Source organism: Pseudomonas sp. NPDC086581 (assembly GCF_044746165.1).
Classification (GTDB): domain Bacteria; phylum Pseudomonadota; class Gammaproteobacteria; order Pseudomonadales; family Pseudomonadaceae; genus Pseudomonas.
In genome coordinates, this window is the sequence record NZ_JBIVBR010000009.1 from 1 (window position 1) to 331,045 (window position 331,045).

At 65.2% G+C, this 331,045-nt stretch carries 325 protein-coding genes, 4 tRNA genes, 2 pseudogenes and 5 riboswitches; of the genes and pseudogenes, 174 read left to right on the plus strand and 157 right to left on the minus strand.

All coding sequences use genetic code 11. The features are described from left to right. The first annotated feature begins 179 nt into the window (after nt 1-179). The 50 genes from birA (at nt 180) to bfr (ending at nt 36,900) form a co-directional block, all read left to right on the plus strand. Nucleotides 180-1,124: a bifunctional biotin--[acetyl-CoA-carboxylase] ligase/biotin operon repressor BirA gene (gene birA, locus ACIPK7_RS18280; RefSeq protein ID WP_401089391.1), complete on the plus strand. Its 945-nt coding sequence runs from the start codon at nt 180-182 to the stop codon at nt 1,122-1,124. Continuing rightward, the gene (locus tag ACIPK7_RS18285; protein WP_401089393.1) at nt 1,114-1,863 is read left to right on the plus strand and encodes a pantothenate kinase; all 750 of its coding nucleotides are present in this window, start codon (nt 1,114-1,116) and stop codon (nt 1,861-1,863) included. The genes birA and ACIPK7_RS18285 overlap by 11 nt, the downstream gene beginning before the upstream one ends. Nucleotides 1,864-1,872: 9 nt before the next feature. Continuing rightward, nucleotides 1,873-2,553 (plus strand): SPOR domain-containing protein, encoded by a 681-nt coding sequence (locus ACIPK7_RS18290; RefSeq protein WP_401089395.1) that lies wholly within the window; start codon nt 1,873-1,875, stop codon nt 2,551-2,553. A 141-nt stretch (nt 2,554-2,694) separates the two neighbouring features. Then, nucleotides 2,695-2,779: transfer RNA gene (locus ACIPK7_RS18295), tRNA-Tyr, on the plus strand. 26 nt (nt 2,780-2,805) lie between these two features. Next, a tRNA-Gly gene (locus ACIPK7_RS18300) sits at nt 2,806-2,879 on the plus strand. Between the two features lie 19 nt (nt 2,880-2,898). Continuing rightward, nucleotides 2,899-2,974, plus strand: a tRNA-Thr gene (locus ACIPK7_RS18305). Nucleotides 2,975-3,057: 83 nt separating this feature from the next. Continuing rightward, nucleotides 3,058-4,251, plus strand: coding sequence for an elongation factor Tu (gene tuf, locus ACIPK7_RS18310; RefSeq protein ID WP_054910987.1), 1,194 nt, complete (start codon nt 3,058-3,060; stop codon nt 4,249-4,251). A 53-nt stretch (nt 4,252-4,304) separates the two neighbouring features. Next, nucleotides 4,305-4,380: transfer RNA gene (locus tag ACIPK7_RS18315), tRNA-Trp, on the plus strand. Between the two features lie 43 nt (nt 4,381-4,423). Continuing rightward, nucleotides 4,424-4,792: a preprotein translocase subunit SecE gene (gene secE, locus ACIPK7_RS18320; RefSeq protein ID WP_401089397.1), complete on the plus strand. Its 369-nt coding sequence runs from the start codon at nt 4,424-4,426 to the stop codon at nt 4,790-4,792. 9 nt (nt 4,793-4,801) lie between these two features. After that, nucleotides 4,802-5,335: a transcription termination/antitermination protein NusG gene (gene nusG, locus ACIPK7_RS18325; protein ID WP_081520875.1), complete on the plus strand. Its 534-nt coding sequence runs from the start codon at nt 4,802-4,804 to the stop codon at nt 5,333-5,335. Nucleotides 5,336-5,455: 120 nt separating this feature from the next. After that, on the plus strand, nt 5,456-5,887 hold the full coding sequence (gene rplK / locus ACIPK7_RS18330; RefSeq protein ID WP_253454221.1) for a 50S ribosomal protein L11: 432 nt from the start codon (nt 5,456-5,458) through the stop codon (nt 5,885-5,887). Further along, on the plus strand, nt 5,887-6,582 hold the full coding sequence (gene rplA / locus ACIPK7_RS18335; RefSeq protein ID WP_015475312.1) for a 50S ribosomal protein L1: 696 nt from the start codon (nt 5,887-5,889) through the stop codon (nt 6,580-6,582). Before rplK ends, rplA begins: the two co-directional genes overlap by 1 nt. 202 nt (nt 6,583-6,784) lie before the next feature. Beyond that, complete coding sequence (gene rplJ / locus ACIPK7_RS18340) at nt 6,785-7,285, plus strand: 50S ribosomal protein L10 (RefSeq protein ID WP_017516429.1); 501 nt, start codon at nt 6,785-6,787, stop codon at nt 7,283-7,285. 76 nt (nt 7,286-7,361) lie between these two features. Then, complete coding sequence (gene rplL / locus ACIPK7_RS18345; protein ID WP_017516430.1) at nt 7,362-7,730, plus strand: 50S ribosomal protein L7/L12; 369 nt, start codon at nt 7,362-7,364, stop codon at nt 7,728-7,730. Nucleotides 7,731-7,953: 223 nt separating this feature from the next. Continuing rightward, nucleotides 7,954-12,027, plus strand: coding sequence for a DNA-directed RNA polymerase subunit beta (gene rpoB, locus ACIPK7_RS18350; RefSeq protein WP_401089400.1), 4,074 nt, complete (start codon nt 7,954-7,956; stop codon nt 12,025-12,027). A 65-nt stretch (nt 12,028-12,092) separates the two neighbouring features. Continuing rightward, a complete protein-coding gene (gene rpoC, locus ACIPK7_RS18355) occupies nt 12,093-16,292 on the plus strand; it encodes a DNA-directed RNA polymerase subunit beta' (protein ID WP_192435061.1) in 4,200 nt (1,399 codons plus the stop codon). Between the two features lie 154 nt (nt 16,293-16,446). After that, complete coding sequence (rpsL, locus tag ACIPK7_RS18360; RefSeq protein ID WP_015475317.1) at nt 16,447-16,818, plus strand: 30S ribosomal protein S12; 372 nt, start codon at nt 16,447-16,449, stop codon at nt 16,816-16,818. Between the two features lie 85 nt (nt 16,819-16,903). After that, nucleotides 16,904-17,374: a 30S ribosomal protein S7 gene (gene rpsG / locus ACIPK7_RS18365; protein WP_015475318.1), complete on the plus strand. Its 471-nt coding sequence runs from the start codon at nt 16,904-16,906 to the stop codon at nt 17,372-17,374. A 30-nt stretch (nt 17,375-17,404) separates the two neighbouring features. Then, nucleotides 17,405-19,540 (plus strand): elongation factor G, encoded by a 2,136-nt coding sequence (fusA, locus tag ACIPK7_RS18370; RefSeq protein ID WP_192435059.1) that lies wholly within the window; start codon nt 17,405-17,407, stop codon nt 19,538-19,540. A 29-nt stretch (nt 19,541-19,569) separates the two neighbouring features. Next, nucleotides 19,570-20,763 (plus strand): elongation factor Tu, encoded by a 1,194-nt coding sequence (tuf, locus tag ACIPK7_RS18375; RefSeq protein WP_054910987.1) that lies wholly within the window; start codon nt 19,570-19,572, stop codon nt 20,761-20,763. A 155-nt stretch (nt 20,764-20,918) separates the two neighbouring features. Then, entirely contained in the window at nt 20,919-21,230 is a 312-nt protein-coding gene (rpsJ, locus tag ACIPK7_RS18380; RefSeq protein ID WP_003243886.1) for a 30S ribosomal protein S10, read from the plus strand. An 82-nt stretch (nt 21,231-21,312) separates the two neighbouring features. Continuing rightward, complete coding sequence (rplC, locus tag ACIPK7_RS18385; protein WP_024767389.1) at nt 21,313-21,948, plus strand: 50S ribosomal protein L3; 636 nt, start codon at nt 21,313-21,315, stop codon at nt 21,946-21,948. A gap of 14 nt (nt 21,949-21,962) precedes the next feature. Further along, a complete protein-coding gene (gene rplD, locus ACIPK7_RS18390; protein ID WP_017521904.1) occupies nt 21,963-22,565 on the plus strand; it encodes a 50S ribosomal protein L4 in 603 nt (200 codons plus the stop codon). Then, nucleotides 22,562-22,861: a 50S ribosomal protein L23 gene (rplW, locus tag ACIPK7_RS18395; protein WP_015475322.1), complete on the plus strand. Its 300-nt coding sequence runs from the start codon at nt 22,562-22,564 to the stop codon at nt 22,859-22,861. Before rplD ends, rplW begins: the two co-directional genes overlap by 4 nt. Before the next feature lie 11 nt (nt 22,862-22,872). Next, a complete protein-coding gene (rplB, locus tag ACIPK7_RS18400) occupies nt 22,873-23,694 on the plus strand; it encodes a 50S ribosomal protein L2 (protein WP_024767388.1) in 822 nt (273 codons plus the stop codon). 16 nt (nt 23,695-23,710) lie between these two features. Beyond that, nucleotides 23,711-23,986: a 30S ribosomal protein S19 gene (rpsS, locus tag ACIPK7_RS18405; RefSeq protein WP_017521902.1), complete on the plus strand. Its 276-nt coding sequence runs from the start codon at nt 23,711-23,713 to the stop codon at nt 23,984-23,986. 12 nt (nt 23,987-23,998) lie between these two features. Beyond that, on the plus strand, nt 23,999-24,331 hold the full coding sequence (gene rplV / locus ACIPK7_RS18410) for a 50S ribosomal protein L22 (protein WP_015475325.1): 333 nt from the start codon (nt 23,999-24,001) through the stop codon (nt 24,329-24,331). 13 nt (nt 24,332-24,344) lie between these two features. Then, nucleotides 24,345-25,031, plus strand: a complete 687-nt coding sequence (rpsC, locus tag ACIPK7_RS18415) for a 30S ribosomal protein S3 (RefSeq protein ID WP_015475326.1) — start codon at nt 24,345-24,347, stop codon at nt 25,029-25,031. An 11-nt stretch (nt 25,032-25,042) separates the two neighbouring features. Beyond that, the gene (gene rplP / locus ACIPK7_RS18420) at nt 25,043-25,456 is read left to right on the plus strand and encodes a 50S ribosomal protein L16 (protein WP_009617163.1); all 414 of its coding nucleotides are present in this window, start codon (nt 25,043-25,045) and stop codon (nt 25,454-25,456) included. Next, nucleotides 25,456-25,647 carry a 50S ribosomal protein L29 gene (gene rpmC, locus ACIPK7_RS18425; protein WP_003093720.1) on the plus strand — a complete coding sequence of 64 codons (192 nt, stop codon included), beginning with the start codon at nt 25,456-25,458 and terminating at the stop codon, nt 25,645-25,647. The genes rplP and rpmC overlap by 1 nt, the downstream gene beginning before the upstream one ends. A gap of 2 nt (nt 25,648-25,649) precedes the next feature. Next, nucleotides 25,650-25,916: a 30S ribosomal protein S17 gene (rpsQ, locus tag ACIPK7_RS18430; RefSeq protein WP_009617165.1), complete on the plus strand. Its 267-nt coding sequence runs from the start codon at nt 25,650-25,652 to the stop codon at nt 25,914-25,916. A gap of 16 nt (nt 25,917-25,932) precedes the next feature. Beyond that, complete coding sequence (gene rplN, locus ACIPK7_RS18435; RefSeq protein WP_017521901.1) at nt 25,933-26,301, plus strand: 50S ribosomal protein L14; 369 nt, start codon at nt 25,933-25,935, stop codon at nt 26,299-26,301. A 12-nt stretch (nt 26,302-26,313) separates the two neighbouring features. Continuing rightward, complete coding sequence (gene rplX / locus ACIPK7_RS18440) at nt 26,314-26,628, plus strand: 50S ribosomal protein L24 (RefSeq protein ID WP_045215317.1); 315 nt, start codon at nt 26,314-26,316, stop codon at nt 26,626-26,628. 19 nt (nt 26,629-26,647) lie between these two features. Continuing rightward, nucleotides 26,648-27,187, plus strand: coding sequence for a 50S ribosomal protein L5 (gene rplE, locus ACIPK7_RS18445; protein ID WP_017521899.1), 540 nt, complete (start codon nt 26,648-26,650; stop codon nt 27,185-27,187). Between the two features lie 13 nt (nt 27,188-27,200). Continuing rightward, the gene (gene rpsN / locus ACIPK7_RS18450; protein WP_045215313.1) at nt 27,201-27,506 is read left to right on the plus strand and encodes a 30S ribosomal protein S14; all 306 of its coding nucleotides are present in this window, start codon (nt 27,201-27,203) and stop codon (nt 27,504-27,506) included. A 189-nt stretch (nt 27,507-27,695) separates the two neighbouring features. Beyond that, nucleotides 27,696-28,088 (plus strand): 30S ribosomal protein S8, encoded by a 393-nt coding sequence (gene rpsH, locus ACIPK7_RS18455; RefSeq protein WP_015475331.1) that lies wholly within the window; start codon nt 27,696-27,698, stop codon nt 28,086-28,088. Nucleotides 28,089-28,099: 11 nt separating this feature from the next. Further along, nucleotides 28,100-28,633, plus strand: coding sequence for a 50S ribosomal protein L6 (gene rplF / locus ACIPK7_RS18460; RefSeq protein ID WP_015475332.1), 534 nt, complete (start codon nt 28,100-28,102; stop codon nt 28,631-28,633). A 10-nt stretch (nt 28,634-28,643) separates the two neighbouring features. Then, nucleotides 28,644-28,994 (plus strand): 50S ribosomal protein L18, encoded by a 351-nt coding sequence (rplR, locus tag ACIPK7_RS18465; protein WP_017521897.1) that lies wholly within the window; start codon nt 28,644-28,646, stop codon nt 28,992-28,994. Between the two features lie 3 nt (nt 28,995-28,997). Beyond that, on the plus strand, nt 28,998-29,498 hold the full coding sequence (gene rpsE, locus ACIPK7_RS18470; RefSeq protein WP_009617173.1) for a 30S ribosomal protein S5: 501 nt from the start codon (nt 28,998-29,000) through the stop codon (nt 29,496-29,498). Nucleotides 29,499-29,500: 2 nt separating this feature from the next. Continuing rightward, nucleotides 29,501-29,677 carry a 50S ribosomal protein L30 gene (gene rpmD, locus ACIPK7_RS18475; RefSeq protein ID WP_009617174.1) on the plus strand — a complete coding sequence of 59 codons (177 nt, stop codon included), beginning with the start codon at nt 29,501-29,503 and terminating at the stop codon, nt 29,675-29,677. Between the two features lie 3 nt (nt 29,678-29,680). Continuing rightward, nucleotides 29,681-30,115 carry a 50S ribosomal protein L15 gene (gene rplO, locus ACIPK7_RS18480; RefSeq protein ID WP_045215310.1) on the plus strand — a complete coding sequence of 145 codons (435 nt, stop codon included), beginning with the start codon at nt 29,681-29,683 and terminating at the stop codon, nt 30,113-30,115. Further along, complete coding sequence (gene secY / locus ACIPK7_RS18485) at nt 30,116-31,447, plus strand: preprotein translocase subunit SecY (protein ID WP_024767080.1); 1,332 nt, start codon at nt 30,116-30,118, stop codon at nt 31,445-31,447. Nucleotides 31,448-31,471: 24 nt separating this feature from the next. Then, on the plus strand, nt 31,472-31,588 hold the full coding sequence (gene rpmJ / locus ACIPK7_RS18490) for a 50S ribosomal protein L36 (RefSeq protein WP_045215308.1): 117 nt from the start codon (nt 31,472-31,474) through the stop codon (nt 31,586-31,588). A gap of 130 nt (nt 31,589-31,718) precedes the next feature. After that, nucleotides 31,719-32,075, plus strand: a complete 357-nt coding sequence (gene rpsM / locus ACIPK7_RS18495) for a 30S ribosomal protein S13 (RefSeq protein WP_024767079.1) — start codon at nt 31,719-31,721, stop codon at nt 32,073-32,075. 18 nt (nt 32,076-32,093) lie between these two features. Continuing rightward, nucleotides 32,094-32,483, plus strand: a complete 390-nt coding sequence (rpsK, locus tag ACIPK7_RS18500) for a 30S ribosomal protein S11 (protein ID WP_003093689.1) — start codon at nt 32,094-32,096, stop codon at nt 32,481-32,483. A gap of 16 nt (nt 32,484-32,499) precedes the next feature. Next, nucleotides 32,500-33,120: a 30S ribosomal protein S4 gene (rpsD, locus tag ACIPK7_RS18505; RefSeq protein WP_017521893.1), complete on the plus strand. Its 621-nt coding sequence runs from the start codon at nt 32,500-32,502 to the stop codon at nt 33,118-33,120. Between the two features lie 22 nt (nt 33,121-33,142). Then, nucleotides 33,143-34,144, plus strand: coding sequence for a DNA-directed RNA polymerase subunit alpha (locus ACIPK7_RS18510; RefSeq protein WP_009617182.1), 1,002 nt, complete (start codon nt 33,143-33,145; stop codon nt 34,142-34,144). A gap of 43 nt (nt 34,145-34,187) precedes the next feature. After that, complete coding sequence (gene rplQ, locus ACIPK7_RS18515) at nt 34,188-34,577, plus strand: 50S ribosomal protein L17 (protein ID WP_015475338.1); 390 nt, start codon at nt 34,188-34,190, stop codon at nt 34,575-34,577. 275 nt (nt 34,578-34,852) lie between these two features. Then, the gene (gene katA, locus ACIPK7_RS18520; RefSeq protein ID WP_401089406.1) at nt 34,853-36,301 is read left to right on the plus strand and encodes a catalase KatA; all 1,449 of its coding nucleotides are present in this window, start codon (nt 34,853-34,855) and stop codon (nt 36,299-36,301) included. Between the two features lie 134 nt (nt 36,302-36,435). Continuing rightward, nucleotides 36,436-36,900, plus strand: coding sequence for a bacterioferritin (gene bfr / locus ACIPK7_RS18525; RefSeq protein WP_015475340.1), 465 nt, complete (start codon nt 36,436-36,438; stop codon nt 36,898-36,900). Nucleotides 36,901-37,019: 119 nt separating this feature from the next. On the opposite strand, the gene uvrA is transcribed toward bfr, so the two are convergent. Further along, entirely contained in the window at nt 37,020-39,854 is a 2,835-nt protein-coding gene (uvrA, locus tag ACIPK7_RS18530; protein WP_081517084.1) for an excinuclease ABC subunit UvrA, read from the minus strand. Between the two features lie 212 nt (nt 39,855-40,066). Between uvrA and ACIPK7_RS18535 the strand changes: the two genes are divergently transcribed. The 3 genes from ACIPK7_RS18535 to ACIPK7_RS18545 all read left to right on the plus strand — a co-directional run bounded on the left by ACIPK7_RS18535 (nt 40,067) and on the right by ACIPK7_RS18545 (nt 42,334). Next, nucleotides 40,067-41,455 (plus strand): MFS transporter, encoded by a 1,389-nt coding sequence (locus tag ACIPK7_RS18535; protein WP_401089408.1) that lies wholly within the window; start codon nt 40,067-40,069, stop codon nt 41,453-41,455. An 18-nt stretch (nt 41,456-41,473) separates the two neighbouring features. After that, on the plus strand, nt 41,474-41,971 hold the full coding sequence (gene ssb / locus ACIPK7_RS18540; RefSeq protein WP_017521888.1) for a single-stranded DNA-binding protein: 498 nt from the start codon (nt 41,474-41,476) through the stop codon (nt 41,969-41,971). Nucleotides 41,972-42,145: 174 nt separating this feature from the next. Beyond that, on the plus strand, nt 42,146-42,334 hold the full coding sequence (locus ACIPK7_RS18545) for a hypothetical protein (protein WP_401089410.1): 189 nt from the start codon (nt 42,146-42,148) through the stop codon (nt 42,332-42,334). 53 nt (nt 42,335-42,387) lie between these two features. Here ACIPK7_RS18545 and ACIPK7_RS18550 read toward each other — a convergent pair whose 3' ends face one another. The 8 genes from ACIPK7_RS18550 to cobG all read right to left on the minus strand — a co-directional run bounded on the left by ACIPK7_RS18550 (nt 42,388) and on the right by cobG (nt 52,618). Continuing rightward, entirely contained in the window at nt 42,388-43,716 is a 1,329-nt protein-coding gene (locus ACIPK7_RS18550) for an MFS transporter (protein ID WP_401089412.1), read from the minus strand. A gap of 175 nt (nt 43,717-43,891) precedes the next feature. Further along, complete coding sequence (locus ACIPK7_RS18555; RefSeq protein ID WP_401089414.1) at nt 43,892-46,336, minus strand: TonB-dependent siderophore receptor; 2,445 nt, start codon at nt 46,334-46,336, stop codon at nt 43,892-43,894. Between the two features lie 177 nt (nt 46,337-46,513). Beyond that, the gene (locus ACIPK7_RS18560; protein ID WP_401089416.1) at nt 46,514-47,488 is read right to left on the minus strand and encodes a FecR domain-containing protein; all 975 of its coding nucleotides are present in this window, start codon (nt 47,486-47,488) and stop codon (nt 46,514-46,516) included. Continuing rightward, the gene (locus tag ACIPK7_RS18565) at nt 47,485-47,982 is read right to left on the minus strand and encodes a sigma-70 family RNA polymerase sigma factor (protein ID WP_192435047.1); all 498 of its coding nucleotides are present in this window, start codon (nt 47,980-47,982) and stop codon (nt 47,485-47,487) included. The genes ACIPK7_RS18560 and ACIPK7_RS18565 overlap by 4 nt, the downstream gene beginning before the upstream one ends. Before the next feature lie 272 nt (nt 47,983-48,254). After that, nucleotides 48,255-49,904 (minus strand): precorrin-3B C(17)-methyltransferase, encoded by a 1,650-nt coding sequence (gene cobJ, locus ACIPK7_RS18570; RefSeq protein WP_401089418.1) that lies wholly within the window; start codon nt 49,902-49,904, stop codon nt 48,255-48,257. Continuing rightward, the gene (locus ACIPK7_RS18575) at nt 49,904-50,644 is read right to left on the minus strand and encodes a precorrin-2 C(20)-methyltransferase (protein WP_081517091.1); all 741 of its coding nucleotides are present in this window, start codon (nt 50,642-50,644) and stop codon (nt 49,904-49,906) included. The genes cobJ and ACIPK7_RS18575 overlap by 1 nt, the downstream gene beginning before the upstream one ends. Continuing rightward, a complete protein-coding gene (locus ACIPK7_RS18580) occupies nt 50,644-51,270 on the minus strand; it encodes a precorrin-8X methylmutase (protein ID WP_192435043.1) in 627 nt (208 codons plus the stop codon). The genes ACIPK7_RS18575 and ACIPK7_RS18580 overlap by 1 nt, the downstream gene beginning before the upstream one ends. After that, nucleotides 51,263-52,618 carry a precorrin-3B synthase gene (gene cobG, locus ACIPK7_RS18585; RefSeq protein ID WP_192435041.1) on the minus strand — a complete coding sequence of 452 codons (1,356 nt, stop codon included), beginning with the start codon at nt 52,616-52,618 and terminating at the stop codon, nt 51,263-51,265. Before cobG ends, ACIPK7_RS18580 begins: the two co-directional genes overlap by 8 nt. Nucleotides 52,619-52,695: 77 nt before the next feature. After that, nucleotides 52,696-52,937, minus strand: a riboswitch (cobalamin riboswitch). A gap of 67 nt (nt 52,938-53,004) precedes the next feature. Here cobG and cbiE point away from each other — a divergent pair. From cbiE to ACIPK7_RS18605, 4 genes are all read left to right on the plus strand, one after another. Further along, nucleotides 53,005-54,216, plus strand: a complete 1,212-nt coding sequence (gene cbiE, locus ACIPK7_RS18590) for a precorrin-6y C5,15-methyltransferase (decarboxylating) subunit CbiE (protein ID WP_401089421.1) — start codon at nt 53,005-53,007, stop codon at nt 54,214-54,216. A 2-nt stretch (nt 54,217-54,218) separates the two neighbouring features. Continuing rightward, nucleotides 54,219-55,316, plus strand: a complete 1,098-nt coding sequence (locus ACIPK7_RS18595; RefSeq protein WP_401089423.1) for a cobalt-precorrin-5B (C(1))-methyltransferase — start codon at nt 54,219-54,221, stop codon at nt 55,314-55,316. After that, nucleotides 55,313-56,041, plus strand: coding sequence for a cobalt-precorrin-6A reductase (locus tag ACIPK7_RS18600; RefSeq protein ID WP_401089425.1), 729 nt, complete (start codon nt 55,313-55,315; stop codon nt 56,039-56,041). The genes ACIPK7_RS18595 and ACIPK7_RS18600 overlap by 4 nt, the downstream gene beginning before the upstream one ends. Nucleotides 56,042-56,176: 135 nt before the next feature. Continuing rightward, entirely contained in the window at nt 56,177-56,800 is a 624-nt protein-coding gene (locus ACIPK7_RS18605) for a glutathione S-transferase family protein (protein WP_401089427.1), read from the plus strand. Nucleotides 56,801-56,972: 172 nt separating this feature from the next. Here the strand turns inward: ACIPK7_RS18605 and ACIPK7_RS18610 are convergent, their stop codons facing one another. Together ACIPK7_RS18610 and ACIPK7_RS18615 are read right to left on the minus strand one after the other, a co-directional pair. Continuing rightward, nucleotides 56,973-57,719, minus strand: coding sequence for a VWA domain-containing protein (locus ACIPK7_RS18610; RefSeq protein WP_401089429.1), 747 nt, complete (start codon nt 57,717-57,719; stop codon nt 56,973-56,975). Further along, nucleotides 57,644-58,651 (minus strand): ATP-binding protein, encoded by a 1,008-nt coding sequence (locus ACIPK7_RS18615; RefSeq protein ID WP_401089431.1) that lies wholly within the window; start codon nt 58,649-58,651, stop codon nt 57,644-57,646. The genes ACIPK7_RS18610 and ACIPK7_RS18615 overlap by 76 nt, the downstream gene beginning before the upstream one ends. Nucleotides 58,652-58,794: 143 nt before the next feature. On the opposite strand from ACIPK7_RS18615, the gene ACIPK7_RS18620 reads away from it, so the two are divergent. Next, complete coding sequence (locus ACIPK7_RS18620; protein WP_275610006.1) at nt 58,795-58,929, plus strand: hypothetical protein; 135 nt, start codon at nt 58,795-58,797, stop codon at nt 58,927-58,929. 301 nt (nt 58,930-59,230) lie between these two features. Further along, complete coding sequence (locus ACIPK7_RS18625; protein WP_401089433.1) at nt 59,231-60,328, plus strand: 3-deoxy-7-phosphoheptulonate synthase; 1,098 nt, start codon at nt 59,231-59,233, stop codon at nt 60,326-60,328. Nucleotides 60,329-60,496: 168 nt separating this feature from the next. On the opposite strand, the gene cobN is transcribed toward ACIPK7_RS18625, so the two are convergent. Beyond that, the gene (gene cobN, locus ACIPK7_RS18630; RefSeq protein WP_401089435.1) at nt 60,497-64,228 is read right to left on the minus strand and encodes a cobaltochelatase subunit CobN; all 3,732 of its coding nucleotides are present in this window, start codon (nt 64,226-64,228) and stop codon (nt 60,497-60,499) included. A 114-nt stretch (nt 64,229-64,342) separates the two neighbouring features. Next, the gene (gene cobW / locus ACIPK7_RS18635) at nt 64,343-65,395 is read right to left on the minus strand and encodes a cobalamin biosynthesis protein CobW (protein WP_253453645.1); all 1,053 of its coding nucleotides are present in this window, start codon (nt 65,393-65,395) and stop codon (nt 64,343-64,345) included. A 93-nt stretch (nt 65,396-65,488) separates the two neighbouring features. Beyond that, nucleotides 65,489-65,684: riboswitch (cobalamin riboswitch) on the minus strand. A gap of 60 nt (nt 65,685-65,744) precedes the next feature. Then, nucleotides 65,745-65,961: riboswitch (cobalamin riboswitch) on the plus strand. Nucleotides 65,962-66,066: 105 nt separating this feature from the next. On the opposite strand from cobW, the gene ACIPK7_RS18640 reads away from it, so the two are divergent. From ACIPK7_RS18640 to cobM, 4 genes are all read left to right on the plus strand, one after another. Next, nucleotides 66,067-66,252 (plus strand): CbtB-domain containing protein, encoded by a 186-nt coding sequence (locus tag ACIPK7_RS18640; RefSeq protein ID WP_192435021.1) that lies wholly within the window; start codon nt 66,067-66,069, stop codon nt 66,250-66,252. 93 nt (nt 66,253-66,345) lie between these two features. Beyond that, entirely contained in the window at nt 66,346-67,056 is a 711-nt protein-coding gene (locus tag ACIPK7_RS18645; RefSeq protein WP_401089438.1) for a CbtA family protein, read from the plus strand. A gap of 77 nt (nt 67,057-67,133) precedes the next feature. Next, complete coding sequence (locus tag ACIPK7_RS18650) at nt 67,134-67,550, plus strand: cobalamin biosynthesis protein (RefSeq protein ID WP_401089440.1); 417 nt, start codon at nt 67,134-67,136, stop codon at nt 67,548-67,550. Continuing rightward, nucleotides 67,547-68,293 (plus strand): precorrin-4 C(11)-methyltransferase, encoded by a 747-nt coding sequence (cobM, locus tag ACIPK7_RS18655; protein WP_192435014.1) that lies wholly within the window; start codon nt 67,547-67,549, stop codon nt 68,291-68,293. Before ACIPK7_RS18650 ends, cobM begins: the two co-directional genes overlap by 4 nt. A gap of 5 nt (nt 68,294-68,298) precedes the next feature. Here cobM and ACIPK7_RS18660 read toward each other — a convergent pair whose 3' ends face one another. The 3 genes from ACIPK7_RS18660 to ccoG all read right to left on the minus strand — a co-directional run bounded on the left by ACIPK7_RS18660 (nt 68,299) and on the right by ccoG (nt 71,876). Beyond that, entirely contained in the window at nt 68,299-68,730 is a 432-nt protein-coding gene (locus tag ACIPK7_RS18660) for a VOC family protein (RefSeq protein ID WP_192435012.1), read from the minus strand. A gap of 240 nt (nt 68,731-68,970) precedes the next feature. Then, a complete protein-coding gene (mapR, locus tag ACIPK7_RS18665; RefSeq protein ID WP_401089740.1) occupies nt 68,971-70,380 on the minus strand; it encodes a GntR family transcriptional regulator MpaR in 1,410 nt (469 codons plus the stop codon). Nucleotides 70,381-70,466: 86 nt separating this feature from the next. After that, a complete protein-coding gene (ccoG, locus tag ACIPK7_RS18670) occupies nt 70,467-71,876 on the minus strand; it encodes a cytochrome c oxidase accessory protein CcoG (protein ID WP_401089442.1) in 1,410 nt (469 codons plus the stop codon). Between the two features lie 345 nt (nt 71,877-72,221). On the opposite strand from ccoG, the gene ACIPK7_RS18675 reads away from it, so the two are divergent. The 4 genes from ACIPK7_RS18675 to ACIPK7_RS18690 all read left to right on the plus strand — a co-directional run bounded on the left by ACIPK7_RS18675 (nt 72,222) and on the right by ACIPK7_RS18690 (nt 76,336). After that, entirely contained in the window at nt 72,222-73,886 is a 1,665-nt protein-coding gene (locus ACIPK7_RS18675; protein ID WP_192435008.1) for a nitrite/sulfite reductase, read from the plus strand. Beyond that, nucleotides 73,883-74,371: a DUF934 domain-containing protein gene (locus tag ACIPK7_RS18680; RefSeq protein WP_192435006.1), complete on the plus strand. Its 489-nt coding sequence runs from the start codon at nt 73,883-73,885 to the stop codon at nt 74,369-74,371. Before ACIPK7_RS18675 ends, ACIPK7_RS18680 begins: the two co-directional genes overlap by 4 nt. A 140-nt stretch (nt 74,372-74,511) precedes the next feature. Then, a complete protein-coding gene (locus ACIPK7_RS18685; RefSeq protein ID WP_192435004.1) occupies nt 74,512-75,396 on the plus strand; it encodes a sugar nucleotide-binding protein in 885 nt (294 codons plus the stop codon). Continuing rightward, complete coding sequence (locus ACIPK7_RS18690) at nt 75,389-76,336, plus strand: NAD-dependent epimerase/dehydratase family protein (protein WP_192435002.1); 948 nt, start codon at nt 75,389-75,391, stop codon at nt 76,334-76,336. Before ACIPK7_RS18685 ends, ACIPK7_RS18690 begins: the two co-directional genes overlap by 8 nt. Here the strand turns inward: ACIPK7_RS18690 and ACIPK7_RS18695 are convergent. The 6 genes from ACIPK7_RS18695 to ACIPK7_RS18720 all read right to left on the minus strand — a co-directional run bounded on the left by ACIPK7_RS18695 (nt 76,317) and on the right by ACIPK7_RS18720 (nt 80,704). Beyond that, a complete protein-coding gene (locus tag ACIPK7_RS18695; RefSeq protein ID WP_192435000.1) occupies nt 76,317-76,673 on the minus strand; it encodes a SirB2 family protein in 357 nt (118 codons plus the stop codon). The genes ACIPK7_RS18690 and ACIPK7_RS18695 overlap by 20 nt on opposite strands. Nucleotides 76,674-76,730: 57 nt before the next feature. Next, nucleotides 76,731-77,435, minus strand: a complete 705-nt coding sequence (locus ACIPK7_RS18700; protein WP_192434998.1) for an OmpW family outer membrane protein — start codon at nt 77,433-77,435, stop codon at nt 76,731-76,733. A gap of 137 nt (nt 77,436-77,572) precedes the next feature. Continuing rightward, nucleotides 77,573-78,091, minus strand: coding sequence for a DUF3299 domain-containing protein (locus ACIPK7_RS18705; RefSeq protein WP_081517114.1), 519 nt, complete (start codon nt 78,089-78,091; stop codon nt 77,573-77,575). Nucleotides 78,092-78,130: 39 nt separating this feature from the next. Next, nucleotides 78,131-79,396: an ABC transporter permease gene (locus tag ACIPK7_RS18710; protein WP_401089446.1), complete on the minus strand. Its 1,266-nt coding sequence runs from the start codon at nt 79,394-79,396 to the stop codon at nt 78,131-78,133. Nucleotides 79,397-79,398: 2 nt separating this feature from the next. Further along, nucleotides 79,399-80,106 (minus strand): ABC transporter ATP-binding protein, encoded by a 708-nt coding sequence (locus ACIPK7_RS18715; protein ID WP_401089448.1) that lies wholly within the window; start codon nt 80,104-80,106, stop codon nt 79,399-79,401. 16 nt (nt 80,107-80,122) lie between these two features. After that, nucleotides 80,123-80,704: a DUF2796 domain-containing protein gene (locus ACIPK7_RS18720; RefSeq protein WP_401089450.1), complete on the minus strand. Its 582-nt coding sequence runs from the start codon at nt 80,702-80,704 to the stop codon at nt 80,123-80,125. 129 nt (nt 80,705-80,833) lie between these two features. Here ACIPK7_RS18720 and ACIPK7_RS18725 point away from each other — a divergent pair, with 129 nt between their 5' ends. Continuing rightward, entirely contained in the window at nt 80,834-81,187 is a 354-nt protein-coding gene (locus ACIPK7_RS18725; RefSeq protein ID WP_401089452.1) for a hypothetical protein, read from the plus strand. 192 nt (nt 81,188-81,379) lie between these two features. Here ACIPK7_RS18725 and trxA read toward each other — a convergent pair whose 3' ends face one another. From trxA to ACIPK7_RS18740, 3 genes are all read right to left on the minus strand, one after another. Further along, a complete protein-coding gene (trxA, locus tag ACIPK7_RS18730; protein ID WP_192434988.1) occupies nt 81,380-82,249 on the minus strand; it encodes a thioredoxin in 870 nt (289 codons plus the stop codon). A gap of 208 nt (nt 82,250-82,457) precedes the next feature. Next, entirely contained in the window at nt 82,458-83,114 is a 657-nt protein-coding gene (locus ACIPK7_RS18735) for a class I SAM-dependent methyltransferase (RefSeq protein WP_401089454.1), read from the minus strand. Beyond that, nucleotides 83,111-83,578, minus strand: coding sequence for a YbaY family lipoprotein (locus ACIPK7_RS18740; protein ID WP_192434984.1), 468 nt, complete (start codon nt 83,576-83,578; stop codon nt 83,111-83,113). The genes ACIPK7_RS18735 and ACIPK7_RS18740 overlap by 4 nt, the downstream gene beginning before the upstream one ends. A gap of 128 nt (nt 83,579-83,706) precedes the next feature. Between ACIPK7_RS18740 and nrdR the strand changes: the two genes are divergently transcribed. From nrdR to ACIPK7_RS18805, 13 genes are all read left to right on the plus strand, one after another. Beyond that, entirely contained in the window at nt 83,707-84,171 is a 465-nt protein-coding gene (gene nrdR, locus ACIPK7_RS18745) for a transcriptional regulator NrdR (RefSeq protein ID WP_192434982.1), read from the plus strand. Beyond that, nucleotides 84,168-85,268 (plus strand): bifunctional diaminohydroxyphosphoribosylaminopyrimidine deaminase/5-amino-6-(5-phosphoribosylamino)uracil reductase RibD, encoded by a 1,101-nt coding sequence (gene ribD, locus ACIPK7_RS18750; RefSeq protein WP_401089456.1) that lies wholly within the window; start codon nt 84,168-84,170, stop codon nt 85,266-85,268. Before nrdR ends, ribD begins: the two co-directional genes overlap by 4 nt. A 122-nt stretch (nt 85,269-85,390) precedes the next feature. After that, nucleotides 85,391-85,553, plus strand: a riboswitch (FMN riboswitch). A 154-nt stretch (nt 85,554-85,707) separates the two neighbouring features. After that, complete coding sequence (locus ACIPK7_RS18755; protein ID WP_192434978.1) at nt 85,708-86,376, plus strand: riboflavin synthase; 669 nt, start codon at nt 85,708-85,710, stop codon at nt 86,374-86,376. Nucleotides 86,377-86,392: 16 nt separating this feature from the next. Next, complete coding sequence (gene ribBA, locus ACIPK7_RS18760; RefSeq protein ID WP_192434976.1) at nt 86,393-87,490, plus strand: bifunctional 3,4-dihydroxy-2-butanone-4-phosphate synthase/GTP cyclohydrolase II; 1,098 nt, start codon at nt 86,393-86,395, stop codon at nt 87,488-87,490. A 97-nt stretch (nt 87,491-87,587) separates the two neighbouring features. Next, nucleotides 87,588-88,064, plus strand: a complete 477-nt coding sequence (gene ribE, locus ACIPK7_RS18765) for a 6,7-dimethyl-8-ribityllumazine synthase (RefSeq protein ID WP_192434974.1) — start codon at nt 87,588-87,590, stop codon at nt 88,062-88,064. Then, nucleotides 88,061-88,543: a transcription antitermination factor NusB gene (gene nusB, locus ACIPK7_RS18770; protein ID WP_401089459.1), complete on the plus strand. Its 483-nt coding sequence runs from the start codon at nt 88,061-88,063 to the stop codon at nt 88,541-88,543. The genes ribE and nusB overlap by 4 nt, the downstream gene beginning before the upstream one ends. 3 nt (nt 88,544-88,546) lie before the next feature. Then, on the plus strand, nt 88,547-89,506 hold the full coding sequence (gene thiL / locus ACIPK7_RS18775; protein ID WP_401089461.1) for a thiamine-phosphate kinase: 960 nt from the start codon (nt 88,547-88,549) through the stop codon (nt 89,504-89,506). A gap of 2 nt (nt 89,507-89,508) precedes the next feature. After that, complete coding sequence (locus ACIPK7_RS18780) at nt 89,509-90,024, plus strand: phosphatidylglycerophosphatase A (RefSeq protein WP_081517128.1); 516 nt, start codon at nt 89,509-89,511, stop codon at nt 90,022-90,024. Nucleotides 90,025-90,033: 9 nt separating this feature from the next. Continuing rightward, entirely contained in the window at nt 90,034-90,819 is a 786-nt protein-coding gene (locus ACIPK7_RS18785) for a substrate-binding periplasmic protein (RefSeq protein WP_401089463.1), read from the plus strand. 5 nt (nt 90,820-90,824) lie between these two features. After that, complete coding sequence (locus tag ACIPK7_RS18790) at nt 90,825-91,472, plus strand: TIGR02281 family clan AA aspartic protease (protein ID WP_192434964.1); 648 nt, start codon at nt 90,825-90,827, stop codon at nt 91,470-91,472. Nucleotides 91,473-91,590: 118 nt separating this feature from the next. Continuing rightward, nucleotides 91,591-92,220 (plus strand): GTP cyclohydrolase II, encoded by a 630-nt coding sequence (gene ribA / locus ACIPK7_RS18795; protein WP_081517131.1) that lies wholly within the window; start codon nt 91,591-91,593, stop codon nt 92,218-92,220. Continuing rightward, nucleotides 92,217-92,633 carry an MFS transporter gene (locus tag ACIPK7_RS18800; RefSeq protein WP_401089465.1) on the plus strand — a complete coding sequence of 139 codons (417 nt, stop codon included), beginning with the start codon at nt 92,217-92,219 and terminating at the stop codon, nt 92,631-92,633. The genes ribA and ACIPK7_RS18800 overlap by 4 nt, the downstream gene beginning before the upstream one ends. After that, nucleotides 92,633-93,439 carry a cobalamin-binding protein gene (locus ACIPK7_RS18805; protein WP_401089467.1) on the plus strand — a complete coding sequence of 269 codons (807 nt, stop codon included), beginning with the start codon at nt 92,633-92,635 and terminating at the stop codon, nt 93,437-93,439. Before ACIPK7_RS18800 ends, ACIPK7_RS18805 begins: the two co-directional genes overlap by 1 nt. 211 nt (nt 93,440-93,650) lie before the next feature. Here the strand turns inward: ACIPK7_RS18805 and ACIPK7_RS18810 are convergent, their stop codons facing one another. Together ACIPK7_RS18810 and ACIPK7_RS18815 are read right to left on the minus strand one after the other, a co-directional pair. Then, the gene (locus ACIPK7_RS18810) at nt 93,651-94,664 is read right to left on the minus strand and encodes a zinc-binding alcohol dehydrogenase family protein (RefSeq protein WP_401089469.1); all 1,014 of its coding nucleotides are present in this window, start codon (nt 94,662-94,664) and stop codon (nt 93,651-93,653) included. A 24-nt stretch (nt 94,665-94,688) separates the two neighbouring features. Next, entirely contained in the window at nt 94,689-94,976 is a 288-nt protein-coding gene (locus tag ACIPK7_RS18815) for a putative quinol monooxygenase (protein ID WP_192434956.1), read from the minus strand. A gap of 103 nt (nt 94,977-95,079) precedes the next feature. Between ACIPK7_RS18815 and ACIPK7_RS18820 the strand changes: the two genes are divergently transcribed. Next, nucleotides 95,080-95,994 (plus strand): LysR family transcriptional regulator, encoded by a 915-nt coding sequence (locus ACIPK7_RS18820; protein WP_401089471.1) that lies wholly within the window; start codon nt 95,080-95,082, stop codon nt 95,992-95,994. A gap of 7 nt (nt 95,995-96,001) precedes the next feature. On the opposite strand, the gene ACIPK7_RS18825 is transcribed toward ACIPK7_RS18820, so the two are convergent. Together ACIPK7_RS18825 and ACIPK7_RS18830 are read right to left on the minus strand one after the other, a co-directional pair. Further along, nucleotides 96,002-97,318 (minus strand): bifunctional DedA family/phosphatase PAP2 family protein, encoded by a 1,317-nt coding sequence (locus ACIPK7_RS18825; protein ID WP_192434952.1) that lies wholly within the window; start codon nt 97,316-97,318, stop codon nt 96,002-96,004. Continuing rightward, entirely contained in the window at nt 97,315-98,034 is a 720-nt protein-coding gene (locus ACIPK7_RS18830) for a DNA-3-methyladenine glycosylase (RefSeq protein ID WP_401089473.1), read from the minus strand. The genes ACIPK7_RS18825 and ACIPK7_RS18830 overlap by 4 nt, the downstream gene beginning before the upstream one ends. 63 nt (nt 98,035-98,097) lie before the next feature. On the opposite strand from ACIPK7_RS18830, the gene ACIPK7_RS18835 reads away from it, so the two are divergent. Further along, nucleotides 98,098-98,952, plus strand: coding sequence for a class I SAM-dependent methyltransferase (locus ACIPK7_RS18835; protein ID WP_401089475.1), 855 nt, complete (start codon nt 98,098-98,100; stop codon nt 98,950-98,952). Between the two features lie 309 nt (nt 98,953-99,261). Here the strand turns inward: ACIPK7_RS18835 and ACIPK7_RS18840 are convergent, their stop codons facing one another. Continuing rightward, a complete protein-coding gene (locus ACIPK7_RS18840; RefSeq protein ID WP_192434946.1) occupies nt 99,262-100,488 on the minus strand; it encodes an alpha/beta fold hydrolase in 1,227 nt (408 codons plus the stop codon). 308 nt (nt 100,489-100,796) lie between these two features. Here ACIPK7_RS18840 and ACIPK7_RS18845 point away from each other — a divergent pair, with 308 nt between their 5' ends. From ACIPK7_RS18845 to lipA, 12 genes are all read left to right on the plus strand, one after another. After that, nucleotides 100,797-102,062, plus strand: coding sequence for a glutamate-5-semialdehyde dehydrogenase (locus ACIPK7_RS18845; protein ID WP_401089477.1), 1,266 nt, complete (start codon nt 100,797-100,799; stop codon nt 102,060-102,062). Beyond that, a complete protein-coding gene (gene nadD, locus ACIPK7_RS18850; RefSeq protein WP_401089479.1) occupies nt 102,062-102,718 on the plus strand; it encodes a nicotinate-nucleotide adenylyltransferase in 657 nt (218 codons plus the stop codon). The genes ACIPK7_RS18845 and nadD overlap by 1 nt, the downstream gene beginning before the upstream one ends. A gap of 19 nt (nt 102,719-102,737) precedes the next feature. After that, nucleotides 102,738-103,091 carry a ribosome silencing factor gene (rsfS, locus tag ACIPK7_RS18855; RefSeq protein ID WP_192434940.1) on the plus strand — a complete coding sequence of 118 codons (354 nt, stop codon included), beginning with the start codon at nt 102,738-102,740 and terminating at the stop codon, nt 103,089-103,091. A 7-nt stretch (nt 103,092-103,098) separates the two neighbouring features. Further along, nucleotides 103,099-103,566 (plus strand): 23S rRNA (pseudouridine(1915)-N(3))-methyltransferase RlmH, encoded by a 468-nt coding sequence (rlmH, locus tag ACIPK7_RS18860; protein WP_015475414.1) that lies wholly within the window; start codon nt 103,099-103,101, stop codon nt 103,564-103,566. A gap of 15 nt (nt 103,567-103,581) precedes the next feature. Beyond that, on the plus strand, nt 103,582-105,471 hold the full coding sequence (gene mrdA / locus ACIPK7_RS18865) for a penicillin-binding protein 2 (RefSeq protein ID WP_192434932.1): 1,890 nt from the start codon (nt 103,582-103,584) through the stop codon (nt 105,469-105,471). 44 nt (nt 105,472-105,515) lie between these two features. Continuing rightward, the gene (gene rodA / locus ACIPK7_RS18870; RefSeq protein WP_138216950.1) at nt 105,516-106,619 is read left to right on the plus strand and encodes a rod shape-determining protein RodA; all 1,104 of its coding nucleotides are present in this window, start codon (nt 105,516-105,518) and stop codon (nt 106,617-106,619) included. Nucleotides 106,620-106,627: 8 nt separating this feature from the next. Further along, nucleotides 106,628-107,650: a lytic murein transglycosylase B gene (mltB, locus tag ACIPK7_RS18875; RefSeq protein ID WP_138216917.1), complete on the plus strand. Its 1,023-nt coding sequence runs from the start codon at nt 106,628-106,630 to the stop codon at nt 107,648-107,650. Continuing rightward, nucleotides 107,647-108,669, plus strand: coding sequence for a septal ring lytic transglycosylase RlpA family protein (locus ACIPK7_RS18880; protein ID WP_401089482.1), 1,023 nt, complete (start codon nt 107,647-107,649; stop codon nt 108,667-108,669). The genes mltB and ACIPK7_RS18880 overlap by 4 nt, the downstream gene beginning before the upstream one ends. A gap of 98 nt (nt 108,670-108,767) precedes the next feature. Continuing rightward, the gene (locus tag ACIPK7_RS18885) at nt 108,768-109,925 is read left to right on the plus strand and encodes a D-alanyl-D-alanine carboxypeptidase family protein (protein WP_192434928.1); all 1,158 of its coding nucleotides are present in this window, start codon (nt 108,768-108,770) and stop codon (nt 109,923-109,925) included. Nucleotides 109,926-110,114: 189 nt separating this feature from the next. Continuing rightward, nucleotides 110,115-110,414 carry a DUF493 domain-containing protein gene (locus tag ACIPK7_RS18890; protein WP_045215124.1) on the plus strand — a complete coding sequence of 100 codons (300 nt, stop codon included), beginning with the start codon at nt 110,115-110,117 and terminating at the stop codon, nt 110,412-110,414. Then, nucleotides 110,414-111,064: a lipoyl(octanoyl) transferase LipB gene (gene lipB / locus ACIPK7_RS18895; protein WP_401089484.1), complete on the plus strand. Its 651-nt coding sequence runs from the start codon at nt 110,414-110,416 to the stop codon at nt 111,062-111,064. The genes ACIPK7_RS18890 and lipB overlap by 1 nt, the downstream gene beginning before the upstream one ends. After that, on the plus strand, nt 111,064-112,059 hold the full coding sequence (gene lipA / locus ACIPK7_RS18900; protein ID WP_401089486.1) for a lipoyl synthase: 996 nt from the start codon (nt 111,064-111,066) through the stop codon (nt 112,057-112,059). The genes lipB and lipA overlap by 1 nt, the downstream gene beginning before the upstream one ends. Nucleotides 112,060-112,102: 43 nt before the next feature. On the opposite strand, the gene ACIPK7_RS18905 is transcribed toward lipA, so the two are convergent. From ACIPK7_RS18905 to arfA, 3 genes are all read right to left on the minus strand, one after another. Continuing rightward, nucleotides 112,103-113,362, minus strand: a complete 1,260-nt coding sequence (locus tag ACIPK7_RS18905; protein WP_401089487.1) for a lytic murein transglycosylase — start codon at nt 113,360-113,362, stop codon at nt 112,103-112,105. Between the two features lie 151 nt (nt 113,363-113,513). Continuing rightward, complete coding sequence (locus tag ACIPK7_RS18910; protein ID WP_192434924.1) at nt 113,514-113,813, minus strand: hypothetical protein; 300 nt, start codon at nt 113,811-113,813, stop codon at nt 113,514-113,516. A 72-nt stretch (nt 113,814-113,885) separates the two neighbouring features. Then, the gene (gene arfA / locus ACIPK7_RS18915) at nt 113,886-114,038 is read right to left on the minus strand and encodes an alternative ribosome rescue factor ArfA (RefSeq protein ID WP_045215115.1); all 153 of its coding nucleotides are present in this window, start codon (nt 114,036-114,038) and stop codon (nt 113,886-113,888) included. Nucleotides 114,039-114,229: 191 nt separating this feature from the next. Here arfA and ACIPK7_RS18920 point away from each other — a divergent pair, with 191 nt between their 5' ends. Beyond that, the gene (locus ACIPK7_RS18920; protein ID WP_192434922.1) at nt 114,230-114,580 is read left to right on the plus strand and encodes a YciI family protein; all 351 of its coding nucleotides are present in this window, start codon (nt 114,230-114,232) and stop codon (nt 114,578-114,580) included. A 16-nt stretch (nt 114,581-114,596) separates the two neighbouring features. On the opposite strand, the gene ACIPK7_RS18925 is transcribed toward ACIPK7_RS18920, so the two are convergent. The 3 genes from ACIPK7_RS18925 to ACIPK7_RS18935 all read right to left on the minus strand — a co-directional run bounded on the left by ACIPK7_RS18925 (nt 114,597) and on the right by ACIPK7_RS18935 (nt 119,468). Continuing rightward, nucleotides 114,597-115,541: a helix-turn-helix domain-containing protein gene (locus ACIPK7_RS18925; RefSeq protein WP_401089490.1), complete on the minus strand. Its 945-nt coding sequence runs from the start codon at nt 115,539-115,541 to the stop codon at nt 114,597-114,599. Nucleotides 115,542-115,638: 97 nt separating this feature from the next. After that, nucleotides 115,639-117,720: a hydantoinase/oxoprolinase family protein gene (locus ACIPK7_RS18930; RefSeq protein ID WP_401089492.1), complete on the minus strand. Its 2,082-nt coding sequence runs from the start codon at nt 117,718-117,720 to the stop codon at nt 115,639-115,641. Between the two features lie 11 nt (nt 117,721-117,731). Next, a complete protein-coding gene (locus tag ACIPK7_RS18935; RefSeq protein WP_192434916.1) occupies nt 117,732-119,468 on the minus strand; it encodes a hydantoinase B/oxoprolinase family protein in 1,737 nt (578 codons plus the stop codon). Nucleotides 119,469-119,728: 260 nt separating this feature from the next. Between ACIPK7_RS18935 and ACIPK7_RS18940 the strand changes: the two genes are divergently transcribed. Next, nucleotides 119,729-120,961, plus strand: a complete 1,233-nt coding sequence (locus ACIPK7_RS18940; protein ID WP_401089494.1) for an MFS transporter — start codon at nt 119,729-119,731, stop codon at nt 120,959-120,961. Nucleotides 120,962-121,005: 44 nt separating this feature from the next. On the opposite strand, the gene holA is transcribed toward ACIPK7_RS18940, so the two are convergent. The 3 genes from holA to leuS form a co-directional block, all read right to left on the minus strand. Next, on the minus strand, nt 121,006-122,043 hold the full coding sequence (holA, locus tag ACIPK7_RS18945; RefSeq protein ID WP_401089496.1) for a DNA polymerase III subunit delta: 1,038 nt from the start codon (nt 122,041-122,043) through the stop codon (nt 121,006-121,008). Nucleotides 122,044-122,079: 36 nt separating this feature from the next. Next, nucleotides 122,080-122,694 (minus strand): LPS assembly lipoprotein LptE, encoded by a 615-nt coding sequence (gene lptE / locus ACIPK7_RS18950; RefSeq protein ID WP_401089498.1) that lies wholly within the window; start codon nt 122,692-122,694, stop codon nt 122,080-122,082. Between the two features lie 80 nt (nt 122,695-122,774). Then, the gene (gene leuS / locus ACIPK7_RS18955; RefSeq protein ID WP_401089500.1) at nt 122,775-125,396 is read right to left on the minus strand and encodes a leucine--tRNA ligase; all 2,622 of its coding nucleotides are present in this window, start codon (nt 125,394-125,396) and stop codon (nt 122,775-122,777) included. Nucleotides 125,397-125,632: 236 nt separating this feature from the next. On the opposite strand from leuS, the gene ACIPK7_RS18960 reads away from it, so the two are divergent. Then, nucleotides 125,633-126,064 (plus strand): hypothetical protein, encoded by a 432-nt coding sequence (locus ACIPK7_RS18960; protein WP_192434906.1) that lies wholly within the window; start codon nt 125,633-125,635, stop codon nt 126,062-126,064. Between the two features lie 46 nt (nt 126,065-126,110). Further along, nucleotides 126,111-126,872, plus strand: a complete 762-nt coding sequence (locus ACIPK7_RS18965) for a YdcF family protein (protein ID WP_401089502.1) — start codon at nt 126,111-126,113, stop codon at nt 126,870-126,872. A 48-nt stretch (nt 126,873-126,920) separates the two neighbouring features. Here ACIPK7_RS18965 and lnt read toward each other — a convergent pair whose 3' ends face one another. The 5 genes from lnt to miaB form a co-directional block, all read right to left on the minus strand. Next, nucleotides 126,921-128,453 carry an apolipoprotein N-acyltransferase gene (gene lnt, locus ACIPK7_RS18970; protein WP_401089504.1) on the minus strand — a complete coding sequence of 511 codons (1,533 nt, stop codon included), beginning with the start codon at nt 128,451-128,453 and terminating at the stop codon, nt 126,921-126,923. A gap of 207 nt (nt 128,454-128,660) precedes the next feature. Continuing rightward, nucleotides 128,661-129,500 carry an HlyC/CorC family transporter gene (locus tag ACIPK7_RS18975; RefSeq protein ID WP_401089506.1) on the minus strand — a complete coding sequence of 280 codons (840 nt, stop codon included), beginning with the start codon at nt 129,498-129,500 and terminating at the stop codon, nt 128,661-128,663. A gap of 21 nt (nt 129,501-129,521) precedes the next feature. After that, nucleotides 129,522-129,983: an rRNA maturation RNase YbeY gene (gene ybeY, locus ACIPK7_RS18980; protein WP_192434898.1), complete on the minus strand. Its 462-nt coding sequence runs from the start codon at nt 129,981-129,983 to the stop codon at nt 129,522-129,524. Next, nucleotides 129,976-130,977: a PhoH family protein gene (locus ACIPK7_RS18985; protein ID WP_192434896.1), complete on the minus strand. Its 1,002-nt coding sequence runs from the start codon at nt 130,975-130,977 to the stop codon at nt 129,976-129,978. The genes ybeY and ACIPK7_RS18985 overlap by 8 nt, the downstream gene beginning before the upstream one ends. 125 nt (nt 130,978-131,102) lie before the next feature. Further along, on the minus strand, nt 131,103-132,440 hold the full coding sequence (gene miaB / locus ACIPK7_RS18990; RefSeq protein WP_401089508.1) for a tRNA (N6-isopentenyl adenosine(37)-C2)-methylthiotransferase MiaB: 1,338 nt from the start codon (nt 132,438-132,440) through the stop codon (nt 131,103-131,105). Nucleotides 132,441-132,576: 136 nt separating this feature from the next. Between miaB and ACIPK7_RS18995 the strand changes: the two genes are divergently transcribed. Beyond that, on the plus strand, nt 132,577-132,909 hold the full coding sequence (locus tag ACIPK7_RS18995) for a DUF1820 family protein (protein WP_192434892.1): 333 nt from the start codon (nt 132,577-132,579) through the stop codon (nt 132,907-132,909). Nucleotides 132,910-133,046: 137 nt separating this feature from the next. Here ACIPK7_RS18995 and ACIPK7_RS19000 read toward each other — a convergent pair whose 3' ends face one another. From ACIPK7_RS19000 to ACIPK7_RS19015, 4 genes are all read right to left on the minus strand, one after another. After that, nucleotides 133,047-133,589, minus strand: a complete 543-nt coding sequence (locus tag ACIPK7_RS19000; protein ID WP_017521798.1) for a tetratricopeptide repeat protein — start codon at nt 133,587-133,589, stop codon at nt 133,047-133,049. A gap of 229 nt (nt 133,590-133,818) precedes the next feature. Continuing rightward, nucleotides 133,819-135,105 carry a glutamate-1-semialdehyde 2,1-aminomutase gene (gene hemL / locus ACIPK7_RS19005; protein WP_401089510.1) on the minus strand — a complete coding sequence of 429 codons (1,287 nt, stop codon included), beginning with the start codon at nt 135,103-135,105 and terminating at the stop codon, nt 133,819-133,821. A gap of 41 nt (nt 135,106-135,146) precedes the next feature. After that, nucleotides 135,147-135,776: a thiamine phosphate synthase gene (gene thiE / locus ACIPK7_RS19010; protein ID WP_401089512.1), complete on the minus strand. Its 630-nt coding sequence runs from the start codon at nt 135,774-135,776 to the stop codon at nt 135,147-135,149. Nucleotides 135,777-135,804: 28 nt separating this feature from the next. Beyond that, the gene (locus ACIPK7_RS19015; RefSeq protein WP_401089514.1) at nt 135,805-136,602 is read right to left on the minus strand and encodes a hydroxymethylpyrimidine/phosphomethylpyrimidine kinase; all 798 of its coding nucleotides are present in this window, start codon (nt 136,600-136,602) and stop codon (nt 135,805-135,807) included. A 208-nt stretch (nt 136,603-136,810) separates the two neighbouring features. Between ACIPK7_RS19015 and ACIPK7_RS19020 the strand changes: the two genes are divergently transcribed. Then, the gene (locus tag ACIPK7_RS19020; RefSeq protein WP_401089516.1) at nt 136,811-139,201 is read left to right on the plus strand and encodes a 7TM diverse intracellular signaling domain-containing protein; all 2,391 of its coding nucleotides are present in this window, start codon (nt 136,811-136,813) and stop codon (nt 139,199-139,201) included. 151 nt (nt 139,202-139,352) lie between these two features. Here the strand turns inward: ACIPK7_RS19020 and ACIPK7_RS19025 are convergent, their stop codons facing one another. Both ACIPK7_RS19025 and ACIPK7_RS19030 read right to left on the minus strand, forming a co-directional pair. Then, nucleotides 139,353-140,375, minus strand: a complete 1,023-nt coding sequence (locus tag ACIPK7_RS19025) for a branched-chain amino acid aminotransferase (protein ID WP_401089518.1) — start codon at nt 140,373-140,375, stop codon at nt 139,353-139,355. Nucleotides 140,376-140,747: 372 nt separating this feature from the next. After that, entirely contained in the window at nt 140,748-141,563 is an 816-nt protein-coding gene (locus ACIPK7_RS19030) for an IclR family transcriptional regulator (protein WP_348589706.1), read from the minus strand. A 141-nt stretch (nt 141,564-141,704) separates the two neighbouring features. Between ACIPK7_RS19030 and ACIPK7_RS19035 the strand changes: the two genes are divergently transcribed. The 17 genes from ACIPK7_RS19035 to ACIPK7_RS19115 all read left to right on the plus strand — a co-directional run bounded on the left by ACIPK7_RS19035 (nt 141,705) and on the right by ACIPK7_RS19115 (nt 160,093). Next, entirely contained in the window at nt 141,705-142,091 is a 387-nt protein-coding gene (locus tag ACIPK7_RS19035) for a Zn-ribbon domain-containing OB-fold protein (RefSeq protein WP_401089520.1), read from the plus strand. Further along, a complete protein-coding gene (locus ACIPK7_RS19040) occupies nt 142,088-143,239 on the plus strand; it encodes a thiolase (protein WP_401089522.1) in 1,152 nt (383 codons plus the stop codon). The genes ACIPK7_RS19035 and ACIPK7_RS19040 overlap by 4 nt, the downstream gene beginning before the upstream one ends. A 142-nt stretch (nt 143,240-143,381) precedes the next feature. Then, entirely contained in the window at nt 143,382-145,517 is a 2,136-nt protein-coding gene (locus ACIPK7_RS19045) for an acetate--CoA ligase family protein (RefSeq protein WP_401089524.1), read from the plus strand. Then, nucleotides 145,501-146,382, plus strand: a complete 882-nt coding sequence (locus tag ACIPK7_RS19050) for a MaoC/PaaZ C-terminal domain-containing protein (protein ID WP_401089526.1) — start codon at nt 145,501-145,503, stop codon at nt 146,380-146,382. The genes ACIPK7_RS19045 and ACIPK7_RS19050 overlap by 17 nt, the downstream gene beginning before the upstream one ends. A gap of 39 nt (nt 146,383-146,421) precedes the next feature. Next, a complete protein-coding gene (locus ACIPK7_RS19055; protein WP_401089528.1) occupies nt 146,422-147,789 on the plus strand; it encodes an MFS transporter in 1,368 nt (455 codons plus the stop codon). A gap of 50 nt (nt 147,790-147,839) precedes the next feature. Further along, nucleotides 147,840-148,244, plus strand: coding sequence for a PaaI family thioesterase (locus tag ACIPK7_RS19060; RefSeq protein WP_401089742.1), 405 nt, complete (start codon nt 147,840-147,842; stop codon nt 148,242-148,244). Between the two features lie 4 nt (nt 148,245-148,248). Continuing rightward, on the plus strand, nt 148,249-149,307 hold the full coding sequence (locus ACIPK7_RS19065; protein WP_401089530.1) for an acyl-CoA dehydrogenase family protein: 1,059 nt from the start codon (nt 148,249-148,251) through the stop codon (nt 149,305-149,307). Between the two features lie 8 nt (nt 149,308-149,315). Continuing rightward, nucleotides 149,316-150,071, plus strand: coding sequence for an enoyl-CoA hydratase/isomerase family protein (locus ACIPK7_RS19070; protein ID WP_401089744.1), 756 nt, complete (start codon nt 149,316-149,318; stop codon nt 150,069-150,071). Nucleotides 150,072-150,087: 16 nt separating this feature from the next. Continuing rightward, a complete protein-coding gene (locus ACIPK7_RS19075) occupies nt 150,088-151,233 on the plus strand; it encodes an acyl-CoA dehydrogenase family protein (protein ID WP_401089532.1) in 1,146 nt (381 codons plus the stop codon). Nucleotides 151,234-151,281: 48 nt separating this feature from the next. Then, nucleotides 151,282-152,199 carry an SDR family NAD(P)-dependent oxidoreductase gene (locus ACIPK7_RS19080; protein ID WP_015475457.1) on the plus strand — a complete coding sequence of 306 codons (918 nt, stop codon included), beginning with the start codon at nt 151,282-151,284 and terminating at the stop codon, nt 152,197-152,199. 19 nt (nt 152,200-152,218) lie between these two features. Next, a complete protein-coding gene (locus ACIPK7_RS19085; RefSeq protein WP_081517182.1) occupies nt 152,219-153,196 on the plus strand; it encodes an NADH:ubiquinone reductase in 978 nt (325 codons plus the stop codon). 64 nt (nt 153,197-153,260) lie between these two features. Beyond that, complete coding sequence (locus ACIPK7_RS19090) at nt 153,261-154,511, plus strand: OprD family porin (RefSeq protein ID WP_401089534.1); 1,251 nt, start codon at nt 153,261-153,263, stop codon at nt 154,509-154,511. A gap of 120 nt (nt 154,512-154,631) precedes the next feature. Continuing rightward, nucleotides 154,632-155,300 (plus strand): TetR/AcrR family transcriptional regulator, encoded by a 669-nt coding sequence (locus tag ACIPK7_RS19095; protein WP_401089536.1) that lies wholly within the window; start codon nt 154,632-154,634, stop codon nt 155,298-155,300. Further along, nucleotides 155,297-156,946 carry an acyl-CoA dehydrogenase family protein gene (locus ACIPK7_RS19100; protein ID WP_401089538.1) on the plus strand — a complete coding sequence of 550 codons (1,650 nt, stop codon included), beginning with the start codon at nt 155,297-155,299 and terminating at the stop codon, nt 156,944-156,946. Before ACIPK7_RS19095 ends, ACIPK7_RS19100 begins: the two co-directional genes overlap by 4 nt. Before the next feature lie 132 nt (nt 156,947-157,078). Beyond that, entirely contained in the window at nt 157,079-158,554 is a 1,476-nt protein-coding gene (gene amn, locus ACIPK7_RS19105) for an AMP nucleosidase (protein WP_192434853.1), read from the plus strand. 82 nt (nt 158,555-158,636) lie between these two features. After that, nucleotides 158,637-159,413, plus strand: a complete 777-nt coding sequence (gene deoC / locus ACIPK7_RS19110) for a deoxyribose-phosphate aldolase (RefSeq protein ID WP_401089540.1) — start codon at nt 158,637-158,639, stop codon at nt 159,411-159,413. Nucleotides 159,414-159,529: 116 nt separating this feature from the next. Next, a complete protein-coding gene (locus ACIPK7_RS19115; RefSeq protein WP_401089542.1) occupies nt 159,530-160,093 on the plus strand; it encodes a hypothetical protein in 564 nt (187 codons plus the stop codon). Nucleotides 160,094-160,261: 168 nt separating this feature from the next. Here the strand turns inward: ACIPK7_RS19115 and ACIPK7_RS19120 are convergent, their stop codons facing one another. Continuing rightward, nucleotides 160,262-161,314 (minus strand): MBL fold metallo-hydrolase, encoded by a 1,053-nt coding sequence (locus tag ACIPK7_RS19120; RefSeq protein WP_192435075.1) that lies wholly within the window; start codon nt 161,312-161,314, stop codon nt 160,262-160,264. Between the two features lie 151 nt (nt 161,315-161,465). Here ACIPK7_RS19120 and ACIPK7_RS19125 point away from each other — a divergent pair, with 151 nt between their 5' ends. Next, a complete protein-coding gene (locus tag ACIPK7_RS19125) occupies nt 161,466-162,032 on the plus strand; it encodes a pseudouridine synthase (protein ID WP_192435073.1) in 567 nt (188 codons plus the stop codon). A gap of 23 nt (nt 162,033-162,055) precedes the next feature. Here the strand turns inward: ACIPK7_RS19125 and ACIPK7_RS19130 are convergent, their stop codons facing one another. Next, nucleotides 162,056-162,259 (minus strand): DUF2788 domain-containing protein, encoded by a 204-nt coding sequence (locus tag ACIPK7_RS19130; RefSeq protein WP_015475469.1) that lies wholly within the window; start codon nt 162,257-162,259, stop codon nt 162,056-162,058. A 332-nt stretch (nt 162,260-162,591) separates the two neighbouring features. After that, nucleotides 162,592-163,071, minus strand: a complete 480-nt coding sequence (locus tag ACIPK7_RS19135; protein ID WP_017521771.1) for an Lrp/AsnC family transcriptional regulator — start codon at nt 163,069-163,071, stop codon at nt 162,592-162,594. Nucleotides 163,072-163,512: 441 nt separating this feature from the next. On the opposite strand from ACIPK7_RS19135, the gene ACIPK7_RS19140 reads away from it, so the two are divergent. Next, entirely contained in the window at nt 163,513-164,556 is a 1,044-nt protein-coding gene (locus ACIPK7_RS19140) for a DUF6515 family protein (protein ID WP_401089544.1), read from the plus strand. A 6-nt stretch (nt 164,557-164,562) separates the two neighbouring features. Here ACIPK7_RS19140 and ACIPK7_RS19145 read toward each other — a convergent pair whose 3' ends face one another. The 3 genes from ACIPK7_RS19145 to ACIPK7_RS19155 are packed head-to-tail and all read right to left on the minus strand — an operon-like array spanning nt 164,563 to nt 166,389. After that, a complete protein-coding gene (locus tag ACIPK7_RS19145; RefSeq protein WP_401089546.1) occupies nt 164,563-165,459 on the minus strand; it encodes a cation diffusion facilitator family transporter in 897 nt (298 codons plus the stop codon). Beyond that, nucleotides 165,459-165,971 (minus strand): DinB family protein, encoded by a 513-nt coding sequence (locus ACIPK7_RS19150; RefSeq protein ID WP_401089548.1) that lies wholly within the window; start codon nt 165,969-165,971, stop codon nt 165,459-165,461. The genes ACIPK7_RS19145 and ACIPK7_RS19150 overlap by 1 nt, the downstream gene beginning before the upstream one ends. 1 nt (nt 165,972) lies before the next feature. Beyond that, the gene (locus ACIPK7_RS19155; protein ID WP_192434843.1) at nt 165,973-166,389 is read right to left on the minus strand and encodes a polyribonucleotide nucleotidyltransferase; all 417 of its coding nucleotides are present in this window, start codon (nt 166,387-166,389) and stop codon (nt 165,973-165,975) included. A gap of 193 nt (nt 166,390-166,582) precedes the next feature. Between ACIPK7_RS19155 and hrpB the strand changes: the two genes are divergently transcribed. Then, nucleotides 166,583-169,114 (plus strand): ATP-dependent helicase HrpB, encoded by a 2,532-nt coding sequence (gene hrpB, locus ACIPK7_RS19160; protein ID WP_401089550.1) that lies wholly within the window; start codon nt 166,583-166,585, stop codon nt 169,112-169,114. A gap of 135 nt (nt 169,115-169,249) precedes the next feature. On the opposite strand, the gene ACIPK7_RS19165 is transcribed toward hrpB, so the two are convergent. Both ACIPK7_RS19165 and ACIPK7_RS19170 read right to left on the minus strand, forming a co-directional pair. Continuing rightward, nucleotides 169,250-170,014, minus strand: a complete 765-nt coding sequence (locus ACIPK7_RS19165) for a substrate-binding periplasmic protein (RefSeq protein ID WP_401089552.1) — start codon at nt 170,012-170,014, stop codon at nt 169,250-169,252. A 104-nt stretch (nt 170,015-170,118) separates the two neighbouring features. Continuing rightward, on the minus strand, nt 170,119-171,201 hold the full coding sequence (locus ACIPK7_RS19170) for an endonuclease/exonuclease/phosphatase family protein (RefSeq protein ID WP_401089554.1): 1,083 nt from the start codon (nt 171,199-171,201) through the stop codon (nt 170,119-170,121). A gap of 142 nt (nt 171,202-171,343) precedes the next feature. On the opposite strand from ACIPK7_RS19170, the gene ACIPK7_RS19175 reads away from it, so the two are divergent. Further along, the gene (locus ACIPK7_RS19175) at nt 171,344-172,180 is read left to right on the plus strand and encodes an SDR family oxidoreductase (RefSeq protein ID WP_401089556.1); all 837 of its coding nucleotides are present in this window, start codon (nt 171,344-171,346) and stop codon (nt 172,178-172,180) included. 55 nt (nt 172,181-172,235) lie between these two features. Here the strand turns inward: ACIPK7_RS19175 and ACIPK7_RS19180 are convergent, their stop codons facing one another. Continuing rightward, the gene (locus tag ACIPK7_RS19180) at nt 172,236-172,667 is read right to left on the minus strand and encodes a VOC family protein (protein WP_401089558.1); all 432 of its coding nucleotides are present in this window, start codon (nt 172,665-172,667) and stop codon (nt 172,236-172,238) included. Nucleotides 172,668-172,768: 101 nt separating this feature from the next. Next, on the minus strand, nt 172,769-173,419 hold the full coding sequence (locus tag ACIPK7_RS19185) for a YciC family protein (protein WP_401089560.1): 651 nt from the start codon (nt 173,417-173,419) through the stop codon (nt 172,769-172,771). Between the two features lie 157 nt (nt 173,420-173,576). Here ACIPK7_RS19185 and ACIPK7_RS19190 point away from each other — a divergent pair, with 157 nt between their 5' ends. The 9 genes from ACIPK7_RS19190 to ACIPK7_RS19230 all read left to right on the plus strand — a co-directional run bounded on the left by ACIPK7_RS19190 (nt 173,577) and on the right by ACIPK7_RS19230 (nt 183,133). Then, a complete protein-coding gene (locus tag ACIPK7_RS19190; RefSeq protein ID WP_401089562.1) occupies nt 173,577-174,317 on the plus strand; it encodes a DUF2076 domain-containing protein in 741 nt (246 codons plus the stop codon). Nucleotides 174,318-174,410: 93 nt separating this feature from the next. Further along, on the plus strand, nt 174,411-174,887 hold the full coding sequence (locus ACIPK7_RS19195; protein ID WP_192434826.1) for an NYN domain-containing protein: 477 nt from the start codon (nt 174,411-174,413) through the stop codon (nt 174,885-174,887). Between the two features lie 50 nt (nt 174,888-174,937). Further along, entirely contained in the window at nt 174,938-176,320 is a 1,383-nt protein-coding gene (locus ACIPK7_RS19200; protein WP_401089564.1) for a DEAD/DEAH box helicase, read from the plus strand. 169 nt (nt 176,321-176,489) lie between these two features. Then, nucleotides 176,490-177,308, plus strand: coding sequence for a LuxR C-terminal-related transcriptional regulator (locus ACIPK7_RS19205; RefSeq protein WP_192434822.1), 819 nt, complete (start codon nt 176,490-176,492; stop codon nt 177,306-177,308). A 191-nt stretch (nt 177,309-177,499) separates the two neighbouring features. Then, on the plus strand, nt 177,500-178,615 hold the full coding sequence (locus ACIPK7_RS19210) for an ABC transporter ATP-binding protein (protein ID WP_401089566.1): 1,116 nt from the start codon (nt 177,500-177,502) through the stop codon (nt 178,613-178,615). 50 nt (nt 178,616-178,665) lie between these two features. Next, nucleotides 178,666-179,808 (plus strand): PotD/PotF family extracellular solute-binding protein, encoded by a 1,143-nt coding sequence (locus tag ACIPK7_RS19215; RefSeq protein ID WP_401089568.1) that lies wholly within the window; start codon nt 178,666-178,668, stop codon nt 179,806-179,808. A 95-nt stretch (nt 179,809-179,903) separates the two neighbouring features. Continuing rightward, complete coding sequence (locus ACIPK7_RS19220; RefSeq protein ID WP_081517209.1) at nt 179,904-180,815, plus strand: ABC transporter permease; 912 nt, start codon at nt 179,904-179,906, stop codon at nt 180,813-180,815. Between the two features lies 1 nt (nt 180,816). Further along, a complete protein-coding gene (locus tag ACIPK7_RS19225; protein WP_081517210.1) occupies nt 180,817-181,635 on the plus strand; it encodes an ABC transporter permease in 819 nt (272 codons plus the stop codon). Nucleotides 181,636-181,660: 25 nt separating this feature from the next. Then, entirely contained in the window at nt 181,661-183,133 is a 1,473-nt protein-coding gene (locus ACIPK7_RS19230) for an aldehyde dehydrogenase family protein (RefSeq protein ID WP_401089570.1), read from the plus strand. A 103-nt stretch (nt 183,134-183,236) separates the two neighbouring features. On the opposite strand, the gene ACIPK7_RS19235 is transcribed toward ACIPK7_RS19230, so the two are convergent. From ACIPK7_RS19235 to ACIPK7_RS19245, 3 genes are all read right to left on the minus strand, one after another. Then, entirely contained in the window at nt 183,237-183,605 is a 369-nt protein-coding gene (locus ACIPK7_RS19235) for a VOC family protein (protein WP_192431787.1), read from the minus strand. 89 nt (nt 183,606-183,694) lie between these two features. Then, nucleotides 183,695-184,300 (minus strand): GNAT family N-acetyltransferase, encoded by a 606-nt coding sequence (locus ACIPK7_RS19240; protein WP_192431786.1) that lies wholly within the window; start codon nt 184,298-184,300, stop codon nt 183,695-183,697. A gap of 60 nt (nt 184,301-184,360) precedes the next feature. After that, complete coding sequence (locus ACIPK7_RS19245; protein ID WP_192431785.1) at nt 184,361-185,602, minus strand: TIGR03862 family flavoprotein; 1,242 nt, start codon at nt 185,600-185,602, stop codon at nt 184,361-184,363. A gap of 311 nt (nt 185,603-185,913) precedes the next feature. Here ACIPK7_RS19245 and ACIPK7_RS19250 point away from each other — a divergent pair, with 311 nt between their 5' ends. Next, complete coding sequence (locus ACIPK7_RS19250) at nt 185,914-186,414, plus strand: hypothetical protein (protein ID WP_401089573.1); 501 nt, start codon at nt 185,914-185,916, stop codon at nt 186,412-186,414. Here ACIPK7_RS19250 and ACIPK7_RS19255 read toward each other — a convergent pair. Together ACIPK7_RS19255 and ACIPK7_RS19260 are read right to left on the minus strand one after the other, a co-directional pair. Continuing rightward, the gene (locus ACIPK7_RS19255; protein ID WP_401089575.1) at nt 186,399-187,322 is read right to left on the minus strand and encodes a histone deacetylase; all 924 of its coding nucleotides are present in this window, start codon (nt 187,320-187,322) and stop codon (nt 186,399-186,401) included. The genes ACIPK7_RS19250 and ACIPK7_RS19255 overlap by 16 nt on opposite strands. 87 nt (nt 187,323-187,409) lie before the next feature. Then, entirely contained in the window at nt 187,410-188,615 is a 1,206-nt protein-coding gene (locus ACIPK7_RS19260; protein WP_401089577.1) for an MFS transporter, read from the minus strand. A gap of 210 nt (nt 188,616-188,825) precedes the next feature. Here ACIPK7_RS19260 and ACIPK7_RS19265 point away from each other — a divergent pair, with 210 nt between their 5' ends. Genes ACIPK7_RS19265 through ACIPK7_RS19280 form a run of 4 tightly spaced genes read left to right on the plus strand, consistent with a single transcriptional unit; the run spans nt 188,826 to nt 192,460 of the window. Beyond that, nucleotides 188,826-189,368: a GNAT family N-acetyltransferase gene (locus ACIPK7_RS19265; protein ID WP_192431781.1), complete on the plus strand. Its 543-nt coding sequence runs from the start codon at nt 188,826-188,828 to the stop codon at nt 189,366-189,368. After that, the gene (locus ACIPK7_RS19270) at nt 189,365-190,981 is read left to right on the plus strand and encodes a nitroreductase family protein (protein ID WP_401089579.1); all 1,617 of its coding nucleotides are present in this window, start codon (nt 189,365-189,367) and stop codon (nt 190,979-190,981) included. Before ACIPK7_RS19265 ends, ACIPK7_RS19270 begins: the two co-directional genes overlap by 4 nt. A gap of 13 nt (nt 190,982-190,994) precedes the next feature. After that, nucleotides 190,995-191,864 carry an acyl-CoA thioesterase II gene (gene tesB, locus ACIPK7_RS19275; protein WP_045214955.1) on the plus strand — a complete coding sequence of 290 codons (870 nt, stop codon included), beginning with the start codon at nt 190,995-190,997 and terminating at the stop codon, nt 191,862-191,864. Continuing rightward, on the plus strand, nt 191,861-192,460 hold the full coding sequence (locus ACIPK7_RS19280; protein WP_192431779.1) for an HAD family hydrolase: 600 nt from the start codon (nt 191,861-191,863) through the stop codon (nt 192,458-192,460). Before tesB ends, ACIPK7_RS19280 begins: the two co-directional genes overlap by 4 nt. Before the next feature lie 300 nt (nt 192,461-192,760). Here ACIPK7_RS19280 and ACIPK7_RS19285 read toward each other — a convergent pair whose 3' ends face one another. Then, entirely contained in the window at nt 192,761-194,617 is a 1,857-nt protein-coding gene (locus tag ACIPK7_RS19285; RefSeq protein ID WP_401089581.1) for a TonB-dependent receptor domain-containing protein, read from the minus strand. Nucleotides 194,618-194,705: 88 nt separating this feature from the next. Next, a riboswitch (cobalamin riboswitch) is annotated at nt 194,706-194,902 on the minus strand. Nucleotides 194,903-194,939: 37 nt separating this feature from the next. After that, nucleotides 194,940-196,850 carry a 1-deoxy-D-xylulose-5-phosphate synthase gene (gene dxs, locus ACIPK7_RS19290; protein ID WP_401089583.1) on the minus strand — a complete coding sequence of 637 codons (1,911 nt, stop codon included), beginning with the start codon at nt 196,848-196,850 and terminating at the stop codon, nt 194,940-194,942. Between the two features lie 246 nt (nt 196,851-197,096). Between dxs and ACIPK7_RS19295 the strand changes: the two genes are divergently transcribed. Beyond that, entirely contained in the window at nt 197,097-198,101 is a 1,005-nt protein-coding gene (locus ACIPK7_RS19295) for an Ldh family oxidoreductase (protein ID WP_401089585.1), read from the plus strand. Nucleotides 198,102-198,227: 126 nt separating this feature from the next. Here ACIPK7_RS19295 and ACIPK7_RS19300 read toward each other — a convergent pair whose 3' ends face one another. The 31 genes from ACIPK7_RS19300 to eat form a co-directional block, all read right to left on the minus strand. Beyond that, nucleotides 198,228-199,805: an aldehyde dehydrogenase (NADP(+)) gene (locus ACIPK7_RS19300; protein ID WP_401089587.1), complete on the minus strand. Its 1,578-nt coding sequence runs from the start codon at nt 199,803-199,805 to the stop codon at nt 198,228-198,230. Nucleotides 199,806-200,084: 279 nt separating this feature from the next. Then, nucleotides 200,085-201,002, minus strand: a complete 918-nt coding sequence (locus ACIPK7_RS19305; RefSeq protein ID WP_401089589.1) for a dihydrodipicolinate synthase family protein — start codon at nt 201,000-201,002, stop codon at nt 200,085-200,087. Nucleotides 201,003-201,107: 105 nt separating this feature from the next. Next, nucleotides 201,108-202,139 (minus strand): proline racemase family protein, encoded by a 1,032-nt coding sequence (locus tag ACIPK7_RS19310; RefSeq protein WP_401089591.1) that lies wholly within the window; start codon nt 202,137-202,139, stop codon nt 201,108-201,110. A 188-nt stretch (nt 202,140-202,327) separates the two neighbouring features. Further along, a complete protein-coding gene (locus ACIPK7_RS19315; RefSeq protein WP_024764659.1) occupies nt 202,328-203,050 on the minus strand; it encodes an amino acid ABC transporter ATP-binding protein in 723 nt (240 codons plus the stop codon). After that, nucleotides 203,043-203,693, minus strand: a complete 651-nt coding sequence (locus tag ACIPK7_RS19320) for an amino acid ABC transporter permease (RefSeq protein ID WP_401089593.1) — start codon at nt 203,691-203,693, stop codon at nt 203,043-203,045. The genes ACIPK7_RS19315 and ACIPK7_RS19320 overlap by 8 nt, the downstream gene beginning before the upstream one ends. 11 nt (nt 203,694-203,704) lie before the next feature. Then, complete coding sequence (locus ACIPK7_RS19325; RefSeq protein ID WP_045216994.1) at nt 203,705-204,370, minus strand: amino acid ABC transporter permease; 666 nt, start codon at nt 204,368-204,370, stop codon at nt 203,705-203,707. Then, nucleotides 204,370-206,088, minus strand: a complete 1,719-nt coding sequence (locus tag ACIPK7_RS19330) for an aconitase X (RefSeq protein ID WP_401089595.1) — start codon at nt 206,086-206,088, stop codon at nt 204,370-204,372. Before ACIPK7_RS19330 ends, ACIPK7_RS19325 begins: the two co-directional genes overlap by 1 nt. Nucleotides 206,089-206,158: 70 nt before the next feature. Beyond that, the gene (locus tag ACIPK7_RS19335) at nt 206,159-206,965 is read right to left on the minus strand and encodes a transporter substrate-binding domain-containing protein (protein WP_192431769.1); all 807 of its coding nucleotides are present in this window, start codon (nt 206,963-206,965) and stop codon (nt 206,159-206,161) included. A gap of 433 nt (nt 206,966-207,398) precedes the next feature. Continuing rightward, complete coding sequence (locus tag ACIPK7_RS19340) at nt 207,399-208,178, minus strand: AraC family transcriptional regulator (RefSeq protein ID WP_192431768.1); 780 nt, start codon at nt 208,176-208,178, stop codon at nt 207,399-207,401. 66 nt (nt 208,179-208,244) lie between these two features. After that, nucleotides 208,245-209,492: an FAD-dependent oxidoreductase gene (locus ACIPK7_RS19345; RefSeq protein ID WP_401089597.1), complete on the minus strand. Its 1,248-nt coding sequence runs from the start codon at nt 209,490-209,492 to the stop codon at nt 208,245-208,247. Beyond that, the gene (locus ACIPK7_RS19350) at nt 209,489-209,725 is read right to left on the minus strand and encodes a 2Fe-2S iron-sulfur cluster-binding protein (RefSeq protein WP_192431766.1); all 237 of its coding nucleotides are present in this window, start codon (nt 209,723-209,725) and stop codon (nt 209,489-209,491) included. The genes ACIPK7_RS19345 and ACIPK7_RS19350 overlap by 4 nt, the downstream gene beginning before the upstream one ends. Further along, nucleotides 209,718-210,830, minus strand: coding sequence for an NAD(P)/FAD-dependent oxidoreductase (locus tag ACIPK7_RS19355; RefSeq protein WP_401089599.1), 1,113 nt, complete (start codon nt 210,828-210,830; stop codon nt 209,718-209,720). Before ACIPK7_RS19355 ends, ACIPK7_RS19350 begins: the two co-directional genes overlap by 8 nt. After that, entirely contained in the window at nt 210,827-211,771 is a 945-nt protein-coding gene (locus ACIPK7_RS19360) for a 4-hydroxyproline epimerase (protein WP_401089601.1), read from the minus strand. The genes ACIPK7_RS19355 and ACIPK7_RS19360 overlap by 4 nt, the downstream gene beginning before the upstream one ends. A 112-nt stretch (nt 211,772-211,883) precedes the next feature. After that, nucleotides 211,884-212,558 carry a GntR family transcriptional regulator gene (locus ACIPK7_RS19365; protein ID WP_401089603.1) on the minus strand — a complete coding sequence of 225 codons (675 nt, stop codon included), beginning with the start codon at nt 212,556-212,558 and terminating at the stop codon, nt 211,884-211,886. A 132-nt stretch (nt 212,559-212,690) separates the two neighbouring features. Next, on the minus strand, nt 212,691-213,578 hold the full coding sequence (ispA, locus tag ACIPK7_RS19370) for a (2E,6E)-farnesyl diphosphate synthase (RefSeq protein WP_401089604.1): 888 nt from the start codon (nt 213,576-213,578) through the stop codon (nt 212,691-212,693). Continuing rightward, complete coding sequence (locus ACIPK7_RS19375) at nt 213,575-213,820, minus strand: exodeoxyribonuclease VII small subunit (RefSeq protein WP_192431762.1); 246 nt, start codon at nt 213,818-213,820, stop codon at nt 213,575-213,577. Before ACIPK7_RS19375 ends, ispA begins: the two co-directional genes overlap by 4 nt. Before the next feature lie 127 nt (nt 213,821-213,947). After that, nucleotides 213,948-214,583, minus strand: a complete 636-nt coding sequence (locus tag ACIPK7_RS19380; RefSeq protein ID WP_401089606.1) for an START domain-containing protein — start codon at nt 214,581-214,583, stop codon at nt 213,948-213,950. 320 nt (nt 214,584-214,903) lie between these two features. Next, nucleotides 214,904-215,434 (minus strand): inorganic diphosphatase, encoded by a 531-nt coding sequence (gene ppa / locus ACIPK7_RS19385; protein ID WP_017521720.1) that lies wholly within the window; start codon nt 215,432-215,434, stop codon nt 214,904-214,906. An 80-nt stretch (nt 215,435-215,514) separates the two neighbouring features. Next, nucleotides 215,515-216,333 carry a zinc-dependent peptidase gene (locus tag ACIPK7_RS19390; RefSeq protein WP_401089608.1) on the minus strand — a complete coding sequence of 273 codons (819 nt, stop codon included), beginning with the start codon at nt 216,331-216,333 and terminating at the stop codon, nt 215,515-215,517. 6 nt (nt 216,334-216,339) lie between these two features. After that, nucleotides 216,340-216,999, minus strand: coding sequence for a DedA family protein (locus ACIPK7_RS19395; protein ID WP_045217026.1), 660 nt, complete (start codon nt 216,997-216,999; stop codon nt 216,340-216,342). A gap of 194 nt (nt 217,000-217,193) precedes the next feature. Beyond that, the gene (locus ACIPK7_RS19400; protein ID WP_192431759.1) at nt 217,194-218,078 is read right to left on the minus strand and encodes an ABC transporter substrate-binding protein; all 885 of its coding nucleotides are present in this window, start codon (nt 218,076-218,078) and stop codon (nt 217,194-217,196) included. Nucleotides 218,079-218,179: 101 nt separating this feature from the next. Further along, entirely contained in the window at nt 218,180-218,644 is a 465-nt protein-coding gene (locus ACIPK7_RS19405; protein ID WP_081517245.1) for an N-acetyltransferase, read from the minus strand. Between the two features lie 122 nt (nt 218,645-218,766). Beyond that, nucleotides 218,767-219,228: a type IV pilin protein gene (locus tag ACIPK7_RS19410; RefSeq protein WP_401089611.1), complete on the minus strand. Its 462-nt coding sequence runs from the start codon at nt 219,226-219,228 to the stop codon at nt 218,767-218,769. Then, nucleotides 219,225-222,662 carry a pilus assembly protein gene (locus ACIPK7_RS19415; protein ID WP_401089612.1) on the minus strand — a complete coding sequence of 1,146 codons (3,438 nt, stop codon included), beginning with the start codon at nt 222,660-222,662 and terminating at the stop codon, nt 219,225-219,227. Before ACIPK7_RS19415 ends, ACIPK7_RS19410 begins: the two co-directional genes overlap by 4 nt. Beyond that, a complete protein-coding gene (locus tag ACIPK7_RS19420; protein ID WP_192431756.1) occupies nt 222,649-223,194 on the minus strand; it encodes a hypothetical protein in 546 nt (181 codons plus the stop codon). Before ACIPK7_RS19420 ends, ACIPK7_RS19415 begins: the two co-directional genes overlap by 14 nt. Then, a complete protein-coding gene (locus tag ACIPK7_RS19425; RefSeq protein ID WP_401089614.1) occupies nt 223,191-223,937 on the minus strand; it encodes a PilW family protein in 747 nt (248 codons plus the stop codon). Before ACIPK7_RS19425 ends, ACIPK7_RS19420 begins: the two co-directional genes overlap by 4 nt. Further along, nucleotides 223,934-224,539, minus strand: a complete 606-nt coding sequence (pilV, locus tag ACIPK7_RS19430; protein ID WP_401089616.1) for a type IV pilus modification protein PilV — start codon at nt 224,537-224,539, stop codon at nt 223,934-223,936. The genes ACIPK7_RS19425 and pilV overlap by 4 nt, the downstream gene beginning before the upstream one ends. Continuing rightward, complete coding sequence (locus tag ACIPK7_RS19435) at nt 224,530-225,075, minus strand: GspH/FimT family pseudopilin (protein WP_401089618.1); 546 nt, start codon at nt 225,073-225,075, stop codon at nt 224,530-224,532. The genes pilV and ACIPK7_RS19435 overlap by 10 nt, the downstream gene beginning before the upstream one ends. Before the next feature lie 174 nt (nt 225,076-225,249). Continuing rightward, on the minus strand, nt 225,250-226,056 hold the full coding sequence (eutC, locus tag ACIPK7_RS19440; protein ID WP_401089620.1) for an ethanolamine ammonia-lyase subunit EutC: 807 nt from the start codon (nt 226,054-226,056) through the stop codon (nt 225,250-225,252). 15 nt (nt 226,057-226,071) lie between these two features. Further along, nucleotides 226,072-227,466 carry an ethanolamine ammonia-lyase subunit EutB gene (locus ACIPK7_RS19445; RefSeq protein WP_401089622.1) on the minus strand — a complete coding sequence of 465 codons (1,395 nt, stop codon included), beginning with the start codon at nt 227,464-227,466 and terminating at the stop codon, nt 226,072-226,074. An 11-nt stretch (nt 227,467-227,477) separates the two neighbouring features. Next, the gene (gene eat, locus ACIPK7_RS19450; protein WP_401089624.1) at nt 227,478-228,842 is read right to left on the minus strand and encodes an ethanolamine permease; all 1,365 of its coding nucleotides are present in this window, start codon (nt 228,840-228,842) and stop codon (nt 227,478-227,480) included. Between the two features lie 361 nt (nt 228,843-229,203). Between eat and ACIPK7_RS19455 the strand changes: the two genes are divergently transcribed. Beyond that, a complete protein-coding gene (locus tag ACIPK7_RS19455) occupies nt 229,204-230,256 on the plus strand; it encodes an AraC family transcriptional regulator (protein WP_401089626.1) in 1,053 nt (350 codons plus the stop codon). Nucleotides 230,257-230,492: 236 nt separating this feature from the next. Here ACIPK7_RS19455 and ACIPK7_RS19460 read toward each other — a convergent pair whose 3' ends face one another. Next, nucleotides 230,493-232,013, minus strand: a complete 1,521-nt coding sequence (locus ACIPK7_RS19460; RefSeq protein ID WP_192431749.1) for an aldehyde dehydrogenase family protein — start codon at nt 232,011-232,013, stop codon at nt 230,493-230,495. A 323-nt stretch (nt 232,014-232,336) separates the two neighbouring features. Here ACIPK7_RS19460 and ACIPK7_RS19465 point away from each other — a divergent pair, with 323 nt between their 5' ends. The 4 genes from ACIPK7_RS19465 (at nt 232,337) to ACIPK7_RS19480 (ending at nt 236,664) form a co-directional block, all read left to right on the plus strand. Further along, nucleotides 232,337-234,253, plus strand: coding sequence for a sigma-54-dependent Fis family transcriptional regulator (locus ACIPK7_RS19465; protein ID WP_401089628.1), 1,917 nt, complete (start codon nt 232,337-232,339; stop codon nt 234,251-234,253). A 149-nt stretch (nt 234,254-234,402) separates the two neighbouring features. Next, on the plus strand, nt 234,403-235,755 hold the full coding sequence (gene mpl, locus ACIPK7_RS19470) for a UDP-N-acetylmuramate:L-alanyl-gamma-D-glutamyl-meso-diaminopimelate ligase (RefSeq protein ID WP_401089630.1): 1,353 nt from the start codon (nt 234,403-234,405) through the stop codon (nt 235,753-235,755). 2 nt (nt 235,756-235,757) lie between these two features. Further along, entirely contained in the window at nt 235,758-236,387 is a 630-nt protein-coding gene (ubiX, locus tag ACIPK7_RS19475) for a flavin prenyltransferase UbiX (RefSeq protein WP_081517259.1), read from the plus strand. After that, nucleotides 236,377-236,664, plus strand: a complete 288-nt coding sequence (locus tag ACIPK7_RS19480; protein WP_024764688.1) for a YceK/YidQ family lipoprotein — start codon at nt 236,377-236,379, stop codon at nt 236,662-236,664. Before ubiX ends, ACIPK7_RS19480 begins: the two co-directional genes overlap by 11 nt. Before the next feature lie 174 nt (nt 236,665-236,838). On the opposite strand, the gene ACIPK7_RS19485 is transcribed toward ACIPK7_RS19480, so the two are convergent. From ACIPK7_RS19485 to ACIPK7_RS19495, 3 genes are all read right to left on the minus strand, one after another. Beyond that, on the minus strand, nt 236,839-237,480 hold the full coding sequence (locus ACIPK7_RS19485; RefSeq protein WP_401089632.1) for an oxidoreductase: 642 nt from the start codon (nt 237,478-237,480) through the stop codon (nt 236,839-236,841). A gap of 30 nt (nt 237,481-237,510) precedes the next feature. Next, nucleotides 237,511-239,241 (minus strand): C13 family peptidase, encoded by a 1,731-nt coding sequence (locus ACIPK7_RS19490; protein WP_401089634.1) that lies wholly within the window; start codon nt 239,239-239,241, stop codon nt 237,511-237,513. A gap of 93 nt (nt 239,242-239,334) precedes the next feature. Next, the gene (locus ACIPK7_RS19495) at nt 239,335-239,790 is read right to left on the minus strand and encodes a MaoC family dehydratase (protein WP_045217066.1); all 456 of its coding nucleotides are present in this window, start codon (nt 239,788-239,790) and stop codon (nt 239,335-239,337) included. Between the two features lie 179 nt (nt 239,791-239,969). Here ACIPK7_RS19495 and ACIPK7_RS19500 point away from each other — a divergent pair, with 179 nt between their 5' ends. Genes ACIPK7_RS19500 through ACIPK7_RS19510 form a run of 3 tightly spaced genes read left to right on the plus strand, consistent with a single transcriptional unit; the run spans nt 239,970 to nt 241,654 of the window. Next, nucleotides 239,970-240,332, plus strand: coding sequence for a CidA/LrgA family protein (locus ACIPK7_RS19500; protein ID WP_045217069.1), 363 nt, complete (start codon nt 239,970-239,972; stop codon nt 240,330-240,332). Beyond that, nucleotides 240,332-241,045 (plus strand): LrgB family protein, encoded by a 714-nt coding sequence (locus tag ACIPK7_RS19505; RefSeq protein WP_081517263.1) that lies wholly within the window; start codon nt 240,332-240,334, stop codon nt 241,043-241,045. Before ACIPK7_RS19500 ends, ACIPK7_RS19505 begins: the two co-directional genes overlap by 1 nt. Nucleotides 241,046-241,063: 18 nt before the next feature. After that, a complete protein-coding gene (locus ACIPK7_RS19510) occupies nt 241,064-241,654 on the plus strand; it encodes an LON peptidase substrate-binding domain-containing protein (protein ID WP_081517264.1) in 591 nt (196 codons plus the stop codon). 116 nt (nt 241,655-241,770) lie between these two features. On the opposite strand, the gene prpF is transcribed toward ACIPK7_RS19510, so the two are convergent. The 5 genes from prpF to ACIPK7_RS19535 all read right to left on the minus strand — a co-directional run bounded on the left by prpF (nt 241,771) and on the right by ACIPK7_RS19535 (nt 248,606). Beyond that, complete coding sequence (prpF, locus tag ACIPK7_RS19515) at nt 241,771-242,958, minus strand: 2-methylaconitate cis-trans isomerase PrpF (RefSeq protein ID WP_192431743.1); 1,188 nt, start codon at nt 242,956-242,958, stop codon at nt 241,771-241,773. Nucleotides 242,959-243,092: 134 nt separating this feature from the next. Beyond that, the gene (gene acnD / locus ACIPK7_RS19520) at nt 243,093-245,702 is read right to left on the minus strand and encodes a Fe/S-dependent 2-methylisocitrate dehydratase AcnD (protein ID WP_401089746.1); all 2,610 of its coding nucleotides are present in this window, start codon (nt 245,700-245,702) and stop codon (nt 243,093-243,095) included. Between the two features lie 14 nt (nt 245,703-245,716). Continuing rightward, nucleotides 245,717-246,877 carry a 2-methylcitrate synthase gene (prpC, locus tag ACIPK7_RS19525; protein WP_401089637.1) on the minus strand — a complete coding sequence of 387 codons (1,161 nt, stop codon included), beginning with the start codon at nt 246,875-246,877 and terminating at the stop codon, nt 245,717-245,719. Between the two features lie 122 nt (nt 246,878-246,999). After that, complete coding sequence (gene prpB / locus ACIPK7_RS19530) at nt 247,000-247,887, minus strand: methylisocitrate lyase (RefSeq protein ID WP_401089639.1); 888 nt, start codon at nt 247,885-247,887, stop codon at nt 247,000-247,002. Next, nucleotides 247,884-248,606 carry a GntR family transcriptional regulator gene (locus ACIPK7_RS19535; protein ID WP_081517269.1) on the minus strand — a complete coding sequence of 241 codons (723 nt, stop codon included), beginning with the start codon at nt 248,604-248,606 and terminating at the stop codon, nt 247,884-247,886. Before ACIPK7_RS19535 ends, prpB begins: the two co-directional genes overlap by 4 nt. Nucleotides 248,607-248,810: 204 nt before the next feature. Here ACIPK7_RS19535 and ACIPK7_RS19540 point away from each other — a divergent pair, with 204 nt between their 5' ends. Both ACIPK7_RS19540 and ACIPK7_RS19545 read left to right on the plus strand, forming a co-directional pair. Further along, nucleotides 248,811-249,233 (plus strand): hypothetical protein, encoded by a 423-nt coding sequence (locus tag ACIPK7_RS19540; protein ID WP_401089641.1) that lies wholly within the window; start codon nt 248,811-248,813, stop codon nt 249,231-249,233. Next, complete coding sequence (locus tag ACIPK7_RS19545) at nt 249,214-249,831, plus strand: class I SAM-dependent methyltransferase (protein ID WP_401089643.1); 618 nt, start codon at nt 249,214-249,216, stop codon at nt 249,829-249,831. The genes ACIPK7_RS19540 and ACIPK7_RS19545 overlap by 20 nt, the downstream gene beginning before the upstream one ends. Here the strand turns inward: ACIPK7_RS19545 and ACIPK7_RS19550 are convergent. The 3 genes from ACIPK7_RS19550 to ACIPK7_RS19560 form a co-directional block, all read right to left on the minus strand. Then, nucleotides 249,810-250,067 (minus strand): hypothetical protein, encoded by a 258-nt coding sequence (locus tag ACIPK7_RS19550; RefSeq protein WP_401089645.1) that lies wholly within the window; start codon nt 250,065-250,067, stop codon nt 249,810-249,812. The genes ACIPK7_RS19545 and ACIPK7_RS19550 overlap by 22 nt on opposite strands. 108 nt (nt 250,068-250,175) lie before the next feature. Beyond that, the gene (locus tag ACIPK7_RS19555) at nt 250,176-250,418 is read right to left on the minus strand and encodes a hypothetical protein (RefSeq protein WP_401089646.1); all 243 of its coding nucleotides are present in this window, start codon (nt 250,416-250,418) and stop codon (nt 250,176-250,178) included. A gap of 120 nt (nt 250,419-250,538) precedes the next feature. Next, the gene (locus ACIPK7_RS19560) at nt 250,539-251,432 is read right to left on the minus strand and encodes an NAD(P)H-binding protein (RefSeq protein ID WP_401089648.1); all 894 of its coding nucleotides are present in this window, start codon (nt 251,430-251,432) and stop codon (nt 250,539-250,541) included. 168 nt (nt 251,433-251,600) lie between these two features. Here ACIPK7_RS19560 and ACIPK7_RS19565 point away from each other — a divergent pair, with 168 nt between their 5' ends. Then, the gene (locus ACIPK7_RS19565; RefSeq protein WP_401089650.1) at nt 251,601-252,566 is read left to right on the plus strand and encodes an AraC family transcriptional regulator; all 966 of its coding nucleotides are present in this window, start codon (nt 251,601-251,603) and stop codon (nt 252,564-252,566) included. 106 nt (nt 252,567-252,672) lie between these two features. Here ACIPK7_RS19565 and ACIPK7_RS19570 read toward each other — a convergent pair whose 3' ends face one another. From ACIPK7_RS19570 to ada, 11 genes are all read right to left on the minus strand, one after another. Then, on the minus strand, nt 252,673-253,122 hold the full coding sequence (locus ACIPK7_RS19570) for a hypothetical protein (protein WP_401089652.1): 450 nt from the start codon (nt 253,120-253,122) through the stop codon (nt 252,673-252,675). 114 nt (nt 253,123-253,236) lie between these two features. Continuing rightward, a complete protein-coding gene (locus tag ACIPK7_RS19575; RefSeq protein ID WP_401089653.1) occupies nt 253,237-253,776 on the minus strand; it encodes a hypothetical protein in 540 nt (179 codons plus the stop codon). A 47-nt stretch (nt 253,777-253,823) separates the two neighbouring features. Beyond that, on the minus strand, nt 253,824-255,149 hold the full coding sequence (locus tag ACIPK7_RS19580; RefSeq protein WP_401089655.1) for a sigma-54-dependent transcriptional regulator: 1,326 nt from the start codon (nt 255,147-255,149) through the stop codon (nt 253,824-253,826). Then, nucleotides 255,146-257,038 (minus strand): ATP-binding protein, encoded by a 1,893-nt coding sequence (locus tag ACIPK7_RS19585; protein ID WP_401089748.1) that lies wholly within the window; start codon nt 257,036-257,038, stop codon nt 255,146-255,148. Before ACIPK7_RS19585 ends, ACIPK7_RS19580 begins: the two co-directional genes overlap by 4 nt. Before the next feature lie 80 nt (nt 257,039-257,118). Beyond that, complete coding sequence (gene ggt / locus ACIPK7_RS19590; protein WP_401089657.1) at nt 257,119-258,792, minus strand: gamma-glutamyltransferase; 1,674 nt, start codon at nt 258,790-258,792, stop codon at nt 257,119-257,121. Between the two features lie 83 nt (nt 258,793-258,875). Further along, nucleotides 258,876-259,610 carry an amino acid ABC transporter ATP-binding protein gene (locus tag ACIPK7_RS19595; RefSeq protein ID WP_192431733.1) on the minus strand — a complete coding sequence of 245 codons (735 nt, stop codon included), beginning with the start codon at nt 259,608-259,610 and terminating at the stop codon, nt 258,876-258,878. After that, nucleotides 259,607-260,275, minus strand: coding sequence for an amino acid ABC transporter permease (locus ACIPK7_RS19600; RefSeq protein ID WP_401089659.1), 669 nt, complete (start codon nt 260,273-260,275; stop codon nt 259,607-259,609). The genes ACIPK7_RS19595 and ACIPK7_RS19600 overlap by 4 nt, the downstream gene beginning before the upstream one ends. Beyond that, the gene (locus ACIPK7_RS19605; RefSeq protein ID WP_138520249.1) at nt 260,272-261,018 is read right to left on the minus strand and encodes an amino acid ABC transporter permease; all 747 of its coding nucleotides are present in this window, start codon (nt 261,016-261,018) and stop codon (nt 260,272-260,274) included. The genes ACIPK7_RS19600 and ACIPK7_RS19605 overlap by 4 nt, the downstream gene beginning before the upstream one ends. Before the next feature lie 182 nt (nt 261,019-261,200). Then, complete coding sequence (locus ACIPK7_RS19610) at nt 261,201-262,109, minus strand: glutamate/aspartate ABC transporter substrate-binding protein (protein WP_045217115.1); 909 nt, start codon at nt 262,107-262,109, stop codon at nt 261,201-261,203. 238 nt (nt 262,110-262,347) lie between these two features. Beyond that, nucleotides 262,348-262,962 carry a phosphatase PAP2 family protein gene (locus ACIPK7_RS19615; protein ID WP_401089662.1) on the minus strand — a complete coding sequence of 205 codons (615 nt, stop codon included), beginning with the start codon at nt 262,960-262,962 and terminating at the stop codon, nt 262,348-262,350. 76 nt (nt 262,963-263,038) lie between these two features. Further along, on the minus strand, nt 263,039-264,100 hold the full coding sequence (gene ada, locus ACIPK7_RS19620; RefSeq protein WP_401089664.1) for a bifunctional DNA-binding transcriptional regulator/O6-methylguanine-DNA methyltransferase Ada: 1,062 nt from the start codon (nt 264,098-264,100) through the stop codon (nt 263,039-263,041). Between the two features lie 135 nt (nt 264,101-264,235). On the opposite strand from ada, the gene ACIPK7_RS19625 reads away from it, so the two are divergent. From ACIPK7_RS19625 to ACIPK7_RS19645, 5 genes and pseudogenes are all read left to right on the plus strand, one after another. Beyond that, nucleotides 264,236-266,587 (plus strand): ATP-binding protein, encoded by a 2,352-nt coding sequence (locus ACIPK7_RS19625; protein ID WP_401089666.1) that lies wholly within the window; start codon nt 264,236-264,238, stop codon nt 266,585-266,587. 98 nt (nt 266,588-266,685) lie between these two features. After that, nucleotides 266,686-267,867 (plus strand): two-component system response regulator, encoded by a 1,182-nt coding sequence (locus tag ACIPK7_RS19630; RefSeq protein ID WP_401089668.1) that lies wholly within the window; start codon nt 266,686-266,688, stop codon nt 267,865-267,867. A 72-nt stretch (nt 267,868-267,939) separates the two neighbouring features. Further along, entirely contained in the window at nt 267,940-268,836 is an 897-nt protein-coding gene (locus ACIPK7_RS19635; protein ID WP_401089670.1) for a PA4780 family RIO1-like protein kinase, read from the plus strand. Beyond that, nucleotides 268,821-269,393, plus strand: a complete 573-nt coding sequence (locus ACIPK7_RS19640) for a nucleotidyltransferase family protein (protein WP_401089672.1) — start codon at nt 268,821-268,823, stop codon at nt 269,391-269,393. Before ACIPK7_RS19635 ends, ACIPK7_RS19640 begins: the two co-directional genes overlap by 16 nt. A 246-nt stretch (nt 269,394-269,639) precedes the next feature. Continuing rightward, a pseudogene (locus tag ACIPK7_RS19645) lies at nt 269,640-270,525 on the plus strand (EamA family transporter); the annotation flags it as partial. Between the two features lie 88 nt (nt 270,526-270,613). Here the strand turns inward: ACIPK7_RS19645 and cueR are convergent. From cueR to ACIPK7_RS19660, 3 genes are all read right to left on the minus strand, one after another. After that, on the minus strand, nt 270,614-271,015 hold the full coding sequence (gene cueR, locus ACIPK7_RS19650) for a Cu(I)-responsive transcriptional regulator (RefSeq protein WP_081517293.1): 402 nt from the start codon (nt 271,013-271,015) through the stop codon (nt 270,614-270,616). Nucleotides 271,016-271,065: 50 nt separating this feature from the next. Then, on the minus strand, nt 271,066-273,471 hold the full coding sequence (locus ACIPK7_RS19655; RefSeq protein WP_401089674.1) for a heavy metal translocating P-type ATPase: 2,406 nt from the start codon (nt 273,469-273,471) through the stop codon (nt 271,066-271,068). Nucleotides 273,472-273,574: 103 nt separating this feature from the next. Next, nucleotides 273,575-274,057, minus strand: a complete 483-nt coding sequence (locus tag ACIPK7_RS19660; RefSeq protein ID WP_192431725.1) for a hypothetical protein — start codon at nt 274,055-274,057, stop codon at nt 273,575-273,577. Between the two features lie 153 nt (nt 274,058-274,210). Between ACIPK7_RS19660 and ACIPK7_RS19665 the strand changes: the two genes are divergently transcribed. Beyond that, a complete protein-coding gene (locus tag ACIPK7_RS19665; RefSeq protein ID WP_081517296.1) occupies nt 274,211-274,408 on the plus strand; it encodes a heavy-metal-associated domain-containing protein in 198 nt (65 codons plus the stop codon). 37 nt (nt 274,409-274,445) lie between these two features. On the opposite strand, the gene ACIPK7_RS19670 is transcribed toward ACIPK7_RS19665, so the two are convergent. Further along, nucleotides 274,446-275,078 (minus strand): TetR family transcriptional regulator, encoded by a 633-nt coding sequence (locus ACIPK7_RS19670; RefSeq protein ID WP_401089676.1) that lies wholly within the window; start codon nt 275,076-275,078, stop codon nt 274,446-274,448. Nucleotides 275,079-275,233: 155 nt separating this feature from the next. On the opposite strand from ACIPK7_RS19670, the gene ACIPK7_RS19675 reads away from it, so the two are divergent. From ACIPK7_RS19675 to ACIPK7_RS19685, 3 genes are all read left to right on the plus strand, one after another. Further along, nucleotides 275,234-276,418, plus strand: a complete 1,185-nt coding sequence (locus tag ACIPK7_RS19675; protein ID WP_192431723.1) for an efflux RND transporter periplasmic adaptor subunit — start codon at nt 275,234-275,236, stop codon at nt 276,416-276,418. A 12-nt stretch (nt 276,419-276,430) separates the two neighbouring features. Further along, nucleotides 276,431-279,583, plus strand: coding sequence for an efflux RND transporter permease subunit (locus ACIPK7_RS19680; protein ID WP_192431722.1), 3,153 nt, complete (start codon nt 276,431-276,433; stop codon nt 279,581-279,583). Nucleotides 279,584-279,782: 199 nt separating this feature from the next. Next, nucleotides 279,783-280,958, plus strand: a complete 1,176-nt coding sequence (locus ACIPK7_RS19685; RefSeq protein ID WP_401089679.1) for a multidrug effflux MFS transporter — start codon at nt 279,783-279,785, stop codon at nt 280,956-280,958. Here the strand turns inward: ACIPK7_RS19685 and ACIPK7_RS19690 are convergent, their stop codons facing one another. After that, nucleotides 280,959-281,138, minus strand: a complete 180-nt coding sequence (locus ACIPK7_RS19690; protein ID WP_401089681.1) for a hypothetical protein — start codon at nt 281,136-281,138, stop codon at nt 280,959-280,961. It abuts the gene before it with no gap. A 302-nt stretch (nt 281,139-281,440) separates the two neighbouring features. Here ACIPK7_RS19690 and ACIPK7_RS19695 point away from each other — a divergent pair, with 302 nt between their 5' ends. Together ACIPK7_RS19695 and ACIPK7_RS19700 are read left to right on the plus strand one after the other, a co-directional pair. Further along, nucleotides 281,441-283,336 carry a propionyl-CoA synthetase gene (locus tag ACIPK7_RS19695; RefSeq protein WP_401089683.1) on the plus strand — a complete coding sequence of 632 codons (1,896 nt, stop codon included), beginning with the start codon at nt 281,441-281,443 and terminating at the stop codon, nt 283,334-283,336. 148 nt (nt 283,337-283,484) lie between these two features. Then, nucleotides 283,485-283,919: a response regulator gene (locus ACIPK7_RS19700; RefSeq protein ID WP_192431718.1), complete on the plus strand. Its 435-nt coding sequence runs from the start codon at nt 283,485-283,487 to the stop codon at nt 283,917-283,919. A 118-nt stretch (nt 283,920-284,037) separates the two neighbouring features. On the opposite strand, the gene ACIPK7_RS19705 is transcribed toward ACIPK7_RS19700, so the two are convergent. Beyond that, nucleotides 284,038-284,943, minus strand: coding sequence for a neutral zinc metallopeptidase (locus ACIPK7_RS19705; RefSeq protein ID WP_401089685.1), 906 nt, complete (start codon nt 284,941-284,943; stop codon nt 284,038-284,040). Nucleotides 284,944-285,010: 67 nt separating this feature from the next. Continuing rightward, the gene (locus ACIPK7_RS19710; protein WP_192431716.1) at nt 285,011-285,871 is read right to left on the minus strand and encodes a PhzF family phenazine biosynthesis protein; all 861 of its coding nucleotides are present in this window, start codon (nt 285,869-285,871) and stop codon (nt 285,011-285,013) included. A gap of 172 nt (nt 285,872-286,043) precedes the next feature. On the opposite strand from ACIPK7_RS19710, the gene alaC reads away from it, so the two are divergent. Further along, on the plus strand, nt 286,044-287,261 hold the full coding sequence (gene alaC / locus ACIPK7_RS19715) for an alanine transaminase (RefSeq protein ID WP_401089687.1): 1,218 nt from the start codon (nt 286,044-286,046) through the stop codon (nt 287,259-287,261). A 178-nt stretch (nt 287,262-287,439) separates the two neighbouring features. On the opposite strand, the gene ACIPK7_RS19720 is transcribed toward alaC, so the two are convergent. After that, entirely contained in the window at nt 287,440-287,874 is a 435-nt protein-coding gene (locus ACIPK7_RS19720) for a DUF411 domain-containing protein (RefSeq protein WP_088421696.1), read from the minus strand. A gap of 204 nt (nt 287,875-288,078) precedes the next feature. On the opposite strand from ACIPK7_RS19720, the gene ACIPK7_RS19725 reads away from it, so the two are divergent. Together ACIPK7_RS19725 and ACIPK7_RS19730 are read left to right on the plus strand one after the other, a co-directional pair. Next, nucleotides 288,079-288,537 carry a DUF4345 family protein gene (locus ACIPK7_RS19725; protein ID WP_401089689.1) on the plus strand — a complete coding sequence of 153 codons (459 nt, stop codon included), beginning with the start codon at nt 288,079-288,081 and terminating at the stop codon, nt 288,535-288,537. Nucleotides 288,538-288,638: 101 nt separating this feature from the next. Next, nucleotides 288,639-288,941 carry a DUF1883 domain-containing protein gene (locus ACIPK7_RS19730; RefSeq protein ID WP_017521653.1) on the plus strand — a complete coding sequence of 101 codons (303 nt, stop codon included), beginning with the start codon at nt 288,639-288,641 and terminating at the stop codon, nt 288,939-288,941. Nucleotides 288,942-288,944: 3 nt separating this feature from the next. Here ACIPK7_RS19730 and ACIPK7_RS19735 read toward each other — a convergent pair whose 3' ends face one another. The 3 genes from ACIPK7_RS19735 to ACIPK7_RS19745 all read right to left on the minus strand — a co-directional run bounded on the left by ACIPK7_RS19735 (nt 288,945) and on the right by ACIPK7_RS19745 (nt 292,035). After that, the gene (locus ACIPK7_RS19735) at nt 288,945-289,442 is read right to left on the minus strand and encodes a DUF4136 domain-containing protein (RefSeq protein WP_401089691.1); all 498 of its coding nucleotides are present in this window, start codon (nt 289,440-289,442) and stop codon (nt 288,945-288,947) included. A gap of 90 nt (nt 289,443-289,532) precedes the next feature. Continuing rightward, complete coding sequence (trmA, locus tag ACIPK7_RS19740; protein WP_401089693.1) at nt 289,533-290,618, minus strand: tRNA (uridine(54)-C5)-methyltransferase TrmA; 1,086 nt, start codon at nt 290,616-290,618, stop codon at nt 289,533-289,535. 121 nt (nt 290,619-290,739) lie between these two features. Continuing rightward, on the minus strand, nt 290,740-292,035 hold the full coding sequence (locus ACIPK7_RS19745; RefSeq protein WP_081517309.1) for an NCS2 family permease: 1,296 nt from the start codon (nt 292,033-292,035) through the stop codon (nt 290,740-290,742). Nucleotides 292,036-292,436: 401 nt separating this feature from the next. On the opposite strand from ACIPK7_RS19745, the gene ACIPK7_RS19750 reads away from it, so the two are divergent. The 3 genes from ACIPK7_RS19750 to ACIPK7_RS19760 all read left to right on the plus strand — a co-directional run bounded on the left by ACIPK7_RS19750 (nt 292,437) and on the right by ACIPK7_RS19760 (nt 296,388). Next, nucleotides 292,437-292,832: a SecDF P1 head subdomain-containing protein gene (locus tag ACIPK7_RS19750; protein ID WP_401089695.1), complete on the plus strand. Its 396-nt coding sequence runs from the start codon at nt 292,437-292,439 to the stop codon at nt 292,830-292,832. Between the two features lie 118 nt (nt 292,833-292,950). Continuing rightward, nucleotides 292,951-294,654: a molecular chaperone HscC gene (locus ACIPK7_RS19755; RefSeq protein ID WP_401089697.1), complete on the plus strand. Its 1,704-nt coding sequence runs from the start codon at nt 292,951-292,953 to the stop codon at nt 294,652-294,654. A 12-nt stretch (nt 294,655-294,666) separates the two neighbouring features. Then, nucleotides 294,667-296,388 carry a hypothetical protein gene (locus ACIPK7_RS19760; protein WP_401089699.1) on the plus strand — a complete coding sequence of 574 codons (1,722 nt, stop codon included), beginning with the start codon at nt 294,667-294,669 and terminating at the stop codon, nt 296,386-296,388. Nucleotides 296,389-296,447: 59 nt separating this feature from the next. Here the strand turns inward: ACIPK7_RS19760 and glyA are convergent, their stop codons facing one another. The 3 genes from glyA to ACIPK7_RS19775 all read right to left on the minus strand — a co-directional run bounded on the left by glyA (nt 296,448) and on the right by ACIPK7_RS19775 (nt 303,142). Beyond that, nucleotides 296,448-297,701: a serine hydroxymethyltransferase gene (gene glyA, locus ACIPK7_RS19765; protein ID WP_024763060.1), complete on the minus strand. Its 1,254-nt coding sequence runs from the start codon at nt 297,699-297,701 to the stop codon at nt 296,448-296,450. Nucleotides 297,702-297,878: 177 nt separating this feature from the next. Continuing rightward, nucleotides 297,879-302,081 (minus strand): EAL domain-containing protein, encoded by a 4,203-nt coding sequence (locus tag ACIPK7_RS19770; protein ID WP_401089701.1) that lies wholly within the window; start codon nt 302,079-302,081, stop codon nt 297,879-297,881. A gap of 758 nt (nt 302,082-302,839) precedes the next feature. Then, on the minus strand, nt 302,840-303,142 hold the full coding sequence (locus tag ACIPK7_RS19775; protein WP_401089703.1) for a helix-turn-helix domain-containing protein: 303 nt from the start codon (nt 303,140-303,142) through the stop codon (nt 302,840-302,842). Nucleotides 303,143-303,281: 139 nt separating this feature from the next. Between ACIPK7_RS19775 and ACIPK7_RS19780 the strand changes: the two genes are divergently transcribed. From ACIPK7_RS19780 to ACIPK7_RS19795, 4 genes are read left to right on the plus strand one after another with little or no spacing between them, the layout of a single operon-like run. Beyond that, entirely contained in the window at nt 303,282-303,731 is a 450-nt protein-coding gene (locus tag ACIPK7_RS19780) for a hypothetical protein (protein WP_401089705.1), read from the plus strand. A 35-nt stretch (nt 303,732-303,766) separates the two neighbouring features. Then, nucleotides 303,767-304,006, plus strand: coding sequence for a BPSL0761 family protein (locus ACIPK7_RS19785; protein ID WP_401089750.1), 240 nt, complete (start codon nt 303,767-303,769; stop codon nt 304,004-304,006). Beyond that, entirely contained in the window at nt 304,003-304,338 is a 336-nt protein-coding gene (locus tag ACIPK7_RS19790) for a DUF6088 family protein (RefSeq protein ID WP_401089707.1), read from the plus strand. The genes ACIPK7_RS19785 and ACIPK7_RS19790 overlap by 4 nt, the downstream gene beginning before the upstream one ends. Nucleotides 304,339-304,353: 15 nt before the next feature. Next, entirely contained in the window at nt 304,354-304,632 is a 279-nt protein-coding gene (locus ACIPK7_RS19795) for a hypothetical protein (RefSeq protein WP_401089709.1), read from the plus strand. 202 nt (nt 304,633-304,834) lie between these two features. On the opposite strand, the gene ACIPK7_RS19800 is transcribed toward ACIPK7_RS19795, so the two are convergent. Beyond that, nucleotides 304,835-305,311 (minus strand): EamA family transporter, encoded by a 477-nt coding sequence (locus ACIPK7_RS19800; protein ID WP_401089711.1) that lies wholly within the window; start codon nt 305,309-305,311, stop codon nt 304,835-304,837. 445 nt (nt 305,312-305,756) lie between these two features. Continuing rightward, nucleotides 305,757-306,641, minus strand: a complete 885-nt coding sequence (locus ACIPK7_RS19805) for a LysR family transcriptional regulator (RefSeq protein ID WP_401089752.1) — start codon at nt 306,639-306,641, stop codon at nt 305,757-305,759. A 107-nt stretch (nt 306,642-306,748) separates the two neighbouring features. Here ACIPK7_RS19805 and ACIPK7_RS19810 point away from each other — a divergent pair, with 107 nt between their 5' ends. Further along, nucleotides 306,749-307,180 (plus strand): GFA family protein, encoded by a 432-nt coding sequence (locus ACIPK7_RS19810; RefSeq protein ID WP_401089713.1) that lies wholly within the window; start codon nt 306,749-306,751, stop codon nt 307,178-307,180. A gap of 95 nt (nt 307,181-307,275) precedes the next feature. On the opposite strand, the gene ACIPK7_RS19815 is transcribed toward ACIPK7_RS19810, so the two are convergent. From ACIPK7_RS19815 to ACIPK7_RS19825, 3 genes are all read right to left on the minus strand, one after another. Further along, nucleotides 307,276-310,359, minus strand: coding sequence for an efflux RND transporter permease subunit (locus tag ACIPK7_RS19815; protein WP_401089715.1), 3,084 nt, complete (start codon nt 310,357-310,359; stop codon nt 307,276-307,278). Next, nucleotides 310,356-311,477, minus strand: a complete 1,122-nt coding sequence (locus tag ACIPK7_RS19820; RefSeq protein WP_401089717.1) for an efflux RND transporter periplasmic adaptor subunit — start codon at nt 311,475-311,477, stop codon at nt 310,356-310,358. Before ACIPK7_RS19820 ends, ACIPK7_RS19815 begins: the two co-directional genes overlap by 4 nt. Nucleotides 311,478-311,550: 73 nt before the next feature. Continuing rightward, nucleotides 311,551-312,168, minus strand: coding sequence for a TetR/AcrR family transcriptional regulator (locus ACIPK7_RS19825; protein WP_401089718.1), 618 nt, complete (start codon nt 312,166-312,168; stop codon nt 311,551-311,553). Nucleotides 312,169-312,385: 217 nt separating this feature from the next. Between ACIPK7_RS19825 and ACIPK7_RS19830 the strand changes: the two genes are divergently transcribed. Then, on the plus strand, nt 312,386-313,279 hold the full coding sequence (locus ACIPK7_RS19830; RefSeq protein WP_401089719.1) for an NAD(P)/FAD-dependent oxidoreductase: 894 nt from the start codon (nt 312,386-312,388) through the stop codon (nt 313,277-313,279). Between the two features lie 369 nt (nt 313,280-313,648). Here ACIPK7_RS19830 and ACIPK7_RS19835 read toward each other — a convergent pair whose 3' ends face one another. Both ACIPK7_RS19835 and ACIPK7_RS19840 read right to left on the minus strand, forming a co-directional pair. Then, nucleotides 313,649-314,158, minus strand: a complete 510-nt coding sequence (locus tag ACIPK7_RS19835; protein ID WP_192225304.1) for a hypothetical protein — start codon at nt 314,156-314,158, stop codon at nt 313,649-313,651. Between the two features lie 71 nt (nt 314,159-314,229). Beyond that, a complete protein-coding gene (locus tag ACIPK7_RS19840; RefSeq protein WP_192225303.1) occupies nt 314,230-314,658 on the minus strand; it encodes an anti-virulence regulator CigR family protein in 429 nt (142 codons plus the stop codon). A gap of 175 nt (nt 314,659-314,833) precedes the next feature. Here ACIPK7_RS19840 and ACIPK7_RS19845 point away from each other — a divergent pair, with 175 nt between their 5' ends. Then, nucleotides 314,834-315,337 (plus strand): hypothetical protein, encoded by a 504-nt coding sequence (locus ACIPK7_RS19845; protein WP_401089720.1) that lies wholly within the window; start codon nt 314,834-314,836, stop codon nt 315,335-315,337. Nucleotides 315,338-315,419: 82 nt separating this feature from the next. Here ACIPK7_RS19845 and ACIPK7_RS19850 read toward each other — a convergent pair whose 3' ends face one another. From ACIPK7_RS19850 to ACIPK7_RS19905, 12 genes are all read right to left on the minus strand, one after another. Continuing rightward, entirely contained in the window at nt 315,420-315,968 is a 549-nt protein-coding gene (locus tag ACIPK7_RS19850) for an arsinothricin resistance N-acetyltransferase ArsN1 family B (RefSeq protein ID WP_401089722.1), read from the minus strand. Nucleotides 315,969-315,975: 7 nt separating this feature from the next. Further along, nucleotides 315,976-316,677 carry an arsenical resistance protein ArsH gene (gene arsH, locus ACIPK7_RS19855; protein ID WP_401089724.1) on the minus strand — a complete coding sequence of 234 codons (702 nt, stop codon included), beginning with the start codon at nt 316,675-316,677 and terminating at the stop codon, nt 315,976-315,978. A gap of 12 nt (nt 316,678-316,689) precedes the next feature. After that, nucleotides 316,690-317,160, minus strand: a complete 471-nt coding sequence (locus ACIPK7_RS19860; RefSeq protein ID WP_138217043.1) for an arsenate reductase ArsC — start codon at nt 317,158-317,160, stop codon at nt 316,690-316,692. Nucleotides 317,161-317,187: 27 nt separating this feature from the next. After that, on the minus strand, nt 317,188-318,471 hold the full coding sequence (locus ACIPK7_RS19865) for an arsenic transporter (protein ID WP_401089726.1): 1,284 nt from the start codon (nt 318,469-318,471) through the stop codon (nt 317,188-317,190). Between the two features lie 20 nt (nt 318,472-318,491). Then, nucleotides 318,492-318,839, minus strand: coding sequence for a metalloregulator ArsR/SmtB family transcription factor (locus ACIPK7_RS19870; protein WP_192225297.1), 348 nt, complete (start codon nt 318,837-318,839; stop codon nt 318,492-318,494). A 130-nt stretch (nt 318,840-318,969) separates the two neighbouring features. Further along, nucleotides 318,970-320,337: an ATP-binding protein gene (locus ACIPK7_RS19875; protein ID WP_192225296.1), complete on the minus strand. Its 1,368-nt coding sequence runs from the start codon at nt 320,335-320,337 to the stop codon at nt 318,970-318,972. Beyond that, nucleotides 320,334-320,996 carry a response regulator transcription factor gene (locus ACIPK7_RS19880; RefSeq protein ID WP_192225295.1) on the minus strand — a complete coding sequence of 221 codons (663 nt, stop codon included), beginning with the start codon at nt 320,994-320,996 and terminating at the stop codon, nt 320,334-320,336. Before ACIPK7_RS19880 ends, ACIPK7_RS19875 begins: the two co-directional genes overlap by 4 nt. A 2-nt stretch (nt 320,997-320,998) precedes the next feature. Continuing rightward, complete coding sequence (locus ACIPK7_RS19885; protein ID WP_192225294.1) at nt 320,999-321,640, minus strand: tetratricopeptide repeat protein; 642 nt, start codon at nt 321,638-321,640, stop codon at nt 320,999-321,001. After that, complete coding sequence (locus tag ACIPK7_RS19890; RefSeq protein ID WP_192225293.1) at nt 321,637-322,443, minus strand: SDR family oxidoreductase; 807 nt, start codon at nt 322,441-322,443, stop codon at nt 321,637-321,639. The genes ACIPK7_RS19885 and ACIPK7_RS19890 overlap by 4 nt, the downstream gene beginning before the upstream one ends. Continuing rightward, on the minus strand, nt 322,430-323,110 hold the full coding sequence (locus tag ACIPK7_RS19895; protein WP_401089729.1) for a TenA family transcriptional regulator: 681 nt from the start codon (nt 323,108-323,110) through the stop codon (nt 322,430-322,432). The genes ACIPK7_RS19890 and ACIPK7_RS19895 overlap by 14 nt, the downstream gene beginning before the upstream one ends. An 8-nt stretch (nt 323,111-323,118) precedes the next feature. Continuing rightward, the gene (locus tag ACIPK7_RS19900; protein ID WP_401089730.1) at nt 323,119-324,585 is read right to left on the minus strand and encodes an AMP-binding protein; all 1,467 of its coding nucleotides are present in this window, start codon (nt 324,583-324,585) and stop codon (nt 323,119-323,121) included. Beyond that, on the minus strand, nt 324,575-325,252 hold the full coding sequence (locus ACIPK7_RS19905; protein WP_401089732.1) for a thermostable hemolysin: 678 nt from the start codon (nt 325,250-325,252) through the stop codon (nt 324,575-324,577). The genes ACIPK7_RS19900 and ACIPK7_RS19905 overlap by 11 nt, the downstream gene beginning before the upstream one ends. Nucleotides 325,253-325,769: 517 nt before the next feature. On the opposite strand from ACIPK7_RS19905, the gene ACIPK7_RS19910 reads away from it, so the two are divergent. Next, nucleotides 325,770-326,636: an ATP-grasp domain-containing protein gene (locus ACIPK7_RS19910; protein ID WP_401089734.1), complete on the plus strand. Its 867-nt coding sequence runs from the start codon at nt 325,770-325,772 to the stop codon at nt 326,634-326,636. A 56-nt stretch (nt 326,637-326,692) separates the two neighbouring features. On the opposite strand, the gene ACIPK7_RS19915 is transcribed toward ACIPK7_RS19910, so the two are convergent. From ACIPK7_RS19915 to ACIPK7_RS19925, 3 genes are read right to left on the minus strand one after another with little or no spacing between them, the layout of a single operon-like run. Beyond that, entirely contained in the window at nt 326,693-327,616 is a 924-nt protein-coding gene (locus ACIPK7_RS19915; protein ID WP_401089754.1) for an FAD:protein FMN transferase, read from the minus strand. A 40-nt stretch (nt 327,617-327,656) separates the two neighbouring features. Continuing rightward, on the minus strand, nt 327,657-329,819 hold the full coding sequence (locus ACIPK7_RS19920) for a PepSY domain-containing protein (protein WP_401089736.1): 2,163 nt from the start codon (nt 329,817-329,819) through the stop codon (nt 327,657-327,659). 14 nt (nt 329,820-329,833) lie between these two features. Further along, nucleotides 329,834-330,304, minus strand: a complete 471-nt coding sequence (locus ACIPK7_RS19925; protein ID WP_401089738.1) for a DUF2271 domain-containing protein — start codon at nt 330,302-330,304, stop codon at nt 329,834-329,836. Nucleotides 330,305-330,559: 255 nt separating this feature from the next. On the opposite strand from ACIPK7_RS19925, the pseudogene ACIPK7_RS19930 reads away from it, so the two are divergent. Beyond that, nucleotides 330,560-330,949: pseudogene (locus tag ACIPK7_RS19930) on the plus strand (integrase); the annotation flags it as partial. Nucleotides 330,950-331,045: the final 96 nt, after the last annotated feature.

Consider the following 331,045-nt stretch of genomic DNA (forward strand, 5'->3'; position numbering starts at 1 on the left):
TGTGGAGTTTCTCCATGTGAGAGTAGGTCATCGTCAAGCTCCTATCCCAAGACCCCTGGTCAGCTTCGCTGGCCGGGGGTTTTGCTTTTGCGCGCCGCGCGGGAAAGACGGGACATCGCTGCGTAGGCAATTCAGGCATGCCTCTATATGATGCGTGCCTGACTGTTGCGGGGGGTGATATGCAGACCTTGCTGAAATTGCTGAGCGATGGCCGCTTTCATTCCGGAGAAGAGCTGGGTGCTCTCCTCGGGGTAAGTCGGAGTGCCGTTTGGAAGCGGCTTGAGGGCTTTGAGCGTGACTACGGTATGGTCGTGCAGCGCGTTCGCGGCCGTGGTTACCGCCTGGAAGAGCCTCTTAGCATCATCTCGCCCAGGTCCGATTCCGGCCCGTGGCCTCTCGATGTTCTGTTTTCGATCGATTCCACCAACGCTGAGGTCCTGCGACGCCTCTCTGCCGGCGCTGTGGCGCCGTTCGCCGTCTTGGGCGAGCGGCAGACCGCAGGGCGAGGGAGGCGAGGGCGGCAGTGGGAAAGCCCCTTCGGCTCCAACCTTTACTATACCCTCGGCATCACCGTGCGCGGTGGTGCGCAGGAATTGGAGGGGATGAGTCTGGTGGTTGGTCTCGCGGTAGCGAAGGCCATCCAGGCGCTGGGCGTAAAGGATGTCGGCTTGAAGTGGCCCAATGACGTCCTGGCCGGTGGCAAGAAGATCGCCGGTATACTGTTGGAGTTGACTGGCGATCCCGCTGACATCTGTAGCGTCGCCATCGGTATCGGTATCAATGTGAACATGCGCACGGCGTACGCCATTGATCAGCCCTGGACTTCGGTTCGAGAGGTGCAGGGCGGCCAGGTTGATCGCAATGAATTGCTGCAGGCGTTGGAGTCACAGCTTGCGCATGCGCTCTCCCGTCATCGCGAGCGCGGCTTCGCCGCCAGTCGCGAAGAGTGGGAGTCTCTTCATCTATGGCAGGGGCGGCAAGTCACGCTGTCCACTGTCGCCAATAATATCGTTGGGCGTGCCCTCGGCATCGATGAAAGAGGCGCGCTGCGTCTCCTGGTGGATGGCAAGGAGCAGAGCTACAGCGGAGGCGAGCTGAGTCTGAGGTTGTCGGATGATTCTTGAGTTGGATTGCGGAAATAGCCTGATCAAGTGGCGGGTGGTCAGGAAGCACGACTTGGTGACCGTCGCTGGTGGCGTCGCTGATTCTGATCAGGGGCTGCTTGCTCAACTGCAGGCCAGCGAAGTGGTGGACATTCGCTATTGTCGTATGGTCAGCGTGCGCAGTGAACAGGAAACGGACGCGCTTCGTGTCTGTCTGGAAAGTGCATTCCCCATTGCGGTGCAGATTGCGGCGCCGGCGACAGAGTTGGGCGGAGTGCTAAATGGCTACCGTGAGTACCAGCGCCTCGGGATGGATCGCTGGCTCGCGTTGGTGGCCGGCCATTGCCTGGCGGGGCGTGGTTGCCTGGTGCTCGATCTCGGTACGGCGGTCACTTCCGATCTGGTCGATGCCTCCGGCAAGCACTTGGGCGGCTATATAGCTCCCGGCATGCCCCTGATGCGCAGCCAGCTGCGCACGCATACGCGCCGTATTCGCTATGACGATGAGGCTGCTAATGAAGCGCTGCAGAATCTGCTGCCAGGCCAGGAAACCTCCGAAGCGGTGGAGCGCGGCTGTGTGCTGATGCTGCGTGGGTTCGTGCGGGAACAGATCGATCTTGCGAACAAGCTGCTGGGTGATGACTGCGCTGTCTATCTGACAGGGGGCGATGCCGAGCTGGTCAAGGATGAGTCTGCGCGTGCTGTGGTGCTTCCTGATCTGGTATTTCTCGGCCTGGCGCTTGCCTGTCCGATCGAGTGAGTCTGATCGATGCGTTGGTTCTTCCTCTTCCTGCTTGTCCTCAACGTGTTCTATTTCGTCTGGCATCAACAGCAGGCACCGCTTCGTCCAAAGGAGATCGCGCCGCTCAGCCTGTTTAACACTGAGCAGAAGAATATTCGTCTGCTCAGTGAGTCTGCCGAGGTGCCTCAGCGCCGTGCGGTGGAAGAAAAGCCGGCGACTGCTCTCGCGTCCGCGTGCGTGTACCTGGGCAGCTTCCCTGTGGAGGATCGCGCCCGGCAACTGGTCCAGCGGTTGCTGAGCCTGGATGTCCAGGCCTCCGTGCAGACGGTCGATGCCACTGCTGGCGTCGATTACTGGGTTTATCTTCCGCCTCTGGCTTCGCGACAGGCTTCGTTGTGGCAGTTGCGCGAGTTGCAGGCGCGCAAGATCGATAGCTACATCATCACAGAGGGCGATCTGACTGACGGGATTTCTCTCGGAATCTTCCAGCGCAAGGATTCCGCGGACAGCGTCGTAGAGCGTCTGAAAATAGCCGGCTACGATGCGCTGGTGCGCGAACTTGCTCGCTCTCAGCACGATTACTGGACGCAGATTGCCGCGGAAAGCGGGCGCCTGGTGGACGATTCCCTGGTGCGCCAGCTCGCCCCTGATTTCCCGGAACTGCAAAAACAAACAATGCCGTGCAAAAACGTTGCAAGCCCTCAATAGTTTGAATAGAATGGCGCCCGCTTCAAGGGGGTGACCTGAAAAGGTCAAGCTCTAGAAGCCGTTGTCGAAGAGCTAAGCTCAAGTTTTTTAAAGAAAAACAGTTGACAATGTGGTGGCAGGCTGTAGAATGCCGCCTCACTCGGAGGGGTTCCCGAGCGGCCAAAGGGATCAGACTGTAAATCTGACGTCTCAGACTTCGAAGGTTCGAATCCTTCCCCCTCCACCAGTTTTCAAGCGTGAGCTGCAAGCTCCGCGGGTATAGTTCAGTGGTAGAACCTCAGCCTTCCAAGCTGATGATGCGGGTTCGATTCCCGCTACCCGCTCCAAGTTTGTTGCTGATGTCTTGCTCATGTAGCTCAGCTGGTAGAGCACACCCTTGGTAAGGGTGAGGTCAGCGGTTCAAATCCGCTCATGAGCTCCATCTCGCAAAGGCAGATATGAAAATATCTGCCTTTGTTTTAATGGTGACGTGACTTTCTCAATTCCTTACGGGAGGCGGTCAAGATGGCTAAAGAAAAATTTGAGCGTAACAAGCCGCACGTAAACGTCGGCACCATCGGTCACGTTGACCACGGCAAAACCACTCTGACCGCTGCTCTGACCAAGGTCTGCTCCGAGACCTGGGGCGGCTCCGCTCGCGCTTTCGACCAGATCGACAACGCACCGGAAGAGAAGGCTCGTGGTATCACCATCAACACCTCTCACGTTGAATACGACTCGCCGGTACGCCACTACGCTCACGTAGACTGCCCGGGTCACGCCGACTACGTGAAGAACATGATCACCGGTGCTGCCCAGATGGACGGCGCGATCCTGGTTTGCTCCGCTGCTGACGGCCCCATGCCGCAGACCCGCGAGCACATCCTGCTGTCCCGCCAGGTAGGCGTTCCTTACATCGTCGTGTTCCTGAACAAGGCCGACATGGTTGACGACGCCGAGCTGCTGGAACTGGTCGAAATGGAAGTTCGCGATCTGCTGAACACCTACGACTTCCCGGGCGATGACACTCCGATCGTGATCGGTTCCGCTCTGATGGCCCTGAACGGCCAGGACGACAACGAGATGGGCGTTTCCGCCGTGCGCAAGCTGGTAGAAACCCTGGACTCGTACATCCCCGAGCCCGAGCGCGCCATCGACAAGCCGTTCCTGATGCCGATCGAAGACGTATTCTCGATCTCCGGCCGTGGCACCGTGGTAACTGGCCGTGTTGAGCGTGGCATCGTCAAGATCCAGGAAGAAGTGGAAATCGTCGGCATCAAGGCGACCACCAAGACTACCTGCACCGGCGTTGAAATGTTCCGCAAGCTGCTCGACGAAGGTCGTGCTGGTGAGAACGTTGGCGTTCTGCTGCGTGGCACCAAGCGTGAAGACGTAGAGCGTGGCCAGGTTCTGGCTAAGCCGGGCACCATCAAGCCGCACACCAAGTTCGAGTGCGAAGTGTACGTGCTGTCCAAAGAAGAAGGTGGTCGTCACACCCCGTTCTTCAAAGGCTACCGCCCGCAGTTCTACTTCCGTACCACCGACGTAACCGGTAACTGCGAACTGCCGGAAGGCGTTGAGATGGTAATGCCGGGCGACAACGTGAAAATGGTTGTCACCCTGATCGCTCCGATCGCCATGGAAGATGGTCTGCGCTTCGCGATTCGCGAAGGCGGCCGTACCGTTGGCGCCGGCGTGGTTGCCAAGATCATCGAGTAATCGATTGATCTTTCCTTCTCAGGCCGGCATAATGGTCGGCCTGACTTTGTTCTAGGCCAGTAGCTCAATTGGCAGAGCGGCGGTCTCCAAAACCGCAGGTTGGGGGTTCGATTCCCTCCTGGCCTGCCAGATTTTCAAGATCTGGCACTTCTTTAAACGGGATTCCTAGCAGATGAATGCGAAGGTAGAAGCCAAAGAGTCGCGCCTCGATCTCTTGAAGTGGCTTGTGGTTGCAGTGCTGGTGGTGGTGGCTGTGGTTGCCAACCAGTATTACTCCGCGCAACCGATCTTCTATCGCGTTCTCGGTATCCTCGTGATGGCGGCTGTTGCGGGCTTCGTTTCGCTGCAGACCGTCAAGGGGCGTGCATTCTTTACTTTGGCTAAAGAAGCTCGCGCCGAGATTCGCAAGGTTGTATGGCCGTCTCGTCAAGAGACAACTCAGACCACGCTGATCGTAGTGGCAGTAGTGCTGGTAATGGCGCTGATGCTTTGGGGGCTTGACTCCCTGCTGGGTTGGCTGGTTTCCATGATTGTAGGTTAAGGGTGTTCCGTGGCTAAGCGTTGGTACGTTGTGCATGCCTACTCGGGTTACGAGAAGCATGTCATGCGCTCGCTGATCGAGCGGGTCAAACTGGCCGGCATGGAAGATGGGTTTGGTGAGATTCTCGTCCCCACTGAAGAAGTTGTGGAGATGCGGAACGGCCAGAAGCGCAAGAGTGAGCGCAAATTCTTCCCGGGCTATGTCCTGGTGCAGATGGATATGAACGAGGGTACTTGGCACCTGGTCAAGGATACTCCTCGCGTCATGGGCTTCATTGGTGGTACCGCTGACAAGCCGGCGCCGATCACCGATAAAGAGGCTGATGCCATCCTGCGTCGTGTCGCTGATAGCGGCGACAAGCCGAAGCCGAAGACCCTGTTCGAGCCGGGTGAGACTGTTCGAGTCATCGACGGTCCGTTCGCAGACTTCAATGGTGTCGTCGAAGAAGTTAACTACGAGAAGAGCCGCATCCAGGTCGCTGTGCTCATTTTCGGTCGCTCTACCCCGGTAGAGCTGGAGTTCAGCCAGGTAGAGAAAGTTTAACTGGCACATTGAATCCCACACCCCGCAGCCCTAGGCTGCGGGGTTTTGTCGTCCTTGGGATAAAACGCGAAAGCAACCGGGGAGCCCGACAGGGCGCTTGACCCGCATTTGGAGTAGCAAATGGCTAAGAAAATCACGGCTTACATCAAGCTGCAAGTTAAGGCCGGCCAGGCCAATCCGTCGCCGCCCGTCGGCCCGGCTCTGGGTCAGCACGGCGTGAACATCATGGAATTCTGCAAGGCGTTCAACGCCAAGACCCAAGGCCAAGAGCCGGGTCTGCCGACTCCTGTGATCATCACCGTTTACAGCGACCGTAGCTTCACCTTCGAAACCAAGAGCACCCCCGCTGCCGTCCTGCTGAAAAAAGCAGCTGGCATCACCAGCGGCTCCGCTCGTCCGAACTCTCAGAAAGTCGGCACTGTTACCCGTGCTCAGCTGGAAGAGATCGCCAAGGCGAAGCAGGCTGACCTGACCGCTGCTGACATGGACGCTGCCGTACGCACCATCGCTGGCTCCGCGCGCAGCATGGGCCTGAACGTGGAGGGTGTGTAATGGCTAAGCTGACCAAGCGTCAAAAGGCTATCGCCGAGAAGATCGAAGCAGGCAAGCAATACGGCTTCGAAGATGCCGCCAAGCTGCTGGCTGAGCTGTCGACCATCAAGTTCAAGGAATCCGTGGACATCGCCATCAATCTGGGCGTTGATCCGCGTAAATCCGACCAAGTCGTACGTGGCGCCACCGTTCTGCCGAACGGTACCGGCAAATCCGTACGCGTTGCTGTCTTCACCCAGGGTCCTGGTGTTGAAGCTGCCCTGGCTGCTGGTGCAGACAAGGTTGGCATGGACGAGCTGGCTGCCGAAATGAAAGCCGGCGACCTGAACTACGACGTCGTCATCGCTTCCCCGGACGCCATGCGTGTTGTTGGCCAGCTGGGCCAGGTACTGGGCCCGCGCGGTCTGATGCCGAACCCGAAAGTCGGCACCGTGACTCCGGACGTCGCTACCGCCGTCAAGAATGCCAAAGCCGGTCAGGTACGTTTCCGTACCGACAAGAACGGCATCATCCACGCCTCCGTTGGCAAGATCGACTTTGAGCCGGTCAAGCTGAAGCAGAACGTGGAAGCGCTGCTGAGCGATCTGAAGCGCCTGAAGCCGTCCTCCTCGAAGGGCGTGTACGTTCAGCGCGTAACCCTGAGCACCACCATGGGCCCGGGTCTGCAGATCGATCAGGCTTCGCTGGAAGGCTGATGAACTAAGTCGAGTAGTGGGTTCGCCCACTGCTCGCAGGTATTGGGGTCCCTGCCTGGCGGGGGCTATCCAAGACCGTAGGCGGCGCAAGCCTTAAACCTCAAGCCTACGCAGATGGTGCTCCCGATTCGTGTACCGAATCAGACACCAAAACGCCGTCCGGCTCCGGCTGGACGAATCGGTAACATCCAGGAGTAAACCCGTGGCAATTAAACTCGAAGACAAGAAGGCCATCGTCGCTGAAGTCAACGAGGCTGCCAAAGCCGGTCTGTCCGCTGTCGTGGTTGATGCACGCGGCGTGACTGTCGGCGCTATGACCGGACTCCGTAAAGAGGCCCGCGCAGCTGGTGTGTACGTGAAAGTCGTACGTAACACCCTGCTCAAGCGCGCCGTTGAAGGCACTCAGTTTGAAGTGCTCAACGACACGTTCAAGGGCCCGACCCTGATTGCTTTCTCCAACGAACATCCGGGCGCTGCCGCTCGTATCTTCAAGGAGTTTGCCAAGGGTCAGGACAAGTTCGAGATCAAGGCGGCCGCGTTCGAGGGTCAGTTCCTCGCAGCCAATCAGATCGACGTGCTGGCGACCCTGCCGACCTACAACGAAGCTGTTGCACAGCTGATGAGCGTGATCCAAGGCGCTACCAGCAAGCTGGCTCGTACTCTGGCGGCAATTCGCGATCAGAAAGAAGCTACCGCAGCCTAAGGCTCGGCATCTGCTTTCAACCTTTTTTGTTTAATTAGATGGCCTTAGGCCGTCACCCAATACAGGAATTAGAGTCATGGCTCTGACCAACGAAGACATCATCTCCGCCGTATCCGAAATGTCCGTCATGCAGATCGTTGAACTGATCAAGGCGATGGAAGAGAAGTTCGGCGTTACCGCTGCTGCCGCTACCGTTGCTGCTGCCGGCCCGGCTGCTGCCGCTGCTGAAGAGCAGACCGAGTTCACCATCGTCCTGGCCGAAGCTGGCGACAAGAAAGTGAACGTGATCAAGGTCGTTCGTGAACTGACCGGCCTGGGCCTGAAAGAAGCCAAGGCTGTCGTTGACGGCGCCCCGGGCGTGGTCAAGGAAGGCGCTTCGAAAGAAGAAGCCGAAGCTGCCAAGAAAGCCCTGGAAGAAGCAGGCGCCAAGGTCGAGCTCAAGTAAGTTCGTACCTTGCGTCGACAGCCCGAGCGTTAAGCGACAGGCTGATGGCTGGTGGCAATTGCCACCGGCCTTTTTCCGTTATGGGTGGGGTGCCGTAGGTGCCTCCCATAACGTGAAAATCCCGCCACGAATGGCGGCGCAAACCTAGGGTTTGCACGATTTTTGGGCTGCTCCCCTGTGCGGGAGAGGCCAAACAAGCAGGTGACCAAGCTGGGGAACGCTGATGGCTTACTCATACACTGAGAAAAAACGTATCCGCAAGGACTTTAGCAAGTTGCCGGACGTCATGGATGTGCCGTATTTGCTGGCCATCCAGCTGGATTCCTATCGCGAATTCCTGCAGGCGGGTGCAAGCAAGGACCAGGTCCGAGACATCGGCCTGCATGCGGCCTTCAAGTCCGTCTTCCCGATTATCAGCTATTCCGGCAATGCTGCCCTGGAATACGTCGGCTACCGTCTGGGTGAGCCGGCCTTCGATGTCAAGGAATGCGTGCTGCGCGGTGTGACCTTCGCGGTCCCGCTGCGTGTGAAAGTGCGCCTGATCATTTTCGACAAGGAATCGTCGAACAAAGCGATCAAGGACATCAAGGAACAAGAAGTCTATATGGGGGAAATCCCCCTGATGACCGAGAACGGTACCTTCATCATCAACGGTACCGAGCGCGTCATCGTTTCCCAGCTGCACCGCTCCCCGGGTGTGTTCTTCGACCATGACCGTGGCAAGACCCACAGCTCCGGCAAGCTGCTGTACTCCGCTCGCATCATTCCTTACCGCGGTTCCTGGCTCGACTTCGAGTTCGATCCGAAGGACTGCGTGTTCGTTCGTATCGACCGTCGCCGCAAACTGCCGGCTTCCGTCCTGCTGCGCGCGCTGAACTACAGCACCGAGGAAATCCTCAACGCGTTCTATGACACCAACGTCTACGAGATCAAGGGCGAGACCCTGAATCTGGAGCTGGTGCCGTCGCGTCTGCGTGGCGAGATCGCCAGCTTCGACATCAAGGATGCGGCTGGCAAGGTCATCGTTGAAGCGGGCCGCCGTATCACCGCGCGCCACATCAATCAGCTCGAGAAGGCTGGCATCAGCCAGCTGGAAGTGCCGTTCGACTACCTGATTGGCCGTACCGTGGCCAAGGCTGTCGTGCACCCGGCTACCGGCGAGATCATCGCCGAGTGCAACACCGAGCTGACCGTCGATGCCCTGGCCAAGATCGCCAAGGCCCAGGTTGCACGCCTGGAAACCCTGTACACCAACGACATCGACTGCGGTCCGTTCATCTCCGACACGCTGAAGATCGACTCCACCAGCAACCAACTCGAAGCGCTGGTCGAGATCTATCGCATGATGCGCCCCGGCGAGCCGCCGACCAAGGAAGCCGCCGAGACCCTGTTCGGCAACCTGTTCTTCAGCGCCGAGCGTTACGACCTGTCCGCCGTTGGCCGCATGAAGTTCAACCGTCGTATCGGTCGTACCGAGATCGAAGGCGCTGGCGTCCTGAGCAAGGAAGACATCGTTGAGGTCCTCAAGACCCTGGTTGCCATCCGTAACGGCAAAGGCATCGTCGACGACATCGACCACCTGGGTAACCGTCGCGTCCGTTGCGTCGGCGAGATGGCCGAGAACCAGTTCCGTGTTGGCCTCGTGCGTGTAGAGCGCGCGGTCAAGGAACGTCTGTCGATGGCCGAGAGCGAAGGCCTGATGCCGCAGGACCTGATCAACGCCAAGCCGGTGGCTGCCGCGATCAAAGAGTTCTTCGGTTCCAGCCAGCTTTCGCAGTTCATGGACCAGAACAACCCGCTCTCGGAGATCACCCACAAGCGCCGTGTCTCCGCACTCGGCCCAGGTGGTCTGACCCGTGAGCGCGCGGGCTTCGAGGTTCGTGACGTACACCCGACCCACTATGGCCGCGTGTGCCCGATCGAAACCCCTGAAGGTCCGAACATCGGTCTGATCAACTCCCTGGCCACCTACGCCCGCACCAACAAGTACGGCTTCCTGGAAAGCCCGTACCGCGTGGTGAAGGAAGGTCTGGTCAGCGACGACATCGTCTTCCTGTCCGCGATCGAAGAAGCTGATCACGTGATCGCCCAGGCTTCGGCAACGCTGAACGAAAAGGGCGAGCTGATCGACGAGCTGGTAGCCGTACGTCACCTGAACGAATTCACCGTGAAGGCGCCGGAAGACGTCACCCTCATGGACGTTTCGCCGAAGCAGGTCGTTTCCGTCGCTGCCTCGCTGATTCCGTTCCTCGAGCACGACGACGCCAACCGTGCACTCATGGGTTCGAACATGCAGCGTCAGGCTGTACCGACCCTGCGCGCCGACAAGCCGCTGGTAGGTACCGGCATGGAGCGCAACGTCGCCCGTGACTCCGGTGTCTGCGTGGTTGCCCGTCGTGGCGGCGTGATCGACTCCGTCGATGCCAGCCGTATCGTGGTCCGTGTGAACGACGACGAAGTCGAGACTGGTGAAGCCGGTGTCGACATCTACAACCTGACCAAGTACACCCGTTCGAACCAGAACACCTGCATCAACCAGCGTCCGCTGGTGCAGAAGGGTGACCAGGTTTCGCGCAGCGACATCCTGGCCGACGGCCCGTCCACCGACATGGGTGAACTGGCTCTGGGTCAGAACATGCGCGTAGCGTTCATGCCCTGGAACGGCTTCAACTTCGAAGACTCCATCTGCCTGTCCGAGCGCGTGGTCCAGGAAGATCGTTTCACCACGATCCACATCCAGGAACTGACCTGCGTTGCCCGTGACACCAAGCTCGGCCCAGAAGAAATCACCGCAGACATCCCGAACGTGGGTGAGGCTGCGCTGAACAAGCTGGACGAAGCTGGCATCGTTTACGTCGGCGCCGAAGTACAGGCCGGCGACATCCTGGTCGGCAAGGTCACCCCGAAAGGCGAGACCCAGCTGACTCCGGAAGAGAAGCTGCTGCGTGCGATTTTCGGTGAGAAGGCGTCCGATGTTAAGGACACCTCCCTGCGCGTGCCGACCGGCACCAAGGGTACCGTCATCGACGTACAGGTCTTCACCCGTGATGGCGTGGAGCGCGACAGCCGTGCCCTGTCCATCGAGAAGATGCAGCTGGACGAGATCCGCAAGGACCTGAACGAAGAGTTCCGCATCGTCGAAGGCGCAACCTTCGAGCGTCTGCGTTCCGCTCTGGTCGGTGCCAAGGCCGACGGCGGTCCTGCCCTGAAGAAAGGCGCAGAGATCACCGACGAGTACCTGGACGGCCTCGAGCGTGGCCAGTGGTTCAAGCTGCGCATGGCGGAAGATGCTCTGAACGAGCAGCTGGAGAAGGCCCAGGCCTACATCAGCGACCGTCGTCAGCTGCTGGACGACAAGTTCGAAGACAAGAAGCGCAAGCTGCAGCAGGGCGACGACCTGGCTCCGGGCGTACTGAAGATCGTCAAGGTCTACCTCGCCATCAAGCGCCGCATCCAGCCGGGCGACAAGATGGCAGGCCGCCACGGTAACAAGGGTGTGGTCTCGGTGATCATGCCGGTCGAAGACATGCCGCACGACGTGCATGGCACTCCGGTCGACATCGTTCTGAACCCGCTGGGCGTACCTTCGCGCATGAACGTCGGTCAGATCCTCGAAACCCACCTGGGCCTCGCGGCCAAGGGCCTGGGCGAGAAGATCAACCGCATGCTCGAAGAGCAGCGCAAGATCGCCGAGCTGCGTGTGTTCCTGAACGAGATCTACAACGAGATCGGCGGCCGCCAGGAAAGCCTGGACGAGCTGAACGATAACGAGATCCTCGCTCTGGCCAACAACCTCAAGGGCGGCGTGCCCATGGCTACCCCGGTGTTCGACGGTGCCAAGGAGCGCGAGATCAAGGCCATGCTGAAGCTGGCTGATCTGCCGGAAAGCGGTCAGATGCGTCTGTATGACGGCCGCACCGGCAACCAGTTCGAGCGTACGACCACTGTTGGTTACATGTACATGCTCAAGCTGAACCACCTGGTCGATGACAAGATGCACGCACGTTCCACCGGCTCTTACAGCCTGGTTACCCAGCAGCCGCTGGGTGGTAAGGCGCAGTTCGGTGGCCAGCGTTTCGGGGAGATGGAGGTCTGGGCGCTGGAAGCCTACGGTGCCGCCTACACCCTGCAGGAAATGCTGACCGTGAAGTCGGACGACGTGAACGGCCGTACCAAGATGTACAAGAACATCGTGGACGGGGATCACCGCATGGAGGCCGGCATGCCCGAGTCCTTCAATGTGTTGATCAAAGAGATCCGCTCGCTCGGCATCGATATCGAACTGGAAACCGAATAACACGTGACGTCAGACGGTGCGGCTGGTCAAGGCCGGTCGCACCGGGTCCGTGAGGAGGAAAGGCCTTGAAAGACTTGCTTAATCTGTTGAAAAACCAGGGTCAGATCGAAGAGTTCGATGCCATCCGTATTGGCCTGGCCTCGCCCGAGATGATTCGTTCCTGGTCCTTCGGCGAAGTCAAGAAGCCGGAGACCATCAACTACCGCACCTTCAAGCCGGAGCGCGATGGCCTGTTCTGCGCCAAGATCTTTGGCCCGGTGAAGGACTACGAGTGCCTGTGCGGTAAGTACAAGCGCCTGAAGCACCGCGGTGTGATCTGCGAGAAGTGCGGCGTGGAAGTCGCACTGGCCAAGGTGCGCCGTGAGCGCATGGGCCACATCGAACTGGCCTCGCCGGTCGCCCACATCTGGTTCCTGAAGTCCCTGCCGTCCCGTATCGGCCTGCTGCTGGACATGACCCTGCGTGACATCGAGCGCGTGCTCTATTTCGAGAGCTACGTGGTGATCGATCCGGGCATGACCACCCTCGAGAAGGGTCAGCTGCTGAACGACGAGCAGTACTTCGAAGCCCTCGAAGAGTTCGGTGACGACTTCGACGCCCGTATGGGTGCGGAAGCCGTTCGCGAGCTGCTCAACGCTATCGATCTGGAGCACGAGATCGGCCGCCTGCGCGAAGAGATTCCGCAGACCAACTCGGAAACCAAGATCAAGAAGCTGTCCAAGCGTCTGAAGCTGATGGAAGCCTTCCAGGGATCCGGCAACCATCCCGAGTGGATGGTGCTGACCGTCCTGCCGGTGCTGCCGCCGGACCTGCGTCCGCTGGTTCCGCTGGATGGCGGCCGCTTCGCGACTTCGGATCTGAACGATCTGTATCGCCGCGTGATCAACCGTAACAACCGTCTGAAGCGCCTGCTCGACCTGGCAGCTCCCGACATCATCGTGCGCAACGAAAAGCGCATGCTGCAGGAAGCCGTCGACGCCCTGCTGGACAACGGCCGTCGTGGCCGTGCCATCACCGGGTCGAACAAGCGCCCGCTGAAGTCCCTGGCCGACATGATCAAGGGCAAGCAAGGTCGTTTCCGTCAGAACCTGCTCGGCAAGCGCGTGGACTACTCCGGCCGTTCGGTAATTACCGTAGGTCCGACCCTGCGTCTGCACCAGTGCGGTCTGCCGAAGAAAATGGCCCTGGAGCTGTTCAAGCCGTTCATCTTCGGCAAGCTGGAAGGTCGTGGCATGGCCACCACCATCAAGGCTGCCAAGAAGATGGTCGAGCGCGAGCTGCCGGAAGTGTGGGACGTTCTCGCTGAAGTCATCCGCGAACACCCCGTACTGCTGAACCGTGCGCCGACCCTGCACCGTCTGGGCATCCAGGCGTTCGAACCGGTACTGATCGAAGGTAAAGCCATCCAGCTGCACCCGCTGGTATGCGCCGCGTACAACGCCGACTTCGACGGTGACCAGATGGCCGTGCACGTTCCGCTGACCCTCGAGGCTCAGCTGGAAGCGCGCGCGCTGATGATGTCGACCAACAACATCCTGTCGCCCGCCAACGGCGAGCCGATCATCGTTCCGTCGCAGGACGTGGTAATGGGTCTGTACTACATGACCCGTGAAGCGATCAACGCGAAGGGCGAGGGCATGGCTTTCGCAGACCTGCAGGAAGTTGACCGCGCCTACCGCAGCGGCCAGGTGTCCCTGCACGCCCGCGTAAAAGTGCGCATCAACGAGAAGATCAAGAACGAAGACGGCTCCCTGACCGCTAACACCCGTATCGTCGACTCCACTGTCGGCCGTGCGCTGCTGTTCCAGGTTGTCCCGGCCGGCCTGCCCTTCGACGTAGTCAACCAGTCGATGAAGAAGAAGGCGATCTCCAAGCTGATCAACCACTGCTACCGCGTGGTAGGTCTGAAGGACACCGTCATCTTCGCTGACCAGCTGATGTACACCGGCTTCGCCTACTCGACCATCTCCGGCGTGTCGATCGGCGTGAACGACTTCGTCATCCCGGACGAAAAGGCCCGCATCATCGATGCCGCCACCGAGGAAGTGAAGGAGATCGAGAGCCAGTACGCCTCCGGCCTGGTAACCCAGGGCGAGAAGTACAACAAGGTGATCGACCTCTGGTCCAAGGCCAACGACGAAGTCTCCAAGGCGATGATGGCCAACCTCTCGAAAGAGAAGGTGACCGATCGCGAAGGCAAGCAGGTCGACCAGGAGTCCTTCAACTCCATGTACATGATGGCGGACTCCGGTGCGCGGGGTTCCGCGGCCCAGATCCGTCAGCTGGCTGGTATGCGTGGTCTGATGGCCAAGCCGGACGGCTCCATCATCGAGACCCCGATCACCGCGAACTTCCGTGAAGGCCTGAACGTACTCCAGTACTTCATCTCCACTCACGGTGCTCGTAAAGGTCTGGCGGATACCGCACTGAAGACCGCGAACTCCGGTTACCTGACCCGTCGTCTCGTCGACGTGGCCCAGGACCTGGTAGTGACCGAGATCGATTGCGGCACCGACCGTGGCCTGTTCATGTCCCCGCACATCGAAGGCGGCGACGTGGTTGAGCCGCTGGGTGAGCGTGTACTCGGCCGTGTGATGGCTCGCGACGTGCTCAAACCGGGCAGCGACGACGTGATCGTCGAGGCCGGCACCCTGATCGACGAGAAGTGGGTCGATTTCCTCGAGCAGATGAGCGTCGACGAAGTCGTTGTGCGTTCGCCGATCACCTGCGAAACCCGTCACGGCATCTGCGCCATGTGCTACGGCCGCGATCTGGCCCGTGGTCACCGCGTGAACATCGGTGAGGCTGTCGGCGTTATCGCTGCCCAGTCGATCGGTGAGCCGGGTACCCAGCTGACCATGCGTACCTTCCACATCGGTGGTGCGGCCAGCCGTACTTCCGCCGTGGACAACGTACAGGTCAAGAACGGCGGCACCATTCGCCTGCACAACCTGAAGCACGTAGAGCGTGCCGACGGCGCCCTGGTTGCGGTTTCCCGTTCCGGTGAGCTGGCGGTGGCCGACGACTTCGGTCGTGAGCGCGAGCGCTACAAGCTGCCGTACGGTGCGGTGATTTCCGTGAAGGAAGGTGACAAGGTCGATCCGGGCGCCATCGTCGCCAAGTGGGACCCGCACACCCACCCGATCGTCACCGAGATGGACGGCACCGTGGCCTTCGTGGGCATGGAAGAGGGCATCACCATCAAGCGCCAGACCGACGAACTGACCGGTCTGACCAACATTGAAGTGATGGATCCGAAGGATCGTCCGGCTGCCGGCAAGGACATTCGTCCGGCCGTGAAGCTGATCGACGCTGCAGGCAAGGATCTGCTGCTGCCGGGTACTGATGTACCGGCCCAGTACTTCCTGCCGGCGAACGCCCTGGTCAACCTCAACGATGGCGCGAAAGTGCGCATCGGTGACGTTATCGCGCGTATCCCGCAGGAAACCTCGAAGACCCGCGACATCACCGGTGGTCTGCCGCGCGTTGCCGACCTGTTCGAAGCTCGTCGTCCGAAAGAGCCTTCGATCCTGGCGGAAATCAGCGGCACTATCTCCTTCGGCAAGGAAACCAAGGGCAAGCGCCGCCTGGTCATCACTCCCACCGACGGTAGCGATCCCTACGAGGAGCTGATTCCGAAGTGGCGTCACCTCAACGTGTTCGAAGGTGAACAGGTAAGCCGTGGTGAAGTGATCTCCGACGGCCCGAGCAACCCGCACGACATCCTCCGTCTGCTGGGTGTGAGCTCGCTGGCCAAGTACATCGTCAACGAGATCCAGGACGTTTACCGTCTGCAGGGCGTGAAGATCAACGACAAGCACATCGAAACCATCCTGCGCCAGATGCTGCGCAAGGTCGAAGTGGCCGAGTCGGGCGATTCGTCCTTCATCAAGGGCGACCAGGTCGAACTGGTCCACGTGCTGGAAGAGAACGAAGTACTGGGCACCCAGGACAAGTTCCCGGCCAAGTACGAGCGCGTTCTGCTGGGTATCACCAAGGCCTCGCTGTCCACCGAGTCGTTCATCTCGGCGGCATCCTTCCAGGAGACCACTCGCGTCCTCACCGAGGCGGCGGTCACCGGCAAGCGCGACTTCCTGCGCGGCCTGAAGGAAAACGTGGTCGTGGGTCGTCTGATCCCGGCGGGTACCGGTCTGGCTTACCACAGTGAGCGCAAGCGTCAGCGCGAGCTCGGCAAACCGCAGCGTGTGAGCGCGAGCGAGGCCGAAGCAGCACTGGCCGAAGCGCTCAATCTGAGCGGTAACTAAGCCTCAAACTAAGCCCCGGTTGTCTTGACAACCGGGGCTTTGTCTTGACTGGAATCCGTAAGCTCTTTAGTATCTTGTACCCCGAAAATTGGCAGGGCGCATGCTCTGCCCATTTTCGTTTTTAAGTGTCGTAAGACAATCAGTGGAGCTATAGATGGCAACTATCAACCAGCTGGTGCGCAAGCCGCGCAAGCGCCTGGTAGACAAGAGCGGCGTTCCTGCCCTGCAGAACTGCCCTCAGCGTCGCGGCGTATGCACCCGCGTATACACCACCACCCCGAAGAAGCCGAACTCCGCACTGCGTAAAGTGTGCCGTGTTCGTCTGACCAACGGTTTCGAGGTTTCCTCGTACATCGGCGGTGAAGGCCACAACCTGCAAGAGCACAGCGTAGTGCTGATCCGCGGCGGTCGTGTAAAGGACCTTCCGGGTGTTCGCTACCACACCGTGCGCGGTTCGCTGGATACCTCCGGCGTTAAAGACCGTAAGCAGGGTCGTTCGAAGTACGGCGCGAAGCGTCCGAAGTAATTTTGTTTTCCTATTTGCTGAGTCGATAAGAGTAAGGTCGGGCATCGAGTCCCGGATTACCTGAAGACCGTTTGAGGGCTTATCAATGCCAAGACGTCGTGTAGCGGCCAAACGTGAGATCCTGGCCGATCCGAAATACGGAAGCCAGATTCTGGCGAAGTTTATGAACCACGTGATGGAAAGCGGCAAGAAAGCCGTTGCCGAGCGTATCGTTTACGGTGCTCTGGACAAGGTCAAAGAGCGCGGTAAAGGCGATCCCCTGGAACTCTTCGAAAAAGCACTCGACGCCATCGCTCCGCTGGTCGAAGTGAAGTCCCGCCGTGTCGGCGGTGCTACCTACCAGGTTCCGGTCGAAGTACGTCCGTCCCGTCGTAATGCACTGGCCATGCGCTGGCTGGTGGACTTCGCCCGCAAGCGTGGCGAGAAGTCCATGGCTCTGCGTCTCGCTGGCGAACTGATGGATGCCGCTGAAGGTAAAGGCGCCGCTGTCAAGAAGCGTGAAGACGTACACCGTATGGCCGAGGCCAACAAAGCGTTCTCGCACTACCGCTTCTAATTACGGCAACACTACTTCTGCGAGGGCTTTATGGCTCGTAACACAGCAATCAACCGCTACCGGAACATTGGTATCTGTGCCCACGTTGACGCGGGCAAGACCACCACCACCGAGCGGATCCTGTTCTACACAGGTCTCAGCCACAAGATGGGTGAGGTGCATGACGGTGCTGCCACTACCGACTGGATGGTGCAGGAGCAGGAGCGTGGTATTACCATCACCTCCGCTGCGATCACCACCTTCTGGGAAGGTTCGCGCGGCCAGTACGACAAGTACCGCGTAAACGTCATCGACACCCCCGGCCACGTAGACTTCACCATTGAAGTTGAGCGCTCCCTGCGCGTGCTGGACGGCGCTGTCGTTGTGTTCTGCGGCACCTCCGGCGTTGAGCCGCAGTCCGAAACCGTATGGCGTCAAGCCAACAAGTACGGCGTTCCGCGTATCGTTTACGTGAACAAGATGGACCGCGCCGGCGCGAACTTCCTGCGCGTCGTCGGTCAGATCAAGAACCGCCTGGGTCACACCCCGGTTCCGGTTCAGCTGGCCATCGGTGCAGAAGATGACTTCCAGGGTCAGGTTGACCTGCTGAAGATGAAGGCCATCTACTGGAACGAAGACGACAAAGGCACTTCCTATCGCGAGGAAGAAATTCCTGCCGATATGGTCGAGCTGGCCACCGAGTGGCGCAACAACATGGTCGAGGCTGCTGCCGAAGCCAACGAAGAGCTGATGAACAAGTACCTGGAAGAGGGTGAGCTGTCGATCGAAGAGATCAAGGCTGGCCTGCGTCTGCGTACCATTGCCTGCGAAATCGTACCGGCTGTCTGCGGCTCGTCGTTCAAGAACAAGGGCGTGCCCCTGGTTCTCGACGCCGTCATCGACTTCCTGCCTGCTCCGACCGAGATTCCGGCGATCCAGGGTATCCACCCGGATCACATTGACGACGGCGACGATGCTCCGAAAGACGAGCGTCCGGCTGACGACAATGCTCCGTTCTCGGCTCTGGCATTCAAGATCGCTACCGACCCGTTTGTAGGTACTCTGACCTTCGTTCGCGTCTACTCGGGCGTTCTGGAGTCCGGTAACTCGGTTATCAACTCCGTGAAAGGCAAGAAAGAGCGCGTTGGTCGTATGGTGCAGATGCACGCCAACCAGCGTGACGAGATCAAAGAAGTGCGCGCTGGCGACATCGCTGCTCTGATCGGCATGAAGGACGTCACCACCGGTGACACTCTGTGCGACATCGAGAAGCCGATCATCCTAGAGCGTATGGACTTCCCGGAGCCGGTAATCTCGGTAGCTGTTGAGCCGAAGACCAAGGCTGACCAGGAGAAGATGGGCATCGCCCTCGGCAAGCTGGCTCAGGAAGACCCGTCGTTCCGCGTCAAGACCGACGAAGAAACCGGCCAGACCATCATCTCCGGTATGGGTGAGCTGCACCTGGACATCCTCGTCGACCGCATGAAGCGTGAATTCGGCGTTGAGGCGAACATCGGCAAGCCGCAGGTTTCGTACCGCGAAACCATCTCGAAGGACAACATCGAGATCGAAGGCAAGTTCGTTCGTCAGTCCGGTGGTCGTGGTCAGTTCGGTCACTGCTGGATTCGTTTCTCGACTCCGGACGTGGACGACAAGGGCAACATCACCGAAGGCCTGGTCTTCACCAACGAAGTCGTGGGCGGTGTGGTTCCGAAGGAATACATCCCGGCCATCCAGAAAGGCATCGAAGAGCAGATGAAGAACGGCGTTGTCGCCGGCTATCCGCTGATCGGCCTGAAGGCGACCGTCTTCGATGGTTCCTACCACGACGTCGACTCCAACGAGATGGCGTTCAAGATCGCTGCTTCCATGGCGACCAAGCAGCTGGCCCAGAAGGGCGGCGGCAAGGTTCTGGAGCCGATCATGAAGGTGGAAGTGGTGACTCCTGAGGACTACATGGGTGACGTGATGGGTGACCTGAACCGTCGTCGTGGTCTGATTCAGGGGATGGAAGACTCGGTTTCCGGTAAGGTTATCCGTGCCGAGGTTCCGCTGGGCGAGATGTTCGGTTATGCAACCGACGTGCGTTCCATGTCCCAGGGTCGCGCTAGCTACTCCATGGAATTCTCCAAGTATGCTGAAGCTCCGGCGAACGTCGTCGAAGCTCTGGCCAAAAAACAAGCTTGATTCAGCTCTTTTAGTAAGAGGTTACTCTCGTGGCTAAAGAAAAATTTGAACGTAACAAACCGCACGTCAACGTCGGCACCATCGGTCACGTTGACCACGGCAAAACCACTCTGACCGCTGCTCTGACCAAGGTCTGCTCCGAGACCTGGGGCGGCTCCGCTCGTGCTTTCGACCAGATCGACAACGCGCCGGAAGAGAAGGCTCGTGGTATCACCATCAACACCTCTCACGTTGAATACGACTCGCCGGTACGCCACTACGCTCACGTAGACTGCCCGGGTCACGCCGACTACGTGAAGAACATGATCACCGGTGCTGCCCAGATGGACGGCGCGATCCTGGTTTGCTCGGCTGCTGACGGCCCCATGCCGCAGACCCGCGAGCACATCCTGCTGTCCCGCCAGGTAGGCGTTCCTTACATCGTCGTGTTCCTGAACAAGGCCGACATGGTTGACGACGCCGAGCTGCTGGAACTGGTCGAAATGGAAGTTCGCGATCTGCTGAACACCTACGACTTCCCGGGCGACGACACCCCGATCGTGATCGGTTCCGCTCTGATGGCCCTGAACGGCCAGGACGACAACGAGATGGGCGTTTCCGCCGTGCGCAAGCTGGTAGAAACCCTGGACTCGTACATCCCTGAGCCCGAGCGCGCCATCGACAAGCCGTTCCTGATGCCGATCGAAGACGTGTTCTCGATCTCCGGTCGCGGCACCGTGGTAACCGGCCGTGTTGAGCGTGGCATCGTCAAGATCCAGGAAGAAGTGGAAATCGTCGGTATCAAGGCGACTACCAAAACTACCTGCACCGGCGTTGAAATGTTCCGCAAGCTGCTCGACGAAGGTCGTGCTGGTGAGAACGTCGGCGTACTGCTGCGTGGCACCAAGCGTGAAGACGTAGAGCGTGGCCAGGTTCTGGCCAAGCCGGGCACCATCAAGCCGCACACCAAGTTCGAGTGCGAAGTGTACGTGCTGTCCAAAGAAGAAGGTGGTCGTCACACCCCGTTCTTCAAAGGCTACCGTCCGCAGTTCTACTTCCGTACCACCGACGTAACCGGTAACTGCGAACTGCCGGAAGGCGTTGAGATGGTAATGCCGGGCGACAACGTGAAAATGGTTGTCACCCTGATCGCTCCGATCGCCATGGAAGATGGCCTGCGCTTCGCGATTCGCGAAGGCGGCCGTACCGTTGGCGCCGGCGTGGTTGCCAAGATCATCGAGTAATCGCTGATCCGCTCCAGAAAAAGGGACCCTTCGGGGTCCCTTTTTCGTTGAGTTGGTTAAATATTGACACCCCCCAGGTGCATCCGTACAATTGCGCCTCCTTTTAACGGGCGGAGTCCGTCCGTTGGGAATGGCAACTTGGAGTCTGAGGTCAAATGCAAAATCAACAAATCCGTATTCGGTTGAAGGCTTTTGATCACCGCCTGATCGACCAATCTACCCAGGAAATCGTGGAAACCGCGAAACGTACTGGCGCTCAGGTGCGTGGTCCGATTCCTCTGCCGACCCGCAAGGAACGTTACACCGTGCTGATTTCCCCGCACGTCAACAAGGACGCTCGTGACCAGTACGAAATTCGTACCCACAAGCGTGTTCTCGACATCGTTCAGCCGACCGACAAAACCGTCGACGCGCTGATGAAGCTCGACCTTGCTGCTGGCGTCGAAGTACAGATCAGCCTCGGCTAATGCCTTCGGCATTGGTCGTGTAACGCTCTGAAATGGGCGGCCATAGCGGGTGAAAGCCCCGTACACTAAAGAGGTTCTAAAGATGACAATTGGTGTTGTCGGTCGTAAGTGCGGCATGACCCGCATCTTCACCGAAGATGGTGTCTCCATTCCGGTCACGGTCATTGAGGTCGAGCCGAATCGCGTCACCCAGTTCAAAAACGAAGAAAGTGATGGCTATCGCGCTGTGCAGGTAACTGCTGGCGAGCGTCGTGCTTCTCGTGTGACCAAGGCGCAGGCCGGTCACTTTGCCAAGGCGAATGTCGCCGCCGGTCGCGGCGTGTGGGAATTCCGTCTGGGCGAAGAGGAGTTCAAGGCAGGCGATTCCATCTCTGTCGACCTGTTCCAGGCCGGTCAGCTGGTAGACGTTACTGGCGAGTCCAAAGGTAAAGGCTTTGCCGGTACCATCAAGCGCTGGAACTTCCGTGGTCAAGATAATACCCACGGTAACTCCGTTTCCCACCGCGTCCCGGGTTCCATCGGCCAGTGCCAGACTCCTGGTCGAGTGTTCAAGGGCAAAAAAATGTCGGGCCACATGGGTGCTGAGCGTGTAACCGTTCAATCCCTTGAGGTCGTGCGTGTCGATGCAGAGCGCAATCTGCTGCTGGTCAAAGGTGCCGTTCCCGGCGCTACCGGTGGTGATGTGCTGGTGCGTCCGGCAGCCAAGGCTCGCGGTTAAGAGAGGAAGCTGAGATGCAACTGAATGTAAATGGCGCTCAGGCGATCGAGGTTTCCGAGCGTACTTTTGGTAGCGAATTCAACGAGACCCTGGTTCACCAGGCAGTCGTCGCCTACATGGCTGGCGGTCGTCAGGGCACCAAGGCTCAGAAAACTCGTTCCGAAGTCTCCGGTGGTGGCAAGAAGCCGTGGCGTCAGAAGGGCACTGGTCGTGCTCGTGCTGGCACCATCCGTAGCCCCATCTGGCGTGGCGGCGGCGCGACCTTCGCAGCCAAGCCCCAGGATCACTCCCAGAAGCTCAACAAGAAGATGTACCGCGCTGCTCTGCGCTCCATCCTCTCTGAGCTGGTTCGTCTGGACCGTCTGGTTGTCGTTGCCGACTTCGCTGTCGATGCACCGAAGACCAAAGGTCTGGTCAGCAAGCTGGAAGGCCTGGGCCTGAAAGATGTACTGATCGTCACCGAAGGCGTCGATGAGAACCTGTACCTGGCAGCTCGCAACCTGGCCCACGTCGATGTACGTGACGTCCAGGCTTCCGATCCGGTCAGCCTCATCGCCTACGACAAGGTGCTGGTCACCGTGTCCGCCGTGAAGAAGTTCGAGGAGCTGCTGGCATGAACCAGGAACGCGTATTCAAAGTGCTGCTGGGCCCGCATATCTCCGAGAAGGCCACTGGCCTGGCGGACGGCAACAGCCAATTCGTTTTCAAGGTTGCCACTGATGCAACCAAGCTGGAAATCAAGAAGGCCGTGGAAAGCCTGTTCGGCGTGAAAGTACGTCGCGTCACCACCCTGAACGTTCAGGGCAAGACCAAGCGTACCGTTCGCGGCCTGGGCAAGCGTAACGACTGGAAAAAAGCGTACATCGCTCTCCAGCCGGGCCAGGATCTCGATTTCGCAGCTGGCGCTGAGTAAAGGGGTGCATCATGGCAATCGTTAAATGCAAACCGACTTCCGCTGGTCGTCGTTTCGTCGTCAAGGTAGTGAACCAGGACCTGCACAAAGGTGCTCCGTTCGCTCCCCTGCTCGAGAAGAAGTCCAAGTCGGGCGGCCGTAACAATAACGGTCGCATCACCACCCGTCATATCGGTGGTGGCCACAAGCAGCACTATCGTCTGGTCGACTTCCGTCGCAACAAGGATGGCATTCCTGCCATCGTTGAACGCGTCGAATACGATCCGAACCGTACTGCTCACATCGCTCTGCTGAAATACGCGGACGGCGAGCGTCGTTACATCATCGCCCCCAAAGGCGTGGTGGCTGGCGATCAACTGATCTCCGGTATCGGCGCTCCGATCAAGGCCGGCAACAACATGCCGCTGCGCAACATCCCGGTTGGTAGCACCATCCACGGTATCGAGCTGAAGCCTGGCAAAGGCGCTCAGATCGCTCGCTCCGCTGGCGCTTCGGCTCAGCTGGTTGCCCGTGAAGGTGCATACGTAACCGTACGTCTGCGTTCCGGTGAGATGCGTAAAGTCCTGGCTGACTGCCGTGCGACCCTGGGTGAAGTCTCGAACTCCGAGCACAGCCTGCGTTCGCTGGGTAAAGCCGGTGCCAAACGCTGGCGTGGCGTTCGCCCGACCGTTCGTGGTGTTGCCATGAACCCGGTCGACCACCCGCATGGTGGTGGTGAAGGTCGTACCTCTGCTGGTCGTCATCCGGTATCGCCGTGGGGTCTTCAGACCAAGGGTAAGAAGACTCGCGCGAACAAGCGTACCGACAACATGATCGTCCGTCGCCGCAAGTAAATAGAGGGATACGACAGTGCCACGTTCTCTGAAAAAAGGTCCTTTTATCGATCTTCACCTGCTGAAGAAGATCGAAGTGGCGGTAGAAAAGAACGACCGCAAGCCGATCAAGACCTGGTCGCGCCGTTCTATGATCATGCCGCACATGGTTGGTCTGACCATCGCTGTCCACAACGGCCGTCAACACGTGCCGGTTCTGGTCAACGAAGACATGGTCGGTCACAAACTCGGCGAGTTCGCTGCTACCCGCACTTATCGTGGGCACGCTGCGGACAAGAAAGCCAAGCGTTAAGGGGTAAGGAAGATGGAAGTAGCCGCTAAGCTCTCGGGCGCTCGTATCTCCGCCCAGAAAGCCCGCTTGGTCGCCGACCAGATCCGCGGGAAGAAGGTGGGCGACGCGCTCAACCTCCTGGCTTTCAGCAACAAGAAAGCCGCCGAGATCATGAAGAAAGTGCTGGAGTCGGCCGTAGCCAACGCCGAGCACAACGAAGGTGCCGATGTAGACGATCTCAAAGTCTCCACCGTCTTCGTCAACGAAGGTCGTTCGCTCAAGCGCATCATGCCGCGTGCCAAAGGCCGTGCTGATCGCATCGTCAAGCGGTCTTGCCATATCACTGTCAAGGTTGCGGACAAGTAACGGAGTCGATCAGATGGGTCAGAAAGTACATCCCAATGGCATCCGCCTGGGTATCGTCAAGGAGCACACCTCCGTTTGGTACGCAGATAAGCGCACTTACGCCGATTATCTGTTCGCCGACCTGAAGGTGCGTGAGTATCTCCAAGACAAACTAAAAAGCGCGTCCGTCAGCCGTATCGACATCCATCGTCCGGCTCAGACTGCACGCATCACCATCCACACCGCTCGTCCCGGCATCGTGATCGGCAAGAAAGGTGAAGATGTTGAGAAGCTGCGTCAGGACCTGACCAAGCAAATGGGTGTGCCGGTGCACATCAACATCGAAGAGATCCGCAAGCCGGAGCTCGACGGTATGCTGGTTGCGCAGAGCGTAGCTCAGCAGCTGGAGCGTCGCGTTATGTTCCGTCGCGCCATGAAGCGCGCTGTACAGAACGCCATGCGCATTGGTGCCAAAGGCATCAAGATCCAGGTAAGCGGTCGTCTGGGCGGCGCTGAAATCGCCCGTACCGAGTGGTATCGCGAAGGTCGTGTGCCCCTGCACACCCTGCGTGCCGACATCGACTATGCAACCTACGAAGCGCACACCACCTACGGTGTGATCGGTGTGAAGGTTTGGATCTTCAAAGGCGAGGTCATTGGTGGCCGCCAGGAAGAGCTGAAGCCGGTAGCGCCCGCTCCTCGTAAAAAAGCTGCTAAGTAAGGAGTACGCAAATGCTGCAACCTAAGCGTACGAAGTTCCGCAAGCAAATGACCGGTCACAACCGTGGCCTGGCTCATCGCGGTTCCAAAGTCAGCTTCGGCGAGTTTGCCCTCAAGGCAACCAGCCGCGGCCGTCTCACCGCGCGTCAGATCGAGTCCGCACGCCGTGCGCTGACCCGTCACGTTAAACGTGGCGGCAAGATCTGGATCCGCGTATTCCCCGACAAGCCTGTTACCAAGAAGCCCCTGGAAGTACGTATGGGTAAAGGTAAGGGCGGCGTCGAGTACTGGGTAGCCCAGATTCAACCGGGCAAGGTCCTGTACGAGATCGAGGGTGTATCCGAAGAGCTGGCGCGTGAGGCATTCGCCCTGGCTGCTGCAAAGCTGCCGCTCGCCACCTCCTTTGTTAAGCGGACGGTGATGTGATGAAAGCGAATGAACTTCGTGAAAAATCCGTTGAGCAGCTGAACGAGCAACTGCTCGGCCTGCTGCGCGACCAGTTCAATCTGCGCATGCAGAAAGCAACTGGCCAGTTGGGGCAGTCTCACCTGCTCTCGCAGGTTAAGCGCGACATCGCTCGCGTGAAAACTGTGCTCAACCAGCAAGCAGGTAAGTAATCATGGCTGAAGCTCAGAAAACCGTCCGTACGCTGACTGGCCGCGTCGTCAGCGACAAGATGGACAAGACCGTCACCGTTCTGATCGAGCGCCGCGTAAAGCACCCGATCTACGGCAAATACGTGAAGCGTTCGACCAAGCTGCACGCCCACGACGAAACCAATCAGTGCCGCATTGGTGACCTGGTCACCATTCGCGAGACCCGTCCTCTGGCTAAGACCAAGGCCTGGACTCTGGTTGACATCGTCGAGCGCGCGGTTGAAGTCTAAGGATCGGAGATAGAAGATGATTCAGACTCAATCCATGCTCGAAGTCGCTGACAACAGCGGCGCGCGTCGCGTAATGTGCATCAAGGTGCTCGGCGGTTCCCACCGCCGTTACGCCGGCATTGGCGACATCATCAAGGTCACCGTCAAGGAAGCAATTCCGCGTGGCAAGGTGAAGAAGGGCCAGGTAATGACTGCCGTGGTCGTTCGTACCAAGCACGGCGTACGTCGTACCGACGGTTCCATCATTCGCTTCGACGGCAACGCCGCCGTCCTGCTGAACAACAAGCAGGAGCCGATCGGCACCCGTATCTTCGGGCCGGTGACTCGTGAACTTCGTACTGAGAAGTTCATGAAGATCGTCTCCCTTGCCCCTGAAGTGCTGTAAGGAGTAGCCGTCATGCAAAAAATTCGTCGTGACGACGAAGTCATCGTCATTGCCGGCAAGGACAAGGGCAAGCGTGGCAAAGTGATCAAGGTTCTGGCCGATGACCGTCTGGTCGTTGGCGGTGTGAACCTGGTCAAGCGCCACACAAAGCCCAACCCCATGCTCAACCAGCAAGGCGGGATCGTCGAGAAGGAGGCGCCTCTGCACGTCTCCAACGTCGCCATCTTCAACGCTGAAACCAACAAGGCTGACCGCGTTGGTTTCAAAGTCGAAGACGGTAAGAAGATTCGTGTCTTCAAGTCGACCCAGAAACCGGTTCAGGCTTGAGGGAGCTAGGTAGATCACCATGGCACGATTGAAAGAAATTTATCGGAAGGAAATCGCTCCCAAGCTGAAGCAAGAGCTTCAGCTGGCGAACGTGATGGAAGTTCCGCGCGTTACCAAAATCACCCTGAACATGGGTCTTGGCGAAGCTGTCGGCGACAAGAAAGTCATCGAGAGCGCCGTAGCTGATCTGGAAAAGATCGCGGGTCAGAAGCCGGTCGTGACTTACGCTCGTAAGTCCATCGCTGGTTTCAAGATTCGTGAAGGCTGGCCGATCGGCGTGAAAGTCACCCTGCGTGGCGATCGCATGTACGAGTTCCTGGACCGTCTGCTGTCGATCTCTCTGCCGCGCGTTCGTGACTTCCGCGGTCTGAACGCCAAGTCCTTCGACGGCCGTGGCAACTACAGCATGGGCGTCAAAGAGCAGATCATCTTCCCGGAAATCGATTACGACAAGATCGATGCCCTCCGCGGTATGGATATCACTCTGACCACCACCGCGCGTTCGGATGATGAGGGTCGTGCACTGCTGCGCGCCTTCAAATTCCCGTTCCGCAACTGATTGGAGTAGGACCATGGCTAAAGAGAGCATGAAGAACCGTGAGCTGAAGCGTCAGCAAACGGTAGCCAAGTACGCCAAAAAGCGTGCCGAGCTGAAAGCAATCATCGCTAATCCGAGCACTTCGGCTGAAGATCGCTGGAATGCCCAGGTCGCCCTGCAGAAGCAACCGCGTGACGCGAGCGCCAGCCGCCTGCGTAACCGTTGCCGCCTGACCGGTCGTCCGCACGGTTACTACCGCAAGTTCGGCCTGAGCCGTAACAAGCTGCGTGAAGCGGCAATGCGCGGTGACGTACCGGGCCTGGTGAAAGCCAGCTGGTAAGTGCTAGACGGAGTCGGCAACGGCTCCGTTGATCGCTTTGCGAAGCAAGCCCCCTCGTGGGGCTTGATTCGTTTTTAAGCGATCTCTAGAATACCCGGCTCCCCCGAGTCCGGGTTTAAGTTCGTCCGGCGTTTTGAGGGCGAGTTGTGAAGTTGAAGGCTTATCTTTTGTATCAGGAGCATTAAGCCCATGAGTATGCAGGACCCGTTAGCAGACATGCTAACTCGCATCCGTAATGCCCAGATGGCTGAGAAGACCGTCGTGAGCATGCCGTCTTCCAAGCTGAAAGCGGCAGTCGCCAAAGTCCTCAAGGATGAAGGTTACATTGCGGATTTCCAAGTCACTGCCGAGGCCAAGCCTCTGCTGTCGATTGAGCTGAAGTACTTCGAAGGCAAGCCTGTCATCGAGGAAGTGAAGCGAATCAGCCGTCCTGGCCTGCGCCAGTACAAATCCGTAGACCAGCTGCCGAAAGTTCGCGGCGGCCTGGGCGTTTCGATCGTCTCCACCAACAAAGGTGTGATGACTGACCGTGCTGCCCGTGCCGCTGGTGTCGGTGGCGAAGTGCTCTGCACTGTGTTCTAAGGGGAATCAGCATGTCTCGCGTTGCTAAGAACCCCGTCATTCTGCCCGCTGGCGTCGAAATCAAGCTGGCCGGTCAGGAACTTTCGATCAAGGGTGCCAAAGGCGCTCTCGAGCTGAAAGTACATCCGTCCGTCGAAGTCATTCAGGACAACGGTGAGCTGCGTTTCGCTGCGCGTAACGGCGATCAGCAGACCCGTGCCATGGCCGGTACCACCCGCGCTCTGGTCAACAACATGGTAATCGGCGTCAGCCAGGGCTTCGAGCGCAAGCTCCAGCTGGTTGGTGTTGGTTACAAGGCGCAGGCCAAAGGCCAAGTGCTGTCCCTGGCTCTCGGCTTCTCCCACCCGGTTGATTACGAACTGCCTGCCGGCATCGTCGCGGAAACCCCCAGCCAGACCGACATCCTGATCAAGGGTATCGACAAGCAGCTGGTTGGCCAGGTTGCCGCGGAAATCCGCGACTTCCGTCCGCCGGAGCCGTACAAAGGCAAGGGCGTGCGTTACGCCGACGAAGTCGTCCTTCGTAAAGAAGCCAAGAAGAAGTAGGGCATAGCAAATGAGCGTCAAGAAAGAAACCCGTCTGCGCCGCGCTCGCAAGGCTCGCCTGAAGATGCGCGAACTGGAAGCCGTACGCCTCTGCGTGTACCGCTCCTCCCAGCATATCTACGCCCAGGTCATTGCAGCCGACGGCGGCAAGGTCCTGGCCAGCGCCTCGACCCTGGACAAAGAACTGCGCGAAGCTGCCACCGGCAACGTCGACGCAGCCAAGAAAGTTGGTCAACTGGTCGCGGAACGCGCCAAGGCTGCCGGCGTCACTCAGGTGGCGTTCGACCGTTCTGGCTTCAAGTACCACGGTCGTATCAAGGCCCTGGCTGATGCCGCTCGTGAAGGCGGTCTGGAGTTCTAAGTTATGGCAAACAACGATCAAAAGCGCGACGAAGGCTACATCGAGAAGCTGGTTCAAGTGAACCGCGTCGCCAAAACCGTAAAAGGTGGCCGTATCTTCGCCTTCACCGCGCTGACCGTGGTTGGCGATGGCAAGGGCCGTGTTGGCTTCGGTCGTGGCAAGGCGCGTGAAGTGCCTGCCGCTATCCAGAAGGCAATGGAAGCTGCTCGCCGCAACATGATCCAGGTTGATCTGAACGGCACCACCCTGCAGTACCCGACCAAGTCCGCCCATGGCGCCTCCAAGGTGTACATGCAGCCGGCTTCCGAAGGTACCGGCATCATCGCCGGCGGCGCCATGCGTGCTGTCCTGGAAGTTGCTGGTGTGCAGAACGTTCTGGCGAAGTGCTACGGCTCCACCAACCCGGTGAACGTGGTCTACGCAACCTTCAAGGGCCTGAAGAACATGCAGTCCCCTGAGTCGGTAGCGGCCAAGCGTGGCAAGAGCGTCGAGGAGATTCTCTAACCATGGCAACTGTCAAAGTTACCCTGATCAAGAGCCTGAACGGCCGTCTGGCCAATCACAAGGCTTGCGTCAAAGGCCTCGGCCTGCGTCGCATTAATCACACCGTCGAAGTTCAGGACACTCCTGAAAACCGCGGCATGATTAACAAGGCTTACTACCTGCTGCGTGTGGAGGGTTAATCCATGCAACTGAACGATCTGCGTTCCGCGCCGGGTGCCCGTCGCGAAAAGCACCGTCCGGGCCGTGGCATCGGTAGCGGTCTGGGCAAGACCGGTGGCCGTGGTCACAAAGGTCAAACCTCCCGCTCCGGTGGCTCCATTGCTCCGGGCTTCGAGGGTGGTCAGCAGCCGCTGCACCGTCGTCTGCCGAAGTTCGGCTTCAACTCGCTGAAAGCCATGGATCGCGCAGAAGTGCGCACTTCCGAGCTGGCCAAGGTCGAGGGTGATGTCGTAACCGTGCAGTCCCTGAAGGATGCCAACGTGATTAACCAGAACGTACAGCGTGTGAAAGTCATGCTGTCGGGCGACGTTACTCGCGCAGTCACCCTGAAAGGCATCGGCGCCACCAAGGGCGCTCGTGCGGCTATCGAAGCAGCTGGCGGCAAAATCGAGGACTAAATGGCTAAGCAAGGTGCTCTCTCTGCGCTGAGCAACGGTGGTGGTTTGTCCGAGCTCTGGGCACGTCTGCGTTTCCTGTTCCTGGCGATCATCGTCTATCGGATCGGCGCGCATATCCCAGTCCCGGGCATCAACCCCGATCGCTTGGCGGCACTGTTCCGGCAGAACGAGGGGACCATTCTTAGCCTCTTCAACATGTTTTCCGGCGGCGCGCTGGAGCGCATGAGTATTTTTGCACTGGGAATCATGCCGTACATCTCGGCATCGATCATCATGCAGCTCATGACCGCTATCAGCCCGCAGCTGGAGCAGTTGAAGAAAGAGGGTGAGTCTGGGCGTCGCAAGATCAGCCAGTACACCCGCTACGCGACTCTCGTCCTGGCACTCGTCCAGGCCATTGGCATGTCCATTGGTCTGGGTAGCCAGGGCGTGGCCTTCTCCAACGACTTCGGCTTCTACTTCGTGTCGGTCACCACCTTCGTGGCGGGTGCACTGTTCATGATGTGGCTGGGTGAGCAGATCACCGAGCGGGGTGTCGGCAACGGCATCTCCATGCTGATCTTCTCCGGTATCGTCGCAGGTCTGCCCCGAGCAATCGGCCAGTCCTTCGAGTCCGCGCGTCAAGGTGACATCAACATCTTCGCCCTGATCGCCATCGGTCTGCTGGCCGTGGCTATCATCGCGTTCGTTGTGTTCATCGAGCGGGGGCAGCGTCGTATCGCCGTGCACTACGCCAAGCGCCAACAAGGTCGCAAGGTGTTTGCCGCCCAAACGAGCCATCTGCCGCTGAAAGTGAACATGGCGGGTGTGATTCCCGCGATTTTCGCCAGCAGCATTCTGCTGTTCCCGGCATCCCTGGGTGCCTGGTTCGGTCAGTCGGAAGGCCTGGGTTGGCTGCAGGACGTCGCGCAAGCGATTGCTCCTGGTCAGCCGCTGAACATTCTGCTGTTTAGTGCAGGGATCGTTTTCTTCTGCTTCTTCTATACAGCGCTGATGTTCAACCCGAAGGACGTGGCGGAAAACCTCAAGAAGTCCGGTGCATTTATTCCGGGTATTCGTCCGGGTGAACAGTCGGCTCGCTACATCGATGGCGTGCTGACCCGTTTGACCATGTTCGGTGCCCTGTACATGACGGCTGTGTGCCTGCTGCCCCAGTTCCTGGTCGTAGCTGCCCACGTACCGTTCTACCTTGGCGGGACCTCGTTGCTGATCGTGGTCGTGGTTGTGATGGACTTTATGGCTCAAGTACAATCGCACCTCGTTTCTCACCAGTACGAATCCCTCATGAAGAAAGCCAACCTGAAGGGCTATGGCAGCGGTCTGCTGCGCTAACCCGTAAGGTTCGAGGAGTCACTGATGAAAGTTCGTGCATCGGTTAAGAAGCTGTGCCGTAACTGCAAGATCGTCCGTCGCGAAGGCGTCGTTCGTGTGATCTGCAGCTCGGAGCCGCGTCACAAGCAGCGCCAAGGCTGAGTGTGAAACACGCGTTATAACCCGGCAGCTAGTGTGCTGCCGGGTTGATTATTTGTTTTTACAGCGCTAATATCCGCGCCCTTTCTTGGCTCCCTGGGCGCCGGGTAGCTGTCAATTGGAGTTTTTCTGAATGGCCCGTATTGCAGGCGTAAACATTCCGGATAACAAGCACACTGTTATCTCGCTGACCTACATCTATGGTGTTGGTCGCACTACCGCACAGAGCATCTGTGCAGCCACTGGCATCAGCCCGGCTGTAAAGATCAAAGAGCTGAGCGAAGAGCAGATTGATTCGCTGCGTACCGAGGTGGCCAAGCTGACCACCGAAGGTGACCTGCGTCGCGAAATCAACATGAACATCAAGCGTCTGATGGACCTCGGTTGCTACCGCGGTCTGCGTCATCGTCGTGGTCTGCCGGTTCGCGGTCAGCGCACCAAGACCAACGCGCGCACCCGTAAGGGCCCGCGTAAGCCGATCCGCAAGTAATCGCTTAGGAATCTAGTCATGGCAAAACCTGCTGCTCGTCCTCGCAAGAAAGTCAAAAAGACGGTGGTCGACGGGATCGCGCATATCCACGCGTCCTTCAACAACACCATCGTTACCATCACTGATCGTCAGGGCAACGCTCTGTCCTGGGCTACCTCCGGTGGTTCGGGCTTCCGTGGCTCGCGTAAGAGCACCCCGTTCGCTGCCCAGGTAGCGGCCGAGCGTGCCGGCCAGGCTGCTCTGGAATACGGTCTGAAGAACCTTGACGTAAACGTCAAAGGCCCGGGCCCGGGTCGCGAGTCGGCTGTTCGTGCGCTGAATGCCTGCGGTTACAAGATCGCCAGCATCACCGACGTAACCCCGATCCCGCATAACGGCTGCCGTCCGCCGAAAAAGCGTCGCGTGTAATAGGAGACAGTGAGAAATGGCTCGTTACATTGGTCCCAAGTGCAAACTGTCCCGCCGCGAAGGCACTGACCTCTTCCTGAAGAGCGGCGTTCGTGCCCTCGACTCGAAGTGCAAGGCAGAACAAGTTCCCGGCCAGCATGGCCAGCGTCGTGGTCGCCTGTCCGACTACGGTCTGCAGCTGCGCGAGAAACAAAAAGTTCGCCGCATCTACGGCGTTCTGGAACGTCAATTCCGTGGCTACTATCAGGAAGCGTCCCGCCGCAAGGGCTCCACGGGTGAAAACCTGCTGCAGCTGCTTGAGTGCCGTCTGGACAACGTCGTCTACCGTATGGGCTTCGGTTCCACTCGTTCCGAATCCCGTCAGCTGGTGTCCCACAAGACCATCAGCGTCAACGGTCAGACCGTAAACGTACCGTCCTACCAGGTCAAAGCTGGTGACGTGGTTGCTGTTCGCGAGAAATCGAAGAACCAGCTGCGTATCGCCCAAGCTCTGGACCTGTGCGCCCAGCGCGGTCGCGTTGAGTGGGTCGAAGTGGATACCGACAAGAAAGCTGGCACCTTCAAAAGTGTCCCGGCTCGTGCCGATCTGTCCGCCGACATCAACGAAAACCTGATTGTCGAGCTCTACTCCAAGTAAGGGCTAGAAAATAGGTGCATCCATGCAGAGTTCGGTAAATGAGTTCCTGACCCCCCGCCACATCGATGTGCAGGTGGTCAGCCAAACCCGCGCCAAGATCACTCTCGAGCCTCTCGAGCGTGGTTTCGGCCATACCCTGGGCAACGCGCTGCGTCGCATCCTGTTGTCCTCCATGCCTGGCTGTGCGGTAGTCGAGGCCGAGATCGACGGTGTACTCCACGAGTACTCCGCCATCGAAGGTGTGCAGGAAGATGTCATCGAGATCCTGCTCAACCTGAAAGGCCTGGCCATCAAGCTGCACGGCCGTGACGAAGTGACGCTGACCCTGGCGAAAAAGGGCTCGGGTGTGGTGACCGCTGCCGATATTCAGCTGGATCATGATGTCGAGATCGTCAACGGTGACCATGTTATCGCCCACTTGGCCGATAACGGCGCGCTGAACATGAAGCTGAAAGTCGCTCGTGGCCGTGGCTACGAGCCGGCTGATGCCCGTTCGAGCGATGAAGACGAAAGCCGCAGCATTGGCCGTCTTCAGCTCGACGCCTCGTTCAGCCCCGTGCGTCGTGTTGCCTACGTGGTCGAAAACGCCCGTGTCGAACAGCGTACCAACCTGGACAAGCTGGTCCTCGATCTGGAAACCAACGGCACCCTGGACCCTGAAGAGGCTATCCGTCGCGCCGCTACCATCCTGCAACAGCAGCTGGCAGCGTTCGTGGACCTCAAGGGCGACAGCGAGCCTGTTGTTGAAGAGCAGGAAGACGAGATCGATCCGATCCTGCTGCGTCCGGTCGATGACCTTGAGCTGACCGTCCGTTCGGCCAACTGCCTGAAGGCAGAGAACATCTACTACATCGGTGACCTGATTCAGCGCACCGAAGTAGAGCTGCTCAAAACGCCGAACCTTGGCAAGAAGTCCCTGACCGAAATCAAGGACGTTCTGGCCTCTCGCGGTCTGTCCCTCGGTATGCGCCTCGACAACTGGCCGCCGGCAAGTCTCAAGAAAGACGACAAGGCTACTGCCTGATCGTCGTAGCTACCGAACGTAAAGTTTGGAAAGGAATTGAACCATGCGCCATCGTAAAAGTGGTCGTCACCTGAGCCGCACCAGCGCGCACCGCAAGGCTATGTTCCAGAACATGGCTGTGTCGCTCTTCGAACACGAACTGATCAAAACCACCCTGCCCAAGGCCAAGGAGCTGCGTCGCGTTGCCGAGCCGCTGATCACCTTGGCTAAAGTGGATAGCGTTGCCAACCGTCGTCTCGCTTTCGACCGTACCCGTTCGAAAGAGGCCGTAGGCAAGCTGTTCAACGAACTGGGCAAGCGCTACGCCAACCGTCCGGGCGGCTACCTGCGCATCCTGAAGTGCGGCTTCCGCGCTGGCGACAATGCCCCCATGGCATACGTCGAACTGATTGACCGCGCTGTTGGCGGCCAAGCGGTAGAAGCTGCGGAGTAAGGTTTACGCCTTGCTTATAAAAAACCGGGCCTTGTGCCCGGTTTTTTATCGCCTAATGAAAAGTTTTTCTCTATCGATCGGCTCGAATCAATAAATTGGCTGATCAATACCCTTGTCACGGATCCTTAACGGCGCCGACTTCTACTGCTTGCTGAGCTGGATCAACAGCCGCAACGCCCGTGGAGGCGCTTAATTGTCCGATTGGGATGTCGGGCCGCGCTCACAGCTTTCGTGATTCGCCGGCCTGTAGCACCCCGCCGTTGAGGAGAGTAACGATGAGTGACAACACCCGCCTGACGACTGCTGCCGGAGCGCCGGTCGCCGATAACCAGAATGTTCAGACCGCCGGCCCGCGGGGCCCGATGCTGCTGCAGGACGTCTGGTTCCTGGAGAAACTGGCGCACTTCGACCGCGAAGTGATTCCTGAGCGCCGCATGCATGCCAAGGGCTCCGCGGCCTACGGCACTTTCACCGTCACCCACGACATCACCCGCTATAGCCGCGCCAAGCTGTTCTCCGAGGTCGGCAAGCAGACTCCGCTGTTCCTGCGCTTCTCCACTGTGGCCGGCGAGCGTGGTGCTGCGGATGCCGAGCGAGATATCCGCGGCTTCGCCATGAAGTTCTACACCGAGGAAGGTAACTGGGACCTGGTAGGCAACAACACTCCGGTCTTCTATTTCCGCGACCCGCTGAAATTCCCCGACCTTAACCACGTGGTGAAGCGCGATCCTCGCACCAACCTGCGCAACGCCACGCTGAAGTGGGACTTCTTCTCGCACCTGCCCGAAGCGCTGCACCAACTGACCATCGATTTCAGCGACCGCGGCTTGCCGCGCAGCTACCGTCACGTGCATGGATTCGGCAGCCACACCTTCAGCTTCATCAACGCTGGCAACGAGCGCTTTTGGGTCAAGTTCCACTTCAAGACCCAGCAGGGCATCGAGAACCTGAGCAACGAGGAAGCCGCCAAGCTGGTGGGCGCCGACCGCGAAAGCTCGCAGCGTGACCTCTATGACGCTATCGAGCGCGGCGATTTCCCGCGCTGGAAGATGTACGTGCAGGTCATGCCGGAGAAGGAGGCTGCGACCTACCGCTACAACCCGTTCGACCTGACTAAGGTCTGGCCGCACGGCGATTACCCGTTGATCGAAGTTGGCTACTTCGAGCTCAATCGCAACCCGGCGAATTACTTCGCCGAGGTCGAACAGTCCGCCTTCAGCCCGGCGAACATCGTCCCCGGTATCGGCTTCTCGCCGGACAGGATGCTCCAGGGCCGCCTGTTCTCCTACGGCGATGCGCACCGCTACCGCCTGGGCGTGAACCATCACCAGATCCCGGTGAACGCTGCGCGCAATAACCCGCGGATCTATCACCGCGACGGCGCCATGCGCGTGGACGGCAACAACGGTGACATGACTGTCACCTACGAGCCGAACAGCTTCAACCAGTGGCAGGAGCAGCCGGACTACTCCGAACCGCCGTTGACCCTGGAAGGCACTGCGGATCACTGGAACCACCGCGTCGACGACGACTACTACAGCCAGCCGGCCGCGCTGTTCGGCCTGTTCGACGAAGCCCAGCGGCAGCGCCTGTACGAGAACATCGCCGATGACATGGCGGGCGTTCCGGAGGTTATCCAGCGTCGTCAGCTCGCTCTGTTCTTCAACATCGATCCGGCCTACGGTGAAGGCGTCGCCAAGGCGCTGGGTCTGAAGCTGGACTAAGCTGAAACCGCTCCACCAGCCGCCCTCTTCGGAGGGCGGTTGCGTTTGTGGGGCATTGCGGACTTGACCCCGGTCATGGCCAGTCGCGACCATAGCGCCGTTTAATTCGCTGTCACGTCCCAGGGAGAAGGCTGATGCAAGGCCATGCCGAGGTTATCGATTATCTCAACACGCTGCTGACCGGTGAGCTGGCCGCTCGCGACCAGTACTTCATCCATTCGCGCATGTACGAGGACTGGGGCTTCACCAAGCTCTACGAGCGCCTCAACCACGAAATGGAAGAGGAAACCCAGCACGCCGACGCCCTGCTGCGTCGCATCCTGCTGCTCGAAGGCACTCCGCGCATGCGCCCGGACGACATCCACCCGGGCAAGACCGTGCCGGAGATGCTGGAAGCCGACCTCAAGCTGGAGCGTCACGTACGCGCCGCCCTGGCCAAGGGCATCGCCCTGTGCGAGAAGCACAAGGACTTCGTCACCCGCGACATCCTGCGCGTGCAGCTGACCGATACCGAGGAAGACCACGCCTACTGGCTGGAGCAGCAGCTCGGTCTGATCCAGAAGATGGGCCTGGAGAACTATCTGCAGTCGCAGATCTGATGTGCATCTTGCAGGAGCGCGCGAGGCGCGCTGATCGCGGGCATGGCCCGCTCCTGCAATAGCCCAAAGAAAAGCCCCTGCGCCGTTCGGCAGCAGGGGCTTTTTCATGCCGGTGCGGATCAGGCCCGATCGCGCTCCAGCAGTGGCTTGAGGAAGTGCCCGGTGTGCGACACCGCCAGCTCCGCGACCTGCTCCGGTGTGCCGGTGGCGATGATCTGGCCGCCCTTGGAGCCGCCCTCGGGACCGAGGTCGACCAGCCAGTCGGCGGTCTTGATCACATCCAGGTTGTGCTCGATCACCACCACGGTGTTGCCGTGGTCGCGCAAGCGGTGCAGCACGTCGAGCAGTTGCTGGATATCCGCGAAGTGCAGGCCGGTGGTCGGCTCATCAAGGATATACAGGGTCTTGCCGGTGTCGCGCTTGGACAGCTCGCGGGACAGCTTCACCCGCTGCGCCTCACCACCGGACAGCGTGGTCGCGCTCTGGCCCAGCTTGATGTACGACAGGCCTACGTCCATCAGTGTCTGCAGCTTGCGGGCGATGGCTGGCACGGCATCGAAGAACGCGCGGGCATCTTCGATGGTCATGTCCAGCACTTCGGTGATGCTCTTGCCCTTGTAGCGGACTTCCAGGGTCTCGCGGTTGTAGCGCTTGCCCTTGCAGACGTCGCAGGGGACGTAGATGTCCGGCAGGAAGTGCATTTCCACCTTGATTACGCCGTCGCCCTGGCAGGCCTCGCAGCGGCCGCCCTTGACGTTGAACGAGAAGCGCCCCGGACCGTAGCCGCGCGAGCGGGCTTCCGGCACGCCGGCGAACAGCTCGCGGATCGGCGTGAACAGCCCGGTGTAGGTCGCCGGGTTGGAGCGCGGAGTGCGGCCGATCGGGCTCTGATCGATGTCCACCACCTTGTCCAGGTGCTGCAGGCCGTCGAACGAGTCGTAGGGCGCGACTTCCAGCGTGGTGGCACCGTTGAGCGCGGTGGCGGTGATCGGGAACAGGGTGTTGTTGATCAGCGTCGACTTGCCCGAGCCGGAGACGCCGGTGATGCAGGTGAACAGGCCGACCGGGATTTCCAGGTTGACGTTCTGCAGGTTGTTGCCGCGCGCGCCCTTGAGCTTGAGCAACTGCTTCTTGTTGCGCGGGGTGCGCTCGGCGGGCACGACGATCTTGGTGCGACCGGACAGATAGGCACCGGTGACCGAGTCCGGATGGTCCATGACCTGTTGCGGCGTGCCCTCGGCGACGATCTGCCCGCCGTGCACGCCGGCGCCGGGGCCGATGTCGACGACGTAGTCGGCGAGACGGATGGCGTCCTCGTCGTGCTCGACCACGATCACCGTGTTGCCCAGGTTGCGCAGGTGGGTGAGGGTGCCCAGCAGGCGCTCGTTGTCGCGCTGGTGCAGGCCGATCGAGGGCTCGTCGAGGATGTACATGACGCCCACCAGGCCGGCGCCGATCTGGCTGGCCAGACGGATACGCTGGGCCTCGCCGCCAGACAGGGTGTCGGCGCTGCGGTCCAGGGTCAGGTAGTCGAGGCCGACGTTGACCAGGAACTGCAGGCGCTCGCGAATCTCCTTGAGAATCTTCGAGGCGATCTCGCCGCGGCGGCCGGTCAGGGTCAGGCTCTCGGCATATTCACAGGCAGTGCCCACCGGCATCGAGGTGATCGCCGGCAGGGTCTTGTCGCCCACCCACACGTGGCGCGCTTCGCGGCGCAGGCGGGTGCCGTGGCAGTCCGGGCAGGGCTGGGTGCTGAGGAACTTGGCCAGCTCCTCGCGCACGGTGGCCGACTCGGTCTCGCGGTAGCGGCGCTCCAGGTTCGGCAGGATGCCCTCGAACGGGTGCGCGCGCTTGACGATATCGCCGCGGTCGTTGAGGTAGCGGAACTCGACGTTCTCGCGGCCCGATCCGTTGAGGATGAACTTCTGGTGATCTGGGTCGAGGTCCTGGAAGGGTTCTTCCAGGCTGAAGCCGAAGTGCCCTGCCAGCGAGCCGAGCATCTGGAAGTAGTAGACGTTGCGCCGGTCCCAGCCGCGAATCGCGCCTTCGGCCAGGGTCAGCTCGCCGTTTACCACCCGGCGCGCATCGAAGAACTGCTTCACGCCCAGGCCATCGCAGGTCGGGCAGGCGCCGGCCGGGTTGTTGAAGGAGAACAGCTTGGGTTCCAGCTCGCTGATGGAGTGGCCGCAGATCGGGCAGGCGAAGCGGGCGGAGAAGATCATCTCTTCACCTTCTTCATCATCCATCGGGGCGACGAGAGCGATGCCGTCGGCCAGGTTGATCGCCGTCTCGAAGGATTCCGCCAGGCGCTGCTGCAGGTCGCCACGCACTTTGAAGCGGTCGACCACGATATCGATGGAGTGCTTGAGCTTCTTGTCCAGCTTGGGCACTTCATCCAGTTCGTAGAGCTTGCCGTCGACGCGGGCGCGGACGAAGCCCTGGGCGCGCATCTCCTCGAATACTGCGAGGTGCTCACCCTTGCGCTCGCGGATCACCGGGGCCAGCAGCATGAGCTTGCGGCCTTCGGGCAGCGCCAGCACCTGGTCGACCATCTGGCTGACGGTCTGCGCTTCCAGCGGGATGTCGTGGTCCGGGCAGCGCGGAATACCCACGCGCGCATAGAGCAGGCGCAGGTAGTCGTAGATCTCGGTGATGGTGCCCACGGTGGAGCGCGGGTTGTGGGAGGTGGATTTCTGCTCGATGGAGATCGCTGGCGACAGACCTTCGATGGTGTCGACGTCGGGCTTTTCCATCATCGAGAGGAACTGCCGGGCGTAGGCCGACAGGGATTCCACGTAGCGACGCTGGCCCTCGGCATAGAGTGTGTCGAAGGCCAGGGAAGACTTGCCGGAGCCGGACAGGCCGGTGATCACGATCAGCTTGTCGCGCGGCAGGGTCAGGTCGATGTTCTTCAGGTTGTGGGTACGTGCCCCACGGATGAGGATCTTGTCCACTACGGCCTCGCTTGGCGGGCGAAAACTATCGATTATACGGGGCGTTTCCGGCACGCGGCAAAGTAGCGCGTGTGTGCCCTTGGACCGTTGGGCTGATAGAATGCGCGGCTATTTTTCGGCGTTGGCGACAACCGGCCCTGCAAGGCCCGGATGGCGCGATGCCACGGGGGCAATCCAGCGCATTCCCGTTATTCGTCTTTCATGAGGGGCTTATGCACGATTCCCACACTGAGCGCATGAGTGGCACCGAAACCCGCGCGGCCGCCGGCCTGTCCCTGGTCTTCGCGTTCCGCATGCTCGGCATGTTCATGGTCCTGCCGGTGCTCGCCACCTACGGCCAGGACCTGGCCGGCGCCACCCCGGCACTAATCGGCCTGGCCATCGGCGCCTATGGCCTGACCCAGGCGATCCTGCAGATTCCGCTGGGCACCCTGTCTGACCGCATCGGCCGCCGACCGATCATCGTCGTCGGCCTGCTGGTGTTCGCCGCCGGTGCCGCGCTGGCGGCCAACGCCGATTCCATCTGGGGCATCATCGCCGGCCGCGTCCTGCAGGGCGCCGGGGCGATCTCCGCGGCGGTGATGGCGATGCTGTCCGACCTCACCCGCGAGCAGCACCGCACCAAGGCCATGGCCATGATCGGCATGAGCATCGGCGTGTCCTTCGCCGTGGCGATGGTCGCAGGCCCCGTGTTGACCCACTGGTTCGGTCTGCACGGCCTGTTCTGGTTCACCGCCGGCATGGCCCTGGTGGGCATGCTGATCATCCTGTTCTTCGTGCCGACGCCTGACCACCGCATGCAGCACCGCGAGTCCAGCGTGGCCAAGCAGTCGCTGCTGCCGACCCTGAAGAACGGCGAGCTGCTGCGCCTGGACGCCGGCATCCTGGTCCTCCACGCGATCCTGATGGCCAGTTTCGTCGCGTTGCCGCTGGCGCTGGTGGAGCGCGCCGGGCTGCCCAAGGAAGAGCACTGGTGGGTTTACCTGACCGCGCTGCTGGTGGGCTTCTTCGGCATGGTCCCGTTCATCATCTACGCCGAGAAGAAGCGTCAGATGAAACGCGTGCTGACCGGTGCCGTGGCGACCCTGATGCTCTGCGAACTGTTCTTCTGGGAGTTCGGCAACAGCCTCAAGGAACTGGTGTTCGGCATCATCGTCTACTTCACCGCGTTCAACCTGCTGGAGGCCTCGCTGCCTTCGCTGGTGAGCAAGGTTTCGCCTGCCGGCGGCAAGGGCACGGCGATGGGCGTTTACTCCACCAGCCAGTTCCTCGGTGCCGCCGTGGGCGGCATCCTGGGCGGCTGGATGTTCCAGCACGGCGGGCTCGACGGGGTGTTCATCGGCTGCGCGGTGCTGGCTGCCCTCTGGCTGGCGATTGCTGTTACCATGCGCGAACCGCCTTATGTAACAAGTATTCGCCTGCCTCTGTCCGATGAGGCGCTGCGCGATGCTTCGTTGGTTGAGCGTTTCAAGGCATTGCCCGGTGTGAGCGATGTGATGGTGGTCGTGGAAGAAGCGGCCGCTTATGTCAAAGTGGATTCCCAACAAGTTGATCGCACGTCCCTCGAGCGCCTCGCTGGTGCCGAGCAGGCGACGTGCTGAAGCCTTTAGGAGAGCGTCATGGCCCGTGGGGTTAACAAAGTCATTCTGGTCGGTAACGTCGGTGGCGATCCGGAAACCCGCTACATGCCCAACGGCAACGCGGTGACCAACGTCACCCTGGCCACCAGCGAGAGCTGGAAGGACAAGCAGACCGGCCAACAGCAGGAGCGTACCGAGTGGCACCGCGTGGTGTTCTTCGGTCGCCTGGCGGAAATCGTCGCCGAGTACGTGCGCAAGGGTTCGCAGATCTACGTCGAAGGCAGCCTGCGTACCCGCAAGTGGCAGGGTCAGGACGGTCAGGACAAGTACACCACCGAAATCGTGGTCGACATCAACGGCAACATGCAACTGCTGGGCGGTCGTCCAGGCGCCGGTGGTGACGACGCTCCGCGCGCTCCCCGCGAGCCGCAACAGCGTCCGCAGCAGGCTCAGCGTCCTGCGCCGCAGCAGCAGTCCCAGCCCGCGCCGCAACCGGCTCCGGACTACGACAGCTTCGACGACGACATTCCGTTCTAACTCGAACGGATCGTCACCAAGAGCGCAGCCTTCGAGCTGCGCTTTTGCGTTTCTGGGACGCTCGTTTTGGCGAATCCTTGCAAGGGTCTTTCTCGAAAGCAGCTATTTAATTAGCTAGCTAATTAAATGATTCTGGCATTGCCTTGATGTACGGCAAAACCGGAGAAGAAAGACATGAGCATTACAGTGACCGAGCGTGACGACGACCATAAATCCCGCGAGTTCCGCGCCCACGGCGGGCGTTGCTGGGATGTGTATCAGGAAGGCCAGCTGGTCGGCATCTTCCACTCCGAGGGTGAGGCGCAGGCCTACCGCATGTCCCTGGAACTGGAGGCGCGCTATCGCCACGCGGCGGAGTTCTAACCCCGGTTGAAGCAAAAGGCCCCGTCGAACCGGGGCCTTTTGCTGTCTGCCGCTCAGTGCGGCCGTTTGCGCAGGCGATGCGCCGGAATGCCCATCAGCAAGATCAGCGCGCCGATGGCCAGGGCCGCTGCGATCACGTCGAAGGCCAGGTACAGGTTGCCGGTGGCGGTCTTGATCGCGCCGACCATGATCTGGCTGATCACTCCCGCCAGGCCGCCGATGGCGCTGATCACTGCAATGCCGCCGGCTGCCCGGGCAGGGCTGAGCAGGGCCGGTGGAATGGTCCAGAACAGCGAGAGGGCGGACATCGCCGTTGCTGCGCCGAGGGTCATCAGGGCCACCGAGAGTAGCAGGTGACCCTGGGCGAAACCGAGCAGGAAGAAACTGATGGCGCTGACCAGCATGGTCGCGCCGACGTGCCAGCGTCGTTCCTGGCGCTTGTCCGAGCTGCGACCCAGCAGGTACATGCCGACGATACCCACTGCGTACGGCAGGCTGGCGAGCAGTCCGATTGACTTGAGGTCCTCGATACCGAAGCCGCGGATCAGTGTCGGCATCCAGTACGACACGGTGTTCGAACCGCTGTAGACGCAGAAGAACACCAGGCCGGCGATATACACCCGCGGGTCGCGCAGCACATCGAGGAAGCGGCCGTGTTCGCCGGATTTCGCCGGCTCGCTGGCCAGTGCCGCCTCCAGGCGATCCTTCTCCTCGTCGCTCAGCCAGTTCGCCCCGCGCGGTCGGTCGGCCAGCCAGTACCAGCCGAACACCCCCAGCAGTATCGCGGGGATGCCTTCGAGGACGAACAGCACCTGCCAGTCGCGCAGGCCCATCCAGCCGTGGAAGTGGGTCATGATCCAGCCGGCCAGCGGGCCGCTGGTGATGCCGGCGACCATGGCCGACATGATGAATACGGCGGTGATCCGGCCCCGCAGTTCGCTGGGGAACCAGTACGTGAGGTAGAGAATGACGCCAGGGAAGAACCCGGCTTCAGCGACGCCCAGGAAGAACCGCGCGACGATCAGTTGATTGGCAGTGGTGACGAAGGCGGTGGCCACCGTGACGATGCCCCACAGCACCATGATCCGTGTCAGCGTGGCGCGGGCTCCGGCACGCTGCATATACAGATTGCTGGGTACCTCGAAGAGGATGTAGCCCAGGTAGAAGATGCCGGCGCCGATCCCGTAGGCTGCCTCGCTCAGGGCGATGTCTTCGGCCATGCGCAGCTTGGCGAAGGAAATGTTGAGGCGGTCGATGGCATTGATCGCGTAGGCAAGCACCAGGAAGGGCAGCAGGCGCCAGATGACCTTGCGATAGAGCGCGCGGCTGGATGTCATCTGCTCGGCCAGAGGGGACGAGATCGTCTCGAGACTTTGACTCATGAGGGCTCCTGCTGGCTTGGCCAGGTTGTTCTTGTTGTGCGAGAGCGCGGACAGGAGGGCGAGCATAGAGCGGTGCTGTTCCAGCAGTGCCCACCCGAAGGGGGGATATGGCTGGCTGCAAATGTAAGAGGAAGTTGCAGAGGGCATGCGCCCTCTGCAACTGGGTGGCTTGCAATCAGAACTGGTAGTTCACCGTCGCAGTGACGTTGCGCTTCTCGCCGAAGTAGCAGAAGTCCAGGCTGTAGCAGGACGCCACGTAGTCCTTGTCCAGCAGGTTATTGGCGTTGAGGCTGACGTCCAGGCCCTTCAGGCCGACGCGGGACAGGTCGTAGCCGATGCGTGCATCCACCAGGGTGTAGTCCGGTACGCGCAGGGTGTTTTCCTTGTCCGCCCAGGTCTCGCCGACGTAGCGGGCGCCGCCGCCGAGGGTCAGGCCGTCCATCGGGCCGGCGTTGAAGCCGTAGTCGGCCCACAGCGAGGCCATGTGCTTGGGCGCCTGGTTCGGGGTGTGGCCCTGGTTGCCGTCCAGCGATTTCGTGTAGGTGATGTCGGTGTAGGTGTAGCTGCCGAGTACCTTGAGGTTGTCGGTGACCTGGGTGTGGGCCTCCAGCTCCAGGCCCTGGGAGCGCACTTCGCCCACGGAGGTGTAGAAGTTGTCCTGCGGCTCCTTCGACGCGACGTTTTCCTGGGTGATGTGGAAGATCGACGCGGTGTACAGGCTACGGCTGCCCTCGGGCTGGAATTTCAGGCCGGCTTCCCACTGCTTGCCCTCGGTCGGTTCCAGCGGCGTGCCGGACTGGTCGGAGTAAGCGTTGGGGTTGAACGACTCGGAGTAGCTGATGTACGGCGCGATGCCGTTGTCGAACAGGTACAGCGCGCCGATGCGTCCGGTGAATTTCTTCCAGTCGTCGTCGGCCTTGCTGCCGCTGCTGCGGTTCTTGTCCTCGACCGTCACCCAGTCCTCGCGCACGCCGAGGGAGAAGCGCCAGTTGTCGATGTCGATCAGGTCCTGCAGGTAGACGCCGGTCTGTTCCAGGCGACGGGTGTGGTTGTCGTCCGGGTAGTAGCTGATGGCGTCGTTGCCATAGTGCGGATCGAACGCGTCCAGCGGCTGCGCCGAGCCGGAGCGCCAATCCACGGTGGTGCGGCGGCGCTGGTAGTCCAGGCCCATCAGCAGGGTGTGTCTGGCCGCGCCGGTGTTGAACTCGGCCTGCGCCATGTTATCCACGATGTACGCCTGCAGGTGCTCGCGGGCGCCAGAGAAGTAGCGGTTCAGGGTGTTTTCGTCCGGCGCGGTCCAGCCGTAGGCATAGACCTGCGAGAGATCGACGTCGGAATCCAGGTAGCGGAAGTTCTGCCGCGCGGTCCACACGTCGTCGAAGCGGTGCTCCAGCTGGTAGCCGAACATGCGCTGGGTGCGGTCGAAGTCGTCCTTGCTCGGCTCGCCGTCGAAGAACTCGCGGGAGATCTTCTGGCCGTTGTGGTGGAACAGCGCGCCATCTGCCGGCACGCCGCCGTGGTAGCCGCCGTTCGGGTCGTGTTGCAGGTAGCCCTGCAGGGTCAATGTGGTGTCGTCGGTGAAGTCGATGGCCAGGGTCGGGGCGATGGCGTAGCGCTCTTCCTTGACGTGGTCGAACTGGGTGTCCGAACCCTTGCCCAGGCCGACCAGGCGGTAGGCGATGCGTTTCTCCTCGTCCAGCGGGCCGCTGAAGTCGAAGCCCATTTCCTTCTGGCCCATGTTGCCGACGGTGCCGGTGATCTGGTGGTAGTCCTCGTACAGCGGCTTCTTGCTGGTCAGCGCCACCAGGCCGCCGGGCAGGCTGCGGCCGTAGAGCACCGAGGACGGGCCCTTGAGCACGTCGATGCGTTCGAGGAAGTACGGGTCGATCTGCATCGAACTGAAGGTGCCGCTGTCGCCCATGGCCTTCAGGCCGTCGAGGTAGATGTTGTCCACGCTGTTGTCGGCGAAGCCGCGCATGACGATGTAGTCGTAGCGGTTCGAGGCGCCGACCTGGCCGGTGAAGATGCCGGGCGTGTAGCGGATCGCCTGTTGCACGGTTTTGGACGCGGTGTCGTCGATCTGCTCGCGGGTGATCACCGAGACGCTCTGGCTGGTTTCCAGCAGGGACTTGGAGGTCTTGGTGGCGATCTGGCTGTGGGTCGCCAGGTAGCCGTCTTCCTCGCCCAGCGCGTTGCCGAGGGCGAACACCTCGCTGGACGGCATGGCCAGCACGTCGCTTGGCGCGGCCGCCCGCAGTACGTAGTTGCCGTCGCCCTGGTCCAGGGCTTCCAGCGGAGTGTCCACCAGCAGGCGCGAGAGGCCCTGGTCCACCGAGTAGGTACCGTTCAGCCCGGCCGAGTTCAGGCCGCGGGTCTGCTCCGGGGTGGCCGACAGGGTGATGCCGGCCTCGCGGGCGAAGCTGTTCAGCACCTCGCCCAGCGGTCCGGCCGGGATCGCGTAGGCGCGGCTGCTGGTGATGGCGGCAACGTCTGCGGCGAAGGCGCTCAGCGGCAGGCTGGCTCCCAGGCTGGCGCACAGCAGCGCGCCGCGTACGGCATGGGCCAGCCGGTTGGCGCGGGGCAGGGCGGAGGAGGGCATCGGGAGGTGGATGGCTGGCATGCTGGGGCTTCCGTGGACAAGGGGAATGATCGGGTTATTCCTCCTTGCCGATCCGGGCGGCGAAACCCGACAAAAATAATTCTCGTTTGAGAAATAAAACTGTTTGGCGCTGAATTGCAGTAACGAGCCACGTCCGCGATCGCGCCCATAGGGTGCCCCTGCAGATGCAATTGACCGTCAGCCCCGCGCGCTCACCGTCACCCACCAGTCCGTGCGCTTCTCCACCCGCACCGGCAGGGTCTGCGGCAACAGGGCCAGCAGCTTGTCGGTGTCGTCCAGGCGGAATACGCCGGACAATCGCAGGTCAGCCACGCTGGCATCGCAATGCAGATGACCGTGACGGTAACGGCCGATCTCGGCGAGGAAGTCCGCCAGGCGCATGTCGCGGGTGACGATCAGGCCCTCGGCCCAGGCGGCGCTGTCCATGTTGCTGCGCTCGGCCAGCAGCGCGCTGTCGCCGTTGATCTCGTAGGACTGCCCGGCTTCGGCGATGGTGGTGGTCTGGCCGCGTACGCGCGGGGCGATGGCGACCGAACCTTCCTCGACACTCAGACGCGTGGAGCGCTCGTCCTGGCGCAGCACGAAGCGGGTGCCCAGAGCCTCGAACAGACCATCGCGATTGCGCACCCGCAATGGGCGCGCGGCGTCCTTCGCGGTGCTGACGAGAATCTCGCCGCGCTCCAGCACCAGCAGGCGCTGGCTCGGATCGAAGCGCACGTTCACCGCGCTGTCGGTGTTCAGTTGCAGCAGGCTGCCATCGGCCAGGGTGAAGCGCCGACGCTCGCCGGTGGCGGTGCTGTAGTCGGCCATCCAGCGTTGCCAGGGCACGACGTCGCGCGCCAGCCACAGCGCGGAGGCGCCGATGGCGAAGGTCGAGAGCAGCTTGAGCGCCTGGCGCCGCTGCAGGCGCTGGCTGGTGCTTTCCAGCGTCTCCAGCGCCACGCGGGCGCCGGGCACGGCCTGGTAGCCGGCGGCCAGTTCGCTGTTCAGCGCCTGCACCCGCAGCCAGGCGGTTTCGTGTTCGGGGTTGGCCTGGCGCCAGTGCTCGCAGGCGCTGAGCAACTCAGCATCGGCATTGCCGCTCAGGCGCAGGGTCCACTGGATGGCCTGCTTCACCACCCGCGGATCGGGCGTGGCGCTGGCGCCGCTCACTCGGCGTACCGCAGCTGGTAGCAGTGGAACAGCGCTTCGGCGATGTAGCGCTCCACCGAGCGTATCGAGACGCCCAGCTCTTCTGCGATTCGCGCATGGGGCATGCCTTCGCACTGGGCCAGCAGGAAAGCGCTGCGTACTTTCGGTTTGAGGCCGTCGAGCAGACGGGCGATGTTCTCCAGCAACTGGAGGATATTGTGCCGCTCTTCCGCTGATGGCATCTGCGCTTCCGGCAGGTGGGCGATGGAGTCGAGGTAGGCGCGCTCCAGCTCCTGGCGACGCCAGTGGTCGATCACCAGGCCGCGGGCGACGGTGCGCAGGAAGGCGCGCGGGGTATGCAGTTCGACGCGCTCGGGCCTGAGCAATACGCGCAGGAAGGTGTCCTGGGCCAGGTCGGCGGCATCGGCGGCGTTGCCCAGCCGGCCGCGAAGCCAGTTGTGCAGCCAGCCGTGATGGTCGCTGTAGAGCGACTGGACGTCGAAGGTCGAGGACATGGGGGCGCAAGGTTGCAAATGATAATTTATCGCATTTTCAACAAGGCGATGGCCATTTGCAAGATGTGTCTGAAAGACCCAGTGCCCCCGACTCTTTATCGGTGGACGGTCCGCCTGGTTGCGCCGTGCCTGGGTTTTCCCCTCACCCCAGCCCTCTCCCTGTGGGAGAGGGCAATTCCTGGCGCTAAATTCCAGGATGGAGCTTCGTAGGGTGGGTATCGCTTCACGCCATCCTACGTGGACGCCAACGGTCGCTATCGGCGTTAGAGCTGTCAGCGATACCAGCGTGGCGTATACACCCAGTCGCCACCGCCAGCGCGGGGGAAGCGCCGGGTCAGGGACGAGCCGATGATTACCAGGGTGCGCATATCCACCATCTCCGGCACCAGTTCGCCGAGGGTAACGACGCGCAGGGCTTCCGCCGGGCGGCCGATATCGCGGCCGAGCACCACCAGGGTTTCCGGCGTGCGGTGGCGGCGGACGATTTCCAGCGCGCGTCCCAGTTGCCAGGGGCGTGCCCTGGAGATCGGGTTGTAGAAGGCCATGGCCAGGTCGGCGGCGCCGGCATGGTGCAGGCGCTTTTCGATGGTGTCCCAGGGCTTGAGGTTGTCCGACAGGGAAATCAGACAGAAGTCATGCCCCAGCGGCGCACCGGCCTTGGCGGCAGCCGCCAGCGCAGCAGACACGCCCGGCAGTACCTCCAGCTCCACGCCATGCCAATGCGGGTCGCTGCTCTCGTGCAGGGCTTCCATCACCGCGGCGGCCATGGCGAACACGCCGGGGTCGCCGGAGGAAATCACCACCACGCGCCGGCCGCTGGCGGCCAGTTCGAAGGCATGACGGGCGCGCTGCATTTCCTCGCGGTTGTCGGTGCAGTGGCGCACCTGGTCGTCGCGCAACGGCTCGGCCATCTTCACGTAGGTCTCGTAGCCGAGCAGGTCCTGGGCTTCGTCCAGCGCGCGGCGCACGGCGGGGATCATGAAGTCGCTGGCGCCGGGGCCCAGACCGATCACGCTGAGTCGTCCGCGCGGCTGACCGATGCCTTGGGCTTCAGCTGGCGTGGCGGTGCGGTGCAGATGGAAGGAGTCGCCATGCAACACAGCCGGCGGCAACTCATCGTCGCTGTGGATGAACCGCAGTGGCACGCCCAGCTCACGGGCGGCCTCCGCCAGCGCCGGATCGGCCATGCGGCAGCGCGGCGCCACCAGCGCGGCCAGCGACGCCTCGGCCAGCCCGGCCTGCGCCAGGCCCTGGCGAATGCGCTCGGGCAGTTGCGAGTCCACCAGCGTGACGTGGGCGAGGACGAGGCGCGGATGGATGCGCAGCTCGTTCTGCGCGATGCCCACGACGCGCGCATCGATACGCAGGGTGTGCGCGGCGTCGTCGGCCAGCGGCAGGTCCAGTTCCTCCAGCCAGGGCGCGTAGCCCTCGATGCGCAGGGTGTCGCCCCCCAGCAGGTCGGAGACGAAGCGCTTGCCCTGTTCGATATCCGCCAGCGCATAGCCCGGTGGCGGGTCGAGCAGGCAGGCACCGAAACGCAGTTCGCCGCTGGTGGTGATGGCGGGCGTCACCTCCAGCGCAGCGGCCAGCTCGCGGGCCATGCGGTTCACCCCGCCGAGCCCGCCGAGCAGCGGCACCACCGCGCTGCCGTCTTCGGCGACTGCCAGAACCGGCGGCTCCGCGCCTTTCTCGACCAGCACTGCCGCGAGGGTGCGGATGACGATGCCTGCCGCGCACAGGGCGATGATCGGGGTATCGTCGCGGTAGAGCTGGCGCAGGGTTTCGCCGAAGTTTGCGTAGGATTCATCGGCGCCTTCGACACGGTCTTTCAGACCCAGCACACGCGCCTGTGGATAAACGCCCTGCAGGCGTCGCGCCGTAGCCAGCGCACCCTGGCCGAGAATGACGATGGCAGCGCGCATCAGCCGTTCCACCGCTGGCCGGGGATGACGATCATCGAGAAATACGGCGAGGCCATCGGGTCCACGTCGTCCAGCGCGACGATGCGCTGCTCGCGCATGGTTGCGCGCTCGACGTAGTGGGCGCCGCCGTCACGGCCCAGCTCGCGCAGCACGCGGCGAACCTTGTCGAAGTTGCGGCCGAGCTTCATCACCACCGCCGCATCGGCGTCGGCCAGGCGGCGCTTGAGTTCGTCTTCGGGCAGCACGCCGGAGAGCACCGACAGGCTCTGGTTGCGGTACACCAGCGGCACGCCGAGCACCGCCGCACTGCCGAGCATCGAGCAGACGCCGGGTACGACTTCGGTGTCGTACCGCTCTGAAAGTCGGTCATGCAGGTACATGTAGGAGCCGTAGAAGAACGGGTCGCCCTCGCAGATCACCGCCACGTCGCGGCCGGCATCCAGGTGCATCGCCACCTGCTCGGCAGCGGTGTCATAGAAGTCGCTGATCACGCCTTCGTAGGTCAGCGGTGGCTCCAGCTTCTCGGTAGTCACCGGGTAGACCAGCGGCAGGCGTTGCTGCTCATCGAGCAGGTGCTGCTCGATGATGGCGAAGGCGTTTCCGCCCTGGCCGGCGTGGTGCTTGGCCTTGGCCACGAAATAGCCGATCACCGGGGAGGCGCGCAGCAGGCGCAGGGCCTTGAGGGTCAGCAATTCCGGGTCGCCCGGGCCGACGCCCAGGCCGATGAGGCGGCCGGTCATCACTCCACCTCCGTGGCCAGGGCGTTCACTGCGGCGGCGGCCATCGCGCTGCCGCCACGGCGACCGCGGACGATCACGTAGGGCACGCCACGGCTGTCGGCGGCGAGGGCGTCCTTGGACTCCATGGCGCCGACGAAGCCCACCGGGAAACCGAGGATCAGCGCCGGTTTCGGCGCGCCGGCATCGAGCATTTCCAGCAGGTAGAAGAGCGCGGTCGGCGCGTTGCCGATCACCACCACGCTGCCTTCCAGGTGCTCGCGCCAGTGCTCCAGCGCCACCGCCGAGCGGGTGTTGCCCAGTTCGCGGGCGAGGTCGGGTACGTCTGCATTGTTGAGGGTGCAGATCACCTCGTTGTGGGCCGGCAGGCGCGCGCGGGTGATGCCCTCGGCGACCATCCGCGCATCGCAGAGGATCGGTGCGCCAGCGGCCAGCGCCGCACGGCCGATGGCCCCGGCGCCGGCGGAGAAGTGCAGGTCCTGCACGACGTCGACCATGCCGCAGGCGTGGATCACCCGCACGGCGAGTTTCTCGAGGTCGGCGGGAATGCCGGACAGGTCGGCTTCGGCGCGAATAGTGGCGAAGGACTGGCGGTAGATCGCCTGGCCGTCGCGAATGTAATCAAGCATCGGTGAGGGCTCCGGGTGCGGCCAGCAGGTCGCCGGCGGCATCGAGGGAAAGGTTGCGCGCCACTGGCTGGCCGAAGCCGGCCACGCCATCGGCGCGACGGAACAGGTCATAGCGGCCGTCGGCGACGGCCAGCAGGGTGTAAGGGGCGACGTGGGCGGCGGCGCAGGAGCGCGGGCAGCCGCACAGGTGTACACCGGCCGGCGGTGCGTGGCGCAGGCGCTCGGCCAGGCGCAGCGCATCGGCCTTAGTGTCGGCCAGCCCACGGGCGCAACCGCTGGAACCGCTGCATGCGACGAGGCGCGACAGCGGCTGCGCGGCGTCGATCACCAGGCCGAGGTTGGCCAGCGCGCCGAGCACGACGGCGGCATCGGTTTGTGCCACGCCAGGGAGGATCAGACTTTGCCAGGGCGTCAGACGCAGCTGTCCGACGCTGAAGCGCTCGGCAAGATCCGCGAGGCCGAACAGGGTGGTGCTGTCGAGGCGTCCGAGGACGAATCCCGCGCCGACCATGACCCGTTCCGGCTGACGCTGGGGCTGAATTCCGAGATGGCCGAAAGCCTGCGGCGCAGGACGTCGCCAGTTATCCACAGCCGCTCCGAGTTGCAGCGGGAAGGGCAGGCGTTGCTGCAGGCGCTCCAGCAGCACTTCATCGCGAAGCATCTCGCGCAGGTGGCGCATGCGCGTCTGGCCGTCGCCGGCAAGATCGAGGAACAGGTGCAGCAGAGTTTCCACCAGCAGCGGTACCTGTTCGGCGCTGACGGCGGCGAGAGCAGGGCGATCGGTCTCGCGCTGCGGTGGGCAGCCGGCCAGGCCGAAGGCGAACAGCGGCGCGGCACCGTCGGACATGGCCGAAAGCCAGAGATCGTTGGGGTGTTCCAGCATCGCCAGCGTTTCGCCGGCGTCCAGCTGGATGCCGAACTTGGGCGACAGGCCGTGGAAGCGCGGGGTGTGCTCCAGCAGGTCGAGCAGCTGGCGGGCCAGCGGGCTCGCGTCGAACGCGCTGCCAGTGTCCAGGCCGAGCGCCGGGCTGACCAGCAGGTTGCGCACGTCGTCCGAAGCCAGCTCACGCGGGCCGAGGCCGGCGGCCAGCAGTTCACGGCTCAGCGCATTTTCGGCGCCGGCATGTACGCCGCGAATTTGCAGGTTGGCGCGGTTGGTCGCTTCGAGCACGCCGTCTGCATGCCGTTCGGCCGCCAGGGCGATGGCGCGCGCGGCGTTGGCGTCGAGTTGCCCGCAAGGCAGCTTGAGGCGGCAGATGCCCCCATCGCGGGAGGCCACGATGCGCAGCAGGCCGGGGCAGGCATGCGGACGGACGGGCAGGGCTGAAGGGTCTTGCACGGTGGTCACCAGGGCTGGATCGCGGTGACCTGCGAATCCCCCAAAGGGGACTTCACGACACCGATACACCCCGCTCGATGTCTGCACGCGCGACTGGTTTCGTCGGCAGGTCTCCTGGCTGGCAGGTCCTCATCCAGCGCGGCCTTCCCGGTTGCCCAGTGGCCTGGCCGGCGGCACGGAACGTCGTTCTCGTGTCGCCGCATTGCGCGGACTCGCTGCTTACAGTTGCGGGGGCAGCCACGGCTTAACCGTGTTCCCTCTTCGGCTCTGAGAAACTTCACCGCAAAAGGCGAAGCGTCCTACGAGCACCGACGAAGCGGGTATTATGCCTGCTTTGTTCGGAGGCAGGAAAAGCCTGCCCGTCGGATCGATCGTCGCACCCCTGAGGACATTTCATGACGCCCTGGCTGACCATTGTCGGCATCGGCGAGGACGGCTATGCCGGCCTCGGCAAGGCCGCGCGCCGCGCCCTGCTCGCCGCCAGCGAAGTGATTGGCGCGCCACGCCAGCTGGAGTTACTGCCGCATTGCCTGGGCGCCCGTCGCCAGGCCTGGCCGAGCCCGTTCAGCCTGGAGCCGGTCTTGCGTCGACGCGGTGAGCCGACCTGCGTGCTGGCCAGCGGCGACCCGATGCTGTTCGGCGTCGGCGCAAGCCTTGCCCGTCAGATTCCGTCCGAGGAAATGCTCGTACTTTCCGCGCCGTCTTCCGCTTCGCTCGCTGCCGCGCGGATGGGCTGGGCGTTGCAGGACTGCACGCTGCTGTCGCTGGTGGCGCGCCCATTGGCGGCACTCAATGCGCAGATCCACGACGGCGCGAAGCTGCTGATCCTCAGCAACGATGGCAGCAGCCCGGCGGCCATCGCTGCGCTGCTGCGCGAACGGGGTTTCGGCGCGAGTCGCCTCAGCGTGCTGGAGCACCTGGGCGGCGAGGTGGAGCGACGCATCGACGGACTCGCCAGCGACTGGTCGCCGAGCGAGACCGCCGCGCTGAATCTCGTTGCGGTGCAATGCGTGGCGGGTGCTGACGCTGTTCGCCTGCCGCTGACCACCGGCCTGCCGGACGAGGTCTACCGCCATGACGGCCAACTGACCAAGCGCGATGTTCGCGCCGTAACCCTGGCGCGGCTGGCGCCGAAGCCCGGTGAGCTGCTGTGGGATGTCGGCGCCGGTTGCGGTTCCATCGGCATCGAATGGATGCGCGCACATCCGAGCTGCCGCACGCTGGCCATCGAAGCCAACGACGGGCGCCAGGAGCACATTCGCTTCAACCGTGACGCCCTTGGCGTGCCGGCGCTGCAACTGGTCTGCGGTGCCGCGCCGGAAGCCTTGCAGGGTCTGGAGCGCCCCGATGCGATCTTCATCGGCGGCGGTGTGACCCTGCCTGGTGTGTTCGAGCAATGCTGGGAGCAACTCAAGCCCGGCGGCCGGCTGGTCGCCAACGCGGTCACCCTGCAGAGCGAATCCATGCTGCTCAGCTGGCGCGCCCGCATCGGCGGCGAACTGACCCGCCTGTCGGTGTCCCAGGCCCAGCCGCTGGGCGGCTTCGATACCTGGCGCGCGGCGTTGCCGATCACCCTGCTGGAAGTGCGCAAGCCCCTGGCCGATTGACGATGCGCGAAGAGACTCCGGAAGAACCCCGCCCGCTGCGCAGCGGTTACACCACCGGCAGCTGCGCCACCGCCACCAGCCTGGCCGCCGCGCGTCTGCTGCTCACCGGTGAAACGCTGGACGCTGCGCAGATCGTCCTGCCCAAGGAGCGCAGTGCGACCTTGCGCCTGGAGTTCTGCCGGCTCACCGCCGAGGGTGCCGAAGCCGGCACGCTGAAGGATGCCGGCGACGACCCGGACGTGACCCACGGTGCGCTGGTCTTCGCCCGCGTCGCCCTGAGCGCTGAACCCGGTGTGCGCTTCCACGCGGGAGAGGGCGTTGGCATCGTCACCAAACCGGGGCTGGTGCTGGCGGTGGGCGAGCCGGCGATCAACCCGGTGCCGCGGCAGATGATGCAGGGCAACCTCGCTGCACTGGCGGCCGGGTGCGGCTACGCCGGCGGCTTTGAGGTCACGATCCACGTCGAGGGGGGCGCCGAGCTGGCGCTCAAGACCATGAACCCGCGCCTGGGCATCCTCGGCGGCCTGTCGATCCTCGGCACCACCGGCATTGTCCGACCGTTCTCCTGTTCGGCCTACATCGCATCGATCCAGCAGGGCATCGACGTCGCCCGCGCCAACGGCTTCCGTCATCTCGCCGCCTGCACCGGCAACGCCAGCGAGGACGCCATGCGCCGTCGCTACGGCTTCGACGACACCGCGCTGATCGAGATGGGCGACTTCGCCGGCGCGGCGCTCAAGCACCTGCGCAAGGTGCCAGTGGAGCGTTTCAGCATCTGCGGCGGCTTCGGCAAGATCAGCAAGCTGGCCGCCGGCCATATGGACCTGCACAGCCGCCACTCCAGCATCGACCTGCCGCAGCTGGCGGAGTGGGCGGCCGAAATTGGCGCGTCGGAGGAGCTGCAACAGCGCATGCGCGAAGCCAACACCAGCCAGCAAGCGCTGGCATTGTGTCGCGCCGAAGGCGTTGCCCTCGGTGATGCCGTCTGCGCCCGCGCGCTGACCTTTGCCCGGCGCATCGTACCCGCTGAAGTGACGCTGGAAGTCTTCGCCATCGACCGCCAGGGCAATCTGGTGGGCGAAGCGCTGGAGGTGCGATGAAACGGGTGCTCCTGCTGGGCGGCATCGGCGAGGCGCTGACCATTGCGCGTCGACTCGGGCCGCCACACCTGTACAGCCTGGCCGGTCTGGGCAAGGTGCCGGACGACCTCGCCTGCGAGGTGCGCGTCGGTGGATACGGCGGCGCCGAAGGCCTTGCGGACTACATCCGCGACCGCGGTTTCGACCTGCTGCTCGATGCCACCCATCCCTATGCCGCGCAGATCAGCGCCAACGCCGCCCGCGCCGCACAACTCGCCGGCGTGCCCTGTTGGGCGCTGCGTCGTCCCGGTTGGCAGGCCGGTATCGATGACGACTGGCGCGAGGTGGCAGGGTGGCCGGCACTGATCTCGGCACTGAATGATTTTCGCCGCCCGCTGTTCACGATGGGCCGCGAGCCGTTGGAGCACCTCGAGGACATTCCCCAGCATCAACACTGGACGGTGCGCTGCCTGCAGAGCCTGCCCGGCAACGAGCGCGCCGAAGTGCTCGGCGCGCGCGGGCCGTTCACTCTCGATGGTGAGCGTAAGCTGTTCGCCCGCCTGGGCACCGACGTGCTGGTGAGCAAGAACAGCGGCAGCCAGGCCACCGAGCCGAAGCTGCAGGTTGCACGCGAGTGTGGCGTGCCGGTGCTGATCCTGGCGCGGCCGGCGTTGCCAGCGGTGGACCGCGAGTTCGACAGTGTCGAGTCTCTCTGGCAGGCGCTTGGGCCCCTCGCCGCGGATTGACGGAACGTCCCGCTTAGCAAGTGTTCACAGCTTCGTAGCGTTTCGCGGGCAAGCTCGGCATCGCGTCAAGATCGCGCTTCTCCGCCGCCCCACCAGCCTCTATGCTGGGCCCCGGTTTTCACAGGGAGTGACACCATGCTGCGAATCCTCGGCCGCGCTTCATCGATCAACGTGCGCAAGGTGCTCTGGACTTGCGCCGAGCTGAACCTGCCCTACGAACGGGAAGACTGGGGCACGGGCTTCCGCTCCACCGCCTCGGCGGAATTCATTGCACTCAACCCCAACGCCATGGTGCCGGTCCTGGTCGACGGCGACTTCGTGCTCTGGGAATCCAACGCCATCTGTGGCTACCTCGCCACCCAGTATCCCCAGGGCGAATTGCTGCCGACGTCACCGCGCGAACGGGCGCTGGTGGAGCAGTGGATGGGCTGGCAGGCCACCGAGTTGAACAACGCCTGGCGCTACGCGTTCATGGCCAGGGTGCGTAACAGCCCGAGCCACACCGACGAGTCCGCGATTGCCCTGAGCGAGGCACAGTGGAACCACTGCATGGCCCTGCTGGATCGGCAACTGGAACGCACCGGCGCGTTCGCTACTGGTGCCTGCTTCAGCCTTGCGGATGTTGTGCTCGGCCTGTCGGTGAACCGCTGGTACCTGACGCCCATGCAGCGCCCGGAACTACCGGCGGTTGCGGCGTACTACGAGCGCCTGAGCGAGCGGCCCGGGTTCCTGTTGCATGGGCGTAATGGGGAACCGTGATTCGGAATGTCTCCACGCGATGAATGCGCCTCACCCCAGTCCTTTCCCGAGGAGAGAGGGGGCCGTTCGGGGTGAGATGCTGTATCGGTGCTAGCCGGCTAACTCCGGCCCCTTGGACTGCACGGAACAGTCCCTTCTCCCGCTTGCGGGAGAAGGTTAGTGTGCGGGGCTTTTAACGACCGTTCGCCGAAAGGTCGCCGATCGGCCGATAGTCGGCGCCAAGCTCTTCCGCCAGCTTCCTGGCCCTGCCCAGCCGCACGGCTCCGCCTTCGATATCCACCAGCACCGTCGGGCAGTTCAGTGGCTGCAGCGCCGGCCAGTGGCCCAGGCGGCCGTCGGTCAGTACCAGCAGACGCTGACTCTCGCCCGGCTTCTGTCGCTGGCGCTGGTCCAGCCACTCGCGCGCCTGCTGCAGCGCCTCGATCAACGGGGTGCCACCGCCGGCACCGAGTTGCTCCAGCCATTCCTGCAACTGACTCGAAACCTTCTGGCCCTGCCACAACCAGCGCGGTTGTGCGCCCGTGGCATGCAACACGGCGAGGCGTGCGCGTTGCCGGTAGGCCCGTTCGAAGGTGTCGGCGAGCAGGCCCTTGGCCTGGGCGAGGGCGCCGTGACGGCGGGTGCTGGCGGAGGCGTCGACTATCACCAGCCAGAGTTCGCCGGGCTGGCGGCTGCGGGCGCGCAGCACCAGGTCGGCGCGGCGTTGCGGGCGGCCGTTGCGCAGGGTGGCGGGCCAGTCGATACGGCCGTGCGCGCCCGTTTGGCGGGCGCCGCTGCGGCCGCCGGCGAGCTGGCCGGGTCGGGGGGTGGCATCCGCGCCTGGGGCCTGGCGCGGGCGGATGCTCAGGGCTTTTTTGGCCAGCCCGTCAGTTGCCGGCGTTCGCCCATGGCGACGCTCTGCGCGGGCAGTTCGCCCCATTGGCCTTCGCCGTGGGAGGCGTTGGAGGGTGCCTGGGGTTGGCTCGATGGTGACTGCGGTGGAGTGCTTGATTGCGGCGGCGCGTGGCGGCGGCGATGGGCGAGGGCGAAGTGCTCGACCGCATCGATGTCCTGCGCCTCGATGGCGCTTGCCCCCCGCCAGGCGGCATGTGCGCGGGCGGCGCGCAGCCAGACGAGGTCGGCGCGCAGGCCGTCGACGCCGGCGGCATGGCAGCGCTCGGCGATGGTCTCCAGCGCGGCATCGTCCAGGGGGATCGCAGTCAGTTGCTGGCGCGCCTCGCTGCAGCGTTGTTGCAGGGCCCGCTGTGCCTCCAGCCATTGTGCGAGGAATGCCTGCGGATCGGCATCGAAAGCCAGGCGGCGGCGGACGATCTCGGCGCGCTCGGTCGGTGCGGGCGCCCCTTCCAGTTGCACCTTGAGGCCGAAACGGTCCAGCAGCTGCGGCCGTAGCTCGCCTTCCTCGGGGTTCATCGTGCCGATCAGTACGAAGCGCGCGGGGTGGCTGTGGGACAGGCCGTCGCGCTCGATCAGGTTGACCCCACTGGCGGCCACGTCGAGCAGCAGGTCGACGAGGTGGTCGGGCAGCAGGTTCACTTCATCCACGTAGAGCACGCCGCCGTGAGCGTGGGCCAGCACGCCGGGGGAGAACTGCGCGCGGCCTTGGCCCAGCGCCGCGTCCAGGTCGAGGGTGCCGACGATGCGTTCCTCGCTGGCGCCCAGCGGCAGGGTGACGAAGCGCCCGCCGTCCAGCAGGTCGGCGACGCCGCGCGCCAGGGTGGACTTGGCCATGCCGCGTGGCCCTTCGATCAGCACGCCGCCGATGGCCGGATCGATGGCCGTCAGGCACAGGGCCAGCTTCAGCTCATCGGCGCCGACGACGGCTGCCAGTGGGAAATGGGGAAGGGCGCTCATGGGGATTTCCTGCGGATTTCGTCCGTGCATGGTAGCGAACCGGGTGTAGGAGGTGCGACCAATGTCCATCAGATCGATAGATTCAAGTCATTGATCGGCGCTGCGCGATGCAGTACCTTGGCTCCACTTCCACGGAGAACATCATGCCGTCCAGCCTGTCCATCCAGTCCCTCGCCCGCCTCGGTGCCATTGGCTCCGCGGTCGTTCGCGCGCAGGTCTTGGCTGCTGCTGCCGGCTATTTCTTCTATGGGTATTGGTTTAGCCAAAGGCGCGCCTGATACCCCACAGGCGCCCTAGCAAGCAGGGTCGCCAACCAGACAGATTCACGAAACCCCGGTCGGCAACCCGACCGGGGTTTTTTGTTTTCAAGGCCCACAAGGCCAACGCATAGCACCGAGCCAAAACGCTCAGACAGAGGATCCAGACATGACCGCCTACACCACCGATTACCGCTATTACCGCAACTCCGACTGGCGATTTAGCAGCGCGCTGCGCGCCACCCAACGAGCCTTGCCACGAACACTTAGATAGAGCGCCGAGCGCGGAGAAACCACCGCGCCGGCCAAGGATGCCAGTCAGATGAACGCTTCCACCTCCGCCCTGATCCGCCCCGAACACGCAGCCTCCGCCGAAGTCCTCGACCTCCCGCTGCCCTCCGCCCGCCGCCGCGAACAGCCGCTGCCGAGCCCTGCCGAACTGCGCCAGCGCCTGCCGCTGTCCGCCGCCATGGCCCATCGCGTCCGCGAAGGTCGCGAGGCGATCCGCGCCGTCCTCGATGGCCGCGATCCGCGCCTGCTGGTCGTGATCGGCCCCTGCTCGCTGCACGACCCCGTTTCCGCCCTCGAATACGCCGACCGCCTCGCCGAACTGGCGCCGCAGGTGAGCGACCAGCTGTTGCTGGTGATGCGTGCCTACGTTGAAAAACCGCGCACCACCATCGGCTGGAAAGGCCTGGTCTACGACCCGCAGCTCGACGGCAGCGGCGACATGGCCGGCGGCCTGGAGCTGTCGCGCCGGCTGATGCTGGGCATGCTCGAGCGCGGCCTGCCGATCGCCACCGAACTGCTGCAACCGCTGGTGGCCGGCTACTTCGACGACCTGCTGGGCTGGGCCGCCATCGGCGCGCGCACCAGCGAATCCCAGGTACATCGCGAGATGGTCAGTGGCCTCGATCTGCCGGTGGGCTTCAAGAACGGCACAGACGGCAGCATCGGTATCGCCACCGACGCCATGCGCTCGGCGGCGCACCCGCACCAGCACTTCGGCATCGATGCGCTGGGGCGCCCGTCGCTGGTGCAGACCCAGGGCAACCCGGACACCCAGCTGGTGCTGCGCGGCGGTCATGCCGGCCCGAACTTCGACGCGGCCAGCGTGCAGCAGATTCGCCAGGGGCTGGAGAAGCTCGGTCTCGATCCGAGCATCATGGTGGACTGCAGCCACGCCAACAGCGGCAAGAACCCGCTGCGCCAGCCGGCGGTGCTGGATAGCGTGCTCGACCAGCGCGTGGCCGGCGATGCCTCGCTGCGTGGCGTGATGCTGGAGAGTCATCTGTTCGACGGCTGCCAGCCGTTGTCCGGAGAGCTGCGCTACGGTGTCTCGATAACCGATGGCTGCCTGGGCTGGAGCGGCACCGAGGCGCTGTTGCTGAATGCGGCGGAGCGGCTGCGCCGGGGTTGATGTCGAGCGTCTGCAGCTTTACGTAGGAGCGAGCTTGCTCGCGAACATTGCCCCATGGCGGAGGCGGGTTCGCGAGCAAGCTTGCTCCTACAGTTTGTGCTGTGCGCGGAGCCTGGGATAGATGGGTATCGCTTCGCTCCACGCCATCCTACGAGAGCGTGTAATCCCTCAATGCTCCTCGCTGTCCACCAGCAGATTCTCCAGCGTCTCGCGATACTCCCCCGGCTCTTCCCACAACCCGCGCTGCTGCGCTTCCACCAGGCGTTCGGCGATGTCGCGCAGGGCTTCGGGATTGTGCTGGCGGATGAACTCGCGGGTGTCGTCGTTCAGCAGGTAGGCGTCGGCCAGCAGGCGGTACTGATGGTCGTCCACCAGTTCACTGGTGGCGTCGAAGGCGAACAGGTAGTCCACCGTCGCGGCCAGTTCGAAGGCGCCCTTGTAGCCGTGGCGCTTCATGCCGGCGATCCATTTCGGGTTCACCGCGCGGGCGCGCACCACACGGCCGAGTTCTTCCTTCAGGGTGCGGATGCGCGGGTTGTCCGGCTGGCTGTGGTCGCCGTGGTAGCTGGCCAGCGACTGGCCCTGGATGACCTCGGCGGCGGCGAGCATGCCACCCTGGAACTGGTAGTAGTCGTTGGAATCGAGGATGTCGTGCTCGCGGTTGTCCTGGTTGTGCAGCACCGCCTGCAGGCCGGACAGGCGCTGGGCGAAACGCTCGCGCGCTGGCGTGCCGTCGTCGCTGGCGCCGTAGGCGTAGCCGCCCCAGTTCAGGTAGGCCTCGGCGAGGTCGGCGCGGCTGTCCCACTGGCGTGATTCGATCACGCCCTGCACGCCGGCGCCGTAAGCGCCGGGCTGCGCGCCGAAGATGCGCCAGCCGGCCTGGCGGCGGGCTTCGTCCAGCGCCAATCCCTCGGACTGCAAACGTGATTGGTCGGCGCGCACGCGGGCGGCCAGCGGGTTCAGGTCGTCCGGCTCATCCAGCGCGGCGACGGCCTGCACGGCGGCGTCGAACAGGCGGATCAGGTTGGCGAAGGCGTCGCGAAAGAAGCCCGAGACCCGCAGCGTCACGTCGACCCGTGGGCGGTCGAGCAGGCTGATCGGCAGGATCTCGAAGTCTTCCACTCGCTGGCTGCCGGCCTGCCACACCGGGCGCACGCCGAGCAGTGCCAGCGCTTGGGCGATGTCGTCGCCGCCGGTGCGCATGGTCGCCGTGCCCCACACCGACAGGCCGAGCTGGCGCAGGTGGTCGCCGTGGTCCTGCATGTGGCGTTCGAGCAGCCGACTGGCCGACTGGAAGCCGAGGCGGAAGGCGGTGGGCGTGGGCAGGTTGCGCACGTCCACGGTGAAGAAGTTGCGCCCGGTGGGCAGTACGTCGACCCGCCCGCGGCTGGGCGCGCCGCTGGGGCCGGGCGGGACGAAGCGGCCGTCGAGGCCGGCGAGCAGATGGCCGATTTCGCTGGCGCCGCAGGCGTCCAGGGGCGGTGCGATCTGCTGGTGAAGTTGCGTGAGGACTGCCGCGCTGGCGCTGCCGGGCGCACTGACGAGGCCGTCGATCAGGCGCAGGGCGAACAGCTCCAGGCGCTCGCGGGTGTCGCCGTTGCTGCGCCATGGCTCGTCGCTTACCGCGAGCAGCACGTCGGGGCGCGGGCCTTCCCACGCCTCGGCGAAAGCCTCATTCAACGGGTCGCGTCCCAGCCGCAGATCCTCGCTCAGTGCGCGCAGCAGGCTGGCGTTGCCGCCGCGCCCATCGCCACGCGGGATGCGCACCAGCGACAGCAACGTATCGCGGCGCAAGTCGCCGGCTGGCGATTCGCCGAACACATGCAGGCCATCGCGAATCTGCGATTCCTTGAGATCGCACAGGTAGGCGTCCAGCTGGGGCAGCCAGCTGTCCGCATCGTCCCTCAGCTGCAGGCCCAACTCGCAGTCCAGAGAGGTTTCGCGCACCAGTGTGAGGATGTCGCCGCGCAGTTCGGTGGCGCGGCGCGGGTCCAGCAGGGAGGCGTCGTAGTACTCGTCCGCCAGGCGTTCGAGGTCGCGCAGCGGGCCATAGTTTTCCGCGCGGGTCAGCGGCGGCATCAGGTGGTCGATGATCACCGCCTGGGCGCGGCGCTTGGCCTGCGCGCCTTCGCCAGGGTCGTTGACGATGAACGGGTAGAGGTTGGGCAGTGGGCCGAGGATCGCATCCGGCCAGCATTCCTCGGAAAGCCCGACACCCTTGCCCGGTAGCCATTCGAGGTTGCCGTGCTTGCCGACGTGGACCACCGCGTCGGCACCGAACACCTCGCGCAGCCAGAAGTAGAAGGCGAGGTAGCCGTGGGGTGGCACCAGCGACGGATCGTGGTAGATCGCCGCCGCGTCGAGCTGGTAGCCGCGCGCCGGCTGGATGCCGACGAAGCCGAGTCCGAAGCGCAGGCCGGCGACCATCATCCGCCCGCTGCGGAACATCGGGTCCTGCTGAGGTTCGCCCCAGCGTTCGCGTACCGCCAGCTGGTTGGCTTCGGGCAGGCGCGCGAAGCAGGCGAGGTAGTCGTCCAGCGCCAGGCTCTGTGCGCAGGGTCGCAGGTCGAGGCTGTCGAGGTCGTTGCTCACCCCGCCGAGCAATTGTTGGATCAGCGCCGTGCCGGAATCGGGCAGGCCGGCGACCGGGTAACCCTGAGCTTCCAGCGCGCGCAGGATGTTCAGCGCGGCGGCCGGCGTGTCGAGGCCGACACCGTTGCCGATGCGTCCGTCACGGGTTGGATAATTCGCCAGGATCAGCGCCACGCGCTTGTCGGCGTTGGCCTTGCGCGAAAGCAGCATCCAACGCCGCGCCAACTCGGCAACAAAGTCCATGCCTGGCAGGTGCGGCAGGTAGCAGACCACGTCGCTCTGGCTGCGCTCGCTGCGCCACGCCAGACCCTTGAAGCTGATCGGCCGGGTGATGATGCGGCCGTCCAGTTCCGGCAGCGCGATGTGCATGGCCAGGTCGCGTGGGCCGAGGCCCTGCGGGTTGGCGCGCCAGAGGTCGTGATTGTCCAGCGAGCAGATGGCTTGCAGCACCGGCACGTCGCGCCTGAACGGTCGGTCCTGCGGCGCGTCCGGGTTCGTCTGGGCGAAGCCGGTGGTGTTGATGATCAGCTCGGCGTCCGCGCTGTCGAGCAGGGTTTCCACCGCGTCCAGGCAGGCCGTTTCCTTAAGGCTGGCGACGGCGATGGGCAGCGGGTTGATGCCCTGGGCCTGCAGGCGTTCGCAGAAGGTGTCGATGAAACCGGTGTTCGCCGCCTGCAGGTGGGTGCGATAGAACAGCAGCGCGGCGACCGGGCACTCGGGGTTCCAGTCGGCCTGCCAGCGGGCGAGGTCGCTGCTGCCAGTCTGCGGGTGATAAACCGCCACACGCGGCAAGATCTGCGGCTCGCTCCAGGCGTAGTCGCGTTGCAGGTGACGGCTGGCCAGGCAGGCGAAGAACTGCCGGGCGTTGTCCATGCCGCCCTGGCGCAGGTACTGCCAGAGGCGCTCGGCGTCCGCCGGCGCGACGCTGCACAGGGCGCTGAGTTCGGGGTCGGGCTTGTCGTCGCCCGGCACCGCGATCAACGTGGCGCCGCGCTCGGCCAGCGCCGCCAGTTGCTCCATGCCATAGCGCCAGTAGCCGACGCCGCCGTGCACCGAGATCAGGACGACCTTGGCGTGCTGCAGCACCTCGTCGACGTAGAGGTCCACCGAGGCATGGTTCTGCAGCTGCATGGGGTTGGCCAGGCGCAGGCTCGGGTAGTCCTCCGGCAGCTCGCGCGCCGCCTCGGCGAGCAGCGCCAGGTGCGAATCGCCGCTGCAGAGGATCACCAGCTCGGCGGGCGTCTGGGCCAGGTGGGCGATGCCGTCGTCGGGGACGAAGCCGCCGGGTTGGGTGCGCAGCAGGTGCATGGGCTTGCTCGGTGTGAGTGCTCTTTTAGGAGCGGGGGCGCCTAGCTCTTGCTCGCGAACCAAACCCCGCTGCGAGGCCGTTCGCGAGCAAGCTCGCTCCTACGAAAAGCAGTGTTACGCCAGGGCGGTACGCAGCTCGTTGGCGATGGTGGCCTGGTCCAGTTCCTGGCCGATCACCACCAGGCGGGTGCCGCGGGTTTCGTCGCTGCGCCAGGCGCGGTCGAAGTGCTTGTCGAAGCGCTTGCCGACGCCCTGTACCAGCAGGCGCATGGGCTTGCCGGGGATGGCGACGAAGCCCTTGATGCGCAGCACGGCGTGGCGCTCGACCAGCGCGTTCAGTGCGTCCAGCAGGGCGCGTTCTTCCACTTCCGGCAGGTCGACATGGAAGGAGTCGAACTCGTCGTGGTCGTGGTCTTCATGACCTTCGTGGTCGTGATGGGTCGGGCGGCTGTCGATGTGCAGCTCGGCTTCGGCGTTCAGCCCCAGCAGCACCGAGAGCGGCAGCTGGCCGGAGTTGGCTTCGACGATCTTCACCGCCGGCGGCAGCTCTTCGGCGACCTCGGCACGCACGCGGGCCAGCGCTTCGGCGTCCAGCAGGTCGGCCTTGTTCAGCACCACCAGGTCGGCGCTGGCCAACTGGTCTTCGAACAGTTCGTGCAGCGGCGATTCGTGGTCCAGGTTCGGGTCCTGCTTGCGCTGCTCGTCCACCTGCTCGGGGTGGGCGGCGAAGGTGCCGGCGGCCACGGCCGGGCTGTCAACCACGGTGATCACCGCGTCCACGGTGCAGGCGTTGCGGATTTCCGGCCACTGGAAGGCCTGTACCAGCGGCTTGGGCAGGGCCAGGCCGGAGGTCTCGATGAGGATCTGGTCGAGGTCGCCACGGCGCGCTACCAGTTCGCGCATTACTGGGAAGAATTCTTCCTGCACGGTGCAGCACAGGCAGCCGTTGGCCAGCTCGAAGACGCGGCCGACCGCTTCTTCTTCGCTGCAACCAATGGAGCACTGCTTGAGGATTTCGCCGTCGATGCCCAGCTCGCCGAATTCGTTGACGATCACCGCGATGCGGCGGCCTTCGGCGTTGTCCAGCATATGGCGGAGCAGGGTGGTCTTACCGGCGCCGAGGAAGCCGGTAACGATGGTGACGGGGAGTTTGGCCAGGGTTTTCATGCGCGCCTCGCAAGCGAAATTGGAGGGCGGATGAAGGGCGCGCGCGCGGGTTCGCCGCGCAACGAAGGTCGCCACCGGATCACCCCGCCCGGTTGTCTTGATGCTGCTCGAGGCAGGTCTCCTGGCTCACAGCCCTTTCGTGTTCTTTCGCCTTCCCGCCTTGGTCGGCAGTGGCGTGTGAAAGAACAGGCTGTTCACAGTTGCGGGGGCAGCCGTGGCGCATCCGAAGATTTCCACGTTCCCTCTTAGCTCCGGCCAGTGCCGGAGAACCTCGAAGGGAGGAAGGCTACGCAGCGCGGCCGGGGCGGTCAATCGCCGGGGATCGGTTGACGCCTGCCGGCGGCCGTGGTCTGCTTGCGCGGTTTCAGGTGTCTCGCGCCACGCGCGAGGTGAAACGGGAAGCCGGTGCGTCCGCAAGGACCAGTCCGGCGCTGCCCCCGCAACGGTAAGCGCATCGAGGGTCGTCAGTAGCCACTGTGCCAAGGCATGGGAAGGCTGACCCATCCAGCGAAGAGTTTTCGCTGGCGTCGCAAGCCCGGAGACCGGCCTGGAATTCTTCGTTTTTGGCAAACCCGCGGTGGGCGGGCGCAGGCCGTGGCGCGACCGTTCGGGCGCGTTCGAATGCGTTCAACCTCTGCGTTCTCTTTCTTTGATCTTCAGAGGGAACGTTCATGTCCAGCAGCATCCTGACGCACGCGTCGAGCACTTCCATCCCCCTTTCCAAGCGTATCAGCCTGGCCGTCGGCGCCAGCCTGCTCGGTGCGCTGCTGGTGTATTTCGCCGGTTTCTCGCACATCGACGCGGTGCACAACGCCGCCCATGACACCCGCCATAGCGCCGGTTTCCCCTGCCATTGATGTGCGCCGCCTGCGCGTAAGCGCAGCGGATTCGAGGTACTCGCGATCGCTGGTTCGCCGCGTTCGTAGCCTCGTCTTGTCCGGAGAACTGCAATGATCAAACGTATCGCCCAGACCGCCGGTTTCGCCGGTCTGATCGCGGCGCTGGTGCTGACCCTGGTCCAGCTGCTGTGGGTATCCCCGCTGATCCTCAAGGCGGAAACCTATGAGAAATCCGAACCGGCCGCCGTGCTGGTCGAGGAGCACGCCCACGAGCACGCCGACGGCGCTGCTGCGGGTCATCACCATGATGCGGAAGCCTGGGAGCCGGAAGACGGCTGGCAGCGCATTATTTCCACCACCGGCGGCAACCTGGTGGTCGCGGTGGGCTTCGCCCTGATGCTGGCCGGCCTGTTCACCCTGCGCGAACCGGGCAGGGTCTCCGAGGGCCTGTTCTGGGGGCTGGCCGGTTTCGCCGTGTTCACCCTGGCGCCGTCCCTCGGCCTGCCGCCGGAGGTCCCTGGCACGGCCGCCGCCGACCTGAGCCTGCGGCAGACCTGGTGGATCGGCACCGCTGCCGCCACCGCCGCTGGTCTTGCTTTGCTGGTGTTCGGCCGCCACTGGGCGCTGCGCATCGTCGGCCTCGCGTTGCTGGTGGTGCCGCACGTAATCGGCGCGCCGCAGCCGGAGGTCCATTCCAGCCTCGCGCCGGAAAGCCTGGCCCACGAGTTCATCATCGCCTCGCTGGTCACCAACGCGGTGTTCTGGGTGGCGCTCGGCCTGGTCGCGGCCTGGCTGTTCCGCCGCTTCGCGCCATCGGCCTGATCCACGCGCTATGCTCGACCCCGCAGCCGGTTCGGCCGTCTGCGGGGTTTTTATTTTGATCTTCAAGGAGAGCGACCATGACACTGGTTGCCGGCCTCGGTTGCCGCCGGGGCTGCCCGCTCGACGAACTGCGTGCGCTGCTGCGAGAAACATTGGCCGAAGCGGGGCTCGACGAGTCGAACCTCACCGCGCTGGCCAGCGCCACGCTGAAGGCTGACGAAGACGGGCTGACGGCCCTGGCTGCCGCGCTCGACCTGCCGCTGGCGCTGTTCACGCCGCAACAGCTCGCGGCCTGCGAGAAGCGCCTGGGCGACCCTTCCGAAACCGTGCGCGCGGCCACCGGCAGTGCGAGCGTGGCCGAAGCGGCGGCATTGCTGCAGGCCGAGGCGCAAGGTGGTGCGCCGGCACGCCTGCTGATGGGCAAGCGCCGCAGCGAGCAGGCCACCTGCGCACTCGCTTTCATCCCCGTCGAATCCGCACAGGAGCCGTCATGACGGTCTACTTCATCGGCGCCGGCCCCGGCGATCCCGAGCTCATCACGGTCAAGGGCCAGCGGCTGATCCGCAACTGCCCGGTGATCCTCTACGCCGGTTCCCTGGTGCCGCCGGCCGTGCTGGAAGGGCACAGCGCGGAGCGCGTGGTGAATACCGCCGAGCTGAATCTTGAGGAGATCGTAGCGCTGCTGACCCAGGCTCACGGCGAGGGCAAGGATGTGGCGCGGGTGCACTCCGGCGACCCCTCGCTGTACGGCGCCATCGGCGAGCAGATCCGTCACCTGCGTGAGTTGGGTATCGCCTACGAGATTGTCCCCGGCGTCACCGCGACTTCCGCCTGCGCGGCGATTCTGGGTTGCGAGCTGACCTTGCCGGACATCTCCCAGACACTGATCCTCACCCGCTACGCCAGCAAGACGCGCATGCCCGAAGGCGAGTCGCTGGCGGAACTGGCGCAGCACCGAGCGACCCTGGCTATTCACCTGGGCGTCGGCCAGTTGGCGAACATCGTCGCCGAACTGCTGCCGCACTACGGCGCGGACTGCCCCATCGCGGTGATCCATCGCGCCAGTTGGCCGGACCAGGACCAGGTCACCGGCACCCTCGGCGACATCCTGCCCAAGGCACACGCCAAGGGCTTCCGGCGCACCGCGCTGATCCTGGTGGGCAAGGTGCTGGGGGCGGAGGGGTTTGCCGATTCGTCGCTGTACAGCGCGGGGCATGCGCATCTGTATCGGCCGTAGCGAAATCAGTCGGCTGGCAGCGGCCGCGATCCAAGGCTCTGGGCGAAGCGTAACAGGTAGCCGTCCGGGTCCTGGACGAGGAAATTGCGCTCCCCGTACAACTGTTCGTCCTGCCGGTACCAGCGCTCCTCAACGGGTTTGCGTAGCGAGATACGCGCCTCGTTCAGTGAACTCACCAGCGCCTGAATATCGGGGCAGCGGATGGAGAAGTTAATGCCTCGTCCCAGTGGTGGGTCCAGTGGGCGCACGCTCCATGGCGAGTCGGAATGCCAGTCCTGCTCCAGCATGAGCTGGCTGTCGCCAAAGGAAAGAAAAGCGAAGTCGTCTTCGCGGCGCTGGTACTCGATGGCGAAACCGAGCACCTCGCAGTAGAAGTGCAGGCTTCTCGTCAGGTCCGCGACGATCAGCTCCGGCACCAGGGCGTTCATCTTCAGCATGTCGGTGTTCTCACGCCAGCCACGGCTCCCCGCGCGGCAGCATTCCGCGCCGCAGGTACCAGCGCACCCACAGGTGCACGCCGAGCGCGGCGCTCACTGTGAGCAGGATCATCAAGCCTTCCGCATCCATGGCAGCTTCCCTCGTCCGGGTTTTCCTGCCTGACAGACTATTCCTGCGACAACTTGCCGCATAGGTACAGAAGGTTTCCGAATGTGCGGATCAGTCCCTCGGCACGCGCCCTACAACGAATGAATGATCCGACCGAGTGTTTCCATGGCCTGTTCGCTCGCCGTGGTCCACGGGTGGCCATAGTTCAATCGCAGGCAGTGGCCGAAGCGCCGCGTCGCCGAGAAGATCGGCCCTGGCGCGAGGCTGATGCCCTGGGCATGGGCGAGTTGGAACAGCTTGAGCGCGTCGATGTGCTCGGGCAGCTCCAGCCACAGGAAGTAGCCGCCGCTGGGCCGGGTGACGCGGGTGGCGGCGGGGAGGTGCCGGGCCACGGCGGCGAGCATCGCGTGCTGCTGGCTTTCCAGCGCGTGGCGCAGCTTGCGCAGGTGGCGGTCGTAGCCGCCGTGCTGCAGGTAGTCGGCGATGGCCGCCTGGGCCGGCACCGAGGCGGACAGGCTGGTCATCAGCTTGAGTCGCTCGATCTGCTCGGCGTAGCGCCCGCCGGCGACCCAACCGACCCGGTAGCCCGGCGCGAGGCTCTTGGAGAAGGAACTGCAGTGCATCACCAGCCCTTCGCTGTCGAAGGCCTTCACCGGTTTGGGCGCCTGGGCGGCGAAGTACAGTTCGGCGTAGACGTCGTCCTCGATCAGCGGTACCTGATGCTGGGCCAGCAGCGCGGCGAGGGCGCGCTTCTTGTCCTCGGCCATGCTCGCACCCAGCGGGTTCTGGAAGTTGCTCATGAACCAGCAGGCCTTGATCGGCAGGCGCGCGAGGCTGTCGGCAAGCACATCCAGGTCGATGCCTTCGCGCGGGTGGACAGGGATTTCCACCGCCTTGAGTTTCAGACGTTCGAGCACCTGCAGGCTGGCGTAGAAGGCCGGGGCTTCGATGGCGACCAGGTCGCCCGGCTGGGTGACCACCTGCAGGCAGAGGTTCAGCGCTTCCAGCGCGCCGTTGGTGACCACCAGTTCTTCCACCGGCAGCGGCATGCCGCCGACCATGTAGCGCAGGGCGATCTGCCGGCGCAGCGCGTGGCTGCCGGGAGCGAGGTCGGCGACCACCGAGCGCGGGTCCATGTCGCGCACGGCGTGGGCCATGGAGCGCGCCAGGCGCGGCAGGGGGAACAGTTCCGGCGCCGGGAAGGCCGAGCCGAAGGGCACGGTGTCCGGGTCCTTGATCGAGCTGAGTACCGAGAACACCAGTTCGCTGACGTCCACCTCGGTGGTTTGCGCGTCGTGGCGGGCAATCTCCGGCTCGGCCAGGGCACGCTGCACGTGCTCGCGGACGAAATAGCCCGAGCGCGCGCGGGCGACGATCAGGCCGCGATCCTCCAGCAGGTAATAGGCCTGGAACACCGTGGAAGCGCTGACCCCATAGGTGCGGCTGGCGTGCCGCACCGAGGGGACTTTCTGGCCGGGGGCGAGCACGCCGCTGCGGATCAGGCCGGCGATCTCGTCGGCGAATTTCTCGTAGCGCTTCATCTTGTCCTGCACGGCAGCCTGAGGGGCGGAAGAATCCGCCCACTCTAGGCGCTGCGCCGAGGTCACGCCAAGCTCCCGTGCCATGCTCAGCGCCTCGGCGAGACGAAGGTGCTGGCGGCGTCGATCTCTTCGTTGCCGTCGCTGACCCTGAAGTGCAGCGGCACCGAACCCCCGGCACTGCTCTGCGCCTCACTGGCCACCGAGACGGCGAAGTCGCGGATCTCGCCTGGCTGCAGCATCAGCTCCGGCACGCCTTGCAGGCGGTAGCCGGCGCCATCGGCGAGGCTTAGCTGGTAATGCTGCGGCTGCTGCGTCTTGTTGATCAGCTTGAGGTTGTAGATGTTCTCAATCTCGCCGGCGGCGTTCTCGCGGAACAGGCCACGGTCGCGGGCCACATCGAGGTTGATCAGCGGCCTTGCTTCGAGCGCCCAGACGAAGGCGCCGATCATCACCAGCAGGACCGCCGCGTAGCCGATCAGGCGTGGGCGCAGCAGGTGGGTCTTGCCGCCTTCCAGCGCGCTTTCCGAGGTGTAGCGCACCAGGCCGCGGTCGTAGCCCATCTTGTCCATCACCGAGTCGCAGGCGTCGATGCAGGCGGCGCAGCCGATGCAGGCAATCTGCAGGCCGTCGCGGATGTCGATACCAGTAGGGCAGACCTGCACGCACTGGTGGCAGTCGATGCAGTCGCCCAGGCCGAGGGCTTTGGGATCGGCGTCCTTCTTGCGCGCGCCACGGGATTCACCGCGCGCCGCGTCGTAGGAAATGATCAGCGTGTCCTTGTCGAACATCACGCTCTGGAAGCGCGAATACGGGCACATGTGGATGCACACCTGCTCGCGCAGCCAGCCCGCGTTGGCGTAGGTGGCGGCGGCGAAGAAGGCGACCCAGAAGGTGCTTTCCAGGTCCAGCTTGAGGGTGAACAGGTCCGCCACCAGCGGGCGAACCGGGGTGAAGTAGCCGATGAAGGTGATCGCCGTAACCAGGCTGATCAGCAGCCAGAGGCCATGCTTGGCGCCCTTGCGCAAGACCTTCTCGGCGCTGACCGGGCCGGCGTCGCGCTTCATCCGCTGGTTGCGGTCGCCCTCGGTGACCTGCTCGGCCCACATGAAGATCCAGGTCCACACGCTCTGCGGGCAGGTGTAGCCGCACCAGACGCGGCCGGCGAACACCGTGATGAAGAAGAGGCCGAAGGCGGCGATGATCAGGATCGCCGAGAGCAGGATGAAATCCTGCGGCCAGAAGGTCGCGCCGAAGATGTAGAACTTGCGCTCGGGCAGGTCCCAGAGCACCGCTTGGCGGCCGTTCCACGTAAGCCACAGGGTGCCGAAGAACAACAGAAACAGCAGGCCGCCGCCCAGGCGCCGCAGGTCGCGGAAGCGCCCGGCGAAGCGCTTGGTGTAGACCGTCGGGGTCACCGCCGACAGCGGTTTTGGCGGCGGGGTGAAACGTTGCGGTGCGTCGATCTCGATGATCTTCGCTTGAATTCTTTCGTTCATTGTCGTGGCCCATCAGGCAGAAGAGGCGCCGCGACTGTACGAATCGGTCTGCACCCGAAACAGATTCAGGTTCGTCGGAAAAAACCGTATCAGATGGCTGAAAACGCTCCGCCCCGCGCTGCTGGCGGTCTGGCTTGCTGCGCGATGGGGCGGCTGATCGGGCTTGTTGCGGCAACCGGTCGCAGCCCCGACGGGGCAGGCGCGGGGCACATCTGATCCGGTTTTTCCCGCGCGATCTGCCGCTGTTTTGCACAGCAGGCGCCGGCCACTATTCGGTCAACCCTGAAGTAGCGCGCCCGACGACAGAAGCAGGCGGCTACGCAACGTCCCGAAGGTGGCCTGGCGATGTACCGATACGATGATTACGACCGCGCCCTGGTGCGCGAACGGGTGGCGCAGTTCCGTGACCAGGTGCAGCGGCGCCTGAGCGATGAGCTGAGCGAAGAGGAATTCCTGCCGCTGCGCCTGCAGAACGGTCTGTACCTGCAGAAGCACGCCTACATGCTGCGGGTGGCGATTCCCTACGGCACGCTGTCCAGCGAGCAGATGCGCACCCTGGCCTGGATCGCCCGCGAGCACGATCGCGGCTATGGCCACTTCACCACGCGGCAGAACATCCAGTTCAACTGGGTCGAGCTGGCGCGGGTGCCGGACATTCTCGAGCGCCTGGCGGACGTCGAGATGCACGCCATCCAGACTTCCGGCAACTGCGTGCGCAATATCACCACCGAGGCCTTTGCCGGTGTCGCCGCCGACGAGTTCCTCGACCCGCGACCACTGGCGGAAATCCTCCGCCAGTGGTCGACGGTGAACCCCGAATTCCTCTTCCTGCCGCGCAAGTTCAAGATTGCGATCTGCGCCGCCGAGGAAGACCGCGCGGCGGTGATGATGCACGACATCGGCCTCTACCTGCGCCGCGCCGAAGACGGCGAGCTACGCCTGAAGGTGCTGGTGGGCGGCGGGCTGGGGCGCACGCCGATGCTCGGCCAGGTGATCCGCGACGACCTGCCCTGGTGGCATTTGCTGTCGTACGTCGAGGCCATCCTGCGCGTGTACAACCGCCATGGCCGGCGCGACAACAAGTACAAGGCGCGGATCAAGATCCTGGTGAAGGCGCTGGGTATCGAGGCGTTTTCCCGGGAAGTGGAGGAGGAGTGGCAGCACCTGCGCGACGGCGAGGCGCAGTTGACCCTCGACGAGTACCAGCGCGTCGCTGCTGCCTTCGAGCCGCCAATCTACGCAGTTTCCGACGACCTCGCCTTCGGTGCGGCGCTGGCCGCTGATGCCACGTTCGCCCGCTGGGTCTCGCGTAATGTGCGCCCGCACCGCGTGCCGGGCTATGCCAGCGTGGTGCTGTCCACCAAGCCGGGCGCCGAGGCGCCGCCGGGGGATGCGACCGCCGAGCAGATGGAACAGGTGGCCGATTGGGCCGAGCGCTTCGGCTTCGGTGAAATCCGCGTTGCCCACGAGCAGAACCTGGTGCTGCCGGACGTGCGCAAAGCCGACCTCCATGCGCTCTGGCAGGAAGCCTGCGTCGCCGGCTTGGGCACGCCGAACCAGGGCCTGCTGACCGACATCATCGCCTGCCCCGGCGGCGACTTCTGCGCGCTGGCCAACGCCAAGTCGATCCCCATCGCCCAGGGCATCCAGCAGCGCTTCGAGGACCTCGACTACCTGCACGATCTGGGCGACCTCAGCCTGAACATCTCCGGCTGCATGAACGCCTGCGGCCATCACCATATCGGCAACATCGGGATTCTCGGCGTCGATAAGAACGGCAGCGAGTGGTACCAGATCACCCTGGGCGGGGCGCAGGGGGTGAAGAGCGCGCTGGGCAAGGTGATTGGCCCGTCGTTCAGCGCGGCCGAGGTGCCGGATGTGATCGAGGCGCTGGTGCGCACCTATGTGGAACAGCGCGGCGCGGGGGAGCGCTTCGTCGAAACGGTCGAGCGCATCGGCCTGGAGCCATTCAAGGCGCGGGTCTACCGCCAGGCGGAGGTGCCGGCGTGAAGAATCTGATTCATCTGCGAGACGGTTTGGCGGAAGTGGCGGCGGGCGATCCCTGGGAGTGGCTGCGCGAAGTGCCGGAGGAATTGCCCGAGGGACGGCTGATCCTGCCGTTGAAGAGTTGGCTGGCGCTGGAGTCCGGTGCGGGTTTCGGCGTCTGGCTGGCACCGGAAGATGATCCCGAGGAGCTCATCTGGCGCTTGCAGGAGCCGGCGCTGATCGCCATCGACTTCCCCAGCTTCCGCGACGGTCGCGGCTACAGCCTGGCCTACCTGTTGCGCAGCCGCCTCGGCTGGCGCGGCGAGCTGCGCGCGGTGGGTGATGTGCTGCGTGACCAGTTGGCGCACATGCGTCAGTGCGGTTTCGATGCCTTCGCCGTGCGCGAGGACAAGTCCGTGGAAGACGCGCTGAAGGGCCTGGCAGGCCTGAGCGTGCTCTATGGCCGCTCGGTGATCGAGCCGCGCCCGCTGTTCCGTCGCCGCTCCTAGAACGGCAGCGCCGCGTGCGGCCGAGGCTGCAGCGGGTCGGCCAAGCTTGACGCTGTGCCGGGGCACAGGAAAAATGCGGGCATCATCCCCGGCACATTGCGCGCCGGCGGTAACCCACGGATTCGAGTGACCCCCAGAATATGCGCATGCGCCTGATGCTGTTGGGTGGCGGTAATGCCCTTGGACAGGCGCTGATACGCCTTGGCGCCGAGGAAGACATCGGCTTCCTCGCCCCCCGGCCGCCCGAACAGGGCTGGGACGCTTCCAGCCTCACCGTCCTGCTGGACGAGACCCGCCCCGACGCGGTGATCAACCTTGCCTACTACTACGACTGGTTCCAGGCCGAGGCCGTCGAAGCCGCTCGCCTGGCCAGTCAGGAGCGCGCGGTGGAGCGTCTGGCTGAACTCTGCCAGCACCACGAGATCCTGCTCATCCAGCCGTCCAGCTACCGCGTGTTCGATGGCGCCCGCGCCACTGCCTACAGCGAGAAGGACGAGCCGTTGCCCCTGGGCCCGCGTGGCCAGGCGCTATGGCGCATGGAACAGTGGGTGCGGGCGACCTGTCCGCGGCACGTGCTGCTGCGTTTCGGCTGGCTGCTGGACGACAGCACCGACGGCGTGCTCGGCCGCTTCCTCGAGCGTGCCGAGAAGGAGCAGGTGCTGTTCCTCGCCGACGACCGGCGCGGCAACCCGACTCCGGTGGATGACGCCGCGCGGGTGATCCTCTCCGTGCTCAAGCAGCTCGACTGCCAGGCGCCGCTGTGGGGCACCTACCACTATGGCGGCCTTGAAGCCACGACCACTCTGTCCCTGGGCCAGGTAGTGCTCGGCGAGGCACGCGCCTTCCATACCCTGGCCGTCCAGGAGCCGAGCCCGCAGGCCCACGCCGCGCGCCCGGACGCTGGCGACGAACCGCAGCACGCGGTGCTCGCCTGCAAGAAAATCCTCCATACCTTCGGTATCAAGCCGCGCGCCTGGCGCGCCGGCCTGCCCGCCTTGCTGGATCGCTATTACCGCCATGTCTGATCGTCTTTCCCCCTCCGCGCAGCCCATCCTCATCACCGGCGGCGCGGGGTTCATCGGCTCCCATCTGGCCGACGCGCTGCTGGCGCAGGGTTTCGCCGTGCGCGTGCTGGACGATCTGTCCACCGGCAAGCGCGAGAACCTCGACAGCCGGGTCGACCTGATAGTCGGCAACGTCGCCGATGAAGCCGCCCTGCGTGGCGCGCTGAGCGGTTGCCAGGGCGTCGTGCACCTGGCGGCCATCGCCTCGGTGCAGGCTTCGGTGGAGGACCCGGTGGGCACCCACCGCGCCAACTTCATCGGCACCCTGAACCTCTGCGAGGCCATGCGCGAGGAGGGCATCCACCGGGTGTTGTTCGCGTCCAGCGCGGCGGTCTACGGGCAGAATGGCGAAGGTTCCGCCATCGACGAGGACGTGGTGAAGGCGCCGCTGACGCCTTACGCCGCAGACAAGCTGGCCAGCGAGTACTACCTGGACTTCTACCGTCGCGAGCATGGCCTTGAGCCGGCGATCTTCCGCTTCTTCAACGTCTATGGCCCGCGCCAGGACCCGTCCTCGCCGTATTCCGGGGTGATCAGCATTTTCGCCCGGCGCGCCGAGCAGGGCCTGCCGATCACCGTGTTCGGCGACGGCGAGCAGACCCGCGACTTCATCTACGTCGGCGATCTGGTGAAGCTTCTGGTGACGGCGCTACTGGCCGATGACGTGGCCGAGTCGGCAATCAATGTCGGCCTCGACCAGTCCACCAGCCTCAATCAGTTGCTGGCCGAGATCGGCAAGCTCACCGGCGGTCTGCCGCCGATCACCTACCAGCCGGCGCGCCACGGCGATATCCGCCATTCCCGCGCGGATAATCGTCGCCTGCTGGAGCGCTACAGCCTGGACGCCCCCACGCCGCTGGCCGAAGGCCTGGCCCAGTTGATCACCACCAGGGTTTGTTGACCGCCAGGTAGAAGATGCCGGCCAGCGAGCCCAGTGCCAGAACACTGAGCAGCGCCTTGGCCGGCCTCGCGGCGCTGCGCAGGGCAAAGGCCGCCAGCACGATGTAGAGCACCAGCAGGCCGAGCTTCACCTGTAGCCAGACCGGCAGTGGCCAGGGCATCGCCAGGTGCACCAGGCCCAGGGCGCTGAGCAGCAGCAGGGTATCGACGAGATGGGGCAGTCCGCGCTGCCAGCCGGTTGGATGCCTGCCCCACCAGCTCAGGCCCAGTCGCAGCAGGAAAAGCAGGGTACTGATGATCGCCAGGCTGACGTGCAGGGCTTTGAGTTCGAGGTACATACCGGTTCCCTGAAAGTGAAAAAGGCGCCCAAGGGCGCCTTTTTCATATTTGCTCCGTCAGAAACGGTAGCCGAAACCGACCATGTAAACCCAGGGGTCGACGTCGACGTCGACTTTGGTTTTCTGGTATCCCAGCGCGGTCGGGCCGTTGACGCTGGCTTTGGTGTCGATGTCCATGTACCAGACCGCGGCGTTGACGAAGGCGTGTTCGTTGAGCATGTAGTCCATGCCCAGCTCGGCCGCCAAGCCCCAGGAGTCCTGCAGCTTCAGATTGCTGAAGCCCTGGTCCTTGCGGTTGCTGGACAGGTCTTCGTCGAAGAAGGTGGTGTAGTTCACGCCCAGGCCGCCGTACGGCTGGAAGGCAGAGTTGGTACCACCCATGGGGTAGTACTGCAGCAGTACGGTCGGCGGCAGCTGCTTGATGTCGGCGAGCTTGCCGTCCAGGCCACCGCCCAGGCCCTTGACATCGACCTGGTGCTTGAACGGGGTGGCGGCGACCAGCTCAATACCGATCTTGTCGGTGAGCAGGTAGGCGAAGGTCAGACCCAACTGGGTGTCGCTGTCCACGGTGGCCTTGGTGCCGCTGGCCTTCACGCCGTCGAACTTGAGGGCGCTGCTGCTGTCATCGGGCGCTACGGTGGCGATACCGCCGCGCACCAGGAAGTCGCCAGCCTGGTGGCCGCGGATATCGGCGGCCTGGGTCACGGCGGGAATGGTTGCGGCGAGTGCGAGAAGCGAAGGGGCGATCCAGGACTTACGCATGATGAGCTCCAATATCTCTTTGGTATAAGTGTTGGTGCCCAGAATAGTAGACAGCGCTAAAAGCGCACTTTTGACCTGGCTCAATAAAGCCCCCAAGCTTTGTCAGAATCGAGGGCGCGGCAAAACGCCGCGCCCACTCACTGCCCGGTATATTCGTAGGGTTCGATGCTGCTGGCCTGCATCTGGTAGCCGGCCTCGGCGAGGTCGCTTTCCATCGCCTTCACGCTCATCCTGCCGATGATCCAGAAGGGTTGATAAAGCTCGTCGACTTTTACGCCCTTGCCGCCTCGAACATAGACGATCTGGTTGGACGGCGGCGCTGGCACATGGATGCAGGCGCCGTAATAGGGCACCAGCAGGAAGTCGCGAACGGTCTGGCCGTCTTCCTCCACTTCCAGCGGCACGATGTAGCCCGGCATCTTCACTTCCTGGCCGTCCAGCTGCTGTACCACGGGGGCGTTGGGTATCTGCTGCTTCACCGCCGGGCCACTCTCCGAGTTGAGTACATCGGAGAGCTTGGACATGTCGTGCAGCGGCACCGGCGGCGGGGGCGGCGGTGCGCCCTCGGGGATCAGTTCCGGCCAGCTCAGCTCACGCGGCGCCGCCCAGACGGCGGCGCTGGTGAGCATCAGCAGGAGAAACAGCAGGCGACGCATGGGGCTTTCCTTCAGGGGGCTGGCTCGCAGGGGGCTGAATCAGAGGCGGATCGACAGGCCATCGGCCAGCGATTGCCGGTAGGCACGCCACGCCGGTACACAACCGATCAGCAGCGCCGCCAGGAGTATGCCGCCCAGCAGTGACCATTCATAGGCACTGGGCAGCGCCAATGGCAGGAAGATGCCGTAGTTCGCCTGGACGTACGCCTGGCTGCCGGCGATGCCCGCATAGAGCAGCCCGATGCCCAGCGCCACGCCGGCCAGCGCCAGGGCGAAGGCTTCCGCCACCAGCAGGCTGAAAATGTGCCAGGGCCGCGCGCCCACCGAGCGCAGGATGGCCATCTCGCGGCGGCGTTCGTTGAGGCTGGTGAGGATGGCGGTGAGCATGCCGATCAGGCCGGTCAGCACCACGAACAGCGAGACTACGAACAGCGCCTTTTCCGCCGTGCCCATCAGCCCCCAAAGCTCCTGCAGCGCCACGCCCGGGAGGATTGCCATCAGCGGCTCGCCGTCGTATTCGTTGATCTGCCGTTGCAGAGTGAAGGTCGCCACCTTGCTCTTCAGGCCCAGCAGGAAGGCGGTGATCGCCTTGGGCTGCAGGTCCATGCCGCGCGCCTGGTCTTCGCTGACGCGGTCGGCGCCGCGTGCCGGGACGCCGTTCTTCCAGTCGACGTGCAGCGCCTCCATGCCTTGCAGCGAGATGTGCAGGGTGCGGTCCACCGGCGTACCGGTGCGCTTGAGGATGCCGACCACGGTGAACGGCTTGTCGTCGTGCTGGACCAGACTGATGGTGCTGACGCCGTGGGCCAGGACGATCTTGTCGCCCAGCTTGTAGTGCAGCGCCTCGGCCACTTCCGCGCCGAGCACCACGTCGAACAGGTCCTGGCCGAACGGCTTACCCTCTGCCAGTTCCAGCGTCTGCCCGCGGCCAAAGCGATAGTGCTCGAAGTAGCCGGTGTCGGTGCCCATGACGCGATAGCCGCGGTGCGAATCGCCCAGTGAGATCGGGATGGCCCACTTCACCAGCGGGCTGTGGGTCACCGTCTCGTAGCTTTCCCAGCGGATGTTGTTGGTGGCATTGCCGATGCGGAATACCGAGTAGAGCAGCAGGTTCACCGAGCCGGAGCGGGCGCCAACGATCAGGTCGGTGCCGGAGATGGTGCTGGCGAAGCTGGCCTTGGCCTCGGTGCGCACGTGCTCCACCGCCAGCAGCAGACAGGCGGAGAGCGCGATGGCGAAGATGGTCAGCAGCGCGGTGAAGCGGCGGTTGGACAGGCTGGCGAGCGCCAGGCGCAACAGGTACATGCTCAGATTCCCGGAGCGCGGGCGGCGCGGTTGAGGTCGGTCAGCGACAGGCTGCGGTCGAACAGGGTCGCCAGGCTCTGGTCGTGGCTGACGAACAGCAGGCTGGCGCCGGCCTCGCGGCATTCGGCGAACAGCAATTGGAGGAAGGCTTCGCGGGCGTCGGCGTCCAGCGCCGAGGTCGGCTCGTCGGCGATCACCAGTTCCGGCTGGCCGATCAGCGCACGGGCGGCGGCGACGCGCTGCTGCTGGCCAATCGACAGGCTGTCAGCGCGGCGTTCGATCAGCGCCGCATCGCCCAGGCCCAGATGTTTGAGCAGCGCTTCGGCGGCCTTGGCCACGCTGCCGTGGCGCAGGGTCGCCCGCTCCGCGCGGCTGTGGGAGAAATGACAAGGCAGCTCGACGTTCTCGCGCACTGAGAGGAACGGCAGCAGGTTGAACTGCTGGAAGATGTAGCCGGTGTGGTCGACGCGAAAATGATCGCGGCGCGCCGACTTCATCTGCGCGATGTCCTCGCCGAGCAGCTTCACACTGCCGCGCTGGGGGCGCTGCACGCCGCCGAGCAGGCCGAGCAGGGTGGTCTTGCCGCTGCCGGACGGGCCCTTGAGGAACAAGGTCTCGCCACGGCCCAGGGCGAAGGCGGGGATGTCCAGCAGCTCCGCCTGGCCGGGCCAGGCGAAGCCAAGATTGTCGAGTTCGAGCAGTGCTGTCATTTCGTCTGTTCGGGAATCAGAAGTTCAGGGTCGGGTTGGCGGCGGTCAATTCTGCACCTTGCTGGCCGCTGGGGCCGATCAGTTGTACCTGAATCTTCTGGGTCGCCGGGAAGCGTTTGAACAGTGGCGCGAAATCGAGGCTGGCCAGGTCCTGCGGCTGAGCGCAGGTCAGCTGGTAGTGGGCGTCGATGTCGGCGTGCTGGTGACCTTCGTGTTCGTCGTGGTCGCCATCTGCATGTTCGTGGTCATGATCGTGGTCTTCCGCCTTGGGCGCATCGCCGAACAGCGGGCTGGAAAGCTCCACCGACTGCACGCTGCATTTTGCCGAGGCGGGCAGGGCGAGCAGTTGCAGCGGCTGCTTGAGCTGGGCCTGCACGGCGGCGACCGTGGCCTTGTCGGCGTCGCTGGTGGCGGCATGCTCGAAGCCGACGAAGTTCATCGCCGGGCTGTCCATCTCCAGTTCCAGGGTCTTGCCGTCGAGGGCAACGTTGAGCTGGGCGACGCCATGCTCGTGCTTGCCGAGGCTGCCGTGTTCATGTTCGTCGTGAGCTTGGGCGGCCAGAGGCAGCAGGGCGACAGCGAGGAGCAGGGGGCGCATGGGAAACTCCGGTGCGATGAATGATTTTGTTACGTTATAACAGGTAAGTTATTAACGCCAGCTTAGCGTGCGTTTGGCGCGACGGCCGCGCCGTGGGAGCATGCGCGAAAGGCCGCGAGGAGAAAGGCGATGCTGAGAATCAAGGGCACCATCGGCGACTGGCCGGTGGACCTCACCGTGGAAATGGATGACGCCGAGTGGGTGCGGCTGGCGCAGAACCTGCCGGTTGCCGCGGCGGCGCCGGTGGCCGCTGCTGCGCCGGCACCTGCGGCGGGCGCGCCGGTGGATCAGCTGTGGCTGGCGGCGCAGGACCTGCTGCGCCGCAGTGGCAGCAGCGAGGGGCCGCAACTGTTGGATGAGCTGGCGGCGCTGGCGGGGAGCTCAGGGGCAGCTAAGGGGCTGCTGGTGCGCCTGCGGCACAGTCCGAAGGTGAAGATCGAGGTGCGCGAGGGTGTGCAGGTCTTCAACTGGGTCAAGGAGTAGAAGCTTCACGGTCTGCTCTGGTAGGGCGAGTAACGCGCCAGCGTTATCCGCCGCGAATTTGATGGCGGATAACCTGTTCCAGGTTATGCGCCCTACGGTCCGGGATGCATCTGCGCTGGGGTAAGGAGAGGGCGCTGGCGTGGGTCGGGCCCATGCCGCCATGAAAAAGGGCGCCTTCCGGCGCCCTGATCATCAGTACAACACGTTCGCCAGCTTGCGACGGTAGGCGAGCACCAGCGGGTGGTCGTTGCCCAGCAGGTCGAACACCTGGACCAGCGTCTTGCGCGGCAGGTCCTCACCGTAGCTGCGGTTACGCACGAACAGCTTGAGCAGGGCGTCCAGCGCCGCTTCGTACTGCTGGCGGGCCAGTTGCTGGATGGCCAGCTGGTAGGTGGCTTCGTCATCGTTGGCATCGGCGGCCAGACGGGTCTTCAGCGTGGCCGCGTCGGGCAGGTCCGCGGCCTGGCGCAGGAAGGTCAGCTGGGCCTTGGCGGCCGCGAGGGCCTGCTTGTGGTCGTCGCTCTTCACCGCGTCAAGCACCGTCTCGGCCTCACCCAGTTCGCCGCGCTCGGCGAGACAGCGGGCGTAGAGGATCAGCGCGGCGGCGTTGGTGTTGTCTTCGCTCAGCAGTGCTTTGAGTTGCGCCTCGGCGTCGGCGAAGCGGCCTTCGTTGAAGGCGGTTTGCGCCAGTTCCAGCGGGTTGCCGGCGGCGGGGGCGGGCGGTTGCACGTGCTGCTCGAGCATCTGGCGGATCGCCGATTCGGGCTGCGCGCCGGCGAAGCCGTCCACCGGCTGGCCATCCTTGAACAGCACGACGGTGGGCAGGCTGCGGATGCCGAAGCGCATCACGATGTCCTGCTCGACATCGCAGTTGACCTTGGCCAGCAGCAGCTCGCCCTGGTAGGACTCGGTGATCTGCGCCAGCAGCGGCATCAGCGCCTTGCACGGGGCGCACCAGTCGGCCCAGAAGTCCACCAGGACCGGCTTGTGGAAGGAGTTCTCGATGACGACCTGATCGAAGTTGGCGATGCTGGCGTCGAAGATGTAGGGCGTATCGCTCATGGGGAATCTCGAATCGAGTGGGGCGATGAAGGTGGTTGCCACTATAAGTGGGGGCGCTCTGGACGGAAACAACCCAGACGCCGGGCGCCGGTGATCCCTGTAGGAGCGCCCCATGGGCGCGATCGCGGGGATAGCCCGTGGTGCACTGCTCACGTAATGAGCGTAGGAGTGGACTCCGTTCGTGATCCTCCCACCCAATGCGCCGATGTCAGCTGCGCCGCGCGTGATAGAGGCTCACATGGCGGAATTCGGCCGGCTCGGCCAGGTCCGGCCAGGTGCAGCCGTCGAGAGTGCCCAGGCGCTGGTACAGCGGATGGCTGAAATCGCGGACCCGCGAGTCGGCCACCAGGGCCTCGCGGCCACGGCTGAGGAATTCGTCCAGCAGTGGCAGGTTGGCGCGGTCGTAGAGCACGTCGGCGACGATGATCAGGTCGTAGCGGTCTTCCTCCTGGAAGAAGTCCGCCGAGTAGGTCAGCTGCACGCCGTTCAGCTCGGCGTTGGCGCGGCAAGCATCCAGCGCCAGCGGGTCGAGGTCGCAGGCCACCACTTCGGCGGCGCCGGCCCTGGCCGCGGCGATAGCGGCGATGCCCGAGCCCGCGCCGAAATCCAGCACCCGCTTGCCGCGCACCCATTCGGGCTTTTCCGCCAGCCAGTGGGCCAGCACGAGGCCGCTGGCCCAGCAGAAGCACCAGTAGGGCGGTTCTTCGAGAATGCGCCGGGTCTCGTCGGGGCTGAACTCACGGTCCATGTTCTGCGCGTCGATTAGCCAGAGGCGGATGTCGGTGCCGGGCAAGGTTTCGGCCGACAGGCGAGCGTCGCCGAGCAGTTCACCGAGGGCTGTCTGTAGGGAAATCGGTGGCGTCACGGCGCGCGCTCCAGGCGCAGCTCTCCGAGGGCGCGGGTTTCCGGCTGGGTGATGCGCACCGGCGGCAGGCGCCAAGCCAGTTGGCCGGACTGCGAGACGCGGCCGTGCAGTTCGACGCGGGCGCCGGCCGGGAAGGACTCTGGGTTGAACACCACGCGGAACGGCAGGGCCTGGCCGGTGGCGATCATCTTCTCGCTGGAGAGCAACTGCTGCGGGCGGTCGCGCTGGTCGATCACCAGCAGCGCCAGCTCCACTTCGCTGCCCGCTGGCAGGAACCCCTGAGCGCTGCTGAGCTGGCCGCTGAGGGCGCGCATGTTGGCTGGTACGGGCTCGTCCAGCGGGGAAGTCGATTTCTTCGTGACGGCAACCGGCTGGGTGACCGGCGCGGGCTTTTCGCTGGCGCAGGCGGCCAGCAGGACGGTAAGGGACAGGCAGAGCAGGCGGGCAAACATGGCGGGCTCCATCGCAACAGATTCCAGGCGGGCGCCTGTATAGCCTAATGCCTGCGGCCTGTCTCGTGGGAGCGGGGTTTATTCGGCCAGACGATGCGCTACCATGAGCCTCTTACCCTTCTGACTGCCCAAGACTCGCCATGCACTGTCCTTTCTGCGGCGCCCACGACACCAAAGTCATCGATTCGCGCCTGGTTGCCGAGGGCGACCAGGTCCGCCGGCGCCGTGAGTGCCTGAACTGCGGCGAGCGTTTCACTACCTTCGAGACCGCCGAGCTGGTCATGCCGCGCCTCATCAAGCAGGACGGCAGCCGCCAGCCCTTCGACGAGGACAAGCTGCGCGCCGGTATGCAGCGTGCGCTGGAAAAGCGCCCGGTGAGCATCGAGCGGCTGGAGGAGGCGCTGGCGCACATCAAGCACAAGCTGCGCGCCACCGGCGAGCGCGAGATCAAATCGCGGGTGCTGGGCGAACTGGTAATGGCCGAGCTGCAGAAGCTCGATGAAGTCGCCTACATCCGCTTCGCCTCGGTCTATCGCCGCTTCCAGGACCTCAACGAATTCCGCGAGGAGATCGAGCGCCTGGCCCGCGAGCCGTCGAAGGAATGAGTGCCATGGACGAGCTGTGGATGGCCCGCGCCATCGAGCTGGCGCGCAAGGGCTGGTACACGACTCACCCCAATCCCCGCGTTGGCTGCGTCATCGTCCGTGATGGCGAGGTGGTCGGCGAAGGCTGGCACGTCCGCGCCGGCGAGCCCCACGCGGAAGTCCACGCCCTGCGCCAGGCTGGCGACAAGGCCCGTGGCGCCACCGCCTACGTCACCCTGGAACCCTGCAGTCACTTCGGCCGCACGCCGCCGTGTGCCGACGCGCTGATAGGCGCGGGCCTTGCCCGCGTGGTCGCGGCCATGCAGGACCCAAACCCGCAGGTCGCCGGCAGCGGCATGCGGCGCATCGCCGAAGCGGGCATTGAAGTGCGTTCCGGCGTGCTGGAGAACGAAGCCCGCGCGCTGAACGTCGGTTTCCTGAAGCGCATGGAAACCGGCCTGCCCTTCGTCCGCGTGAAGTTGGCAATGAGCCTGGACGGCCGCACCGCCATGGCCAGCGGCGAGAGCCAGTGGATCACCGGCCCGGCTGCGCGCCGCGCCGTGCAACGCCTGCGCGCGCAATCCAGCGTGGTGCTCTCCGGCGCCGATACCGTGCTGACCGACGACGCCCGCCTCACCGTGCGCCCTGACGAACTGGGCCTGGACGCCGAACAGACCGAACTGGCCTCGCAGCGCCGGCCATTGCGCGTGCTGATCGACGGCCGCCTCCGCGTGCCGTTGACCGCCACCTTCTTCCAGGCCGGCTCCGCGCTGGTAGTGAGCACCCGTGACGACCCGAACTACGCCGTGGTCGGCCACGAATTGCTGAATCTCGCCGGCCTCGACGGCCAGGTCGACCTGATGGCGCTGCTGGCCGAGCTCGGCCGTCGTGGCGTCAACGAAGTGCTTGTGGAAGCCGGCCCGCGCCTGGCTGGTGCCTTTGCCCGCCTCGGGCTGGTGGACGAATACAGCATCTTCATGGCGCCCAAGTTGCTGGGCTCCTCCGCGCGTCCGCTGCTGGAGCTGCCGCTGGAGCGCATGAGCGAATCCCGCGAGCTGAAGATCGTCGACATCCGCGCGGTGGGAGACGACTGGCTGGTCACCGCCAGGCCGCTGTGATGCCGGGCCCGCGCCACAGTCTTTGGCTTGCCGGCGGGCGCGGAGCGATCAATAGGAAGCTTCCGACTTGCGCCGGCCTGTGGTAAAACGCCACACGCGGTCGATGCTGTAACGACCGCGATTGACGTTCTCAGGGCGGGGTGCAAGTCCCCACCGGCGGTAATGACGCGCAATGCGTCTAGCCCGCGAGCGCCTGTCCAGACCGGTTCGCCGGATGGCCAGGGTCAGCAGACCCGGTGTGATTCCGGGGCCGACGGTCATAGTCCGGATGAAGAGAGAACGGGATGAGCCATCGGGGCGTGCCTGCGCGCGTCCGTGAAATCCCTTCGATCGATACGCCCTGTTTTTTAACCAAAACAGGAGTTCGCCACATGCATCATCTTTCCCAGTTGGCTACGCGGCCTTGCCGGCCAGCGGCCTTTGCCGTGCGGGAGGCCTCATGTTCACCGGCATAATCGAATCCATCGGCACCATCGCATCCATCACCCCGAAAGGCGGTGACGTGCGCCTGTACGTGAAGACCGGCAAGCTCGATCTCGCCGACGTCAAGCTGGGCGACAGCATCGCCGTCAATGGCATCTGCCTGACGGCGGTGGAACTGCCCGGCGACGGCTTCTGGGCCGACGTCAGCCGCGAGACGCTGGCACGCACCGCCTTCGCCCAGCTCAAGATCGGTAGCCGAGTGAACCTGGAAAAGGCCCTGACGCCGACCACCCGCCTGGGCGGCCACCTGGTCAGCGGCCACGTCGACGGTGTCGGCGAGATCATCAAGCGCGAGGAAAACGCCCGCGCCATCCAGTTCACCGTGCGCGCACCGCGTGAGCTGGCCAAGTACATCGCGCTCAAGGGCTCGATCACCGTGGACGGCACCAGCCTGACGGTGAACGCAGTCAACGGCGCGGAGTTCGAGCTGACCATCGTTCCGCACACCGTGCAGGAGACGATCATGGCCGACTACCGCGGTGGTCGCCTGGTCAACCTCGAAGTCGACCTGCTGGCGCGCTATCTGGAACGCCTGTTGTTGGGCGACAAGGCGGCGGACCCCGCCGCTGGCGCTGGTGGCATCACCGAAGCATTCCTGGCCGAAAACGGCTTCATGAAACACTGATAAGGCTCTTCCCCGTATGGCACTCAACAGCATTGAAGAACTGCTCGACGACATGCGTCAGGGCAAGATGGTCATCCTCATGGATGACGAGGACCGCGAGAACGAAGGCGACCTGATCATCGCCTCCGAGTGTGTCCGCACCGAAGACATCAACTTCATGGCCCGCTTCGCTCGTGGCCTGATCTGCATGCCGATGACCCGCGAGCGCTGCGAGCGCTTGGGCATCCCGCTGATGGTGCAGCGCAACGGCTCCGGCTTCGGCACCAAGTTCACCGTTTCCATCGAGGCCGCCGAAGGCGTCACCACCGGCATCTCCGCCGCTGACCGCGCCCGCACCGTGCAGGCCGCCGCCGCGAAGAACGCCGTCGCCGCCGACATCGTCAGCCCCGGCCACATCTTCCCGCTGATGTCGCAGCCCGGCGGCGTACTGGCTCGTGCCGGTCACACCGAAGCGGCCTGCGACCTGGCGCGCATGGCCGGTTTCGAGCCGTCCGGGGTGATCTGCGAGATCATGAACGACGACGGCACCATGGCCCGTCGCCCGGAACTGGAAGAGTTCGCCCAGCAGCACGGCATCAAGATCGGCACCATTGCCGACCTGATCCACTACCGCCTGATCCACGAGCGCACCGTGGAGCGCCTGGCCGAGCAGCCGCTGGATACCGAGCTGGGCCAGTTCAACCTGATCACCTACCGCGATTCCGTGGAAGGCGACGTGCACCTGGCGCTGACCCTGGGCAAGGTCTGCCCGGAAGAGCCGACCCTGGTGCGCGTGCACAACCCCGATCCGCTGCGCGACCTGCTGATGGTCAACCAGGCAGGCCGCTGGAGCCTGCGCGCGGCCATGGCCAAGGTGGCCGAGGCTGGCACCGGCGTGGTCCTGCTGCTGGGCCACCAGGTCGGCGGCGACGATCTGCTGGCGCATGTCCGCGAGATCACCAACACCCCGGCGCCCGTGCAGAAGCCGACCACCACCTACAGCACCGTGGGTGCCGGTTCGCAGATCCTGCGCGACCTGGGCGTTCGCAAGATGCGCCTGATGTCGGCACCGATGCGCTTCAACGCGATATCCGGTTTCGACCTGGAAGTTGTAGAATACCTGCCCGCTGAATGAACCTCGCCGCCGTGCCCTGGCACGGCGGTGCCGTTCTTCTACCCTATTTGCGGAGCGCCACTGTGACGCTCCGGCTCTTTAACAGTGAGACTTGTCCATGACCCTGAAGACCATCGAAGGTACCTTCATCGCCCCCAAAGGCCGCTTCGCCCTGGTGGTTGGCCGCTTCAACAGCTTCGTGGTGGAAAGCCTGGTGGAAGGCGCCGTCGACGCGCTGGTGCGCCACGGCGTTGCCCAGAGCGAAATCACCGTGATCCGCGCTCCGGGCGCCTTCGAAATCCCGCTGGTTGCGCAGAAAGTCGCCCAGCGCGGCGAGTTCGACGCCATCATCGCCCTCGGCGCGGTGATCCGTGGCGGCACTCCGCACTTCGAGTACGTTGCTGGTGAGTGCACCAAGGGTCTGGCGCAGGTTTCCCTGCAGTTCGGCGTGCCGGTTGCCTTCGGCGTGCTGACTGTCGACTCCATCGAACAAGCCATCGAGCGCTCCGGCACCAAGGCCGGCAACAAAGGCGCTGAAGCTGCCCTGTCCGCCCTGGAAATGGTGAGCCTGCTGTCGCAGCTGGAGGCCAAGTGAGCACCCAGGACGGCAGCAACACCCCGGCCAAGCCCGCCAAGCCGAACAAGATCGCCATGCGTCGCAAGGCGCGCAGCCTCGCGGTGCAGGCCCTGTACTCCTGGCAGATGGCCGGCCAGCCGCTCAACGAGATCGAGGCGACCTTCCGTACCGACAACGATTTCAGCGATGTCGACGGCGCCTACTTCCACGAGATCCTGCACGGCGTACCGCGCCTGAAGACCGATCTGGACGAGGCGTTCACCCCTTGCCTGGACCGCGCGCTGGAAGAGATCGACCCGGTGGAGCTGGCCATCCTGCGCCTGGCCACCTACGAACTGAGCAACCGCCTGGACGTGCCGTACAAGGTCGTCATCAACGAAGGTATCGAGCTGGCCAAGACCTTCGGCGCCACCGACGGACACAAGTTCGTCAACGGCGTGCTGGACAAGCTCGCCCCGCGCCTGCGCGCCGCCGAACTGCGTGGCGCCAAGCGCTGAGGCATGGGTGAGTTCGAGCTGATCCGTCGCTACTTCGCCTCGGCCGCCTGTGCGGCCGGCGGCGAGGCAGTGGCATTGGGGATCGGCGACGACTGCGCGCTCCTCGCGCCCAAGGCCGGCGAACAGCTGGCGATCTCCACCGATACCCTGGTCGTCGGCGTGCATTTCCCAGCAGTCTGCGATCCCTTCCTGCTCGGCCAGCGCGCGCTGGCGGTGTCCGCCAGCGATCTGGCGGCCATGGGCGCAGCGCCCATCGGTTTCACCCTTGCCCTGACCCTGCCCGAGGCTGACCCGGCCTGGCTGGAAGGTTTCGCCCGTGGCCTGAACCAGAAGGCGCAGGAATGCGCCCTGGCGCTGATCGGCGGCGATACCACCCGTGGCCCGCTGGCGATGACTGTCACCGTGTTTGGCGGGGTGCCTGCCGGGCAGGCGCTGACCCGCGCCGGTGCGCGGCCGGGCCACCTGCTCTGTGTCGGTGGGCCGCTGGGCGAGGCGGGCGGGGCGTTACCGCTGGTTCTGGGCGAGATGACGGCCGATCCGTCCGTCGCCGAGCCGCTGCTGGCGCGCTACTGGTCGCCGCAGCCGCAGCTGGACTTCGGCCAGGCATTGCGCGGCAAGGCCACGGCGGCGCTGGATATTTCCGACGGGCTGCTCGCCGACTGCGGCCACATCGCCCGCGCCTCCGGCGTGGCGCTCATCATCGAAGCCGACAAACTGCCCGAAAGCCCCGCACTGGAAGCCCTGCTGGGCGCCGAACGCGCACTGCAGCTCAAGTTGGGCGCCGGTGACGACTACGTGCTCGCCTTTACCCTGCCGGCCGAGCATCTGCCGGCACTTTCGGCGAACTGGCCGGCCCTGCGCGTGGTCGGTAGGGTGGAAGCCGGTTCCGGCGTACGCGTGCTCGATGGCGCTGGTGCCGACATCACGCCGCGTCAGGGCGGCTACCTGCATTTCATGGAGTGACCGTGACAGAACACCCCAACCAGGCCCCGGCCCAACCCGTACCCCATTCGGTATGGAGCAATCCCTGGCACTTCCTGGCCTTCGGCTTCGGCTCGGGCACCCTGCCCAAGGCGCCGGGCACCTGGGGTTCGCTGGTTGCGCTACCCTTCATACCACTCTGGCAAATGCTGCCGGACTGGGGCTACTGGCTGATGCTGGGCGTCACCATGTTGTTCGGCTTCTGGCTGTGCGGCAAGGTTGCCGACGACCTGCGCGTGCACGATCACGAAGGCATCGTCTGGGACGAAATGGTCGGTATGTGGATCACCCTCTGGCTGGTACCGGAAGGCTGGTGGTGGCTGCTGGTCGGTTTCGTGGTATTCCGCATCGTCGATATTTCCAAGCCCTGGCCGATCAGCTGGATCGATCGCAACGTCCATGGCGGCGTCGGCATCATGCTGGACGATGTGCTGGCCGGCGTTTTCGCCTGGCTGGTGATGCAAGGCCTGACATGGGGTTGGGCCCACTGGCTGATCTGAGGAAGATCGATGCGCCGACTGCTGTGCCTGCTCCTCTGCCTGTGCTGGCTGCCGGCGATTCACCTGGCGTCGGCCCTGGCCGCTGACAAGTCCGCCGAAGCGCCTGCCGGGTTGCCCACGGAAATCCGGGTAGTCAGCGAGGTGTGGGTCAACTACAGCCAGGCCGACGGCCGTGGCCTGGCCTGGGACCTGCTGCGGGCCATCTACGAGCCCGAAGGTGTCCGCCTGAGCCTGCGCAGCGAGCCCTACGTGCGCTCGGTCGGATTGGTGCAGCGCGGCGAGGCGGATGCCTGGGTCGGCTCCTACCGCAATGAAATCGACCGCATCATCTATCCCCACTGGCCTTATGACGTCGATCCCATCGGCGCGCTGGGCCTGAAGACGTCGCCCAAGCCGAGCCTGGCCACGCTCGACCGTTACCGCCTGGCGTGGATGCGCGGCTATGCGTTCGACCGCTACCTGGATCACCTCAAGCAGCGCAACGAGCTGCAACGGCGCAGCTCCGCGCTACCGATGCTCGATGGCCACCGCATCGACTACTTCATCGACGCGCGGCCGGAGTTGGAGGAGATGATCGCGGCCAGGGGCGTTGATGCCAGCGTCTACCACATCACCGATGTTGGTTCGATTCCGCTGTATCTTGGCTTCGCCGACAATGACCGTGGGCGGGCGTTGGCGAAACTCTATGATTCACGCATGCAGGTGCTTTACCGCAGCGGCGAGCTGGAGCGCCTCTTCGCCCGCTGGCACTGGCCCTACGCCCCGCTGAAACCGCTGCTGCCGCCCAAGGAGTGATCGCCATGCACCGCCTGTACGCCATGCTCTGCCTGTCCCTCTGTTCCTTCGCCGCGCTGGCAGCGCCGCAGGTGCAGGTGGTGGGGCTCTTCCCTGGTGCGGCGGTGCTCAGCATCGACGGCCAGCGCAAGCTGGTGAAGGTCGGCCAGACCGGTCCGGAAGGCGTGCAGGTAATCAGCGCCGACAGCCACAAGGCGGTTCTCCGCGTGGGTGGCGTCGAGCAGACCTATGAGTTGAGCCGCGAGTACAACACGGCCGGTTATGCCACCCCCGCTGCGCACACCGAGATGAGCATCGCCCGCGGTACCGGCGGCCATTACTGGGTGGCCGGCACGATCAACAACCAGAATGCGCAGTTCCTGGTGGACACCGGCGCGACCTCGATCGCCATGAACGAAGGTCAGGCCCGGCGCCTGGGGCTGGATTATCGCGCTGGTGGTACGCCGATGATGGCCTCCACCGCCAGCGGCACGGCCAAGGGTTGGCGGGTAACGCTCAACAGCGTGAAGCTCGGCGGCGTCGAGGTGCTGGGCGTCGAGGCGGTGGTCCTCGAAGGCGACTTCCCCACCGAAATCCTGCTGGGCATGAGCTACCTCAATCGCGTCGGCTGGCGTGAAGACCAGGGCATGATGTACATCCAGGCCAAGCACTGACGCGGCTTCTATCAACCGCATCGATGCTTATCTTGCAGAATTCGCAATGACGGTGCAGCCGGTGCAGCTGTTACAATCCCGGTCCTCTTTCCTTAGATAAATCTTTCAGGAGTTTCCGGTGTCTGTCGTTTTCGTCGCCGCCTCCAAGCTGCCCACCCCCTTTGGCGAATTCACCATGCATGGCTTCCTCGACGAGGAAACCGGCAAGGAACACGTCGCCCTGACCATGGGCAAGCTCGACGACGGCCAGCCGGCGCTGGGGCGTCTGCATTCCGAATGCCTCACCGGCGATGCGCTGTTCAGCCTGCGCTGCGACTGCGGTTTCCAGCTCGAGGGCGCATTGTCGGCCATCGCCAAGGAAGGTCGCGGTGTCCTGCTGTACCTGCGCCAGGAAGGCCGTGGCATCGGCCTGCTTAACAAGATCCGCGCCTACGCCCTGCAGGACGAAGGTGCCGATACCGTGGAAGCCAACCTGGCCCTGGGCTTTGGTGCCGACCAGCGTGACTACGCCATGTGCCTGCCGATGCTCAAGCACTTGGGCGTCTGCTCGCTGCGGCTGATGACCAACAACCCGCGCAAGGTGAAGGCGCTGGAAGGCTACGGCCTGACCGTTGCCGAGCGCGTGCCGCTGCAGAAGGGCCTGAACCCGCACAACAAGCGGTATCTGCAGACCAAGGCAGGCAAGCTGGGCCATATGCTGGGCAACATGCATCAGGGCGAAGCCGAGGCCGAGGCATCCGCTTCGTGAATCGCGCCGCTGCCCGGCGCCGGCTGAATCTGATTTGGTGGTTGCTGTTGGCGCTCGCGCTGGCGCCGCAACACCTGATGCTGGCGCTGGTGGGCGAGGCGCCCGGGCCGGCATCGCTGGCCACGCCGGTGTTCGTCGTCGGTCTGCTGTCGATGTTCCTCACCCTGCCGCTGTTCCGCCGCTACAAGCATGCGCTGATTGCCACTGGCAAGGCCCGCGACGGCGCGGATGAGCCCTCCGCCTGGCAGGCGCTGGGCGCCGCGCAGCGCCGTGGCGCGCTGGTTGGCAGCCTGCCGGCGTGGATTGGCGCCCTGGCGGTGCTGGTCGATCTGCATGGCGTGCCCGTCGTGCTGCTGGGCTTCGCCAGCCTGGTCATCCTCTGGCTGTATCGCCTGCCGCGCCAATTGGCCTGATGCGCCGTTTACTCTGCTTGCTCCTGCTGCTTGCCGGCCTGCCCGTTTCCGCAGCGGAGCGGGTGGTCAGCCTGGCGCCCTCGCTCACCGACATGGTTCTCGAACTGGGCGCCGCCGACCGGCTGGTGGGCGTGCTTGATGGCGGGCCGCGCCCGGAATCCCTGCAAGGCCTGCCGTCCGTCGGTCGCTATGGCCAGGTCAGTCTCGAACAGATTCTTGCCCTGCAGCCCGACCTGCTGCTGGTCTGGCCCGGCGCTGTGCCTGACGCGCAACTGCAGCGCCTGAAGGCTGTCGGCATTCCTGTCTATTTGGCTGATCCGCACCGACTGGAGGATATCTCCCGGCAGTTCCGTGAACTGGGCGAGCGTCTGGGGCGGCCGGAGAAGGGGCGTGAGTTGGCGCAGGTCTTTGATGCGCGCATGGCGCAGCTGCGGGCGCAGTACCGCCGCGAGCGGCCGCTCAAAGTGTTCTATCAGGTGTGGGACCGTCCGCTCTATACCGTCGGCGGCCGGCAGATCATCAGCCAAGCGCTGGAGGTCTGCGGGGGGAGCAACCTGTTCGCGGATCTTGACCTGCCAGCGCCGCAGATTGGCCAGGAAGCCGTGCTGGCGCGCGATCCGCAGGTGATCCTGGCAGCCAGCGAAGACCAGTTGCGTGGCTGGAACGACATGCAGCAGCTCAGCGCCACGCGGCTGAAGCAGCTCTGGGTAGTGCCGGATCGCAACCTGGAGAAGCCGAGCTTCGCGATGCTCGGCGCTACCGAGAAGCTCTGTCGGATGCTTGCCGGGGCCAGGGCCAGCGACTGAGTCGGCCGGGGTTCGCGAGCAAGCTCGCTCCTACAGATCACCGGAAACGCCGGAGCGGCTCTTCGTAGGAGCGAGCTTGCTCGCGAACGGCCTTGCACAGGCGCTTCCCTCGCGGCGCCGTCCCTGTAGGGCGGACAACCCGGAACGGGGTATCCGCCAAATGCGGCGGATAACGCCGTGGGCGTTATGCGCCCTACAAGGACCTACCGGGTCAGAACCCTTCCAGCACGATCTTGCCCTTGGCCGTGTTGCTTTCCAGCAGCGCGTGGGCGCGGCGCAGGTTGGCCGCATTGATCTCGCCGAAGTGCTCGCCCAGGGTGGTTTTCAGCACGCCGCTGTCGATCAGCCCGGCCACGCGCTGCAGCAGCTCGTGCTGCTCGATCATGTCGTCGGTCTGGAACATCGAGCGGGTGTACATGAACTCCCAGTGCAGCGACAGGCTCTTCTGCTTGAGCAGACGCACGTCGAGGTTGTCCGGGTCGTCGATCAGCGCCAGGCGGCCTTGCGGGCGCAGGCTGGCGACGATTTCAGGCAGATGCTGCTCGGTCTGGTTGAGGCTGGCCACGTGGGTGACTTCGCCGACGCCGATGCGCTTGAGCTCTTCGCTCAGCGGTTTGCGGTGATCGATCACGTGGTGCGCGCCGAGGTTGCGCACCCACTCCTGGGTTTCCGGACGAGAAGCCGTGCCGATCACCGTCAGGCCGGTGAGCTGGCGCGCCAGCTGGGTGAGGATCGAACCGACCCCGCCGGCAGCGCCGACAATCAGCAGGCTCTGCCCGGCGCTGGCCTTGCCTTCGGCCACCTGCAAGCGGTCGAACAGCAGTTCCCAGGCGGTGATGGTGGTCAGCGGCAGGGCGGCGGCGTGGGCGAAATCCAGGCTCTGCGGCATCGCACCGACGATGCGCTCGTCCACCAGTTGCAGCTCGGCGTTGCTGCCGGGGCGGGTCAGGTCGCCGGCGTACCAGACTTTGTCGCCCGGCTTGAACAGGCTGACCTCGCTACCCACCGCGCGGACCACACCGGCGGCATCCCAGCCCAGCACCTTGTACTGGCCTTCGGTGGGCTGGGCGCGCTGGCGCACCTTGGTGTCCACGGGGTTGACGGAGATGGCGCGCACTTCCACCAGCAGGTCGCGCGGGCCGGGTGTGGGTTCGGGCAGCTGGATGTCGAGCAGGGAGTTAACGTCGTTGCTGGGCAGACTTTGGGCGTAGCCGATGGCTTTCATGGGAATTCCTATGCGGTTGAACGATCAGTCGACGCGGTTCATCAGACGGATATCGAGTTCCGCCAGGTCCGGTTGGGCGGCCTTCACGAAGGCCTGGAAGTGCGGGCTGGCCTCGTGCTCGGCCAGGGCTTCCTCATCGCGCCACTGCTCGATCATGTAGATCAGCTCGGCGTCCTTGATGTCGCGGTGCAGGTCGTACTGCAGGCAGCCGGCCTCGGCGCGGGACGGCGCGAGCATGCCGTGCAAGCGCTCCTGCAGGCTGTCGGCGCGGCCGGGCTTGGCGCGAATGATGGCGATCAGGGTCAGGCTCATCCGTGTATCTCCAGTTGGGCGGGGAAGGTGAGGGCATGCTGCTCTCTTTCGTTGCGAAGAAAAACCGCGTATGTAGAGAGTCTCTTTCAAAGAATTTTTGAAAATGCTGCGTTTCGACGACCTGCAGATATTCGTCCGTACCGCCGAGCGCGGGAGCCTTTCCGCCGCCGCCCGTGAGTTGGAACTGTCGCCGGCGGTGGCCAGCGCAGCGCTCAAGCGCCTGGAAAGCGAGCTGGATGTGCGCCTGTTCGCCCGCTCCACTCGCAGTTTGCGCCTGACCGCCGAGGGCGAGCTGTACCTGGCTCACGCCCGTTCCGCGCTGCAAAGCCTGGACGACGGCCGCCAGTTGCTGGCCGGCGGCAAGAGCGAGATTGCCGGCAACTTCCAGGTCTCCGCGCCCTCGGATTTTGGTCGCAACGTGTTGCTACCCTGGCTCGACGAATTCCAGGCGTTGCACCCGCGGATGAGCCTGCGTCTGCTGATCAGCGACCGCCAGGCCGATCTCTACCGGCAGCCGGTGGACGTGGCCTTCCGCCTCGGCCTGCCGGGCGATTCGAACCTGGTGGCGCTACCGCTGGCCCCGGACAACCGCCGTGTGCTCTGCGCCGCGCCAGAGTACTTCGCCCGCCATGGCAAACCGGCGCACCCGGACGAGCTGCAAAAGCACAATTGCCTGCTCTACATGCTGGGCGGGCGCGCCCACGAGCGCTGGCGCTTCAGCGACAGCCGCAAGCAGCACGAGGTGACGGTGCGCGGCGACCGCCTTTGCGACGATGCTGATGTGGTGCGGCGCTGGGCCGTGGCGGGGCAGGGGCTGGTCTACAAGTCCTGGCTGGACGTCGTGGCCGACGTCCGCGCCGGCCACTTGGAAGTGGCGTTGGCGGACTATCTGGGCGAAGCCACACCGATGAACCTGTTCTGCACCCACCGCGCCCAGCTCAGCCAGGCGGTGACCCAGCTGCGCGAGTTCGTCCAGTTGCGCTGCGCCGAGCTGATGCGCGACCGTCCCTGGGCGTGATGCCCGGTCAGAGCGGTGTGTAGCGGTGGATCGCCGCTGACAGGCCCCAGGCGCTGGCCACCGCCAGTAGCACCATGGCGGTCGGCAGCAGGCTCCACCAAATGCGCGGCGCCAGGGCCGGCAGCTCGCTGCGGCGCTGGCTTATCCACAGGCTGGCGGCGCATACCGAGGCGCCGAGCAGGGCGCCGGCGATGATGTCGCTGGGCCAGTGGGCGCCCAGGTAAACGCGCGACAACGCGATGCTGGCGGCAGGGATCACCGCCAGCAGCATCCAGGTCAGACGTACGCGCGGGGATTTCTCCCGGCTGGCCAGTACGCCAAGCACGAGGAAGAAGGCGAAGGATGCCGAACTGTGCCCGCTGGGCATGCTGAAGGCGGACAGCGGGTCGGCGATCACTTCGGGGCGCGCGCGGCTGAACAGGTGCTTGAGCGTGGTATTGAGCAGTGCGGTGCCGACCATGGTGCCGGCGGCGAAGAACGCATGGCGCCACAGTCGCAGCGCAGCCAGCAGCACTGCCAGCAACGCGCCGGCGATGAACTGGGTGCGGAAGTCGCCGACGCGGGTGACCGCCACCATCACATCGTCCAGCCAGGCGTGGCGGTGCTCTTGCACCAGTGCCATCAGGCCCTTGTCCAGGGCATCGAGGTGCGGCCAGCCGATGAGCATGGCGATCAGCAGGGCGAAGCAGCCGACGGCGCCGATCAGTGGCGCATTGCGCTCCTTGCGCAGTTCGGCGTGAATGATCAGCGCGAATACCGCGGCGATACAGGCAGCGACTACTCCGGCCTCTGGCCAGAAGCCTTCGGGTAGCGGCAGTCGCATCGCCGCGCCGGTGGCCCAGCCAGGCACCAGGTAGGCGATCGACCAGCCGGCGGCAGCCACGATGGATACCGCCAGGAAGCGCCCGAAGGGCATGTCGAGCATGCCGGCGATCATCGGCAGGAACGGCCGCAGCGCTCCGATGAAGCGGCCCACCAGCAGGCTGGCGACACCGTAGCGGTGGAAGAAACCTTCGGCGGCGGCCATCCATTCCGGATGGTGGCGCAGCACCGGCAGGCGGCGGATGTCCTGATGGAAGTGGCGACCGATCCAGTACGACGACACGTCGCCCAGCAGGCCGCCGAAGAACGCCAGTGCCAGGGTTTCCCCCAGCCCGAGGGCGCCGCTGCCGGCCAGCACGGCGATGGCGAACAGCATTACCACGCCGGGCAGGATGATCCCGACCACGGCGGCGCATTCGAGGAAGGCGACCAGGAACAGGACCAGGGCGAGCCATTGCGGATGGGTTGCCATCCAGGTGTTGAAGGCGGCGAGATCGATCATCGGAAGGTGGCGTCCTGGGTTCCGAGCAGGTGGTAGTCAAGGCCTTCGACCTGCCCGCGGCGCAGTGGGTTGCGTGTGCAGAAGCTGGCGAAGGCGGCGTCGACGAAGCGGTATTGCAGGTGTTCGTCGCGGCCGTGGGGAATACCCAGGCGCGCGGCCTGGATGAGTAGAGAGGGCGTCTCGCCGATGTCGTCGACGAACAGGCGCTGCGGGTCGAAGCGCTGGGCGTCCCAGTCCGGTACCTTCAGGCCCAGGGAGCGGCAGAGCAGGGTCTGGCCGGAGCACAGCTTGCCCAGCGGGCGCTCGCTGCCGTCGGCGGCCGGATTGAACTGGCGCATGCAGGCCAGGGCGGCGTCGCCGGAAATGCGATCGAGCCAGGGGTGGCCGGACTTGATCAGCACCGCGTTGCCCGGCCCGCCGGCGCTGAAGTTCAGCGAGTCGCCGCCGCGGGCGTAGTACATGTAGATGTGGCCGCCATCGAGGAATAGCGCCTTGCGCTTCTCGGTGTAGCCCAGCGAGGCGTGGCTGCCTTTTTCATCCAGATAATAGGCCTCGGTCTCGATGATCCGCGCCGACAGCCACAGGTCGCCGACCCGGTGGCGGATCACCTTGCCCAGCAACTCGCGGGCGACGGTGAGCGCGTCGCGATTGAAGAAGGCATCCGGCAGCGGATTCGCATCGGGCCAGGGCAAACTTAGGTTGGGTTCGGCGGGCATCGGATTGTCGCGGTTCTCGGGCCGGTCTTAGGCTGGGGAATCATAACAACAAGATTCTTAAGCATGGCTGAACGGATCCGGGCCGACAGCGCCCACATCACCCCCAGCGCGCACTACACCGGTTACGTCTGGTATCGCCACCAGTTGGCCGACCCGGCGTTCGCCACGGCGTTCGGCCGCTGGGTACATGGTTGCGTGGCGCCGATCAACTGGGGGGCGCGGATCGGCTTCGGGCTGAATATCGAAGACTTCCTGTTACAACGTCACCTGCTGATCGATGCCCGGCTGACCCAGGCCATCGAATCGCGCGGTGTTACCCAGGTGGTGGAGATCGCCTGCGGGCTGTCGCCCCGGGGCCGGCGCTTCCGTGAGCGCTATCCCCAACTGACTTATATTGAAGCTGACCTGCCGCCGATGGCTGCGCGCAAGTCTGCGCTGCTGCAGGAGCAGGGCTGGCTGGACGGCAAGCACCGAGTGCGGGCTGTGGATATCCTCGCCGAACAAGGCGAGCAGTGCCTGGCGGCGCTGCTCTGCGAGTTGGACCCGGATCGCCCCGTGGCGGTGATCACCGAGGGGCTGGTGAACTACTTCCAGCGCCCGGTGATCGAGGGCTTCTGGCGCCGTCTGGCGGCCGCCCTGCGGGTGTTCCCGGAAGCGACCTACCTGACCGAACTGTACCCTGACCTGCGCGAACACCCGCGCTACCGGCAGATCCGCTGGGGCGTCGGGCTGATCGGCCGGCTGACCCGTGGCGGCTATCCGCTGCATTACCGCAGTGCAGGCGAGATCGAGCAGGCGTTCAGCGGCTGCGGGTTCGGCCGGGTGGGCGTGCTCGATCCGCAGGTGGATGGCGCGGGGTTGGGGTTGCCCAAGGGGCGGATGCCCAGTCTGGTGCGGGTGATCGAGGCGCGGGTTTAGCTCCGGGGCTAGCGAACAGTGCCATTACGTGACGCCGGTGCCAGCGTGTTTCCCTCACCCCAGCCCTCTCCCGAGGGGAGAGGGAGCCGATCGTGCCGGCTGAAACTGCCGTTTCACCTCACACCGAACAGTCCCCTCTCCCTCTGGGAGAGGGTTAGGGTGAGGGGAGCGCCCGAGCGCAGGAGTTCCCAGGTTTCAACCAGGCCGTAGGGCGGATAAAGCGGAACGCTTTATCCGCCATCTCTCTACGATTGACCCAGCCGATGGCGGATAACGCCCGAGGCGTTATGCGCCCTACGGCATTACTTATCAGGCTGCGAAGGCCCCCTGCTGCATCGGCACCACCATCGCCGCCAGCGCAGCGCTGGCCTGCGGGTCGCCGTGGGCGAAGATGAAGGCCAGGCTGTCGCCGTCGTAGCGCAGCGGCAGGATATCCAGCTCCGGCAGTCCGGCGGCGGCCAACTTCCAGCCGCGCGATGGGCGATCGGTCGGCAGGTCGACGCGAATCAGCCCGCCGAAATACCCCAGCTCCGCCAGCTCGCAGCGCCATTCGCCCCCTTCGCCGTTGCGCAGCACGGCGCGGGTGTCGGCCGGCGCCAGGCGCGGTTCGAAGCGGCGTTCCAGGTGCAGCAACTGCTGGCGCTGGAAGCGTGTGCTGCCGGCGGCGCTGCGTGGCAGTGCTTCACCGCGCAGGAAGGGGTTGTACAGCCGGGCGCAGGCATCGCGGCGCTCGAACTGGGCCAGGTGGTCGGCGTTGTGGATCAGCGCGAACTCGGCGTCCGCGCAGGCGTGGGCGAATTCGGCGTGCTCCCAGGGCTGGGTGAAATGGTCGTACTCGCCGGCCAGCACCAGCGTCGGGCATTGCGGGTGGCGGTCGAAGCCACCGAAGGCCAGCAGGCGCTGGCTGTTCTGCCGGTAGCGTTCGATTTCTGCTGGAGTCAGGCGCTGCAGCTGGCGCAGCAGGGCTTTGCGGAACACCGGGGAAACCCCGGTATCGGCGAGGCGCAGCGGGTTGATCAGGCCGGTCAGCACGCCGTGGGCGAAAGGCGTCTGCTCGCCGAGTTCCAGGCGCGCCAGGGCTTCCACCAGCAGGGCGCGGGCGCCGGGACGGCCGAAGGCGGTGATGCCGGCCAGCAGCAGGCGGCCGCAGCGCGCCGGGTGGCGGGCGGCGAACAGCGCGGCCAGTGCCGAGCCGTAGGACAGCCCGATAGGCATCAGCGGTGGCAACTGCAGGGTTTGCGCAAAGGCGGCGATGAGGTCGGCCAGGTCCTCCAGGCTCAGCTGCGGCGCCAGTTGCAGGTTGCCGCCCTGGCTGGGCAGATCGAGCAGGATCACCGGATGCCCGGCGAGCAGCTCCGAAACCTCGCTGGCGAAGGAGCGGAAGCTCTGGAACGCGCCGCCCAGCAGCAGGACGGGCGGGCGAGTGTCATCCTCTTGCGATGAGAAGGCCTGGTAGTGCAGTTGCCAACCGTCCAGTTCCAGTACCGCCGGGGCGGCGGTCAGGGACTGGGCGCTGTAATCGGTGCGATAGCGCATGGCAGTTCTCCGGCGGTGGGCCGCCTCTTGTTGTTCTTCCCTGGCGTGAGTCCCTGGCATGCGAGCACTGCGGGGGCAATTAGCCATGCTTGCAAGGTAAACAGCGGATACGAATTTGGTTACCCAACCTTCGGGCGGCAGGAGAGGGGGGAGGACCGGCGGGTGTCACCGTTTGGCCTGTGGCGCGGGGCGTGGGGCGGGTAAGCGTTACGTGCGGCGCGTCGCTGACCGGCCGGCTGCTGTGGCTGGCCGCTGAGGGCGCGCTCCCGCTATACTCGCGCATTTCCCTCACGCAGACGCGTTTGATCATGACCGAGTCCGTTCTCGACTATATGAGCCGCCTGGGCCGCGCCGCCCGTGAAGCGTCGCGCGTTGTCGCGCGCGCCACGACCGCGCAGAAGAACAAAGCCCTGCTGGCCGCAGCCGATGCCCTGGACGCAGCCCGCGCCCAGCTGACCGAAGCCAATGAACAGGATCTGGCCAATGGCCGTGCCAACGGTCTGGAGCCAGCCATGCTCGACCGCCTGGCCCTGACGCCGGCGCGCATCGACGACATGATCGAAGGCCTGCGCCAGGTTGCTTCGCTGCCGGACCCGATCGGTGAGATCCGCGACATGCGCTACGTGCCGTCCGGCATCCAGCTGGGCAAGATGCGCGTGCCCCTGGGTGTGGTGGGGATCATCTACGAATCCCGGCCGAACGTGACCATCGACGCCGCGAGCCTGTGCCTGAAGTCCGGCAACGCGACCATCCTGCGCGGTGGCTCCGAGGCGATCCACTCCAACCAGGCGATCGCTGCCTGCATTCAGACCGGCCTGGCCGCCGCCGGCCTGCCGGCGAGCGTCGTGCAGGTGGTGGAAACCACCGACCGCGCTGCTGTCGGCGCGCTGATCACCATGCCCGAGTACGTGGACGTCATCGTTCCGCGCGGCGGCAAGGGCCTGATCGAGCGCATCAGCCGTGACGCCAAGGTCCCGGTGATCAAGCACCTGGACGGCATCTGCCACGTCTATATCGACATCGCCGCTGACCTGGACAAGGCGATCCGCGTCGCCGACAACGCCAAGACCCATCGCTACGCGCCGTGCAACGCCATGGAGACGCTGCTGGTTCACGCCGGCATCGCCGAGCGCGCGCTGCCGCCGCTGGCCGCCATCTACCGCGACAAGGGCGTGGAGCTGCGCGGTGACGCCGCCACCCGCGCGCTGCTGGGCGCCGACGTGCTGGAAGCCACCGAGGAAGACTGGCGCACCGAGTACAACGCACCGATCCTGTCGATCCGCATCGTCGACGGCCTCGACGCGGCCATCGAGCACATCAACACCTACGGCTCGCAGCACACCGACGCAATCGTCACCGAGAACTTCACCGACGCCCGCCGTTTCCTCACCGAAGTGGACTCGGCCTCGGTCATGGTCAACGCCTCGACTCGCTTCGCCGATGGTTTCGAATACGGCCTGGGCGCGGAGATCGGCATTTCCACCGACAAGCTGCACGCCCGGGGCCCGGTCGGCCTGGAAGGCCTGACCAGCGAGAAGTACGTAGTGTTCGGCGACGGACACGTGCGGACTTGATGAACAAGGCGCGTTCCCGTCGGGTCGGTCTGTTCGGTGGCACCTTTGACCCGGTGCACATCGGTCACCTGCGCAGTGCGCTGGAGATGGCCGAGCAGTTCGAATTCGACGAGTTGCGCCTGATCCCCAACTTCCGCCCACCGCACCGCGACACCCCCCAGGTGAAACCGGAGCAGCGGCTGGCGATGGTCGAGCTGGCGGTAGCCGGCGTGACCCCGCTGGTGGTCGATGACCGCGAGCTGAAGCGTGACAAACCCTCCTACACCATCGACACCCTGGAGTCGCTGCGTGGGGAGCTGGATGAGCAGGACCAGTTGTTCCTGCTGGTCGGCTGGGACGCATTCTGCGGCCTGCCGACCTGGCATCGCTGGGAAGAGTTGCTGGAGCACTGTCATATCGTCGTGCTGCAGCGCCCGGATGCCGACAGCGAGCCGCCGGAAGACCTGCGCGACCTGCTGGCGGCGCGCAGTGTTGCCGACCCGAAGGCGATGACCGGCCCCGCCGGGCAGATCACCTTCGTCTGGCAGACGCCGCTGGCAGTATCCGCCACCCAGATCCGCCAACTCCTGTCGCAGGGGCGCTCCGTGCGCTACCTGGTGCCGGATGCGGTATTGAACTATATCGAGGCGCACGGCCTGTACCAGGCGCCCCACTGATCAAGCTAGAGAGTCATACATGCAAACCGAACAACTGGTCGAACTGACCATCGCTGCCCTGGAAGATCTCAAGGCGCAGGACATCGTCGTCATCGACGTGCGCGACAAGACCAGCATCACCGACACCATGGTCATCGCCACCGGCGCCTCCAGCCGTCAGGTCAAGTCGCTGGCCGACAACGTCCTGGAAAAGGTCAAGGAACAGGGCGTGCGCCCGATCGGCAGCGAAGGCCAGGAAGGTGGCGAGTGGGTCCTGATCGACCTCGCCAACGTCGTGGTCCACGTCATGCAGCCGGCCACCCGCCAGTTCTACGACCTGGAGCGCCTGTGGCAGGGCGCCGAGCAGAGCCGCGCCTCGCACAGCGCCGAGTAAGCCTGTCGTGCGTCTGCGTCTGATCGCGGTCGGCTCGCGCATGCCGCGCTGGGTGGAAGAGGGCTGGGCGGAGTACGTCAAGCGCCTGCCCTCGGAGCTGTCCCTGGAACTGGTGGAAATCCCGCTCAACACGCGTGGCAAGAATGCCGACGTGGCGCGGCTGATCCGCCAGGAAGGCGAGGCCATGCTGAGCAAGGTCCAGCCGGGGGAACGCATCGTCACCCTGGAAGTCGAAGGCAAGCCCTGGAGCACCCCCCAGCTGGCGCAGGAGCTCGACCGCTGGCGCCTGGACGCGCGCACCGTCAACCTTATGGTTGGCGGGCCGGAAGGCCTGGCGCCGGAGGTCTGCGCGCGCAGCGAGCAGCGCTGGTCGCTGTCGCCGCTGACCCTGCCGCACCCGCTGGTGCGGATTCTGGTCGGCGAGCAGATCTACCGCGCCTGGACGGTTCTGTCCGGGCACCCCTACCACAAGTAGTCGTAGCCGTTTTCGATGCCGCAGCCGATACAGCTCAAGGACCACGAGAAGGACGCCCGCCAGGTCCGCGCCCGCGTCATCGTCGGCGGGGTGGCGATCTTCCTGCTCGCCCTGGTGCTGGTGGCGCGCATGTATCACCTGCAGGTGACGCAGTACGACTACCACTCGACGCTGTCGGAGAACAACCGCGTCCACGTGCAGCCGATTCCGCCCAATCGCGGGCTGATCTTCGACCGCAACGGGGTGATCATCGCCGACAACCGTCCCAGCTTCAGCCTGACTATCACCCGCGAGCGCACCGAGAACCTGCAGGAAACGCTCAAGAACCTGGTGGACATCCTCGGCCTCACCGAGGAAGACAAGGCCATCTTCGAGAAACGTATGAAGCAGGGGCGCCGGCCGTTCGAGCCGGTGCCGATCATGTTCGAGCTGTCCGAGGAGCAGATTGCCCGCATCGCGGTGAATCAGTACCGCCTCAACGGCGTCGACGTGGCTGCGCAGTTCGTCCGCCATTACCCGCTGGGCGAGCACTTCGCCCACTCGGTCGGCTATGTCGGCCGGATCAACGAGGCGGAGCTGAAGAAGCTCGACCCGGTGGCCTATTCGGGCACCCACCACATCGGCAAGACCGGCGTGGAAAAATTCTACGAGGACGCCCTGCACGGCACGGTGGGCTACGAGGAAGTCGAGACCAACGCCCGTGGCCGCGTCCTGCGGGTGCTCAAGCGCACCGAGCCGGTCTCCGGCCGTGACATCGTGCTGAGCATCGACAGCAAACTGCAGGCCGCCGCCGAAGCTGCGCTGGCCGGCCGCCGTGGCGCCATCGTGGCGATCCAGCCGTCCACTGGCGAGGTGCTGGCCATGGTCAGCCAGCCGAGCTACGACCCCAACCTGTTCGTCACCGGCATCAGCTTCAAGGATTACGCGGCGCTGCGTGATTCCGAGGACCGCCCGCTGTACAACCGCGTGCTGCGCGGCCTGTACCCGCCAGGATCGACGGTGAAGCCGGCGGTGGCCATCGCCGGCCTAGATGCCGGCGTGGTGACTCCTTCGAGCCGCGTGTTCGATCCCGGCTACTACCAACTGCCGAACTACGACCACAAGTACCGCAACTGGAACCGCACGGGTGATGGCTGGGTCAGCCTGGAGACCGCGATCATGCGCTCCAACGACACCTACTTCTACGACTTGGCCCATAAGCTTGGCATCGACCGCCTGCACGACTACATGAGCGAATTCGGCTTCGGGCAGCGCGTGTCCCTGGACATGTACGGCGAAGCGGAAGGCCTGATGCCTTCGCGCCAGTGGAAGCGCGCCCTGCGCCGCCAGGCCTGGTTCCCCGGCGAAACACTGATTCTCGGCATCGGTCAGGGCTACATGCAGTCCACGCCCTTGCAATTGGCGCAGATGGCTGCGCTGATTGCCGGTAAGGGCAAGTGGATTCGCCCTCACCTGGCCAAGACCATCGACGGCAAACCGCCAGTCGACGAGAACCCGATGCCCGACATCATGCTCAAGGACCCGAACAACTGGAATCTGGTCGATAACGGCATGCAGCAGGTGGTGCACAACGCGCGGGGTACTGCGCGCAAGGTCGGTGCCACCTCGGTCTATCGGATTGCCGGTAAGTCCGGTACCGCGCAGGTGGTCGCGATCAAGCAGGGCGAAAAATACGACCGCTCCAAGGTTCTCGAGCGCCACCGCGACCACGCCCTGTTCGTCGGCTTCGCTCCGGCGGACAACCCGCAGATCGCCGTGGCGGTGATGGTGGAGAACGGCGAGTCCGGTTCCGGCGTCGCCGCCCCTGTGCTCAAGGCCGTCACCGACGCCTGGTTGCTCGACGAAACCGGCAAGCTCAAGCCCGAATACGCACCGCAGACCACGGCGGAGGCGCCCAAACCATGACCATGAACGGAAATTTCGACCGCACACTGTCCAGCGAAGACGTGATGAAGCGGCGCTCCAGCCTGCTGCAGCGCCTGCACATCGACGGCTTGCTGCTCCTGCTGCTGGTGACCCTTGGCTCGGTCGGCCTGTTCGTCCTCTATTCCGCCAGCGGCAAGAGCTGGGACCTGCTGATCAAGCAGGCCTCGTCCTTCGGCCTGGGCTTGGGCGCAATGTTCGTGCTGGCGCAGATCGAGCCGCGTTTCCTCGCTCGCTGGGTGCCGCTGGGCTACCTGATTGGCGTCGCGCTGCTGGTGGTGGTGGACGTGATGGGCCACAACGCCATGGGGGCGACCCGCTGGATCAACATTCCCGGGGTGATCCGCTTCCAGCCGGCGGAGTTCATGAAGCTGCTGATGCCCATGACGATCGCCTGGTACCTGTCCAAGCGTTCGCTGCCGCCGGGCTTCAAGCACAGCGTGGTGGGGCTCGCGCTGATCGTCGTGCCCTTCGTGCTGATCCTCAAGCAGCCGGACCTGGGTACCGCCATGCTGGTGCTGGCTTCCGGCTCCTTCGTGCTGTTCGTCGGCGGGCTGCGCTGGCGCTGGATCATCATGGCCGTTTCGGCTGCGGTGCCGGTCGCCGTGGGCATGTGGTACTTCGTCATGCACGACTACCAGAAGCAGCGCGTTCTGACCTTCCTCGACCCGGAAAGCGATCCGCTGGGCACTGGCTGGAACATCATCCAGTCAAAAGCGGCCATCGGTTCGGGCGGCGTCTTCGGCAAGGGCTGGCTGCTGGGCACTCAGTCCCATCTGGATTTTTTGCCCGAAAGCCACACGGACTTTATTATTGCCGTGCTCGGCGAAGAGTTCGGCCTGGTCGGCGTATGCCTTCTGCTGGTGCTGTATCTGCTGGTGATCTACCGGGGGCTGGTGATTACGGCGCAGGCGCAGACGCTGTTCGGCAAGCTGCTTGCCGGCAGCATCACCATGACCTTCTTCGTGTATGTGTTCGTCAACATTGGTATGGTCAGCGGATTGTTGCCAGTGGTGGGGGTGCCGCTGCCCTTTATCAGTTACGGCGGAACTTCGCTGGTGACCCTGATGTCAGGGTTCGGCGTTTTGATGTCGATTCACACTCACCGGAAGTGGATCGCCCAGGTTTGATGACAAGAGTGAAGAAAGGAATGCAAGTACTGCGCGCCTGGGCTGCCAGGGGGGTGCATTGGGTCGGAATCGCGGGGGCGATCGGCATGTCCGGCGCCGCTGGCGCGGGCGACTACGATGGTTCGCCCCAGGTCGCCGAGTTCGTCAGCGAGATGACCCGTGACTACGGCTTCGCCGGCGAGCAGCTCATGGGCCTCTTCCACGACGTGGAACGCAAGCAGTCCATCCTCGACGCCATCTCTCGTCCCGCCGAGCGGGTGAAGACCTGGAAGGAATATCGCCCGATCTTTGTCACCGACGCGCGCATCAACCGTGGCGTGGACTTCTGGAACCAGAACGCCGAGGCCCTGGCCCGCGCCGAGCAGGAATACGGCGTGCCGGCCCAGTACATCGTCTCCATCATTGGCGTGGAGACCTTCTTCGGCCGCAATACCGGCAACTTCAAGGTGATGGACGCGCTGTCCACCCTGGGCTTCGATTACCCGCCGCGCGCCGACTTCTTCCGCAAGGAACTCAAACAGTTCCTGCTGCTGGCTCGCGAACAGCAGGTCGACCCGCTCAGCCTGACCGGCTCCTACGCCGGCGCCATGGGTCTGCCGCAGTTCATGCCGAGCAGCTTCCGCGCCTACGCCGTGGACTTCGACGGCGACGGCCACATCAATATCTGGAGCGACCCCACCGATGCCATCGGCAGCGTCGCCAACTACTTCAAGCAGCACGGCTGGCACACCGGCGAGCCGGTGGTGTCGCAAGCGGAAATCGGCACCTCCACCGCCGAGGACGCGCTCACCCAGGGCCTGGAGCCGCAGATGAACCTCGGTCAGCTACGCTCCCAGGGCTGGCGAACCCATGACGTGATCCGCGACGACCTGATGGTGACCGCCATGCGCCTGGAAGGCGCACAGGGCACTGAGTACTGGGTCGGTCTGCCTAACTTTTATGTGATCACCCGCTACAACCGCAGCGCCATGTACGCCATGGCGGTCCATCAGCTGGCTGGCGAGATCGCCAAGGCACGAGGTGTCCATTGAGCAAGCGAATCGCAAGTCCCGGCCTCTGGTCGCTGGCCGCCTGCGTTGGCCTGAGCACTGTGTTCCTCGCCAGTTGCACCGGCAACCGCGCGCCCCAGCAGCAGCCGGTGGCCAGCAGCGGCATCTCCGGTCCCTATGACTACAACCGCCCGCACCGCGACGGCGCACCCTGGTGGGACGTCGACGTCTCGCGCATCCCCGATGCCGTGCCGATGCCGCACAACGGGCCGTTCAAGAACAACCCCTACACCGTGCTGGGCAAGACCTACTACCCGCTGAACAACGCGAACACCTACAGCGTGGTCGGAACCGCCTCCTGGTACGGCACCAAGTTCCACGGCCAGGCCACCGCCAACGGCGAGCAGTACGACCTCTATGGCATGACCGCCGCGCACAAGACCCTGCCGCTGCCCAGCTACGTCCGCGTGACCAACCTGGACAACGGCAAGAGCGTCATCGTCCGCGTCAACGACCGCGGCCCGTTCTATTCCGACCGGGTGATCGACCTGTCCTTCGCCGCCGCCAAGAAGCTCGGCTACGCCGAGACCGGCACCGCTCACGTCAAGGTCGAAGGCATCGACCCCGACCGCTGGTGGGCCTCCCAGGGCAAGCAGCCGCCGATGATCATGGCCCTGCCGAAGATGGCCTCGCAGCCCACCGCCCAGCCGCAGGCGGTCGCCATGGCCCAGCCCATTGAAACCTATGTTCCGCCGCCCGCGCAGCACGCCGCGCCCGTGGCGCCGGTCCAGATCGACTCAAAAAAAAACGCTTCATTACCAGCCGATGGCCTGTATCTCCAGGTGGGTGCCTTCGCCAACCCGGACGCTGCGGAGCTTCTCAAGGAGAAGGTCGGCGGCCTGACGGGGGCGAAATCCTTTATCAGCTCGGTCGTGGTCAACCAGCAGACCTTGTACCGAGTGCGCCTGGGACCGATCGGAACGCAGGATGAAGCAAGTCGGATGCAGGACAGCATCCGCGTGGCCAATCTAGGCCAACCCAAGCTCGTGCGCCTGGACTGAGATTCCACCGCACGTGCCGCAGCGACCCGTCAGAGGTCGCAGCACCCGAGCTCCCCTCAAGGGGATTGTTTGACCATTAGTGAACCCCAGAGAGACGGATGAACATCTTCAACTTCGCCAAACGCCTGTCCTTGCTCGTGTTGTTCAGCGCCCCCGTGGCCAGCTGGGCAGCGGAAGTCGTTCCCGCCGCCCCGCAGCTCGCGGCCAAGGCCTGGGTGCTGATGGACGGCGCCAGCGGCAATATCCTGGTCGAGAACGCTGGTGACGAGCGCCTGCCGCCCGCCAGCCTGACCAAGCTGATGACTGCCTACATCGCCACCAAGGAAATCGAAGGCGGCCGCATTGCCGAATCCGACCTGGTTACCGTTAGCGAACACGCCTGGCGCACCGGCGGCTCGCGCATGTTCATCAAGGTTGGCTCTCAGGTTTCGGTGAGCGACCTGCTGCACGGCATCATCATCCAGTCGGGTAACGACGCCTCCGTCGCCCTGGCCGAGCACATCGCCGGCAGTGAAGACGCCTTCGCCGACATGATGAACACCACCGCGCAGAAGCTGGGCATGACCAACTCCCACTTCATGGACGCCACCGGCCTGCCCAACCCGGACCACTACTCGTCCGCCAAGGACATGGCCATCCTGGCCCGCGCCATCATCTACGGCGAGCCGACCCACTACGCCATCTATGCGCAGAAAGAGTTCTTCTGGAACAACATCAAGCAGCCCAACCGCAACCTGCTGCTGTGGCGCGACAAGACCGTCGATGGCCTGAAGACCGGCCACACCGACGAAGCCGGCTACTGCCTTGTGGCCTCCGCCGTGCGTGACGGCCAGCGCATGATCGCCGTGGTGTTCGGCACCAACAGCGAGCAGGCTCGCGCCGCCGAGACCCAGAAACTGCTGACCTACGGTTTCCGCTTCTTCGAATCGCAGACCTTCTACAAGAAGGGCGCCGAGCTGACCAAGGCCATGGTCTGGAAAGGCTCCGAGCACGAAGTCAAAGCCGGCCTGTCCGAAGACCTGACCATGACCGTCCCGCGCGGCCAACTCAAGCAGCTGCAGGCCAACATGGTCGTCGAGCCGAACCTGATGGCGCCGATCCAGCAGGGTCAAGTCATCGGCAAGGTCGAGGTCAAGCTGGGTGACAAGGTCGTCCGCACTTCCGACCTGGTCGCGCTGAACGCCGTGGAAGAAGGCGGCTTCTTCCGCCGCATCTGGGACAGCATCCGCCTGTTCTTCTTCGGTCTGTTCAACTGACCGCCCGTCCCGGTCTTGCACTTTTGTATACAAGACCGGGATTGACCCGCCCGCGCAGTCGCAAACTCGGGTAAAATGCCCGCCTGCGACTGCCTGGTCCCTTGTGGTCCGGCGGCCGTCGTCCGATCCACCCGGAGCGCCCCCATCCCGGGCGTTCATGCGGAGGCGGGCCACACGCCCGCGAGAGCCATGACTGATACCCCTGATTCCGTCGACACCAGCGAACAGCCCGCGCCGAAGATCGAGTTCCCCTGCGAACGCTACCCGATCAAGGTCATCGGCGACGCCGGCGAAGGCTTCCCCGACCTGGTCGTCGAAGTCATCCAGCGTCACGCTCCGGACCTCGACATAACCACCCTGGTCACCCGTGACAGCCGCAACGGCCGTTTCCTGTCCGTGCAGGTGCTGATCACCGCCACCGGCGTCGACCAACTGCAGAACATCCATAAAGACCTGCGCGCCACCGGCCGCGTCCACATGGTGCTCTGATGGGCGAAACGCTGGGCTTTCGTGAGCTGGGCATCCTTCCTTACGAGCCGACCTGGCACGCCATGCAGCGCTTCACCGCCGAGCGCGAGCCCGTGACGCCCGATGAAGTCTGGCTGCTCGAACACGAGCGCGTGTTCACCCAGGGCCAGGCTGGCAAGGCCGAACACGTGCTGTTCCCCGGCGACATCCCGGTCGTTCAGGTCGACCGTGGCGGGCAAGTGACCTACCACGGCCCCGGCCAGTTGGTCGCCTACCTGATGCTCGACGTACGCCGCTCCGGCATTGGCGTGCGCGACCTGGTTTCGCGCATCGAACAGAGCCTCATCGGCCTGCTCGACAGTTACGGCGTCACCGCTGTATCCAAACCCGACGCTCCGGGCGTCTATGTGGACGGCGCGAAGATCGCATCCCTCGGCCTGCGCATCCGCAACGGCCGTTCCTTCCATGGTCTGGCTCTCAACGTGGACATGGACCTGGAACCCTTTCGACGCATCAATCCCTGCGGTTACGCAGGCATGGCCATGACCCAGCTGAGTCAGCTGGCCGGCCCCATCGCATTGGCCGATGTGCGCGAGCGCCTGCGTGGCGAACTCGTCGAACGCCTTGGCTACGCGGCACAGAAGACCCTAACGGGCGGGATCCAACCCTGATGAGCACTGTTGTGGAGAATGCAGGTAGCACTGCCCCGGCCGCCAAGCCAGGCAAGGTGGAAGTCGGCGTCAAGCTGCGCGGCGCAGAGAAGGTCGCGCGCATCCCGGTGAAGATCATTCCCACCGAGGAACTGCCGAAGAAGCCCGACTGGATTCGCGTGCGCATCCCCGTATCCCCCGAGGTCGACCGCATCAAGCAGCTGCTGCGCAAGCACAAGCTGCACAGCGTCTGTGAGGAAGCCTCCTGCCCGAACCTGGGCGAATGCTTCTCCGGCGGCACTGCGACCTTCATGATCATGGGCGATATCTGCACCCGCCGCTGCCCGTTCTGCGATGTCGGCCACGGTCGTCCGAAGCCGCTGGATGTCGATGAACCGACCAACCTCGCCATCGCCATCGCCGACCTGCGGCTGAAGTACGTGGTGATCACCTCGGTGGACCGCGACGACCTGCGCGACGGTGGCGCCCAGCACTTCGCCGACTGCCTGCGCGAAATCCGCAAGTTGTCCCCCGGCGTGCAGTTGGAGACCCTGGTCCCGGACTACCGCGGCCGCATGGACATCGCGCTGGAAATCACCGCCAACGAGCCGCCGGACGTGTTCAACCACAACCTGGAAACCGTTCCGCGCCTGTACAAGTCCTCGCGTCCGGGCTCCGACTTCGAGTGGTCGCTCGACCTGCTGCAGAAGTTCAAGCAGATGGTCCCCCACGTACCGACCAAGTCCGGCCTGATGCTCGGCCTGGGCGAGACCGACGAGGAAGTCATCGAAGTCATGCAGCGCATGCGCGAGCACGACATCGACATGCTGACCCTCGGCCAGTACCTGCAGCCCTCGCGCAATCACCTGCCGGTGCAGCGCTTCGTCCACCCGGACACCTTCGCCTGGTTCGCCGAAGAAGGCGAGAAAATGGGCTTCAAGAACGTCGCTTCCGGCCCGCTGGTACGCTCTTCGTACCATGCTGATCAGCAGGCTCACGGTACCAAGATCGGCTGAACTGTCGATCCATGAAAAAGGCGCCTTCGGGCGCCTTTTTTGATCAAGCTTTCTGTCGGAGCTGCTCCAGCAGGGTGGTGGTTGGATAGCCGTCCGCCGGGGAGCCGACGGATTGCTGGAACGCGCGGATCGCCTTGCGCGTATTGGCGCCGATGATTCCGTCCGCGGTGCCCGGCTGATAACCGCGCTGTGCCAGCAACTGCTGCAACTCGATACGCTCGGAGCGGCTGAGCGGGACGTCGCTCACCGGCCACTGTGCCGCCAGTTGTCCGCCGCCTTTGAAGCTGTCTGCCAGTAGGCCCACGGCGAGCGCGTAGGAGGTGGAGTTGTTGTACTTGAGGATGCTGCGGAAGTTATCCGTCACCAGGAAGGCAGGGCCACGATAGCCGGCCGGTAGCAGCAGCGAGACGCTCGCCTGCGGGTTGCTGGGCAGGTTGCCGCTGGCGACCTTGATGCCCTGGCGCAGCCACTCGTTCATCGGCTTGCGGGTATCCATGTCGGCCTGGGCGTAGTCGAACCCCGGCGGCAGACGCACTTCGAAACCCCAGCTCTGTCCCCGTTGCCAGCCAGAGGTCTTCAGGTAGTTGGCGGTAGACGCCAGTGCGTCGGGAGATGAGCCCCAGATGTCACGCCGGCCGTCGCCGTCGAAGTCCACGGCGTACTGGTTGTAGGTGGTTGGGATGAACTGGGTCTGGCCCATGGCGCCGGCCCAGGAGCCGATCATGTTGCTCGCGGGCACATCGCCATGCTGCAGAATCTGCAGCGCGGCGATCAGCTGATCGCGGCCGAAATCAGGGCGCCGGCCTTCATAGGCCAGGGTAGCCAGGGAGCGGATAACGTTCTTGCTGCCCATCTGCTGGCCGAAGTTGCTCTCCATGCCCCAGATCGCCACCACGGCATCGCGGTCGACGCCGTAGGTCATGTCGATGCGTTGCAGCACATCGGCGTTCTGCTGCAGGCAGTCCTGGCCGTTGCGCACGCGCGCGGGAGACACGGCACTTTCCAGGTATTGCCAGACGGGACGGGTGAACTCGGGCTGGCTGTGGTCGGCTGTCACCACGGAACCGTCCGGCTCGATGCCGGCAAAGGCCGCGTCGAAGGTCTGCGCGCTGATACCCGCCGCCAGCGCCTGTGCGCGGAAGCCGTCGCGCCATTGGGCGAAGCTCTGCGTCGGTTGCGCATGTGCGGCGGAAGCGTTGGGCGGCGGCTCGGTGCAGGAGGTCAGCAGGCCGAAGCTGGCCAGGGACAGCGCGGCGATGAGCAGGCAGCGTTGGCCGACAACAGGTGAAACAGGCGTGCGCATTGCTCTCCTCGGGAACTGGCAGGGGAGGGGCCACCTTAGCATGGCCACTGTGACGCGTCTGCGTTGGGCAGAAACGATAGGTCTGCAGATTCGAGGGCAAGGGTGAGCGAAAATTCCCGCGTCGGCGCGACGCTCGTCGGGCGGTGCTGCGCTATGGCGTGGGCTTGGAGCCGGTTTCCTGGTCGACCTTGGGCGCGCTCTGGTTGAGTTCCTTGAGCATGTCGTCATAGGCGGCGCAGTCGTCCGGGCGCTGCTCGCTGGAGCGAGACTTCTTCATCTCGGCGAGCTTTTCGTTGAGCTTCTGTGCGCGCTGGGGATCGCTGCGAGTCACCTCGGTGACCTTGGCAGCAACCTGCTTGCCCTTGGCTTCGGCTTCCTGGTCGGAGCAGAACGCGTGGGCGGACAGGCTGAAGGGGAGGGCGAGGATGGTGACGATCAGGGGAGCTTTCATGGGAGGCCTCCAGGGCTTGGCTATCCGGTTGAAAGCGAAGGAGCGGGGGTGGTTCAGGTTTTCTGAGGTTTTTCAGGCCGCCAGAAGCGAAGAAGCCTCCCAATTTCGGGAGGCTTCGCGGCGGTAGCTGCCTTTGCCTTTGAGCGGCTGTTCCTGGCGGCTGCGGAACAGGGGCTGTGCGACCAGGGACTTGGCCTTGTTCGGCCGTTTGGATTTCTTCGCCATCTGCGTTTCCTCGTCTGGCTTGTCTCTCGGAGTCCGGCCAAGCGCCGGCGCGCGCATCTTCCGCCTATCTGGCACGCTTGTCCATGCCACTGGTCTACCGGCGGGCGGACCAAGGCCTGCACGCATGGATCAGGGCTACTCTGGGACGGCGAACCTTTCTGACAAGACGGACAAGAACGAGGAAAAGGACGATGAAGTTTCTCTGCATGATTTATTTCGACGAACGCAAGGCGGCGGAACTGCCCGAAGCCGAGCTGCGCGGCATCGTCGACGAGTGCATGACCTACAGCGAGCAGTTGCGGCGCAGCGGCAACTACATCGCGGCCAATGCGCTGTTGCCTACGGCCACTGGGCGCACGCTGCGCGGGCAGGGCGACAAGCTGACGGTCACCGACGGACCCTTTGCCGAGACCCGCGAGCAGTTAGGGGGCTTCTACCTGATCGAGGCGCAGAGCCTGGATGAGGCCGAGCGTATCGCCGCGAAAATTCCACCGGGACGCCTGGGGTGCGTGGAAGTGCGCCAGGTCCGCGAGTGGGAGTGAAGCGCCGCGTACCTGATCATGGATTCGAGCGGCGCAGGGCGCCAGGCGCCATGCCGTAGCGCTGCTTGAACGCCCGATTGAAGTGGGCCTGGTCGGCGAAGCCCCAGCGATAGGCCAGTTCGCCGATGGACACCGGCGCCGGACCCGAACGCAGGGCCTCGTGGCATGCCTGCAGGCGCAACTCGCGGATCCAGTCCTGCACGCTGCGGCCACTCTGCCGGAACAGCAGGTGCAGGTAACGCACCGAGATGCCGCAGGCGGCGGCGATCTCGGCCGGGTTCAGTGCGCTGTCCCCCAGGTGGCGAAGTATGTGTTGCTCGATGCGCCGCAGGTGCGCCGCACGTACGGCGCCGCTGTCACCTTCGCCGGGGTTCTGGCGCTCCAGGGCCATGCCGAGCAGTTCCAGCAATTGGTTGCCCAGGCGCCGTCCATCGCCGGGCTGCAGTTCGGGCAGGCGGCGTGCGCTGAGGGCGAGGTAGTCGGCGAACAGCGCTCCGGCGCCGTGGCTGGCGTCGAAGTTGAGGGCACAGCGCTGATCCGGGACGGCGACATGACGGTGCAGGATGCGCTCGGGCAGCTTCAGCACCCACATGGCGTTGTGTTCGGCGTACTGGAACTCGTACGGCTCGCTGCTGCGCTCCAGCACGAAGGCGCCGGGATCGCAGCGGGTCTGGCGGCCGCGCTGGGTAAATTCGAAACAGCTGTGCAGGGGCAGGGTGAGCAGGAAGGACGACTCATCACACTGCGCCAGGTGGTGCGTCTGGCGTCGGTAGCGCAGCGGGCTTGACTCCAGGTACGAGAGGCTGAGGTCGCCCAGTTCGTGGGTCTCCAGGCGGCCGCTGAAGCCCGGCGCACGGGCGAAATCCAGCTCCAGCGGGAAGTAGGTCTGGCTGACGCAGCGATTCCAGTACGCCTGGCGCTGCTCGCCTGGAATCTCGGTGGTGTCGTAGCGGTCTTGCATAGGGGGGGGCGCGGTTCGCCGGGAAAGTGGTTTCTGCAAGCAGGTCCCGTGCCGGCCGCGGGACCGGGCCCCGTTCAACACCGGGGCCCGGTCGTGCTCAACGCTGGCGGGTCAGGCGATAGCAGCCGGATTCGTGCAGCTCCACGATCCAGTCCGGGCGGATGAGGATGTTGGTAGTGGCTTCCTCGATGACGGCCGGGCCGTGCAGGCGGTCGCCGGCCATCAGCGCTTCACCCTGATAGACCGGGGTGTCGCTCCAGATGCCGTCTTCACCGAAGAGCATCGGTCGATTACCGACCAGTGCGCGGCGCACCTGACCGTCGCTGGCGGGGAGGCTCGGGAAGGGCGGGCGCGAGACGCGGCCGATCACCTGGCTTTCCAGGTTGACGATTTCCACCGGGTTGTCCGGTTCGGCGTAGGTGTAAAGCGCCTCGTGGCGGCGATGGAAGGCAGCGACGATGGTGGGCAGCGTGGCGGCGTTGACGGGCATGTCGCCGATTTCCACGGTGCACTCGTGAATCTGCCCGACGTAGCGCATCTCCAGGCTGCGCACCAGGGCGATGTCCTCGTCGCGGAAGCCGTCACCGCGCAAGGTTGTGCGGCCCTGTTCTTCGAGTTCGGTGAAGGCGGCCTCCAGGCCGGTGAGGTCGGCATCCTCCTGGGCGAGAATGGGATGGGTTGCCAGGTAGTTGTGCTTCACGTCGGAGAGGATCTGCCCGAGCGCGCACAAGCCGGAGGCAACCTTGGAGATCAGGACGGTATCGATACCCATGTCTTCGGCCAACGCGGTCATGTGCACCCCGGCTGCGCCGCCGGCACCGATCAGGGCGAAGTCGCGCGGATCGTAGCCGCGCTCGATGGAGACGCGGCGGATGCCGTTGACCATGTTGGCATTGACGATGGCATGGATGCCCCAAGCGGCCTTGTCGACATCGATGCCCAGCGGTTCGGCGATCTTTGCGCCGATGGCCGCCAGCGCAGCCTCACGGTCGAGGCTGATCCGTCCGCCCAGGCGCGCGGCAGGGTTGAGGTAGCCCAGGGCGAGGTTGGCATCGGTGACCGTGGGCTCCTCGCCGCCCTGGCCGTAAGCCACGGGGCCTGGGCTGGAGCCGGCGCTCTGCGGGCCGACCTCGAGCATGCCATAGGGGTTTATGTGGGCGATGGAGCCGCCGCCTGCGCCAAGGGTTTCCACCTGGATCATCGGTACGCCGATGCGTTGGCGGAGAAAGTCGGCGTCGCGGCTGAGGTTGGTCTTGCCTTCGCGGGTCAGGGTGATATCGAACGAAGTGCCGCCCATGTCGACAGTGATGACGTTGTGGATGCCGAACGGCTGGGCGACGAACAGCCCGGCCTGCGGCGCCGACGCCGGCCCCGAGTTGATCGCGTTCACCGCGCGGCCGCGCATGTGCTCGCCGGTTGCCAGGCCGCCATTGGACTGGAAGTAGCGCACTGGGCGCTGGGCGCCGAGCTGGCGGAAGTAGTCGTCGATCTTTGCCACATAACGCGCCATCACGGGGCTCAGGTAGGCGTTGACGAGGGTAGTGGAGGTGCGGGTGTATTCGCGGATCTGCGGGAACACCTCGGTGCCGGTGCAGACGAAGACGCCCGGCAGCATCTCGCGCAGGATGGCGGCGGCACGCTGTTCGTGGGTCGGGTTGCGCACGGACCAGAGGAAGGACACGGCGACTGCCTCGACGCCTTGCTCGGCAAACAGCCGTGCGGCGGCGCGCACGTCTTCCTCGTTCAGCGCGGTGTGCTCCCGGCCGTCGGCGAGGATGCGTCCGCGCACTGGGCGGCGCAGGAAGCGCTGGGCCAGCTGCGGCGCCGGCGGGTAGTCGGGGTCATAGCGGTAGCCTTCTTCCTTGTGGCCCAGGCGGATCTCGATGCTGTCTTCGTGACCCTGGGTGGCGAGCAGGCCGACCTTGACGCCTTTGAGTTCAATCAGCGCGTTGAGCGCCACGGTGGTGCCGTTGATGCAGAGGTCGCAGTTGGCGACGATTTCCTCTACCGGACGGCCGAGGGCCTGGCTGATCTGGCGTAGCCCGTCGGCGATGGCCAGGGTGCCGTCCTGCGGGGTTGAGAGTGCCTTGAACAAGTGCACGCGGCCCTCGCGTTCGGCCAGGATGAAGTCGGTGAAGGTGCCCCCGGCGTCGACACCGAGGCGGTATTGGCTGTGCATGGTCGATTTCCTCAGGCGGATTGGCGGCGTTGGACGGTAGCGGCGGAATCGATATCGCCGTTGGCGGTGAGCACCACGCCATAGTCGAGTTCGGCTCCTCGCGCAGAAACCAGGCCGTCACGCACGTCGCGCAGGACGTCCGCGGGCAGTCGCTGGAAGGCCTGTCCGTAGCCACCGCCCCCGGGGGTGCGATTGATCAGGCGCTCGCCGGGCTTGAGGACGGTCATGACGTTCCGTGTGTGCGTCTCATGCTCGCCTGCACGTACCAGTTCCACGCCACCGAGTTTGGGTTCGATCAACGCATTGGCGGCGCCGGCGGCGCCCATGGTGGTGCGCTGGCGGCCTTCGCCGAAGGAAATCACGGTCATCTCGTGATCCAGCGGCTCGACTTCCAGGCAGGTGCCCGAGCCTCCGCGCAGACGGCCGGCACCGGCGCTGTCGGCCATCAGCCCGTAGCGGTGGATGAGGATGGGGTAGCTGTACTCCAACAGTTCGATGTCGCCGGAATACAAGGCGCCGAAGCAGCACAGCGGCCCGCAGGCGTGCCAGCCGTCCAGCTCGGAAGTGGCCCCGGCACCGGAGATGATCGAGGCGAGCACCATGGTCACGTATTCCTCTCCGGTGCGCGGGTCGACGCCGGCGATGTTCACCCCGCTGGTATGGCCCCACGAAGCGGTTACGCGCTCGGGCGCCGCTTGCTCGAAAGCTTGGCGCACCGCATCGGTGAGGGTTTCCATCGGTGTGGTGGTGCAGTTGACGTGGGGTGCTGGTTCTTCCGCATTGCAGAGGGTGCCCTTGGCGCCCAGATCGACCGACACGCAGCGGTACAGCCCGGCGTTGTAGGGTGGCGGAACCTGGGCGAACATCATCAGCCCCAGATAGATGCCGGACATCGAGTTGCCCGCGTAGGAGTTGATGAAATAGGGCACCTGCGGCGGGCTTTGCACGGTGATGTGGCAGGTATCGTCCTTGATCGTCACGGTGGCGCTGATCGCCAGTTCGCCCAGGCCGTGACCGGAGTCTTCCAGTACCGCATGGCCGGTGTAACTGCCATCGGGCACCGAGCGGATCAGCTCGCGCATCTGACGGTCGGCCATGTCTTTCAGCTCGGCGATACATTCGCGCACGGTGGCGACGCCATATTTGTCGAGCAGGGCGAGCAGGTTGCGCTCGCCGACCCGGCAGGCGCCGTACTGGGCGTTGAGATCGCCTTCCTGGTTGCGTCGGGCGCGCATGTTGGTGAGCAACAGGTTGATCACGTCCTCGCGACGGCGGCCTTTCTCCCACAGCTTCACCGGCGGAATGCGCAGGCCTTCGGCGTAGATCTCCTTGGCGTCGGGGTTGTAGCCGGCCGGCACCGGGCCGCCGATATCGGTCAGATGGCCCTTGCAGACCGTCCAGAACACCAACTCGCCCTGGTAGAACACCGGCTTGTACATGCAGCAGTCGATGATGTGGCTGCCGGCGTAGGTGGGGTCGTTGTGATAGATCACGTCGCCTTCGGCGATATCCTCACCGAAGTAGCCGGAAACAGCCTTCATCGCAGGGATCAGCGAGCCCAGGTGGATGGGAATGTCCTGCCCCTGCAGGATCATTTCCGAGTGATGGTCGAAGAGTGCGTTGGAATAGTCGTGGGCGAGGTTGAACACGCTGGAGCGGCTGGTCTTCTCCAGGGTCAGGGTCATTTCACGCTGGGTCATCTCCAGCGCACCTCGAACCACGGCGAGGGTAATCGGATCGGCCGGCATGCTTGTTCTCCTTATCGGGGCGGATCGATGAAGCGACGATAGGGAGGCGCGCGTGCGGCGTATTGCGTGGCAGTGCAGTGGATGTTGTCGGCCAGTGCACTGTTGGGCGTGGAGGAGGTTGCGACGCTTTGTCGCAAATTTTGTAACAGACCTTTTCGATTGCGCGGCTGTGGCGCGTACTGGGGCTCAGTTAGTTTAGTAGCTGGCTAAGTATCGCTTGGGTGTGCAGGGACCGCGGCGCCCCCGGTTGGAGATATGTCATGCAGCAATGGTCGCCGACCCAGCGCAACGTGGTGATCGCTTCGGTGCTCGCCTGGACGCTGGATGCCTTCGATTTCTTTCTGTTGGTTTTCGTTCTCACCGATATCGCCCAGACCTTCCATGTCGACCTGCCGCAGGTGTCGATGGCGATTCTGCTGACCCTGGCGGTACGCCCCATCGGCGCGCTGCTGTTCGGCCGCGCGGCCGAGCGCTACGGGCGGCGGCCGGTGCTGATGGTCAACATTCTGATCTACTCGCTGCTGGAGCTGGCCTCGGCGTTCTCGCCGAACCTGACGACTTTCCTGATCCTGCGGGTGGTCTATGGCGTGGCGATGGGTGGCATCTGGGGCGTGGCGTCGTCGCTGGCGATGGAGACCATTCCCGAACGTTCGCGGGGTATGGTGTCCGGGCTGTTCCAGGCCGGTTATCCGGCGGGATACCTGATCGCCTCCATCATCTATGGCCTGTTCTTCGAGGTGCTCGGCTGGCGCGGGATGTTCATCGTCGGCTGTCTGCCGGTGGTGCTGGTGGCGTTCATCTGGTTCAAGGTGCCCGAGTCGCCGATCTGGATGGCGGCGCGCGAGCGCAAGGAATCGACGCCGCTGTGGCCGGTGCTGCGCAGCCAATGGAAGTTGTGCCTGTATGCGGTGGTGCTGATGGCCTGCTTCAATTTCTTCAGTCATGGCACGCAGGATCTGTATCCGACGTTCCTGAAGGTGCAGCACGGATTCGATACACACACGGTCAGTCTGATCGCAGTGGCCTACAACATAGCGGCGATCCTGGGGGGCATTCTGTTCGGCACCCTGTCCGAGCGCATCGGGCGGAAGAAGGCGATCATCTGCGGCTCGCTGCTGGCGCTACCGGTGCTGCCGCTGTGGGCATTCAGCCATGGCGCGGTGGCGCTGGGCGTTGGCGCCTTCCTGATGCAGTTCATGGTGCAGGGTGCCTGGGGTGTGATTCCGGCCTACCTCAACGAACTGGCTCCGGTGGGCACGCGCGCAGTGCTGCCGGGATTCGTCTACCAACTGGGCAACCTGATCGCCTCGGTGAACGCGCCGCTACAGGCGGAGATCGCCAAGAGCTACAGCTACGGCACGGCGATGGCCATTGTTGCCGGTGTGGTGGCGGTACTCATCTGCGTGCTGATCAGCACCGGTCGGGACACGCGCGGCGTGGCGCTGGACCGGGCCAATGGGCAGGCGCATAGGCCGATGCCGGCGCGCGGGTAAATGGCGAATCAGCGCGGAAGGCCGCGCCTACCAGTGGCCTGGGATCAGGCCGAGGGCAGGCTGATGCGTTGCCCGGCGACCAGCAGGGCGAGGCGGGCGAGGCTGTTCCAGACGTTGCCGGGAGCTTGGCCTTTGATCTGTGCGTCGATCAGTTGGGCGTCCTGAAGCATCTGGTTCCAGCGCTGCGCGGTGTGCCGCTGCAGGGCCTTGCTCATCAGCGGGCGGCGCTTGTCCCAGATGGGCGGGCGGCACTGACTGAAGGCTTTGTCCAGCGGCACGCCCTGGCTGAACTGCTGGGCAAGGCCGGCGAGAACCCGGACTTCCCGAGCCAGGGCCCAGAGGATAACCGGTGGCTCCACGCCTTCGCCACGCAGCCCTTCGAGCATGCGCAGGCAGTGGGCGGCTTCGCCGTTGAGAGCGGTGTCGATCAGGCCGAAGACGTCGAAGCGCGCGCTGTCGGCCACTGCAGCCTGCACGGTGTCGGCGTCGATCTGCTGGCCGTCGGCGAGCAACTTGAGCTTTTCGATTTCCTGGGCGGCGGCCAGCAGATTGCCTTCGACGCGCGCGGCGATCAGGTCAACCGCTTCCTGGCTGGCGGCAAGGCCGGCCTGGGAAAGGCGCTGGCGAATCCACTGCGGCAACTGGTGGACGTCGATGGGCCAGATCTGGATGAACTGGGCTGCATCGCCGTCGATCAGGGCCTTGGCCCATTTGGTCTTCTGCGTGCTGCCGTCGAGCTTGGGCAAGCTGACCAGCAGGACGGTATCTTCCGGCGGGCGCTGCAGGTATTCCTGGAGGATCGCCGCACCCTTGTCGCCGGGCTTGCCGGAGGGTAGGCGCAGCTCGATCAGGCGTTTTTCGGCGAACAGCGAGAGGCTGGCGCCGGCTTCAAGCAGCTGGCCCCAGTCGAAGTTGGCTTCGGCGTTGAACACCTGGCGTTCGCCGAAATCGCGCTGGCGGCAGGCGGTACGGATAGCATCGCAGGCCTCCTGGCAGAGCAACGGCTCGTCGCCGCTGACCACGTAGACGGGCGCGAGGTTGCCTTGCAGGTGCTTGGCGAGTTGTCCGGGATTGAGCTTCATAATGAAAAAGGGGCCGGTTGGCCGGCCCCTTGTCGCTTACTGCGCTTTCGGGAATTCGATCGGCGATTGCTGCGGTTGAGACTTGGCAGCCTCGTCCGCGGCCTTCATCGCATCCGCTTCGGCCTTGGCCTTGGCTTCAGCCTTGGCCTGTAGGTCGTCGAGCTGGGCCGGTGTGATCAGCTGAAGGCGGGTGACCATCTGCTGGACCAGGTCGCGGCGCATTTCGGCACGGATCTGCGTGGCTTCCTGGTCGGAACCGATCAGGTTGTTCTCGTCCTGCACGTAAACCTTGCGTACCTGCACCTGGCTGGCGAGCAGCAGCAGGTTGTTGGTGCCGCGGATTTCGTAGTTCAGGGTGTTGGTCAGCTCGTTTTCCGCACTGCGGGCGGAGCTGGTGTAGCTGACGCTGCGGCTGGTCGTGTTTTCGCTAGCAAGGATCAGGTGGTAGGGCGCGCGGGATACAACCTTCACGCCGCTGCCTTCGAGCACCTGCTTGAGCTCCTGCACGGTTTCGCCATAGGCGTTGCGTGCGCTCAGATCGATCTCCTTGAGCGCAAAATTCGTATCGCCCAGGCCACGCAGTTGAAAACCGCAGGCGCTCAGCACGCTGGCCAGGCCGATCAGCGCGAGGCTGGTCAGGATACGTTTCATCAAGCTTCCCTCACTCCTGTTGATCCGGTATGCCCGTGGCGAAGGTGCCACGGGCGAATGGGTCTTTTCCAGCGTTGCTTTTAATTGGCGACGATATTGACCAGCTTGCCCGGCACCACGATGACCTTGCGGATGGTCAGGCCGTCGGTGAAGCGCAGCACGTTTTCGTTGGCGCGAGCAGCCGCTTCGACGTCTTCGCGGGTGGCGCTGGCGGGCATTTCGATGTGGCCGCGCAGCTTGCCGTTGACCTGTACCACCAGTTGCAGGCTGTCCTGTACCAGGGCGGCTTCGTCGACCTGCGGCCAGCTGGCGTCGATGACGGCGCCGTCCTTGCCCAGCTCCTGCCAGATCACATGGCAGATGTGCGGAGTGATCGGGGCGAGCAGCAGGGTGACGGTTTCCAGGCCTTCCTGCAGCAGGGCGCGATCTGCGGCGGATTCGGCCGGGGCTTTTTCCAGCACGTTCATCAGGGTCATCACGGCGGCAATGGCGGTGTTGAACTTGTGATGCTGGCCCACGTCCTGGCTGGCCTGGCGGATGGCCAGGTGGATGGCGCGGTGAATGGCCTTCTGTGCGTCGTCCAGCGCGGACTTGTCCACGGCGCCGGCAGGGCCTGCGTTGACGTGGGCCTGGGCCAGACGCCAGACGCGGCGCAGGAAGCGGTTGGCGCCTTCAATACCGGAGTCGGACCACTCGCAGCTCATGTCCGGCGGCGAGGCGAACATCATGAACAGGCGGCAGGTGTCGGCACCGTAGGCGTCGATCATGGCCTGCGGATCGACGCCGTTGTTCTTGGACTTGGACATCTTCTCGGTGCCGCCGATTTCTACCGGCAGGCCGTCGGTCTTCAGGCGCGCGCCGATGACCTTGGCCTTGGCGTCACGCTCGACTTCGACGTCAGCGGGGTTGAACCACTCCTTGCCGCCGTTCGCGGCGACGCGGTAGTAGGTCTCGGCGACCACCATGCCCTGGGTCAGCAGGTTCTTGAACGGCTCGTCGGAGTCGACCAGGCCTTCGTCGCGCATCAGTTTGTGGAAGAAGCGCGCGTAGAGCAGGTGGAGGATGGCGTGTTCGATGCCGCCGATGTACTGGTCGACCGGCAGCCAGTAGTTGGCGGCTTTCTTGTCCAGCATGCCGTCTTCGAACTGCGGGCAGGCGTAGCGGGCGAAGTACCAGGACGACTCGACGAAGGTGTCCATGGTGTCGGTTTCGCGCTTGGCCGGCTGGCCGCATTTCGGGCAGCTGCACTCGTAGAACGACGGCAGTTTGGCCAGCGGCGACCCGGCGCCGTCCGGCACCACGTCTTCAGGCAGGACGACCGGCAGCTGGTCGGCCGGGACCGGCACGTCGCCACAGGTGTCGCAATGGATGATCGGGATCGGGCAGCCCCAGTAACGCTGGCGGCTGATGCCCCAGTCGCGCAGGCGGAACTGGGTGCGCTGCTGGCCCAGGCCCTTGGCGGCGAGGTCGGCGCCAATGGCGTCGAACGCGGCCTGGTAGCCGAGACCATCGTACTTGCCGGAGTTGACGGTGATGACGCTCTCGTCCTTCAGGCCGTACCACTCTTTCCAGGTGCCGGATTCAAAGTCGTTGTCGCCTTCAACCTTGGCGATGACCTGGACGATCGGCAGACCGTACTTGTTGGAGAACTCGAAATCGCGCTCGTCGTGACCCGGCACGGCCATCACGGCGCCTTCGCCGTAGGTCATCAGGACGTAGTTGGCGATCCACACCGGCAGCTTGTCGCCGGTCAGCGGGTGCTCGACGAACAGGGAAGTGGCGACGCCCTTCTTCTCCTGGGTGGCGATGTCGGCTTCGGCGACGCCGCCGCGCTTGCACTCGTCGATGAACGCCTGCAGCGACGGATCGCGCTCGGCGGCCAGGGTGGCCAGCGGGTGCTCGGCGGCCACGGCGACGTAGGTGGCGCCCATCAGGGTGTCCGGACGGGTGGTGAAGACCTTCAGCTGGCCGGCTTCGCCAATGGAAGCCTGGTCATAGGGGAAGGCGATCTCCATGCCGCGGGACTTGCCGATCCAGTTGCGCTGCATGGTCTTGACCTGTTCCGGCCAGCCCGGCAGGTCGTCGAGGCTGGACAGCAGCTCTTCGGCGTAGGCGGTGATCTTGAAGTAGTACATCGGGATTTCGCGCTTCTCGATCAGCGCGCCCGAACGCCAGCCACGGCCGTCGATGACCTGCTCGTTGGCCAGTACGGTCTGGTCCGCCGGGTCCCAGTTCACGGTGCCGTTCTTGCGGTAGATCACGCCCTTCTCGAACAGGCGAGTGAACAGCCACTGTTCCCAGCGGTAGTAGTCCGGCTTGCAGGTGGTGACTTCGCGGGACCAGTCGATCGCCAGGCCCAGGCTGTTGAGCTGGGACTTCATGTAGGCGATGTTGTCGTAGGTCCAGGCGGCCGGGGCGACGTTGTTCTTCATCGCGGCATTTTCCGCCGGCATGCCGAACGCGTCCCAGCCCATCGGTTGCAGGACGTTCTTGCCCTGCATGCGGTGGTAGCGGCTGATCACGTCACCGATGGTGTAGTTGCGCACGTGCCCCATGTGTAGCTTGCCGCTCGGATACGGGAACATCGACAGGCAGTAGAACTTCTCCTTGCCGGCGACTTCGTCGACGCGGAAGGAGTTGTGTTCGTTCCAGAAGTTCTGGGCCTGGGATTCGATCTCGAGAGGCTGATATTGCTCGTGCATGGCGCGATTTGAACCTGTACGGAAAAGAATTGTGCAGCCAGGAAGGTCGAGTGGTCCTTTCGCTGAACCGACCCCTGAGAAGACACGGGCCGGGCGGCTACAGAAAGCCTCGTAGCATACATGACCCCCACCCGAGCCGGTAGCCCGCGCCGTTTGTCGCGCGCTCGGTGTGGCACGGGGTGGGCCGCTAAGCTTTGCCTGAGGGCGGGAGGTTTCCGCCTGTCTTGAGGTGACTGATGGCTGAGCTGCATCGCGCAAGTGCTTCGGGTTCCGGTCTGTATGAACGGTTGTTGCAACGGCTCGCGCTGGCCTTGGATGAGGCGAATACCGCTGAGCGACTACGTGACGAATGCCCCGTGGAACTGGAGTTGCGCGGTTTGAGCAGTGCCGAGATGGAGTTGATCAGGGCTTATCTGGACCAGGATGTGAACTGGCTGCGCGGTTGGCATGCGGCGGCGGAGGAGCTCGCCATGCTGGAGCGAGCCCCGGCCCGCGTGCCGCGCCACGTGCGTCAACCGACGCCGCCCAGCCGCCCGCGCCTGGTGCCGCGCCCGCAGCAATTGCAGTGCGCGCTGTGTGGCTCGCCGGTGGCCTGGAGCCGCCATCAGGGTGTGTTGCCTTGCACGTCCTGTGGCTCGCAGCTGTTTCGAAACGCGAAGGCACGCTGACATTTCCCCGATCCGTTAGGCTTGGCGCCTCGACAAGGAGTCGCCAATGCCTATCCGCTTCATCCTCAAACAGATTTTCATGCCGCCGGGATTGCTGCTGCTATTGCTCCTCCTGGGCTTCGTGCTGCGCCGGCGCTATCCGCGCTTGTCGGTGTTCTGCTTCTTTTCCGGTTTCCTTGGCCTGTTGGTGATGAGCCTGCCGGTGACGGTGGAGTGGGGCGCGCGCCAACTGGAGCAGCAGGATGCACTGAAGCAGACGGAGTGGGCGGGGCTCGCGCAGCGCGCCGACGCCATCGTCGTGCTCGGTGCTGGTCGGGTGCGCGGAGATCGCGCCTGGGACGAGGATCAGCCCGGCCTGATGGCCCGCGAGCGCATTCGCTACGCGGCGCGCCTGGCCAGGGCCAGTGGGCTGCCGGTGCTGACTTCCGGTGGCCTGCACTACGGCACGCCGCCCTCCGAGGCGCGGATCATGGCGCAGAGCCTGCTGGACGATTACGGCGTGCCGGTGCGCTGGGAGGAGGGAAGCAGCCGCACGACCTGGGAGAATGCACGGTTCAGCGCCGACATGCTGCGCGAGGCGGGTATAAGGCGGGTGGTGCTGGTCACCAGCGCCATCCATATGCCGCGCTCGATCTGGAGCTTTGAGAAGGCAGGGTTGGAAGTGGTGCCAGCGCCCTCGGGCTATATCGGCACGGATGACGTAGTGCCGATGGGCGGCTGGCTGCCGGAAGGGCGAGCAATCTGGCAGAGCGGGCAATTGCTCAATGAGGCAATCGGGCTGGTCGGCTATCGGTTGTTCTACCGCTAGCCTCCGCCATGAAAAAGGGCCTCGCAATGAGGCCCTTCTTCGTTGGAATCAGCCGAACAGTCGGCGTTCTTCCGGGTGCGTACGGCGGCGTACCAGCGCCCACACCAGCAGTACGGCGCTGAGGATCGCCAGCGGCCAGACGCGCCACTTCAGGTACGGGGTCAGGCCCTGCATCGGCACCACTTCGCCGCGCAGCACGCCTTGCTGGAACTGCGGAATCTGTACCGCCAGCTTGCCGAACGGGTCGATGAGCGCGGTGACCCCGTTGTTGGTGCCGCGCACCATCCAGCGACCGGCTTCCAGGGCACGCATCTGCGCCATCTGCAGGTGTTGCAGCGGGCCGATGGAGGTGCCGAACCAGGCGTCGTTGCTGATGGTCAGCAGCAGTTGGCTTTGCGCTGCCAGTTCGGCGGCGAACTCCGGATAGACCACTTCGTAGCAGATGTACGGCGCCACGGAGTAGCCCTTGGCCTTGAGCAGCGGCTGGTCGGCCGGGCCGCGGGCGAAGTCGGACATGGGCAGGTCGAAGAAGGCGATCAGGCCGCGCAGCAGGTCCTGCAGCGGGACGTACTCCCCGAAGGGCACCAGCTTCTGCTTGAGGTAGTTGCCGCTGCCTTCGCCGACCACGGTGATGCCGTTGTAGTAGCGAATGCCCTCGGTGGTCTTCTCGCGCACCGGTACGCCGGTGATGAGGGCCGCCTTCTTGGTGGTGGCGACGCCATTGATCATCTCCAGGTAGCCGGTGGCCTGGTCCTTGAGCACCGGCACGGCAGTTTCCGGCCAGACGATCAGGTCGACGTCGTTCTGCTCGGCGGTCAGGTCGCGGTACAGCTCCAGTTGGTGGGTAATGGCCTTCGGGTCCCACTTCATTTCCTGGGCGATATTGCCCTGCAGCGCGGCGACCTTCAGCGGTGCGCCGGCCGGAGTGGTCCAGGCGTGGCCCTTGTAGCCCAGGCCGACGGCCCAGGGCGCGATCAGCAGGATCAGGCCGGTGGCCAGCCGCGCGGGGCGGCGGCTCAAGGCCGGGAGGTTGATGATCAGCGCGCCGCTCAGGGCGATGGCGAAGGACACCAGCCAGACGCCGCCCAGCGGAGCGAGGCCGGCCAGCGGGCCTTCCAGCTGGCTGTAGCCGGCGTAAAGCCAGGGGAAACCGGTGAGGAACCAGCTGCGGAACAGTTCCAGCACCACCCACAGCGCGGCGAAGGCCAGCGCGTCGCTGACCGGCGCATTGTTGCGCCGAAAGAACTTCGCCCAGGCCCAGGCAGGCAGGGCGAAGAAGAACGCCACGCCGGCGCTGAATCCGCCGACCAGGAAGCCGGCCAGTGGCCCGGACGCGCCGCCGAAGTTGTGGATGCTGAAGTAGATCCAGCTGGTGCCGGCGATGAAGGCGCCGAAGCCATACCACCAGCCGCGCCAGAGCGCCGAGCCCGCGGGCGTGCCGCGCAGACCGAGGTAGAACAGGGCCAGCGAGAGCACCGCCAGAGGCCAGTAGCCGAATGGGGCCAGGGTCAGCGGCGTGAGCGCGCCAGCGGCCAGGGCGAGCAGGTGGCCTGGCAGGCCGGGGCGGGTGATCCAGCGCATCGGAAATCCTTGTTGCGGTTAAGCGATGCGCAAGAGTAATGGAGAGACGAACGGTAGGCTATGGGGATGAAAGCCAAAAGCCATGAGCTGACTGCGGCGGGATGTTGCAGGAAAGGTCGGAGTTGATTGTAGGAGCGAGCTTGCTCGCGAACGGCCGCCGCAGCGGAGTTCGTTCGCGAGCAAGCTCGCTCCTACAGGTATCTACCTTTAGTCCTGCAGCGGGGTGAGGCGCAGCAGGTGCAGCCGGCGGCTGTCCGCGTTGAGCACGCGGAAGCGGAAACCACCCAGTTCGGTGGTTTCGTTGCGCTTGGGCAGGTGGCCGAAGGCGCTCATCACCACGCCGCCGACGGTGTCGAATTCCTCTTCGGAAAATTCTGCGCCGAAGAAGTCGTTGAAGGCGTCCACCGGGGTCAGCGCCTTGACGATGAAGTCACCGCTGGGCAGTGGCTTGATGTAGCTGTCTTCCTCGACGTCGTGCTCATCCTCGATGTCGCCGACGATCTGCTCCAGCACGTCCTCAATGGTCACCAGCCCTGCCACACCGCCGTATTCGTCGATGACGATGGCCATGTGGTTGCGGTTGGCGCGGAACTCGCGCAGCAGGACGTTCAGGCGCTTGGACTCGGGCACGAAGGTGGCCGGGCGCAGCAGGTCCTTGATGTTGAAGGCGTGGTTCTGGTCGTGAAGGATCAGCGGCAGCAGATCCTTGGCCAGCAGGACGCCCATGATATCGTCCAGGCTCTCGCCGATCACCGGGTAGCGCGAGTGCGCCGCTTCGATGATGGCCGGGAGGAAGTCGGCGGGCTTCTGCGTCGACTTGATGGAGATCATCTGCGAACGCGGGATCATGATGTCGCGGACCTGGAGGTCCGCCACCTGGATCGCGCCTTCGACAATCGACAACGCTTCGCTGTCGAGCAGCTTGTTGGCGTGGGCTTCGCGCAGCAGCTCAAGCAGCTCCTGGCGGTTTCTCGGCTCATGGGCAAAAGCCTGGGTGATCTTGTCCAACCACGACTTGTGCCCATAGCTCGATCGGTCTTCGCTCATCTTTTCCTTGCTCGGTGGCTTTTATTCTTCATCGGCCGCGTATGGGTCCGGGTGACCCAGTTCGGCCAGCAATTCCCGTTCCAGGCCTTCCATCTCCTCGGCTTCTTCGTCTTCGATGTGATCGTAGCCGAGCAGGTGGAGGCAGCCATGGATGACGAGGTGGGCCCAGTGGGCCTCTGCGGACTTGCCCTGTTCGGCGGCCTCGCGGGTGACTACTGGGGCGCAGATCACCAGGTCGCCAAGCAGCGGGATGTCCAGCAACTCGTCGGGGACGTCGGCGGGGAAGGACAGTACGTTGGTGGCGTAGTCCTTGTGTCGCCAGGTCTTGTTCAGTTCGCGTCCTTCGGTTTCGTCCACCAGGCGGATGGTGAGTTCCGAATCATTCTGGCGCTGGCGCAAGGCCAGTTCGCACCATTGACGGAACTGCGCTTCGCTCGGCAGGCCGGCCGCTTTGGAAGCGACCTGCAGGTCCAGTTCAAGCATGCTTGTTGCCCTGGCCTTCCACGCCGGTCAGGCGGTTCTCGTAGGCGTCGTAGGCATCGACGATGCGCTGCACCAGCGGGTGGCGCACCACGTCCTTGGACTTGAAGTGGGTGAAGCTGATGCCGGGGACGTCGCGCAGCACTTCCATCACGTGCTTCAGGCCCGAGCGCGTGCCCTTGGGCAGGTCGACCTGGGTGACGTCGCCGGTGATCACCGCGGTGGAGCCGAAGCCGATCCGGGTGAGGAACATCTTCATCTGTTCCATCGTGGTGTTCTGGCTTTCGTCGAGAATGATGAAGCTGTTGCTCAGCGTGCGGCCGCGCATGTAGGCCAGCGGCGCGACTTCGATCACCTGGCGCTCGATCAGCTTGGCCACGGTTTCGAAGCCGAGCATCTCGTAGAGCGCGTCGTACAGAGGGCGCAGGTATGGGTCGATCTTCTGCGACAGGTCGCCGGGCAGGAAGCCGAGCTTCTCGCCGGCTTCGACCGCCGGGCGCACCAGCAGGATGCGGCGGATCTGCTCGCGCTCCAGGGCGTCCACGGCGCAGGCTACGGCGAGGTAAGTCTTGCCGGTGCCGGCCGGGCCGATGCCGAAGTTGATGTCGTGGTCGAGGATCGCCTTGACGTAGCGCTGCTGGTTCGCGCCGCGCGGGCGGATGTGCGCTTGCCGAGTCTTGAGCGTGACCAGCGGAGCGGCGGGCTCGACGGAGAGCTCTTCCAGACCGGATTCCTGCAGGAACAGGTGGACCATGTCCGGCGTCAGCTCGGTGCCATTCTGCACTTCGCGATAGAGGCGCTGCAGGAGGTTTTCGGCCGCTTGGGTGCGCTCCGGGGCACCGACCAGTTCGAACTGGTTGCCGCGGTTGCGGATCTCGATGCCGAGGCGCTTCTCGATCTGGTGCAGGTGTTCGTCGAACTGGCCGCACAGGTTGGCGAAGCTGCGGGCCTCGAAGGGCTCGAGCATGAAACGATGAATATCCAGGGGGGCGTTCAAGGTGTTGTCTAAGTCGCCGTGCTTCAAAGGGAGATGGTCGAAGAATAACCCCGTGCGACCGAGTACGAAAGTTCAGTCGCCAATGGGGTGGTCAACGGTCGGTTGCCAGTGACGTGCTTCAACTGTCAGTGACGTGCTTCCACCAGGGTTGCGCGTAGAGAGTTGGGCAGTGCCTCGTAGATTTCAACGTCGACGAACTGGCCGATCAGGCGCGGATTGTCGCAGCGGAAGTTGACCACGCGGTTGTTCTCGGTGCGGCCCTGCAGCTGGCCCGGATCGCGCTTGGCGTAGTCGGTGACGAGGATGCGCTGGATGGTGCCGACCATCCGCCTGCTGATTTCGAAGCCCTGGTGGTTGAGGCGGCTGTTGAGCGTCAGCAGGCGCTGCTTCTTCACCTCGTCCGGGGTGTCGTCGACCAGGTCGGCGGCCGGGGTGCCCGGGCGCGAGCTGTAGATGAAGGAGAAGGAATAATCGAATCCGACGTCCTCCACCAGCTTCAGGGTCTGCTCGAAGTCTTTCTCGGTCTCGCCGGGGAATCCGATGATGAAGTCCGAGCTGATGCAGATGTCCGGCACTGCCGCCTTCAGCTTGCGGATACGCGACTTGAATTCCAGCACGGTGTGGTTGCGCTTCATCGCCGCGAGTATGCGGTCGGAGCCGGCCTGCACCGGCAGGTGAACGAACTTCACCAGCTGCGGGACTTCGGCATGGGCGGCGATCAGCGAGTCGGAGAATTCCAGCGGGTGCGAGGTGGTGTAGCGGATGCGCTCGATGCCATCGACCTCGGCGACCACGCGGATCAGCTCGGCGAAGTCGGCTATGCGTCCGTCATGGGTCGGGCCGCGGTAGCCGTTGACGTTCTGGCCCAGCAGGGTGACTTCCTTCACGCCGTTCTCGGCCAGGTGGATCACCTCGGCCAGCACGTCGTCGAATGGGCGGCTGACTTCCTCGCCGCGGGTGTAGGGCACCACGCAGAAGGTGCAGTACTTGCTGCAGCCTTCCATCACCGAGACGAAGGCGGTGGGGCCGTCGACGCGTGGCTCGGGCAGGCGGTCGAACTTCTCGATTTCCGGGAAGGACACGTCCACCTGCGGTTTGCGGGTGGTGCGGGCGGCGTCGATCATTTCAGGCAGGCGGTGCAAAGTCTGCGGACCGAACACCACGTCGACGTACGGCGCGCGCTCGCGGATCGCCGCGCCTTCCTGGCTGGCCACGCAGCCACCGACTCCGATCACCAGGTCGGGGTTCTGCTGCTTGAGGGTGCGCCAGGCGCCCAGCTCGGAGAACACCTTCTCCTGGGCCTTCTCGCGGATCGAGCAGGTATTGAGCAGGATGACGTCGGCTTCTTCGGCCTTTTCGGTGATTTCCAGGGCCTGGTGTTCACCCAGCAGGTCGGCCATGCGCGAGCTGTCGTACTCGTTCATCTGGCAACCGTGGGTCTGGATGAAAAGCTTCTTGGCCATGGAACCTGTCTTGTTCTGGTTAAAAAATGACCGCGTATTATAAGCCCCGGGGCGGACATCTACCAGCGGCGGGCTTGAGGGGCGGCTGTCTGTGCTATGCTGCGTGCCCTTTTTGCAAAGCTGTCATCCTTCGTTCATGAGCAAACGCGAGAACCCGATCTACAAGGTGGTCTTCCTCAACCAGGGCCAGGTGTACGAGATGTACGCCAAGCAGATCTACCAGAGCGATCTGTGGGGCTTCCTGGAGATCGAGGAGTTCGTCTTCGGCGAGCGCACCCAGGTGGTGGTGGACCCCAGCGAGGAGAAGCTCAAGGCGCAATTCGATGGCGTCATCCGCAGCTTCGTGCCGCTGCACTCGATCATCCGCATCGACGAAGTGGAGCGCCTGGGCACCGCGAAGATCAGCGACGCCAAGCCCAGCGGCAACGTGATGCCGTTCCCCATGCCGATGCCGAGCAAGGACAACTGACGTTCTTCGTAGGAGCAAGCTTGCTCGCGAACCGTCCGGCAATAGGTGAATAACCTGGGACAAGCTAGTCGCCGGTTGCATGCGTGGCGGATAACGCTGGTGCGTTATGCGCCCTACGATGGCTGAGCGTGCGTGAATCAGGGCAGCGGCGAGAACGGCGAGTTGCCGGCAGTCTGCAGTTCGATCAGGTAGTTGCGGAAGATCTGCCCGAGCACCTTGGTGGCGATGTCCAGTTCGTCCTTGTTCATCTGCTCGGCGACCAGGTCGGCGCTGTCCATGGCGTCTTCGGCGCCGTTGACCGCGGCCATCTTCAGCACGATGTAGGCCTGCACGTTGTTGGCCTTCACACCTTCGCCACGGAAGAACATGGTGCCCAGTCGCAGCTGTGCATCGGCGTGGCCTTGCAGCGAAGCCTTCTCGTACCAGTGCAGGGCGGCCTGGAAGTCGCGCGGGGCGCGTTCGCCGGTGTAGAAGAATTCCCCCAGTTCGAACTGTGCCTGTGCATCGCCGGCGTTGGCAGCCTGTTGGCAGCTGGCCAGGGCCTGTTGCAGCTGTTCGGGCACGGTGTTCAGGGTGCAGCGTCCGGTGGCTGGAATCAGCAGCGAGTTGCCGCCCGCCTGAGTGAACAGGGGCAGTGCGAGCAACAGGCAACCCAGCAGGGTGCGACCGGAACGGTACATGGGGAGAAACGGCCTCCAGGATCGGGGCGGGTAAAACCCGGCCAGCGAAATGCGCCAGCCTTCACATTATGAAATAAGCAGGCGCTTCCTTACAAAGTCTTTACCTTCTTTTCTGTTTTTTTGCTGGAAACGGCTGCAATGGCGGGATGAGTGTAACGCGGATATAAAGCCCCGAAAGCAGCGGGGCAGAGCGGAAGGCGCCAGGACGGGCGCCTTCGCGTGGGGCGGCTTACTTGAGGGCGGCGAATGCGCGCTCGGCGGCGTCCAGGGTCAGTTTCAGTTCGGTTTCGCCGTGGGCGATGGAGGTGAAGCCGGCCTCGAAGGCGCTCGGAGCCAGGTAGATGCCGGCGTCCAGCATCAGGTGGAAGAAGCGCTTGAAGCGTTCCGCATCGCTGGTCATCACGTCGTCGAAGGTGATGATGTCATCGGCGCCGGTGAAGTACAGGCCGAACATCGCGGCACCCGCCTGGGTGGTCACGAAGGGGATGCCGGCGGCGTCGGCGCGCTCCTGCAGGCCCTGCAGCATGCGGGTGGTGTAGGTGGTCAGCTCGTCGTGGAAGCCGGGGCGGCTGATCAGGCGCAGGGTGGTCAGGCCGGCGGCCATGGCCAGCGGGTTGCCCGACAGGGTGCCGGCCTGGTAGACCGGGCCGAGCGGGGAAATCTGCTCCATGATCTGGCGCTTGCCGCCGAAGGCGCCCACCGGCATGCCGCCGCCAATGATCTTGCCGAAGGTCGACAGGTCCGGGGTGATGCCGTAGTGCGCCTGGGCGCCGCCCAGGGCCACGCGGAAGCCGGTCATCACTTCGTCGAAGATCAGCACCACGCCGTGCTGGTCGCACAGGCTGCGCAGACCTTCCAGGAAGCCCGGTGCCGGCGGAACGCAGTTCATGTTGCCGGCGACCGGTTCGACGATGATGCAGGCCACGTCCTTGCCGACTTCGGCCAGGGTCTTCTCGACGGCGGCGATGTCGTTGTACGGCAGGGTCAGGGTGTGCTTGGCGAAGGCTGCCGGCACGCCCGGGGAGTTCGGTACGCCGAAGGTCAGGGCGCCGGAGCCGGCTTTCACCAGCAGGCTGTCGGAGTGGCCGTGGTAGCAGCCTTCGAATTTGATGATGCTGTCGCGGCCGGTGTAGCCACGGGCCAGGCGGATGGCGCTCATGGTGGCTTCGGTGCCGGAGCTGACCATGCGCACCATGTCCATGGACGGCACCAGCGAGCAGACCAGATCGGCCATTTCCACTTCCAGTGCGGTCGGCGCGCCGTAGGACAGGCCGTGGTCAAGCTGCTTGCGCACGGCGTCGAGGACGTCCGGGTGGCTGTGGCCGAGGATCATCGGGCCCCAGGAGCCGACATAGTCGACGTAGCGCTTGTCATCCTCGTCCACCACGTAGGCGCCTTCCGCGTGCTTGAAGAACAGCGGGGTGCCGCCGACGCTCTTGAACGCGCGCACCGGCGAGTTCACGCCACCGGGGATGTGTTTCTGGGCATTGGCGAAAAGCGTTTCGGAACGGGACATGGTGTACCTCGCGAAGCTGTGAAGGGCTGGGCGCGTGGCGCTCAGCGGGTTTCGAAGAGTTGGCTGAAGGCGCGTGCGCGCTGTTCGACTTCGGCCGGAGAGTCGGCGGCGAACAGGGCGTGGATCACGGCGATCATGTCGGCGCCGCGGGCGATCAGTTCGGGCGCGTTTTCCAGGGTCACGCCGCCGATGGCCACCAGCGGCAGGTTGAAGCGAGCCTTGGCCTGTTCCAGCAGTTCGACGCTGGCGGCGGAGGCGCCGGGTTTGGTCTGGGAGGCGAAGAAGCGGCCGAAGGCGACGTAGCTGGCACCCTCGGCGATGGCCTTCTCGGCCATCTCGAGGCTGGCGTGGCAGGTGCCGCCGATGACGGCGTCGCGGCCGAGCAGGGCGCGGGCGGCGGCCAGCGAGCCGTCGGTCTGCCCCAGGTGTACGCTGACGCCCAGGCGCGCGGCCAGTTCGGCGTCATCGTTGATCAGCAGCGTGGCGCCATGGCGTGCGCAGAGCTCGCGCAGTGCCTCGGCTTCGCGCAGGCGGCGCGAGGCGTCGTCGGACTTGTCGCGGTACTGCAGCAGTTTGGCGCCGCCCTTCAGGGCTGCTTCGACGTAGGGCAACAGGCGGCCGCCGTCGAGCAGCTGGCTGTCGGTGATGGCGTAGAGTCCGCGCAGTTTCATCGGTGCCTCGATCCTTGGAACGGTTGAATCAGTTGCAATAGTCCAGCGGCAGGCGGCGAGGCACGTACTGGCCGTGGCCGGGCGCCTCCGCGTCACGCAGGGTGCGCCAGGTGTAGTCCAGGGCGCTGCGTACCGCGCTCACCAGTTCCTCGCCCAGGGCCAGGCGGCCGGCGAGGGTGCTCGCCAGGGTGCAGCCCGAGCCATGGTAGCTGCCGGGCAGGCGCTGGCAGGTGAAGGTGTGGCGCTGGCCGTCGCGGGTGTAGAGGCGATTGTGCACCTCGGATTCGTCGCCATGACCGCCGGTGATCAGCAGGGTCTGGATATAAGGCAGCAGCTTGTCGGCGCACTCGTCCGCGGTGCCCTCGGGCAGTTCGGCGAGGATGCGCGCTTCGGGCAGGTTCGGGGTAGCCACTGCGGCAATCGGCAGCAGGCGTTCGCGCATGGCGTAGCCGACGTCGTCCTTGCCCAGCGAGCCGCCGCCGCCGGCGCGCAGCACCGGGTCGCAGACCAGCGGGACGCCTGGCAGGGACTGCATGATCTCGACGACCGTATCGACCATCTGCACCGAGCCGAGCATGCCCAGCTTGACCGCGGCCACCGGCAGGTCGGCGATCACCGCGTTGGCCTGGGCCAGCACCCACTCGCGGTCGAGCACGCGGAAGTCGGAAACGTTGACGGTATCCTGAACGGTCAGCGCGGTGACGGTCGGCGCCGCGTGGCAGCCTTGGGCGATCAGGGCTTCGATGTCGGCCTGCAGGCCGGCACCGCCACTGGGATCGTGGCCGGACAGGCAGAGCACTACGGGACGGGAGGCAGGTGTTTTCATGGCGCGGGAGCTTATCACCAAATCGCCGTGCTGAGCTGACCGAACGGTCCAATGCGCATCGCCCGGCCGCGCCCTGTCCGGATGGTCGAATGCCACGGGCCACAAGGGCTGTGCTAGAGTTCGCCGATTCCAACACAACGCCTCCACGGCGCGCCAATGCAGGAGATGGGGATCTCCGGCGCAGCTGTCGGCGGCACTGCGGGGCACCATGCGGCACTGGCTGATCTTCCTGATCCTTCTCATCCTCTCGCCAGTGGCGAGCGCCATCAGCTTCGACGAGCACGTCGGGCAACTGCCCCTGGGCCGGGCGATGGATGTCTTCGAGGACGTGCGCGGCACGGCTGACATCGCCGAAATCAGCTCTCCGGCGCTGGCCGCCAGCTTCCGCCACCATGAGCGCGACGTGCTCAATGCCGGCTATTCGCGCTCGGTGTTCTGGCTGCGCCTGGACCTGGACTACCAGCCCAAGGCCTCGAAGGACCCTGCCAACTGGCTGCTGGAGCTGGCCTATCCGCCGCTCGACAAGCTTGACCTCTACCTGCCGGACGGCGAGGGCGGCTTCAAGCTGGCCCAGCGTACCGGCGATACCCTGCCCTTCGACAGCCGGCCGATCCGCCAGAACAACTACCTGTTCGACCTCAAGCTGGAGCCGGGCAAGCCGTTGCGCGTCTACCTGCGCCTGGAAAGCCAGGGCTCGATCCAGGCGCCGCTGACGCTGTGGTCACCCAAGGCCTATCTGGAAGAGCAGCCACAGCGCATCTATGTGCTGGGTATCATTTACGGCGTGCTGCTGGTGATGCTGATCTACAACCTGTTCATCTTCCTCAGCGTCCGCGACACCAGCTACCTCTATTACATCCTTTATATAGCCTCGTTCGGCTTCTACCAGATCTCGGTCAACGGCGCGGGCATCGAGTACTTCTGGCCGAACAATCCCTGGTGGGCCAACGCCGCCACGCCCTTCCTGATCGGTTCGGCCGGCCTGTTCGGCTGCCAGTTCGCCCGCAGCTTCCTGCATACCCGCGAGCACAGCCTGTGGATCGATCGCATCCTGCGCGTGCTGATGAGCGTCGGTGCGCTGGTGATGGTGCTGGCGCTGACGGTCAGCTACGCCATCGCCCTGCGGCTGGCCACCTACCTGGCGCTGGCCTTCACCGTGGTGATCTTCACTGCCGGCATCGTCGCCTGGCTGCGCGGCATGCGCGTGGCGCGCTACTTCATTTTCGCCTGGAGCGCCTTCCTGCTCGGCGGAGTCATCAACACGCTGATGGTGCTGGGCTTGCTACCCAACATCTTCCTGACCATGTACGCCAGCCAGATCGGTTCGGCGCTGGAGGTCGGCCTGCTGTCCCTGGCGCTGGCGGACCGCATCAACGCCATGAAGGAGGAGCGCACGCGCATCCTCCAGGAAACCAGCCGCAAACTGGAGCAGCTGAACCTGGAACTGGCCAGCAGCAACCGCCTGAAGGACGAATTCCTCGCCACCGTCACCCACGAACTGCGCACGCCCATGAGCGGGGTGATCGGTTCGCTGGAGCTGATGCAGACGGTGCCCATGGACATCGAGCTGGCGCAGTACCACAAAACCGCCACCGGCTCGGCGCGCGACATGATGCGCATGGTCAACGACATCCTCGCGCTGATCGAGCTGCAGGCCGGCAAGCTCTACCCGCGCCGCGAGCCGTTCAGCCTGCGCGGCCTGTGCGACGGTCTGCGCGCGCAGTACGCGCCACGTGCCGAAGAGCGCGGGCTGCGCTTCGTCCTGCAACTGGATGAGAGCCTGCCCGACACGCTCGAGGGCGATGCCGGCAAGCTGACCCAGGCGCTGGGCTACCTGATCGACAACGCCATCAAGTTCACCCATCAGGGCGGCGTGCACCTGCGGGTTGCCGGTGTGCCGAACGGCGAAGGGCTGGCGCTGCGTATCGAAGTGCAGGACAGCGGCATCGGCTTCTCCACCCCCTCCGATGGCGCGCTCTATCAGCGCTTCTTCCAGCTCGACGGTTCGCTGACCCGCGAGTACGGCGGCCTCGGTATCGGTCTGGCGCTGACCCGCAAGCTGGTCGCGCTGCTGGGCGGTACGCTGACCCATGAGTCCGTGCCGGGGCAGGGCAGCCGTTTCATTCTCGAATTGCAGGTTGGTCAGCCGGTGCAAGGCATCGCTCCGCCGCCGCGTCGCGCGGGCGGCCAGGCGCTGCGCAGTCCGGACCAGTGCACCGTGCTGGTGGTGGAGGACAACGCCATCAACCAACTGGTGATCCGCGGCATGCTGCTCAAGCTCGGTTACCGCGTGCGCACGGCCGACAACGGCGCCGAAGCCATCGAGCTGCTGCGCCGGGAAGCTATCGACACTGTGCTGCTGGATTGCCAGATGCCGGTGATGGACGGCTTCGCCACCTGCCGGGCGATCCGCACGCTGCCGCGTTGCGCTGACTTGCCGGTGCTCGCGATCACCGCCCATAGCCACAGCGGCGACCGCGAGCGCTGCCTGGCTGCGGGGATGAGCGACTACATGGCCAAGCCGGTGAAGTTCGAGGAACTGCAGACCCTGCTGCATGACTGGCTGCTGTGCCAGCCGGCGCTGCCCAGTTCAGCCTGATGCGACAGGTCAAGGGGCCCTTTCCCTGAAGGGAGAGGGCCAGCCCGAGCGCAGAAGTATCCGTAGTAGCGGGAAGCCCCTATCGGCCCAAATAAAAACGCCGCGCTACCTTCTGGTAGGGCGGCGTTGTGTCTTGGGCGGAACGTCAGTCTCAGTCGACCTTGACCACCCAGCCTTCCGGGCCTTCCACATCGCCCTTCTGGATGCCGGTCAGCTCTTCATAGAGGCGACGGGTCACCGGGCCGACGTCTTCGCGGCTGAAGAACACGTGCAGGTTGTCCTTGTACTGGATGCCGCCGATCGGGGTGATCACCGCCGCGGTACCGCAGGCGCCGGCTTCCTTGAAGCGGCCGAGGTCGTCGATGTGCACGTCGCCTTCGACCACTTTCAGGCCCAGGCGCTGTTCGGCCAGCTGCATCAGCGACAGGCGGGTGATGCCTGGCAGCACCGAGCTGGAGCGCGGGGTGACGAACTCGTTGTCATGGGTGATGGCGAAGAAGTTTGCCGAGCCCACTTCCTCGATGCGGCTGTGGGTGGCCGGATCGAGGTAGATGCAGTCGGCGAAGCCGTCTTTCTTGGCCTGGGCGCCCGGCATCAGGCTGGCTGCGTAGTTGCCGCCGACCTTGGCGGCGCCGGTGCCGTTGGGCGCGGCGCGGTCGTAGGTGGAGATCACGAAGTCATGGGGCTTCATGCCGCCCTTGAAGTAGGCGCCGACCGGAATGCAGAACACCGAGAAGATGAATTCCGGAGCCGGGCGCACGCCGATGTTGTCGCCCACGCCGATCACGAACGGGCGCAGGTACAGCGCGCCGCCCGAGCCGTACGGCGGAATGAAGCGCTCGTTGGCGCGCACGACCTGCTTGCAGGCCTCGATGAACTGCGCTTCGGAGACTTGCGGCATCAGTACGCGAGCGCAGCTGCGGGCCATGCGCGCGGCGTTCTGGTCCGGACGGAACAGGTTGATCGTGCCGTCCTTGCAGCGGTAGGCCTTGAGGCCTTCGAAGCACTGCTGGCCGTAGTGCAGGGCGGAGGAGCCTTCGCTGATGTGCAGGGTGTTGTCTTCGGTCAGCTTGCCGTCGTCCCACAGACCATCGCGCCAGTGGGAGATATAGCGGAAGTCGGTCTTGATGTAATCGAATCCGAGCGTGCCCCAATCGATGTCTTTCTGTTCCATGGTTGCCTCATTCAATGGGATTACCTGCGGCTGCCGCGAGCCATGCAAGGCCGGCGAACATCCGGGCAGAGGGTTTGGCGGGCTCTGGCAGCGGGCTGCCTGAATCGCAACGGATTCAGGCGTGCGGCGGGAACGGTGTTCTCCGCGGGATGGTCACCGCCAGGACTCCATCAAGACTTGCCATGATACCGGCGATAGTCGCGGCTGTGGGCCCCTGGCGGCGAATATCGCTGCCATCAGTCGCATCGGGAATGCAGCGACACGGGCGCCGGCGCGCGGGGTTCCGCTGTGCGGTTTCGCGCCGGGGCTGCCGTTTCCATTGAAATCATCCATTCACATGAATGTCATTCCATATGATGAATGACCTTCAGGTTATTTCGCCGGGCTGGTGGAACTCTGCGGGAACAGCGAGCGGCTGATGAAGCGGGCCGTCTCGTGCAGGCTGGCGCCAATCTGCTCCAGCTTCTCACGGTCGTGCTGGGCGCTGATGCCGATGCCGGAAATGATGAAGCGCGGCTGGCGGTCGTGGTCGATGATCGCGCTGGCGACCATGCTGACGCCGCGGTAGAGGTGGTCCTGGTCGATGGCCCAGCCGCGCTCCAGAGCGGCGGCGGCGTCGCTGCGGTACTCCTCGAAACTCGGCGGATTCTCCCAGCGTACGCGAGTCAGGCGACGTCGCAGCTCATCCTCCGGAAGGTTGCGCAGCCCGGCGATGCAGCGCCCTGCGGCGCCCACCAGTTCCGGCAGGCGCGAGCCCACGGCGACGTTGACGTGCGCCACGGTCGGCGCGGACACGGCGATCACGCGGATGTGCGCATCGTCGGTGACCTGCCACAGGGTGATCAGGATGTGGTGGCTGGTGCTCAGGCGCTCCAGCTCCGGCTGGATCAGGTCGGCGTAGCTGCGGCCGATGAAGCTCACTGCCAGCTCCGACAGGCCCAGGCCCAGGCGGTAGGTCTTGGTCTCGTTGTCGAACGAGGTCAGCTGTTCGTTGCTCAGTGTGCGCAGGATATTGAAGGTGGTGCTCGGGCTGATGCCGGTGGCGCGGGCGATGGCGGTAGCGCCTTCGGGGCCTTCGGCGTTGGCCAGGTGACGCAGGATCTGGATGGCGTTCACCACGGCGCCGACATCCTTGGCGCCGCCGGTGCGTTTGCTGCTGGCTTCTTCGACGGTCTTTTCAGTGGTCATATTCTGTATTCTGATTGACATTCAGTATCGTGAATGTATTCTGACCCTGCGACGCCTGCAACGGCTTCTGTGAAGCTGGCTTGGCATGGGCGGTAACGCACTTTGCAACAAAGGCAGAACAAGAACAAAGGAGAAACCTCAATGGTGGATTTCCCCGACCGCAACATGCCAGGGCCAGAGGCGCAGTACCTCGCCTTCCTCGCCCAGGGGCGCTTCATGTTGCAGCGCAGCGCCTCCACCGGCCGGCACGTGTTCTACCCGCGCACCCAGGTGCCCGGCAGCGGCGAAACGGACCTGGAATGGGTTCCCGCCAGTGGCCTGGGTACCCTTTATGCCCTGACCGTCAACCGCGCCCGCAGCGGTGACTACAACGTCGCCCTGGTCGACCTCGACGAAGGCGTGCGCATGATGTCCCGTATCGAAGGCCATCTCAGCCTGCCCATCGGCACCCGCGTCAAGGCGCGCATCGCCCAGCAGGACAGCGGCCCCGCCGTCGTCTTCGAGCCCCTGGCGGAGGCACAGTCATGAGCCAGGTCCTGCGCGGCAAGACCGCCATCGTCGGCATCGGCAGCGCCGGTATCGGCGAAGCCCACGGCTACAGCGCCATGGAACTGCTCGGCCAGGCCTCGTTGAAGGCCATCGCCGATGCGGGGCTTGCGCTCTCGGACATCGACGCGGTGTTCTCGGCCACCAGCTCCCACGCCTTCCCGACGCTCTCAGTCTGCGAGTACCTCGGCATCAAGCCGAAATTCGTCGACGGCACCAACGTCGGTGGCTCCAGCTTCGAGCTGCACCTGCTGCAGGCGACCCTGGCCCTGGAAGCCGGCCTGTGTGACGCGGCGCTGATCTGCTACGGCTCCAACCAGCGCACTGCCGGCGGCAAGCTGGTGTCGATGAGCGAACCGCAGTGGCACGAGACGCCCTACCAGCCGCGCCACCCGATTACCGCCTACGCCCTGGCCGCCAGCCGCCACATGCATCAATACGGCACCACCCGCGAGCATCTGGCCGAAGTGGCCGTGGCGGCGCGCGGTTGGGCCAACCTCAACCCCGAGGCCTTTGCCCGTGGCCCGCTGAGCATCGATGAGGTGCTCGCCGCACGGATGGTCAGCGACCCGCTGAGCAAGGCCGACTGTTGCCTGGTCACCGATGGCGGCGGCGCCTGCGTGATGGTGCGTGCCGACCGCGCGCGCGACCTGCCCAAAGCGCCGATCTACTTCCTCGGCGCCGCCGGCGCGCAGTGGCACCGCTCCATCGTCGCCATGCCTGACCTCACCGTCACCGCCGCTTCCGAGAGCGGCCCGCGCGCCATGCAGATGGCCGGGGTGCAGCACGCGGACATCGACCTGGTGATGGTCTACGACGCCTTCACCATCAATACGATCCTGTTCCTCGAAGACCTCGGCTTCTGCCCGAAGGGCGAGGGTGGCCGCTTCGTCCAGGGCGGACGCATCGCCCCCGGCGGCGAGCTGGCGGTGAACACCAACGGCGGCGGGCTGTCCTGTGTGCATCCGGGCATGTACGGCATGTTCCTGATCATCGAGGCGGTCACCCAGCTGCGCCGCCAGGCCGGTGAACGCCAGCTGAAGAAGGCCGATGTGGCTCTGCTGCACGGCAATGGCGGGACCTTGTCCAGCCAGGTGACCGCACTGCTCGGCACCCAAGCCGTGCTCTGAAATCCCGTGCCCTGACAGTCAGGGCTCTGAAACTCGGGGCTGACGCTCCCGGTGGCTGCTGCTCGCAGCCTGCCGTGGACGCGTTCGCCCTCGCGCCGGCACGCAAACGCCCGGCACCCGCTACTTGTTCAGGTGGAACGTCATGTCAGTGAGTCACTTGCAACACACCGGTTTCTCCAGCCTCACCCCCCTGGTGCAGCCGCGCTCGGTCGCCGTAGTCGGCGCATCCAGCGACCCGCACCGCATCGGCGGCCGGCCCATCGCCTACATGCTGCGCAACGGCTTCAGCGGGCGCATCCTGCCGGTGAACCCCAACCGCACCGAGATCCAGGGCCTGCCGGCCTACGCCAGCGTCGACGCGCTACCCGAGGCGCCGGATGTGGCGATCATCGCGGTGCCGGCGCCGCAGGTGCTCGAGACCGTCCAGGCGCTGGGCCGCAAGGGCGCACGCAGCGCCATCGTGTTTTCCTCCGGCTTCAGCGAAGTCGGCGAGGAAGGCGTGGCCATGCAGGACGCCATCGTCGAAGCCGCCCGTGCGGCCAACATGCGTCTGCTGGGGCCGAACGCACTGGGTGTGTTCAATGCCAACCTGGGTTACTACGCCTTCTTCTCCACCAGCCTGGAGCGCGGCATTCCGCTGGCCGGGCGGGTCGGCATCGCCACCCAGTCCGGCGCCTATGGCGCGCACCTGCTCGGCCTGTCGCGGCAGCGCGGGCTGGGCACACCAATCTGTGTCGCCACCGGCAACGAAGCCGATGTCACCCTGGGCGATGCCATCGGCTGGCTGGTGGAGTCGCCGGAGATCGACGTGGTCATGGCCTACGCCGAATCGATCCGCAACGTCGACAGCTTCCTCGCCGCCCTCGAAGCAGCCCATCGCGCCGGCAAGCCGGTGATCCTGCACAAGGTCGGGCGCAGTGAGCTGGGCGGCCGCGCGGCCATGTCGCACACCGCCTCCCTGGCCGGCGACGACAAGGTGCTCGACGCGGTGCTGGCCGACTACGCCGTGGTCCGTGCGCGCACCACCGAGGAGCTGGTGGACATCGCCTACCTCGCCACCCAACGCATCTACCCGGTGAACAACAGCCTGGGGATGATCACCGTCAGCGGTGGCGCCGGCATCATCGTCAGCGACGCTGCCGAGGACGTCGGCCTGCCCATGCCGCCGATGCCCGAAGCGGCACAGGCGCGCCTGAAGCAGCGCCTGCACTACGCCTCGCCGCTCAACCCGGTGGATTGTACGGCGCAGGCGCTGAACGACCTGAGCCTGGTGCACGACTTCACCGAATCCATGGTGGTGGACGGCGGCTACCGCTCGCTGATCGCCTTCTTTACCCAGGCCGGCACTGCCGCTTCCATCGGCCCGCGGCTGGCCGAGCAGTTTGCGCGTATCAAGGCCGATCACCCGGACCGCCTGTTCGTGGTCTCGGTGATGGGCGAGGGCGAGGAGCTAGCGCCGTACCAGAAGGCCGGCTTCGCCCTGTTCGAGGACCCGACTCGCGCGGTGCGCGCCATCCAGGCCATGGGCCAGTTGGGCGAAGCCTTCGCCCGCCCGCTGCGCAAGACTCCCGCACCCGATGGGGTCGAGCTGCCGGCCAGCACACCTGGTGAGGCCGAAGCCAAACAATTGCTGGCGCGCGCCGGCATCGAATCGGCGCCCGAGCGCGTGCTGAAAAACGCCGCCGAAGCCGCCGCGTTCGCCGAACAGATCGGCTTCCCGGTGGTGCTGAAAATCGCTTCGGCAGACATCCTGCACAAGTCGGAAATCGGCGGCGTCCTGCTCAACGTGGACAGCGTCCAGGCTGTGCGCGAAGGCTACGACCTGCTGCTGCAACGCGCTGCCGAACAGGCACCGAACGCCCGCCTCGACGGCGTGCTGGTGGCCCGTCAGCTGCAGGGTGGCGTCGAGTGCTTCATGGGTATCCAGCGCGACCCGCAGTTCGGCCCGGTGGCGGTGTTCGGCCTCGGCGGCATCTTCGTCGAAGTGCTCAAGGATGTGGTCTTCCGCCGCTGTCCGTTCGGCGTCGACGAGGCCGAGCAGATGATCCGCAGCATCAAGGGAGCGCCGCTGCTGCTGGGCGCCCGTGGTCGTCCGGTGACCGACATCAAGGCGCTGTCGCGGGTGCTCGCGCAGCTCTCGAAATTCGCTGCCGAGGCCGGCCCGCGCCTGCGTTCGGTCGACCTCAACCCAGTCTTCGCCATGCCCGAAGGGCAGGGCGCCTGGGCCGCCGATGCGGTGCTGGAAGTGGAGGAGGTGGCCCATGGCGCTGAATCCTGAGCACCTGCTGAACTACCCGATCCCCGAAGTGCGGCAGCGTTTCAGCCGCCAGGACAGCGCCTTCTACGCGCTGTCGGTGGGCCTCGGCGCCGACCCGATGGATGAGCACCAGCTGACCTTCGTCGACGCCAACCGCGACCTCCAGGCGCTGCCCTGCATGGCCGTGGTGCTCGGCCATCCCGGCTTCTGGCTGGGCAACCCGGACACCGGCGTCGATGCGCTGCGCCTGGTCCATGGCGAGCAGAGTATCGAGTGGCTGAAACCGCTGCCGGTGGAAGGCGAAGTGATCGGCCGCACCCGCGTCACCGGTCTGGTGGACAAGGGAGCCGGTAAGGGCGCGCTGCTCTACAGCGAGAAGGTCGTCAGCGACGCGCAGAGCGGCGAGGTGCTGGCGATTGCCCGTGGCACCACCTTCCTGCGCGGTGACGGCGGCTTCGGCGGCGACAGTCAGTCGCTCAGTCAGCCGCACCGTCTGCCCGAGCAGGCGCCGGACCTGGTCATCGACTTGCCGACACGCCCGGAACAGGCGCTGCACTACCGCCTCAACGGCGACGACAACCCGATCCACGCCAGCCCCGCGGCGGCCGCTCGCGGTGGTTTCCCGCGGCCGATCCTGCACGGCCTGTGCACCCTCGGCGTGGCCTTCCATGCGCTGCTGCGCGGCTTCGCCGACTACCGCGCGGAGCGCTTCGCCCACCTGCAGGTGCGCTTCTCGGCACCGGTGTTCCCCGGCGAAACCCTGCGTACGGAAATCTGGAATGACGGCTCCTTCCGCACCCGCGTCCTCGAGCGCGACGTGGTGGTGCTGGACAACGGCCGCGTGCGCCTGACCCCGGACAGCGGAGATCCAGCCGGGCGGGCCTAGCGCGACGACGACCTCAACCAACCTGCGAGAACAACAACAATGAACGCACCCGACAGCTTGGCCCAGGGCACCGCGCTACCGCGGCGGACCCTGGTGATCGCCTTCTTCTTCTGCTTCCTGGGTCTGCTCGCCGATGGCGCCGACCTGATGTTCCTCGCCTACAGCCTGAACAGCCTCAAGGCCGAGTTCGGCCTGTCCAACTTCGAGGCCGGCTCGCTGGGCAGCATCACCCTGGCCGGCATGGCCATCGGCGGCATCTATGGCGGCTGGGCGTGTGATCGTTTCGGCCGGGTGCGTGTCGTCACCTGGACCATCCTGGTGTTCTCCGTCGGCACCGCGCTGCTGGGCCTGGCGCACAACTACTGGGCTTTCGCGCTGATCCGTTTCGTCTCCTCGCTGGGCCTGGGCTCGCTGTTCGTGGCTTGCAACATCCTGATGTCCGAGTTCGTCACCGCCAAGTACCGCACCACCATCCTGGCGACCATGCAGGCCGGCTGGACCGTGGGCTACCTAGTGGCGACGGTGCTCGCCGGGCAGATCATCCCGGACTACGGCTGGCGCGCGCTGTTCTTCACCGCCATCGGCGCGGCGCTGATCTGCCTGGCGCTGCGGCCCTGGGTGCCGGAGTCGCCGTCCTGGCTGGCGGCTCGTGCGCAACGCGCGCAGCAGGCCAGCAGTCGCCAGCAGAGCGCGCCCAGCGGCGGCATGCGCCAATTGCTGGTGGATCCGTCCACCCGCCGCATGTTCGTGCTCTGGAGCATCACCTCGTGCTTCCTGCTGTTCGGCTACTACGGCACCAACAACTGGATGCCCTCGTACCTGGAAAGCGAGCTGGGCATGAACTTCAAGTCCATGACCGGCTACATGGTCGGCACCTACACCGCGATGATCCTCGGCAAGGTGCTCGCCGGGATCGCCTCGGACCGCTTCGGCCGCCGCGCCACCTTCGCCGCCGGCGCCATCGGCACCGCGATCTTCATGCCGGTGATCGTGTTCTGGCACACGCCGGACAACATCGTCTGGATCCTCGCGCTGTTCGGCTTCATCTACGGCGTACCGGTGGGCGTGCTGGCCACCTACATGACCGAGAGCTTCTCCACCCAGGTGCGCGGCGCCGCCGTGGGCACCTCCTACAACCTCGGCCGCATCGGCGCGGCGGTGGCCCCGGCGGCCATCGGCCTGCTGGCCTCCCACGTGTCCATCGGCGCGGGCTTCCTGGTCATGGGCATCACCTACGTCATCACCGGCCTGATCCCCGCGCTGATGATCCCCAACCGCCTGTATGACCCGAACCGCGAGGCGCGCAGCCCGCAGCCCGATGCCGCACCTGCAGCGCCTGCGCGCCCGGCGGTACAAGGCTTGGCGCGCCCGGTGGGTCAGCCTGCCACGGAGGAAAGCGTTCGATGACCGATCTCACCTCGACCCGCGCCGCTGCACCTGCTGAGGGTGGCCTGGAGATGTTCCCCAGCGGCCGCTTCACCTTCCAGGAGTTCCTTGGCCTGGAGCGCTGGATCGATGGCGACGTGGTGCGGGTGCGCCTGCCTCACCGCCCGGAGCTGATGAACTACATCGGCAGCTTCCACGGCGGCGTGCTGATGAGCGTGCTCGATGCTGCCATGGCCGGGGCGATCCGCGTGCAGATGCCGGGTTGCTCGATGGTCACCATCGACATGGCCACCCACTTCATGGGCAGCACCAGCGGCGAGCTCAACGCCGTCGGCCGGGTACTGCGGCGGACCCGCACGCTGTGCTTCTGCGCGGCGGAAATCTTCGACGGGGCCGGCGAGCTGATCGCCAGCGCCACCGGCAGTTTCAAGTACCGGCCCGCTGCGGCCGGCGCTGTTCAACCGACACGGGAATGACGAAATGACCGACAACACCGCGATGGCCGAGGAGCGCGAAGAGCGCCTGCGGATGATCCGTGACAGCGCCGCCTCCCTGGTGCCGCGTGGCGGCGACCTGGGCCGGGTGCGCCGCCTGCGCTTCCAGGCGCAGGGCCTCGACCGCGACGCCTGGGCGGAAGTCTGCGCCATGGGCTGGCCGGGCCTGCGCCTTGCCGAGGAACTGGGCGGCAGCGGCCTGGGCATGGCCGAGTACACCGCGCTGCTGGAAGAACTCGGCCGTGGCCTGCTGCCCGAACCGCTGATCGAGGCGAGCCTGGTCGCTCCCTTGCTGCCGGCGGACGAGCGCGATGCGCTGCTGGCCGGCGAGCGGCTGATCCTGCCTGCCGGCATCGGTTACGAAGCCGCTGCTGCGTTGCCGGTGCTGCGCGACGGCCAGCTGCGCGGCGAGATCGCCCATGTGGCGCTGGGGGCTGCAGCCGATGCCTGGCTGGTCGCCTGCAACGCCGGCCTCGCGCTGGTGCAGCGCAATGCCGAAGGACTGAGCGTTCATCAGGAGCCGACCCAGGACGGCGGCCACCTGGCGCGCCTGCGCTTCGACGGCACGCCGGCGCAACGGGTCGAAGCCTCTCCCGCTGCCCTCGACGAATCGGCACTGGCCTGCGCGACGTATCTGGTCGGGCTGATGGACGCAGCCTTCGAACAGACCCGCGACTACCTCGGTGTACGCCGCCAGTTCGGCCGCGAGATCGGCAGCTTCCAGTCGCTGCAGCACCGCATGGTCGACCTGAAGCTGCAGATCGAACTGGCCCGCGCCATCGTCGGCGAAGCGGCCACCGCGCTGGACGAAGGCGCGCCGGTCGCGCAGGTGCAGCGCCTGGTGTCCACCGCCAAAGTGCGCGCCGCCGAAGCGGCCATGCTGGTGACCCGCCAGGCGATCCAGCTGCACGGCGGCATCGGCTACACCGACGAGGCCGACATCGGCCTGTTCCTGCGACGCGCCATGGTGCTGCTTAACAGCCAGGGCTCGCTGGCCTTCCACCGGGCGCGCTACATCGCCCTGCTGCATGCGGAGGTGGCGTGATGAGCGAGATGCTGCTGCAGGAAACCCACGGCTCGGTGCGCCTGCTGCGCTTCAACAATCCGGCGCGGCGCAATGCGCTGTCTCCCGCACTGCGCGCCGAGCTGCTCGACGCGCTGCGCGCAGCGGATGCCGATGCCGCCGTACGAAGCGTGGTGCTCACCGGTTCGGCGGAAGTCTTCAGCGCCGGCGGCGACCTCAGTGACATGCACGTCACTGACCTCAACGCCGGCCGCGTGCGCATGCAGAAGAACGCCGATCTGATCCGCCAGATGCTGCGCATGGGCAAGCCGATCATCGCCGCCATCGAAGGCTGGGCGGTGGGCGCCGGGCTGTCGGTGGCGCTGGCCTGCGACAGCCTGGTGTGCGGCGGCACGGCGCGCTTTGCTGCCGGCTTCGGCAAGGTCGGACTGCTCGCCGATCTCGGCCAGCTGCACACCTTGCCGGCGCGCATCGGTGTCGGCCGCGCGCGGCAGGTACTGATGTTCGGCCAGGTCATCGAAGCCGAGGAAGCGCTGCGCATCGGCCTGGTGGACCAGCTCTGCGCACCGGGTGCCGCGCTGGACGCGGCCCTCGCGCTGGCCGCGAAAGTGGAGCAACAGGCGCCGCTGCCGCTGGCCTTGACCAAGGCCCTGCTGGCCGACGGCCTGGAGCTGCTGCTCGAGCGCGAAGGCGATTTCCAGAGCCAGCTGTTCCTCAGCGCCGACCATGCCGAAGGCAAGGCGGCCTTCCTCGATAAACGTTCCCCGAATTTCCGGGGCCAGTAATCAAGAGAGCCGTGACATGACCGATTACAACGCCCTCGAAGATGGCGAGTTCCGCCGGCTGGTGCGCGACTGGGTCGCCGCCAACTACCCGCAGCGCATCCGCAACCCGGCCCACCGCCTGGGCCGTGACGACACCTGGGAGTGGTACCAGGCACTGTCGAAACAGGGCTGGCTGTGCCCCGGCTGGCCGGTGCAGTTCGGCGGCATGGGCCTCGCCGCCGGCAAGCAGCTGATCATGATCGAGGAGATGGAGAACTACGGCTGCGCACGCCTGCCCGACAGCGGCATCACCATGCTCGGCCCGCTGCTGATCCGCTACGGCACCGACGCCCAGCGCGAGCGCTTCCTGCCGCGCATCCTGAGCGGTGAAGACATCTGGTGCCAGGGCTACAGCGAGCCCAACGCCGGCTCCGATCTCGCCAGCCTGCGCACCGAGGCGGTGCTGCGTGACGGCGAGTGGGTGATCAACGGCCAGAAGACCTGGACCACCATGGGTACCGAGGCCAACTGGATCTTCGTGCTGGCGCGCACCGAGCGCAGCGCCAAGGCGCAGCAGTGCATCAGCTTCCTGCTGGTGCCGATGGACAGCCCGGGCGTCGAGGTGCGGCCGATCCTCAACCTGGAACTGCAGGGCGAGTTCTGCGAGGTGTTCTTCAACGACGTGCGCGTGCCGGAGGAGAACCTGGTCGGCGCGGTCAACCACGGCTGGGGCATGGCCAAGGCGCTGCTTGGCTTCGAGCGCATCTTCCTGGGTTCACCCAAGCAGGCCACCTTCGCCCTCGAACGCCTGGTGCGCCTGGCTCGTCACCAGGGCCTGTGGGACGACCCGGTGTTCGCCCAGCGTTTCGCCGCGCTGAGCATGGACCTGGACTGCCACAAGGCGCTCTACGAGCGCTTCGCCGAACGCCTGCGGCGCGGCGAGGAACTGGGCCCGGACGTTTCCCTGCTGAAGATCCACCAGTCCGAGCTGTACCAGCGCATCAGCGAGCTGGGGCTGGAGATCGCCGGGGCGGATTCGGCGCTGCTCAACCCGTTCGCCGACGATCCCGAACTGCACCCGGCGGGCATCTTCATCCAGTCGCGGCCGACCACCATCTACGGCGGCACCAACGAGATCCAGCGCAACATTCTGGCCAAGGCCGTGCTCGGCCTGCCGAGCTGATCGTGCGCGCAGCGAATCCCCTGATTAACGAACAGTAAGGAATCAGCAATGACCCAACGACTCAACGAAGGCAAGGTAGCGATCGTCACTGGCGCCGGTGGCGGCATCGGCCGCGAGATCGCCCTGGCCCTGGCCGACAGTGGCGCACGGGTACTGATCAACGATATCGGCGTGTCCCTGCAGGGCGAGGGCGGCTCGGCTTCCCCGGCCGAGGAAACCCTCGGGCTGATCCGCCAGCGCGGCGGCGACGGCGCCATCAACACCGACAGCGTGTCGGACTGGGACAGCGCCCGGCGCATCGTCTCCAGCGCCATCGACGCCTTCGGTCGCGTCGATATCGTGGTGAACAACGCTGGCATCCTGCGCGACACCATCTTCCACAAGATGAGCGCCGAGGACTGGCTGTCGGTGATCAACGTGCACCTCAACGGCAGTTTCTTCGTCAGCCGCGCTGCCGCCGAGCACTTCCGCGCGCAGAACAGCGGCGCCTTCGTGCACATGACCAGCACCTCGGGGCTGATCGGCAACTTCGGCCAGGCCAACTACTCGGCGGCCAAGCTCGGCATCGTCGCGCTGAGCAAGTCCATCGCCCTCGACATGCAGCGCTACAACGTGCGCTCCAACTGCATCGCGCCCTTCGCCTGGAGCCGTATGACCGACTCCATTCCGGCCGAGACGCCGGAGCAGAAGGCGCGGGTGGAAAACCTGCAGCGCATGACCCCGGACAAGAACGCGCCGCTGGCCGTCTACCTCGCCTCCGACGCCGCCAGTGCGGTCAACGGCCAGGTGTTCGCCGCGCGCAACCACGAGATATTCCTGATGAGCCAGAGCCGCCCGCTGCGCAGCGTGCACAGCGACAACGGCTGGACCCCGCAGAGCATCGCCGAGCACGGCATGCCCGCGCTGCGCGGCAGCTTCATGGACCTGGCGCGCAGCCCGGACGTGTTCTCCTGGGACCCGATCTGACCCTTCGGAGGACAGGCGCATGTTCAAGACCCGATTCACTGAAACCTTCGGCGTCGAACACCCGATCATGCAGGGCGGCATGCAGTGGGTGGGGCGCGCCGAGATGGCGGCGGCAGTGGCCAATGCCGGCGGGCTGGCGACGCTCTCGGCGCTGACCCAGCCGACCCCGCAGGCACTGGCCGACGAGATCGCCCGCTGTCGTGAACTCACCGACAAGCCCTTCGGCGTCAACCTCACGCTGCTGCCGACGCAGAAGCCGATCCCCTATGCCGAATACCGCGCGGCGATCATCGAGGGCGGCATCGGCGTGGTCGAAACTGCCGGCAACAACCCCGGCGAGCACATCGCCGAATTTCGCCAGCACGGGATCAAGGTGATCCACAAATGCACCGCCGTACGCCATGCGCTCAAGGCTGAGCAGCTGGGCGTGGACGCGGTGTCCATCGACGGCTTCGAGTGTGCCGGCCATCCGGGAGAGGACGACATTCCCGGCCTGGTCCTGCTGCCCGCCGCAGCCAACCGGCTGCGCGTGCCGATCATCGCTTCCGGTGGCTTCGCCGACGGGCGCGGGCTGGTCGCGGCGCTGGCGCTGGGGGCCGATGCGATCAACATGGGCACGCGCTTCCTCAGCACCCGCGAGTGCCCGATCCATCCGCAGGTCAAAGCGGCCATCCGCGCGGCGGACGAGCGCTCCACGGACGTGATCATGCGTTCGCTGCGCAACAGCGCGCGGGTCGCCCGCAACGCGATCAGCCAGGAAGTGCTGGCCATCGAGGCGCGCGGCAACGCCACCTACGCCGACATCGCCACGCTTGTCAGCGGCCTGCGCGGGCGCACCGTCTACGAGCAGGGTGACACCGACCTGGGTATCTGGTCGGCGGGCATGGTCCAGGGCCTGATCGATGACGAACCCAGCTGCGAGGAACTGCTGCGCGACATCGTCGAGCAGGCGCGCCAGTTGATCCGCCAGCGACTGGAGGGCCTGCTCTCCGATTGATCCCGAGCGCGGCGCCTTCAGGAGCGGCGCCGCCTTCACCTCACCTGACGAAGAGACAACAACAATGAAAAATCTTCCCGTACGGGCGCTCGTTTCGAGCTTCGCCTGCCTGCCCCTGTTCGCCCACGCGGACTTCATCGCGGACAGCAAGGCGAACCTGGAGCTGCGCAATTTCTACTTCAACCGCGACTACCGCCAGAGCGGTGCCGCGCAGTCGAAATCCGAGGAGTGGGCGCAGGGTTTCCTGCTGCGCTTCGAGTCGGGCTACACCGAAGGCACGGTGGGCGTGGGCGTCGATGCGCTTGGCCTGCTGGGGATCAAGCTGGACTCCAGCCCTGATCGCACCGGCTCCGGCCTGCTGCCGTACTCGGCCAGCGACAAGCGCGCCGCCGACGATTACAGCTCCCTCGGCGTGACGGCCAAGCTGCGCGCCTCGAAGAGCACTTTGAAGGTCGGCACCCTGCTGCCCAAGCTGCCGGTGGTGCAATACAACGACACCCGCCTGGCCCCGCAGACCTTCCAGGGCGGCCTTGCCGAGATCAACGAGATCGACGGCCTCAGCGCCCAGCTCGGCCAACTGCGCCAGGTGAAGCAGCGCGACTCGACCAACGACGAAGACCTGTCGATGACCCGTGGCAACAAGCGCAACATTGTGCTTGGCGGCCACACCAGCAGCGACCGCTTCAACCTCGCCGGCGGCACTTACCGCTGGACCGACAACCTCAGCACCAGCTACCACTACGGCGGCCTGGAGAACTTTTACCGCCAGCACTACCTGAGCGTGGTGCACACCCTGCCTATCACCGAGGGCCAGTCGCTCAAGTCGGATGTCCGCTTGGCCCGCTCCACCGATGATGGCGGCAGCAACGTCGACAACCGCGCGCTCAACGCGCTGTTCACCTATCGCATCGGCGGCAGCGGTTTCGGAGTCGGCTACCAGCGCATGTCCGGCGATACCGGCTTCGCCTACCTCAGTGGCACCGACCCGTACCTGACCAACTTCGTACAGATCGGCGACTTCGCCAACAAGGACGAGCGCTCCTGGCAGGCGCGCTATGACTACGACTTCGCCGGCCTCGGCCTGCCCGGCCTGACCTTCATGACCCGCTACCTGCAGGGCGACCACATCGACCTGCTGAACGGCCAGGGGCGCGGCAAGGAGTGGGAGCGCGACACCGATATCGGCTACGTGGTGCAGACAGGCCCGCTGAAGAACCTCGGCTTCAAGGTGCGCAACGGCGCCTTCCGCAGCGACTTCGGCAACGACATCGACGAGACGCGGGTGATCGTCAGCTACCAGATGCCGCTTTGGTAACTGTCCTAACGGGGATGGCGGGTTGGCCAGAATCGCTCCGCCCGTGGCGGGAATGTCCCTTTCAGTAAAAGTCTGAACCGTGATTCACTGAATTTCATGCAGTGAATCCGGATTCAGACCATGGCCTACCGACACTCCCCCGCGCGGCTGCAAAAGGACGGCGAACTGCGCGAGCGCATCCTCGCACTGGCGCTGGCGCGGGTGGTCGACGGCGGTTTTGCCGCCCTGACCATGCAGAGCCTGGCGGACGCCGCCGGCATCGCCACCGGCAGCCTCTATCGGCACTTCAGCGGCAAGGGCGAACTGGCCGCCGAGGTCTTCGCCCGTGCCAGCCAGCACGAGGTCGACACCCTGGGCGCGCTGCTGAAAGCTCCCGGCAGTGCTTCCGAACGCCTGAATCGCGGCCTGCACCAGTTCGCCGCCCGCGCCTGGGGCAGCCGCCAATTGGCCTTCGCGCTGATCGCCGAGCCGGTCGATCCGGAAGTGGACGAGCAGCGCCTGATCTACCGCGAAGCCTACGCCGCGCTGTTCGTGACCCTGCTGGAACAAGGCATCGCATCCGGCGAATTCCAGCCCCAGCCGGTGCAACTGATCGCCGCCTGCCTGGTCGGCGCCATCGCCGAGGCCCTGATCGGCCCGCTTTCGCCGCCCGCCCGCGCCGCGCGGGATGCCGGCCAGTCCAGCGTTTCCCTGGAGGACGTCAGCGACGCCCTCGCCAGCTTCTGCCTGCGCGCCGTCGGCGCAACCACACCTGCCTCGCCCACGCCTGTTATGGAGGACCCGTCATGATCCCGCACGAATACGCCGAAACCCACGAAGTGACCAACCAGGTACCGCCGCTGGACGGCGCCAACCTCTATCGCATCGACGTGCCGCTGCAGGAATGGGTGCGCCGCTACGGCGGAGGCTGGGCCGAGCAGAAGCTCGACGCCTACGGCGCATTGGCCGGCGGGCCGCTGATGGCGGCGGGCTTCCTCGCCAACGAGAACAAGCCGGTGTTCAAGTCCCACGACCGCTTTGGCCACCGCGTCGATCTGGTGGAGTTCCACCCGGCCTATCACGAGCTGATGCGCGCGGCTGTCGAGGCAGGCCTGCCATCCATGCCCTGGACCGACCCGCGCTCCGGCGCCCACGTCGCCCGTGCCGGCATGAGCTATCTGCACAGCCAGGCCGAAGCCGGCACCGGCTGCCCGCTGACCATGACCTTCGCTAGCGTGCCCGCCCTGCGCCTGCAGCCGGACCTCGCCGAGAAATGGCTGCCGAAGATCCTCTCCACCGAATACGACCCGCGCAACCTGCCCATCGAGCAGAAGACCGGCGCCACCATCGGCATGGCCATGACCGAGAAGCAGGGCGGCACCGACGTACGCGCCAACACCACGCGCGCCTACCCGGTGGGCATCCCTGGCCCGGGCCAGGCTTACGAACTGGTCGGCCACAAGTGGTTCTGCTCGGCGCCGATGTGCGACGCCTTCCTCACCCTGGCCTACACCGACAAGGGCCTGACCTGCTTCCTGCTGCCGCGCCACCGCCCGGACGGCAGCCGCAACGAGTTCTACATCCAGCGCCTGAAGAACAAGCTGGGCAACTGGTCCAACGCCTCCAGCGAAGTGGAATACCGCGGCGCGCTGGCCTGGATGGTCGGCGAGGAAGGCCGTGGCGTACCGACCATCATCGAGATGGTCGCCATGACCCGCTTCGACTGCATGGTCGGTTCCAGCTCGCTGATGCGCCAGGCGCTGACCCAGGCCGCGCACCACTGCGCCTACCGCCAGGTCGGCGGTCGTGTTCTGGCCGAACAGCCGCTGATGCAGAACGTGCTGGCCGACCTCGCCCTGGAAAGCGAAGCCGCACTGGCCCTGACCATGCGCATGGGCCGCGCCCTGGACAATCTGCACGACGAACAGGAAGACAAGTTTGCCCGGCTGGTGACCGCCGTGGGCAAGTACTGGATCTGCAAACGCGCCCCCGCGATGATCAACGAGGCCGCTGAATGCCTGGGCGGCGCCGGCTACGTCGAGGACACCATCCTCCCGCGCCTGTACCGCGAGGCGCCGGTCAACTCCACCTGGGAAGGCTCGGGTAACGTGCAGTGCCTGGACGTGCTGCGCGCCCTGTCCAAGGAGCCCGGCGTACTCGACGCGCTGTTCAGCGAACTGGGCGACGGCCACGGCGACGCGCGCCTGGCCTCGTTCATCGGCAACCTCAAGGCCTCCTTCGCCGACACCCAGGACATCCAGTACCGCGCCCGCCAGCTCACCGAAAACGTCGCCATCGCCCTGCAGGCCAAGCTGCTGCTGGAAGCGGGTAATTCGGTGGTCTCCGACGCCTTCATCGCCAGCCGCCTGGACGACGGCGGCTGCGTCTACGGCACCCTGCCGCGCGGCGTGGATGTGGAAGCGCTGGTGGCACGGGCGACGCCGCATCTGGTGTGATGCAACTTTGCCAGCTGCCCGCCATGGGCAGCTGGTTTGCTCCTGTCACTGATCGTCTCTGATGAATCTGTCATCCCCTTCCGCAACGGAAGCAGGCAAGATGGAGCTGATCGTTCAGACAGGATGCCCACCATGAGTCTTACGACTGGCGACGAGTTCTTCGTCGCGCAGACCGCCGAAGAGGCCGTCGATCAACTGGCCGTGCTCCACGAGCGCGCCACCGGCGCCCTGAACCAGGCGCTCAAGCGGTACCTCAAGGACCGCGAAGTCCCTGACGCGCAACAGCGCGAACAATTCCGCTACCCACTGCTACGGGTGACCTACCTGTGCCAGGGCGAAGTGCCCTCGACCACCCGCGCCTACGCCAAGGTCCAGGTACCCGGCACCTACGCCGTGACTATTACCCAGCCCAAGGCCTTCCGCAAATACCTGCTGGAGCAGCTGCGCCCGCTGATGGAGGACTTCACCGTGCGGGTGGAAGTCGGCGTCAGCGCGCAGAACATTCCGTATCCCTATGTGGTGGAAGGCGGCGATGAATTGGGGGGCTCGGGTGTGACCGCGGCCGAGCTGGCGCGGGTTTTCCCCAGCACCGATCTGTCGGCCACCTCTGACGGTGTTGCTGACGGCCTGTATGAATGGGAGAACGCCGACCCAATGCCGCTGGCGCTGTTCGACGCCGCGCGTACGGACTTTTCCCTGCGCCGCATGGTGCATTACACCGGCAGTGACTGGCGGCACGTGCAGCCTTGGATCCTGCTGACCAACTACCACCGCTACGTCGACCAGTTCATCCACCTGGGCCTGGAGCGCCTGCGCGATGACCCGCGCTTCGTGCGCATGGTCCTGCCGGGCAACGTAATCATCGAGCGCGGCACGGATGAAGGTGAAGCCAATGCCATCGTCGCCAGCGTCGAGTGGCACCGTTTCCAGATGCCGGCCTATCACCTGATCGCCGAGGACGGCGACGGCGTGACCCTGGTGAACATCGGCGTCGGCCCGTCCAACGCGAAGAACATCACCGACCACCTCGCTGTGCTGCGTCCGCACTGCTGGCTGATGGTTGGCCACTGCGGCGGCCTGCGGCAATCGCAGACCATCGGCGACTATGTGCTGGCCCACGCCTACATGCGCCGCGATGGAATTCTCGACCGCGTGCTGCCGCCGCACATCCCGATCCCGGCGCTGGCCGAGGTGCAACTGGCGTTGCAGGAAGCTGCCGCGCTGGTGACTGGCGAGCGTGGCGACCAGCTCAAGCGTCGCCTGCGCACCGGCACCGTGCTCACCTACGACGACCGCAACTGGGAACTGCACTGGGCCCAGGAGCGCCCACTGATCAACCTGGCGCGGGCGATTGCGGTGGACATGGAGAGCGGCACCATCGCCGCGCAGGGTTATCGCCTGCGGGTGCCCTACGGCACGCTGCTGTGCGTGTCGGACAAACCGCTGCACAGCGAGATCAAGCTGCCCGGCGCTGCCACGGCCTTCTATCAGCGCGCGGTGAGCCAGCACCTGTCCATCGGCGTTGCCGCCGTCGACCTGCTGCGCACCCAGCTCAACTCGCTGCACTCGCGCAAGCTGCGCAGCTTCGACGAGCCGCCGTTCCGCTGATCTGCGACAGGGCGCGGAGCGCCTGCCGGGGTGATGGTGGTCGCCCCGGCTGCCTGAAGAAAGTCGATGGAGAGCATTGCCGATGACCGATCCTCGCAAGACCCCGGCGGGCCGTGTGCTCGCCCTGCTGGACCTGACTTCGCTGAATGCCGGCGATGACCTGCAAAGTACCGTGGACCTCTGCCGCCGCGCGCTGACGCCCTACGGCGAAGTGGCGGCGGTGTGCGTGTGGCCGAAGCTGGTGCACATCGCCCGACGCACGCTCAATACCTTGGGCGGTCGCAGCGTGCGGGTTGCCAGCGTGTGCAACTTCCCCGGCGGCGACGCGCCGCTGGCCGATGTCGTGGAGGAGGTACGCAAGACCCTTGCCGAGGGGGCCGACGAGATCGACCTGGTCTACCCCTGGCGCAAGCTCAAGGCTGGCCAGGAGACCGGTGCGGTGGAATTGATCCGCACCTGCAAGACACTCTGCGGGCCGTACCACCGGCTCAAGGTGATCCTCGAAACCGGCGAGCTGGCCGAGCCGGAGCTGATCCGCACGGCCTGCCGCGATGCCATCGCCGGCGGCGCCGACTTCCTCAAGACCAGCACCGGCAAGGCGACGGCGCACGCCACGCCCGAAGCCGTGCGGATAATGCTCGAAACCATCGAGGAGGAGGGCGGCAAGGTCGGCTTGAAAGTCTCCGGCGGACTGCGCACGCTGGCCGATGCTCAGGCCTACCAGAAGCTGGCGGAGGAGCGTTTCGGCGCCGGCTGGATCAAGCCGGAGCACCTGCGCTTCGGCGCTTCCGCGCTGCTCGATGACCTGTTGCGCGAGCTGAGCGGCGAGGCGCAGCCGATTTCCACGCGGGACTATTGATCGCCCCGCGTTGACGCCGCCCCAGGCGAGCCTAGAATGCTCGCCTCCCGCGCCACGGGGAACCGTGGCGCGTCCCTCCGGTCGGACTTTCGCCGACCTCTTCCGCTGGTGATCCCATGCCGTTCCGCGCCCCCTCGCACCTCACCAATCCGCTGCGTCGTTTCGCCCGCCGACTGGTGGAAAACGGCACGCCCGAAGTCGCCGCGCCACTGCCGTTGCCCGACAGCATCGCCGGCGAGCCCTGGTTCTCCGTGGGCAAGGCAGTGGAAGGCCTGGGCGGCGAGCGGGTGGACGGCTGGTGCCTGGAAGAGTGGCCGGGCCTGGCCTTGCGCGCCCGTTTCAGCGCCTGCTGGCGCGACGCCCAGGGGCGCCTGTGGAATGTTCTGCCGGGCGGCGAAGCCATCGCCTTCCTGCCCGACCCGAAGCGCCGCTACGAAGGCGTACCGCTGGCCGAACAGCTGCATGCGCTGGAGCGAGACGAACTGCTGGAGGATTACCTCTGGCTGAGCCGCGAGCTGAGTAAGCCGCAGCAGGACGACGAGCGCCGGGAAGTCCGCGACTCCATGCGCCAGCGCCTGGAAAGCTGGCTGGAGCTGGGCGGTCGCGGCGACAAGCCCTGCCCGTGCAACAGCGGCAAGCGTTATCGCAACTGCTGCAGCAAGCGGGTGCGGGAGAACTGAGGCCGCTCCTACACGTCACCCTCGAAGCTTCCCTTTACGTAGGAGCAACTGTCTTTCTCTGAAAGTCCGTGCCCGGAGTTTCCCTTTCCCTAACCCTCTCCCTGAAGGGAGAGGGGCCCGGGCGCGATATTTCAGGGAATAGCGGACTTTGTCCGCGTTTGCTTGCACCTACAGGGATGCGTCCGGCATCGGCGGCACCAGCCACTGCTCACCCGGCTTCGGCGCGCGGAAACGCTCCGCCGCCACGCCACGTTGCTGCAGCGCTGCCGCCAGGTCGCTGACCGGCGTGAACTGGCCTTCGTCGCTCAGGCGGAAGGTGCCGAAGTGGATCGCCATGCTGCACTGCGAGTCGAGGTGCTGGTGCGCCTGTACGGCATCATCCGGGTTCATGTGGTGGTGGCGCATGAACCAGCGCGGCTCGTAGGCGCCGATAGGCAGGGCGGCGAAGCGCATGGGGCCGAAGCGCTCATGCATCAGGCCGAATTCTTCGCCCAGCCCGGTATCGCCGGGGAACAGCAGCGGGCCGTCCGGCGACTCCAGCACGAAGCCCATCCACAGCGTGCGGTTGGTGTCGCGCCGCGAGCGCGCCGACCAGTGCTGCGCCGGCACGCCGGTGAGCAGCATGCCTTCGGGCATCGGCAGGCTCTGCCACCAGTCCAGTTCGGCGATATCGGTGAACCCGCAGGCGCGGATCAGCTCGCCATTGCCCAGTCCCGTTACCACCTTCGCCGAAGGGAAGCGCCGCGCCAGCTCGCGCAGGCTGTGGATATCCAGGTGGTCGTAGTGGTTGTGGCTGACCAGGATCAGGTTGATCGGCGGCAGCTCGTCCAGCGCCAGGCCCGGCGGATGCACACGCTTGGGACCGGCGAAGCTGAACGGGCTGGTGCGCTCGCACCAGAGCGGGTCGGTGAGGATGTTCAGACCGCGGTGCTGGATCAGCAGGGTGGCGTGATTGATGTAGGTGACGCGCAGTTCGTCGCCCTCGACGCGGGCTGGCGTCTCCGGGCGGGTATCGGGGCCGGGCTGGGCGATCCACTCTGCCTGTCGGCCCCGCTCACGCTGCCATTTAAGGAAGGCGCGCAGGCCGTGATGCGGCTGGCGGTCGAGGTTGTGAAAGCGCTGCCCGTCGAAATGGGGGCTTTGTGCGCCGCGATAGCGGGCGCCGAGGCGGCCGCTGAGGTTCTGCAAGGTGATCAGCCAAGTGGGGTGGCTCATGGGTATGCTCGTGCATGCTCTTGCGATGAATACTCGCCACAACCTAGCATGCTGGGCATTTGCCGCACCCCCAACCTCGGTTACCACTCATTACGCCATGCCCCGTCCTCCGCGTCCCGCCAATCGTCGTCCAGCCACCCGCCCCACGCTTCGCCGCGTGGCCAAGGCGCCGCCGGCGCAACCCAGGCTGATCCTGCTGAACAAGCCGTTCGACGTGCTGACGCAGTTCAACGACAGCGAGGGCCGCGCGACGCTGAAGGATTTCGTCGACGTGCCGGGCATCTACCCGGCCGGCCGCCTGGACCGCGACAGTGAGGGCCTGCTGCTGCTGACCAACGACGGCCGCCTGCAGGCGCGCATCGCCGATCCGAAGCACAAGCTGCCGAAGACGTACTGGGTGCAGGTGGAGGGCGAGCCAAGTGACGAGCAGCTCGACCGGTTGCGCAAGGGTGTGCAGCTCAATGATGGCCCGACGCTGCCGGCCGAGGCCCGGCGGCTGGAGGAGCCAGATATTTGGGAGCGCGACCCGCCGGTGCGTTTCCGCAAGTCGATACCGACGGCCTGGCTGGAGTTGGTGATCCGCGAAGGGCGCAACCGCCAGGTGCGGCGGATGACGGCGGCGGTCGGCCTGCCCACGCTGCGCCTGGTGCGCGTACGCATCGGGCCATGGCAGCTGGATGACCTACAGCCGGGGCAGTGGCGGGAAGTCAGCCCCGAGCTTTGAGACCCGGGGCAGGGGGCGCGGGATCAGAAGCCGCCTTCGAGCCCGGCGACGACCACGGACTTGATCAGGAAGCCGAGTACGCCCAGGCCCAGTGCGAAGAACAGCACCATGGTGCCCATGCGGCCGGCCTTGGACTTCTTGGCGAGGTCCCAGACGATGAAGGCCATGAACAGGATCAGGCCGGTCACCAGGCCATACATCATCCAGTCTTCGAAACTTTCGTTCATTACAGCTCCTGCCCGGTGCGGAGGGTGTCCGAGGGACGCCGGGACGCGGTGGTGGTGAAGAAGGCGCGCATTATACGCATGCGACGCTTTGTCGTTCAGAGCCGTTCATAAAGTGATCAGTTCCTGCTGCTGGATGGGTGGAATACCGTGCAATTCCCCACCGTGGCGCGGCTGGCGGGGAAATCTGCGGTATTGGTTCCGTTCGGCGAGAGGCGGGGTGCGGTGCTGTGTCGCAGGGCGGCTTTGCCGGCGGACGGTGGGCGTGGCCGGCTGCTCGGAGTGAAGCGGTTCGCGAGCAAGTTCGCTCCTGCAGTAGCCAGCAAGCAGCTGGCTCAGACGCGAAGATGATCCAGCGGTAGTTCAGTGCTCGCCATCACATTGCGCAGCACGAAGCTCGACCGCACGCTGGTTACGCCTTCAATGCGGGTCAGGGTACCGAGCAGGAAGTGCTGGTAGTGTTCCATGTCCGGAACCATGACCTTGAGCTGGTAGTCCGCGTCCATCCCGGTCACCAGGCTGCATTCCAGCACCTCGGGGCATTTGCCGATGATCTGCTGGAAGTGTTCGAAACGTTCCGGCGTGTGGCGGTCCATGCCGATCAGCACGAAGGCGGTGAGGCTCAGGCCGAGTTTCTTGCTGTCGAGCAGGGCGACCTGGCGGACGATATAGCCGTCGTCCTCGAGCTGCTTGACCCGCCGCGAGCAGGGGGAGGGCGACAGGCCGATGCGTTCGGCCAGCTCCTGATTGGAGATGCGCGCGTCGCGTTGCAGTTCGGCAAGAATTCGCAGGTCGTAGCGGTCCAGCTTGTCCATGAAAGCCTCATGTTTCGATTGAATCGCGCTTGTGGCGTAATTTTTAGGTATTTGTTGCTCAGGTGGTACCTGTATGAGCAATCTTAGCAATCATTTCCCCGCTCTGTCGCTTTACTATTTCTTCCAGATTCACAGCCCGGACATCACGTCCCCTGCGATCCGCCCAATCAGGCGTTTCGCGGCCCGCCGACCCCACAGGATCGCGCCGGCCACCGGGCTACGCACTGCCCAGAAGGCGGAGCGAGGTGAGCCGGCGCCAACAGCGACGAGCAGGACGAGATTCCGGAAGGGAGGCTGACGAGCCTCCCTTTTTTCTTGCCCGCGATTTGCCCCCGCCATCTTTACCCTGACTTTACCCAGCGCCCCGCAATGGCGGCTTTGCGCCGTGGTCTATGGCAATGTCACATCACGGTTTTCGGCCGTTGCCGAAGTGAGGAATCCATGAAGTCGGGCATCGGGCGGTTCGCTTCGTTCGCCGTGCTTTCCCTAGCCGTCGCGGTCCAGGCGGTGGCGGCTGACGGGCCCGATATGCAGGGCCATCCGCCCGCGAACGGCGGTGGCGGGCAGCCCCAGGGGCGTTCGCAGGGCAACGGCGGCCAGGAGCACGGTCGACCGCAAGGCAACAACGGCGGGCAATGGCAGGGGCGCCCTCAAGGCAACAACGGTGGTCAGTGGCAGGAGCGCCCGCAAGGCAACGTTGGCGACCATGAACACGGGCGGCCGCAAGGCAACAATGGTGGACAATGGCAGGGTCGTCCCCAAGGCAATAATGGCGGCCAGGAGCCGGGCCGTCCGCAGGGTAATCCGGGCGGGCAATGGCAGGGCCGTCCGCCGGGCAACAACGGCAGCCAGTGGCATGGTCGTCCGCAGGACAACGACCACGGCAACGCTGGTTGGCAGGGCGGCAATCGTCCGCTGTCGGCAGGCTGGCAGGGCCGCCCGCCGCCTTCCCACGGCAACTGGGGGCCGCATCCGTCCTATTGGCGGCCGGGCTACGTGGTCAACGCCATGCCGAGCGGGCATTACCGAGTGCCCTATCGCGGCAGCGACTACTACTTCAACGATGGCTACTGGTATCGCCCCTACGGCTCACGCTATGTGGTGGTGACACCGCCTTACGGCGTGCGCGTGCGCTACCTTCCGTCCTACGCCGAGCAGGTGTGGATCGGTAGCATCGGCTACTTCCTCGCCGCCGGTACCTACTACCTGTGGCAAGCCGGCTCGCAGGATTACGAAGTGGTGGAGCCCCCGCAGCAGCAGGTGGCCAGCGTGGCGCAATCAGCTTATGACGTGATGGCTTACCCGATGTACAACCAGGGCCCGGACCAGCAGGCCCGCGATCGCTATGAATGCCACCGCTGGGCCGCCGACCAGAGCGGCTTCGACCCGGCCCTGGCGAGCTATGCGCCGCCGGCCTACGTCGCCGACAACTACCGCCGCGCCCTGGGCGCCTGCCTGAGCGGGCGCGGCTACAGCGTCAACTGATGCTCTCTAACTGATGGTCTCTTTGCCCACCACTTCCTGCGGGTCGGCGTGCACCAGCACCTCGGCCCGCGGGAATTCCTTGTGGATCGCCAGCACCGCCTCGTCGCACAGATGATGCGCCTTTGACAGCGACAGCTCACCGGGCAACTCCAGATGCAACTGGACGAACCAGTGCGTGCCGGAAATCCGCGTGCGCAGGTCATGGGCACCGAGCACGCCAGGCACTTCGCGCACCAGTTCGAGCATGCGGGTGCTGACATCCGGCGGCAGTTCCTCGTCCATCAGCACAGCGACGGATTCGCGGGCGATCTGGAAGGAACTCCAGAGGATGTACAGCGCGATGCCCAGGCCGAAGAGGGCGTCCATCTGCTGCCAGCCGAACTGCGCCAGCAGCAGTGCCACCAGGATGCTGCTGTTGAGCAGCAGGTCCGAGCGGTAGTGCAGCGAATCCGCGCGGATGGCATTGGAGCCGGTGATCTTCACCACGTAGCCCTGCACCAGCAGCAGGCCGGCGGTCAGCGCCAGCGACAGGATCATGACCGCGACGCCCCATCCCACGGCTTCCACCGGTTCCGGGTGCTGCAGGCGGTCGATGGCCTGGGTGCCAACCAGCACGGCGCTGACCGCGATGAACAGAGCCTGCGCCAACCCCGACAGCGACTCCGCCTTGCCATGGCCGTAACGGTGGTCGTCGTCCGCCGGGCGGATGGCGTAGTGCACCGCCAGCAGGTTGAGGAAGGAGGCCGCGCCATCGAGCAGTGAGTCGGTGAGGCCGGCCAGCAGGCTGACCGAGCCACTGAGCCACCAGGCGATGGCCTTGGCGACGATCAGGGTGGTGGCGACGCCGAGCGACGCAAAGGTCGCCAGCCGCATGAGATGGGCGTGGCTGGCATGCTTGAGCATCAGGTATCCAGGCGGTTGGGCAGGAAGTAGATGTAGTCCAGCAGCGGCGCTTTCTGGCCCAGCGCGGTGAGCGCGGCGCTCATCTGCCCGCGATGGTGGGTGCCGTGGTTGACCAGGTGCTGGACGATGTTCGCCAGGCTCTGGCGGTGTTCCTGCCCGGCCATGTTGCGGTAGTCCAGCTGGGTGCCGAGGGTGGCGTCGCTCTGCTTGCTCAGCCACAGGCGCCAGGCGCTGACACCGTCACCCAGGAAATCGGCGAGGCCGGCGCGATCCGGCGCGGCCTCGGCGTCGAGCCGTTCGAACTGCCAGGGCTCTCGCTGCACACGGGCGAACCAGATGCGATCGACCACCGCGAGGTGGTTGAGCGTGCCGTGCAGGCTGCCGAAGAACAGCCCGCGCGGTGCGCGGTAGGCCTCTTCATCCAGCGGGGCGACGGCCTCCAGGATGCGTTCGTAGGCCCACTGGTGGTACGCCAGAAGTTGCTGCAAGTGTGAAGCGAGAGCGCCGTGCATATCAGGCCTCCGGGCGCAGGCCCAGGCTGGCGAGTTGTTGGAGGTCGCCGCTGCGCTGGATCAGACGTGGATCGTCCAGGGGCAGGCTGCGGCCAGTTTCACGCTCGAGGATCGCCTTGAGTTTAGCCTTGTCCACGGTGCCGTCTTCGCTCACGGCATCCTTGAGCTTTTCAGGCGCGACCGAGTACTTCTCGTCGGGCAGGTAGATCGCGCCGGTGGCGAAGTCTACGCCGAAGGCGATCAGCCCCGGGATGACGTAGAACAACAGTCCGACCGCGTCCAGAGCGGCGACTGCCGGATCGATGCGGCCGTCGATCTGGCCGCGGCGATCGGGGTAGAACAGGGTGCCGCAGGCCGTCAGCTGGCTGAACAGGGCGGCGCTCAGAACTGCGCAGGAGACTCGGGTGGCAAGACGCATGAAAAAACCTCCGGGAGGATGATGCGGACAACTATATCAACGAGTCCTGAACAACTGCTGGCAGTTTCGCACTAGCCGGCGTCCTCGTTGCTTCTATGACTGCTGGGTTGGCACCGTGGTTCGCCCGCTATAATCGCCGCCCCCCGCGTAGTCCGGGTTACCGCCTTATGAAATTCGAGTTCCAGGAGCCGGCATGAACGCCCTTCCCATCGACAGCGTCCTTCCCGTCTTGCGCCAGGCCCTGGCCGGGCGCCACGAGGTGGTGCTGGAAGCGCCGCCCGGCGCCGGCAAGACCACCCGCGTGCCGCGGGCGCTGCTGGATGAGGCGTGGCTGGCCGACCAGTCGATCCTGATGCTGGAGCCGCGCCGGCTGGCCGCTCGCGCCGCCGCTGAAAGATTGGCTGCGGAACTGGGCGAGAAGGTCGGCGAAACCGTCGGCTACCGCATCCGCCTGGACAGCAAGGTCGGCCCGAAGACGCGCATTGAAGTGGTCACCGAGGGCATCCTCGCCCGCCGCCTGCAGGACGACCCGGCGCTGGACGGCGTGGGGTTGGTGATCTTCGACGAATTCCACGAGCGCTCACTGGATGCCGATCTCGCCCTCGCGCTGACCCTCAATGGCCGCGCGCTGCTGCGCGACGAGCCGCCGCTCAAGGTGCTGGTGATGTCGGCCACGCTGGAAGGCGAGCGCCTGTCCGCGCTGCTGGGCGACGCGCCTGTCGTACGTAGCGAGGGCCGCATGTTCCCGGTGGATCTCCGCTGGGGCCGCCCCTGGCAGGCCGGCGAGTTCATCGAGCCGCGCGTGGTGCAGACTGTCCAGCAGGCGCTGGCCGACGAGCCCGGCAGCCTGCTGGTGTTCCTGCCCGGCCAGGCGGAGATTCGCCGCGTCGCCGAGCAGTTGGGCGAGGCCCTGGCTGGCCGCTCCGATGTTCTGCTCTGCCCGCTGCACGGCGAACTCGACCTCGACGCCCAGCGTGCCGCCATCGAACCCGCGCCGGCGGGCAAGCGCAAGGTAGTGCTGGCGACCAACATCGCCGAGACCAGCCTGACCATCGACGGCGTGCGCGTCGTCGTGGACGCCGGGCTGGCGCGGGTGCCGCGCTTCGATCCGGGCAGTGGCATGACCCGCCTGGAAACCCAGCGCATCTCCCGCGCCTCCGCCACCCAGCGCGCCGGCCGTGCCGGGCGACTGGAGCCGGGCGCCTGCTATCGCCTGTGGTCCGAAGCGCAGCACGATCAACTGCCGGCCTATGGCGCGGCGGAAATCCTCCAGGCCGATCTGTCCGGCCTCGCCCTGCAACTGGCGCGCTGGGGCGTCGCCCCGCAGGAGCTGGCCTGGCTCGACCTGCCGCCCACCGCCGCTTATGCACAGGCCCAGGATCTGCTGGAGCGTCTCGGCGCGCTGGCTTCCCGCGCCAATGGCGGCAGCCTCACGCCCCACGGTCAGGCCATGGCCGAAGTGCCAGCGCACCCGCGCATTGCCCACCTGCTGCTGCGTGGCCATGCGCTCGGGCTGGGGCAACTGGCTTGCGACCTGGCCGCTTTGCTCGGTGAGCGCGACATCCTGCGTGGCAACGACGCCGACCTGCATCACCGCATCGCCTTGCTGGCCGGCGAGCAGAGCGGCCCGCGTGCCAGCCGGGGCGCGGTGCAGCGCGTGCGCCAGTTGGCGCGGCAGTTCAAAGGCTACCTGCGCGGCCCGGCCCGCGAGCCGGTGGCCGACCCCGATCATCCGCGCTGGTTGGGCGGCCTGCTGGCCTTTGCCTACCCGGACCGCATTGCCCGCCAGCGACGTGCCGGTGGCGGCGAATATCGCCTGGCCAACGGCCGCGCGGCGCTGTTCGGCGAGCCGGATGCGCTGATGAAGGAAGCCTGGCTGGTGGTCGCCGATCTCGGCAGCCGCCAGGGCCAGCGCGAAGAACGCATCTACCTGGCGGCGGCGCTGGAACCGGGGCTGTTCGAGTCGATTCTCGCCGAACAGGTCAGTGTTCACGATGAGCTGGAGTGGGACGAGCGCGAAGGCGTGCTGCGCGCCGAGCGCCAGCGCAAGGTCGGCGAGCTGGTGCTGTCCACCGAGGCGCTGCCCAACCTCGATGCCGAGGCCCGCAGCCGCGCGCTGCTCGGGCTGGTGCGGCGCAAGGGGTTGGAGCTGCTGCCCTGGACGCCGGAGCTGCGCCAGTGGCAGGCGCGCATCGCCTTGCTGCGCCGGCTCGATCTGGAAGGCAAGGGCGAGAGCGAGTGGCCGGACGTCAGCGACGCCGCGCTGCTGGCTTCGCTGGAAGACTGGCTGCTGCCGTACCTGGGCAAGGTCTCGCGGCTGTCGCACTTCGCCAACCTGGAGCTGAGCGGGATTCTCCATGGGCTGCAGCCCTGGCCGTTGCCGCAGCGTCTGGATGAGCTGGCGCCGCGTACGTTGCAGGTGCCGTCCGGCTCCAATATCCGCCTGGATTACAGCGAGTTTCCGCCAGTGCTCGCCGTTCGCCTGCAGGAACTGTTCGGCCTGGCTGATACGCCGCGCATTGCAGGAGGGCGGGTGGCGGTGAAGCTGCACCTGCTGTCGCCAGCACAGCGGCCGGTGCAGGTGACCCAGGACCTGGCCAACTTCTGGCGCAGCACCTATGCGGAAGTGAAGAAGGACCTGAAGGGGCGCTATCCGAAGCACTACTGGCCGGATGATCCCTTGATCGCCGAGCCCACGGCGCGGGCCAAGCCGCGTAAAACCTGATCGCGGTGCACCGCTTTTCGTAGGAGCGAGCTTGCTCGCGAATCCTCGGAGCGTCGGAGCGTGTCGGGGTTCGCGAGCGATAACGATGGCGTCCCCCTCGCTCCTACAGGGGGGGGGCGGCCTCGGTCATCCCGTTCAGGGCAACTTCATCTCGTAACCCGCCGCCTGCAGTTCGTCGTAGGCGTGGTCCAGCTGCGCGCGCAGGCCTTCGGCATCGGGCGCATGGCGGGAGACGATGAGCTTGGTCGGCACGCTGTACAGGGTGTCGAAGGCCAGCGGCGCCATGTTCAGCTCGCGGCGTGCCTGTTCCACCGGCGTCTGGTAGTCGATCAGGAAGTCGCCGCGACCACGTTCGAGCATCTGCAGGGCGGCGGTGTGGGTGCTGGTGCGGTGCACTTCCAACCGCAGTTTCGGATCGGCCAGCATGTCGGTGATCGGCCGCCAGTAGCTGTAGCCGCTGATCAGGATCACCCGGCTGGTGGTCAGCCCGTCGGGCAATTTCGGCGAGGGGCGGGAGGCCAGGCGATACAGGTTCAGCTCGACATGGCCCAGCACACGCTCGCATTCCAGCGTGCTGCCCACCAGTTCCTGCTTGCCCGGTGCGCCAGCCCAGAGCTGCACGCTGCCGTCCTGCAGGCCCAGGTACAGGCGGGCGCTGGGCAGCGGGCGGAAGTCGGCGCGGTAGCCGGCCTTGAGCAGGATGCGCCGGACCATGTCGGCGCCACTGCCGCGGGTGCTGCCGTCCGGGGCGGTGTAGGTGTAGGGCGGGAATTCGTAGTAGCCCACGGTCAATGCCGGCAGCGGATGCGGCAGCCGGTCGGCCAGCGTGGGCCTGTCGACGGCGAGTGCGTTGAGGCAGAGCAGGGCGACTATCGGCCCGATGAGACGGCGAAAGTGCATGGATACCCGGGGGTGCGTGTTGTCGTTGTTATAGGAGCCGGGCGAGCATGGGGCCGCCGCGCATCGTTTGTCCAGGCTGGCCCGGCGGCGTTGTGGCGCACCCCTCAGTGGGGCAGCAGGAAGCGCGCCGACAGCGGCAGATGGTTGGAGATGCGCAGGGTGTCGTGGCTGCGCACGCCGGCATCGAGGCGGTTCAGGCTGGGGCTGTGGAACAGGTAGTCGAGGGTACGATCGGGCTTGTGCACGCGTGGGTCGTTGGGGAAATGGGTGTACCACTTCTCCTGCTCGGCGCCACTGGATTCCTCCACCGCCGGGACCACCGGGAAGCGCGCCGCCAGCAGGTTCAGCTCGCTGTTCGCGCGGTAGGGCGCGCGCAGCACCTCGGGCAGATACGGGTATTGGCCCAGCGGCAGCAGGCCGAGATCGCCGCCCAGCAGCCAGGGGCGGCCGGAGGCCTGAAGGCTGTTCAGGTGGGCTTCGACGGCTTCGACCTGACGCTGCGGGGTGTCGTCGCCGTCGGGGCGCTCCAGGCGTGTGTTGATCACGCTGAGCTGGCCGCCGCCGCGGATCGGCAGGTCGCTCTGCAGCATCGCCGGCTGCGGGGCGAACAGGTGCAGTAGCGGGATGGATGAGCGCTGCGGCAGGGCGATGCGCTCGCCGCCGCTGATCTGGAAGCGGCTGAAGGTCACCAGCTTGCGCCCGGCGCTGCCGAACACATGGGGGTTGGGATCGAAGCGTGCCTTCCAGTCGAAGGCGGTGGTGGAGCAGGGATAGAGGTCGGTCAGGCGGTCGCCGATCAGCGCCTGCTGGTCCTGCTTGCCGGTGGCCGCTGCGCCGTCGTCGACTTCCTGCAGCAGCACGATGTCCGGTGCTTCGTCGCGAATCACCCGCACCACCTCGTCGAGGCTGTAGGCGATGTCTTCGGGGCTGGGGCTGTCGTCGGGGCCGGTGGTGTCGGGCAGGTCGTCCCAGAAGATGTAGCGCTTGCCGGCCAGGTACTGGACGTTCCAGGTCATCACCTTCAGCGCCTGCCCCGGCTGCAATTGCGGCGCGGGCGCACGGCACTGCGCGGCGACGGCCTCGCGCTCGGCGGGGTGCCAGGCCAGCAGCCAGGCGGCTGCGGTGATGGCGAGCAGCAGGGCGATGAACAGCACGAAGAGGATGCGGCGGCGAAGCGAGAGGCTCATGGGTGACCAGGGGCTATGCTTGTTGGGTCCAGAGGATAGTGTCTGTGCCCGCGCATTTCACCTGCGCATTTGCCGCGCGAAGCATCCTGCAACCTTGAGGCAGGCCGTACACCGCGCGTAGCGCCTGCTCCGGGAGGTCGCCATGCCACGCTCGTTGTTCTCGCACTCGGTGTACCGACGCAAGGTGGTGCTGGTCAGCGGCGGCTGTTCCGGCATCGGTCGCGCGCTGGTGCTGCGCTTCGCCCAGGCCGGCGCGCACCCGGTGATCCTCGACCTCGACCAGGCGGCGCTGGACAGCCTGGTGCAGTACCTGCGCGAGCACCTGAGCGTCGAAGCCCTCGGGCTGCGCTGCGACATCGCCGACGCCGAGGCGGTGGAACGCGCGGTGGCGCTCGCCGTCGAGCGCTTCGGTGGCATCGACGTGCTGGTGAACAACGCCGGCATCACCCACCGCAGCTTGTTCATCGAGACCGAGCTGGCAGTGTTCCGCCGGGTGATGGCGGTGAACTTCTATGGCGCGTTGCACTGTACTCAGGCGGCGTTGCCCAGCCTGCTGGCGCGGCAGGGGCAGATCGTCGTGCTCAGCTCGCTGACCGGATTCGCGCCGCTGCTCTATCGCAGTGCCTACAACGCCAGCAAGCATGCGCTGCACGGGTTGTTCGACACGCTGCGCATGGAGCTGGACGGCACCGGCGTGGCGATCACTCTGGCCTGCCCGGGCTTCACCGCCACCGACCTGCGCAAGAACGCCCTGGTGGGCGACGGTTCGGTGATCCGCCAGCCGGCTGTGGTGCTGGGCGCGGAAGTGGCCTCGCCGCGCGATGTGGCCGAGGCGATTTACCAGGGAGCGCTGCGTCGGCGGCGTTTGCTGGTGCTGTCCAACGTCAACTGGCGGGCACGACTGCTGGCGCGCTTCTTCCCGCGGCTTTTCGAGAAGCTGCTGGTGCCGAAGATGTCGGGGCTCAGGCCGGGGCATTAGCTCTTCGTAGGGCGGATAACCCGTTCCGGGTTATGCGCCCTACGGATGTGGTCCATCAGTGCGAGTGGGTATCGAAGCCGCCATCCGTCAGCGCCATGTCCCAGAACGATGCCTCGATCTTGTGCCCGTCCAGGTCGCGGACGAAGCAGCCGTAGTAAGGGGCGCCATACAGCGGACGAGGACCGGGCGCGCCTTCGTCGGTGGCGCCGGCGGCTATCGCGGCGCGGTAGAAGGCATCTACCTCCTCGCGGGAATTGGCCATGAAACCGAAGTGCGTGCCGTTGCCGACGCTGGCCGGGTGGCCGTCGATGGGCGTCTGCAGCCAGAACTCGGGGAAAACCCGGCCGTAAGCCACGGCTCCAGGATGTTCCATGATCGGCTGGCAGCCCAGCGTCGGCAGCACGGCGTCGTAGAACGCCTTGGCGCGCGGGTAGTCGTTAGTACCGATGGAAACGTGCGAAAGGCAGCTGGGCGGGAAGTCGCTCACGGCGAGTCTCCTTACTCGGGATTTTCGGGGGAGGGAAGGAGACTCCAGCGTAGAACCCCGGCGCGCGATGCGCCGGGCGATTTGTTGCGACATGCTGCCGCTCAGGCGGCCTCGCGGCCGAGCAGGATGAAGATGCGGTAGGCGGCCACCGTCAGCAGCAGTTGGAAGAACCCGCTCAGCGAGTGCAGCGCGACGCTGAGCACCGGTGCCTCCCGGCCGGCCTCGGTGATCCAGCCTTCGGCGATCCATACCGGCGCGAGGATGGCCAGGGAGGTCATCAGCAGCAGGAAGAAATGCCCGGTGGTCAGCGCGAAGCTCTCGCGCATCGCATCGATGGGCGAGCGGCCGCGCTGCACCAGGAGGAATTCGGCGAAGGCCAGCTTGATCATCACGAAAATGCCCGGCAGCACCATCAGGTACAGGCCGATCACGATCAGCAGCGAGGTGATCGCCGACAGCAGGGCAAAGGCGGGCCACAATCGCAGGGCCGCGCTCCACAGTTCGCGTACACCCCGCTCGACGCCTTCGCCGGCGTCGATCATGAACAGGATCAGGCTGGCGGTGTAGATCGGGTAGAACACCAGGCCCGCGGCCATGCCCCAGGGCGCGAAGTTCTGCGGGCCGGCGGCGACGTTGATCTGCTGCTGGACCAACGTCTCGATGACGATCCAGGGCAGGCACAGTGGCACCAGGATGCCGAGGTGACGTGAGAAGAAGAACCAGGTGTCGCGGAGGATGGAAAGGGGATTCATCAGTAACCCGATACTGTCCGAGGGCTTCGACTCTAACTTAAGCAAACCCTCAGCTGAAGGCGCCAGAATTCTGCGACCGGAACTTGTTTTTTTGCGAGCCGATCCAATGTTGCAAAGGCAATGTTCTATCGAACCACCCGCTTCCCCGAGGCCTGCCATGAATTCCGAAGAGCAATCCCTGATCGATGGTCTGTTCACCCGCCTGCGTGACGCCGAGGCGCAGACCGCGCCGCGCGACGCCGACGCCGAGGCGCAGATCAACCGGCACCTGGTGCAGCAGCCGGCCGCGCCGTACTACATGGCCCAGGCGATGCTGATCCAGGAAGCAGCGATCAAGCGCCTGGACCAGCGCGTCAAGGAACTCGAAGCCCAGGCGCAGCAGAGTCGACCGAGCAGCGGCGGTTTCCTTGCCGGCCTGTTCGGTGGCGGCCAGAGCCAGGAGCAGCGCCAGGCGCAACCGCAGCAACGCCCGGACGGCTGGGGCCAGACGCGCTTCTCGCAACCGGCCGGTGGCAACGCGGCTTACGCGAACAACCCCAGCCCCAGCAACCCGAACGACTTCAGGCCGGCCCAGCCCGCGCAAGCGGCGCCCCAGGGCGGCGGCTTCCTGCGCGGCGCCCTGCAGACTGCTGCAGGCGTGGCTGGCGGCGTGATGGTGGCGGACCTGCTGACCAGCATGTTCCACCACAACCAGCCGCAGGAAATCGTCGAGGTGATCCAGGAACAGCCGGTGCAACCGGAGCCGTCGAACTTCGACGACTCGCGGACGGACGACTCCTTTGGCGGCGGCGACCGCTATGCCGACAGCAACTTCAGTGACGCCAACTACGACGACGGAGGCAGCTTCGGCGACGACTCCGGCTTTTTCGGTGGCGACGACGGCGACATGTTCAGCTGAGTCGCCGGCGAAGCTGTCCCGCCCGCCGGGACTAGCGGGGGCGCGCCACTGTGCCGATAATGCGCCCCCGCTGTTCGAGTCCCGGAGTCACCGTTGAAGACCATCGCCCTGTTCGCCGACGTGCAGAACCTCTACTACACCGTGCGTCAGGCCTACGGCTGCCACTTCAACTACGCCGCGCTGTGGGCCGAACTGAGCGCCCAGGGCAACATCGTCCAGGCCTACGCTTACGCCATCGACCGTGGCGATGCCAAGCAGCAGCAGTTCCAGCAGATCCTGCGCAAGCTCGGCTTCACCGTGAAGCTCAAACCCTACATCCAGCGCGCCGATGGCTCGGCCAAGGGTGACTGGGACGTGGGCATCACCATCGACATCCTCGACGCCGCGCCGAACGTGGACGAGATCGTGCTGGCCTCCGGCGACGGCGATTTCGACCTGCTGCTCGACCGCGTCCGCGCCGGCGGCACCGACGCCACCGCCTACGGCGTGCCGGGCCTCACCGCCCAGGCGCTGATCCGCGCGGCCAGCCGCTACGTGCCCATCGAAGGCGCGCTGCTGCTGCGCTCCTGACCCTTGCGGCTACAATGCCGCCCATTCCGAATCGTTTCTGCGAGCGCTCCATGACCTTCGCCAATCTCGGCCTGATCGATCCCCTCCTGCACGCCCTCGACGGGCTCGGCTACCAGAATCCGACGGCGGTGCAGGCCCAGGCCATCCCGGCCGTGCTCAAGGGCCGCGACCTGCTGGCCGCCGCCCAGACCGGTACCGGCAAGACCGCCGGGTTCGCCCTGCCGCTGCTGCAGAAGCTGCTCCAGGAAGGCCCGCAGGTGGCGGCCAACTCGATCCGCGCGCTGGTGCTGGTGCCCACCCGCGAGCTGGCCGAGCAGGTGCACGAGAGCTTCCGCGCCTACGGCCAGCATGTGCCGTTGCGCACCGCCGTGGCTTACGGCGGGGTCAGCATCAACCCGCAGATGATGAAGCTGCGCAAGGGCGTCGACGTGCTGGTGGCGACTCCCGGCCGCCTGCTGGACCTGTACCGGCAGAACGCCCTGAAATTCACCCAGCTGCAGGTGCTGGTGCTGGACGAGGCCGACCGCATGCTCGACCTCGGCTTCGCCCGCGAACTGGACGAAGTCTTCGCCGCGCTGCCCCGACGCCGGCAGACCCTGCTGTTCTCCGCGACATTCTCCGACGCCATCCGCCAGATGGCCCGCACCCTGCTGCGCGACCCGCTGACCATAGACGTGGCACCGCGCAACACGGCGGCGAAGACGGTGAAGCAGCACCTGCTCACCGTCGACAAGAAGCGCAAGGCTGAACTGTTCCTGCACCTGCTGCGCGAGCAGGGCTGGCGCCAGGCGCTGGTGTTCGCCAAGACCCGCAAGGGCGTCGACGAACTGGTCGACCTGCTGCAGCGCGAAGGCATCCGCGCCGACTCGATCCACGGCGACAAGCCGCAGCCCTCGCGCTTGCGCGCCCTGGCGCGGTTCAAGGCCGGGGAGGTGGATTTCCTCATCGCCACCGACGTCGCCGCGCGCGGCCTGGATATCGAGGAGATGCCGCTGGTGGTCAACTTCGACCTGCCCATCGTCCCCGAGGATTACGTGCACCGCATCGGCCGGACCGGTCGGGCCGGCGCCAGTGGGCAGGCGATCTCGCTGGTCTGCGCCGACGAAGTGCAGCAGCTGGCGGCCATCGAGACGCTGATCGGCCAGACCCTGCAGCGCCAGGAAGAAGAAGGCTTCGAGGCGGAGCACCGGGTGCCCGTCACCGCTCCTGGCGGCCAGATCACCAGGAAGCCGAAGAAGCCCAAGCAACCCAAGGTGCCCGAAGGCAAGCCGGGCAAGGTGCACCTCGGCTCGCTGCTGGACGACAAGCCGCAGGTCAAGGCGGTGCGCAAGGCGCCGGGCTTCGGCCTGGGCGGTAAACCAGCCGCTGGCAAACCTGCCTCCGGCAAATCGTCCGCCGGAAAGCCGGGCGGCAAGGGCGCTCGCCGGCCCTGAGCCGATTCGGCGCGCGCCTGCTTCATCGCGGTGCGCGCCGGAAGCTGAATCGGTCGCTGTCGCCAGGCGTTGCGGGGCCTTGCGGGGTGTGGCGCAAAAGCTGCATTTCCGTGTGGAATCCCGAACGCCTATAGTGTGCCCATCGCGCACACAACAAGAACGACAGCCCATGCGCCACAAGGAACTCAAAGCCTGGACCGGCGGAGTCGCCCATCTGCTCCCGCTGGCCGCCGGTCGTCCGCGCCTGCTCGGCCTCAGCCAGTGGCTGCAGCAGGTGTGCGCGGTGGATAACTTCGTGCTCTTCGTCTACGAAGGCAACCACCGGCCGCTGGACCTGTTCGACACCTTCCCGGCCGACGTCCGCCACGTCTACGTCGAGGACTACCAGGTCGGCCCGTACCTGCTCGATCCCTTCTACCTCGCCTGCACCCGCCACCAGGCGCCGGGGCTGTGGCGCCTGCGGCAGTTCGCGCCGGACCACTTCTACCTGGGCGAGTACTACCAGACGTATTACCAGCAGACCGGCCTGACCGAGGAGATCGCCTTCTTCATCGACCTCGCCGATGGCGCCACCGCCGTGCTCTCGCTGATGCGCAAGACCTCCAGTCCGGCCTACAGCCGCGACGAGATGCAGCTGCTGGAGTGCGCGCGACCGGTGGTCGAGCAGGTGGTGCGCGAGGCCTGGGAGCTGCGCCGCGCCCAACCGCGCCCAGCGCAGGATCTGGACTACCAGATCCGCGAGGCCTTCGACCAGTTCGGCGCCCAGCTGCTCACGCCCCGCGAGCAGGAGATCGTCCAGCTGCTGCTGCGCGGCCACTCCAGCGCCTCGGTGGCCGAGCAGCTGGACATCAGTCCGGGAACGGTGAAGATCCACCGCAAGAACATTTACGCCAAGCTCGGCATCGGCAGCCAGTCGGAGCTGCTCGGGCTGTTCATCCGCGAGCTGGCGGGGCGCGACGCGGCGGGTGGGATGCTGGCGGTCGGCTGACCGTAGGGCGAATAACCGTTCACGGTTATCCGCCCTACGTGATTGGCCAGCGCCGGAGGATCTCATTTGTAGGAGCGCCGGCGCGTACCGGGATATTCAATCCCGCCATCTATCCCCCGAGGGATATATACACCCCGAAACCGCCATTGATAGCGTGAGCCCCAACAAGAACAAAGTGGGAGCGCGCGGTGATGGAAAGCGGTCAGGACTTCGATATCGAATTCCGCAACGTGGTCAAGCGCTACGGCAGCGTGCCGGCGGTCAACGGGCTGAGCTTCAGGGTGAAGCGCGGCGCCTTCCACTCCTTCCTCGGCAGCTCCGGCTGCGGCAAGACCACCACCCTGCGGATGATCGCCGGCTTCGAGCAGCCCAGCGAAGGCGAGGTACTGCTGGCCGGCAAGGCAGTGGCCGGGGTGCCGGCGCACCAGCGTGCGGTGAACATGGTGTTCCAGCACTACGCGCTGTTCCCGCACCTGACGGTGGCCGAGAACATCGCCTACGGCCTGCGCTACCGCACGCCGCGACCGGACCGCGCGCAGCAGCGCCGCATGGCCGACGAGGCGCTGGAGATGGTGCGCCTGTCCGGCTTCGGCACGCGCAAGCCCCACGAGCTTTCCGGCGGCCAGCAGCAGCGTGTGGCGCTGGCCCGCGCACTGGTGAACAAGCCCACCGTGCTGCTGCTCGACGAGCCGCTGGCCGCACTCGACCGCAAGCTGCGCAAGGAGATGCAGTCCGAGCTGCTGCGTTTGCAGCGCGAGGTCGGCATCACCTTCGTGCTGGTCACCCACGACCAGGAAGAAGCGCTGTCGATGAGCGACAGCATCAGCATCATGAAGGACGGTCTGATCATCCAGACCGCCACCCCCGAAGCGCTCTACGAAACCCCGGCGAGCCGCTACGTGGCGGATTTCATCGGCGAGTCCAACCTGTTCTCCGGCACCGTGCGCCGCCTCGACTCCGGCCGTGTGGTGCTGGGCACCCCGGCCGGCCTGGAACTGAGCAGCCCGCCGACGCCCACCGGCCCAACGCTGGCGCCCCAGGCCGAAGGCTGCATCGCGGTGCGCCCCGAGCTGGTCGGGATCGCTGCCGCTGATTCTGACCTGCAGCGCGAAGTGCGCCTGAAGGGCCGCGTCGAAGACCGCATCTACCTGGGCAACCTTACTGAATACCGCGTACGCACCGACGCTTTCGGCATCGTCTGCGTGCGTGTGCCGCGCAAGGCCGGCGGCGAGGCGGAAGCCTTCGAGCACGGCGCGCCGGTACAGGTCGGCTGGAACCAGGCCAGCGGCCTGGCCATGGCCCTTTGAGTTCGACGATCCAACCATAACGACAATCAGCAGACAGGCGGGGAGTGACGATGGACAAGAAGAGCTTCATCAAGACGATGCGCAGCTGGGAAAACGGCTCCATCACGCGGCGCGACTTTCTCGGCAAGACCGGCCTCGGGCTGGCGATGGCGGTGGTCGCCGCCAACACCCCCGGCCTGCTGAGCGGCAAGGCCTACGCCGCCGAGGGCAGCAACATCGGTGACCGCCTGGCCCTGGCCACCTGGCCGAACTACCACAGCCAGGAGAACTTCGACGCCTTCGCCAAGGCCAGCGGCGCGCGGGTGCAGATGAACGTGTTCGGCTCCAACGAGGAAATGCTCGCCAAGCTGCAGGCTGGCGGCAGCGGCTGGGACGTCTTCGTGCCGACCAACTACACCATCAGCACCTACGTACAGCTCGGGCTGATCGAGCCGCTGGACCTGTCGCGCATCCCCAACTTCGACCCCAAGGCCTTCGAGGAACGCTTCATGGCCCAGGGCACCGTGGACGGCAAGGTCTATGCCGTACCGAAGAACTGGGGCACCACCGGCATCGTCTATGACGCCAGCCGGGTGAAGGGCAGCCCGGATTCCTGGAAGCAGTTCTGGGACCTCACCCTGACCAGCGCCTCGGGCCGCACCATCGTCCACGACTACCAGCTCACCGCCATCGGCAACGCGCTCAAGTATTACGGCTACAGCTTCAACTCGCTGGACCCGAAGGAGCTGGCCGAGGCCGAGAAGCTGCTGATCCAGGCCAAGCCGCACCTGTTCGCGATCAACTCCGACATCCAGCCCTCGCTGCGCAACGGCGACGCCTGGATGGCCATGGCCTGGACCGGCGACGCCTCCCAGCTGCACCGCGACAACCCGGACATGACCTTCGTGCTGGGCAAGGAAGGCGGCGAGATCTGGAGCGACTTCTTCGCCATTCCCAAGAGCGCCGAGCACCGCGATGCCGCCTACGCGTTCATCAACTACCTGCTCGACCCGCAGCACAACAAGCTGGAGGTGCTCTCCCACGGCTACCCGAGCGGGGACAAGCGCGTCGATGCGCTGCTTTCCAAGGAGATGCTCGACGACCCGATCATGTACCCGGCGGCCGAGCGCCTGTCGCCGCTGGAGTTCGGCGCCGCGGCGACCCTTACCAGCCCGGCGCGCGCCGAACTGATGGCGCGGTTCAAGGCTGCCTGATCGGCAATTCTGGCGCTTGTGCGGAATGCGGCGGATAACGCTGGCGCGTTATTCGCCCTACCGCGAAGGTCCGTTCCATGCGTAGGGAATCGAACATGAACATCGCTGTCAGCGCCCCGTTGCCGCAGACCCAGGCGACGCCCAGCGCCTCGCGCGCAAAAAGCCTTGGCCGGCGCGTCACGCTCCTGCTGCTGTTGCCGTCCACCCTGTGGTTCCTGCTGCTGCTCCTGATGCCGCTGGTGATCATCCTGGTCTTCAGCTTCGGCGAGCGCAGCGCTGTGGGTGGCTACGGCGGCGGGCTGACGCTGGAGAACTACCTGAACCTCGGCTCCCGCGCCCAGGCCTTCTGGAACACCCTGACCCTCGCGCCGCTGGGCACCCTGGCGTGCCTGCTGGCGGCCTACCCGCTGGCCTACTTCCTGGCGGTGAAGGTGCGGCGCAACAAGTCGCTGCTGCTCACGCTGGTGATCGTGCCGTTCTGGACCAGCTTCCTGATCCGCACCTACGCCTGGATCTTCCTGCTCAGCGGCCGTGGCATCCCGGCGCTGCTGGAGACCTTCGGCATCGCCGACGTGCGCCTGATCAACACGCCCTACGCGGTACTGATCGGCATCGTCTACGGCTACCTGCCGCTGATGGTGTTCCCCATCTACGTGACCCTGGAGAAGCTCGACAAGCGCCTGCTGGAAGCCTCCGGCGACCTCGGTGCGAGCGCCTTCGAAACCTTCCGCCGGATCACCCTGCCGCTGTCCGCGCCGGGGGTGATCACCGGGGTGATGCTGGTGTTCATTCTGCTCATGGGCGAGTTCCTGATCCCGGCCATTCTCGGCGGCGGCAAGGTGTTCTTCGTCGGCAACGCGCTGGTCGACCTGTTCCTGCAATCGCGCAACTGGGCGTTCGGCAGCGCGGTGGCTATGACCCTGGTGGCGATGATGCTGGTGATCATCGGCGTGTATCTGAAACTCGTGGCCCGCTACGGCGGCTCGCGTAACGACGGGGTGCTCTGACATGTGGCTACGCAGTTACTCCACCTCGGTCTACCTGTTCCTCTACGCGCCCATCGCGCTGATCATGCTCTTCGCCTTCAACGCCGGGCGCAGCGGGCTGAGCTTCCAGTGCTGCTCGGTGCAGTGGTTCGGCCGCGCCTTCGACAACCCCTTCATCCTGGAAGCCCTGGGCAACAGCGCACTGATCGCCCTCTGCTCGGCACTGATCGCCACCCTGTTCGGCACCCTCGCGGTGTTCGGCCTGCAGCGGGTCGGCAAGCGCGTGCGCCTGCTGTTCGACGCGCTGACCTACTGCGCGATCATCGTGCCGGGCATCGTCATCGGCATCGCCACGCTGATCGCCTTCATCACCCTGTTCGACGTGCTCAACCCGCTGCTGGCGCTGCTGGACATCGGCCTGCCGAAACTCAACATGGGCTTCGGCACCGTGGTGGCAGCGCACTCGCTGTTCACCATGGCGCTGGTGATGGTGATCGTCCGCACCCGCGTCGAGGCAATGGACAAGTCGCTGCTGGAAGCCTCCGCCGACCTCTACGCGCCGCCGCTGGATACCTTCTGGCGGGTGACCCTGCCGCAGATCGCCCCGGCCATCCTCGCCGGCTTCCTGCTGGCGTTCACCTTCAGCTTCGACGATTTCATCATCGCCTTCTTCGTCGCCGGCTCCGAGACCACGCTGCCGATCTACATCTTCTCGTCGATCCGCCGGGGCATCACGCCGGAGATCAACGCCATCTCCACGGTGATCATCTGTGCCTCGCTGGCGCTGCTGTTCACCTCCCGCTACCTGCAGAACCGCCGCACCGGCGTTCAGGCCGCCTGAGGGCCGACTTCAAGGAGACTGAAGGATGCGCGACCAGCTCTACATCAACGGGCAGTGGGTCCGGCCGGACCTGGGCGGCCGCTTCACCAGCTTCGACCCGGCCACCGGCCAGCCGCTGCAGGAAGTGCCGGCGGCCACCGAGGAAGACGTCGATCACGCTGTGCGTGCGGCGCGCACCGCGTTCAATCGCGGCTGGGGGCAGAGCCGCGGCAGCGAGCGCGCCGAATGGCTGGAGGCACTGGCCGGCGAGTTGGAGCGCCACCAGGATTCACTGGCCGAACTGGAGGTGCGCGACAACGGCAAACCACTGCCCGAAGCGCAGTGGGACGTGGCCGACGCCATCGGCTGCTTCCGCTATTACGCGGAGCTGGCGCGGGAACTGGACCAGCGCCAGGACCAGTTGCTGGCGCTGCCCGACGAGCGCTTTCGCTGCCGCATCCGCCAGGAACCGGTGGGCGTGGCGGGGCAGATCATCCCCTGGAACTACCCGTTGCTGATGGCGGCGTGGAAGGTCGCGCCTGCCTTGGCGGCGGGTGCCACCTGCGTACTCAAACCGTCCGAGCTGACGCCGCTGAGCGCGCTGGAACTGGCCGCCGCGGCGGACGCCATCGGCCTGCCGGCGGGCGTGCTCAATGTGCTGCCGGGCCTCGGCGCGGAGGCCGGCGGGCCGCTGAGCCAGCACCCAGGCGTGGACAAGCTGGCCTTCACCGGCAGCGTGCCGACTGGCTCGCGGATCATGTCGGCGGCGGCTCAGGACATCAAGAACGTCAGCCTGGAGTTGGGCGGCAAGTCGGCCTTCATCGTCTTCGACGACAGCGATGTCGAGGCGGCGGTGGAATGGATCCTGTTCGGTATCTTCTGGAACCAGGGGCAGGTGTGCAGCGCCACCTCGCGCCTGCTGGTGCAGGAGGGCATCGCCCCACGGCTGATTGAGCGGCTGGTGGAGGCGACCCGCGCCATCACCATCGGTGACGGCCTGCAGCCGGGCGTGCTGCTCGGTCCGCTGGTCAGCCAGGGGCAGCACGAAAAGGTACTCGGCTTCGTCGAAAAAGGCCGCACGGGCGGCGCCCGGTTGCTCACCGGCGGCAAGCGCCCGGCGGGGTTGGAGCAGGGCTGGTTCATCGAGCCGGCGATCTTCGACGAACCGACCGAGGACGCGCTGATCTGGCGCGAGGAAATCTTCGGCCCGGTGCTCTGTGTGAAGCGTTTCAAGACCGAGGCCGAGGCCCTGCGCCTGGCCAACGACAGCCGTTTCGGCCTGGCCGGTGCGGTGATGTCGGGCGACCCGCAACGTGCTGCGCGGGTGGCAGACGGGTTGCGCGCAGGGATCGTCTGGGTCAACTGCTCTCAGCCGACCTTCACCCAGGCGCCCTGGGGCGGCATGAAGCAGAGCGGCATCGGCCGCGAGCTGGGCGTGTGGGGGCTGGAGAACTACCTGGAGGTGAAGCAGGTGACCGAGTACATCTCGGATCAGCCCTGGGGCTGGTACCTGAAATAACCGCTGTGACTCGCTCCTGCCGGCAACTTCGGAGCCCGCTGTAGGAGCGGGCCATGCCCGCGATCGCGCGCATGGCGCGCTCCCACAGGTCGACTCCGGGGACTCAATCGAGGTTATGCCCGATCCGCCAGAGCACGCCGCTCGGGTCGTGCAGGGTGAAGTCGCGCATCTTCCACGGCTGGTCTTCCAGTGCACCGAGGCGCACGCCGTAGCGCTCGGCGAGGCCGGAGTCGCGGACCTTCGCGTACCAGGCGTCGGCGTCCTCCACCAACAGGTGCAGCATCAGGTTTTCGGCGAATTCCTTGACGTAGTAGTTCTGCAGCAGGAAGGCGCAGTGATCGCCATGGTGGAAGTAGGCGAGTTCTTCGGAGTTCCACGGCGAGAGGAATCCCAGGTCCTTGTAGAACTGCTGGGAGAGTGCGAAATCGCGGGCGGGGACGAAGACTTTCAGTTCAACGCTGGCAGTGCTCATAGGCAACCTTCCTGGTTAATGCGTGAGCAGGCTTTCACGACGGCAACGGAGCAGGCCGCCTCTGGCGGGCGGCTGGCCGGGAGTCTACCTCAGAGCTGGCGCTGCATGTAGCGGTGGCTGGAAACGCCCGGCAGGGTCGAGACGCGCTCCACCTGCACGCTGAAACCCAGGCGTTCATAGAGCGTCTGGGCCTTGGGGTTGGCCACCGAAACGTCCAGCGCGGCCATGGGCAGGTTGGCATCGCGGCCCATCTGCAGGAAGTGATCGATCAGCTGGCTGCCCAGGCCTTCGCCGCGCAGCGTCGGCGTGACGCCCAGGTGCGCGAGGTACAGCGTCCGGCGCGGCGGCGGGCAGATGATCTTCTCCAGTTGCAGGCCCCGGCGGATTACCCCCGCCGAACCCAGTCCGAAATAACCGAGGATCTGCCGCGTGGCCGCCAGCAGGTAGCCCAGTGTTGCTTCGCCGCCGAACACCGTACCGGCCGCCACTACCCGGCCGTCCTGTTCGCCGACCCAGTGCTGCCGCCAGCCGAACTGCCCGCCGCCCTGGACGAAGGCGTAGCGCAGGAAGTCCTGGGCGCTGTTGCGGCCGGGGCGGGCGAAGGCGTAGTCGAAGGCGTCGGGGCCGGAGCTGTAGATCAGCGGGATGGCGGCATCGACGTCATCAGGGCGGGCGCGGCGGAAGGTCAGCGGCATGCAGGCGACTCCTGGGTGGGAGTCGAGAATCTAGCACTATGGTTCCATTAAAGGCAGCATTCAGCCTTGCGTTTCGAGCCACTGCAATGCGCCGAGCCCGGCGGCGCGGCCGCTGGCGAAGCAGGCGGTGAGCAGGTAGCCGCCGGTGGGCGCTTCCCAATCGAGCATCTCGCCGGCGCAGAACACGCCCGGCAGCGCCTTGAGCATCAGCTGTTCATTCAGCGCCTCGAAGGTCACGCCACCGGCACTGCTGATGGCTTCATCCAGCGGACGGGGGCGCACCACGGTCAGCGGGAGCGCCTTGATCAACTGGGCAAGGCGCTGCGGGTCGGTGTAGTCGGCAGCGGTGGACAACTCGCGCAACAGCCCGGCACGCACGCCATCCAGCCCCAGGCGGCCGCGCAAGTGGTTGGCCATGGACTTGGAGCCGCGCGGTTGCGCGACGGCCTTGGCGACCTGCTCCAGGCTGCGGTTGGGCAGCAGGTCCAGGCGCACGGTGGCGCTGCCGGTCTGCTCGATGCACTCACGTATGCCGGAGGACAGCGCATAGACCAGGCTGCCCTCGATGCCGCCGGCGGTAACCACGAACTCTCCCTGGCGTGGCGTTCCTCCGGCCAGTGAAAGCGCCACCGGCTTGACCGGTGCGCCAGCGAACTTGTCGCGGAAGAACTCGCTCCAGCCGGCCACTTCGAAGCCGCAGTTGGCCGGGCGCAGCGGCGATATATCCACCGCGCGTTCGGCCAGCAGCGGCACCCAGGCGCCGTCCGAGCCCAGGCGCTGCCAGCTGCCGCCACCGAGGGCCAGCACGGTGGTGTCGGCGCTGACGCTGCGCCGGCCCTCCGGTCCTTCGATCAGCAGCGCGCCCTCGGCGTCCCAGCCCAGCCAGCGATGGCGGGTGTGGATGACCACACCGGCTTCGCGCAGGCGCTTGAGCCAGGCACGAAGCAGCGGAGCGGCCTTCATGTCGGTGGGAAAGACGCGGCCGGAGGTGCCGACAAAGGTCTCGATGCCCAGGCCATGAATCCATGCGCACAGCGCCTGGCTGTCGAAGGCGTCGATCACTGGCGCGAGGGTTTGTGCACGCTGGCCGTAGCGCGACAGGAAGGGCTCGCGCGCCTCGGAATGGGTGATGTTCATGCCGCCCACGCCGGCCAGCAGGAACTTGCGCCCGACTGAGGGCATGGCATCGAACAACTCCACCGCTACGCCGGCGCCAGCCAGGACTTCGGCCGCCATGAGGCCGGCGGGGCCGCCGCCGATGACAATCGCGGTAGGGGAGGCGAGCGGGCGGAGATCGGTCATGCAGGAGGCCAGGCGAAGGAGTGCGGGAAAGGGCGCAATTCTAGCGCAGCGGTGCTACGCGCCGGTTGCTCATTTTTTGTCCAGTTCTCGCGGAGCCTGCGGCGGCGGACGCGGCAGGCGCTTTTCCGCAGCTTATCCACAGGCCGCCCCACAGTTGTCGTGGAAAAAACTCGGGAGTGGGGAAGGTGTTTTCCGACTCCTGAGCGGTAGGGGTTACGATAATTCCTACGTGGGATCGGGATTGCGCCGATGTTGGCGCTTTTGTGAATCCATCAGCATGCGGACCTCTTGCAACCTTGGTCCAACTGACGATGAAAGTCCGTGATTACCTTCGCTCTCATGAGGCCCACCTGTGGGTGGAGGGCAGCGACACCCGCGTACGGGTGAATGGCCTCGACATTGTCATCCGTAGCCTCCCCAGCGAGGAAATCCGCACTCTGCTCAACGAGGCGGTGGCCCACATGGTGGTGCGGCTGAACAAGAACCTGCAGGGTTCGAAGGTCAAGTTCGAACAGCGGGTGCTGGAGTTGCTGTCGATACAGGTCGCGCTGCACAACCTCTATGTCTTCACCAACTGGAGTCGCCTGTTGCCGCGCTACCTGCAGTACGCGGGACCGCTGCGCGCCCAGGAACTGCTGCAGCACCATGTGCCCGAGCAGGTGATGCGCTTCTGCGAGAGGAATTACGGCGATGAGTGCCGTCCGCGTGCCGCCGCGCTGCTGGGATTCTCCGCCCATGAACTGGCGCGCTGGGAACAGCAGCGACTGCCCTCGCGCATGGACACCAACAACTCGCGTTACCGGGCCAACTGAAGCTCTCGCGCCACCCGCGCGGCGCTGTGGTGCAGGATGCCATGGCGCCGGGCCAGCGCCTGGCGGTCCTTGTCGTAGCCACCGCCGATCACGCCCACCACCGGGATATCGCTGGCCAGGCAGCGTCGGATGACGTGTTCGTCCCGCGCCGCCAGCCCCGCATCGGTGAGTTGCAGGTAGCCCAGGGCATCGTCCTTGTGCACGTCGACACCGGCGTCGTAGAGCACGATGTCCGGCTGGTACAGCGGCAGCAGGTAATCCAGCGCCTCCTGCACCACCTTCAGATACTCCGCGTCGCCCAGGTGCAGCGGCAGGGGAATGTCCCAGTCGCTCTGCGCCTTGCGCGCGGGGAAGTTCTTCTCGCAATGCAATGACACTGTCACCGCGTCCGGCACGTTCTCCAGGATGCGCGCGGTGCCGTCGCCCTGGTGTACGTCGCAGTCGAAGATCAGCACGCGGTTGGCCTTGCCGCTCTCCAGCAGGTACAGGCTGATCACCGCCAGGTCGTTGAAGATACAGAAGCCCGAGGCGTGGTCATGGTGCGCATGGTGCGTCCCCCCGGCAAGGTGGCAGGCGAGGCCATGTTCGAGCGCCAGTTCCGCGCTGAGCAGCGAGCCGCCCACCGCGCGCACGGTGCGGCGGGCCAGGGCTTCAGTCCAGGGCAGGCCGAGGCGGCGCAGTTCGTCGCGGCTCATGTCGCCGCTGCAATAGCGCTCGATGTAGTCGCGGTCGTGGGCCAGGGCGAGGACATCCTGCGGGCAGAGCTCCGGGCGCAGCAGTTGCGCATCGCTTACCAGTCCGCTGTCCACCAGGTGGTCGCGCAGCAGGCGGAACTTCTCCATGGGGAAGCGATGGTTGTCCGGGAAGGGCGGACTGTAGTCGTCGTGGTAGACCAAGGGCAGCGGCATGGTGTCGGCGAGTCGGGAAGGTACTCACAGGGTACGTCGGCGCGGCGCGCAGACGAAAGGGCCGGCATTGCGCCGGCCCTTGTCGTTTCAGCCTTCGTTGGAGACTGCCGCGTTGCGTTGCGAGCCGCGGCTGGTGGCCATCGAGACCGACCACAGCACGAAGCCGCCGATGGCCAGCAGGCTGCCGACCCAGCCCGGCGAGGTCCAGCCGTAGCCGGCCGCAAGGGCCAGGCCGCCGAGATACGGGCCCAGTGCGTTGGCGAAGTTGAACGCTGAGTGGTTCAGCGCTGCGGCCAGGCCCTGGGCGTCTTCGGCGACGTCCATCAGGCGGGTCTGCAGCACGGTGCCCAGGGCGCCGCCGAAGCCGACGAAGAACACGCAGATCGAGATGGCCCAGATGTTCCCCGCGGTGAACGGAAAGATCGCCAGCACCACCGCGCTCCACACCAGCAGGCCACCGGCGGTGGGCATCACGGCGCGGTCGGCGAGTACCGGGATGAACAGGTTGCCCAGGGTCATGCCGATGCCGAACACCGCCATCACCAGCGGTACGATGCTCGGCGAGACGTGAGTCACCGCGCCGAGGATGTCGGCCAGATAGGTGTACACCGCGAACAGGCCGCCGAAGCCGATGGCGCCGATGCCCAGGGTCAGCCAGACCTGGCCGCGCTTGAGTGCGCTCAGTTCGCGCAGCGGGCTGGAGTCCGGCTCGGCCGGCGACAGCGGGGCGAGGATGCGCACGCAGATCATCGTCAGCACGCCCAGCGCTGCCACCAGCGCGAAGCTCCAGCGCCAGCCCACGGCCTGGCTCAGCCAGTTGGCCAACGGCACGCCAATGATGGTGGCGACGGTGAGGCCAAGGAACATCCGCCCAACCGCTACGGTGCGCCGGTGCGGCGGCACGATGGAGGCGGCGACCAGCGCGGCGATGCCGAAGTAGGCTCCGTGAGGCAGGCCGCTGATGAAGCGGAACAGCAGCATCCAGTGGTAGGTCGGCGCCAGGGCGCTGAGGCCGTTGCCGAGGGCGAACAGCGCCATCAGCAGGACCAGCAGGGTGCGCCGTGGCAGACGTGCGCCGAGCACGGCCAGCAGCGGCGCGCCAACCACCACGCCCAGGGCGTAGGCGCTGATCACGTGGCCGGCGGTCGGGGCATCGATGCCCAGCGCCGGGGCAAAGTAGGGCAGCAGGCTCATGGTGGCGAATTCGGTGGTGCCGATGGCGAAGCCGCCGACAGCCAATGCGAAAAGCACCAGGGCCGTACTGCGTTGCAGTCCGGTGGTGGAGGTCGTCATGGAAGTTCCTTGGTCTTTTTTGAGGTGCGCCCTGGCGGCGCGGCTGTCTGCGTGAGCACGGTCAAGGCAGTGACCGACAGCGAAGGTGGGAGAAAAATACCAGATGAAGTCGCCTCTGTGCTGAATCGATTGCGCCTCGTCTGACGGAGTGCGTCCTACAAGCTCGTCGCCGGGTATCATGGTGACCTCTGATGAGCCGTGATGATTCCCATGGATTTTCCCAGCCTGACCACCGAGCGCCTGCTGTTGCGGCCATGGTGCCATGACGACCTGGCGCCCTTTGCCGCGCTGAACGCCGACGCCGAGGTGATGCGCCACTTCCCGGCCTGCATGAGCCGCGAGGACAGCGACCTGCTGGCCGCCCGCATCCTGAAACACTTCGACGAGCACGGCTTCGGCCAGTGGATAGTCGAGCGCCGCGAGGATGGCGCCTTCATTGGCGTGCTCGGCCTGCAGCGGGTGTCCTTCGAGGCGCCGTTCACTCCGGCGGTGGAAATCGGCTGGCGCTTCAACACGGCCTACTGGCGGCAGGGGTATGCGCTGGAAGCGGCACGCGCGGCGCTGGCCTTCGCCTTCGAACAGTTGCGGCTGGAGGAAGTGGTGGCCTTCACCGTGCCAGCCAACGTGCCGTCCCAGGGACTGATGCAGCGCCTGGGCATGCAGCGTGACGAGGCCGGAGACTTCGAGCATCCGCGCCTGCCGCAAGGCCATCCGCTGCGCCAGCATGTGCTCTACCGGATTCGTCGCCCATGACGCCGAGCGAAGGCGTGCGCGCCTATCACGAGCTGAGCAGCCATCGCCCGGAGCGTTTCGCCCCCGGCCCCGGCCAGCTCGACTGGGCGACCCAGCCGGCGGCCTTCCGCCGCTATGCCGGCGCGCGCTGCATCGAACTGCTGCACCGGCCGCAGGAAGAGTCGCCGGGTTATGACCAGGTGTTCGCCGGCCCGGTCGGCGCGCCCGCGCCGCTGAACCTCGCCAGCGTCTCGCAACTGCTCTACGACAGCCTGGCGATCTCGGCCTGGAAAGAGGCTGGCGGCAATCGCTGGGCGCTACGGGTGAATCCGTCCAGCGGCAATCTGCACCCGACCGAAGCCTATCTGCTGCTGCCCGCCGGGGCTGTGGATAACGCCGCGCTGCTGGCGCACTACAGCGCCGACGCGCATATGCTGGAGGTGCGCGCCGAGCTGCCCGCGCCGCTGGCCGAAAGGCTCAACGAGGCGTTGCCCGCTGGCGGATTCCTGCTGGCGCTGGCGAGCATTCCCTGGCGCGAAGCCTGGAAGTACGGCGAGCGCGCCTATCGCTACTGCAATCACGATCTCGGTCACGCGTTGGCCTGTCTCGGTATCGCCGCGGCGATCCAGGGCTGGGAAGTGCGCCTGCTGCGCGGCGTCGCCGAGGACCGGTTGGATACGCTGATCGGCCTCGACCGCGAAGGCTTCAGCGAGCACGAATTCGCCGATGCGCTGCTGTGGATAGGCCCGGCGCAGCCTGCCGAATTCCCGCTGCCGATTACGCTGCTCAAGGGGCTCGCCGAGCTGCCGCTGGCCGGTACGCCCAATCGCCTGTCGCGGGACTATCGCCACTGGCCGGAGCTGGAGCGCGTGCATCAGCTGTGCCGCGCGCCCGCGCTGCCGGCCCGTGACTGGTGGGCAACGCACGCCGAGGCGGCTGTGGATAACCCCGGCCTGCCGCTGCGCCCGATCCTGCATCGCCGGCGCAGCGCCCAGTCCATGGACGGCCGCAGCGGTATTCACGCCGACCTGTTGTATGCCTGGCTGCGCCGTCTGATGCCCGAGCTCTCGTCCGTGCCTTTCGCCTGCACCGGCGAGCCGACGCGCATCGACCTGCTGCTCTTCGTCCATCGCGTCCAGGGCCTGGAGCCGGGCCTGTACTGGCTCGGCCGCAGTGGCCGCGCGGCGGGGGGACTGCGCGAGGATTACCTGTGGCAACCGGTGGAGGAGAGCGGCGTGCCGCTGTATCGCCTGCTCTCCGGCGATGCGCGCGGGCTGTCGGCGCTCCTCTCCTGCGGGCAGGACATTGCCAGTGACGGCTGCATTGCCTTCGCCATGCTGGCCGATCTCGACGCCGCGCTGACCGAGGGCGCGTGGACCTACCCGCGCCTGTACTGGGAAGCCGGACAGGTCGGCCAGTTGCTCTACCTGGAAGCCGAAGCGGCGGGCCTGTCGGGCACCGGCATCGGCTGCTATTTCGATCCGGCGCTGGACGAATTGCTCGGCGGTGGTCCGGACTGCCCGGTCAGCCTCTATCATTTCACCATCGGCCGCGCCGTGTGGGACGAACGCCTCAGCAGCCTTCCCGCTTATCCGTCGCCGCGCCGACTCCCACTTCAGCAAGACCGCAATTGAGGAAACAACGCGCATGACCCAGATCCTGGACAACCTGGTGGCTCTGCTGAGCCTGGAACAGATCGAAGAGAACCTGTTCCGCGGCACGAGCCAGGACCTCGGGTTCCGCCAGCTGTACGGCGGGCAGGTGCTCGGCCAGGCGCTGTCGGCGGCCAGCCAGACGGTGGACCCGGAGCGCCACGTGCACTCCATGCACGGCTACTTCCTGCGCCCCGGCGACGCCAGCAAGCCGGTCGTCTACCAGGTCGACCGCGTGCGCGACGGCGGCACCTTCAGCACCCGCCGCGTCACCGCGATCCAGAAGGGCCAGCCGATCTTCGCCCTGAGCACCTCGTTCCAGACCGATGAGGAAGGCTTCGAGCACCAGATCAGCATGCCCGACGTGGTCGGCCCGGAGAACCTGCCGACCGACCAGGAGCTGAAGAAGCGCAGTGCTGCGCAGTTCCCCGAGCGCATCCGCGACAAACTGCTCTATCCCAAGCCCATCGAAATCCGCCCGGTGACCGAGAACGACCCGTACGACCCCGAGGTCGGCGAGCCGATCAAGTACCTCTGGCTGCGCGCCGACGGCAAGCTGCCGGACATCCCGGCGCTGCACAAGTACATCCTCGCCTACGCCTCGGACTTCGGTTTCCTCACCACCTCGTTGCTGCCCCACGGCCGCTCGGTGTGGCAGAAGGACATGCAGGTCGCCACCATCGACCATTCCGTGTGGTTCCACCGCGACCTGCGGGCGGACGAGTGGCTGCTCTACGCTATCGACAGCCCCTGGGCCGGCAACGGCCGCGGCTTCGTGCGCGGCAGTATCTTCAATCGTGACGGCCAGCTGGTCGCTTCCTCGACCCAGGAAGGCCTGATCCGTCGCCGCGAGGACTGGGCATGACGCTGGAAAGCATCCGCCACTGGGTGTTCGACATGGACGGCACCCTGACCCTGGCAGTGCACGATTTTCCGGCGATCAAGCGCGCCCTGGGGATTCCCCAGGAGCACGATATCCTCACCCACCTGGCCGCGCTGCCGGAGGACGAAGCGGCGGCCAAGCATGCCTGGCTGCTGGAGCACGAGCGCGAGTTGGCGGTGGCTTCGAGAGCCGCGCCGGGTGCGGTGGAGCTGGTGCGAGCGCTGCATGGCGCTGGCTACCGACTGGGCATCCTTACCCGCAATGCCCATGAGCTGGCGCTGATTACGCTGGACGCCATCGGTATCGGCGATTGCTTCCTCACCGAGGATGTTCTCGGCCGTGGCGAAGCCGATCCCAAGCCCAGTCCGGACGGCTTGCTGCGCCTCGCCGCGCGCTGGGACGTGGTGCCGCAGAAGATGCTCATGGTGGGTGATTACCGCTTCGACCTCGACTGCGCCCGCGCCGCCGGGGCGCGCAGTGCGCTGGTGAACCTGCCAGAAAACCCCTGGCCCGAACTGACCGATTGGCATGCGCGCGATTGCGCGGAGCTGGGGCGGATGGCGGGGGTTCTGGTCTAAGCCCGTGGTTGTGCGGGTTCGCGAGCAAGCTCGCTCCTACGAAGAGCAGCCCGGCAAACTCCGAAGCTTCGGCGTAAACAGGACCTGCAGGAGCGAGCTTCCTCGCGAACCCATTTCCACACCGGTGTTCTGTCTGGGCGGTAGGGCGGATAACGCGCCAGCGTTATCCGCCGGAGGAGTGTGCGGCGGATAACCTGTTCCAGGTTATGCGCCCTACGAAACTGTAGTTTCGCCCTGCGCCGAACGGCCCCCTCTCCCTCCGGGAGAGAGTTAGGGTGAGGGGGCGTCAGGCCGCTTCGCTTACAGCTCCGGCGTCCAGGTCACCGCCAGCAGGGCGGTACGGCCTGGTTCGCGATACGGGCGGGCTTCGCCCATGTAGTCCGTCGGGCTGGTCGGGCGCAGGTAGTCGCCCAGGGTGTAGTCGCGGTCCAGGGCGTTATCCAGCTTCAGGTCGAAGCGAATCTCGTCGCTGGCCAGCCAGCTGGTGCGCAGGTCGAGCACGCCGTAGCCGGACAGCTCGCGGGTGTTGGCCGCGTCGTCGTAGCGCTGGCTGACTGCGCGCCAGGTGCCGCCGACGCCGAAGGCGCCGAACTGGCGATCCAGATCCAGGCTCAGGGTGCGGCGCGCGCGGTACGGCAGGGTATGGCCAGTGTCGCGGTCGCGCGGGTCGATCAGGCTCAGGCCGAGGGCGGCCTGCCAGCCGAGCACGTCGCGGGCGACGCTGGCCTCGAAGCCATTGATGCGTGCCTTGTTGATGTTCTCCGGCTGGTTGCTGGTACTGTCCCAGGCGATCAGGTCGTCGATCTCGGTGCGGTACAGCGAGGCTTCCAGGTGCGTGCCGGAGAAGTCCCCGCGCCATTGCAGCTCGTAGGTCTTCGAGGTCTCGGCCTTCAGGTCCGGGTTGCTGGCGCCGGGGTAGTAGAGGTCGCTGAAGGTCGGCGCGCGGAAGCCTTCGCCGTAGCTGGCGATCCAGGTCTGGCTGTCGCCTACCGGCAGGCTGAGGGCGGCGTTCCAGCTGTTCTGGCTGCCGTAGGCCTGGTTGTTGTCGTGGCGGATGCCCAGCTCGGTGCCGAAGTTGTCGCTCTTGAAGCTGTGCTGGGCGAAGAAGGCGCGGTTGCTGCGCTGGTCGTCGGCGAAGGCGGTGCTGCCGTCGACCTTGTCTTCGTACCAGTCGGCGCCCAGCGCCAGCTGGTTGGCGTCGTCGAGTTGCAGGCGGTTGATCCAGCTCGCCGAGTGGCGGGTGGTTTCCAGCGTGCCGTTGTTCCAGCTGTCGGCGGCGCCTACGGCCTTGTTGCGGTCGAAGCTGCGGCCCAGTTCCAGGCGGCTGTTCCACATCTTCGTAATCTGGCCGTCGAGGTAGGTGCTGTAGCTGCTGACGCGGAATTCGTCGCGGGGTGAGCCCGGCTCGAAGTTGTAGGCGTCGTCGTATTCGTTCTTGCCGCGCTGGTCGTTGAGGTTCAGGCCGGCCTTCCAGTCCTCGCTGAAACGGTGGTCCAGGTTCAGGTGCACGGCCTTGTTGCGCTGGGCGTCGTCGTCGCTGTCGGCGCCGATGTTGTCGCTGGTGCGGTCCCAGCCCTGGCTCTCGTCGAGGCTGCCACCGAGGTTGTAGCGGGTTTGCTCGTCGCCGCCGGACAGGCTCAGGCTGCGTTCGAAGGTGCCGTGGCTACCGGCAGCCAGGCGTACTTCGGGGTGCAGGCCGGCGTCACCGCGGCGGGTGAATATCTGGATGACGCCGCCGATGGCGTCGGCGCCGTACAGTGCGGAACGCGGGCCGCGGGTCACTTCGACGCGCTCGATGCTGTCGATGCTCAGGTAATCCAGGCGGGCGATGCCGCTGCTGGCCGAGGCGATACGCTGGCCGTCCACCAGCACCAGGGTCTGCGCGGTGCTGGTGCCGCGCACGGAGTACGAGACCACGCCGCCGGAGCTGCCCATCTGCACGCCGGGCACGCGGGCGAGCAGGGCGGGAACGCTGCGCACTTGCAGGCGCTCGATGTCGGCACGGGTGAATACGCTGTTGGCCGAAGTGGCTTCGGCACGTGGCTGGGCCTGGCGTGCGGAGGTGATCACCTGGTCGGAGAGCCGGTAGATGTCGTCGGCGGCTAAGGCCAGGCCGGGCAGCAGGCTGGTGGCCAGGGCGAGTCGGGTCAGTTTCATGGAACGTCCTCAAAAGCGGTCGGATGACTTTCGAGGAGGGCGTGGCAAGGGCGGCAGGCCGCACTTGACGGTGCGGCCCTCCGCAACACCTGTCGGGGCGTGTCGAGGGCGGTCTCCGGGCTGCCGACGTCACATCGCCGCCTTCCCGCGTAAGCAGTGGCGGATGGCGATGCTGCGCTCCCGCAGGGAGCGCGTCGGTTACCGTTGCGGGGGCAGCGCAGGTCTTTCACCTGCTTCCCGTTACCTCGAACGAAAACGGGCGCACCTTAGTCGGTGCGCCCGTCACTGGCAATACTCCGGGGGAGGGATGCGCCGATCGGTCTCAGCGTTGGCCGAGGGCCTCCAGGCGCGCCGTCACCGATGTTTCGATGCCGGCGGCGTCTAGCCCGCACTCCGCGAGCATCTGCGCGGGCTTGGCGTGCTCGACGTAGTAGTCCGGCAGGCCCAGGTGCAGGATCGGCTGCTGGATATTCTCGCGGGCGAGGAATTCGCTGACGGCGGCGCCGGCGCCACCCATCACCGAGTTCTCCTCGACGGTCACCAGCAGCTCGTGGCTGGCGGCCAGCTGGCGCACCAGCTCTTCGTCCAGCGGCTTGACGAAGCGCATGTCGGCGACGGTGGCATCGAACTGCTCGGCGACTTTCAGCGCTTCGGCCAGTTGCACGCCGAACACCAGGAAGGCGACCTTGCCGGCCTTGCCTTCGCGGCGCAGCACGCCCTTGCCGATCTCGACCGCTTCCAGCGCCGCCTCGATGGGTGCGTTGGGGCCGGTGCCGCGCGGGTAGCGTACCGCCGCCGGGCCTTCGAAATGATGGCCGGTGGTGAGCAGCTTGCGCAGTTCGTTCTCGTCGCTGGGAGTCATCACCAGCATGCCGGGGATGCAGCGCAGGTAGGAGAGGTCGAAGCTGCCGGCGTGGGTCGGGCCGTCTTCGCCCACCAGACCGGCGCGGTCGATGGCGAACAAGACGTCGAGGTTCTGCACCGCGACGTCATGGATCAGCTGGTCGTAGCCGCGCTGCAGGAAGGTGGAGTAGATCGCCACCACCGGCTTGGCGCCGTCGCAGGCCATGCCGGCCGCCAGGGTCACGGCGTGCTGCTCGGCGATGGCGACGTCGAAGTAGCGGTCCGGGAACTTGTCGGCGAAGGCCACCAGGTCGGAGCCTTCCTTCATGGCCGGGGTGATGCCGACCAGGCGTGGGTCTTGCGCAGCCATGTCGCACAGCCACTGGCCGAACACGCTGGAGTATTTCGGCCCGCCGGCCTTCTTCGGCACGGCGTGGGCGGGGGCGCCCTCGGGCTCCAGCTTGGTGATGGCGTGATAGCCGATCGGGTCGATCTCGGCCGGGCCGAAGCCCTTGCCCTTCTTGGTCACCACATGGAGGAACTGCGGGCCCTTGAGGTCACGCATGTTGCGCAGGGTGGCGATCAGGGTCGGCAGGTCGTGGCCGTCGATGGGGCCGATGTAGTTCCAGCCCAGCTCCTCGAAGAGCGTGCCGGGGACCAGCATGCCCTTGGCGTATTCCTCGGTGCGGCGGGCGATCTCCCAGGCACCGGGCAGGCGCGAGAGCACCTTCTTGCTGCCTTCGCGCATGCTGCTGTAGGTGCGGCTGGAGAGGATCTTGGCCAGGTAGTTGGACAGGCCGCCAACGTTGTTGGAGATCGACATGTCGTTGTCGTTGAGGATCACCAGCATGTCGGCCTTCACTTCCGACGCGTGGTTGAGCGCTTCGAAGGCCATGCCGGCGGTCAGTGCGCCGTCGCCGATCACCGCCACCGACTTGCGCCCCGAACCCTGCATGCGAGCGGCGATGGCCATGCCGAGGGCGGCGCTGATGGAGGTGCTGGAGTGGCCGACGCCGAAGGTGTCGTACTCGCTCTCCGAGCGGCGCGGGAAGGCGGCCAGGCCGTCCTTCTGGCGCAGGCTGCCCATGCGCTCGCGGCGCCCGGTGAGGATCTTGTGCGGGTAGGCCTGGTGGCCGACGTCCCATACCAGACGGTCATCCGGGGTGTCGAAGACGTAGTGCAGGGCAATCGTCAGTTCGATGACGCCCAGGCCCGCGCCGAAGTGGCCGCCGGTCTGGCCGACGCTGTACAGCAGGTACTGGCGCAGTTCGTCAGCGAGGGGCAGCAGCTCCGCTTCGCCCAGGCGACGCAGCTCGACCGGCGTGCTGGCGCGGTCGAGCAGGGGCGTGGCAGGGCGCGCGCGGGGAATCTCGTGGAACGTCGTGGGCATCAGGCTGATCGTTATGAGAAGGCAAAGATGTGGAAGTTTACCCGAAGCTCTGGATTGGCCCAAGCAACGTGGGGCCAATCCTTCGGACGACCGGATGGTCGGGATGCGGTCGTCAGGCTGTGCCGAAATCGTCGTCGCTGCCGGCGATTGCGCGCAAGCGGGGCCGGGCGCGAGACTCCATGGTAGACCGATCACCGACCGGCGGCGGTTTGCCGCAGGCTTTTGTTGCAATCTGAGGAGAATGGCGTGGCCCGACTGACCCTGGATGAACTGCGCGAACTGTCGGTGGCGATCCTGCGCCACAACGGCTTCAGCGAACCCCACGTGCAGGCGGTGACCGACACCGTGCTGGCCGGCGAACGCGATGGCTGCACATCCCACGGCGTCTGGCGGTTGCTGGGCTGCATCCATACCGTGCGTGCCGGCAAGGTGGTGGCCGATGCCGTGCCGGAACTTTTCGACCCTGCGCCGGCGATTGTGCGGGTGGACGCCAAGGGGGGCTTCTCGCAATGCGCCTTCGACCTGGGCCTGCCGAAACTGGTGGAGAAGGCGCGCAGCCAGGGCTTGGCGGCGCTGGCGATCAATCATTGTGTGCACTTTTCGGCGCTGTGGGTGGAGATCGAGCGGATAACCGCCCAGGACCTGGTCGCGCTGGCGGTCACGCCGGCGCAGGCCTATGTGGCACCGGCTGGCGGCACGCGGCCTTTGTTCGGCACCAACCCCATTGCCTTCGGCTGGCCGCGTGGCGAAAACGATCCCTATGTCTTCGATTTCGCCACCACGGTGGTGGCGCGGGGGGAAATCCAATTGCACGAGCGCGAGGGCAAGTCGATTCCGCTGGGCTGGGGTATAGATGCCCAGGGCAACCCCAGCACCGACCCGAGCGCCGTGCTCGATGGCGCCATGCTGACCTTCGGCGGGCACAAGGGCTCGGCGCTGGCGACCATGGTCGAGCTGATTGCCGGCCCGCTGATCGGCGACCTGACCAGTGCCGAATCCACGGTGTTCGACGAGGGCACCAAGTCCTCGCCGCACCACGGCGAGCTGCTGATCGCGCTGGACCCGGCACGCTTCCTGGGTGCGGATGCCGCGCAGCACCTGGCGCGGGCGGAGACGCTGTTCGAATCCATCGTCGACATGGGCGCGCGGTTGCCGTCGCAGCGGCGTTTCGCGGCGCGAAAGCGCAGCCTCGCCGAGGGCGTGGAGATCAGCGATTCGCTGTATGCCGATTTGAGCAAGCTGCTGGAATAACGCAAATCCCTGTAGGAGCGGTGCCTGGGCTCAACAATGAGCGGGCATAAAAAAGCCCCGGCGCAAGGCCGGGGCTGAGCATCGGCGCGGGACTGGCCGACAGTTCACTCCCGCGCCGACGAACCTTCAGCGAGTGACCGCGCTGCGCGTCTTTTCGCCGTCCACCAGCCGCGCGATACCCAGCGGGTTGGCGTCCTTCAGCGCTTCGGGCAGCAGCGCGTCGGGGTAGTTCTGGTAGCACACCGGGCGCAGGAAGCGGTCGATGGCCAGGCTGCCGACCGAGGTGCCGCGTGCATCCGAGGTCGCCGGATAAGGGCCGCCATGGACCATCGCATCGCAGACTTCCACACCGGTCGGGTAGCCGTTGATCAGCAGGCGCCCGGCCTTGCGTTCGAGCACCGGCACCAGCGCGGCGAAGCGCGACAGGTCCTCGGATTCGGCGATCAGCGTGGCGGTGAGCTGGCCGTGCAGGCCGTCCAGCGCGTGGCGCAGTTCGGCTTCGTCTGCCACTTCGACGACGATGGTGGTCGGGCCGAAGACTTCTTCCTGCAGCAGCTCCTCGCCGGCCAGCAGCAGTTCGGCCTTGGCCTGGAACAGCTGCGGCAACGCCTGCTTGCCCTCCTGCGGCTGGCCGGCGAGGTGGCGGATGGCGGGATGGGTGAGCAGGCGGGCAATGCCCTTTTCGTAGCTCTTCAGGGTGCCGGCGTTGAGCATGGTCTGCGCCGGGCGCTGGCCGATCTCGGCGATCAGGTTGGCGACGAACAGGCTGAACGCCGGCGAGGCGATGCCGATGACCAAACCGGGGTTGGTGCAGAACTGGCCGCAGCCCATGACCACCGAATCGATCAGCTCGCGGGCGATTTTCTCGCCGCGGGCTTCCAGGGCGGCGGGCAGCACCAGGACTGGGTTGATGCTGCTCATCTCGGCAAATACCGGGATCGGCTGCGGGCGCGCGGCAGCGAGGTCGCACAGCGCGCGACCGCCCTTGAGCGAGCCGGTGAAGCCGACTGCCTGGATAGCTGGGTGCTTCACCAGTGGCTCGCCGACGCCGGCGCCGTAGATCATGTTGAACACGCCGGCCGGCATGCCGGTGGCTTCGGCCGCGCGGGTGATCGCCTCGCCGACTAGCTCGGCGGTGGCCATGTGGCCGCTGTGGGCTTTCACTACCACCGGGCAGCCGGCGGCCAGTGCGGCGGCGGTATCGCCACCGGCGGTGGAGAACGCCAGCGGGAAGTTGCTGGCGCCGAACACGGCCACCGGGCCGACGCCGGTGCGGTACTGGCGCAGGTCCGGGCGTGGCAGCGGCTGGCGCTCAGGCAGCGCGCGGTCGATGCGTGCGCCTAGGAAATCGCCACGGCGCAGGACCTTGGCGAACAGGCGCATTTGATTGGCGGTGCGACCACGCTCGCCCTGGATGCGCGCGGCGGGCAGCGCGGTCTCGCGGCAGACGGTGGTGATGAAGTCGTCGCCGAGCGCTTCGAGTTCGCTGGCGATGGCGTCGAGGAACTGCGCGCGGCGTTCCGGCGACAGGGTGTTGTAGGCCGGAAAGGCGGCTTCGGCGGCGCGAGCGGCGGCGTCGACTTCGGCCTCGGTGGCCTGGAGGAATTCGCGGGGCAGGGCTTCGCCGGTGCTGGCGTCGAGGCTCTGCAGGCGGACGGTGCCGGCGCCGATGCGCTGGCCGGCGATGAAGTTGTGGGCGGTCATGGGCGGGCTCTCTGGTGCTGGATTTGGGTGCGGCGAAGAGCCCCTCTCCCCAGCCCTCTCCCTGAAGGGAGAGGGAGTGTCAGAGTGGCTCGGGCGGCTGTGCTTTCCTGATGGCCTGGTCGCGGCAGGCAGAGCACGCGGTTTCCCTTTACGCCGAACCAGTCCCCTCTCCCTTCGGGGCGGGGCGCGTAGCTAGGGTTAGGGAGAGGGCGTCGAGCGTGCCGGTGAACCATGAAGCTTCCCCATGCACGGTCGTTCGCTCTTCTCACTGGCGGCGACTCAGAGCCCCACATCCGGCAGCTTCGGCCGGTTCGCCAGCGCCTTGGCCATGATCGTCTCCACGTGAGCGCGGTCGGCGCCCTGCAGCGCCAGGCGCGGCGGGCGGGTGAGGGCGGTGCCGCGGCCGGCGATCTCTTCGCAGAGCTTGATGCACTGCACCAGGTCCGGGCGGGCGTCGAGGTGGAGGATCGGCATCAGCCATTCGTAGATCGGCATGGCCTCCTCATAGCGACCGGCCTTGCACAGGCGGAAGATGGTTTCGCCTTCCTGCGGGAAGACGTTGGACATGCCGGAAATCCAGCCTTCGGCGCCCACCGCGATGCTCTCCAGGACCACGTCGTCGAGGCCGGCGAAGAGGATGAAGCGGTTGCCCACTTCATTACGCACGTCGATGAAGCGGCGGGTGTCGCCGGAACTGTCCTTGAAGCAGACGATATTCTCGCAGTCGGCCAGGGAGATGAGGATGTCCGGGGTGACGTCGTTTTTATAGATCGGCGGGTTGTTGTAGACCATCACCGGCAGGTCGGTGCTGGTGGCCACGCTGCGGAAGTGTGCGGCGGTCTCGTGGGGCTTGGAGGAGTAGACCAGGGCGGGCATCACCATGATGCCGTCGACGCCGACCTTCTGCACCGCCTTGGCTACCTGGGAGGCGCCGTGGCTGGTGAACTCGGCGATGCCACAGATCACCGGCACGCGGCCGCCGGAAGCGTCCTTGGCGACTTCTGTGACGGCCATCTTCTCCTCGATGGACAGCGAGGTGTTCTCGCCGACGCTGCCGCACACCACCAGGCCCGAGACGCCGTCACGCACCAGGTTGGAGATCACCTTGTGGGTGGCTTCCAGGTTGACCGAGAAATCGGCGTTGAACTGAGTGGTCACTGCGGGGAACACGCCACTCCAATTGACCTTCTTGCTCATGTTTATCTCCATTGTCGTATTTCGTATACGAAAGTTCTGGAAGATTTTCCTGAAATTTCGTCGTCGGGTGCCGCTACGCGGCGAATCAGGGTTGAAAAGGGGAAATCAGTAGCCGTTCGGCCAGGTATCCGAGAGCCGGTAGCCTTCTGGCCACGGGTCGGACGGGTCGAGCAGGTGCTGGTGGGTGCCGGTGATCCAGGCTCGGCCGGAAATGCAGGGGTGGATTGCCGGTTTGCCGCCGACGCTGGTCAGGCCGTCGATGCGGCAGTGGAACTTGGAATCGATGATCGAGTGGCCGACGAAGCGCTCGCCGTCTTTCAGCTGGCCCTTGGCATGCAGCACCGCCATGCGCGCCGAGCAGCCGGTGCCGCAAGGCGAACGGTCGATCTTGCCGGGGCGGATGACTACTGCGTTGCGGCCGTGCAGGACGCCGTCGACGCGCTCCACCGGAGCGGTCAGCTGGCAGAAGGAGATGTGCGCCCAGTCGTGGTTTTCCGGGTGCCTGAAGCCCAGTTGCTGGTTCGCCGCCTGAGTGATCTTCAGGCCGGTGGCGACCAGGTCGGCAGCCTCCGAGGCGTGCAGGGTGAAGCCCAGCGAATGGGCATCGGTCAGCACGAAGCTGTCGCCGCCGTAGGCGGTATCCACCTGCAGCGAACCGAGGCCTTCCACTTCGATCCAGGCGTCGAGCTTATCGGCGAAGGAGGGCAGGTTGCGCACTTCCACGCGCTGGACCTTGCCGTCCTTGCAGTCGGCCACGGCCTCGATCAGCCCGCCGGGAGCTTCCAGGGTCAGGCGCGTTTGCGGCTCCTGCATCGGCAGGATGCCGCTGTCGAGCAGCACGGTGCTGACGCACAGCGAGTTGGAGCCGGACATGGGCGGCACGTCGGCCGGCTCCATGATGATCCAGGCCATCTGCGCGCGCGGGTCCTTGGGCGGGACCAGCAAGTTCACGTGGCGGAACACGCCGCCGCGTGGTTCATTGAGGACGAAGTTGCGCAGCACGTTGTCGCTTGCGATGAAGCGCGACTGCGCCCACACGGTGTCGCCCGGCGGCGGGGCGACGCCGCCGACGATGACGTCGCCGACCTCGCCCTCGGCATGGCAACTGACCACATGGATGATCTTGCTCGAACGCATTGCTGTCTCCTCGATCTGTGCCGCCTGCCTTCCCTCACCCCAGCCCTCTCCCAGAGGGAGAGGGGGCAGGTCGTGCCGGCTGACGCTGTGGTTTTATCCTTCACCGAACGGTCCCCTCTCCCGTTTGAGGAGCGGGGCGCGCAGCCAGGGTTAGGGTGAGGGGCTCCTGTCCCCTATATATCGATTACCTAGTTCACCGACCTCAGGAACTCCGCCGTCTCCGCCCGCTGCGGGTTGCCAATCACCTGCTCCGGCGTGCCGATCTCGTGCACCAACCCTTCGCGGAAGAACGCCACGCGGTCGGACACGTCGCGGGCGAAGCGGATCTCGTGTGTCACCAGGACCATGGTCATGCCCTCTTCGGCGAGCAGGCGCATGGTGTCGAGCACCTCGCCCACCAGCTGCGGATCGAGCGCCGAGGTGGCTTCGTCGAACAGCATGTAGTCCGGCGACATGGCCAGCGCTCGGGCAATCGCCATGCGCTGCTGCTGGCCGCCGGAGAGCTTCTGCGGGAACACCTTGAGCTTGTCGCCCAGGCCCACATGCTTGAGCTGCTTCACCGCCATCGCCTCGGCCTCCTCCTTGGACAGACCGAGCACCTTGCGCGGGGCGAGCATGACGTTCTCCAGCACGGTGAGGTGCGGGAAGGCGTTCCACTGCTGGAAGACGATGCCGATCTTCTGCCGCAGCTTGTTCAGGTCTGTGGTCTTGGCATGGACCTCGATGCCGTCGACGCGGATCTTGCCGCGCTGGATCGGCTCCAGGCCGTTGATGCACATCAGCAGGGTGGACTTGCCCGACCCTGAACCGCCGATGATCGAGACCACTTCGCCCTTCTTCACGGTCAGGCTCACGCCCTTGACCACTTCCAGGTCGCCATAGGCTTTGTGCACGTTGTCGATTTCAATCATTTTCCTGCCACCTTTGTTCCAGCCGGGCGCCGAGGCGCGCCACGACCCAACTCATGAGGTAATAGATGACCCCGGCGATGCACAGCACCAGCAGGGGTTCCTGGATGCGCGTCACGATGGTCTGCGAGGCGCGGAGCAGTTCGACGATGCCGATCCACATGACCAGCGCGGTGTCCTTCATCACCCCCAGCACCAGGTTCAGCCAGCCGGGGAAGGCCACCCGCGCCGCCAGCGGCAGCACGATGTAGCGCAGGTCCTGCCAGTAGGTCAGGCCCAGCGAGCGGCTGGCGCGGCGGATGTTCGGGCCGACGGCGAGGATGCCGCTGCGGATGATCTCGGTGCAGAACGCCGCCGCGTAGACGCCCAGTACCAGGCAGCCGACGGTGAAGGCGCTCCAGTTCAGGCCGACGATGCTCTTGAGCGAGTTGAACAGCACGAACTGGATCAGCAGCGGCACGCTTCTGAAAATGTCGAGGAACCAGCCGACCGGCATCGTGGCCCGTGGCAGGGCGGCGCGCAGCCAGCCCAGCACGAGGCCGGCGAGGGTGCCGATGAGCATGGCGCCGAGGGTCAGCTTGATGGTGACCCAGGCCCCTTGCAGCAGGAACATCAGGTCGTTGACGGTGAAGCTCGTGGAAAACATGCGCGCTTCTCCTAGTAGCGGAACAGCCGCCAGCTCAACAGGCGGGCGACCGCCACGATGACCTTGGCGATGATGTAATAGAGCACCGCGGCCAGGGCGAAGTACTCGAAGGTGCGGAAGGTGCGCACGTTGAAGTCCTGGGTCACGCCGGTGAGGTCGTTGTTCAGGCCTACCACCACGCCCAGCGAAGTCATCAGCACCGCCCAGACCATCTGGTTCGTCAGCGGGTAATAGACGATGCGCAGCAGCTGCGGAACGATGATCATCCGGTACGCCTGGAAGGCGCTCATGCCCAGCGAGCGCGCGGCGCGCATCTGGGTGTCCGGCACGGCCTTGAGGCCGCCGCGGAAGTTCTCCGCGAGGTAGCCGGCGTTGTTGAAGGTGATCCCCGCCAGCAGCGCCACCCAGGAGCTGACGTGCAGGCCGAAGGAACCCAGGCCGAAGTAGAGGATGTAGATCTGGAACAGCGACGGGGTGTTGCGCGCGATGGACACCCAGGTATCGGCGAAGCCCTTGAGCAGCGGGTTCTTCATCTGCCGCATGACGGTCAGCAGCAGCGCGATGAGCACGCCCAGGATCATCGACAGCGCGGCCGTCTCCAGGGTCACCCAGGCGCCGCCGAGCATGTCCGGCAGGGCCTTGAAGGCGGAACGCCAGTGGAAGCTGTAGTTGAACATCAGCGTACCCCCTCGCTCAGCCAGCTGGGCACGCCGCCATCGGCGCGAGCGCTGCAGGCCGCCTCGACGCACGCGGCAAGGCTGCCGAAATGCACCTGGCGCCCGGCCAGGCCCGGACCGTAGTGGGCGTACTTCGCCGAGTTGGTCATCAGCGTGGTGCAGGCCGGCGGGATCACCGGTTCGCCGATCATGCACCAGCAGGTGTCGTTGAGCAGTTGCGCGCCGAAGTCTTCCAGCACCTTCACGTCACCGGCGGCACGGGCCTTTTCCTGCACGGCGCGACCCAGCGCGATGACCAGCGCGACGCCCGGATGCTTGCGGCGCCCGGCGACCAGTTTCGCCAGGTCCGCGCATTCGCTGGCGGAGAAGTGCGGGTTGCCCAGTGAAACCAACTGCACGGTCGGCTCGCTGGCGTGGTCCAGTTCGCGCCAGGAGGCGATCAGGTCCGCCGGGGTTACGCGCAGGTGTTGCAGCGGTGCCTTTTTACCGAGTGCGGTGGTGGCGTCCGGCGCTTCCGGGGTGATCCCGGCGATGTGGAACATCGGCGCGGCGGAGGTGGTGGCGAAGGCCGCGCCGAAGGCTTTCAGTGCATCGCTGTCCGGCGCCAGCGGCTGCAGGCCGTCGACCACCGGGATGCGCGAGCCGCACAGCTCGCCGATGTGGTAGCCGAGCAGTGGGAAGATCGATTCGTCGTGTGCGGCCGGCAGTTCGACATCAATCTGCAGCGTCGCCAGCCGGCCTTCGTCGCGGTGGCTGCCGACGTTCGGCGCGCGGCCGGTGAGGGCGATGCAGATATCGAGGTAATCCGGGTACTTCAGGGTCCGCGCGCCAAGCACGCTGTTGGCGTACACCACGGCGTTGGACTCGGCCCAGACCACCTGTTCGCCAAGGCTCGGCTTGCTGTCCAGCAGGTAGGGCGCGCAGGTGTAGCTCATCTGCGCGCCCATCTCCATGTAGGCATCGCCCAGCGCAGCGGCGGGTTCGCCGAAGGCCTTGTCGACGCCCAACTCGCGCCAGCGGCGGTGATCCACGGAGATGGAATTGAGGGTGGTCGGCACTTTCACTTTGCCGCCCCAGTCCGCCAACTGGCGGGCGAAGCGCAGGCTCGCGGGGCCGGTATAGATGCAGCCGTCGATGTGCGCCTGGGCGACATCGAGCAAATCCTTCGCGCCTTGTAGCGCGGCCATGCGCAGGACGATCTGCATGGCGGCCTGGGCGGCCTTGCCGTGCTTGCCGTCGAGCAAATCATGGTCGCCGGCAGTCAATGCCAGGCCTGCCGGCAGCGGGCCGGCGTCGCTGGCCATCACGCCCTGCCAGCCATCGGCAGGGCGCTCGGCGCTGAGTGTCAGCTGACCGTCTTCGATACGGGCCCAGCCGCCCGTGGACAACTGCTCGAAACCCTCGTTGCCCAGGCACAGCACCGGGATGGAGCGGCCGAACAGCGCCTGCGCCACCAGCACACCGAGGGTGAGGATCTCGTCCGGCTCGGCCAGCAGCAGCGCTGCCGGCGCGTGGCCGTTGAGCAGTATCTCCAGCATCACGCTGCTGCCGGTACAGGAGCCGCGTCCGCTGGGAATCGCCAGCACCCGGCCGGGCAGGACGCTGCCCGACAGCGGATGGTGGCGGTCGATGACCTCGCCCGTGAAAGGCTCGACGCCTCCCCAGAAGCTCAGCCCGGTGTCGGCGGACAGTAGCGCCCCTTCGGCGCTACCCCCCATCAGGACCCGCCCGGTAAGGCGTGAGTCCTGCACCCTTGAAGCCTGCATCGAAGACATGTCGCACCCGCTGTCAGTAGTACACGTGGGGAACGGTGAGATCGACCGGGGCGCCGCCGACCCACTTCTCGTACAGCTCGGCGTAGCGGCCGGTGCGGACCTGTTGGTTGACGAAGAGGTTGAGGTAATGGATCAGGCCGTACTCGTTGCGCGCGGCGGCCAGCGAGACGTAGTCGATCACGTAGGGCGCGTTACCGACGACCTTCAGGCCCTTGTACTTACCGGACTTGAGCGTGGAAGCGGCGACGGTGTTGGTCACCACGGTGGCGTCGATGTGCCCCTGGGCGACGGCGAGGATGGTGTCGTTCTGGCTCTGGTAGGCGCGGAAGCTGCCCTTGCCGCCCCACTTCTTCACGTCCTTCTCCAGAGCGATGGCTTCGTAGGTGCCGCTGGTATTTCCTACCGGGCGATCCTTGATGTCCTCGTACTTGGTGATGCCGGTGTCTTCGCGGGTCAGCACCACCATCTGGAAGGCGAAGTAGGGGATGGTCATGGCGACCGTCTTGGCGCGCTCCAGGGTGTCGGAGGTGGAGGCGACGATCACGTCGGCGCGGCCGGAAACCAGCGCGGGGATACGATCGGGGAAGGGCGTCTCGACGACTTCGGCGGTCACGCCCAGCACTTTCGCCAGATCGTTGCAGTAGTCCACGTCGAAGCCGACCGGGTTGTTCTGCGCATCGCGCGAGCCCATCGGCGGGAAGTCCAGGGTCACGGCACAGCGCAGCTTGCCCGATTCGATGATGTCGTCGAGTTTGTCAGCCTGGGCCTGACCGACGATGAACACAGCGGTGAGGGCTAGAGCAATTCGGGAGAATTTCATTGGGGCCTCTCTGAGTCAGTGTTGTGCAGCAGTTTTGTATTATGGATTTCGTATACGATATTTTTTAGAGCAAGGCATGTGCCAGAAATCACTCGGCGTGACCCGTGGGTCGCAAAGCCCGGTGTTTGAAGGGATTGGTCAGCGAGAGCGTTCCCAAGAGGTCGTAGGCGAGTTCCGAGTGCTGTTACCGAATGAAGCACCAGCGTGTTTCGCTGCCCCTTATGGGAGCACTCGGCGAGCTTTCGCTGAGTGGGGAGGAAAAGCGTTCGCGAGCAAGGGCTAGGCGCCCCCCTCGGTCCTACGAAGAGCGCCGGTGCAAACCTGTAGGAGCGAGCTTGCTCGCGAAGCGCCCAGGCACGTGCGCAGGGCGTTCGCCGCATCGCCTCCGTAGGGCGCATAAAGCGGCACGCTTTATCCGCCCTACGGTGTCCAGTCAGTTGGTAGCGGATTGGGACTCGCGATACTGCGTCGGCGACAGCCCGGTTAGCGCGCGGAACTGCCGGCTGAAGGCGCTGTGGTCGGTGTAGCCGCAGCGCAGGGCGATCTCGGTGATTGGCAGGTCTTCACCCAGCAGGCGGGTGGCCGCGCCCAGGCGCGCCTTGTGGATCATCTGCCGTGGGGTGAGCTGGAAGATGCGCTTGCAGTGGCGCTCCAGCTGGGCGACGGACAGCCCCGCCAGCTCGGTCAACTCGCCGAGGTTGATCGGCTTGTCGAAATGCTCGCGGATGTAGGCATCCACCGCCGCCAGGCGCTGGTACGCCGGGTGCGTGGACTGCGCCGCCTGCAGGTCGCTGGAAATCCCCGCCATGCCGATCACTGCGCCGTCCGCATCGCGCAGCGCCAGCTTGTGGGTCAGGCACCAGCCGGGCTGGCGGCCGGGGTAGAGGTGCAACTCCAACTGGTCGCTGAGCTGGCCGCCGGTTTCCAGCACGCGGCGGTCTTGCTCGGTGTAGATCGGGCCGAAGCGCGAGGGGAAGACGTCCTCGGCGGTGCGTCCGAGCAGTTCGCTGGCGTCCTTCACGCCACAGCGCCGTGCCAGGGTCTGGTTGACCAGCACGTAGCGCGCCGCGGTGTCCTTGATGAAGAACACCACGCCGGGCATGGCATCGAGCAGCGGGGCTATCTGCCGGAAAGTCTGCAGCAGGCTGTCCAGGTCGCGGGCGCCCTGGGGGATCAGGTCGTGCATCGGGAAGCGGGTTGGCTGTCGGAACATGGAGAATATGGGGCGAAGGGCCTTCGTGGTAGGGCGAATAACGCCTCGGGCGTTATCCGCCGTCTTTCAGTCTTCAGCCAGCTGCAACAAGGTCTCGACCCGTGCCGGGCTGAACGGCGGGCGCGGCGCCGGTGGTTGCCAGCCGAACAGCTGCTTCGCCGCCGCGCCGCACACGCGGCCCTGGCAGGCGCCCATGCCGCAGCGGCTGGCGAGTTTGGCGGCGGTCCAGTCCGGTTTGCCGGCCAGCGCCGAGTAGGGCACGTCTTCGCAGCGGCAGACCAGGGTGTCCGGCTGGGCCAGTTGGTTCAGGCGTGGGTCGAGGGCGAAATCGCGCTTCAGGGCGTCGGCGAAGCCCTGCCAGCGCTGGCGCTGCGACCAGAGCTCGCGGGCGCGGTCGTGCTCACCGACCGCCGCGTGGCCGGCGATGCGGCCTTCCACCAGGGATTTTTCCGACCCGCCGAAGCCGGTGCATTCGCCCGCCGCGTAGATGCCATCGCGACTGCTCGCCTGCCAGGCATCCACACGGATCGCGCCGTCGTCCACCGTGCAGCCCAGCGCCTGGCCGAGTTGCACGTTGGGGATCAGGCCAAAGCCGCAGGCCAGCCGGTCGCAGGCGATTTCCGTCAGCTTGCCGCCCTGGCTGATTCGTACGGCTTCCAGGTGATCGCTACCCAGGGCGGCGACCACATGGCTGTCGGCGCGGTAGGCCGGGTCATACAGACCGAAGGACTGCAGCAGCTTGTTCGGCCAGCGCGGCAGCTTCATGGCGAAACGCGCGAGCGCAGGCCAGGACGCCTGTTCGGAAATGCGCAGGATTTTTGCGCCGTTGGCGCGGGCAGTGGCGGCGCTGGCGAGCAACAGCGGGCCGCTGCCGGCAATCACCACGCGCAGCCCATCGACCGGCACGCCGCCTTTGACCAGCGCCTGCAGGCCGCCCGCGCCGGTGACGCCGGGCAGTGTCCAGCCGGGGAAGGGCAGCAGCAGTTCGCGGGCGCCGGTGCAGAGGATCAGCTTGCGGTAGTCCAGGCGCCAGCCGCGCTCGAACTCTTCCAGCAGCAGGCCGCGCTCGCCGGCCTGCGCGACCACGCGCGTGCCGTTGTGAATCCTGATGTTGGCGCAGGCGGCCACTTGCTCGCGTAGCTCGGTGGCGGCGCGCGGCAGGTGTGCATTGGGCCCGTCGCGCCAGATCTGCCCGCCGGGCAGCGGGTTATCGTCGAGGATGACGATACTGGCGCCGCTCGGCGCGGCAGCGAGGGCGGCGGACAGCCCGGCCGGGCCGGCGCCGATGATGACGATATCGGCCGCAGCGTTCATGGGCGGGTCTCCACCTGCATGCCGTCGCGGCAAAGGGTCTGGCAGGCCAGGCGGCGCTGGCCGTCGATGTTCACCCGGCATTCCTGGCAGACGCCCATGCCGCACAGCGGCGCGCGACGCTGGCCGCTGACCGAGGTGCGCGTGGTGCCGTCACCGCCCAGGGCGAGCGCGGCGGCGACCGTGGTGCCGGCAGCGACGCGCAGCGGGCGGCCGTCGAGGATCAGCTCAGGCATGGACGTTGGCTCCGAGGAAGCGGCGCGGGGAATAGGGTTCGGCCGGCAGCGGCAGCGGCTCATCGCACAGCTGCGCGGCGAGCAGGTCGGCGGTGCCGGGCGCGGTGGTCACGCCGAGGCCTTCGTGGCCGACCGCCAGCCACAGGCCGGGGCGCTGCGGATGTTCGCCCACCAGCGGCATGCCGTCGGGGCTGGCGGCGCGGAACCCGGCCCAGCTGCGGATCACGTTGAGGCTGGCCAGGCCGGGCATGTAGTCCACGGCGCGGCGCAGCATCTTCGCCAGCATCCAGCCTTCCACCTGCGGGTCGGTGGTGCCGAACTGCCGCGACGCGCCGATGAACAACTGCCCGGTGGGGCGCGGCTGGATGTTGCAGGCCACCGACGGGCCGCTGGCGTTGTGCGCGCTGGTCACGTAGCCGAGCTCGACCAGGGTGCGGCGCACCTTGCCGGGGTAGCGGTCGGTGATCAGCAGGTGGCCCTTCTTCGGCTCGATGGGCAGGCCGGGGCAGAGCTCGCCGGCCTGGATGCCGTTGGCCAGCACTACGGCCCTGGCGCTCAGCCACTGGCCGCTGTCGAGGCGCACGCGGGGTTCGTCGATTTCCACCACTTTTGCCTGGCGCTGGCGGATCGGCTTCAGCGCCGATTCCAGCAGCCAGGCGGCGGCGCGCGGCGCGTAGAGAATGCCGTCGCCGGTGATTTCCAGCCCGCCGTGCAGGTCGCTGCGCAGCTCGGGTTCTTCCTGCTGCAGCTCGGCGCTGTTCAGCAGTTTCGCAGCGACGCCGTGCTCGCGCAGCACGGCGAACTTGCGCTCGGCTTCGGCCATCTCTTCGTCATTGGCGGCCAGCCACATCGTGCCGTTGCTGCGGTAGGCGCATTCGGCTGGCATGTCGTGGCCCCACTCGCGCCAGCGCTGCAGCGAGTAGTTGCTCAGCGCCAGTTCGGCGGCGTTGTCGTCGAGCACCAGCAGATGCCCCATGCCGACGGCGGTGGCGCCGGGCAGGCGCGCATCCAGCACCAGTACGTCCAGCCCGCGACGGGCGAGGGCGTGGGCGCAGGCGGCGCCTACTATGCCGGCGCCGATGACGATGATGTCCGCATCGCTCACGGGCGGATGCCCCAGGCGAAGGGGTCGTCCTCTTCCAGCAGCAGGGTGGCTTCGGCGCTGATGTTGGCGCGGCCACGGATGGTCGGGATGATGTGCCCTTCGGCCGACTCGCCGGCCCATTCGAAGCGCCCTTCGAACTGACTGCCGATCACGCTGGCCTGGCGCCAGGCAGCGCCGGCGGCGAGCTTGCCGTCGGCGGCCAGGCATGCCAGCTTGGCGCTGGTGCCGGTGCCGCAGGGCGAGCGGTCGTAGGCCTTGCCGGGGCAGAGTACGTAGTTGCGGCTGTCCGCTTCGGGGTCGTCGGCGAACAGTTCGATGTGGTCGATCAGCCCGCCGTCCTCGCCACGGATGCCCTGGTCTTCCAGCGCCTTCTGCACGGCGACCGTGTAGGCAGTCAGCTCGTCGAGGTTGTCGCCGGCGACGCGCAGGCCGTGATCGGAGATCAGGAAGAACCAGTTGCCGCCCCAGGCGATGTCGCCGTGCACCAGCCCATGGCCAGGCACTTGCACCGGCACTTGCTTGCGGTAGCGGTAGGAGGGGACGTTGCGCACGCTCACCGAGCGGTCGTCGTGCAGGGTCGCTTCGACGGTGCCGACCGGCGTCTCGATCTTGTGCGTGCCGGGGCCGATGCGTCCCAGGTGCGCCAGCGAGACCACCAGGCCGATGGTGCCGTGGCCGCACATGCCCAGGTAGCCGGTATTGTTGAAGAAGATCACGCCGGCGCAGGCGCTCGGGTCCACCGGCTCGCAGAGCAGCGCGCCGACCAGTACGTCGCTGCCGCGTGGCTCCAGCACGGTCGCGGCGCGCCAGCTGTCGTGCTGTTCGGCCAGCAGCGCGCGGCGTTCGGCCATGCTGCCCTTGCCCAGGTCGGGAAAGCCGTCGAGCACCAGGCGAGTGGGTTCGCCGCCGGTGTGGGAATCGAGAACCTGGATGCGTTTCATGCTGCCACCTGGGGTGTCTTGTTGTTGACCCTAGGGTGGCGCGAGGAGGGGATTGCAGCTTGAGGGTTTTCCGCTGGGCCGATGATGAAATCGGCACAGCGGACAGTTTTGTCTAACTCGGCGTCGGCCGGTTCGGCAGGTGCTCGTAGAGCGTGCGGCAGACGCCGTTGATGTGCTCTTCCAGCAGGCGCGCAGCCCGCTCGCCATCGCCGGCGCGGCAGGCATCAAGGATGTCGTGGTGCTCGTGGTCCGCGCGCTCCTTGCCCGAGGAGAGGCTCATCTGCATGCGTAGGTAGCGCTCCAGCTTGTCGTGGATCGAGCGGATCAGGCCGACCAGGTAGGGCCGTTGAGCCGGCTCGTAGAGGCAGGCATGCAGTTCCCAGTTCAGTTCTGCCCAGCGGCCGACATCGTCCTCGCCGACGAACTCGGCACAGATACGCTCGGCGCGCTCGAACGTCTCGGCGGTCATGTTGGGCACCGCGAGGCGGATTGCCTGTGCTTCGAGGACGACACGCACCTCGAACATCTGCGCTAGTTCCGGCTCGGAAATCTTCGTCACCAGTGCGCCCTTGTTGCGCTGGAACTCCACCAAGCCTTCGGCTTCCAGGCGCTTGAGCGCTTCGCGCACGGGGATCTTGCTGACGTTGAAGATCTGCGCGATGTCGTCCTGGCGAATTGGCTCGTTTTCCGCCATCTGGCCAGAAATGATCGCCTCGCGCAGGTGCTTGGCAATGGTCTCCGAGGCGGAGGGGACGATACCCAGGTTGGGGGCGTTGCGTAGCGGCACGATGCAGTCCGGTCAGGTGGATTTTGTCGGATATGGTATACGAAATCCAGGTAATGCAGTGAAGCACCGGCGAGCGGTCATCGCAATGGGCGATTCACGGGATTTGCACACGCAATGCGCGTGCCGAGGAGATCAGTTGCGGCGTTCGACTATATAGCGGGCGAGCGCGCGCAGCGGCTCGGCGCTGTCGCCGAAACCGTCCAGCGCGGCCAGCGCCTGGTCGCGCAGGGCCAGGGCGTAGGCCTTGGCGGCATCGAGACCGAGCAGGGAGGGATAGGTCGGCTTGTCGTGGGCCTGATCCTTGCCTTGGGTCTTGCCGAGGGTCGCGGTGTCGCTTTCCACGTCGAGGATGTCGTCCTGCACCTGGAACGCCAGGCCGATGGCCTCGGCGTAGCGGCGCAGAGCGTCCAGGGAGGCGTCGTCGGCGCGGCCGCTGGCCAGGGCGCCAAGCTGGACGCTGGCTTCGATCAGCGCGCCGGTCTTGTGCCGGTGCATGGTTTCCAGCGCCGCCTGGTCGATCCTGCGGCCCACTGATTCGAGGTCGATGGCCTGGCCGCCGACCATGCCGGCGGAACCGGCGGCGCGGGTGAGGGCCAGCAGCATGTCCAGACGGGTCTGGGCATCCTGCGGATTGAGCCGGGCGTTACCGATCACCTCGAATGCCAGCGCCTGCAGGCCGTCGCCGGCGAGGATCGCGCAGGCTTCGTCGAAGGCGATGTGGGTGGTCGGCTGGCCGCGGCGCAGGTCGTCGTCGTCCATGGCCGGCAGGTCGTCGTGCACCAGGGAGTAGGCGTGGATCAGCTCTACCGCGCAGGCCGCGCCATCGGCGCGTTCGGCCTCGCCACCCAGGGCTTCGCAGGCCGCGTAGGCCAGCAGTGGACGCACGCGCTTGCCACCGTTGACCACGCTATAGCGCATGGCGGCGTAGATACGCGTGAGTTCTTCACGGGGGGCGACGAAGAGTTTTTCCAGCGCAGCATCGACACGCGCCGTACAGCGCGCTTGGTACGCGGCGATCATGCGTCTTCGCCTTCCGGATCGAAGGACGCTTCGCTCAGCTCGCCGTCGCGTTCCAGAAGGATCTGCACCTTCTGCTCCGCCTGGGTCAGCGCTGCCTGGCAGTCGCGGGTCAGGCGGATGCCCTGCTCGAAGGCACCCAGCGAATCCTCCAGCGACAGCTCGCCGCTTTCCAGGCGCTCCACCAGCGTTTGCAGCTCGGCGAGGGACTGTTCGAAGTCGAGGGAAGCTTTCTTGCGGGCCATGCGGACATCTCGGCGGGGGTATTCGGAAACCTCGCGACACTAGCAGAGACGGGCTTTGCGGGCAAATCTTCGGGCACGCAGCGAGCTCCGCCGCCAGCCTTGCCCGCACTACTGTCGGACCAACTTGCTAGTAGCCGCCGTCGCGCACGCCCTGGTGCTCCGCCACCACTTTCAACATGCGCAGCGACTCGAACGGCGCATCCACCACGAACTGGTTCGCCAGCCACGACGGCACGCTGCCGCCCGGTTCGCCGCGCATTTCGTAGGTGACTTCGGTGAGCTTCGGGCCCTTGGGAACCATCTGCCAAGTGCCCGAGACGCTGGGCACGCGGATGCGGTCCTTCACCGGCGGGAGGTAGTCTGGCGCGGCCTGCAGGTGGCGGATCATGCCGCCGTCCGGGGTTTCCTCGGTGCGCACCTTCAGCACCAGGTCGCGTGGGGCGGCGGGCCAGGGTAGCTTGGTGTCGAGGTAGACCCAGATGGCTTCGTCGCTGTACTTGAGCAGGCGCATCTGAGCACAGGAGTACAGCCAGGCACAGGAGACGCGCAGGTTTTCCTGCAGGTGGCCGAGGGTGGCGATGTCGGCCTTCACCAGGGTGACGCCGCGGAAGCTCTTGTAGCGCGAGCCGGGCACCTCGCTCAGGTAAACCTGCACGCCGTCCTGGTTCTTGGCCAGCGTCCACTCCGCCGCCTGCGCCTGCGCCTGGGCAAGCGCGGGGGAAGTCAGCAGCAGGGCAAGCAGCAGGGATGGAGAGCGTTTCATGACAGCGGACCGGGGGGGAATAATTCGATCTTATGCCTGGCCGGTGACAGCAGCGCATTGGCCGGCGAGCGGTCTGGCGGGGAATCGCGCAGGCTGCGCGGGCCAAATCGCAGGCATTAAAAAAGCCGGCTTGTGGCCGGCTTTCAGGGGGTGGTCCAACCTTACTTCTGGTAGGGCGGACCGCCTTGATTCTGTGGCAGCGCAGCGGGCTGCGTGCGGGGGCGCAGATGGTAGCAAAGTCGGGACGAAAAGCCTAATCCCGGTCATGAAAAGGCCCCGCCAGGGCGGGGCTCTTCACGGCGCGGTCACCCGCGCCACCATCACTTGGCCTGGAAGGCGGCGACGGCCTTGGTGATGTAGTCGTGAGCCTGGGCGGCGTCGCCCCAGCCTTCGACCTTCACCCACTTGCCCTTCTCGAGATCCTTGTAGTTCTCGAAGAAGTGCTTGATCTGCTCCAGCAGCAGGGCCGGCAGGTCGGTGTATTCCTTCACGTCCTTGTACAGGACGGTCAGCTTGTCGTGCGGTACGGCGATCAGCTTGGCGTCGCCGCCGGCTTCGTCGCTCATGTTCAGCACGCCAACCGGACGGGCGCGGATCACGGAGCCCGGAGCGACCGGGTACGGGGTCACGACCAGCACGTCCAGGGGGTCACCGTCGTCGGCCAGGGTGTTCGGGATGAAGCCGTAGTTGGCCGGGTAGAACATCGGGGTGGCCATGAAACGGTCGACGAACAGGCAGTCGGTGTCCTTGTCGATTTCGTACTTGATCGGCGCGTGGTTGGCCGGGATCTCGATGGCGACGTAAATGTCGTTCGGCAGGTCTTTGCCAGCCGGGATGCTGCTGTAGCTCATGGACGACTCCAGATAGTGGTCGGGCCGAAAAAGTGCGGCGGATTATAGGCAGATTGCCGTGTCCAAGCCACAGACATCGCCTAGTGGGCCTGAGTTTCCTGATATTCGGGGTGCTCGGCCTGCAGCCTGTGCAGGCGCGCGAGGGGATCTTGCCGGTAGAACAGCGAAAGCTGTTCATAGACTTTGGGATAGGCCGCCTGAAGGAGGTCCGGAGCGGTAAAGAAGTATTCGCTGGTGACGGCGAAGAACTCTGCCGGATTCTCCGCCGCGTACGGGTCGATGGCGGTGTGCGCCTGTGGGTTGTGGTCGAGCTGGCGGTTCAGGTCGTCGTAGGCGGCCTGCATCGCGGTGGCCCAGTCGGCGACGCGCATGTCGCGGTGCAGCGGTGGCATCCCGTTGGCATCGCCATTGAGCATGTCGAGCTTGTGCGCCAGTTCGTGGATCACCAGGTTGTAGGCTTCCCAGCCGCCGCCGCTTTCCACGCCAGGCCAGGCGAGGATCACCGGGCCCTGCAGCGAGGTTTCACCGGCGCGCTCGTCGTCGAATTCGTGCATGACGCCCGCGGGGTCGCGGTGCTTCTGCGGGCTGACGAAGTCGTCGGGGTAGAGCACCAGCTCATGGAAACCGCCGTACCAGTTCAGGTCCGGCAGGTGCAGCAGCGGAAGCTCGGCCTGCGTAGCCAGCAGCAGGCGGCGGTAGTCATCCAGTTCGATGCCCGGCAGCGGCGAGAGGCGCTTGTCGCGCAGGAACAGCAGCGCCCGCTCGCCGAGCCGGCGCAGCTCCTCTTCGCTCAGACCGTCGAGGATCGGCAGGTGCCGGCGCACCTGCGCCCATAGCTGTGCATCGAGCGGATAGCGGGCGAGGAAGCGCCGGCGGCGCCAGGCGCTGAAGGACCACATGGGGGATCAGTGCTCGCCGGGCTGGGCCTTGGCCGAGGGGCGCAGCTTGTGGCGGATGAAGCCGATCAGCATGGGCACCAGGGAGAAGGCGATGATGGCGACGATCATCACCGAGAGGTTCTGTTTGATGAACGGCACGTTGCCGAAGAAGAAGCCCAGGGTCACCAGGCCGCCGACCCAGGCGATGCTGCCGGCCACGCTGAAGAACAGGAAGCGTGCGTAGGGCATGTAGGCCATGCCGGCGACGAAGGGGGCGAAGGTCCGCACGATGGGCAGGAAGCGCGCCAGGGTCACGGTCTTGCCACCGTGGCGTTCGTAGAAGGCGTGGGTCTGGTCCAGGTAGTCGCGGCGGAAGACCTTGGAGTTCGGGTTGCTGAACAGGCGCTTTCCCAGGGTTCGGCCGATCACGTAGTTGGTGCTGTCGCCGCTGATCGCCGCGAGCAGCAGCAGGCCGCCGAGCATCCACGGGTCCATGCCGCCGGTGGCGCAGATGGCGCCGGCGATGAAGAGCAGGGAGTCGCCCGGCAGGAAGGGCGTCACCACCAGGCCGGTTTCGCAGAAGATCACCAGGAAGAGGATGGCGTAGATCCAGGTGCCATAGTTGGCTACCGCCAGCGACAGGTAGGAGTCGAGGTGGAGAATCAGGTCGATCGGGTTGAATTCCATGAGAAGCCTGTCTGACAACAAGGTGAACGGCCGGGCCGCCTATTATAAGGCTCGGCCAGGCTGCCGGGGGCGCGCTCCGTCGTATCCTGCGAGGGAGGTCCGCGGGAGGATATTACAGCTTCTGCGTGAAAATCCTGTCGCTGTGAGCGCGGCAACGCCTTGTGACAAATGCCGGCGCAGCGCCTTCTGGGACGTCAGAGCAGGCTTGCCTGCCAGCTCAGCAGGCTCGTCTGGGTCCGAGGCGAAAGTGCGGCGCCGTGTTGGTTGCTGGTCGCTGGCAACTGCTCGGCCAGCGGATGCGCGGCGACTTCTCGGGTGTTCATTGCGTTTTCCAGGCGGGCCTCGGCAATCAGTTGCTGAAGGCGGCCACTGCGGCGCAGGGTGCGCAGGCCGCGGTCGAGGCTGGCGGCCAGGGCTTCGCCTTCTGCGCGCTTCTTCGGCACCAGCACGTAGAGCGGCTTGACCTCCAGCGGCGGTTCGACGAACTCCAGTTGCTCACGCAGCGCCGGGGCGTTCTGGCTGAGCAACTGGTAGCCGGTGTAGCGGTCCACCACGGCCAGGTCGATGCGCCCGCGCAGCAGTTTCTCCAGGTTCTGCCAGTCGCTGCTGACCACGTCCTTGTTGAGGAAGTCGGCGTCGTCGAAGCTTTCCTGATTGACGTAACCGCGTACCACGCCGATGCGGTAGGGGCGCAAGGTGTCGAGGTCGCGCGGGTTGATCGGCAGGGCGCGGTCGCGACGGCGGAAGAAGCCGAGCTGGGAGTCCAGCAGCGGCATCGAGGTGTAGAAGTCCTGGCTGCGGTCCGGCGACAAATAAGCCGGCATCAGTGCGTCGAAACGGCCTTCGCGGGTTTCGTTGAGGGCTCGTTGCCAGGGCAGGAAGACCAGTTCGGCTTTGTCGCCATTGAGCGCCAGGGCTTCGCTGAGTATGCGGCTGGCCAGCCCGTTGCCCGGCAGGTCGCTACCGACGTAAGGGGCCCACTCCAGGGTGGCGACGCGCAGGGTCTGGGCCTGGGCGTTGGCGCCCAGGATGGCGAAACAGAGACAGGCGGTGCGCAGAACAAGCAGGGAAATACGCATGTGATCCCTTCAAGCGGAGGCCGCAACAAGTGCACTGATGGCACTTTAATGCGCCCGGCCCGCCGATGCCAGCGGGCCGCCCCGCACCTTGGAGCTGGGCCTCAGTTGAGGTCGTCGCTGATCGGCAGGATGTAGTTCTTGAATTCGCTGTCCTCGCGGAAACCGATGGACTCGTAGACCTTCTGCGCCACTTCGTTGTTGACGCTGGTGGACACGCGCATGCGCACGGCCTGGGTTTCGCGGGCCATCTGCCGGGCGGTCTGCAGCAGGTGGTCGGCGACCAGCTGGCGGCGCGCCTCTTCGGCGACGTAGATGTCGTTGAGGATCCACACGCGCTTGAGCGACAACGAGGAGTAGCTCGGGTAGAGCTGGCAGAAGCCCAGCAGCTTGCTGTCGTCGTCATCCGGCAGGGCCAGGTAGATCACCGACTCCTTGCGGCGCAGGCGCTTCTCGAGGAATTTCCGCGAGGATTCGGGGTAGGGGAGCATGCCGTAGAACTCGCGGTATTTGACGAACAGCGGCGCGAGCAGATCGAGGTGGTCGAGCGTGGCTTGCACAATGCGCATGAGCGGGCCTCGGCGGGAGGTGAGTGGGCTGGTATGGCAATGCAGGGGCTATGCCAGTGGATAGCCATTGGTCCGATGCTGCACCAGAAATTGTTGAAAGCGCAATCCAAGCGAGCGTTTGATCAGCGCCAGCAGCTGTCGACGCTTCCTGCGCTCACGCCGCGGGTGCCCCGCTCGTCCAGGGTGAAGTCGCCGCAGTCCGAGTCGCGCAGCTGAGTGCCGCTTCGCAGCGCGGTCAGTCGATAGCGGCGAGTGTTGCCGTCGGGATGCTCGGCAGCCAGTTCGTACAACTGATGTGTCGAGAGGCGCCTGCCGTCGGCGGTGAGCGGGTAGGTGAACGCCAGCTTCGTTGGGTCGTTGGTGTACTTGCTGTATTGCGCCAGGTAGCGCTCCTGCTGGGCCGCGGCATCGCGCAGCAGGGTCTGGGCCTCGCTGCGATTGGCGCGCAGGACGAACTGGCGGTAGCTGGGAATGGCGATTCCGGCGAGCAGGGCCAGGATGGACACCACCACCATCAGTTCGACCAGGGTGAATCCGCCAGCTTTCGTGATGCGCGACGCAGATGCCGAAGGCGGGGTTCTCATGGGTAACTCACGGGCAGGTTGTAGTTCATGATCCGCCAGTTGAAGCGGCCCTGGTTCACCGGGTCGAATAGCTGCACAGGCAGACGGCTGCCATCCGGGGTGTAGAGGCTGTCGCCGATGCGGGTCACCGGTCCGTCGATGCGCATGCCGCTGGCGGCCTCGCTGAAGGAGCCGTCGCCAATCAGGTCGAACACGTTGAAGTCCAGCGCGCCGCCGGTCTTCGGGTTCACCGCCAGCAGCCAGTAGGTGATGCCTGCGCTGCAGGGGTCGGCATTGGGCTCGCCGACGGTGACGAACAGCACGTCGCCCAGCATGAAGGGCTGGTCGAGGACCCGCTCGCCATCGGCCAGGTCGAAGTACCAGCCACGGGTGCCGACGCCGCGCTTGCCGCTGCTGTCCCAGGCCACGGGGGTACGGCTCAGTTGGCGGACTTCGCTGGTGCCGGCACTGTGGGTGACGGTCTCCAGGGCCAGCGTCTGTGCCTGCAGATCGGTGAGTCTGTTCAGCGTGGCCGGCGCGCCGGCTCCGTCGACGTGGGCGAGGTAGTCGGTCTGGTCCCAGAAGCCATAAAGGGACTGGCGGCTGACGGCGCCTTCCTTGTCGCCTCCCTCGAAGTACTTGCCGGTGCCGGCGATCACCAGTTGCCCGCCGCGTGGATGCTGGGTGACTTCGGCAGGTGCGCTCAGCGGCTGGTTGCGCGCGGCGGGGATGCTCGACAGCAGGTTGGAGGCAGTCTCGAGGCCGGCCTGTCGATAGAGATTGCCCTGCAGGCTGCCGTAGTAACGCTGGGCGAGTTCGCCTGGACTGGTGGCGCGAGTCCAGGCGACCGTGCTGCCGACCTCGCCGTCACCAGCGGCGGACTCGCTGGCGGCACTGATGCGCCCGTCCTCCAGGCGGATCGACAGCGAGTAGCCCTTGGCGGTGTCGTAACCGTTGCCGGTGAGCACATAGGCAACGCCGTCGGAGATCGTGATCACCGGCCGGTCGAGCAGGTAGCCGAACTCGATGTCCTTGCCGTTCTCGCTGCTGGCGCTGCCCGAATGCTCCCAGAGCAGGCGGGGCTGGTCGGCGTTGGTGATGTCCAGGGCGAACAGGCCGCGCCCGCCGCGCCCGGACGCCATGACCAGCACGGTATGCCAGCTGCCATCGAAATGGACGTCACGGGTGACCGCGCTGCCGTCGACATAGAAGCGGTGCAGGCTGTTGGTGTTCTCCTCCTCTGAGCGCGCGGCGTAGCGGATGTCGGAGAGGTAGTTGAGCTGTCCGAAAACGGCAGCGGGAATGAAGGCCCAGCGCTCCCGGCCGGTCTCGTCGAAGGCGTGCAGCATGCCGTCGTTGGCGCCGACGTAAAGGCGGCTCCCGCGATCGGCGTTGGCCTGCCGGAAGGCGTCGTAGCCGGTCGCGCCGGAGGCCTTCTCCAGATAATAGGTGACGGCGGACGGCGGGCCGACGACCACGGGCGAGGAGTAGATGATGTCGCCCAGCAGATGGTTGCGGGCGCGGAAGGTGTCGCCTTCGTCGCTGCGATCGCCGCGTAGCCAGGCGACGCGTTTCTCTCCCAGATGGTCCTCGCGCTGGGTACCCGGAGCGCGGTTGAGCAGCTGTTGCTGATGGGCCGCGAGGTTGCCCCAGGTGAAGGCCTGCAGGTGGCCCTTGGTGCTGTCCGGTGCGGTATTGGCGTAGATGCTGCGGCTGGCCGGTGAGCGTTGGTTGAGCTGGTTGCGGAACGACAGCGCGGAGTTCGCCTGGGTATTGCCCTGTGCATCCAGGCGGTACTGGAGGATGTCGCCGCTCCAGTCGGTGGGTTGGTAGCTGGCGCGATAGAGGTGGGTGTCGGTGCTCAGCGAGGTGGAGCTGGCGCCTGCAGCGGCTACCGCCAGCTGGTTGCTGGAGATACTGCTGACGATGGCCTGGAAGGCTTTCACCAGTTCGCTGGTGGAGTCGGCGCTGAAGAACTCGCCGCGGGAGTTCAGCGCGCCGTGCCAGAGCGCGGCCACCTTGCCTTCGTTGGCGGTGACGGTCATGCCGTCGAGGCTGGTGCTGGCGCTCGGGTTGGGCCAGCTCCGGGTGCCGTCGAGCAACTGCCGATAGGAGCCGGAATAGGTGTCGCCGTCCCACTGCAGGTACTTCAGCGTCGGGCCGAGCCCCAGGCCTACCGTGTAGGTGGTGATGTGCTGCCAGGTGGCCGGGTCGTTCTTCGGGTTCCAGTAGTCGTTGCCGTCGCGAAAGCGCGGCGGAACCTTGTTTTCCAGGTCGGGACGGGCATCGGTGGCCCAGCCGAGGAAGATATTGTCGGCAAGGGTGTTCGACCATTTGTCCTGATAGGGCGCCGTTGCGGCGAAGGCGGTGCCGTCGGGCAGGGTTCGCGCTGTGCCGTCGGCGTTGCTGCCGCCGGAGCCGTCGCCGAAGCCATCGGTCATCAGCAGGTGGTAGCTGGGCCGGCAGGCGTATTCGGTCTTAACGTCGCGGGGGCTGCCCGGCGCGCGGGCATAGGGGTTATAGGCGGTGGTGTTGCTCAGGTAGTTGTTGACCCGATTCTGCGCCGTTCCCAGGGGCGTGCCGCCACTGGCTGCGAGGCGGCTGGTGAAGTTGAAGAAGTCCGCCTTGTGCTGGCCGGCGAAGGTCGCAAGGGTCTGGTTGCCGCAGGCCGTGGAGCTCATGTTGAAGTTGGTGTTGTAGCAGCTGTTCAGCGCCTGCCAGGTCACCCGGATGTGCTCGGGCAGGTCGAACAGCGCCAGGTTGGCGGCGGTGCGCGTGGCGAGCTGGCGGGTACGGTAGAAGGAAAACCAGTTGGCGTAGTTCTGCTTTTCTTCCGCCGTGCTGACCCAGTGCGGGGTGAAGCAGGTGCGGGTGCAGGCGTTGGCACTGGTGAACGACGAGTCCGCCGCGCAGTTCTGCACGGCACTGAGGCTGCTGGTGGCCACATTGCGCGCATGCGGGCAGGACGCGTTGAACTGGTAGTAGTGAGCGTAGCGCTGGTAGCTGTCGGTGCTGTTGACCGCCTGGGTTGCGTTCTGGCTGTAGCCGTTGCCGGTATTGCGGTTCAGGTCGCCGGTGCCGGTCTGGTTGGTGAGAAAGCCATCGTAGTAGGCCTTGTCGAAACTGGTGACGTAGCGCTCGCTGACGATCCGGCCGCCGCTGAAGGTGACCTTCCACGGTGCCTCGTAGGTGATGTCGGGGTTGTAGTACATCGGGTTGTAGGCGGTGGAACGGTTGGCGATGCTGTAGGAACTCATGCCATCCGGGGTGTAGGCGCTGGTCATGCTGCCGGAGTCGTCGAGGGTGACGATCAGGTTGGGCGAGACGCCTTCCACCAGGAACAGCGGCGCCTGGCTCGGGGCTGCGGCTTGCGCCCCCGCGCCAGTGAGCAGCATCGCCAGGCCGGCCAACGCGGCGAGACGGGGCGGCGAGCGGAACGGGTCAGCGCTGGACACGGGCGTACTCCTGTAGTCGGACCAGGGCCTGGTCGGTGATGCCGGTGGACAGGGCATTCATCTGCAGCAGCAAGGTGCCGTTGCCCGCCAGGCAGTCGGCCATGGCGCTTGAGGAGCGGCTCTCGCATTGCGCGGCGACGTACCAGCGCGGCGCGCTGCTCAGTTCCGCCAATTGGTCGGGATTGGCCAGGTCGTTGCCTCGGTAGGTGCGCGCCCGTGTCAGCAGTGCGCTGCTGGCGGCATTGTCTGGTTCGAGCCAGAGTCGGTCGCACAGCAGTATCTGTTGCTGGCTCTGCGCGGTGCTGATGCAGGTGTCGGCCTCGCCCACGGCCATCGTCGGGCTGTAGCGGGTCCGGTCCAGGGCTTCGCTGATCGCCGAATCGGCGCCGCCCAGCGCCGCCTGGTAGTCCCTTGACTCGGCCAGGCTGTTATCCAGCAGCAAGCCGCTGCGCAGGTTGCCCAGGGTCAGGATGCTCAGCGCCAGTAGCATGAGCAGGGCGATGAGCAGGGTCTGGCCACGTTGCCGGTTCATGGCTGATTCCTCAGGTAGAGCGTCTGCGTGAAGGCGCTGCACAGGCCGCGCGCGCCGGTGCTCTTCGTCGTCGCGGGGTTCAGCGGGTCCTGGTAGGTGCAGTTTTCGGGCAGCAATGCACGGGTCGAGGTGAGCACCAGGCCGGCGCGGAGCTGGTTGGTCGAGCCGACTGCGAACATGAGGTCGTGGATGCCGCTGGCAAGGGCGACCTCGCCGGCGGACAAGGCGTTGTTGGTCTTGCACAGCAACTCGCCGTCGACCAGGCGCAGGTGGCTGACCAATACCTGCGGATTGCCGGCGTCGTCATTGCTGTAGAGCGGGGCGCCGGTGCAATCCTGGTGTACTTGCGCATCGCTGCGCTGGGGGCGCTGGTAGCGCAGGCACAGGCCGCGACCGCCGGCATCCAGGCTGGCGACCTTGCCGGCGCCGAAGATGCAGCCGGTGACCGTGTCGGTCAGGGCAGGGAAGGGGCCTTCGCGGTCGATGACGAAGTCGTACTGCTGCGCATCGGCATCGGTGGCGTGGCGCACCCAGGCGCTGTAGCCGGCCTGCCCGCTCTCGCGCTGCAGCAGGTCGAGGATGAAACGGGCATTGGCCTGGTTCTGCTGCTGGGCATGGTTGAAGGCGGCGTGGTCGCTGCCCGACAGGTAGATCTGCAGCACGCCCAGCAGCACCATCACGCCCAGCGCAATGGCGACCATTAGCTCGATCAGGGACAGGCCGCTCTGGCGATGCAGGGTCATGGCTGGAAGCTCAGTCGGTAGCGTTCGACGCCGCCTGCATCGCTGCCGGAAAGGCAGGCCGCGTCGTCATCGTCAGCGGTGGTCGGGCTGCCGGCCTGGCAGTTGCGGCTGTGCCAGGCCAGCTGGATCAGCAGCAGCGGCTGGCGCGAACCGGCGTCGCAGGCCTTGCCGTCGCGGCTGGGGCAGATGAAGGTGGCATCGCCCAACAGCGCATCGTCGGTGTTGAGCTTCAGGCGTAACTGTTCGACCCAGCAGGCCAGTTCGCGCTTGGCCCGGTCCGCCTTGCCCAGGCCGCTGGTGGCGCAGCTCTGGCCGCTGCCGAGGCTGGGGAAGCTGCTGCCGGCCGGGACCAGGTAGGCCGCGTCGGTACTGAGCTTGCCCTTGCTGACCAGCGCCTCGCGATTGGCCTGGATGCTGCGGGCGAGGTCGGCGGCCAGCAGCAGGGCGTTCTGCCGCTGCTGGCTGTCGTGGCCATAGGCGATGCTGCGGCTCTGCAGGGCCAGCAGGCCAAGCAGGGCGACGCTGGTGAGCATCACTGCCACCATGACCTCGATCAGATAGAAGCCCCGCTGGGTGGCATGGGATCGGCGCGTCAGTCGCATGGCCCCACCGCTCCGCCGCGTTGCAGGCAGACCTTGCTCGAGTAGCTGCCGGCAGTGAGGGTGAAGACCCGCGGGAAGTTGCCGCCGCCGGTAGCGATGCCGTTGCCGTCGAACTCCAGCGCAGCGGTCGGCTTCTGGGTAATGAGCACCTTTGCGGATTCGTCGAGCCGGGTCCTACGCAACTCTATCTCTCGATGGCCCTGCAGGTCGCCGCCGCGCAGTCGACCGACGCTCAGCTCCGAAGTCCAGTCGCCGCTGCTCTGCGGCGTCACCCGCACCGGCTGGTGCCCGATCTGCGCCTGGGCGCGGGCGTACTGAAGCACCGCGACCAATTGCTTACCGGTACTCTGCGCGCGGTTGCGATTGATCAGCAGGTCGAAGGAGGGCACCGCGATGCCCAGCAGGATCGCCAGGATCGCGATGGTGACCATCGCTTCGATCAGGGTGAAGCCACGCTGAACAGGTTGGGGGCTGACACGAGCATGCAACTGAGTCTTGGGTGAATCCATCGTCTCGCCATCGTCATGAAACGCCATGCGCTGGCGCTTCCTTTCGTGCGCCAGGCACGGTCCTTGATGGCCTGGTTTTTATCGCGACGGGTGGCGGGGGTGATTTAAGACGATTCTTAAAGACGGCGACCCGCTGCGCGGCATGTGGTCGCGTTCACGCTGCGGGCGACACAGGCCCGCACGGCTCATCGTGCTGATGACTCAGCCACCGATAAGAAAGTTGCCGGTTCTGCCGGCGCTCTCGCCCTCCAATGCCGGGAGTTCAGCCTCGTCCTTCAGGTTCACCCCCGACAGCTGGCGGCGGCAGGCTTCGCGCATCAGGTAGAGCAGGCGGTGGGTGGCGAGGCCGTAGCTCAGACCTTCCAGGCGAACGTTGGAGATGCAGTTGCGGTAGGCGTCGTTCAGGCCGACCTTCGGCGCCCAGGTGAAATACAGGCCCAGGCTGTCGGGCGAGGACAGGCCGGGGCGTTCGCCGATCAGGATCACCACCATCTTCGCCCGCAGCAGCTCGGCGACTTCGTCGGCTACCGCGACCCGGCCCTGTTGCACCAGCGCCACCGGCGACAGGCTCCAGCCTTCGTTGCGCGCCTGTTCTTCCATGCGTTCGAGGAAGGGCAGGCTGTGACGTTGCACGGCCAGTGACGAAAGACCGTCGGCGATCACCACGGCCAGGTCGTAGCCCTGCGGGTGGCGGTCGGCGTGGCGGCGCAGGATGTCCGCCGATTCTTCGTTCAGCCGGCGGCCCAGGTCCGGGCGTTGCAGGTAGGTGTCGCGGTCGGCGGCGGCGCTGTGCAGCAGCAAGGTTTCGCGGCCGCGCTCGGCCAGTTGCGCGGCGAGGCCGTCGCGGTCGAAGGGCAGGTGCACGGCATCGCGCGCCTGGGCGTGGGCGAACTGGAAGTCCAGCTGCGCGCCGGTCGGCAGGCTGGTGCCGGCGCGGCCGAGGGCGATGCGCGCGGCGGTCAGTCGACGCAATTCCTGCCAGGGGTTGGGGGTGAAGCTGTCACTCATTGAAGACTCCTCAACTCAGGACAGTTGCGCGAGCGCATGGCGGAAGGCGCCGGGCAACTGGCTGGCCATGTGTATCCGGCCGTCCTGCTGGCGGAGGATTTCCATGCGCGCAAGCCACGCCTCGAATTCCGGCGCCGGGCGTAGGCCCAGCGTCTGTCGCACGTAGAGCGCGTCGTGGAAGGAGGTGGTCTGGTAATTGAGCATCACGTCGTCGGAGCCGGGGATGCCCATGATGAAGTTGATGCCGGCCACGCCGAGCAGGGTCAGGAGCATGTCCATGTCGTCCTGGTCGGCCTCGGCGTGGTTGGTGTAGCAGATGTCGCAACCCATGGGCACGCCGAGCAGCTTGGCGCAGAAGTGGTCTTCCAGGCCGGCGCGGATGATCTGCTTGCCGTTGTACAGGTACTCCGGGCCGATGAAGCCGACCACGGTGTTCACCAGGAATGGCTTGAAGTGCCGTGCCACTGCATAGGCGCGGGCCTCGCAGGTCTGCTGGTCGACGCCGTGGTGGGCGTTGGCCGACAGCGCACTGCCCTGGCCGGTCTCGAAGTACATGAGGTTGTCGCCCAGCGTGCCGCGTTTCTGCGACAGCCCGGCTTCGTAGCCTTCCTGGAGGATCGACAGGCTCACGCCGAAGCTGGCGTTGGCCGCTTCGGTGCCGGCAATGGACTGGAACACCAGGTCCAGCGGCGCGCCCCGGTTGATCGCCTCGATGGAGCTGGTGACGTGGGTGAGCACGCAGGACTGGGTGGGAATCTCGTAGCGCTGGATGATCGCGTCGAGCATCTCCAGCAGGGTGCAGATCGACTGCAGGCTGTCGGTGGCCGGGTTGATGCCGAGCATGGCGTCGCCGTTGCCGTAGAGCAGGCCGTCGAGCACGCTGGCGGCGATGCCGGCAGGGTCGTCCGTGGGGTGGTTGGGTTGCAGCCGCGTGGACATGCGCCCGCGCAGGCCCATGGTGTTGCGAAAGCGCGTGACCACACGGATTTTTTGCGCGACCAGCACCAGGTCCTGCACGCGCATGATCTTCGACACTGCGGCTGCCATTTCCGGCGTCAGTCCAGGCGCCAGGGCGCGCAGGCTGGCTTCGTCGGCGGCATCGCCGAGCAGCCAGTCGCGCAGGCCGCCCACCGTGAGGTGGCTGACCGGCGCGAAGGCCTGGCGGTCGTGGCTGTCGATGATCAGTCGGGTGACTTCATCGCTCTCGTAGGGGATCAGCGCCTCGTCGAGGAAGTGCTTGAGCGGGATGTCGGCCAGCGCCATCTGCGCGGCGACGCGCTCGGCGTCGCTGCCTGCGGCGACCCCGGCGAGGCGGTCGCCGGAGCGCGCCGGGCTGGCCTTGGCCATCACCTCGCGCAGGCTGTCGAAGCGCCAGGTCTGGCCACCGACACTGTGGACGAATCCGGACATGGCGCTTCTCCTCAACCCTGACTGGCGAACGATGCGTCGGTGCCGCGATTGAGGCTGATGACGATGCTGCAGACGGAGCAGCCGCCGATCATCAGCACCAGGAACACCGAGGCGATCACGCTATTGAACCATAGCATCGCAGCCAGGCAGACCAGCGCCAGGACCAGCGCGATGGCCGGCACCACCGGGTAGCCCGGCGCACGGAAGCTGCGCTCCAGGTCCGGCTCGCTGCGGCGCAGTTTGAACAGGCTGAACATGCTCATGATGTACATGACGATGGCGCCGAACACGCTCATGGTGATCATCGCCGCGGTCAGGGTCATGCCCTGCAGGCTGATCAGGCCGTCGCTGAAGATCGCCGCGATGCCCACGGCGCCACCGGCGAGGATGGCGCGGTGCGGGGTCTGGAAGCGCGACAGCTTGGCCAGGCTGCGCGGCAGGAAGCCGGCGCGGGCCAGGGCGAAGAACTGCCGCGAGTAACCCAGGATGATGCCGTGGAAGCTCGCCACCAGGCCGAACAGGCCGATCCACACCAGCATGTGCATCCAGGTCGAGTTGTTGCCCACCACCGCTTTCATGGCCTGCGGCAGCGGGTCGTTGATGTTCGACAGGGTGCGCCAGTCGCCCACGCCGCCGGCGAAGATCATCACGCCGATGGCCAGGGTCACCAGGGTCAGGATGCCGGCGATGTAGGCGCGCGGGATGGTGCGTTTCGGGTCTTTCGCCTCCTCGGCTGCCATGGCAGCGCCCTCGATGGCGAGGAAGAACCAGATGGCGAACGGGATCGCGGCGAAGATGCCGGCCATGGCGGTGGAACCGAATACATCCGAGCCGGCCCAGCCGTTGAGCACGAAGTTGCTGAAGCTGAAGCCCGGTGCGACCACACCCATGAACACCAGCAACTCGGCTACCGCCAGCACGGTCACCACCAGTTCGAAGGTGGCGGCGATGCTTACACCGAGGATATTCAGGGTCATGAAGATGAAGTAGGCGCCGGTGGCCGCCCACTTCGGATCGAGGCCGGGGAACTGCACGTTGAGGTAGGCGCCGATGGCCATGGCGATGGCCGGCGGGGCGAAGACGAATTCGATCAGGGTGGCGATGCCGGCGATCATCCCGCCGGTCTTGCCGAAGGCCCGCAGGCTGTAGGCGAAGGGGCCACCGGCGTGGGGGATGGCGGTGGTCAACTCGGTGTAGCTGAAGATGAAGCAGGTGTACATCACCGCCACGATCAGCGTGGTGACGAGGAAGCCCAGGGTACCGGCGGCGGCCCAGCCATAGCTCCAGCCGAAGTACTCGCCGGAGATCACCAGTCCCACGGCGAGGCCCCACAGGTGCAGGGTGCCAAGCGTTGGTTTGAGTTGTGATGCGCTCATTGTTGTTATTCCTCTCTCCGCAAGGGATAGGCCGCAACCAGGGCGGGCCGCAGGGCGTGGACGGATACCTGAGACCCGATGGTAGTGGCGTACTGCCGCGCAAGACTTGACCGCTGGAACCGGCTTTCGCCGTGCAGGGTCAACTGTTTGTTACCCATCGCCCCACCGCGCGCACGGTGCCCGCTTCTGGTGCCGGAAATCGCCTCTCTGCCCCGTGCTGTGGCAGCTGCAGGCCAGGCGCGGCGCCGTGTCGGGGTTGTTGGTAACGGGCCGGCGAGGCACGGGATTTGCTTTGTTTTTTCGTCCTCTGTTCCTGCGTGCGACGTGCCTCGAGCGCCTCATAACAAGATCGGTAACCGACATGAGCCAGCCTCTGTTTTCCCCGTCCGGCCTGAGCCTGCCCCTGGCCAGCAACATCGGCGTGCTGTCCGCCGCCGCCAGCGGCCTGGGTCGCTTCATCGGCGACCAGGGCGGCGACATCGACCGCGTCTTCGGCCGCGCCGGCATCGACCCGGAGCGCCTGCTGCATCCCACCCTGAGCCTGGCGCTGACCAACTACTGCCAGGTGCTGGAAGAGGCTGCGCGACAGTCGGGGTGCGACAACTTCGGGCTGCGCTACGGCGAGCAGTTCCGCCCCCATGAGCTCGGCCTTCTGGGCTACGTCGGGTTGTGCTCGGAGACGCTGGAAGAGGCGCTGAAGAACTTCGCCGCCGCCTTTCCCTATCACCAGCACGACACTCTGATCCGACTGGTGGATTGCGGCGAGTGCTATCGCTTCGACTACCAGGTTCGCCATGGCGCCATCCTCGACCGCCGCCAGGATGCCGAGCTGACCCTGGGCATGGCGCTGAACCTGATGCGCCACGCGCTCGGTCCCGAGTGGGCGCCGCGCGCGGTGAGCTTCGAGCACGCGCGGCCTGAGGGCTGGCAGGAGCATGGCCGGGTGTTCGACGCGCCGGTGCTGTTCCAGCGCGGCTGCAATTCAATGTTGATTCCCAAGCGCGACCTCTACGGCCGGCAGATGCCCGAGCGCGACGCCAACCTGCTGTTCCTGGTACAGGACGTGATCCGTCGCCTGGGCGAACAGGGCGGCGCGCCCAATCTGGTGGAGGACGCCGGCACGCAGATTCGCCTCGCGCTGGCGGACGGCGAGCCGTCGCTGGAGATCATCGCCGAGCAGCTCGAACTCACCACCGCCGGGCTGCAACGGCGCTTGCGCGAGGCGGGGCTGAGCTTCAGCCAGCTGGTGGAAAACACCCGCCGTGAGCTGGCGCTGCACTATCTGCGCCAGCCGCAACGGCCGATCTCCGAGCTCGCGCCGTTGCTGGGGTATTCCGAGACCAGCGCCTTCTCCCGCGCCTTCCGCCGCTGGTTCGGGGTGAGCCCGCGGCAGTGGCGCAGCGACGCCAGCTGAGCTGCTTTTCGTAGGAGCGAGCTTGCTCGCGAACTGATTTCCTGGCAGATCCGGAGCTGGGCGGGTTCGCGAGCAGGCTCGCTCCTACAGGCTTCGCTCCGTGCTCGAGTCCGCTCCTACGAAATCCAACCGCCGGTAGCGTTTTCCCGGGCATAAAAAAGCGCGGCCCGCAGGCCGCGCAAAGATCGATGTGAGGAGGTGCCCGGCTCGCGCCGGGCGGGTGGCTCAGAACAAACTCAGAAGAAGCCCAGCGGGTTGATGTCGTAGCTGACCAGCAGGTTCTTGGTCTGCTGGTAGTGATCGAGCATCATCTTGTGGGTCTCGCGACCCACGCCGGATTTCTTATAGCCGCCGAACGCAGCGTGCGCCGGGTACAGGTGGTAGCAGTTGGTCCACACGCGGCCGGCCTTGATGCCACGGCCCATGCGGTACGCGCGGTTGATGTCGCGGGTCCAGACGCCAGCGCCCAGGCCGTACTCGGTGTCGTTGGCGATCGCCAGCGCCTCGGCCTCATCCTTGAAGGTGGTGACGCCCACCACCGGCCCGAAGATTTCCTCCTGGAACACGCGCATCTGGTTGTTGCCCTTTAGCAGGGTCGGCTGGATGTAGTAGCCGGTGGAGAGATTGCCGTCGAGCTTCTCGACCGAGCCGCCGACCAGGATCTGCGCACCTTCCTGCTGGGCGATGTCGAGGTAGGAGAGAATCTTCTCGTACTGTTGCTGCGAAGCCTGGGCGCCGACCATGGTGTCGGTGTCCAGCGGGTCGCCGCGCTTGATGGCCTTCACCTTCTTCATCACCACGTCCATGAACTGCGGGTAGATGGACTCCTGCACCAGCGCGCGGGACGGGCAGGTGCACACCTCGCCTTGGTTGAAGAAGGCCAGCACCAGGCCCTCGGCTGCCTTCTCGATGAAGGTCGGCTCGGCCTGCATGATGTCTTCGAAGTAGATGTTCGGGCTCTTGCCGCCCAGTTCCACGGTGGACGGAATGATGTTCTCGGCGGCGCACTTGAGGATGTGCGAGCCCACCGGGGTGGAGCCGGTGAAGGCGATCTTGGCGATGCGCTTGCTGGTGGCCAGCGCTTCACCGGCTTCCTTGCCGAAGCCCTGGACAACGTTGAGTACGCCCTTGGGCAGCAAGTCACCGATCAGTTCCATCAGCACGCTGATGCCCAGCGGCGTCTGCTCGGCCGGCTTGAGCACGATGCAGTTGCCGGCGGCCAGGGCCGGGGCGAGTTTCCAGGCGGCCATCAGCAGCGGGAAGTTCCACGGGATGATCTGTCCGACCACGCCCAGCGGTTCATGGATGTGGTACGCGACGGTGCTGTCGTTGATCTCGGCGGCGCTGCCTTCCTGCGCGCGGATGCAGCCGGCGAAGTAGCGGAAGTGGTCGGCGGCCAGTGGGATGTCGGCGTTGAGGGTTTCGCGGACCGGCTTGCCGTTGTCCCAGGTCTCGGTGACGGCCAGCAGCTCCAGGTTCTGTTCGATACGGTCGGCGATTTTCAGCAGTACCAGCGAGCGGTCCTGCACCGAAGTGCGGCCCCAGGCATCGGCGGCGGCGTGGGCGGCGTCCAGCGCCTTGTCGATATCCTCGGCGGTGGAGCGGGGGAATTCGGCGATGGGCTGGCCGTTCACCGGCGAGGTGTTGGTGAAGTACTGACCCTTCACCGGCGGGACGAATTCGCCGCCGATGTAGTTGCCGTAGCGCGCCTTGAACGAAACGATGGCGCCTTCGCTACCGGGATGGGCATAACGCATGGTCGGATCTCCTGGGTCTTGTGCTTGTTGGGGAGGACGTTGATTCAGCGTAGAGCAAGGGCCGGGCCATGCCAGTGAAAGGCGCGCCGCCCGTGGGCTGGGCGGATTTCCGCGGTGCGCTGGAAAGTGCGCTGTCACGCCCCTGGCGCAGTGCCTCGTGACACTTTGTCCCGTAAACGTGACAGTCGTGACCTGACGGTCGGCCAGGCGTTGCATTGGGCGGGCGCGTGGGGGATGCTGTCCTGCGTTCTTGCGAATTGTCCTACAAACATTCGCTGGAACCCGGGGCTGCCTTCCCGTCCCCCAAGCGGAGAACAACAAGAATGCGCGCCAACGATTTGAGCCGCCACGCCCGCCAGGTCATGACCGTGGCCGAGGGCAAGGCCCCCGCCGGTGCCCCCGGTGCGGACCCGTCGATCGCCCGCTCCTGGATGCGTTGTCTGGAGCAATACCACCTCGACCCTGCGCAGCCCATGGCGCCTGCCGTGCTGGAACACGCGCGCATGCTCGAAGTCCGCGAGCGTCATCGCCAGGTGCTGGAGATCGCCAGCGGCGAGATGAACAGCCTGCACCAGCAGCTCTCCGGCGCCGGTCACGCCGTGCTGCTCACCGACTCCCGCGGGGTGATCCTCAACTGCGTCAGCGAAGCCGCCGAGCGGCGCACCTTCGAGCAGGCCGGGCTGTGGCTCGGCGCCGACTGGAGCGAAGCCCGCGAAGGCACCAACGGCATCGGCACCTGCCTGGTGGAGCGCCAGGCGCTGACCATCCACCAGGACGAACATTTCCGCAGCCGCCACACCGGCCTGACCTGCTCGGCCAGCCCGGTGTTCGACCCGCAGGGCGAACTGCTGGCGGTGCTCGACGTGTCCTCCGCGCGCCGCGACGTGTCGCGACAGAGCCAGTTCCACACCATGGCGCTGGTCAACCTCTCCGCCAAGGCCATCGAGAGCTGCTACTTCCTGCGCCACTTCGAGGACCAGTGGCTGCTGCGCTTCCACCTGCAACCGGACGGCCTCGGGCTGTTCAGCGAAGGCATGCTGGCCTTCGGTGGCGACGGGCGCATCCGTGCGGCCAACCAGAGCGCCATCAACCTGCTCGGTAGCCGCCGGGACAGCCTGATCGGCCGCTCGCTGGAACAGTTCTTCGAATGCCGGCTGGACGACCTGTTCAGCCGCGCTGACCCGCATCCCAATGCCAGCTGGCCGCTGCGCACCCATGCAGGGCGCACCCTTTATGCGCTGCTGCGTGGCAAGCGACCCATCGCCGCCGCGCCGGTCCTGCCGCGCGCGCCCCTGGCGAAAGGCCTGTGCATCGACGACCCGCAACTGGCCCACGATTTCCGCCGTGCGCTGAAGGTCTACGCCCACGACGTGCCGCTGCTGCTGCAGGGTGAGACCGGCACTGGCAAGGAGGCCTTCGCCCGCGCCGTGCACCTGGGCGGCGAGCGCGCCGGCAAGAGTTTCGTCGCGCTGAACTGCGCGGCGATTCCCGAGACCCTGATCGAGAGCGAGCTGTTTGGCTATCGCGGCGGCAGCTTCACTGGCGCGCGCAAGGAAGGCATGCGCGGCAAGCTGCAGCAGGCCGATGGCGGCACGCTGTTCCTCGACGAGATCGGCGACATGCCGCTGGCCCTGCAGACCCGCCTGCTACGCGTGCTTGAAGAGCGCCAGGTGGTGCCCATCGGCGGCGAGCCGCAGGATGTGGATATCCGCCTGATCAGCGCCAGCCACCGGGACCTGGAAGCGCTGGTGGCCGCCGGGCAGTTCCGTGAAGACCTCTATTACCGCCTCAACGGCCTGGTGGTGGCGCTGCCGCCGCTGCGCGAGCGCGACGACCGCAGCGCGCTGCTCGACCACCTGCTCGCCGAGGAGAGCAAGGGGCGCAATGTGCGCCTGGACGACGACGTGCGCCGGCACCTGCTGGACTTCCCCTGGCCGGGCAACGTGCGCCAGTTGCGCAATGTGCTGCGTACGCTCTGTGCGCTGTGCGACGGCGGACGCATCCAGATGGCCGACCTGCCGCCGGACCTGCGCCGCGTCCCGGTGCAATCTGCCGCCCCGCTTGCTGCAACTGTGGAGGAGGGCGACACCCTCGGCACGGCCGAACGCAACGCGCTGCTGGAAGTGCTCGAAGCGCAGCGCTGGCACATCAGCCGTGCCGCGCAACAGCTGGGCATCAGTCGCAATACCCTGTACCGCAAGCTCAACCGCCACGGTCTGAACAGGAAGAGCCTCTCGTAGTTTCACGCCCGTGACGACTTTCCCCGGCCTGCGGGAACCGCCTCCCCACCTCGTCGTCTGATGCCCCGGCGGCGGGCCGCGCGGGGGCGCGCTGTGCTACTCTGCCGCCCATTCGAAGCGCCTTGAAAGGCTTGATTGCAGGAGTCTGCATGCATATCCACATCCTCGGCATCTGCGGCACCTTCATGGGATCGCTGGCCGTCCTGGCCAAGGAACTGGGCCACCGCGTGACCGGCTCCGATGCCAACGTCTACCCGCCCATGAGCACCCAGCTGCAAGCCCAGGGCATCGAGCTGATGCAGGGCTACGATCCCGCGCACCTGGAGCCGGCACCGGACCTGGTAGTGGTCGGCAACGCGCTGTCGCGCGGCAACCCGGCAGTGGAATACGTGCTGAACAAGGGCCTGCCCTACGTCTCCGGCCCGCAGTGGCTGGCCGACCACGTGCTGCAGGGCCGCTGGGTCCTGGCGGCCGCCGGCACCCACGGCAAGACCACCACCAGCAGCATGCTGGCCTGGGTGCTGGAACACGCCGGCATGAGTCCGGGCTTCCTGATCGGCGGCGTGCCGCAGAACTTTGGCGTCTCTGCGCGCCTGGGCGGCACCCCGTTCTTCGTGGTCGAGGCCGACGAGTACGACAGCGCCTTCTTCGACAAGCGCTCCAAGTTCGTCCATTACCACCCGCGCACGGCGATCCTGAACAATCTGGAGTTCGACCACGCGGACATCTTCCCCGACCTCGCGGCCATCGAGCGGCAGTTCCACCACCTGGTGCGGACCATCCCCGGCGAAGGCCTGGTCATCCATCCGACCTCCGAGACCGCACTCAAGCGCGTGATCGACATGGGCTGCTGGACGCCGGTGCAGACCACCGGCGAAGGCGGCCAGTGGCAGGCGCGCCTGCTCAGCGAGGACGGCTCGCACTTCGAGGTGCTGTTCGACGGCAAGGCCCAGGGCATCGTGGACTGGGAACTGACCGGCCAGCACAACGTCGCCAACGCCCTGGCTTGCCTCGCGGCGGCCCGCCATGTCGGCGTGGTGCCTGAGCTGGGCTGCGCCGCGCTGTCGGCCTTCAAGAGCGTCAAGCGGCGCATGGAGAAAGTCGCCGAGGTCAACGGCGTGACCATCTATGACGACTTCGCCCACCACCCGACCGCCATCGCCACCACCCTCGACGGCCTGCGCAAGCGCGTCGGCGATGCCAAGGTGATCGCCGTGGTCGAGCCGCGCTCCAACTCCATGAAGCTCGGTGCCCACCGCGACGGCTTGCCGGAGTCCGTTGTCCAGGCCGACAACGTGTTCTGGTACGCGCCGCCCAACCTCGGCTGGGACCTGGCCGCCACCGTCGCCAGTTCCACCGTGCCGACGCAAGTGTGCAATTCGCTGGAAGCCATCATCGAGGGTGTGAAAGCCATCGCCGCGCCGGGCACCCAGGTGGTGGTCATGAGCAACGGCGGATTCGGCGGCCTGCACGGCAAGCTGGCCCAGGCGCTGGAGGGCTGAACATGGCCGGAGCCGAACGCGTCACCCTCGCCATGACCGGCGCCTCGGGCGCCCAGTACGGCCTGCGCCTACTCGACTGCCTGGTACAGGAAGACCGCGAGGTACACTTCCTGATCTCCAAGGCCGCGCAACTGGTGGTGGCTACCGAGACGGACGTGACCCTGCCGAGCAAACCGCAGGCGATGCAGGCTTTCCTGAGCGAATACACCGGCGCCGCGCCGGGTCAGATTCGCGTCTACGGCAAGGAAGACTGGATGGCCCCGGTGGCCTCCGGTTCCGGCGCGCCGAGTGCGATGGTGGTGGTGCCCTGCTCGACGGGGACGCTCTCGGCGATTGCCACCGGCGCCTGCAACAACCTCATCGAACGCGCCGCCGACGTGGCGCTGAAGGAGCGCCGCCAGCTGATCCTGGTGCCGCGCGAGGCGCCGTTCTCCAGCATCCACCTGGAGAACATGCTCAAGCTGTCCAACCTGGGCGCGGTAATCCTGCCGGCCGCTCCGGGCTTCTATCACCAGCCGCAGACAGTCGATGACCTGATCGACTTCGTCGTCGCGCGCATCCTCAATCAACTGGGCATTCCCCAGGACATGCTGCCGCGCTGGGGCGAACACCATCTTGTCAGTGACGAATAAGCTCCTCGCCGCCCTGCTGCTGTTGCAACTGGGCGGTTGCGCCACCGTGAAGACCCTCAACGACAGCCGCCCCGGCGACCCGCTGATCTATGCCGGCACCCGGCTGGACTGGTATTCGCTCAATGGCGGCTGCTGCCCGAAGGACCACTTCGGCACCGACGCGCCGGCCTACCCTGGCCTCGACCTGCCCGGCAGTGCGCTGCTGGACACCTTGCTGCTGCCGCTGTCGATTGCTGCAGAGCTGGGCGTCGGTTTGCAGGTGTGGGGCGGCAATTGAACTGCCTCACGCTGGACCTTCCCCTGTAGGAGCGAGCTTGCTCGCGAACTGGCGCGTCGCTGAACAGCTGCACATCCAGGGGCTTGGGAGGTTCGCGAGCAAGCTCGCTCCTACGAAAAGCAGGCGCATCGGCGCACAACCGCGGGCGGTTGTACGCCCTGCGTCTGCGGGAGGTTATTTACCCAGCTTGCGCAGTTCGTCCGACTCGACGATGCGGGTGCCCTCGCCGGTTTCCAGGGCCAAGCGCCAGAGCGCGCGGGCCAGGGCGATGGCTTCGATGCCGTGCAGCTTGCCCGGCAGGATGCGCGAGAAGGGTGCGGCGAGCAGTTCGGCCAGGCGGACTTCCTCCCGCTGGCCCAGCAGCAGCGACGGCCGAGCAATGGTCAGTTGCTGCCAGCCCTGTTGGCGCAGGGCGTCTTCCAGCTCACCCTTGGTCCGGCTGTAGAAAATTGACGATTTGCTGTCCGCTCCCAGCGCGCTGACCACTATGTAGTGCCGCGCGCCGAGGGCCAGGCCGCGCTCGCCCAGGGCTAGCGGCAGGTCGAAATCGACGCTGCGAAACGCCTCCTCCGAGCCGGCCTCCTTGAGCGTGGTACCCAGGCAGCAGAACACCGTGTCTACCGGCTGGAGCAGGTGCGGGATGAGTTCGGCCAGCGGACCGACCGGGTTTTCCAGGCGTGGGTGCTCCGCCAGCTTCCTTCGGGCCGGGGCGATGACGCGCTTGACCGTGGGCTCGTTGAGCATGCGGTCGAGCAGATGCTCACCGGTCAGGCCGGTGGCGCCAGCTAGCAGGATATTCGTCGGTTTCGAGTACATCTGTGTTTCCCCTCTGACACACCTTCCAGCTTAGTTCTCGCCCTGTCCTTTTGCCTGCGCATCGTTGCTGCCGAGCGCCAGGGTTCCGTGCGTCTGTTGCGCACGCAGGGCCTGCCAGCGAGTAATGACCGCATCCGGCGCCCAGAGTTGCGGTTCCGATGGCTCGAACTCTTCCTCCTTCTCGCGCTTGGCCACGGTGGCGCTGGCCAGCATGAACGCCTGCCTGAGGTCGTCGGTCTGCTGGAAGGCCTTGGCAAAGAGCGCATCGCCGAAGTAGGTGAAGTCGGCCTCCTCGGAGCAACCGAAGGACACTCGGTCGCTGCGCGCGGCGGTCATGATCAGGGTCTTGTCGTCCTTGAGCGCGGGGATGAAGCCGCCGCTGTAGCAGGCGGAGATCACCAGCACCTTGGTGCGGTCCTTGAGCGGAGCGAGCAGCGTGACCAGTTCGCTGGCTGGCAGGTCGTCGAGTTTCAGGCCGGGCATGTCCAGCACCAGTTGGTGGTCATGGGAGCCGTGGCTGGTCAGGTAGATGAACACCAGGTCTTCCGGGCCGCTGCGCTGCGCGATGGTGCGCAGGGTGCGGGCGAGGGTTTCGCGGGTGGCCATGGGACGGTCGGCGAGGTGATCGCGGTGGTTCACCAGGCGCACCACGCCGCGCGCACCAAAGCGATCACCGAGCAGGTTGGCGACGTAGTCGGCCTCGCGCAGGAACACGCTCTGCTTGCCGTCGCCGCCCAGGCTGACGCCGTAGAGCTCGATTGCCGGGGTGGACTGCGGGACGGCGGCCAGGGCTTTCTCCAGCATGGCGCCCTGTTCCAGCAAGCCGACTTCCAGCGGATTGGGCAGTGTTTTGCCGGCGGCGTCCTGGCGCAACTGGCCGGCGCTCCAGGTGCCTTTCTGCACGCTGCCGTCATGGCGGGTGAGGGTGCCGGCGCCGGAGTACTCGCCACGGGCGAAGCCGCCGCTGTAGGTCTGGCCGTCGGCCCTGGTCAGGGTGCCCTGGCCGTCGAAGCGCCAGAAACGGAAGTCGCCCTTGTAGCGGCTGCCATCGGCGCCGATGAACTCGCCCGGCCCGCTCAGCGCGCCGGCCTTGAAGCGACCGAACCAGACATCGCCGTCAGCGTTCTGGAAGCGTCCGGTGCCGTCGAACTGGTCGTTGCGGAACTCGCCGGCGTACTGGTCGCCCGCGTCGTCGCGGAAGATGCCCTTGCCTTCGAGCACGCCGTTCTTGAACGGGCCGCTGTACTGGTTGCCGAGGCTGTCGCGGCGGGCGCCCTCACCGTTGGCTTCGCCACGGGCGAAGGCGCCCTGGTGGCGGGTGCCATCGGCTTGTTCGAGGCTGCCCAGGCCCTCGTAGCGACCCTTGCGGAAGCCGCCGCTGTAGGTGGTGCCGCCCTGGGAAATCCGCCCTTCGCCGTCGAACTCGCCGCGCTTGAACTGGCCCTCGTAGAAGCTGCCGTCGGCGTACTGCAGGCGGCCACGCCCTTCGAACAGGCCGTCGCGGAACTCGCCTTCATAGCTCGTGCCGTTGCCGTCGTTCCACTTGCCCTGGCCGCTCTGCAGGCCCTTGTCGAAGCCGCCCTCGTACCAGGCGCCGTTGCTGTAATCCAGCCGCCCGGGCCCTTGCAACTGGCCGTTCACCAGCTCGCCACGGTAGCGCGCGCCGTCGGGCAGGCGGGCGTCCGGGGGCGTCAGCGGTTCGCCTTCGCCGCAGGCAGTCAGGAGCAGGGCAAGGCTCAAGGGCAGGAGTTGGCGTGGCATCGGGACTCTCGAATCGACGGTGGGGCGCAGAGTGAGTGTGACGTAAAAAAGCCCGCGGACGCGGGCTTTTTTCTCAGCGCTGTGCCAGAGCCGTCAGACGAAGCACAGGCTCAGCGATTCGGCGATGTAGGCCGGCTTGGGCAGGCCTTCGATCTCCAGGGTGCAGCGGGCCTTGATCAGCCATTGGCCGGGATTCTTCTCGGTGATGTCGGTGATGGTCACCTGCAGGCGCACGCGCGAATCCACCGGTACCGGCTGGATGAAGCGCACGCTGTCGAGACCGTAGTTGACCACCATCTTGGGGTTCTCCGGCAGGACCAGCAGGCCCTCGCAGAGTTTGGGGATCAGCGACAGCGACAGGAAACCGTGGGCGATGGTGCCGCCGAAGGGCGTCTTCTTCGCCTTTTCCGGGTCGACGTGGATGAACTGGTGGTCCTCGGTGCACTCGGCGAACTGGTTGATGCGCTGTTGATCGACGGTGATCCACTGCGAATGGCCCAGGTCCTTGCCGATGTAGTCCTTCAGTGCGCTTACGGGTACGAATGCCATGTTTCCTCCGGGGATATCGTTGTTCTTCTAATGCGGCCTGCGTAAGAGTCCGACAACAGATCAGCATGGGGTCCGCGGCCGGTCAAGCCGCAGCGGCATTCATGCTTTGGGCGAATGCCGAGCCATAGCGGTCGCCGGGCGGGCATAATGGCGGCTCCTTGCGCTGGAGATGTTCCCTGATGTTGCTACGCGGCCTGACCTGGCTGGTGCTGTTCCAACTGCTCGGCACGGGCCTGAATGCTCTCATCCTGCACATGATTCCCGGCCCCATCATTGGGCTGGTGCTGCTGTTCGCCTTCCTGGTGTGGAACGGCGAGGTGAGCAAGCCGGTGAACGAGGCGGCCGCCTCGCTGCTGCGCTACCTGCCGTTGCTGCTGGTGCCGGCGGCGGTGGGCGTGATGGCCTACGCGAAGCAGATCGCCGCGGACTTCTGGGCCATCGCCGGCGCCCTGGCGCTGTCGCTGCTGGTGTCCTTCGTGTTCGCCGGCTGGCTGATGCAGAAGCTCATCGACCGCCAGCGCAAGCAGAAGGAGGGCGCGTGATGTTCGACTGGCAAGGCGCGCTGAACTCCGTCATCCACCATCCGCTGTTCTGCGTCGGCGTCACCCTGGGTGCCTACCAGCTGGCCCTGGCCGCCTACGAGCGCACGCGCTGGGTGTTCCTGCAGCCGGTGCTGGTGTCGATGCTGATGGTCATCGCGGTACTGCTGGCCTGCGGCATCGACTACGCGGAATACAGCAACAGCGCCAAGGTGCTGACCATCCTGCTCGGTCCCGCTACCGTCGCGCTGGCGGTGCCGCTGTTCCTCAACCTCAAGCGCATCCGCCAGCTGTTCTGGCCGACCCTGATCACCCTGCTGGTCGGCGGCCTGTTCGCCACCGCACTGGGCATCGGCCTGGGCTGGCTGTTCGGCGTCGACCACGAGCTGCTGATGAGCCTGGCGCCCAAGTCGGTGACCTCACCGATCGCCATGCTGGTGGCCAGCCAGATCGGCGGCGTGGCGGCCCTGGCGGCGGTGTTCGTGCTGATCACCGGCGTGCTCGGCGCCATCCTCGGCCCGGAGCTGCTGCGCCGCTGCGGTGTGCATCACCCGGCTGCGCAGGGTATGGCGCTGGGCATGACTGCCCACGCCGTGGGCACCTCCCGCGCCCTGCAGGAGGGCGAGGAATGCGGAGCCTTCGCCGCCCTGGCCATGAGCCTGATGGGCGTGGCCACCGCTGTGCTGCTACCGTTGGCGGTAGCGCTGATCGCCTGACGAATCGACGGAGTGTCCATGAGTTTCCCGCTGTTCCCCCTCAACACCGTGCTGTTTCCCGGCTGCCGCCTCGACCTGCAGATCTTCGAGGCGCGTTACCTGGACATGATCGGCCGTTGCATGAAGCAGAACGGCGGATTCGGCGTGGTGGCCATCGTCGAGGGTGAGGAGGTCGGCGATGCGCCGGAGCGTTACAGCCTGGTCGGCTGCGAAGCGCATATCCGTGACTGGCAGCAACGCCCCAACGGCCTGCTGGGCATCCGTGTCGAAGGTGGGCGGCGCTTCCGCGTGCTCTCCGCCAACGTGCAGACGGACCAGTTGACGGTGGCCGAAGTGGAGTGGCTGGACGAGCAACCCGATCAGCCGCTGACCAAGGAGCACGACGACCTTGCCGCGCTGCTCGAGGCGCTGTCCATGCACCCGATGGTTTCCGCGCTGGAGATGGGCGGGGAGGTCAACGGCCAGCAGGCACTGGCCTGCCAGCTCGCCTACCTGCTGCCCTTCGAGCGCGACCAGAAGCAGGTGCTGCTGGAGATGGACGACCCCACCGTGCGCCTGGCGCGCATCCAGGTACTGCTGGAGCAGTTGCAGGGCGACTTCGTTGCCTGACACGTCGGCTCACCCTGCACTCCGCTCCTACAGGGATACATCGGCGCGCCGATTGGTCCGCAGAAGCACAAGGCCCGCGAATGCGGGCCTTGTGCTTTTACGGGCAGAGCGAGCGCTTAGAACGAATCGCCCGGCACCCGAACCCAGCCTTCCATGAGGATGCGCGAGCTGCGGCTCATGATGGCCTTGGTCACGGTCCATTCGCCGTTCACCTGTTTCGCCTCGGCGCCTACGCGCAGGGTGCCGGAGGGGTGGCCGAAGCGCACCGCGCTACGCTCGCCACCGCCGGCGGCAAGGTTCACCAGGGTGCCGGGGATGGCAGCGGCGGTGCCGATGGCCACGGCGGCGGTGCCCATCATGGCGTGGTGCAGCTTGCCCATGGACAGCGCGCGTACCAGCAGGTCGACGTCGCCGGCTTTCACCTGCTTGCCGCTGGAGGTCACGTAGTCCTTGGCCGGCGCGACGAAGGCGATCTTCGGCGTGTGCTGGCGGGTCGCGGCTTCTTCCGGGGTCTTGATCAGGCCCATGCGCAGGGCGCCGGCGATGCGGAATTTCTCGAAGCGCGCCAGTTGCTCGGGGTCGCCATTGATCGCTTCGCGCAGCTCGGCGCCGGTGTAGCCGATGTCCTGGGCGTTGACGAAGATGGTCGGGATGCCGGCGGTGATCATGGTCGCCTTGAAGGTGCCGATGCCGGGGACTTCCAGGTCGTCCACCAGGTTGCCGGTGGGGAACATGGCGCCGCCGTCTTCACCGTCGTCGGACGGGTCGAGGAACTCCAGCACGATCTCGGCGGCGGGGAAGGTCACGCCGTCCAGTTCGAAGTCGCCGGTTTCCTGCACCTGGCCGTTGGTGACCGGCACGTGGGCAATGATGGTCTTCTGGATATTGGCCTGCCAGATACGCACCACGCAGGTGCCGTTGTCCGGGATGCGCGACGGATCGACGAGACCTGCGTGGATGGCGAAGGAGCCGGCGGCGGTGGAGAGGTTGCCGCAGTTGCCGCTCCAGTCGACGAAGGCCTTGTCGATGGAAATCTGCCCGTAGAGGTAGTCGACGTCGTGGTCCGGCTGGGTGCTTTTCGACAGGATCACGCACTTGCTGGTGCTGGAGGTCGCGCCGCCCATGCCGTCGATGTGCGCGCTGTACGGATCGGGGCTGCCGATCACACGCATGAACAGCTTGTCGCGCGCTTCGCCCGGCACCTGGCAGCGCTCGGGCAGGTCCTGCAGGCGGAAGAACACGCCCTTGCTGGTGCCGCCGCGGATGTAGGTGGCGGGGATCTTCACTTGGGGTACGTGGGGCATGGGGTACGTCCTGACAGATCAGTTGTAGGAGCGGGCCATGCCCGCGACATCCCCGCGCGGAGGCCGATCGCGGGCATGGCCCGCTCCTACAGGGTTCGATCCGACACGCCGAGAGGCGTGCCGGAGCCGTTACGTCACGCCACGGACGACTCGAGGAAGTCCTTGGCGAAGCGCTGCAGCACGCCGCCGGCGTTGTACACCTTCACTTCGGCGGCGGTGTCCAGGCGGCAGGTGACCGGGACTTCGACCACTTCACCGTTGCGGCGATTGACCACCAGGGTCAGGTCGCAGCGCGGCGAGATGTCGCCCTTGATGTCGTAGGTCTCGGTGCCGTCCAGGCCCAGGGTCAGGCGGGTGGTGCCCGGCTTGAACTCCACCGGCAGCACGCCCATGCCCACCAGGTTGGTGCGGTGGATGCGCTCGAAGCCTTCGGCCACGATCACTTCCACGCCCGCCAGGCGAACGCCCTTGGCCGCCCAGTCGCGGGACGAGCCCTGGCCGTAGTCGGCGCCGGCGACGATGATCAGGTTCTGCTTGCGGTTCATGTAGGTTTCGATGGCTTCCCACATGCGCATCACCTTGCCTTCCGGCTCGACGCGGGCCAGCGAGCCCTTCTTCACTTCCCCGTTGACCACGGCCATTTCGTTGACCAGCTGCGGGTTGGCGAAGGTGGCGCGCTGGGCGGTCAGGTGGTCGCCGCGGTGGGTGGCATAGGAGTTGAAGTCCTCCTCCGGCAGGCCCATTTTCGCCAGGTATTCGCCGGCTGCGCTGTCCAGCAGGATAGCGTTGGACGGCGACAGGTGATCGGTGGTGATGTTGTCCGGCAGGATCGCCAGCGGACGCATGCCCTTGAGCGTGCGCTCGCCCGCCAGCGCGCCTTCCCAGTACGGTGGGCGACGGATGTAGGTGGACATCGGGCGCCAGTCGTACAGCGGGCTTTCCGCTTCCTGCACGCTGCCCAGGTCGAACATCGGGATGTAGACCTGCTTGAACTGCTCGGGCTTCACGCTTGCCGCGACGATGGCGTCGATCTCTTCGTCAGACGGCCAGAGGTCCTTCAGGGTGACGGGGTTGCCTTGACTGTCGGTGCCCAGCGGGTCCTGCTCGATGTCGAAGCGCACGGTGCCGGCGATGGCGTAGGCGACCACCAGCGGCGGCGAGGCGAGGAAGGCCTGCTTGGCGTAGGGGTGGATACGCCCGTCGAAGTTGCGGTTGCCCGAAAGCACGGCGGTGGCGTACAGGTCGCGGTCGATGATCTCTTTCTGGATCACCGGGTCCAGCGCGCCGGACATGCCGTTACAGGTAGTGCAGGCATAGGCGACGATGCCGAAGCCGAGCTTCTCCAGCTCCGGCAGCAGGCCGGCTTCCTCCAGGTACAGCTTGGCGACCTTCGAACCCGGCGCGAAGGAAGTCTTCACCCACGGCTTGCGGATCATGCCCAGCGCGTTGGCCTTCTTCGCCACCAGGCCGGCGGCGATGACGTTGCGCGGGTTGGAGGTGTTGGTGCAGCTGGTGATGGCGGCGATGATCACCGCGCCGTCGGGCATCAGGCCCTGGGCTTCTTCACCCTTGCCTTCCTGTAGCTTGGCTTCGTCGGCGATGCCGCGCTCGGCCAGTGCCGACGTCGGCAGGCGACGGTGCGGGTTGGACGGGCCGGCCATGTTGCGCACGACGCCGCCCAGGTCGAACTCCAGCACGCGCTCGTACTCGGCGGTTTCCAGGGCGGTGCTCCACAGGCCGAGGGTCTTGGCGTAGTTCTCCACCAGCTCCACCTGCTCGGGCTCGCGGCCGGTGAGCTTGAGGTAGTCGATGGTCTGGCCGTCGATGTAGAACATCGAGGCGGTGGCGCCGTATTCCGGGCACATGTTGGAGATGGTCGCGCGGTCGCCGATGGACAGGCTGTCCGCCCCCTCGCCGAAGAACTCGACGTAGGCGCCGACCACGCGCTCCTTGCGCAGGAACTCGGTGATCGCCAGGACGATGTCGGTGGCGGTGATGCCCGGCTTGCGCTTGCCGGTGAGCTTCACGCCGACGATGTCGGGCAGGCGCATCATCGACGGGTGGCCGAGCATCACGGTCTCGGCTTCGAGGCCGCCGACACCGATGGCGATCACGCCCAGGGCGTCCACGTGCGGGGTGTGCGAGTCGGTGCCGACACAGGTGTCGGGGAACGCGATGCCGCCGCGCGCCTGGATCACCGGGCTCATTTTCTCCAGGTTGATCTGGTGCATGATGCCGTTGCCGGCCGGGATCACGTCGACGTTCTTGAACGCGGTTTTCGTCCAGTCGATGAAGTGGAAGCGATCCTCGTTGCGGCGATCCTCGATGGCGCGGTTCTTCTCGAACGCATCCGGGTCGAAACCGGCGGCTTCCACGGCCAGCGAGTGGTCGACGATCAGCTGGGTCGGCACCACCGGGTTGACCTTGGACGGGTCGCCGCCTTGCTCGGCGATGGCGTCACGCAGGCCGGCGAGGTCGACCAGCGCGGTCTGGCCGAGGATGTCGTGGCAGACCACGCGCGCCGGGTACCAAGGGAAGTCGAGGTCGCGCTTGCGGTAGACCAGTTGCTCAAGCGAGGCGGTCAGGTCCGCCGGCTCGCAACGGCGCACCAGCTGTTCGGCCAGCACTCGGGAGGTGTAGGGGAGCTTGTCCCAGGCGCCGGCCTGGATCGCCTCGACCGCCTCGCGGGCGTCGAAGTAATCCAGCGCGGTGCCGGGCAGGCGCTTGCGGAATTGGCTGTTCACGGTGGCGTTCATAGTTATTTACGGTCCTTGAGCGGCACGAACTTCAGGTCTTCAGGGCCTGTGTAGTTGGCGCTCGGGCGGATGATCTTGCCGTCGATGCGTTGCTCGATGACGTGGGCGGACCAGCCAGCGGTGCGGGCGATGACGAACAGCGGGGTGAACATCGCGGTGGGCACGCCCATCATGTGGTAGCTCACGGCGCTGAACCAATCGAGGTTGGGGAACATCTTCTTGATTTCCCACATCACGCTTTCCAGGCGCTCGGCGATGTCATACATCTTGGTGTTGGACTGCTCGTTCGACAGCTGGTGAGCGACTTCCTTGATCACCTTGTTGCGCGGGTCGGACACGGTGTAGACCGGGTGGCCGAAACCGATCACGACTTCCTTCCTCTCGACGCGGGCGCGGATGTCAGCCTCGGCTTCGTCCGGATTGTCGTAGCGCTTCTGGATCTCGAAGGCCACTTCGTTGGCGCCGCCGTGCTTCGGGCCGCGCAGCGCGCCGATGGCGCCAGCGATGCAAGAGAACATGTCCGAGCCGGTGCCGGCGATCACGCGGGAGGTGAAAGTGGAGGCGTTGAACTCGTGCTCGGCGTACAGGTTCAGCGAGGTGTGCATGGCGCGCACCCACGACTCGCGGGGCTTCTCGCCGTGCAGCAGGTGCAGGAAGTGGCCGCCGATGGAGTCGTCGTCGGTCTCGACGTCGATGCGCTTGCCGTTGTGGCTGAAGTGGTACCAGTAGAGCAGCGCCGAACCCAGCGAAGCCATCAGCTTGTCGGCGATGTCGCGGGCGCCCGGATGGTTGTGGTCGTCCTTCTCCGGCGACAGGCAGCCGAGCACGGACACGGCGGTGCGCATCACGTCCATCGGATGGGCCGAGGGCGGCAGGGTTTCCAGGGCGGCCTTCACGCCGGCCGGCAGGCCGCGCAGGGCTTTCAGCTTGGCCTTGTAGCCGGCCAGTTCGGCGGCGTTGGGCAGCTTGCCGTGGACCAGCAGGTGGGCGATTTCCTCGAATTCGCAGCGGTTGGCGAAGTCCAGGACGTCATAGCCGCGGTAGTGCAGGTCGTTGCCGGTACGGCCGACGGTGCACAGGGCGGTGTTGCCAGCGGCGGTGCCACTCAGGGCCACGGACTTCTTCGGCTTGAAGCCGGTGGTGGTTTCTGCGGTAGCGCTCATCGCGTGTCTCCTCATCAAATCCGGTTGCTTGTTCTTGTCCCCCGGCATGGGCCGGGGTTTCGGTTCGAATCTGGTCGGCGGATAACGCCTGTGGCGTTATGCACCCTACATAAGGTTCAGGCTTACTTCTTGCCGGCGGCGAACAGCGCGTCGAGCTTCTGCTCGAAGGCGTGGTAGCCGATGCGGTCGTACAGCTCTGCACGGGTCTGCATCAGGTCGATCACGTTCTGCTGGTGACCGTCCTGGCGGATCGCGGTGTACACGGCTTCGGCGGCCTTGTTGGCGGCGCGGAAGGCGGACAGCGGATACAGCTGGATGGCCACGCCGACCGAGGCCAGCTCGTCGCGGGTGAACAGCGGGGTGGCGCCGAATTCGGTGATGTTGGCCAGGATCGGCACGTTCAGCGCATCGACGAAGCGCTTGTAGGTCGGCAGGTCGTAGGCGGCTTCGGCGAAGATCGCATCGGCGCCGGCCTCGACGTAGCGCAGGCAGCGCTCGATGGCGGCGTCCACGCCTTCGGCCTGGATGGCATCAGTGCGGGCGATGAGGAAGAAGTTCGGGTCGGTCTTGGCGTCGGCGGCGGCTTTCACGCGGTCAGCCATTTCCTCGACGGAGACGATTTCCTTGCCCGGACGGTGACCGCAGCGCTTGGCACCGACCTGGTCCTCGATGTGGGCGGCAGCGGCGCCGGCCTTGATCAGGTTCTTGACGGTGCGCTCGATGTTGAAGGCGCTGGGGCCGAAGCCGGTGTCGATGTCCACCAGCAGCGGCAGGTCGCAGACATCGGTGATGCGGCGAACGTCGGTGAGCACGTCGTCCAGGGTATTGATGCCCAGGTCCGGCAGGCCGAGGGAACCCGCCGCCACGCCGCCACCGGAGAGGTAGATGGCCTTGAAGCCGGCGCGCTTGGCCAGCAGCGCGTGGTTGGCGTTGATCGCGCCGATCACCTGCAGCGGCTTTTCTTCGGCAAGGGCTTCACGGAAACGTTGGCCGGCGGTCTTGTAGCTCATTGTTCACCTCGTTCGTTGGCTGTCTTGGCTTGGGCGTCCAGGTAGTGACGCTCCATATTGCGTTTCGAGGCGCCGATGTGACGGCGCATCAGCAACTCGGCCAGTTCGCCGTCACGATCGGCGATGGCATCGAGAATCCGGTGGTGCTCGGAGAAGGCTTGGCGCGGACGGTTGGGCGTCGCCGAGAACTGCAGGCGGTACATGCGCACGAGCTGGTACAGCTCGCCGCAGAGCATGCGGGTCAGGGTGCGGTTGCCGCTGCCCTGGATGATCCGGTAGTGGAAGTCGTAGTCGCCTTCCTGCTGGTAGTAGCCACGGCCGGCCTGGAACGCCTCGTCGCGCTCGTGGGTGTCGAGCACCCGGCGCAGCTCGTCGATCTCGGCCTGGCTCATGCGCTCGGCGGCCAGGCGGCAGGCCATGCCTTCGAGGGATTCGCGGATCTCGTAGAGCTCCAGCAGCTCTTCGTGACTGAGCGAAACCACCCGCGCGCCGACGTGCGGCACGCGCACCAGCAGCTTCTGGCCCTCCAGGCGGTGGATCGCCTCGCGCAGCGGGCCGCGGCTGATGCCGTAGGTGCGCGCCAGTTCCGGCTCGGAAATCTTGCTGCCGGGGGCGATCTCGCCCTTGACGATGGCCGACTGGATCTTGCGGAACACGTGTTCCGACAGGGTCTCGCCGTCGTCGCTGGCGGGGGTGGGCAGAATCAGGCTATCGCTCATGGTGTCGACAATCTTCTTGGTGTGCGGCGAAAGCTACCCCTGGAAACCCTCTGGGTCAATCAAGATCTGATGAATTGTCGACAATCGTCTAATGGGGCGGTTTTCTTATGACGGGTGGCCGTGCACACCGCCGAGCGCCGCCGCGGACGTGAGAAGATGCCCGCTGGAACCATCAGGGAGCGATTCGTGCAATCGAGGGAGCGGATGAAACGCATGTTGGCGAGTGTGGCGGGATTTCTGCTGCTGGGTTGGGGACAGGGGCTGTGGGCCCTGCATCCGTACAGGGACAACCCGACGGCGGACCTGCAGGCGATCGGCCTGTGGCAGGAGATGACGCCGCTGCTGCTGTTCTGGGCGTTGTGGGTCGCGCTGGCGGCCTGGCTGCAGCGAGCGGCGGCGGGCTGGCGCGGCGCGTTTTCGTCGGGAGTCGCCCTGCTGGGCTGGTTCTGGGTGGATGTTTGTCTGTACGACAGCCGGGTGGCGAGCTGGAGCACCTACACGTTCGCCGAGCTGGCGGCGGAGGTGGCGCTGGTCTGTGGCGTGCCGCTGCTGCTCGCGGTTGTGGCCTATGGTGGTGGCTGGGCCCTGGCGGCCCAGAGGAAGACCGATGATCCGAAGCTGGTATGACCGCCACGCTCTGCCGCGCCTGATCGATTTCGCCTGCGGCATGGGCGATGTGATGAAACAGCGCTCGCTGCTGGTGCCCCGTGCGCGCGGGCGGGTGCTGGAGATCGGCATCGGTACCGGCCTGAACCTGTCGTTCTACGATCCGGCGAAAGTGTCGACAATCGTCGGCGTCGACCCGGCGGCGCAGATGCAGAAGCTCGCCCGCAGTCGTGCCGAGGCCATCGGCATTCCGGTGGACATGGTGGCGCTGGAGTTGGGGCAGATTCGTGCCGACGCCGGCAGCTTCGACAGCATCGTCTGCACCTTCACCCTGTGCAGCATCCCCGATGCCGTTTCAGCACTGAAGGAAATGCGCCGGGTGCTCAAGCCCGGTGGCGAGTTCCTCTTCTGCGAGCATGGCCTGGCGCCGGATGCCGGCGTGCGCACCTGGCAGCACCGACTGACGCCGGTCTGGAGACCGTTGGCCGGTGGCTGCCATCTGGATCGCGACATGCCGGCGCTGATCGAGTCCGGCGGCTTCCACCTGCGCGAATTGACTCAGGACTACCTGCCGGGGCCTCGGCCGATGACCTACGTCTACCGGGGCATGGCCAACTGAGGCGAGGGCAGACGGTCTATCACCTCGATGCTGAGGATGTAGGCGCTGCGCAGGAACAGATCCTCCGGATGCTCAACCAGGCCCGAATCGGACCGGCAGTCGTTCAGGCGTACGACCGCGGGCGCATGCCCGTCGCTCAGGGCGAAGTAATCGCCATTGCTGATCCAGCCCTGAAGCACGGAGGATTCGCGATTGTGCGCGCGTACCACGACTTCGACCTTGAGATGTTCGTTCATTGCCACATCGCTCGAGTGAGGTGAGAAGAGGTGGCGAACCTTAGCGTCCGTCCCGCAAGCCCTCTGTCAGGTTCCTCTGAATGGCCTGTACGACTATCCCTTTGAGCGTCAGGCCACCTGTCCGGCTGGTGTGACGTTGAGGATGTGCGAGCCGCTGAGGAACAGATCCTGCACCGGGCCGGTGGGGCAGTGGCGACTCTGGCAATCGCCCAGGCGCACTTCGAAAGGTGCGCGGCCGGCGCACAGCGCGAGGTAGTCCTCGCGGCTGATGCGGCCGTGGAGGATGCGTTGCGGGCGGTAGGGAGACCAGGTCTCCACGTCGACCCAGAGACTGTCGGGAGCTAGGTTCATGGCGGTGATCCGGCCGTTGGTGAGTGGGCGAGTACTCTAGACAGCGGATCAGCGCCAAATTCATCAGAACCCTCCGAGATATTTGTAGGAAATTATTTGGCTCTGACTGACGGCGCAGTCTTACGCTAAAGCCCGGTAGGCCCCGGCCCAGTCCTGGGCGAAGTCTTCGAAGCGCGTCGCCGTGGTATTGGCCGGCGAACGCGCCTCCTGCGCCCGAACCCGCCCGCAGCTGATCGCCTCGCCCAGTTCGGCGTAGCACGCGGCGATGCTGGCGGAGCAACCGGCTTCACGCAACGCGCGCTCCAGCTCCTGAGGCGAAACCGGCACATAGGGCAGGTCCGGCCGGCCGATGGCTGCCCCCAGCAGCCGGGTCGCCTGGGCGTAGCTGATATCGCGCTGGCCGAGCACTTCGCGGGTCACGTGGCCCCGCCAGTCGCGCTCCAGCAGGGCACGGCTGGCGGCATCGGCGACGTCCTGGGTGGCGACCATCGGCACCGGTACATCCGGCGCCACCGCATCGCTGTAGCAGCCGAAGGCGCGGACGATCTCCAGCGCGCCATACAGGTTTTCGAATAGCGCGCCGGAGCGCAGCATCAGCACATCCACCTCCGGCGGCAGCAGGCGCAGGCGCTGTTCCTGGTCGTGCATGCTGATGATCGGCCCGGTGCCCGAGGGTACCTCGGCGCCCACACTGCTCAGAAAAACCACCCGGCGCACGCCGCTGTCTCGGATCGCGGCGAAGATTGCCTCGCCCTGGGCTGCCTGCTGCTGGCGGTAGTCCTCGGTGTCCGGGCCGTAGGCGAGCAGGGTGTAGACCGCTCCTGAGCCGCGGAAGGCCTCGCTGAGGAAGGCGGCGTCGTGCGGCTCGCCTACGGCGATGTGCGCGCCGGCGTTAGCCAGCGGCGCCAGGCGTTCGGCGTTGCGGCCCAAGGCGCGGACAGGCACGCCGGCTTCCAGCAGGGTCTGGCAGATTCTCGAACCGGTGCGGCCGGTCGCTCCCATTACGGTGATCATGACGGTGTCCTCGCTTTGGGCCGTCCCGCGGCGCCCGCCGTGGATTCGTTGGCCTGGATGCAGTCTCCCGCCAGAGCGCTGGACGGTTAATGCCTGGAAGTCGCCACTTCATGCTTATTCGTCCAGAAGTGCTGGACGCCGCCGGCCTGCCGGACCAGTCTGAAGATCATGAACGCTCCCACTGCCGTTCCGGATCTGACCGACGCCTGGGCTTCCACCGATCCCCTGGGCGAGGCCCTGCATTTCCTGCGCATGAGCGGCACCTTCTATTGCCGCTCGGAGTTCAGCGCGCCCTGGGGGCTGGACCTGCCGGCCATGCCACAGTGCCTGATGTTCCATGTGCTGACCGTCGGCGAGTGCTGGCTGGAAGCCGAAGGCGACGAGCCGCGCCGGCTGGCGCCGGGCGATCTGGTGCTGGTGCCCCACGGCGAGGGCCACCGGCTGGTGAGCGCGCCGGGGGACGCCGCGGCGGGATTGTTCGACCTGCCGCGCGCCTACGCCAGTGACCGCTACGAAGTGCTGCGCCAGGGCGGCGGCGGGGAGCCGACGGCGATGATCTGCGGCGCGGTGCGCTTCGACCATCCCGCCGCGCTGCAACTGGTGCGGCTGTTGCCGCGCGTGCTGGAGGCGCAGGTGCGCGACCCCGGTCAGCGCGATTGGCTGATGAGCACCCTGCAACTGATGGAGAACGAAGCGCGGGCCATGCGCCCCGGCGGCGAAACGGTGATCACCCGGCTGGCCGACATCCTGGTGATCCAGGCCATCCGCGCCTGGATCGAGCAGGACCCGGCCGCCCAGACCGGCTGGCTCGGCGCCCTGCAGGATCGCCAGTTGGGTCGCGCGTTGAGCCTGATCCACCGCGACCCGGCGCGTGACTGGAACCTCGCGTCGCTGGCCGGCGTGGCGGCGATGTCGCGCTCCGCCTTCGCTGCGCGCTTCGCCGAAAAGGTCGGCATGCCAGCGATGCATTACGTCACCCGCTGGCGCATGCACGTGGCGCTGAGCTGGCTGCAGGAACGGGAGATTGCCGTGGCGGACCTGGCGGAGCGGCTGGGCTATAAGTCGGAGGCGGCGTTCAGCCGGGCGTTCAAGCGGTTTATTGGCGTATCGCCCGGTAGCGTGCGGCGCAGCTAGGTTGTGCTGAGCCCCCTAGGGCGCATAACGCGTCAGCGTTATCCGCCTTGAGGCTTCGGCGGATAACTTGTTCCAGATCTCCGTTTCTGCCGGCGGCAGGAAGGGGTCAGAGCTGGATGTCGTCGCGGATCAACACGCAGGTGCAGCCGTCGTCGTCTTCTCGCCAGTCGTGGAGGAAGTACATCTGGATCTTGCCGCCGTCCATCACCGCCAGGTAGTCGCCCACTTCGGGGACGAAGAAGCCCGAGCTGCCCGGTTGGGCTTCGCATTCGATGCGAACGCTGAAGAACAGCGCCGGGTCGGCGTCGTCGAAGAAGTCTTCGCGCTCGGCGGCGTCCCATTCGATGGGGGCTTCGAAGGGGCCAAGGAAGAGCACCTTGGCGTCGCCCATGTCGAGTTCTTCGGCGTCCGGGTCGTTGTCGTCCGGGCGGTAGACGGTGGCGTCCAGCGCGGTGCTGTCGGCGAGGATGGCCTGGCGTGCGGCCATGCGCTGCTGCGGGTCGACGCCTGCGTCGGCGCAGAGCTGGTTCCAGAGGGTTTCGGCTTGGGTGGACATGGTGGCTCCCGCTCGTGCGGCCGGTTCAAAGGCCGATAGTGTCCGGGACGGCGGGGCAGAGATCAACGGCCTGCGTCAGCGCGACCGAGGTCGCGCTGACGCATCATGATTCGCTCAGCGCGCGCTGATGCGGGCGCGCATCTGTTCCATGCGTTCGATCAGGCTGTCGACTTCCTGCTTGAGCAGGTCGAGGAAATCGCTCTGCTCGCAGCTTTCCACTTCGTAGCCGTCGTACAGCGCCAGGCTGCCATCGGCGCGGAAGCCGTAGTAACGCGGATCGCTCTCGACCTTGAGCACCGGCGCGAAGTCTTCGATGCCCTGGCTACGGATTTCGGCCAGCTGCACGCTCAGGCTCAGCCACTCGGGGATGTCCTCGGCTAGCCCGAACACCAGCAGGCCGCGCCAGAAGGTCCAGGCCGGGCCGACGTCGAAGGCCTTGGCGGCCGGCCAGGACTCTTCCCGTGCGGTGATATACAGGCCGCCGAGCTTGGAGAGCGTCATCAGGCGGAACGCCTCCGGCAGGGCGAAGCCCAGCTCCGCTTCGTAGCGTTCCAGGGCGGCAGGTTCGGCCTTGCCGGCCACCACCTCGAAGTGCTCGATCTGCACGGGTTCGAGAATTTTCCAGAGTTCCTGGAGCAGTGCGTCTTCAGTCATGGCCAATCCTTTTCCGAGTGACTGTCAGTTGTATGCGGGGCCCGTCGTCACAGGCCGTACTTCTTCACCTTGTCGAACAGCGTGGTCTTGGCCATGCCCAGGGCGTGCGCGGCCTGGCTGAGGTTGCCGGCGTGGCGTTCGAGGGCGGTGGACAGCAGGCTCTTCTCGAAGGCTTCCACGGCCTCGGCGAAGCGCGGTTCTCCGGCTTCCGGGCCGAGGTTGCCGCCGGCCAGCACCGGCAGGCCGAGGGCGAAGCGTTCGGCGACGTTGCGCAGTTCGCGCACGTTGCCCGGCCAGTCGTGGGCCATCAGGGTGGCGGCGGTGGCGTTGTCGATGGGCGGCGCCGGGCGGTCGAAGCGCAGCGAGGACTGCTGCAGGAAGTGCTCGAAGAGCATCAGGATGTCTTCGCGGCGCTCGCGCAGCGGCGGCAGGTTGAGGGTGATGACGTTCAGGCGGTAGTAGAGGTCGCTGCGGAAGCTGCCGTCGCGGCCCATGGCGGCGAGGTCGGATTTGGTCGCGGCGATCACCCGGCAGTCCACGCGGATCAGTTCATTGGAGCCCAGGCGTTCCAGCTGCTGTTCCTGCAGCACGCGCAGCAGTTTGATCTGCAGGTTCAGCGGCATGCTCTCGATCTCGTCGAGGAACAGGCTGCCGCCGTCGGCGTACTCGATCTTGCCGATCCGGCGCTTGCCGGCGCCAGTGAAGGCGTGGGCTTCGTGGCCGAAGATTTCGCTGTCGATCAGGCTTTCCGGCAGGCCGCCGCAGTTGAGCGCGACGAAGGGCTTGGGCTGGCGCCGGCTGGAGTCGTGCAGGCAGCGCGCGACCAGTTCCTTGCCGGTGCCGGTCTCGCCTTCGATGAGCACGTTGGCGGAGGTGTCGGCGACGTTGGCGATCAGTTCGCGCAGCGCCTGCATGGCCGGCGAGCGGCCGATCAGGCGGCTTTCCAGGGCCTGCTTGCCGGCGAGCTGGCGGCGCAGCTGGCTGACTTCACGGGTCAGCGCGCGCTGGGCGAGGGCACGGCGCGCGGTGTCCACCAGCTTCTCGGGCGAGAAGGGTTTCTCCATGAAGTCGTAGGCGCCGTCGCGCATGGCCTTTACCGCCATGGCGATATCGCCGTGGCCGGTGATCAGCACCACCGGCAGGCTGGGGTCGAGCGCCTTGAGTTTCTCCAGCAGTTGCAGGCCGTCCATGCCGGGCATGCGGATGTCGCTGACGACGATGCCGGGGAAGTCGGCGCCGATCTTCTTCAGCGCTTCCTCGGCGCTGCCTACGCTGTCGGTCTCGATGTCTTCCAGGGCCAGCGCCTGCTGGCAGCCGAGGCGCACGTGGGGGTCATCCTCGACGATCAGGACGCGCAGGGATGGGGCGCTCATGCGGGGGTCTCCATGGCGGGCAGCAGCGGCAGGTGCAGCTCGAAGGCGGTGCCGCCGGCCTCCGGGTAGGCCACGCCGAGGCTGCCGCCGGCGGCGGTGGCGAGGCTGGCCGAAAGGGTCAGGCCCAGGCCCAGGCCGAGTTCGCCGGGCTTGGTGGTGAAGAAGGGTTCGAACAGGTGCTGGCGCTGATCCTGCGGGATGCCGGGGCCGTTGTCGCGGACCACCAGGCGGTAGTGGCCGTCGCTTTCGATGCGGCCTTCCAGCCACAGGCGACGGTCGTCCTGCGGGCGCATGGCGTCGAGGGCGTTGGCGATCAGGTTGACCAGGATCTGTTCCAGGCGCGTCTGGTCGATGGCCAGCTGTGCGTCGGGGTAGTCGCGGTGCAGGGTCACCGGCACTTCGGCGAGGCGCACCTGGAGCACCATCACGGCGGCGTCCACAGCCTTGCTCAGGGTGGCCTGGCCGTGGTCGTCGGCGCGCCGGGCAAAGGCGCGCAGGCTGGCGGTGATGCGGCCCATGCGGTCGACCATTTCGGCGATGGCTTCGAGGTTGCTGCTGGCGACGTCGAGCTTGCCGCGTTCGAGGAAGCGCACGCTGTTGCTCGACAGGGTGCGCAGCGCCGCCAGCGGCTGGTTGAGTTCGTGGGCGATGCTAGTGGACATCTGCCCGATCACCGCCAGCTTGCCGGCCTGGACCAGCCGGTCCTGGGCCTTGCGCAGGGTGTCTTCGGCCTGTCGGCGTTCGCGGATCTGCTCGCGCAGGTGCTGGTTGCTGGCGCGCAGGTCGGCGGTGCGCTCGGCGATGCGCCGCTCCAGGGCGTTGTTGGCCTGCTCCAGCGCCTCACGGGCGGCGAGTCGGGTGGCGATGACCTTGCGCCGCTCGTTCCAGGCGATCAGCAGGAAGGCGAACAGGGCGAAGCCGACGGCGGCCAGCACGCCGTGCATCAGCGCTTCGCGGCGCAGGTCGGCCAGCGGGGTGAGCAGGGTGAAGCTCCACGGCGTGTCGCTCAAGCTGCGCGTCTGCATCAAGTAGCTGAGCGGCTTGTGGCTGTCGGAATGCTCGCCCGGCGGGAAGCTGATTTCTTCGACGCCATCGCCCAGTGGTTTGCGCGACAGCGGCTGCCATTCGTTGAGCGCCCACCAGTAGTATTGCAGGCTGCGCGCGAGGCGTTCCTTGTCCTGGTCGCTGAGCGGGCGCACGGCCTTCAGGCGCAGGGCCGGGTCGCTGGAGAGGATGATGATGCCGTTCTCGTCGCTGACGAAGGCTTGCAGGCGTGCCTTTTCCCAGCGTTCTTCGAGGGATTCCATGCGCACCTTGACCACCGCCACGCCGACGATCTTGCCGCCGTGAACGAGGCCGTGGGCGAGGTAGTAACCGGGCTCGCCGGTGGTGCTGCCGATGCCGTAGAAGCGTCCGGGGCGGCCGTTCACCGCTTCCTGGAAATAGGCGCGGAAGGACAGGTCTTCACCCAGGTAACTGTCGGCGTCCTGCCAGTTGCTGGTGGCCAGCACGCGGCCGGAGGTGTCCAGCAGATACACGGCTCGGCTGCCGGCGCGGCGGTTGAGGCCTTCCAGGTAATGGTTGACGCGGTCGCGGTGCAGCGGCGTCGGGTCCACCAGCAGGCGGCTGACGCTGCCTTCGAGTTCCAGCAGGCTGGGCAGGTAGGTGTAGCGGCTGATCTCGCTTTCCACGCCACGGGCGTGCAGTTCGAGCTGGCGTTCGCCGGTCTCGATCAGGGTGCGGGTGCCGGCGCCTTCGCTGATCAGGTAGCCGCCATAGCCGAAGCCCAGGGTGAGCAGGAGCAGGAGGAAGGGCAACAGGTAGTTGCGCACGAGGCGTGGCTTCACGGTGAGCGGCGGCGGCAGTGGGCTGGAAGCGCATTGCAGCACAGTCGCCGGGGCCGAGCCAGCCCAACGCCGGGGGGCGGCGATGGACTGGCTCGGGTACCACACGGTGCGTCTGCCGGGGCTTAGGGTTTGACCACCATCCCGATGCCGCGGCCGCGCGGATCGGAGGCGGTTTCCAGGGCCTTGCCGTTGACACGGATGGCCTGGATGTCACCCATGTTCCAACCCTGGTCTTCCAGGGTGTAGCCCATGGCTTTGAGCTCGTCGGCAACCTTGCCGTTGAGCGGCGCGTAAGCGTCGTAGTAGATGGTGTCCTTGGGCAGCAGCTGGTGGTGCACACGCTGTGCGGCGACGGCCTTCTCCAGGGGCAGCTTGTAGTCGTAGACGTTGTTCAGCACCTGGAAGATCGAGGTGAAGATCCGCGAGCCGCCGGGGGTGCCCAGCACCAGGCTGACGTGGCCGTCGCGGGTGACGATGCTCGGGCTCATGGAGGAGAGCATGCGCTTGCCCGGCTCGATGGCGTTGGCGTCGCTGCCGACTACGCCGAAGGCGTTGGCCACGCCCGGCTTGGAGCTGAAGTCATCCATCTCGTCGTTGAGCAGGAAGCCTGCTCCCTTGACCACCACGCCGCTGCCGAAGTCCCAGTTGAGGGTGTAGGTGTTGCTGACGGCGTTGCCGTCCTTGTCGACGATGGAGAAGTGCGTGGTCTGGTGCGGTTCGAGACCAGGGCGGACTTTCTCGGTGGCCGAGATGGCGTCCGGGTTCACTTCCTTCGCGCGCTTGGCGATGTACTTCGGGTCGGTCAGCTGGGCCACCGGCACCTTGGAGAACTGCGGGTCGCCCAGGTAGTCAGCGCGGTCGGCGAACACGCGCTTCTCGATTTCCGCGAGTAGGTGGATGTACTTGGCGGAGTTCAGTTGCACGCCCTTGAAGTCGGCGGCGCGCTGTTCCTTGATGCCGATCAGCTGGGCCAGGGCGATGCCGCCGGAGCTGGGCAGCGGCGCGGTGTAGAGGGTGTTGCCCTGCCAGTCGATGCGCATCGGCTCGCGCCACTTGGCTTCGTAGCTGGAGAGGTCGTCGGCGCTGATCAGGCCGCCGTCCTGCTTCATCTGCGCGACCAGCAGCTTGGCGGTCTCGCCCTTGTAGAAGTCGTCCGGGCCCTTGTCGGCAATGCGCTCAAGGGTCTTGGCCAGCTCGGGCTGCTTGAAGGTTTCGCCCGGCTTCATGGTGCCGAAATAGTCGCCGAAGTTGGTCTTGCCGTTGAACAGCGCGATGGCGTCCTGGCGATACTGGTACTGCTGGTCGGCGACCCGGAAGCCGCTCTGCGCGTAGCCGATGGCCGGGGTCAGCAACTCGCTCCACTTCAGTTTGCCGAAACGCTTGTGCGCTTCCCACAGGCCCATCACGGTCCCCGGTACGCCGGCGGCCTTGGCGCCGACCAGGCTGAGGTTCTCGATCACCTCGCCCTTGTCGTTCAGGTACATGGTCTTGGTCGCGGCCTTGGGGGCGATCTCGCGGTAGTCGAGGAAGTACGGCTTGCCGTCGACGTACAGGGTCATGAAGCCGCCGCCGCCGATGTTGCCGGCTTCGGGGTAGGTGACCGCGAGGGTGAAGGCGGTGGCGACCGCGGCGTCGACGGCGTTGCCGCCTTTCTTGAGGATATCGGCGGCGACTTTCGCGCCGTACTGGTCGGGGGAGGCGACCGCGCCACCGTCGAGGGTGACGGCGAACACCGAAGAACTCGCCGCGAGGATCGCGACGCCGAGGGGCAGTTTGCTGAAGTGGAACACGCGCATGGGACTTCCTTATTTATTCTTGTACTTGCGGTGAGGTGGAAGGCCCCGGCGAACCGAGGCCTTCGGGTAAAACAACAGCGGGATCAGTGCGGCAGGATCTTGGCGAGGAACTGCTGTGTGCGCTCGGCACGGTTCTGCAGGTCGCCGAAGAATTCCTCCTTCGGGCAGTCCTCGACGATCTGCCCGCGGTCCATGAAGATCACTCGGTCGGCGACCTTGCGCGCGAAGCCCATCTCGTGGGTCACGCACATCATGGTCATGCCTTCGTGGGCGAGCTGGACCATCACGTCGAGCACCTCGTTGACCATCTCAGGGTCGAGCGCCGAGGTGGGTTCGTCGAACAGCATGACGATCGGGTCCATGGCCAGCGCGCGGGCGATCGCCACGCGCTGCTGTTGGCCGCCGGAAAGCTGGCCGGGGTGCTTGTGCGCGTGTGCCTTGAGGCCGACGCGGTCGAGCAGCTTCATGCCCTTGTCCATCGCCTCTTCCTTGCTGCGCCCCAGCACCTTGCGCTGGGCGATGGTGAGGTTCTCGGTGATGGTCAGGTGCGGGAACAGCTCGAAGTGCTGGAACACCATGCCAACGCGCGAGCGCAGTTTCGGCAGGTCGGTCTTCGGGCTGGCGATAGAGGTGCCGTCGACGGTGATATCGCCCTTCTGGAAGGGCTCCAGCGCGTTGACGCACTTGATGAGGGTCGACTTGCCCGAGCCGGACGGCCCGCAGACCACCACCACTTCACCCTTGGCGACCTTGGTGTTGCAGTCGGTGAGAACCTGGAAGTCGCCGTACCACTTGCTGACGTTATCGATGGAGATCATACGGTTAACCTTTTCTGCAGGCGCTTCACGCCGAAGGACGCGGCGAAGCTGATGACGAAGTAGACGAGACCGGCGAAGATCAGGAATTCATGGGGCTGGCCGATGATGTCGCCCCGCGAGCGGGCGGCGTTGAGGAAGTCCATCAGGCCCACCGAGTAAACCAGCGAGGTGTCCTGGAACAGGATGATGCTCTGCTGCAGCAGCAGCGGGGTCATCTTGCGGAACGCCTGGGGCAGGATGATCAGGCGCATGGACTGGCCGTAGGTCATGCCCAGTGCGTAGGAGGCGCCGATCTGCCCTTTCGGGATGGCCTGGATGCCGGCGCGGACGATCTCGCAGTAGTACGCCGCCTCGAACATCATGAAGGCCACCAGGCACGAGGTGAACGCGCCCACGGGGGTGTCCTGGCCGGTGATCCAGCGCAGGATGAACGGCACCGCGAAATAGAACCAGGTGATCACCAGCAGCAGCGGGATCGAGCGGAAGTAGTTCACGTAGAAGCCGGCGATGTTCGACAGCAGCTTGCTGTTCGACAGCCGCATCAGCGCGAGGATGGTGCCCAGCACCACGCCGCCCAGTACACCGAGCGCCATCAGTTGCAGGGTGGTGAGCATGCCTTCCCAGAGGCCGGGGAGGGCGGGGACGATCTGGCTGAAGTCCATCATTTACCTCCCACGGAGATCAGGCCCGGCACGGCGACTTTCTTCTCGACCATGCGCATGATCAGCATCAGGCTCATGTTCAGGGTGAAGTAGATCGCGGTGGCGAGGGTGAAGGCCTCGAACAGGTTGGCGCTGAATTCGGCGGTCTGCTTGGTCTGCGCCAGCAGCTCCATCAGGCCGATCAGCGAGGCCACTGAGGAGTTCTTGAAGACGTTGAGGAATTCCGAGGTCAGCGGCGGGATGATGATCCGGAAGGCCTGCGGCAACAGCACGTGGCGGTAGATCGACGGCAGGCGGAAGCCCACGGCGCTGGCGGCGGCGAGCTGGCCCTTGGGCAGCGCCTGGATGCCGGTGCGCACCTGTTCGCAGACCCGCGCTGCGGTGAACAGGCCCAGGCACACGACGACGCTGATGAAGGCCGAGGTTTCCGGGGCGATGCCCAGCTTGAACCAGTCCTGGATCGGCTGCGGCAGGTAGTCGGGTACGAAGAAGTACCAGAGGAACAGCTGCACCAGCAGCGGCACGTTGCGGAACAGCTCCACGTAGGCCGTGGCGATGCCCGACAACCAGCGGTTGGGCAGGGTGCGCATCACGCCCAGCAGTGAGCCGAGCGCCAGGGCAATGACCCAGGCCGCGAGCGAGACGGCGATGGTCCAGCCAAGGCCGGTGATGTACCAGTCCAGGTAGCGTTCGTCGCCGATCCCGGTGGACTTGAAGAACACGCCCCAGTCCCAGTTGTAATCCATGACGGGTTTCCCCTCGATTGCTTTGTTCGGTACGGGGCCGGATGCGGGCACAAGGCCGCCCGCCACCCGCGGGTAGCGGGTGTTCCGGCATCGTCATCAGGAAGAAGTGGGCCGGAAGCGCATGGCGTGCGCTTCCGATCCCCCGCGCAGCTACGCCTTGTGGGCGCAGCCGCGCGCGACCGTTACATCTGCTCGGCAGACTTGTCGGTCGGATTGGCGATCAGCTTCTTGAGCTCATCACTCATCGGGAAGTTGAGGTTCAGGTTCTTCGGCGGGATGGGCTGCATGAACCACTTGTCGTAGATCTTGTTCACTTCACCCGAGGCGAAGGTGTCGGAGATGGCCTTGTCGACCACCTTCTTGAACGGTGCGTCGCCCTTGCGAACCATGCACGCGTAGATCTCGTAGGACTGCGGCTTGCCGACCACGTGCCAGTCGTCGGGCTTCTTGGCCTTGGCCATTTCGCCGTAGAGCAGCGCGTCGTCCATCATGAAGGCCACGGCGCGGCCGGATTCGAGCATCAGGAAGGACTCGCCATGGTCCTTGGCCGAGATGATGTTCATGCCCATCTTCTGGTCGGCGTTCATCTGCTTGAGCAGGCGCTCGGAGGTGGTGCCGGCGGTGGTCACCACGTTCTTGCCCTTGAGGTCCGGGAAGTCGTTGATGCCCGAGCTGGTCTTGGTCAGCAGGCGGGTGCCGACCTCGAAGATGCCGACGGAGAAGTCGACCTGCTTCTGGCGCTCAAGGTTGTTGGTGGTGGAACCGCACTCGATGTCCACGGTGCCGTTCTGCACCAGAGGGATACGGGTCTGGGAGGTCACCAGGTTGTAGCGCACTTTCAGGTCGGGAACGTTCAGCTCTTTCTTCAGGGCTTCGACGACCTTGATCTGCAGGTCGTGGGAATAACCCTCCGGCTGACGCGGATCGCTGCCGAGGTAGGAGAAGGGGATGGAGGCGTCACGGTGGCCGAGGACGATGGTGCCGGAGTCCTTGATCTTCTTCAGGGTACCGGTGAGTTCTTCGGCGACGACGGGAGTGGCGAGCAGGGCTGCGACAATGGCGACGCCCAACGCACGGGGTGCGAAACGCATGGAGACTACCTCGACTGGTTGTGTTTGTTATTCAGTCCTGCGCCGGCGAGGCTCACTCCAGGCCGGTCGCATGTTCGAGGTGGAGCAGAGCAGGCTCCGTGCCAAGCTTTTCTTGTTTGGGTAAATTATTGAATTGTAAGGATTAATTGTTTTCCTGTGGCCGTGAAAAAACGACGCCTCATTCGGTCATCCGGATATTCGTGGAATTATCGTTCGGAAATCCGAACGAATCGCCCGCTCAGACGTCCGGATGGCCGGCCCATTGGCCGCGCTGATACGGCTGGTCGCGATCGGCCAGGTGCGCGGCGATGCGCTCCAGCAACTGGTGCGTCGGGGCGCGCACGCCGGTGACCGTCTGCGCCATGCTTACGGCCAGCACCAGCGCGAGCAGCGCCGGGCGAAAGGCCGGCAGGTGGATACGCGTGGCGCCGAGGAAGGCCGCGCTGGTGCCCAGGCCCAGCGCGAGGCCGGCATAGACCTCGGCCGGCGAGTGCACGTTGAGCGCCAGCCGCGAGAGGCCCACGAGCACCGCGATGACTGCCGCCAGCCCAGCGGCGACAAGACCGGCGCGGCGCGAGCTGAACAGTTGCGCGGCCAGGGGCGGCAGCACGGCGCCGGACATCATGCTGTGGCCGGAGATGCCGGTGAAGTTCAGGTTCGGAATCCCGATTCCCCAGCCCATGAAGGCCAGCTTCGAACCCACCACCAGTGCGGTCGAGAATCCGAACAGCATCGCCCATAGCCCGGCCTTGGCGGTCTCGCGGCGGTACAGCAGCCAGCAGAAGACGAACACGGCGGTTGGTGCCAGCAGGGAGCTGTCGCCGAGGCGGGTGATCAGGGGCCAGAGATTCATGGTGGTGGTTCGGAAGGGGCGGGGAAAAGTCTGCCAACATAGCACGGCGCCCCTGCGCGCCTTGCGTGACCGGGGGTCAATCCGCCTCGGCGCCCTGACCGGCGGCATGTCCCTCGCGCCGCAGCAGTTCCCGCTTGCGCGGCAGGCCCCAGCGATAACCGCCTTCGCCGCTGCCGCCGACCACGCGGTGGCAGGGCACCAGCAGGCCGACATTGTTGCTGGCGCAGGCGCGGGCGATGGCGCGCGGGTGGGTGCCCAATTGCTCGGCCAGCTCGCCATAGCGCCGTGTCTCCCCAATGGGAATGCGCGTGAGCGCGCGCCAGACGCGCAACTGGAAGGCGCTGCCGTGCAGGTCCAGCGGCAAGTGCGCGGCCTGCTCGGGCTCTTCGAGCTGGGTGATCACTTCGCGCAACCAATCGCCCAGGCCCGCGTCGTCGCGGCTGCGTTGGGCGGCAGCGAAGCGCTCGGCCAGTTGGCGTTCCAGTTCGTCGGCCTCGTCGGCGAAGAGCAGCGCGCACACGCCCTTGTCGGTGGCCGCCAGGAGCACCAGCCCGAGTGGGCAGGGCGCGATGGCGTAGCGCAGCCGCTCGCCGGCACCTTTCTGCCGACGTTGCGCGGGGCTCAGCGGCGTTGCGCTTTCATAGAGGGCGCGAGTGCCGGAATAGCCGGCCTCCAGCGCGGCGTCGAGCACCGAGCGAGCCTGCGGCAGGGCGGCGGCCAAGCGTTGCTCGCGGCGGGATTCCGCCCAGGCCCGTGGCGTCAACCCGGTGCGGGCCTTGAAGGCGCGGGCCAGGTGCGAGGCGGAGAGGCCAATGCGCCCGGCCAGCTCCTCCAGGGTCAGCGGCTTCTCTGCCTTGTCGAGCAGCTCGCAGGCCGCGGCTACCAGCGCGTCCAGCTGTTCGCGCGGGCTCGGGCCACGCGGCGAGCAGCGTTTGCAGGGGCGGAAGCCGGCGGCCTCGGCCGCTGCGGGGGCGGTGTGGAAGGCCACGTTTTCCCTTGATGGCCGACGTGCCGGGCAGTTCGGCCGGCAGTAGACGCCGGTGGAGCGCACGCTGAAGACGAAGCGCCCCTCGTAGCGCTCATCGCGCTCGCAGACCGCCTGCCAGCAGCGCTCGGGGTCAAGTCGGGAAGTCGTCACGGCAGCTCTCCGGGGCAATGGCTGTTGGGGCGATTGTCCGTCCCGACACGAAGTGCAGCAATCCGCATCGCGTTTTCAAACTCGAAGCGCGGCGGCAGGGGCTACGCTTGCTGGGTATTCCCTGAAGAAGACCCCATGCCCTTGCGCCGATTCTGCCTGTGCTGCCTTCTGCTGCTCCTCGCGCTGAGCGCCCAGACCCGTGCCGCGAGCCTGGCGCTGAGCGAGCAGGAGCGAGCTTTCATTTCAGCCCACGAGCCGATCCGCGTCGGCCTATTCCGCGCCGGCTGGCCGCCGTTCGAGGTGATCGACGAGTTCGACCAGTTCCACGGCATCAGCGCCGATTACCTGCAGTTGCTGTCCGAGCGGCTGGGGATGAAGGTCCAGCCGGTGCTCTACAACACCTGGGAAGAGGTATTGGCGGCGGTGAAGGCCGGCGAGGTGGATCTGCTGCCGTCCATGGCGGCTACCGAGGAACGCCAGCACTTCCTGAGTTTCACCCAGCCCTATGTCACCACCAGCAGCCTGATCTTCGCCCGACGCGACAGCACTATTCGTACGCTGGACGACCTCTCCGGACGACGGGTGGCGGTGGAGCATGGGTACGCCGTCCACGAGTTGCTGACCAAGGCGGTGCCGGGGATCGACTTCGTGCTGGTCGAAGACTCTCCCAGCGCGCTCAAGGCGGTCTCCACCGGGCGCGCCGATGCTTATGTCGGCAACCTCATTACCACCACGTTCCTGATTGAGCAGCTCGGCCTTTCCAACATGGAAGTGCGCGGCGACAGCGGGCTGGGCAACAGCCAGGTGCGCTTCGCCCTGCGCAAGGAGCTGGAACCGCTGGTGCCGCTGCTGGACCGCGCCCTGGGCAACATCACCCGCAGCGAGCAGGAAGCAATCGAGGCGCGCTGGCTGCCGTCACTGGATGTCTTCGACTGGATGAACCTGCTGCAGATCGCCTGGCCGTGGGTGGTGGGCTTCCTTGCCCTGCTGACCTTCGTGCTGGTGTGGAACCGCCGGCTGTCGATCCAGGTGGCCGAGCGCGCCCGCGCCGAGGCTGAGGAGCGGCGCCAGCGCAGCACCCTGCTGGCGCTGATCAACTCGATCCCCGACCCGATCTGGTTCAAGGACACCCAGGGGCGCTACCTGGGGGTCAACCAGGCCTTTGCCGACTGCCTGGGGCGCTCGCCGCAGGACATAGTCGGGCGCAGCGACCAGCAGATGTTCAGCCGCGCCGCCGGCGCCGGACGCCAGGAGCGCGACCGGCAGGCTCTGACCGAGCGCGAGCCCTACGCCAGCGAAGGCTGGGTGGTCTATCCCGATGGCCGGCGGGTGCTCTTCGACACCCTGCGCAGCGCCTTCCACGACGACCAGGGCCGGTTGCTCGGCCTGGTCGGCGTCAGCCGCGACGTCACCGCGCGCAAATCCACCGAGCTGGCACTGGCCGAGGCCCGCGACCTGGCCGAGGAAGCGGCGCAGCTCAAGAGCGACTTCCTCGCCAACATGAGCCATGAGATTCGCACGCCGCTGAACATCATCATCGGCCTGGCGCACCTGCTGCAGGAAACCACCCTGGACCCTCAGCAGGTGGACTACCTGGGCAAGATCCAGGGGTCGGGCCAGTACCTGCTGGAGCTGATCAGCGACATCCTCGACCTGTCCCGCGTGGAGGCCGGCAAGCTGGAGTTCGAGCACATCGGCTTCGACCTGGAGCGCCTGCTCGGCGAGCTGTTCGACCTGTTCAACATCCGCGCGGCGAGCAAGGGCCTGGCGGTGCGCTGCGAGATCGACCCGCGGGTGCCCGCCCAGGTGGTCGGCGACTCCCTGCGCCTGCGGCAGATCCTGATGAACTACGGCAACAACGCGCTGAAGTTCACCGAGCAGGGCGAGGTGGTGCTGATCGTCCGCCTGGAGGACGAGGACGAAGACAGCCTGCAGCTCTACTTCGCCTTCCGCGATACCGGCATCGGCATCACCGAGCCGCAGCAGGAACGCCTGTTCGAGTCCTTCCAGCAGGCGGACAGCTCCATCACCCGCCGCTACGGTGGCTCCGGCCTCGGCCTGGCGATCTGCAAGAAGCTGGCGCAAGCGATGGGCGGCAGCGTCGGGGTGGAAAGCGAGCCGAACCACGGCAGCCTGTTCTGGTGCCGGCTGCCCATGGGGCGGGTGGACGACTCGGGCAGCCTGAGCCTGCAGAACATCAGCCATGCGCCGTTGCCCGTGCCGCTGATACCGGCCGCCGCGGCGGCACCGGCACTGCTGGAGAGCGGCAGCGATGCCGAGGTCGAGCAGGTCTGCCGACGCCTGGCGCACCTGCTGGCGGCGGACGACCCGCGCGCCGGGCGGTTGCTCGGCGAACGTGCAAGCCTGCTGCGCAGCGTCTTCAATGAGGGCTACGAGGGGATCGCCATGAGCGTGCGGCGTTTCGAATTCGAGCGGGCCCTGGAAAGTCTGGTGAATCTCGCGAGGGAGCGCGATATCCGGATATAGCCGGGTATGGAGGGCAAGGCGGGACAGGAACACGCGGACGGGGCCGTGGTCCGATCCCCCATGGCATGTCACGAATCTGACCGATGCGAGGAGTTGCGATGGATAGCATGCTGGACCGGCCGGAGCAGGAAATGGTCCTGGTGGTGGACGATCAGCCCGACAACCTGATGCTCATGAGCGAACTGCTCATGGACCGCTACCAGGTGCGCGTCGCCTCCAGCGGACCGAAGGCGCTGCGCCTGATGCAGAGCGACCCGCGCCCGGACCTGGTGCTGCTCGACATCATGATGCCGGAGATGGACGGCTACGAAGTCTGCCGCCAGCTCAAGGCCGACCCGATGACCCGCGACATCCCGGTGATCTTCCTCACCGGGATGGTCAGCTCCGCCGACGAGCAGAAGGGCCTGGACCTGGGCGCGGTGGACTACCTGACCAAGCCGATCAGCCCGCCGGTGACCCTGGCGCGCATCCGCGCGCACCTGAACCTCAAGGCCAACGCCGATTTCCTGCGCGACAAGAGCGAGTATCTGGAGCTGGAGGTGCGCCGCCGCGCCCGCGAGCTGCAGGCCATCCAGGACGCCACCCTGGAAGCCATGGCGACGCTTTGCGACCTGCGCGACAACCCGCACAGCAACCACCTGGTGCGCATCGAGCACTACATGCGCCTGCTGGGCAGCTCGCTGTCCCTGCACAACGAGTTCGCCGCCGACCTGTCGGTGGAGAACATCGAACTGCTGGTGCGCTCGGCGCAGCTGCACGACATCGGCAAGGTCGCCGTCCCCGACCGCATCCTGCACAGCCCCGGCCAGCTGGAAGAGGCCGACCGGCTGATCCTCGAAAGCCACACCACCGTCGGCCGCGACGCCCTGGCAGCGGCTGAGCGAAAGCTGGGTTCCCCGGCGGAGTTTCTGCGTTATGCCAAGGAAATTGCCTACAGCCACCATGAGCGCTGGGACGGCAGTGGTTTCCCCGAGGGCCTGGCGGGCGAGCAGATTCCCCTGGGCGCCCGCATGCTTTCGCTGATCGACTGCTACGACGAACTCACCTGCCGCCACGCCTACCGCACCTCGCTGACCCCGGAGGAGGCTGCCGCCCGCATCACCGCCGGCGCCGGCAGCCAGTTCGACCCACGGGTGGTCGAGGCCTTCAACGAGGTCGCCGAAGGCTTCGCCAATATCGCCCAGCGCTACGCCGACAGCGACGAAGCGCTGGGGCTGGAACTGCAGCGACTGGAAGATGCGGTGACCGAAAGCATCGAGCTGACACCGCCCGAACCCTGATCGCGCTGGGCGGTTGTCGAGGATTGCCGTATAAGGAGCGCAGCGCCCCAGAGAGGTACGCCAGGAAGCCTGATGAAGACCCCGAAACGCCTAGAGCCGTTGATCGAAGACGGCCTGATCGATGAAGTATTGCGCCCGCTGATGAGCGGCAAGGAAGCAGCGGTCTACGTGGTGCGCTGCGGTAGCGAGCTGCGCTGCGCCAAGGTCTACAAGGAGGCCAACAAGCGCAGTTTCCGCCAGGCCGCCGAGTACCAGGAAGGCCGCAAGGTGCGCAACAGCCGCCAGGCGCGCGCCATGGCCAAGGGCACCAAGTACGGCCGCAAGGAGCAGGAGGAAGCCTGGCAGAACGCCGAGGTGGCGGCGCTGTTCCGCCTGGCCAACGCCGGGGTGCGGGTACCCAAGCCGTACGATTTCCTCGACGGCGTGCTGCTGATGGAGATGGTCGCTGACGAAGAGGGCGACGCCGCGCCGCGTCTGAACGACGTGGTGATGGAGCCCGAGCTGGCCCGCGACTTCCACGAATTCCTCATCCGCCAGATCGTCATGATGCTCTGTGCGGGCCTCGTGCATGGCGACCTGTCGGAATTCAACGTGCTGGTCGGTCCGGACGGTCCGGTGATCATCGACCTGCCGCAGGCCGTGGACGCCGCCGGCAACAACCACGCCTTCCGCATGCTCGAGCGAGACGTGGGCAACATGGCCGCGTACTTCGGCCGCTTCGCCCCGGAGCTCAAGTACACCCACTACGCCAAGGAAATGTGGGCCCTCTACGAGGACGGCAAGCTGCAGCCGGACACCCCGCTGACCGGGCACTTCGACGATCCGGAAGATGAGGCGGACGTGGATTCGGTGCTGCGGGAAATCGCCGAGGCCATGCGCGAGCAGGAGCGCCGCGAAGCCGGCCGCGCCGCCCAGGACGCCCCGCCGCAACGCGACGAGCCTCCGCCCCCGCCGTGGGAGCAGGCCTGAGCCCATTGCCCGGCGAGTCGAAGCTTCTGGCACTGATCGCCGGGCAACCCGAACGCCTACATCTGCTGCGCGTGGTGCGCGATCACGGCCCGGAAGGCGCCTGGATCGCTGCCGGTTTCGTGCGCAACGCGGTGTGGGACGCTTTGCACGAATACAGCGAGCCGACGCCACTCAGCGATATAGACGTGTTGTATTTCGCGGCCGACAACCTGGAGCCCGAAGCAGACTACGCCTGGGAGCGCCGGCTGCTGGAGGCCTGCCCGGACGCGCCTTGGTCCGTGCGTAATCAGGCGCGGATGCACTTGCGTAACGGTGATTCGCCCTACCGGGATTGCGGAGATGCAATGTGCCACTGGCCGGAGGTCTGCACGGCGGTAGCGCTGCGCTTGCGGGGGGATTCGCTGGAGCTGCTGGCGCCGTTGGACATCTCGGATATCTGGGAACTGCGCGTCCGGCCGACCGGGCATTTCCGCGCCAAGCCGCACCTCTACCGCGAGCGTATCGCCGCGAAGAACTGGTCGACGAGCTGGCCGAAGCTGCGCATCGAGACCCTGTAAATCCTCTTCGCCGATATTGCCGTCATGCTCTGCGTGGGATGGGTGGAGCGCAGCGATACCCATGCTGATGGTTTCCCGGGATTGATAGGTATCGCTTCGCTCCACACCATCCTACACACGGTTCCTGTTTTGGCCTGGGTTGGATTCCCGTCTGGTCTTGCGAAAGAACTGTAAGCCCTCAACTGTATCCATACATTTCAGACGCGGGCTGTTAGTTTTGCCTGACCCTACCCCGAGCGCTCTGCCATGCCCCTCCGCCACGTTCTCCTCGCCCTGCTGGTCACGCTGATCTGGGGCGTCAACTTCGTCGTGATCAAGGTCGGCCTGCACGACTTCCCACCGCTGCTGTTCTGTGCCCTGCGCTTCGCCCTGGCGGCGCTGCCGTTGATCTTCCTGCGCGGCCCGCTGCCGGCGCCGTTCTGGCGCATCGTGCAGATTGGCGTGCTGCTGGGCGTGGTCAAGTTCGGCCTGCTGTTTGTCGGCATGCACATCGGCATGCCGGCCGGCCTGTCGTCGCTGGTGCTGCAGAGCCAGGTGTTCTTCACCGTACTGATTGCCGCCGCCTTCCTCGGCGAGCGCCCCAGCCCTCGCGCGCTGATCGGCCTGGCGCTGGCTGCCGGCGGCCTGCTGCTGATCGGCCTGGAGCGCCCGATGGGCGACAGCCTGGTGGCCTTCCTGCTGGTGATCGCCGCCGCGCTGGCCTGGGCCTTCTCCAACATCGCCACCAAGCGCTCCGGCGCCAGCGACATGTTGCGCCTGATCAGTTGGGTCAGCCTGATCCCGCCGCTGCCACTACTGGTGCTGTCGTGGATATTCGAAGGCCAGGAGGCCATCGAGCACGCCGTGCTGAATATCAGTTGGGGCGGGACGGGGGCGCTGCTCTACATCGCCTTCCTCGCCACCACCGTCGGCTTCGGCCTGTGGAGTTTCCTGCTGCGTCGCTACCCGGCCAGCCAGGTCACGCCCTTCGCCCTGGCCGTGCCGGTGTCGGGCCTGCTGTCGGGCTGGCTGTTCCTTGGCGAAGACCTCACCACCCAGGACTGGATGGCGTGCGTGCTGGTGTTCGTCGGCCTCGCCGTGACCGTGCTGCCGGCTTCGCTGTGGCGTCGCCGCGCAGTGGCCAGCGCGTAGGGCGGATAAAGCGGAACGCTTTATCCGCCGTTATCCGATATGGCGGATAACGCCTGCGGCGTTATGCACCCTACGGGATGGAATAGCCTTCAGTGACAGCAATTCCCCGACTCCAGGTCCTTGAGGATCGGGCAGTCCGGGCGGTGGTCGCCCTGGCAGTGGTCGCTCAGCTCCTGCAGGGTGTCGCGCAGGCTGCTGAGTTCGGCGATCTTGCGGTTGAGTTCGTCGATGTGCCGGGCGGCCAGGGCCTTCACATCGGCGCTGGCGCGGGCGCGGTCCTGCCAGAGGGCGAGCAGTTGGCCGACTTCCTCCAGCGAGAAGCCGAAGTCCCGCGAGCGGCGGATGAACGCCAGGGTGTGCAGGTCCTGCTCGCTGTAGTGGCGGTAGCCGCTGGCGCTGCGGCCGGCGGGGGCCAGCAGGCCGGTGGATTCGTAGTAGCGGATCATTTTCGCGGTCAGACCGCTCTTCTTCGCCGCTTCGCCGATGTTCATGCCGATCTCTCCTGAGCGAACGCCCGCGCTCTTTCGGCGCGGGCGCGGGCTTATTGGTGGTCCTGGGGTGTCCAGCGCTTGAGCAGCAGGGCGTTGCTCACCACGCTGACGCTGGAGGCGGCCATCGCCGCGCCGGCGACCATGGGGTTGAGCAGGCCGAAGGCAGCCAGCGGGATGCCCACCAAGTTGTAGATGAACGCCCAGAACAGGTTCTGGCGGATCTTTGCGTAGGTGCGCCGGGAGATATCCAGCGCCGCCGGAACCAGGCGCGGATCGCCGCGCATCAGGGTGATGCCAGCGGCGTGCATGGCGACGTCGGTGCCGCCACCCATGGCGATACCCACGTCCGCCGCGGCCAGTGCCGGGGCGTCGTTGATGCCATCGCCGACCATCGCTACGACCTTGCCTTGCTGGCGCAGTGCGCCGACCACGGCGGCCTTGTCGCCGGGTAATACCTCGGCGTGCACGTCGTCCAGGCCCAGGGCGTCGGCCACGACCTTGGCGCTGCCACGGTTGTCGCCGGTGATCAGGTGGCTGGCGATGCCGCGCTCGCGCAGGGCGTCGATGGCGATCTTCGCGCCTTCCTTGAGGCTGTCGCCGAAAGCGAACAGGGCGATCACGCGTGCCTGCGGCTCGCGCTCGATGAGCCAGGACAGGGTGCGGCCTTCGGCTTCCCAGCGCTGTGCCGATCCAATGAGTGCGCCGGGCTGCAGCTGGGCTTCGTCGAGCATCCGGCGGTTGCCCAGGGCGAGCAGACGGCCGTTGATGCGGCCCTGGATGCCTCGGCCGGTCAGAGCCTGGGTAGCCTCGGCAGCGGCAGGGTTCAGGCTGCGTTCGGCGCAGGCGTCGAGCACGGCGCGGGCCAGCGGATGCTCGCTGCCTCGTTGCAGGGCGCCGGCCAGGGCGAAGGCCTCGGCCTCGTCACCGTTTGCCGCGAGGTTAGTGACGCGCGGCTGGCCTGAGGTGAGTGTGCCGGTCTTGTCGAAGGCCACGGCAGTCACCGCGTGGGCGACTTCCAGCGCCTCGGCGTCCTTTATCAGGATGCCGTGTTTCGCCGCCACGCCGGTGCCCGCCATGATCGCGGTCGGGGTGGCGAGGCCGAGGGCGCAGGGGCAGGCGATGACCAGCACGGCCACGGCGTTGATCAGTGCCTGTTCCCAGCCGGCGCCGGCGATCAGCCAGCCGACCAGGGTGACCAGGGCGATGCCGATTACCACCGGGACGAATACGTTGCTGACTTTGTCCACCAGCTTCTGAATGGGCGCCTTGGCGGCCTGGGCGTCTTCCACCAGGCGGATGATTCTGGCCAGCACGGTCTCGCCGCCCAGCGCAGTGGTCTTCACGCGCAGCACGCCTTCGCCGTTGATAGCGCCGCCGGTGACAGGATCGCCGACGTCCTTGGGCACCGGCAGGCTTTCGCCGGTGATCAGGGCTTCATCGGCGTGGCTCTGCCCGGCAAGGACTTCGCCGTCCACCGGGAAGCGTTCGCCGGGGCGTACCAATACTTCGTCACCCAGGCGCAGTTCGGCGATGGCGACGTCCTCCTCGACGCCGTCCCGAACGCGGGTGGCGCGCTCCGGGCGCAAGGCCTCAAGGGCGCGGATGGCAGCGGCGGTCTGGCGCTTGGCGCGGCTTTCCAGGTACTTGCCGAGCAGGATCAGGGTGATGACCACGGCGCTGGCTTCGAAGTACAGGTGCGGCATCTGCCCGGGAGCGGCGGCGTACCAGAGGTACAGGCTCAGGCCGTAGCCGGCGCTGGTGCCCAGGGCGACCAGCAGGTCCATGTTGCCGCTGCGGGCGCGCACTGCCTTGTAGGCGGACACATAGAAGCGTGCGCCGATGAGGAATTGCACGGGGGTGGCGAGGAGGAATTGCACCCATGCCGGCAGCATCCAGTGCTGCCCGATCCAGTCGCCCACCATCGGCAGCACCAGCGGCAGGGACAGCAGGATAGCGGCGGCCAGCCACCAGCGCTCGCGCGCCAGCCGGGCAACCGCCGGGTCCACGGCGGGCTGGTCGGGTTCGATGGGGCGGGCCTTGTAGCCGGCCTTGTCGACGGCGGCGATCAGCGCGCCGGCATCCACTGCGCCGAGCAGTTCGACGTGGGCGCGCTCGCTGGCCAGGTTGACGCTGGCCGAGCGCACGCCGGGAACCTTGTTCAGGGCGCGTTCGACGCGGCCGACGCAGCTGGCGCAGGTCATGCCTTCGATGCTCAGTTCCAGGCTGTGGGCCGGTACCTGGTAGCCAGCCTGTTCGACGGCGGCCACCAGCGCCGGCAGGGTCTCACCGCTGGATGGCGCGGCGAGCTGCACGCGGGCCTGCTCGCTGGCGAGGTTGACGCTGGCGTCCTGCACGCCGGGCACTTTGCGCAGGGCGCGCTCGACCCGGCCTGCACAACTGGCGCAGGTCATCCCGGAGACGGGGAGGTCGAGTTCGATGGGGTTGGCGCTGTTCATGGGGCTTCTCCCTGAAGTTCCCCGATAGCATCAACCTTGACACGAGGGCAAGGTCAACCCTCGTTTGCTGTCATCTTGTCGCAGGTCAAAGCCGAGGCCGGGATCAGCTGCCGCTGGAGACCGGCATGAGATACAGCCCGCTCTCGCTGTTGGCGATGCGGAACTTGCGCACTTCGCCAGCGTGCAACTGCACCGACTGTGCGCGCAACGGCTGGATGCCACTACGGCAGAGGCCGGAGTTGGCGGTCTGCAGGCGCAGGGAAACCTCGCCCGGCGGCAGGTTCAGGGCGATTTCACCTTCGGGCTGCAGGCGCGAGACCTTTTCGTCCTGCACATATAGGTCGATGTCGCAGGCGGTGCCGGTATCCAGCCGCTCGCGGCTGACGATCAGCACGGCATAGGCGACCGGCTGGGCGTCGGGCACCGGCCAGGAACCGGGCGTGCTTGGCGGTGGCGTGGCCGGGGAGGTGGGTACGGCCGGCGCCGAGGGTTCCTCGGGCATGCCGTCGGCCCAGGCACTGAAGGGCAGGCTTGCGAAGGGCAGGGCAGCGGCGAGGCCGGCGGCAATTAAAAGGGAACGGCGCATGGCGTTCTCCGACGAGTCAGCTATTTCCGCAGCTTGGCTGAGAGGCTGACGTAGGACAAGTGCAAGGAGAGGGCAACGCGAGAGGCTTGACCTTGCCACGGTGGAAAGGTTGAGACTGCATCCAACGCTTCAATCCATTAGAGGAGAGATTCCATGCACACCTTCAATGTCAAAGGCATGAGCTGCGGACACTGCGTGCGCGCCATCACCCAGGCTGTACAGGCGCTGGACGCGGCGGCGGACGTGCAGGTCGACCTGGGCGCCGGTGAAGTCCGCGTCGCCAGCCGGCTGGACGAACCCGCGATCCTCGCGGCGATCCGCGAGGAAGGCTACGAGGCCGAGGCGGCCTGAAGTGTCATCCCTTCCGGGCCGGCGTCCTGCCGGCCCCTTATACCTGCGCCGGGTGCCAGTCGCGTATCAGGCCACGGAACACGGCGTCGAACAGCTCGCGGGTTTCCTGTAGCGGGTCGAACAGGGCCGGGTCGCGCAGCCAGTCGCTGAGCAGGCCGAAGATCATCGCATGCACCGCGCGCGAGGCAATCTTGGGCGACACGCCGGGCATCAGACGCGTGCGGCAATCCTCGCGGTTGAACAACTGCTCGCAAAGTTCGATGAACTGCCGGACGAACTGGTTGTGGCGCTCCTCGGCGTCGCGCAGTTCATCGGTGAACTCGCAGCGCTGCAGGAGGATGGTGAGGATGCGCCGACGCTGTTCATCGCGGGCGAGGTTCTCGACCACTTCCACGCTGAGCTGGAACAGCGATTCGATCGGGTCGTGACCATCGCACCCGGACAGCCGCTGTGCCAGTTGCTCAGGCGGCAGGCGAACCTGGTTGAGCATGTCGTTGAACAGGTGCGCCTTGTTCTGGAAGTGCCAGTACACCGCTCCGCGAGTGACGCCAGCAGCGCGCGCGATCTCTTCCAGGCTCGTATTTGAGACGCCTTTCGCAAAGAATAGGCCTTCAGCCGAGTCGAGAATCGTCTGACGGGTTCGTTCCGAATCTTCTTTAGTTCTTCGCATGGCGCTTGGTGGTATACAGGCTAGCATCACTGGGTGACCGGCAGTTTACTGATTTTATTGCGCTAACAGTGCTTTACAGACACTGGCGTAGGTAAAAGTCACACAGTCGTCGTCTTTTGGGGTTCCGCAGTCAGTCATTTCCATGGAGAGGTTACATGCCGTTTGCCCGTCGTTTGCCCGTCGCACTTGCTGTCGTTGGGTTGCCAGTCCTGTTTGCTGCCTGGGCCCAGGCCGAGGACAAACCGGCTACGGCAGCGCCGCCGCCCCCGGCAGTGACGGTCGAAGTGGCCAAGAGCGCCCCAGTACCCCTGACCTTCGAGTACGCCGCGCGGACTGCGGGCTACCGCGAAGTGGAAGTGCGCGCTCAGGTCAGCGGCATCCTGCAGCGCCGCACCTACGAGGAAGGCCGGCCGGTGAAGGAGGGCCAGGTGCTGTTCCGCATCGACCCTCGTCCCTACCAGGCCTCGCTGGGCCAGGCCAAGGGGTCGCTGGCGCAGACCCAGGCTCGCTATCGGCAAACCGAGCGTGACCTGAGGCGGATTCGTGAACTGCAGGCCAAGGGCTTCGCCAGTGAAAGCGAACTGGACCGCTACACCTCCGATTTCGAACAGGCCAAGGCCGACGTCGAGGCCGCCCGCGCCAACGTCCAGGCCAAGCAGATCGACCTCAACTACACCACTGTGACCGCGCCGATCTCCGGCATGGCGAGCAAGGAAGTGCGCTCCGAAGGCAGCCTGGTGGTGGCCAGCGACCCGAACTCCAGCCTGCTGACCAAACTCACCCAGCTCGACCCGGTGTACGTCAACTTCGCCTACCCCGACACCCAGGCGACGCAGATGAACGACGGCGTGAAGAGCGGCCGCTACATCCTGCCCAAGGACGGAAAGTTGACCGCCGAGCTGCGCTTCGGCGATGGCAGCAAGTACCCCATCGAAGGCGTCGTCGACTTCACCGACAGCTTCGTCAACACCGGTACCGGCACCGTGAACGCCCGCGCCGTGGTGCCCAACCCGCACAACCTGCTGATCCCCGGCCAGTTTGTGCGCATCCTGATCACCGGGATCACCCAGAGCAACGCCGTGACCCTGCCCGAGCGTGCCCTGGCCCAGGGCCCGCGCGGCACCTTCGTCTACGTGGTGGACAAGGACAGTTATGCCCGCGTGCGCCAGGTCACCACCAGCAAGACCGTGGATGGCCGCTGGATCATCGACGCCGGTGTGGACGATGGGGATCGGGTGATTGTCGATGGCATCCTCAAGGTGCGCCCCGACCAGCCGGTCAAGGCCGTGGAAGGTGGCGCGCAGGAATCTGCAGCCGGCTCCGCCTCTACCCAGTCTTAAGGAGCGCCTATCGTGATCTCGCGCTTCTTCATCGAACGTCCCGTGTTCGCGATGGTGATTTCCATCGTGATCCTGCTCGCGGGTCTGGTGGCCATGCGTGCGCTGCCCATTGCCCAGTACCCGGAAATCGTGCCGCCGGAAGTGTCCGTGACGGCCTCCTACCCGGGCGCCAGTTCCCAGGTCATCGCCGAAACCGTGGCCGCTCCGCTGGAGCAGGAAATCAACGGCGTGGAGGGCATGATCTACCAGTTGTCCAACTCTGACGCCAGCGGCGCCATGAGCCTGACCGTGTACTTCGAGGTCGGCACCGACCCCGACCAGGCAACCATCGACGTCAACAACAAGGTGCAGGCCGCGCTCGCCAAGCTGCCCGAGGAAGTGCGCCGGCAGGGCGTGAAGGTGGAGAAGAAATCCTCCGACATCCTGCAGGTGGTGACGCTGTTCTCGCCGGACAACTCCCGCGACCCGATCTTCATCAGCAACTACGCGCTGATCAACGTGATCGACGACCTCAAGCGGATCCCCGGCGTCGGCGACGTCAGCCAGTTCGGTTCCAAGGACTACGCCATGCGGGTCTGGCTGCGCCCGGACAAGTTGGCGCAGTACAACCTGACGCCCACCGACGTGGTCAACGCGATCCGCGAGCAGAACTCGCAGTTCGCCGCCGGCAGTTTCGGCCAGCAGCCGATGAAGGAGCCGCAGGACTTCACCTACATGGCTACCGCGCAGGGGCGATTCACCGATCCCAAGGAGTTCGAGAACGTCATCCTGCGCAGTGACTCCACTGGCGCCAGCCTGCTGCTCAAGGATGTGGCGAGGGTCGAACTGGGCGCGCAGGACTACTCCCTGGTCACGTCGCTCAATGGCCAGCAGAACGCCGCCTTCGGTATCTACCTGCAGCCGGGCGCCAACGCGCTGGATACCGCCCAGGCCGTGCGCGATCACATGGACGCCATGTCCAAGCGTTTCCCGCAGGGCATCACGTACAAGATCCCGTACGACACCACCACCTTCGTGAAGGTCTCCATCGAGGAGGTGATCCACACCTTTATCGAGGCGCTGATCCTGGTGATGGTGGTGGTCTTCATCTTCCTGCAGAACCTCCGCGCGACGCTGATCCCGGTACTGGCGATCCCGGTATCGCTGGTCGGCACCTTCGCCGGCATGTACCTGATGGGCTTCTCGATCAACCTGCTGTCGCTGTTCGGCATGGTGCTGGCGATCGGCATCGTGGTGGACGATGCCATCGTGGTGCTGGAAAACGTCGAACGGGTGATGCGCACGGAGAAACTCAGCCCGAAGGAAGCGGCGATCAAGGCCATGGAGGAGGTGACCGGGCCGATCGTTGCCATCGTGCTGGTGCTCTGCGCTGTGTTCATCCCGGTCGGCTTCCTCGGCGGCCTGGCCGGGCAGATGTACAAGCAGTTCGCGATCACCATTGCGGTATCGGTAGTGATCTCCGGCATCGTCGCGCTGACCCTGTCGCCAGCGCTGTGCGCGCTGATCCTCAAGGCCGAGCACAAGGAACCGGCCGCGCCGTTCCGCTGGTTCAACCGTACCTTCGAACGCATCACCAACGGTTACGGCGCCGGGGTGCAGTTCTTCCTCAAGCGTGCGGCCCTCGGCCTGCTGCTGTTTGGCGGCATGATCGCCCTGCTGGTCATCCTGTTCGGTCGCGTGCCCGGCTCACTGGTGCCCGACGAGGATCAGGGCTATGTGCTCAACGCCTACTTCCTGCCGCCGGCGGCCTCGCTGAGCCGCACCGAGAAGCTCACCAACGACGTGACCCACCAGCTGATGAAGCATCCGGCAGTGCAGGACGTGGTGACCTTCGCCGGTTTCGACATCCTCACCTTCGGCACCCGCAGCAACGCAGGTGTGTCCTTCGTGCCGCTCAAGGACTGGAAGGAGCGTACGACGCCCGAACTGGACGCGCGCAACCTGACCCGCGAATTCATGAAGATGGGCGCCGGCCAGGAGGACGGGGTGGTAATGTCCTTCAACCCGCCACCGATCACTGGCATGAGTACCACCGGCGGCTTCGAGGCCTACATCCAGGACCGCAGCGGCGGCACCTCCGAGCAGCTCGAAGAGGTGACCATGAAGTTCCTCGCAGCCGCGGCCAAGCGCCCCGAGCTGGCGGGGGTCAACACGACCTTCAACGCCAACGTGCCGCAGTACTACGTCGACCTGGACCGCACCAAGGCGCGGTCCCTGGGCGTGGCGATCAACGACGTATTCACGGCCATGCAGTCCACCTTCGGCAGTTACTACGTCAACGACTTCACCCTCTACGGGCGGACCTGGCAGGTCTCCCTGGAGTCGGAGCCGGAGTTCCGCCGCAAGCCGGACGACCTCAGCCAGGTCTTCGTGCGCTCGTCCACCGGCGACCTGGTGCCGCTGACCACCCTGGTGTCGGTCAAGCGCATCCTCGGCCCGGACTCCTACGCGCGCTTCAACGTATTCCCGGCGGCCAAGCTGCTCGGTGGCCCGGCGCCGGGCTACAGCTCCGGCCAGGCGCTGGCGGCCATGCAGGCGGTGGCGGATGAAGTTCTGGGCGAGGAATACTCGCTGGCCTGGATCGGCTCGGCCTACCAGGAGCTGGCGACCCAGGGCTCGGGCAGCACCGCGTTCATCTTCGGCCTGATCCTGGTGTTCCTCATCCTCGCCGCCCAGTACGAGCGCTGGACCCTGCCGCTGGCGGTGGTCACTGCCGTGCCCTTCGCAGTGTTCGGGGCGATCCTGGCGATCTGGCTGCGCGGGCTGGATAACGACGTGTACTTCCAGGTCGGCCTGGTCACCCTGATCGGCCTGGCGGCGAAGAACGCCATCCTGATCATCGAGTTCGCCGTGCTGTGCCGCGAGGAACAGGGTATGGGTCCGGTCGAGGCGGCGCTGGAGGCGGCCAAGCTGCGCTTCCGCCCCATCGTGATGACCTCGCTGGCCTTCATCCTGGGGTGCGTGCCGCTGGCCATCAGCACCGGCGCCGGCTCCGCGAGCCGTCACTCGATCGGCACCGGGGTGATCGGCGGCATGCTCGCCGCGACCCTGCTGGCGACCTTCCTCATCCCGATGTTCTACATGCTGGTGGAGTCGGCCGCGGACAAGCTCAGCGGCCGCAAGGCCAAGGCGAAGCCCGCACCAGAGGGCGTCCACGAGGCCTGATGCTGCAACGGGCCCGGCCAGCGCGGCCGGGCCCGCTCCTCGCTTTATGTGGGGAGTTGCTTAGGGAGCTTGCTAATTTTCCGCCGCTCGCCACAATGCATGGCTTCGCTGCGCCTTTCCTGTGCGCCAACTCGTTATCCACACTGACCTGCCTGCGGCCCCAGCCGCCCTTCGGCGGACGCGTGTGACCAGGTGATCCATGAATCTCCGCATCCTGCTGATCCTCGGCGCGCTGAGCGCCTTCGGGCCCATGGCCATCGACTTCTACCTGCCCAGCTTCCCAGCACTGGCGCAATCCTTCGGTACCGACGTCGAACACATCCAACTGAGCCTGTCGGCCTACTTCGCCGGTCTCGCCATCGGCCAACTGCTCTACGGCCCGCTGGCTGATCGCATCGGCCGGCGCATCCCGTTGCTGCTGGGGGTGAGCATCTTCACCCTGGCGTCGCTCGCCTGCGCCTTCGCGCCGAACCTGGAATGGCTGATCGGCGCGCGCTTCGTCCAGGCGCTCGGTGGTTGTGCGGGGATGGTGATCTCGCGGGCGGTAGTGCGTGACCTGTGCGACCCGATTGCTGCCGCCAAGGCCTTCTCGCAACTGATGCTGGTGATGGGCCTGGCGCCGATCCTCGCGCCACTGGGCGGCGGGCTGCTGCTGAGCCTGTCCGGCTGGCAGTCGATCTTCTATTGCCTGACGCTGTTCAGCGCTCTGGCCGGTGTCGCCATCGCGCTATGGCTGCCCGAGACCATCCCGAGCGGGCCGCGCCCACCGCTGCGCGGTGCACTGAAGCAGTACCGCGCACTGTTCCGCGACCGATCCTTCATCACCTACGCGCCCACCGGCGGGGTCGCCATCGCCGGGATGTTCTCCTATATCGCGGGCTCGCCCTTCGTCTTCATCGAGCTCTACGGCGTGCCGGCCGAGCACTATGGCTGGATATTCGGCAGCAACGCGGCGGGCTTCATCCTGATGGCGCAGGTCAATGCGCGGCTGTTGCGTTATCGCGGTCCGGGGTTCTGGCTGCGCCGGGCGGTGTGGGTTTACTTCGGTTGCGGCGTGGCGTTGCTGGCGATCACCCTGGCCAAACCCGAACACCTGTGGCCGCTGCTGGTGCCGTTGTTCGGCGCCATCGCAAGCCTGGGTTTCCTGCTGCCCAACTCCTCGGCCTGCGCCATGGCCAGCCAGGGCCGGCACGCGGGCAGCGCCTCGGCGCTGATGGGCAGCCTGCAGTTCACCGTCGCGGCCGGCGCTTCGGCGCTGGTTGGTGCATTGCACGATGGCTCAGCACTGCCGATGGCAGTGGTCATCACCGTCTGCGGCCTGGTGGCTGCCGTGCTCGGCTGGCTGAGCGGCCAGATCAGCGAACGCGCGGCCTGATCAGCTGGCGGCGCGTTGCACCTGTTCGGGTAGTCGGTGCGGGGCCTTCAGTCGGGCCTCGAGGGTAGCGACGAAACTGCGCGCCTCGAGCTCGCTGCGGAAACCCACGGCCTGCTGGTCGAGGCAGACTTCCCATGGCTGGTCTTTGCGCAAGTGGGACGGACGGACGAGGATGTTCACGGTACTCACCCCTGTGCTGTCAGGTGAAAAGGGACTTTCAGTGTAGTCCCGTCACATGGTGGTAGAAGGTGCGACTTGTGGTCGCCGACATGCGGTGGCGGCGCTACCGGAAACTCTCCAGCCACCATTCCAGAGCGCTCTATCCACCGTCGCGCCGCTTCGCTGAAAAATCCTGCAAAGCAATACTGCCGGCCCGCTTCCGCGGCGCGCGGCAGGACTACGACCAAAGGTTGATGGTGGGGTGGCGATCCCCGTCCATACTCGTTGTTCGACCTCGATAACAACAATAAGAGGCAGTGACGATGAGTTACCGGCAGTCCCATGACCGCTCCATCGCGGAGCCTTCCGCCTTCTGGGCCGAGCAGGCCGACCGTGTGGCCTGGTACCGCGCGCCCCAGGACACCCTGCAGGCCCTGCCCGACGGCAGCCATCGCTGGTTCGCCGATGGCCGCCTGAACACCTGCTACCTCGCCCTCGACCGGCAGATCGAGCTCGGCCGCGGCAACCAGGCCGCGCTGATCTACGACTCCCCCGTGACCAATACCCAGCAGCGCTTCAGCTACCTGCAGCTGCGCGATGAGGTCGCGCGCCTGGCCGGCGCCCTGCGTGCGCTGGGGGTGGAGAAGGGCGACGGGGTGATCATCTACATGCCGATGGTGCCGCAGGCCGCCATGGCCATGCTCGCCTGCGCGCGGCTCGGCGCGGTGCACTCGGTGGTCTTCGGCGGCTTCGCGCCCCACGAACTGGCGCTGCGCATCGATGACGCCAGGCCCAAGCTGGTGCTCACCGCCTCCTGCGGCCTGGAGTTCGAGCGGGTGATCGAATACAAGCCGCTGGTGGACAAGGCCCTGGAACTGGCCAGCCACAAGCCAGCCCACGTGCTGGTGCTGCAACGCCCGCAGGCGATGGCCGAATTGCAGGCCGGCCGTGACCTCGACTGGCGCGAAAGCCTGGTCCGTGCGCAACCGGCCGACCCGGTGGAAGTCGCCAGTGACGACCCGCTGTACATCATGTACACCTCCGGCACTACGGGGAAACCCAAGGGCATCGTGCGCGACAACGGCGGCCACGCGGTGGCGTTGAGCTACGCGCTGCCGACCATCTTCGGCCTGCAGCCGGGGGATGTCTGGTGGGGCGTTTCCGACGTTGGCTGGGTGGTCGGCCACTCGCTGATCGTCTACGGGCCGCTGATGAATGGCTGTACCACGGTGTTCTACGAGGGCAAGCCAGTGCGCACACCCGATGCCGGCAGTTACTGGCGGGTGATCGAGGAGCACAAGGTCAACAGCCTGTTCTGCGCGCCCACGGCAATCCGCGCGATCCGCAAGGAAGATCCGCAGGGCGATTTGCTCAAGCGCTACGATCTGAGCTCGCTGCGCCACCTGTTCCTCGCCGGCGAGAAGCTCGACAGCAGTACCCAGCACTGGCTGGAGGAACTCACCGGCAAGCCGGTGCATGACCACTGGTGGCAGACCGAGACCGGCTGGCCGGTGACCGCACCCTGCACCGGCCTGGGCGACCACGACCTGCGCTCCGGCTCCACCAACCGCGCGGTGCCTGGTTATCACGTGCAGGTGGTGGACGACGAGGGACGGCTGCTCGGGCCAAACGAGCAGGGCTCCATCGTCATCGCCCTGCCGCTGCCGCCCGGCTGCGCGCAGACGCTGTGGAACGACCACCCGCGCTACCTGCAGGCGTACCTGAAGACCTACCCCGGCTACTACCACACCGGCGACGGCGGCTATGTGGACGAGGAGGGCTTCGTCTACATCATGGGCCGCACCGACGACGTGATTAACGTCTCCGGCCACCGCCTGTCCACCGGCGAGATGGAAGAGCTGCTGGCGCTGCACGAGGCGGTCGCCGAGTGCGCGGTGATCGCCGTGCAGGATGACCTCAAGGGTCATGTGCCGCTGGGGCTGGTGGTACTCAAGGATGGCGCGCAGGCGACCGAGGCCAACCTGCAGCGCGAGTTGGTGGCGCTGGTGCGTGAGCGTATCGGCGCGCTGGCCTGCTTCCAGCGTGCGGTGGTAGTCAAGCGTCTGCCCAAGACCCGCTCGGGCAAGATACTGCGAGCGGTGCTGCGCAAGATCGCCGACGGCGAGAGCTATGCACCACCGTCCACTATCGACGACCCGGCGATCCTCGGCGAGATCGCCGAGCGCCTCGGTCAGGCCGGGCTCGCCAAGGCAGGCTGATATCCCACGACGTCGGCACTGCCGGCGTATTTCCAGGGCCGCACTTGTTGCGGCCCTTTTTTTGCGCCGCGCTCGCTGGGCGATGGGACTAAAGGCTCATTGCCATCTAGACTGCTGGCATCGGGCCTCTATCTGCGGTGTGGCATCCATGATCAGTCGTGTCGTCCTCGATGAGGAGGAGCTCGAAGCGCTGCGCGAAGTCACCGCGCAGGCGCCGCGCAAGCCCTTGGTGCTGGTGGTCGACGATGAGCGCGAGGTGCTGGCCGAGATGCGCGAGTTGATCGAGGGCGCGAATTTCCGCTGCCTGACAGCCGGCAGCGCAGCCGAAGCGCTGCGGCGTATCCGTCGCGACGAATCCGATATCGACCTGCTGGTGACCGACCTGCGCATGGAGCACGAGGGCGCGGGGCTGGAGCTGATCCGTGAGTTGAACGAGGTCGGCACATTCCTGCCGATAATCGTCCTTTCCGGCCAGGCGAACGCCCGTGACGTGATTGAGGCGATGCGGCTGAACGTGCTGGATTTCATGGTCAAGCCGCTTGACCCGGGGTACTTCCTGGACCTGCTCAGGCGTTATCTGTAGGACTGGGCATCTGGCGGTCCGCGAGCATGAATCGGGCTTCCCCCTCGCTCCTACGGCCACGCCCGGCGCCGGAGCGCTCTCTGTAGGAGCGAGCCTGCTTGCGAACCCGATAAAGACGTTACAGCGTCTGCGCTTTGAAGGTATCGCACTTGCCCGGCGAGCCGCTTTCGAAGCCGAGCTTGAACCAGCGCACGCGCTGCGCGGATGAACCGTGGGTGAAGGAGTCGGGCATCACCGTTCCGCGCGCCTGGCGCTGCAGGTGGTCATCGCCGATGGCGTTGGCGGCGTTCAGCGCCTCTTCCACGTCGCCCGGCTCCAGCCAGTTCAGGCGTTGCTGAGCGTGATTGGCCCAGACACCGGCAAAGCAGTCGGCCTGCAGTTCCTGGCGTACCGACAGCCCGTTGGCGCCTTCCATGCGCGCGCCGCGCTGGCGGGCAGCGTTGATCTTCGCGGAGATGCCCAGCAGGTTCTGCACGTGGTGGCCAACTTCGTGGGCGATCACGTAGGCCTGGGCGAAGTCGCCAGCGGCGGAGAACTTCTGTTCCATCTCGCGGAAGAAACCGAGGTCGAGGTACACGCGGTGGTCGCCTGGGCAGTAGAACGGCCCGACCGCCGAGGAGGCGAAGCCGCACGCCGAGTTCACCCCGCCATTGAACAGGATCAGCTTGGGCTGCTCGTACTGCTGGTTGCTGCGGGCGAAGATCTCGCCCCAGGTGTCCTCGGTGTCGCCGAGGATCGAGCGGACGAAGTCCACCTGTGGATCGTTGCCCGTGGCCGGCTTGCCTTGTGTCGGCCGCGCCGGCGCCTGCTGCTGGGAGACGTCCATCTGGCCGAGCAGCGAGCCGAGGATAGTCATCGGGTCCTGCCCGGAGAGCAGGCCGATCACCACCACGATGGCCACGCCGCCCAGGCTCAGGCCGCGACCGCCGATGCGCATGCCTCCGCCACCGCCCATGCCACCACCGCCGCTGTCATCGCGGGCATCCACTACGTTGTCGCTGCGTCGTCCTTTGCGCCATTGCATGGCGGCATCTCCATCGAACAGGTGGGTTCAGTGTTGTCGCGGGTGGGGCTGGCCGCCAGCCCGGTCGTCAGGCGAAACGGTGCAGCAGTTCGGCGCGGGCGAGCAGTTGCACGTCGCCGCCGACGCGGACCTCGTCGTCCTGGCCGACCTGCACGTCGAGCCGGCTGGGGCGACCGACGAAGCGGCCCTGAGCCAGCTGGAACAGCTCGCCGCGGCGTGCCTTGCCCAGTTCCACCAGGTAGGCGGCGACGGGGCCGGCGGCGCTGCCGGTGGCGACGTCCTCGATGATCCCGGCGCCGTCCCAGGTGCGGCCTTCGCGATTATCCACATCCAGCACGAAAACGAAGGCGGCGTTGAGTTTGGCCAGTTCGGTTGCCAGATCCGTGCGCTGGCGCACGCGGCCCAGGGCCTCGCTGCGTACCGGCAGCAGCAGGTAGGGCAGGCCGGTGCTGACCACGGCGGCGGGATAGTCGGCGAGATCGCTGGCGCTCAGCGAGAAAGCCTCGGCGAACCAGCGGCGCGCGTCATCGTCGAGCACGCTGCCGAAGTCGGCCGCGCCCTGGTTCATCTCGGCGTGGAAGCCAGCGCCACGGCGGCGCGTGGCCACCTTCACGGCCTTGGCCGGCAGTTCCAGCGTCCAGAGCTCCTCCTCGCCGCGCTGGTGCAGGTGGTGCAGCAGCGCGGCCGCGCCCAGCACCGGGTGGCCGGCGAAGGGCAGTTCCTCGTCGACGGTGAAGATGCGTGCCGAGTAGGTGTCCAGCGAGGCGGACGGGAACAGGAAGATCGACTCGAACTGGCGCAGCTCCTGGGTCAGCGCCAGCAGGGTCTGGGCGGGGATGCCGCGGGCGTCGGGGAACACCGCCAGGCCGTTGCCGGTGAGCGGTTGGTCGGCGAAGACGTCGAGTTGCCAGTACTGTTGCGCGGACATGGGCCTCCAGATGCCGCCCTTGAGCGGCGCAAAGAAAAACTCGACAGCCAGCCTAGCGAGCTATATGTTCGCCGACAAGAAAGCGCAGCTCACAGCGCCGCGCTTTCCAGGCCACCGCAGTGGCCGGCGTCGCTCGGACGGTTCCGGGCGCCTACGTTCATCAGAGGACACCATGACTGAACCCCGTTCAGCTCGCCGCTTTGCGCGCATCGATCGCCTGCCCCCCTACGTTTTCAACATCACCGCCGAGCTGAAGATGGCCGCCCGCCGCCGTGGCGAGGACATCATCGACCTGTCCATGGGTAACCCGGACGGGGCCACGCCGCCGCACATCGTCGAGAAACTCTGCCAGGTCGCCCAGCGCGAAGACACCCACGGCTACTCCACGTCCCGTGGCATCCCGCGCCTGCGCCGGGCCATCTCGCACTGGTACCGCGACCGCTACGAGGTCGAGATCGATCCGGAATCCGAGGCCATCGTCACCATCGGCTCCAAGGAAGGCCTGGCGCACCTGATGCTGGCCACCCTGGACCACGGCGACACCATCCTGGTGCCCAACCCCAGCTATCCGATCCACATCTACGGCGCGGTGATCGCCGGTGCCCAGGTGCGCTCGGTGCCGCTGGTGCCGGGGATCGACTTCTTCAACGAGCTGGAGCGGGCGATCCGCGAATCCATCCCCAAGCCGAAGATGATGATCCTGGGCTTCCCCTCCAACCCCACCGCGCAGTGCGTGGAGCTGGACTTCTTCGAGCGCGTGGTCGACCTCGCCAAGCGCTATGACGTGCTGGTGGTGCACGACCTGGCCTACGCGGACATCACCTTCGACGGCTGGAAGGCCCCGTCGATCATGCAGGTGCCCGGCGCCAAGGACATCGCGGTGGAGTTCTTCACCCTGTCCAAGAGCTACAACATGGCGGGCTGGCGCATCGGCTTCATGGTCGGCAACCCGGAGCTGGTCTCGGCCCTGGCGCGGATCAAGAGCTACCACGACTACGGCACCTTCACCCCGCTGCAGGTGGCCGCCATCGCCGCGCTTGAAGGTGATCAGCAGTGCGTGCGCGATATCGCCGACCAGTACCAGAAGCGCCGCGACGTGCTGGTGAAGGGGCTGCACGAGGCCGGCTGGATGGTGGAGAACCCCAAGGCCTCCATGTACATCTGGGCGAAGATTCCCGAACCCTATGCGCACATGGGATCGCTGGAGTTCGCCAAGAAGCTGCTCAAGGATGCCAAGGTTTCGGTGTCGCCGGGCATCGGCTTCGGTGACTACGGTGACGACCATGTGCGCTTCGCCCTGATCGAAAACCGCGACCGCCTGCGCCAGGCCGTGCGCGGAATCAAGGCGATGTTCCGCGCTGATGGCCTGTTGCCGGCCAAGGCCGAGTGACCGGCCGTGGATAACGAAAAGGGCGGCCAACTGGCCGCCCTTTTCGTTTTGGAGTCCCTCACCCCATCGGGCTTGCGGAGCCATGTCGCGCGGGGACCTGGAGAGTGCCCCGCGCGCCGGAAGCCCCATCCCACCTCCGCTCGCACTCAGGGGTGAGGGAGTGCCTCGTTGCAGGGGCTCAGCGAGCGGGATAATCCGCCAGCACTTCGCGCTGGCCGGCCTTGTTCAGGCCAACCACCTGATAGGCATCATGCTGGTCGCCCATTTCCATGCCCGGCGAGCCCATCGGCATGCCCGGCACTGCGGCGCCGACCAGATCGGCACGCTCGCGCAGCTTGAGGACATCGGCCGCTGGCACGTGGCCTTCGACGAATTTTCCGTCGATCACGCCGGTGTGGCACGAGCCCATGCTGTAAGGCACGCCAAGTTTGGTCTTCACTGCACTCATGTCCGCCTCGACGTGGTCGTTGACGGTGAAGCCGTTGCTTTCCAGGTGCTTGATCCAGTCCTTGCAGCAGCTGCAGTTGGCATCGCGGTGCACGTCGATGGTCAGCGGCTCGGCGGCCTGGGCGGCGCCGGCGACAAGGGCGGTGAGCAGAAGCAGGGTGCGCATGGTCGGGAACCTTAGAAGTACGAACCCGACCGAGCATACTCCCGCGGTGGATACGGCCCCACCCGCCGTTTGTTTCCCCATATGACGCGGGCAGGCGAACTTGCCAGGCGGCGCGGGGTCTCTAGCTGATCGGTGGTGCGTCCGCGACTGTCGGTCGCAGGGTTGGACGCTCGGCAATGGCTGCATGGCCAAGGAGAAAATCGGATGTTCTTCGCCCGTCTCGTCCTGCTGGTCCAGGCTCTGGTCTGGGGTGGCCTGGGACTGCTCTACTGGATTCGCCCCTACGAGATGGCCAACCTCAGCGGCATGCTGCTGATGGAGCCGTCGTCGGTAAGCGACGCCCGCGTCTTCTATGGCGGCCACCAGTTCGCGCTCGCGCTGTTCCTCGTCTTTGCCCTGCGTCGGCGCCTGCTGGTGCGGCCGGCGCTGATCCTGGTGATCCTGGTGCAGCTGACCCTGACGCTGTCGCGCCTGCTGATCGCCTGGACCGAAGGTGGCATGGAATGGGACGCGCAGTTGGCCGGCGTGGTCTACCGCGGCGTGATCTCGGCGCTGGCGATCTTCGCCCTCTACTGGCTGGAGCGGCAGTCGCGCCATCGCGCTGTGGTGGTGCGCGAACCGGAAGAGCCGGAGGAGCGCAAGGCGGACTTCGAAGGGCTGTGAGCTTCGGATAGGCGGCGCGGCCTGCCGGCGGCAGCGCTGCCGGGTTATCCCCGCTCCGTGCTATCGTATTGATTTCGCGGTAGAAGCAAGGCGGAGCCAGCATGAAGTTCGTACATCAACGTGAGCACCTGAACGAAGGCGACCTGGTCGTCATCGAGTGCTCCATGACCTGCAACATCCGCCTGATGACCGATGCCGCCTTCCGCAGCTTCAAGAACGGCGGGCGCCACGTCTACCACGGCGGCGCGTTCGACCGGTTCCCGGCCAAGATCAAGGTGCCCAGCACCGGCAACTGGAACATCACCATCGACACCGTCACCCGCCGCGCCATCAGCGTCACGCGCAAGGCCGACTTCAAGTACAGCATCAAGTTCGTGCGCAAGTCGCCGTCGAACTACAGCTGATCCTCAGTTCCCCGCCTGCGCGGGGAAGTCCTTGAGCAGCCGGGCGATGCCTTCGTCCACGGCCTGCTGGGTGATCTTCGGATCGTGCAGCTGGCGCGCCACCTGCGCCTGATAAAGCACCTGTCCGCTCGCCTCGTCGAGAATCTGCAGCGCCAGGCGCGCCTGCTCCTGGTCGGTGATCTGCGTCTGGGTCATCACGCCCGCGCCGGTCACCAACGGGCGCTGGACGATGCCGGTCTGGCTATCCAGGCCGACGGCGTAGATCACCCGCAGCTCCCCTGAATTGTCCTGGTAGCGGTAGCCCTTGGCTTCCAGTGCGCGACGCACGGCGAGATCGAAGCGATCTTCCAGGTCCTCGCGGTGGCCCTGGGCGCGCACAGCCTGGATGAAGAAGGTGCTTTGCTGGCCGTTGGCCGCGGGGGAGACGCTGATATTGGCGGGGTCGGTGCCGGCGCAGGCGGCCAGCAGCAGGCAGAGCAGGGGAAGGATCAGGCGGGACATGGACGTGCCTCTTGTCATTGTCCCGCAAGCGTAGCCGCCTTGCGCTGACACGCCGCCCAACCCTTGGTTGGGCGGCGGTGCAGCAAGGTTTCAGCGGCGGGTCAGCAGGACGCCGGCTTCCATGTGGTGCGTGTAGGGGAACTGGTCGAACAGGGCGCAGCGACTCACCTGGTGGGTGTCGTGCAACTGGGCGATGTTCTGCGCAAGGGTCTCCGGGTTGCAGGAGATGTACAGGATGTTGTCGAAGCGGCGTGTCAGCTCGCAGGTGTCCGGGTCCATGCCGGCACGCGGCGGGTCGACGAACACGCTGCCGAACGCGTAGGACTTAAGGTTGACGTCGGCCAGGCGGCGGAACGGGCGCACGTCATTCAGCGCCTGGGTCAGCTCCTCGGCGGAGAGGCGTACCAGGGTGACGTTGTCCACGGCGTTGTCGGCCAGGTTGGCCAGAGCGGCGTTCACCGAGGTCTTGCTGATCTCGGTGGCCAGCACCTTGCGCACGCGGGTGGCCAGCGGCAGGGTGAAGTTGCCGTTGCCGCAGTACAGCTCCAGCAGGTCGTCTTCGCGCTGGCCCAGGGCCTCATACGCCCAGTTGAGCATCTTCTGGCAGACCTCGCCGTTGGGCTGGGTGAAGGCGCCCTCCGGCTGGCGGTAGCGGAAGGTACGGCCGGCGACGGTAAGTTCTTCGCTGACGTAGTCACGGCCGACGACCAGGCGCTTGCCGCGCGAGCGGCCGACGATGCTCACGCCCAGTTCGGCGGCCAGCGTCTCGGCGGCGGCCTGCCAGGTCGCGTCCACCGGGCGGTGGTAGCAAAGGGTGATCATGGCGTCACCCGCCAGGGTGGTGAGGAACTCCACCTGGAACAGCTTGTGGCCCAGCGTCGGCTCGGCCCAGGCAGCCTTCAGACGCGGCATCAGTTCGTTGATGCGCTGGCTGGCGATGGGGAATTCCTCGATCAGGATCGGCGTGTGCTTGTCGCCCTGCTCGAACATCGCGTAGTGGCGGGCTTCGCCCTCGCGCCATAGGCGGAACTCGGCGCGCAGGCGGTAATGCTCGCGGGGCGAATCGAACACCTCCGGCTCCGGCGCGGCGAAGGGCGCCAGCAGCTCGCGCAGGCGCGCGGCCTTGTCGGCCAGTTGGCTTTCGTATTGGGAGGGATCGAAACGCGGACTGCTCATGGGGCGGGTAACTCGTGTGGAGGCGGCATTTGATGGGTATCGCTGCGCTCCACACCATCCTACATCAGCGTCACTTGCAGGATGGGTGGAGCGCAGCGATACCCATGCCGGGAGAATCAGATCAGGCGTTGAACCAGCCCAGCTTGATCACGAACAGGATCGACAGGATCACCAGTGCCGGGTTCAGCTCGCGGAAGCGGCCGGACAGCAGCTTGCAGGCGGTCCAGGTGATGAAGCCGAAGGCGATGCCGTTGGCGATGGAGAAGGTCAGCGGCATGGCCAGCGCGGTCACTACCACGGGGGCGGCAACGGTCAGGTCGTCCCAGTCGATCTCGGCCAGGCCCGAAGCCATCAGCACGGCGACGAAGAACAGCGCCGGCGCGGTGGCGAAGGCCGGTACATTGCCCGCCAGCGGGGCGAAGAACAGCGCCAGCAGGAACAGCACGGCGACCACGATGGCGGTCAGGCCGGTACGGCCGCCGGCGGAAACGCCCGCCGCCGACTCGATGTAGCTGGTGGTGGTGGAGGTGCCCAGCAGCGAACCGACCATGGCGGCGGAGCTGTCGGCGATCAGGGCGCGGCCCATCTTCGGCATGTGCCCGTCCTTGCCCATCAGGCCGGCGCGCTTGGCGACGCCGATCAGGGTGCCGGAGTTGTCGAACAGGTCGACGAAGAGGAAGGCGAAGATCACGCTGAACAGGCCGATATCTAGCGCGCCCTTGATATCCAGCTGCAGGAAGGTCGGCGCCAGTGACGGCGGCATCGACACCACGCCACCGAACTGGGAAACGCCGATGGCGATGGAGATGAAGGTGACGACCAGAATGCCGATCATCACCGCGCCTGTCACGCGGCGGGCTTCCAGGGCGACGATCAGGATGAAGCCGAGGATCGCCAGCAGCGGCGCGGGCTTGGCCAGGTCACCCATGCCCACCAGGGTGGCCTGGTTGGCGACGACGATGCCCGACTCCTTCAGCGCGATCAGAGCGAGGAACAGGCCGATGCCGGCGGCGATCGCCGATCGCAGCGCCAGCGGGATGCTGTTGATGATCCACTCGCGGATGCGGAAGATCGAAATGATGAAGAACATGCACGCGGAGAGGAACACCGCGCCGAGGGCCACCTGCCAGGTGTGGCCCATGTGCAGGACCACGGTGTAGGTGAAGAAGGCGTTCAGGCCCATGCCGGGAGCCAGGGCGATCGGGTAGTTGGCGATCAGGCCCATCACCGCCGAGCCGATGGCGGCCGCCAGGCAGGTCGCCACGAAGATCGCGCCCTTATCCATGCCCGTCTCGCCGAGGATGCTCGGGTTGACGAAAAGAATGTAGGCCATGGTCAGGAAGGTAGTGATACCCGCCAGGATCTCGGTGCGCACAGTGGTGTTGTGCGCCTTGAGTTGGAACAGCTTTTCCAGCATGTTTGGCTCCCCGTGACGCTCTTGCGCCGTTATCGTTCTGGCCGGGAAAAGCAAGGTGCATGCCCAGGTGGGCCGTGCGCCTTTTCTTGTGACCGGCAAAAGGCGCGCATGATACCAGCTCGTCCTGCGCCGGAGAATTTCTGACCGGACCGCCAGCATCCGTTCGTCTGCAAGCTTAGACGCGAGCGCCGACCAAGGGAGTGCAACTTGTGCGCTGTGGGTGGTCTGACTGTTCATGACCTTGGCAATAACCCTGGCCTGACCGGGCCATCCTGTCCGATTCTCCGTCGATGAAACGCTCTATTCCGATCCTCCTTGCCTCATTGTTGGGCGCCTCTTTGCTGGGTGCGTGTGCCGGTGCGCCGCCGTCGGCCCCGCAGCATACGTTCGATGTCCATGCCGTGGCCGAGAAGCCCACGGCCAGCACCCGCACCCTGGCCGACCCGCAGGGCAAGGCCGTGCTGGTGACCACTCATCCCGCCCTGACCCAGCGCGACGTGCAGCGGGCCGAACTGGCCAGCGTGGCCGATGGCGCGCCGGCCGTGCGCGTGCTGTTCACCACCGAAGCCAGCCAGCGCCTGGCGAAACTGACCCGGGAAGAGCAGGGCAAGGCCCTGGCGGTTGTCATCGACGGACAGCTACGCCTGCTGCCCAGGGTGACGCGGGTGGTGACCGACGGGCAGGTGCTGCTCAAGGGCTTCGCCAGCCAGGACGAAGCCGAGACGCTGGTGCGCCGGCTCAACGCGCTGCGTGATGTGCCGGTGCAGCCGGAGCAGGGAGCGGGTGGACAGCCCTGATGTGACGCCTGCGGGCTTTACCCGGTAAAGGCGAATCGCTGTAATAGCGGCTTGATATTCCGATGGATCGGGCAGCAAGGCGAGCAGGTTCGCCGTGGCCCGCAAGGAGAGCGCCAGAATGATTGTTGGCATAGATCTGGGCACGACCAACAGCCTTGTCGCTGTATGGCGCGACGACGCAGCGCAGTTGGTGCCCAACGCCTTGGGCAGTTTCATCACCCCCAGTGTCGCGGGCCTCGATGATCAGGGGCAGGTTCTGGTCGGTCAGGCCGCTCGCGAGCGCTTGCAGACACATCCCCACCTGACCGCGGCGCTGTTCAAGCGACACATGGGCAGTGCCCAGGAAGTCAACCTTGGGTCTCGCCGGTTTCGCCCCGAAGAGTTGTCCGCGCTGGTATTGCGCAGCCTCAAGGAGGATGTCGAACGGGCCTTTGGCGAGCTGGTAAGCGAAGCGGTGATCAGCGTCCCGGCCTATTTCAGCGACGCCCAGCGCAAGGCGACGCGGATTGCCGGTGAACTGGCCGGACTCAAGGTCGAGAAGCTGGTCAACGAACCGACCGCCGCGGCGCTGGCCTATGGCGTGCACCAGAAGGACCGGGAAACCTCCTTCCTGGTCTTCGACCTGGGCGGCGGCACCTTCGATGTCTCGATCCTCGAACTCTTCGAAGGTGTGATGGAGGTTCGCGCCAGCGCCGGCGACAACTTCCTCGGGGGCGAGGACTTCGATGCCGCGCTGGTCCAGCATTTCCTATCGAGCCAGCGCCAGGACAAAGCCTTCCACGACCTTGAGTCGCCCGGCCTGCGCAATCGCCTGCGCCGGGAGGCCGAGCGTGTACGTCAGGTGCTGGGGCAGGAAGCGACCGCTACCTTCTGTCTGTCCCATGGGGGGCAGCAGTGGGAGCAGGCGATCAGCCAGGATGAGCTGCAGAAGATATGTGCGCCGCTGCTGGAGCGGCTGCGCGGCCCTATCGAGCGAGCCCTGCGTGACGCACGCATCCGTGTCGCTGATCTCGACGAGATACTGCTGGTCGGCGGCACTACGCGGATGCCCCTGATCCGCAAGCTGGCCGCCGGGCTGTTCGGGCGTTTCCCCTCCATGCACATCAACCCCGACGAAGTGGTGGCCCTGGGGGCTGCCGTGCAAGCGGCGCTCAAGCAGCGCGCGGCGGCACTGGAAGAGGTTGTGCTCACCGATGTCTGCCCCTACACCCTTGGCATCGAGACCACCGAGCAATTCGGCCGGGTATACGAAGGCGGTCATTACCTGCCGATCATCGAGCGTAATTGCGTGGTGCCGATCAGCCGGGTGAAGACCATCCAGACGCTCCACGATAACCAGACCCAGGTGCTGCTCAAGGTCTTCCAGGGCGAAAGCCGCCTGGTGAAGGACAACATTGCCCTGGGCGAACTCAGCATCCCGGTGCCGCCCCGGCCAGCGGGCGAAGTGGAGCTGGATGTGCGTTTCACCTATGACAACAACGGCATCCTCGAGGCCGAGGTGAAGGTCCCGGCAACCGGCGAGATGCACCACCTGGTGATCGAGAAGAACCCGGGGGTACTGGCGCCGGAGGAAGTGCGCCAGCGCCTTGCGCAGCTCGCGGAGCTGAAGGTCCATCCGCGCGAGCAAATGGTCAACACAACGCTGCTGGCGCGCCTGGAGCGGCTCTATCAGGAGAACCTGGGTGAGTTGCGGGAAATGCTCGGCAATATGGCCGGCAGTTTCCAGCAGGTGCTCGCGACCCAGGACCTGCAACGCATCGAGCAGATGCGCGCGGACATCGCACAGCGACTCGACGAGCTGGAACGCTCGCCCTGGCAGTAAAAGGACGGAACCATGAATTGTTGGGAAATCCTCGGCCTCGACGCTAAGGCAGACGAGCGCACGATCAAGCGCCATTACGCCCGGCTGCTGAAGACCACCCGCCCCGACGAGGACCCCGTCGCCTTCCAGACGCTGCGTGAAGCCTATGAGCAGGCGCTGCGCCTGGCGCAATGGCACGCAGATGAGGGCCCGGAGGCGGTCGAGGTACTGGCTGCTGTCGTCGAAGCAGGCGATGTGGCGCTGACTGTGCGGCCGGTGATGGAATTGGCCGTGCCGGTGGCGGAGGTCGATCAGCGACCGCACCAACTGGCTGAGTGGCTGACAGACCTGCGTCCCTCGCAGCTCACTGAGCGTCGTCTGCAGGCTGAAGCGGCTGGCATGGCGGTGGAGTTCGAGCGCGGGGTTCTGCGCCTTTGCCTGAAGGAGGAGTGGGAGTCCATCCTGCGCGATGCAGCCTGCGCCGAATATGGCTGGCTGGAAGTACGCGAGAAGCGGGGCTTGAGGGCTGCGGAGCTGCTTCCTTTATATGAGCAGATCCTGCAAAGCCATCTGCTTCAACTGCGGGCACTGCACAATCGCAGCGATCCGCTGGAGTTGGTCGACGGTTTGAAGTCGCTGCTCAATCAGCCCTGGCTGCAGAGTTATGACGGCCGCGCCCTGCTGGAAAGCTCCGTGGTGTCGATGCTGCTGGAGATGCCTTATTGGTCCTGCGAGACGCTGGATGCGATTGCGGCGGTGTTTGGCTGGCGCGAGGGCGCGCGCGAGGCTGGCTGTCCGGAGCATCAATGGCAGGCTCTTCTGCAACGTTGGGATGCGGAACGCTTCTATTCGAAGCTAACCAGCGATGCGCAGCGCTGGGATTTGACGCCTGAATGCCGGGCGGCGCGGCTGCTGCTGGCGCCGTTGGATCGGTTCCAGAGGCGTCGTTTCAGCCGAGACTTTGGTGACGAAGACAGACAATGCAGTCGGGAGATCGGCGAAATACTGATCTACCGCTATCCGCATCTGCTGGAGCGCCTGCCGGGGGCACCGCTGGATGAGGCGTTCTGGAGTGACCTGTCAAAGAGCGGGCTGGCCGTTGGGCGTATGCCGTTGCTCTGGGGGGTGTTCATGGTGTTCTTCTACCTGTCCTCCATTCCCCGTGAACTGGCCAAGCCTCAGGCGGACATGGGTTTACTGTTTATCTTCATTCCCATGTCATCGGCTATTGCGGCGGGCGGAATCAGCCGTCTGATCGACTGGGGCCAAGCCCTGACGGGTAACTGGTTCAACCGGTTCGACTACAGGCTGAGCGGCATGTTGCCCGTTGCCTGGCATGAGTATGGCGCTGGTGTCCGACCACTGATGCTGGGGATATCCAGCTATGTGGTGGCCATTGCAATCGCGGGGCTGATTGGCCAGGGCAACGGGGTGCCTCTGTATTGGGCGCCCATGCTTGCATTGCCGGTTGCACTGGTGCTGGCGCTTGCCTGCCGGGCGAGCCTGATCGAGAGAGCTCGGTTGATGCTGGAAAATCTGCTCGCTCGCCGCCAGCAGTCCATGGGCGTCATTGTACTGATAGTGGTTGCGGTCCTGGCTGTCGGCGGTTTCGTCTACAAGCGCCTGGACACCGCCGCCTCGCGTCAGCCGAGTGCGGAGGAAGTCGAACAGTTCTGCAGTGACGCCAAGAACAGCAAGGAATTCGTTTGTTACATGCACGGCGTGGAGCGGAGGGCGCGCGAAGCAGGACATTGAACCCATGAAAAAGCCCGGCATCTGCCGGGCTTTTTCCTTTCGCGGTTCGCGGGTTCGGCTTAGGCGCCGTAGACCGGGAACTTGGCGCAGATGGCCTTGACCTTCTCGCGCACGCCGTCCACCACGGACTCATCGCCCATGTTGGTCAGGATGTCGCAGATCCAGCCGGCCAACTCGCGGCACTCGGCTTCCTTGAAGCCGCGGGTGGTCACGGCGGGGGTGCCGATGCGCAGGCCGGAAGTGACGAACGGGGAGCGCGGGTCGTTCGGTACGCTGTTCTTGTTCACGGTGATGAAGGCACGACCCAGGGCGGCGTCGGCGTCCTTACCGGTGATGTCCTGCTTGATCAGGGACAGCAGGAACAGGTGGTTCTGGGTACCGCCGGAAACCACGTCGAAGCCGCGCTCGATAAACACGCTGGCCATGGTCTGGGCGTTCTTCAGGACCTGCTGCTGGTAGGCCTTGAACTCAGGCTGCAGGGCTTCCTTGAAGCACACGGCCTTGGCGGCGATTACGTGCTCCAGCGGGCCACCCTGGGCGCCCGGGAAGACAGCGGAGTTCAGCTTCTTCTCGATCTCTTCGTTCTTGCGAGCGAGGATCAGGCCGCCGCGCGGGCCGCGCAGCGTCTTGTGGGTGGTGGTGGTGACCACGTCGGCGAACGGTACCGGGTTCGGGTAGACGCCAGCGGCGACCAGACCGGCCACGTGGGCCATGTCGACGAACAGGTAGGCGCCGACCTTGTCCGCGATGGCGCGGAAGCGGGCGAAGTCCAGGACCTGGGAGTAGGCGGAGAAGCCGGCGACGATCATCTTCGGCTTGTGCTCCACCGCCAGGCGCTCGACTTCGTCATAGTCGATCAGGCCGGCGTCGGTGATGCCGTACTGAACAGCGTTGTACAGCTTGCCGGACGAGGAGACGCTGGCGCCGTGGGTCAGGTGACCGCCGTGGGCCAGGCTCATGCCCAGGATGGTGTCACCGGCCGACAGCAGGGCCAGGTAGACAGCGGCGTTGGCCTGGGAGCCGGCGTGCGGCTGGACGTTGGCGTAGTCGGCGCCGAACAGTTCCTTGGCGCGGTCGATGGCGAGTTGCTCGACAACGTCGACGTACTCGCAACCACCGTAGTAGCGCTTGCCCGGGTAGCCTTCGGCGTATTTGTTGGTCAGCACCGAACCCTGGGCTTCCATCACCGCCGGGCTGGTGTAGTTCTCGGAGGCGATGAGCTCGATGTGCTCTTCCTGGCGCTGGGCTTCCTGCTCCATCGCGGCGAAGAGTTCGGCATCGTAGCGGGCGAGGGTCAAATCACGGCTGAACATGGCGGTCCTCTTAAGGATCGGGTGCTGGGGAAAGGCGCGCATTCTAACCCAAGGTGCCGGTGCTGGCACATGAAAGGCGGTCATGTGCCTGACAAGCGGGGTTCAAGGCCAGCAAGTGCGCGGAGTTGGGGACGGTCCGGCGACCGATACGTGGTTTTCGGTTCCCTGTAGCAGGGATCAGCCCAGCAGGAATATCGCGTTGCTGGCGAACAGCGCGGCGAACTGGTCCGCCGGCACCGGACGGCCGAAGAGGAAGCCCTGCACCTCGTCGCAGCCGTGTTGACGGAGGAACTCCAACTGCTCGTAACTCTCCACGCCCTCGGCGATCACCATCAGGTTCAGGCTGTGGGCCATGGCGATGATGGCACGGGCGATCTGCGCGTCCTGCTCGCCGTGGGGCAGGCCGTCGACGAAGCTGCGGTCGATCTTCAGCACGTCGATGGGGAACTGCTTCAGGTAGTTGAGCGAGGAGTAGCCGGTGCCAAAGTCGTCCACCGCAATCGCCAGGCCGAGGCGCTTGAGGCCCTGAAGTATCTGCATCGCCTGGGAAACGTCGCTCATCAGGATGCTTTCGGTCAGTTCCAGCTCCAGGCACGCCGGGGCGATGCCGGTGTCCTCGAGGATGCCGGCGATGCGCTCGCCCAACTGGCCGTCGGCGAACTGCCGGGCCGAAAGGTTCACGGAAATCTTCGGCACCCGCACCTTGTCGCGGTGCCAGGCACGTAGCTGCAGGCAGGCCTGCTCCAGCAGCCAGTCGCCGACCTGGGCGACCAGGCCGAGTTCTTCCAGCACGGGGATGAACTCCGCCGGTGGGATCAGCCCGCGCTTGGGGTGCTGCCAGCGCAGCAGTGCCTCGGCGCCAGTCAGGCGGCGGCCGTCGCCGGTGAACTGTGGCTGGTAGTGCAGGACGAACTCGTGCAACTCGATGGCGCGGCGCAGGTCGCTTTCCAGCTCCAGGCGCTCCAGGGCGCGGGCGTTCATCTCGGCCTGATAGAACTGGAAGTTGTTCTTGCCCATCTCCTTGGCGTGGTACATCGCCGTGTCGGCGTTCTTCATCAATTGGCTGAGCTCGGCGCCGTCCTGCGGCGAGAGCGCCACGCCGATACTGGCGGTGACGAAAAACTCGCGGCCTTCCAGGGTGAAGGGGCGGGCGAGGCTGGAGAGGATCTGCTCGGCGACCTGGATTGCCTGGCGCAGCGCCTTCTCACGATTCTTCTGGCCGGGTAGCAGCAGGGTGAACTCGTCGCCGCCCATGCGCGCCACGGTGTCGTCGTCGCTCACGCAAAGGCTCAGGCGCTCGGCCACTTCCTTGAGCATGCGGTCGCCCGCGGCGTGGCCGAGCGAGTCGTTGATCGGCTTGAAGCGGTCGAGGTCGAGGAACATCAGCACTACCCACTGCTGGTGCCGTTCGGCCTGCAGCAGGGCGGTGTGCAGGCGGTCCTGGAACAGCGTGCGGTTGGGCAGGTGGGTCAGGGCGTCGTAGTAGGCGAGACGGTGGATGCGCCGTTCGCTGGCCTTGCGCTCGCTGATGTCGCTGAAGAAGCAGACGAAGCTGACCAGATCGCCTTCCTCGTCATGCACCGCGGTGATGCCGACCCAGCTCGGGTACAGCTCGCCGTTCTTGCGCTTCTGCAGGATCTCGCCTTCCCAGCTGCCGCTCTTGAGCAGGCTTTCCATCACGTGCTTGAGCTGGTTGGCTTCCTGGCGGTCGGCGGTGAGCAGGCGCGGCAGTTGGTCCAGCACTTCCTCGGCGGAGTAGCCGGTCAGGCGGCTGAAGGAGTCGTTGATCTGCACGATGTAGCCGGCCGGGTCGGTGACCATGATCGCCGCCGTGGAGTGCTCGAATACCGTCGCCGCCATGCGCATCTCGCGCTCGGCCCGGCGCTGCTGGCTGATGTCGCGGGCGACGCCGAGCAAGCCTTCGAAGCGGCCGTGGTCGTCCCACATCAGGGCGATGCGCAGCTCCACCGGAATCTTGTGGCCGTCGGCGTGCAGGCAGTCGAGGCTGAACAGCTGTGGCTCGGCGTTCTCGCGAAGTTTGGCCAGGCGCTTGGGCTCGCCGATGGCGCCCTGCACGCGGTTCAGCAGTTCATCCAGTCGCTCCAGCTGCGCGGGATTGGCGGCTACCTGCTGGAAACCGTTGGACAGCACCCACTCCGGGCTGTAGCCAAACACCTGCTGGATCGACGGGCTGATGTAGTTGAGCTTGACCTGGGCGTCGGTGGAGAGGATCACGTCGCTGATGCTCTCGGCGAGCATGCGGTAGCGGCGGCCGCTCTCACGCAGGGAGTTGTGCGCCTCGACCGTGTCGGTGATGTCCTTGGCCACGCCGATCAGTCGCGCCACGCGGCCGGAAGCGTCGCGAGTGAAGGCCTGCTCGCGGATGTCGAACCAGTGCCAGGTGCCGTCGCGGTGGCGCCAGCGCAGCTGGCTGTCCAGCAGCAGGCCGTCGCCCACCACCTGTTGCAGGTTGCGCACGCGCCAGTAGTACTCGACGTCGTCGGGGTGCAGCACCTTCTCCCAGAAACGCTCGCCCATCTCGCGCAGCTCGTCGCTGTCGTAGCCGAGTTGGTGGCCGAGGTTGTGGTTGCTGAAGATCACCCGGCGCGCGGCAATGTCGTGGATATAGAGGGTGTCGGGCACCGCGCGCACCGCGTCGGACCAGAACTTCTCGCGCTCGATCAGTGACAGCTCGACCTGCTTGCGGCTGGTGATGTCCGACAGGCTCAGGGTGACGGCGTGGAAGTCCTGGATCATCTCCGGCACGCGCAATTGCAGCCACAGGTGGCGTTGCTCGCCCTGGCGGGTATGGATGCAGGCTTCCAGCTCGACCATGCCGTGGCCGTGCAGCACGGCTTCGAGGACCTTGCTGCGCACGCCGTCCGGACGCATGCCGGCGCTGCCGACGAGAATCTGCCAGGCCTGCTCGGTGGTGCCCACGCCCATCAGGCGCTTGGCGACATTGTTGATCTCGGTGATGCGCACCTGGCGCAGCAGCCAGGGCAGGCGGTCGGGTTGCGAGGCGATCCAGTCGCGCAGGTCGCTCTGGCGACGCAGGTTGAGGTCCACCAGGCTCTGGCGCAGGGCAGAGAGATCGAGCACACAGAGCGCGACGCCGACGCCGTCGAAGATGTCCTGGTAGCGCCGGCGGGTCTCTTCCAGAATGTGCAGCGCCTGCTGTTCCTCGGTGACGTCGCGCAGCACCCAGACCTGACCACCCTGGGGCAGGTTGCCGCGCAGCACCCAGGTCTGTTCCGGCGACAGCGGGCTATCGTCCAGGGAATGGTGACTGACGGCGAACAACCGGGCTTGGCCGGTATCGTTGACGCGCACCAGTTCCGAGCCATTTTCCGCCACGGCATCGCTGCCATGCAGCAAACCGCCCAGGCCGGGCAGCAGCTCCAGCAGATGATGCTCGCCAGCCTTGTCTGCGGTGATACCGAACAGTTGCTCGGCCTGCGCATTGAGGTAGGCGAGGCGACCGTCGGCGCGGGTTACCAGCACCCGCTCGTCGATCGCGCCGAGGGCCTGCGCGGCCTGGCGCAGGCTTTGCTGCGACTCCACGGTCAATGCGCGCAGGTTCTGCTGTTCGCGTTGCAGGCGCAGCAGGGCGGCGCCTGCGATGCCCGCCAGCAACAGCAGCAGTGCCAGCTCGCCGCCCAGGCGCGGCAGGAGGGTGGCGCGGATCTGCCGGTCATCGAATTGCGGGCGCAACTGCCAATCGGTGTTCTGGATGTCCAGGCCATCCAGGCTCTGCGCCTGTTCCAGCGGCGAGGCGGCGGACAGCGGGCCGGGGCGATAGCCGCTGGAGCGGCCGATGACCTTCTGCTGGACATCGTCGACCAGGATCCAGCCCGGCGACTCGGGGTGGATCTGCTGCGCCCAGCCCTGGCGGGCGATCTTCTCGTCGAGGCGGATGACACTGTCGCCTTCGCCCGCCTCGGTGGCCTTCAGCCAGACGTAGAAATGGCCGCCGTTTTCCTCGCTGAACGCATAGTGATGGCTCTGCTGCGCGCTACGCTGGCGCAAGGTTCTGATGAACGCCGCATCCTTGATGCCGCTGGCGGTGTCTCGCACGGGCCAGCCGTCGGCGTCCAGGCGGGCCAGGCTGTGGAAGGACGGGTAGATGTGCTTCAGGCCGGTAATCAGCGGCGCGTGCATGTCACCGGGGGCGCGGTCCTGTTCCTGCTGCAGCAGGGCCTGGGCTGCCACGGCCTTGAGCTCCAGGGTCAGCGCGATTCGCTGCGCCATCTGTTCGCCGTGCAGCACCACCCGCTCACGCTCGAAGCGCTCCTGGCTGCGGAGTTCCTGGTGCAACTGCCAGCCCAGCAGGCCGAGCATGAACAGCACCAGTAGCACCAGCGCGGTCCGGCTCGCCACGCGGCCAGGCCTGGCCAGGGCGTCCGGAGGAGTACGGGGGAAAATAGACAAGGACTTAAGGACCTGGGGCGATACGGCTGAATTCGGCGCAGGCTAGGATGCCCGGAAAGGCGGCGAAGTGCCAGTATGGCCGACGAGCGTCGTTTGCCCTTCCTGGCTCATTCCGGTAGCTTTGCCGCACGCGCGCGTGGTGTGGGTTGCATAAAGTACATCCGCGCAGAGTCCCGCGCGAAGGGCCGTCCATCGGCCGTTCGCGCCCGCCGGCAGCCCGCTCGCAAGCGTTCGAGCGCTGCCGCTCCGGCCAGTGAGCCGGCGTCCCGGAACCTGCCGTCGTCCGTTCCGGCCATCCCGATCACAATTCATCCCAGAAGTCAGGTATCCATGGGGGCTTATGATGCGCTCATGACCTGTCAATAAGCCCGAAAGCAAGGCCCTTGAGAGGGTTTTTCCCAGTTTGAGATCGGCTTTTTACTGATTAAGTAAATAAAGTGCGATATTGGGTAAGGTTATTTACAAATTTGCGCTAGGTGCGAACGGATGGTGTTCCGTCGGTGGGACTGTCCGTTCAGGAAAGAAAAGTGTGGGCTAACATCTCCTCCACATTGATCGGTCTCAACTGCAGCAGTGACGTGCTCTGCCGGACGATGTTTCCAGAAGGCGTGTGAGGCAGAGGACGAAGGCCGCGAGTCTTTCCCTCACAGCGGAGCTTGAGCGCGCATTGAGCGGCTCGGAGAGGCGAGTGTCACAGACGGCGCCACTTAATCGTCTGGCATTCCTTCGAGCAGTTGTTGAAGCTCCCTTGAGATAATCTGCAGAAGCTCTCTTCCAGATCTCTCTTTGTCTCGGCCATCGGGGAGATAGGTCAGCGCTACCAGTGTGGCAGGGTGCACTCCGAGAACCGAGCAGAGCTCTTCGAGCTTCTCCAGCGTGGGGCTCGTCTTCCCTCGCTCCAACATGCTGACAAACGTCCTACTGCTCACGAGTGCAAATGCTTCTTGGGACAGGCTCCTTTGAAGGCGCACCAGCCGCAGAGCTTTCCCGAAGCGCTCTTTCGTTTCCATTTTGCATACCCGCAAAAGGAAGCGATAAAGCGATATTGAACAATATATGGCTACAAAATATATTGTTCATCGGTGCCTTGGAGCGTAGCCTCCCATAAAGCACTGTTGGCCACGTTCGACGCCAAAGAGGGAGCAAGCCATGTTCGTGACACATCGACACGGTGAGATTTTCTTGGGGAACCCGGCCAAGGATGACTCGGTACAGGCTTGGCCCTACGTAGAGTTTGGGCTGAACGCACCGCTTCTGATCATGCAAGTCATACGTGCGATCGGCCGCGCCCGCTACAAAAGTGCTGTGATGATGACCAGCGTCAGCGATCTTAAGAAGGCAATCTTCGAAGAAGGTCCATGCTTCCAAATTGAAAGCCTGTCAGTAGCAACTCTAAGCAGACTCAATGGTACCGAGTACTTGGGGATGGAGAGGCTTGACGAAGTTCTTCAGGTGTCTGACGCAGTGACCAACCGATCCGGCGTCATGCTCAAAACCGCAAGCGGCAAAAAGTACTTTTCCGAGCAAGGCGAGTGGTCAGAGCCCTTGCGCGTCGACAAGCACATCTACAAGTCGTCGTGGCGCTCACCGCAGCGTTAGAGGGTTTGGCTATGCCTTGGAGAAGACTCATGACCATGCCACATGAACGTAGCCGTGCAGTCATTCAAGCCCGCGAGTTTCTAATTGAAATCTCTAGGAACGCCACGCTTCCTTCCAAGATTAGATCCGACGCCAAATTCTTACTGCGACACTATCCAAGCGCGGACCAGGTTCTCTTGGCTGGTAGGATTGAAGAGGCATCATTGGATAGTGGGCGAGGATTGGCCCCTGTTTTGGGGCCGATCTTCAGTTCCTCCACCACCGAAAGTCCATGACTCGCCAATGTTCTGGGATTTCACAAATCGATGTAGCAAGCGTCGTAAGAAATCAGGTTCTTTCTACTCCTCTTCTCCAGCCCTTTCTGAGCAGCTCACTCTTGACGCTCGGCTCACCAAACGCAGTCTACAGCGCGCTCTACAGACTACTGAGTGCTGGGAAAATTGAACGAGTGGGCAGAGGTATTTACGTTCGCCCGGATTTCCATAAGCAATTTGGCTGGATAGGGGCGAGCATGCTAGATGTGGTGGAAGTAGTTGTGAGATCGAAAAATGAGGAGTTTCAAGTCCACGGTGCTGAGGCTGTTCGGAAATTCGGCCTAAGTACGTAGATGCAGGTAACGCCTGTGTATTACACCACGGGCCGCAGCCGGAAAATTCAGGTCTACGGGAGCACGGTCAGGCTAGTACAAGTTCCAAAATACTGCTTCCAGCACACTGACTCTGCTGCCGGATTGGCAATCGCAGCCCTGTACTACCTGCGCCACGATTCGCTCACCTTGGATAACATCACTAAGATCCTCAAGACGCTCACACCCCAGGATCAACAGAAGCTTTTGGATAGCTCGATGCCAATCTGGATGCGCCAAGCGATCGCTGGGGCATTCGCCGTTTCAGTCGAGTGAACGACGGCGCTGGAGGGAGCCGAATGTGATTGGTTGAAGCTCTCGCGCCCCCATATGTGAAAATTCATCGTGCGACGAGTAAGTTCGTCCAAGGCACGCAATGGTCATGTGGATCAAGTGGCGAGGGGATCACCTGACTTCGGCTGCAGTGACGTCCTGCCTGTTGCTGTCAGGGTGACCCAAGCCACGCCGGTCAATGTGATCATCGCCGATAGCCCCCGCTCAGCCATGAAATGCCTTCGCTGAGGAGCAGTACGCCAAGTACTGCGCTGAGCACCGGCACCGAAAGCTGCACTGCCCCGGCACTGATCGCTGTCATTCGAACACGGGCCCAGTACCAGATCGCGTATCCGATCGCGGAAGCCAGGGTTCCGGAAAGTACGGCACAGGTAATACCCAGGGTGTCGAATCTCAGCTGCTCCCGTTGGACGAACAGCAGGATCAGGGCAAAAGGGACGGCCGACAAGAAGCTCGCCGCTGTGTTGGCAATTGGGGAGTCGGATGCTCGCCCGAGCAAGGAAAAGCCGCCCCAGGCAAAACCTGCAATTGCCATGAGCGCTGCGGCTGACAAAGGCGGTGCTGATGCGGAAGGCATCAGAAAGGCAACCATACCGCCCAGTGCAAGCAGCACGCCCAGGATGCTTGTTCGTTCGCCTTTGAAGTAGCCGTACGAGATCATCAGAAGCTGTGCGGCTGCGAAAAGAACCAGCGCTCCGGCCCCAGTGCTGATGTCGCGATAGGCGAACGAGAATGCGGCTACGTACGTGAATAACAGGACTGCAGACCACCAGCTCGAACCAGCCGGCCTTAGTTTTTTCGTGTTGTAGGAGCAGGATTGCCAGCAGCGTAATCGCCCCGGAAATCACCCGTATCGCAGTGAATGACGTTGCATCAGGTAGCTTCAAAGTGAGTGAGTCCTCTTCGACCGACTCAGCTGAGAAAGTTGTCAATACCGTGCTGCGAGCACAATTTCAAAATGCTCCTGCTGGATATAAGGAGGGTGACGGTTGCCGCGTCTGGTGTGCAATCAATACCGCCCGCTATGGGTCGGTAGTTGTCCCGCATCCAGGGCAGCAATCGACCCATAGCGGACTCTCATGCCTCGTGCTGCGGGCAGAGGTGCTCTATCCAGTCAGCTCCTTCTGCAAGGCATCGCCCAAAGCTTCGAAGGCCCGCGAGATACGTTTGATACGGCGCAAATCGGAGTGCATGGCGAGCCACACGTCGACCTCGAAGCCGAAGCTGTCTGGCAGCACCTGGGTCAGGGGATAGCGTGAAGCGACGGTGACTGGGCACAGGCCAAAGCCAAGTCCGGCGCGAATGGCTGCGAGCTGAGCCAGATGATTGTCTGTCGCGATCGCGAAGCGCTGATCCGCTTCGCACAGACCGGTTTCGACCAACCGGCGCAGATCGGCAGAGCGCCGATCTGGCCCTATCAATGGGGCCTTGCGCAATGCGTCGAGACTCTTGGGCTCTCCATAGCGCTTCAGGCACTCGGCGCTGGCATAAATGCCGACCCGCAAAACGCCAGGACGTCGCACCACTATGCCCGCTTCGCTTGGTCGCACCAGGCGAACTGCAATGTCCGACTCCTGCCTGGCGAGGTCTTGCATCTGGTCGTTGATGCTCAGCTGGAGATCGAGCCCTGGACGCTCATGGTGGAAGTCACGCAATAGCCGTGGAAGGACTTCCACGCCCAGCAGGTCACTGCTCGTGACTCTGACCACGCCGTGGGAGTCGTCCGTCTCCGAGCTGGCCATGCGATTGAATGCCTGGGCGGCAATGTCCATCGACTCCACGTGACGGATGAGCTGGCGTGCGGAGTCTGTCGGCGTCAGGCCGGTGGGTGTCCGAGTGAACAGACTGAGCCCGAGGGCGCTTTCCAGATTCTCCAGACGCCGGCGCGCGGTGGACTGCGCTATGTCCAGCAGCCTGGCGGCGCCCGACAGACTTCCAGAACGCAGCACAGCGAGGAATACCCGTTGTCCTTCCCACTCGATTCCGCTCATACATTTGCTACCAACGGTTGCTCCAATTGCTCTCTTCTGTCCGGCGCCAGGACGATGGATCATGCGCTTCTTGAACATCCAAATGCGCCATTGTAAGGAGTGACACCATGGGATTCACCGGACAGTGCCGATGCGGCAAAGTCAGCATTCGTCTGCATGCGGACGTCCTTCCACCGCTTTATGCGTGCCATTGCCTGAACTGCCAGCGCTGGAGCGGCAGTGCTTTCGGTCTACACCTGCTGTGCCCGGCGCAATCCGTAGAAGCTGTCGGCGAGCTGTGCGAGTACGCAGACGAACACCAGGGGCAGAGCTCGACTCAATACGCCTGCGCGGCTTGTCTGACCCGCCTGTTCAATGAAACGACCGCAGCTCCAGGTGTGCGCATAGTGCGTGCCGGCGTGCTTGAAGGCGCATCGCAGTGGACTCCGCGAGCGCACATCTGGGCCAAACGCAAACAGCCCTGGATAGTGCTGCCGGTCGAAGCTCCCCAATGGCCGGAAAGCCCTACGCCGGAAGAGTTTGCAGTAGCACTGTTTTGATTTACGACCAGCGTCCGCTTCTGGCCGATTGCTGCCTACCGAAAAAAACCGGTCTAGAGACGTTTTCTGTTGCCGGCAAGAATGCCGGCATAATGTTATGCAGGTTGCACGATTGGCGCATGGCTGATGGGGTGTATCCGGAACCAGATGGAGTACATCGCTGGCAGGAAGACCAAGGTCAGCACCGTTCCAGCGAAGGTACCGCCGATCAGCGTGTACGCCAGCGCGCCCCAGAACACCGAATGGGTAAGAGGAATGAAGGCCAGGACGGCGGCCAGTGCGGTAAGTATCACCGGTCTGGCGCGCTGCACTGTGGCTTCGACGACCGCCTGGAATGGGGTTAGCCCCTCCGCTTCGTTGTGGCGGATCTGGCCAATAAGGATGAGCGTGTTGCGCATGAGAATGCCGGACAGCGCGATCAGCCCGACCAGAGCATTGATGCCGAAGGGTTGGTGGAAAAGGATCAGCGTGGGCACAACGCCAATCAGTCCTAGCGGGCTGGTCAGAAAGACCATGACCATCGCGGAAATCGAACGCACCTGCAGGATGATGATGATCAGCGTGGCGGCCAGCATGATCGGGAACAGCGGCAGCATGGCTTTGCTCGCCTTGCCCGACTCTTCGATGGAACCGGCCTGTTCGATGCGATAACCACTTGGCAGCTTCTCGATGATGGGCTGGAGCTGTTGGCTGATGGCGGTCGAGACATCCGGCGGCTGCAAGTCCTCTGCAATGTCGCCCCGTACGGTGATCGTCGGCGTGCGGTCGCGCCAACGCATGATCGGCTCCTCCATGCGCACTTCGACATTGCCCACTTGCGACAACGGGATGCGTTGCCCATCGGCGCCCGCCAACGTGAAGTCCATGATTCTGGTCGGGTCGAAGCGGATATCGCCGGCTGCACGCGCCATGACTTGCACGGTACGGATGTCCTCACGCACAGCGGTGATCGGCACCCCACTCAGCAGGAACTGCAGCTGCTGTGCGACGGCGCTGGAGGTCAGGCCAACCGCCTGCAGACGGTCCTGTTGCAGAGTGAAGTGCAACGAGGGCACGCGGGTACCCCAATCGGTATTGACTGTCCGCATCATCGGACTGGCTTCCATGACTTGCTGCACATCAGCCGCGATGTCGCGAAGCTTGTCCGGATTCGGCCCGGTCACTCGGTACGCAACCGGGTAGGGAGAGTACGGGCCAAAGACCAGTTGCGAGACCCGAACTCGCGCCTCGTTGGCCAGGCCGTCGGCGATTGCCTGGCGCAGCCGAAGTTTCAGGGCTTCGCGCTCATCCTGGTTGTCGGTGCGCACCACGATCTTGGCGAACGAAGGGTCCGGCAGTTCCGGCCCCATGGCCATGAAGAAGCGGGGTGCGCCCTGGCCGATGTAGGCCGTGACGATCCTGGCCTCCTTCTGCTGAGCCAACCAGGCTTCCACCTTCTCGGCGGCCGCGCTGGTCTGGGCAATGGATGTGCCATAGGGCATCTGCACCTCCACCAGCACTTCGGGGCGATCGGAGATAGGGAAGAACTGCTTCTTGACGACGCCCATCCCGACGATCGCCATTGCGAACAGCCCGACTACCGCGCCGGCGACCTTCCACTTGTGAGCGATGACCTGACCGAGCAGTTGGCGAAAGCGGTTGTAGCGCGGAGTGTCGTAGATGGCGTCATGGCCGCCCTCGACCTTCTTGAAATCGGGCAGCAACTTGACCCCGAAATAGGGCGTGAACACCACGGCAACCAGCCACGAAGCGATCAGGGCGATACCGACGATCCAGAACATGTTGCTGGTGTATTCGCCCGCCGTGGATCGGGCAAAGCCATTGGGCATGAAGCCTACAGCGGTAACCAATGTGCCGGACAACATTGGAGCTGCCGTGTGGCTCCAGGCATACGCGGACGCTTGGACGCGGCTGAAGCCTTCCTCCATCTTCACCACCATCATCTCGATGGCGATGATGGCATCGTCCACCAGCAATCCCAGGGCGAGAATCAGGGAGCCCAGGGTGATGCGGTCAAAGTTCTTGCCCGTTGCGGCCATGACGACGAAGACGATCGCCAACGTCAACGGCACGGCGACAGCTACCACGATACCCACGCGCCATCCCATGCTGATGAAGCTCACCAGCATGACCACCAGCAGCGCGACGAAGAACTTGATCATGAACTCGTCGACCGAGGCGCTGATATTGACGGCCTGATCCGTGACCTTGGTGAGGCTCATGCCCAGCGGCAGCTCGCCGTTGATGGCGCTCACCTCGTCGTTCAGGGCCTTTCCGAGATCGAGGCCATTCCAGCCCTCGCGCATGACGATGCCCAGGAGCAGGGCCGGCTCGCCGCCGTTGCGAATCAGGAAGGTCGCAGGGTCTTCGTAGCCGCGCCTGACGGTGGCGACATCCGACAGCTTCAGTGTGCGGCCTTGCGCAATCACCGGCGTGTCGCGGATTTTCTGCAACTCATCGAAGGCGCCATCCAGTCGCAGGAAGACCTGCGGGCCTCTGGTTTCGACCGAGCCTGCCGGCATTAGGGCATTCTGCCCATTGAGCGCGGCGAACACTTCCTGTGGACCGATACCCAGGGTCGCCAAGCGCTCATGAGAAAGCTCCACAAAGATGCGCTCGGCCTGCTCACCGATGATGTTGACCTTCTTCACGCCGGGCACGTGCAACAGGCGCTGACGCAGCGACTCCGCATCGCGCACGAGGAGTCGCTGCGGCTCGCCTTTGGCCTTGAGCGCAAACAGGGCGAAGGTGACGTCCGAGTACTCGTCGTTGACCAGCGGGCCGATGACGCCTTCGGGCAGGGTCTTCGCCTCGTCGCTAATCTTCTTGCGCGCCTGGTAAAACTCTTCGGGGACCTCTGAAGGCGGAGTGCTGTCGAGCAGCGACAGGGTGGTGAACGCCAGCCCTGGTCGCGTATAGGTCTCGCTGCGGTCGTACCAGCGCAACTCCTGCAGGCGCTTCTCGATCTTCTCGGCGACCTGGTCATGCATCTCCTGGGCGGTCGCGCCGGGCCAGGCCGTCACAATGGTCATCACCTTGACCGTGAACGCCGGATCCTCCGCCCGTCCCAGCTTGAAGAATGCGACAAGGCCCGCCAGAGAGATGAGGCAAACCATGAACAGGGTGATGGAGCGCTCGCGTACCGCAAGTGCTGACAGGTTGAAGCGGCCTCCAGTCATCGCGAGACTCCCTCGACCGCAGCAACCTCGGCCTGACCCTCCACCCGCACTTGCTGCCCTTCGCGCAGCAAGTGCGCGCCAAGCGCAACGATCCGGTCGTCCTGCTTGAGCGCGCCGCTGATACGTGCATGCTCATCATCGAGGCTCAGCACCGTAACCGGCCGCCAGGACACTCTTGCCGGACTGCCTTGAATGACCCACACGCCCGGGCCTTTCCCTTCGTCGCAGAGCGCGCCAATCGGAATCTGCAGATCATTCCGCGCCTGCTCCTGCACTGTCCCCGCCGCAATTTGAACCGTGATAGTGGTGCCCAGCGGTGCTTGGGCAAGTTCGCCATCGAGCACATACCGCGCTTCGAAGGTACGGGTCAGCCGATCGGCGACATCCGAGAGCTGGCGGAGGCTAGTCACGACACTGACGTTGTCCTTGCCGAACAGCGTGGCACGGGCGGAGGAGCCAACCGCCGGACGCAACGTCTCCGGCAACTGCACAACGGCTTCGCGCGGCCCCGCATGCGCCAGCCTGACAACGGGCTGCCCGGCACTGACCACTTGGCCAGGCTCTACCAGCGTCTCCATGACGATGCCATCGGCATCCGCCAACAGGTCGGCGTACCCGGTCGCATTGGCGGCGACCTCGGCTTGAGCCTCGGCCGCGCTAAGTTGTGCTCGCGCGGTGTCCGCTGCGGCTTTGTATTGAGCATAGGCAGATGCCGATACCGCGCCGGTTCCGCGCAGCGTTCGGTAGCGGGCCTCATCTTCACTGGCCTGTTTCGCTCGCGCCCGGGTTGCGGCGACGGCTTCGCGCTGCGCACGCGCGGCGAGGTTCAGATCGACAGGATCAAGGCGAAGAAGAACTTGCCCCCGCTTGACCGACTGACCAGTGTCGACGAGCCGCTCCAGGACCTTGCCCGATACACGGAAGCCCAGGTCGCTCTGGACGCGTGCGGCAACAGTGCCGGTGAACGACCTCGGGGCGGGTGCCGCCGGTTGAGGTGCAATGGCCCGCACCAGTGGCGCTTCCGTACGCGGATCGGTCGGCGCTCTTTCGCCGCAGGCGACCAGCGCGATCGGCATCATGCCGATGAGAGTGGAAAAAAGGAGGCTGCGCCGGCGCATGAGGAACCCATCGCAAGGAAGTAGGGAGCCTCACTTTGAATCTAGTGACCAAATTAGTCAATGGTCACTATTATTATGGCGACAGACTTCGCAGCACCAGGCTGGACAAAAGAAGGGGAGCCTCCTCGGTGGCATCGAGGCTGTATTGCAGAAGTAGCGGGTTGAAATACGGGCGCATGACCAGGAGGACCGCCTTGGTGGCTTCATCGAGCGGGGTCTTTCGCTCGAAGTCGCCGCTCTGCCTACCTTGCTGCAGGATGCCCTGGATGATCTCCTGAATGAGATTTTCATACGCAATAGTCACCTGCCAGCGTTCAGAGGCTGCGGACACGACAATTTCGTAGAGCTTACGGTCTTGAAACAACAGGCGCAGGCACGCCTCCACAAGCGCCTTAAACATGCGGCGCAGCTTCTCTGGCGGACGATCAGCCTCGCTGACGGCGGCACGGACCTCGGCCTCTATTTGGCCGATGCAGTTCGAGCAGATCATTTCGCCAATGGCCTGCTTGGACTCGAAGAATTTGTAGATGTAGGCCTTGGAAAATCCGATCGACTTGGCGAGATCGGACACCGTGGTCTTCTCGTAGCCGTACAGGCTGAAGTGCTCGGTGGCTGCGGCCACAATCTGATCGCGCACCTCATGATCTGCAGGGCCGCGGGTGGTTGTTTTTGCTGTGCGTGTCTTGTTCATGCGGCATAGCCTACATAGCCGTCAGGGGATGGACAACGTGTGACCAAAATGTATTATGGTCACGCGCACCCGGATTTCCCCCCGTGAGGAGGAAGGCCATACCTGCCAGGCATATCTATCGCGATGATCAGCCGGCAATTCGTGTAGTTGGCAGTAGCTAAGTGAAGTGGGACGCAAATTCCGGCCCCCCTCCATACACAACGCGGAGCCCATCACCATGAATGACGTCATCATCATCGGCGGCAGCTTTGCCGGCCTTGCAGCCGCCCTGCAGCTCGGCCGGGCCCGTCGCAAGGTCACCGTTCTGGATACCGGCCTGCCGCGCAACCGCTTCGCCGGCCATTCGCATGGAATGCTCGGCCACGATCACAAGCCACCGCAGGACATCCTGGCCGAGGCGCGCAAGCAACTCGCGCGCTACCCTACCATCAGTTTCGTCAAAGCCCGGGCCGACAGCATCTCCGGCGCGATCGACGATTTTTCCGTCCTCGTCGACAGCGGCGAGAGCTTTGCGGCGCGACGCGTGATCCTTAGCTATGGCGTCGTTGACCAAATGCCGAGCATCCCAGGCTTTGCCGAAAGTTGGGGTAAGTCCATTGTGCCTTGCCCCTATTGCGATGGCTTCGAAGTCGCCGGCCAGCATTGGGGCCTCGTCTGGTCCGGCCCGCAGTCGCACCAATCTGCCAGGCTGTTCGGCGATTGGACTGACAAATTGACTCTCTTTGCCGATGGTCATGACATTGCGCCCGATATCCAGGCCGACCTGGAACGCCGCAACATACCTGTCGTCGATGGCCGGATCGTCGAGATCGCTCACCAAGAGGGCCATATCGCCACAGTCAATCTCGATACCCGCCGCAATGTCGCGGTCGACATCCTGTTCGCCCATCCGCGCAACAGGCCGTCCGCAGGTCTGCATGAATCGCTTTGCCTTGCCACGGTCGAGACTCCCACCGGCATCGTCCTCAACGTCGACGAACGCCGCCAAACCAGCACGCCCGGTATATATGCCGCCGGCGACCTCACGACACCCTTCTTGCCATCGGTCACCCAGGCATCATCGCAGGGCGCGATGGCGGGAATCTTTGCCCAGCAGTCGATGTTGGATTGAGAGAATAGATATTCTTATCCAATTGAGTCATTGCTTTCGAGGAAGCCCGTCTATAAGCCCTGACAAGGGTGGAATGTACGAAATCTTGCTCTTTCTCAACGGCTGCTATCTCATCGTTCGCTTTTGGCCAATTGTTGCTGTGGGAGGGAGGCAGCTACCGACCGATTCTGTTGAAAAAGTCGGAGCCGTCTCGGCTCGCTAGCAAAAGGCTGAAAAAGCGACCGACGAAGCGTTGCTACGCGAAATCTGAAGCAGATCGGGAGCAGAACTGCTTCAGATTTCAACGTCAGCGGCCCACTTTCACAGACAGAAATCGCAGAGGGGCTTTTTCAACACAATCGACCCATAGCGGACGTTTCACATGGACGCTCAGCGCTTGTCTGGATAGCTGGCGGTGCTGCCAGTCAACTCCATTAGCACCTTGAGCTGGGCGGCCTTTATCGGAACGGTGAGATGTTCTGCGCCGGCAATGATGGCTGTCTGCATATCCGGAGATAAGCCGCTCAGGATCAACTCACAGAGCTTGCGCACTTCATCGAGGGTTGCGTGCTCGGCGGCCAAAATGTGTTTGCCCGGATGGTCGTCATGCGAAGCTCCTAAAGCCAAAGGCTCCCGCACATGAAGGCCACTGGCCTGTCCCTTCTCCAACGAGTCCAACGAGTAAGCAGGTAGAGCAAAAGCGATCTCGATCTGCCTGGCCAAGTCCTCATCGATCCGTCTGAAACCCTGCTTGGACGTTGGCCATAAGCATCGTGATATCAGGGTCGGATTTTTGCCGAGCTTTTCAGCAGCTCGGCTCTGCGCACCTGGGGCGTTTACCCCGTAGGTGCGATCCAGGAGGTGACGGAAGTTGAGCCGGCGAATCTCGTAGTCAACCATGCTGCGCATTACTCACGTAGATGACCCTGAAGCGCATTACTGTTCACCAGTTGCGCTATCAACACAGATACTCAATCCAGCACGTTGTGCAGCACTTCATAGATGACGCCGGTGGCAATGGTCACCAGAAGCAGGTCGGTACCCGCCTGCTGCCATTCATAGCCGTCGTAATGAGGTAGGCGACCGACCAGTCGGCCGTCGAGTTTCTTCGCGATACCTGGTGGTAACGGCTTGCCACGGGCGAGGTTCTTCTGGATTCCCGGCGGTAGCGATGCGCCAGGATTCCAGTAGTTGCGGTTGTCGTTGAGGATGACCTGTACCCCGCCGATGTCGATCGAAGGGCCCCCTTGCCAGTTGTTCCCGCCACCTTGCCCTTGGTTGCCATGCTGCCCACCCTGGCCATGCCCTTTCCCCTTGCCAGGGTCAGCCAACAAAGCAGGGGCCGAGCTGATCAGCGCAACGCCCAGGGCGGCCGAAAGCAGCGTGTTGAGCTTGAACATTTGCACAACTCCTTGTGGTGCATTCAGTAGAGGTTGAGCGTAGCCGTTCAGATGTGAAACCGAAGTGAACAAGCCGGCACCTCAGTGCCAGCATTTCGTCGGGAGGCTACGAACCACGGGGGCTGCAGTGTTGTCTCAGAACTAACTCAATATCGCCCCTGGAGGCGTCTCTACTATGAAGAAATCCCTGGTTGTTGCAGCAGTCTGTGCCTTCGCACTGGGTGCCACAGCAATGCTGCCCGCCGACCTCTCTCCGATTGGTTCGGTCTATGCCAAGGGCAACGGTGGTGGCGGTGGTAATGGCGGTGGAAACGGCGGAGGAAACGGTGGCGGCCACGGCGGCGGCAATGGTAGCGGCCACGGTGGTGGCAACAGCGCTGGTCATTCGGGTGGTAAGTCTGATGGCAATTCTGGTGTGCATGGCGCCAAGAGCAATGGTGCGAACGACGGTGGCGAGCACGCTGGCAAGGCCACTCGTGATCATGGCCTGAGCGGCAACCATTACGGCAGCGCCCGCAATGACGATAGCGGCCATGGCTCGACTACCTCGGGTGTCGCCCACTCCAAGGACACTCGTGGTCTTTCCAAGGCGACAGCCATCTCTTCCACGACGCCTGGCACCCACAACAACAAAGGTCTGAGTAACGCAGTGGATTCGTCCACGAAGAACGATGACTGATTGCTTTTATAGCGACGCCCAAAGGGCCGGCTCTTATAGGCCGGCCCTCACGTAGTGGGGCAGGATTGCACGCCCAGTGCTGTTACTTCCCCACAACGTCGCAGTATCGACGCGGATTCTCGGGCGAGTTGCCCGGTTCACCAAGCTCCAGTCGCCAATAGCCAACGTCGTGCCATTGGCCCAGCTTGAAGCCTACCTGCGGGAAGGTGCCGATGTGCCGGAATCCGAGCCGCTCATGCAGGCCCACGCTACCGGCGTTGGGTAGCGCAATACCGGCATAGGCCGCGTTGAATCCCTGCTTGGTGAGCAGGGGAAGCAGCCCGGCATAGAGGCTGCGGCCCACTCCAGTACGACGCTCACCCTCTGCGATGTAGACGGTCACATCCACGGCCCATCGGTATGCGGCACGTGCTCTGTGCTGGCTGGCGTAGGCGTAGCCGACCAGGCGTCCATCACGCATCGCGACGAGGTAAGGGTACGTCTGCAAGGTCGTGACGATGCGCTGCCGCATCTCCTCGATGGTCGGCGGTATCTCCTCGAAGGAGATTGCCGTATTCGCCACTATGGGGGCGTAGATGAGCTGGATTGCCGGCGCATCTTCAGGGCGTGCTTGTCTGATTTCGATGGGCATGGCGGCCTCAGATCAAGCGCTGATTCACGCGGGCGGAAAGCTGCTCGGCGCTTTCCTTGCGCTCGGAATAACGATCCACCAGGAACTCCTGGCGGTCGCGCAGCAGCAGGGTGAACTTCACCAGTTCCTCCATGACGTCCACCACGCGATCGTAGTAGGCCGACGGCTTCATCCGGCCGGCATCGTCGAACTCCAGGTAGGCCTTGGGCACCGAGGACTGGTTGGGGATGGTGAACATGCGCATCCAGCGGCCGAGTACGCGCAGCTGGTTGACTACGTTGAACGACTGCGAGCCGCCGCAGACCTGCATCACAGCGAGCGTCTTGCCCTGGGTGGGGCGCACGGCGCCGAGCGCCAGGGGAATCCAGTCGATCTGCGCCTTGAACACCGCAGACAGGGCGCCATGTCGCTCCGGCGAGCACCAAACCTGGCCTTCCGACCATAGCACCAGATCACGTAATTCCTGCACCTTGGGATGCTCCACCGGCACATCGTCAGGTAGCGGTAGGCCCGAAGGATTGAAGATGCGCGTCTCAGCGCCGAAGTGCTCCAGCAGGCGCGCAGCTTCCTCCACCAGCAGGCGGCTGAAGGAGCGTTCGCGGGTCGATCCATAGAGCAGCAGGATGCGTGGCTTGTGCTCACTGGTGTTGGGTGCCGCAGGCGGCAGGTCGAACAGCGAAAGGTCGAGGTTGGGCAGTTGCTCGGACATGTTTCCTCCTGCTCAGAGAGCGCCGATGCGATCCAGCTCGCGCTTGAGTTCGTCGCGGCCGAGGGTGGCGAAAGGAAGGGCGAAGAAGGCCCGGCAGCGCAGCTCGATGCGCGCCAGCGTGGCGCGGAAGGCTGCGTCGATGGCGGGCTCATCACCCACCACATCGGACGGGTCTTCCAGCCCCCAGTGGGACTTCAGCGCCGGGCCGAAGTACACCGGGCAGGCTTCGCCGGCGGCCTTGTCGCAGACGGTGATGACGATGTCTGGCGGATTGCCTTCGAACGCGTCATTGCCTTTGCTGCTCAGGCCTTCGATGGAAATACCGGCCTGGTGCAGGGTGGTGAGGCTGCGCGGCAGCACCTGGCCCTTGGGGAAGCTGCCGGAGCTGACCGCCTCGAAACCTTCCGGCGCCAGGTGGTTGAACTGCGCTTCGGAAAGGATGCTGCGGCAGCTGTTGGCCGTGCACATGAACAGGACTCGCATGGAGGACTCCTCCGCTCAACGCGGACATCAGAGGCTCAGGCGCAGCGCCAGGGCCGAAAGGGTGATCAGCAGGACGGGCAGGGTCAGCAGGATGCCGACCTTGAAGTAGTAGCCCCAGGTGATGCGCATGCCTTTACGCTCCAGCACATGCAGCCAGAGCAGCGTGGCGAGGCTGCCGATGGGGGTGATCTTCGGGCCGAGGTCACAGCCGATGACGTTGGCGTAGATCATCGCCTCGCGTACCAGGCCTTCCGCGCCGCTGGCCTGGATCGACAGGGCGCCGACCAGCACGCTGGGCATGTTGTTCATCACCGATGACAGCAGCGCCGAGAGCATGCCGGTACCAATGGCGGCGCTCCACAAGCCCTGTTCGGCAAGACGGTCGAGCAGGTGGGTGAGAAAGTCCGTGAGGCCGGCATTCTTCAGGCCGTACACCACCAGGTACATGCCGAGGGAGAAGATCACAACCTGCCAGGGCGCTTCGCGCAGCACGCGGCGGGTGGAGATGCGGTGCCCGCGAGCGGCGACGGCAAACAGGATGGCCGCACAGACAGCAGCCACGGCACTCACCGGGATGCCCAGCGGTTCCAGGGCGAACAGGCCGACCAGCAGCACCAGCAACGTCCACCAGCCGACGATGAAGGTGGCGCGGTCGTGGATCGCTGCCTTTGGCTCCTTCAGCGCATCGAGCGCGTATTGCCTTGGGATGTCGCGACGGAAGAACAGGAACAGCACCAGCAGGGTGGCGGCGACACTGGCGAGGTTCACCGGCACCATCACCGAAGCGTACTTGGCGAAGCCCAGGCCGAAGTAATCGGCCGAGACGATGTTTACCAGGTTGGAAACCACCAACGGCAGGCTCGCTGTGTCGGCGATGAAACCGGCAGCCATGACGAAGGCCAGGGTCGCTGCGGGCGAGAAGCGCAGGGCGAGCAGCATCGACATGACGATGGGGGTGAGGATCAGCGCTGCACCATCGTTGGCGAATAGCGCCGAGACAGCAGCGCCGAGCAGTATGCAGAAGGCAAACAGCCGGTAGCCGCTGCCATTGGCCCACCGCGCGACGTGTAATGCGGCCCATTCGAAGAAGCCAGCCTCGTCCAGCAGCAGGCTGATGATGATGACGGCGATGAAAGTGGCGGTGGCGTTCCACACGAAGGCCCACACGGTCGGAATGTCGTGCAGTGAAACCGCACCGGCGGCCAGGGCAATGATCGCACCCAGCGCGGCACTCCAACCAACGCCAAGGCCCTTGGGCTGCCAGATGACCAGTACGAGGGTGAAGACGAAGACAGCAACGGCGACCAGCATGGAGGACTCGCTCGAAGGGATCAGCAGCAGGCGGCATCACGGACGGGGCGGCCATCCATGTTCTGCAGGCGGAGGGTGTTGTCGGCCAACCATTGCGCGTTGGCCTGCAGGGTGACCTGCAGCATCTCATGCACCCAGGCAGGCAGCTCGGGGTTGAGGCGGTAATACACCCACTGGCCTTGGCGGCGATCCAGCAGCAGACCACTGCTGCGCAATTGCGCCAGGTGGCGACTTATCTTCGGCTGGCTGTCGTCCAGCGCGCACATCAGCTCGCAGACGCAGAGCTCGCCCAGGCTGGCGATGAGCAGGGTGGCGCGAACACGGGTCTCGTCGGCCAGGCTCTTGAAGACTTCGGGAGGAGTGATCATGGCTTCACCTTACATATGGAAAATCGAATATACGAATTTCCATATGTAAGGTGCAAGCATCCTGGATTTGATTGCCCGCTAATCTCCGCTTGCCGCCTCTGGAGAGAGCCAGCTTCCGACCAATCGCAGTCTAGGATGCAGGTATGAGTCTTAGCGTTGCCCGAAGCCCGCCGGAGGGTAGATTGCTCAACTGCACACTGCCCCCAAGCCGCTCCATGATCATCGCCACAATGGACAGGCCCAGTCCGGCGCCGTTTTCAGAGCCTTTGCTGTAAAAACGCTCGAAGACACGGTCGAGGTCGTCTTTGTCGATGCCAGGGCCCTGATCTTCGACATTGAATACGATGGCGTTGCCTTTACGGTGCAGCGTGACGTTGATTCGACCGCCAGTTGGTGAGTGATTCACTGCGTTGGCCACTAGGTTTTGCAGGGCAATGCCGAGGGCTCCTGCATCACTTTGAAGCTGATAGTTGCCCTCGGTGATCTCCAGAGACGGCTCTTGGCCCTGATCCAATATCCAGGGTGTCATCTCCGCCAATGTTTCCGTCGCCACTGCGGCGGCATCCACTGCCACCCAGTTGCGTTGCCCTAGTCGCGGCTCGATCCTCGCCATGGTCAGTAGCTGATTGACCACTCGACTGAGACGATCCACACCGCCGACCAGAAACTCCAGGGCATTATCTCGCTCAGCATCGCTTCTGGCTTCAAGCGCGTTCTGCGCATGCAGGCGAAGGATTGCCAGAGGAGTCCGCATCTCATGGGCAGCGTCGGCAATGAATCGGTGTTCTCGACGCAGCAATTCATCGATTTGCCCGAGCAGACGATTAAGCGCCGCCTGCATGGGTTCCAGCTCCCGGGGCAGAGGCACGAGTTGCAGTGGCTCCAGCGACTCTGCGTGCCGCGCTCGGATGACACGTGCCATGTTCTGCAGCGGTTGCAGCCCCCAGCCGATGGCCAGCCACACCAGCAGCGCTAACGCGAGACTGCCGATCAGGAAGGGAAACAGGGTGTGGCGGACGATGCGACCGATCAGATCGTCGCGCACATCGTTGCGCTCACCGACCCAGATCACCAACTGGCGCTCTGGCACGGGAAGCACGAAGCTGCGCCATTGCTGCTCCCCCACCATGATGTTGGAAAAGCCGGGCTTGGACAGAGGACGAGTGAAGCTCGGGGCACTGACCGTATGTACCAGGACTTCACCGTTGATGCGCCACACCTGGAAGGCGAGCTTGCTTTCGTAGGGATGACCGACGCGATGCTTGCCCGCCTGACTCAGGGCTTCATTGAATGCCAGGTACAACGCATGGCGATCCTTGTCGTCCAGCGGCATGCTCATGACGCCTTGCAAGAGGCGCGCGTTTTGCGCCAGATGGGCGTCGTAGATCTCGTCGATCTCGTGGCTGCTGTCGTGATAGTTGTAGAGCGCAAGCAGACTGGTACCGACCAGCAACAGCAGCATGACTCGCCAAAGCGTGCGTTGGCGCAACGAGCTCATGCTTTTCCTTCCACCAGATAACCGATGCCGCGAACGGTGCGGATCAGATCGTTGAAGAGTTTCTTGCGCAGGTGGTAGATGTTCACTTCCAGTGTGTTGCTCTCGGGCTCTTCATCCCATCCGTAGAGGAGCTGAGTGAGCCGCTCGCGGGTGAAGACCTTGCCGGGTTGGGACAGCAGTTCATGGAGCAGCCGGTACTCTTTCGGGGTCAGCACGACTGGATGTCCCTGGTAGCTGACTTGCCGAGTGGCCGGGTCGAGTGTCACCCCTGCATGCTCAATCAGCACCTTGGCGCGACCTGCGCTACGTCGAAGGAGCGCACGCAGACGAGCTTTCAGCTCGTTGAGGTCGAAAGGTTTGACCAGGTAGTCGTCGGCGCCGGCATCGAGACCCGCGATGCGATCATCGGTCGCGTCACGGGCAGTCAGGATCAACACGGGCACCGCATCGCCCCCAGCACGCAACCGGCGCAGCACCTCGATGCCATCCAGGCGCGGAAGTCCCAGATCCAGCACGACGAGATCGAAAGTCTCCTGCTGCAAGGCGTGCAATGCACTCACCCCGTCCTGCAGCCAGTCGATGGTGTAACCCTCCTGACGCAATCCGTTGCAGATACCTTCCCCCAGAGCGGGATCGTCTTCGACTACCAGCAGCCGCATGCTTAGTCCTGCTTGTCCTTGATCGTCTTGAGTAAAGCATCGATTTCGCCGCGCCGGCCCTGGTCGGCCAGCTCACGGCCGGGCCGTGGCTCTGCCTGCAGTGCTTTCTGCAAAGCCGCACGCGCTTCGACGTAATGCCCTTGGCGATAAAGATGATCACCCCAGAAGTAATTGCTGTCGATGCCTTCCGGATTCAACCGCAGCGCCTTGCGCAGCAGCTCATCTGCCTTGTCCGAGTCACCGAACCCGATGGGCCAGCCAGGCACTCGGTCATACAGTGCGCCGAGGCTGGTATAAGCCGACCCCTGCAGAGCGTTTGGATCGAGAGTCAGGGCCTTCTCCAGGCTCGCCCGGGCAGCCTTGACCTTGCCCAGCGCGCCAAGCCCGCCTGTGGCGCCGGCCCAACTGCTGGTGACGATCCCGTTCCAGATCCAGGCTTCCGCAGCCTGGGGCTGCTCGCGGGTGAAGGCCTCTGCGTCGCCCGCCAGCTTTTCGAAAGCGGCTGCGCGTTGCGCCTCAGGCATCTGGTACTGGATTTGCGCCCAACGTTGCTGGATCGCGCTGAGGTGCTGGCTGCCAGCCTGATCGAGCGCCCAGGTAAGCGGAGAGAAGGCAATGAGGCTGGCGAGTATCAGGCGTTTCATTTGCTGTGCTCCTTGGCGTTGGCATCGCTGTAACGGCGGATCAGTGGGAGCTGCTTGCGCAACGCGCGGTCGACCACGCCGGGCAGCATGCCGTTGAGGCGCACGAAGAGTTTTTCCGGCCATCCCAGGTACAGCTCGTTGCGTTGGTGTTGCACCGCATCAAGTACTGCCCGCGCGACATCGACCGGATCATCCATCCCTACTTTCAGCGCCTGGTTGAGCGCAGTGGCGGCTGAAGTGTTCATCGATGTACGGGTGGCACGTGGCGCCGCGTAGAGAACGTCGACCGTGGTATCTGCCAATTCGCGTCGAAGCGCCTCGGAGAATCCGCGCAGGGCGAACTTGCTGGCGCTATAGGTCGCGTAGCCGGGATAGCCGATGGAGCCGTAGATGGAGCCGACGTTGACCACCAACGCATGAGGCTGCTCGCGCAACAATGGCAGCAGCAGGCGGGTCAGCTGCAGGGGGGCCTTGATGTTGAGATCCAGCAGGTCGTCCAGGGTGTCCTCATCGATCTGCTCAAGCAGGGCGAAGCGGTTCACACCTGCAGCATTGATCAGCACGTTCACCCCGCCCATGGCCCAGGCCGCGGTGGCGACCTCCTGCCGGCCACTCCTGGTACGAAGGTCAGCAGAGTGCCAGCGCAACTGATGGGGATAGCGGTTCATGAGCACCGCCAGACCGCCAAGGTGTCGGCTGATGGCCAGCACTCGTGCGCCGCCAGCACACAGCTGGCTGGCCAGTTCCAGACCAATGCCGCCGCTGGCACCGGTCAATACCACCACCGACTCACGCAAGCGCATGCTGCACCTCTGGCTGGTGGGCTCGCGGCAGGCCTTGGAACATCTCGGTGTACAGCTGGTAGACGACCTTGGCGGAATGAATCACCGCCTCTTGATCTTCCGGACGATCCAGGCGGTTCATCAACTCGCGATAGGTCGCCATGTGATCCTGGTCGAGCGCGCCGTGGGAGCTCAGGTAGCTGAATGCCGTCGGCGGTAGACCAAGTCCTTGCTGGATGCTGCCGGCGGCCTGCGTGGCGAGGGCAATGCTGGTGCCTTCGAGGACGTTGACCATGCCGAACAGACCGACAGGATTGTCGCGGGCAATCAGGTCATAGAGGAAGGCCACCATCAGCTCGATCGGCAGACTGGGGCGGCTGTTGCGCACCAGCTCCGCGTCACCACCGCAGGCTGCAATGTCATTGAGAATCCATTGCTCGTGGCCGTACTCCTCCTCGATGTATTCGCAGACTGCACTGCGCAACCATTCAAGACGGCTGGGAAGGCGAGCGCCGCACGCCATCATCAGTGGAACGGTATGGCGAACGTGGTGATAGGCCTGGGTGAGGAAGGCGATGTAACCCTCCAGGCTGACAACGCCACCCAGGGCGTCGCGAATGACGGGAACGCTGAAAAGTGCCTGGCGTTCCTGGGTGGTGGCTGATTGGAGAGTGTCGAAGAAGTTCATGGCAGACCTCAGGATTGCGAGAGTTCAGTGATGAGGGGCTGGTGGCGACGGAGGATTTCCTGGCGGCGCGGTCGGCCGTTACTGGTAAGGGTTCCGTCAGCACCGCTAAACGGGCTGGGTAGGCGTCTCCAGGCATGAACCTGTGCGTAATCGGGTAAGCCGACGTTGCATTGCTGCACGGCTTGCTCGATGACTTCGTCGCTGATGCTGGGGTCGATGGGCCAGAGCAATGCGAAGTTGCGTGGCAGCCCCTCGCCGTGGACGAAGGCCTGGAGGATCACGCCTGTCTGGGAAAGCTCGGCCTCGATCCACTCGGGATTCACGTTGCGACCGAAGCTGGTGATGAACTGGTTCTTTTTGCGGCCCGCCAGGTAGAGGAAGCCAGCAGCGTCGAAATGGCCTAGATCGCCGGTTGGCCACCATTCCCCTTCGAAAGAAGGTTCACCCACATAGCCCAGCAGGGTCGAGCCGCGAACCAGCACTTCCCCGTCATCAGCGATACGCACCTGGACGTGCGGCAGAGGACGGCCAACGCTGCCTGGATGTTGATCGCCAGGGCGGTTCAGGCAAACCACGGAGGCGCATTCTGAGAGCCCGTAACCTTCGAAGACCGGAAGGCCCACTGCTTCGGCGCGCTCCAGCAAGCTGCTCGCAACTTTGGCACCCCCCACTGCGACGAAACGCAGGGGGCCGACCTTCATCATTCCGCGCTCGATGGCGGTGACCAGGCCAAGCAGGAGCTGTGGCACCAGAATCAGGCTCTCGGCGCCGCTGAGTGCAACGCTGCCGAGGAAGCGTTTCCAGTCGGCCTGACTGGCGCCACCGATACCCATCTGCGCTTGCGGATAGAGCGTGATGCTGGCTCCCGCCAGCAGGGCAGCATAAATACCGAGGCTCTCCAGCAGGACGGCCAGCGGAAGCACTGCGAGGTACTTCGTGGGCTCAGCGGCACGGCTCGCTACTTCCAGCTCCTGTGCAACGCACAGCAGTGAAGAGGCGCTCAGGCATACGCCCTTGGGCGACCCGGTGCTACCGGAGGTATAGGTGATCTTGGCAGTGCCTGCCGGCAAGTCGGCGTCGACAACGGCCGGCCGCTCCCAGAAGCGCTCGCCTGGTGTGAAGCCGGCTGCTCGCAGATCTTCCGCGAAGGAGTCGTTGGCAACGGCAAGCGTCGCCTGGGTCTGCATCAAGCAATGCAGGCGCTGTGCGGCACTGAAAAAGGGCGGCAGGATGACGCAAGGGCGCTCAGCGAAGAGGGCGGCCAGATCCCAGAGTAGTGCGTCAGGGCCGTTCTCCAATGCGAGGGCAAATGGCCCTTCGGGTTGCTCTCGCAGCCATGCTTCGCGACGTTCAACTTCACCCAAAAGCTGGGCATAGGTGACGTTGCCAGTGATTCCCCGTACAGCTGCTTTCGAGGCATTCTCCGTGGCATGCGTTTGCAGCACCTCACGAAAGGCGTTCAGTTCATGCGGCATGGCCGGCCTCCTGTAGCAGCATTGGGAAACCCATGCGCTTGTACACACCTGCGCGCTCCAGCTCGTCATGGCCGTAACCGATGTTTCCTGCGTAGACCAGGGGGTGCTGCGCGTAATAGCTGCCCCAGCTAGCCAGCTCGCCGTTCAGGCGGCGTGGGTCGGCTTCGGCGATCACGGTTGGTTCCAATCCCAATCGGTGGAAGCTGTTGACAAGGGTGGCGGCGCCGGTAAAGGCGACCCACTGAAGGTCGCGCGCAGCCAGCAGCCAGGTCACGGCAGTGATGATTACGCGCGCACTGCCAGCACTCAGGGCAGCAAGGTTGCCTACCTCGACCAACTGCTCACGCCCGACGGCACGACCTGCAAGCCGCGACACAACGCCCTCCAACGGCTCGTCCAGGTAGTGCTCAAGAAACAGCGGCCCGTGACTGGCCGGACGAATGCCTGCGGCTGCGATCAAGCGCCCGTGGCTGTCCTGCAGCCCGATGAGCTCCGGTAGATAGTGGTGAACGTCAGCGTGGTGGATGGACTCGAAACGCGCGTGGATGAAGGTCTCAAGCTCCTCGCGGTCGGAGTCGCCCTCGCGGCGCAAAGTCAGGCGAGCTTGTCGCTCGGCGACGGAGCCAAAGTGGAATGGAAACAGGCCGCTCCATTCTTGCTGGGTCATGGTGATCCCCCCAGGGGTCGTTCGATGAGGGGAGTATCAGCGGCGAATCTGAAAGTAGTCTGAAGTCGCTTAGAGACAGCGGCGGTGGAAACGAAATAGCCGGCACGCGTGTTTTAAGCGCATCTCGGGCCATGGCGTTTGGCCGAGCCACAGTCGATGCACTTCAGGTTTTTTTAAGGATTCCACGCGCAGTCTCTGTGCTACAGCGCAGTAAGGATGGCAGGAGTGCCAGGCTGAAGAACTCAGGCCTCCTCGGTTCCATCAGAGCGATGGTTCAGGCGAAGCCAGGTGAGGGTGTGAAAAGAGGGACGTCATTGTTCTGCCCTGTTTATTGGCGTACTGCTGGCAGAGTATTCAATTGGACAATCATTCGCGCACGGGTCGCTGGCCGACCTATCTTGTCACCGCCATAGGGTCGTTCTGTGCCGAGGCGGTTATCAGCTCTTTGCGCCGTGATCCACATGCGCGGGTGGTCGGGGTCAGCACATTACCGCGAGAGTGGAGTGCGGTTTCCCTCATGCTGGATGCATTCCATCGCGTACCGCCGGCCCGGGAAGTGCGAGCCTACGTCTCCCGTGTACTCGAGATCTGCCAGCTGGAGCAGGTGACCCATGTGCTTCCGCTCATCGACCTGGAAGTCGATGCATTTACGCCGCATCGGCAGATGTTCTCGGATCAGGGCATCACGCTATGCATGGCACCCTCGGAAACGATTCACGTCAGCAGGGACAAATGGCTGGTCTACGAAGTATTTCGAGATCACCCAGTCGTCCATCCCATCCCGACTTGGTGCATGGAAGACCAGGCAGTGGATCAGCTGCCGTTTCCGCTACATGCCAAGCCGCGAGATGGCCGAAGCAGTGAAGGATTGGCACGTATCCTCGATAAGGACGATCTGAGCTATCTACGAAAGAAGTTGAGAGGTCGTCCCTACGTTATCCAGCCACTGCTGGATGGCGATGTGTGCGTCGTGGACATAGTCCGCCGGCGTGCCACCGGGCAATCGGCGGCGATGGCGCGACAGGAGCTGGTGCGAACCTCCAATGGCGCCGGGGTAACAGTGCGAATGCTGAATGAACCGACGCTGATCGACGCTGCCACCCAGATCGCATCAGCGCTTGATCTCGATGGCTGCATCAATATCGAGTTCCTGGTCGGCGGTGACTGGCCTCTGGTCATGGACATCAATCCACGATTTTCCGGTGGGGTCGGGTTCACCCATCTTTCAGGGTACGACATGGTGACCAATCACCTGCGCTGTTTTGCAGGCGAGCTGCTGGATCCTCCAGTTATCCCGGCGCCGGTCATTCATGCCCGGCGATATGTGGAGACCACATTTGCGGTACCCGAAGAATCCGTGAGGGCGCAACTGCTGGCCAACTGATTGGCGGACGGTGGCGTTCCAAAAACTGTGCATGCATTTCCAGGCGAAGAGCGCCACTAACTACTGGATACATCGTCCTGCGAAGCCTTGCCAGCAATCCAGACTTGGCGGAACTCACCCTTGTCCCTGAGCACGAAGAGGGCGCTCAGGCCATATTCCTTTGCCACTGTTGAGCCGTGCTCTGGCCCCAGCACCATCAGCGCGGTAGCCCAAGCGTCGGCGAGCATGCAGGTGGGTGCCAGTACTGAGACCGAGGCCACGCTGTTATGTACCGGGGCCGCTAGACGGGGATCCATCGTATGGGCGTAGCGTTTTCCGTCTTGCTCGTAAAAGTGCCGGTAATCACCTGAAGTGGCCAGCCCACCGTCCCCCAACTGCAGCACACCGAGGGCAGTGCGGACACCCGCCCGAGGAGCCTCGATAGCCACTGTCCAGGGCTGGCCGTCCGGCTTTCCACCGCGCGAGCGGAACTCTCCATCGATACTCACTAGATAGTCGTGGATGCCGTAGCCCTCCAGGCAACGCGCCATCTGGTCGACGCCGAAGCCCTTGGCGATACCGGAAAGATTCAAATGCACCGGGTGGCGCTTGCGTACACGGCCGGCGCCGAAATCGAACTCCAATGCCGTTGCCGCACTGAGCCTCGGCTGGCACTTGAGTGCTTCGCGCTCGGAAGCAATGCCGGGTGTTCCCTTTGGCCCAAAACCCCAGGCATCAACGAGATCGCCTGTCGCAATGTCGAACGCACCTGCAGACTCGACGCCGACTTGAATGGCCGTGTGCAACACCCAGAGCAGCTCGGTCGGCAGGGCCATCCAGATGCCGGGGGCCAGTTCGTTGAGGCGCATCAGCTCCGAGTCTGGTCTCCAATTGGACATCTGCAGGTCTACTCGCGTGACCGCGATGTTCAACTGCTGTTCCAGCTCCTTCGTATTGTGAGGGGCAGAGCTGTAGAGCACCGCGCTGTACCGTGTGCCCATAGTCGCGCCATTGAAGTAGTAACGTCTGGTTCTGCAGGTCTCAGAAAACGTCTTCACGATAACGGCCTCCCGCCTTCAGAAGCTCCACGCTCAATGTCAGCGGGCTGAGCAGTTCATCGATGGCATCTCGGACACTTTCGGCCATTCCTCGCCCGCCACACACCAATATGTGGGCCCCTGCCGCCAGTAGATGGCGCAACTCCGATGCGTCCATCTGCAGGCAGTCCTGCACGTAGGCACGTTGAGGGCCCGCCGAATACGCTGTGCGCAAGTCGTCCAGGCGCCCATCGGCTAAGGCCTGGTCGAGCTCGCGCTGGAAAGGCACGCCAGCTTCGGGAGCACGACCACCCCAATACAGATAGAGGGGACGGTTGAGGGGGTTTTGCCTTACGAAACCAACCAAAGGGGCAATACCGCTTCCCGCGCCGATCAGGATCAATGGCGCATTCCCCAGGTGAGGTCGAAACTCTCGGTGTGGCTGTACCGTGGCGCTGATGGCATCGCCTGGCCTCAGGCCGTGGAGATAGCTGGAGCACTGGCCGTTGGGATGCAGGCGCACGCAGATGTCCAGCAGGCCGTCGCGACTGCCGCTGGCAAGCGAGTATTGGCGCGGTGTATTGGCGCCCGGCACATGAACTGACAGCAAGTCGCCCGCCTCATAGATCAATGAACTGTCGAGCGGAGTGAAGCGCAACACCGCCAGCGGGGTATCGCCAGGAGCCTCATGAACATACCGTTCCGCCAGCCTGAACTGGGACTCAGGACGCGGCACGCCGACCTCGCCAACCGTTAGGGCTGTGCCAAGCGCCTCGCCCAGGTCTGAGACCCACGCAGTGAAGGCGTCAGGCTGTGCGGCTTCAATGTCTCGGCGCTTGAGCAGGCGTTGCCAGCCCAGTCCGGCAAGTGCAGCGTCTACCTCTATGGCGTACTGGCAGAAGCGCGGGAATCGGCGGTCGCCAAACCCCAGCACAGCGAAGCGCGCATCGGGCGATAGGCGCAGACACTCGAGCTTCTCCAGAAAGCCCACGGCGGACTGCGGGGCTCCACCATCACCATAGGTGGCGGTCAGTACCAACAATTCGCGCGCAGCCGGGAAGGCTCGCATGCCGTGATTCAACGGAGCGCTGTGTACTCGTCTGCCGGCATTAGTCAGCACCTGTTGAAGTGCATTGGCGAAGGCCCAGGTGCCATTGCTCTCACTACCCACCAACAGCACACAATCCGCGCTATCTGCAGCTGTCTGCAGAGCATTGCGCACCGGAGCTCTGCGACGTCGTAGAAACTTCAGCAGGCCAGTGATACCCAGCAACGGAACCCCAAGGGCCGCCACGCCAAGCGCCGGACTGGCAGCTCCCAGAAGCTCGCCACTGTGCAGATTGTAAAAAAGCTCATTGAAGCGCTGTAACCGAGTGTGGGGCTGATAGCTCACCAACTCACCGCTGACCGGATCAACAAATCCTTCCCCTTGCGCTGTACGCAGCGTGTACACCGCCTGGGCGTCGCCGGGAATCGGGAATTCCAGCTCACGTAGTTGCTTCAGCGGAACCTGGCGGAGCGCTTCAAGGTTGCCAGCCTCTCGCGGTGTGCCCTGGGTCAGATGAGCAGGGAGGGTGGGCACTTGGTCTTCGGCAACGGGGATCAGCTCGAAATGCTCTGCCGATAGGTAGATTCCGCTCAGGCCGAACAACAAGCAGACCGGCAGCAGAACCCTGCCGACCCGGTTGTGCCAACGCGAAACGATACTGCCATGAATGGGGCTCACCAGCTTGCGCCAGCCGCCTTGACGGCGGGCAAACAGTACCAGCCCGGATAGGCTCAGCAGCAGCATACCTGCTGCGCCGCTCGTCACGAACGCGTGGCCTGGTTCGCCCAGCAGCAGCTCTCGGTGAACCGAGCGGACGACGCGGTACAAGGTGGATGGCTCATAGGCGCCCAGTACATGCCCGTCTCCTGGAGATATCTGCACTGCGCCTTTTTCGCCGTAAGCGATCAGCAGGCCGGAGGGGCGCCGCTCCAGCCGCTCGACTCCAGGAACATCTAACCTTACTTGTTCGGTAATCTGAGCCACGCTGCGAGACGGTTGTTCTCCTGCCTGCAAACGCTCAGCCAGCGGCTGTGTCGCAAGCAGGGCTCCGCTGCCAGATAATACGAGCAGCAGGGCAGTCAGCAGGATACCCGGCCAGGCGTGCAATCGACGAAGCATAATGGCCGCTGCCCTCAGAGCTCGTAACGGAAAGCAGAGACGTAGCCGCTACCTGCGTGCTCCTTGCCAGAACCATCAAGGGTGAGTGGTACCTTCACTTCGGCGCGGTTCGAACTCTTGTCTTCCACTGCGCTGTCGATTCGAATCTGGTATCCGGCGTCGATCAGGCTGTCGGCCACGTCCACCGACACTTTCAGCGTATCGCCACTGCCGACGCTGGCACCGCTGAGACCATCGAATTCGGCTGCACGCTGACCGCTACCGCGTGCCCAATCACCCAGATGCTTGTAATACTTGGCCTTGCGCCCTGCCACCCACAGCGTGCGCTGGTATTGACCCTGCGCATCGGTTAGGTAGATGGCGACATAGGCCTTGTTGCCGCTGTAATCGGCGAGGGTGGTGCTCATGTTGAGCTCACGAGCCTGAGCCATTGCAGGGCCAGCGAGAGCACCAGCCACGGCCAACGACACAACAGTGGTTTTCATAACGAAGTCTCCGACGGGGGAGGCTTCACTTTGAGCCGCTGCGCTTAAACCAAGCTGAAGTGGTTCAGGGCTGCACTTCAGACAGGTTTCAGATAGATCTGCTTGGCATCGTTTCGCAGCATCAAAGAAATGCTAAGTAGCTGAGCCGCTCAGAGGCGCTGTTTGCCCCCATACCCTTGCATCTCTTCTGCCCGGAAGCGCCCATGGAGCAAGGGGCGGTGCACCCTATTCCTTCACTCATGTGGAGGACGAATCATGGCCACACCCACAACGAAAGCTCACGAACCTTGGAACAAGGGCAAACTGGTCGGCCAGAAAGCACCACTGAGACTCAGGGACATTTGGGCTATCAGAGTGCGACTGGAAATCGCAAACAGGGATCGCGATCTGGCGCTGTTCAACCTCGCCATTGACAGCAAGCTACGAGCCTGCGATTTAACGAAGCTGCGCGTCAGAGACATAGCTCATGGTGAACATGTCTCCACGCGCGCGATTGTGATGCAGCAGAAGACTCAGCGTCCGGTGCAGTTCGAAATCACCGCTCAGACAAGAGCATCAGTTGAAGCTTGGATCCGCGCAGCTCACCGCCGCAACGACGATTTTCTTTTTCCTAGCCGTACTCGACGCTCAGCTCACATATCTACAAGTGTAGTGGTCTACTGATCCCGGACACCGATTTAGGCGAGAATCCTCGCCGTGAGAGAGGTGTCTGATGAGCAAGCAACGACGTACGTTTTCCGC

Excerpts from the sequence above, each read along its gene's own strand:
- ACIPK7_RS19335 (WP_192431769.1), bottom strand. The coding sequence starts at position 206,965 with ATGAAATTCTCCCGAATTGCTCTAGCCCTCACCGCTGTGTTCATCGTC.
- alaC (WP_401089687.1), top strand. The coding sequence starts at position 286,044 with ATGACTGAACCCCGTTCAGCTCGCCGCTTTGCGCGCATCGATCGCCTG.
- prpC (WP_401089637.1), bottom strand. The coding sequence starts at position 246,877 with ATGAGCGCTACCGCAGAAACCACCACCGGCTTCAAGCCGAAGAAGTCC.
- ACIPK7_RS18720 (WP_401089450.1), bottom strand. The coding sequence starts at position 80,704 with ATGCGCCCCCTGCTCCTCGCTGTCGCCCTGCTGCCTCTGGCCGCCCAA.
- ACIPK7_RS18910 (WP_192434924.1), bottom strand. The coding sequence starts at position 113,813 with ATGAAAGCTCCCCTGATCGTCACCATCCTCGCCCTCCCCTTCAGCCTG.
- thiL (WP_401089461.1), top strand. The coding sequence starts at position 88,547 with ATGGGTGAGTTCGAGCTGATCCGTCGCTACTTCGCCTCGGCCGCCTGT.
- ACIPK7_RS19785 (WP_401089750.1), top strand. The coding sequence starts at position 303,767 with ATGCCACATGAACGTAGCCGTGCAGTCATTCAAGCCCGCGAGTTTCTA.
- ACIPK7_RS18690 (WP_192435002.1), top strand. The coding sequence starts at position 75,389 with ATGTCTGATCGTCTTTCCCCCTCCGCGCAGCCCATCCTCATCACCGGC.
- fusA (WP_192435059.1), top strand. The coding sequence starts at position 17,405 with ATGGCTCGTAACACAGCAATCAACCGCTACCGGAACATTGGTATCTGT.
- rpmD (WP_009617174.1), top strand. The coding sequence starts at position 29,501 with ATGGCAACTGTCAAAGTTACCCTGATCAAGAGCCTGAACGGCCGTCTG.
- ACIPK7_RS19825 (WP_401089718.1), bottom strand. The coding sequence starts at position 312,168 with ATGAACAAGACACGCACAGCAAAAACAACCACCCGCGGCCCTGCAGAT.
- ACIPK7_RS19805 (WP_401089752.1), bottom strand. The coding sequence starts at position 306,641 with ATGAGCGGAATCGAGTGGGAAGGACAACGGGTATTCCTCGCTGTGCTG.
- ACIPK7_RS19070 (WP_401089744.1), top strand. The coding sequence starts at position 149,316 with ATGCTGCTGCAGGAAACCCACGGCTCGGTGCGCCTGCTGCGCTTCAAC.
- ACIPK7_RS19505 (WP_081517263.1), top strand. The coding sequence starts at position 240,332 with ATGTTCGACTGGCAAGGCGCGCTGAACTCCGTCATCCACCATCCGCTG.
- ACIPK7_RS19055 (WP_401089528.1), top strand. The coding sequence starts at position 146,422 with ATGAACGCACCCGACAGCTTGGCCCAGGGCACCGCGCTACCGCGGCGG.
- ACIPK7_RS18845 (WP_401089477.1), top strand. The coding sequence starts at position 100,797 with ATGACCGAGTCCGTTCTCGACTATATGAGCCGCCTGGGCCGCGCCGCC.
- ribBA (WP_192434976.1), top strand. The coding sequence starts at position 86,393 with ATGGCACTCAACAGCATTGAAGAACTGCTCGACGACATGCGTCAGGGC.
- ACIPK7_RS19090 (WP_401089534.1), top strand. The coding sequence starts at position 153,261 with ATGAAAAATCTTCCCGTACGGGCGCTCGTTTCGAGCTTCGCCTGCCTG.
- ACIPK7_RS18625 (WP_401089433.1), top strand. The coding sequence starts at position 59,231 with ATGAACGCTTCCACCTCCGCCCTGATCCGCCCCGAACACGCAGCCTCC.
- cobW (WP_253453645.1), bottom strand. The coding sequence starts at position 65,395 with ATGAAAACCCTGGCCAAACTCCCCGTCACCATCGTTACCGGCTTCCTC.
- ACIPK7_RS19400 (WP_192431759.1), bottom strand. The coding sequence starts at position 218,078 with ATGCGTATTTCCCTGCTTGTTCTGCGCACCGCCTGTCTCTGTTTCGCC.
- ACIPK7_RS19325 (WP_045216994.1), bottom strand. The coding sequence starts at position 204,370 with ATGTTCAACTACAGCTTCCACTGGCGTTCCGCCTTCAAGGCCCTGCCG.
- ACIPK7_RS19215 (WP_401089568.1), top strand. The coding sequence starts at position 178,666 with ATGGACAAGAAGAGCTTCATCAAGACGATGCGCAGCTGGGAAAACGGC.
- ACIPK7_RS18755 (WP_192434978.1), top strand. The coding sequence starts at position 85,708 with ATGTTCACCGGCATAATCGAATCCATCGGCACCATCGCATCCATCACC.
- hemL (WP_401089510.1), bottom strand. The coding sequence starts at position 135,105 with ATGTCCCGTTCCGAAACGCTTTTCGCCAATGCCCAGAAACACATCCCC.
- ACIPK7_RS18710 (WP_401089446.1), bottom strand. The coding sequence starts at position 79,396 with ATGTACCTGTTGCGCCTGGCGCTCGCCAGCCTGTCCAACCGCCGCTTC.
- ACIPK7_RS19225 (WP_081517210.1), top strand. The coding sequence starts at position 180,817 with ATGTGGCTACGCAGTTACTCCACCTCGGTCTACCTGTTCCTCTACGCG.
- leuS (WP_401089500.1), bottom strand. The coding sequence starts at position 125,396 with ATGCACGAGCAATATCAGCCTCTCGAGATCGAATCCCAGGCCCAGAAC.
- ACIPK7_RS18645 (WP_401089438.1), top strand. The coding sequence starts at position 66,346 with ATGATCAAACGTATCGCCCAGACCGCCGGTTTCGCCGGTCTGATCGCG.
- ACIPK7_RS18715 (WP_401089448.1), bottom strand. The coding sequence starts at position 80,106 with ATGACAGCACTGCTCGAACTCGACAATCTTGGCTTCGCCTGGCCCGGC.
- ACIPK7_RS19345 (WP_401089597.1), bottom strand. The coding sequence starts at position 209,492 with ATGAACGCTGCGGCCGATATCGTCATCATCGGCGCCGGCCCGGCCGGG.
- ACIPK7_RS19390 (WP_401089608.1), bottom strand. The coding sequence starts at position 216,333 with ATGTGGTCCTTCAGCGCCTGGCGCCGCCGGCGCTTCCTCGCCCGCTAT.
- ACIPK7_RS19510 (WP_081517264.1), top strand. The coding sequence starts at position 241,064 with ATGAGTTTCCCGCTGTTCCCCCTCAACACCGTGCTGTTTCCCGGCTGC.
- thiE (WP_401089512.1), bottom strand. The coding sequence starts at position 135,776 with ATGAAACTGCGCGGACTCTACGCCATCACCGACAGCCAGCTGCTCGAC.
- rplC (WP_024767389.1), top strand. The coding sequence starts at position 21,313 with ATGACAATTGGTGTTGTCGGTCGTAAGTGCGGCATGACCCGCATCTTC.
- ACIPK7_RS19500 (WP_045217069.1), top strand. The coding sequence starts at position 239,970 with ATGTTGCTACGCGGCCTGACCTGGCTGGTGCTGTTCCAACTGCTCGGC.
- ACIPK7_RS19815 (WP_401089715.1), bottom strand. The coding sequence starts at position 310,359 with ATGACTGGAGGCCGCTTCAACCTGTCAGCACTTGCGGTACGCGAGCGC.
- ACIPK7_RS19580 (WP_401089655.1), bottom strand. The coding sequence starts at position 255,149 with ATGAGCGCCCCATCCCTGCGCGTCCTGATCGTCGAGGATGACCCCCAC.
- rpsN (WP_045215313.1), top strand. The coding sequence starts at position 27,201 with ATGGCTAAAGAGAGCATGAAGAACCGTGAGCTGAAGCGTCAGCAAACG.
- ACIPK7_RS19350 (WP_192431766.1), bottom strand. The coding sequence starts at position 209,725 with ATGCCTGAGCTGATCCTCGACGGCCGCCCGCTGCGCGTCGCTGCCGGC.
- ACIPK7_RS19495 (WP_045217066.1), bottom strand. The coding sequence starts at position 239,790 with ATGGCATTCGTACCCGTAAGCGCACTGAAGGACTACATCGGCAAGGAC.
- rpsM (WP_024767079.1), top strand. The coding sequence starts at position 31,719 with ATGGCCCGTATTGCAGGCGTAAACATTCCGGATAACAAGCACACTGTT.
- ACIPK7_RS19445 (WP_401089622.1), bottom strand. The coding sequence starts at position 227,466 with ATGTCCGGATTCGTCCACAGTGTCGGTGGCCAGACCTGGCGCTTCGAC.
- ACIPK7_RS19310 (WP_401089591.1), bottom strand. The coding sequence starts at position 202,139 with ATGCGTTCGAGCAAGATCATCCATGTGGTCAGTTGCCATGCCGAGGGC.
- dxs (WP_401089583.1), bottom strand. The coding sequence starts at position 196,850 with ATGCCCACGACGTTCCACGAGATTCCCCGCGCGCGCCCTGCCACGCCC.
- rsfS (WP_192434940.1), top strand. The coding sequence starts at position 102,738 with ATGCAAACCGAACAACTGGTCGAACTGACCATCGCTGCCCTGGAAGAT.
- ACIPK7_RS19315 (WP_024764659.1), bottom strand. The coding sequence starts at position 203,050 with ATGATTGAAATCGACAACGTGCACAAAGCCTATGGCGACCTGGAAGTG.
- ACIPK7_RS18675 (WP_192435008.1), top strand. The coding sequence starts at position 72,222 with ATGTACCGATACGATGATTACGACCGCGCCCTGGTGCGCGAACGGGTG.
- rplP (WP_009617163.1), top strand. The coding sequence starts at position 25,043 with ATGCTGCAACCTAAGCGTACGAAGTTCCGCAAGCAAATGACCGGTCAC.
- ACIPK7_RS19165 (WP_401089552.1), bottom strand. The coding sequence starts at position 170,014 with ATGCACTTTCGCCGTCTCATCGGGCCGATAGTCGCCCTGCTCTGCCTC.
- ACIPK7_RS19865 (WP_401089726.1), bottom strand. The coding sequence starts at position 318,471 with ATGCTGGTCGCCGTTGCTGTCTTCGTCTTCACCCTCGTACTGGTCATC.
- ACIPK7_RS19660 (WP_192431725.1), bottom strand. The coding sequence starts at position 274,057 with ATGCGCCGTTCCCTTTTAATTGCCGCCGGCCTCGCCGCTGCCCTGCCC.
- ACIPK7_RS18600 (WP_401089425.1), top strand. The coding sequence starts at position 55,313 with ATGAAACGGGTGCTCCTGCTGGGCGGCATCGGCGAGGCGCTGACCATT.
- mrdA (WP_192434932.1), top strand. The coding sequence starts at position 103,582 with ATGCCGCAGCCGATACAGCTCAAGGACCACGAGAAGGACGCCCGCCAG.
- ACIPK7_RS19570 (WP_401089652.1), bottom strand. The coding sequence starts at position 253,122 with ATGTCCACCCAAGCCGAAACCCTCTGGAACCAGCTCTGCGCCGACGCA.
- lipB (WP_401089484.1), top strand. The coding sequence starts at position 110,414 with ATGGGCGAAACGCTGGGCTTTCGTGAGCTGGGCATCCTTCCTTACGAG.
- ACIPK7_RS18705 (WP_081517114.1), bottom strand. The coding sequence starts at position 78,091 with ATGCGTCGCCTGCTGTTTCTCCTGCTGATGCTCACCAGCGCCGCCGTC.
- tesB (WP_045214955.1), top strand. The coding sequence starts at position 190,995 with ATGACCCAGATCCTGGACAACCTGGTGGCTCTGCTGAGCCTGGAACAG.
- ACIPK7_RS19550 (WP_401089645.1), bottom strand. The coding sequence starts at position 250,067 with ATGAACGAACATCTCAAGGTCGAAGTCGTGGTACGCGCGCACAATCGC.
- ACIPK7_RS19800 (WP_401089711.1), bottom strand. The coding sequence starts at position 305,311 with ATGATCTCGTACGGCTACTTCAAAGGCGAACGAACAAGCATCCTGGGC.
- rpsH (WP_015475331.1), top strand. The coding sequence starts at position 27,696 with ATGAGTATGCAGGACCCGTTAGCAGACATGCTAACTCGCATCCGTAAT.
- ACIPK7_RS19075 (WP_401089532.1), top strand. The coding sequence starts at position 150,088 with ATGACCGATTACAACGCCCTCGAAGATGGCGAGTTCCGCCGGCTGGTG.
- ACIPK7_RS19890 (WP_192225293.1), bottom strand. The coding sequence starts at position 322,443 with ATGCGCTTGCGTGAGTCGGTGGTGGTATTGACCGGTGCCAGCGGCGGC.
- ACIPK7_RS18700 (WP_192434998.1), bottom strand. The coding sequence starts at position 77,435 with ATGCGTAAGTCCTGGATCGCCCCTTCGCTTCTCGCACTCGCCGCAACC.
- ACIPK7_RS19065 (WP_401089530.1), top strand. The coding sequence starts at position 148,249 with ATGACCGACAACACCGCGATGGCCGAGGAGCGCGAAGAGCGCCTGCGG.
- ACIPK7_RS19410 (WP_401089611.1), bottom strand. The coding sequence starts at position 219,228 with ATGAGAACCCCGCCTTCGGCATCTGCGTCGCGCATCACGAAAGCTGGC.
- ACIPK7_RS19845 (WP_401089720.1), top strand. The coding sequence starts at position 314,834 with ATGAAGAAATCCCTGGTTGTTGCAGCAGTCTGTGCCTTCGCACTGGGT.
- ACIPK7_RS19140 (WP_401089544.1), top strand. The coding sequence starts at position 163,513 with ATGAAGTCGGGCATCGGGCGGTTCGCTTCGTTCGCCGTGCTTTCCCTA.
- rpsL (WP_015475317.1), top strand. The coding sequence starts at position 16,447 with ATGGCAACTATCAACCAGCTGGTGCGCAAGCCGCGCAAGCGCCTGGTA.
- rpsK (WP_003093689.1), top strand. The coding sequence starts at position 32,094 with ATGGCAAAACCTGCTGCTCGTCCTCGCAAGAAAGTCAAAAAGACGGTG.
- cbiE (WP_401089421.1), top strand. The coding sequence starts at position 53,005 with ATGACGCCCTGGCTGACCATTGTCGGCATCGGCGAGGACGGCTATGCC.
- ACIPK7_RS18545 (WP_401089410.1), top strand. The coding sequence starts at position 42,146 with ATGAGCATTACAGTGACCGAGCGTGACGACGACCATAAATCCCGCGAG.
- ACIPK7_RS18885 (WP_192434928.1), top strand. The coding sequence starts at position 108,768 with ATGAACATCTTCAACTTCGCCAAACGCCTGTCCTTGCTCGTGTTGTTC.
- ACIPK7_RS19625 (WP_401089666.1), top strand. The coding sequence starts at position 264,236 with ATGCCCTTGCGCCGATTCTGCCTGTGCTGCCTTCTGCTGCTCCTCGCG.
- ACIPK7_RS19150 (WP_401089548.1), bottom strand. The coding sequence starts at position 165,971 with ATGCACGGCGCTCTCGCTTCACACTTGCAGCAACTTCTGGCGTACCAC.
- rplK (WP_253454221.1), top strand. The coding sequence starts at position 5,456 with ATGGCTAAGAAAATCACGGCTTACATCAAGCTGCAAGTTAAGGCCGGC.
- cobJ (WP_401089418.1), bottom strand. The coding sequence starts at position 49,904 with ATGCGCGCTGCCATCGTCATTCTCGGCCAGGGTGCGCTGGCTACGGCG.
- ACIPK7_RS19875 (WP_192225296.1), bottom strand. The coding sequence starts at position 320,337 with ATGAGCTCGTTGCGCCAACGCACGCTTTGGCGAGTCATGCTGCTGTTG.
- ACIPK7_RS19870 (WP_192225297.1), bottom strand. The coding sequence starts at position 318,839 with ATGATCACTCCTCCCGAAGTCTTCAAGAGCCTGGCCGACGAGACCCGT.
- ACIPK7_RS19710 (WP_192431716.1), bottom strand. The coding sequence starts at position 285,871 with ATGTCCGCGCAACAGTACTGGCAACTCGACGTCTTCGCCGACCAACCG.
- ACIPK7_RS18550 (WP_401089412.1), bottom strand. The coding sequence starts at position 43,716 with ATGAGTCAAAGTCTCGAGACGATCTCGTCCCCTCTGGCCGAGCAGATG.
- ACIPK7_RS18595 (WP_401089423.1), top strand. The coding sequence starts at position 54,219 with ATGCGCGAAGAGACTCCGGAAGAACCCCGCCCGCTGCGCAGCGGTTAC.
- ACIPK7_RS19670 (WP_401089676.1), bottom strand. The coding sequence starts at position 275,078 with ATGCGAAGAACTAAAGAAGATTCGGAACGAACCCGTCAGACGATTCTC.
- ACIPK7_RS18290 (WP_401089395.1), top strand. The coding sequence starts at position 1,873 with ATGCGTTGGTTCTTCCTCTTCCTGCTTGTCCTCAACGTGTTCTATTTC.
- ACIPK7_RS18555 (WP_401089414.1), bottom strand. The coding sequence starts at position 46,336 with ATGCCAGCCATCCACCTCCCGATGCCCTCCTCCGCCCTGCCCCGCGCC.
- ACIPK7_RS19250 (WP_401089573.1), top strand. The coding sequence starts at position 185,914 with ATGAAAGTCCGTGATTACCTTCGCTCTCATGAGGCCCACCTGTGGGTG.
- ACIPK7_RS18920 (WP_192434922.1), top strand. The coding sequence starts at position 114,230 with ATGAAGTTTCTCTGCATGATTTATTTCGACGAACGCAAGGCGGCGGAA.
- ACIPK7_RS19205 (WP_192434822.1), top strand. The coding sequence starts at position 176,490 with ATGCGCCACAAGGAACTCAAAGCCTGGACCGGCGGAGTCGCCCATCTG.
- ribE (WP_192434974.1), top strand. The coding sequence starts at position 87,588 with ATGACCCTGAAGACCATCGAAGGTACCTTCATCGCCCCCAAAGGCCGC.
- ACIPK7_RS18605 (WP_401089427.1), top strand. The coding sequence starts at position 56,177 with ATGCTGCGAATCCTCGGCCGCGCTTCATCGATCAACGTGCGCAAGGTG.
- ispA (WP_401089604.1), bottom strand. The coding sequence starts at position 213,578 with ATGATCGCCGCGTACCAAGCGCGCTGTACGGCGCGTGTCGATGCTGCG.
- ACIPK7_RS18930 (WP_401089492.1), bottom strand. The coding sequence starts at position 117,720 with ATGCACAGCCAATACCGCCTCGGTGTCGACGCCGGGGGCACCTTCACC.
- ACIPK7_RS19485 (WP_401089632.1), bottom strand. The coding sequence starts at position 237,480 with ATGTACTCGAAACCGACGAATATCCTGCTAGCTGGCGCCACCGGCCTG.
- cueR (WP_081517293.1), bottom strand. The coding sequence starts at position 271,015 with ATGAACATCGGCGAAGCGGCGAAGAAGAGCGGTCTGACCGCGAAAATG.
- ACIPK7_RS19780 (WP_401089705.1), top strand. The coding sequence starts at position 303,282 with ATGTTCGTGACACATCGACACGGTGAGATTTTCTTGGGGAACCCGGCC.
- rplX (WP_045215317.1), top strand. The coding sequence starts at position 26,314 with ATGCAAAAAATTCGTCGTGACGACGAAGTCATCGTCATTGCCGGCAAG.
- secE (WP_401089397.1), top strand. The coding sequence starts at position 4,424 with ATGAATGCGAAGGTAGAAGCCAAAGAGTCGCGCCTCGATCTCTTGAAG.
- rpsG (WP_015475318.1), top strand. The coding sequence starts at position 16,904 with ATGCCAAGACGTCGTGTAGCGGCCAAACGTGAGATCCTGGCCGATCCG.
- ACIPK7_RS18620 (WP_275610006.1), top strand. The coding sequence starts at position 58,795 with ATGCCGTCCAGCCTGTCCATCCAGTCCCTCGCCCGCCTCGGTGCCATT.
- ACIPK7_RS18660 (WP_192435012.1), bottom strand. The coding sequence starts at position 68,730 with ATGCTGAAGATGAACGCCCTGGTGCCGGAGCTGATCGTCGCGGACCTG.
- birA (WP_401089391.1), top strand. The coding sequence starts at position 180 with ATGCAGACCTTGCTGAAATTGCTGAGCGATGGCCGCTTTCATTCCGGA.
- amn (WP_192434853.1), top strand. The coding sequence starts at position 157,079 with ATGAGTCTTACGACTGGCGACGAGTTCTTCGTCGCGCAGACCGCCGAA.
- cobM (WP_192435014.1), top strand. The coding sequence starts at position 67,547 with ATGACGGTCTACTTCATCGGCGCCGGCCCCGGCGATCCCGAGCTCATC.
- ACIPK7_RS19705 (WP_401089685.1), bottom strand. The coding sequence starts at position 284,943 with ATGCAATGGCGCAAAGGACGACGCAGCGACAACGTAGTGGATGCCCGC.
- ACIPK7_RS19170 (WP_401089554.1), bottom strand. The coding sequence starts at position 171,201 with ATGAGCCTCTCGCTTCGCCGCCGCATCCTCTTCGTGCTGTTCATCGCC.
- ggt (WP_401089657.1), bottom strand. The coding sequence starts at position 258,792 with ATGCGCGTGTTCCACTTCAGCAAACTGCCCCTCGGCGTCGCGATCCTC.
- ACIPK7_RS19540 (WP_401089641.1), top strand. The coding sequence starts at position 248,811 with ATGAAACGCATGTTGGCGAGTGTGGCGGGATTTCTGCTGCTGGGTTGG.
- ACIPK7_RS19015 (WP_401089514.1), bottom strand. The coding sequence starts at position 136,602 with ATGAAAACACCTGCCTCCCGTCCCGTAGTGCTCTGCCTGTCCGGCCAC.
- eutC (WP_401089620.1), bottom strand. The coding sequence starts at position 226,056 with ATGAGTGACAGCTTCACCCCCAACCCCTGGCAGGAATTGCGTCGACTG.
- rpoB (WP_401089400.1), top strand. The coding sequence starts at position 7,954 with ATGGCTTACTCATACACTGAGAAAAAACGTATCCGCAAGGACTTTAGC.
- ACIPK7_RS18925 (WP_401089490.1), bottom strand. The coding sequence starts at position 115,541 with ATGCAAGACCGCTACGACACCACCGAGATTCCAGGCGAGCAGCGCCAG.
- ACIPK7_RS18510 (WP_009617182.1), top strand. The coding sequence starts at position 33,143 with ATGCAGAGTTCGGTAAATGAGTTCCTGACCCCCCGCCACATCGATGTG.
- ACIPK7_RS19185 (WP_401089560.1), bottom strand. The coding sequence starts at position 173,419 with ATGAATCCCCTTTCCATCCTCCGCGACACCTGGTTCTTCTTCTCACGT.
- ACIPK7_RS19600 (WP_401089659.1), bottom strand. The coding sequence starts at position 260,275 with ATGATGGACTTCAGCCAGATCGTCCCCGCCCTCCCCGGCCTCTGGGAA.
- ACIPK7_RS19915 (WP_401089754.1), bottom strand. The coding sequence starts at position 327,616 with ATGGGCACACGGTACAGCGCGGTGCTCTACAGCTCTGCCCCTCACAAT.
- ACIPK7_RS19840 (WP_192225303.1), bottom strand. The coding sequence starts at position 314,658 with ATGTTCAAGCTCAACACGCTGCTTTCGGCCGCCCTGGGCGTTGCGCTG.
- ACIPK7_RS19040 (WP_401089522.1), top strand. The coding sequence starts at position 142,088 with ATGAGCCAGGTCCTGCGCGGCAAGACCGCCATCGTCGGCATCGGCAGC.
- ACIPK7_RS18905 (WP_401089487.1), bottom strand. The coding sequence starts at position 113,362 with ATGCGCACGCCTGTTTCACCTGTTGTCGGCCAACGCTGCCTGCTCATC.
- rpsJ (WP_003243886.1), top strand. The coding sequence starts at position 20,919 with ATGCAAAATCAACAAATCCGTATTCGGTTGAAGGCTTTTGATCACCGC.
- rplF (WP_015475332.1), top strand. The coding sequence starts at position 28,100 with ATGTCTCGCGTTGCTAAGAACCCCGTCATTCTGCCCGCTGGCGTCGAA.
- ACIPK7_RS19535 (WP_081517269.1), bottom strand. The coding sequence starts at position 248,606 with ATGAGCGATAGCCTGATTCTGCCCACCCCCGCCAGCGACGACGGCGAG.
- prpF (WP_192431743.1), bottom strand. The coding sequence starts at position 242,958 with ATGCCCCACGTACCCCAAGTGAAGATCCCCGCCACCTACATCCGCGGC.
- ACIPK7_RS19095 (WP_401089536.1), top strand. The coding sequence starts at position 154,632 with ATGGCCTACCGACACTCCCCCGCGCGGCTGCAAAAGGACGGCGAACTG.
- ACIPK7_RS19490 (WP_401089634.1), bottom strand. The coding sequence starts at position 239,241 with ATGCCACGCCAACTCCTGCCCTTGAGCCTTGCCCTGCTCCTGACTGCC.
- arsH (WP_401089724.1), bottom strand. The coding sequence starts at position 316,677 with ATGTCCGAGCAACTGCCCAACCTCGACCTTTCGCTGTTCGACCTGCCG.
- ACIPK7_RS18995 (WP_192434892.1), top strand. The coding sequence starts at position 132,577 with ATGAGCAAACGCGAGAACCCGATCTACAAGGTGGTCTTCCTCAACCAG.
- ACIPK7_RS18535 (WP_401089408.1), top strand. The coding sequence starts at position 40,067 with ATGCACGATTCCCACACTGAGCGCATGAGTGGCACCGAAACCCGCGCG.
- miaB (WP_401089508.1), bottom strand. The coding sequence starts at position 132,440 with ATGGCCAAGAAGCTTTTCATCCAGACCCACGGTTGCCAGATGAACGAG.
- cobN (WP_401089435.1), bottom strand. The coding sequence starts at position 64,228 with ATGCACCTGCTGCGCACCCAACCCGGCGGCTTCGTCCCCGACGACGGC.
- ACIPK7_RS19745 (WP_081517309.1), bottom strand. The coding sequence starts at position 292,035 with ATGCTGGAAAAGCTGTTCCAACTCAAGGCGCACAACACCACTGTGCGC.
- ACIPK7_RS19810 (WP_401089713.1), top strand. The coding sequence starts at position 306,749 with ATGGGATTCACCGGACAGTGCCGATGCGGCAAAGTCAGCATTCGTCTG.
- eat (WP_401089624.1), bottom strand. The coding sequence starts at position 228,842 with ATGAGCGCATCACAACTCAAACCAACGCTTGGCACCCTGCACCTGTGG.
- bfr (WP_015475340.1), top strand. The coding sequence starts at position 36,436 with ATGCAAGGCCATGCCGAGGTTATCGATTATCTCAACACGCTGCTGACC.
- glyA (WP_024763060.1), bottom strand. The coding sequence starts at position 297,701 with ATGTTCAGCCGTGATTTGACCCTCGCCCGCTACGATGCCGAACTCTTC.
- rplD (WP_017521904.1), top strand. The coding sequence starts at position 21,963 with ATGCAACTGAATGTAAATGGCGCTCAGGCGATCGAGGTTTCCGAGCGT.
- rplQ (WP_015475338.1), top strand. The coding sequence starts at position 34,188 with ATGCGCCATCGTAAAAGTGGTCGTCACCTGAGCCGCACCAGCGCGCAC.
- ACIPK7_RS19190 (WP_401089562.1), top strand. The coding sequence starts at position 173,577 with ATGAATTCCGAAGAGCAATCCCTGATCGATGGTCTGTTCACCCGCCTG.
- ACIPK7_RS19605 (WP_138520249.1), bottom strand. The coding sequence starts at position 261,018 with ATGGATTACAACTGGGACTGGGGCGTGTTCTTCAAGTCCACCGGGATC.
- ACIPK7_RS18565 (WP_192435047.1), bottom strand. The coding sequence starts at position 47,982 with ATGTCCTCGACCTTCGACGTCCAGTCGCTCTACAGCGACCATCACGGC.
- ACIPK7_RS19595 (WP_192431733.1), bottom strand. The coding sequence starts at position 259,610 with ATGATCTCCATCGATAACGTCAGCAAGTGGTACGGCGACTTCCAGGTT.
- rpmC (WP_003093720.1), top strand. The coding sequence starts at position 25,456 with ATGAAAGCGAATGAACTTCGTGAAAAATCCGTTGAGCAGCTGAACGAG.
- ACIPK7_RS19555 (WP_401089646.1), bottom strand. The coding sequence starts at position 250,418 with ATGAACCTAGCTCCCGACAGTCTCTGGGTCGACGTGGAGACCTGGTCT.
- ACIPK7_RS19375 (WP_192431762.1), bottom strand. The coding sequence starts at position 213,820 with ATGGCCCGCAAGAAAGCTTCCCTCGACTTCGAACAGTCCCTCGCCGAG.
- rpsE (WP_009617173.1), top strand. The coding sequence starts at position 28,998 with ATGGCAAACAACGATCAAAAGCGCGACGAAGGCTACATCGAGAAGCTG.
- ACIPK7_RS19020 (WP_401089516.1), top strand. The coding sequence starts at position 136,811 with ATGCGGCACTGGCTGATCTTCCTGATCCTTCTCATCCTCTCGCCAGTG.
- ACIPK7_RS19420 (WP_192431756.1), bottom strand. The coding sequence starts at position 223,194 with ATGAACCGGCAACGTGGCCAGACCCTGCTCATCGCCCTGCTCATGCTA.
- ssb (WP_017521888.1), top strand. The coding sequence starts at position 41,474 with ATGGCCCGTGGGGTTAACAAAGTCATTCTGGTCGGTAACGTCGGTGGC.
- ACIPK7_RS19575 (WP_401089653.1), bottom strand. The coding sequence starts at position 253,776 with ATGACTGAAGACGCACTGCTCCAGGAACTCTGGAAAATTCTCGAACCC.
- ACIPK7_RS19300 (WP_401089587.1), bottom strand. The coding sequence starts at position 199,805 with ATGACCGCCCACAACTTCATCGCCGGCCAGCGCATCGGCGCCGGCACC.
- lnt (WP_401089504.1), bottom strand. The coding sequence starts at position 128,453 with ATGCGCTGGATCACCCGCCCCGGCCTGCCAGGCCACCTGCTCGCCCTG.
- ACIPK7_RS18610 (WP_401089429.1), bottom strand. The coding sequence starts at position 57,719 with ATGGGGCGAACTGCCCGCGCAGAGCGTCGCCATGGGCGAACGCCGGCA.
- ACIPK7_RS19200 (WP_401089564.1), top strand. The coding sequence starts at position 174,938 with ATGACCTTCGCCAATCTCGGCCTGATCGATCCCCTCCTGCACGCCCTC.
- ACIPK7_RS19030 (WP_348589706.1), bottom strand. The coding sequence starts at position 141,563 with ATGACCACTGAAAAGACCGTCGAAGAAGCCAGCAGCAAACGCACCGGC.
- rplA (WP_015475312.1), top strand. The coding sequence starts at position 5,887 with ATGGCTAAGCTGACCAAGCGTCAAAAGGCTATCGCCGAGAAGATCGAA.
- ACIPK7_RS19220 (WP_081517209.1), top strand. The coding sequence starts at position 179,904 with ATGAACATCGCTGTCAGCGCCCCGTTGCCGCAGACCCAGGCGACGCCC.
- ACIPK7_RS18820 (WP_401089471.1), top strand. The coding sequence starts at position 95,080 with ATGCTGCGTTTCGACGACCTGCAGATATTCGTCCGTACCGCCGAGCGC.
- ACIPK7_RS19850 (WP_401089722.1), bottom strand. The coding sequence starts at position 315,968 with ATGCCCATCGAAATCAGACAAGCACGCCCTGAAGATGCGCCGGCAATC.
- ACIPK7_RS19730 (WP_017521653.1), top strand. The coding sequence starts at position 288,639 with ATGAAGTTCGTACATCAACGTGAGCACCTGAACGAAGGCGACCTGGTC.
- ACIPK7_RS19790 (WP_401089707.1), top strand. The coding sequence starts at position 304,003 with ATGACTCGCCAATGTTCTGGGATTTCACAAATCGATGTAGCAAGCGTC.
- nadD (WP_401089479.1), top strand. The coding sequence starts at position 102,062 with ATGAACAAGGCGCGTTCCCGTCGGGTCGGTCTGTTCGGTGGCACCTTT.
- ACIPK7_RS19830 (WP_401089719.1), top strand. The coding sequence starts at position 312,386 with ATGAATGACGTCATCATCATCGGCGGCAGCTTTGCCGGCCTTGCAGCC.
- trmA (WP_401089693.1), bottom strand. The coding sequence starts at position 290,618 with ATGAGCAGTCCGCGTTTCGATCCCTCCCAATACGAAAGCCAACTGGCC.
- ACIPK7_RS19895 (WP_401089729.1), bottom strand. The coding sequence starts at position 323,110 with ATGAACTTCTTCGACACTCTCCAATCAGCCACCACCCAGGAACGCCAG.
- rplO (WP_045215310.1), top strand. The coding sequence starts at position 29,681 with ATGCAACTGAACGATCTGCGTTCCGCGCCGGGTGCCCGTCGCGAAAAG.
- ACIPK7_RS19285 (WP_401089581.1), bottom strand. The coding sequence starts at position 194,617 with ATGAAACTGACCCGACTCGCCCTGGCCACCAGCCTGCTGCCCGGCCTG.
- ACIPK7_RS19085 (WP_081517182.1), top strand. The coding sequence starts at position 152,219 with ATGTTCAAGACCCGATTCACTGAAACCTTCGGCGTCGAACACCCGATC.
- ACIPK7_RS19630 (WP_401089668.1), top strand. The coding sequence starts at position 266,686 with ATGGATAGCATGCTGGACCGGCCGGAGCAGGAAATGGTCCTGGTGGTG.
- ybeY (WP_192434898.1), bottom strand. The coding sequence starts at position 129,983 with ATGCTTGAACTGGACCTGCAGGTCGCTTCCAAAGCGGCCGGCCTGCCG.
- katA (WP_401089406.1), top strand. The coding sequence starts at position 34,853 with ATGAGTGACAACACCCGCCTGACGACTGCTGCCGGAGCGCCGGTCGCC.
- ACIPK7_RS18575 (WP_081517091.1), bottom strand. The coding sequence starts at position 50,644 with ATGACCGGCCGCCTCATCGGCCTGGGCGTCGGCCCGGGCGACCCGGAA.
- ACIPK7_RS19255 (WP_401089575.1), bottom strand. The coding sequence starts at position 187,322 with ATGCCGCTGCCCTTGGTCTACCACGACGACTACAGTCCGCCCTTCCCG.
- ACIPK7_RS19545 (WP_401089643.1), top strand. The coding sequence starts at position 249,214 with ATGATCCGAAGCTGGTATGACCGCCACGCTCTGCCGCGCCTGATCGAT.
- rplN (WP_017521901.1), top strand. The coding sequence starts at position 25,933 with ATGATTCAGACTCAATCCATGCTCGAAGTCGCTGACAACAGCGGCGCG.
- ACIPK7_RS19675 (WP_192431723.1), top strand. The coding sequence starts at position 275,234 with ATGCCGTTTGCCCGTCGTTTGCCCGTCGCACTTGCTGTCGTTGGGTTG.
- ACIPK7_RS19175 (WP_401089556.1), top strand. The coding sequence starts at position 171,344 with ATGCCACGCTCGTTGTTCTCGCACTCGGTGTACCGACGCAAGGTGGTG.
- trxA (WP_192434988.1), bottom strand. The coding sequence starts at position 82,249 with ATGAGCGATACGCCCTACATCTTCGACGCCAGCATCGCCAACTTCGAT.
- holA (WP_401089496.1), bottom strand. The coding sequence starts at position 122,043 with ATGAAGCTCAATCCCGGACAACTCGCCAAGCACCTGCAAGGCAACCTC.
- rplR (WP_017521897.1), top strand. The coding sequence starts at position 28,644 with ATGAGCGTCAAGAAAGAAACCCGTCTGCGCCGCGCTCGCAAGGCTCGC.
- lipA (WP_401089486.1), top strand. The coding sequence starts at position 111,064 with ATGAGCACTGTTGTGGAGAATGCAGGTAGCACTGCCCCGGCCGCCAAG.
- ACIPK7_RS18580 (WP_192435043.1), bottom strand. The coding sequence starts at position 51,270 with ATGCTTGATTACATTCGCGACGGCCAGGCGATCTACCGCCAGTCCTTC.
- ACIPK7_RS18935 (WP_192434916.1), bottom strand. The coding sequence starts at position 119,468 with ATGCCGGCCGATCCGATTACCCTCGCCGTGGTTCGAGGTGCGCTGGAG.
- nrdR (WP_192434982.1), top strand. The coding sequence starts at position 83,707 with ATGCACTGTCCTTTCTGCGGCGCCCACGACACCAAAGTCATCGATTCG.
- ACIPK7_RS19050 (WP_401089526.1), top strand. The coding sequence starts at position 145,501 with ATGGCGCTGAATCCTGAGCACCTGCTGAACTACCCGATCCCCGAAGTG.
- ACIPK7_RS18725 (WP_401089452.1), top strand. The coding sequence starts at position 80,834 with ATGCTGAGAATCAAGGGCACCATCGGCGACTGGCCGGTGGACCTCACC.
- ACIPK7_RS19735 (WP_401089691.1), bottom strand. The coding sequence starts at position 289,442 with ATGTCCCGCCTGATCCTTCCCCTGCTCTGCCTGCTGCTGGCCGCCTGC.
- ACIPK7_RS18890 (WP_045215124.1), top strand. The coding sequence starts at position 110,115 with ATGACTGATACCCCTGATTCCGTCGACACCAGCGAACAGCCCGCGCCG.
- ACIPK7_RS18810 (WP_401089469.1), bottom strand. The coding sequence starts at position 94,664 with ATGAAAGCCATCGGCTACGCCCAAAGTCTGCCCAGCAACGACGTTAAC.
- ACIPK7_RS19925 (WP_401089738.1), bottom strand. The coding sequence starts at position 330,304 with ATGAAAACCACTGTTGTGTCGTTGGCCGTGGCTGGTGCTCTCGCTGGC.
- mpl (WP_401089630.1), top strand. The coding sequence starts at position 234,403 with ATGCATATCCACATCCTCGGCATCTGCGGCACCTTCATGGGATCGCTG.
- rplE (WP_017521899.1), top strand. The coding sequence starts at position 26,648 with ATGGCACGATTGAAAGAAATTTATCGGAAGGAAATCGCTCCCAAGCTG.
- rodA (WP_138216950.1), top strand. The coding sequence starts at position 105,516 with ATGAAGCGGCGCTCCAGCCTGCTGCAGCGCCTGCACATCGACGGCTTG.
- ACIPK7_RS19025 (WP_401089518.1), bottom strand. The coding sequence starts at position 140,375 with ATGGAACAGAAAGACATCGATTGGGGCACGCTCGGATTCGATTACATC.
- ACIPK7_RS19455 (WP_401089626.1), top strand. The coding sequence starts at position 229,204 with ATGAGCCAGCCTCTGTTTTCCCCGTCCGGCCTGAGCCTGCCCCTGGCC.
- ACIPK7_RS19135 (WP_017521771.1), bottom strand. The coding sequence starts at position 163,071 with ATGGACAAGCTGGACCGCTACGACCTGCGAATTCTTGCCGAACTGCAA.
- ribD (WP_401089456.1), top strand. The coding sequence starts at position 84,168 with ATGAGTGCCATGGACGAGCTGTGGATGGCCCGCGCCATCGAGCTGGCG.
- rpsD (WP_017521893.1), top strand. The coding sequence starts at position 32,500 with ATGGCTCGTTACATTGGTCCCAAGTGCAAACTGTCCCGCCGCGAAGGC.
- mapR (WP_401089740.1), bottom strand. The coding sequence starts at position 70,380 with ATGAAGCGCTACGAGAAATTCGCCGACGAGATCGCCGGCCTGATCCGC.
- ACIPK7_RS19230 (WP_401089570.1), top strand. The coding sequence starts at position 181,661 with ATGCGCGACCAGCTCTACATCAACGGGCAGTGGGTCCGGCCGGACCTG.
- ACIPK7_RS19080 (WP_015475457.1), top strand. The coding sequence starts at position 151,282 with ATGACCCAACGACTCAACGAAGGCAAGGTAGCGATCGTCACTGGCGCC.
- ACIPK7_RS19270 (WP_401089579.1), top strand. The coding sequence starts at position 189,365 with ATGACGCCGAGCGAAGGCGTGCGCGCCTATCACGAGCTGAGCAGCCAT.
- rplV (WP_015475325.1), top strand. The coding sequence starts at position 23,999 with ATGGAAGTAGCCGCTAAGCTCTCGGGCGCTCGTATCTCCGCCCAGAAA.
- rplW (WP_015475322.1), top strand. The coding sequence starts at position 22,562 with ATGAACCAGGAACGCGTATTCAAAGTGCTGCTGGGCCCGCATATCTCC.
- ACIPK7_RS19615 (WP_401089662.1), bottom strand. The coding sequence starts at position 262,962 with ATGAATCTCTGGCCCCTGATCACCCGCCTCGGCGACAGCTCCCTGCTG.
- ACIPK7_RS19425 (WP_401089614.1), bottom strand. The coding sequence starts at position 223,937 with ATGACCCTGCATCGCCAGAGCGGCCTGTCCCTGATCGAGCTAATGGTC.
- ACIPK7_RS19885 (WP_192225294.1), bottom strand. The coding sequence starts at position 321,640 with ATGAAACGCCTGATACTCGCCAGCCTCATTGCCTTCTCTCCGCTTACC.
- ACIPK7_RS19775 (WP_401089703.1), bottom strand. The coding sequence starts at position 303,142 with ATGGAAACGAAAGAGCGCTTCGGGAAAGCTCTGCGGCTGGTGCGCCTT.
- ACIPK7_RS19240 (WP_192431786.1), bottom strand. The coding sequence starts at position 184,300 with ATGCCGCTGACCTTCCGCCGCGCCCGCCCTGATGACGTCGATGCCGCC.
- ACIPK7_RS19320 (WP_401089593.1), bottom strand. The coding sequence starts at position 203,693 with ATGTTTTCCACGAGCTTCACCGTCAACGACCTGATGTTCCTGCTGCAA.
- ACIPK7_RS19340 (WP_192431768.1), bottom strand. The coding sequence starts at position 208,178 with ATGTTCCGACAGCCAACCCGCTTCCCGATGCACGACCTGATCCCCCAG.
- ACIPK7_RS19685 (WP_401089679.1), top strand. The coding sequence starts at position 279,783 with ATGAATCTCCGCATCCTGCTGATCCTCGGCGCGCTGAGCGCCTTCGGG.
- ubiX (WP_081517259.1), top strand. The coding sequence starts at position 235,758 with ATGGCCGGAGCCGAACGCGTCACCCTCGCCATGACCGGCGCCTCGGGC.
- ACIPK7_RS18835 (WP_401089475.1), top strand. The coding sequence starts at position 98,098 with ATGGCTGAACGGATCCGGGCCGACAGCGCCCACATCACCCCCAGCGCG.
- ACIPK7_RS19560 (WP_401089648.1), bottom strand. The coding sequence starts at position 251,432 with ATGATCACCGTAATGGGAGCGACCGGCCGCACCGGTTCGAGAATCTGC.
- ACIPK7_RS19565 (WP_401089650.1), top strand. The coding sequence starts at position 251,601 with ATGAACGCTCCCACTGCCGTTCCGGATCTGACCGACGCCTGGGCTTCC.
- ACIPK7_RS18960 (WP_192434906.1), top strand. The coding sequence starts at position 125,633 with ATGGCTGAGCTGCATCGCGCAAGTGCTTCGGGTTCCGGTCTGTATGAA.
- ACIPK7_RS19265 (WP_192431781.1), top strand. The coding sequence starts at position 188,826 with ATGGATTTTCCCAGCCTGACCACCGAGCGCCTGCTGTTGCGGCCATGG.
- ACIPK7_RS19360 (WP_401089601.1), bottom strand. The coding sequence starts at position 211,771 with ATGAAACGCATCCAGGTTCTCGATTCCCACACCGGCGGCGAACCCACT.
- lptE (WP_401089498.1), bottom strand. The coding sequence starts at position 122,694 with ATGAAACGTATCCTGACCAGCCTCGCGCTGATCGGCCTGGCCAGCGTG.
- ACIPK7_RS19000 (WP_017521798.1), bottom strand. The coding sequence starts at position 133,589 with ATGTACCGTTCCGGTCGCACCCTGCTGGGTTGCCTGTTGCTCGCACTG.
- ACIPK7_RS19245 (WP_192431785.1), bottom strand. The coding sequence starts at position 185,602 with ATGACCGATCTCCGCCCGCTCGCCTCCCCTACCGCGATTGTCATCGGC.
- ACIPK7_RS19380 (WP_401089606.1), bottom strand. The coding sequence starts at position 214,583 with ATGAAACGCTCTCCATCCCTGCTGCTTGCCCTGCTGCTGACTTCCCCC.
- ACIPK7_RS19610 (WP_045217115.1), bottom strand. The coding sequence starts at position 262,109 with ATGCGTTTCGCACCCCGTGCGTTGGGCGTCGCCATTGTCGCAGCCCTG.
- ACIPK7_RS19435 (WP_401089618.1), bottom strand. The coding sequence starts at position 225,075 with ATGGCGTTTCATGACGATGGCGAGACGATGGATTCACCCAAGACTCAG.
- ACIPK7_RS19635 (WP_401089670.1), top strand. The coding sequence starts at position 267,940 with ATGAAGACCCCGAAACGCCTAGAGCCGTTGATCGAAGACGGCCTGATC.
- ACIPK7_RS19115 (WP_401089542.1), top strand. The coding sequence starts at position 159,530 with ATGCCGTTCCGCGCCCCCTCGCACCTCACCAATCCGCTGCGTCGTTTC.
- ACIPK7_RS18805 (WP_401089467.1), top strand. The coding sequence starts at position 92,633 with ATGCGCCGTTTACTCTGCTTGCTCCTGCTGCTTGCCGGCCTGCCCGTT.
- ACIPK7_RS19900 (WP_401089730.1), bottom strand. The coding sequence starts at position 324,585 with ATGCCGCATGAACTGAACGCCTTTCGTGAGGTGCTGCAAACGCATGCC.
- ACIPK7_RS19100 (WP_401089538.1), top strand. The coding sequence starts at position 155,297 with ATGATCCCGCACGAATACGCCGAAACCCACGAAGTGACCAACCAGGTA.
- ACIPK7_RS19145 (WP_401089546.1), bottom strand. The coding sequence starts at position 165,459 with ATGCTCAAGCATGCCAGCCACGCCCATCTCATGCGGCTGGCGACCTTT.
- ppa (WP_017521720.1), bottom strand. The coding sequence starts at position 215,434 with ATGAGCTACAGCAGCATCCCGGCTGGCAAAGACCTGCCGAACGACATT.
- ACIPK7_RS19720 (WP_088421696.1), bottom strand. The coding sequence starts at position 287,874 with ATGCGCACCCTGCTTCTGCTCACCGCCCTTGTCGCCGGCGCCGCCCAG.
- ACIPK7_RS19880 (WP_192225295.1), bottom strand. The coding sequence starts at position 320,996 with ATGCGGCTGCTGGTAGTCGAAGACGATCCCGCTCTGGGGGAAGGTATC.
- ACIPK7_RS19910 (WP_401089734.1), top strand. The coding sequence starts at position 325,770 with ATGCTGGATGCATTCCATCGCGTACCGCCGGCCCGGGAAGTGCGAGCC.
- ACIPK7_RS19060 (WP_401089742.1), top strand. The coding sequence starts at position 147,840 with ATGTTCCCCAGCGGCCGCTTCACCTTCCAGGAGTTCCTTGGCCTGGAG.
- ACIPK7_RS19235 (WP_192431787.1), bottom strand. The coding sequence starts at position 183,605 with ATGAGCACTGCCAGCGTTGAACTGAAAGTCTTCGTCCCCGCCCGCGAT.
- ACIPK7_RS18975 (WP_401089506.1), bottom strand. The coding sequence starts at position 129,500 with ATGAGCGAAGACCGATCGAGCTATGGGCACAAGTCGTGGTTGGACAAG.
- ACIPK7_RS19305 (WP_401089589.1), bottom strand. The coding sequence starts at position 201,002 with ATGAGCAAGAAGGTCAATTGGAGTGGCGTGTTCCCCGCAGTGACCACT.
- ACIPK7_RS19395 (WP_045217026.1), bottom strand. The coding sequence starts at position 216,999 with ATGGAATTCAACCCGATCGACCTGATTCTCCACCTCGACTCCTACCTG.
- ACIPK7_RS18695 (WP_192435000.1), bottom strand. The coding sequence starts at position 76,673 with ATGTACCTCGAACTCAAAGCCCTGCACGTCAGCCTGGCGATCATCAGT.
- ACIPK7_RS19920 (WP_401089736.1), bottom strand. The coding sequence starts at position 329,819 with ATGCTTCGTCGATTGCACGCCTGGCCGGGTATCCTGCTGACTGCCCTG.
- ACIPK7_RS19460 (WP_192431749.1), bottom strand. The coding sequence starts at position 232,013 with ATGCGTTATGCCCATCCCGGTAGCGAAGGCGCCATCGTTTCGTTCAAG.
- deoC (WP_401089540.1), top strand. The coding sequence starts at position 158,637 with ATGACCGATCCTCGCAAGACCCCGGCGGGCCGTGTGCTCGCCCTGCTG.
- secY (WP_024767080.1), top strand. The coding sequence starts at position 30,116 with ATGGCTAAGCAAGGTGCTCTCTCTGCGCTGAGCAACGGTGGTGGTTTG.
- ACIPK7_RS19155 (WP_192434843.1), bottom strand. The coding sequence starts at position 166,389 with ATGCGTCTTGCCACCCGAGTCTCCTGCGCAGTTCTGAGCGCCGCCCTG.
- ACIPK7_RS18685 (WP_192435004.1), top strand. The coding sequence starts at position 74,512 with ATGCGCATGCGCCTGATGCTGTTGGGTGGCGGTAATGCCCTTGGACAG.
- pilV (WP_401089616.1), bottom strand. The coding sequence starts at position 224,539 with ATGCGACTGACGCGCCGATCCCATGCCACCCAGCGGGGCTTCTATCTG.
- ACIPK7_RS19695 (WP_401089683.1), top strand. The coding sequence starts at position 281,441 with ATGAGTTACCGGCAGTCCCATGACCGCTCCATCGCGGAGCCTTCCGCC.
- hrpB (WP_401089550.1), top strand. The coding sequence starts at position 166,583 with ATGAACGCCCTTCCCATCGACAGCGTCCTTCCCGTCTTGCGCCAGGCC.
- arfA (WP_045215115.1), bottom strand. The coding sequence starts at position 114,038 with ATGGCGAAGAAATCCAAACGGCCGAACAAGGCCAAGTCCCTGGTCGCA.
- ACIPK7_RS19280 (WP_192431779.1), top strand. The coding sequence starts at position 191,861 with ATGACGCTGGAAAGCATCCGCCACTGGGTGTTCGACATGGACGGCACC.
- rplB (WP_024767388.1), top strand. The coding sequence starts at position 22,873 with ATGGCAATCGTTAAATGCAAACCGACTTCCGCTGGTCGTCGTTTCGTC.
- ACIPK7_RS19210 (WP_401089566.1), top strand. The coding sequence starts at position 177,500 with ATGGAAAGCGGTCAGGACTTCGATATCGAATTCCGCAACGTGGTCAAG.
- ACIPK7_RS19665 (WP_081517296.1), top strand. The coding sequence starts at position 274,211 with ATGCACACCTTCAATGTCAAAGGCATGAGCTGCGGACACTGCGTGCGC.
- ACIPK7_RS19260 (WP_401089577.1), bottom strand. The coding sequence starts at position 188,615 with ATGACGACCTCCACCACCGGACTGCAACGCAGTACGGCCCTGGTGCTT.
- ACIPK7_RS19725 (WP_401089689.1), top strand. The coding sequence starts at position 288,079 with ATGTTCTTCGCCCGTCTCGTCCTGCTGGTCCAGGCTCTGGTCTGGGGT.
- ACIPK7_RS19465 (WP_401089628.1), top strand. The coding sequence starts at position 232,337 with ATGCGCGCCAACGATTTGAGCCGCCACGCCCGCCAGGTCATGACCGTG.
- ACIPK7_RS19820 (WP_401089717.1), bottom strand. The coding sequence starts at position 311,477 with ATGCGCCGGCGCAGCCTCCTTTTTTCCACTCTCATCGGCATGATGCCG.
- ACIPK7_RS19700 (WP_192431718.1), top strand. The coding sequence starts at position 283,485 with ATGATCAGTCGTGTCGTCCTCGATGAGGAGGAGCTCGAAGCGCTGCGC.
- ACIPK7_RS19130 (WP_015475469.1), bottom strand. The coding sequence starts at position 162,259 with ATGAACGAAAGTTTCGAAGACTGGATGATGTATGGCCTGGTGACCGGC.
- ACIPK7_RS18285 (WP_401089393.1), top strand. The coding sequence starts at position 1,114 with ATGATTCTTGAGTTGGATTGCGGAAATAGCCTGATCAAGTGGCGGGTG.
- ACIPK7_RS18650 (WP_401089440.1), top strand. The coding sequence starts at position 67,134 with ATGACACTGGTTGCCGGCCTCGGTTGCCGCCGGGGCTGCCCGCTCGAC.
- ACIPK7_RS18825 (WP_192434952.1), bottom strand. The coding sequence starts at position 97,318 with ATGATCGATCTCGCCGCCTTCAACACCTGGATGGCAACCCATCCGCAA.
- ACIPK7_RS18640 (WP_192435021.1), top strand. The coding sequence starts at position 66,067 with ATGTCCAGCAGCATCCTGACGCACGCGTCGAGCACTTCCATCCCCCTT.
- prpB (WP_401089639.1), bottom strand. The coding sequence starts at position 247,887 with ATGAGCTACAAGACCGCCGGCCAACGTTTCCGTGAAGCCCTTGCCGAA.
- ACIPK7_RS19330 (WP_401089595.1), bottom strand. The coding sequence starts at position 206,088 with ATGGGGGGTAGCGCCGAAGGGGCGCTACTGTCCGCCGACACCGGGCTG.
- rpmJ (WP_045215308.1), top strand. The coding sequence starts at position 31,472 with ATGAAAGTTCGTGCATCGGTTAAGAAGCTGTGCCGTAACTGCAAGATC.
- ACIPK7_RS18740 (WP_192434984.1), bottom strand. The coding sequence starts at position 83,578 with ATGGAGCCCGCCATGTTTGCCCGCCTGCTCTGCCTGTCCCTTACCGTC.
- ACIPK7_RS18790 (WP_192434964.1), top strand. The coding sequence starts at position 90,825 with ATGCACCGCCTGTACGCCATGCTCTGCCTGTCCCTCTGTTCCTTCGCC.
- ACIPK7_RS18830 (WP_401089473.1), bottom strand. The coding sequence starts at position 98,034 with ATGCCCGCCGAACCCAACCTAAGTTTGCCCTGGCCCGATGCGAATCCG.
- ACIPK7_RS19045 (WP_401089524.1), top strand. The coding sequence starts at position 143,382 with ATGTCAGTGAGTCACTTGCAACACACCGGTTTCTCCAGCCTCACCCCC.
- ACIPK7_RS19655 (WP_401089674.1), bottom strand. The coding sequence starts at position 273,471 with ATGAACAGCGCCAACCCCATCGAACTCGACCTCCCCGTCTCCGGGATG.
- ACIPK7_RS19835 (WP_192225304.1), bottom strand. The coding sequence starts at position 314,158 with ATGGTTGACTACGAGATTCGCCGGCTCAACTTCCGTCACCTCCTGGAT.
- ACIPK7_RS18965 (WP_401089502.1), top strand. The coding sequence starts at position 126,111 with ATGCCTATCCGCTTCATCCTCAAACAGATTTTCATGCCGCCGGGATTG.
- ACIPK7_RS19755 (WP_401089697.1), top strand. The coding sequence starts at position 292,951 with ATGATTGTTGGCATAGATCTGGGCACGACCAACAGCCTTGTCGCTGTA.
- tuf (WP_054910987.1), top strand. The coding sequence starts at position 3,058 with ATGGCTAAAGAAAAATTTGAGCGTAACAAGCCGCACGTAAACGTCGGC.
- ACIPK7_RS18940 (WP_401089494.1), top strand. The coding sequence starts at position 119,729 with ATGCAGCAATGGTCGCCGACCCAGCGCAACGTGGTGATCGCTTCGGTG.
- ACIPK7_RS18785 (WP_401089463.1), top strand. The coding sequence starts at position 90,034 with ATGCGCCGACTGCTGTGCCTGCTCCTCTGCCTGTGCTGGCTGCCGGCG.
- rpsQ (WP_009617165.1), top strand. The coding sequence starts at position 25,650 with ATGGCTGAAGCTCAGAAAACCGTCCGTACGCTGACTGGCCGCGTCGTC.
- ACIPK7_RS18815 (WP_192434956.1), bottom strand. The coding sequence starts at position 94,976 with ATGAGCCTGACCCTGATCGCCATCATTCGCGCCAAGCCCGGCCGCGCC.
- rpsC (WP_015475326.1), top strand. The coding sequence starts at position 24,345 with ATGGGTCAGAAAGTACATCCCAATGGCATCCGCCTGGGTATCGTCAAG.
- ACIPK7_RS18615 (WP_401089431.1), bottom strand. The coding sequence starts at position 58,651 with ATGAGCGCCCTTCCCCATTTCCCACTGGCAGCCGTCGTCGGCGCCGAT.
- ACIPK7_RS19860 (WP_138217043.1), bottom strand. The coding sequence starts at position 317,160 with ATGCGAGTCCTGTTCATGTGCACGGCCAACAGCTGCCGCAGCATCCTT.
- rplL (WP_017516430.1), top strand. The coding sequence starts at position 7,362 with ATGGCTCTGACCAACGAAGACATCATCTCCGCCGTATCCGAAATGTCC.
- ACIPK7_RS19760 (WP_401089699.1), top strand. The coding sequence starts at position 294,667 with ATGAATTGTTGGGAAATCCTCGGCCTCGACGCTAAGGCAGACGAGCGC.
- ACIPK7_RS18840 (WP_192434946.1), bottom strand. The coding sequence starts at position 100,488 with ATGCGCTATCGCACCGATTACAGCGCCCAGTCCCTGACCGCCGCCCCG.
- ACIPK7_RS19905 (WP_401089732.1), bottom strand. The coding sequence starts at position 325,252 with ATGACCCAGCAAGAATGGAGCGGCCTGTTTCCATTCCACTTTGGCTCC.
- ACIPK7_RS19405 (WP_081517245.1), bottom strand. The coding sequence starts at position 218,644 with ATGCGCATTGTGCAAGCCACGCTCGACCACCTCGATCTGCTCGCGCCG.
- ACIPK7_RS19035 (WP_401089520.1), top strand. The coding sequence starts at position 141,705 with ATGGTGGATTTCCCCGACCGCAACATGCCAGGGCCAGAGGCGCAGTAC.
- ccoG (WP_401089442.1), bottom strand. The coding sequence starts at position 71,876 with ATGAACGAAAGAATTCAAGCGAAGATCATCGAGATCGACGCACCGCAA.